This is a genomic window from Mycobacterium cajalii, from assembly GCF_045809005.2.
Classification (GTDB): Bacteria; Actinomycetota; Actinomycetes; order Mycobacteriales; family Mycobacteriaceae; genus Mycobacterium.
Window position 1 is genome coordinate 3,937,366 of record NZ_CM141436.1, and the last position, 461,373, is coordinate 4,398,738.

Consider the following 461,373-nt stretch of genomic DNA (forward strand, 5'->3'; position numbering starts at 1 on the left):
GTGCACACCCATAATCTCTCCGAGCGCCGAGGACTTCTGGCCCTCCATCCGGCCGCCCTCGCCCCAGCGTTCGACCAGGTCACCGTAGCCGGTGTCGGCGGCGTGGAAGGCAACCACCGCACCGGATTCGGCGATCTTGGCCCAGACGCGATCGTAGATCGGGTCGCCGATCGAGCGACGGAGTCCCGGTAAGCGTACCGGCGCGGGCCGCATGGCGATCAACCGGCAGCCCGCCTCGAGCAGCAGGTCCAGTTCCGACTCGGCCGCCACCGGATCGATGAAGGACAGGACACCGGCGAAGTGCACTCGATCGTCGATGTTGAAGGTCCATTCCTGGGCCGCCCATCGATTGATCGCCCGAGCACACCCGGCGAGCGCTTCCGGAGTCTCCCAAAGCATCTCCTCCAACCCCAACGCCAAGGTCGGCAGCATCCACACGAAGTCCACGCCCTGCTGTTCGAGCACGCGCAATCGCGGTTCCCGGTACCGGAAGGCCGGATCGAAAGGCTGTAACGGTCCGCAGATCTCCTTGAGCGAGCGGCCCTGCGGGTTGTTACCGCGGAAATAGTCGACCATCGAGCCCGGTCGCGCGACGGGGTCGTAGGTCGGATTGGGCACCAGGCGGTAAAGCCGCTCGTTGAGCATCAGTGTCGTTCGCCCGTTGATCTGGATCAGCTGGAAGTTGTGCCGAAACGCCGGGTCCAGATACTCGGCGATCATTTCGGCGCTCTCATACACGTGTTGGTCGGCGTCGCTGATGGCGTAGTCGAGTCGCTGTTGCGTCGACAATGTCGCGGTCTCACTCATGGACCTTGACTATAGTGTCAAGTGCACGGATCGCCGAGGGTCGAAAGTCCTCTAAACGCAGGGACACTGTCCTACGCAGGGGTATGACGCTGTACTAGAAGGCAACTCGAAGTCCGGCTGGTCTCCCGGTCGCTGACCAGAACCGCACACGGGTAGAGTGATATCAGGGATGTCTTCGGCGCATTTGACGCTTATGTCAACGTGTGATGCGGCGGAACGCCGCTGATGCGGTGGCGATGATGCGGCCGCGGGCGGCTTCGTCAATCATGGTGGCCTCGACACCGAACCGCGGCCCGTGCGGGTTGACTACAACGGCGCTGGCCACAAACGGGCCGGTGTAACCGGCCCGGACAAACATCACCGTGTAGTTCTCCACCTGCAGGTCCGTAGTGCCCAGGACCCGTTGGAGTTGGTCGGTCATCGCGGCTTCCAACGCGATGTTGATGGGTCCCTGGTGCAGCGCCGAGTGCGGCGTGGCGATCTCAGGTGTCACCTTCGGGATTTCCAGCGTGCCGTCGGCGCGCTTGCTGATGCCGAACACCTCGCGCAACGGCGGCAGATCCGGGGTGTCGGCCAGATCATCGATCGGGTTGTCCACCGGGTAGAAGCCAGGCGGAACATCACCCAGGCTCACCCCACTGCCCGTCGAGATCGCGATGACCCGGCTGTGGTCTGCGGCGTCGACGACGCGGGCGCGGCTGAAGCCCATGGTGCGACCCACGCTGATCACGTCGCGAATCACCTCCAGGCGCGCGACGTCGTGGGCGGGATCGAGGATGTCGTAGCTCATCGTCACCGGTGCGGGCACGCATTCGTCGTCGCGCCACCAGGGTTCGGGCGCCAGGATCGTCAACGGGCTCGCCGTGATGCCGCCCGATGAATTGCGCATATCGTGGCGCAGCGGCATTGCTTCCTTGTCGACGCCGGCATCCAGGTGCGGCGTCGTCTTGCCAAGATAGGTATAGCTTTTCAGTGCCCGCCAGGACTTCTCGAAGTGCTTCCAGTGTTCTTCGGGCGTTACGGTCCTGATGTCGCCGTATGAATCGTTACCCACCTAACCTCCTTGTACTGGGAGCAAGGGCCGCCGAGGAGGTCACAGACCCAGGTCGCGGCCGATCAGGTCCTTCATGATCTCAGTGGTGCCGCCGAAGATGGTCATGATGCGGGTGTCGACGTAGTCGCGCGCCACCCGGTACTCGTTCATATAGCCGTAGCCGCCGTGCAGCTGGACACAGGCGTCGACGACCTTCTTGGCCAGCTCAGTGCACCACCACTTGGCTTTGGCGGCTTCCACCGCCGTCAACTCGTTGTCCAGCACTGCGGTCAGGCACCGATCGATGTACTGCTCGGCGATCTCCAGCTCGGTGTCGAGCTCAGCCATCACGAAGCGGTTGTGTTGGAAGCTGCCGATCGGCTGTCCAAATGCCTTGCGGTCCTTGGCGTACTGCAGGGTCTGTCGCCAGGTCTCGCGTGCGCCCGCGACCGCGGAGATCGCGATCGACAGTCGCTCGGAGGGCAGGTTGTGCATCAAGTGGTAGAACCCTCGACCTACCTGGCCGAGCACATTGGCCGACGGCACCCGAACGTTCTCGAAGTGCAATTCGGAGGTGTCTTGTGAGGGCAGGCCCATCTTGTCCAGCTTGCGCCCCCGGGTGAAGCCCTCCATGTCACGATCCACTACGAGCAGTGTGAATCCCTTGTGACCGGCGGCGGGATCGGTGCGCGTGACGACCACGACGAGATCGCAGTTGATGCCGGAGGAGATGAACGTCTTGGAGCCGTTGAGGATCCAGTCGTCGCCGTCCCGCACCGCAGAAGTGCGGATGCCGGCCAGATCACTGCCGGCGCCGGGCTCGGTCATCGCGATCGCCACGATGGTTTCCCCACTGATGATCCCCGGCAGCCACCGCTTCTTCTGCTCATCATTGGTCAATGTGCTGAAGTAGGGGCCCACGACATCGTTCTGCAGGCTCAGCGCGGGGACGACGTTGCCCCACTTCGCGAACTCCTCATTGATGACGGCGTTGAACCGGAAGTCATCCGAACCACCACCCCCATACTCCTCGGGCATATTGAATCCGATCAGGCCGTACTTAGCCGCCGCGACGTAGGCCGAACGGTCGACGATGCGCTCGCGTTCCCACTTCTCGGCATGCGGTGCAACCTCACGCTCGATGAACTGCCGCGCGGTCTCCCGCAGCTGTTCGTGCTCGGCCTCGAACACCAAACGCCTCATCCTCACACCCACTTTCTCGCAAGGCCGCCACCGCGACGGCCCAGCCCGGCAACATCTTGTCGCTGACCCGGCAATCCGATATATGGTTATCTGATTATCGTAGGGTACATCTGGTGCACGGACTCGCCGGGGCGCCGGATCGTCAAACCCCGGTGCGACCAAGGGGGACCAGCTGGACTCGTTATCGGGTCACTGAGGGAAGCACGTGGAAACCAACGCCTCGATCCATCCATGCACGGCCGGAACCTCTATCCCGTGTCTGGCCACCGATCCTGGAAGTTCCCGCCTTACTCACCGGAGAGGCTGCGCTCGACGACGGCGAAGCGACCGGGTTGTGTTATCTGTTCGTGCTGGCTGAGCTGGACACCGTCACCTCGGCAATGGCATCGGCCCTAATCGCTCTGGCTCGCGATCTCCACCTGCGCCGACGACTCGTCGCCGATCCTGAGGACGTGCAAGTGTTCGTCGAGGAGATTGTCCAGCCGGAGCCGCCAGCGCCCGTCGTTCCACGGGTCACCACGGCCGAGGTCACGATCGGCGGTGTCACACTGCCCGAACATAGCCAGGTACGCCTGTGCCTCGGCGCGTTCAACCGGGGCGGACCCGACGAGATCTCGACCGATGCCGTGGTGATGGATGGCAGGGTTCACCGGCACTGGGGATTCCGTGGCGGTCCGCACCGTTGCCTGGGTTCCTACCTGGCGCGACTCGAACTGAGCCTGATCATCACGGAATGGCTCAGGCGGGTTGCGGGGTTCCACGTCGCAGACGGATTCGCCCCACCGCATTTCGTGCGCAGACGTTTGCACTGGCCGAGCCGCCCTTTGTGTTGGGTCGGTCGCGATGCGCTTATCGTGCCGAGCCTGCGAGTTGCATTGAGCGCCGGCTGAAGTGACCAGGAACGACCAATCAGCGGAAGTCGGAACCTCCGTCGACGTTGAGGTCGGCGCCGGTGGTGTAGGTGTTGCGTCGTGAGCCCAGCATCGTGATCATCGGCGCGATCTCTTCAGGCAGGCCTGCCCTGCCCAATTGACCCAGCGCATCACCGAACATGTCCTGCAGAACGTGGGCGACATCGACGGCGTCGTCGGGATCCAGCCCGCGTGCCGTCATCTCTTGGCCGAGGTAGTCGCGAATCTGCGCGGTCAGAAAGCTTCCCGGCGATACCGTGTTGACCAAGATGCCCTCTTTCGCCAGCGTCTGGGAAAGATTCTTGGTCAGGCTGGTGAGTGCGGCCTTACCGGCGGTGTAAGCGATCAGCTTTGGTGATTGGCGTTGCACCGAGTGCGCCGAGACGTTGACGATTCGCGCCCACTCGGCCTTGCGTAACAGTGGCAGCGCGGCGCGGCAGGTGCGTATCGCCCCCATAGCCATCAGATCGATGGCCTCATCCCACTTGGCGTCATCGAGCTCGTCGAACTCACCGACGATCGTGGCGCCCGGACCAACGGTATTGACCAGCACATTGAGATAGCCCCAGCGAGAGCCGATCTGGTCGAACGCGGCGTCGACGCTACCGGGTTGGGACAAGTCCGTGGGGACGCCGAGGGCGTCGGGGCTGCCGGCAGCGCGCAATGCCGCCACCGTCTCGTTGAGGGCATCGCGGGTCCTTGACAGCACCGCAACGCGGGCGCCGTCGTGCGCATAGCACTCCGCGGTCGCGCGGCCCATCCCGGCGGTGCCCCCGGTCACTACGACGGCAGCGTCCTGCAGTCCGAGATCCATGATCTGATTATCCTCATTGTTGGAGTTCGCAACGATAACGAGCGCTGGGCAGGGCGCGGCGCAGTACCTTGCCCGCCGGTGATCGAGGGAGCTCGGGGATCTGCACCCACTCGTCTGGGACTTTGAAGCCCATGGTTCTCGCCCGGGTCCAGACCCGGACCTCGTCGAAGTCAACCTCGTCGCCGACGACGTAGGCCCGGATCCGTTGACCGAGCCGCTCGTCAGGAACGCCGACGATGGCAACCTCGTGCACGCTCGGGTGACCGGTGATGAGGGCCTCGACTTCGGTGGGGTCGACGTTCTCGCCGCCGCGGACGATGCGGTCCCCGGCGCGCCCGACCAGGCGCAGCCGGCCCGTGGCGTCGAGGGTGCCGAGGTCTCCAGTGCGCAGCCACGCACCGTCCACCGCTCCGAACAGGTGAGCGGCGCGGGCGACCACCTCTTCCCCGTCCAGCCGCAGCTCGACCCCCGGAAGCGGGACGCCGACCGTGTCCAGCCCACTACACGCCCGGTGGGCGTCATCGTCGAGCCAGGTCAGCGGACTGCCCTCGGTTTGGCCGTAAAGCTGGATCAGCCGAACCCCGGGCAGCGCCTCGATGACGCGCCGAACCAAGGCGGGAGCCATGGGGGCGGCGCCGTACTGGATGACCTGCAGCGGTGCCTCCGTAAGCGCACCGCGCTCCAGGAGGTCGTGGAGCATCGTGGGCACGAGGATCGTGTGCGTTGCCCCCAGCGCGGCGAGCTCATCCCAGTGCGCGGCTGCCCCGCCGGGTAGCGGGGCGACCGCGGAGCCGGCGCCGAGCCCCACCAGGAGCTGGCCCAGGCCGGCGATGTGGTGCAGGGGTGATCCCGCTGTGACGATCGAGGCCGGGGTCAGGCCCAGGATCCCCGCGAGCAGTCTGATGCGAGCGACGAGCTCGCGGTGACGTCCGGGCACTCGCTTGGGGATGCCGGTTGTCCCGGACGTGTGCAATACCAGGGCGACGTCGGTCTCCGTTGGGATGGGCAGCGGCGTGGTTGACCGCGGGAACGACGGAAGCAGCACCGGTCGGCATCCAGCACTGCGCACGAGGTCGGCCGACGGTCCCTCGCCCACCACGACCAACGGTGTCAGTCCCGGGTCCAGCAGGGGTAGCAGGTCGGCGGATCCGGAACGAGGGTTCAACGGCGCCACCGGCAGTCCCAGCGCGGCGCCCGCCACGGTCAGGGCGAGCACGTCGGGGCCCGAGGGGACGAGCAGCGGGATGTGCAGCGCGCCTTCGGCGGGCTGTCCAGCAAGCCAGTCCGCAGCTCCCGCGGCGCGCTCGAGCAGTTCGCCCGTACTCCAGCGCACGTGGGGGGTGACCACCGCCAGAGACGTCCGGGGTCTCGCCCGAAGCAGGGTGAGCAGGGTTTCCACCACGGACGTACAACCTCGCTTCGGCAGGCCCCAGGGGCGGATCGCGAATACACAATACGGTAGATAGTTAGATAATTGTACGTAAAGCTTGGCCAGCCGTCGCACCGCTTCGACGCGAGGCGTGCCCAAGGGAATGACCAGCTTCCAGCTACCGTGCCATTCTTGATTCAGCGTCACTCGATAACACGAAGCTCTTTAAATGACCCGGACGACTCATCGGCCGAAGTGGGTTGCGCGCAGGTCGGCCTTGCGGACCTTGCCCAGTGAGGTACGGGGCAGTGACTCCACGATCACGAGCCGTTCGGGGGTCTTCTGCCTGGCCAGACCCGAGGCGGCGAAGTGGCGGCGCACCTCCTCGAGATCCAGGTGTGCTCCGGGTTGCAGCACCACGACTGCGCCGACCACGTCGCCGTAGTGAGGGTCGGGGGCCGCCACCGCCACGCCTTCCCGCACCGCCGGGTGGGCGTTGAGCACTTCCTCGACCTGGCCGGACGAAATCGTCTCGCCCGCGCGGATTATCACGTCTTTGATCCGATCGGTGATGTTCAGTCGGCCGTCGGCGTCGAGGTGACCGAGATCGCCGGTCCGAAACCAGCCGTCGGGGGTGAACGCGGCCGCGTTGAGCGCCGGATCGTGATACCCGATGAATTGGTCGGGGCCGGCCACCACGACTTCGCCGTCCCGGCCGGTCGGCACCGGTGTGCCGTCGGGACCCAGGATCCGCACCGAGGAGCCGCGCATCGGTGTGCCGTCGGTGCCCAGTCGTGCGGCGTCGGGCTCCTCGGGGTGCCCAGCGGTGACCGTCGGGTGTTCGGTGAGCCCGTAACAGCGGAAGGTGGTGATTCCGGCGGCGGCGGCGCGTCGTCCCTGCTCGTCGGTGACCGTCGCGGCACCGACCAGAAACTCGCGCAGGCTCGCCAGTTTCTCCGCGGTGTCGCCGAGCGCCAGCAGGCCCTCCAGGTGAAAGGGGGTTCCCGCGGTCGAGGTCACCCGGTGGCGTACCACGATGTCGGCGGCCCGGGCCGGATCCCAGCCGTCGACGAACACCGCGCGGGAACCCGACATCAGCGGCTGCAGCAGTGAGCCGACGCCGGCGATGTGGCCCGGCGGGAACGACACCAACTGAACGTCACCGGGTCGGCCGGCGATGAGGTCGGTCACGGTGGCCTGCTCGGCCAGCAGCGAGTTATGGCTGTGCCGAACCCCTTTGGGCGCTGACGTCGTCCCCGAGGTGTAGAGCAGCAGACAGACGTCGTCGGCCGATGGTGACGGCTCGGCGTAGTCGCCCGACGGTGCCGTCAGTGTGGGCCAACCCAGATAGCCCCGGCCGGATTCCGCGTCGACGAGCACGATGTGAGCGGCGGTGCGTGCGTAGTTCTCGAGGCGGTCCAGGTTCGACGTCGACCGAAACGCCGCCGCCGTGATCAGCACCTTGGCGGCGCTTTGGGCCAGGATGAAGCCGACCTCGTGCGGGCCGTAGATGTGGATGATCGGCACCAGCACGGCCCCGCACAGCAGTACCGCCTCGTAGGCGATGGCGCACTCGAGGCGGCTGGTCAGCTGGACCGCCACCGCGTCGCCGGGCGCCACGCCCAACCGCTGCAACCCCGCCGCCACACCCAGTGCCTGGCGGTGGATCTCGGCGACGGTGGACGTGGTCTCGGCGTGCTCGGTGACGAACACCACCGAGCTCTGGCCGTGCCGGGCCGCGCCGTCGCGCAATGCGTCGATGCAGGTGCGCGTCGAGTACCAACCCTGGCGGTACCACTTGTCCCGCAGCGGTGCGTAGTCGAAGCCGGCCGACGGAGTGGTGTCGCTGACCATGCGAGCAGGCCCGTCCTCAGCGACCGGCGGGCCGTTCGGAGTACCTGGTGACAAGCTCGTGCTTGTAAAGCTTTCCGGTGTCCGAACGAGGCAGCTGCGCCTCGAAGGAGATCGACCGCGGACACTTGAAGTGCGCCAGGCGTTCTCGCAGCCAAGCCAGGAGTTCTTCGGCGAACTCGTCGGTGGTGTCGGTGGCATCGACGGTTTGCACGACGGCTTTCACCGACTGACCCATCGACTCATCGAGGATGCCAAACACCGCGGCGTCGAGCACCCGCGGGTGGGTGATCAGCATGTCCTCGGCTTCCTGCGGGTAGATGTTCACGCCGCCGGAGATGATCATGTGGTGACGCCGGTCGGTCAGGTAGAGGTAGCCGTCGTCATCGAGGTAACCGACATCACCGACGGTCACCCATCCGTGGGCGTCGCGCGCTGCTGCGGTCTTCGCGTCGTCATTGAGATAGGTGAACGGATACCCGCCCTCGTAGTAGATCTCACCGGCCTGGCCCGGCGGAAGTTCATTGCCGTTCTCGTCGAGGATGTGTGGGGCGCCGACCATCGGCTTGCCCACCGACCCGGGGTGAGCCAACCAGTCTTGCGCCCGGGTGAACGACGCGCCGACTGCCTCCGAAGAGACATAGTACTCATCGACGATCGGCCCCCACCACTGGATCATCTGGTGCTTGATGGCCACCGGGCACGGCGCAGCGGCGTGGACCACGCGCTGCAGGCTGGAGACGTCATACGAATTGCGCACGGAATCAGGGAGTCTGAGCATCCGGACGAACATCGTGGGAACGAACTGGCCGTGTGTGACGCGGTAACGCTGGATGGCGTCCAGGGCCTGTTCGGCATCGAACTTCTCCATAACCACAGTGGTGCCGCCCAGCGCCTGCACCGACATCGACCAGAACGACGGGGCGGTGTGATACAGCGGTGCCGGGCTCAAATACACCGACTCGTCGTTGATGCCGACCGCGTTCAGCAATGGCGTCAAGATGTTGGGGGCCTCGGCCGGAGGTAGGTGCAGCAGTTCGCGCCGGATTCCTTTGGGCCGTCCGGTGGTTCCCGACGAGTACTGCAGCAGGTCGCCTTCCCGCTCGTCGGCGATCGGGGTGTCGGGCTGGTCGGCAACGCAGTCGGGATAGCGCTGCCAGCCCTCGAGCTGGTCGTCGGCCAGGATCTTCAGCTCTGGCAGACCGCTGCGGAGGTGTTGGGCCAGTTCGTCACATACCTGCCGGAGCGCTCGCGAGCCGATGACCGCGGTTGCGCCGCTATCGGCGATGATGTAGGCGGCTTCCGCCGCGGTCAGATGGGTGTTGATCAGTGCGTAGTACAGACCGGCGCGCCGCGCCGCCCACATCACCGCATGCAGGTGCTGGTTGTTCTCCATGAGCACCGCGACGGTGTCGCCCTCGCGCAGGCCCGCCTGGCGGAAATAATGAGCCAGCCGGTTGGCCCGAGCCTCGAGTTCGGCAAAGCTGAGCCGGATCCCGGATGGATGCAGAACCAATGCCGTCTTGTTGGAATCGATCCAGTCACGAATCTGCATGCGCTCGGCTCAGTTGTCGTGGCCGTGGTGACCGGCCTCGGCTGGACGCACCGGCCGGAACAACGGAATCCACACCCGGCTCTCGTCATCGCCGGTTCCCGCCGGCCATTCTTCGAAGAACACCTCGACCTCAAGATCGACGTGGACGTCTTGGACCGCGATGTCCACGACATTGGTGATCAACCGGACATCGGGCTCGTCGGCGAGTTCGACGATCGCGACGACGTAGGGCGGTTCGAAGCCGGGAATCCAGGGCTGACGGTTGATGGTGTAGGCGGCCACCGTGGCGCGCCCGGAGACTTTCTCCGGGGCGACGTCGAAGCTTCGGCAGCGCCAGCAGACCGGGGCGGGCGGGTGGTAGAAGTGTCCGCAGCCGTGGCAGCGGAAGATCAGCAGCTCGCCATTGCGTCCGCCGGTCCAAAACGGGGTCGATTCGGCTGTGGGCGTTGGGGCCAAACGCAATTGGGGCCGCTGATACCGCGAGCCGACGGTCGCGGCGTCAGCCACCCTGACTCCGCGTGGTAAGCATGTGGTCAAACATTATCTGTGGACCTCCGGTTGATCGGCGTGGTGAAGGTGCGGTGTCACACCGTGGTGAAGTAGACGACGATTCCCAGCAGGATGATGCCGAGCAGGCAGCCGCCGACGAGAAGGATTGTCTCCCTGAATAGTTCACGTCGCGAGGACGGGGGCAGATAGGTCATGGTTCCTCGTTTGGCAGCATCGGGGTGTGGTCAGGGGATATAGATGCTGTCGTTGCCGGTGATGATCCGCATCAGCACCAGCGGCGCGACGAGCATGATGAAGAAGCTGACCTGGAACACGACGAACCAGGACCCGAAACGGGCGAGCTCGAACTTCCAGCGCGGGATGGTCACCTCGTAGTCGAGCAAGTCATCGTATTCCAGCTGATTACTGGGGCGCTGAGCGGCCGGCGCCAACGTCGCGGTAGCGGTCTGCGCGGAGCTGACCGCCACGTGACCCGTGTCGGTCTGCGCCGGTGTGGGTTTGGGCCGGGTGAAACGCTCGAGGCGAAAGAAGCGCTCGAAGTGATTGAGCCCGCGCACCGGTGGCTTGCCGGCCCAGTAGGCGATCAGATTGGGCCAGAAGCACATCAGGCCGATGGTCCACAGCAGCGTGATCTGCCCGCCGTTGGCGAATCGGAGTACCGGCCCCATCCCGGGGTCATAGGTCCACCATCCCATTGCCGCGGCGATGCCTTCGACGAAGAAGTCCCACGCATAGTTGACCGGGATGGCAAGCACGAGAATTGCTTTGAGCATGCTCCAGCGGAACTTCCTGGCCAGCAAACCGCCGAGCCACAGCACCGCCAACGCGTGCACGGTCCAATACATCGCGTAGGCGAAGGGCATGAATAGCGGATCGTGGGGCGTTTTCAACGGAAGCCAGTCCAGCAGGTGGTGGGTCCGGAACGTGGGGCTGTACACCAGTTCCTGACCCCAGTCGCCGATCGTCTCCATCCAGTACACCAGCGTGCTGTTGATCAGGAACAGAAATCCCCAGGTGAGCCGACGCCGGCGGACGGAATCGACCACGGCCAAGACGATGATCACACCGCCGAGGACGGGCATCACCCAATTGAAGAACCACGTGCCCGCCGGGGCTACGAGCGCTGGCGGCGTCGGAGTTTCGGCTAAGAGCACACAACCTCCCGCCTTCGCTCCATCACGGTCCAGATAGCTAACTTAGTTGACGTTATCAGCAGCGCCGCCGGTGAGGAAGCGTCAGACTGTCACGTCGACGCTCGCCCAGCCACCGCCGCGCGCGGAGCGCTGCGCCGCGTCGATCACCGCGAGGCTGAGGAAGCCGTCGGCGAAGCTCGGCGCGGCACTTGGTTGCCCGTCGAACGCGGGTCGCCAGTCCTGCAGCATCAGCGCCATGGCGCGGGCGGCGTGGCCAGCCAGGCCCGCAGGCAGGTTCTCGGGGTGCTCTGGCGCGCGGTCGACGACCTGCAGCGTGCTAAGCCCGGGCTCCCCCACCTGGCCGCACTGGTAGATCGCCGAGCGCAGCGTGCCGTCACCGACGATCGTGCCGTCGGCTCCAAACAATTCGAGCCGGCAGTGGTCGGCGTGCACCCCCATCACCGAGACGCTGAGGACCGCGGTCATCCCGGACTCCATCCGCATCAGCAGCGCCGCGGTGTCGTCGGCGGTGATGGGCAACCGCTGACCGTCCGGCAGCGTGCGCTCCGGTTCGCTGGTATGAACCTCGGCGCACACCGACACCGGGCGGCCGGCCAGGTTGCACAGAAAGTCGATGTCGTGCACCAGCATTCCGGCGAGATACCCGCCGCCGGAGTCGCGGTCATACATCCAGTGGGCCTGCGGCGGGTGGCTGGGATGCCAGTACGAGGCGCTACGGCTGACCCTGGCGAAGTACTGCTTGCCGAGATACCCCGACCCGACCATATCGGACAGAGTCAGCCAGTCCGGATTCCAGCGGTTCTCGAAGCAGCACGCGGTGGGACGGCCCGAGGCCTCGGCGGCGCGCACCATCTCTCTGGCCGCCTGCAAGTCGGCGGCCAGCGGCTTTTCGCACAGGACGGCCTTGCCGGCAGTGAGGGCAGCCAGTGTCATCTCGTGGTGGCGCACCGTGGGGGTGGCAACCGAGATGACGTCGAGGTCGCCGCGGGCGACGAAGTCACGCCAGTCGGTGGAGGTGTCGGCGATGCCCAGCTTGGCCGCAGCACGCTCCAACCGTTCCGGCGTGCGTGCACACAGTGCCACCGGGTCGAATCCGGCTGCAGCCCGGAAGCCGGGCACCTGCACATGCGCGCCCCAGCCGACACCGATCACGCCCACCCGCAATGTCATCGAATCCCGTCCTTGGGGTCGAAAGGCATGGACTCCGCGGCTACCCGGACAGAGCCGCCTCCCGCACCGGCACCCGGGGGAAGTTGAGCATCCGGCGGGCGTTCTCCTCGACGATCAGCGAGCATTCGTCGTCGGGGACATCGGCCAGTACCTCGGTCAGGCGTTTACGCGAGTTGGGCCAGGTGGAGTCGCTGTGCGGGAAGTCGACCTCCACGGTGATGCGGTCGATGCCGATCTCGTGTCGGTTCTTCACCCCGTTTTCGTCGTCGATGAAGCAGCCCCAGAAGTGCTTGCGGAACAATTCCGACGGGCGGGCGTCGAAGTCGATCGGCTGGTAGTAGCGGTGGCGCTCCCACACGTAGTCGGTGCGTTCCAGGATGTAGGGGATCCAGCCGATGCCGCCTTCGGCCAGTGAGAACTGCAGGTCCGGAAACTGCTGCAGCTTGCCCGAGAACAGCAGGTCCACGGTGGTCCACATCAGATTGGTGGCGAACAAAGCGATGGCGACCGCAAACGGTGCATCCGGCCGCGCCGCCAGCATATCGTTCCCGGGCTTCATCGAGGAGAACGAGAACCCGGGGACATAGGCGCCCGACCCGAAGTGCAGTGAAACCGGCATCTGTGCATCCGAGCAGACCTGCCAGAGCCCGTCCCAGTGCGCGGAGTGGAACGATGGCAGGCCCAGTGGCACCGGGCTGTCGGGGAAGGACACCGTGCGCGCACCCTTGGCGGCCACTCGCTTCGCCTCGGCGACCGAGGCGGCGGCATCCCACACCGGCAGGATCGCCAGCGGGATGAAGCGGTCCGGGGCCGTCGCACACCATTCGTCGATGTAGAAGTCATTCCAGGCCTGCACACACAGCAGGGCCAACTCCTTGTCCTGTCCGCGGAAGAAGGTACCGCCGGCGAACCCGGGGAACGACGGGAAGCACAACGCAGCCTGCACGCCGTCGAGATCCATGTCGGCGATCCGCGCCACTGGGTCATAGCAGCCCGGGATCATGTCCTCGTAGCGGACCGGATCGGTCCCCCACTCCTCCATCGGCTTGCCCGCCACCGCGTTGAGCCCGATGGTCGGGAACACTTGACCGTCGTAGGACCACAGGTGCTGGCCGCTCTGCTCGATGATGCGCGGGCCGGCCTCCCGGTACTTCTGCGGCAACCGGTCCTGCCACACTCGCGGGTGCTCGATGAGGTGGTCGTCGACCGACACGATCTGGTGGTGGTCTTGTAGGGGCATCGGTGCCTCCGAATTCTGACGCGTCATCTTGATTTCTGACGGTTCATCTCACACCGTATAGGATGCAGACCACACCCGTAAAGAGCGGAGAGGCAGAAAATGTCCGGGATCCACGAAACGTCGCCGCCTGCCGGCGGCGCCCGCGAAAAGATCGACGAGACCGACCACGACCTGCTCACGTTCACCGAGGCTGGCGAACGACTGCGACTGGAGATCGCGGCAACCGCCGAACGCGTGGCGCAGCTGCAGCACCTCGATGACCAAGACGCGCTGGCCACCGCGACGGCCCGGCTGACCACCTTGCAGGCGGCGGCGAAGCGCAATGCCGCCAACCCGATCAACGATGCCAACTTCGAGTCGTTCTTCGGCTACCCCGGCAAGGCCAAGCGCACCGCGGCGCCACCGGCCGATGCCTGAATCCCCCATCACGGGCCCCGTTCAGCGATGATGGGGACTGCGATGAAGAGTCCGCAGCGGGTGCGCCGCCCGGGGTACGCGCCGACCAATCCCGCGGTCGGCCGTCGCGGCATGCATACCCGCGAGCAGATCGTGGCCCACGCGGGAGCGCTGTTCGTCGAACACGGCTATCACGGCACCTCGATCGATGCGATCGCCAAGGCGGTCGGCGGGTCGCGCGCCACGATCTATCAGTACTTCGAGAGCAAGGACGACATCTTCCGGGAGCTGGTGCGCCAGTGTGAACCGGCGGTGCTCGAGCACGCCACCCGGCTGGGGCGGCTGGGCCCCGATGCCGACGGCGTGCGCAGCCTGCACCGGTGGCTGACCGAGTGGGCGCAGCTGTACGACAAGTACGCGATGGTGTTCCTGGAGTTCCCCGGCGTCGGCGCGATCGAAGGGCTGCCCCAGACCGAGGCGGGCGCGGTTTCAGGGCAATACGCCGACTTGATCACCCGCAAGCTGCGCGACGCGGGGATCCGCGGCATCGAGGCCGCCGACGCCGCTGCCGCGCTGCTGCGTATCGCGCACATGGTCAACCTGTACCGCTTTCGCGGGATGTTCGGCCTGCGCTCGGCCGCCCGCACCACGGACTCGTTGACCGTCACGATGCAGCTGCTGCTCTTCCCCGAGACACCCGCCGACTACATCGCCGAAATCATCTCAGTGCCGACAGAGGCCGCTGTCGTGCGCGATGAGCCGACGGCACCGGCGTTCGGACTGCCCAAAGAGCCAGATGCTTTCAGTGTGTCGCCGATCCGTCAGGACGTGCTCTCGGCGAGCTCGGTGCTGTTCAACGAGCGCGGGTACTACTCGGTCGCGATGGAGGACATTGCCGCGGCGGCCTCGGTCAGCCGCGCGACGTTGTATCGGCATTTCAGCACCAAGGTCAAGATCCTCGAGGAGCTCACCGGCTGGTCGGTTCTGGAAGGCGCGCACCTCGCGGCGCAACTTCACGAGCTGGCCCGCAGCGGCATCGACGTCGGCACGCTGCATTCCTGGCTGGGTCGCTACGTCCATTTCCATCGCAGCTACAGCGGCGTCATCCGCGCCTGGTACGACGGGACCTTGGCCCAGCAGCTCGCCGGTGACGCGGTGGTCCGCGGCATGGGCGGGTTCCACGTTGCGGTCAGCGCGCTACTGGACGGCGTGCGGTTGCCGGCCGGCATTGACCGGCGGGTTGCTGCCGCCGTGTTCTTGTCGGTGCTGGGCCGGATGACAGAACTGTCGATCTCGCGGCGGCGCAACGTCAGCGACTACGAGGCCGCGAGCCTCATGCTGTTGGTGTTGCAACGCGCGCTGCTGGGTGATCTTGAACCGCGGGACGGCACCGTTCACCCGAGCCCACGCCCGCGCAGCCATTGACTGAGGTTCTCCAGCGCCACGGTTGCCGCTGACACCGCTTGTTCGACCTCGCGGGCATGGGAGAGGAATTCACCGCCTACCCCACCCTTGGCCTCCAGTGCCGGAATGATGAACTGCCGGAAGCGTTTACGCACAGAAGGTTCGGAACGGTCGACCTCCTCGGCGGCCAGGTAGGTCTGCTCTACGAGAAAATCGATCAGGTCGTCGAGCCCGACATCGGTGCGGATCTCGCCCCGTGTCTGCCCCTCCTCGAGCACCGGGCCCATCACCCGCACTGCCGACTCGTGCACACGCGGGTGGTGCACCGAAGCCGAGTGGCGGGCGATCAGGGCGACGATCGCCGGATCGGTGGGCAACTCGCGAGCGGTGTAGATCAATGCCGCCTCGATCTTGGCGAACGCCCCGTTCTTGACATGCACCAGGTGATGCACGGCCTGGATGTGACGCTCGGCGCGCAGCAGGGCCACTTGGATCAGCAGTTCGGAGACGCTGCCCAGCTGCCGGAATGCGGTGGCCCGGGACACACCGGCCCGCTGTGCAACGGCTTCCATGCGCAGCCCGTCGACGCCGCGCTCGTCAACTTCCACGTCGGCGGCCCGGATAAGCCGTGCCCGCACGGAGCCGTCGTCGCTGCGCTCGGGCTGTACTGCGGTCATGTGATCGCGCCGGCGACCTTCAACTCGATGAGCGCGTCATCGTCGAGGCCGAGTTCGCGGAGCACATCGTCGGTGTGCTCGGCGAACTGCGGCGCCCGGGTCAGCGACAACACCGCGTCGTCGAACTTCACCGGATTGGCGACCAGTTTCTGCGGTTGCCCGTCGGCGTCGACGATGTCGACGATGCGCCCGTTGGCGATCAGCGCCTCGTCATTGCCGACGTCCCAGCCGTCGGCCACCGCGGCCCAGGCGCCGGTCCCCTTCTTGAGCCGCCGCACGCACTCGTCGAAGGTTCGGGTCTCGATCGCGTGGGCGACGATATCGCAGGCCACCTCGGCATTTTCGGCCAGTGCTTCCAACGAACTGAACCGCGGGTCGTCGGCGTACTCGCCGCAACCCATCAGCTCGCAGAATTCGGGCCAGTATCGGGTCGGTTGCAGCATCGACAGCTGGATGAACCGCCCGTCGCGGGTGCGGTAGTTGCCCGTCAGCGGGTTGCCGGGGGCCTGGGTTCTGGTGTCGATCTTGGGCAGATGGCCACCGCTGAGCAGAGCCAGGTTCACGCTGAACTGAGTCGCCCAGGCACCGACGGCCAGCAGCGACACGTCGAGCACAGATGGCTGCCCGGTGACCCTCCTGCCGTACAGCGCTGCCGCGACCCCACCGGCAATGGCCAGCGCGCCGATGTTGTCGCCGTAGGCGCCCGCTGGCATGAAGGCGACCTTGTCAGCGTCGGCGGGTGTTACGCCGTGGGCGCTGCCGCCCCGCGCCCAGTAGGCCGTCGCGTCGTAGGCGCCGGTGTTACGGTCGGGCCCGTCCATGCCGTATCCGCTGCCCACGACGTAGATGATGTCGGGATTGATCTTGCGCACGTCGTCGACGTCGATCCGTAGCTTGGCGCGGACATCGGGCAGATAGTTGGTCAAGAACACATCGCTGCGGCGGACCAGCTCCTCGAGGATCGGCCTTGCCTCGGCGGTGGTCAGGCCCAGTCCGATGCTGCGCTTACCGCGGTTGGGTGCCTCCATGATGGGGGCGAACGACGAGCCTGGCGCGGTCACCGCGTTGCCGAGGACTTTGACCAGGCCGCGCTGCGCGTCACCGGTGACGGGGTTTTCGACTTTGATGACATCCGCGCCCCAGTCGGCCAGGACGGCGCCGGCGGCGGGTACGAAGGTGAACTGAGCGACTTCCAGGACGCGCACGCCGTCCAGCGGGCGCTGCATCAGCGGTCCCAGACCAGCGGCAGCGTTTCCAGCCCCAGCTGCCCGCCCGTCTCGGTCAGGTCGGCCCCCGCAGCAAGCCGGTAGTCGGGGATCCGTCTGTGCCACTCCTCCAGGGCGATCTTGAGTTCGCGGCGGGCCAGATGTGAGCCCAGGCAGCGGTGCGGTCCAGCGCCGAATCCGATGTGGTTGTTCGGCTTTCGGGTGATGTCAACGGTCGAGGCGTTCGGGAACGCAGCATTGTCGCGGGTGGCGGAATTCAGCGGGATACACACCATATCACCGGCTTTCATCGGACATCCCTGTATCTCAACGTCTTTCATCACCTTGCGAGCGGGGATGACGATGGCGTAGGCACGCAGGAACTCTTCGATCGCGGTCGGGATTATCGCGGGGTCCGCGACGATCCGGGCTCGGTCCTCGTCGTGGGTGGCCAGGTGCCAAAACGTCCAGCCCAGCGTCACCGACACGGTGTCGAGCCCGGCCATGAACATCAGCAGGCAGAACGACAACAGGTCGGCATCGGTGACCGGCTGGCCATCGATCTGGTAGTCCAGGGCCTTGCTGATGATGTCGTCGCGCGGCTGCTCGCGGCGCTCGGCGATCAGGGTGACAAACCGCCCCATCACCGCCATCATCGCGTCGAGTTGCTTGTGCTGGCGTTCCTCGTCGTTGCCGCCGGCGTGCAGGATGTCGTGTTCCCACGCCATGAACTGGTCGAGCTCGTCGACGGGCAGCCCCATCAACTCCAAAAAGATCGTGGTCGGAAACCGCTGGGCGAATTCAGCCATGAAGTCGCAATTGCCGCCCTCGGCGATCTCGTCGATCAGCTCGACGGCGCGCTGGCGGATCTTGGGTTCGAGGCGTTCGACTGCTCCCGGCGCGAACAACGGTGCGAGTTGGTGGCGCCATTGCTTGTGTTCGTCGCCATCGAGCATTTCCGGGATCCACTTGTACGGCGGATTCGGCTCGGTCGCAACGACGACGCTGTTGGAGAAGGTCTCCGGGTCCTGCATGATCTGCAGGATTCCCTGGTAGTTGACCATGGTCCAGAATCCGGGACCGAACTCGTTGCGGAACCACGGAAATCGTGACCGCAACTCGTCATAGGTGTTCAGCCAGCCCCCGACCGGCTTGGCCTCGGTGTAGTCGAAGTTCAGCGTCGGACACTGCTCGGCGGGTCGGTGGACCGTGGTCACGACAATCCCCCTCTGCGATGATCGTGGATGCAAGTCGCATTAATGCGACACATACCCGCAGACAGTATCAAGTGTAGCGACCAAAAGTCGAGACCCAGATCACAACGATTCTGGGACGTGACGACCCCCATACCGCGCGATGCCCACCGAGACCCCGATGGCCTGCAGAACGCCAGTCATCGACTGTCCCAACGGGTTCGCCCGTCAATCGGCCGTGCGGCTGCGATCGCGGGCGGAAGGGACTCAACCGCCGATGAGGCCGGATAGCATCGCGACGTCGCTGCGGAAGTCGGTCAGACTCCTGCTGACCGGCTCCACGGTGACCCAGGTGACCCCCGCGGCGGCGTAGTCGGGGAGTTTGGGCTGCACTGCCGAGCACAACGCCTCGCAGCCCTGCGCGAGCAGGTCGGCCTCGAACGGCATGAACGCGACCTCGGCCGGGCCGCGGCCGCGTTCGGCGCGCCGTGTGTTCACTTCGGCGATCCAGTCGGCCAGCACATCGATGCGCTCGAGTGCGCGGGCGCGGGTGATCTCGGCGAACTCCCCCGAGGCGGCCATCGGGATCCAGCCGTCGGCGACCTCGACCACCCGGCGGCGCGCGGCCACACCGTTGCCCCCGATCCACACCGGTGGGCCGCCCGGGGTTCGGGGCAACGGAAGTGCGACATGATCGGCCACGCCGAACTCCCCTCCCAGATGCTCCTGGCCAGCCCAGGTGCTTTTCCAGGCTTCGATCGCCTCGTCCATCAGCTGGCCCCTGCGGGGGAAATCCGCTCCGAGGGCACCGAATTCGCTTTTCAGGTAGCCCGCCGCCGTGCCGAGGGTGAAGCGACCGCCGGAGAGCACGTCCAGGCTGGCCGCGGCCTTGGCAGCCAGGTACGGATTGCGGTAGCCGGCGACCATCACGAAGGTGATGACGCGCAGCGTCCGGGTGGCTGCTGCGGCGAAGCTCAGGGAGACGAACGGATCGAAGGCGTGGTGGCCGCCGTGGGCGAGCCAGGCCTTGTCCGGGTACGGGTGTTCGCTCATGGAAAAGCCGTGAAATCCCGAATCCTCGACCAGTTTGGCGATCTCGCCGATGCTTGCGCCCTCCGACCAGCGCTCCCAGTGCTTGACGGCCCGCATGGGGAACAGCAGGTTGAACTTCAACGTCATCGTTTCCTCACCGCCGCCATGAGCGCCTACGTTGGGTATCGATACCAGCCGGCACGCCGCTGTTTCGCAGCACCGCGTCGCAGCGGTCGATGTACCTTCCGCCGTATCGTGCCGGGCACCTCCTATATAGTCAACCATATAGCTATTTTGGGGGTTCGGCCGTAGGACGGGGAACTTTGGAGCAACGCCCGTGAGCACTGCACTCAATGACGAAGAAACGATGCTGGTGGAGACAGTTCGGGCGTTCGTCGACCGCGAGGTCAAACCGTCGGTGCGTGAGGTCGAGCACGCCAACAGCTACCCCGAGGCGTGGATCGAGCAGATGAAGCAGATCGGGATCTACGGCCTGGCGATCAGCGAGCGCTACGGCGGTACCCCGGTGTCGATGCCCTGCTACGTCGAGGTCACCCAGGAACTCGCCCGCGGGTGGATGAGCCTGGCCGGAGCGATGGGCGGGCACACCGTGGTGGCCAAGTTGCTGGAGACCTTCGGCACCGAGAAACAGAAGCAGGCCTACCTGCCGGCGATGGCCACCGGGCAGCTGCGCGCGACGATGGCGCTGACCGAGCCCGGCGGTGGTTCCGATCTGCAGAACATGGCCACCATCGCCCGCCGCGACGAAGACGACTTGGTGATCAACGGGGCCAAGACGTGGATCAGCAATGCCCGCAGGTCTGGTCTGATCGCGCTGCTGTGCAAGACCGATCCGCAGGCCATGCCCCGGCACAAGGGCATCTCGGTGGTGCTCGTCGCATCGCCGACCGCGGGGTTGACGATCTCCCGGGACCTGCCCAAGCTCGGCTACAAGGGTGTCGAGTCCTGCGAGCTGTCCTTTGACGACTGCCGGGTTCCTGCGTCGGCGATCCTGGGCGGTGAGCCCGGTCGTGGTTTCGGTCAGATGATGAAAGGCCTGGAAACCGGCCGCATTCAGGTGGCGTCACGAGCGCTGGGTGTGGCGACGGCAGCTCTCGACGATGCCCTGGCCTACGCCCAGGACCGGGAGAGCTTCGGCCAACCGATCTGGAAGCACCAAGCCGTCGGCAACTACCTCGCCGACATGGCCACCAAGCTGACCGCCGCCCGCCAGCTGACCCGCTACGCCGCCGAACGCTACGACAGTGGCCAACGCTGCGACATGGAGGCCGGGATGGCCAAGCTGTTCGCTTCGGAGGTCGCGATGGAGATCGCACTCAATGCGGTGCGGATCCACGGCGGCTACGGGTATTCCACCGAATACGACGTCGAGCGCTACTTCCGCGACGCACCATTGATGATCGTCGGGGAAGGCACCAACGAGATTCAACGCAACGTCATCGCCGCCCAACTGGTCGCCCGCGGCGGCCTCTAGGCCGCAGCGCTAGATGGACAGCCGGTTGAACTTCAGCGTCATCGTTTTCCTCACCGCCACCTGGCCGCGTTCACGCCAGGCACGACTTCGTCCTTCCGCCGAATCGTGCCGGGAGGCTCCCGATATAGTCGGCCATATAGCTGTTTCGGTGGGTTGGGCGTGAGAGCAGGGGTGATCGACGCGGTGACGGCGGAAGACACCGCCCGCCCTGCGGGGGGCAGTGTGTCGGCGCAGCCCAACGTCGGGACTGACGTGTCGGCCATGGCGGCTCGCCGGATGTCGCCGACTTCCTAGGCCGCCACCATCGCGCATTTCTGTTCTGCCGGGACGCCGCGGGTGAACTCATGGGATATGCGATGCGCACGACCGCTTACGGGGGTGGCGAGTTGCTGTACACCACATATACGAAGAGCGCCAAGGTCGCAAACATCCGCGCCCGCCCCGAGGTCGCCTGCCTGGTTCAGTCCGGGCCCGAGCCGGACGCGTCGTGGGTGTCGGTGCGGGGGCGTGCCGAGATCTCCCTCCCGACGCGCGACGAAGTCGACGCCCTGATGAGCTCGGCTTCTTCTGATGCGCGAGTGCCCGATGCGGTGATGGCCACGGTCAGAGACCGGCTGATCAGCGGGAAGCGCTGCATCATTCGGGTCGCGGTCAATGAGATTGTTGCAACCAACCTGACGGCAGCGCGCGGATCGGGCAGTGACCATGCAACGCCGTGAGATTCGACGTGGACCGATGGCTATGTCGTCCCGCGACCTCGACGAATTCCTCGAGGGCCGGCCGACCGGGGCGATCTGCTTCGACGACGACAGTGGGTTGGTGGCTCTGCCGGCTTCGGTGCTCGGAGGGACCGTCCGCGACGGCGAACTGCACGTGTCCGCCGCCGCGGACGTCTGCATCAGAAGCGAATTCCCCGCGTGCCTGGTCGCCGACAGTTTCGCGAGCTACGCCACGATCCGGGGTGTCATCGCGCAGGGTGCGGTGGCCAGCGCGGTAGCCGGCGCGCACACCGACACACTGGTCACGCTGCGGCTCAAGCGAGTTCGCACCTTCTCCTTCGCCGACGCCGTCTGATGATGCGAGCGCCGTTGCGGTCAGTCAGGCCCGGCTCGCGACGATATGCGCCCCTCACCTCAACGCCGGCGTGGTGCCTTCTTGTTGATCCGGGAGTCGCTCTGGCCCTCACCGGCGTTGCCGATGTGGGTGTAGTACAGGCCGTGGCGCTGCGCCAGGCTCGGCGGCAAGTCGCGCGCCTCCCACATGGCCCGCACGGTGCCCTGCACGCTCTGTGGTCGCCGGGAGGCGATCTCGGCGGCCAATTCAGCAGCGCGGCTTCGCAGTTGGTCGACGGGTACGACCTCGGTCACCAGACCGATCCGCAGCGCGGTCGAGGCGGTGATCCGCTCCTCGCTGCCGAGCAGCGCCCAGCGCATCACCTCGCCGTAGGGCAGGCCCAGGGCCAGCATGCCCATCGGCTCGAGCGCGGAGACGACACCGGCGTTGGCGTGCGGATCGAAGAATTCGGTCGACTCTGCGCAAATGGCGAAGTCGCACTCGTTGACGAAATACATTGCACCGCCGGCGACCATGCCGTGCAGAGCGCCGATCACCGGCTTCCAGACCTTGTAGGCTTTGGGCCCGAGCAGGGTGCCAGGGTCCTCCTGGTTGAAGATCGGCTTGTGGTACCACCACACCCCCTCGGACACGTCGATGCCGGTGCAGAACGCGCGATCGCCGTTGGCGCGCAACACGGCGACGCGGATGTCGTCGTCGTCGCGCACGGTGGCCCACACCGCCGCGAACTCGGTGGCCATCTGCTCGTTGAAGCTGTTGAGTCGATCGGGCCGGTTGAGGGTGACGGTGGCGACGTGGTCTGCCACGTCGAACTCGATGGTGTCCAGCGCGCCTAAATCTGTCATCGGTAGTCCTTGGTCATCGGGCCGACGCCGCCTGACGGCGGCTGCGCCGGCGTATCAGGGTTTAGTTGCCCGGTCTCGGGCCGCGACGAAACGCCCGCACGGCACGACGAAAATCGTCAGTCTGCGTCAATGCCTGTTGCCCTTGGGCTTCCAGCGCTTGAGCGCCCGTCAGGTGGGGCAGTGTCGTGGTTGTCAGTGCACGTTTGGTCCATCCGTATGACGTTGTCGGTCCGGCCGCCAGGGCGCGCAGCACCGACTCCACTTCGTCGTCGAATGCCTCGTCGTCGACAAGGTGACTAATCATGCCCCAGTCGAACGCATCGGTGGCCGGGATCTTTTCGGCCAGCAGGGCCATCCGGGCGGCGCGCGCCCGCCCGATCGCGGCGGGCAGTAACGCCGACGCCCCGCCGTCGGGCATCAGCCCGACCTTGGTGAAGGCGAGTTGGAAGAAGGCCGAGCGCGCCGCGATCACCAAGTCGCAGGCCAGGGCCAGCGAACACCCGACACCCGCCGCTGCGCCACGCACACCGGCGACCACCGGTTTCGGTAGCTGCGTGATCGCCTGGACCACCTCGTTCGCGGCGACCACCGCACCCTCGGTGTCGACCCCGCTCAGGTCGCCACCGGCGCAGAACGCCTGGCCGGCACCGGTGAGCGCCACGACGCGCACCGCGTCATCCCGGGCCGTCGCGATCGCGGCGGTCAGCTCCCGCAGCATCGACGTGTTCACCGCGTTGCGCTTGTCCGGCCGGTCCAGCACGATGCGCAGGATCGATCCGGTGGTGTGCGTGGTGATGCCGTTCATCGCTGCCGTTGTGCCGCAGGTGGTCTCATGCCGGCCGTCACTCCCCGTGCAGTCGGCGCATCTCCTCACCGACCTTGCCCGACATCCGCGACACCACCTGCGCGCCGCGTCGCCTGAGATCCTCGTCGGCCACCGGCAATACCACCGCACCGGTTTGCCTGGACGGCAACAGGACCTTCGCCGTCCCTTGGGTGGTGGCTTCGTCGCGCTGACTGACTCCCCTGACGTCCAGCAACACCGCGGTACCCGGCTCGTCGCCCTTGGCGGTGACCATGCCCGTCATCCGGTGAGTGTCACCCATGTAGTTGAAGCCGCGCAGCTGCAGATCCATTTCGGCCAGCCAACCGTCATCACCGATCCAGTTGGTCAGCAAGTGGCTCACCCAGGCGGCCCGCATCTGCCCGTAGTCGTAGGGCGCGGGGATTCCGAGGGCCTGCGCTCGGGCGGGATCCCAGTGCAGCCGCTGCACGACATCGGGCACACCGTACTCATCGGGCTGATAGAACGCCGGCATCCGCTGGCGCAGCTGATGGGCGTACTTCAAGGGGCCGACGCCGTAACCGCCCCAGCCCCAACCCATATGCATGCTGATGATGTCCACCACCGTCAGCGGTCCCTTCATCACCGCCGGCAGCTCGTCACCGACGGCCACGTCCTCCCACCATTGCGGCTCGGCGCCGCGGCGTACCTCGGTGTCGTAGGCCTGTTCAACCTTGGCGAATTCCTCCTCGGTCCAGTGCTGCCGGGTGATGTGGGAGTACTTGCCGGACTTCTTCGAGCCCTGGCGTTCGGCGTTGATGTAGGACTCGTCACGGGTGGCCAGCGGGGTGCCGTCGATATCGACATAGAGGTATCGGAAGGTCTCTTTGACCGAACGCCCACCGGAGAACTCGCTCTCCTTGACCTGCACATCGAGGGTGTAGTTCTCCGCCAGCACTGGCCTGCCGGCGTAAATCGGCTGATACCAGGTCCATTTCACGCCGGAGTAGTACTTACCGGTGCCGCGGAACAGTCCGCGGAACAGCTTCTTGCGTTCGGGATCGGTGAACCGGGGTGTCTGGTCCAGACCTGTGCTGATCGGGAACGTCGGTGGGGCGATCTGTCCGTGCCAGCGTGTCGTGGCCCCGTAGCCGGGGTCGTGGAACAGCGGGTTGTCATCGCCGCAGCCGAACGCGAAATGGCTGATGGCATCGGCGCTGGGCAACCGATTCCAGGTTTCGTCGCGCTGGTTGACCGGGATGCCGATCTGGGCCTTGGCCCGGGCGATGTCTTCGTCGGTGATGCGGCCCTCGACAGCGGCTGCTTCTGCGGTCGTCATTGTTTCTCCCTGTGTCTCCAATTCAGAACTTCAGCATTGCTCCGGCGTCGACCTTGAACTGACTGCCGGTCACGTAGCGCGATTCATCGGAGGCCAGGAAGCACACGACCTGCGAGATGTCCTCGGGCTCGACGTAGGGCACCGGCATGGCTTGCATCGCCGGAAATGCCAGCAGTGCGTCATCGCGGGTCGGGTGCTCGAGATCGGGCCGGAACTGCTTGTACATCGGGTCGCTGTTGAGCATCCCGGTATTGCAGTTGGTGGGGTGAACGACGTTGACCCGAATCGACATCGGCGCGAGCTGGGCGGCGAGGGTTCGGGTGTAGGAATCCACGAGCTGTTTGGCGAAGCTGTAGCCGGCCCCGCCCGGTCCGAGCGGGCCGCCGGCGGCGGGCTGGCTGGCGGCGATCAGGCCGGCGATCGAGCCGGTGGTGATGATCGACGCACCGGACTTCAGGTAGGGCAGCGCGGCATGCACGGTGTTGACCACACCGACGAAGTCGACGTCGAACGCGTCGGCGAAGGCACCGATGGGCAGGTCGCTGCCGAGCGGGCAGATGCCGGCGTTGGCCACGACAACGTCGAGCCTGCCGCCGAGTTCGGCGACGGCGTTGGCGAGTTCCCGGGTCAGCGCCGCGCGGTCGCGGACGTCAACCTCGGCGGTGACGGCCCGCCGGCCGGTCTTCTCGACTTCGAGGCCCGCCTCGGTGAGGTCGTGTGGTGTGGCCAACGGATATTCGTTCGTATCGATGTCGTGGCAGATGTCGAAAAGAATGATGTCGGCACCCTCTTCGGCAAGTTTGACCGCGTGGCTGCGTCCCTGGCCGCGCGCGGCTCCGGTGATCAGAATGACCTTGTCTTGCACTCTTCCCACTTTGTCCTGCATTCTTCCCACTTTGTCAGGCTGCCTTCCAGATCGATTGCCGTGGGCACCCATACCCTGCGGATCCGCGAATACCGTTGTCGCGCCCGATGATGACTGTGTGTGGCATAGGGCTTCTCCGTAGGACGTGGCTGGAACAGGACCGTCAACAACCGGGTTCAGGTGGCCGCGGTCGGCGTCGATGATCGCAGCTCGTCGAGCATCTCGGTGAGCCTGCGCCGATCGACCTTCAATGCAGCGCCGCGCGGCAGTTCGCCGACGACGAAGATCTGGGCTGGCACTTCGTACGGCGTCAGGATCGACCGGCAGTGTGCCCGCAACTCCTCGGGGGTCACCGAGGTGCCGGCGCGGAGTTCCACGGCGGCGAGTGGAACTTGACCTAGCCGAGGGTCGGGCAACCCGGCGACTGCGGCGTCGTGCACAGCCTCATGACGTCGCAGCGCCTGCACCACTGTCGCCGGCGCGATCTTGAACCCGCCCCGCAAGATCACGTCGTCGGCGCGGCCATCGATGTATAAGAATCCTTCGTCATCGAGATGCGCCAGATCGCTGGTGGTGACCCAGCGATCACCGGATCCGCTGACCTGTGGCGAGGCGACCTGCAGTCGTGCGGTCCGCCCGGGCGCCAGCACCGCGCCGTCGTCGTCGATCACTTGCAGACGTACCCCGGGGAACGCGCGCCCGACGCTGCCCTTCTTGTCGGTCCAGCGGGCGTGAAAATCCTTCAGCGTCCATCCCGCGACGGCGCCGGAGAACTCGGTGGCGCCGTAGACGATCAGGATCGGGATGCCGTATCGCTGCCAGAAAGCGTCCACCAGTGCCGGATCGACAGGGCTGGTGCCGGCGTTGATCGCGCGGACACTGGCCAGATCCTCGCGGGGGATGTCCGCGTCCAGGACCGCGCGGATCGCCGGTGGCGGCAACCCGACCAGCGCGGGCCGGTGTTCTTTGACCGCTGCATGCCAGGCCGCGACGGTGAAGCGTTCCAGCAACACGAATCGGCGCGCCGAGATCAGCGATTGCAGCAGCCCCCACAGGCCGCCGATGTGGACGATGGGCAAGGTCACCAGGGCGACGGCGCCGGTCAGCGGCGCCTTGGCGCGTACTTCCGGGCGCTCGTTGTGCTTTAGCGCCGCAGCCAGGGCCGCTTCGAGCTGGGCGCGGGTGAGCGGGACGCGTTTGGGCGGCCCGGTGGTGCCGCTGGTCAGCATCTCGATCGCGACGTCTGGGTCGCCGGGTACCGCTTCGCGACCGGCTTGCGCGCGAGGTGTTACCGCGTCCCCCTCTACAGACCATCCCGCCGCGGCCAGGTCGGCGACCGCCTTGGTGAAATCAGCGTTCGACCAGAGGGTTTCGGGAGCCAGAACATACCCGGCGCCGGTCGCGGCCAGATCGGTGCTGAGCCGCTCGGGGGGCTGTAGCGGGCTGAGGGTGACCAGCGTCCGGGACGCCCGGAGGATCGCCAACAGTGCGGCGACCGACTCCACGCGGTTGCCGAGCACGACCGCGACCCGGCCGCCCTGCCCGCAGCCGGCGGCGGAAAGCTCGCGGTCGATACGCTCGGTCAGTGACCTGACGTGTCCCCAGGAAAACCAGCGCCCATCGCGCTGCACCATCGCGGCGGAATCGTCGGCATCCCACAACCGCGCCAGCGCTACGGGGAGGCTCGTCATCGTTTGCGTCCTTGCTCGGTTCGGTGCGACGTCCAGTTCCCCGAAGATAGACGACATGGTTTACTAGGTCAACCTACTGGAAAGGACGGGCATGGACTTCGGGCTCTCCAGTGAGCAACAACAGCTCGCCGATGCCGAATGGTCGTGGCTGACTCGCAATGATCCGATCCCGCGGGCGCGCGCAATGCTGGACAGCTCCCCGGTCACCGTCGACCCGAACGCGGTGTCGCACGCCGCCGGGGCCGGGCTGTTGGCACTGTTGACGCCCGAGGTGAACGGCGGTCACGTCGACTTGGCCGTCTTGGCCGAGGCCCACGGCTACGCTGCGAGCTCCCTGCCGATCGCTGATCTGGCGATCGCGGCCTGGCTGCTCGGAGTGTCGGGTGCGCCGCAGGCACCGGCGGCGGCCGAGGGCGAGGCGCTGTTCGGCCTGACCCGCGCGCCGGTGACGCTGACCGATCTGAGCAGTCCGGTCCCGATGGCGGCCGATATGACCGGAGTCGTGGTCGTCGGCGAGACGGACGAAGGTGACTATCTGTCCGTCGTGACCAACCCGCGGCTGGATCCGATGTCGACGCTGGATCTGAGCCGGTCGTGGGCGCGTGTGGGGTTCGACCCGTCCGAAGCCGCGCGGCTGCCGCTACCGTCTGGCACGGCGGGATTCGTCCGGGATGCGTTGGCGGTTCACCGCGGCATGGACGCGCTCGGGGCGGCCTCACGACTGTTGGAGATGACCGTTGTCTACGCCGGTCAGCGCCAGCAGTTCGGCGTGCCGATCGGTTCGTTCCAGGCGGTCAAACACCATTGCGCGAATATGGCGCTCGCTGTGGAGGCGGGCCGGTCGACGTTGTGGGCGGGTGCGCTGGCGCTCGACACCGCCGCGCCGGCGACGCAGCGATCCCGCGCGGTGTCCTCGGCGGCGGCCTACGCCAAAGCCGCGGCGACCGAGGTTGCCGGGACCGCGCTGCAGGTGCACGGCGGTATCGGCTTCACCTGGGAGCACGATCTGCACCTGCTGCTGCGGCGGACCAAGGTCGACGAGGCGATGGACGGCACCGTGGTCGAGCATCGCGCTGCGCTGGTCGCAGGCTAGGCGCCGCCGGTCAGCGCGGCAGGCCGAGCCCGCGCTCGGCGATGAGGTTGCGCATGATCTCGCTGCTGCCACCGGCGATGGTGAAGGCACGAGCATAGAGCCACTCGTCTTGCCAGCGTCCGCCGTCGAGCACCTGCGGGTCACCACCCACCAGAACACCGTCCTCCCCGGCCAGGTCGACGGCGAAGGTCGCGATGGCCAGGTTCAATTCACTGAACATCAGCTTGGCCATCGCGGCGTCGTGGCGGCGCTCGGTCCCGCGGGTCCATCGGGTGATGTTGGCGTAGGTCAGCGCCGAGAGGGCGTCCACCTGCGCGGTGAACATCCCGATCTGGTCACGGACCCGGTCGCTGTCGAGGGCACGGCGGCCATCGATGGTGACCCGGCGGGCCAGATCGGTCAGCGCTTCCAGGGCCAGTCGCAGCTTGACGACGATGGCGCCGACGTTGCCGCGTTCATGGGCCAGTGTGGAGTTGGCGATCGCCCATCCCTGGCCGGGCTTACCGATCATGTTGGCCGCGGGGATCTCAACGTCGTCGAGGAACACTTCGTTGAAGTCCGACGTCCCGGTGATCTCGCGCAGCGGACGCACGGTGACACCGGGTGCGGACATGTCGCAGATGAACGCGCTGATGCCCTGGTGCTTGGGCGCCTCGGCGTCGGTGCGGGCCAGCAGGTAGCCGAATTGCGCCCAGTGCCCGTCGGTCGTCCACACCTTCTGGCCGTTGACGCGGTAGATGTCGCCGTCGGGTACCGCTTTGGTGCGTAGCGCGGCCAGGTCGCTGCCCGCACCGGGCTCGGAGAACAGCTGGCACCACTTCTGCTGACCCTCGCGGATCGCCGGCAGGTGCCGGCGGCGCTGCTCGTCTGTGCCATAGGAGATGAGCGCCTGGGCGGCCAGCACGTTGCCGCTGGGCAGGCCGGGCGCCTGCGCCCGCGCCAGCTCCTCGCCGACCACCACCCCGTGCTCGGTGGTCCAGCCGTCGCGGCCACCGTATTCGGTCGGCCAGTCGGCGCCCGCGTAGCCCGCCTGGTAGAGCCGGGCCGCCCACTGATTGAGGAGTTCATTCTCATGCGCGTCCTCGGCGCTGCGCACCCCGGCGCGCGGCGGGATCGCCGGTGCATATGTGGCGATGAACTGCCGTACTTCGGCGCGGAAGGCCTGCAGTTCCGGACCCGTCCCGTATTCCATCGGTTTAGTGCCCGCCGTCAGCGAATCGTCATCGGGTCAATACCTGTTCGAGGCGGTGTTGCTGCAACGGGGCCAGCAACTCGCGCGCGGCGCGGTCGCGCAGCACCTCGGCCCGGCCCACCGCCACGGCGTTGGCCTGGGCGCGGCGCAACAGCAGGTGGGCGGGGTGCTCCCAGGTGAAGCCGATCCCGCCGTGGATCTGGATCATTGCCTCGGCGGCCCCGACCGCGCCGTCCAGGGCGGCCGCGGCGGCCAGATTGACCAGGCAGTCCGACTCGTCGTCGTCCAGATCGGCCGCCGCGGCGGCCTGGACCTGGCTTCGCGCGCCTTCCAGCGCGACGAGCATGTCCGCGCAGCGGTGCGAGACCGCCTGGAAGCTGCCGATCGGTCGGCCGAATTGCTGACGCTCACCGGCCCAGGCCACCGCCATGCTCAGCGCGCGGGCGGCCACGCCGAGCGAGTCGGCGGCCACAGCCAGCAGGGCCCGCCGCCGGGCGGCGCACAACCCACGCCGAAGAGTGGCGCCGGAGCTCAGCGGCTGCCCGGTCGCGCCGGTGAGGGTCACCGAACCGATGGTCGCGGTCAGATCCAGCGGCTGCTGCGCGGCGACGTCCACGCCCGCGTCGCCGGGATCCACAGCCACGAGCAGTTCACCTTCTCCGCCTTCCGATCGGGCCAGCACCAACAAGATCTCGGCCGCTGGAGCTCCGGCCACGACGGGCACGACTCCGGTGAGCCGGGCCCCGTCCCACACCGGCAGCTCGATACCGCTGGTGACCCAGCCGTCATCGTGGAGGGGCACCGCGAACGCGGCCGCAGCCCCAGCAGTGATGCGCTGCGCCGTCGCGGTGGCGCCGGTCTGCACGGCGACGTCGAGGGCGATGACGGTGGGAACGAGCGGTGCGGGCGCCAGCGCCGCGGCGGCCTCCTCGATGGCCGCATACAGCAGCCGTGGCGCGGCGCCGGCGCCGCCCGCCGACTCCTCGACAGCCAACCCGGGCAGCCCAAAGTCGACCAGCGCCGACCACAGCGCGGTGTCAGCGATGCCGAAGCGGCGCCCGGAGTCCAGCAGCGCCGTCACGTCGACACGCGTGCGCAGGGCCTTGGCCAGCACAGAGCGTAATTCGTCTTCGCTGGGATCGGCCACGGCCAGCGGGGCACCGGCGACGACGGCCGCAGCCCGTGTGCCCTCGCCACGGTGGGACGGCAGGCCCAGCACCGTCTCGGCGATGGTGTTGCGCTGAATCTCGGCGGTGCCCGCCCCAATGGTGGTGGCGCGGCTCATCAGGTAACCGTAGGTCCAGCGGCCACCGTCGACGGCGTCGGCCGCGCGGCTGCCAAGCGCGCCGTGGGGACCGCTGGCGCGCAGCGCCAGGGCATGCATGCGTTGCTCGAACTCCGATTTGACCAGCCGGTTGACCGAAGCGACCCCGCCGGGATCCTCACCGCGCAGCACAGCAGACAGCGCCCGGGCGCTGTTGGCGGCAATGGCGCGCACGTCGGACTCCAGTCGGGCAACGTGCTGGCGCACCAGCGGATCGACGTCGAGCCCACGCGTCACCAGCAGTCTGAATACCTGGTCGACCGTGCGGCGGTACCTGAACTCGTCGGCGAGAAATGCCGTGGCGCGTTCATGGCCCAGCGAGGTCCGCATGATCGACCAGCCCTGTCCTTCGAAGCCGACGCGATTGTCGACGGGGACCTCGACGTCGTCGAAGAACACCTCGGCGAAGTGCGCGCCGCCGCTGATGTCACGCAGCGGACGTACGGTGATTCCCGGGCTGTCCATCGGAATCAGCAGGTAGGTGATGCCGTCGGTGCTGCGGCCGGCCGGCCCGGTGCGCACCAGCGCGAACATCCAGTCAGCACGGTCGGCCATCGACGTCCACACCTTCTGGCCGGTGACCCGATAGATGCCGTCGTCGCGAACCGCACGTGTGGACAATGACGCCAAATCGCTGCCGGCGCCCGGTTCGGAGAATCCCTGACACCAGAACTCGTCGGCCCGCAGCAACGGCCGCAAAAACCTATCCTTCTGCTCCTGCGTGCCGTGGGAGATCAGTGTCGGCGCGAGGATGAACGACAGCTGACACGGTGTGGCGGCGCGCCGGCCGCCGTGGTCATCCGGTAGTAGTCGAGCTGCTCTTCGACGGAAAGCTCAAGCCCACCAGCCGACTTGGGCCATCCCGGCGCGGCGAGCCCATGGTCCACGAGCTCGGCATGCCAGGCCCGCGCAGCATCGACCCGGTCGATCTTGACCCCGTCGGCCTTGGCCTCGGCTCTGAGCTCGGCCTGGCGACGGACGTAGTCGGCAAGCAACTCCTGGAGCCGCGGTCGCCACGCGGTGGACTGGTTCACAGAAAAACCTAACATAGTTAACTTGGTGAGTTACCTACGATCAGTGTCCATCGTGACGGGGCCTCTTGGCAAGAAGCGGCGCGAGTCCCCGAGGATCAGGGTGTGTTACCGGCAGATGGCAACCCCGTCGCGGGCGGCCCGCCCGCCCTTACGGTGGCCGCCAAGTCCAGCGGCCCCTCGGTGACCACTGCCTGCAGGAGTCCGAGATCCACTCCGGCCTGTTCGGCGGCGGCGATGGCGGCGGCCACGTCCTTGGCCAGGAACGGCGCGGCCGCCTCCGAGAATCTACCCAGTCCGCCAATCCCTTTTGCGTAGGCCGCTGCGCTGCTGGATCCGCTGCACACCAGCAGCGCATCGAGGAACGCCTGCGGTGCGATACCGAGTTGTTCACCGACCTGCGCAGCCGCGGCCAGCAGCTGCGCGTTGGCCGCGAACAACATGTTGTTGATCAGCTTGATTCGAAGCGCGCTCCCGAGTTCGCCGGTGGCGAGAATCGGGTCGGCGTAGGCGGCCAGGATCGGTCGTACCCGCTCGACGTCGTCGCCGCGCCCGCCGACGAGCACGGTCAGCGTGCCCGCGGCGATGTGGTCGGCGGTACCGCTGACCGGCGCATCGAGGATCGCCGGTGCGCCCGCGGCGCTATCCGCCAGCTCGGTCAGGGTGGCGGCGGTTCCGGTGGTGTGCGATACGAACACCGCGCCGGGTTTGGCGTTGGTGATGAACCCCTCTGGGCCCAATCCGGTCGCGCGCAGCTGGGCGTCAGAGAACAGACAGGAGATCAGGATGTCGCTATCGGCGGCGAGGTCGGCCACCGACGCAGCTACTGCCGCGCCCTGATCGGCCAACCGTGAACGCACGTCTGGGCGCCGCGCGTAGACGGTCACTGGATGCCCGGCAGCGAGCAGGCGTTTCACCATCGGTTCGCCGAGTTGTCCCGCACCGATGAATCCGATGGACGGCATTGAGGGTCCTTTCGTGCAATGGCCCGCGAGCGTGAGATCAGCGGCTGCTCAACAACATTGACCCAGCCACCGGTCCGCCGCCGACCCCGACGGCCACCACTTCCGGGGTTTTGGGCGCTTGGCGTTGGCCGCCCTCACCCCACAGCTGGACGCAGGCCTCATGCAGAAAGCCCATACCGTGCAGACGGCCACCCGAGAGCTGGCCGCCACTGCTGTTGAGCGGCAGATCTCCATCGAGGGCGATCCGTTCACCGCCGTCGACGAACTCGCCGACGCGGCCGTGCTCGCAGAATCCCATGGCCTCCAGCCACATCACCGTCAAAAAGCTGAATCCGTCGTAGAGCTGCGCCATGTCGACGTCGCCGGGGGTCATCGAGGTGTTTTTCCACAGCGTGGCGGCTGAATCGTGGGCGGCCATCGTGGTCACATCGCTGCGTTGATCCCACGTGGCGCGCTCGAACATGCCCGGCCCGACGGATTCCACCGTCAGGGGATGGCGCGGAAGACCGCGGGTAGCGTCGCGGCGCGAGACGATGACCGCAGTCGCCCCATCGCAGGGAACATCACAGTCATACAGGCACAGCGGTTCGGAGATCATCCGGGCGCCCAGGTAGTCCTCCATCGTCATCGGGTCCCGGTAGACGGCATCGGGATTGCGTGCGGCGTTGCGGCGCGCGTTGATCGCAATCCAACCCAGTTGCTCACGGGTCAAACCGAAGTCGTGCATGTACCGCTGGGCGGGCATGGCCAGCCAATTGGCCGCCGAGAGCGCGCCGAAGGGGGCGACCCACTCCAGGTGCGGCGGCAACTTGCCGCCACTGAAGAGGACCGAAGCGCGACCGCCCCCTGCCTGATGCGCGGCGGTGGATTCCCACACCGACCGGTAAACCACCACGTGATTGGCCAGCCCCAGCGTGACCGCCATGCACGCCTCGATCGCCGGGCCGATCTGGCCCGCGGTCTCCATCGCCGAGACGTACCACCGGCAGCTGAGCCCCAGAGCGTTGCGGACCTCGGTGATGGTGGCGCCGGAGAACCCGGGATCAGGCACACCCGGACCGGGATAGCTCGCGATGCCGTCAACGTCGTCGGGCTCCAGGCCGGCGTCAGCGATCGCTCGCAGCACCGCTTCCAGGGTCAGCTCCAGGCCAGTGCGTCCCAGCCGCCGCCCTACTTGAGACTTGCCCGCGCCGGTGATGACAGCTTTGCCGTCGAAGGGTCCGTCATTCATGCCGACACCGGGACGGATGGCCCCGACGACTGCCGATCGGCGCTCGCCGGACGGCACGGTTTCCAACACCGTTGGCCATCTTCTGGCTCATAGATCCTCTCCTGCACATTCCCACGACACCGCGGGGCCGCACCCCGTGCCGATATCGATAACTGTATAGCGGATTTGGGCGGGAGCCGACCTCGGTCCGGCCGGCTGCGTCACGGTCCACCGGCCGCACTGATTCCACAACCGCATTCAGAAGATGTACCGAGCGATCAGCTCGACCACGGCGGCAGGTCGCTCGTGCCCCTCGATCTCGAGAGTGTGGCGCACGGTGAGGTTAACGGTGTTGTCGTTGACCATGTCGGCAGCGGCGAGCTCGGAACGCACGCGGATCCGGCTGCCCGGGGTCACCGGGGCCAGGAAGCGCACCTTGTTGAGTCCGTAGTTGACCCCCATTTTGGCGTTGTCGACCCGGTAGGTGTCCTTGCTCAGTTTCGGAATGAGCGACAGTGTTAGGAAGCCATGGGCGACCGTGGCACCGTAAGGGCTTTCGCCCTTGGCGCGGTCGGTGTCGACGTGGATCCATTGATGGTCCTCGGTGACGTCGGCGAAGGCGTCGATACGCTGCTGGTCGATCTCTTTCCAATTGCCGACGCCGAGTTCCTGGCCAACGGCGTCGACGGCGTCATCGACCGAGGTGATAACTTTCACGGTCCGCTCCTCGCACTGGGCTCGATATCGTTCAGTCGCTGGCCGGCAGTGGCTTAGCTTCTTTGAGGGTCAGGGGGGTATTGCCGATGCTCAGTGTGCCGGCGCCGGCTTTGGTGACCAAGACTTCGGCACCGTGGTCGTCGACGTAGCGCTTGCCCATCAGGGTGCCGTCGGCGAACGCCGGGTTGAGTTCACCGGTGCGGTCGGCACCTAATGCCACCATCTGCGCGCCCCCGCAGCGCAGATCGTCAAGACTGTCGGCGGACTTGATGACAATGACCTGGGTGTCGCAGACCTGGCTCTGCAGGCGGGTGCCGTTCTTCACCATGGTGCGTCCTCACTTCTGGGCGTTGACATTTCGCAGGCTGTCCACGATGTCGCGGCGCAGGATCTTGCCGGTCGGATTCGTCGGCAGTTCCTCGCGGAAAACCACGTGGTCTGGCGTTCGCGAACCCCGCAGGTGCTTGCGGACATGCGCACGCAGTTCTTCGGGATCTGGGTCGATGTCGGCGGCGGGCACCACCACGGCCACGATCGCCTGGCCCCACTGCGGGTCCTCCACTCCGACGACCGCGACTTCGCGCACATCGGGATGTTCGATGAGCACGTCTTCGAGTTCGGCGGGTGCGATATTCTCACCGCCCCGGATAATCGTGTCATCGGAGCGCCCGCTGATGAATAAGTAGCCGTCCTCGTCGAGAGTGGCCACGTCCCTGGTGGGAAACCAGCCCTGGTCATCGAGCACCGAGCCGATTTCGCTGTACTTACCCGATACCTGGTCGCCCCGCACGTAAAGCTCGCCGGTCTCTCCCGGCCCGACAACGGTGCCGTCGGCGGCACGGACCTGCACCTCGATGCCGGGCACGGGTCGGCCTACCGACGCCAGCCGTTTGGCGATGGGCGCGTCGGGATGGTTGTGGGCCATGCGGTGATCGTCGGGGGTCAGCACAGCGATCGTCGAGCTGGTTTCGGTCAAACCGTAGGCGTTGACGAACCCGACTCCGGGCAGCAGGTCCAGCGCCCTGCGCAAGAGGGGCAGGCCCACTTTCGACCCACCATAGGCAAGGTTGCGCAGACTCGGCAGATCCGTCGGCTCCTGCTCGAGGAATGTCACGATGCGCTCGAGCATGGTGGGTACCACCGTGGCGGTGGTTACCTGCTCGTCAACGATCAGCCGGACCCATTGCCGGGCGTCGAAGCTGGGCAAGTACACCATCCGCCGACCGGCGTACAGGTTCGAGATCGCCGCGTTGACCCCAGCGATATGATACGGGGGCACGCAGATCAGGGCCGCATCTTCGGAGCTTGCCGAGTCGAACTCGACCGTGCCGGTGATGTAGCTCGTCAGATTTGCATGCGATAGTTCAACCGCTTTCGGCTTAGACGTGGTGCCCGAGGTGAAGAGCACGATCGCGATCGCGTCGGGATCGGCGAACCCGTTGGCGGGCCCCGCCGTAGCAGCAGAGGCAAGAAACGCCTCAGAGGTGATCACCCGTTGGGCCGCGGTGGCGACCATGTCGCAGTAGCCGGTGTCGACAACGACCAGGGGGTCAGGCAGCCGCGTGATCAACTCCTGCATCGCCTCGGCCGACAGGCGGTAGTTGATTGGGGTGAATCCGCGCTCCGCACGCGCTGACGCGAAGATCAACACTGGCAGCATTGCCCCGCCGACCCCAACGTAGATGACATGCTGCGCGCCCGACATGACGATAACGCCGGAACCGCCGTCGGCGAGATCACTGAGTTCCCGGGCGGTCCAGCGCCGTTCGCCAGACACCAGCGCGGTGCGCTCAGGATGGGCTTCGGCCGCCATCTCCAGCAGCAGCGAAATCGTCACAGCGTTCATCCCTCGTCGTTTGCCCACGCGGCAGACAACCTGCGGGCCTGTGCCAACACCTTAGCGAATCAGATATATGGTTATCTAGTTCTGTGGTGGTAGTTGGAGAACCGGCGCATCAGCCGGCGGCTTGCCGACTAGCGTGCGACGTCACGACGGATTGACTAGGCCAGGGCGGCGATCAGCGATGACGTTGCACACAGAACCCATGTCTGGCCGCCGCCTTCGGGCGCCGGTCGGCTAACCTGTGAATCAGTTAGTGAATTGATGGTGCAGGCCGACGGAAGGACATGATGGAGGTCACCAGCCTTCGCGAGCCAAAGATGGCCGATCGGGTAGCCACCGTGCTTCGCAGGATGTTCATCCGCGGCGAGATCGCCGAGGGAACGATGCTCCCTCCCGAATCGGAGTTGATGGAGCGGTTCGGGGTGTCGCGCCCCACATTGCGCGAGGCGTTTCGGGTGCTGGAGTCCGAGTCGCTGATCGAGGTGCAGCGCGGGGTGCGCGGCGGGGCCCGCGTGACCCGTCCACGTCGCGAGACACTGGCCCGGTACGCCGGGCTGGTCTTGGAGTCCGAAGGCGTCACAGTGAAGGACGTCTTCGATGCCCGCGTCGCGTTGGAAACCCCGATGGTCGTCCAGTTGGCGAAAGACCGCGACCCGGCGGTCATCGCTGAACTGGAGGACATGGTCGAACGAGACGCTCAACTCATCAAAGGGGCCCACGCCGCCGATCAGTTGACTGATTTTCATGCCGCGATCGCTCGACTCTCCGGCAACAAGACGTTGCAGATCGTCAGCGCGATGCTGCATCACATCATCGAAAAGGCCAACCGGTCCTTGCAGCCCACGGCCGGCACGCGGGCCGAACAGGCGGTACGGCGATCGGCGAAGACCCACCGGATGATTGTCGACCTGATCAAAGCGGGTGAGGCCGAGAAGGCCGGCGAGCTGTGGAGCCGACACCTGCGCAAGGCCGAGGAATTCGTGTTAACCGGTGCCGAATTGTCGACGGTGGTCGACCTTCTCGATTGACAGTGGTCTGCAGCGAGGAGTTCTGCAGGCGACCGGAACGCCACTTCATCTCCTGCGCCCCGTCGACATCGACGTGATCGACACCGACACCAGTCCAAGTAGCGCGGCGACGATACCGCGGGCAGCCCTGGTCAATCCGTTCACCGGCTTACCGACGGTCGGACCGCTGGCGATCCTAGTCAATGCAGTTGGCGGGCTGGTCAACCACTTTCGCCGCGACAGCGATCAGTGGACAGTGGACAGCGAACTTGCCTTCGAGCTGAGCCCCGACGCCAGGGGGCGGGCCTCGATGGCGGCCGGGGTTCCGGTCATCGCCGCGGCTTCCACTTTGGGCCCGAAGTGGGCCAGCTCGCTGGCCTTGTGCACGTTGACGTGTGAGGGCGCCGTAATCGGAACCGCCACCGTTCGGTCCTATTTCGTCGGCACCGACGATCTCGTCCTCGACGAACCCGACGAGACGGTGCCTAGGACATCCCGGGCCAGCCTGGCCGACTTGATGGCTATCGGAACCGAGGATGTATCCGGCGCGACGCGTGTGCTGCGCCAACACGCTGATCCGAAACCTCATCAACACGCTCGGCATCACCAACGGCGATATCGCTTCGGTAGAGCGCGAAAATCGCGGCCGTCAACGCCGGGGCAGCCGATGCAAACGGCGACGTTGAGCGCCGCGTCGTTTGCGGATCGATGCTTTGGATCGACAGGCCCCGACGATCGGAGTGGCCTTCAACCGCTTCTCGGCGGGCAGCAGCATCGTCTGCCATGTCTGCTTGTTGTTGGTGCTATGAGGCGAGGTCCGCAATGGTTCTTGCCGTCTGTACAGCGTGCTCTGGCCCCGGGTCGGTCGTCGCGCTGCAGTACTGCGTCCATCGTGGCGGGATCACCGCGCCGACCGAGACAACATGGTTTACTGAGTTGTATACGTTGGCCTGAGGAGGTTTCGGTGACTCAACGGCGGTCACTCGCGCCGGAGCCGGCTGCGGTTCGGTCGCCGAAAACTTTCGAGCTCGTGGCGGGAACCCTGCGCAAGATGATCGTAGACGGACGACTCAAGGACGGAGACTTCCTCCCGCACGAGTCCGAGCTAATGGCGCAATTTCAGGTGAGTCGACCGACCCTGCGCGAAGCGGTGCGGGTGCTGGAGTCCGAACGACTGGTTGAGGTTCGGCGCGGCTCACGCACCGGGGCGCGAGTATGTGTCCCGGGTCCCGAGATCGTCGCCCGTCCGGCCGGACTGATACTGGAGCTTTCCGGCGCTACGCTCGCCGACGTGATGACCGCTCGTATCGCGATCGAGCCGGCTGCCGCCAAACTGCTCGCGGAGGTTGGCACCGTCAAGGCGCACAAGGAAGTGAGGCGTCTGGTTGATGCGGTTCCGGATGCTTGGAAAGCCGGAGAACTGGCCAGTGCATCGGCGAACTTCCACCGCAGGATTGTCGAGCTGTCGGGCAACGCGACCCTGGCGATGATCGCGGGGATGCTGCACGAGATCTCTGAGCGACACACCACCGTGGCAGTCTTCGCCACCGAGAACGCGGTGCCCCAAGACCAGTACGACAAACTGCTCCGGTCCTATCACCGCCTCACCGAACTGGTCGAGGCACGCAACGGAGCCGGAGCGGAAGCCCATTGGCGCAGGCACATGCAGAACGCCGCGGGAGCACTGCTCAAGGGCTACGAGAAGACCAAAGTTCGCGACATCATGGATTGACAACGCCGGTCGCGCGGAGATGGGTTCACGTCGACCCGATGTGCTCCCACTATGCGATGGCGTTCGCCCGGGCCCTAGCGGGAGTTTCCAGCCTTTGTAGCTGATCGGCGTGTCTTGCGTTGTGGTGCTTGATGTTTGTGGGGCTGGAGTGTATTACCCATATATGGCGTCGATCGTGGGTAAGCGGCGCGGCAAGCAGACCTATTACTACCTGGTGGAATCGGCCCGCGTGCAAGGTAAGCCGCGCATCGTGTCTCAGCAGTATTTGGGCAGCGCGGAGGAGGTGATGGCGAAGCTGTCGGCGACGCCGGCCGGGCAGCCGATCCGTAGCCAGCACAAGCAGTTCGGGGATCTGGCTGCGGTGTGGTCGATGCTGGCCCGGCTGGATGTGGCCGGCATCGTCAACGACGTGGCGCCCCGGTACGCGAACGCGGCCGCACCGGTGGGCACCTATGTGGCCCTGGCGTGCGCGAACCGGATTGTCGACCCATGTTCCAAGCGTGGCTTCGCTGACTGGTGGGCCACCACGGCCGGGTCGCGGTGGGTGAAGCTGGACCGGGCCGCGCTGGATCATCGCCGGTTCTGGGACGCGATGGACCGCCTCGGCCAGACCGAACTGCGTGAGATCGAGACCCGGCTGGGACGGCGGATGGTGACCGAGTTCGGGCTGGATTTGACCGGGCTGGCGTTGGACATGACCAACTTCGCCACCTTCATCGACACCGGCAACGACCGCGCGCCGATCGCGCAGCGGGGCAAGGCCAAGCAGAAACGCACCGATCTGCGGTTGGTCGGGCTGGCCCTGGTCGTCACCCGCGACGGCGGGGTGCCGGTGATCAGCCACCCCTATCCCGGGGACCGGCCCGATGTCACCCAGTTCAGCACCGTCGTCGACGAACTGCTCACCCGCTACCGGGACCTGGTCGAGCACGTGGAGTCGCTGACCGTGGTCTATGACGCCGGGCAAAACAGCAGCGACAACCATGCGGTAGTGGAGGCGCACCGGATCGGGTTCGTCGGTTCGCTGCCGCCCAGCGATCACCCCGAACTGCTGCAGATCCCGACCCGGGACTACCGGCCCGTGGACGACGACCGCTACCCCGGGCTGCGCTATGTCGACACCACCGTCACCGCGCTCGGCGTCACCCGCCGAGCGGTACTCACCCACTCGGCGAACCTGGCGGCCAAGCAATCCCGCGGCCTGGACCAGACCCTGGCCAAGGCCCGGCGCCGCCTGGCCGAGTTGGCCGCTCGCCTCGCGCGCGGCCGCACCCGCCGCGACCGCGACCAGGTCCAGGCCGAGATCACCGCGATCCTCAAACCCCGCTGGGTCGCCGACATCATCACCACCACCCTCACCGGCGAGACGCCCGCCCAATTGAGGCTGTCCTGGCGCACCGACACCAAGGCCCGAAAGCGTCTGCAAGAACGGCTGTTCGGCAAGCGCATCCTATTCACCAACCGCGACTGGCCGGTACCCGACGTGGTGGCCGCCTACCGATCGCAATCCGACGCCGAATTCGGGTTCCGCCAGCTCAAAGACCCCCACGTAGTCTCGTTCAGCCCGATGCACCACTGGACCGACTCCAAGATCCGGGTGCACGTGTTCTACTGCGTGCTCGCCCTGGCCGTCGCCCACCTGATGCGCCGCCAGACCGAGCACGCCGGGCTGCACCTGTCGGTACGCGAACTACTCGACGAACTCTCCGGCATCCAAGAGACCGTGTTGATTTACCACGACGGCAGCAAGGGACGGCCCCGCGTGCAGCGCATGCTCACCGACACCAGTCCCACCCAACAGCGACTCGCCGACCTGTTCGCAATCCACCAATACGCACCCACCCGCTGACCAACAGCGCCCAACACAACGACTTGGGTAATACACCAGCCCCGCCCAAAAACCCAACCCCACCAGGGCAAATCAGGCCATCGACCAACGAAGGCCGGAAACTCCCGCTAGGAAATCACCGAGGATGCGCGGTTTCGTGTCGCTGGCTAGCAGCGGACGCCGAACTGCAACGGCGGCAAGGCCATCCGGTGATCCGGCGGGCGCAGTGAATTGGTGACGCCAAGTCCAGCCGGTGCGGCAACCGCGGTTCAGCGGCTTCGACGGCGGCACGGGAGCGGCTCATCGCCGGGCCACAGGCTCGCGCTCGATCCACCTCGATTGCGACTACGGTGGCCAGCCGGATCCGATCTGCCGTGGGTGCGCCTCCCGATCAACCCGGTCCGCCAAGGCCGATCGTGATCCGCGGATACGTGTTGTTGCGCGGGCCCATGGCTTCGATCCAGGCACCCCCGGGCCGCCGGGGTCCTGTGAGGGTTTACGCGGTGACGGCTGCGCAAAGCTTTGGACGGCGCGGCGCGACCACGACTGAATCAGTGAAATTTTTTGACATATCTGTCAAAGAAATGGCACGATCGCGACATGAGTCAGGCGCCCAGCATGCAGCCCACTGGTTGGTTTCAAGTCGCGTGGAGCGCCGATGTGCCGGCAGGCGCGGTCAAGGCGCTGCGGTACTTCGGCAACGACATGGTGATCTTTCGCGGCGTGGACGGTCACGTCAGCGTGCTCGACGCCCACTGTCAGCATCTCGGCGCCAATCTGGCCCGCGGCGGATGCGTTGTCGAGGACGGCATCCAGTGCCCCTTCCATGGCTGGGTGTGGAGCGGTGAGGGGCGGAACGTGCGGATTCCGTATGAGCCTCGCCCCAACCGGGCACGCAGGGTTCGCCCGTGGCGGATCACCGAGCTCAACGACTGCATCTTCATCTGGCACGACGCCCGGGGACGCGAACCGCTGTGGCAGCTACCGGACTGGAAAAATCTGCTCAATGCAGACGTCGTCACGCAGGACTATCGCCCCCTCGGGGATGACGAGCGAGAATTGTTCTCACAGGTGAAGGTGCACCCTCAGATCATCGCCGAGAACGCTGTTGATCCGCACCACTTCCGCTTCGTCCACGGCACGCCGATCAGTCCGGTGGTGCTCAGCGAGACGATCGACGAGCACGTCTGGCACGCGAAGGTGGGTTTCGGACGGCGCTGGGCAAACGGGGTGGACCGCCCGGACGATAACCGCAACACCATCGAAATCTATTGGTCAGGAATCGGATACGCCATCAATGGCGAATGCACCGCCGACGGTATCCGCGTGATCGCCATCAATGCGACGCCAGTTGGCGATGGCACCTGTGACATCTTCGCCAGTTACTGGATCTCGGGTTCGGACAATTACGCCGAGCGGCTCAAACGGGCGAAAGCCGCTTTGCCCGACGATATCAACATCTGGGAGTATCAGAAGTACTTGGACAAACCGGCGCTCACGCCATCGGAGGCCGACGGCTTCTATAAGTTGCGGAGCTGGGCTCACGGCTTTTATCCGCCGGAACCGGTGGCGGTCTCCGGATAGCAGCGGTGAGCCTCACCGATCCCACCCTGACCTGACGGGTGGCCCTGGATAAGGACGGACCGCCGGCCGCCGCGGTCGTGTGCGTCGATGGGCAGGACCGCACTGTATCGTGGCCGCGCACCGCCACGCTGCTCGACGTCGTACTCGATGAGGGCATCGACGCTCGGTCTCCTGCCGCAAGGGTCACTGCGGCGCCTGTGCCGTGCTCAAGCACAGTGGCGAGATCGAGATGGATACCAACGACATCCTCGAGCCCGACGACCTCGCCGACGGACTGATCCTGGCCTGCCAGGCCCGGCCCACGTCTGATGTGGTCGAAGTGACTTACGACGAATAGGCGCGACGCGCCGTAGGGGTGATTCGCTCGATAAGGAGCTCACCCGACGGCGAGCAACTGGTGGAGGACTTCGCAGAGTGCGGCGATGATCTCCTCGCGCGACGTCGAGGCCATCTCCTGGTGTTGTGCCAGCAGCCAGGACCGCTCGATCATCGCCATCACCACCAGTCCCAGCGAGTGCGGGTCTGACCGCAGCGGCGTGGGCGTGACCTTGATGATTCGCTGCCCCAGCACTTCGGTCGTCCTGCGATACGACCGTGTGGTTGCAGCGCGGAAACGCCGGTCCAGGGGTGCATCCTCTGTGCTGCGCAGAACGAACGCGCCGTTGCGGTCGAGGTAGTCGAAGTACCGCAACACCCACTGCCTGATCTCAGGCATCGTTGGGGGACTGCCGAGGTCGCTAAACGCCTCGACAACGGCCAGCACTTCAAGGTATGTCGTGTTGCCGAGCTCGTAGAACAGCTCGGACTTGTCGCGGAAGTAGTAATAGAAGTTGGCGCGCGTCACCTCGGCCCGCTCGGTGATGTCCCGGATCGTTACGCCCGAAAAACCCTTGCCGGAAAAGGCATAGCGAGCCGCATCGACGATGCGCTCTCTGGTCCGGTCCGACTTGCGAAGCCCCGGCGAGCCAGCGGCGACGTCCTCAGCCGTCATGGATGATCGGCAATCCTTTGTTCTGGCAGTGGTCAGGGAAACGCGGCGCGAATCCCCGTTGGATCGTCGCACCGTTGCGGCGCCAATTCCCGTTCGCATCCCCGGGCAATTATCGACACATCTGTCAAAACCAGGCTAGTGCACGGTAGTGGGCGGCACAAGCGCCGGTGGCGACCGGAACGCAGCGAGGTCCCGCATCCGGCGGCACGCCCACGTCAACGCCGACGCGCACCGGCGGTACCTATCTGCACTCAGCGCTGACCTCCGGACCGCGCAACATCTGGACTGTGGTCCGCGGACCACGTCGGCCTCAAAGCGCCGCAACTCCTCGGCACGCAGGCATCGATCCACCACCGACCACGCACCGCACAGCCCACCGGCACTTAGGCCACCCTAATTTCACCCCTCCGCCGAACATCACACCTCTTGCACACAGGTCTCGGAACAGCAACATTTCGTCAGGACGATTTAAGATGGGCGGTATGGACGCCAAGGACGCGGGGCCTTTGTGTCCCCGCTGTGGCCTACCGATAAGTACGCCACTGCCCGGCGACGGTCCGCGCCGAGGTCGACGCAGAATCTGGTGCTCAACTGCCTGCCGACGGGCGGCCCACGCCGAGCGCGCTGCCGCCGAACGCGCCGGAACCGCGATCCGCATCATCGAGGTTCCCCGGCTCTCCCCTGCGGTTGTTCGGCCGGTGATTGTCCCCCGCCCACCGACGGCTGAAGACATCGAAATACACGTCCTCAACGACCCTGACCACTGCGCCTGGGTCCTTGCTCAGATCACTGCCCGAGCCCGCAGAAAAGAGCTCGACAAACGAGTATTACGAGCGGCCAGGGAGCTTGCACACGTACTACTTCCGAACGCCGCAAGGTACTAAAAGCCGTGTCGGGCCGAACACCTCAGGGACGGATTCGGCAGGATCTGCGTGAAAGTTGCAGCCCTGCTAACGAGTGGCTTGCTCGACGCGTGTCGCGGTCGGCGATCGGCAACACCCTCGATGCTGCGGCGTGATCTCGCGACACTGTCAAGCACGCCAAGCGGGCGGGACGAAAAGCACATCCGCGGACAGCAGCGTCGATTGGCGCACACGGCGCAGACCTCGAGCCAACGCCGGGCCGAATTACCGGAACGCCAGGGCTACCGCAACGCGAGCGAGTGCTTCCACGCACTCGATGACCGACTCAAGAAATCAGACCTTCGCGCCACCAGTAGTCAGCCCAAACGACGAGCCAGGCTTCGAGGAACGCACCGTCGCAGTGACGCTCGGCATCCACTAATACGGCGCTAGCACGGCCGATGTCGCAACGCAGAACAGATGGCCATGCGCCCACTCATCCACTTCGAACGAAAGCACCCATGCGACACTCCCGAGTAGGTTCAACTCCTTCAAACTTGGAATTGAACGCATGTCTTTTCCGTCGTAGCTGGCCCGACCCAGTGCCCCGTAATGGGCAACTGAACCAGGCTCTGGCACATCCTGTCGAGATCAGACTTCAGGCAATCTGCGCTGCTCCGACTCATTGAACCGACGAAGGTTGATGCACCGCACATGAACATCGTCAGCATCGATACCGAACTGCTGTTTGGAGTTATCAAGCGCGAGACAGATATCTTCCCATCGGCAGCCCACTCAGCGTTTTCCTGACGACGTTCGAAGTCTGCCAACGCCGCAAGCGCGACCCGGTACCAGGCGAGATGAGACACTACGTCGATGAGCAGCACGGCCCGCTTGCGCGCGGTCTCGACAACGTTGGATATTGCTGAAACCGGGTACGGCCGCCGGCGCGGATCCAAAGTTCCTGCGTCCTCAGCGCTATCGGACTATAACGACTCGGGCCGCGGTCCTGCCACAGTCAAGGCTTAGCGCTTCCAGACGCAATCGGGCCTCGCGAGGCAGATCTCTCACGAGGTACCCCCAAACCTGGAAACAGCGAGAAATGGGGTGCGCAGCGATTTAAAATCCGAGCTGCGCGCCTCGACACGCACGTGAAAAAGCTTCCTCTGACCGTCGCCTAAGCTCTTCAGCCTTCGTACAGTGAGTCAATGAGCACCTCCATGACTCGGCATGACCCAGTCGACCCGGCCACCCGCGCACAACTCCTGACTGTCAAGGACATCATCAACGCGCTATGCATTTGCCGCCGATGTGCCGACTCGTCGACAGCGCCGAACTACCGTGGATCCAGATCGGGAGGAACCGCGCGGTTAGGTCCGAAGATCTCACGCACTTCATCGACCAGCACAGATGCATTGCGTCCTGATCGCAGATACCTTCCGTAGACGAGGTCCATCGATGGTTGAATGTCGTCATCTTCCTCCGCAGATTCGCCGCATCGAAATCAAAGATGGCGGAAGCGCCAAACCGGCATGGTGTCAGCTGATGACCATCGGTGCGGGTTACGTCGACGGGAAACGCCAGCAACTTCGGCGCTGCTACGAGACGCAGCAAGAGGCGCGCAGAGCCCTCGCAGAAGTTCACGGCAAACTCGCTTCCGGAAGTTATTTTCAGCCAACCAAGCTGACCCTTGAACAGCCCTATGCTCAGTGGCTCTCATCGCGCCACGGAATCAAACGGACAAGTGCAGCTGTAAACGAATATGTGTCACAGCCGATCCGCAGCGAACTCGGTGAGGTCTTGGCCCAGAAACTCTGCCGGCGCCGGCGCACGCGACAGACTCTTATCCGACACGGCCCTTCGGAGGGTGGTGAATGAAATTGGAAGACAAAACGTTCAACGATCTGCCGCTTCTTCTCACAGTGCCCCGAGCCGCGCAGCTGCTGGGAATCAGCCGGGCCGTGGCTTACCGACTGGCGGCCTCCGGAGAATTGCCGGTTCGCAGGCTCGGCGGACGCGTCTATGTGGTGACCGCCGGACTTCGTGAACTGGCCTCGTGAAAGACTTTGGGGTCTCCTGACGTTTCTGTGGGTCTGGTTTCATGCTGCTCGACCGGGCAGTGCGGGGCATAGGCCGCCGCGGGTGAGCATGGCCATGCCGATCATCGCCTCAGGGCTGTGAAACCCGTACGCACGCGTGGTCAATGCCCGCAGGTGGGTGTTCGTCGCCTCTGAGCGGGCATTCGACAGTTGGTGGTCGAGAGTGTTGCCGATGAGCTCCTTGTGACGGCGGACGGTGCGGGCTACGGCAACGAATTCCGGGATGCGCGAGTGCGACGCCCAGGACAACCAACCGGCCAGCAGGCGATGGCCGTCGCGGCCTTTGACCCGAAACACTTCGCGGAGTTGCTCTTTGAGCAGATACGCCCGATACAGCGTGGCGTTGGTAGCCGTGATCGACGCGAGGCTGGTGCGTTGCTCACCGGTCAGATCGGCCGGGTTCTTGCGGGTCGCCCACATCGCGTGCCGGTCGCGGACACCGGCGCGGGCCATGGTACGCACCCGCACCTTGTCGAGGGCCTTGAGCGCCCAGGCCACGACATGAAACGGATCCAGGCAGATCACCGCACCCGGGGCCCGGTCCCGCAGCACGGCGTGAATCCATTCCGCCCCATCACAGCTGACGTGAGTCAACGCCGCGGCACGTTGGGCGCCGAGCTGGTCGAAAAACCGGCCCAAGGTGTCCTGGTTGCGGCCTTCGGCTGCCCACACCAGCCGGCCTGTCGTGTGATCGATGACGCAGGTTACATAGCGGTGGCCTTTGCGGTAGGCGATCTCGTCGATGCCGATGCGGGTCAACCCGGCCAGCAGGTCGTTGGTGTCGCGGCCATCGGCGACCACCCGGCCCACGATCGCGGCGATGGTGCGCCAGGCCACCCGCAAAAACACCGCGACCACACTGATCGCGGCATGCGCGGTCAACCACGCGGCTGTGTCCTCAAACGCCCAGGTGTGACGGGCCCCGGGCCGCGCCCAGGGCAGGTGGGCCACCACCACTCCATGCTCGGGGCAGGCTACCCGCGGCGCTGCGGCCTGCAGATAGGCCTTCGTCGTCCCCAGATCCAGGGTGCGCCAGCGCCTGATCCCCTCCCCGCCGTCATAGCCCGCACAGCGTTTGCGGCACCGCGAGCACCGGCTGGCCTGGTTCGCCTTGGGCCGCACCTCAAACACCAGCACCTCGCTGGTCACCGGCTGTTTTCCGCGCGAAGTCTCCGTCTCGATCATCACGTCATCGACGACCATGTCCTGGCCACCGAGGACCGTCGCGAATACCCTGGATTTACCCAACGCCGTACACCCTCCTTCGTCTTGAACCCGATAACAGTCCAAAACGTAAGCAGGACACGGCGTTGGGCCACAAGCCCCCTGGTCACAGACCCACGACTACGGCAGAAGAGCCAGACTTTGTGCATCAGCGGGGGTTTTCAACTGGTACAAATTCGGCGTTGCCAGCGTGATCCGTCGACTGCGAGGCACCTATGGACCTCCAAGGGTGGCTACGACATCGAACGGAATGCCTGTTTGAGTAATAGTCGTCTAGCAATTCGTGCCGGATATTGCCACACGGCTGGAATGCCAGAACTAAGGAGACCGACCGATGGGGACCGAAACCGCTGCCGATCCAATGCCCGCCGATCCCGAAAAGACTAAGCGCACCCGTCGCGGACTGCCGATCACCAAGCGCATCGCTCGCAACGGGAAAGTGAGCTACACATTCCAGATCGACGCGGGCACAAAGCCGGAAGGCTCGCGCGATCGCCGGCGCTATACCTACCCGACGCTGGCCCAGGCCAAGCATCAATACGCCCGCATCATGACCGAGGCCGCTGCGGGCACGCTGGTCCGGCGCGACAAGGTGACCTTGGGCGCATTTTTGACCGAATGGCTCGAAAGCCGCCGCGTGCGACCCAACACGCTCGACGGCTACCGCGCAGCCCTCAAGCCGGTTATCGACCACCTCGGCACAGTGCCGTTACAGCACCTCGACACCCCCCACCTCGACGAGCTGGTGACACTGCGCCTGACCGGTGAACCAATTGCCAAGCGCGCCAAGCGCGGTCGCCGTTCCGCCGAGGTGCTGGCCTACCTGCGGGAGCGCCCAGAAGGTGCCGGGTATTCCGATCTGCTGACGACGTTCGGCGAGCCCGGCATCAAAGCGCTCGACCGTCTGGTGTCATCCGGCGATGTGCTGCGCCCGCAGCGGGCGCGTTACGTCGCCACACTGCTGACCGAACCCGACCGTCCGCAAGTGCCTGGCGGCGTCAGTAACCGGACCGTCTGTGCGATGTTGACGGTCTTGTCGATGGCGCTCACCACCGCCATGAAACGCGGCCTTGTCGCCCGTAACGTGGCCCAGCTTGTCGACCGCCCAGCCATCGAGCACCGCGAGATGTCCACGTGGACGCCGCAGCAGGTCGAACAGTTCCGCGATCATGTGCGCAACGATCGCCTCTATGCGTGCTGGCTGCTAACGCTCGCCGGTTGGCGACGCTCCGAAGTGCTCGGCCTGGCGTGGTCAGCGGTGGACTTCGACGCCGGGACCGTCAGCGTCGCCCAGGGCCGCGTTATCGTGCGCGGTGCGGGAACCGCGACCGGCGCACCAAAGTCCGAACGCTCACGGCGCACGCTGCCGATGCCCGCCGATGTAATGGCCGCGTTGCGAACGCTGAACGCACAACAGAAGCGCGAAAGGCTGGCGTTCGGCCCGACATGGATAGACGCGGGGCTCATTGCTGTCAACGAGGACGGCTCTCCGATTCGGCCCGAGAGCTACTCCAAGGCATTCCGGCGCCACTGCACTGCCGCGGGCGTGCCGGTGATCCGGTTGCATGACACCAGGCACACCGCCGCGACGCGGATGCTCGACAGCGGCACCACGGTATCTGCGACGGCGAAGTGGCTGGGCCACGATCCGGCGATGACGCTGCGGGTATACGGCCATGTTTACGACGACGCGCTAGCGTCGGCGGGTGATGTGCTATTCGGCCGCGCTTCGACTGCCACCGGGCGAGGTGATTAGTGGGACCACGCTGGTGATCCATACCGCTGACGGTTGCCGCTGGCGTCTGATAGACCGGAACTAACCTCGATTTTTCGTGCGGGTGGGGTTCGGGGGTGCTGAGCCATGAAGATCGCTGAGCGATAGCGATTTTGGGCTTGGGGTGTGTTTGGCCGTCCCGTGTCGCCGGGGTGGGCGGGCTTTCCTATGGCCGGTGGGTCTTTCGGGTCGTCGGGGCGGGTTTGCGGTGGTCAGGGGAAGGCGGCGCGGATGCGCTGCCAGGCGGTTGCGATGGCACCGGCCCAGCGCCAGGTGGCGTCGATGCGCAGCCGTAGTTGGCGGGCGCCGCGGGTGATGCGGGCCGCGACGTGCAGGACCCGGTAGCGGAAGGCGGTGATCTCGCAGCGGGCCAGCTGCGGGGCGTCGGTGAATCCGATCAGTTGGGCCCAGGCGACCAGATCGGCGGCGGCCAGGACGATTTCGAGCCAGGCGGCGTTGGACTGGAAATCATGACAGGGCAGGTTGGCCAGGCCGGCGGCTTTGGCTTCGCGGATGCGGTCCTCGACGCGGGCGTGCTGGCGGTGGCGCAGTTCCAGACCGGCCAGCTGCCCGGGAACCATCCCCGGTGGGGTGTCGGTGATGAAGGCGGTCACCCGCATGCCGTCGATGTCGGTGAAGCGCAGCTGCGCCCCGGGGTGTGGGCGTTCTTTGCGCAGCACCAGCCGGGTCCCGGCAGGCCAGGCCGACAGCGTGACCAGGCCGGTGGCCTCGGCCACCCACGCCCCGTCCCGGATCTGCCCATCGGAGTCGATCCCCGGATACCAGCCATCGCCGAGGTTGAGGGTGTCCACGGCGTCCTGGACCCGGGCATCGACGGGAAACCCGAAGGAGAACCCGACCCCGTGATCGCGGCAGGCCTGGGCAAACTTGTGGGTGGCTCCGGCGGAATCTGAACGCACCACCACCGCCGGCGCGGCCGGGTTCTGCGGGCCGGGACGCCAATCTGCCGGCAGCGAATCCAAAGCCTGCTGAAGGACCGTGACGTGATCGGCGGCGGTATTGGATCCGGCGTTGCCTTTGCGCAGCAGCCCGGCCAGGGCCTCACCGCCGGCGATCTGCGGGCGGTCCAGAAACGCCAGCAGCGGGTGATGGCCGAACGACTTCTTCCACGTCGGGGCCGCCTGCGCCTTGTTGTCGGAATGGTCGATGACCAGCGTGGCGTCGATGTCGATGTACAGCGGCACACCCGCCGGGGGCGCGGCCCCGGCCGCCCAGGCCGCCGCCCGCGCCGATGCCCGCGCGGTGCGAACCTTCGGCAGGTGCGCGGCATCGATGCGATAATCGATCAGCCGCCACATCGTCGTTGTCGAGGCCTTGGCCCCGAACACATGCTCGCGATCTCCACACAACTGGCCGACCCCGTCGATGCAGTCCGCCCCGTCGGCTACCGCCGCGGCAAGATCGGCGAACACCGCACCCGGGGCATAAGTCCACGGCCCCTTGTAAGTATCGGCCAACACCGCCGTGACCTGCGCTGATAACCCGGTCAGATCGGCCAGTTCCCGCAACAGCCCCATCCCGGCGTGCGACACCACCCCGCGACCGTCCGCCGATACTTTCACCCGCCGCGTCACCGCGATACTCTTCACGTGCGAAGTGCCTTCCGCTCGCCATATGGAAACCTAGAGAATTCCCATTATGCGTTGCAGGACAGGCACTTTCGCGCATCAACACCCAGCTACGTCGGCATTCCGCGAAAAATCCGGGCTAACCGGATGGAATCCACTACGGGGACGTCGACAACTTTTGCTGCGGCCAGCTAAATCGCCGCTAATCTGACCCTGATTTTTCAGCCTGGTGTGGGGTGATCGCCGTGTCGTGATGCGGAAGTGCCCTTCCTGCAAGGGATAATCGTGTTTGTGGAAGGCGACGATGATCCCAGGGGAAGGGCACCCGCGAGGTGAATGCTACCGGTTTGTTGTTCGATGTCGATGATGTGGTGCTGGCGAGTCCGCAGCGCGCCGTGCCGCACCCGGTGGTTGCCGCGTCGGAGGACGATCTGACGCCGGTGGCGGGGGTCGCGTTATGGGGTCCGCTGCTGGACCGGCTCAACGTGGTCGCCGAGGCCGATCGGCGTGGGCTGCGCCCGATCGGGCCGGGTGGCTACACCGGTGGGCAGTGCTACCGGGCGCTGACCGAGACACTGCTGGCCGGTGGGGACTTCTTGAGTGATCGGGCGTTACTGGCCGACCCGGCAACCACGGTGCTGCGCGGGACCAACGCGTTGCCGTCGGTACCTACGTTGTGGCGGTTTTTGGCGGGTGCGGATTTGGGTCGGGTGGTCAAGGCCGCCGCGGTCAACCGGGTGATGCTGCGTCGAGCCTGGGCGGCCGGCGCCGCCCCTGAGGGCGATCGGCTCACCATCGACCCCGACGCCACCCGGGTGGCCACCTACGGGCCGGGCAAAGAAGGCAGCGCGTTTTCGCGTACCGGACAAACCGCCCTGTCCCCGCTGGTGGGGGTGTGCGGGGAGACCGGGGATGTGCTCGCACTGCGGGCCCGGGGCGGGGCGGCCAACGACGGTCGGGCGATGGGTAGCTTCATCGATGAGTGTGTCAGTGCGATCCCGGCCGGTTGCCGCGGTAAGTACCGGTTGTGGCTGCGGGTCGACTCGGCGGGCTATCAGCAGCAGGTGATCGAGGCGGCCGAACGCCACGACGCGGACTACTCGGTCACGGTCAAACAGTACAAGCCGGTCGCGGCCGTAATTCACGCCCTGGCAACCGATCCGGGCACGGCATGGGTTGCGGCGTTGGGGCATGAGACCGACAAAGGCAGCCAGATCGCCCAGACCACCACTACGTTGCTCGGGCGCAGCGTGCGGTTGATCGTGCGCCGTCAACCCAAAGGGTGCGGTGACCAGTTGGCCTTCGATGACCTGGATGGCTGGCGGTTGCACGCGATCATCACCAACGTTTCTGCCGAGCGGCTCAGCGCAGCCGAGGTCGAGGCGCATCACCGGCTGCGCGGTGGTATCCCCGAGGACACCATCCGGGCGCTCAAGAACGACTTCGGGATGATCCACGCCCCGGTGCAATCGTTCTTCGGTAACTGGCTGTACTGGCACGCTGCCGCGCTCGCCCACAACATCGCGCTGTGGTTGCGCACCCTGGCGCTACCCCGCACGGTACGTCGAGCGCGCGGCAAACGACTACGCCTGGCGTTTTTCAACGTCGCCGCCCGGCTGGTGCGCCACGGCCGGCGCCTGCATCTGCGCTTCGGCGCCGCCTACCCGCACCTGCAGGCGTTCATCGCGGCGCTGCACCGCATCCGGGCACTACCAGCCTTCGGTTGACCGCCACCCGCACCTAAAAGCACACCCTCGCAACACATCCCGAACCTCACACCGCGATCGGCCACGCCCGAAACCGGTTACCCCGCCGCCGCAGCCGTGTGCGCACCCAGTTACGCCATCGCCCAACAGCTTCCAACCCCGTCAGCGCGTCCCAACAGCGCAGCCGTCACCGACCCGATCACCGAAAACAAGATCATCACAAGCCGGCTGAAAAATCAGGGTCTGATGGCCCTGCCTATCGCCCCTACCGCATCCACGATCGAACCACGCGGTGCCCGAACATATCTCGGCGACTCATTCGACTCCAACGCCGACTTCACCGTGTTCTTCGAAATCCCCAGCATCCGGGCGATCATCTTGATCGACAAACCCTCCGCACGGCGCAATCGGCGAATCTCTGCGCAATCTTCCACAGTCAACATTCCCTTCTGGTCCTCCTAGCACCTAGCTCGGGTAGAGCCAGGACACCGGACCAGGGGGTCAAAATTCGGATCCCGCGCCGGGGTCAGTTTTCACGTGCCGTCGACATCTTCGAACGCATCCACCGCCGAGGCCGCCGGTTTGCGTTCATACTTCGGCGGCCCCTCCTCCGAGGGCAACGCGGAACGCACCGTATTCCGCGAAATCCCCAACGTCCTAGCGATCGTCTTGATCGGCAACCCCTCTGCTCGATACAGCCTGCGGATCTCTGCCCAGTCCTCCACAGCCAACAACTTCCTTCTCCTCTTGGCTTACGCCGAGAATCGGACGAAGGGGGTCAAAATTCGGGCGACGCGGGGTCAGTTTTCAGACGCCGCCGACAGCCGTCGTCGTCGAACTGCGGAGCGCAACTGGCCGCCCAGAGTTTCAATGCGGTCAGCTGCAGATTGATCCCCGCCTTCAGCAGGCGGAACACGAATTTCGGGTCTGCCCGTATCCAGATGACGAACTCGCCGTCGATCTCCTCTGACTCTTTGAGGGCACTCCCGAATGACCTTGAGAACGACGGTTGCGCGAGCCCGCTGACGAACGCACACTCGCCAGCGCACGACCTGCCGCCCCATGGACCGTCGATGCCCTGTTCAGCGCTAGCTTGGTGAAGCAAGGCCTCGTAGCCGCCCGGAATCCCGCGCTCGAACTCGGCCTGGTCGATACCAAGGCTCGCGGCGGTTGGCCTGCGATAGGCGCATCTCCGGAGGGTCGTCATCGAGAGGGCGGTTTTGGACGATAGCCCGGCGATCACAGTTCGCTAAGACACCATCGCTGCGATATCGCTGGCCGTCGGCCCCTCCGGAGCGTCGTGTCTTAGCGATGTCGACATCGGGACAACGCGCGGCGAAGTCCAGGGACAGTTCTGCAGCGAGGAAACGGGGGCGTCTGCGTGCAACCGCCGCTGCCGCTGGGCAGCCGCCCTAGCATATTGAATTGACCATCAATGACCACAACACCAATCAGCGTCCCGGCACCCTCGAGAGTTAGCCTGGTCGGCGTCGTCTTGCCTCCCGGTTTGTGCACAGCGTCGACGACACCCAGTGCGTCTCCACGGCCATTGACCGGCTGTGCGAATCCGGCTGTGCGAATCCGTTGGCACACTCTTGGCACAACGGGGGTTCGCCGGTCATGCCAGATTGGATCGCATTATCAGGCTGACCTGCAATAACACTCGTGGGCGCGGACGGGATCGAACCGCCGACCGCTGGTGTGTAAAACCAGAGCTCTACCACTGAGCTACGCGCCCCATGCCCGCCGCAGGCTACACGCCCCCAGCGCAAGTCCCCAAAACCGGCGAGCGTGCGCGTTTGTACGCCCTACGCGGCGTGTCGCCGTACAGACACGCGCGCTCGCCGGAACCTCAATCCGGCAAAGCCGCCAGCGCCTCGGTCCAGAGGCGCTGGTCGCGCGCCTCGCCGGGCTGCTTGCACTCCGCGAACCGGATGATCCCGGACCGGTCGACGACGAAGGTGCCGCGATTGGAGTAGCCGGCGTCGTCGTTGAACACGCCGTAGGCCTGGCTGACCTCGCCGTGCGGCCAGAAATCCGACAGCACCGGAAACAGGAACCCGCTCTGGATCGCCCAGATCTTGTGCGTGGGCGGCGGGCCCACCGAGATGGCCAGCACCGCGCGGTCGTCGTTCTCGAAGTCGGGCAGATGATCGCGCACCGCGTCCAGCTCGCCCTGGCAGATCCCGGTGAACGCCAGCGGGAAGAACACCAGCAGGACGTTCTTGGCGTCGCGGTAGCCGCTGAGGGTCACCCGCTGCTGATTCTGGTCACGCAACGTGAAATCCGGGGCGGTGGCTCCGACCGGCAGCATCAACGCTTCCCGGCCCGGGATTTGGGCTGGACCAGCCGGCTGGCGGCCCAGTCCCCCAGGTTGACCGACGAGGTCGGCATCAGGCCCGCGGTCGGCGCCGCCTCGGCGATGTCGGCGGGCAGCACGTGCCCGGGTTTGCCGGTCTTGGGGGTCAGCACCCAGATCACCCCGTCCTCGGCCAGCGGGCTGATGGCATCCATCAGCGTGTCCACCAGGTCCCCGTCGCCGTCGCGCCACCACAGCAGCACGACGTCGACCACCTCGTCGGTGTCCTCGTCGAGCAGCTCGCCGCCGCAGGCCTCCTCGACCGAGGCGCGGATGTCGTCGTCGGTGTCTTCGTCCCAGCCCCACTCCTGGACGACTTGGTCTCTTTGGATGCCCAATTTGCGAGCGTGATCCGCCGCGACCACCGTGGAGCCTCCTTGTATTCGTTCGCGCCGTGCGATGGGGATTATCGTCGCATAGCCAGGACCGGGTCCATACCTCTACTCAGGAGGTGACCTGGAAATCGACTGGACAGGGGCTTCTCAGAACGACGCCAGGCACAGCTTGAGCGCCTTGGTCTTGGCGTCGTTGAGCTGGTCGACCCGCTTGTTGAACTCGCCGGTCGGCGCGTGGGTCCCGATGGCGTTCGCCACCGCGTGCGCCGCGTCGGCGTAGGCGTTGAAGGCGTCTTTGAGCTGCTGGGACAGGGCGTCGTTGAAGCTGTCGAGGACCTTCGAGGCGCTGTCGTTGAGCGCCGCGATGGCCGGGCCCTCGGTCGGGCCGGTGCTGCGGCCCGCGTTGAAGGCGGCCACGAACTCGTTCACCTTGTCGATCGCGTCTTTGCTCGCGGTGGCGAGCGAATCGCACGAGCTGCGGACCGCCCTGGTCGTCAGCGACTGCTGCCGCTGCGACTCCCGGCTGCTCGAGGTCGCCTGCGAGGCCGACACCGACGCCGAGACCGACTGCCGGTAGGCCGGGGCCAGGTTGGTGTCGGGTGTCGCCGTGCCATTGGTGACCGTGGTGCACCCGGCCACCAGGCCGAGCACGCCCATCAGGGCCGCCGCCGCGCAGCCCAGCGCCAGGGCGCCCCGTCTGCGCAGGTCTCCCACGCGCGCGCGAGGGACCCCGCGCCATCCGATGAGCACGGGTGCTGACGTTACCGGGTGAGGGTGTCGCGCAACCTCCCGACGCACCGGATCACGGCGCCAGGTGAACGTTGCGCGGCGGAGGGACGGCGGGTACCCGCGCCGGACAGCGGTGCGGCACGATAGGGAGACCGGGTGCGATGCACCGCGAAGCCACACGTCCCGCAGACCACAGGAGCAGTGCGTTGACCACCGAGTTCGCGCGCCACGATCTGGCGAAAAACCCAAGCAGCGCAAGTGAACCCGACCGCGTTCGGGTGATCCGCGAAGGTGTGGCGTCGTATCTGCCCGACATCGACCCGGAGGAGACCTCGGAGTGGCTGGAGTCCTTCGACGAGTTGCTGGAGCGCTCGGGTCCGGCGCGGGCGCGCTACCTCATGCTGCGGCTGCTGGAACGGGCCGGCGAGCAGCGGGTGGCCATCCCGGCGCTGACCTCCACCGACTACGTCAACACCATCCCGACCGAGCTGGAACCGTGGTTTCCCGGCGACGAGGACGTCGAGCGTCGCTACCGGGCGTGGATCAGGTGGAACGCGGCGATCATGGTGCACCGCGCCCAGCGCCCGGGAATCGGTGTGGGCGGCCATATTTCGACCTACGCCTCCTCGGCGGCGCTCTATGAGGTCGGGTTCAACCACTTCTTCCGCGGCAAGTCGCATCCCGGCGGCGGCGACCAGGTGTTCATCCAGGGCCACGCCTCCCCCGGGATCTACGCGCGCGCGTTTCTGGAAGGGCGCCTGACCGCCGACCAGCTCGACGGGTTCCGCCAGGAGCACAGCCATCCCGGCGGCGGGCTGCCGTCCTACCCGCACCCGCGGTTGATGCCCGACTTCTGGGAGTTCCCGACGGTGTCGATGGGCCTGGGCCCGCTCAACGCCATCTATCAGGCCCGGTTCAACCACTACCTGCACGACCGGGGCATCAAGGACACCTCCGACCAGCACGTGTGGTGCTTCCTGGGCGACGGCGAGATGGACGAGCCCGAGAGCCGCGGCCTGGCGCACGTCGGGGCGCTCGAGGGCCTGGACAACCTGACCTTCGTCATCAACTGCAACCTGCAGCGCCTCGACGGCCCGGTGCGCGGCAACGGCAAGATCATCCAGGAGCTGGAGTCGTTCTTCCGCGGCGCCGGCTGGAACGTCATCAAGGTGGTGTGGGGCCGCGAATGGGACGCGCTGCTGCACGCCGACCGCGACGGCGCGCTGGTGAACCTGATGAACACCACGCCCGACGGCGACTACCAGACCTACAAGGCCAACGACGGCGGGTACGTGCGCGACCACTTCTTCGGGCGCGACCCGCGCACCAAGGCGCTGGTGCAGAACATGAGCGACTCCGAGATCTGGAACCTCAAACGCGGCGGTCACGACTACCGCAAGGTCTACGCCGCCTACCGCGCCGCCGTCGACCACAAGGGCCAGCCGACGGTGATCCTGGCCAAGACCATCAAGGGCTACTCGCTGGGCGCGCACTTCCAGGGCCGCAACGCCACCCACCAGATGAAGAAGCTGGCGCTGGAAGACCTGAAGTGGTTCCGCGACTCCATGCGGATCCCGATCAGCGACGCCCAGCTCGACGAGAACCCCTACCTGCCGCCCTACTACCACCCCGGTTCCGACGCCCCCGAGATCCGCTACCTGCTCGACCGGCGCCGCACCCTGGGCGGCTTCCTGCCGGAGCGCCGCACCAAGGCCAAGGCGCTGCGGCTGCCCGGCCGCGAGACCTACGCCGCGCTGAAGAAGGGGTCCGGGAACCAGGAGGTCGCCACCACGATGGCGCTGGTGCGCACCTTCAAAGAGGTGATGCGCGACAAGGAGGTGGGGCCACGGATCGTCCCGATCATTCCCGACGAGGCGCGCACGTTCGGCATGGACTCGTGGTTTCCGTCGTTGAAGATCTACAACCGGCTGGGCCAGCTGTACACCGCCGTGGACGCCGACTTGATGCTGGCCTACAAGGAGAGCGAAGTCGGGCAGATCCTGCACGAGGGCATCAACGAAGCCGGGTCGGTGGGGTCGTTCATCGCGGCCGGCACCTCGTATGCGACGCACAACGAGCCGATGATCCCGCTCTACATCTTCTATTCGATGTTCGGCTTCCAGCGCACCGGCGACGGCATGTGGGCCGCAGCCGACCAGATGACGCGCGGCTTCCTGCTCGGAGCCACCGCGGGCCGCACCACGCTGACCGGCGAGGGTCTGCAGCACGCCGACGGCCACTCGTTGCTGCTGGCCGCCACCAATCCCGCGGTGGTGTCCTACGACCCGGCGTTCGCCTATGAGATCGCCTACATCGTCGAAAGCGGGCTGGCCCGCATGTTCGGGCCGGACCCGGAGAACGTGTTCTTCTACATCACCATCTACAACGAGCCCTACGTCCAGCCGCCCGAGCCGGACAACCTCGATCCCGAGGGCGTGCTGCGGGGCATCTACCGCTACCACACCGCCACCGAGCAGCGGGCCAACAAGGCCCACATCCTGGCCTCCGGGGTCGCCATGCCCGGGGCGCTGAAGGCCGCGGAGCTGCTGGCCGCCGAGTGGGACGTCGCCGCCGACGTGTGGTCGGTGACCAGCTGGGGCGAACTGAACCGCGACGGCGTGGCCGTCGAGAAGGCCCGGCTGCTCCACCCCGACCGGTCCGCGGGGGTGCCCTACGTCACCAGGGCGCTCGAGGGGGCCGCAGGGCCGGTCGTCGCCGTGTCGGACTGGATGCGGGGGGTGCCCGAGCAGATCCGGCCGTGGGTGCCGAACACCTACGTGACGCTGGGCACCGACGGGTTCGGCTTCTCCGACACCCGCCCCGCGGCGCGCCGCTTCTTCAACACCGACGCCGAGTCGCAGGTGGTGGCCGTGCTCGAGGCGCTGGCGCGCGACGGGGAGATCGACCCGTCGGTGGCGGTCGCGGCCGCCCGGCAGTACCGCATCGACGACGTGCTGGCCGCCCCGGAGCAGACGTCGGACCCCGGCGTGGCCTGAGGACGCCCCGGTTTGGCGGAAACTTCCTAAAAACAAGCGTAGGTTTTAGGGGTGAACGACAACGCTTTCGCCGGTCCGTTTGCCAAGCATCCCCGGTCGCCCCTGGAGCTGCTGGCCACCGTTCCCGACTCCGTGCTGCGACGGTTGAAGCAGTACTCCGGCCGCCTGGCCACCGAGGCCGTCTCGGCCATGCAGGAGCGGTTGCCCTTCTTCGCCGACCTGGAAGCATCCCAGCGCGCCAGCGTGGCGCTGGTCGTGCAGACCGCGGTGGTCAACTTCGTGGAGTGGATGCACGACCCGCACAGCAACGTCAGCTACACCGCGCAGGCCTTCGAGTTGGTGCCCCAGGACCTGGCCCGGCGGATGCCGCTGCGCCACAGCGTGGACATGGTGCGGGTCACCATGGAGTTCTTCGAGGAGGTGGTGCCGCTGCTGGCCCGCTCCGAAGAGCAGCTGACCGCCCTCACGGTGGGGATCCTGAAGTACAGCCGCGACCTGGCGTTCACCGCCGCCACGGCCTACGCGGACGCGGCCGAGGCGCGGGGCACCTGGGACAGCCGCATGGAGGCCAGCGTCGTCGACGCGGTGGTGCGCGGCGACACCGGCCCCGAGTTGCTGTCCCGGGCGGCGGCGCTGAACTGGGACACCACCGCTCCGGCGACGGTGGTGGTCGGCACCCCCGCACCCGGTCGCGTCGACTCGACCGGCACCAGCGACCCGGCCGGCAGCGAGCGCGCCAGCCAGGACGTCCGCGACATCGCCGCCCGGCACGGGCGGGCGGCGCTCACCGACGTGCACGGCACCTGGTTGGTGGCGATCGTGTCCGGCCACTTGTCGCCGACCGATAAGTTCCTGACCGACCTGCTGAACGCGTTCTCCGACGGCCCGGTGGTCATCGGGCCGACGGCGCCCATGCTGACCGCGGCCTACCACAGCGCCAGCGAGGCCATCTCGGGAATGAACGCGGTCGCCGGCTGGAGCGGGGCGCCGCGGCCGGTGCAGGCGCGAGAACTGCTGCCCGAACGCGCCCTGATGGGCGACGCGTCGGCGATCGTGGCGCTGCACACCGATGTGATGGGACCGCTGGCCGACGCCGGGCCCACGCTGATCGAAACCCTCGAGGCCTACCTGGATTGTGGCGGCGCGATTGAGGCTTGCGCCAGGAAGTTGTTCGTTCATCCAAACACCGTGCGGTACCGACTCAAGCGCATCACCGACTTCACCGGGCGCGATCCCACCCAGCCCAGGGACGCGTACGTGCTGCGCGTGGCGGCGACGGTGGGCCAGCTCAACTACCCCACGCATCCGGCCGGCGTAGCGGGCGGCACCATGACGCAGGTTCCGCTGCCGGTCAGGGCCGGTGCGCCGCCCGCGTGAGCCCCCAGGCGGGCGATAGTGACCCAAGCAACAGGTCTCGGAACGGTCTCGAACACATAGCTTCAAGAGCGGTTTTGTAGCCTCCATACAAAAACCTAAGACGAGGTTCATAATCTGTTACACCCGCCAAAACCGTTTCCACAGTGTTCTCTTAGACACGTGATCGCATTACTTGCACCCGGGCAGGGTTCACAGACCGAGGGAATGCTGTTGCCGTGGCTCGAGCTGCCAGGCGCTGCCGACCAGATGACCCTGTGGTCGAAGGCCAGCGGCCTGGATCTCGTGCGGCTGGGCACCACCGCCTCGACCGAGGAGATCACCGACACCGCGATCGCCCAGCCGTTGATCGTCGCGGCCACACTGCTGGCCCACCAGGAACTGGCCACGCGCGGGCTGCTCGACGGTGCGGAGTTCATCGTCGCCGGTCACTCCGTCGGTGAGATCGCGGCCTACGCGATCGCCGGGGTGATGGGCGCGGACGACGCCGTGTCGCTGGCCGCCACGCGGGGCGCCGAGATGGCCAAGGCGTGCGCCGCCGAGCCCACCGGCATGTCCGCGGTGCTCGGCGGTGACGAGGCCGAGGTGCTGGCCCGCCTCGAGGAACTCGACCTGTTCCCGGCCAACCGCAACGCCGCGGGGCAGATCGTGGCCGCCGGCGCGCTGACCGCGCTGGAGAAGCTCGCCGAGGACCCGCCCGCCAAGGCCCGGGTCCGCGCCCTCGGGGTGGCCGGGGCGTTCCACACCAAGTACATGGCGTCGGCCCTCGACGGCTACGCCGCCGCGGCGGCCGCGATCACGACGGCCGAGCCAACCGGCACGCTGCTGTCCAATCACGACGGGAAGCCGGTGACCTCGGCGGCCGCGGCGATGGACACACTGGTCGCCCAGCTGACCCAGCCGGTGCGCTGGGACCTGTGCACGCAGACACTGCGTGAGCACGACGTGCAGGCGGTCGTCGAGTTCCCGCCCGCGGGCACTCTGACCGGTATCGCCAAGCGTGAACTTCGGGGAGTCACGGCCCGCGCCGTCAAATCACCCGCAGACCTGGACGCGTTGGCGGAACTCTGAGGGCCAACTCGTCCGGCTTCAAGGCCGCTACAACCAGATAGCACGTCAATCCGATTACCACACAACACATTACGAAGGGAATAGGCCGTGGCCGTTAGTCAAGAAGAAATCATCGCCGGTATTGCCGAGATCATCGAAGAGGTCACCGGCATCGAGCCGTCCGAGGTCACCCCGGAGAAGTCGTTCGTCGACGACCTGGACATCGACTCGCTGTCGATGGTCGAGATCGCCGTGCAGACCGAGGACAAGTACGGCGTGAAGATCCCCGACGAGGACCTCGCCGGTCTGCGCACCGTCGGTGACGTCGTCTCCTACATCCAGAAGCTCGAGGAAGAGAACCCCGAGGCCGCCGAGGCGCTGCGGGCCAAGCTCGAGTCGGAGAACCCCGAGGCCGTGGCCAACGTCCAGGCGAGGTTGGAAGCGGACAGCAAGTGACCAAGCCTTCCACTGCTAATGGCGGTTACCCCAGCGTCGTGGTAACCGCCGTCACGGCGACGACCTCGATCGCGCCGGACATCGAGAGCACGTGGAAGGGCTTGCTGGCCGGCGAGAGCGGCATCCACGTCCTCGAAGACGACTTCGTCACCAAGTGGGACCTGCCCGTCAAGATCGGCGGCCACCTCAAGGAACCGGTCGACAGCCACATGGGCAGGCTGGACATGCGGCGCATGTCGTACGTCCAGCGCATGGCCAAGCTGCTGAGCGGTCAGCTCTGGGAGTCCGCCGGCAGCCCCGAGGTCGATCCCGACCGGTTCACGGTCGTGGTCGGCACCGGCCTGGGCGGCGCGGAGCGGATCGTCGAGACCTACGACCTGATGAACGAGGGCGGCCCCCGCAAGGTGTCCCCGCTCGCCGTTCAGATGATCATGCCCAACGGCGCCGCGGCGACCGTCGGGCTGCAGCTCGGGGCCCGCGCCGGGGTGATGACCCCGGTGTCGGCCTGCTCGTCGGGCTCCGAGGCGATCGCCCACGCGTGGCGCCAGATCGTCATGGGTGACGCGGACGTCGCCGTCTGCGGCGGCGTCGAGGGCCCCATCGAGGCGCTGCCGATAGCGGCGTTCTCGATGATGCGGGCCATGTCGACCCGCAACGACGAGCCCGAGCGTGCCTCGCGTCCGTTCGACAAGGACCGCGACGGCTTCGTCTTCGGCGAGGCCGGGGCGCTCATGCTGATCGAGACCGAAGAGCACGCCAAGGCCCGCGGCGCCAAGCCGCTGGCCCGGCTGCTCGGTGCCGGCATCACCTCGGACGCCTTCCACATGGTGGCGCCCGCGGCGGACGGCGTCCGCGCCGGCCGGGCGATGACCCGGTCGATGGAGCTGGCGGGCTTGTCCCCCAAGGACATCGACCACGTCAACGCGCACGGCACCGCGACCCCGATCGGTGACGCCGCGGAAGCCAACGCCCTGCGGGTCGCCGGCTGCGAACATGCGGCGGTCTATGCGCCCAAGTCGGCGCTGGGTCACTCCATCGGCGCGGTCGGTGCCCTCGAGTCGATTCTCACGGTATTGAGCCTTAGGGACGGCGTGATACCCCCAACCCTCAACTACGAGACCCCCGACCCCGAGATCGACCTCGATGTTGTCGCGGGCGAACCTCGCTCCGGCGAGTTCCGTTACGCGATCAACAACTCCTTCGGGTTCGGCGGTCACAACGTGGCGCTCGCATTCGGACGCTACTGAGCACGACGTCCGGCGACGATGCGGGCCGCACCCGGCCCGAGCAGGAGCCGGACAAGCATGGAAGGAAAGTTCGCAAGACCCATGACCGAGCTGGTTACCGGGAAAGCATTTCCCAATGTGGTCGTCACCGGCGTTGCCATGACGACCGCGCTGGCGCCTGACGCTGAAACCACCTGGAAGCTGTTGCAGGACAGCCAAAGTGGCATTCGCACTCTCACGGACCCCTTCGTCGAGGAGTTCAACCTGCCCGTGCGCATCGGCGGGCACCTCGTGGAGGAGTTCGACAGCCAGCTGACCCGTGTCGAGTTGCGCCGCACAGGTTATCTGCAGAGGATGTCCACCGTCCTGGGCCGCCGGGTGTGGGAGCACGCCGGCAACCCGGAGGTCGACACCAACCGGTTGGCCGTCTCCATCGGCACCGGTCTGGGGTCGTCGGAGGAGATGGTCTTCAGTTACGACGACATGCGGGCTCGCGGGATCAAAGCGGTCTCGCCGTTGGGCGTGCAGAAGTACATGCCCAACGGTGCGGCCGCGGCGGTCGGCCTCGAACGGCACGCCAAGGCCGGCGTGATGACGCCGGTGTCGGCGTGTGCGTCCGGGTGCGAGGCCATCGCGCGCGCCTGGCAGCAGATCGTGCTCGGTGAGGCCGACATGGCGATCTGCGGCGGCGTGGAGACCAGGATCGAGGCCGTGCCGATCGCGGCGTTCGCCGCGATGCGCATCGTGATGTCGACCAACAACGACGACCCGCCCGGGGCGTGCCGTCCGTTCGACCGGGACCGCGACGGCTTCGTGTTCGGCGAGGCCGGGGCGCTCATGACGATCGAGACCGAGGAGCACGCCAAAGCGCGCGGGGCCAACATCCTGGCCCGCATCATGGGCGCCAGCATCACCTCCGACGGGTTCCACATGGTCGCCCCCGACCCCAACGGGGAACGCGCCGGGCACGCGATGAGCCGGGCCATCCAACTGGCGGGCCTGACCCCCGGCGACATCGACCACATCAACGCCCACGCCACCGGCACCCAGGTCGGCGACCTGGCCGAGAGCAAGGCCATCAACAACGCCCTGGGCAGCAGCAACCACGCTGCGGTGTATGCCCCCAAGGCCGCGCTGGGCCACTCGGTCGGCGCCGTGGGCGCCGTCGAGTCGATCCTGACCGTGCTCGCGCTGCGCGACCAGGTCGTGCCCCCGACGCTGAACCTGGAGAACCTCGACCCCGAGATCGACCTGGACGTGGTGGCCGGCAAACCCCGGCCCGGCGAATACAACTACGCCATCAACAACTCGTTCGGGTTCGGCGGACACAACGTCGCGATCACGTTCGGGCGGTACTGAACCCCTCGACGCATCACCGGAACAGGAGAAACGCGATGACAATCACGGCCCCCGAGGCGGTTGGCGAGTCGCTCGACCCCCGCGACCCGCTGCTGCGTCTGAGCACGTTCTTCGACGACGGCAGCGTGCAGTTGCTGCACGAACGTGACCGCTCGGGCGTGCTCGCCGCCGCGGGGACCGTGAACGGCGTGCGCACCATCGGCTTCTGCACCGACGGCACCGTCATGGGCGGCGCGATGGGCGTCGAGGGCTGCGCGCACATCGTCGACGCCTACGACACCGCCATCGAGGAGCAGAGCCCGATCGTGGGCATCTGGCACTCCGGCGGGGCGCGGCTGGCCGAGGGCGTGCGGGCGCTGCACGGGGTCGGCCAGGTGTTCGAGGCCATGATCCGCGCGTCCGGCTACGTCCCGCAGGTCTCGGTGGTCGTCGGCTTCGCCGCCGGCGGTGCCGCCTACGGGCCCGCGCTCACCGACGTCATCGTGATGGCGCCGGAGAGCCGGGTGTTCGTCACCGGGCCCGACGTGGTGCGCAGCGTCACCGGCGAGGACGTCGACATGGCCTCGCTCGGCGGGCCGGACACCCACCACAAGAAGTCCGGGGTGTGCCACATCGTCGCCGACGACGAGCTCGACGCCTACGAGCGCGGCCGCCGGCTCGTCGGGTTGTTCTGCCAGCAGGGCCATTTCGACCGCGGCAGCGCCGAGGCCGGTGACACCGACATCAGGGCGTTGCTGCCCGAATCGCCCCGGCGGGCCTACGACGTGCACCCGATCGTGACCGCCGTGCTGGATGCGGACACGCCGTTCGACGAGTTCCAGGCCAAGTGGGCGCCCTCGATGGTGGTCGGGCTGGGACGGCTGTCGGGCCGCACCGTCGGCGTGCTGGCCAACAACCCGCTGCGCCTCGGCGGCTGCCTGAACTCTGAAAGCGCCGAGAAGGCAGCGCGTTTCGTGCGCCTGTGCGACGCGTTCGGCATTCCGCTGGTGGTGATCGTCGACGTGCCCGGCTACCTGCCCGGTGTCGACCAGGAGTGGGGCGGCGTGGTGCGCCGCGGCGCCAAGCTGCTGCACGCGTTCGGCGAGGCCACGGTTCCGCGGGTCACGCTGGTCACCCGCAAAATCTACGGCGGGGCCTACATCGCGATGAACTCCCGCTCACTGGGCGCGACCAAGGTGTTCGCCTGGCCTGACGCCGAGGTCGCGGTGATGGGCGCCAAGGCGGCGGTGGGCATCCTGCACAAGCGCAAGCTGGCCGCGGCGCCCGAGCACGAGCGCGAGGCGCTGCACAACGAGCTGGCCGACGAGCACGAGCGGATCGCCGGCGGGGTCGACAGCGCCATCGAGATCGGCGTGGTCGACGAGAAGATCGACCCGTCGCACACCCGCAGCAAGCTCACCGAGGCGCTCGCCCAGGCGCCGGCACGGCGCGGCCGCCACAAGAACATCCCGCTGTAGTCACCTCTTTACCGCGAGCAGACACAGAATCGCATTGCGCGGGCGTCCCGCGCGCGATTCTGTGTCTGCTCGCGGCGTTATCCCCAGCGGTGACTGGCCCGGGCGAGGACACCCTCGCATGCTTTCGCGGTGCACACCGGCGCGCTCGAGATCCTGTCTGAATGCGGCGGTTTTGCGACCACCGCACAACTGCTCGGGGTCATGACCCGCCAGCAACTCGACGTTCAAGTCAAGACCGGTGGTCTAGTCCGCGTGTGGTACGGCGTCTATGCCGCCCAGGCACCAGATCTCTTGGGCCGGTTGGCAGCGCTCGACGTCTTCATGGGCCGGCACGCGGTTGCCTGTCTGGGGACCGCCGCTGCGCTGCACGGATTCGACACCCAGGACACGACCAGCATTCACGTCCTCGACCCCGGGGTGAGGATGCGCCCGACGGTCGGGTTGATGGTCCACCAACGCGCCGGCGCTGCGCTGCAGCGGGTGGCGGGGCGTCTCGCGACAGCACCCGCATGGACCGCCGTCGAAGTAGCAAGGCAGTTGCGCCGACCGCGAGCCCTGGCAACGCTCGACGCCGCGCTGCGCTCAAAGCGATGCGCTCGCAATGACATCGAACTCGCTGTTGCCGAGCAGCGGGGTCGGCGCGGCATCGTCGCCGTCCGCGATCTCGTGCCGCTCGCCGACGGACGGGCGGAATCGGCCATGGAGAGCGAGGCGCGGCTCGTCATGATCGACGGTGGCCTACCGCTTCCCGAACTCCAATATGAGATCCGTGACCGCGACGGCGAGCTGTGGCGCGTCGACTTCGCCTGGCCGCAAGCACATGTGGCCGCAGAATACGAAAGCATCGCCTGGCATGCCGGGCGGGACGAGATGCTCCGCGACAAGAGGAGGCTGGCCAGCCTGCAAGAGCTTGGGTGGACAGTCATCCCCATCGTCGCCGATGACGTGCGGCGCGCACCCGACCGTCTCGTCACGCGGATCGCGGGCCACCTAGACCGCGCACGCATCGCCGGCTGAGCACCGCGAGCAGACACAGAATCGCATTGCGCGGGCGTCCCGCGTGCGATTCTGCGTCTGCTCAGCCGCCCGGGGTCACCGGGCTGACGACGACCTTGACGGTGTCGGCACCGGCGTCCGAGGCGATGACGAGTTGGGCGGCATCAGGGGCCGAGACAACCTGCCCGCCGGTGACCGCCACCGTATACCCGCCGGGGAACTCCACCTGCGGCACCGAGATGGTGGTATTCGAACCGGCGGCGAAGTCGCCGATACCGTCGGCCTTGACAGTCGAGTAGGTGAAGTCGAAGACCCCGTTGACGAACGACCACGACTGCGGCGTACCCGAAATCACCTGCGGATACGGCTGCGAAAGCGTGTCCAGCGTGGCGGTGTTGACATTGGAGCCGGTCAACGGCTCGGAGAGGTTGTTGATCAACCACTCCGTGCTGGGCGAGCCGGTGATGTCGTTCTGCCCGGTGAGGGCCCACTCCGTCCACCCCACCAGGTTCTTGTCGGCAACTCCCATCACGGCAGCGATGTTCGATTGGACGTTCGTCGCCCCGAATTCGGTCATGAATGCCGGGATGCCCTGGCCGTGCGCGTACTGCACGGCATTCGTTGCGATCTGACCGATGTCGGGAATGCACCCGACGGGGCCCAACATGAACTGGCAGTAGTCGTGGAACGACAGGGCGGTGTTCGGGACGTCGACCGTGCCCAGATGGACGGGCGATCCGAACTCGGCGGTGATGCTGGGATCGTAGAAGATCGTGGTGCTCGGGTCGACGGCCCGGATCGCCATCGCCGTCTGGTCGTAGAACGGCGTCAGCTGCTGTTGCTCGAAGAACGGGTCGCCCAGCACCGCCAGCGGCCACTGCGCGCCCGGTTCCGGCTCGTTCATGATTTCAATTCCGGCCACATCCGGGTTGCCGTTGAAGTTGTTAGCCACATACTCCGCCATCTGCGCGTAGTTGTCCTCCAGCCCGAGCCCGTTGGGGGCAGCGGCGTTGGACCAGAACGCGTCCCAGGCATGCAGCTCGGCCGGGTCGAGAAATTCGTTTGCCGGGAAAGGTAGCTGCGGGTTGGGCAGCCCGCCGGTCTGGGTCGCCCACAGCGGCATTCCTTCGCCGCCGAACGTGCTGCTGTAGGCGTCCTGGTGCAGGTCGATGATGGTGTAGATGCCGTTGTTGCCCAGGGTCTTCACCGTCTGGTCGATCGAGTCGAGATAGGCGGTGTTGTACACACCGGGCTCCGGCTCCAGATCGGACCAGATTATGCCCAGCCGCACCACGTTGTAGCCGTGGTCGGCCAAGTACTGCGCATCGGCATTGTCGAAGCCCAGCGCGGACGGCTCGCCGGGGGGCAGCTTGTCGACGAGGTTGAACCCGTGCAGTTCGACGACCTGGCCGTTGCTGTTGGTCAGCCACACCCCGGTGGTCCCGATCGTCAGCAGGTCGCTGTTGGCCACCTGGGACTGGGTGACGCCCCCCGCGGCGGTGACGCCGCCCGTGGAGACTCCGGTCAGGGTGCCGAAATCACCGACCATCCCGTGTGCACCGAACAGACCGCCGTTACCGCCGGCGCCGCCCAGCGCGGGTAACACCGTCGCGGACACATCCGCCCCGCTGTTGGCGCCCGCGCCGCCGCCACCGCCGCTGGCGAACAACCCGAAAGCGCTGCCGCCATCGCCTCCGGCACCGCCGGCGGCGCCGGTACCACCGTCACCACCGGCGCCACCGAGACCGCCGACACCGGCCAACCAGTCCGCACCGGCGCCGCCTGCGCCACCGGAACCGCCGGCCCCACCGGCAGCACCCGCGCCGCCCCCGCCCCCGGCGCCGCCGTTACCGATCAGCAAGCCCCCGGCACCCCCGGCACCGCCGAACCCGCCGGCCCCACCGTTGACGCCGGCCACGCCGTCGGCGCCCAGGCCGCCCGGGCCGCCATCCCCGATCAGCAATCCGCCGGCCCCACCGGCACCACCGGCACCGCCGTCCACGCCGGCCCCGCCGAGACCGCCATCGCCGATGAGCCCCGCAGAACCACCGGCCGCCCCGATGCCGTGATCGACACCGGCCACGCCGGGAGCACCGGCGCCCCCGTTTCCCAACAGGAATCCGCCGTCACCGAGATTGCCGAACTGCCCCGAGCTGCCGAACACCGAATCGTTGGGCCCGCTGAATCCGTTGACACCGTTACCGATCAGGTCCCGCCCGAACAAAAAGACCGTCGGCCCGTTGACGGCCGGATCGACCGTCTGGCCCACCGGGCCGGTGATGTAGTCCTGACCTGCCGCGTTCAACGCGACATCGAGCTGATTGCTCACCGCGACCAACGTCGAATTCAATTGCGCCCCAGCAGCCGTCGCGTCCGCCGACGCCACACCGAGATCAGCGGTCAGCACACCGGCGTCGACCGCGCCGGCATCCAGGGCACCCGCCACCCCCGTACCGACCGCATTCACCAACGGATCGATGATCAAATCCAGGACATCGGCACGCGCGGCGGGCATTCCCACCCCCGGGGTCATCGCCGCCACCGCCAACACACTCGTTATCGCCCCGGCGCCGGCCACGCGGACCGCGCCCCGCCGCCGAGCATTCACCACACACCTCCGTGACGTCGCAGCAACCCACACCACAGTGCGTACTCACAGCCAGATGCAACCAGATTCACCGAAACACAATTCGGCGCACAAATCCGGCTCTCCTGACGTATCCGTGGGTCGATCAAGCCCGGTTTCAGCGGCCGGTGCAGTGATGGTTGGACGTTTCTGTGGTCCCTTCCGCGATAGTTGCTCCTTGGCGCTGCCCCGCGTGGGAGGTGTCCATGTGGAGCCCCCGAGCGCAGCGAGGCGGAACGACATGGACGCCGACGAGCGGGTGGTGCAGAATCGGCAACGCTTGGGGAAGGGACATCCCTGGGACATCCCCGAGAGGTGGCCCTGATGGGGGTGTCAGCCGCGGCCGGGTAGGGCGGGTCGGTGGCCCCCGAGGGCGAGCATGGCCAGGGCGATCAGTGCGGCGGGGTTGTGGAATCCGAACGCGATGCGGGTCAGGACCCGGATCTTGGTGTTGGTGGATTCGATTAGCCCCTGGGACAGGCCGTGGTCGAGGGCGGCGTCGATGCTGTCGCGGTGTTTGACGATGCGGCGAGCCAGATCGACAAACACCGGAATGCGGCAGCGGCGTGCCCAGGAGATCCACTTGTCGAGGGCGTCCTTGCCTTCTTGCCCCTTGACCGAGAACACATGCCGCAGGCCCTCTTTGAGGAGGTAGGCACGGTACAGCCGGGTGTCGGTTTTAGCGATCCAGGCCAGCTTCTGGCTTTGCCGTTCGGTGAGGTCCTCGGGATTTTTCCACAGCGCGTAGCGGGCCCCTTTGAGCTTGCGGGCCCGCTCGTGTCCCGGTCGCGGCGGCGTGTCTTCGCTGGGCCGGCCGCGGCCCCATTTGGGCTCGCTACGAGCCAGCGAGCGCGCGTCGTTCCAGGCCCGCCGGCGCTCGGTGTCGAGTGCCTCGGTGGCCCAGGAGACCACATGGAACGCATCGGCGCAAAGGATCGCGCCCGGGCAGCGCTCGGCCACCACGTCGGCGATCCAGTCCGCGGCGTCAGCGGACACGTGGGTGATCAACCCGCAGCGCTCGGCGCCCACAGCGTCGAAAAACTTTCGCAGGGTAGCCTTGTCGCGTCCCGGTGCGGCCCAGATCAGATGCCCGCTGTCGTGGTTAACGACCACGGTCAAATACTTGTGATGGCGTTTGTAGGAAATCTCGTCGATGCCGATCCGGCGCAGGTTGGCAAACCGATCAGCGGTCTTTTCGGTGTCGGCCCAGACCCGCGCCACGATCGCGCCGACAGTGCGCCACGCGATCCGCATAAACTCGCACACCGCGGTTTTCGAACACGCCACCACCAGCCAGGCCACCGTGTCATCGAAGGCCAAGGTGTGTCCGGCGCGATGACGCGCCCACGGCACCGCAACCACGGTCGGCCCGTGTGTGGGGCAGTTCACCCGCGGCGCGTCGGCCTCCAACAGCACCTGCACCGTCCCCAAATCCAGGCCCCGCCATCGGCGTGGACCCTCACCGCGGTCATACCAGGGCGCCTTGCTTCCACAGCGCCCACAACGCTGTGAAACACCGCTGCGGGGACGCACCCGCGCCACCACCACCTCGGCGTCCTCGCCCTCGTCGGAGAACTCGATGTCCTCGATCACCGTGCGCTTATCGACACCCAGCAGCGCACGCCATAACCTCACATTCCGCACGTCGTTGCCCGCTCCCTTGGTTCCTGACCTTCGACAAGCCAGAAACCTTAGGCGACAACGACGTGCGCCCCTCCCTCGCGGCTACCCACCCACGGAAGTGTCAGGGGAGCCACAAATCCACCAATTTCTGGTCCGCGCCGGTAAGACATCGGCGCGGCGCGACGATGCCTAGTCGCCGGCGAACCAGGCGCTCTGCACCCGGTGGGTGGTGACGGGTGCCGGCGGCTCGGGGGCGTTGTCGGGACCGACCTTGACCGTCCACACCGGTGCCGAGCGGTCGACCGGATCGGCGTCCGGCGGGGCCAGCACGGTCAGCCCCGGCCGATCGCCGCACCCGTAAAAGGCCTGCAGGCCGTCGGAGCGGTGCCCCCACGCGCCCCCGTTGCGCGCCCGGCAGTGGGTGCCGTCGTCGAGCAGCAGGGCCATCGGCCTGGGCGTGGCCGGCGGATTCACCGGCGCCAGCGGCGCTTTGGCGCGGATCCGGTGCAGCTCCTTGGCCCACGGGTCGTTCAGGCACAACAGGTCCAGGCCCGAGGCCGGCCAGCAGACGTCGGCGGCGTAGTAGGCCGGCCAGCAGCGGTAGAGGTTCTTGCCGACGGCGGCCGGCGACGGCTCGGTGCAGTCCGCCTGGTCGGGAATGGTTTGGTCGCCGGTGATTTCGTGAAAGCCGTTGACCGGTCGGCCCCCGGCCTCGACGGCGACGACGTCGACGGTCCGGGTGGCCGGAACGGCGGTCGCCGACGCCGAGGTCGTAGCCGGGCCCGGGCCGGCCGCGTGCGTGGAACATCCGGCGACCACCAGTGCGGCGGCCAGCACCAGCGCAAATCTCAGCATCCCAGAAACTCCTCCGCCACACCGACGACCCGCTCCCGGTCGCGCGCCACCAACCCGATCCGGGTCCGCCGGTCCACGATGTCGCCGACCGTCAGGGCGCACTCGTGGGTGACCGCGTACTCGAACTCGGCGCGGGTCACGTCGACTCCCTCGGCGACGGGGTCGAGCGGCCGCTGGCAGCGGGCGGCGGCGACGACGTTGGCCGCCTCGGCGCCGTAGCGCGCCACCAGCGAGGGCGGCAGCCCGGCGACCGGCCCGCACGGCGGGCCGGGATTGCCCGGTGCGCCGATCAGCGGCAACTCACGGGTCCGGCACGGCCCGGCGCGCAGGCCCCGCAACTCCGCCGCCCGGTCCACGACATCTTCTGCCATGTAACGGTATTCGGTCAGCTTGCCGCCGATCACGCTGATGACCCCGGACGGCGATTCGAGCACGGCGTGCTCGCGCGACACGTCGGCGGTGCGCCCCGCGCCGGTGTCGATCAGCGGCCGCAGCCCGGCGTAGGCGCCGATCACGTCGGAGCGCCCGACGGCGGTCCCCAGCGCCGTGTTGACCGTGTCCAGCAGGAACGCGATCTCCGCCGACGACGGCTCCGGCACGTCGGGAATCGGTCCGGGAGCGGCTTCGTCGGTCAGCCCCAGATAGACCCGGCCCAGCTGTTCGGGCATGGCGAAGACGAACCGGTTCAGCTCGCCGGGGATCGGGATGGTCAGCGCCGCAACGGGATTCCCGAATGCGGCCGCATCGAAAACCAGGTGGGTGCCGCGGCTGGGCCGCAGCCGCAACGACCCGTCGATCTCGGCGGCCCACACCCCGGCCGCGTTGATCACCGCTCGGGCCGACACCTCGAACGACTCCCCGGACAGCCCGTCGGTCAACCGCACCGAGGCGCCGGTGACCTCGGAGGCCGCCACATAGGTCAGGATCCGGGCGCCGTGCTGCGCGGCGGTGCGCGCGACCGCGGCGACCAGCCGGGCGTCGTCGATCAGCTGGCCGTCGTAGGCCAGCAGGCCGCCGTCGAGCCCGTCTTGCCGCACGGTGGGGGCCAGCTCCACCACCCGACGCGCCGCCACCCGCCGCGATCGGGGCAGCGTGGCGGCCGGTGTCCGGGCCGCCATCCGCAGGACGTCGCCGGCGAGGAAGCCGGCCCGCACCAACGCACGCTGGCCGCGACCCATCGACGGCAGCAGCGGAACGATCTGCGGCATCGCGCGGACCAGATGAGGGGCGGTGCGGGTCATCAGGATTCCGCGTTCCAACGCGCTGCGCCGGGCGATGCCCACGTTGCCGGTCGCCAGGTAGCGCAGGCCGCCGTGCACCAGCTTGGAGCTCCAGCGGCTGGTGCCGAACGCGAGGTCGTGCTTTTCCACCAGCGCCACGCGCAGGCCGCGCGACGCCGCGTCCAGGGCCACGCCCGCCCCGGTGATGCCGCCGCCGATCACCAGGACGTCCAGCGCCGCACCCTCGGCCAGAGCGGTCAGGTCGGCCGCGCGCCGGGCCGCGTTCAGCGCCGTCACGACAGGTATCCGTTCAGCGCGTGCGCGAGTTCGGTGGCCAGCGTGTCGGTGTCGAGGACCGGGCGCACGATCTGCGCGGACTGGATCGTCGACTGGGCGATCAGCAACACCATGGTGGCCAGCCGGACGGGATCGCCCGCACGGACGCTGCCGTGGCGCTGGGCCGCCCGCAGCCGGTCGGCGAGGGTGTCGATCAGCATGCGCTGGCTGGTTCCCAGCCGTTCGGTGATGTAGGTGGGCGCGAGCTCCGAGTGCAGCACCGACATGACCAGCCGGTCGCGCCGCAGCAGGTCGGCCGCCGTCACGATCTGGCGCACCAGGGACTCCCGATCCTCGCCGAGCAGCGGCGCCTCGCGCATCGCATCGCTGACTCGCCGGGTCAGCAGGTCGGCGACGATCGACCTGGTGTCCGGCCAGCGCCGGTACACGGTCGGCCGGCTCACCCCCGCGCGCCGCGCGATCTCGGCGAGCGTCACCCGGTCGACGCCGAAATCGACGACGCAGCTGGCCGCCGCGGCCAGGATCCGCTCGCCGGTGTCCGACGGTGCATTACTGGTTGACAACATCTGTAATACTGTAACGCATGAGCCAACCCGAGGATCTCCTCCCACCGATGAAATGGAACGCCTGGGGGGATCCCGCCGCGGCCACGCCGCTTTCCGATGGCATCCGGGCGCTGCTCACGCAGGCCGTCGGCCTCGAGGACACCGCCGGCCCCGAGCTCGACCCCGACCAGGTGAAGCTGCGCCCGTCGGCCTTGGCGCAGGCCGACGTCGACGCGCTGGCCGCCATCGTCGGCGCCGAGTACTGCCGCGCCGCGCACCGCGACCGGCTGCTGCACGCCGGTGGGAAATCCACCCTCGACCTGTTGCGCCGCAAGGATTCCGGGATCCAGGACGCCCCCGATGCCGTGCTGCTGCCCGGCGGTCCCGACGGCGAGGACCAGGTCGCCGCGATCCTGCACTACTGCTCCGAGCAGCGCATCGCCGTCGTCCCGTTCGGCGGCGGCACCAGCGTCGTCGGCGGGCTCGATCCCGCCCGCGGCGGGTTCTCCGCCGTGGTGTCGCTGGACCTGCGCCGCTTCGACCGGCTCGAAGCCCTCGACGAGGTGTCCGGGCAGGCGGTTTTCGGGGCCGGCGTCACCGGGCCCGACGCCGAACGCCTGCTCGGCGAACACAGCTTCTCGCTGGGCCATTTCCCGCAGAGCTTCGAATACGCCACGATCGGCGGCTACGCGGCCACCCGGTCGTCCGGCCAGGACTCGGCCGGCTACGGCCGGTTCGACGACATGGTGCGCGGGCTGCGCGTCGTCACCCCCGCGGGCACCCTGGACCTGGGCCGCGCACCGGCCTCGGCCGCCGGCCCCGACCTGCGCCAGCTGCTGCTCGGATCGGAGGGCACCCTCGGCGTCATCACGCAGGTGCGGCTGCGCGTGCACCGCAAGCCCGAGGCAGTCCGCCACGAGGCATGGTCTTTCCCCGACTTCGCGACCGGAACCGCGGCGCTGCGCGCGGTCACCCAAACCGCCACCGGCGCAACGGTCATCCGGCTTTCCGACGAGGTCGAGACGGGGGTCAACCTGGCCACCACCGAGTCGATCGGCGAGAACCAGATCACCGGCGGCTGCCTGGCGATCACCGCGTTCGAGGGCACCGCGGAACACGTCGAGAGCCGGCACGCCGAGACCAGCGCCCTGCTCAGGGCCCACGGCGGCACGTCGCTGGGCGAAGGACCGGCGCAGGCGTGGGAGCGGGGGCGATTCGCCGCGCCCTACCTGCGCGACTCGCTGCTGGCCGCCGGCGCGCTGTGTGAGACCCTCGAGACCGCGACCGACTGGTCCAACATCCCCGTCCTCAAAACCGCCGTCACCCAGGCACTCACCGACGCCCTGGCCGCGACGGGCACGCCGGCGCTGGTGATGTGCCACATCTCGCACGTCTACCCGACCGGCGCCTCGTTGTACTTCACCATCGTCGCCGGGCAGCGCGGTGACGCGATCGCGCAGTGGCGGGCCGCCAAGACAGCGGCGTCCGACGCTATCATGGCGACCGGCGGGACCATCACTCACCACCACGCCGTCGGGGCCGACCACCGGCCCTGGATGCGCGACGAGATCGGCGACCTGGGTGTGCGGGTGTTGCGCGCGGTCAAGGCGACACTGGACCCGGCCGGAATCCTCAACCCCGGCAAGCTGATCCCGTGACCACCGAACCGCACCGGCGCGAGATCGGCAAGGTGATCGCGCTGACCAATCCCGTGTCCGGCCACGGCGCGGCCATCCGCGCGGCGGAACTCGCGATCGCGCGGCTGCACCAGAAAGGCGTGGAGGTCGTCGAGATCATCGGCGACGACGCCCAGGACGCGCGCTATCTGGTCGGCGCCGCGCTGGAGAATGGCGCCGACGCGGTGATGGCCACCGGGGGTGACGGCGTCATCTCCAACGCGCTGCAGGTGCTGGCCGGCACCGGCGTGCCGCTGGGCATCGTGCCGGCGGGGACCGGCAACGACCACGCCCGCGAATTCGGCATCCCCACCACTTCCGACGCGGCGGCCGACGTCGTCGCCGGCGGGTGGACGGAATCCATTGACCTGGGCCGGATCACGTGGGGCGACGGCCAGAGCAAGTGGTTCGGCACCGTGGCGGCCACCGGGTTCGACTCCCTGGTGACCGACCGGGCCAACCGGATGCGCTGGCCCCACGGGCGCGCGCGCTACTACCTGGCGATGCTCGCCGAGCTGTCGCAGCTGCGGCTCCTGCCGTTCCGCATGGTGCTCGACGGAACCCGGGAGATCGACACCGATCTGACGCTGGTGGCCTTCGGCAACACCCGCAGCTACGGCGGGGGCATGCTGGTCTGCCCGCACGCCGATCCCACCGACGGCCTGCTCGATCTGACCATGGTGCACGAGGCCTCCCGCACCAAGCTGGTCCGACTGTTCCCCACCGTCATGAAGGGCACGCACGTCGACCTCGAGGAGGTGAGCACGACGCGCGCCAGGTCGATTCAGGTCGAATGCCCCGGCATCAACGTGTACGCCGACGGCGACTTCGCGTGCCCGCTGCCCGCGGAGATCTCCGCGGTTCCGGGCGCGCTGCGGGTGTTGTGTCCTAGCCCACACCCCGGCTGAGCCAGGTCACCTCGCCGACGTCGCCGCCATCGCGGTACGCCTCGAGCGCGTCGTCCCACGCCGTCCCCAGCACGGTGTCCAGCTCGGCGGCGAGCGCGTCGGCGCCGTGCGCCATCAGCGACCGCAGCCGCATCTCCCCGACCATGATGTCGCCGTTGGCGCTCATCGCCCCGCTCCACAGGCCCAGCTGTGGGGTGTGGCTGAACCGCTGCCCATCGACGCCGGGGCTGGGATCCTCGGTGACCTCGAATCGCAGCACCGACCAGGAGCGCAGCGCGTTGGCCAACCGGGCGCCGGTGCCGACCGGCCCCACCCAGTTGGTCACCGCGCGCAGCTGTCCCGGCATCGCCGGCTGCGGCGTCCACGTCAGGTTCGCCTTGGCTCCCAACGTCGACGACAACGCCCACTCGACGTGCGGGCATACCGCCGCGGGCGAGGCATGGATGTACACCACGCCAGCCGTCACGTCGGCGAATTGATTCGTCGCACGCATCTCTTGCTCCTTCGGTTCCACGAGGGACGTCTTCCCCAACGACCTGGCGGACCCGATAAGCGGGATGCTGTGCTGATGCTGTTGTGTCTTGCGTGTCTATTGTGCCCTGTGATGCCCGTGTTGCGCTAGTCTTCATGCCCGATCAGTGGTATTCGGCGAGCACGGCGTCGGAGATCGCCGGCCACAGCTGGTGCGCCCACTCCCCGAAATCGCGGTCGGTGAGCACCACCAGCGCCAGCTCCACCTCGGGATCTGCCCAGATGAAGCCCCCCGACTGGCCGAAATGACCGTACGTGCGCGCCGAGTTGCGCGCCCCGGTCCAGTGCGGCGACTTGGCGTCTCTGATCTCGAAACCCAGGCCCCAGTCGTTGGGCCGCTGGATGCCGTAGCCGGGCAGCACGCCGTCCAGGCCGGGGAACTGCACCGCCGTCGCCTCAGCGTGCAGCTGCGCCGAGACGACCGTGGGGCGCAGCAGGTCACCGGCGAACGACGCCAGGTCGGCCACCGTCGAGGTCGCACCGAACCCGGCCTCGGCGGCACCGCCGGCCAGCCGGGTCGCGCCCATGGCCAGCGGCTCGCACACCGCCTCGCTCAGATAGCGCCCGAACTCGATGCCCGACTCCCGCTGCACGGTCTCGGCCAGCACGGTGAAGCCGTAGTTGGAATACATCCGCCGGGTGCCCGGCTTGGCCAGCACTTTGTCGGAGTGCATGGCCAGACCCGACGCGTGCGCCAGCAGATGGCGGACCGTGGCACCGGGCGGTCCCGCCGGGGTGTCCAGGTCGAGGACCCCCTCCTCGACGGCGACCTGGGCGGCCCGCGCCACCAGCGGCTTGGTCACCGAGGCCAGCGCGAACACGCGCCGGGTGTCGCCGTGTTCGGCCAGCACACCGGCGGGGCCCACCACCGCGGCGGCGGCAGCCGCAACCGGCCAGTCCGCGATCGCCGCCAGCGCGCCGCGAGCGGCCATCACTTCCTGGCGATGTAGTAGTTGTTGATCGGGTCCGACTCGATCTCGGCCACCCGCACGTCCCCGAATCCGGCGTCGGCCAGCATCGAGGTGGCCAGCTGTTCTCCCCAGGCGGCGCCCAGGCCGGCGCCGTCCAGCGCCAGCGACACGGTCATGCAGTGCATCAACGAGGTCGTGTACAGGTAGGTGCGCATCGGCACCCCCACGTTGTCCTCCAGCCGGCTCGAGGCCTTGATATCGGCCATCAGCAGGACGCCGCCGGGCCGCAGCGCGCGGTAGATGTTCTCCAGCACCCGCGCCGGGTGAGCCTGGTCGTGGATGGCGTCGAAAACGGTGATGACGTCGTACGCGTCAGCCTTGTCGAGTTCGGGCAGGTCGTGGCTTTCGAAGCCGGCGTTGGTCAGGCCCAGCTCGGCCGCCTCCCGCCGGCCCGCCGCGATGCCCTCCTCGGAGAAGTCGATGCCGGTGAACCGGCTGGCGGGGAACGCCTTGGCCATCACGTTGATCGCATGCCCGCTGCCGCAGCCGAAGTCGGCGACGTCGGCCCCGGAGCGCAGCCGTTCGACCAGCCCGTCGACCAGGGGCAGCACCACGTCGACGAGCGCGTTGTCGTACACCGCGGCGCTCTGCTCGGCCATCAGCGTGTGGAAGCGCGGGTATTCGCTGTAGTGCAGGCCGCCGCCCTGGCGGAAGCAGTCGATGATCTTCTGTTCGACCTCGCCGAGCAGCGGGATGAACATGGCCGCCAGCGCCAGGTTGTGTTGGCCAGCCGCGCGGGTCAGCACGCCGGCTCGGTGGGCGGGCAACGAGTAGGTGCCGGAGTCGGCGTCGTAGGCGACGACGTGCCCGGTGGTCATGCCGCCCAGCCATTCCCGCACGTAGCGCTCGTCGAGGCCGGCGGCCTCGGCGATCTGGGCGCTGGTGGCGCTCGACAGCCCGGCCATGGTGTCCAGCAGGCCGGTCTGGTGCCCGATGCTCAACAGCAAAGCCAGGCTGGCGCCGTCGATGGCAGAGACGATTCGCCCGACGAATTCCTCGGTGGTCTCGGAGGTGGTCTCGGTGGCTTTGTTCGTTGCCGTCACGTTCTGGACGCTACACCGGCTTTGTGACCCGGCGCGGGGCACACGGTGGCCGTCAGTAGGGTCGGGGCCATGAGTCAGACAGTGCGCGGCGTGATCTCACGTAAGAAGGGCGAACCCGTCGAACTGGTAGACGTCGTCGTCCCGGACCCCGGCCCGGGCGAGGTCGTGGTCGACGTCGTCGCCTGCGGGGTCTGCCACACCGACCTCACCTACCGCGAGGGCGGCATCAACGACGAGTACCCCTTCCTGCTGGGCCACGAGGCCGCCGGCACGGTCGAGGCGGTGGGGCCGGGTGTGACGGCGGTGGCGCCGGGCGACTTCGTGGTGCTGAACTGGCGCGCGGTGTGCGGCCAGTGCCGGGCCTGCAAACGCGGCAGGCCGCACCTGTGTTTCGACACCTTCAACGCCGCGCAGAAGATGACGCTGACCGACGGCACCGAACTCACCCCGGCGCTGGGCATCGGCGCGTTCGCCGACAAGACGCTGGTGCACGAGGGCCAGTGCACCAAGGTGAACCCGCAAGCCGACCCGGCCGTCGCGGGCCTGCTGGGCTGCGGCGTCATGGCCGGCATCGGCGCGGCGATCAACACCGGCGAGGTGACCCGCGACGACACCGTGGCGGTGATCGGCTGCGGCGGCGTCGGCGACGCCGCGATCGCCGGCGCCGCACTGGTCGGGGCACGGCGGATCATCGCCGTCGACACCGACGACACCAAGCTGGCGTGGGCCCGCAGCTTCGGCGCCACCCACACCGTCAACGCCCGCGAGGCCGATGTCGTGCAGGCGATCCAGGACCTCACCGACGGCTTCGGGGTCAACGTGGCGATCGACGCCGTCGGCCGGCCCGAAACCTGGAAGCAGGCCTTCTACGCCCGCGACCTCGCGGGAACCGTTGTGCTGGTGGGGGTTCCGACGCCCGACATGCGTCTGGACATGCCGCTGGTGGACTTCTTCTCCCACGGTGGCGCACTGAAGTCGTCGTGGTACGGCGACTGCCTGCCCGAGCGCGACTTCCCCACGCTGATCGACCTGTACCTGCAGGGCCGGCTCCCGCTGGAGCGGTTCGTGTCCGAACGCATCGGGCTCGGCGACGTCGAGGAGGCGTTCCACAAAATGCACGGCGGCAAGGTGCTGCGTTCGGTGGTGATGCTCTGATGGTTGACATCCAACGCGTGGTGACCCACGGCACCTTCGAACTCGACGGCGGCAGTTGGGAAGTCGACAACAACATCTGGCTGATCGGCGACAACTCCAACGTCGTCGTGTTCGACGCCGCCCACGAGGCGGCACCCATCGTCGAGGCCGTGGCCGGCCGCCATGTCGTCGCGGTGGTGTGCACCCACGGACACAACGACCACGTGACCGTGGCGCCGGAGCTCGGCAAGGCCCTCGACGCCCCGGTGCTGCTGCATCCGGCCGACGAGGTGCTCTGGCGAATGACCCATCCGGACAAGGACTTTCGCACCATCGCTGACGGTGAGACGCTCAGCGTGGGAGGCACCGAGCTGCGGGCACTGCACACCCCGGGCCACTCCCCGGGATCGGTGTGTTGGTATTCGCACGACCTGGGTGTGGTGTTCAGCGGCGACACGCTGTTCGCCGGCGGCCCGGGTGCGACGGGGCGCTCCTACTCCGACTTCCCGACGATCCTGCGGTCCATCTCCGAGCGCCTCGGCCGGCTGCCCGGCGACACCGTCGTGCACACCGGCCACGGCGACAGCACCACCGTCGGCGACGAGATCGTGCACTACGAGGAGTGGGTGGCCCGCGGGCACTGACGCTTCCCGGCCGCGCGAGCGTGCGCAGATCGCCGGCCACAGCGGCGTGGCGCCGCACCGACACGCACGCTCGCGGGCAAGGGGGCACACTATGACCCATGAGCAAACTCCTCGCCGCCACCGTGCCGGATCTTTCCGGGAAGCTGGCCGTGGTCACCGGCGCCAACAGCGGTCTCGGATTCGGGCTCGCCCGCCGGCTCGCGGCGGCCGGCGCGGACGTCGTCATGGCGATCCGCAACCGCGCCAAGGGTGAGGCCGCGATCGAGGAGATCCGGGCCACCGTGCCCGGCGCGAAGCTGACCATCAAGTCCCTGGACCTGTCCTCGCTGGCCGCGGTCGCCGCGCTGGGCGAACAGCTCAACGCCGAGGGGCGTCCGATCGACATCCTGATCAACAACGCCGGCGTCATGACGCCGCCGAAGCGCGACACCACCGCCGACGGCTTCGAATTGCAGTTCGGCAGCAACCATCTGGGCCACTTCGCCCTGACGGCACACCTGCTGCCGCTGCTGCGCGCCGCCGACGGCGCACGGGTGGTGTCGCTGAGCAGCCTGGCGGCCCGCTACGGCCGCATCCACTTCGACGACCCGCAGTTCGCCACGAAGTACTCGGCCATGGCGGCCTACGGCCAGTCGAAGCTGGCCGTGCTCATGTTCGCGCGCGAGTTGGACCGCCGCAGCCGCCAGGCGGGCTGGGGCGTCGTGTCCAACGCCGCCCATCCCGGGCTGACCATGACGAACCTGCAGATCAGCGGGCCGTCCCACGGCCGCGACAAGCCGTCGCTGATGGAGCGGTTCTACAAGGCGTCGTGGCGGTGGACGCCGCTTTTGTGGCAGGAGATCGACGACGGGATCCTGCCCGCGCTGTACGCGGCCGCCACGCCGGGCGCCGCGGGCGGCGCCTTCTACGGGCCGCTCGGCCTGCTCGAGGCCGCCGGCGGCGGCGTGAAGCCGGCCCACGTGCCCGCCCGCGCCCGCGACGACGCCGCCTGCCGACGACTGTGGGAGCTGTCCGAGCGGCTCACCGGCGTCAGCTACCCGAAGCCGGGCTGAGAAACGCCCTGGACCGCAGAGGTTTTCCACGCCGCCGGTGAGAGTTTCGGTACACCGACGCAGCGGGTAGTCCGCAACGGTCGGGAACCCGACGGCAAGGAGTGGACGCATCAGCGTGCAGGACGACAAATCTGCTGGTGACGAGCCCGATCAGCAGCCGAGCGTGAAACCCGAGTTGGACGGAGACGCCAAGCAGGCCGCCGCGGAGATGATGCAGGCCTACGCGAGTTCCTTTTTGGTGACCCGGATGTCGCTGCGCACCCCCGCGCGCCGGTGGGTCAGCATGGCCGCGGTCTCGGAGGACAACTGCTCCTTGACGTTTCGGCAGCCAGCCCGCAGCCGGCTCAAGGCCCCCATCAGCAGGGCGCGCGACGGGTCGGTCAGCGGATGTTCCCGACCCCCGCGATCAGCGGCAGGTCCAGCGGGGTGACCCAGCCCGGCCGCAACTCGTTGACCGCCGGAACCGCGTGCAGGGCGCGCATCCCGGTGGCCAGGCAACCGGCCGTGGCCGCGTCCCGGCCGGAGCCGTCGGTGAACCGGAACGCGGTTTCCTGGAAGATGCTCGGCGTCCCCTCGATGTCGACCCGGTAGACGTCGTCGTCGTGGCCGGACGGCCAGTCCGGGGCGGCGTCGCGGCCGATGCGGTTGACGTGTTCGAGCTGAATCCTCGTCTCGCCGTTGTAGATGCCGTTGATCGTGAATCGCACGGCGGCGACGTGCCCGGGCTTGATGACCCCCTTGACGGTGTTGCGCTCGGTGGGCGTCACCCACTTGTCCCAGGTGGTGGTGATCTCGTCGAGCATGATCCCGGTGGCATGCGCGATCATCGGGACGGTGGCGCCCCACGCGAAGATCAGCATGTTGGAGTCTTGCAGCAGCGGGGTGTATTCGGGCTCGCGGCCGATGCCCATCTCGACTTCGTAGTCGCCCTCGTAGTTGGTGTAGTCCAGCAACTCCGACGCCCGCACCCGCCGCACTTCGGAGCACAGCCCCATCAGCGTCATGGGGAACAGGTCGTTGGCGAACCCGGGGTCAATGCCGGTGGTGAAGCACGACGACTCCCCCAGCTCGCAGGCCTCGGTGATCGGCTCGATCCACTGCGGCGGGTTGAGGTGCATCGACGGCCAGACCCACGGGGTCATCGCCGTCGAGCAGACGTCGATGCCGGCCCGCAGGAAGCGGGTGATCAGCGCGATGTTGTCCTTGGCGTGCAACGCCGTCGGCCCGTAGTGCACCAGCGCGTCTGGTTTCAGCGCGATCAGGGCGTCGACGTCGTCGGTGGCGAGGACGCCCACCGGCTCGGGCAACCCGCAGATCGCGCCGACGTCGCGCCCGACCTTGTCGGGGTTGCTGACGCCGACGCCCACCAACTCGAACGCCGGGTGTTTGACGATCTCGGCGATCACCATCTTGCCGACAAACCCCGTGCCCCAGACCACCACACGCTTCGCCATGCTCTTCCTTCCTGCCGTCGGCCCCCCGCCCGGATTCACACACTAAGCGCGCGGCACGGGTGCCAGCTAGCATCTGGCACGTGCAACAGGCGATGAAGCCGGCGTGGCTCACCAGGAACGTGTGGGTGCTCTCGCTGGTGTCGCTGCTGCAGGACTCCGCCAGCGAGCTGCTGTACCCGCTGCTGCCGATCTATCTGACGGCCGTGCTGGGCGCGCCGCCCTCGGTCGTCGGGGCGGTCGAGGGCGCGGCCGAGGGCGCGGCGTCGCTCACCAAGGTCGTGTCGGGGCCGTTGGGCGACCGGTACGCCCGCCGTCCCCTGATCGCGACCGGTTACGGCATGGCGGCGCTGGGCAAGCTCATCGTCGCGGCGGCCGGGGCGTGGCCCGGGGTGCTGGTCGGGCGGGTGGTCGACCGGCTGGGCAAGGGGTTGCGCGGCGCGGTGCGCGACGCGCTGCTGGTCGAGGGCGTCGAGCCGGCGCAGCGCGGCCGGGTGTTCGGATTTCACCGGACGATGGACACGCTCGGCGCGGTCATCGGCCCGCTGCTCGGACTGGCCGGCTACGAGGCGTTCGGTCACCGGATCGGCCCAGTGCTGTATCTGGCGGTGATCCCCGCGGTACTCAGCGTGCTGTTCATCGCCTGGGTCCGGGAGCGGCCGCGGCAGGTCTCGCACGCGGTCCGGTCCTCGCTGTTCGCCGGTGCCCGGCGGCTGCCCCGCCGCTACTGGAGGGTGGTCTCGTTCCTGGTCGCATTCAGCGTCGTCAACTTTCCCGACGCCCTGCTGTTGTTGCGGCTCAAGGAGATCGGCTTCTCGGTCGTCGGCGTCATCTTGGCCTATGTCGGCTACAACGCGGTGTACGCGGTGGCGAGCCTGCCGGCCGGGGTGTTGGCGGACCGGTTCGGCCGGCCGGTGATCTACGGGGTCGGGCTGGTGTTCTTCGCCGTCGGCTATCTGGGGCTGGGCAGCACCACCGACACGGCGACCGCCTGGGGCCTGATCGCGGTCTACGGGACGTTCACCGCCTGCTACGACGGGGTCGGGAAGGCCTGGATCTCAACGCTTGTCGGGGGCGAGCTGCAGTCCAGCGCCCAGGGGCTGTTCCAGGGCCTGAGCGGGTTCGCGGTGCTGGCCGCGGGGCTGTGGGCCGGCTTCTTGTGGGGCGCCGACGGGCGGCTGCCGTTGCTGATCTCGGGGACGGCCGGCGCGGTGTTCGCCGTCGTCCTGCTCGCCGGCGCAGCCAAACCGCTTCCGTCTCGTCGCGCGTGATGTCACGATGGGAAACCATGACGAGTCGTCTCAGCGGTTTCGCGGTCCTGTTCGCCGTCGGTGTGGGTGCGGCGGTCCCGGGCGTGGCGCACGCCGCCGGCTTCCCGCAGGTCCGCTACGAGGTGAGCGGACCCGGGGTCGCCCACTACATCTCGTACCAGACCGACACCGGCCAGCAGCATGCGGTCGACGCCGCGCTGCCCTGGTCGACTGAGTTCCAGGGGTTCGGCGGCGAGGTGTTCGTGCTGAGCGCGCAGGGACCCGGACCGATGCGCTGCCGCATTCTGCTCGACGGCAACGTGGTGAGCGACGCGCAGTCGGCGGGCGGCAGGACCGTCTGCACGCACTAGTCGCCCCGAGCGCCAACGGATTAGGCTCTCTCCCACCACTTCAACGGCGAAGGAGATGCAGGTGAGCCTCAAGACGGGCATCGCGACGCGAGCGAACGGGGCGCCGCCGCCCGAGATCCCATTGGTCGACGTCCATCTCGAGTCGCTGGAGTTCTGGGGTCGCGACGACGACTTCCGCGACGGCGGCTTCGCCACGCTGCGCCGCGAGGCCCCGATCTCGTTCTGGCCCGCGATCGAGTACGAGGGGTTCGAGGGCGGCGCCGGCTACTGGGCCCTGACCCGACACGACGACGTGCACTTCGCCAGCCGCCACCCGGAGATCTTCAGCTCGGCGGGCGGCATCACGATCGGCGACCAGTTGCCCGAAATCTCCGAATACTTCGGGTCGATGATCGTGCTCGACGACCCGCGGCATCAGCGGCTGCGTTCGATCGTCAGCCGGGCCTTCACCCCGAAAGTGGTGGCGCGCATCGAGGCGTCGGTGCGCGAGCGGGCCCGTCGGCTGGTCGCCGGGCTGATCGCCGATCATCCGGACGGGCAGGCCGAGCTGGTCACCGAACTCGCCGGCCCACTGCCGTTGCAGGTCATCTGCGACATGATGGGCATCCCCGAACAAGACCACCAGCGGATATTCCACTGGACCAACGTGATCCTCGGGTTCGGCGACCCCGACCTGTCCACCGACTTCGACGAGTTCCTGCAGGTCTCGATGGACATCGGCGCCTACGCCAGCGCGCTGGCCGAGGACCGGCGCGCCAACCCCCACGACGACCTGACCACCAGCCTGGTGGAGGCCGAGGTCGACGGCGAACGGCTGACCTCAGCGGAGATCGCGTCGTTCTTCATCCTGCTGGTGGTGGCCGGCAACGAGACGACCCGCAACGCGATCAGCCACGGCGTGCTTGCCCTGTCCCGCTACCCCGCCGAGCGGGACAAGTGGTGGGCCGACTTCGACCGCCTGACGCCCACCGCCGTCGAGGAGATCGTGCGCTGGGCCTCGCCGGTGGTCTACATGCGGCGCACCCTGACCCGTGACTTCAAGCTCGGCGGCACCAAGCTGAAAGAAGGCGACAAGGCCGCGCTGTGGTACACCTCGGCCAACCGCGACGAGTCCACGTTCGCCAACCCGTGGGTTTTCGATGTGGCGCGCACGCCCAATCCGCATCTCGGGTTCGGCGGCGGGGGTGCGCACTTCTGCCTCGGGGCCAACCTGGCCCGCCGCGAGATCAGGGTGGTCTTCGACGAGCTGCGCCGCGAGGTACCCGACATCGTGGCGGTGGACGAACCCGCGCGGCTGCTGTCGCAGTTCATCCATGGCATCAAGAGCCTGCCCGTGGCCTGGACTCCCCCGAGGTGACGACCCGCCCCGGCTAGTCTCGAAAGATCATGCCCGCGACGACACCGCTGACCGTGACCAAGCTGAGCAGCCACCTCGGCCTGTGCATCGAGGGCGTGCGCCTCGGCGGTGACCTCGGGGCCGAGACGGCCGAGCAGATCTACGGCGCCCTGCTGGAGCACAAGGTGATCTTCTTCCGCGGCCAGGACCACCTCGACGACGCCGGTCAGGTCGCGTTCGCGCGGCTGCTGGGCGATCCCCTGCCCTTCATGCTGGTCGGCCACCCGTCAACGGGGTATTACCCGCTGCGGAACGCGCCGCTCGTGCATCAGGTCGACTCCCGGTACGGCTACGACAACCGCTGGCACAGCGACATCACGTTCGCCACGAACTACCCGGGGGTGGAGATGCTGCGCGCGGTGACCATGCCCGACTACGGGGGGTCGACGCTGTGGGCGTCCACCGCGGCCGCGTACGAGGCGCTGCCCGAACCGCTGCGGCGGCTCGCGGACGATCTGTGGGTGGTGCACACCAACCGGACCGACAAGCCGGAATACCACACCGAGCACCCGTTGGTGCGGGTGCACCCCGACACCGGCGAGCGCACCCTGGTGGCCGGGAGCTTCGCGCGTGGCATCGTCGGGCTCGACACGCACGAGTCGACCGTGCTGCTGGAGTTGATGCAGCGGCGAATCATCTTGCCCGAGAACACCATTCGATGGTACTGGCGGCCCGGCGACATCGCCATCTGGGACAACCGGGCGACCCAGCACCGCGCGGTAGCCGACTACGACGACCAATACCGGCTGCTGCACCGGGTCTCGTTGATGGGTGCGGCGCCCGTCGACGTGCACGGCCAATCCAGCCGCGCGATCGTCGGCGCCCCGCTCGAGCCCTCACCCTAGTTTGCGTCTGCTCGCCGGCACCTTACGCTCGCCGCGTGAGCATTCCCGCATTCCCCGCTCCCGACGTGCTGGCCGCGCGCCAGAGACTCGTGCTCGACCACTTCCGCGACGAGGTCCGTCACGCCTGGGACGACGTGCTGGCGACGTTCCCGCATCCGCGCTACGAGCTCATCCCGCAGCTGGTCGTCCACGACGGCGACGCGGCGGTGCGCGGCTACTACGCCGAGACCCGCACCGCGTTCCCCGATCAGGACCACGAGATCATCGCGTTGCGGCACAGCGCCGACGCGGTGATCGTCGAGTTCTGGTTGATGGGCAGCCATCGCGGCTACCTGGGCAAGGTGCCGCCCACCGGTGGCCGGTTCCGGGTGCGCATGACCGCCTATTTCGTTTTCGACGAATCCGAAACGCTTGTCTGCGAACGTATCTACTTCGACACGCTGACCATGGTCAAGCAGCTGCTCGGCGGGCTGGACATGAAGAGGCCGACGAACTGGCTGCTGGCCGCGCGCTGCGTGCGCGGCCTGTTGTCGATGTCGTCGGGGCAGCCGGACCCGGCGCTGACCGATACGCCCTGATATGGAATCGGTTTTGTCAAGACCGCAGGGGGAAGCGGCGTCCTCGACCGTCGCCGGGGACGCCGCTTCCGTTGACCGAACGGGGACTCTGTGGTGGCGAGCGTGTCGTTTGTCGACGCGTCGTCAAGTCTGATATGCGCGGGTTGGTTACCGCAGGACGGACTGTTCTGCTGGAGTGGATCGCGGGTCTAGAGATCGAGCGTAATCAGACTGCACTGCAACATGATTGCTCATAGGGCGTTCGCGGGTCACTCCCAGGCGCTGCCGCCACCACCGGGTTGTTCGGACAGTTATGGGCCGGTGCTCAGGTGTCGAGCACAGCCAGCGACCAGCACCAGCCGGCCAGTTCCCGGGCGATGGCGGTGTTGGCGACCACGGGGCGCTTCTTGCGGGCATCGAAGGACGCCCAGCGGTGGTGCAGGCGCCGGTTGGCTTGCTGGCCCCGCGCCCGTGCTGTCGGGCTGGCGGCATCCCAGCGCCGCCGCAGATCTACCCCGGGCCGATACGGTTGACGGTGGTGCCAGGCCGCTTCGATCAACAGTCGGCGGGCATGGCCGTTGCCGGTCTTGGTGATCGATCCCTGCGAGCGTGAATTCCCCGACGTGTACTCGCATGGCACCAGCCCGAGGTAGGCCCCGATTGAGCGCCCGGTCAACCGGCCCCAGTCACCGATCTCGACCGCCAGCCCGAACGCGGTCAACGTCGAGACCCCACGCAAGCAGCCCAACCGCGTGACCACCGGCGTGTAGGCACTGCCGGCGGCCAGTTCGGCGATCGCGGCATCGAGTCGGTCGCGGCGATCAACGGTGGCCAGCATCGTATCCAGGGCGGTGTCGTAAGCCAGCTGCAATGGGGTGGCTTCGAAGCGTTGCGCCCGTAGCCATGCCTCGTGCTTACCGGTCCAAGTCCGCCCGCCGGAGTAGATGATCCCTTGGCGCAGCAGCAGTTTCGATACCCGGTGCCGGGAACTCATCAGATCGCCGCGGCAGTCCTCACGGGCGCGCACCAGATCGCGGGCTGCTTCCTGATCCGCGCTGGGAATCGTGACCGCCACGATTTGTCCCAGATGCAGCAACCGGGCCAGATGCGCGGCATCACGGGCGTCGGTCTTGACCCGATCCCCTGATGGGCGCTGCAGCTTCGACGGCGCAGCCACCAGACACATGACCCCCGCGGCCAGCAGAAACCGGGCCAACCCGAACCCGGTTGGCCCCGCCTCATACGTCACCGCCACCCTGCCCGGCAGCGACCGCAACCAGTCCAGGACATCCCGATAGTCCGGGGTCAATCGCCGTTCGAACACCTCCCCGGTGTCCCCGTCCAAGGCGCACGCGACCACTGATCGTGCGTGCACATCCAACCCAACACTCGTACGATGGCGTTTCACTGGGGCCTCCTACATCTGTGGCTCTACCGGCCAGGACCTGATTCCTGTCGGCAACCCACGATCACATGCAGCGAGGCCCCAGCCTGCCCATACCGTCTAGACTGCACGGCGTGCGAGCCGTGCACGCGTTATGGGGACTCACTGCGGGAACCTTGTTGGCGGCCTGCGCCACCAACGCCCTCGCGGCCCCGCCACCGCACGGCTCGCAAACCGAGAAGTGGATCGACCTGAAGGTCGGGCAATGCCTGGCCGACCTGCCGCCGGCCGACCTGAGCCGGGTGACGGTCACCGTCGTCGACTGCGGCGCAGCGCATCTGGCCGAGGTGTATCTGCGGGCCCCGATGGCCGTCGACAGCGCCGTCGCCGCCGTCGCCAACCGGGACTGCAAGGCCGGGCTCGCCCCGTACACCGGGCGATCCGCCGGCGCCGACCCCACCCCCAGCACCGTCATCTGCCTGCTGCAGGGGCCCGACGGCCGACCGCTGACCGGATCGGCGCACCGCTGAAACGTCAGCAGCCGAGTTGCCCGGCGAGGTCGAGAAAGTCCGACGCGTTGACGTCGAACTCGTCCGAGTAGGCCACGTCGGGCGAGCCGTCGGAGCCGAATTCCAGCGGGCGCGCGATGAACGCGGTGCGAAAACCGAGACCGCCCGCGGCGCGCAGGTCGTACTTGTGGCTCGCCACCATCATGATCTCGGCGGGTTCCAGCCTCAGATAGGTCGCCGCCATGCGGTAAATCGCCGGATCGGGCTTGAACACCCCGGCCATCTCTGCGGCGAAGACCGCGTCCCAGGGCAGCCCGGCCCGCTTGGAGATGTCGACCAGCGCGGCGACGTCGGCGTTCGACAGCGTCGCCAACGTGAACGCCTCCTTCAGGCGCGTCAGCCCGGGCACCACGTCCGGCCACGGCCGCAGGCGCTCCCAGGCCAGCGTGAGCTCGTCGCGCTGGGCAACCGAGAGGACACCCTGGTCCAATACGTGATCGAGGGCGCGGCGGTACACCGAGCGCACCGGCACCCATTGGCCGCGCCGACCGGCCGCGGCGCCGGTGGCCGCCAAGTAGCCCGCCCGCCAGCGGCGCACCACGTCGGGCCAGTCGACGGCCGCATCGGGGCCGATGCGCCGCGCCTCCTCGCAAACCGTCGAGAAGAAATCCGTCGCCGTTCCCTGCACGTCGAACAGCAACGCCCGCACCACGGGCGCCAATCTACAATGCGCCTCGTGGCCGATGACGCCGACGGCGGCGGCGAGCAGGAACCCGACTACCGGTTCACCTTCGCCAACGAACGGACATTCCTGGCCTGGCAGCGGACCGCGCTGGGGTTGCTCGCCGCCGCCGTCGCACTGGTGCAACTGGTTCCCGAACTGACCGTCCCCGGCGCACGCCGCGGGCTGGGCGTGGGCCTGGCGGCGCTGGCCATCGTCACCAGCGGGATGGGGCTGCTGCGCTGGCACCAGGCGGACCGGGCCATGCGCCGCGGCGACCCCCTGCCCCGTCATCCCTCGCCGCTCTACCTCGCGGTGGGCCTCAGCCTGGTCGGGTTCATCGCGCTCGGGCTGGTCATCGCCAAGGCGGTACTGGCTTGAGCGACGCCTCGGCCCCGTCCGACCGCGGGCTTCAGGCGGAGCGCACGGCGCTGTCCTGGTCGCGCACCTCGTTCGCGTTCCTGGTCAACGGCGCGCTGCTGATGATCAGGAATCTGCACGGCTCGGTCGGGCCGGCCGGGGTGATCCCGGCCGTGCTGGCCGGGGCGGTGGCGTTGCTCACCTACTACATCTCGGTTCGGCGCCAGCGCGTACTGCAGCAACCCGTCGGGGCCGCGATCACCGCCCGGCGGCCGGTGTACGTCATCGGGGCGGCCTCGCTGCTGCTCATCGTCGTGACGACCATCGGCCAGCTGCTCCAGTAGCCGCCAACGAGCGCCGCGACTCCGGATCGACGTGCGCGGCGACCCGCCGTAGCTGTTCGGCCAGCCCGCGAACTTCATGCCGGAGTTCGGCGATCTCGGCCGACGACGTCGCCCGGTTCGCGGTGTCGGTCTCCGACACGCGTTCGACGATCCACGAGGCCAGCGACGCCGTGACCACGCCCACCAGGGTGATGCCGCCGATCATCAGCATCACGGCAACGAGCCGGCCGGGGACGGTGACGGGGTACAAGTCGCCGTAGCCGACGGTGGTCACGGTGGTGACGGCCCACCACAGTGCCTTCCCGAACGACGTGATCCGGGCGCCGACGTGGTCGCGTTCGAAGTCGAGGACGGCCAGCGAGGACACGTAGATCAGCAGGCACACCCCCGAGACGGTGTAGATGAGGATGCGGCCGCGCACCGCCATCCCGACGGCCTTCTGCAACGCCCCGGCCAGCACGACCAACCGCAGGAGCAGCAGCGGTCCCATGAGCGGAAGCGCGACCACCAGCAGGTCGAACAGATGATGGACGAACCAGTGCCGCTTGTCGGACGCCAAGTTGAGGCGGACCAGGTAGTCGCCGACGAACAGAAACCAGGACACCCAGCTCGACACCCACAGCAGGTGCGTGGCCGCGTGCCCGAGATGGCCCAGCACGTGCACCGAGTACAGGGCGATGAAGGCGATGGCGACGGCGGCCAGCGGCAATTCGGTGACGCGTTGCCAGCTTTCTTCTCGTGTCTGTTCGACGGTTTGTTCACCCACGCGCCCGGCCTCCCGAATTCATGAATCGCTGGGGGATTCGATTGGCCGACAACCACTCGCCCCGCCCGCCGGCATGGGCGCGTCGCGGCCACGCCATGACTCGTTACCCAGTGTTCCCGAAATTCGCGGCGCTATTCCGGTTCGCTCGGGCGGGCTCACGTCGAACCCGCCTCGCGCCGGCGACGGAGTTGGGGATTCCGTTCCCGCAAGCCAGGTCCCGGCCAAATCACTATCTTATGCAACTATTGCCATTGGTGGTAAATTAGCGCTTCTGCCCCACGCCATCAGGAGTCGCCGTAGGCGGCCGGTGCTGGGCTCCGGGAACACACGCGGGGAAGGACCGATCCAGCATGAGGCACGGGGACATCTCGTCGAGTCCGGACACCGTCGGTGTCGCGGTGGTCAATTACAAGATGCCGCGACTGCACACCGTCGACGAGGTTCTCGCCAACGCGCAACGCATCGCCGACATGGTGGTGGGCATCAAGCGGGGCCTGCCGGGCATGGATCTGATCGCCTTCCCGGAGTACTCGACGCAGGGCATCATGTACGACGAGGCGGAGATGTACGCGACCGCCACCACCGTCCCAGGTCCGGTCACGCAGATCTTCGCCGAGGCGTGCCGGACCGCCAAGACGTGGGGCGTCTTCTCGCTGACCGGCGAGCAGCACGAGGAACATCCCCACAAACCGCCGTACAACACGCTCATCCTGATGAACGACCGCGGCGAGATCGTGCAGAAGTACCGCAAGATCATTCCGTGGACCCCGATCGAGCCGTGGTATCCGGGCTCCGACACCTATGCCGTCGAGGGCCCGAAGGGGATCCTGGTGTCACTGATCGTCTGCGACGACGGCAATTATCCCGAGATCTGGCGGGACTGCGCAATGAAGGGCGCCGAGCTCATCGTCCGCTCGCAGGGCTACATGTATCCCGCCGCCGAGCAGACGGTGCTGATGTCCAAGGCGATGGCCTGGGCCAACAACGTCTACGTCGCCGTGGCGAATGCGGCCGGATTCGACGGCGTCTACAGCTATTTCGGGCATTCGGCGATCATCGGGTTCGACGGCCGCACCCTGGGCGAGACCGGGACCGAGGAGTACGGCATCCAGTATGCGCAGCTGTCCGTCTCGGCGATCCGCGATGCGCGCCGCACCGGGCAGTCGCAGAACCACCTCTTCAAGCTGCTGCATCGCGGCTACACCGGGGTGCTCGCGGCCGGCGACGGCGACAAGGGCGTGGCCGACTGCCCGTTCGACTTCTACAAGCTCTGGGTGAACGACCCGAAGAAGGCCCAGGAGAACGTGGAGTCGATGACCCGCGACACCGTCGGCGTCGCGGACTGCCCGGTCGGGGAGCTACCCACCGAGCGGGACGAGAAAGCCTGACGGGGCCGACGCGCAGGCCGGCTCGACCCACCCGAGCCGGTGGCCGTTTCCGGCACCGCACGTTCGATGGTGTGATGCACTATCTCTGGTGTGCGCCGCCGCGCCGGTGTGAGCTTGATCTGCCCGATCGTCGAGTCGAGTCAGGAGAATCTGTTGACCGGTGCACGGTCGGTGCGGGTTCCCGCCGGGATCGACGCGCATGACATCGATGTCCGGGGTGTCCGCACGCGGGTCTTCGAGGTCGACCCGGGCAACGGCGCCACCCCGCTGGTCCTGCTGCACGGCGGCGGCCTGGACTCGGCGCTGGTGTCCTACGGTTCGGCGCTGGTTTCCCTGGGCCGGCGCCGGCGGGTCGTCGCCCCGGACCTGCCCGGCTACGGCGACAGCGAATTCCCTTCGGATGCAGACTTTTCCATCCCGTGGTACGGCGACTGGGTCGTCGAACTGATCCGTGCCCTCGGCTTCGACCGGGTCGATCTCGGGGGGTTGTCGCTCGGAGGCTGGATCACCCTGGCCGTCGCCATCGACCACCCCGAGGTGGTGCGCCGGATCGTCGCGATCAACCCCGGCGGCATCACCGAGAAGTTCAGGTTCATGCGCACGGTCGAGTGGATCGTGCGTCACCCCGCGCTGCAGAGGCGAATGAACCGTCTGTCCGTAAGCCTGGGCTCCGGGTTGATCCGCCTGCAGTTGCGCGCCGGACTCGGCATGACGAACCCGTCCGCGCTGGCCGACGACCTGATCGACGCGCTCGTCGTCAGCGGCAAGCGCCCGCGCGCCGGCGAGGCGTTCACGGCCACCCAGCGATGGGCGTTGGCCGGACCCGCCAATTTGTCGCTCGTGGCGAAGCTACCGCAAATCAAAGCCAAGACGTTGATACTGGCGGGGCGCGGCGACAAGCTGGTACCGGTGGCGGATTCGGTTGCGGCGGCGCAGGCGGTCCCCGACGGGCAGCTGCGCGTCCTCGAACCCTGTGGCCACTGGCTCGTGCGCGACCGGCCGGCCGAGTTCGTCGACGCGGTGAATCAATTCCTGGATGCCGCGGGGTGATTCGGCGCCGGCACCGGTCGCGGCTCAGGAGTTCAGGAAGGCGACGATCCCCGCCGTGACGGCGGCGGCGTAGCGGGCCCGGCCGTCGGGGCTTTGCATCCGCGCGGCATCGTCCGCGTTTTTCATGTTGCCCAGTTCGACCAGCACCGCCGGGTAGTCGGCGAAGTTGAGACCGGCCAGGTCGCCGCGGCCGTAGAGGCCGTCGGAGCCGATGTAGGTGGCCGGGTGAAAACCGGCCTGCGCCAACGCGTCACGCATCGTGTGGGCCAACCGTACGGCGGGGCCGGCCTGCACCTCGTTCAACGGCGGGCTGGAGTAGTTGACGTGGAACCCCGAGCCCGACGGAGGCCCGCCGTCGGCGTGGATGCTCACGATCGCGTCGGGGCGCGCCGCGTTGGCCTGGGCCGCGCGCTGGTCGATGCAGGGCCCGACGCCGTCGTCGCCCGCGCGGGACAGCTGGGTGCGGATTCCCTGCTGGTTGAGCGACTGACTGACCAGCGTGACGACGGCCCAGTTGAACGCGTGCTCGGGGTAGCCGTCGGCGGTCGCGGTGCCCGAGGTGTTGCACGGTTTGGCGCCGCCGCGTCCGTTGGGCACCTGCCGCGCCAGCGACGCGTCGCTGACGGCGTTGTGGCCCGCGTCGAGCACGACGAACCCGGGGCCGGCGGCGGCCGCGCGCGAGGCGACGGCCAACGCGGCCACACCGACGGCGACCGGCGCCATTCCCGCGCATCGGAGCAGGTCGCGCCGCGAAACCGGCCGGCCGCAAGCAGCGCCATCACCCACCGCGCGATGGTAGCAACCGGGTTCGTCACGGCGGCCTCCGCAGCTGCCGCCTCGCCGGGAACAGGTCGTGCATGAGCGCGGCACCCGCGGGGCCGTAGATGCCGCGGTCGTCGCCGCGCAGCACCCAGTTGTGCTGCTGATCGGCGCGGGCGGCCAGCTCCTGGCGACCTCGAGCCCGGGCAGCCGCGCGCTCGCCGTACCAGCGCACGACGGCGCGCACGAGAAAGAACAGTCCCACCAGGAGGATCGTCGCGAGGATCCACCAGATGAGCTTGATGATGACCGCGATCAGCAGCAGCACGGCCACGAAGCCGCCGAACCCGCCGCCCGAGCCCGACCTGGATGCACTCATGGCGTGAACGTACGCCGACCCACCGACACGGCGGTCCGGACCGGTTTGGGCCCGACGTGGGCGGGTACCGCAACGCCGCGACGGAAGGAGCCCGGGTGAGCTATCTCGACACGGCAAAGAGCCAAGTGGCGGACCTGGCGGGCAGGGTCGCCGAGATGCTGCCCCACCGGGCCACCGCGCAGACCGACACCATCGCGTGCCCCGTCGAGCCGATCGCGCGGTTCTGGCGCGACCCCGCGCAGCTGTCGGTGGTGCTCGGCGACATCGCGGCGGTCGACGCGACGGGGCAGGACCGCTACCTCTGGCGCCTGCTGAAGGGACCCGGCGTGGTCTGGGACCCACCAATCCCAACGCCGGGCTCCAGCAGCCGCTGCTCGGCTACCCGTCCGGGGGGATCTACGGCTACGCTCACCCGTTCGGGGGGTACGCCGGTTCGCACGCGCAGTACGTCCGGGTGCCGTTCGCCGACGCCAATTGCTTTGCGATCAAACACGACATCACCGACGAGCAGGCGCTGTTCCTGTCCGACGCGGTGCCCACCGGGTTCATGGGCGCGGACTTCTGCGACATCGTCGGTGGCGACACGGTCGCGGTGTGGGGTGCGGGCGGCGTCGGCCTGATGGCCGCCCGCAGCGCCTTGCTGCTGGGGGCCGAGCGGGCCATCGTCATCGACCGGATCTCGGAAGACTGGCTCTGGCCCGCAACGAGTTCGGGCTGGAGACGGTCGACTACACCGCCGTGGAAAGCGTGCACGAGACGATCCGGGAGATGACCGGTGGCCGCGGCCCGGACGCCTGCATCGACGCGGTCGGCATGGAGGGCCACGGAACCGGGGTGCAGCAGCTCTACGACAGGGTCAAGCAGCTGCTGCGCCTGGAAACCGACCGCGCCAGCGCGTTGCGCCCAGGCCCGCCGAGCCGAATACGCCACTGCGGCGCGGCGTCGCGTCACAGACGCCCGGGCGCGGCCGACCGTGACCGCGTTGCGCCCCGATTCCGATCCGGCGGGCACCCCGGGGGACGAGCCGGGTCCCGGGCGAGGAGGAATGTCATGACGGTCCGCCCCGACGATGTCCGGCGGCTGCTCGCCGGCGACCGGGACGACTGCGTGCCGGTGGTCGTCGAGGGCCGCGTCGAGGTCGCTACGCCGGCCGACCTCGACTCACCGGAGTACCGCGGGGCCCTGCAGGTCGCGACCCGGCAGGAACTCGTCCAGCGCGCCGGGGGCGCCGAGCTGTCCGACCGCGAACTGGTGCACCAGGCCGCCGAACTGGACTCGGCGCTGCGCAATCTGGGTGGCTGACAAAGCCCCAACCTCGGACGGCAAGAGAGCCGTTGTCCGGCAGGCGTTTCCGGGGAACGACCCGGCGCCCCGGGCCTACGCATCTATCTGACGCGCGTCGAACGCGACGTCGACTGGAAGTCCAATTTGCGCATGCCGGTTGCAGATTCACCGATCCTGTGCGGAAAATAATTGAATCGGGTAATTCGTAGGTTTGAGATCCGCTCGCACGGGGAGTATTGCCGCATGATCACACGCCACATCGCTCGTTTTCTCGGTCCGGCTGTCGTCGCCGCCTCCGGACTCAGCGCCTCCGTCCTCACCTCGTCCGCCGTTCCGCTCGCCGCCGCCCAGGGCTGCCCGGACGTCCAAGTGGTCGCCGCCCGCGGCACCGGGGAAGACCCCGGCCCCGGCCCGACCGTGCAGGCCTTCATCGACAACCTGCGCCCCCGCGTGGCCGGCAAGTCCTTCGACGTCTACTCGGTCAACTACCCCGCCAGCGACCAATGGGACACCGGGGTCGAGGGCGTCAAAGACGCTGGGGCACACGTGCTCTCCATGGCCCACCAATGCCCCAACACCAAGATGGTGCTCAGCGGCTACTCCCAGGGTGCGGCCATCATGGGCTTCGTCACCTCCCCCGCGGTGCCCGACGGCATCGACCCCGCCACCGTGCCCAAACCCCTGAGCCCCGAGGTCGCCAACCACGTCTCCTCGGTCGTGCTGTTCGGCACACCCAACGAGCGCGCCATGAGCTTTCTGGGCGAACCCAACCTCACCATCGGCCCGCTGTATCAGGCCAAGACCATCAAGGTCTGCGTCCAAGACGACCCGGTGTGCTCCGACGGGCTCAACTTCGCCGCCCACAACACCTACATCGACGACGTCAGCATGATCGACAAGGGCGCCGCCTTCGCCGCCAGCCGCATCAACGGCAGCCCCGGCCCCCAGGCACCGGTCTCGGTGGCCGGCGCCACCACCGGCGGCGGCTTCGGCAACTGAAGTAACCGCAGCAACTGAGAAACCATCGGCCGCGCCGGTCGCCGTCCTCGGCGACCGGCGCCTTACTGCGGGTGACCCGGGCCCCCTTGGGTCGGCTCGGCCAGCATCAGGTCGAGCAGGTGTTCACGTTGGGCGGCCCGCTGGGCCTCCTCGGCCGAGCCGGCCAGGTGCAGCAGTCCGACGCCGGCCGCGAACGTCAACTCGGCGCGCAGCTTGGCGTCGGCGGGGCCGAAGCCATGGTCGGTGTAGGCCTTGGTGACCGCGCGAAGCACCCGCCTGTCGGCCGCGCGGACGTTGGCGGCGGCGGCCGGGTCGGTGCGCGCCCATTCGCGCATCGCCCGTTCGAGCATCCAGTGCTGGGCGTTGGTCAGGGCGATCATCATGGCGGACAACCGCTCCCGTGGTGGTAACTCGTCGAGCCGGGCCAGCGAGCGCCGGTCCTCTTCCAGGAACGTGTTCCACGATTCGACCAGCGCGGCCCGGTAGCTGTCGATGTCCGCGAAGTGCCAGTAGAAGCTGCCGCGCGTGACACCGGCCTGCTGGCACAGGCGCTCGACTTTCAGCGCGCGACTCCCCTGCTCGGCGAGCAGCGTGTAGCCGGCCTTGAGCCAGTCCTCGACCGACAGCCGGGTCGACGGGGGCTTGCGGGCGGTCACGTCGTGCCACGATACGGGTTTGTCGCGCCGCGGCGGGCCCGGTCCGCGCGCCGATGACGTCGCACGCGCGCAAGGGTGACGATCGATTGGCCGCCTTGGCATGATGAGTTCGTGGCAGTGCTGCAGGGTTCGACGCTCACTCTCGACGACGGTTCGACGGCGGGCGCGATCGCCGTTCGGGACAGCCTCGCGGTGGCGGGGTCGGTCGCCACCGCGGGCAGCGTCGCGGTGGCCGGGTCGGTCGCCACCGCGGGCAGCGTCGCGGTGGCCGGGTCGGTCGCCACCGCGGGCAGCGTCGCGGTGGCCGGGTCCGTCGCCACCGCGGGCAGCGTCGGGGTGATCGGCAGTGTGTTGACGGTGTTGAGCGTTCTCGTGCGCGGATGCGTGGCGTGTGTGGCGTGCATCGCCTGCACCCGCTGCGTCGCCTGCGTGGGGTGCCTGCGCTGCGTCGACTGTGTCGGATGCGTCGGCTGCGTGAACTGCTCGGGACTTCGCAATGTCAGGGGCGCCCGCAACGTCAGCGTTCAGTCCGCCCCGTGAGGGTCGTGGACGACGACGGACAGGACGCGGGTTGCGGTGGGTGGTGAGGCGGCGTTGCCGGGTCGAACGCCAGCGAATCGGCCCGGTCGTCGTGCACCGGCGTGAGGCGCTCCCGGCGAACGCCGTGCACAGCTGAATGGTGCTGCGCGAGTTCGTCTCCACCTGTGCGCGGCCGCACGCAACTGGCGTATTAGGCACCGGCAGCGATCGGATTTGACAGCAAAACTACACAGAGTGTTCAGTATTGTGAACGCCACACTTACGCCCGGGGGGACGATGGCCGACGTCCGATTGCTGACCTTCGCCGACGTTGGCGACCGAACCTGCACCCGCCATCAGGCGAATCGGCATGGGGAGCACGCCGAGGTGCCGCATTTCTTCGCCGGCGTGGGCGCCATCGACGAGGTCGGCCTCGAGGTACCCCCGCAGCGGGGAACCGTTGTCACCCAAGGAGCGTCATGACCGGGGATCATCACATCGGCTGGCTCGGAACGGGCCGGCTGGGCAGCGCGATGGCGACCCGCCTGCTGGCCCACGGGACCGTGCTGACCGTGTGGAACCGCACGGCCTCGAAGGCCGGCCCGCTGATCGGGATGGGGGCCACCCGCGCCGCCAACGTCGGCGATCTGGGCCGTTGCGACATCGTGTTCACCACGGTCACGTCCTCTTCGGACCTGCTTGCGGTGACCGCGGGCCCCGGCGGCCTGTTCCGCGCGCAGCCGGCACCGCGCATCGTCGTGGACTGTTCGACCGTGTCCGCCGAGGCGGCCGCCGAGGTCCGCGCCGAGGCCGCCAAGCGCGGTGTCGCGTTCCTGTCGGCACCGGTGAGCGGCAACGCCGACATGGTCGCCCAGGGGCGCGGTTCGATCATCGTGTCCGGCGCGGCGAAGACATTCGAAACCGTCCAGCCGTACCTGCGTGCCATCGCACCCAATGTGACCTATTGCGGCACAGGCGAAGCCGCGCTGCTGACCAAGCTGTGCCACAACCTGCTGCTGGGGATGGTGAGCGAGGCACTGGCCGAGGTGACCACCCTGGCCGAGAAGGGCGGCGTGACGCCGTCGGCCTTCCTGGACTTCATCGACGACTCCGTGCTGGGCTCGACGTTCATCCGGCACAAGGGCCAGGCGATCCGCGCCCGCAACTACGAGCCCACGTTCACCACCGAAAGCCTGCGCAAGGACTTCGACCTGGGCTTTGCCGCGGCCCGACAACTCGAGGTGCCGATGCCGGTGGCGGCCACCACGCACCAACTCATCCAGACCGCGATCGGTTACGGACACGGCAAGTCCGACTTCGCCGTCCTCTACGAGGTGGCGGCGCGCGCAGCCGCGTTGCCGAGAACCAAACGCTGACAATCGCATCGGGGTGAAGGCCCCGCTGTCGGGCCATGCGGGCCGTTCGCTCGTGTCGTCGACAGCGATGGCCGGGGCTGTGCGACGATCGGTCGATGCGGCATCGCTGGTCGGGTGGCATCGCGCACGGTGCAGTCGCTCATCGTGGAACCCGGGCGCCCACGACACACCGGCGCCGGAGTGCGGGGCTTTCCGCGCGGCCGGGTCGCGCACCGACACTGAAGGGGCGGACGTGATGAGTCCCGTGAAGATCGGCTGCTTCCGGTACGAGACGACGGCGGCGCTGTTCGACGGCAGCGTGACCGTCGAGGGCGTGGACGTGGCGATGGAGACCGCCGAGACCATTCCCGAGATCTTCGAACGCATGATGCGCGGCCGCGAGTTCGACGTGGCCGAACTGGGGCTCACATTCTATTTGCGCACCTTCGGCGCGGATTCGCCGTTCATCGCGATCCCGGTGTTTCCCAACCGCGTGTTCCGGCACTCGTGCGTCTTCGTCAACACCGCGAGCGGGATCCGCGAGCCGGGCGATCTCGTCGGCAGGACCATCGGCGAGATGGGCGTGTACGGCCAGGACTCGGGGGTGTGGGCCAAAGGAATCCTGATGGACGAGTACGGCTTTCGCCCCGAACGCAACCGCTGGCTCATCGGCGGGCTCGACTCCCCCGCGGAGCCGTTCGACTTCGTCCCGCAGACCCACGCCCCCGGCGTCGACGTCGCCGCCGCACCCGCGGCGCTGGGCCCGATGCTCGAGGCGGGCGAGATCGACGCGCTGTTCAGCGCCAACGTGCCGCAGTGCGTGCTGGACGGGTCGCCGGCGGTGCGGCGGCTGTTTGCCGACTTCGAGCCGGTCGAGCGCGACTACCACCGGCGCACCGGCATCTTCCCGATGATGCACACCGTCGTCGTCCGGCGGGATTCGCCCGCGGCCGAACCCGCGGCGGCGCGGGCGATCTACCGCGCGTTCGTGGCGGCCAAAGAGGCCGCCGCCGAGCGCTACCGGGCCGGCCGGCGGGTCTATCAGGTGCAGAACATGACGCCGTGGATGAACGCGCTGGTCGAGCGCAACGCGCAGCAGTTCGGCCCCGACTGGTGGCCCTACGGGATCGCGGCGAACCGCATGGCGCTGGGCACGAACCTGCGCTACCAGTTCGAGCAGGGCCTGGTGGACCGGCGCTGGCGACCCGACCAGATCTTCCTGCCGGAGTTGCTGGACACCTGAGTCGCGCCGGGTTGCCGAGCCCGCGGTGGGCCGTCGGCCCGTTCTGGTGAATTCCTACCGAACAGGCGACGAACTGGAAGCTTCGCCTAGTGCGTGGGTGTAATGTCCGCATTTGCCAGCCGACAAATTCGTGTTAACTCTTGGCCTGCTTGCCTGCATGCCGACGGATCGTTAGGGGCGCCGTGAGCACATCCGAGGCCTCCGAGGTGTTGGCAGTGACCGACGCCGACGAGATCGTGGTGTCGTTCCACGACGAGGCCCTGTTGCTGGGGGGCGATCCCGCCGCCGTCGAGTCGTATCTGACGCGGCTGCGGGCGAGCGCCGGGCACGCCATGCGCGTCGCCGGGATCGACGGCGCGTCGCTGGCGAATGCCGCGAGCGGGCTGGCCGGGCTGGCCTCGCTGTTGGCCGACACCGGCAAGTACGTGCAACTGCACCGCGACAGCCTCGACGCGTTGAGGAGCGGCGAGCTGATTCCCGGCGCCGACGGCTTCTTCCGGCTGACCGCACTCGCCGCCGACGGCCAGTTGCCGGCGCCGCTGCAGTGGCGGCCGGCGGGGGTCGGGCCCGAGGCGATGATGTCGGCGCAGCTGATCGCGATGCAGATGGCGCTGAAGTCCGCGGTCGCCGAGGTCGAGGACGCGGTCCGCCGCGTGGAGGACAAGGTCGAGGCGGTGCTCGAGGTTGCCCGGGCGCAGCGCGCCGGCGACGTCCTGGGCAACAACCTGACGGTGACGCGGATGGTCGACTCGCTGGAGAAGTACGGGTCGCTGCCCGACGCGTACTGGGATTCGGTGGCCGCGCTGGGGCCGGCGCTCAACGTCGCCGTCGAGCAGCTGCGTAACCACGTCACCCGCATCCTGGCGTCGTTCGACCACACGACAGCCGTCCAGCACCGCGCCGCGAAGCTGCGAAACGCCATCGACGACAACCGTGTTGGCGACGCCCTGAGTCTGCTGGTGATCGCCGAGGAGTCGCTGCACAAGTGGCAGCGCCTGAGCCTGGCCCGCATCGAGTCGACCCAACCCGAGCAGCTGCTGCGCGCCATCGACGAGGCCCGCGAGCTGGTCGAACACCATCTCGGCGAGGACCTGCGCATCTACCGGGACGCCAAGGACGTGCTGGACCGGTTCGGAAAGCTGAAGGCCATCGACGGCTTCCGGTTCTCGTCGGTGCGCGAGCTCGCCGGGCAGCGGTGCGCGCTGCGCGAGGAGCTCGACGGTTTCGCGAAGGCCCGCCATCAGCAGGTGGAGACGTGGGAGGACTTCCACATTCCCAGCGTGCTCGATGCCGCGCTGGCGGCCTTCGAATCCGCCGCGACCACGACGGGCCAGGTGCTCGCGGCCGTGGGCCGCGGGGTCGTCTGGTTGGGCGCGCAGCTGGCGGAGCCGTTACGGGGCAAGGGCGACAACGCGGAACCCAAAGAACCTGTCCGAGTGAACGTCACGGTCGCCGAACCGGTCTGAAGACACTAATCGGCGAGCGCCAGCACCTCGTCGAACCCGTCGACGAGGCACTGGTAAAACACCTCGAAGTCGGGAATCGCGCCCGCGTCGACGTTGATTCCCAGCGCGCAGGTATCCATATAGGTGAGCAGCGTGACATTGACCGCTGCACCGATCGTCGGGCCGAACCCATACGCCATCCGCAGCGGGGCGCCGCCGAGGCTCACCGGGGCCGGGATGCCGGGCACGTCGCTGGCCACGAAGTCGACGCGACGCAGCGCCGCCCCGATGTACCAGCGCGGCAACAGGTTCAACGCACCGGCGATCAATTGCATGTACGGCAGCGAGCGCTCGTCGCGCTGCCTGGTGGCCCGACGGTGGATCTCCTCGATGCGGCGCGCCGGGTCGGCGAGACCGACCGGCACGTCGAACCGCATGATCGTGACGCGGTTCCCGCCGATCGCGTCGCCTTCAGCGCGCAGGCTCATCGGCATCCCCACATGAAAGTCCCCGACCGCGGCGTGGTGCTGTTCGTGGTAGCGGCGCAGCGCGCCGGTCAGGCCCGCCAGGAAAGCGTCGTTGAGCGAACCCCCGCCCGCGTGTGCGGCGGCGCGCAGACGCGGCCTCGACACCGCGTGGATCCCGAGGCGACGGACCGTCGAGCGGTCCCTCATGAGCGACGAGCCGGGCTCGGTGATCGGGCGCACGGTGCGATAGATCGACGACGCGACCCCGGCCGCGGAGGTGGCCGTCTGCACCGGGTGCCGGGCGGCGCTGCGCACCACGCCTGGAATGCCGGCTACCGAAGCCGTTGCGGCACGGGCGAGTAGCCCGGCGTCGTAGCGGACTGTGTCGCGCAGCCCGTCCAGCGGCGACGGCGGCCGCGGTGGCGGCACGGCGGGCGGTGCGCCGCCGCGGCGGCCGGTGACATCGAACAGCGTCATCGCGATCTGGACGCCGCCGATGCCGTCGGCCAGCGAGTGGTGCATCTTGGTCATCAGTGCCGCGCCGCCGTCTGCAAGTCCGTCGATCAGGGTGATCTCCCAGAGCGGTCGGGCCCGGTCGAAGTCCGCCATCGCGGCCAGCCGGCCCATCTCCAGGACCGCCGCGACGGTGCCAGGCGGCGACGCGGTCACCCGGCGCATGTGGAAACCGAGGTCGAAATCCGGGCAGTCCGCCCAGCGGGGCGGGGCCGGCCGACGCGAGGACACGATCCGCTTGCGGAAGGTCGGCAGTCGACGGCTGAGTCCGTCGAACCTCTCCACGAGTTCGCCCCAATCCGGGGTGCCGTCCAGCAGGGAGATCGTGACGATGGTCGAACGCAGGACGGGATCGCTTTCCATGGCCCACAGGAAAGCGTCGGTGTTCTGCATGAACTCGCTCACTGCGTCCATAGTGCGCCGAGATCTCGCAGTCGCCAATGATTCCGGCAAACCTCTGCGGTCACGCGGGCGCGGCGAAGCGTCGTTGACAGTGGGCGGGGCGGTCCCGATACTGCAGCCGTGGTCGATTTCGGGCTGTCCGGTAAGCGTGCGGTGGTCTCGGGTGCGGGTTACATCCCCGAGCGCGCGGGCCACGGCTGGTTCACGTCGTTGGTCCTGGCCGAGGCGGGCGCGTCGGTGGCCTGCATCGACATCGACGAGCGGCGCGCGCATCACGTCGCCGACGAGATCGTCGCCAGGGGCGGTCAGGCCGTGCCGATCGTCGCGGACATGGCCGATCCCGAGCAGGTCGGCCGGGCGATCGACGACGCCGTCGCGGTGCTGGGCGGGGTCGACGTGTGCGTCGACATCATCGGCGGTGCGACCTGGTCGAAGGTCGAGGACTTCACCACCGAGTTGTGGGACGCGGCGATCCACTACAACCTGACCCAGGTCTACTACCTCTTTCAGGCCGTGTCCCGGCAGATGATCGCCCAGCGCACGGGCGGCTCGCTGGTGGCGCTCGCCTCGGTCGACGGCATCGCGGCGGCGACCTACCACGCCGCCTACGGCGCCGCCAAGGCCGGCGTTATCTCCCTGGTCAAGACCTTCGCCGACGAGCTGGGCCGGTACGGGATCCGCGCCAACGCGGTCGCGCCGGGCAACGTGGGCTCGGGCAACGAGGACCAGCCGCCGCACGAGTACGCCGTCAACGGCATCAACCCGCTGGCGGCGCCGCGCGCGCACGACGTCGCCAACGCCGCGTTGTTCCTGTCCTCCGAGCTGGCCGCCCGCATCACCGGTCAGACGCTGGTCGTCGACGGCGGCGCCACCATTCGGCAGCTGTGGGGACTGCCCGAATCGATGATCCCGGCCGACCCGCAGCAGGCGCTGCCGGACTTCATGCGGCCCGGGCCTTCCGAAGGCTAGCGCTGGTGGTCCATCGGCAGGCCCGGCACCGAGCTTCTGCCTTTGAGCACGTGCGGGGTCAGGATCGAGCCGATGTAGACGTCACGCATGTCCGCTCCGCCCCAGGCGATGCTGGTCGGGCCCTGTAACGCCGCGCCGTCGGGGTCGTCGAGCACGACGGTCGCCGTACCGTCCGGGCGGATCGCGACGATCCTGTTGGCCAAAACGAGTGTGACCCAGAGGTTTCCCTCGGCGTCGAACGCGCAGCCGTCGGCCATCCCCCACCGGCGGCCCACCTGCGGGTCGGCCAGGAAGCGGCCGGCGTCGGGGCCGAACTCGTCGGGGCGCCGGTCCCCCAGCGGCGGGCCGAATCGTTGTTGGGGCCCCAGTGTTTCGCCGTGGATCGGGAAGCGCACCACGTCGGCGTTCAGCGTGCGGACCACATACAGGGAGGCCTCCTCGCGGTCCAGCGTCATGCAGTTGGGGAAGGCCACCGCGTCGGCGACCACGTGCGCCGACCGGCGATCCGGTGCCACCCGGAACAGGTACCCGTCGGGGGTGCCGCGCGCGATGGTGTCGAGCAGGTCGTCGGCCGTCGTGCTCACCGAACACCACAGCGCCCCAGCGGAATCCACGCACACGAAGTTCAGCCACGTCAGCGGACGTCCCTCGAGTTGTCCGCTCAACAGGGTCGTGATCGCGCCGCTCACCGGGTCCAGGTCCTGCAGCGCGCCCGCGCCCCAGTTGGCGATCAGGAAGTGGCCGTCGCGGTCACGGGCGATGCCGTTCGGCTCGCCGCCGGCCCGGCCGATGCGCCGAACGTTGTCCTCGTCGATCAGTTCCGCGACGGCAGAGGCCTTGTCGGAGGCGAAGACTCGCCCGTCACCGGCCACGACGACGTGTTCGGGGCGCTGCACGCCGCGCCCGACGGGGTGCAGACCCGTCAGCCCGATCGGGGTCTCGGCCATTTGGCTCATCGTTGCCTCGCCTGCGCGGGTGGGAAGCCGACTGTCAGGCTAGCGCGTGGGCGTCGCACCGGTCACAGCGGTCACAGCGAGGGAACCATGGTGCGACGTGCCCACAAAACCCTGGACACACAGCAGAAACAATTGGTCATACTTATGACTATGCCCGAAATGCGCTCACTCGCCGACGTGAAGGCACACCTGTCGGAGTTGGTGGCCAGCGTCGGCGATCAGCACGAACGGATCACGGTGACGGTGCATGGACGCCCCGCGGCGGTCCTTCTTGCCGTCGACGATCTGGAGTCGCTCGAGGAAACCATTGCGGTGCTGTCCGACGCGAAGGCGCTTCGCGCCCTCGGGGAGGCCGATGCCGAGCTGGCGCGGGGAGAAGGGGAGGGCCAGGACGCCCTTACCGCAGCGATGCAAGCGCGCCGAGCCAGGAAGTGACCGGTTCGCGCTACGAGCCGATAATCGCTCCGACAGCGAGAAAGCAACTGGCCGAACAGCTTCCCGAATCGGTGGCGTTCGCCGCTTATGAATTCCTCATCGGTCCACTGCTCGACAATCCCCACCGCGTGGGCACGCGGCTCCGACCGCCGTTGCATGATCGCTTCAGCGCACGCCGCGGCACCTACCGCGTGATCTACAGAATCGATGACGAGCGTCGGCACGTCGCCGTCGTCGGGGTGTTCAGCCGCGCGGACGCATACCGTGCACGCTGACCGCATCGCGGATCTGCATATCGGCGAGGCACACGGCCCGTCGGCCGTTCAGGTCGCGGCGGAGGCCTTCAGCGACGCCAGGGCGCTCGCGCTGAGGCGGGCCAGTTCGTCCGCCTCGTCGGGAGTGAGTGCGGCCGCGAAGATCTCGGCCATCCGGTGGTTGGTCGCGCGCTCGACCTCGGCGTAGCGGTCCTTCTTGTCTGCGCCGTCGGCGAACGGCTCGGGCCAGCCGAACATCGCCGCGTACTGATGGCCCTTGTTGAGCATGTGCGCTTCCACCGCGGTGATGCCGGAAATGGTCAGGGCGTTGAAGTGCACACTGCCCCGCAGTTCCCGCAGGACGTGCATGACCTGCAGCGCCCGCGCGGGCGCGTCGTCGGCCAGCGGCATGGTGCGCCAGCCGGCATACAACGGCAGGCCCGCGTCCGGTGCCGCCGCGATGATCTTCTCCCCCAGCGCCGCGATGCGGTCCAGGCCTTGGGCGCCGGCCAGGTGCTTGCGGCCGAAGCGGGCGGCCTGGTCCCAGTACACCTCGGCCGCGCCGGCCGCGCCGCGCACCGCGACGCCCTCCTCCCACAGGCCGCGCAGGAAGTTGGGCTCGAACGCGACGAAGACCGAAGCGACCGTGGCGCCGGTGGCCTCGCCCAGCACGCCGCCGCGGCCGGCGACGTATCCGGTGAGCGGGTTCTGGTAGCCGGCGGCGATGCTCTCGGCGAACGTCTCGGGGTGCAGCATGAACACCGCGACCGCCTGTTCGATCGGCGAGGCCGCGGCGATGGTGGCGTCGAGCACGTCGGTGTGACTCATGGGTCTCCTTGTCATTCATGGGGCTGCGTGTGTCGCACGCTACTCCTGGCGTCGGCGGCGACCACGCGGGCAGCGGCGTCCCGCCGTCACCGCCGGTGCACTTGATACTCCCCACGCCCGTGGGCAGACTGGTCGGATGCAGCCACGTGAGCATGCCGCCGCCGCGGCGTCACCGACGACAGCGCGGCCGTCGTGAGCACGCCCGCCGACGCCGTCCGCCCGCTGACCTGCCTCTCGGACGTGCGCGCGTTCTTCCACACCAACACCACGCCGCTGTACTTCATCTCGCCGACCCCGTTCAACCTGCTCGGCATCGACCGCTGGGTGCGGAACTTCTTCTACCTGACCTACTTTGACTCGTTCGAGGGCGTGCATTCGCGGGTGTTCGTGCCCCGCCGGCGTGACCGCCGCGATTTCGACTCCATGGGCGACGTGTGCAACCACCTGCTGTCTGACCCCGAGACGCTCGAGTTCATCGCGGGCCGCGGACCCGGGGGCAAGGCCTGCTTCGTGATGCTGGACGAGGAGACTCAGGGGCTCGCCCGGCAGGCGGGTCTGGAGGTGATGCACCCGGCCGCGGAGTTGCGCAATCGCCTGGGCTCCAAGACCGTCATGACGCGCCTGGCCGACGAGGCGGGCATACCCAGCGTGCCGCACGTGATCGGACGGGCCGGCGCCTACGAGGAGCTGCTGTCGCTCGCAGAAGGCGCCGGGCTGGGCGACGACCTCGTCGTCTCGATCCCTTTCGGCAATGCCGGCAGCGGGACGTTCTTTGTGCGCGGTCAGCAGGACTGGGACGAGCACGCCGCCGATATGGCCACCCAGGAACTCAAAGTCATGAAGCGGATCCGCAACGTCGAGGTGTGCATCGAGGGTGCGGTGACCCGCCACGGCACCGTGATCGGCCCCGCGATGACGAGCCTCGTCGGTTACCGGGAGCTCACCCCCTACCGGGGCGCGTGGTGCGGCAACGACATCTGGCGCGAGGTGCTGCCGCCCGCGCAGACCCACGCCGCCCGCGAGATGGTTCGCAAGCTGGGCGACATCATGCGCCGGGAGGGTTACCGCGGTTACTTCGAGGTCGACCTGTTGCACGACCTGGACTCCGACGTGCTCTACCTCGGCGAGGTGAACCCGCGCCTGTCCGGCGCCAGCCCGATGACCAACCTGACCACCGAGGCCTACGCCGACATCCCGCTGTTCCTGTTTCATCTGCTCGAGTACATGGACGTGGAGTACGAACTCGACATCGAGGAGATCAACGCCCGCTGGGAGCGGGGATACGGCGAGGACGAGGTCTGGGGACAGGTGATCATCAACGAGACATCGCCGGACATCGAGCTGTTCACCGCGACACCGCGCACCGGTGTGTGGCGCATCGACGACGACGGCCGAGTCTCCTTCGCGCGCACCGCCAACGACTGGGCCACGCTGCTCGACGGGTCCGAGGCCTTCTACATGCGTGTCGCGGCGCCCGGCGACCTGCGCTCCGAGGGCGCCCAACTCGGCGTGCTGGTCACCCGCGGACACCTGCAAACCGCCGACTATCAGCTCACCGAACGCTGCCAACGCTGGGTGAAGGGCATGCGGGCGAAGTTCGTCTCGACACCGTTGGTGCCGGCCGCGCCGATCGTCTCGCGGCTCGTCGCGCGGGCGTGAGCGGCGTCCCGGCCGGCCTGTCGCTGGACAACTGGCTGTCGCCGCCGCACTCGCACTGGGCTTTTCAGCACGTCGAGGACTTCATGCCGACCGCGGTGATCCCGCGCGGGAGCGGCCCGGTGGCTTCGTTGCCCTGCGCCCGTGCGCCGATCGCCGAGATCGCGGTGACCCGCATCGACGGGACGGCCGGCACCGTCGGGGAGGTGATGGCCGGCAGTCATAGCGACGGGTGGGCCGTTGCGCACCGCGGGGTGTTGGTGGCCGAGGAGTACCGCGACGGCATGGGTGTGGGGACCCGGCATTTGTTGTTCTCGGTGAGCAAGTCGCTGGTGGCGGCCGTGGTCGGCGCGCTGTGCGGGGCCGGTGTGCTGGAAGTCGACGCTTTCGTCACGGATTACGTTGGGGCCCTGGCAGAGTGCGGTTACGCCGGGGCGACGGTGCGCCACCTGCTGGACATGCGGTCGGGGGTCTTGTTCTCGGAGGACTACGACGATCCGGACGCGGAGATCCACGTGCGCGAGCAGGTGATCGGGTGGCAGCGTCCGATCAGGACGGACCTGCCGTTGACGCTGCGGGACTACCTGCTGACCCTGCACCGGAAGTCGGCGCACGGCGGTCCGTTCGAATATCGTTCGTGTGAAACCGATGTGCTGGGCTGGGTCTGTGAGGCCGCCGCCGGTCAGGAGATGCCCGAGCTGATGTCGGAGCTGTTGTGGAGCCGCATCGGCGCGTTGGGCGATGCCACCATCGGCGTGGACGCGGCCGGCACCGGGGTTTTCGACGGCGGCATCAGCGCCTGCCTGACCGACATGATCCGGTTCGGTTCGCTATTTCTGCGCGACGGCGTGTCGCTGACCGGGCAGCAGGTGGTGCCGGCGGCGTGGATCGCCGATACCCTTACCGGCGGGCCCGATTCGCGTGCGGCGTTCGCCGCCTGCCCGCAGGGCACCGACATGCCCGGTGGGATGTACCGCAACCAGGTGTGGATTCCCTACCTGGGCAACAACATTGCGTTATGCCTGGGCATGTGCGGGCAGATGATCTACGTCAACCGGTCCGCGCAGGTGGTGGCCGCCAAGTTGTCCACCCAGCCGAACTCCGGGGATCCGCAGCTGCAGTTGGACACGTTGCGGGCGTTCGATGCGGTGGCACGTGAATTGGGTTCGGGCGCTAAACCTTGACGACGAGCTTGCCGACGTTGGTGCCGTCGAAGAGCATGTTGATCGCCGTCGGCAACTGCTCGAAGCCCTCGATGACCGTCTCGAGCGGGGTGAGCTTGCCCTCGGCGATCAGGCCGGCGATCTCGGTGATCGCCTCCGGCGCACGCCCGAAGTGGTCGAGGACGATGAAGCCCTGCACCGTCGCGCGCTGGATGAGCAGGTTGCCGAACGCGCGGCCCCGGCGGCGGATCGGCCGCGTTGTAGCCCGAGATCATGCCGCACAGAGCCACCCGCGCACCGATGTTCAGGCGCGCGAAGATCGCGTCCATGATGTCGCCGCCCACGTTTTCGAAGTCGACATCGATGCCGTCGGGCGTGGCCGCGGCGAGCTGGGCGGCCCAGTCGTCGGCGCGGTGGTCGACGGCCGCGTCGAAGCCGAGCCGCTCGGTCACCAGCTTGCACTTGTCGGGGCCGCCGGCGATCCCCACGACGCGCGCACCGGCGGCCTTGGCGAGCTGGCCGGCGACCGAGCCGACCGCGCCGGCCGCCGCCGAGACCACGACCGTCTCCCCCGGCTTCGGCTTGCCGATGTCGCGCATCCCGACCCACGCCGTGAGCCCGGTCATCCCGAGCGCGCCGAGATAGGCGCTCGGCGAGACACCCTCGGCGACCTCGACCGCCATCAACGGCGCCGTCGGCGAGGCGACCGCGTACTGCTGCCAGCCGACCAGGCCCTGCACCATCTGCCCGACCCGATAGTCCGGGCTGTTGGAGGCAATCACCTCGCCCAGGCCGAGCCCGCGCATGACCTCGCCGATGCCGACCGGCGGCAGGTAGGTCGGGGTGGCGTCGATCCACATGCGGTTGGTCGGGTCCAGCGAGATCCAGTCGACGCGCACCAGCGCCTCGCCGTCGCCGATCTGCGGGACCGCCTCCTCGCTGAGCTCGAAGGTGTCCGCGTCGATGCGCCCCGAGGGGCGCTGGCGGAGCAGGAAGCGGCGGTTGCGTTCGGTCATCAACCCACGGTAGCGGACGCGGCCGACGGTCCATATGGGTCCGTCCGAGCCACCCTGGTTCGTCGTACCCAGCGGTCGAAACTGTCCTGCCGGCCCGCCGGTGCAGGTATAAGATCAGTCGCGACGCGAAATAGCTTGCGCGGAAAGGCTTTCCGCCGAAGAACCGTGGTACGTCGACCGGCGGCAGCCGCCGTTCACGCCTGCACGAGTCAGGTCGTGGCCGACGCGCGCGACAGGCTATCAGCGGTATTCCACAATGCCCAGCCCATCGATACGCCGGAAATCCACCGTGTTCGCGGTGACCACCGGGATCCCTAATCGTAAGCTCGTGCAACCGATCCAGAGGTCGTTGGTGCCGATCAGTTCGCCGCGGCGACGTAGTTCGCGTGTCACTCTGGCGTAGACAAACGCGGTTTGATCATCCACCGGAACGACTACGTGACCTTCGCGCATGGCTGCCACGGTGGGGTGTTCAGCTTGGTCGAATCCTTCAGCGAACTCGCCCAGCGCGATCGTCGACAGGAACAACTCCGCGTCTGGCGACCGTTTGAGGAAACGGTGCGCGGCGCCGCCGTCACCACCGGAGACTCGTTCCCTTTGCAGATCGATCAGGAACGTGGTGTCGATGCTCAGCCGGAGCGCCATTGGTCATCCGGCGGCGTGTCCTCGCGCTGCGCTGCGTCCAGGCGCGCGAGAACGTCGTCGCTCACCGTCGGCAGTCCGGCGAGTGCATCGAGAAGCGCTGCTGCCGTGCGGGTTTCGTTGCGCCAGTGCGCGCGCTTGATGACATGAGAGAACGATTCGTTCGGCGAACGCCGAGCGGTCCGAAGGCGTTCGTAAGCCTCGAGATCGATCGATATCGTCTTGGTTGCCATAGTGCATGTATACATGCATGGATCTGTGCATGCAATGGGACGCCCCGCACAGAGCTTGGGACAAGTAATGATGCCGACTGATCTTGCCGAAGACTTTTCGACGACGACCACCAGCAAGCAGCGCCGGCGGCGTACATCTCAGGCGTTGGGCCAGCCAGTCGGTGCCCGCAGGAATCCGGCGGCGCCGTGGGCTCTACGCCGGCGCTTCGACCGTGATACCGAGGTCGGCGGCTGCGGCAGCCATCCGGTTGTCGTAGGTAAGCACCGCGCGCAGCTCCGCACCGGCACGCTGGGCGGCGGCGAGGTGGATGGCATCGAGAGTGCGCAAGCGGGCGGGGCGCATGTCAGCGGCGGCATCAAGCAGGCCCCGGGTCAGGTTGATGGTGTCGAGCTCGTCCAGGATGCGACGCGCCTGGACTACCGCCGCGCTGCCGGCGCCGGCGACGGCGCGGACGAGCTCGGTTCGGGTAAGCGCCGCAGTGAACAGCGTGTCGTCGCCGACCCGACGCAGGTACGCGTTTAGAGCCGCGGATTCACCTTCGGAGACAACGAGTTTGACCAACGCTGATGTGTCGAGGTATGTCCTCATCGTTCCCCGGCGCGCAGCTCGGCGAGCGCTTGCGAGGCGTCGAAGTCGCTTGCTATCGGTTCGATGTCCCGGATGTTTCCGCCGCGCGCGGCCGGGGTGATCTCCCCGGCCGCGATCATGTCCGCCCAGGTGTCGTCGGTGATGGGGACGAGCCGGGCGATCGGACGCCCGTGCTCGGTGATTTCGATAGGGTCTCCGCTGGACGTGACCTTGGCCAGATAGCGGCTGGCGTTCTGCCGGAGCTCGCGAACACCAATCCTCTCCATGTGCTACAGAGTAGCACTAATCCTCGGCGCCACGTAGCTCTCTGTGTCCGCTCCGGCACCCGCGCCGAGGTGAGCGGTTGCGACCATGCGTTATTGCGCGAGGGGTCTTGGAAATTCGACCACAGTGGTCGTGAAAGAGGCTGCGGGCGTATCTGATGGGTTCGGCACCAGCTAGCGTTCGGCCTGCCAGCGGGGCTGCGGTTGGCGCCGGCCGGCACGCTCTACTCGGACACCTTGACGACGAGCTTGCCGACGTTGGTGCCGTCGAAGAGCATGTTGATCGCGGTCGGCAACTGCTCGAAGCCCCCGATGACCGTCTCGAGCGGGGTGAGCTTGCCCTCGGTGATCAGGCCGGCGATCTCGGTGATCGCCTCTTGTGCTTGCCCGAAATGGTCGAGGACGACGAAGCCCTGCAGCGTCGCGCGCTGGATGAGCAGGTTGCCGAACGCGCGCGGCCCCGGCGGCGGATCGGCGGAGTTGTAGCCGGAGATCAGCCCGCACAGCGCCACGCGCGCACCGATGTTGAGGCGCGCGAAGATGGCGTCCATGATGTCGCCGCCGACGTTTTCGAAGTCGACGTCGATGCCGTCGGGCGTGGCTTTGGCGAGCTGGGCGGCCCAGTCGTCGGCTTTGTGGTCGACGGCCGCGTCGAAGCCGAGCCGTGCGGTGACCAGCGCGCACTTGTCGGGGCCGCCGGCGATGCCGACGACGCGCGCGCCCGCGGCCTTGGCGAGTTGGCCGGCGACCGAGCCGACCGCGCCGGCCGCCGCCGAGACCACGACCGTCTCCCCCGGCTTCGGCTTGCCGATGTCGTGGATCCCGACCCACGCGGTCAGCCCGGTCATGCCGAGCGCGCCGAGGTACGCGCTCGGCGAGACACCTTCGGCGACCTCGACCGGCATCAACGGCGCCGTCGGCGAGGCGACCGCGTACTGCTGCCAGCCGACGAGGCCCTGCACCGTCTGGCCGACCCGATAGTCCGGGCTGTTGGAGGCGATCACCTCGCCGAGGCCCAGGCCACGCATGACCTCACCGATCCCCACCGGCGGCAGGTAGGTCGGGGTGGCGTTGATCCACCCGCGGTTCGTGGGGTCCAGCGAGATCCAGTCGACGCGCACCAGCGCCTCGCCGTCGCCGATCTGCGGGACCGCCTCCTCGCTGAGCTCGAAGGTGTCCGCGTCGATGCGCCCCGAGGGGCGCTGGCGGAGCAGGAAGCGGCGGTTGCGTTCGGTCATGAGGTCCACGTAGCGCCAGGTGCCGGCGCAGGCTGTTGCGCTTCAGTCACTCTGCCAAAACACCTTACTGGCGGCCGCGGTCCGCTTACCCTCGACGCATGCCGGAGCCAGACGTGGAGGAAGCTGTAAGCGCCGCAGCGGGTGGCGATTCGGTCAGCAGGCTGGCCGCCTACCGCAAGTGCGCCGAACGTATACAGACGGCGTGGCCGGCGTTTGCCGCCGAGCGCCGGAGACGTCTGCAGCAGGGCGGCGGCGGGCAGCCCGTGGAGAAGGTCGCCGAGAACATCCTGGAGAACCTTTTCACCACGGTCCTGGACTGGCCGATCGAAAACGTCCGGCCGCAGGTGGAACGGGCCGACATCGTGTTGACGCGGCTGGGGCTGAAGTACCTCGTCCTGGAGGTGAAACGGCCTGGCTGGCTGACCGGGCGCCAGTCGGCGATCGAGGCCGCGTTGGCGCAGGCCCGTCGCTATGCCGACGATCAGCGCGTCAAGGCCGTGGCGGTCAGCGACTCGATCATGCTGTACGCGGCCGACGTCGTCGGCGGCGGGCTGCGCCCTCGGGTGTGGCTTCAGCTTGATGCCGACGAAGCCCCCGATGATCTGTGGTGGTTGTCGGTTCACGGCATCTACCGGCTCCGCCCGGATCGCCCGGTTGGGCTTGGTGCGCTGTCGATGCGCGGCGACGAGGTCGGATCTGATGTGGATCTCGGCGCCGCCGGTGAGCTGCACCCGAGATACAAGGTTGCGATGCAGTGCTTCGCCTATGTCGGCGCCGCGAACGACACGCATACCTGGAAGCTGCCCTATCTGCTGGCCGACGGCATCACCCCGGACGCCAGGCGGTTGCCGAAGGCGATCCAGTGCATCTTGAGCAACTACCGCGGCGCCGTGGTGGACATCCCGGAAGCCGACGTCGGTGATGTCCTGGTGCGACTCGGGACGGCGGCGTCGGTGCTGCACAAGATGCCCTGCCAAAAGCCGTCCACGGCCGCCGCCTACCGCGAAGCCCACCAATTCCTCGAGCAGCTGGACCGGCTCTCCGACGTCGGCTGTTGCCCCAGGGAGTAGCCGGCGAGCACCGCCTTCCGCGATAGGACTTCCTCGGCAAACGCCTGCGCTGCCCGCCGTCTCGTCGGATACTGACCGTGGCGAAAGGAAGCAGGGGATACGGTGAAGTCGCTCGTCGGCGAAATGTTCGGCAAGTACAAGGTTGTCCGACTGCTCGGTACGGGCGGCATGGGCAAGGTGTACGAGGCCTACGACACCGACAAGGGCAGAACGGTCGCGTTGAAGCTGCTCAACGAGCAGTACGCCGACGACGAGAATTTTCGCGCCCGCTTCCTGCGCGAATCTCGTGCCGCGGCCATCCTTCAAGAGCCGCATGTCATCCCGATCCACGACTGGGGTGAGATCGACAACGTCCTCTACATCGACATGCGGCTGGTCCGGGGCCAGACCCTGCACGACACGCTCAAGAGAGGCGCCCTGGACCCGCAGCGCGCCACCGACATCGTCGGCCAGATCGCGGCCGCGCTCGACGCCGCACACGCCGAAGGACTGATCCATCGCGACGTCAAACCGCAGAACATCATCGTCACGCCGGACGACTTCGCCTACCTGGTGGACTTCGGCATCGCCGAGACCAGGGGTGACACCCACCTGACGATGGCGGGTTATCAGGTGGGCAGTTTCGACTACATGGCGCCCGAGCGGTTCGGGGGCTCCGAGGCGACACCGGCCGTCGATGTCTATGCGCTGGCATGCGTTCTTCATGAGGCGTTGACCGGGCACAAGCCGTTCACGGGCCATGGCCACCAGGTCATCGCGGCCCACCTGTCGTCCCCGCCGCCGCGGCCCAGTGCGGTCAATGCCCGCGTTCCGGCGTCATTCGACGACGTCGTCGCCCGCGGCATGGCCAAACACCCCGATGACCGTTACGGCAGTGCCGGAGCGCTCGGCCGGGCCGCCAAGCGCGCCCTCGCCGACGCGACGTCGGCGGCCAGCGCCCCCACGATGGAGGCGCCCCAATACAGGGCGGGACCGGGTAGCTACCCACCCTTCAACGTCCAATACCCTCCTCCCCCAACGGCTCCGGCGGCACAAGGCCGTGGAAAGTACTTGCTGCCGGCCTTGATTGCCACCGCCGCGCTGCTGCTCGTCGGCGTCGTGGTGCTGACGGCGATCGCAGTTGTCGCCGGCCGGAACACGGAGCCGCAGACCCCCTCACCGGCACTGGCCGCTACCCCACCCAGCGTGACCACCCACCAGCCGGAGCCGTCCTCGACCACGCAGCCGGTCTACCCGCAAAGCACGGCCGCCTCCGCGCCGCTGGACGCCGCGCAGCGGCTGCGCGAGATTGCCGATGAGGACCGGCCATTCGTGGCCGCCACCCTTGCCGACCGTTGGGTGCCGCAACTGAGCTCCAAACGCCCTGGCGTCGTCGATCAGGGTGTGGTGTGGGACAACACCATGACCCTGCAGGAGCATCTGGACCTCCGGCAGCGCTATCCCGACGTGCGGCTGCTGTGGTCGGGTGACTGGTCGACCTTTTCGGCGCCCGACTTCTGGGTCACCGTGGTCGGCATGGCATTTCCCGACCCGGCCGGTCCGTTGGCATGGTGCAGGGACCAAGCACTAGACGGGGACCACTGCATCGCCAAGCTCATCAGCACGACGCATGCGGTTGAGGGAAGTACGGCCTACAACTGATGTGGGACAAACTAACCGGCCGGGTAGGGGTCGACGCCGTCCAGGTACAGCCGTTTCCCGAACCCGCCAGCCTCAGCGCGCTTGCGGTCTCCGGCGTCGACGACGTCCGCGAGCGTGACGCCGTGCTCGGCGGCGATGGCCTGAAGCACTTCCAGCACGTCGGCGGCCTCTTCGATGAGGGACTCGGTTGTCGTCACCGCGATCAGTTCGTCGACCTCTTCGCGCAGCTTGTCGTGGAGAGCGGCCAGGTATGCACCGGCGGCCAACGTCGTGACCCGGGGAGTGCGTCCGGAGGCTCGAATGATATCGGGAATCTTGTCCCGGACGAGTTTGCCCACGCGGCCCCTTTCGCTGGCGATGATGCGGTGGTGCAGTTCTACCTCACCGGGCCGACCACACGGGCGCACCGGCACCAGGGTGCCACATCTGTCACAGCGGCCACCGCTACAGAACCACTACGCAAAATGCCCGCCTCAGAGCGACTTTTCAGCGACAAACCGGGGAGCGGTCTCGCTGGCGAAATGTCTTGACGACGAGCTTGCCGACGTTCGCCCCACCGGGGACGACGATCGGAACTGTCGCGCTGGTTACGGCCGATTCCCGTACAGCCGAGGCTCGTTGATCGCGGGCCGATCCTGTTCTGAGCCAAGCTCCGTCGCGGGCGTTGTCGTCGGCGACGAATACCGGTACGCCTGGGGAATATCCGACGGCCGTTGCGGCAGGCGTTCGCGCGGAGAGCCGAACCACCAGATGGTCTCGGGTTCGCCTGGCCGACGGGACGACGAGGACGGCTGATTCTCCTCGAAATCGCAGAGGTAGTAGTAGAGGACCGCCTCGGAAAGATCCGGCCACGGACCCGGGTCGATGATCGACTCTCTGGTGTCGCGGACCAATCCCCAGGTTCTATCCGAAGGTGGGGCGGTGTAGACACAGTACATCGTCGCGCCCTCGGTCCAGGCGTGCGTGACAAGGTAGGGGCCGTGACCGCGGTTGTTCTCAACTTCGATGTGCCGCAACAGGTTGTGCAACACCTCGGCGGCAAATTGATCTTGCGCGTCGCTAGCGTCAGTTGATGGGCACATTTTTGTTCACCCATGGCGGTGTCAGCGTCCAACCCGGTTCCACTTCAACCACTCCACTACCCCCCGCGAGCGGATACATCGAGATGACCCCTTTCTGTCCGCCATCGGGAATACCGGGACGTCCTTCGTTGACGTTCGCCACGATCCTCATGGTCAGGCTCTCGCCCGTATCCTCGCAATCGGCGATCCCAAGCGGCCCTTGTGTACAGTGCACACGGTTGATCGGAACCTCGTAGACAAGGGTTCCGCCCTGGCTGCTCACCGGTCGACTGTGTGAGATCAGATCCCGGAAAACGTTGGGGTTGACCACGTGGTGCCGCCAGTACGCCTTGTCCCACCCGAAACCTTGTTGTGTGCTCTCGTCGTAGTAGCCGCGCCGGAGAACGACATGGTTGCCGTCGAGGTCCGTAGCCTCGGCGATCACCTCGTTGATCGGGTACGTGGGGGGCGGAGGCTGCTCTTTGAAGGTGTGGTTGTCGACGGGATGGACATGGGCGTCTGTCTTGTCCGAATCTTGGGGGAAAGCCTGGCGGATGCCGGCCACCGCTGCGGTGATCTTGCCGGCTACCTGTTGGTCGACGTCCACCAGCTGAGCCGCGCGCCCGCGGATATCGCCGGCCAGGATCAGCGCCCGGGCGTGCCGGGCAGACCGCTGCACGGCCGACCCACCGCGGGAGCGGTCGGTGACCGCAAGATCATCCCCCACCTCGAACCCCTCCGCGTGGGCGTCCTCCACCGCATAGCGGACCCGTGAGCGGGCGCCATACAGATCCGAGGCCCCGCTACGGGCGACTTTGGCCGCCTCGTGCAACTGGTCGGCCACTGCACTGGTGGTCAGCATGTCGGAATGGGTCGCCGTCCGCAACCTGTCGGCCGCCTCGCCCTGCCAATCGATTGAAATCGCTTCCCGCCAGACCTGATTGGCCACCCCGTAGCAGCGTCCGCCGACGGCCTGCCAGTAATCGGCAGCTTCAGTCAGGTGTTCGGTGGGCCAGGCCAGCAGTTGAGCGAGGCTGGCAGACGCTGCGGGCGCTCGCATCGCTAGACGCAGGCCTCCGGGGAGGCCAAGGCCGCCAGCTCGTGGGCCGAGTCAGCTTCATTGGCGACATAGCGGGAATCGGCCTCGGCGACGTGGACGGCACGGACACAAATCCGTGCGGCCAGTCCCGCCGTGAACGCTGCGACATCGGCATGGGCGGCGTTCACTGCTACGGCGCTGGCCTGAGACGACAAACCCAACCCCGCCGGGGCAGTCGTTTGCTCGAGGTCGCCCGCTGTGGCGCCCCATCTGCCGGCCATCACCTGCACACCAGCACTATCCACCCGCAGTGGCTGCTGCATGGGCCGAAGTTTATCCATGCTCGTGCTTGCCGGCCAGTCACCGCGGGCCGGCCCCGCCGCCGCGGTCGGAGAGACCGGCACGTGAGCAAGTCCCGGTCCGCCCTAGCTGCCGGCCATCACGATGACGACGAACGCGCCGGTGGCTTGACTAACAGGGGCCACCGGAAAGGCTCAAATATCCTTATTCCTCGGCGATCTCATTTCCGGCCGCGAGCTGCTCGATCACCCCGTCGATATGGCTCTTGATGTCTGCGCCGGTACGAGTCCAACCGAAGATACGGGCAACCGCTGTGATGAGCTCGGTCCTCTCTGTCGTTCCCGTATCCCGGAGAAGCAGCGTGGCGCAAAGGCGAATTTCGCTATGCGCGACGTGTTCGACTTTTCTGATCACGCCGTTCGGGGTTCGGACACGGTCGACTGGGCGGCCCTTGCGGTCGATGAAGTCGCCGTCACGATCGACGTTGTCGTGACTGAGCCCGATGGCTCGATCGATGTTCTCGCTGATCTTGGAGCCGATGCGCCCTATGCCCCACGCCTCCCTCAAACGCTGATGGACGAGGGACATGTGGACCGGGCCTTCGATGTCGGCGATGGCGACCACGGCGTCGGTCATGTGATGGTGGCAGTCGGCCTCGGAAGGGTCGATCCACCGAGGCAGCGGCTGCACATGTGCCACCCTGTATTCCGTCGTCCACGATGGCGTTTCGTAGGTCTCCACTTGGGTTGTCTCGACGATTCGACGTGGCAGGTTGCCGTCGTCAGCGTTGATCCGGCCGTCCGCGGGTGCGTTGATTGCAGCTTCGATTGCGGCACGCAGCCGGTCCTCTTCAATCTGCCGGTTTCGATACCATGCGGTTCCCCAGATCCGGTGCAGCCGCCAGCCCAGTCCGCGCAGAATCTGTTCCCGTAGCCTGTCGCGGTCACGGGCAGCGGGAGCGGAATGATACTGGTAACCATCGCATTCGACACCGAGAGCAAACTGACCTGGATGGGCGGGATGCCGTATTCCGATGTCGATGCGGAATCCAGCCGCTCCGATTTGCGGTTCGACGGTGTAACCCCATGCACGGATTGCCTTGATGACGGATTCTTCGAAGGGGCTGTCGGGGCCGAGCCCGCTGCTGCCCAGGTCGATGGCCAGGGCCGCTTGGCCGCGCTCGGCGTAGTCCAGGTACGCGCGAAGATATTCGACGTTTTCGTTGCCAGACGGCGGGACGTCGCCGGCACGCACGGACGCAACGACCTCGACGCGCTGACGGGCGCGCGTAGCCGCGACGTTGAGCCGGCGCCAGCCTTTGGGTTTGTTCAGCACCCCGAAGTTGGTGGTGATTTTGCCGGCCTCGTCCGGCCCGTAGCCGATCGAGAAGATGATGACGTCGCGCTCGTCGCCTTGAACTGATTCCAGCGACTTCACGAAAAAGGCGTTCAGCCGGTCGTCGCCATCGAAGAACCGGTCGAGGTCACGGCGACTCTCCCGCGCTTTGTCGATGGCATCGATGATCGCGTCTGCCTGGGCGACGGAGAAGGTCACGACGCCAAGGGTGAGATGTGGTCGCGTCGTGAAGTGCTCGATGACCCGTTCGGCGACCCGTGCGGCCTCCAGCGGGTTGTCCGCACCGCCCCCGCGGCGGTACACGCCGTGGGCGTGGAAGAACTGCACGCCCACGTCCGGGCCTTCCGAGTGCGAGCTGGGGTACGTTACGAGCTTGCCGTCGTAGAACTTGTAGTTCGAGAACGCGATGAGGTCTTCGTGCCGGCTGCGGTAGTGCCAGTTCAACCGGAGGTCGTTGAAGGCTCCACAACCTTTCGCCAGCTCGAGGACGGACTGGAAATCGGCGGCGTCGGTGTCGTTTTCGTCGAAATCGCTCTCTGCCTCGACGCGTTCGAAGAACGAGGTCGGGGGCAACTGTTTGTCGTCTCCGGCAAGGATCAGCGACTTGCCGCGGTAGATGCAGTTGATGGCATCGCCCGGGGTGACCTGTGACGCCTCGTCGAAGATGACGACGTCGAAGCTCATGTCTGCCGGCAGGTACTGGCTGACGGCCAGCGGCGACATCATGAAGCACGGCTTGATGGCCAACGAGGTGTTGCGGGACCGGGAGATGAGGTCGCGCACCGGTAGGTGTCGTGACTTCTTCATTCCCTCGCGGCGTATCACTCCGGGTTCGCCGATCTCGGCGACCGACGGTCTGCGCGTGTTCACTGCGCGGATGATGTCGCTCGTCGCAGTCAGAATGAGTTGCTTGTCGAGCTTGCGGTACTCCTGGACAAGGGCGCTACGATCGCGCTCCTGTAGCGGCCGGATGCGCGTGTCGTTCTGGATTGCGTGGTCGGCCCATGAACGCAGTAACGCTTTCTCGATGACGCGGGGTACTTGTTCGGCTCCCACGCGCTGTTCGATGCAGAAGTCGATGGCGGTATCGAGGCCGTGCTTGGCCAGATCGGCGCGGGCTCTTGTGTACGCGAACCACTCCTCTTGCCCGGTGCTGTCGTCCTTCAGATCACTGATCAGGCTCGCGGCGTTGGAGTAATCGTCAAGTTCGGTTCTGAGCTCCGCATGCCGGTCGGAATGGAAGGCGTCGATGATCCGATCGGCAGCGGTGGCCCATTTCCCGGCCGCGGCGGCCAGGTGATGCACGGGGCGCGACGCGGTCAGCGCCGTGACTTGGGCGTCGGTCAGTGCTCGCCCGGCGATCTCGCGGGTTTCCTGGGCCCACTTCAGGCCGTCGTTCAGGCGGTCCAGATCGGAGAGTGCTCCGTCGAAGCAAGCGCCGAATGTGGCGGCGTACGTGGCTGTCTCGGAGCGCAAGTTCGCGTGCGACTCGGCCGCTGCACCGCGCAGGGCGAGAATTTCCTCAGCTTCGATCAGGCTGTGCGCCCGCCCGGTCGCCTGGTCGATCGCCGATATGCGTGCCGCCGTCTGCCGCAGGGGTTCCAGCTGGGCACGCAGCCAGTCGATGGACCGGCCGATCGGGTCGAGGACCAGTTCGGGTCGCCCTTGCAGCGCCGGTGCTGGTGCCAGGGAGGATTTCCAACCTGCGAGATCGTGACGGATCTCCTGGATCAGACTGCGGTGCGCCGCGTTCGGCTGGCTGGTGCAGACGTACTCGGCGAGGCTGGGGGGAACAGCTTGCCCCCCAAGCAAGTCGAAAATGCGACTTGCGGCTGCCAAGGCAGCGGCGATCGATGCAAAGTCGGTTTCTCGTCCCCGCCAGTAGTGGCCCAACAGTCCCGCATATTGCGCAACCGCCGCTTCATAGCGACGGGCGGCATCGGACCAGCGGACCGCGGCCGGCAGATGGTGAAGGCCCTGTTTGAATTTCGTGCCGGCCACGAGCAGACCAGTCAACGCCTTCTTGTCGGCTCGATAGTCACCGGATAGCTTCTTGAGGCCGTGATGCCGGTGTTCGAAGCGGTCGGAAAGCTCGGCGAGCGGGGCGTGCAGCGCGTCGCCGGTAAATATCGGCGTCGCCGCCGTTTCGGCGTCGGCAAGCTCGCGCAGACTGGTTTCCAGGGCGTCGACGGCGGCGCGAGCGCCGGCCCACGAGCTCGGCGTAGTCCATTCGCGCAACGGCCGGTGCGGTGCATGGACAAGTTCTGCGAGTGCCAAGACCCTGTCGGCGTCGTGTTGACCGGCGTTCAAGGTGAGCATGTTGGCGGCGTTCTCGGTGAGGATGATTAGCGCGATTTGGTGTTCACGCTGACGCTGTGATGCTCGCGGTGACGGTGTCGGCCGGCGGTGGTGTTCACGGTGCCGGCCGGGGATGGGCGAGCGGGATCGCCGGCCCGGCCGGATTGGTCCGGGCGATGTGGGCGGTTCAGGTCGGTGCGGCCAGAAGCCGGCCTTGGGTGTGCACGCCGATCAGCGTCCATAGGGGTTCGGTCAAGCCCAGCCGCTGGCGGGCCGCGCAGGCGGCGGCGGCCAGGACGATAAGCGCGTTGTGCAGCGGGTTGCTGGCGCGAGGCAGCTGGTTGAACGCGTCGGGGTCGAGCCGGATGAGGGCCTGGCTGCCGCGCTGCCATAGCCATTGCAGATGAACGCTGCGCGTGGCGCGGCGTATCCAGCGGCGCACGGTCGACGGCGAGCGGTCAAGCGCGGTGGCAATACGGCGATGTCCGTGGCCGCCGGCCTTGCCGGCCAGGGCGGCGCCAATCACTTCGGTGGTGTCGGCCAGACGTGGCTGCAGGGTGGCCGGCAGCAGAATCTGGGTGCTGGCGCAGCGGGTGCATCGTGCCCGCCTGGGGCGCACGTCGAGGGTCCGCGCGCCGAGGCTACGGACGCGCCGGCGGCGGCCGTATCCCCACCGTGTGAGGGCGCCGCCGCACCCGGGGTGCGGACAGCCGAGCTCGCCGGCGCCCAGGGCCTGCTCGGCCCACTCGACGGTGCGGACGACGATCATCGGGTGCTCGGGAGGACATGAAGCACCAAGATGGTCTACCACGATGCCAGTCGGGAAGGGGTCATCTCGTGTTGGCCGCCCCGGGCTGGAACCGTCACTGCGCCAGTCGATCCCCCGGCCACGAACATCCGGCGCCACGATGATCGCCGAAACGAACCCAGGCCACCGTAACCCCGGGAACAGGGGGCGTCGTCACCATGCCGCCGCTCAGATCCCGCCGAAGCATCCTCACCCTCAACGCCGGAACCCCACCCCCAGGTGGTCACCCTGAATGTCCGTCAACAGCGTCGTCGAAAGAGACCACATCGGCAAGCCCGAGCTGTCGAGCCATCGCCCGTAGCGAGTCCAGTCGATGAGCGAGCCGGGTGGCGAATTCTTCAAAACGGTCCGCCGTTTGAGCGCATTCTCCGGCGGTCGCGTGCCCTAGCGTGAGTTGTTCCGGACCAGGCGGTAACGGCGTCGGCACGGGAAGCGACATCGGGTCGGGCAGGGCGCTCCACTGCACACCGGTGCGTTGCACGACGGCGGACTCGGCGCGGCGGATGTCGTTGACGGCGAGGGCCAAGCGGTCTCGGGTGTCCAGAACGGCGCCCCAGTCTTCTGCCATGAGCCAGGAGTCAGGCGCATCCGGGGGCCGGTTCTCATGTTGCTGGTTCACCAGCGACACAATCGTCGTCGCGTCGCTGGGTCTGGTCAATGCAAAGGCGGTGGCCACCTCGCTGTTGCTCGCGACGGTGCCGGAAAGTTCCTCCAATGCCGATTCGGCCTGGTACAGCCGGATTTCGAGAGAGCTGTCGTCGATCACATTTCGCCACAGGTAGGACTGCCCCTGAGCGGCCGGGCGCCAAGAGCGCTCCAACTGGGTTGTGATTTCCTGGACCGCTCGGTATTCGGCCTGGGTGAGGTCCGCCGGCGGCGTTTCCGGCATCGGCGCCGAGGGAAATGCATCGAGTTCGGCGAGCACCCCGAGCACGTAGTGCAACGAGAGGTGCAGTGGTTCACGCAACTCGTTCATCGCCGCTGCGTAGTCGTTGAGCCGGATCCGACGGTCGATGAGGGACGAACGGGTCAGCGGCTCCATACCGGGCGGCGCCACAGTGATGTTGTCGAGGGCATGCGCGAGCGCGGTCGCCACTTCTTTGCGGCTGGCCTTATGGCTGTGCAACTCCAGCAGGTAGTTCTCCAGACCGGCGTCGGCCAGGCGATTGCGTACGACGTCGAGGGCCGCCACCTTCTCCGAAACGAACAAGACCGTGCGTCCCGAATGCAGCAGGGCACCGATCATGTTCGCGATCGTTTGTGACTTCCCGGTTCCCGGGGGGCCATCCATGACGAAGCTGCGGCCTGCGATGGCTGCGGCGATCGCGGCGCGCTGCGAGGAATCTGCGTCCAACACCAGCGGGGTGTCTTCGGGCGGGGCGACATGATCGATGTCGGCAGGTTCGGTCGGCTCGAAGATGAATTCGCCGCTCTGACTGCTGGGGTCTTTTGTAGCCAGCGCTCGCACCACCGGGTGGTCCAGCACCGTGGCTTCGTTCTCCAGGAGATCGCGAAACATCGCCTCCTTGTGGAACGAGAACGTCGACAAGACGACGGTGGGCTCGACAGTCCAGCCCTGTTCGGTCGAAACCGCGTCCCGAATCTGCGCCAACAGGTCCATGACGGACGATTCGGCGACGTCGTCTATGTTCGGGAGTTCGATGCCGAACTCACGCATGCGGAGGCTCAGGCTGGGATTCACGACCACGTCGTCCTGGCCCGGCGCCAGCTCAGGGGTGGTCTTCGGGCCCCGAGAGGCCAGTGTCACCGGAACCAGCAACAACGGGCTGGCCATGCCGGTGCCATCGACGTCTTGCCAATGCAACATTCCGAAGGCGAGGTAGAGCACCGACAGGCCCCGGTCGAGCAACTCCGCGTTGGCACGGCGCATCAAGCCGCGCAGCACGGTGCCGAGCTCTTTTTCCGGCGCTTCTGGGTTTTGCGTGGGTGCGGTTTTGGGTTTGACGGGCGTCAGCGGCAGGATTTGCCGTATGCGCGACACCGAGCTGTACCGCCATCTGCTGGGACTGGAGACGCCATGGAAGGTGGGGCGGGTCGAGCTGTCAGCAACCGACGGGCGAGTGGATGTATGGGTTGAGCATCCGGCCCGGACCCGGTTCGCCTGCCCGGACTGCGATGCCGTGCTGTCGGTCTATGACCACTCGGCTGAGCGGGCCTGGCGACATTTGGACTCGTGCGCGTTTTTGACCTTCCTGCACGCCAGTCCGCCGCGGGTGGACTGTCCCGAACACGGGGTGCGTCAGGTTGCGTTGCCGTGGGCCGAGCCGCACTCGCGGTTCACGACGTTGTTCGAGCGGCTGGCGATCGACGTGCTCGCCGCCTGCGACGTAGCCTCTGCCGCCAAGCTGCTGGGTATCAGCTGGGACGAGGCGTGGCACCTGATGGACCGTGCGGTCACTCGGGGCCTGGCCGCCAAACCGCTGAACGTGCCAGCCCATGTGGGGGTCGATGAGAAAGCGGCCGGGAAAGGACAGGACTACATCACCGTGGTCAGTGACCTGGATGCCGGGACCGTGGAATACATCGCTGACGAGCGCCGACAGGCCAGCCTGGACGGTTATTTCGAACAGTTCACCGCCGAGCAGCGGGCCGGGATCGCGGCGGTGGCGATGGACATGTGGGAGCCGTACGCCGCCTCGGCACGCGCACACCTGAGCGGCGCCGAGGACAAGATCGTCTTCGACCACTATCACCTGATGGGGTATCTGACCAAGGCCGTGGACACCGTGCGCAAGGCCGAGAACCGGGCGTTGGCCCTCGCCGGCGACAAGAGCCTGGCCGGCAGTAAGTACCTGTGGCTGTACTCGGCCGAAAACCTACCCGAGCGCCACCACGACCGCTTCGCCGCCCTGCGGGCCAGCGACCTCAAAACCGCCCGCGCATGGGCCATCAAGGAGAACCTACGGCGCTTCTGGTCCTACCGGCGCCGCGGCTGGGGTGCCAAGCATTTCGCCCGCTGGTACTTCTGGGCCACCCATTCCCGGCTGCAACCGATCATCGACGCAGCAAAGACCCTCAAACGTCACCAGGCGGGGCTGCTGTCCTACTTCGCGCATCCGATCACCAACGCCGGCGCCGAAGGCATCAACTCCCGCATCCAGGCCATCCGCGTCTCTGCCCGCGGCTACCGCAATCGAGAGCACTTCAAGACCGCAATCTACTTCCACCTCGGCGGATTACAGCTCTACCCGGCCGCACCATGACCCACAAACTTCCCGGAAGCGCCCTTTTTCCGGGCGAGGCGTGTGCAGCACTCCGGCTCGGCCATTCGCTGCGAGCATCCCGAGTTGTGCCACTCGAGACGAGGATCCATCCGCGCCTTCGTCCCGCTCCTGGTCCTCGGTACCCATGAACAGCCACTTGGCGCCGGAAAGAATCCCCGACAAAATGACATCGGGCTCGGGCGAATCTATGGCAACTGCGCCAGATTTCGAGGCTTTGAACTTGATGAGCCGGTTGACACCTGACAGGTTGACCAGGCTCTCCCGCCATACACCCAGGGCGGCCGTCAGCTCATTCTGTTCCACGTTTCCCCTGTCTCAGATTTGTGCGGTATCGGTGCTCGAGCGAAATGCGCCACCGGTGTGGGTCGTCGTGATCGTTGTGCTCCTCGTCGTTCATCCAGTCGACCATCAACCGTTCCCGCAACATGACCGGGCTGACGGCATGTGAATGCGGCCCGAACCGCCGTACAGGACTCTAAGCCTGAATCCGTGGTTGGGCCGGTGATTTGATCGGCGTGTGAACAGCGAAAGCGCCTTCTGAACTGGGATAATACGAGTGCTTACGTCGTATTTGTCCAGAGTTCAAGAAGGCACTTTCGATGCACTCATCGTATACGTTCACCGCCGACTCGGCGGTCTTTGACGAGCAGAATCTGGTATCGGCGGCCGGGCTGGTGCCGGTGTTGGACCTAGCTGAGCAGGCTGGTCTTTCGCGGTTGATCGGCGAACATGTGGACCTGCCGTCGACGCGGGTGGCGTCGGGGGCGGTGAATCCGGCCGGCAAGCTGACCTCGATCATCGCGGGCATGATGTGCGGCGCAGACAGCATCGACGATGCCGGCGTGCTGCGCGCGGGCGGCACCCCGCGGGTGTTCGACGAGGTGTATGCGCCCTCCACGTTGGGGATCTTTCTGCGCGAGTTCACTTTCGGGCACGCCAACCAGCTCGCTGCGGTAGGTCGAGCCCATCTGGTGGCGCTCGCGGCGCGGGTACCGCTGCTGCCCGGCATCGAACAGCGCGCTTTTGTCGACATCGACTCGCTGCTGCGCCCGGTCTACGGGAAAGCCAAGCAGGGCGCCAGCTTCGGGCACGCCAAGATCGCCAGCCGCGCGCTGCTGCGCAAAGGCCTCTCACCGCAGATCACTACCATCTCCACCGCGCAGGCCGCACCGGTGATCGCCGAGGCCAGGCTGCGCAGCGGCAAGGCCGCCTCCGGGCGCGCGGCCGCCTCCCAGATCACGGTGGCCATCGGCACCGCCCGCGCCTGCGGAGCCGCTGGGGCGATCATGGTGCGCGGCGACTCGGCGTTTGGCACCAAGAAGGTGATCACCACGTGCGTGGCCCAAGGTGCCGAATTCTCCCTGTCGATCAGCCGCAACAAACGCATCAACGCCGCGATCGCAGCCATCGACGAAGCCGCCTACACCCCGGTGCACTACCCCGGCGCGGTGACCGACCCCGACACCGGGACGCTGATCTCGGATGCCCAAGTCGCCGAAACGCCCTACACCGTGCGGTTGGGCTCTGGCCGCACGCTGACGGTGCGGCTGGTGGTGCGCCGCGTCAAAGACGCCCGCTACCCCGATGCGTTGTTTCCGGTGTGGCGCCATCACCCGTTTGTCACCAACTCCGAACTGCCGATTACCGAGGCCGATATCACCCACCGGGGCCACGCCGTCATCGAAACCACCTTCGCCGATGTGATCGACGGCCCGCTGGCTCACATCCCTTCCGGGCTGTTCGCCGCCAACTGCGCCTGGCTGGCGGCCGCGGTGATCGCCCATAACCTGCTGCGCGCCGCAGGCACCCTCGCTGGTGGCCATCACACCGTGGCCCGCGGCGCCACCCTGCGCCGCGACCTGGTCAACATCCCGGCCCGCTTCGCCGCCCCGGCCCGCAAACCGATGCTGCACCTGCCCGCGCACTGGCCGTGGCAAAAAGGATGGAAAACGCTGTGGAACAACACCATCGGCTATAGGCCCGCGATCCCACGAGCAGGATAACTATCACATCCCCTGCCCATCTGCCCTCCCAGGCCCGACCCGAAGAACCCCGCAACAAGGAAAAGCTGGTGCAGGCCAGCGGATCACTCATACCCACAACACCCCGAACCGCCCCAACCGTGCAAAAATCAACCCCACGACACCACGAAATCACTGATCCACGGATTCAGGCTAAGACACGACACCGACACGAACCCGCGGAACGGGCAAACGCCATAAAGCTGAAATCAGCGGTTTTCGCCCGAGATCGCCAGTCGGTGGATCGGCACTCCCGACTCGGTGAGGACGCGGGCGGCCTTCCCGGCGCCGAGGACGAGCTCGACCTTCAGCCCGGCGGCCGTCCACTTGCGAACCCTGGGCGCGAAGATGTGGTCACCCGACGCGATCACGACGCGCTGGAAGCGTCGCTGGACCCACGCGAGATCACCGGCACCCAGCAGGGCCAGGTCCGCGCCGTCCACTCCGCGGCCGACGACGCGGCGAATACCGTTCGGCAGGGCGAAGAATGCCGTCTCCGCGTTGCTGATACCAACGCCGACGACGACGCCGTCGTCGCAGTACACGCCGACGTCGTGGGTGTAGGTGTCCCAGATGGCTCGGACCACCGGCGTGGTGACGCGCCCGTCGGGGCACAGGTTTTCCAGGTCGATGAGATGCAGCGTGCGGGGCAGCACACGACGGTGACGCGCGGGCTTGGCCCGAGTTGGCCGGCTTGGCTGTGGAGAGGTGCCTGCCTTACGGCCTCGTGACACTCGGCCGGCTTTACGTGGTGACCTTCCTGGCGTGTGCTGAGTCATCCGGTGCTGCCTTTCTGTGTCGTTGGCCCCTGCTCCTGCCGTGCGGCGACCGTGGTTTCACGGTAACTTCTGAGTTTCAGTTACGAAATGCATATTTGCTGCGAATGTCATGTGAACTAGCAATACGATTTCGAGCTACGACAGTCATGCGGCATTTGAAGCCGTCGCGCAGTAAGATCACCGAAGCCGCTATAGGAGGCACAGGTGCACGAAGAGTTCGACGACACCCTGACTGAGCTGGTGGAGAAGTCGGGGGTGGGCCAGGAGGTCATCGGGGAGGTGCTGGCACGCACCCTGCTCAGGTCCCCCGCTGCCGTCACTCGCGCCGACATCGCCAAAGGCAACGAAAACGCGTCACGGGCGTTCGAGCGTCGCGCCATCCCGCCGGGAACCCTCAGCAAGGTGATGACGGCACTGTCGGGCTACGGGCTGCTCGAGGAGCGAGGAGTCAAGACGGAAGGGGGCCGCTGGCTCGGCCAGGTCTGCTTGGGCAGCACCCGAGTGATTGCCGGAGTTCACGTGCACCGACGCAAAACCCAACTGGTCGAGGTGACAACCGCCGTTCTGCACCTGGACGGCACGCCGGTCTCGCCCCCAGTAACGGAGAAGGTTCGCGAGTGGAAACGCCTGCCGGCCGTCGTGCTCAAGCAGATCGCCGCGTTGATGGAGAACCCCGGCGGCGCGGCACCCGACTCGGGTGCAGACAGCGATGACCAGGCGCCGGGGCTGCAGTTGTTCGGCATCGGTATCGAAGTCGCGACGCCGGTGTGGAACGGCGCCGTCTTGGAGCTGACGGGCGAACAGATCGATCTCGGTGGACTGTTTCGCGCGGAGTTGAGCGGCGATTCGCGGTTCGATCCCTCGCTTCCCGTGCTCATCGAAAACGACCTCGACGCGTGGGCCGTGCTGGCGGCCGTGGAGTCGCATACCACGCATTCGCATCTCGTCGTGGTCGCCGTGCTCGACGAGAGCGTCGGCGCCGGACTGATCATGGACGGGCGGCTGCGACGCGGCGGCGAGGGGCGGTCCATGGAGATCGGCCACCTTCAGGTCGGGTTCCCGCCCGGGCAGGGGCCGCCACCGGCCGGCGTGGGTTTCGACGCGCCGTGCCTATGCGGACGCTACGGCCATGTCGACACGATCGCGACCCCCAGTCGAATCCGGGAGCAACTCGACATCGCCGACCTGCACGATGCGGCCGGAAAAAGGGCTGCCAGTGCGATCCGGCGGGCGGGTGCGGCGCTGGGACGCGCGGTTTCGCATATCTGCAATGTGGTCAACCCCAGCCAGCTCATCATCTACGTTCCTGCCGCTCTGAGCGCCTCGTTCTCCTCCCCGGGCGGCGCTTACCTGCAAGCTGCGGAAGCCGAGATCGATCAGGCCTTCAACGCGCCCGCGCAGTACGACGTGCGCGCGTTACCGGACGATCCGAAAGACATTGCGCTGCTTGGCGCGAAGGCCGCCGCCGTCTGTGTGTTGCAAAGCTTCGTCGAGCACGCGTTGCGCATCGACGGCTGTCAGAGCACGCGGCGCACGGCCGCGCGTGCGACCGCGTCGGCGTAAATCGAAGCGGCGCAGCAGTTTCCGGGTGGGCTCGCTATCAGTGGCTTCTTGCGGACACCCATCGAAGTTCTGAGCTCATTCCACGTACCTTCGATTAAACCGCGCCTTTAGAGCTCAGCTCTCCAGCGGAGGGCGAGGCGGCAGCGAGCTCCAAGACCGTGGGGCGCGTGGACCGCACCACGACTTCAGGGAACAACGCTAGCAAGGCGCATACGAACGCCGATCGCTCGACATTCAACTCGTTTAACAGCTTCCGGTGGCTAAGCTCGCCCGCCCTACACAGATTGTCCCAGCCAGTCTGGATCATCCACGCCGGGACAAGCTGCGGTCCTGCCCGGCGGGCATTCGACCGTGCGGTTTCGACGAAAACACCGGCGGGTGTTATAGACGCGATCCGGTTCACGCACTTGTTGCTTAGCGTCGTTATTTCGTCGCCTGGTTTGACCGCCGAGCAGATTCGCTCGTAAAGGTCAGGATCGAACTCGGCGACGCGCGGGCCGGCGCTCACCCTGCGTCCCGATCACGGTTCTGCGCGTTATCGCCTTCAGGGCCCGCGCCCGTCGGACCGATGCTGCCCAGCGCCCGCACTTGACGCACGAGGTAGCGCACCTCTAATCCGAAGTTACGCTGTCTCGCAACGTTGATCTGCAGTGTGAGCTGGGCTGATGTACGGGTGCTGCCGATTTTTGTAGACAGAAAATGTAGCATGTCGCTGCCACCGGCTTACGAATTCACTTGCTAGGGTGCATACAAAGCCGAGTCGCAGCAGAGGCGCGTAGCACGAAAGTCGAAATATATTCGCGGCCAAAGCAAGTACCTTGCCATAGGATACTTCGTGTTGACGGCCGCGACACTGTAACCACGTACACGACACGCCGAAAAGGACCGCCCAGGTTTCAGTTTCGATGATTGAAGGACCGCAATGGTTTCGTGTGATCGTTGCTCCTCAGGAGCCTTGTAGCCAGAACAACTCGCCCGCCAAGCGAACAAGAGCCCAGGTCAAACGCTAAAAATCGCTACTTATGCAGTCGTAACTTCGGTCTAATCCGAAGTTACTGCTGCTTTGGTAGGGGTTTTCCTGGTTTGAGCTGGGGTTTTGGCGGGTTTGGTGGTGTGGTGTTTGTCTACCTGGCTATGCGGCGATGGTGAGGGGGATGGTGGCTTCGATGAGGTCGAATGCGCGGCGTTGTTCGGGGGTGGGGTCGGCGAGTTTGTCGATCTCGATGTCGGTGTTGTGGTAGCGGATCCTGTTGCGGGTCAAAGTCTTGAGGTGTTGGAGTAAGCCAGCGAAACTCCGTAAGGGGTGGCCGTGGGCGTCTTGTTTGGTGGCGGCTTTAGCCGCGGCGTCGGTGCTGCGCTGTGCGGGGGCTACGGGATTGTCCCGGACCGGCGGGTTTTCGTCGGTGAATGTTAGTGGCGCCCAGGCTTTACGCAGGTGCCAGAGCAGGTAGCGGGCCAGCATGCAGATCAGCAGATGGGCTTTGACGCGGTCTTGCAGCCGGTGGCGGATGGGGCGCACTTGCAGGTCGTCGGTTTTGATGCTGCGGAAGTCACGTTCGATGTTGGCCAGGTTTTTGTAGGATTCCACCACCTGGGCTGGGGTCAGTTCCGTGGCGTCGACGCTGGTGCGGATCACGTAGATGCCATCGAGGGCGGCTTCAGCATCGATGTTGTGTTGGTTGCGGTGGTAGGTGAAACCGCTGTCGGTGATGGTGGTGTGGAAATGCTTGGCCATCTTGTATTTTCCCAACACCTTGCCCACCGCCTTGCCGATGTCAGCGGCCCCGGCGAGCCGGCCGGCTGCCACCCGCTTGGTGAGGGGTTCTAGCAGTTTCTCGGTCGCGGCCAACAGCTGGGTACGTTTGCGGGCACGCTGGTCAGCCAATGCCGGGTTGCGGCAGGCGATCAGGCGTTCACCGGGATAGTCGGGGTGAGCGATCTCGACCAGGTCCTGCTGATCGAACAGGCTCATCTGCAAGGGTCCTTGGTCGGCGGCCAGCGCGGCGATCGCCGGGTTGCGCAAAGCGGTGATCCACCCGAAACTCGCACCCGCTTCGTTGAGTTCACGCAGGGCGTTGATGCGGGCGGTGGTGATCATGCCCCGATCACCGACCATCACCAGATCATCGAGTTTGAACGTGTCTTGCAGATCGGCCACGATCTTGGTGAACGCTGTGGGGTCAGCGGTGTTGCCGGGGAACACCCGCACCGCCACCGGACGGCCCTCCCGGTCACCGAGCACCCCGAAGTTGATCTGCGGCAACCCTTTTTTGCCGTCCCGGGAATACCCGCGTGCCGCCAGCTCGCAGTGGCTGCCGGTCATCCACGTGCTCGACAGGTCGAACAACGCCATCTTCGAGGGGTTGACGCGCGGGTCAAGGTGTTTGGCGGCCAATTTCTTTTCGATCCCGTCTTGGCGCCCGACCAGCCAGTCCATCGCGGCGTAGATCTCGTCGGTGGACGCGCCAGCGATACCCAGATCAGCACCCAAGGTGGTGTCAGCCCACCACGACACAGTGTCCAGCTTGGACGCCGGCCGAACCACCCGGGAGATGATCAACCCCAACACCAGATCCCGTGACCGGCATGCCGGACCCAGCAGGGCGGACATACCCACCTTGGCCGCCATCGCCGCCACCGCCGCCACATCCCCATGCGGCAAGCTACGGACGGTGTCGAACTCCGAGCCCGCCGCCACCAGTGTTTGGCCTTTCAAGGTAGCCTCGATCGCGGCAATCGTCTCTGCGGGCAACATCGACAGGTTGGCCACCGTCTCGTTGCGGACCTTAGCGCCGTCACGGAACGTGCGGCGTAGATACACCGATTCGTAATCACGCTGCTGGCCTTGCTTATTCACATGAGACCGCCGAACTTTGACTACGTGAACTTTCCCACGACCGCGCGACATAATCAGCAATATAGCTGATCACGGTCCACTTACCAGGTGCGACACACCAGTATTTTGACTACATTCAAAATGTCAAACAGCCCAATACCGCATGTCAAGCCACCAAACCACCTCAAAACCCGCAGTAACTTCGGTCTAATGACGATGGCTGCAATTCGTACGCGTGGTGGTGCACGGCCCGGCTCAGCGGTTGCCATACCCGCCGAGCGCGCTCACTCACCTCTACTCCCCTATTCCTGCACAAAACAACGAGTTTCGAATTCGTCGTCGGATGTTTCACGCTGTTCGCCGCCCAGGAAGCACTCTCTTCGTCGAGCCAGTCCTCGAGCGCCAGGCGCGCAAGCAGCGCCGCCGTCCGTGGCGCTCGAGAACCCAACGCGAAGTGTCCGTCGAGCACCTCGTCGGCGTAGTCGAGCAGCGCAGGCCGCCCGATCACGCGGCACCCCCAACGAGGTCGCCGACCACCAGGCGGGCATCATTGACGGCGCCCTTGTAATCCCACACCCCGGCGTGGACACCCTTGTTGACCACCGACAACGTTCTCTTCCTCTCGAATCCGCCTGCCTTCCACTTGTTCACCGCCGCATCGTCCTCGGCGTTGCCTGACAGGGCCAGCGCCAGGCGCCTCGCCGTCTTTGTGGCCTTCCCCCAGGCATCTTCGATTTCTTCGCGAGATCGCCCACCTGCGAGGGCCTTCGACGAGTAGACGTCCCACGCGGCCGCCTCCAGCGCTTCCCGGCACAGCGCCGGGATCGCGGATCGCTTGATGTCCTCGGGCACCGCGTCGTCTGCCGCGATCGCGAAGGCGTCGTCAAGCAGCCGCGTGGCAGGCCGCGTCGATTCCACCACGCTGATGGCCGAGTCCGGCGCGCGCGTGACCTCCACGATCCGCGCCGGCGCGCGCGAGGCACGGATCGCGGCCGGCAGCCGGTTGTCGTGGGTAAGCACGATCACCTGGCGGTCCTTGGCGAGCGATGTCAAGACCTCTAGGAACCCGTCGATCTTCGAGGGGTCCATCGCTTGAATCGGATCGTCGAAAACCAGGAACCGGAACGGGCTTTCGGACGATGTGGCGCGCGGAATGAAAATGGCCAAAGCCAGCGCCTGCAGTTCGCCCTGGCTCATCACCCCGAACGCCTCGGTCTCGGATCCGTCGACGGCGGCGTGCAGCACCACCCGGCGGTTGGTCTTCTGTCCTTCCAGCCGGATGCCGCCCAGTTCCACGTTGCTTTTCTGGCGCAGGGTTGCCCAGATCTGCCGAGACCGCTCCGCCAACGGCTCGATTCGCTCGTTGCGCAGTTGGCCGGCGTTGGCCTGCAACCACTTCAGGGCTTCGGTCGCCACCGCCAGCGGCGCGGCCACCGCGGCGGCGGCCTCAGCCATGTGGAGCCACGCCGCGAGCTGGCGGGCCACCGGACTCCATGCGTCCTCGCGGGCTTTGACGAGTTCCGCGGCTTCTTGCGCTAGCGCCTCATATGCCGCCCGCAGTGGCGGCAGCGCGGCCTCCACGTGATCGGCCAAGCCCGGGTCGTCCCCGACGGGCAGCTCGGCGAAGCGTTCGTAGGCGTCGCGCGCGTCCGCGAGCGTGCCGAGGTCGGGGTCGGCGCGCGGCGGCCGGGCCACCGAGCGGACCATGGCCACCAACGCCGACCGCGCCTGCTGGCTCTCGGCGCGCGCGGCGGTCAGGTCACGCAGGGCGCTTTGGTCGCGTTCGAGGGCCGCACGCGCGGCCAGGGCCCAGTCCTGGTCGAGGGTCCCCCGCCCGCAGACGGGGCAGGGCTGGTCGCCGTGCTGGTGGTGGAATTCCAGGCTGGACTCGAGCAGCTGGGCGCGGTCGGCCGCTAAAGCGTCGACGCGCAACACTTCTCGCCGTTCAGCTTGCGCCGCCGACCGCAGGGCGACACATTTGGGGTCGGCTTCCTCGGCCGTCGGCGCCAGCAGGTGCCGCGCCTGCTCCCACGCGGCGGGGATATCGGCGGCCGGCTCGGTGACCAGCGGCCGCACCGCCTCCAGGTCGGGTTTGGTCTTCTTCACCTGCGCGAGCGGGACGGCTGCACGCGGATCCTCATAGTCGGCGAGCACCGGTTTCAGGCCGTCGGCGAACTTCTTCAGACCGACGGCGGGCTCGCGAAGCTTCTTGACCTCGGCGTCGAGGACGTTGATGGCTTGGGTGAGTTGTTCCAGGCCCAGCAGCCGGTACAGCTGGTCGTAGAACTCGCTCGGCCTGCCCTCGAGGATGCCGCTGAGCTCGGCGTAGCTCAGCAGCGGCCGGTACATCGTGAGCGCGGCGTCCCAGCCCAGCGCCGCCACCGGTTCACGCTTCTGGCCTTTGCGCTGCACCCAGGACTGCATCTCGCCCACCGGGACCTCGGCGCCCGGCGGCCAGTCGACGTCGATCGTCGTCGTGCCCGCCCCTTCCTCGGTAATGCCGATCCGGATCTGCGCCGGCTCACCGGCGTGCAGGTTGCGCCACGCCTGCGACCACACGACCGGCTTGTCTTGCCACCGGGAGTTCACCCAGGTCAGCGCCAGTTCCAGAGCTTCAGCCAGGGTGGACTTGCCCGACCCGTTGCGTCCGGCGATCACGATGAGACCCGGGCCAGGCTGCAACGGCACCCTCACCTTGGCGCCCATCCCCCGGAAGCCGGACACCGTGATCGACTCGAGGTAGGCCCCGACGGGATCGCGGCTGGGCTCGTCGGCTCGCGCGGTCAACGCGCGGGTGAGGTGTTCCGAGGCGCCGCCCAGTGCTTCGGACAAGACGTCGGGATCCTCGAGCGCGGCTAACACCGCCAGCCGGGCCGGTTCGCTCAGCGATTCGTCGGCGTCGGCGAGCGCCAGCACGTAGCTCTTTAAGGTGTCGTCCCCCACAGTTCCTCCTCGCGGAGGAGACTAAGGGCCTCGGGCGACATCGCACAGGAGTTTCTTCGATGCCGCATGTAAGAACCTGAAGGCGAACGCCTGCGCGACGCCGGCTCGGCGTGGTTCTATGTCCAACGCGAGGTGTCGGTGGGCAGGCACAAGCTCGCGGCACGTCCAGACGAGGGCGACACTATCCGCTCGATCAGCCTAAGGGAAGCCGGTCGTGAGTTGGCCCGCAAAGCTTGCGACGATCGACTGGGCGGAAACGACCTCGTTGTCGGACCGCGGTAGTAACGTCCCGCTTTGTCGCGGGTGCGCCGCTGACCCGGTTACCCGCGAGCTGTCAACGAAAATCACATGGAGCCGTCGTGCGAGAAGTTGAAGTCCCTCCCGAGCCACAGCTCATGGAGTCGATGCGCGCCGTGGGCTACACCCTCCAGACCGCGGTCGCCGATATCGTCGACAACTCGATCTCGGCCAAAGCCGCGAACGTCGACATCTACTTCAACTCCTCCATGCCCGACCATCTGGCAATCATCGACGACGGCGACGGAATGTCCGCGGCTGACGTGCAGAATGCGATGCGACTCGCAGGCCGCAACCCCAAAGCACCGCGTGGGGAGACCGATCTGGGGCGGTTCGGGCTCGGATTGAAGACCGCGTCGCTGTCGCAGTGCCGCACGCTGACGGTTGTCTCCAGCAGGGACCGAGAGGTGTGCGGTTACACGTGGAGCCTGGATCACCTCGCTGAAGCCGGCCGATGGGCCCTGATCGAGCTCAGCCCGGACGAAATCCGCGCCCTACCAAGGACGGTCGATCTTCTGTCGACGGAACACGGGACCATGGTGCTCTGGCGGGATCTCGACTACCTCGTCGACGCCCTTGGTACGTCGTCGAAGTCGCTCGACGAGGCATTAGCGGCAACGCGTGACCACCTGGCATTGGTCTTTCATCGGTACCTCAACGGGGAACACGGTCGGCCTTTCTCGATACGCATCAATGGCAAGGAGCCGGAAAAGATCGATCCATTCCTGGAAGACCGCCGTGCGACCCAAGCCGGGCCGGTCGAATCCTTTCACGTCGACGGGGAGATCGTGTCCGCGCGGCCCTACACCCTGCCCTTCATCAGCAAGCTGACCGAAGCGGACCGACGACGGGCTGGTGTGACCACAACCTTGCGTGACAGCCAGGGTTTCTACATCTACCGCCAATTGCGGCTCGTAATCTGGGGCACCTGGTTCAGCATCGTTCCCAAAGACGACACCGGCCGCCTGGCGCGGGTGAAGGTCGACGTGCCGAACACGTTGGATCACCTGTGGGCGCTTGACATCAAGAAGTCGGCGGCGGTGCCGCCACCTGCGGTCAAGAGGGAGTTGCGCAGGATCGTGGACCGAATCATCGAGCCGAGCCGCACGGCGCATCGTTACCGCGGCCGAGCCGCGACCGGTGACCGGATCACCCGGGTCTGGACGCTGATAGAAGATCGGGACGGCTTCCGATATTCGATTAACCGCGACCATCCGCTGATCAAGGCGATCGGCGCGGAGGTCGACGGGACCGTCGCATCGGACATCGGACGGGCCCTCCAACTCATTGAAGAGAACTTTCCCATCTACGACGCCTACAACAGGATCGGCGGCGACAAGACGCCATCGACTGAGCAGTCGGACGAAAGTGAACTTCTCCCGTTGGCCCAGCGACTTTGGGATCTCAAGCGGGCTGACGGGACAACCGTCGACCAGTTCGTTTCGCTTTTCCAGTACGTCGAGCCGTTCTGCCTGGCCAAAGATCCCATTGGACTCCTAAAGAGAGCGACAGACTGATGACTGCTGACACCGCCGACGAGCTCGGCATACAACTTCGAAACCTCGAGTCCATCGTGACCAGTCTGCTCGGGAACGCCAATCACACCGAAGAGGAGTTGCGCGAGCAGATCAAGAGATACCGACCGATCACCGCACCAGGAGCCACCGACGTTGACTGTGAAGAGCTCACGCGAAGACTCATCGAAAGGCTAAGCATCGACGTCGAGCGGGGAGTTGCTATCTGGGCCGAGGACTACGAACCCTGGCTCGCCGACAAGCGGCGGGACATCACCTGGTCGCGTTGGCTCACCTACAAGCAGTACCTGATCAATTCGAAATGGCCGCCACCCGTCGTCGAGAAGCTCGATGAGCTCACCGACCAGGTCCTCGACTTCGCTGGCGACCCAACCGTCGAAGGGGTGTGGGCTCGACGGGGTCTGGTGCTAGGCGACGTGCAGTCCGGCAAGACGGCGTCTTACCTCGCGTTGTTCAACAAAGCCGCCGACGCGGGCTACCGCTTGATCATCGTGCTGGCCGGCCACACCGAATACCTCCGCCAGCAGACCCAGCATCGAGTCGACCAGGGATTCATCGGACGCGACACCTCGAGGAGCACTCCACGCGCCGGTACCTCCGTGAGTCCGAAACTTATCGGAGTCGGCGGGATCAACAAGCAGATCGCCAATGCACTGGGAATGACGACCGCCGCACGCGACTTTACGAAGAGCAGTCACGAGGCGACCAGCATCACCATCGACTCGCGGGGCTCGGCTCCCTACGTGTTTGTGATGAAGAAGAACAAAAGCGTCCTTCTCGCGCTTTCGCGGTGGCTAGATGAGCAACCAAAGACTTCCGGACAACTCGATGTTCCGCTCCTGCTCCTAGACGACGAGTCGGATTACGCGTCGGTAAACACGCGGGAGGAGACCAACCCGACCGCGATCAACGACGCGATACGCGGGATCCTGGCCCAGTTCTCCAGAAGTTCGTATATCGCTTTCACGGCAACACCGTTCGCGAACATTTTCATCGACTGCGAGAACACCGATGATCTGTTCCCACGAGACTTCATATACGCGCTTGAGTCCCCCTCGAATTATGTCGGGGCCGAGGCGACGTTCGGTCTCACCGGCGAGGAGAACACCACCAACATCATCGAGCTGGACGATGTGGAGGACCGGATCCCACTAAAACACAAGTCCGACTACCAGATCGACGGGCTTCCCGAGAGCCTCATCGAGGCCATAAGAGCGTTTTTCATCGCCAACGCGGTTCGCGACCTGAGGCATCACATCGAACCTCGGTCCATGCTGGTCAACGTGAGCCGGTTCAAGCGCGTTCAGCGTCAGGTCTTCGACTTGGTCGGGGCGGAGGTGGCGGCCATCAAGAACGCCGTGGAGCTGCACTCGGTGCTCCACGCTCGTGGCGAACCCAACGAGGAGCTGACGAAGCTCGAAAAGACCTACCGGTCGGTCTATCCCGACTGCGAGTTTAGTTGGCATGAAGTGCTCTCCGCACTTGCCCCGGCGGTGTCCGATATCCGGGTCCAACTCTATAACTCAGACAGGGATCGCCAGCTCGCCGAGGAGGAGGTCATCTGGGATCGGCCCAAACGTCTGATCGCCGTGGGCGGTGATGTCCTGAGCCGTGGCTTAACCCTGGACGGCTTGAGCACCAGTTATTTCTGGCGCCGCACAGGCGCGTCGGACACCCTGCTCCAGATGGCGCGGTGGTTCGGCTACCGGGACGGATACCACGACCTCTGCCGCCTATGGATAGACCCCTCGGTCGCCGCCGACTACAGATTCGTCGCCGACTCGGTCGCCGAGCTGCGTCGAGATCTGCGTGCAATGTTCGATCAAAAACTCACGCCCAAGGACTTCGGCTTGGCGGTCCGCAAACATCCCGGCGCCCTGCTCGTGACAGCGAGAAACAAAATGAAGGCGGCCGAAACACGCACCGCGATAATCTCCTTGATCGGCAAGCGAATCGAAACCGTCAAACTGCCCTCCGATGCTGACGCGTTGAAATCGAACTACCAAGCGCTGGAGGCGTTCCTCGGCGGGATCGACGTCGCCGCATACCGCCACGACGACACCAGACGGGTTTATCGGTGGTGGCAGGGCGTGCCCAAAGCAACGATCGCCGACTTCCTCGACAACTTCAAAGCACACGGTACCGACGAGTTGTTCTCTCAGGCCGCCATCAGCAAGTTCGTGCGCAACAACGGCTCCGATCGATTCCGGACCTGGGACGTCGTGCTCGTAAACGGCGAGAAATCCGCCAGCGAGCACAAAATCGGCCCAGTCACATTCAAGCCGCCACGCCGCGCGTTCATCAAAGGCCAGAGTGGTGAGTTACGCCTAGGAGGCAAAAGCGCCAGACTCGCGGGCGCCGACGATCTGACGAACGTGATGAGCCCTGAGGCGGTCGCCGAAGTCCGTGCCGCGTTCGCAAAGAAGGTGCCCAAAAAGTCGGTACCTGAAATCGAGTATTACCCGCATCTCGAAAGGCCGGCGCTCCTAGTCTACGCGCTGAGGCCAGCGGAAGGCGTAGAGCGTGTCGGATCGAACGGCGGAACGAAATCGCCTGCGCAGCAAGCGGCCGATGCGATCCGCGAAGCGGGCGTTCTCGTTGTCGCCCTCAAACTCGCTTTTCCCGGAGACGCGCTCCGCGACGATAGCGGCGACATTGAATACGTCATAAACTCGGTTGCCATACGGACCTGGTTTCCGGACTTCGAGGATCTCCTGATCGACGAGGACGTCGATGTCTGACGGCTTCATCGACGTATGGCGTCGACTCATCCGCGAGGACCCAGGTCGTCAGGTAGAGGTCGGCAAGGGCCACCCGCTCACACTCTTTTACGGCAGCGACCGAGGCGGACGCCCACTCTTCTTCGTCATATGCGAGTCGAAGCCGGGCCTGGTGACGCTGTCGGACGCAGTCATCGTCGACCGCGGCGTCCGCACGCTGGACAGCCGCTGGACGCTTTCGATCACCTTGCGGGACAATCGTTTCGCCGACGCGTTCATGCGCCTCGGCGAGGATCTCGTCGACAGCTCGCGCAAGGGGCGCAATGAGGCACACGCCCTGCAGCTGTTGGTGCGGACCGTTGAACGCTGGAAAGCACTGTTCGCCTACGGTTCGAACCAACACCTGTCACTACCGGCGATACGCGGCCTGATGGGTGAACTTTGGTTCGGATTCTTCCATCTCACCCAGTCGGTGCCCCCGTCCACCGTAATCCAAGCGTGGACGGGCCCCTTCGGCAGTCCCCAGGACTTCAATCTGCCTTCCGGACAGTCCTACGAAGTCAAAGCAATATACCCCGATGCGAAGTCAGTGCGGATTTCCTCGGTCGAACAGCTCGACCCCGGGTCCAGGTCATTGGAGCTGGCCGTCATCACCGTCACGGACGTCGACCGATCGACCGACGATGCCGTGTCCCTGCCGACAGTGGTTGAACGAATCGAGACGATGCTGGGCGACAACGTGGCCGACGCCGATGAACTACACGCGCGGATCAGGGCGCTCGAAGTCGACATCGCCGACACCTATTACGACGATTTCTGGTTCTTCATCAACGCGTGCGCCAACTACCGCGTGGACATCGCCTTTCCGGCGATCAGAAGAACTGCCCTGAACCCCGCCATCGACAATGTTCGATACGACGTTGCGTTACACGGCATCGCCGACTTCATGTCGTACACGTGGGCCGCGGGATCCGAAGTCACCACCGAGGCCCATCCCGTCGAGGACCACAAGGCATAGGCGCGTCGCGAATCGAGAGGCAGAACAATGGATTTGGACGAGTATCACCAAGATCTCCGCAACAAGGTTTCACTGCGAGCCGATTTGGAGAACGACTACAAGTCCTCGTCGTTCATGGCCGAAGTAGCCGAGGAACTCGAGGATGCCGGCGAGATCGAGAACCTGACGCTGCTCCACTTCGAGGGTACCGGGTCCGGCAGACGCAAATTAGTTGTCGACGGTTACGACCTCGACGACCCCGACGGTTCTGTCGCATTGGCTGCGCTGGTGTTCACCGGCTCAGAGACGCTTTCCACTCTGACCATGGCTGACACGAAGCGCACCCTCACGCAGCTTGAAAACTTCCTACGCGAGGCCCGCAGTGGCGATTTCGTCCGTGAACGCGAGGAAAGCTCACCGGCCTACATGCTTGCTGAATCGTTGCGGCAACGAGGCCGCAGCATCACCCGGTACCGGCTGTACCTGATCACCGATGCAAAGCTCAGCGACCGGTCGAAGACCATTGAGACATCGGGACTTGACGGGGTACCGATCGAGTACCACATCTGGGACATGTCGCGCCTATACCAAGTCCACGAGTCCAAGCAGGGTAGGGAGGCGCTCGACATCGATCTCACGTGCTGGTTGCAGGGCGGCCTCCCCGCGCTGGAAATCAGCCAAACAGAAGACTTCTCGACATACCTCGCCGCCGTGCCCGGTGCGATCATCGCCGATCTCTACGAACGTTACGGAAGTCGACTGCTCGAGAGCAACGTTCGGTCCTATCTCAGCGCCCGCGGCAAGGTGAACAAAGGTATCCGCACCACGGTGCAGAAGGAACCCGGAATGTTCCTCGCCTACAACAATGGGATCACCGCCACGGCGACGGGGGTCAAGACAAAGGGAGGAATCGGCGGTCAGTGTTCCCTGCAAATGATCCGTGATCTTCAAATCGTCAACGGGGGCCAGACCACGGCCTCGTTATTCTTCATCCGACGAGAGGAGCGCGCGGCCGACCTCGCGCCCGTTTACGTCCAGATGAAGCTCGTTGTGGTCGACCCCGAACGGGCCGTCGAGATAGTTCCCAACATTTCGCGATACGCCAACAGCCAGAACCGGGTAAGTGAGGTGGACTTCTTCTCCAACAGCCCTTACCACGTCCGTCTGGAGGAGCTGTCCCGTCGCGTGCTCGTACCCGCACAGCCGGGGGTCAATTTCCAGACCAAATGGTTTTATGAACGCACCCGCGGACAATACGCCAATGAACGGGCGAAACTTTCAGTAAGCCAGCAAAAGAAGTTCGACGCCACTTATCCACGCAGGCAGGTCATCACCAAAACCGACCTTGCCAAGTACGAGGTGTCCTTCGATCAGAAGCCCCACATGGTCAGTGCTGGGGCCCAAAAGAACTTCGTCGCATTCGCCGACGCGGTCGGCACAAGGTGGGAGAAGGCACCCACTGATTTCAACGAGCTCTACTTCAAGGAAGTCGTGGCGAAGGCCGTCGTTTACAACGAGTTCCGAAACCTGATCTCGCGAGCGGAATGGTATGACAAAGGTTATCTGGCGAACATTGTGACGTACACGATCGCCAAGATTATTTACGAGGTCGATCGACAAGCCGGCGGTAGGCAGATCGATCTCATGTCCATCTGGAATTCCCAGTCCATTTCGTCAGCCATGAGCGATACCGCACTTAAGATCGGTGAAGTTGTATTCGGCTTCCTTACCGCCCCGAATCGCGGGGTTCAAAACGTCACCGAGTGGGCGAAGAGGAAGGAGTGCTGGGATTCAGTGGCGCAGGCACAGATTCCGCTCTCCGAAGAGTTCCTCGCCGAACTTGTCCGGCGAGAACAACGAGTCGTCGCCAGAAAGGACGCCCGCGCGGTGCAGAAGATCGACGACGGTATCGAGGCCCAGATGAAAGTGTTGAAGATCGCCACGCCGATCTGGACGACGGCAGCTGACTTCGGAACCCAACGCCGTGTCCTATCGCCCAAGGACCTCGGAATTCTCAATGTCGTCATCAAGGGCGACATACCGTCCGAACGTCAAAGCCTCTACCTGCTGGACGTCATGCGACGGCTCGAGGATTCGGGGTTCAAATTCGACGGTTCCGCCGGATAGTCGGAGCCCAACACCATTTGTGGGCTAGACAGGCAGCCCTGATGAAGCTGCGAGTCTCCGGAAACGCCGGGACGGGTCAACCTCTTACCGGCTCGCCCACGCCCGCAAAACCGCCTAGGTGGGGGCCAATTGAAACCGTCACGCCGGCCTCAAGTTGACATTGCGAACATGCCGGGGCCGGATCCGGTACCGCGGGGGCCAAGTTATCCCGAGTGCGCTCGCCATCCACACAATGAGACTACGAGGGTGGGCCCGCGAACCTGGCCGAGACCTTTAAAGCCGACACTCAGCCGCGAGTCGGCGACTGGTTGTCTGACCATGCTGATTAAATGCCCATCAACAGCCTCGAACCGGGAGGGAAGCTGCGATGAAACTTTCGAGTGCGGCGCCGTCGGCGGCCCGGCTCACGTCCTCGTTGCGAGATATCGGCTACGACTTCGTCAGCGCGGTCGCCGATCTGATCGACAACAGCATATCGGCCGGGGCCACCGACGTCGCGGTGGAGATCGAGTTCGCCGGTCCGGACTCCGCGGTGTACATCGCCGATAACGGCTGGGGTCTCAATGCCCGCGCGATGACTGAGGCGCTGCGGTTCGGCAGCCGCCGAGCCTACGGTTGCGGCGACCTGGGTCGTTACGGGCTGGGCCTCAAAACGGCCTCGTTGTCGCAGGCCCGCTGCGTGACGGTGGTTTCCAGGCCGGCTGAGCGGAAAACGCCGCTGTGGCGCTCGCTGGACCTCGACCTCATCGCCGAGTTCGACGAGTGGGTCCTGGCCGAGAACCCCCGCGATCACGCCGTCGCGCGCTGCGAGGAGATGCTCGGCACGGACACGGGAACCGTCGTCGTGTGGCAGAACCTCGACCGCGTGCTGCCCGCCTCCGGCGCCGACGGCGGGTGGGCCAAGCGACGCTTCGAGGTCCTCGGAAATAAGACGAAGCGGCACCTGGCCATGGTGTTTCACCGATTCCTGACCGGCGAAAACAACGCTCCCCGGATCACGATCCGGGTCAACGGTGACAAGGTGCGCGCGTGGGACCCGTTCGTCCGGCACGAGGCCGGCACCCAGGAGCTGTCGACCCAGCAGTTCGAGCTGGAAAGCGCCGGCGGGGTTGGGGCGGTGACCTTGCGGCGCTACATCCTGCCCGGCAGGAAGACGTTCAGCTCCCTCGATGCGTTCGAGGACGCCGCCGGACCGCTGAACTGGAACCGGCAGCAGGGTCTCTACGTCTACCGCGAGAACCGACTGGTCCAATGGGGCAGCTGGGCGGGCACCCGCGGCATCGACGAACATACCAAGCTGGCCCGCGCGAGCCTGGACTTCACCAGCACCCTCGACGAGATCTTCAACATCAATGTCGCCAAGATGCGGGTTCTGGTGCCCGCCCAGCTCAAACAGATGCTCGACCGGCCTGTCAGCGAGCTGTGCATCCTCGCTGACAGGGTCTACCGTCGCCACAATGCCGACGCCGGCGACGATGCCGACATCGACCTTTCCGGGCGTGACGACAAGACACCCGCCAGCGGGGCGCTGTCGGAGGTGGGGTTGGCGCTGAAATCCGCGGCCATCCAGTCCGGCCAGTACGACGGGTTCCGCCAGGTGATGGCGGTGATGCGTGACCAGCACCCCGATTTGGCGCGTGGGCTCGGCTTCTAGGGTCCCCGGCTCGCGCACCACCGACTCAGCGGGCACTCGGCGCAGCGGGGTCTGTCTACCAGACAGACTTCGTTGGCCAACGCGATCAGCGCCAGGTGCGCCGAGCGCGAATGGTCACCCAGACCGATCATCGCCGCCACCGCGATCCGGCCATCGGTCTGCACGTTACGCTTGTCGGCGTCGTTGCCCTGAAACCTGCTCGCCACCCGCAGAACACCTTTGGTGATCAGGACCGGCTCGTCGCTCTCCGCGCCGTCGGCTGTGATGGGCAGCGCCAGCTCCACCAGGTCCGCCAATGACGCCGGGATGGCCGGCAGCGCGGTCCGATCGATGGTCGGCGCCCAGAGGGCCTGCGGCGCGGTCGCCATCTGGCCGGCGAGTCGTCGCACCGATGAGATCCGTTGCCCGCGATCGACTCCGGACATTAGTTCGTCAAGCAGATCCACCGCGCCGGGCTCGGGAAGCTCGCCGGGGCTTAAGTCGTGTTCGGGACTGTCGATGACCTTCCACACGGCGCCGATCACGGTGGGCGTGGCCCGGTCGAGCAGCATCTCCCCCAGGACGAATTTCCATCGGCTGGTGGTCCTCAACCATGGCATCGTAGGCACCGACGGAAGGTCGTGGAACCAGCGGGCCAGCTTGGCCGAGGTCTGGCGGGTCGAGAGCCCGGCTTTGGTGCCGGCAGCCAGCGAGGCGCGCAGCGCCTCTCCGATCGCCTGCGCGATCAGAGGCGGCACCGCGTTGCCGATCTGTTTAAACGCCACCGACGGCGGGCCGGCGAAGCGGAAATCGTCGGGGAACGTCTGTATCCGTGCGGCCTCACGCACCGTGAGGGTGCGTGGCTGCCGGGGATGGATGTACCAGTAGCCGTCCTTGGCGATGTGCGCAGTGATGGTGCGCGACAGGTCGTTCTCGTCGAGCTTTTTGTACTTGTCGTCGAAGATGTCCTTACGGTAACGCTGGAACTGCGGGGCCAGATCGGTGTACTTCGTCTTGTGGGTCATCGATTCGAAGGCGGCGCGGTCGTCGTCGCGCACCGGCCGGGTAATGTGGTCAAACAGCTTGTGCGCGTCCTCGGCCGGCACGCGGCGGCGGACCCAGCGCTGGTATTCGGTGCGAGGGCCGCCGTAGTCGGCCCAGCCGAACGCCCCGCCCTCCGGACGCCAGCCGCCCTCGACCGCGGGCATGTCGCCGATGGCGTTCCACAGCGTGACCCGCTTCTCCGACTCGTCGGGCCAGGCGAACGAGACACCGTCACGCAGGGCGACCAGGAGAAGACGCTGCCGCATCTGCGGCACGCCGTAGCGCCAGGTGTCGATCACCCGCGCCGACACCGAGTAGCCGAGCTGCTCGAGCTCCTCAGTGATGCTGCGCAGGATGAACATCTCCCGATCCAGCGCCATATCGGGGACATTCTCCATCATCACGGCCCGCGGGCGCGCCAGCTGCACCACCTCTAGAAACGACCGCCACAGATCTCGGCGCTCGTCGTGCGGGTCAGCCGCGCCGGCCATGACCCGCCACCGCAACATCGAGCGGCCGGCCCGAGAAAACGGTTGGCACGGCGGTCCTCCCGCAAGCAGCTCGATCTTGTTGCGTTTCAGGAGTTTCCCAACACGTGCGATTGTTGCCGGATCGGCCAGGTCCTCCTCCACCGACATCCCCGCGAAATGGTGGCAGTGGGTCTCGACAGCGAAGCCGTAATGGTCGACCCCCAGCACCACCCGGAAACCCGCCTCCTCCAGCCCTAGACTCATGCCGCCGGCCCCGCTGAACAGGTCTGCGGCCAATGGAACACCGCCGGCACGCAGTTCACTGCACAGCGCGACCAGTTCCTTCTCCGAGGCGGCGTGGCCAGGATGCTCGGGCAACTCGAGAAACGGTCCTCGGATCTGTCTGACCGCGTAGCTGGATGACGAAACGTCGGCCACATCCTTGCTCATGCGGCAAGACTAAGGTAGGCCCGTGACATGCAGCCGAGACTCGCCGTCGGGACCAGCAGATCCACGACGCCGCCACGACGCCTTCCCGGGCAGCGTTGGGCTGACGCCGCCGACCGAGCAGGTGCGACGGCAGATGCAGGCCCAAAAGACGACCGGCACCAAGATAGAATTGCAGGTGCGCCGCGGACTCCACGGCCGCGGTTACCGTTACCGTGTCGACCGCAAGCTTCTCCCCGATCATGCCTTCCGCGGCGACATCGTGTGGTCGGGTCGCCGCACGGTTGTGTTCCTGGACGGCTGCTTCTGGCACGGATGCCCTGTCCACGGAGTTGCCCCGAAGTCCAACCGGGACTGGTGGCGCGCCAAGATCGAGGGCAACCGCGAGCGTGACCGTCGAGTCGATGAGGTTCTGCGACAGCGCGGGTGGACCGTGCTCAGGTTCTGGGAACACGACGATCCTGTCGTGATCGTGGAATCAATCATCGATCGCCTTGCCGCCAACGGCCGCCAGCACTGAATCCCGGCGTCGGGGCAGTGCAGAGCAAGCGCCGCTCGCTGCTCGCGCGTTACGACCACGACCAGGCCTTCCGGGTTAAGGTCGCCGAGAACGCCTGTCGCATCACGGGTTCCGACGACGACCCGGCCCCCCTTGTCGAACCGATTGGCCAGGACGAGTGCAGCACCTGCCCCTACGAGCAGTGGTGCACCGAGCAGATGGGCTCCGAGGACCCCTCGGCCGCGATCACCATCGGCCGGCTCGGCACCCGGGAATGGCTGACGCTGCGGGGCATGGGCGTCACCACGACGGAGGCGTTGTCGACGGTCGATCCCGACGACCCGACCTTCGTCGACGACTACGTCGTGGAGGTCACCCACCTGTCGGCCGACCTCGCGCGCAAACGGCTGGCCGCAGCCGTCGAGTGCGCGGAGATGATCTGCCGCGGAGTCGATCTCAAGCCCAACGGCGACGGACCCATCGAGGTGCCGGTCGCCGACGTCGAGATCGACGTCGACGTCGAGTACGACCTGAACAACCGGGTGTACATGTGGGGCGTGCGCGTCCGGCGGGGCACCGACGAGCCACCGCGCGCTACTTCAGCGACTTCACCGACTGGGAGCCGCTCGATGAGCGAGCCGAACGAGCGTTGGCCGGGCGGTTCGCCGCGTGGCTGCGCGCGCAACGGACCGCCGCCGAGGCCAACGGCGAAACTCTGCGAGCCTTCCACTGGTCGCACCCCGAATGGTCGAAGCTGCACAGCATCCTGGGGACCGCCGAGGTCGACGACCTCACCAACCCCGACACCGGGGTGTTCGTGGACGTGGAGAAGGTGTTCAAGGCCCACTTCACGTCGCTGCGCGGATCGGGCATCAAGAAGGTCGCCCCGCTTTTCGGATTCCGCTGGCGGGTCGACGACCCGGGCGGTGCCGTCTCGCAGACCTACCTGGCCAAGGTGCACACCGCCACCGACGCGAATGACGTTGCCGCAGCCAAGCAGTGGCTGTTGTCCTACAACGAGGACGACGCCGCGGCGATGGCAGCCATCCGGGACGGGATGCGCACGTGGCGGCCCAGCGACTGAACGCGACCTGACCGTGAGCGACGTCCCTCGCACAGCTGGCCGGCGGAAACGCGCAACGCCCTCGTCGCTGATTTTGTGCTAGCAAGATGCTAGCAAACTGCTAGCATCACCGGGTATGAGGACTCTGCATCTGCGGAACGTGCCCGATGAGGTGATGGTGCGGCTCGAGCGCCTGGCCCGCCAACAGAAAATGTCGGTGTCCGCGGTGGCGATCCGCGAACTGGACGCGTCAACCAGACGCGTCGACAACGCCTCGCTGATGGCGTCGTGGCCGGACCTGCCGATCGACCCCGCGGACATCGTCGCGGACATCGCGGCCGACCGGCGGTGATCGTCGTCGACGCGTCGGCCGCCATGGCCGCCGTGCTCCACAACGGGGCGGCCCGGGCGGCCCTTGCGTCAAATTCGTTGCACGCCCCCCACCTGATCGATGCCGAGTTGACCAACGCACTGCGCCGCCGCGTGCTGGCCGGCACGTTGGACGACGATGAAGGCCTTGGCGCGGTGATCAGGTGGCGGGCGTTGGCGCTAACACGTTACGCCGTCGCGCCGCTGCTGCAGCGCGTGTGGGAATTGCGTCACAACATGACCGCATACGACGCGACGTACGTGGCACTTGCCGAGCACTTGGAGTGCGCCGTGGTCACACTCGATGGGCCGTTGAGCCGGGCGCATGGCCCCCGGTGCCCGGTAACCATCGTGCCGAACTGAGACCGTCAGCGCCGAGCTGCTTCCGCGAGAGCCTCGTCGCCGCCGACCGGACATCGACGCGTTGTCGCTACGAGGCGGGCAAAAACCCTCACCCAAACTTGCAGTGACCGCTGTGGCTGGTGAGGTTTCCCACGCCAGACATGGACCGGCCCGACCTGGCGCGGCCACGGTTTCCGTAGGCGCCAACCTTGGTGAACCGCCTTGGGGCTCAGCGCAATCCGGCCATTGTGCGCCCCACGCTGGTGCCTGCCGGAGCAATACGAGAGGATGCGGGACATGACCGGTTTGGTGGATCGGCTGGAACACGAGTTGGACGCGGCGGCCAGCGCGCACCCGAGGGATTCGGCCCGGTATGCCGCGGTGCTGGAACGCGCGGTCAAGGCGTGCCGCGAGGATCCCAAGTTCGCCGATGCCCTCGACCTGCCCGACCTGTATTACCAGTTGGCGATGGAATACGAGGCCCAGGGGCGGTGCGAGGACGCGCTGGTCGCCGCGGACGCGGCCGTCGGCGCCGGCCTCAGGTCGAGTCCGGACCCGCAGTGTCTGCGCGCGGAGATCCTGATGCGCGCGGGCCGGGTCGCCGAGGCCGAACCGATCTGGTCCGCGGTGCTCACGGACACGCCCGACGACGTGTGGCTCTACAACAACGCCGGGCTCGAATACGCCCATGCCGGCGACCACGAGGCGGCGCTGGGCTGGCTGACCCAGGGCCTGCAACTGGCGCTGCGCACCGACGATCCCGAGCGGCTGGTCGACCAGCTCAGCCATCTACGGCAACAAAGCCTCGACAGCCTGGACCGGCCCGCCGACGCGCTGCAGGAGCGAGCAGCCGGGTTTCTCCGCGCGACACAGCCCGCACCCTCTGTCCCGGAGGAGCCGACGCCGGAGCACCCATCCGATCCGGGATTCACGGTGGCGTTGGCGTGGCTGCCCGCCGGCGACTACGAAAAGGCGCTGCAGTTGTGGCCGGAACTGGCCACCGGCGCTCCGGTGGCCGGCCCCGACGGCCCGCTGCCGCACGCCCTGTACTGCCGGGCAATGCAGCAACGGCTCGTCGAGCTCGCGCAGTCGGGCATGGGTGCGTTGACGGTCGCGCCGGTGGGGGTGGCACCGTTCACCGCGTGGTGCGCCGAACGCGGAGAGCAACCCGGTTCGGAGGCCCGGGCCACCTACGCCGCACAGCTGGCGGCGGCCGGCGATCCGGGTGTGGTCGCGTGGCCGCCGGGCCGCAACGAGCCGTGCTGGTGCGGGTCGGGCCGCAAGTACAAGAAGTGTTGCGCGGCAATCTCGCTCGTCGACCCGGAACAACAGCGGTGAAGACCGCCCGCCTTCAGGTGGTGCTCTGCGGTGTCGAACCCGCGGTCACCCGGGTGATCGACGTGCCCGCGTCGGCGACGCTGCCCGAGCTGCACGACGTGCTGCAGGCCGCGATCGGGTGGACCGACTCGCACCTGCACCAGTTCGTCACGCCGGACGCGACCTACGGGATGGATATCCCGGGCGGGGACGTGTGGCCGGACGATCAACGTGACGAGGCCGGCGCACGACTGGCCGACCTCGGCGCCCGGTTCGAGTACCTCTACGACTTCGGCGACGGCTGGACCCACGACGTCGAGGTGCTCGGTCGCGGCGGCCCGGCGCCGGGCTGTGTCGACGGGCACGGCGCGTGCCCGCCCGAAGACTGCGGCGGGATAGGCGGTTACGCCGAACTGCTCGACGTCCTCGCCGACCCGACCCACGCCGAGCACGAACGCATGCGCGGCTGGGTCGGCAACCGGCTGCGCCCCTTCGACCGGGCGGCCACCGACCTGAGGGTGCGCCAGGCGGTCGGCGAGGTGCCCGAAAGTGTGCGACTACTGCTCGACCTCGTCGCCGACGGGGTCCGGCTCACCCCGGGCGGACGGCTGCCGAGGACGATCGTGCGCAGCATGCAAGAGCACCGGCCGCGCTGGTACCCGCTGGGTCGGCCCGCCGCCATCGAGGATGACCTGCCACCGCTGGCAGCGCTGCACGGGCTCCTGCGCCGGGTGGGGCTGCTGCGGCTGCGCCACGGCGTGCTCGCGCCCACCCGCGCGGCCGGCGACGATCTCGACGTGGTCCGCCGGCTCCGATCGGCGTTCGGCCCCAACGCCTTTGCTACCGAGATCACCGAACTGACGATCGGCGCACTGGCCGCGCACGGCCCCCTCGGCCGTCGACAGCTTGCGGCGCAAGTCTATGAGCTGCTCGGGCGGGGCTGGCAGCGCGCCGGGCAACCCATCACCGAGGTCGATGTGCAGGTCGCGATCGCCCAAGAGTCTGCGATCATGCTCGGGCTCGACCTGATCGACGACACCGACGGGCGCGCGTGGACCGTCGGGGCTTCGGCACGGTCCCTGCTGCCCCGCGCCGCCATGCTCGCCGAAATCTGGGCTGACTACGCGTGATTGCCTGCCCGACCAACATTTTTGTCCGGCGCCACGCGTCGGTAACCGGAGCCGATGATGCCAACCCAGGTGTTTCCCGCCTCCCCGACCACGGGCAAGCTGGACACCAACACCGGTAAACAAGGAAGCCCGCGATGAGTACAGACGCTGATGTGATCGTCGTCGGCGCGGGCATGGCCGGCCTGTCCGCCGCGGATCGGCTCAGCGCCGCCGGCAACTCGGTGCTGGTTCTGGAGGGCCGCGACCGGGTCGGTGGCCGCGTCCTCAACGAGGCGCTGGACCCGGCCGACCCGACACAGATCGTCGAGGTGGGCGGCCAATGGCTGGGCCCCACCCAGCACCGCGCCCGCGCGCTGGCCCAGCGGCTGGGCCTGGCGCTGCACCCGACCTACGACCGGGGCCAGCGCCTCCTCGAGCGCCGCGGCGGCCGACTGACCCGCTACCGCGGCGACATCCCCGCGATCAACCCGCTCGTGCTGGCGGACTTCGGGCAGGCGCAATTGCGCCTGGACCGCATGGCCAAACGCGTCGCACTGGATGCCCCCTGGACCGATCCCCGCGCCGACCACCACGACGCGATGACGTTCGCAACCTGGCTGTCCCGCAACGTTTTCACCCACGACGCGCGCCGCCTGCTGCGCGTGGCGCTCAAGGTCGTGTGGGCGTGCGAGCCGCACGACGTGTCGCTGCTGCACGTGCTGTTCTACATCCACTCCGCCGGCGGTCTCGACGACCTGATCGGCACCGGCGGCGGCGCCCAACAGGACCGCGTCGTCGGCGGCACCTACCTGCTCGCCGAGCGGCTGGCCCGCGAACTCGGTGACCGCGTGCTGCTCGGGCGCCCGGTGCGCCGCATCGGCCACGACGACGAGGGCGTCACCGTCGTCGCCGACGGCGGCGACGATCTGCGCGCCCGCCGGGTGATCGTGGCCGTGCCCCCCACCCTGGCCGGCCGCATCGACTACGCACCGGCGCTGCCCGCCGCCCGCGACCAGCTCACCCAACGCATGCCCATGGGTTCGGTCGTCAAATGCATGGCCGTCTACGACGAACCGTTCTGGCGCAGCGACGGTCTCAGCGGCCAGGCGATCAGCACCGAGGGCCCCGTCAGCGCCGTCTTCGACAACAGCCCACCCAGCGGGTCACCGGGTGTCCTGCTCGGTTTCCTCGACGGTCGCGAGGCGCGCCGGCTCTCCCCCGCCTCCCCCGAGGAGCGCCGCGACGTCCTGGTCGGCACCTTCACCCGGCTCTTCGGCCCGCGGGCCGCGCGACCGCAGCGCTACCTCGACAAGGACTGGTCGACCGAACCGTTCACCCGCGGCTGCTACGCCGCGGTGATGCCGCCCGGCGCCTGGACGGGGTTCGGCCCGGCGCTGCGCGCCCCGGTAGGGCGCATCCACTGGGCGGGCACCGAAACCGCCACGATCTGGAACGGCTACATCGACGGCGCCATCCGCTCCGGAGAGGACGCCGCAGCCGAAGTGCTACGCCCCGAATAACCGAGCCCCCCTCCGTTGATCCTCGGTCCGCAGCCGACGGGTCAAAACGGCGTTGACTTCTACCAAGTTGGCCGCCGACATCTTGGGTGCCGTTGCGTCCAAGAGCATCTCGGCAAGCCCGCCGCCTGTTCCGCCAAGCACGATCGCAACAGCCGCCGACGCGTCGACAATCACGAAGGCAGGCCGGCACCGTCGTAAAGCCGCCCCTCCGCCTCCGTGAGCCGCGCGCTCCGCACCGGTGAGCAAGCGGTGCAACTCGTCGAGCAGTCGGCGCCGGCGGCACCAGGTCGGATTTCGGACATCAGGCTGCCAGCTGAACCAGTACCGCGACATCGCTGTGCAGGTGCGCCAAGCCACTGTCAAGGGTCGCCAGCCGCCCGTCGCGGCTTCGTGCGAGCTGAGCGAGGTAGGCATCCGTCACCTGGCGGTGGCCGACCACACCACCGACCTCGACGTCGGCGAAAGAGACGCTGTCGGGCCAGAACTCGTGACGTTTCGATGCTTGCACCGCACTGACGACATCCCGCGCCGCTGCCGCCGATTGCCCGGCCCGCACCAGGAATCTGACGAGGCTGCCCTGGGTGATCGGGCAGGTCGCGAATCCCGCGTCGGATGCCGCCAGCCAGTCCGCGGCGGCGTCATGGTGCACATGCTCCGCGACGACCAGCGCGATGAGCACATTCGCGTCGAGCAGCACCGTCACTGCTCGTCCTCCAAAGAGCGCACGTCCTCGGATGTCACGACGGTCCCCACGCTCACCACCGGCAACCCGGTCCTGGGGTCTGCGGAGATCGCGGCCGTGTCACCGGAGGCGAGGCCGCGCCGAACGAGGTCGGCGACGGTCTGACTCAACGTGCGTCGGGTGTCCCGCGCAATCGCCAACGCCTGTTTGTGCAGGTCGTCGGGCAGGTCGATGGTGGTGCGCACGCCCCACCCTAGCATCACTGCATCATGATGCATCGATGCGGCGGCACGGGGCCGGTGGATCAGGCCGATTCGCTACGCGCCGCCACCGTTCTCCCAAATGATGCACTAACATCAGATGCATGCGCACCACACTGTCACTCGATGACGACGTACTGTTCGCGGTCAAGGAACGCGCGCGCCGCGAGAATCGCACAGCAGGGCAGGTTCTGTCCGACCTTGCTCGGCAGGCGCTGACGCAACAACAAAACACCGATCCCGGCACGGGGACGGAAAGCTTCCACGGCTTCGAACCCTTCGAACATCGGGGGCCGGCGGTGTCCAATGCCCTTGTCGACCGGCTGCGTGACGAGGAAGCCGTGTGACGCGCGCTCTGCTGGATGTCAATGTCCTCATCGCATTGCTCGACAGCGATCACGTCGATCACCAGCGTGTTCGCCGATGGATCGGCGCCGAGATCGTCCATGGCTGGGCGTCCTGTGCACTCACGCAAAACGGCTTTGTTCGAATCATCAGCCAGCCTCGATATCCCAGCCCGGTTCCTCCTTCACGGGCGATCGCCAAATTGGCGCGGGCCGCAGCGACCGAACATCACGAGTACTGGCCATGTTCGGTCAGTCTGCTCGATGACGAGCTCATCGACCGCTCACGATTACATGGGCATCGTCAGGTGACCGACGCATATCTGCTGGCCCTTGCAACCGCCAATGGCGGCCGGTTCGCAACTCTCGACCAGTCCATACCCCTTGACGCTGTCCGGCACGCCGACACGCACAATCTGACGCTGATCTGATTTCGCCCGTCGCGCACTCGCGAGAATCGCATCGGCCTCATTGGTCACACGTCGGCGTGGGCTATCGGACATGTCGGTAGTCGCCGGTACCGTTCCGGCGCAAGGATGCACCCGGGCTATGAGAGGGGGCCACATGACCGTCGCCAACGCTGCCGACGAGACGCCGGCAACAGACCTGTCCGCTTACTTGCCGCTGCTGACACGGTTGCGCAATGGCACACGGCCGCAGCCGGATTGGTCGACGATCGTCGATGATGCCGTCAAGGTCTGGGCACGCCCGGGGTTCGATACCTTGCTCGCGATACCGGGGTTGAGGTTCGAGCCGTTCGACTATCAGTTGCAGACGGCGCGCACCGTGTTGCGGCGGATGCGCGGCCGGGGCATTTTGGCCGACGAGGTCGGGCTCGGCAAGACGATCGAGGCGGGATTGGTGCTATCCGAGTTACGCATGCGCGGGCTCGCCAACCACGTGCTCGTGGTCGTCCCCGCGGGACTTGTCGACCAATGGCGCGACGAGCTCGAGCGCAAGTTCGGGGTGCCGACCGTGGTCGCTCAATCTGAGTCGACGTCCGCCCGCGAGAGCGGCATTGACCGACCGGTCACTATCGCATCGCTCGCTGCCGCTCGCCGCGATCCACTGCTGGGCAGGCTCACCGCTGCCAACTGGGATCTGGTGATCTTCGATGAGGCGCATCGGCTCCGCAATCCGCGAAGCGCGTCAGGCAAGCTCGCGCGCAGTCTCCAAGCCCGTTACCTGCTGATGCTGACCGCAACACCGGTGGAGAACAAGCTGTCCGACCTGTACCAGTTGGTCAGTCTCGTCGCGCCCGGGCTGCTGGGCACGCCCGCCCAGTTCCGCGCCAAACACGCTGCGGCATCGGCTGAATCGAAACCACAGAATCTTGAGGATCTGCGCGCACGGACCCGAGAGGTGATAGTCAGACATCGCCGCAGCGAGGTGGCGGTGATGCTGCCGCCTCGCCTCGCCGAGACGGTGATGGTAACGCCCGGCATCCACGAGGCCGGCCTCTACGCCGATATCGTTCGGCGAATCAGGTCAGCGGCAACGGGGCCGCGACGGGCGCGGTTCACCCTGCGGGGCCTGACCCGACTGGCCGGTTCCAGCCCCGCGGCCGCCGCACCTACGCTCGCGAAGCTCGGATGGGCCGACCTCGCTGAGTGTGCCCGCGCCATCCGAGAGCCGAGCAAAGTGCGGGTACTCGTCGAACTCCTTCAGCGCCACCTCAGCAAGGGTGAGAAGGTGCTGGTGTTCACCGGGTTTCGCCAAGCACTGGATGGACTCGTCGCCGCGGTCGAGGCCGCCGGGATGACGTCCGCGGTGTATCACGGCAGCCTTACCCGGGCGGAGAAGGAGTCGGCGATCGCGCAATTCCGCGGCGAAACGCCGATCCTGCTGTCGACCGAGTCAGCGGGTGAGGGTCGCAACCTGCAGTTCTGCCACGTCATGGTGAACTTCGATCTGCCGTGGAACCCCATGCAGATCGAACAGCGGGTCGGCCGGCTGCATCGGGTCGGGCAGGAACACGACGTGACGCTGACCAATCTGGTCTCCCGGGGCAGCATCGAACAACGGATCATGCATGTGCTCGAAGCGAAGATCAACCTGTTCGAACTCGTTGTCGGCGAACTTGACATGATCCTCGGCCGGGTCGATGACGACTTCGATTTCGAGACCGAGGTTTTCGATGCGTTCGTCGATGCCGCCGATGACGATGAGTTCGAGCGACGGCTCGACACACTCGGCAACGCGCTCGCCGAGGCAAGAGGCAGCTACCTGCGAAGCCGTGCGGATGTCGACCTGCTGGTGGGCGGGCCGTCGTGACGAACGCTGATGTGGGCCTGGACTTCTGGCTGCGATATGTCGAAGCGATCGGAGGACTCACCGAATCCAGTGGCGATACGGCGCTGGTGATGCTCCCACCGACTCTGCAGACGACGCTGGAGCTTCCCGAGGAGCTGCGGGTCACCGCCGATCCTGATGTGGCCCGCGAGGACGGTGCGACCTTGCTCTCGGCCGGGCATCCCGCGCTGGGACGCGCCGCCGACGCGGTCCTGGCGCTGGGTGACGTCGCCGCGATGGCCGTGGAGGTGGCCGCCACGCCACCACCACCGGTTGAGCACCTGCAGGGAATCGCGCGCGACCAGTTCGCCATCGATCATGGACGGATCGATGCTTCGGGCACACCGACGCGGTCGGTGCGTTCGTTTCTGCGTGTCGGGGCGCTGGTCGACTACACGCTCTCCAGCGACGACCACTACCAGGAATGCGCCGAATGCTGGGTAGACGTGCAGCGGCGACGCCAACTCCTCACCCAGGTCAGTGTGAAGCTGGCCGCGTTGCCGACGGTGCGGACAGATGGTTCGCTGTCACTCACTGACCTGACCGCCGCGATCGGTTGCGCCGACCGGGATATCGAACAGTGTGCGCAGCGGCGGCGATCCGAGCTCGGTGACGACGTCCGCAAGGTCCGCGACGCGGAGCTCGAACGAGTCGAGGCCTACTACCGCGATGCGCTAGCCACGATCGAGCGGCGGCGAGCGCAAGCTCCTGCCGACCGGCGGGAGCTGCTGGACGCACGCGCCGACAGCGTACGGTCCGAGCGCGCCCGGCGGATCGCCGAAACCCGAGAGAAGTATCAGGCGAGCCACCAAGTTCGGCCGTATCGGTTGCACCTCTACGAAGTGCCGGTATGGCGGTTGCCGGTCGACGTGCGCCGCGGCGACCGGCGGTATCCGTTGACACTCGATTGGCTCATCCCATTGGGCCGTTTCGCCGACATCGCGTGCCCACACTGCGGTGCTGACGGGCAATTGGTCGCCACGAAGACGAGGCTGGGATGCGCCGGCTGTGTTTCCCGCCCCACCGTCCAGATCGCCCCCGAGCCCCCGAGACCACCGGCGCGGCCCGCCGCCACGAAGCCAGACCAGGCGGCCGCGCCACGGCTGACACCCAAGAAGCAGGCGTCCCCGGTACGCGCCCAGCCCGGCGCCCCTCTCAGCCCGACGCCGGCCAGGCTCGACAAACTCGCGGACAAGCTGGCCGGAAAGCTGTGGGAGGCGGTGGTAGGCAACGACCGCCGGGTGGTACGTCTGTGCGTGCCGGATTCGCCTGCTGCGGCAGTAGTTCGGCTGTACGGCCCGTCCGGCGCCGCCCGGGCGGTCGGGATCCCGCCGGCCGAGGATCTGGTCGCCGTCACCCGCACAACAACGGCGTCGTCTGGCGCACGCCACACGTCAATCGGCTACGTGGAAACCGCTGCCGGAGAACATTTTCCCTTCCTACTGCGGTGGCAAATGGCGGCGGAAGCGGGACAGATCAACGAAATCCTGCCCTATGACCGGCCACCGTACATGCCGGCGCGACTGGTTCCCTGGGCGCCGGGTGCTGGCCGGCAAGCCGTGCATGCTCCGCCGCAGCCCCGGATCCCGCTCGGACCTGTTGGCGAACTCCTGTGGCGGAGCGTCATTCCCACATTTGGTCTGCCCGCTGTTCTGCGCTGCCTCGCCGCGCTGTGGCGGCTGCCCGATGAAGACAGCATCCTCAGCTCGCACGGCCCCCTTGCCGTTGCGGCCGCGCTCGAACGTACGGTCTGCCACCGCGCGAACATGACGACGGGACGCTTCGCTGACATCGCTGTTGCGTACCGCATCGAGGAAGCCGCAGTGCGCGCCGCCGACACCGACCTGCAGAAGAGCCTCCAACTTGGGCCGGAGAGGTGGTGGTAGATGCGCGCATCGTCGTATCGCTACGTGGCGGGCGCATAGCACCACGGCCTCACAAACCTCATCTGTCCCACTTTGGGCCGCCGCGCGGCGTGGTCGGGCCGTTTTGTCGGCCCCCATCGCTACGGTGCGGTCATGCAGTCGCTGATGTATCCGTCGATCGATCTGGAAAGTACCTTCGAAGTGCTCGACGCCGACACCTGGCGCCGTGGCATGGCGTATGCGCGCGAGGGGCGCGTGCTGCGCTGCCTGTGGGACCCCGACGCCGAAGAACTTCTCGGCACCGTCCGCGGCAACAACGGCCACACGTACCAGACCACGGCGGAACTCATGCCCATCGACACCGACACGTACGCGCTCGACGGCGGGGACTGCAGCTGCCCGATGGAAGAGGACTGCAAGCATGTCGCGGCGGTCGTCCTCGCCGCCGCCGGGCCCACGGTGCTGCGGCCCGCCCGTGCGCCGGCCCCGCCGGCTCCCCCGGCATGGCGCCGATCCCTCGACGCGCTGCTGCCCCCGGGTCCCACCAACGACGACCACACCAGGACACCGCTGGCCGTCGAGCTGACGTTGGCGGTGAACGGAACGTCGCCGATTCTCCACGCCCGGCTGGTGCGGCCCGGAAAGCGCGGCGGCTGGGTGGCCGGCGACCTGAATTGGGCCAGGCTGCCCGCGCTGCGCCACAATTATCCCGAAGCCCAGGTCCGGCTGCTGCAGGAGCTCTATTCCACCTTCCGGGCGTCGAGCTCGACTTCGGCCGGCTACTACAGCTATTCGTACGGTGGTTACGGGTACGACGACGGGAAGACGATCTCGCTGCTGCGATTCGGATCCCCGCAATTATGGTCGCTGCTCGACGAGGCGCGCCGGGTCGGGGTGCGGCTGTTGCAGGCCCGGCCATTGCGCGAGGTGCCGCCCTACGCCGAGGGGCAGCTGTGCCTGGACGTGACGGCCAACGAGGCCGGCGACCTGACCGTCGCGCCTGCGCTTCGCGTCGACGGCGCGACGGCACGGCCCCTGGCGTTCATCGGCGCCTCGGGTCACGGCGCCGTCTACGACGACGGCGGATTGCGGCTGGCCCGCCTGGACAAGCCGGCCCCGGAGGCGTTGCAGCGCATGGCTCTCGGTGACCAGCCGCTGGTCATCCCCGCGGGCGAGGCGCCGCGCTTCGCCGCGGACTACTACCCGAGGCTGCGCCGCATCGCGGCCATCACCTCCTCCGACGGATCCTTCACGCCGCCCACGATCGTCGGGCCGGCCCTGGTCCTGCGCGCCGACTATCAGGACGACCACCTGCTCGAGTTGACCTGGGAATGGGCCTACCGGCTGGACGACAACGACATTCGCGTCCCGGTCGATGCGCATCGGCTCGCCGATTTCCGTGACCTGCCGGCCGAGAGCGCGCTCGCCTCGAGCATCGACGTGCCGCTGGAGCAGGTTGGCCTCCGCAGCGCCGACGGCACGCTCACCGGAACATCGCTGTCCGGCCTGCACACTATGCGATTCGCCACCGAGATCGAACCGCTGCTCAGCGAGCTGCCCGAGGTCACCCTCGAGGTGCTCGGCGCCCCGGCGGACTACCGGGAGGCCGGCGGCTCCCTGGTGATCGCGGTGACGACGGACGCGGTGGCCGGCGAAACGGACTGGTTCGACCTGGGCGTCACGATCAGCATTGAGGACAAACAGGTTCCGTTCGTCAGCGTGTTCACCGCACTTGCGTCGGGCCGCTCCCACCTGCTGCTGGCCGACGGCGTCTACTTCGCCCTGGACAAGCCTGAGCTGGTCAAGCTGCGCCAGCTCATCGACGAGGCCCGCGCGCTCACCGACGCCGAGGACGGGCCACCCCGGATCAGCCGCTTCCAGGTCGGATTGTTCGATGAACTGGCCGAACTGGGCGTCGTCACCCGGCAGGCCGACGAGTGGCGCCGCCAGGTCGACGGGCTGCGCGCCCTGGGGGGCCTGGAACCGGCGGCGGTACCGACCACCCTGGGCGCCGAGCTGAGGCCGTATCAGGCCGACGGGTTCTCCTGGCTGTCGACGCTGTACACCCACGGCCTCGGCGGGATCCTGGCCGACGACATGGGCCTGGGCAAGACGATCCAGACGCTGGCGCTGATCTGCCAAGTCCGCCAACAGTATCCGGACATGGCACCGTTCCTGGTGGTCGCACCGGCCAGCGTGGTGGCCAACTGGGCCGCCGAGGCCGCGCGCTTCGCGCCCGAGCTGTCGGTCGTGGCGCTCTACGACACCCTGCGCCGCGCCGGCGCCGACCTCGACGAGCTGGCGGCAGGCGCCCACGTCGTGGTCACCTCCTACACGCTGTTTCGGCTCGACTTCGACGCCCACGCCGACCGCACCTGGTCCGGGCTGATCCTCGACGAAGCCCAATACGTCAAGAACCACCACGCCAAGACCTACCAGTGCGCCCGCAAGCTGGCCACGCGGTTCAAGCTGGCCATCACCGGCACCCCGATGGAGAACAACCTCATGGAGCTGTGGTCGCTGCTGTCGATCACCGCACCCGGGCTCTTCCCCAGCCCGACCAAGTTCGCCGACTTCTACGCCAAACCCATCGAAAAAAGCGGCGACGCCGAGCTTTTGGCCCTGTTTCGGCGCCGCATCAAACCGTTGGTCAAGCGCCGCACCAAGGAACTCGTGGCCGCCGAACTGCCGCCCAAACAAGAGCAGGTCCTCGACATCGAGTTGCCGCCGCGGCACCGCGCCCTCTACAACAAACGCCTGGCGCGCGAGCGGCAGAAGGTCCTCGGCCTGCTCGATGACATGCAGCGCAACCGGTTTACCATCCTGAAGTCGCTGACCGTGTTGCGGCAGATGGCGCTGCACCCGGGTCTCGTCGAACCCGCGCACGACACGCTGGCGTGCGCCAAGATCGACGCGCTCGCCGAGCAGCTGCGCGACGTCGTCGACGGCGGTCACCGAGCGCTGGTGTTCAGCCAGTTCACCCGGTTCCTGGGCCGGGTCCGCGATCGCCTCGACGCCGAGGGCATCGACTACTGCTACCTGGACGGGCGAACCCGCAACCGCGCCGCCGCGATACAGCGGTTCAAGGAGGGCACCGCACCGGTGTTCCTGATCAGCCTCAAGGCCGGCGGGTTCGGCCTCAACCTCACCGAAGCCGACTACTGCTTCCTGCTCGACCCGTGGTGGAACCCGGCCACCGAGTCGCAGGCCATCGACCGCACCCACCGTATCGGCCAGACCCGAAACGTCATGGTCTACCGGCTCATTGCCCGCGACACCATCGAGAACAAGGTGATGGCGCTGAACGCCCGCAAGGCCAAGCTGTTCGCCAGCGTCATCGACGACGGCAACGCGTTCGGCTCCGCACTCACCGCCGACGACATCCGGGGACTGCTCACCTGAGCCGACGACCGGGCGTAAATCACCTGCGCCAAGGCGTGTCGCTGCGAGGCGGGCACAAACGGCGCCGACTCGGCCGGCAGCGTCAGACCCGAATGACCGTCAGGTTCGCGGCGCCCTCGAGGGCATCAAAATCGTTGTCCTGGGTGACAATCGGCAATCCACGCGACGCCGCGATGGCCGCGATCCACAGGTCGTTCGCCCGTACCCGCCGACCGCACTCGGCAAGATGAATCCGCAGCCGCGCCCACATGCGGGCCGCGTCCTCATCGACCGGCAGAGCCTCTATATCCCCAACGGATTCCAGTGTGGCGAGGCGTTGCGCCCGGATGTCGGAGGTCGGCGCTGCAAGCACGCCGACGTGCAGTTCGGCCAAGGTGACCACGGTGGTCGCGACCTCCTCGGGGAGCAGCGCCGCGTCGAGAGGACGGCCGCTTTCAGTCGCGATGAACACCGAGGTGTCCAGCACTCCGGCCGCCCGCGTCGTGCTCATCGGATCGGCCCGAGATCCTCGGTCGTGTCGCCGGCGAGCGCGCGAAGGTCCGCGCGCAACCCCGGGTCGGCTTGGGCGCGGTGCAACCGCGTCAACAGCTCTGTCCTGCTCAGCCAGCGCCTGCGCTGGGGGCGAATCGCGGTGAGGACGGCGACGGGGCGGCCGTTCACGGTGATGGTGACGTCCTCCCCGTCACGCACCCGCCGGAGCACTCCCGCCGTATCGTTGCGCAGCTCACGGGAGCCCACCTCGGACATGCTACAAACGTAGCACAGTTGTAGGCGTTCAGAACGGGGCCGGTCACGGCACCGGCACGTACTGCTCACACCGATACGCCGCCGGGTCGCACATCACCGGAAGGTTGGTCCAGCCGCCGTAGGTTCCGGGAGTGTCCCACGTCGGCAACAAGGGGCCGTCGTAATTGGGGTTCGGCATGTACTGGCAGGTACCGAACTGCGCGCACGGCGGAGCGGCGTGCGCCGGGGCGGTCGTCAGGACGCCCAAAGCGGCACCCGCCAGCATCGCCGCACCCGTCAACTTCACTGCGATCATGGCGGCCTCCCACCGGGTCGTCGTCTCCATGAACGACACGATCCCACCGGGCACCGACAACAAGCCCGCTCTCGCCGGCCGGCGCGCTACGGCCGCGGCGGCAACACCGCAAACCACCCCTCGGGCAGCAGCTCCAGCAGCTGCCCGTCGGGATCGCGGATCATCGCCGACCCCTCGGTCACCGATTCGGCGACCACCGATCCCCCGAACTCCACGACCCGGGCCAGCACACCGGGCAGGTCGGACACCGAGAACGAGATGTGCGTCAGTCCCACCTGGTCCATGACACGCTCGGGCCCGGCATGAACGTCGCGCTTGGAGAAGTCGATCAGTTCGAGCACGAACCCGTCGCGCACCAGATACGTCGCATGCGTTCCCAGCGGCTCGGGCAGCCCCACGAGCTTGGCGGTGAGATCGTCGGGCGGGTCGATCTCCCACCAGAACCGGAACCCGAGTAGCCCCTCGTAGAAAAGCCGCGACCGCTCCCGATCCGCGACGCACAACCCGACATGGTTGAAAACCGTTCGGTGGCTTTCCATTACAATCCTCCCGGCAGCGTCTTGCGGCCCCGGCGCCCACTGCCCGCGAATCCGTGCCTGGCCGACCACCTAGCCTGATAGCTTAGCGACCGGATCCCGGTGCCACGGCCGCGCCGCCGATCCGGCGACACCCACGCTGGGCGCGAAAGGGAGCCGCGATGAGCCGGCACAATTCGTCGGATGGCCCCGCGCGTATGGTTGCGATCGCGCGGCACAACCTGCGCCGGGCGGGCGTGACGGCCCAGTTGCGTCAGGCAAACGTCGAGGCGCTGCCCTGCCCCGACGCCCAGTTCGACACCGTCGTCAACACCGTGTCCTTCAGCGGCTATCCCGACGCTCAACGGGTCATGACCCAAATGCATCGCGTGCTAAGGCATCAGGGGCGGCTGGTGTTGATCGACGTGGGCTGTCCCGACGACGGCAACCGGCTGGGCCGCACCGTGGCCGGCTTGTGGAAGCGCGTGGGCGACGTGATTCGCGACATGCCGGCGCTCTTCGACAGCTTCGGGTTCGACGTCCACCACGAGCAAATCGGTGGTTTCGGCAGCGTCCAACTCTACGTTGCGACCAAACAGCGGCCGGCCGGTCTCGAAACCTGACAGCGAACGCTATCTCCGCACCGTTCGAAGGCGTAATAATGCACAGACAAACCCACTACGCGCGCAATCCCCAACTCGGCCAGATCTCCTTGCCGTGAAAGGCTTTCCGATGGTCACACGCCCCGGCGTCACCGACGACGCGATTGTCGGATTCGACCATCACTCCGACGCATTCAACCTCGACGAACTGGCCGTCAACGCCGACCTCCGACGCCGATGCCCCATCGCCTGGAACACAAACTACGGCGGCTTCTGGTACCTCAGCAGCTACGACGCCGTCAGCCGCGCCGCCCGCGACGGCGAGACCTTCGCCCACAAATACGAGCCCGACGCCGACGACGGCGTCGACTACCAGGGCGAGATGGGTGTCCCGCGCCCCGAAGGCCAACCGGCGCTGGGCATCGGCGAGATCGACGGCCCGTATCACCAGGCGCTGCGACACGCGCTGGCCCCGTTCCTCTCCCCCGGCGCCGTGCACGAACTCGAGCCGTTCATGCAGCGGAAAGCACACGAGTTCCTCGACCGACGCATCGACGAGGGCCGAATGGACATCGTGCTGGACTACGCCAGCCCGGTCCCGGCCATCCTCACCATGAAACTCATGGGCCTGCCCTACGACAACTGGCACCAATACGCCGACCTGTTCCACTCCGTCATGGCCCTCCCGCAGGACAGCCCCGGTTACGCCGGCGCGATCGCGCAAGTGCCCGCCCTGATGCAGGGCGTCCTCGACTTCGCGGCCACCCGACGCGGCGATCCGCGCGACGACCTGACCAGCTTCCTCCTCGCGTTCGAGTTCGACGGCCGGCGCCTCACCGACGAACAACTGCTCAACATCCTGTGGAACCTCATCGCCGGCGGCGTGGACACCACCACCTCCCACACCGCGCTCACCCTGCTGCACCTGGGCACCCACCCCCAGCTGCGCCGGCACCTCATCGACCACCCAGAGTTGCTCCGCAGCGCCACCGACGAGTTCCTGCGCTACTTCTCGGTCAACCAGACCCTGAGCCGCACCGTGACCCGCGACGTCGAAATCGACGGTCAACACCTGCGGAAAAACGACCGCGTCGTCCTCAGCTGGCTTTCGGCCAACCACGACGAGAAGGAGTTCGACCGGCCCGACGAGATCGTCCTGGACCGCGCACCCAACCGCCACGTCGCGTTCGGGCTCGGGCCGCACCGCTGCATCGGCTCGCACCTGGCGCGCCTGATGTCGCAGGTGATGGTCGCCGCGGTGCTCGACCGCATCCCCGACTACCGCGTCGAACTCGACGGCGTCCGCCAGTACCTGGGCAACCCCAGCATGACCGGGCTGGCCACGCTGCCGGTCACCTTCACCCCCGGAGTGAGGCGCGGATAGATGCCACACCCCGCAAACCGAGGACCCGGCCTTGCCCGGCTTCTCCGTGACCGCACGGCGCAGGCGCACCATGCCGTCGAGGCGAGCATGCGTCTCGACTTCAGCCGCCCCGATGCGTCCGAATACCTTGCCGTGCTCAACGGCTTGCTGATCTTCCACACGGCGGTGGCGGAGTTCAGCCGGGAGACGGTCGCCAAAGAGCTCGGCGCGGACACGGCCTTGCTGAACAGGACAGAGGCGCTGCGAGCAGACGTCGCGTCGATGTCGGCGCGGCTACCCGCCGCCGAACAGGTTCCCGCTCCCCACGGGCCGGTCTTCACAAATCGGCTCGACGGAGGCCGCGAGGAGAGGATCGGCGCGGCGTACGTCGCGGCCGGATCGGTGCTCGGCGGCCGCGTGATCGCCGCCGACCTCGCCGCGTGCGGGTGCGACTTCCCGCGGGCCTTCTTCTCCTCCGACGGGCTCGACCTCGGACGGCACTGGCGGCGGTTCAAGACGGCGTTGGATGTCTTCGGCGAGTCCGGGGCGGACTCCGCGCGGGTGGTTGCGGGTGCGCTGGCCGCTTTCACGCTGATCCGCGACATCCTGAACCGGACGGATGCCTCTTCGGGGCCGGTGCGATGACCTCCCACGAGCATCCGGGCGCGCAGATTCCCGACGAGTGCGCGAACGAGCAGCTGCACCTGTCCGGCCGAATTCAAACCCACGGGGCGCTGATTGCGGCCGACCTGCACGATCGCCGCATCACCTACACCAGCGCGAACACCGCCGAGTTCCTCGGGGCGGAGCCGGACCAGCTTTTCGATTCGCCGGTGATGAGCATCTTCTCCCCCGACGAACAGCAGCGGCTCGAGCAGGCGATCGAGGAGACCGGCCACCGGCCGTCGTCGCCCGACCTGTACGGAATGCGCCTGGCCGCAGCATCCGACAGCAAGGTCGATGTGATCCTGCATCGCACCGGCGGGCAGATCGTCGTCGAGATCGAGAGGGCGCACGGGGAGGATCAAGCCAATCTCGTCCCGGTTCTCTATGCCTCGCAGGCGCTCGGCGAGGCGACCAGCGTGCCCAAGATCGAGGCGGCCGTCGCGAGCGCAGTGCGCGCGCTGACCGGATTCGACCGCGCGATGGTCTACCGCTTCCATGAAGACGAGCACGGAGAGATCGTCGCCGAGGATCGTCTTCCGGGACTGGTCCGATACCTCGGGCATCACTTTCCGGCGAGCGACATTCCACCCCAGGCCCGCCAGATCTACACCCGCAAGGCGTCGCGCTACATACCCGACGTCGACGAGGGCGACGTCGCCGTCATCGCCTCGCCGCGCATGGCCGGCACGGCCCTGGACCTGGGCCGCGCCGCGCTGCGCAGCGTTTCCCCCTTTCACCTCGACTACATGCGCAATATGAAAACCGCCGCGAGCATTTCGTTCTCCATGGCCGAGGGCGGCCGGCTCACCAGGCTCGTCTCGTGCACCTCCGAGAACCCCCGGCGACTCTCGCGTTCGATGCGCAGGGCGTGCGAATTGGTGGTCCTGCAGGCGAAGCTGCAACTCGCCGCGGCCGAACAGATCTCCAAACTCAACGACGCGGCCGGCCGCGAATCCATCCGGAACCGGCTCCGCGCAGCGATGCAGAACGCGCCCACGATCGCCGAGGGACTCACGTCGCAGCCCGGTGACCTGCTGGAGCTCTGCCGCGCCGACGGCGCCGCCGCCAGCGCGGACGGGCAATACCGGCCTATTGGCGCGGTGCCACCCGAGGACGCCGTGCGACGCCTTGCAGGCGAAATCCGCACCACCGCGTCCTCGAATTCCCCCTGGGCCACCGACCGCTTGCCACGATCGACAGCCGACTCGCTCGGTGCGCCCGGCTGCCTGTTCGTCGCGCTCACCGCGCCGGATGACTTCGTGATCTGGTTCCGGCGAGACCGGCCGCAGCAGCTCCGCTGGCTGGGGGACCCACGCGCCGACTTCACCGGATCGGTCAACCCCCGCAGGTCTTTCGATACCTGGCTGGAACAAGTCAGCGGCTCGAGCGCGCCCTGGACGGCGGCCGACCTCGAGGCGGCGCAGCTGCTGACATACGAGGTCGAATCGGCCCAGTTGGCCCGGGCGCAGGCCGAACTCGCTCACCTCGGCCTGCACGACTCGCTGACGGGCCTGCCCAATCGCCGCCATCTGAGCAGTTTGATGGACGCGAGGCTGGCAGCAGCAACGCAAAGGAACCCGGTGGCGGCCATCTTCATCGACCTCAACCGCTTCAAGCAGGTCAACGACGAGCACGGGCACGAAGCGGGCGACTGCGTGTTGCGCGAGGCGGCCCGCCGCATCGCCGAGGTGGCCCGCACCCGCGGCGAAGTCGTGAACGGGGCCGACGCGGACGACCCCCTGGCGGGCCGGCTCGACGGTGACGAATTCGTCGTGCTGGCGCCGGGGGCGGACGCCGAGGGCGCCGCACTGACAGCCGAGCGGATTCGCCGGTCGCTGCTCGAGCCGATGACGATCGGCCCGGATTTGCGGCTGAACATAGGCGTGGCGGTTGGGGTGGCGGTGGCGACAGCGCCCGAAGACCCCACCCGTCTGCTGGACCGGGCCGACGCCGCGATGTACGAAGACAAGCGGCGACAGCGCCGGCTTGCCGACGAACCCGGTTGATAAGCCGTGAGCGCGCGGCACGTCAAAACAGCTGGGCCACAACGTTCTTGACGATCTCCTCCGGATCTTGCCCGATGCCCACCGCACGCAGCTCGCCGCCGATGGTCAGCGACGCGATCCCGTGCACCAGCGACCACAGCGGCGCGGCGAGTTCGCGCGGATCGCCCCCGCCGACGAGGCCCGCCTCCTGACACGTCGTGATCGCGGCGAGGAGGTCGTCGAACGCCCGCTCGGCGGCCGTCGCCAGGCTCGGATGCTCGGCCTTGAGCGACTCCGCTCCGAACATCACCTGATAGTGGTCGGGATGGCCGACGGCCCAGCGCACATACACCCGGCCGAGCTCGATCACGCGCTCCCGCGGTTCCGCCACGCCCTCGGCGGCCGCCGCCAGCTCGGCGTGCAGCTCATCGAAGCCCTGCTCGGCGACCGCGGCCAGCAGCTCCGCCTTGTCGGCGAAGTGCCGATACGGCGCCGCGGCGCTCACCCCCGCGCGCCGGGCCGCCTCGGTGAGCGTGAAACCCTTCGGCCCCTTCTCGGCCACCAGCGCCAGCGCCGCGTCGGTCAGCGCGCGCTTGAGGTCGCCGTGGTGGTAGCTGTCCCGCCGCGCGGTCCGTGTCATGTTGACGACATTAACATCGTGGTTTATGTTAATGCTATTCACATCGTCAGCGGAGGGAGCCCGCGATGACCACGCCACTCGAACTGCTGGCCGGCGACCGCGACCGCGAAAAGACCGCCGACCTCCTGGGCCAAGCCCTCGCCCAGGGCTACCTGCAGCTGCCCGACTACGAAGCGCGCCTGGACGCGGTGTTCCATCCGGCGCCACGATCCCCGCCGCCGGGCCGCCCGCGCCGCCGCGGCGCGCCGCGGGGTGCGCTCGCACACCGGCGCCTACCTGGCCATGGCCGTCGTCGTACTCACGGTCTGGGCCGCGGTCGCCGCCACCACCACCGCGACGTACTTCTGGCCGGTCTGGCCGCTCCTGGGCGGCGCGATCGGCCTCGCCGGTCACGGCCCGCGGCCGCGGCGGCATCCTGAACGTCGCCTCCACCATCGCCTTTCAGCCCGGCCCGTACCAGGCCACCTACGGCGCGTCCAAGGCGTTCGTCCTCTCGCTCAGCCAGGCGTTGTGGGCCGAGACCCGCCGACGCGCTCGGCTCGGACGTCTCGCACACCGCGATCTATCGGCGCCTGGCCGCGCCCGAACCCGTCGTGGCCGCGGGCCTGCGCGCCCTCGACCGTGGCCACGCCGCGGTCGTGCCCGGGTGGCGCTATCGGGTGATGGCCGCCGGCGGACGGCTCCTGCCCGGCCGGCTCTCGGCGCTCGTGAGCGGGCGGATGCTGCGTCCCGCCGAGGGGGTGGGTTCTAAAGTGCGTTCATGAGCAACATGACGGCGGGTTTCGCGGAGATCGTCGGAACCCACAACCTGCTGACCGGGGACGCGATCCCCGACGACTACGCCCACGACGAGGAACTGACCGCACCGCCGCAGAAGCCGGCCTACCTGGCCAAGCCGTCGAGCGCCGAGGAGGTCGCACGGCTCCTCGAAACCGCCACGGCCAGCAAGGTTCCCGTGACGGCGCGCGGGTCGGGCACCGGCCTGTCGGGCGCGGCGATCCCCCGCGCCGACGGGCTGCTGATCTCCTTCGAGCGGATGAACAAGGTCCTCGAGGTCGACACCGTCAATCAGGTCGCCGTCGTGCAACCGGGGGTGACGCTGACCGAGTTGGACGCCGCGACCGCCGATTGCGGGCTGCGCTACATGGTCCACCCGGGCGAGCTGTCCTCCAGCGTCGGCGGCAACGTCGGCACCAACGCCGGGGGGATGAACGCGGTCAAGTACGGGATCGCCCGCCACAACGTGGTCGGCTTGCAGGCCGTGTTGCCGACCGGCGAGATCATCCGCACCGGCGGCAGGATCGCCAAGGTGTCCACCGGCTACGACCTGACGCAGCTGATCGTCGGCTCCGAGGGCACCCTGGCGCTGGCCACCGAGGTGATCGTCAAGCTGCACCCGCGGCTCGCGCACAGCGCCACCGTGCTGGCCCCGTTCGCCGACTTCGACCAGGTGATGGCGGCGGTGCCGGCGATCCTGGCCAGTGGGCTCGGCCCCTACATCCTCGAATACGTCGACAACATGACGATGGCCGCGCTCGTCCACACCCAGCACCTGGAGCTGGGTGTTCCCGACGCGATCCGCGACAGCTGCCAGGCCTATCTCGTTGTGGCGCTGGAAAACCGGACGGCCGACCGGCTCGACGAGGACGTCGAGCGGGCCGGCGAGCTGCTGGCCGAGCTCGGCGCCGCCGACGCCTACGTGCTCGAAGGGGCCTCGGCGCGCAAGCTCATCGAGGCCCGCGAGAAGGCGTTCTGGACGGCCAAGGCGATGGGCGCCGACGACATCATCGACACCGTGGTGCCGCGCGGCGCGATGCCGAAATTCCTTGCCGGCGCGCGGGACCTGGCGGGGGCCGCGGGCGGCGGTGCGGTCGGCTGCGGGCACGCCGGCGACGGCAATGTGCACCTGGCGATCTTCTGCAAGGACCCGGCCGCGCGCAAGCAGCTCATGACCGACATCTTCGCGCTCGCAATGGAACTGGGCGGTGCCATCTCCGGCGAGCACGGCCTCGGGCGGGCCAAGACCCCGTACTTCCTCGAACTCGAAGACCCGGTCAAGGTGGACCTGCTGCGCCGCATCAAACAGAGCTTCGACCCGGCGGGCATCCTCAACCCCGACGTGCTGTTCGGCTGACCCCACGCGTCACAAGTCTGGGGGACGTGCCGATGCGCCCGCCTCATAGCGACAAATCCGGCCGCTGCACGGTTGTCGCTACGAGGCGGGCACAAAGCCGGTCGGCCAAGCCAGGGGCACGTGTGGCCAATGTGACTGAGCGGCGCCCACCGCGCTACTTGCCGCAGCGCGGAAGGCGGACCGCCGCAACGACTCTCTGGCGCCACGCACCCGATTGACCCGCCGGCGACAACGTACAACACGTCTGGGTTGCACAACCCAGTGTTGCGAGGCCGTCGCCGACGTCTTCTATCGCAATCCCCCGGACCCGCGGGCACCCGAACTCGCACCCGACGACCAGGGTTGGATCTGGCTTCCCACCAACGCCCTTGCCGAAGCCTTCGCCCAGCACGCGGGCGACCGGGAACACGCGGTGCTCGCCGCGGCCCGGCGGCCCATCGCCGTGGCGTACATCCAGAAGCCGGTGCCCGAACCCGGATGGAAAGAGCTACCCACCTGGCATCCGATCGCCGAGGAAGACCGGATGATCAACCCGGCCACCCAAAAGTTCATGGCCGCACGCATGAATGCCCACACGCGGACACACCGGGTCGATCACGCGCCGCTGATCTCCCGGCCGGAGGTCGTCACCGAAATCCTCGCCGAGGCGATTCGGGCGGTGTCGGTCCCCATGAGCTAATCGACGAACTCCGAAATCTCGCGCAGCAGAGCCGCTTTGCCCTTGGCCCCGGTGATCCGCTTCACCGGTTCGCCGTCCTTGAACAGGATCATGGTGGGGATCGACACCACCTGGAACTGGGAGGCGGTCTGCGGGTTGGCGTCGACGTCGAGCTTGGCGACGGTCAGCTGCTCGCCCTGCTCGGAGGCGATCTGCTCGAGCACCGGGGCCACCATCTTGCACGGACCGCACCAGGTCGCCCAAAAGTCAACCAGCACAGGCTTGTCGCTGGAAAGCACCTCCGTGGCGAACGACGCGTCGGTCACGTCCACCGTGCTGTCAGTCATTGCGGGCCCCCGTCAACGTGTTGTCCGGAATCTCGGTCGCATCGCCGTGTGCGGCTTCGCTGGTGCTCACGTGCTCGGCGAGCCAGCGTTCGGCGTCGATGGCCGCCGCGCAGCCGCTGCCGGCCGCGGTGATGGCCTGCCGGTAGGTGCGGTCCACCAGATCCCCACAGGCGAACACCCCCTCGATCGAAGTCGCCGTGGAACGCCCCTGCACCAGCACATACCCCTCCGGGTCGACCTCAAGCACGTCGCGCACCAACTCCGAGCGCGGATCATGCCCGATCGCCACGAACATCCCCGTCACCGGCAACGTCGACTCGACCCCGCTGACCACATCACGCACCCGCAAACCCGTCATCGTGTCCACGCCCTCGACCGCCTCCACGGTGTGGTTGGTCAAAAACCGGATCTTGTCGTTGGCCCGCGCCCGATCCAACATGATCCGCGACGCCCGAAACTCCTCCCGCCGATGCACCAACGTCACACTGCGGGCGAACTTGGTCAAAAACGTCGCCTCCTCCATCGCCGAGTCACCACCCCCGACCACCGCGATGTCCTGCTCCTTGAAAAAGAACCCGTCGCAGGTCGCACACGCACTCACACCCCGGCCCAGCAACTCCTGCTCCCCGGGCACCCCCAGATACCGCGCCGCAGCCCCCATCGCCAAGATCACCGCCCGCGCCCGATGCGTCACCCCCTCAGCAGTCACCGTCTTGACCGGACCCTGCAACGACACCGCCTCGACGTCCTCCATGCGCAGATCGGCCCCGAACCGCAACGCCTGCTCGCGCATCTCATCCATCAACGCCGGGCCCATGATCCCCTCACGAAACCCCGGAAAATTCTCCACCTCGGTGGTCGTCATCAACGCCCCACCAAACGACGTCCCCTCGAACACCAGCGGCGCCAACTCCGCCCGCGCGGTGTAAAGCGCCGCGGTATAACCCGCGGGACCCGAACCAATGACGATCACGTCGTGAACTGTGTCGGCGCTCATACGAACCTTTCAGCCAGGGCCCACGTCCCCTTTGAAAAACGCGAGCCTACTGGGAATCGATTACCGTGCCATTTTCCAAGAGTAATGCCCTGGGCGGCGATCGCCCCCCGGCGACGTCCGCGACGCCGAGACCAGATGACGGTCGCGGTCGCCGAAAGCGATTGCCCGGCAAACCCTTCCGCGATCCCCGATCAACGTCACGCGCAACCGTCGCATCGTCAACGTGAAGCCGCACACACAACGTCGGTTTGTGGGCTCACAACAAGGACACCTCTACTAAACTGCTGCTGACCGGCGCACCATGAATGTCGTGACCCGTAGGTCCAATGTTGTGCCTGCGGGCAACTCTTGCCGACAAACATAATTGTTGAAGTCGAGCTAGCCTGCTTTTAGGCGCGTGCTGCGGGGGTGTGCAGCCCAAAACGATCACCTGCGAGGCGCGCAGTTTAGGCCGGTAATCCATCGCCGGCGATGTTCGAGAAGGAGACGTTATGACCACAGCCCGTCCCGCCAAGACTCGAGATGAAGGCCAGTGGGCGCTGGGAAGCCGCGACCCCCTCAACGACGCCGAGCAGGTCAAGCACGACGACGGTCCGCTGAACGCGCGCGACCGAGTCATCAACAAGTACGCGAAAGAGGGCTTCGACAGCATAGACAAGTCCGACCTGCGGTTCCGCTTCAAGTGGCTGGGCCTCTACACCCAGCGTGAGCAGGGCTACGACGGCGGTTGGACCGGCGATGAGAACATCGACAAGCTCGAGTCCAAGTACTTCATGATGCGCGTGCGCTCCGACGGTAAGCCGATGTCGGCGAACACGCTGCGCGTGATGGGCCAGATCTCCACCGAGTTCGCCCGCGACACCGCCGACATCGGCGACCGGGAGAACCTGCAGTACCACTGGCTCACGATCGAGGACATCCCCGAGATCTGGCGCCGGCTGGAGTCCGTCGGTCTGTCCAGCACCGAGGCCTGCGGCGACTGTCCCCGCGGCATCCACGGCAGCCCGCTGGCCGGCGACTCGCTCGACGAGGTGCTCGACCCGTCGCCCGCCATCGACGAGATCATCCGCCGCTTCCTGGGCAACCCCGACTACGCCAACCTGCCGCGCAAGTACAAGACCGCGATCTCGGGCCTGCAGGACGTCTCCCACGAGACCCACGACGTCGCGTTCATCGGCGTCAACCACCCCGAGCACGGCCCCGGCATGGACCTGTGGATCGGCGGCGGCCTGTCGACCAACCCGATGATGGCCCAGCGGGTCGGCGTGTGGGTTCCCCTCGACGAGGTGCCCGACGTCTGGGAGGCCGTCACCCAGATTTTCCGTGATTACGGCTACCGCCGGCTGCGCGCCAAGGCCCGGATCAAGTTCCTGGTGAAGGACTGGGGCGTGGAGAAGTTCCGCGAGGTCATGGAGACCGAGTACCTCAAGCGCAAGATGATCGACGGCCCGGCCCCCGAGCCGGCCAAGCACCCGATCGACCACGTCGGCGTGCAGAAGATCAAGAACGGCAAGAACGCCATCGGGGTGGCCGCCGTCGCCGGGCGTGTCTCGGGCACCATCCTGCAGAAGGTGGCCGACCTCATGGAGGAGGTGGGCTCCGACCGGGCCCGGTTCAGCCCCTACCAGAAGCTGATCATCCTCGACGTGCCCGACGGCAAGGTCGACTACATGGTCACCGAGCTGGACAAGATCGGCCTGCCGTCGAACCCGTCGAACTGGCGCAAGAGCACGATGGGCTGCACCGGCATCGAGTTCTGCAAGCTGTCGTTCGCCGAGACGCGCGTGCGGGCGCAGTCGCTGGTGCCCGAGCTCGAAGAGCGGCTGTCCGACGTCAACGACAAGCTCGACGTGCCGATCACCGTCCACCTCAACGGCTGCCCGAACTCCTGCGCCCGCATCCAGGTCGCCGACATGGGGTTCAAGGGCCAGTGGATCGACAACGGCGACGGCACGTCGGTGGAGGGCTTCCAGGTCCACCTCGGCGGCGGCCTGGGCGACGAGAGCAACTTCGGCCGCAAGCTGCGCCAGCACAAGGTCACCAGCGCCGAGCTCGGCGACTACATCGACCGGGTGACCCGCAAGTTCCTCGAGCAGCGCGAGGACGGCGAGCGGTTCGCCAACTGGGCACTGCGCGCCGAGGAAGCCGACCTTCGATAACCAGCCCACAAGTGCCGATCGTTACGACCTAAGGACACATCGAAATGACCGAAGTGGTGAACAACTTCACCGAGGAGCAGTTACGTGAGCTGGCGCAGCGCGGCGCGGCCGAGCTCGACGGCGCCAGCGCCGAGGACATGTTGCGCTGGACCGACGAGCACTTCGGTCCCGTGGAAGGTCCGCGGGACTGGTCCACCAGCCGCTACATCGTCGCCTCCAACATGCAGGACGCCGTGCTGGTGCACCTGGCCGCCCAGGTGCGCCCCGGCGTGCCGATCCTGTTCCTGGACACGGGCTATCACTTCGCCGAGACGCTCGGCACCCGCGACGCGGTCGAATCCGTCTACGACGTGCACATCCTCAACGTCACGCCGGAGCACACCGTGGCCGAGCAGGACGAGCTGCTGGGCAAGGACCTGTTCTCCCGCGACCCCAACGAGTGCTGCCGGCTGCGCAAGGTCGTCCCGCTGCGCAAGGCGCTGAGCGGCTACTCCGCCTGGGTCACCGGGATCCGCCGGGTGGAGGCCCCGACCCGCGCCAACGCCCCGTTCGTCAGCTTCGACGAGGCGTTCGGCCTGCTGAAGGTCAACCCGCTGGCCGCCTGGACCGACGAGGACATGCAGAACTACATCGACAAGCACGGCGTGCTGGTCAACCCGCTCGTCGACGAGGGCTACCCGTCGATCGGCTGCGCCCCCTGCACCGCCAAGCCGGTCGAGGGCGCCGATCCGCGCAGCGGACGCTGGCAGGGCCAGGGCAAGATCGAATGCGGGCTGCATAGCTCGTGAGCACGCTGATCCTCACCGCGCACGGCAGCCGCGATCCACGGTCGGCGGCCAATGCGCACGCCGTGGCCGAGCAGCTGAGGAGCTTGCGGCCGGGCCTGGACGTGCGGCTGGGGTTCCTGGAGCTCAACGCCCCGCACTTCGCCGACGTGCTGGCCGGCCTGCCCGACGGCCGTGACGCGGTGATCAGTCCGTTCCTGCTGGCCAGCGCGTACCACGCGCGGCTGGACATCCCCAAGCAGGTCGCGGAGGCCGGCGCGCTGGGCGTGCGCCAGGCCGACGTGCTCGGCGAGGACGCCCGGCTGGTGTCGGTCCTGCACGAACGACTCGCCGAGGTGGGGGTGTCACCGCACGACGACGATCTCGGCGTCGTGGTGGTCGCGATCGGCTCGTCGCACGCGGCGGTCAACGCGCGCACCGCGCAGGTGCCCGCCATGCTGGCCGCCGGCACCCGCTGGGCCGGGGCCACGATCGCCTTCGCGACCCGGCCCGACCCGTCGGTGCCCCAGGCCGTTCACCGGTTGCAGCGCCGCGGCGCCCGCCGGGTCGTCATGGCGCCGTGGTTCCTGGCGCCGGGCCTGATCACCGACCGCGTGTCGACCTACGCGCGCGAGAACGGCATCCCGATGGCCGCGCCGCTAGGCGCGCATCCGCTGGTCGCCGAGACGCTGCTGGACCGCTACGAGCAGGCGCTGGCCGAGGAAACGGCGGCCTGACGCCCGCGCGTCACTTTTTCGGCCCGACCGAGGTGATGTGGCTGAGTAGGTCGCGTATCGCTCCCGCCGGCGGGGTGCGCCCGCCCACCCAGATGGCCCGGAATTGGCGCCGCAGGTCCAGCTCGGGAATGTGGACGGCGCGCAGCCGCCCGACCGCCAGGTCGTCGGCCACCGCCAGCTTGCTCATCGCCGCCGGGCCCGCCCCGGCCAGCACCGCCGCGCGCATCGCCGCGGCCGAGGTCAACTCCAAGACGGGCGGCGCCTGCCGCATGTCGTCGCCCAGCACGTGACACAGCGCCGCGGTCAACGAATCCCGAATGCCCGAATGGGGTTCGCGGGCGACCAACGGCGTCTCCGCGAGTTCCCGGGCGGTGACGGCCCCCGACCGCCGGGCCCACTTGTGGGTGGGCGGCACCACGATCACCAGCTCGTCGTGGCCCACCACGACGGTGCCCAGCCCCTTGGGCGGGCCCGGGTTCTCGACGAAGCCCAGGTCGGCGGTGCCGTCGCGCACCGAGGCGATCGCGTGCTCGCTGTTGGTGGCAGTCAGGATCACCTGCGGCAACGCGCTGCCGCGCCGGGCGGCCGCGGCCTGCAGCGACACCAGCCAGTGCGGCATCAGCTGCTCGGAGATCGTCTGGCTGGCCGCCACCCGGATCTTCTCGCGGCCCTCCTTGCGCAGTGAGCTCATCCCCGCGTCGATCTCGCCGGCGACCTCGAGCAGGCGCGTCGCCCACTCGGCGACGATCACACCGGCCGGCGTCAGCTGTGAGCCCCGGGTGGTCCGGACCGCCAGCGTCACCCCCACCTGGGCCTCCATCGAGGCCAGCCGCCGCGACACGGCCTGCTGGGTCAGCCCGAGTTCGCGGGCGGCGCGCCCGAGGCTGCCCGTTTCGGCGATCGCCAAAAACACCTCGAACGAGGCCAAATCGGGCATGCGGGGGCTGAGGGGCATGGTCGACACAACCATAGCTTGTGACACCACAACATCGAAACCTCTACTCGCGGCCTGTCGCGGCGGCGACCATGGGAACCATGACCCGTCCAACCAATGAGGCACAGACACAGACACTGGACCGGGGACGTCCCTACCACGTCGCGATCGTGGGTTCCGGTCCGTCAGGGTTCTTCGCGGCAGCGTCGCTGCTGAAGGCCGCCGACAGCTCCGATGACTTCGATGTGGCCATCGACATGCTGGAAATGCTGCCCACCCCCTGGGGTCTGGTGCGGTCCGGTGTCGCTCCCGACCACCCGAAGATCAAGTCCGTCAGCGCGCAGTTCGAGAAGACCGCCGCGGACCCCCGATTCCGCTTCTTCGGCAACGTGCGGGTCGGCGAGCAGGTGCAGGCCGCCGAGCTCGCCGAGCGCTACGACGCGGTGATCTACTCCGTCGGCGCCCAGTCGGACCGCGCGCTGGGCATCCCCGGCGAAGACCTGCCCGGCAGCGTGGCCGCAACGGACTTCGTCGGCTGGTACAACGCGCACCCGCACTTCGAGGAGATGGCGCCCGACCTGTCGGGGGCCCGCGCCGTCGTGGTGGGCAACGGCAACGTGGCCGTCGACGTCGCCCGCATGCTGGTGACCAAGCCCGACGTGCTGGCCCTCACCGACATCGCCGACCACGCGCTGGACACCCTGCGCCCCTGCGGCGTCAAGGAAGTGATGCTCGTGGGCCGCCGCGGCCCCCTCGAGGCGGCGTTCACGACCGTGGAGCTGCGCGAGCTCGGCGAGCTCGAGGGCGTCGACGTGGTCGTCGACCCCGCCGACCTGGAGAACATCAGCGACGAGGACGCCGCCGCGGCCGGCAAGATCACCAAGAACAACATCAAGATCCTGCGCGAGTACGCCGGCCGCACGGTCGATCCGGACAAGCGGCGAATCGTGTTGCGGTTCTTCACCTCTCCGATCGAGATCAAGGGAACCGACAAGGTCGAGAGCATCGTGCTGGGCCGCAACGAGCTCGTCACCGATGCCAACGGCCGGATGGTGGCCAAGGACACCGGCGCACGCGAGGAGCTGCCCGCGCAGCTGGTGGTGCGCTCGGTCGGCTACCGCGGGGTGGCCATCCCGGGCGTGGCATTCGACGACAGGTCCGGGACGATCCCACACGCCAACGGCCGGATCGACGGCAGCCGCAACGAATACGTGGCCGGCTGGATCAAGCGGGGCCCGTCCGGGGTGATCGGCACCAACAAGAAGTGCTCGCAGGAGACCGTCGACACTTTGCTCGCCGACCTGCAAGCGGCGCGGGAGTCGGGTCAGGCCGAGCGCGGCGCCGACTACGCCGGCGAACTCGCCGAGTGGCTGGCCTCGCGTCAGCCGCAGCTGGTCACCGCCGACCAATGGCAGCTGATCGACCGCTTCGAGCGCGAGGCCGGTGAGGCCCACGGGCGCCCCCGCGCCAAGCTGGCCAACCTGACCGAGCTACTGCGGATAGCCCACGGCTGACAGCCGTTCCGCTGATTAGGAAGGAACCACTTGTGACATACGTGATCGCCGAACCCTGTGTCGACATCAAAGACAAGGCATGCATCGAGGAATGCCCCGTCGACTGCATCTACGAGGGCGCACGGATGCTCTACATCCACCCCGACGAGTGCGTCGACTGCGGCGCCTGCGAGCCGGTGTGCCCGGTCGAGTCGATCTACTACGAGGATGATCTGCCCGCCGAGTACAGCGAGTACACCCAGATCAACGCCGACTTCTTCGCCGAGCTCGGTTCGCCGGGCGGGGCGTCGAAGGTCGGGCTGACCGAGAACGACCCCGCCCCGGTCAAAGCCCTGGAAAGCCGGGCCGAGGCAACATAACAAGCCTCCTTTAGAAAGTTGGCTGCGCCGACCTCTGACAGCGTCGTCAGAGGTCGGCGTTTTGTGCGTTCAGCTCCCGCCGCATCCGGGGCGGTAGTCAACTTGTGTTCACTTGCCGCTGGTCGCGGTGCCGTGGCCTGCTGCCCCTCGGGTCGGCGAAAGACGAAGGGGCAGGCACTCAGTGACCAACGGGGTTCAGGAACGGACGGCGGCACCGACACCAGCACCCGGCGGCTTTCTCGGCCAGGACCGGCCCTGGCAGCTGTCGTTCGGTGTGCTGCTGGCGGGATCGTGCACGCTGTTCTCGATGTGGGCGTTCGACTACGTGGGCGCGGGCGGCAACAAAGGTCATCAACACAGGTCATCCTGGTGCTGGCCACCGTCGTCGGGATGTTCATGGCCTTCCACGTCGGGGGCAACGACGTCGCCAACTCCTTCGGCACCAGCGTGGGCGCCGGCACGCTGACCATGAAACAGGCGCTGCTGGTCGCGGCCGTCTTCGAGGTCAGCGGTGCGGTGATCGCCCGCGGCGACGTCACCGAGACCATTCGCAGCGGCATCGTGGACCTGTCCAAGGTGGCCGTCTTCCGGGCCCTGTAGAACTGGGTTCCGGTGGTCGCCAGGGGCGGGGCCATGATCATCTCCGCGATGCTGTTGTTCAAGGGCTTCAAGCACATGAACCTGGGCCTGAGCACCATGAACAACTACTTCATCGTGGGCATGATCGGCGCCGCGGTGTGGATGGTCACCTTCATCTTCGCCAAGACGCTTCGGGGCGAATCACTGCAGGCGGTCAACCTTTTTGATGTTCAGCTGGACGCAGGTGTTCACCGCCTCGGGGTTTGCGTTCAGCCACGGCAGCAATGACATCGCCAACGCCATCGGTCCATTCGCGGTGATGCTGGATGTGCTGCGCACCAACGCCATCGAGGGCAGCGCGGCGGTGCCCGCCGCGGCCATGCTCGCCTTCGGCGCGGCCCTGATCGCCGGGCTGTGGTTCATCGGGCGCCGCCTTCCGGTGTCGAGCACTCACATCCTCATCGGCGCCGTCCTCGGCGTCGGCATGGTGAACCGGTCCACCAACTGGGCCTGATGCCGATCGCCCTGGCGTGGGTCATCACCCTGCCCTCGGCGGCGATCCTGGGCTCGGTCGGCCTCATCGCGCTGCGCGCCGTCTTCTGACGCCGGGCCGCCGCAGCGAAGACTACGCGACGGCCTTGCGCCGAACGGCGCTCACGGCGACATTTTGGCCGCTTTTTCGCGCTGAGTTCACGTTCGGCGGGGGCGGCAGTGTGTCGATTCGCTGTTTCCGCACTGCAGGGTGACAAAAATGGACTCGGCGGTCGCCGGCCGTCCAAAGCGATGAGGAGACATCGATGTCCTTCCTGACCACCCAGCCCGAAGCGCTGACCTACGCGGCGGGCAAACTGCAGACCCTCGGCTCCGCGCTGACCGACGAGAACACCGCCGTGGCGGTTCCGACCACGAACCTCGCACCCGCGGGCGCCGACGAGGTATCCGGCTTGCAGGCAGCGCTTTTCGCGGCCTACGGCAGCCTCTACCAGTTCGTCAGCGCCCAGTCCACGGCGATTCACGAGTTGTTCGTGAACACCCTGGGAACCAGCGCCGCCTCGTACGCGGCGACCGAGGCCGCCAACTCCATCGCGGCCGCGTCACCGCTGTCGGCGTTCTCCGGCGCCGCCAACGGGACCGGCGCGCAGGTCATCCCCGACGTGTTCTCGGGGGGGCTGGCCAACGTCGTCAACATCGGGGCGGGCAACTACTCCGCCGCCGCGTCGGACCTGCTGAACATGGCGGCCGGCGGACTGCTTCACCCACAGGAGGGTGGCCTGGGCACCGTCGCCGGCGAGGCGGCGGGAACGGTGCCGGCCCTGACCGGAACTGTCCCGCCGGGCCCGGGCGGGTCGCCGATCGCAACCGGTCTCGGCCGGGCGACCACCATCGGGCGGCTGTCGGTGCCACCCGGCTGGGCCGCGGGACCGGCCGGCCCGCCGGTCGGGCCCGGCGCAGCGACGACGGCCGGGTGGACCGCCCCGCCGCCCCACGGCGCGGCGGTGACGGCCGTGCCCGCCGGGATGCCGGCGGTCGCCGCGGCCGGGAAGGCCGGCGGCCTGGGAGCCCCGCGCTACGGGGTCAAACCCACCGTGATGGGACGCCCGGCGGGCGTTTGAAGCACCGGCGGACCGAATCGAAAAGGATTGCAGCACAATGGATTTCGGAGCATTACCCCCGGAAGTCAACTCCGCGCGCATGTACGCCGGCGCGGGCGCCGCGCCGATGATGGCCGCCGCGTCGGCGTGGAACACCCTGGCCGCGGAGTTGAGCACGACCGCGGCCGGCTACGAGTCGGTGATGGCGGAGCTGACCGGAGACCAATGGGCGGGCCCGGCGTCGGCGGCGGCGAGCGCCTCGGTCCAGCCGTACGTGGCGTGGCTCAACGCCACGGCCGCGCACGCCCAGCACGCGGCCGCCCAGGCCACAGCGTCGGCGGCCGCCTTCGAGACGGCCTTCGCGATGACCGTCCCGCCGCCGCAGATCGCGGCCAACCGGGCCCAGCTGGCGGCGCTCGTCGCGACGAACCTGCTGGGGATCAACACGGCGGCGATCATGGCGACGGAGGCCCAGTACGCCGAGATGTGGGCCCAGGACGCCGCCGCCATGTACGGCTACGCCGCCTCGTCGGCGCGGGCGGCGTTGCTCAACCCGCTGACGTCCCCGTCGGCGATCGCCAACCCGGCCGCCCAGACCGAGCTGGCACAGGTGGTCTCGGCCGCGCCCCACGCGGTGGCCGCGCTCGCCACACCCGCGCAGGCCGGCCCGATCGACAGCTTCCTGAGCATCCCGTTCGTCGCCAACGCCATCAACGGCGCCATCGACACGTCGGCGTGGTTCACGATGAACACCATTCCCACCGCGGTCTCGCTGGGTCACACCCTCAACGCCTCGTCGGGAGCCGCCGCGGCGGCCGGCGCCGAGGCGGCGGCCGGCGGCCTGGGCGGGCCGGCTCTGGTGGGCGCCGCACAACCGGCCGCGGCGGGCGGCCTGGGCGGCGTCGCCGGCGCGCCGATGCTGGCGGGGCTCGGGCAGGCGTCCACGGTGGGCCCGCTGTCGGTGCCGGCCGGTTGGGCCGCGGCCGCCCCGCCCGCCGCGCCCGCGGCGGCGGTGGACGGCTCGGGCTGGGCCGTCGCACCCGACGGCGAGGCCACGGCGGTGCCGGCCGGCATGCCGGCGATGGCGACCGCAGGGAAGGCGCCCGGGTTCGGCGGCCCGCGCTACGGGGTCAAGCCCACCGTGATGCCCAAGACCGTGCTGGTGTGAGACCGCGGGCCGCCTCGTATGGTGACGGCATGCGCGAAGCTCGAGTCGTCCACGTCCTCAGGCAGATCGGATCGTTGGTGGTGACCGCGGTGACCGCCGTCTCCACCCTCAACGCCTACCGGCCGCTGGCGCGCCGCGGCTACCTGTCGCTGTTCTCGTTCATGTTCGGCCTGGTCGTCACCGAGTTGCCGCTGCAGACCCTGGTCAGTCAGCTCGGCGGGCTCGCGGCGACCTCCCGCCGCCTGGACCGGCCGGTGCGCGCGTCCGCCTGGCTGGTGGCCGGCATCTCGGCGCTGGGACTGCTGAACTTCAGCCGCGCCGGCCACCGGACGAACGTCCCGCTCACGGCGGCGCTGGACAGCGGGCTGGGACCCGACCGTTTGACCGAGTCGGGCAACCTGTGGCGCCGGCCGGCCGGCAGCGGCACCGCCAAGGCACCGGGCGTGCTGCGCATGATGCGCATCTACCGCGACTACGCCCACGACTCCAACATCAGCTACGGCGAATACGGCAGCGCCAACCACCTCGACATCTGGCGGCGCCCGGACCTCGACCCGGCCGGCCAGGCGCCGGTGCTCTTCCAGATCCCCGGCGGGGCCTGGACGTTGGGAAACAAACGCGGACAGGCGCACCCGCTGATGAGCCACCTGGCCGAGCTGGGCTGGATCTGCGTGGCGATCAACTACCGGCACAGCCCGCGCAACACCTGGCCGGCCCACATCGTCGACGTCAAGCGCGCGCTCGCCTGGGTCAAGGCGCACATCGCCGAATACGGCGGCGACCCCGACTTCGTGGCCATCACCGGCGGCTCGGCCGGCGGGCACCTGTCCGCGCTGGCGGCCCTGACGCCCAACGACCCGCAGTTCCAGCCGGGGTTCGAAGACGCCGACACCCGGGTGCAGGCCGCCGTGCCGTTCTACGGCGTCTACGACTTCACGCGGTTCAACGACGCGATGCACCCCATGATGCCGGGGCTGCTCGTGAAATCGGTGATGAAGCAACGGCCTTCGACGCACCTGGAGATCTACCGCACCGCGTCACCGGTCAACCACGTCTCCGCCGACGCGCCGCCCTTCTTCGTCCTGCACGGCCGCAACGACTCGCTCGTGCCGGTCGAGCAGGCGCGCGCCTTCGTCGGCGCCCTGCGGCCGGTCAGCCGACAGCCGGTGGTGTACGCCGAACTGCCCTACACCCAGCACGCGTTCGACATCTTCGGCTCGGCCCGCGCGGCGCACACGGCGGTCGCCGTCGAGCAGTTCCTCGCCGAGGTCTACGCCGCGCGGCGCCAAGCCTCCGCCGCGTAGGGATCGCGCCCGGCCCCTACTGCACGGTCACGATCGCGGTGTAGGTGCACGCCGGTTTGCTGTCCTTGCCCACGAAGCTCGAGTAGTAGGTGGTGACCGTCGTGGTGCCCGGCTTCAGCGCGTCGAACGTCCACACCTCCGTGCCCGGCGCGCCCATCCGGTCCGTCGTCGGCTGCACGTACCGGTGGCCGGCTTGCCGGACGATCGAGGAGTCGCCGATCCGCGCGTCCGCCTGCCACCGGTAGGGGGTCGAGTAGTTCGAGCCCAGCTTCACCGTGAGGGTGTTGCCGACGCCGAGCGTGACGTTCTGGGTGATGTTGTCCTTGTGCAGGACGTCGTCCATCGAGACCTGCAGGGTTTTGTTCGGCGAAGGGGTCCTGGACTGAAACGAGCAGCCCAAAGCCGCTGATGAGACGAGCACGACGACCGTCACCAGCAGCCTGATCTTCGCCAGCAGCACGTGTACCCCCATTTCCCTTGCAGCCTAATATCGCCGCCCGACGTCGGGCCGCAGCCGGGTGCCGAGACGCCGCGGCGGTTGCTCCCCCTCCTGACGGTGCCCGTTCCGGTGGCCGGCATGCCTCGCGAAGGTGAACGGCCGGCGATATCGGGCGAGCGGCGGGAGAACTCCCGGCCCCGATCCCCCGCCACCCCGCCACGCGCGATCAGGGCGGTTCCGGCAGGATGGACTGAGTGTTTGGCCTCGTCGTCATCGTTGCGCTGGTGTCCGCGGTCATCGTGGGCACAGTGCTGGGGCATCGCTACCGCGTCGGGCCGCCGGTCCTGCTGATCCTGCTCGGCGGTTTGCTGGGGCTGATCCCCCGGTTCGGCGACGTGCGGATCGACGGCGAGATCGTGCTGCTGCTGTTCCTGCCGGCGATCCTGTATTGGGAGAGCTTGAACACCAGCTTCCGCGAGATCCGCAAGAACGCGCGCATCATCGTGTTCCTCAGCATCGCCCTGGTGATCGCCACCGCGGTGGCGGTGTCCTGGACGGCGCGGGCGCTGGGCATGGAGTCACACGCGGCGGCCGTCCTCGGGGCCGTGCTGTCCCCCACCGACGCCGCCGCCGTGGCCGGCCTGGGCAAACGGCTGCCGCGCCGGTCGCTGACCGTGCTGCGGGCCGAGAGCATCGTCAACGACGGGACCGCGCTGGTGCTGTTCGCATTGACCGTGCACGTCGCGGTCGGCGGCGCCGCGGTCGGCCCGCTGGACCTGGTCGTGCGGTTCGTCGGCTCCTACGTCGGCGGCATCGTGTCCGGGATCGTGGTCGGCGGGCTGGTCACCAAGGTGCGCCGCCGACTCGACGCGCCGCTCGAGGAAGGGGCCCTCAGCCTGCTCACCCCGTTCGCGGCGTTCCTGCTGGCCCAGTCGCTGCACTGCAGCGGCGTGGTCGCGGTCGGGGTGTCGGCGTTGATGCTCACCTACTACGGGCCGGTGGTGATCCGGGCGCGGTCGCGGCTGCAGTCGTACGCGTTCTGGGACATCGCGACCTTCCTGATCAACGGTTCGCTGTGGGTGTTCGTCGGGGTCCAGATCCCGGGCGCGCTGCGCGGCATCGCCGGCGTCGAGGGCGGACTTCGGCACGCCGCCTACATCGCGCTCGCGATCACCGGTGTCGTGATCGGGTCCCGGATCTTCTGGGGCGAGATCACCACCGTGCTCATCCGTGTGCTCGACCGCCGCGAGCTGCAACGGGCCCGCCGCGTGGGCTGGCGGATGCGCTTCGTCACCGCCTGGGCGGGGTTCCGCGGCGCGGTGTCGCTGGCCGCGGCGCTGGCCGTGCCGATGACCACCCTGAGCGGCGCGCCGTTCCCGGACCGCAACCTGCTCGTCTTCGTCGTGATCGTCGTGATCCTGGTCACGGTGATCGTGCAGGGCAGCACGCTGCCCGCCGTGGTCCGCTGGGCCCGGATGCCCGAGGACGTCGCTTTCGAAGAGGAGCTGCAGCTGGCCCGCAGCCGCGGCACCAAGGCCGCGCTGACGGCGTTGCCGCTGGTCGCCGACAAACTCGGAGTCGACGAGGAGCTGCTGGCCCGGATCCGCAAGGAGTACGAGGAACGCGCCGCGCTGGTGCTCGCCAACGACGGCTCGGGGGCCACCGAGCTGGTCGAGCGCAACAACGTGGTCCGGCGGGTGCGCCTCGGGGTGCTCGAACACAAGCGCCGGGAGATCACCGCACTGCGCAACCAGAACCTCATCGACGACATCGTGCTGCGCGAGCTGCAGGAGGAGATGGACCTCGAGGAGGTGCAACTCCTCGACGCCGCCGACGGCGACTGACGCGCCTGCCGGTCGCCGACCGTACAGTCGGCGCCATGTTGCAGACGGTCGCGATCCGCGGGTACCGCTCACTGCGCGAGGTCATCCTGCCGCTGGGCGGGCTGTCCGTCATCACCGGCGCCAACGGCACCGGAAAGTCGTCGCTGTACCGCGCGTTGCGGCTGCTGGCCGATTGCGGCCGCGGCGAGGTGATCGCCTCACTTGCCCGGGAAGGCGGGCTGCAGTCGGTACTGTGGGCCGGCCCCGAGCAGCTGACCGGTGCCCGCCGGACCGGAAAGGCCGAGGGCACGGTACGCACCCGGCCGGTGTCACTCGAGCTGGGCTTTGCCGCTGAGGATTTCGGCTATCTGATCGACCTCGGGTTGCCGCAGTCGGCCGGGCCGGACTCCGCTTTCTCCCGCGACCCGCAGATCAAGCGGGAGGCGTTGTTCGCCGGGCCGGTGCTGCGGACCCCCGCCACGCTGGTGCGCCGCGCCCAGGGGCTCGCCGAGGCCGCCACGCAGTCGGGCCGCGGTTTCGACCAGTTGTGCCGCTCCTTGCCGCCGTATCGCAGCGTGCTGGCCGAGTACGCCCACCCGCAGGCGCTTCCCGAACTGGCGGCGGTGCGCGAGCGCCTGCGCGGGTGGCGGTTCTACGACGGCTTCCGGGTCGACGCGGACGCGCCCGCGCGGCTTCCGCGGGTGGGCACGCGCACCCCGGTGCTTGCCGACGACGGCGGCGATCTGGCGGCCGCGATTCAGACGATCCTCGAGGCCGGGTTCGATGACCTGGGCCGCACCGTCGCGGACGCCTTCGACGGTGCCGAGGTGTCGGTCGCCGTCCACGAGGGGCTGTTCGACCTCGAATTGCGGCAGCCCGGGATGCTGCGCCCGTTGCGTGCGGCCGAATTGTCCGATGGAACACTGCGTTTCCTGCTGTGGGCCGCGGCCCTGTTGAGCCCGCAGGCGCCGTCGCTGATGGTGCTGAACGAACCCGAGACCTCCCTGCACCCCGACCTGGTCCGACCGCTTGCCTCACTGATCCGCTCCGCCGCGGCACGGACCCAGGTCGTGGTGGTGACCCATTCCCGCGCACTGCTGGCGTTCCTCGACACCGTGCCGATCGCCGAGGCCGAACCGGCCGGGCGCGCCGTCGAGATCGAGCTCTACAAGGAGTGGGGTGAGACACGCGTCGCCGGCCAGGGCCTGCTGACCACGCCGCGATGGGACTGGGGCAGACGCTGAGACGACGCTGCACTACCGCGCCCCAGCGGCCAGACTGACTACATGGTGTTCAACAAATCCGCCAAACCGGTGCGCAGCGCGGACAAGATCGTCGAGGTGCTCTCGGCGCAGGGCGTCGAGTACGTCTTCGGCGTGCCCGGCGCCAAGATCGACGCCGTCTACGACGCCCTGGCCGACGCCGGCCCGCGGCTGGTGGTGTGCCGCCACGAGCAGAACGCGGCGTTCATGGCCGCGGCGGTCGGCCGCCTCACCGGGGTGCCGGGCGTCGTCCTGGTGACGTCGGGTCCCGGCACCGCCAACCTGGCCACCGGGCTGCTCACCGCCAACACCGAGCAGGACCCGGTGGTCGCGCTGTGCGGGGCCGTGCGCCGGGAGGACCGCCTCAAGCGCACGCATCAGTCCATGGACGCCGCGGCGTTGCTCAAGACGGTCACCAAGTTCACCGGCGAGATCAACGACCCCGACAACGCCGCCGAGGCCACCGTCGCGGCGTTCCGCGCAGCGCTCGGCGCGCCGCGCGGGGCCGCCGCCGTCGTGCTGCCCGCCGACGTGCTGGCCGCCCCGACCACCGCCGGCATCACCGCCCGCCTGCCGGTCCCGCCGCTGGCGGCGGCCCCGGCGTTCGCCATCGAGAGGGCGTGCGAACTCATCCGCGGCGCACGCCGCCCGGCGCTGCTCGTCGGCAGCCGCGGCGCCGACCCGGACAGCTGCCTGGCGCTGCGCGCCCTGGTCGCCACGACGGGGCTGCCCGTGGTGGAGACCTTCCAGGCCGCCGGGGTGGTGTCGCGCGCCCTCGAGGACTACTTCCTGGGCCGGGTGGGCCTGTTCCGCAACCAGCCCGGCGACGTCGTCCTGGGCCACGCCGACGTGCTGGTCGCCGTCGGGTACGACACCGTCGAATACGACCCCACGCTGTGGAACAGCGACGTCGCACGCACTGTCGTGCACATCGACTCGGTGCCCGCCGACGTCGACAACCACTATCAGCCCACCTGCGAGCTGATCGGCGACGTCGCGGCCACCCTCGGCTCGCTGAGCGACAGGCTGGCCGACCTCACCCTGGCCGACGGCTACCGGGCCGAGATCGACAGGCAGCGAAAAGCGCTGCGAGCCATCGATACCGCTGCGCGCGATCGCAGCCCCGACGGCCCGGGACTCGACCCGGCCGCGGTCGTGCTGCGGCTGCGCGAGGAACTCGGCCACGACGACGAGGCCACCATCACCTGCGACATCGGCTCGGTCTACATCTACATGGCCCGCCATTTCCGGGTCTACGAGCCCAGGCGGCTGCTGTTCTCCAACGGCCAGCAAACCCTGGGCGTCGCCCTGCCCTGGGCGATGGCCGCCTGCCTGGTGCGGCCCGGCACCCCGGTGGTCTCCGTATCCGGCGACGGCGGATTCCTGTTCTCCGCGCAGGAACTCGAGACCGCCACCCGCCTGGGCCTGACGTTCACCCATATCGTCCTGCGCGACAACGCCTACGACATGGTGGGCTTCCAGGAGGTCCTGAAATACGGTCGCACGTCGGGGGTTCGGCTCGGCGACTACGACATCGCCTCGTACGCGGCCGCCTTCGGCGCCCGCGGCCACCGGGTGGAAACCCTCGACGACTTCGGTGCCGCCGTGCGCCGGGCGTTGGCCGGGCCGGGGGTCTCGCTGATCGACGTTCCCGTGGACTACAGCCGCAACACCGAGTTGGCCGCGGACCTGCACACGGACTCCTTCGAGTAGGCATGATGGACGCCTCCGGCGCATACGAGCGCTTCCGACATTGGGCCGCAGCACTTCTCGCTCACCAACAGGCCGACACCGATGACGGCGCCGAGGTGTACCAGTTCTCCACGATCGGCGCGCTGCTGGACGGGGTCTACGACGGCGACGTCACGGTCGCCGAGATCCTGCGGCACGGCGACTTCGGCCTGGGCACCTTCAACCACCTCGACGGCGAGATGGTGGTCCTGGACGGCGTCTGTTACCGGTTGCGCGCCGACGGAACCGCCGCCCGGGCGGAGCCGACCGATCGCACGCCGTTCGCCGCGGTCACCCGATTCCACGCCGACTTCGAGTTCGACATCGCCGAACCCACCGCAAGGTCGGCGGTCATCGGCGCCATCGACCACCGGATCGCAAGCGCCAACCTGATTTACGCGATCCGGGTCACCGGGCGGTTCCGTGAGCTGCGCACCCGCACGGTGATGGCCCAGGAGCCGCCCTACCCACCGCTGACGCAGGCGACCGAGGGGCAGGCCGAAACGGTGTTCACCGACGCGAACGGCACACTGGTCGGCTTCCGCACCCCCGACTTCGAGCAGGGCATCGCCGTCGCCGGTTACCACCTGCACTTCCTCGACGCCGAACGCACCGCCGGTGGCCACGTCCTCGACTTCGTCCTCGAACGCGGGCGGGTCGCGGTCAGCGGCGCCGCACAGCTGCACCTGAGCCTGCCCACCTCCGGCGCCTTCCTCGACGCGCGGCTGTCCGGCGCCGACCTCGCCGAGCGGATCGACCAAGCCGAAGGCCCCCGCGCCGGCCCGCCGCCCAAACCGTGACCTGAGCTACACCCGATACGGAATTCACGGACTGTTCAGGCCGCCGTCGGTTCGGCATCGTTGACTGCACACGCGCACCGCGTGTCCTCACGATATGCGTGTTGTCCAGGTCGCCAACTTCTACGGCCCTCGCTCCGGCGGCCTGCGCACCGCGGTCGACCGGTTGGGCGCGGAGTATTGCGCCAGCGGGCACGAGGTCTTCCTGATCGTTCCCGGTTCGTTCCCCGAACGGACCCTGCTGCCGACGGGCGTGATACGAATTACCCTGCCCGCCAAGCTGATTCCGCTGACGGGTGGCTACCGCGCGGTGCTGCCGGGCCCCGTCAAGGCCCTGCTGGAGGCGCTGGAACCCGACGCGCTGGAGGTGTCCGACCGGCTCACGCTGCGGTCCCTGGGCCGCTGGGGCCGCGCACACGGCGCCAGGACGGTGATGATCTCCCACGAGCGCCTGGACCGCCTTGTGGGCCAGGTACTCCCGCGCCGGCCCGCCCAGAAGTTCGCCGACTTCGCCAACAGGCGCACCGCGGCCGACTACGACACCGTGGTGTGCACGACGGGCTTCGCGCGCGAGGAGTTCGACCGCATCGGCGCGTCGAACACCGTCACCGTCCCGCTGGGCGTGGACCTGCAGACGTTCCACCCGCGGCGCCACTCGTACCTGGTGCGCCGGCGCTGGGCCGCGCCGCAGCAGATCCTGCTGGTCCACTGCGGCCGGCTGTCGGTGGAGAAGCGGGTCGACCGCAGCATCGACGCGCTCGGCACCTTGCGCCACGCCGGCGTCGACGCCCGGCTGCTGGTCGTGGGCGAAGGGCCGCTGCGGGCCCGCCTCGAGCGGCAGGCCGCCCGGTTGCCGATCCACTTCACCGGCTTCGTCAACGACCGACACGCCGTGGCCGGGCTGCTGGCGTCGGCCGACGTGACCTTGGCGCCCGGCCCGCACGAGACCTTCGGGCTCGCCGCACTGGAATCGCTGGCGTGCGGCACCCCGGCCGTGGTGTCGCGCACGTCGGCGCTGACCGAGATCATCACCCCCGACAGCGGCGCCCTGGCCGACAACGATCCCCGGGCCATCGCCCACGCGGTCGGCGCGATCGTCCGCCGGCCCGAATTCCACCGCCGCTCCTCCGCGCGCCGCCGCGCGGAGGTCTTCACCTGGCAGCGGGCCGCGGCCGGCATGCTGGCGTCGCTGTCGCTGGACACCCCCGGCCCGGGCGGCCGCGACGGCGACTCGGAACACACCGCCTAGGAGCCCGGGTCAGTAACAAGTTCGGCGGGTCCATTTGTGCTGGGCGCGTGGCCGGTTTTGATTCTGCGGTGAGGGCGGTGCTCCTCGGCGTGTCTTCACCCTGGACGCAGGCTGAACGCAGTTGATGCACAGTCGGGCGGGTGAGCACCCGTGGAGGCCTGAGCGGGTCAGCTGATTGCCAACCCGGCCAGCCCGTTCATGCCAATGTGGGCGTGGAGTTTTCGTAGGTTGTGGCAGGCGGCGAGCAACTGCCATTCACCGCGGGCCTGCTCGAGTCCGCGCAGCAGTAGGTGTTTGGCGTTTTGCAGGGTGTGCATCTGGCCGAAGACCGGTTCGACGATCACCTTGCGCCGGGCGTACACCTTCTGGCCGTTCTTGGTGGTCAGTTTGCGGGCCATGCGCTGCTTGGAGGTGGCGGTGCCGGGGATTCGTCCACGCGGGGCCACCGGCGGCGGATCTCCGCGGCGCAAGCGCCCGGTGGCCACGAAGAACTCGGTGCCCAATGCCTCGGCGTAGTCGGCGGCGGCATCGAGGTTATCGATGGAGCAGTAGCCGGCATCGGCGAGCATCTGGCCTGGAGCCTGCCCGGTGTTGGTCACGGTTTGGCCGGTCATCGGGATCAGGTTGCCCACGTCGGCGGCGTTGGTGCCGATCTCGGTGGCCACGATCACCTGATGATCGGCGTCAACCACGGCCTGGGCGTTGTAGCACTGGTGAAAAGCGCCATCACTGGTGAGCATGATCTTGGAGTCCGGATCAGTGAAGTTGCGTTGCGCCTTGGGTTTCGGGACCGCCGCATCGGCTGCGGCCTCGCCTTTCGCCGTGACGGTCTCGGTGTCATCACCGCGGTCTCGTGCGGTGTTCTCGGCGTGCTCGCGAGCCCGGGCGCGGGCCTCTTCTTCCAGGGCGGCCATGGCGGCGCGGATCTTTTCCAGCCGAGTCTCGCGGCGGGCCAGCTCGTCGGGCAGCTCATCGCCGCGGCGGTTCTTGTCGAAGTGCTTGTCTTCGGCCTTGTCGATGCGCTCGGCGTCGGCCAACAGTGCTGAGACCTCGTCAGCGAGGATCTTTTCCTTCTCACTCATCCGGGCGTAACTCATCGCCTTTCGTCGGGAGGCATTGGCCCGCACCTTGGTGCCATCGAGTGCGACCTGGCCGAGGCTGACCATGCCGGCGGCCTGACACAACGCCAACGCTTGGACGAACAGATGCCCCAGCGCGGACAGGTGGCGTTTGCGGAACCGGGCGATCGCCCGATAGTCCGGGGCGCTACCAGCAGCCAGCCACCGAAACGCCACCACGTCGACACAGGCTGCTTCCAGCTTGCGCGACGAACGCACCCCGATGGTGTAGCCGTACAGCAGGATGCGCACCATCAGCCGCGGGTCATAGGGCGGCCCACCACGGCCCTCGGTGTAGACCGCGTGGATTCTCGACAGGTCCAAGTGCTCATCAACGAGGTCAGCGACGAACCGGGCCAGATGCCCGGCCGGCAGCCAGTCATCCAGCGACGGCGGCAACAACAAGCCCTGGTCCGGGGCAAACGGCCGGAAAGTCTTATCCACCGGCAGCTTCGATACTCCAGAATGGGTATCTGCCCGCTGCGCGGGATCTACCTCGAACAACCCACCATCACCGAGATCATCAGGCACACCCCATCATCGCCTAACCATGACCATCAACCAGACACCCCGAACGGTGTGTTACTGACCCAGGCTCCTAGGCCGCCGGGCGCCGGGCGTCACTGTCGCGGTTGGGCGATCCATTCGCGGGCCTGCTCGGCCTCCGCGGTGGGGAAGACGCGCAGTTGGGCCGGCATCAGGAACCCGAAAACGTCTGTCGCGCGCCGGATCCAGTCGACATCAGTGACCACCGCGAGCCGCTCCCACCGGCGCAGGTGGCTCAGGCCCACTTTGGTGTCGTCCCAGACCGCTCCGGCGTCCACGCCGTCGAAGTCGGCGGGCACCTCGTAGTACACCCGCAGCTTGTCGTGCCGGGTGAATCTGTCGTCGACGTCGGGTATCAGGACCGTTTCGTAGTCGGCCTTGGTGACATGGCCGTGGCATGCGAACGCCGCGACGTCGTCGGGGAAACCCTGCAGACGCTCAATCATCCTGCGGCCCAGCCGCTACGGGCCCCATATGAGGAGGTCCTCCATCCCGTTGTTCATCGTGACGGTGTTCGGCGACGGACCCGTGACGTCGAAGTGGATCTTGCCGGTCGATTGGGCGCCTTCGGGGATCGTGGCCCCGCTGATGTTGGTGGGGCTCGCGACGAACCACAGCACCCGGTAGGCGGCCTCGTTGGGGGCGACGGCGTTGAACTGCGAGATGGCCGGGGTGACGCTGCCCCGGATCGCCCGGACGGTGACGGTGGCCTCCCACAGTTTGCCGGCCGGGGTGTAGCCGGGCGTCTCGTCGTTGCTGGGCTGCAGACCGCTGACCTTGTAGGCCAGCGTGACCTGGCCGACGGTGTCGGTCATCGTCAGCTCGCTGCCGAGCTTGCCGACGACCGGGTAAGCCGCCGAGACGGTAGGCGCGACAACGATTCCGGCCATCGCCACGACCGCGGCCGCCACCGCCGTAACTATCATCGAGGTGACCTTCATTGGTTTCCTCCCAACTGGTGCGAACAACGAAATCGTCGGCGGGCAGCCGACTCCGGGAGCCTGATTCTGTTCGCCGCGCGTTCGCGCCGATAGGGCCGTTCGGCCCGACAACCGTGGGACCTAAGTCGACGGCGTGGTCAGTCCTGTGGGAGCGGCGCGGGCGGATGGCTGGTCCGTCTCCCGCGCAGCCGGACCGCGCCCTCGACGAGCACCGCGCCCAGCAGGAAGCCGCCGAGGACCCAGAGCTGTTGGGGCATCGTGGTGGCCGCGTAGGCCGTCATCGCGGCGAACGCACCCAAACAGGCTGCGGCGCCGCCGACCGCGACCGCCTTGGTCGAGCGGGCGACGCGGAAGCGCAGCACCGCGAGGTTCACCGCGGCGAAGATGAGCAGGAACCCGGCCGAGCCCATCAGGCTGATGCCCTCGATCTCCACGGCGTTGATCACGACGAGGGTGCCGACAGTCGTCGCGAGCAGGCCCCCGGCCGGGCGATCCCAGACGGACCGGGTCAGCGCGGCCGGCAGCTCGCCGTCACGCGCCATCAGACCCTGATTTTTCAGCCGGCTATGGATTGAGGGCCGCGTCGTAGCGCGGAAGTGCCCTTCCTGCAAGGGATAATCGTGTTTGTGGAAGGCGACGATGATCCCAGGGGAAGGGCACCCGCGAGGTGAATGCTACCGGTTTGTTGTTCGATGTCGATGATGTGGTGCTGGCGAGTCCGCAGCGCGCCGTGCCGCACCCGGTGGTTGCCGCGTCGGAGGACGATCTGACGCCGGTGGCGGGGGTCGCGTTATGGGGTCCGCTGCTGGACCGGCTCAACGTGGTCGCCGAGGCCGATCGGCGTGGGCTGCGCCCGATCGGGCCGGGTGGCTACACCGGTGGGCAGTGCTACCGGGCGCTGACCGAGACACTGCTGGCCGGTGGGGACTTCTTGAGTGATCGGGCGTTACTGGCCGACCCGGCAACCACGGTGCTGCGCGGGACCAACGCGTTGCCGTCGGTACCTACGTTGTGGCGGTTTTTGGCGGGTGCGGATTTGGGTCGGGTGGTCAAGGCCGCCGCGGTCAACCGGGTGATGCTGCGTCGAGCCTGGGCGGCCGGCGCCGCCCCTGAGGGCGATCGGCTCACCATCGACCCCGACGCCACCCGGGTGGCCACCTACGGGCCGGGCAAAGAAGGCAGCGCGTTTTCGCGTACCGGACAAACCGCCCTGTCGCCGCTGGTGGGGGTGTGCGGGGAGACCGGGGATGTGCTCGCACTGCGGGCCCGGGGCGGGGCGGCCAACGACGGGCGGGCGATGGGTAGCTTCATCGATGAGTGTGTCAGTGCGATCCCGGCCGGTTGCCGCGGTAAGTACCGGTTGTGGCTGCGGGTCGACTCGGCGGGCTATCAGCAGCAGGTGATCGCGCCGGCCGAACGCCACGACGCGGACTACTCGGTCACGGTCAAACAGTACAAGCCGGTCGCGGCCGTAATTCACGCCCTGGCAACCGATCCGGGCACGGCATGGGTTGCGGCGTTGGGGCATGAGACCGACAAAGGCAGCCAGATCGCCGAGACCACCACTACGTTGCTCGGGCGCAGCGTGCGGTTGATCGTGCGCCGTCAACCCAAAGGGTGCGGTGAGCAGTTGGCCTTCGATGACCTGGATGGCTGGCGGTTGCACGCGATCATCACCAACGTTTCTGCCGAGCGGCTCAGCGCAGCCGAGGTCGAGGCGCATCACCGGCTGCGCGGTGGTATCCCCGAGGACACCATCCGGGCGCTCAAGAACGACTTCGGGATGATCCACGCCCCGGTGCAATCGTTCTTCGGTAACTGGCTGTACTGGCACGCTGCCGCGCTCGCCCACAACATCGCGCTGTGGTTGCGCACCCTGGCGCTACCCCGCACGGTACGTCGAGCGCGCGGCAAACGACTACGCCTGGCGTTTTTCAACGTCGCCGCCCGGCTGGTGCGCCACGGCCGGCGCCTGCATCTGCGCTTCGGCGCCGCCTACCCGCACCTGCAGGCGTTCATCGCGGCGCTGCACCGCATCCGGGCACTACCAGCCTTCGGTTGACCGCCACCCGCACCTAAAAGCACACCCTCGCAACACATCCCGAACCTCACACCGCGATCGGCCACGCCCGAAACCGGTTACCCCGCCGCCGCAGCCGTGTGCGCACCCAGTTACGCCATCGCCCAACAGCTTCCAACCCCGTCAGCGCGTCCCAACAGCGCAGCCGTCACCGACCCGATCACCGAAAACAAGATCATCACAAGCCGGCTGAAAAATCAGGGTCAGATACGTGAATTTCCCCGTGCCGTAGAGGGTCGCGTTGATCGCGCTCGCGGTGGAGACCACCGCCGCGATGCCGATCAGGTTGAAACCCGCCGAGCCCAGGAACGGACGCGCGGCGACGGCCAGCGCGTAGTCACGGTCGCGGTCGATCTGCGCGAGGTTCAGGTTGCCGACGGCGACGAAGGCGACCAGGACGTAAAGGGCGATCACCACGCCGATCGAGATCCCGTACGCCAGCGGCAGGCTGCGCCGCGGATCCTTCGCGTCCTCGGCGGCGTTGGCGATCAGTTCGAAACCCTCATACCCCAGGAAGATCAGCGCACCGGCGTAGACGATCACACCCGGCGACGGATAGTGGGCGGGCGAAACCCGTTCGCCGTGCACGAAACCCAGCCCCGCGACGCAGAACAGCAGCGGGATCGCCAGCTTGCCGTAGACCAGGAACGCCTCGGTGCGCCCGACGATGCGGGCGCCGGCCAGATTCAGCGCCGCGAAGGCCAGCACGACCCCGCTGGCCAGCACGCGGCGCCACGGACCGGCCGGATCGACGCCCAGCAGCGCGGCCGCGTAGCTGCCGAAGGCCACCGCGTACAGCCCCAGCATCACGAAGTAGCTCAGCCACAACAGCACGTTCAGCGGCCCGGCGACCGCGGTGCCGAAGCACTTGTCCAGGAAGAACGCGGTGCCGCCGCGACTGCGGATGCGCACCGACAGCAGCGCATACGAGCGCCCGGTCAGCGCCGCGATCACCCCACCGGCGACGAACGACAGGTAGGCGCCCGCGTCGGCGATCTGCATCGTCAGGCCGAGCACCGAGAAGATGCCGCCACCGACCATGCCGCCGATGCCGATCGACACCAGCGCCGCCACCCCGAGTTCGCCTGCGGGACGCCGACCGCTGGTGTCGGAGGGGCGTGCGGACGGCATCCGCCAACTTTAGGGTGCGGTCAGCAATGTCGGGGCGGCGCCGCGACCATCGCCTCGACCTGGGCGCGCGAGAGTGTGGCGATGCTTCCGTCGGGCAGGCCCAGGATGCGGTCCGCGGCCAGCCCGTGCAGCCGGAACCGGGCTGTCAGGGCGTCGACCGCCCGCTGCCGCGCGAGCTCGTCGCCGGGCTGCAGCGCAGCCAGCACCTTCGAGTTCGTGCGCGCGGCAAGGCCGTAGATCAGGTCGGCGGCCCCTTCGGGGTCGAAGGTGTCGAACACCCCCTCGCCGACCCCCTCGGCGACCAGCCGCGTCAACAGGGGCAGGAACAGCGCTTCCTCGGCGGCCAGCACGCGCCCGTAGAGGTGGGCGTTGTCCGGGCGCAGCAACGACGCCATCGCGGCCAGCTGCTCCGGTGCGGCCATGCGCATCTTGACGTCGAAACCGGCCCGCAGCGCGGCGTTGAGCCGGGCCAGCGCGCCACCCTCGCATTCGGCGACGACCTTTTCGACCGCGTCGAAAGCCGAGCGCGCGCCACGTTCGGCCAGCGCCGCGATCAACGCCTCCTTGGACGGAAACCAGTGGTAGAAAGCCCCTTTGGAGATGCCGGCGGCGGCGATCAGATCGTTGAGGCTGACGTTGTCATAGCCGCGCCGCAGGAACAGCCCCGCCGCCAGGTCGAGCAGTTCGGCCCTGCGGACGTCGGGATGCTTAACGACCCGGGGCACGCGGGCGGTCCTCGGGCTTCCAGCCGACATAGGTCAGATACATTCCGGCCGCGGCCAGGCAGAGGAACAACGCCCAGATCACCGCCGTCTCCCCCGGCCCGTAGAGCGCCTTGCCGGCGGCGTCGTACGCCCCGGGAACGGTCAGCAGCAACACCCCGCGTATCGCCAGGAACCAGCCCAGCAGCGACACGATGATGGCCGCCGGACCCCGCCAGTACTGGTGGAACGCGATGATCACCAGGCCGAATATCAGAAGGATCGCGCCGAACAGCCAGGGCCACATCGGGTTTGCCTGGAACTCGGTGAACAGCGTGCGCATGTAGGAGCCGCGCACCGCGACCGTGGTCGGCACGAGGGTGAAGAACGGGCCCAGCACCCGGGCGAACATGCGGGTGCGGAGCTGCGACTGCTGCGGTGTGGTCATTGTTCTCCCTCCGGGGTCGTCGCCGATGGTAACCGACCGGTGGTCGGTATGCCAGACCACCGGTCGACTCGGCGCGCGGCTAGGCTTCCTCCGAGGCGACGAGGAGGTGACCGCTTGGAGACGCGGGACCGGGTGCTGATCACCGTCACCGAACTCGCCGCACTCATCGAGGCGGGCGCTGCGCTGAGCGTCCTGGACGTGCGGTGGCGGCTCGACGAGCCCGACGGGCGGGCGGCCTACGGGCGGGGTCACCTGCCGGGCGCGGTGTATGTGTCTCTCGAGGACGAACTCAGCGACCACACCGTCGCCGGCCGCGGGCGTCACCCCCTGCCGTCGGGCCGCGACCTGGAGGCGGCCGCGCGCCGGTGGGGCGTCCGGCACGACGACGTTGTCGTGGTGTACGACGACTGGAATCGAGCGGGCTCCGCGCGGGCGTGGTGGGTGCTGACCGCGGCCGGGCTCGCCGACGTGCGCATCCTCGACGGCGGGCTCGGCGCCTGGCGGTCGGCCGGACACCGGCTCGAAACCGGCCACGCCACCCCGCGGGCGGGGAATGTGACTGTGCCGCACGATGATCTGCATTCCGGTCGCCGGCCCACGTTGACCGCCGAGCAGTCGGGGTCGGGGCAGCTGCCACTGCTGGACGCGCGGGCGCCCGAACGCTTCCGCGGCGACGTCGAACCGCTCGACCCGGTCGCCGGTCACATCCCGGGCGCAACGAACCTGCCCAGCGGCGACGTCCTGGCGGCCGACGGCACGTTCCTCGGCGACGAGGCCCTGCGCCGGCTGCTGGCCGACCGGGGCGTCGACGGCGAGGTGGGCGTGTATTGCGGCTCGGGGATCACCGCCGCGATCACGATCGCGGCGCTCGCCGCGACGGGCCGGCGGGCGGCGCTGTATCCGGGGTCGTGGTCGGAGTGGAGTTCGGATCCGGCCCGCGCCGTGAGCCGAGGTCCCGAATAGTGCGCCCGCCAATAGGATCAGGCCGATGCTCGAGGTGATCGACAAGTTCGCCGGAAGGACGGAAGGGAAGCGCGATGACAGGCCGGCTTGAGGGCAAGGTCGCGATCGTCACCGGCGCCAGCACCGGGCTGGGCCCGGTGCTGGGCGCGCTGTTCGTCCGCGAGGGCGCCCGGGTGCTGCTGGCGGCGCGACGCGAGGACCTGGTCCGCGCGGCCGCGGCCGAGGCCGGTCCCCGCGCGATCGCCATGCGCGCCGACGTGACCGACGAGGGCGACGTCGCGGCCATGGTGTCGCGGGCGGTCGAGGAGTTCGGGCACGTCGACATCCTGTGCAACAACGCCGCCGCGCCCGGGCAGGACCGCTGGATCTGGGAGCAGACGCTGGAGAACTGGAACGCCACGATCGCCATCGACGTCACCGCGGCGATGCTGTGCACCCGCGAGGTGCTCAACCGGTCGATGCTGCAACGACGCAGCGGCGTGATCCTGAACTTCTCCTCCACCGCCGGCTACACCGGCGTCGTGCGCAAGAGCCACTACGTCACCGCCAAGGCGTCGCTACGGGCGTTCACCAAATCGGTTGCGCTGGAGGTCGGCTCGTACGGCATCCGGTGCAACTGCATCGTGCCCGGCTCCATCGACACCGAACTGTGGCGCAACTGGGTGCAACGCAGCGCCGACGAGCACGGCGTCGACTTCGCGACGCAGCGCGCCAGAATCCTCAAAGGCGTCGCACTGCGGGACATCTCCTCGACCGAGGACGTCGCCAACCTGGCGTTGTTCCTGGCCGGCGACGAGAGCAGAACCATCACGGGCCAATCGATCCCCGTCGACGCCGGAGGGTACCTGCAGGGATGAGCACCGAACCCGTGCGGCTGTCGGTGGCCACACCGGTGGTGACCATGCTCCCCCACCTCAGCGGCGACTGGGAGAACGACGCGTCCATCGACGACCTGGCCCGCATCGCCGAGGCCGCCGACCGTCTCGGCTATCACCACCTGACCTGCAGCGAGCACATCGCCCTGCCCGCCGCCGAAAAGGGCCGCCGTGGCGCCCGGTACTGGGACCCGCTGGCCACCTTCGGTTATCTCGCGGCGCGCACGCACCGAATCCGGCTGGCCACCAACGTGTTGGTGCTCGGCTACCACCATCCGCTGGAGATCGCCAAGCGCTACGGGACGCTGGACAAAGTCAGCAACGGCAGGCTCGTCCTCGGCGTGGGCGTCGGCAGCCTCGAAGCGGAGTTCGACCTCCTCGGCGCGCCCTTCGCCGACCGCGGAGCGCGCGCCGACGACGCGCTGCGTGCGTTGCGGGCCTCACTGTCGGTCGCCGAACCCGTCTACCACGGCGAGTTCTACGCGTTCGACGGTGTGGTCGTCGACCCGTGCGCGGTGCAGGAGCGGGTGCCGATCTGGATCGGTGGGCGCACGCTGCGCTCGCTGCGCCGGGCGGTCACCCTGGCCGACGGCTGGGCGCCCTTCAACGTGAGCCTGCACCAGGCCCGGGACTGGCTGCGCCGCTTCGAGTTGCCCCCGGGTTTCGAGGTCGTGCTGGCGCCGCCGGCGCTGCTGGACCCGATCGGCGAGCCCGAACGCACCCGTGCGCTGCTCGGGGAGACCGTCGCGCACGGCGCCACCATCGTCAGCGCCGTGTTCGCCCACCGCTCGCTGGCGCACTACCTGGACGCCCTGCAGGCGCTGGCCGAGCTGGGTGCGCCGTGAACCGGGTCAAGGCAGGCTTTTTCAGCTTCACCGCCGCCGCACCGCCCGACGACGACGGCAGCTACCTGCGCTGGCACCTGCTCGACCACATGCCCGAGCAGTACCAACTGCCCGGGATCGTGCACGGGTTGCGCTGGATCGCCGACGGCGACTATCCCGGCCACCGGCTGGCGGCCCGCGGGGCGTTCAGCGAGCTGGGCAACGTCGTGCACTACCTGGTCGGCGACCCCGTCGAGCGGACCTTCGACGACTTCGTCGCGCTGGGCCGCGCGCTGCGCGACAACGGGCGGTTTCCCGTGGTCCGCCCGTCGCTGCAGGTGGCCGGGCTGCGGCTGCTGCAGTGGCACGCCGCCCCGCACGCGCTGGTCTCCGACGTGGTCGTGCCCTTCCGGCCCCACCGCGGCGTCGTGCTGATCGTCGAAGAACCCACCGACGGCCGGCCCGACGCGTGGCTGCAGTGGCTGCACGCCGAACACTATCCGGCGCTGCTGGCCACGCCCGGCGCCGTCGGCGCGTGGACGTTCGGGACCGGCAGCGGCCGCAGCCACCTGCCGCGGGGCTGGCACCCGGGACCCCAGTACGTCACCGTCGTCTACCTCGACCGCGACCCGCTCGCCACCACCGACGCCCTGGCGCCGCTCGTCGAACGGCGGTGGCGATCCGCGGCCGTGCGGCCCGTGTTCGCCGGTCCGCTGCGGGCCATGATCGGGTGGGAAGCCTGGCCGTGAGCCGGCGGGTGCCCGAGTTTGACTCACCGCCAGAGACATGAGACCTTCCGGAAACGAACGGGCCTTATAGTCCTCCTGGCGGTCTAGCAAAGGAAGAGAGATGCGGCGGACGGTTGCCGGGATCGGCGTGGCCGTGGTGGCGGCCAGCCTGCCGGCCTGCAGCGGTGACGGCGGCCGGCAGGCCGCCACCCCCGCTACCACCAGTTCCGTCCCGGTGAGCCCGACCACCGTCATGATCGGCGGCACCACCCACACCATGATGTCGCCGGTGAACTGCACCACCACGGCGGCGCAGCGCGACGCGACGCCCCCGGAAGCGGGGGACCTGACCATCCGCATCGCCGTCCACGACGACGCGTCCTCGGTGCGGCTGACCCTGTCCGACCTGAAGCCCCCGACCGTCGACGGCTTCGCCATCTCACTGAAGGTGGGCGACGGCCGGTACCAGTTCCCGTACCAGGCACCGCAGTCCCCGATCCAGGTCCAGGCGACCAAGGACGGCAAGAGCTACACGGTGACGGGCACGGGTCAGGCGACGACGCCGGATCAAAGCGGTGCGCGCCCGGTGACATTCGGCATCCACGTGACCTGCCCGTAGGCTCGGGGCGCGGGCAGTTGTCCAACCGCGGTCACCTCTGGGATGCTGGCACCTTGGACATCTTCGCGGAGTGGCAGAAAGACAGCACGCAGCTTCGTTGGCGGTCGACCACGGCGGCCAACGACGAAACCGAGGTCTCGGTGTTCACCCGCCGGTGCGGAACGCCCGGTGCGCCCGCGCTGGTGCTGGTGCACGGCTTCCCGACGTCGAGCATCGACTATTACGGCTTGTCGCGGGAGCTGAGCTCCGAGTTCGACATCCACGTCCTGGACTTCCCGGGCTACGGGCTGTCCGACAAGCCACCCGAGCCCTACGTGTACTCGCTGTACGACGACGCACGCCTGCTCGTCGACGCGATCACCCGGGTGTGGCAGCTGAGCGAGTACCGCATGCTCGCCCACGACCGCGGCAGCAGCGTCGCGATGATCGCCGTGGGCATGCTCGCCGACCTGGACCCGCCGGCGGTGCCCGTCGACCTCTTCCTGACCAACGCCAACATCTATCTGCCGCTGTCCAACCTCACCTCGTTCCAGACCGCGCTGCTCGACGACGCGACCGCACGCGACACCGCGGCCGCGGTCACCCCGGAGATGCTCGCGACGGGCATGGCGGCGGGCACCTTCATGCCCCGGCGCACACTGGAAGACCCCGAGATCGCGGCAATGGCCAAGTGTTTCGCCCACAACGACGGGGTCCGGGTGCTGCCCGACACCATCAAGTACCTGCACGAGCGCGCCGCCGACGAAACCGGTTGGCTCGAAGCGCTTTTCACCAGCCCGGTCAACACCACGCTGGCGTGGGGCCTGCACGACAGCATCGCGCCCCTGCGCGTGCCCAACCATGTCTGGCAGGCGTACCTGAAGAACAAGCCGGGCCGCAACCGCTACTGGGTGGTTCCCAACGCCGATCACTACCTGCAGTGCGACGCGCCCGGACAACTGGCCCAGATCGTCCGCCTCACCGCCCAGGGCGTGGAGCTGCCGCTGCAGACGCTCGACGACGAGCCCGGGGGCGCGGTGTTGATCGACAAGACCGCCGTCTAACCGGTGACGACGGGCAGCCGCGCCCACCCGCGCACGCTCGCGGTGTGTGCGCGCTGCGCGTTGGCGTAGTCGACGTCCCACTCGGCCCAGCGCTGGAGCACCTCCTCGAGCGCCACCCGGGCTTCCATCCGGGCCAGCGCCGAGCCCAGGCAGAAATGCAGGCCCTGGCCGAAGCTGAGGTGGCTGCCGCGGCGGTGGATGTCGAAGCGGTCCGGATCGGGGAACTGCCGTTCGTCCCGGTTGGCGGAACCGTTGAGCAGCAGCAGGGTGTGCCCGCTGGGCGCGGTGTCGACGACGACGAACTTGCGCCGGGATTCGCCGATGACACGGGAGAAAGCCTGGAACACGGCGACCTCTTCGGTGCAGGATGAGCGCAGGTCTTCGGCGAGCATCGCGCGGCCTGCGCATCAAGTGCGGCGCCCTTGGTGGCCAGCACATGCTCACGGTATCGGCGCGTCTCGTGGACCGGATCGATCCGGGATACCTGCAGATTCTGCAGATCCGGGTCGACGGTGTCGGTGAGGTCCCCGGCGGGGTCGGTGGTGGTCAGGTGTACCTGGCGCCCGCGACCGGCAAGTTCGGCCGCGATTGCCGCGGCGACGGTCGTCTTACCGACGCTGCCCTTGCCCATGCACAAAATCAAGCCGTGGGGCTGGTCGGCGAGTTCGTCGATCAGATCGGTGAGCGTGGCCCCGGTCGTCGGTAATCCGGTATCGGACGTGACCGCATCGGCTGGCGCGGCCGCGGTGGGTGTGAACAACGCGGCCACCGCCTCTGCGCCGACGACGTTGGTGGCCTTGAGTTCGACTTGATCGATCGGCAGGGCGGCTAATTCGGCCGGCAGGTGCGCGATCGCATCCTGTTCACGGCGATAGATCGCCGTCGCCAGCGGATCGCTGCCGTCGGCGGGGGCGGGCAGCACGGCGTTGATGACGAGATACTGGCGGGTCAACCCGATCGCGGCCAGTTCCCGGCGGGTGCGTGCGGTTTCGGCCAGGGCCGATTTTTGGGCTCGCGAGACCAGCACCAGCCGAGTGCGCGCCGGATCGGCCAGCTGTGGGTCGATCTCCAACGCCGATAACCCGGCGACCGCGCCAACCTCGGTGACGGTGTTGCCGATGGTCAATCCGAACACTTGCCCGACGTTGGATGCCGGGTCGGTGCTGACCAGCAGGACCTGCTTGCCTTGCCTGGCCAGGGTGACCGCGGTGGCACACGCGGTGGAGGTTTTACCGACCCCGCCCTTGCCGGTGAAGAACATAAACCGGGGCGGATTGTCCAAAAACTTCATGTCCCAACCCATCTCAACAGCAGCTGGTGTCTGCGCCGCCGCAGCAGCCGCCTGCGCCTGTTTCGGTGACTCCGAGCCTCACCGGCGACGCTGCTTCGTCGGCCGCCACGCCGGCCCAGCGGGCCAGCTGCGCGCGGTCGGGGTAGCGGCCGGTCGTCGCGGTGACACCGTCGACCAGGATCAGCGGCAGCCCCTCAGAGCCGGCAACCTCCAAAAACGCCTTCGCCGCATCGTTTTCGGCGAACGCGAGCGGTTCGCTCGCCAGGTTGTAGCGGACCACCTCCCCGCCGCGACTCCGGACGAAATCCATGTCGGCCGAAAACGTCACCAAGTCTTGGTCGACGTCCTCACCGCACACACCGGTGGCGCAGCATAGCGCGGGTTCGAATACCTCAATTTTGCTCATCTTCACTTTCTCCTCTGCTTGGGCAGGTGAACGATGTGGTTTCGGGTCTTTGTCGAAACCAGCGGTCTAGGAGACGCGGCCGAGCGTCGGGCCGTTCCAGTTGCGGATGATTGCAAACACTCACGGACTCGTCAGCGGAGCATTCACCGCCGCCGCCTCGGATGCCTCAGATAAAACGACGGTGGACATCGATGCTGCGAGTGAACCCCCAGATGGACAAGTCTGCTGTCCAGCCGGAGGCGGAGGCGGCTGCTGAGGATGTCAGTGACGGCGCGGACCGACAAACACCTCACCGAGTGCATCCAGGGTGGCGAGCACCACCCGGTAGTAGGCCCACTTGCCGCGTTGTGTTCGTTCCAGCAGGCCTGCCTCGACCAGGATCTTGAGGTGGTGCGACACCGTCGGCTGGGACAGCCCGACCGGCGCGGTCAGCTCGCACACGCACGCCTCCGCACCCTCATGGCCCGCGATCAGCGACACCAGCCGCAGCCGCGTCGGTTCGGCCAACGCCTTGAGCACGCCGGCCAGCCGCTCGGCGGCCGCCGCGTCCAGCACGCCGTCGGTGATCGGGCTGCAGCACGCAGCAAGGTCGGCCACCGGCCGCGAGTCGTCGCGTTCGGTCAGAGACTTGGTCGTGGCGGGCATGGCCCCAGTATGACACACATTGACAGTCATCGATTAGTCGTGCACACTGAACCCATAGATATCCGTCGATGGAAGGAGTGGGTTGGATGACTGCCGAACACAACGAGCTGCGCGATCAGGTCCGGGCGAGCTACGGCGCCGCCGCCACCGCGGCGCATAGCGGTGACACCAACAGCGACGTGCTGACCGCCGCGAGCTGCTGCGGGTCAAGCGACTCGGCCGATGTTGGGACCATCTTCGGCGCCGGCCTCTACGGCACCGACGAGCATTCCGAGATTCCCGCCGAAGCGCTCGCGGCCAGCTTGGGCTGCGGTAACCCGACCGCGGTCGCCGACCTGCACCCGGGCGAACGGGTGCTTGACTTGGGTTCCGGCGGCGGCATTGATGTGTTGTTGTCGGCGCGCCGGGTCGGCCCAGAGGGGTTCGCCTACGGCGTTGACATGACCGACGAAATGCTCGCCCTGGCCGAGGAGAACAAAGCCAAGGCTGGTGCCACCAACGTCGAGTTCCGCAAGGGCACCATCGAGGACATACCGCTGCCCGACGCCGCCGTGGACGTGGTGATCTCCAATTGTGTGATCAACCTGTCGGCCGACAAACCGGCCGTGCTCGCCGAGATGTTCCGCGTCCTGGTCCCCGGCGGGCGGATCGGGATCTCCGACGTGGTCGCCGAAGACCAGCTCAGTGCGGCCGAGCGCGCCGAACGCGGCTCCTACGTCGGCTGCATCGCCGGAGCGCTGTCCCGCCAGGAATACCTCGACGGGCTGGCCGCAGCCGGATTCACCGATGCCACCGTCACCTTCACCCACGAAGTCGCCCAAGGAATGCACGGCGCGATCATCCGCGCCACCAAACCGACCACGTCCTCCGACTGAGGCAGCCGCACAGAAAACACGATCGCGCCACCACGCCAGCACCGCTGCACGTTGACAGTTGCCAGCGAAACGGCCCGCCACCGCGCACCGGGAGAGAAACCCATGAGTAGCCCTGTGTCAAGGTGCCGTCTGTGGTTCCTGGTTGAGGAGGGTCTGAAGGGTGGCCGATGGCTTGGGTGCGATTGTGCAGGTCTGGTGGCCCAAAGGTTAGCTCGGCGTCTGTCGCCGGCGAAGTCACAGACGGCGTCTCGGAGCTGTTTGTCTGCTGCCCAACGGTATCCGACGTGTTTGACTTGGCTGGACTGGCGGGTAGAAGGGGCGACGCCCGCCAGGCCAGCCTGCGACTCGGGGGTGGGGGAAACGAGGTCGGCAATCGCCTGCCTCGGCGAGCGGCCGCCCGCCGTGAACAGTGCCCGAGCGGGCAAGGAGTGAAGAGGCGTCGTGTTCGGGGCCGACAACATGAAACTCGAAGTACAGCGTCACAGGCCCCTCCGGCGCGGCCATCGCCGCAGGGGTTGCAAGTTGTGTCATACCTCCCGTGGTGTTCTTGTCGTAATATCCGCTGGAAATCATGGCAAGCTCGCGCTAAGCCTTTTGGTGTCAACCGATCTCACGGGAGCGGTGGGAACTGACCGGCGTCAGATTCTGCTAGTAGCCATCGATCATCGACAGAATGAACAGAGGCTGCTTGCTCCGGCGGAAGCTGTCAATGCAATCATCGTGTGCGCCACTCACGACGAGGGTACTGACGCAGTTGCGCAGGGCTACCTTGTCGACCCGGCGGACGGATGTCGAAGTATCAGCCTCGTGACAGCGACGGGAAGTGGATATCGCCGCAGCATCAAGCCGGACGTAATGGCTCACGGTGGCGGAGCGATCTGTGTCGGCGGTGCAACAGCACAGAAAGTGATCACGTCACGTGGCCTCTCGCCTCATAGCCCCGGGCTCAAGGTGGCGACTCCTGCAGGCCGCAATGAAACTCACGTAACAGGAACCAGTTTCGCTGCCGCATTGGTTGCGCGACAGGCCGCACGCCCCAATGATCTCATCGATGGATCGATGCAGCCCTGCGTTTCGTCCCGTATCTGACCGTCCCCGGCGCCGAGGACGCGTTCGCCCTGATGTCGGCCTCCAAGGCGTGGAGCCTCTCGGGGCTCAAGGCGGCCCTGGCGATCGCCGGCCCGCAGGCCGCGGCGGACCTGCGCCGGATGCCCGAAGAGGTCAGCCACGGGCCCAGCCACCTCGGCGTCATCGCGCACACCGAAGCGTTCCGGAGCGCAGCCGACTGGCTCGACACGCTGCTGCACGGACTGGACGACAACCGGCGGTTGCCCGGTGACCTCGTCGCCGAGCACCTGCCCGCGGTGAGATATGCACCGCCGCAGGGCACTTATCTCGCCTGGCTGGATTGCCGGCAACTCGGCTGCCCCGAGGAGATCGGCGATGGCCTCGCGGTGGTGGCCGATCTGGCCGGGCCGGCCCGTTGGTTTCTCGACCACGCCCGCGTCGCGCTCAGTTCCGGCCACGTCTTCGAACCGGCGGCACCGGACATGTGCGGTTGAACTTCGCCACCTCGCAAGCGATTCTCGTCGAGGCGGTGTCGCGAATGGGCCGGGCGCTCCGCGATTCGCGGTAGCCGCGTCAGCCGACGAGTGCGGCCCGGGCGCGCCGCACCGCGCCGTCGTCGACGCCGGCGGCGTCGAGGAACCCGCGCAGCGAACCGTACCGGTCGTCGATGGTCTTGCGGGCGGCCTCGAGGTACTCCTCACGCACACCGAGCACCTGGTCGGGCAGCCGGGTCCGCACGTAGTCGAGGATCTCGGGAGTCACGCTGTCGCTGCGCTCCTCGACGCTGCGCAGGATGCGTTCGCGCAGCATCGGAACCGAGTCGTTGCTGGCCAGGAAATCGGCTTTGATCAGGTCGTCGTCCACTCCGACGGCTTCCAGCACGACGGCGACGGCAAGACCGGTGCGGTCCTTGCCGGCGAAGCAGCTGACCAGGACCGATCGCGTGTCGCCGATCATCCGGATGACCTGCCCCACCGCCGCGCGGGTGCCGGGCAGCGCCGAAAACCGTTCGTACTCCTCGATCATGAACCGGCGCGCGGCCGCGACCGGCTCCTCGTCGTCGGGCTCGTCGGTGAGCATCCGCTCGAAAGCCTGTTCGTGCGGTGCGGCGTGCTCGCCGTCGAACGCGAGCCGATGCACCACGACACCCTCGGGCACGGCGCTGCCGCCGTGGCGCTCCACCTCGGTGACCGACCGCAGGTCGGCCACATCGGTGACCCCGAGGCGCCCCAGCGCCGCGCGGCCGGCGGCGTCCAGCGCGCTCAGCTCGCTGGACCGGAAGAAACGGCCGGGACGTATCCCCGTCGCCAGCGCGACATCCCGGCAGTTCCACGCGCCGGACACGTCGGCGGTCATCGCGGCCGGCCTATTCGAGAGATCCGTGTCGTCCATGTTGCTCGCATCCTAGTAAAGCGCCGCTCGGCACCGTCGTTCTCATCTGCATAGCCGCCGGACGTAAACGGTCCGCTGCCGGGCGGTGTCGAGTTTTGACGGCCCCGTCAAAGCCTTTCCGCCGGCCCATGACAGCATCGGTGAAAACTGCTACTGGACGAATTCGCGTCGCGGAGAGAGGCTTGCAGTGGTGTCCGCGCCCCGGAGGTACTGAATATGCATGTGCTGCGAACCCCCGACTCGCGATTCGAAAACCTGGAGGGCTATCCGTTCGTAGCGAACTACCTCGAGGTGACGGTGCGCGACACCCGGCCGTTGCGGATGCACTACCTCGACGAAGGCCCCATCGAGGGCCCCCCGATCGTGCTGCTGCACGGCGAACCCACGTGGAGCTACCTGTACCGGACGATGATTCCGCCGCTGACCGACGCGGGGTACCGGGTGCTCGCTCCCGACCTGATCGGTTTCGGCCGTTCCGACAAGCCCAGCCGGGTCGAGGACTACACCTACCTGCGCCACGTCGAGTGGGTGACCTCGTGGTTCGAGCTGCTCAATCTCAGGGACGTCACGCTGTTCGTTCAGGACTGGGGATCGTTGATCGGCCTGCGCATCGCCGCCGAGCAGGGCGACCGGATCGCGCGGCTGGTGGTGGCGAACGGGTTTCTGCCGACGGCCCGCCAGAGCACCCCTCCCGCCTTCTACGCGTGGCGCGCCTTCGCGCGCTACTCCCCCGTGCTGCCCGCCGGCCGCCTGGTCGCCGTGGGCACCGTCCGCCGCGTTCCCGCCAAGGTGCGGGCGGGCTACGACGCACCCTTTCCGGACAAGGCGTACCAGGCCGGGGCGCGCGCCTTCCCTCAGTTGGTGCCGACCTCGCCCGACGACCCGGCCGTCCCCGCCAACCGGGCCGCCTGGGACGCACTGGGTCACTGGGAAAAGCCGTTCCTTGCCATCTTCGGCTCCCGCGACCCCATCCTGGGGAAGGCCGACCGTCCCCTGATCGACCACATTCCCGGCGCCGCCGGCCAGCCACACGCCCGCATCGATGCGAGCCATTTCATCCAGGAGGACGGCGGCCCGGAACTGGCCCAGCGCGTCCTGTCCTGGCAGCAGGCCATCCGCTGAGCGCGCGTCACCGCAGCCAGATTGCCGTGGTGGTCGTTCAAGGTGCCGGGACACAGCCCTGACGGCAATCTCGGCGCACCCGACTCCGGTACGAATACGCGCTGCTCGCAAGGCGTTTGCGCCCGGCGACCGACGCCGCGTCAGCTGGTGACGGCCAGCACCGCGCGGGCCAGCTCGGGACGGCACACCACCAGGTCCGGCAGCTTGGGGTCGGGCTGGTTGTAGACCAGCGCGGACCCGTCGATGCGGGACGTGTGCAATCCGGCCGCGCGGGCCACCGCCACCGGTGCGGCCGAGTCCCATTCGAACTGGCCACCGGCGTGGACGTAGACGTCGGACAGGCCCTGCACGATCGAGGCCACCTTGGCGCCGGCGGAACCCATTTCCACCAGGACGCCGTCCAGCGCGTCGCGGACGGCCAGCGCGATGGCGGGCGGGCGGGTGCGCGAGACCACGATGCGCGGCTGGTCGGGGGCGGCGGGCGGCGCATCGACATGGGGTGTCGCCAGCGTGATCGCCTGCGCCGGCAGCGCCACGGCACCGGCCACCAACTCGCCGGCCTGCCACAGCGCCACGTGCACCGCCCAGTCGTCGCGGCCGAGTTCGGAGAATTCCCGCGTCCCGTCGAGCGGGTCGACGATCCACACCCGCTCCGAGCGCAGGCGCACCGGATCGTCGGCGCCCTCCTCGGACAGCACCGCGTCGTCGGGCCGTTCGCCGGCGAGCGCCTCCATCAGGAACTCGTGAGATCGTTTGTCCCCGGCGTTCTTCCGCTCGCCGGCCTCGGCATCGGCGAATTCCTCGCGCACCCTGAGCAGCAGCCGCCCCGCCTCGGTGGCCAGTCGCGCGGCCAGCTGGTGGTCATTCATCGGTGAACTCCACGGACCATCACACCTCGATACGCCGGTCAGGTTGGTCAAACCTACCCTGGGGCGCCCGCGGCGCAGTAATCTCCCCGCGTGACATTTCTCTCGGGGGAGCGAATCTGTTGAAGACCGACAATGTCCCCGCGGCGAGCGGGTGGCGACGCATCACCCGCACGCGGCTGATCGTGATCGGTGCCGCGCTGGCCGCGGTGCTCATCGGCGTGTCCGCCTTCGTCGTCGTGACGCTGACCCGCGGTCACCGCACACCGCCGCAGCCCGCGACCCAGGCGCCGCCGGCCACGTACGCCATTCCGGGCTGCTACAACCCGTCGGTACCCCCGCTCGAGCGGCCCAAAACGCTCAACATCGTGGGCTGTGCCAGCGTAGCCGTTGCGCTGCAAGGCATGTCGTGGACGTCGTGGGGACCGCAGGGCGCCGACGGCAAAGGCACCGCCGTGTTCAAGATCTGCGACCCCAACTGTGCGACCGGTTACCAGCTCAAAGACCCGGTGGTCGTGCATGCGTGGAATCCGCGGCCGCCGCGCCCCGACGCCATCTGCCAGGCCGGCCTGCAGATATTCGCGGACATGATCCTGGCGTTTCCCGCCGACGTTCCCCCGGCGGCCGCCCAGAAGATGAACGCGCGGTACGACGGTGCGCCGGCGGTGCACTACGTCAACTACTCGGGCGCCGATCTGCAGGGAGCCGAGTTCATCGGTTACACCTTCTGCAACTGAGGGTTGCCGCTCGCGATCGCCGCTGGCCCGATGGCGGCGACCCGCTTCGCCCGGCTCGTATATTCCGGGGCCGCGCTCGGGATCGCCGCTAGACCTCGACGACGACGGCGCCGCCCTGCCCGCCGCCGGCGCACATCGCCGCGACGCCGATGCCGCCGCCGCGGCGGATCAGCTCGTAGATCAGCGTGGTGACCATGCGGGCACCCGAGGCGGCGATGGGATGGCCGAGGCTGCAGCCGCTGCCGGAGAAGTTCACCTTCTCCTCATCGAGGCCGTACTCGCGGCAGGCCGCGATCGGCACGGAGGCGAACGCCTCGTTGATCTCCCACAGCGCCACGTCGCCGACCGACAAACCGGCCCGCTGCAACACCTTCCCGATGACCTTGACCGCACCCAGGCCACAGTCGCGGGGCGGCACGCCCACAGAGGCCCACGCCCTGACCGTGCCCATCACGTCGAGGTTCTCGGCGTCGGCGTAGTCGCGGTCGACGAGCGCGACCGCCGCGGCGGCGTCGTTGGTGCCGCTGCTGTTGCCCGCGGTGATCGAGAAGCCCTCGATCTCGGGGTGCAGCACCTTGAGCCCGGCGAGCTTCTCGACGGTGGTGTCGCGCCGGGGGTGCTCGTCGACGCAGAACTCGGTGACCGAACCGTCGGCCTGGGTGATCTTCAGCGGGATGATCTCGTCGGCGAACTTGCCCGCGTCCATCGCCGCGATCGCGCGCTGATGGGAGCGGGCCGCCCACGCGTCCATCTCCTCGCGGGTGATGCCGACCTTCTGCGCGGTGTTCCAGCCCACCGTGATCGACATGTCCTTGGCGGGCGCGTCGGGGGTCTCGACATGGGTCGGCGGCATCCACTGCTCCTCGAACTTCAACTCCGGGCCCGGGATCCGCCAGTTGGTCAGCGGCGTCATCGACAGCGATTGCACGCCGCCGGCGATGAGCACCCGCTCCATCCCGGAGCCGATCTGCGCGGCGGCGTTGCCGATCGCGGTGAGGCTGCCCGCGCAGTGCCGGTTCACCGATTGGCCGGGGATGTCCTCCAGGCCGCACGCGGTGGCCGCATACCGCGCCAAATCACCGCCCCCGTAATGCGATTCAGCGAAGATGAGGTCGTCGATGACGGACGGGTCGACGCCCGACCGGCGGATCACCTCGGGCAGTACGGTGGTGATCAGCGCCTCGGGCGGTGTGTTGACCAGTGCGCCCTTGAAGGAGCGGCCGATCGCCGTCCGGACGGCTCCGACGATTACGGGTGTAGCCATGGTTCTGCCCCTCGAGCTGTCTGACGGTCGGACGCGGCGAATCGTATCAAATACTGTATAGACAATAGTAATGGGCTAAGTTGACCGGCGAGGGCTCGGTGACGCGACGGAGGCCACGCCGCGGCGAGGTGACGGTCCAGTTGGAGACGGCCGGTCTGTGCCACTCCGATCACCATCTGCTGACCGGCGACTTCCCCATCCCGAGCTATCCCGTGCTGGGCGGGCACGAGGGTGCCGGCATCGTCACCGAGATCGGGCAAGGCGGCCGCGATCGCCGAGACCACGTGGGGTGCGATGTGCCGCAAGGTGATCGTCACCGTCGGGCATTGCGACGGCAGCGACGTGGAGGCGTGGATGGGGCTGACAGCAAAGGGCGGCACCTGCGTCCTCACGGCGATGGGCAACGTGCTGGCCAATGACGTCACGCTCAACCTCGCGGGGCTGACGCTGCTGCAGAAGAACCTGCAGGGCAGCCTGTTCGGCGGGGGCAACCCGCAGCACGACATCCCCGAGATCCTCGAGCAGTACAAGCTGGGGCTGCTCAACCTCGACGGCTTGGTGACCCGCGAGTACACGCTCGAGCAGATCAACGACGGCTACCGCGACATGCTCGAGGGCCGCATCATCCGCGGCGTCATCCGCTTCACCGATGCCGACCGCGGGTAGCGCGGACTGGCACGCCACAATCGACGCATGACCTCAGCCGTAGCTCGACGTGACGCCAGCAGAACAGCCGCCTACCGGGTCGCGGCGATGCTGCTCGGCGTGGGCACCCTGCACTTCGTGGCGCCCAAGCCCTTCGACACCATCGTGCCCGCCGAACTGCCCGGCAGCGCCCGCCTCTACACCTACGCGTCGGGGGTCGCCGAGATCGCGGTCGGGGCGCTGCTGGTCCCGCGGCGCACCCGGCGATCGGCGGCGCTGGCGGCCGCCGCGCTGTTCGTCGGCGTCTTCCCCGCCAACGTCAACATGGTCCGGCTGTGGTGGGACAAGCCCTGGCCGATGCGCGCCGTCGCCCTGGCCCGGCTGCCGCTGCAGATTCCGATGGTCACCATCGCCCTGAAAATCAGGCGCACCAGCTGACCCGCTGCCGCCCCTTCCCCGCGAGCGTGCGTGTACGTACGACGACACGCCGCTGCGGACGGCAATCTGCGCACGCTCGCCGCACGAGGAGGCACTGATGGGGAAGACCGACATCGCGGCGGCGCTGGCGGTGGCGGCCGCGCTGATGATGGGCATCGGGGACGTCGTGCAGCAGCGCTCCGCCCAACAGGTCACCCAGCAGCCCGTCGGCACCGTCGCCCTGTTCCGTCGGCTGCTGCGCGACCGGCAATGGTGGGTGGGCAGCCTGGTGGCCGGCGCCGGCTTCGGGCTGCAGGCCGCAGCGCTCGGCTTCGGCTCGGTCGTGCTGGTGCAGGCGCTGCTGGTGACCTCGCTGCTGTTCGCGTTGGTCATCAGCGCCCGCGCCAACCACCGCAGAATCACACGCCGGCAAGGTTTTTGGGCTGTGCTGCTCGCCGCCGCGGTGACGGTGGTGGTCACGGTCGGCGACCCCCAGTCGGGTACCCCGCGCGGGTCCCTGCACACGTGGAGCATCGTGGTGGCGATCATGGGGCCGGCGCTGATCCTCTGCGTGCTCGGCGCGCGCATGTTCCCCGGCTCGGTGGCCGCACTCCTGCTGGGCCTGTTGTCGGGTTCGCTGTGGGGCCTGTTCTCGGTGTTGATGAAGGGCGTCGTCGGCCAGCTCGGCCACGGCATCCCGGCGTTGCTGCGCGCACCGGAGGTCTACGTGTGGGCGGTGCTGGCGGTCGCCGCGACCGCCTGGGAGCAATCGGCGTTCCGCGCCGGGCCGCTGACCGCGTCGCTACCCGCGGTGACCGTCGCCGAGCCGCTCGTGGGCTCGGCGCTCGGCGTCACCGTGCTGGGCGAGACGCTGACCACCGAGACCCTCGGCCTGGTGGCGCTGGGCGTGTCGGTCGCGGTGATGGCCGCCGCGACGGTGGCGCTGGCCCGCAGCCAGGCCGCGACACCCACCTGAGGGCATCACCCCCGCACGCGGCGGGCCACCTCGCCATACCGCTCCACGCGGTCCGCGTCGCCCAGGGCGTTGTACAACACCAGGCGCGTGGCGATTCCGGCGTACTTGTCGGTCAGCGCGGCGGCCAACCCGTCCCAGGTCGACTCGGTGGCAAAGGCGGCGATGTGGTCGTCGCTGATCTGGGCCGCCATGCCGGCGAAGTCGCCGGCTTTCTGCTTCTCCCGGATCCGGGCGGTCGTGCCCTCGAACCCGGCCTCGTCCCAGATGAACGCGTAGTTGGGCGTGCTGCCGTAGAAACTCATGCTGGCGCGCACCACTTCTCGCTCTGTGTCGCGCTCTTCGTCGCTGTCGCCGACGATCGTGAGCACCGGCACGATCACGGCGATGTCGGAGGCCGCGCGCCCCGCTTTCGCCGCGCCGTCGGCGATGTTCGGCAGCGCGTGGCGGGTGATGTAGCCGGGTTCGCCGATCGGGTGGATGTGCACCCCGTCGGCCACCTCGCCCGCCATCCGCAGCATCCACGGGTTCACCGCCGCGATGTCGACCTTGGGATCGGGCGCCTCGATGGGCCCGGGACTCCACTGCGGGGTGATGAAGTCGAGGTCGTAGAACTCGCCGTGGTGATCCAGGTTCCCGGTGCGAAACGCCGAGAAGCACGCCTTCACGGCCAGCACGTAGTCGCGCAGCCGTGGGCCGGGCCGCTCGAAGGGCATCCCGTACCGGCGCACCACGTGCGTGCGCACCTGCGTGCCCAGGCCGAGCCGGAAGTTGCCGCCGGTCGCCTCCTGCAGCTCCCACGCGGCGGCCGCCGTGACGAACGGGCTGCGCGGGAAGGCGACCGCCACGCCCGTGCACAGCTCGAGGCCGGGCGCGGCCTGCGATGCCACCGCGGCGTTGAGGTAGGCCGTGCGCCCGGTCTCGGTGAACAGCAGGCCGGAGAAGCCGGCCGACTGGGTGCGGCGCGCGAGGTCACCGGCGCGGTGCAGGGGCTGGGGCGTCGTCATCGCGTCGACGTGCATGATGGGAGCCTACGACGGGGGTCCAGGCGCCGGCTGAGCCGCTTCCCGACTCGGCGAATGTCTCGTGCTCACCGGGCGGTTGCCGGCGGTTCATGATCGACGCCTATTTTCCGGATTGCCATGCAAGTTGGGGAACTGTGATCGAGCTGTTCGACGTGGGCGTGCGGTACGAGACCACCGTCGCGCTGCACCCGCTGACCACCCGGTTCGACGCGGGTACCTTCACCGTCCTGCTGGGCCCGTCGGGGGCGGGCAAATCGACCCTGCTGCGGTGCATGAACCATCTCGTGACGCCGACCAGCGGGCACATCGAGGTGGCCGGGGTGGGAAAACTGAACAACCGCGCCAGGATCCGCGCGCACCGGCGGCGCACCGGCATGATCTTCCAGCAGCATCAGCTGATCGGCCGGCACACCGCATTGCGCAACGCGCTGCTCGGCTCGGTGGCGTCGACCGGCCTGCTGCACGGGCTGTGGCGGACCGACCGCGCGCAGACCTACCGCGCCCTGGGTGCGCTCGACCGGGTCGGTTTGCTGGGCAAGGCGACGGTGCGCGCGGACCGGCTCAGCGGCGGCGAGCAGCAGCGGGTCGGGATCGCCCGGGCGCTGACCCAGCAGCCCGACATCGTCCTGGCCGACGAGCCGGTGGCCAGCCTGGATCCCGAAACCGCGGTCGGCGTGCTGAGCCTGCTGCGGGAGATATGCCGCCAGGACGGCATCACCGCCGTGGTCAGCCTGCACCAGGTCGACCTGGCGCGGCACTTCGCCGACCGCATCGTCGGGCTGTCCGAGGGCCGGGTGGTGGTCGACGACGCGCCCGGCCGCATCGACGCGGCGCAGATCGCCCGGACCTATCGCTCCCCCAGTCAGAACCACCAGATCGTCCCGACGACAAAGGAATGCTCATGAAGGCCGTCCGTATTTTGGTAATCGCCCTGCTGGCGTTCGTCGTCGGCGCCTGTGGGAGCTCGCACGACCAGGCGGCGTCGAACCCGGGAACGCTGCGGGTCGCCCTGCTGCCGGACGAGAACGCGGCCACGGTGATCCAGAACAACCAGCCGCTGAAGAACTATCTGCAGTCCAAACTCGGCAAGCAGGTCGAATTGGTTGTCACCACGGACTATTCGTCGATGATCGAGGCGATGCGGCGCGGGCGGCTCGAGCTCGCCTACTTCGGCCCCCTGTCGTATGTGCTTGCGCGGTCGAAAGATCCCGACGTCCAGCCGTTCGCGGCGCTGGTCGAGGAGCCCGGCGGGCCGCCGGTCTACCATGCCCTGGTGATCGGAAACGTCGCCCAGCACATCGCCGCGATCCCCGACCTCAAGGGCAAGACGATGGCGTACGGCGATCCCGCCAGCACCTCCAGCCACCTGATCCCCAAGTCGATGCTGGCCGATCAGGGCCTGAAGGCAGGGCAGAACTATCAGGAGCAGTTCGTGGGCGCCCACGACGCCGTCGCCCTTGCGGTGCAGAATGGCAACGCCGCCGGGGGCGGCATCAGCAAGCCGATCTTCGACACGCTGGTCCAGCAGGGCAAGATCGACCCGGCCAAGGTGCGGGTTCTCGCCGAGTCCAAGCCCTACCCGAACTACCCCTGGACCATGCGCAGCGACCTGGACCCGAAACTGAAGTCCGCGGTCGTGGAAGCGTTTCTGAGCCTTAAGGATCCGGCGGTGCTCAAGCCGTTCAAGGCGGCGTCGTTCGCGCCCGTGGGCGACGCGGACTACGACGTGGTCCGCCAGTTGAGCACCCAGCTGGGGCTCGACCTGTCCTCGTTGAGCAAATGACGGCCGAGTACGCCGCGATCGCGCGCCTCGAGGAGCGCCGGCGCCTCCGTACGCTGCTGTGGGTGGGGGCGGTCGGGGCGGTCGTGCTCGTCTGCTGCGCCTATGTCGGGCTGCTGGACGCCCGACGACTCAGCGACGGGCTGCCGGCGCTGTTCTCGCTGCTCGGGGAGATGTGGCCCCCCGACTTCGGCCGCGCCGCAACCTGGGTGCGGCCGCTGATCGACACCGTGGCCATGAGTGTGGCCGGGACCGCGATCGCGATCGCCTTGTCGCTGCCGCTCGGGCTGGCGGCCGCACGCAACACGTCCCCGCATCCGGTGGTGTACCACCTGGCCAGAACGATCCTCAACGGCCTGCGCGCGGTGCCCGAACTCATCATGGGGATCGTGTTCGTGGCCGCCGTCGGGTTCGGCGCGTTGCCGGGGGTGCTGGCGCTGGGGATGCATTCGGTGGGCATGGTCGGCAAGTTCTACGCCGAAGCCATCGAGCACGTCAGCCCGGCGCCGATCGAGGCGGCGCGGGCGGTGGGGGCGCGACCGGCGCAGGTGATCATGCACGGTGTCCTGCCTCAGGTGCTGCCCCGGCTGGCCGACGTGTCGATCTACCGCTGGGAGCACAACTTCCGGGCATCCACGGTGCTCGGTCTGGTCGGTGCGGGGGGCATCGGCTTCCAGTTGATGGCCGCGCTGCGGATATTGGAGTACCGGCAGGTGGCCGCGATCATGCTGGTCATCTTGGCCACCGTCACCGTCGTCGACGGCCTCAGCGGCTGGCTGCGCCGCAGGTTCGCATGAATCCGGTTGGCACGCGGACGTTTCGGGTCGTCATCACCCACCGCGTGCATTCCGAGGTGCTCGACCTGCTCGGCCGGTCGTGCGAGGTCGTCGCCAACCAGACACCCGGGAGCCTGCCCCGGGGTGAGCTGCTGAGCCGATGCCGCGACGCCGACGCGCTGCTGGTGTTCATGCCCGACCACGTCGACGAGGAGCTGCTGGGCCACAGTCCCCGGCTGCGGCTCGTGGCCGGCGCGCTCAAGGGCTTCGACAACATCGACGTCGCGGCCTGCACCGCCCGGGGAATCTGGGTCAGCTACGTCGAGGACCTGCTCACCGTCCCCACCGCCGACCTGGCGGTCGGGCTGCTGATCGCGCTCGACCGCCACATACCGGGCGGCGACCGCCACGTCCGGTCGGGCCGCCACCACGGCTGGCGGCCGCAACTCTACGGCGGCGGGCTGGCCGGTCGTCGGGTCGGGATCGTCGGGATGGGTGCGGTGGGCCGTGCGGTGGCCCGCCGCCTGCGCGCGTTCGACGCGGAACTGCTCTACGCCGACCCCGCCCCGCTGCCGGCCGCCGACGAGGCGGAGCTGGGCGCCCGCGCGGTGCCGCTGGACACGCTGTTGGAGTCCAGCACCGCCGTCGTGCTCACCGCACCCCTGACCGCCGAAACCCGCCACCTGATCGGACCGGCTGCGCTGCAACGGCTTCCGGCAGGGGCGCTGCTGGTCAACGTGGGCCGCGGTTCGGTCGTCGACGAGAGCGCCGTCGCCGACGCGTTGGCGTCCGGCCACCTGGGCGGCTATGCCGCCGACGTCTTCGCGTTCGAGGACTGGTCGGATCCGGGCAGGCCGCGGGACATCCCGCCCGGCCTGCTCGCCCACGACCGGACCCTGTTCACCCCGCACCTGGGTTCGGCTGTGCGCGACGTGCGCCTGCGGATCGAGACGGCGGCGGCACGCAGCATCCTCGATGTTTGCGCCGGCAAGCCGCCTTCCGTCGCCGCGAACCGCGTCGGACCTTGATCGCCGGCCTCCGTCAAACCCGCATGGCGGGTGTCGAATCGGCGCTCAGCATTGCTCGGTCGAGCACCTCTGGTTGGGGCAATAGGTCGAATGCGCGAGGCTCACCATCGTGTGGGCGTCCCCGACCGTGACGTTTCTCTGGTCCAGGTTGGCGTGGATGTCCTGGGCAATGTGGTCATAGGTCCATCCCCACGCGAGGTCGTCGCAGACGAGGCGCCCCATCGCGGTCAGCGCACCCGCGTGGTCCGGCGGCCAGGTGAAGCCGGCGGCATGCAGTTGGGCGAGGTAGGTGTCATCGGCGGCGTCGGCGGTCGCGGTCGCGGCGCCGGCGACCAGGGCGGCGGAGACGACGACGGGGACGGCCAGTGCGGCCAGCCAGCGAAACGAGGGCATTCGATGCGATCCCTTCCTCAGACGACAATGCCGTCAGTGTGCGGGCTCGAAGCGGCACGAATATGAAGAACAGCAAAACCCGCGAGGAACGAGGAATTAGTGCACGCCGCCGGCGCGAATTCTGGCGAATTGCCGCGCCAAGCTGCGGCAGCGCCGGCAGAATTCAGTCGCGGATGCGGACCGCGATGTAGCCCAGGGGGATTCCGGTGCGCACCGTGATGCATTCCCGCGCGGCGAATTCCACGTCGGCGCGGCGGCTGGAGTGGGTGACGGCGCCGATTTCGGGGATGCGGATCAGCCATCCGCCGGCCTGGCGCTCGACCTCGATGTCGAAGCACTGGCCGATGACCGCCACGGGGGCCGGGCGCCGGGGCCGGCGGCAGTGGGAACGGCGCAGGGAATCCGCGGACGAGCGGCGCGAAAGCGTGTGGGTCTGCATGCGAATTCTTTCTCGGTCTTCGTTGAGCCGTGGGCCACACTACTGCCGAGCGTGATCAGCACCAAATCGGGGCAGTCCCCCGTCAGCCCGATCGCGGATGGCGGCTCACCGGCGCGGTAAAACCTTGGGTGTCATCGAAGAACGCCCAGCGCCCGTCGTCGTCGACCTCCATGCGCCAGCCCAGCTCGGAACGGCCCGCGACGAGGCCCAAAAACCACGCGTGCGCGCGTTCGGCACCGGCGAAGTTCCTGGTCGCAACGACCGTGCCGTGCGGATCGATGACGCGAAACGCGGCCATGCGATGAGCTTATCCCCGGCGACCGGATTTCAATCACACCGATGTCCGTCGGCCCGTGAGATGCGCGTGCTACACGGTGCGGGCCAGGCGATCGGCGAGCAGCTCGGCGAACCGGGCCGGATCCTCCAGCGCACCGCCCTCGGCGAGAAGGGCTGTGCCGTAGAGCAGTTCGGCGGTCTCGGCCACCTCGGCGAGCGCGGCGTCGTCGCCGGCGTGGTCGTGGTGCGCCTGGCGCAGCCCGGTGACCAGCGGATGGTCCGGGTTGAGCTCCAGGATCCGTTTCCCGAGCGGAACGTCCTGTCCCGTGGCCCGGTAGAGGCGCGCCAGCGTCGGCGTGATCCCGAACGCGTCGGTGATCAGGCAGGCCGGCGACTGCGTCAGCCGGGTGGACAGGCGCACGTCCTTGACGTGGTCGCTCAGGGTCTCCTTGAGCCAGCCCAGCAGGTCGGCGAAGTCCTTCTGCTGCTCCTCGCGTTCGGCCTCGCTGATGTTCTCCTCGCTGTCGAGGTCGACCTCACCCTTGGCCACCGACTGCAGCGGCTTGCCGTCGTATTCGTCGACCACGCCCACCCACACTTCGTCGACCGGGTCGGTGAGCAGCAAAACCTCGTACCCCTTGGCCTTGAACGCCTCGAGGTGCGGTGACTTGGTGAGCTGCTGGCGCGTCTCGCCGGTGGCGTAGAAGATCTGCGTCTGGCCTTCCTTCATGCGCCCGACGTACTCGGCGAGCGTGGTGGCCTCGTCCTCGCTGTGGGTGGAGGCGAACGAGCTGACTTCCAGCAGCGTCTCCCGGTTGTCGGCGTCGGAGAGCAGGCCCTCCTTGATGGCCCGGCCGAACTGGTTCCACACGGTGCGGTAGTCATCCGGCCGCTCGGATTGCAGGTCCCTGATGGTGGAGAGGACCTTCTTGCTCAACCGGCGGCGGATCGCGTTGACCTGCCGGTCCTGCTGCAGGATTTCGCGGGAGACGTTGAGCGACATGTCTTGTGCGTCGACGACGCCCTTGACGAAGCGCAGGTAGTGCGGCAACAGCTGGTCGCAGTCACCCATGATGAACACGCGCTTGACGTAGAGCTGGATCCCGACGTGGGCGTCGCGGTCGAACAAATCGAACGGGGCGTGGGACGGGATGAACAGCAGCGCCTGGTATTCGAACGTGCCCTCCGCCTTCATCGCGATGACCTCGAGCGGGTCGTCCCAGGCGTGCGCGATGTGCTTGTAGAACTCCTTGTACTCCTCGTCGGAGACCTCGTCTTTGGGCCTGGCCCACAGCGCCTTCATCGAGTTCAGGGTCTCGATCTCGGTGGTGACGACCTCGTCGCCGCTGTCGTCCTCGGAGGGGGTGCGTCGCTGGACTTCCATCCGGATGGGCCAGGCGATGAAGTCGGAGTACTTCTTGACCAGGCCCCGCAGCCGCCAGTCCGAGGTGTAGTCGTGCAGCTCGTTCTCGGGGTCCTCGGGTTTGAGGTGCAGGGTGACCGCGGTGCCCTGGGGAGCAGCGTCGACGGCCTCGATGGTGTAGGTGCCCTCACCGCTGGATTCCCAGCGGGTGGCCTCGCTCTCGCCGGCCTTGCGTGTCAGCAGCTCGACCTTGTCGGCGACCATGAAGCTCGAGTAGAAACCGATCCCGAACTGTCCGATCAGTTCCTCGGACGCGGCCTCGTTCTTGGCCTCCCTGAGCTGCTGGCGCAACTCGGCGGTCCCCGACTTGGCCAGCGTCCCGATCAGGTCCACGACCTCGGCGCGGGTCATGCCGATGCCGTTGTCGCGGACCGTGAGGGTGCGGGCCTCCTTGTCCACCTCCAGCTCGATGTGCAGATCGGAGGTGTCGACGTCGAGGTCCTTGTTGCGGAAGGCTTCCAGCCGCAGCTTGTCCAGGGCATCGGAGGCGTTGGAGATCAGCTCCCGCAGGAACGAATCCTTGTTGGAGTAAACCGAGTGGATCATCAGATCCAGCAGCTGGCGGGCCTCGGCCTGGAACTCCATCTGCTCAACACGCGCGTTCATGAGACTCCGTTCGACGACATGACGCCTCAAACTTAGCGAGGCGCGCAGCGCTCGTGCCGGGGGGTTCGCTCAGCGCTGACAGGACTACTGTCGTGAGTCATCGACGCCGATCAGGCGCGGCCCTACCGAAGGAGAACCGGTGTCCGTAGCTCGACGCGAACGTGCCGCCCTCGTCGACACCCTGCGCGACGTGGGGCCCGATGCGCCCACCCTGTGCGAGGGCTGGAAGACGCGGGACCTGGCGGCCCATCTGGTCATCCGCGAGTACCGCCCCGACGCCGCGCCGGGAATCCTGATCCCGTTCTTCGCCTCGCACACCGCCAAGGTGCAGGACGAGGTGGCCGGGCGGGACTGGGCGGAGCTGCTGGACAAGGTGGCGTCCGGCCCGCCGCTGTACTCGCCGTTCAAGCTGCTCGACCCGGTGGCCAACGTCGCCGAGATGTTCATCCACCACGAGGACGTGCGCCGCGCGCAGCCGGACTGGGCGCCGCGCGTGCTCGAACAGAACCTGGTGGCCGCGCTGCGCCGCACGCTGCCGCTGATGGCCCGCCTCACGCTCGCCAAGCTCCCCGCCCGGGTCGCGTTGCGCACCTCGGAAGGCAAAACGGTGCTGACCGCCGGGCAAGGTCCCGCGGTCACGGTGACCGGGTTGCCCGAGGAGCTGCTGCTGTTCGCCGTCGGCCGTGCCGCCCGGGTGGAGTTCGACGGCGACGCGGCGGCGGTGCAGGCGGTGCGCGACGCGCCGAAGGGCTTGTAGCAGCCCGTCCTCAGCCGAACGCCTCGCGCAGCTCCTTCTTGACGACCTTCCCGAATTGGTTGCGCGGCAGGTGGTCGACGATGACGACCCGTTCCGGGCGCTTGTAGCGGCTCAGCCCGTGCGCGCGGCAGTGCTCCACCAGGCCCTCCAGCGTCACCGGGATCGACGGGGGGCCCGGCGCGGGCACCACCACGGCGCACACCCGCTCCCCGGTGCGCGGGTCGGGCACCCCGATCACGGCGACGTCGGCGACCGCGGGGTGGGTGGCCAGCGCATTCTCGACCTCGAGGGCCGAGATGTTCTCCGCGTTGCGGATGATCGCGTCCTTGATGCGCCCCGTCACCCGCACGTTGCCGTCGGCGTCGACGAGTCCGAGGTCGCCGGTGCGCAGCCAGCCCTGCCGGTCGAAGGCGTCGGCGTCCAGGGCGGGGTCGACGTAGCCGAGGAAGCATTGGGGTCCCTTGAGCCGCAGCTCCCCCTCTCCTCCGGCGGGCAGTTCGGTGCCGCCGCTGTCGACGACGCGGACGCTGACGCCCGGTACCGGCGGGCCGACGGTGTGGTCGAGCACCTCCGGCGCGGCGGTCAGCGACGGTGAGGTCGCGCAGGGGAACTCGGTCATCCCCCAGGCGTTGGCGACGCCGGCCACGCCGAACGTCTCGCGGACCCGGCGCCCCAGCTCGGCGGTGATGGGCGCACCGCCGGCCAGACAGCCGCGCAGCGACGGGAACAGCGGCCGGTCGGCGTTCGCCTCCTGGGCCTGCAGAAACGCCACGAAAAACGGGGTGGCGGTGCCCAGGAACGTCGGGTTGTGCGCCGCGACGGCCAGGGGTGTCGTGGCCGGATCGAACGCCTCGAACAGCGCCAACCGCATCCCGGTCGACAGGGCGGCGGCCAGCATCGCGGCGCCGCCGATGTGCGCGACCGGGAAGGCGATCGGGTCCACGTCGCCGCTGCCGGCGCCCACCATGCCCACCACGCCCGCCGAGCCGGCGATCACCGAGGCGTCGGTGTGCCGAATCCCTTTGGGGGCTGCGGTGGTTCCCGACGAGTAGTAGATCCAGCGGGTGTCGTCGCTGGCTTCCGGCGGCGGTGCCAGTGCCTCGGCGCCGGCCCGCGGCAGGCGCAGCTCATCGGCCGCCGGCGGTGCGGACAACTCGACGGTGACGACGTCGAACCCCTGTTCCCGCGCCAGCGCACGCGCCATCTCACCGTGCTGGAATCCGCGCCAAACCTCGGGTACGACAAGCACTTCGGTCCCCACCTGGCCGGTGATGAAGCCGACCTCACGTTCGCGCAGGATCGGGATGATCGGGTTCTGCACCGCCCCGAGCCGGGCCAGCGCGGCCATGACCACCATGGTCTCCAGCGTGGTGGGCAGCTGCCAGGACACCACGGTGCCCGGGCCGATCCCGCGGCGGGCGAGCGCGGCGGCCGTCGAGCAGGCGGCGTCGTGCAGGCGGCGGGCGGTGAGGCTGCGACCGTGCTCGTCGGCGAGCAGCGGGCGGTCCGATGCGCGCCGTGCCGCGTCGGCGATCAACGCCCAGAACGTGCTCATACCGCCGGCGGGGGCCGAAATCCGGAGTGTGCGATCGCGACCGAGACGGCGCTGCCGATCGGGCCGTGCGGGTCGACCAGGACAGCCGAGCCGGTGGCCACGCCCTGGTGGCTGGAATGGGTCAGCGAGGCCAGCCCGAGGTGGGGCCCTTCGGGCAGGCGGCTGAGGATGACGGTGTAGTCGGCGTTGATGAACTGCAGTCCGCTCGTGCCCCAGTTGGCGAGCGAGGCGGTGATGTCGCCGGCCATGGCCGCGCGGGTGAACGCCGTGAGCGGTTCGCCGTCGATCAACGACCGCGTTTCGTGTAGCCAGGTGTATTTCCGCCCCGGCTCGCGGGGCCAGTCCGGGTCGGGGTTCTGCACCTCCGAACCCCAGCCGTAGGTGCGCATGAACAGCGTCGACGGTGCGCCATCCGTCCCGAGCGGGACCGGCGGCATCTGCACTGGCTGGGACCACACGTCGCCGTCGGGTTGCGGGCCGCGCCGCAGGAACAGCGCACTCCCCCGCGCCACCGGGGAGCCGTCCTGGATGAGAACGGCCTCGACGAGCCGCAGCCGCTTGCGGTCGTGGTGGACACGGGTGTGCACCTCGAGCGGTTCCAGCGCGGTGGGCCGGGGCAGGTCGACGGTCAGCCGGGCGGGTTGCAGATGGGCGTCGTCGACCGCGCGTTCCGCGGCCCAGCCCAACAGGGCGCCGACGACGTGCCCGCTGATCGACGGCCCCCAGCCGCCGCGGGCCATTCTGGTTGGGAGGTAGAGGTTTCCGTCGCGGAAGAAGTACGGCGCCGACTCCGGCGAGTCGACATCGTCCGGCGCGGTCTTCGATTCGGTCACCGCGCGACCCTTCGCGGCAGCGGCAGCGGCACGTTCACGGGCTCCTCCTCGGTAAGCGGCAACTGTCGATATTACAGTTCCGCTTCCAGTCCGGCGGCCGCGGCACCGCTCAGCGCCAAACCCGCTATGACACAACGATATCGGACGCTTTCAGCGGCGTCAGGTGATCGCGGCGCCTACCAGATGACCGATCACGTACGTGGTGGCCAACGCCAGGCCGCCGCCGACGACGTTGCGCAGCACCGCCCGTCCCTTCGGGGCACCGCCCAGCCCGGCCGAGACAACCCCCGTCATCAGCAGGGCCAGCAGCACCGCGACGACGGTCACGGGGATTCTCCACGCGATCGGCGGCGCCAGGATGGCGACCAGCGGCAGCGTGGCGCCGACCGCGAACGACAGCGCCGAGGACGACGCCGCGTGCCACGGGTTGGTCAGCTCGTCGGGATCGATACCCAATTCGACCTCGGCGTGGGCGACGAGCGGATTGTGGTCGGTGAGCTCCTCGGCCACGGTGCGCGCGGTCGCCGGCGACAGCCCCTTGGCCTCGTACAGCGCGGCGAGTTCGTCCAATTCGGCGGCCGGGTCGTCGCGCAGCTCGCGGCGCTCCTTGGTCAACAACGCCTGCTCGGTGTCGCGCTGGGTGCTGACCGATACGTATTCGCCCAGCGCCATCGACACCGCCCCCGCCACCAGCCCGGCGACCCCGGCCGTCAGGATCGGACCGCGTTCCACCGTCGCGGCCGCGACACCGACCACGATGCCGGCCGTGGAGACGATTCCGTCGTTGGCGCCCAGGACTCCGGCGCGCAGCCAGTTCAGCTTCGACGACACCGAACCGACATGGGGCTCTGCGGGGTGCGACGTATCGGGCACGGCGGAACAATATACGCCGAAAACCTAGCCGAACAGCAAAGATAGCCTTGCCAAAGGTTTTTCGGGCGGACCGCCAGCTACACCGACGTGCGCCCGGTACGGCCTGGTCCGCGCGCGTTCGCATGCCTCGATAAGCATTCTGCGCCTTGCCGCGGGACAGACCCCGGGGTGCAGCGGGAACAGCACCCGGGCACGGCGCAGCTAATCCATAGCCGCCCTGCCTGACGTTCGGTGTGCCGGGGAGTTCTCGAGGAATTCACCGGCGGAGGCGGTGAACACCGGTGTTCCGGTTGTTTTGGGGTGTGGGTCGCGCTGTAGCCGAACGGCATTCACCATGGTGACTTTGGACCCTCGGGTTTGAGGCCCTTCGCCACGCCGTCGCCGTGCCCTGTGGCACTCGTCGGCGAGGTCTCGGTAGCGAAACATTGTGGTCACGGTTTGGGTTCCGCCAGCCGGAGTCTCGACCGGACAGGAGAAGCGATGGCCACCCACATTGGGCTCCCGATGCACAGCCACGCTGCACGCATGGCCGTGTACGCCGGCGCGCTGACGACCGCCACCCTGTCGGGCATCTGCGCCCTGGCCGCGCTCGCCGCCGGGACGCCTTTCGAGTTCGGGGTCGCGTTGGCGCTGTGCGGCGCCGGGTGGGTCGTCGCCGACTTCGTCGGGTGGACGGCAGAGCACAACCGGGAGCGTGCGGCACGCCGACGGGCGGTCCCGGCCCCACGAATCCACGGCTACCGGCCCTCGCGTGTCGTGGTTGTCGGCGGGCAACTTTCCCGCCCCGCCCCGCGGGACAAGCTCGCCGCCTGACGCACGGCGCCGGCCGCCTCAGCTCTTGGTGCCGACGGTGATCAGGTCGGAGATGACCCGCATCCATACCGGTCGCCGGATACGGTGCTGATCGCTGATGGTGAACCCGGCGTTCTCGAACATCGTCCGCATCTCGGCCGGCGACGCGTTGTGCTGTGGTTTCCACCTGTTCGCCGCCGGCACCTGCAGCAGCGGCTGCCGCGTGCTCAGCGCCGCCACGGCCACCAGTCCGCCGGGCGCCAGCACACGATGGAACTCACGCAACGCAGCGGGTTGGTCGAAGAAGTGAAAGGCCGAGGTCGTCACGACGGCGTCGAGCGCCCCGTCGTCGAAGGGCAGCTGCTCGGCCGGCCCGCGCAGCCACCGCACGCGGCTCGACCTGGCGCGGGCCTGGGCCAGCATGCCGTCGGACATGTCCACCCCGAAAATCCGCTCCGGATGCAGTTCGCGCTCGATGCGATCACTGAGAATACCCGTACCACAAGCGATGTCGGCGATCTCTTGCGCGCCATGGGCGCGCAACTGAGCGATCACCTCGTCGTGGGGGGGCCGGTAGACCCACTGCTGCAGGAAGGGCAGGTCGTAGACCGGGGCGAGGAAGCTCCACATGCGGGTGACCGCGTCGTTGAGCCCCCGGCGTTGCGCGGACGTCATTTGCTCAGCGTGGCGCTGTAGTAGACGGTGTCGGCCAGCGACACCGAGTCGTTGCCCTGCGGGATCGCGGCAAGACCGTTGTCGGCCAGCAACTGACTCATCGGCGCCCCGGCCGTCCGCCATCCCAGGTCCTCCAGGTAGGCGGCGACGTCGGAGCGCTCCCCCTCGAAGCCGAGATCGGAGAACTCGAAGTCGAAGCCGTGGTCGCGCCACTTGGCGGTGACCCTGCGCATCATCTCCCGGGCCCGCTCGTGGTCCACCTGCGACATGTTCGGCACCGCCTCGCAGGCCAGCCGGCTGCCGTCCGCGCTCAGCGCGGTGATGTCGTCCAACAGCCGGTCCTGCGCCGCCGGCGGCAGGTAGCCGAAGAGGCCTTCGGCTATCCAGGCCGTGGGCCGGTTGCGGTCCAGGCCGGCATCCAGCAGGGCGTTGGGCCAGTCCTGCCGCAAATCGATTGCCACCGTGCGCAATTCGGCCTGCGGTGTGGCGCCCAGCGCCGCCAGGGTGGTGGCCTTGAACTCGATCACCTGCGGCTGGTCGATTTCGAACACCGTCATGTCGGCCGGCCATTCCATGCGGTAGGCCCGCGCGTCGAGGCCCGACGCCAGGATCACGGCCTGGCGGATGCCGGCCCGCGCCGCTTCCTGGAAGAACGAGTCGAAAAAGCGTGTCCGGGCGGCCATCGCGTCGGGCATGTGCGAGAGCTTCCAGGTGGACTCGTCGTCGTCGATGTCGGCGGCGGCGAGCTCGCCCCCGGCCCAGCGCGTGAAGAAGTCCACGCCGACGGCACGGACCAGCGGTTCGGCGAACGGGTCCTGGATCACGGGGTGATCGGTCTTGCTGGCGATCGCCCGTGCCGCCGCGACCATGGTGGCCGTCGCGCCCACGCTGGTGGCCAGATTCCAGGTGTCGTTGTCTGTGCGTGGCATGCGCCTGTTCCCCCAACGTCGGATCCGGAGCTTTATTTAGCCACTATAACGACTCAGGGGGCGGCGGAGTTCCACAGCGCGGCCCCGACGGGCTTGCGGGGGCGTCCGGTCGAGCGCTCCGAGCCTGCGCCCACGGCGTCGAGCCTGCGTCCGGCGCGCGATTCTGCGGCGATCTACGCGCTCAGTGCAGTTTCGGCCGGCACGGGGTCTAGCGGGGGCCCGGACCCCCAGGCCCACCGGGTCCCCCGGGACCGCCGGGGCCACCCGGTCCGCCCGGCCCGCCGGGACCGCCCGGCCCGCCGGGTCCGTTCGCGACCGGCAGCCAGAACACGCATTGGTTCAGGTTGGGGCTCCAGACCCAGCCCGGGGCGCAATCCGGCGGATCGGCCCGGGCGATCGCCGGGGCGGCGAGACCGCTCACCGGCAGGCCCAGCACGACCGCGAAGGCAACTGGCGCGCAAACGCGCAGTACCCGCCTGGGCGCAAACCGCGCCGCGATCGCCTCGCTCATGTCGTTTCTCCTCGCAGCAGCAAAAGCTGGGCGGAAACGATTGTGCCTGCCTCGGCCCGCACGTGTCGCCATTTCCGGGACAAAGTTCGGCGCCGCCTCCGCGGCGTGCCCGGCCGGGGCTTCGTCCTCTCCGGCGATGACCGGGCGGCCGGGCCGGCCACCCGGAGTCGGCATGGGCGGTGGGCCGGCTCGCCGACGGATGATTCGGCGAAGCAGGTGGCGGGTATTCCCCGCAAGCGATGGCTGCAACTGCGAAAACCGTGTTGATCACGTTCGGTCGGTCGTTTTTGGCCCTCCAGCTGGCCCGACTGATGGGCGCCGCGGGGCACACGGTGCTGATCTCGGACTCGGTGCCCTTTCCCATCACCCGGTACTCCTCGCACGTCACGAAGACGTTCCGCACGCCGCGGCCGAGGTACGAACCGGTCGGGTGGACGCGGGCGCTGGCGCGCATCGTCCGCGAGGAGTGCGTGGACCTGGTCGTGCCGGTCCACGAGGGGACCGAGATCTTGGCAAACACGATCAAGCAACACCCCGACCTGTTCCCCGACAGCTGCACGCTGTTCCTCTCCGAATTCGATGTCGAGGCCCGCCTGGAGAACAAGTACGAATTCCAGGCCGCGCTCAAGAAGCTGGGCATACCGACTCTCGACTTCGCGCTGGTCCACAACCAGGGCGAGCTCGAGGCGCTGGATTTCGACAAGCCGTTCGCGCTCAAGCCGGTCTATTCGCGCGGCTCGCAGCAGGTCCACAAGGTCGTGCCGGGGCAGTTCCCCAGCGGCCTGAGGTTCGACGCGGACAACCCATGGATCGCCCAGGAGTGGGCGAAGGGCACCAACTATTGCTCGTATTCGGTGTGCCGCGACGGCCAGGTGAAAGCGCACGCCGCCTACCCGGTGCGCTACGCGATCGACGGCACCTCCTGCCTGACGTTCGAGTCCGTCCGGCACGAGGGCATCGCCGCATGGGTGCGCGAATGCGCCGAGGCGTTCAATTTCACCGGGCAGATCGCGTTGGACTTCATCGAGGTGCCGGGCCGGGGGCTGTTCACGGTGGAATGCAATCCTCGGGCGACCAGCGGCATTCTGCTGTTCGACCCGGAAACGCGTTTGGACAGGGCGTTTTTCGGCCTGAACGACGAGGTCATCGTGCCGCTGCCCGGCGCCAGCAAGATGCTGGGCCCGGGCATGCTGATGTACGGGTGGCGCAAGTCGTCGCTACCGGACAACAGTTTCCGCGGATTCCTGCGCGATTTCCTGCGTACCGACGGGGTCATCTTCAAGCGTCACGATCCCCGGCCGGTGCTGGCGTTGCCGTTGGCTTTCGGAACCATCCTCGCCGAGGCCGCCCGCTATCGCGTGAACATCCCGGAGGCGTTCATGCACGACCACGAGTGGGACGGCAGCGCGCTGCCGCCGTGAAATCCGTGGTTTCGCGGGGGGATCAACCGCCGCGTTGTGCGCGGCAGAATGCGGTGATGCGCGCCACACTGTCCCCGGGGCCGGTGAAGATGCCGCCGTGGCCCGCGCCGTCGATCCGTGCGAACTCGGCGGCGGGGATCCGGCGAGTCGACGCCTCGCAGAGGTCCGGCGGAAAGAACAGGTCGTGTTCGAACGCCAGGACGAGGGTGGGCACGCCGATCGCCGCGAGCTGTTCGGCCAGGGGTTCGCCGGCGGTGATCCACTCCTGGGATGCCGCCAGCTGTCCGGCGAATCCGTCCGGCCCGGCCCAGCCGCTGTCGTAGCCGGCCGACAGCACCTGCTGCCAACCCGTCACCGTCGCCGGATCCTGCAACATCGGTGTGTGCAGGGTGGTCAGTAGCTGCTCGAAAACCAGTACCTCGCGCGGTACCTCGCCGTAGCGCTCGATCAGGCCCAGTTCCATCTCCCCGACGATCGCGCTCACCGGCGAGGGCTGCAGCCCGGCGAACAAGACCAGCGCATCCACCAATTCGGGCCGGGTGCGCAGCAGCATCTGCGCGGTGTAACAGCCCATCGAGTAGCCGACGACCGTGGCCCGTCCGATTTGGAAGTGGTCGAGGATGGCGGCGGCGTCGCGGGCCAGGCCGGCCACCGAATACGGCGCGGGCGGTGCGGACGAGGGCGACATCCCGCGCGCGTCGTATGCGATCACCTGGAATCCCGCATCCAGCAGGGACTGTGGCAGTCCGCAGATGTCCCACGTGATGCTGGGCATGCCGAGACCGCCGACCAGCAGCACGGCCGGGCCTTCGCCGATCCGTTTCACCGCCAGTTCGACGCCCGGTTCGGCGGTGACGAACTCCAGACCGTCGTCCGGCGCGCTGGCCGTGGCATCGCTCATTGGTGCAACTCTAACAACGGTGCCGCCGGAAGGCTGCGCCGCTGCACTAGCGAAGCCGCGCAGCGCTTTTCGCGTGGCTCACGGCAGAGGTTGCTTCGCGAACTGGTCCTTGATCTTGGGGACCAGCTCAGGTGCATAGACGAAGATCGCCGCCTCGACCTCCCACTCGGCCTGATCCGCGGTCATCGACGTGTTGTCGGTCACCTGCTGCACGAGAGCTTTCGCGGTTCCGAACGGGTCTGCGGAGTTGCGCACCTGATCGGCGAACCACCGCCCCTCGGCGACCATGTTGCAGTCGTTGGCTTCGGATCCGTGGATCATGTTCTTCTGGGCCAGCAGGTTGATGTACTGCTCATCCTCGGCGGTCAGCGTGCATTCCGCCGCCGCCCGTGGCGCGGCCAGAACGCAATGACCCAGCATGGCGGCCACCACGGCGACGGCGGCAGCCCATACCGGTAGTCGACGCCTGAGCGAAAGTGTCATTGCCGGATCGCCTTTGGTGGGAGAAAGTTACTTCTTACCACGTAACCCAAGCGGCGTGGTCCACATGCAGCTAGTGCCGAAAGTCATCCCGCCTGACAGCCGACCGGCCTGTGCGCGGCGCTACTGCGGGTGGGTCGCCAGGTAATCGCCGACCGGGATCGGTGCCGTCGCGGCATACCCGATGGGCAGCAGCACGTCGCCGGCGGTGGTGGCGTAGTAGACGTTCCAGCGGTAGTAGCCGGCGAACGCGGCGGGGTCGGCTGCGAGCACCCCGGCGTACTGCTCGACCGCCCGCACGTACTGCGGCGAGTGGTTGTACCGGTACAGGGCGCGATCGGCGTCGGCGGCGAAACCGTTGGCGGCCAGGTAACGACCCGCCGCCATGATGCTGTCGCGAGGTGAGCCGATATCGCCGCCCTCGCCGTAGGAGGCGAACGTCGACGGCAGGAACTGCATGGGACCCCGGGCGCCGGCGGTGCTGTCCCCGACGATGCTGCCGAAGCGCGTCTCGATCATGTTGATCGCGGCGAGGTAGCTCCAGCCGACGCCCGACTGCGACTCCGCCTCGTGGTAGTCGCCGAGCAGCTCGTCGGCCGGTGCCGGAGGTTCGATGCGCCAGGCGGGCAGCGTGTCCTTGGCGTGTGTCATCGCGTTGAGTTGCCGGCGGGCGTCGACGTTGCGGTCGTAGGCGTCCAGCAGCCACGGCGGAATCCGCGGCCGGGCGATCGCGTCCCAGTCGGGGTGCCGGGCGATGGCCCGGTAGGCCGACTGCTGCCGGTGCGCCGCGGTCTGCAGCGCCGGCTCCGCCGTGGCCGGGTCACGCAGCGCGCCCTCGTCGGCGACGAGATCGTCGGCCAGCTGGGCGGGCCCGGACGTCTGCTGCGCACCGTCGGGTGGGTCCGGATCGGCGGCGATCGCCGTGGTCGACGCCAGCGCCGCGGCGGGCACTTTCGTCGCGGGCGCGACGACGCTCCGCGGCGCCGCCGACGGGACGGTGGACCCGGCGCACCCGGCCAGCACGGCCAGCACGGCGCCCAGCGCCACCGGAGCAGCGGATGCACGCGTACGACTCACTTTGTCACTTCCGTCGAGAGGGCCGGCCCTTAGTGAGTCTTTCCCATCGCCTGGCCCTACATCAACGGGTAATCACGCGGGCTGCTGCTGCGCGGCTTCACCCTTGATCTTCGGGATCGTCTGCGGCGCGTACGTGTAGATCGCGGACTCGACCTTCCACTCCGCCTGTTTCGCCGTCATCTCCGTCCTGTTGCTCACCAGCTGCACCAGGGAGTTGGCCTTGTCGAACGGGTCGGGTGCGTTGCGCACCTGATCGGCGAGCCAACGCCCCTCAGCTGTGATGTCGCAGTCGCTGTAGTTGGCCGGGTGGACGATCTTGTCCTGAGCCAGCAAGTCGATGTAGCGATCGTCGGCGCCGGTCAGGGTGCACCCGGCGGATGCCTGCGGCGCGGCGAACACCTGGCCCGTCATCGCCATGACCAGTCCGGCGCCGGCACCGCACAGCGCCAACAATCTGCTGCGCGGCCGCGTACGTCTCGTTGTCATCTGGAACCCCCTCCGCGTGGAAACGTCGTCTGCTTTCCAAGGCGCGCCTAGGGACGGGTACCGCAAGCAGCTGGCTTCGCAAACACGAGCACCGCAAACAGCAGGTGAACAACCGCGTCAGGCGACCGCGACCGCGCTCGGTTCGCTGCCGACCGTGATGGTGCCCGTGACCTGGTCGGTGACGGGGTTGATCACCGACACGCTGTTGCCGCCGACGTTGGTGACGTAGACGGCGCTGCCGATGTGGTTGACCGCGACGCCGTTCGGGAAGCTGCCGACCGGGATGGTGGCGGTGACGGCGTTGGTGGTCGGGTCGATCACCAACAGGGCGCCACTGCCGGCGTAGTCGGTGACGTAGACGGCGCCACCGGTGGGGTTGACCGCCACGCCGTAGGGCGTGCCGCCGACGGAGGAGGTGACCACGGTGTTGGTGGTGGGGTTGATCGCCGACAGGCTGCCGCCACTCTCGTTGCCGACGTAGACGGCGCCGCCGGTGGGGCCGACCGCTATCCCGTTCGGGGCGCTGCCGACGGCGACGGTGCTGTAGGAGGAGTTGAGGAGACCTCCGGAGCCGGAGCTGAACACCGACACGGTGTTGCCGCCGGGGTTGGTGGCGTAGACGACGCCGGTAGCGGGATTGACCGCCACTCCGGTCGGGTCGCCGGTGACCGTGACCACGTCGGCGACCTGGTTGGTGGCGGCGTCGATCACCGCCACGTTGGGGCCCGCAAAGGTGTAGGAGCCCCTGAGGCCGGTCGGATCGGTTACGTAGACGGCGTTGCCGCCGGGGCTGACCGCCACCCCGCTCGGACTGCTGCCGACCGCGACGGTCGCCGTCACGGTCTGGGTGGCCGTGTCGATCACCGAGACGCTGCCGCTGCCGGCGTTGGTGACGTACACGGTGCTGCCGCTGGGGTTCGCCGCGACCGCGCTGGGATCGGTGCCGACCGCAATCGTGGCGATGACCTTGTCCGTGGCGGGGTCGATCACCGACACCGAGTTGCCGAAGGCGTTGGTGACGTATACGTCCCCGGCCCCGCGGGTTCCGCCGGCCCCACCGGCACCCCCGGCGCCCCCGGCGAAGCCGCTGGGTCCGCCGCCGGCTCCGCCGGCGCCGCCACCCAGGCCCGCGGAGCCGTTGCCGCTGATGCCGCCGGTGCCGCCATTACCTCCGAGGCCGCCGTGACCGCCCGAACCGAACAGCAAGCCGCCGTCGCCGCCGGACCCGCCGGCACCGCCGAAACCGGCGGAACCGCCGGGCATGCCCCCCGTGCCGATGATGCCGGCCCCGCCGTCGCCGCCGCTGCCACCGTTGCCGCCGTAGCCCAACAGCCATCCGCCGCAGCCGCCGATGCCGCCGTTGCCGCCGGTGAGGCCCAGGGCGCCGAATCCGCCGTTGCCGCCGGTACCGCCGTTGCCGATCAGCCAGCCGCCGTGTCCGCCGGCCCCGCCCGCCGCACCGGCGCCGCCGTTGCCGCCGTTGCCTCCGTTGCCGAACAAGATCCCGCCCGCGCCCCCGTGACCGCCGGCTTGGCCGAACGCGCCCGAGCCGCCGTTGCCTCCGTTGCCGAACAAGATCCCGCCCGCGCCCCCGGCGGCGCCGGTGCCCGGCGCCGCGTTCGCGCCGTTGCCGATCAGCGGGCGCCCCAGCAGCGTCTCGGTGGGCGCGTTGACCGCGGCGAGAACGTCCCGGCCCAACGTCTGCAACGGGGCGGCGTTCGCGGTCTCCGCGGCCGCATACCGGCCCGCACTCGAGTCGACGAGCTGCACAAACCGCGCGTGAAACGCCGCCGCCCGGGCGCTGAGAGCCTGATATTGCCGGCCGTACTCACCGAACACCGCGGCCACCGCCGCCGAAACCTCGTCGCCACCCGCGGCCACCAGCCCGGTGGTCGGGGCCGCCGCGGCCGTCGTGGCCTCGCTGACCATCGATCCGATGTCGGCCATATCCGCCGACGCGCTCACCAACAGCTCCGGCGCCACCAGCACGGCGGTCATCGCACATCCTCCATTTGGCTCCATTTGGCATCCGGGGGTGAAAAGCTTTTTCCCGCCCGGGGATTCGTCGGGGGATCATCACGCTACACAGGGTTGAGCGGGATGGCGGTCGGTTCCGGCGTGTCCCGACGGGGCCACTTGCCCGCGAATATTTGCTCGGTATCGGCGCCGGCGCGGGTCCGGCGGGCGTCCGACGAGTTCCCGGACCGGGGATTACCCCGCGCCTGCCGATGGCACCCAAGACGCTTGTGCGGCAACGGATCAGTTAGCTCGAGGGCATCGAGATCCGGTTATGCGCGACAAATATTGATGACACGAACCTCTTGAGGCGATACGCGCGCGCGTGTGACGATTGCCACAATGAGGGACCTTCAGGGCAAAGTGGCGGTCGTGACCGGTGGGGCCGGAGGCATCGGCCGCGCCATGGGCCGGCGCTTCGGCCTGGAGGGGATGAAGGTGGTGCTCGCCGACGTCCTCGCCGAACCGCTCGACGAGGCGACCCGGGCGCTGGCAGACGAGGGCATCGAGGCGGCCGGGGTGGTCACCGACGTGACGGACTACTCGTCGGTCGAGTCGCTGGCCAAGGAGACGCTCTCCCGCTTCGGCGCGGTGCACGTGGTGTGCAACAACGCCGGCACCGGCGGGGTCTCCGAGGGCTACATGTGGGAACACGACCTGGCCGACTGGCGCTGGGGCATCGACGTGAACGTGCTGGGCGTCATCCACGGCATCAAGGCCTTCGTGCCGCTGCTGCTCGAGCAGGGCGAGGGGCACGTCGTCAACACCTGCTCGGGCAACGGCGGATTCGCGCCTATCGCCCGCGGGGCCCTGGGCGGCCCGGCGATGGCGGTCTACCCGATGACCAAGGCCGCGGTGCTGTGCCTGACCGAGAGCCTCTACACCCATCTGGAGATGACCGGGACGCGGGTGCGGGCGCATGTGCTGTTTCCGGGCGGCTTCTTGAACACCGGCATCTGGGAGTCGTGGCGGCACCGCCCGGAGCGCTACGCCGCGACCCAGGAACGCCGCACACCCGAGCAGAGCCTGGCCGACGTCGTGGCCCGCTTCGAGTCCGCCGGCGCCCGGGTGGAGTTCACCCCGCTCGACACGGTCGCCGACCAGGTGGTGGAAGGCATCCGGGCGGACCGTTTCTGGATGATGGGCCCGCCCACCCCCGCCGACGAGGTGGTGAGCCGCAAGGCGGCCTCGATCCTCGCCAGGGGCGAGCCCGACTACCTGGTCGACGTCCTCGGCCGGAACGCCGGGACGCAACCCGAAGGAGCAACCCGTTGAGCACCAACGCAGTTCGCTACGGCCCCCGCCCACCCGAGACGCAGGTCGACCACGAGATCGACGCCACCAAGGCGCCCATCGCCACCGAGGCGGTGACCGTCACCTACCTCACCGATCCCGAGATCGTCGCGGCCGTGCTGCCAAGGCCGCTGGAGCCGGCGGGCGAACCGTTGGTGCAGCTGCAGCTGCAGCGGGTCCGGATCGAGGGCAGGCCGCCGTTCGGGTCGGCGGTGTTCTCGGTGACGGCCCGGCACGGCGAGCGCGAGGGCGACTACCCGCTGTTCATGCCGCAGTCCACCGAGCAGTCGGTGACGGGCGGCCGTGAAACCTTCGGTGAGCCAAAGAAACTGGCGAATATCGCGGTGGAGCGCGACGGCGACGCCGTCGCCGCGACCGTTGACCGGCTGGGCTATCAGCTCTTCAGCGTGACCGGCCGGGTCACCGGCCCGGCGGAGTTGCCGCCCGACCAGATGAACACCGAGTTCTACTTCAAGTTCCTGCGCGCCCCCGACGGCAGCGGCATCACCGACCCCCACCTGGTCTACGGCGAGTACCACCGGCACTACGAGCTGCTGGAGAACGTCGACGGCACCCTCGAACTGGGTGAGTCGCCGCTGGATCCGGTGGCCGACATCGTGATCCGCCGGCTCAGGTCGATCACCTGGTGCCGCCGGCGCACCGTCCAGGTGGGGCGGATCGCCGAGCGGGTACCCGCCGAGTGGCTGCTGCCGTATGTGCATCAGCGTTACGACGACGTGGCTTTGTTGGCGGCCCCGGCCCCCGAACCGGTGCGGGCCTAGCCGATGGACCGGTACCCGGTCATCTCGGCTGACTGCCACGCCGGCGCCGACCTGCTCGACTACCGCGGCTACCTCGACCCGCAGTACCGGGACGAGTTCGACGTCTGGGCGGAAAGCTACGTCAACCCGTTCGCCGACCTCGCCGAGGCCGACGCCGAGCACAACTGGAACAGCGCGCGGCGCAACGCCGAGCTGGACTCCGAAGGCGTTGCGGGCGAAGTCCTTTACCCGAACACGGTGCCGCCGTTCTTTCCCCAGTCGAACCTGGCCGCTCCCCCACCGCAGACCGCCGGGGAGCTCGAGCTGCGCTGGGCCGGTCTGCGCGCGCACAACCGTTGGCTGGCCGACTTCTGCTCGCTGTCGCCCGAGCGGCGCGCCGGGGTGGGCCAGATTCTGCTCGGCGACCTCGACGAGGCCGTCGCCGAGGTGGCACAGATCGCCAAGCTGGGGTTGCGCGGCGGTGTGCTGCTGCCCGGCGTCGTCCCCGGCACCGGTATCGCCCCGCTCTACGCCGAGCACTGGGAGCCGCTGTGGGCGGCGTGCGCGGAGGCCGGCCTGGTGGTCAACCATCACGGCGGCAACGCCGGGCCGAGCCCGATCGACGGGTGGGGCAGCTCGTTGGCGGTGTGGGTGTACGAGACGCATTGGTGGGCGCACCGGGCGCTGTGGCACCTGATCTTCAGCGGAGCGCTGGACCGCCACCCGGACCTCACCGTGGTGTTCACCGAGCAGGGCGCCGGGTGGATACCGGCCACCCTCGACTCGCTCGACGTGGCCGCGGCGCGCTACGGGCGGGCGGACTCGGCGATCGCCCGGTTCGCCGGCCCCGACGCCGGCTCGCTGCCGCTGAAGCCCAGCCAGTACTGGGACCGCCAGTGTTACGTCGGCGCCAGCTTCCTGCGCCCGGTCGAGTGCGCCGAGCGGCACCGGATCGGCGTCGACCGGATCATGTGGGGAAGCGACTACCCGCACCTGGAGGGCACCGCTCCCTACACCCGAGAAGCGTTGCGCCACACCTTCAGCGGTGTTCCCGCCGACGAGGTGGGGGCCATGGTCGGCGGTAATGCCGCGGCGGTCTACGGCTTCGACCTGCACGCGCTCGCGCCGCTGGTCGACCGGATCGGCCCGACCGTGGCCGAGGTCGCCGAGCCGCTGGCCGCCGTGCCCGCCGGCGCGAGCAGCACCGTGTTCGAGCCCGACCCGATCCGCGCCTGGTAGCGAAAGGACTTGCCCCGTGGAGCCTTACATCATCATCTCCGCCGACTGTCATGCCGAGCTGCCGACCGAGCAGTACCGCGAGTACGTCGACCCCGAATACCGGGACGACTTCGAGGCCTACCTGGCCGAGAAGGCCGCCGCGGCGCAGGTCGGCGGGTTCATCGACGAGGAGTTCGCGCAAACGTGGTTCTCCGAGCACGGCGACGGCATCGCCGGCGGCTGGGACGTGGGCCTGCGCGACAAGGAACTTGACGGTGACGGGGTGGTGGGCGAGGTCATCTTCCCCGACGCCGACGCCGTGACCGGGGTCGCCGGGGCCCCGTTCGGCGCCGGCCTGGGCCAGTCCGGCGAGCTCGACCCGGGGCGGGCCATGGCCGGGGCGCGGGCCCACAACCGCTGGCTGGCCGACCTGTGCAGCCACAGCCCCGAGCGCCGCGCCGGGGTCGCGGTCGTGCCGATACTGGCCGACGTCGACGCGGCGGTCGCCGAGATCACCCGGGCCGCGGAATCGGGTCTGCGGGGCGGGATCCTGATCCCGGCGCGCTGGGCCGGCTACCCGCCCTACCACGACCGCCGCTACGACAAGGTCTGGGCCGCCTGCCAGGACCTGCAGATGCCGGTGCACACCCACTCCGGCCCGGCGCCGCGGGAGGAGTACGGCGAGCACCTGGGCATCTACATCACCGAGGTGCGGTGGTGGGGGGCCCGGCCGCTGTGGTTCGCGTTGTGGTCGGGGGTGTTCGAGCGCTTCCCCCGGCTGCGGTGGGGGGTCACGGAGTGCGGCGCGTTCTGGGCCAACGACCTGCTGTGGCTGATGGACACGCGGTATCTGCGCGAGCACTCGGCCAAGAAGATGAGCCGGGCGATGGAGGGCGATTTGACGATGCCGCCCTCGGCCTACTTCGACCGCAACTGCTTCATCGGGGCCACCACCACCGAACGCCGCGAGCTGGCGCGGCGCTACGAGATCGGCGTGTCGAACATGCTGTGGGGCAACGACTTCCCACATCCGGAGGGCACCTGGCCGCACACCGGCGACTGGCTGCGGCGTTCGTTCTGGGACATCCCCGTCGAGGAGACCCGTCAGATGCTGGGCCTGGCGGCGGCCGAGGTGTACAACTTCGACCTGGGCGCCCTGGCGCCCCTGGCCGCGCGGATCGGCCCGACGCCGGAGGACCTGGGCCAGGACGACGCGGTGAGCATCCCCAAGTGGGAGGCGGCGCGCCGGACCGGGCGCCACTGGCTCACCGGCGCGGAGCCCCTGCCCGACCTCGTGGAGAACTGAGGACGCGCCTCATGGCGTAACCGTGTCGTACACTGGCGACATGGGTACGACAGACCGCGGGCTTCGCGCCCTCCTCGACCGGGTCACCGAAGCGACCAAGCTGTTGCAGCGGTCCACGACGGTTCCGCAGGAGGTCGGCGAGCTCATCGACGACTTCGAGGCCACGCTGGGCGCCGCGACGCCGTTGCGCCTGGAAGCCGACCCATATCTCACGACGACCCTGTGGGCGGCGGCGTTTCGAGCGGAGAAGGCACTGCGCCATGACAACGCCGAAGACCGGCGGCGGGATCTTCGCATCGCCCTCGAGCAATTCCGCCACGCGTTGCGCGACATCACCGAGAATCGGCCCTACAGCGATACCGCTCCCGTCGGTGAGGTGCTCGCCCGGACTGTCGACACCCTCGCCGCTCCGCAAAAGACCCTGGCAGACCTGCTCGGGGTTTCCGTCCGCCAGCTTCAGCGCTGGCTGGCCGCGGACGGCTCGGCACCGGCGGCCGATGATGCCGCACGCATCCGCGTGGTCGGGCAAGTCGTCAACCAACTGCGCCACTCGTTCACGGGTCCGGGAGTGGTCGCCTGGTTCTACCGGAAGCATCCGGTGCTCGGCCGGCGTCCGATCGAGTTGCTCGATGACCCCTTGTGCTATCCGCGGATCCTCGACGCCGCGACGGCCGCCCGCGCCATGACGGCATGAGAGTGACGGCATTCCGGCACGCGTCGTACGACTCGCCATGGTGGGCGTTCCCCAGCACACAGGCCGGCCGTTTCCACCGCGCCAGAAGCGACACCGTCCAGTATCTGAGCCTGCATCCGCTCGGCCCTGCCGCCGAGATGCTTCGCCACAATGTGGGCCCGGGCGGCGATCCCGACGACGTCGTCTTGAATTTGTGGGCGGCGGTGGTCGACGTCGACGACGTTACACGGGTCGACTTCGATGACTGCACCCGCTACGGGCTGACTGCCGATCAGCTCGTCGGCGACGATTACACTCTCACACAGCAATTGGCTGATCTCGTTCGAAACAGCGGAGCAACCGCGATGCAGGTGCCGTCTGCGGCCCTGCCCGGAACCGACAACCTGATCTTGTTCGGCGCGCGAGTTCTGAATCCCTTCCTGGGTGAACCACTCACACCCGAGGAGATTCCGACCGGGCATCTATCGGACGGAGCGCGTTCTCCGCAGGAGGTGGCGCGGCACGTCCGGTGGTTCGGCACTCCGCACAGGGCCGCCGAACAGTGGAAAGCCACCGGCACCTACGAGCCGTTCGACGATCCGATCGCTACGCGCTGGTGAGCGGGTTGCGCCGCCGCTCGTCGTCGCAGCCTCAAGCCTCCGCCAGCCGTTGCGCCAGAGCCCATGCCAGCTGCGCCAGTCCGCGGTAACGGTCGCGGACCTCCGTGGTGCCGGCCCGGGAGTCGGATGCGTTGCCGTCGAGCCCGCGCCGCCAGACGCCGGCGGTGATGGAGGCCAGGCGGAACAAAGAGAACACGATGAAGGCGTCGAGCGAGCGGGGTGGCTCCCGGCCGGCATGCCGACAGTAGCTCGCGACGAACGCATGCTCGTCTGGGATGCCGGTGCCGGTCAGGTCCTCACCCGCCACACCACTCGTGCCGGTGGAGCCCGGCGGAAGGTGATAGGTCAGGCAGGTGTAGCCGAGGTCGGCCAACGGATGGCCGATGGTCGAGAGCTCCCAGTCCAGCACCGCAACGATCCGGGGCTCGGTCGGATGGATCAGGACGTTGCCCACGCGGTAGTCGCCGTGCGCGATACAGGCCGGTTCGTCGTCCGGTGGCAGGTGTTCGGGTAGCCATTGCGCCAACAGGTCCATCGCGGGCATGTCCTCCACGCGCGCGGCCTGCCACTGCCTGGTCCACAACGCCACCTGGCGTTGCAGGTAGCCCTCCGGCCTGCCGAACCCCTCGAGCCCGGCCGCGCGCCAATCCACCCGGTGCAGCGCCGCGAGGACGCGTGCGAGGTCCTCGTAGATCGCCGCACGATGTTCTGGGAAACTCTCCGGCAGGGCCGGATCGGTGAAGATGCGTCCGGGGACGTAATCCATGACGAAAAAGGTTGTGCCGATGACGGATTCGTCGTCGCACAACAGCCGCATGCGGGGCACCGGCACATCGGTGTCCCGCAACGCCGACATGACACGGTATTCGCGCTCCACCTCATGCGCCCGGGGCAGTAGCTTGCCCGGCGGCTTCTTGCGCAGGACGTACTCGCCACCGGCGGTTTGCAGGTGAAACGTCGGGTTGCTCTGTCCGCCCTGAAACTGGCGAACCGTCAGTTGCCCGTCGAAGCCGGGCAGTTGTCCGCGCAGGTGCCGCGCGAGAGCGGCCTCGTCGAAGCGGTGCGCCGGTAGCACCGGCACCAGTTCTGCCACACCGTCCATCGGTGCAACGTTACTTGCGCGCTGTGCCGCTTCAGGGCGATCGCCGTCTGCGGCTTGTTCGGGCAGCCTGAACGCGCTGCCGACATCTCAACCGGAGCAGCAACCACCGTCGGTGGGCTGCAAAACCCAGCAGGAGCGGATCGAACGATGTCTTTGCGATGCCTCCAATGTCGCACACGGCGGCGCCGAGCGCCCGCGACACCCCGACGAAGCTGACCTACTTTCCCGATCCGATGCCCAAGCCGGCGCACCGCTCGAGTTCGTCACCGATCACGTCGACGAAGAGCAGGGTGCAGGTCCCGCCGTCAGAATTCCGCGCGTCCGGTCAGCCAGCTGCCTCCGTCGACGACGATGACCGCGCCGGTGATGTAGGACGCGGCGTCGCTGGCCAAGAACAGCACGGTCTGGGCGACCTCGGTCGTCGAGCCCAGCCGGCGCAACGGGTTGGAGTCCGTCGGGAACTTGTCGTCTCCGCCGGTGATGCGTTGCACGCCTTCGGTGCCCGCCATCCCGCCGGGGGCGACGACGTTGACCCGGACGCCGGCGGGCCCCCACTCGATGGCACACGTCCGGGTCAGGGCGTCGATGCCCGCCTTGGCCGAGACGACATGCGCCTGCATCGCCATTCCCCGATACTGGGTGGCGGCGGTGATGTTGACCACCGCGCCGCCGTGGTCGCGCAGCCACCGCTCGTAGGCCGCTTTGGACGCGTTGAACGTTCCGCGCAGGTCGATGTCGACCACCGCTTTGAAGCCGTTGGGACTCAGATCCGAGACCAGAGCCGGAAAGTTACCCGCGGCGTTGTTGACCAGGATGTCCAGGCTTCCGAACCGCGCGATCACGGAGTCCACCACCTCGGCCACGGCCTCGAACTCACGCACGTCGCACACGCCGTACATGGCGTCGATGCCGTCGTCGCGCAAAACCTGCAGCGCGGATTGGAGATTCGCCTCCTTTCTGCTGCACAGGGCGACTCGAGCGCCATGGCGGCCGAGGACGCGGCAGGTCTCCAGTCCGAGCCCCGTGGCGCCCCCGGTGACGAGGGCGACCTTGCCGTCGAGCAGATCGGACCGAAAGGCACTGCGCCTTGTTTTCATCGTCGTTTACTCCAATCGCTCGAACGTCATGGGCGCACCGGCGGTCGGCTCGAATCCCCGACCCGAGCGACGGTTGACGTCACCTGGAGCTGGCGCCTCGACGTCGTCGCGTGCGCTGCGTCGCCTGCACGTCGGCGTTGGCCAGGGTTTGCGCCTGAGCGGCCAGCGTCGACGCGCGGTTGGCATGGGCGATCACCTCGCCGTCGTTGCCCGGCTGCGCGCCGTGCGCCGCCGCCAATTCCCGTCGCGCCTCGTCGAACCGGGCTTTGGCCTCGGCGCCGATGCTCTGGCGATGCCGGGCGACGTAGTCGGAGATCTGGCGCAATCTGGCGTCCGCGACGGACAGCGCCTGCGGCAACGAATCGGTGCGCCCTTCGATGCCGACGTGCCCGCCGCCGGGGTCGTGTTGGGGCGCGCCGCGGCGGCGGCGCCTGCGATAGGGCACGAGGATCACCACGGCCACGGCGATGATCACGACGACCGCGATGACGACGATCGCGGTCGTCAGCCAGCTCCGGTGCGGCGGGCTTGCCGACGGGCCCAACCCGTCCGCCGCGGCGAGCGCGGCGCCGCTCCAGTCCTTGGCGGCCACCGCGGGCCCGATTTTGTTGGCCTGCAGGCTGTTCGACTCCGCCGACGTCAGGCTCGGCGCGCTGAACGCGTACAGCTTGGTGTTGGTGGCGACGGCCAGCAGCGCGTCGTGATCGCCCATCGCGCTGGCGCTGCGGGTGCGGTCGGCCCAGTTCTCGGGCTTGTACCGGGAGAAGTTGTCGACGTAGACCACCCACAGTCGAATGTGGCGGTCGCGGTAGAGCCGGTCGATCGCCGAACTGACCGCGGCCCGACCCGCACTCGTCAACGCCCCGGTGGTGTCGGTGATGTGGTCGGTGAGCGGGGCCGGCGGCTGCGCGCCGGCGGGGGTTGCCAGCGACAACCCCGCCGTCAGGATCGTCAGGACCGCAGCGAACAGGCGAACCAGGCGCATACGGGTAATCTAGCCCGCCGCCGGGCGCGCCCCCGAGCAACGATTTGCGGAAAGCACGAAGCGGCTACCACGCCCGACCCCCGACACCAGCTGTGATGTGCTTCACAGACCACGACTCGGTGAAATACAGTTATCGCTTCCGAGTCGCCCCGATCAATTTGCTGGGAGGCGCAGATGCCGACTGTCCTGATCGCACAGCCCGAGGCTTTGGCCGCGGCGTCGGCGGAGTTGAGCGGGATCGGAGAGGCGATCGGCAAGGCGACCGCGTCGTGGGCGCCGTCGACCACCAATGTCGCAGCGGCGGCCTCCGACGACGTGTCGGTGGCGGTCGCGCGGTTGTTCGGCAACTACGCGCAGGCCTATCAGGCGCTGAACGCCCAGGCGACGGCGTTTCAGGAGCAGTTCGTGCAGGCGTTGAGCGGGGGCGCGGGCTCCTACGCGGCCGCCGAGGCCGTGAACGGATCATGGCTGCAGACGATCCTGGATCCGCTGGCCCTGGAGCAGAACGTGGTGGCCACGGCGAATGCGCCCATTCTGGCTTTGACCGGGCGCCCGCTGATCGGCAACGGCGCCAACGGGGCACCCGGGACCGGGGCCAACGGCGGGGCCGGCGGCTGGTTGCTCGGCGACGGCGGGGCCGGCGGGTCGGGCGCGGCCGGTAGCGCCGGCGGGGCCGGCGGGGCCGCGGGGCTGATCGGCATCGGCGGGGCCGGCGGGGCTGGAGGCACCGGCGCGGCAGGTGGCGCGGGCGGGCAGGGCGGCTGGCTGCTGGGCACCGGCGGGGTTGGCGGGGCCGGCGGGTTCGCGGCGACCGGGACCGGCGGGACCGGCGGATCGGGCGGGGCCGGCGGGTTGTTCGGCGGCGGCGGGGCCGGCGGCACCGGTGGGCTCGCGGCGACCGGGACCGGCGGGACCGGCGGGTCTGGTGGCGCCGGCGGGTTGTTCGGCGGCGGCGGGGTCGGCGGCACCGGCGGAGCCGGCGACACCGGAGGGGCGGGCGGTGCCGGCGGGACCGGCGGCCTGCTGGCCGGATACGGCGGCGACGGCGGCAGCGGCGGATTGGGCGGCACCGGGGACGGGGGCGCCGGCGGGGCCGGCGGCGCGGCCGGCGCGCTGCTGGGCAACGGCGGCGCCGGCGGCACCGGCGGCACCAGCTATTCCGGGAACGGCGGCACCGGCGGCGTCGGTGGCCACGCCGGCTGGCTGGGCTCCGGCGGCTCGGGCGGGGCCGGCGGCAACACCTTTGGCGCCGGCACCGGTGGCCACGGCGCGGCCGGCGGTAGCGCGGGCCTGATCGGCTTCGGCGGGGCCGGCGGCGCGGGCGGGTTCGCGTTGTCCGGGGCCGGCGGGGACGGCGGCGCCGGTGGCGCCGGCGCGCTGCTGTTCGGCGACGGCGGTGCCGGCGGTGCCGGCGCACAGGGCGCCGCCGGATTCGCCGGCGGGGTCGGCGGCGACGGCGGCAGGGCCGTGCTGCTCGGCATCGGCGGGGCCGGTGGGAGCGGCGGGGTCGGTACGCCTACGGGCAGCAGCGGCGCCACCGGCGCCAACGGGTTGATGCTGCCCGCGGTGGCGCTCAACGCGATCAACGCGCCCAGCCTGGCCCTGACCGGTCGCCCGCTGATCGGCAACGGCGCCCCCGGCGCCGCGGGCAGCGGGGCTGCCGGGGCGCCCGGCGGGTGGTTGCTCGGCGACGGCGGTGCCGGCGGGTCCGGCGCCAACGGCCTGCCCGGCGGGACCGGCGGCGCGGCCGGGCTGTTGGGCAGCGGCGGCGCCGGCGGAGCCGGCGGGTTCGGCGCATCCGGCCCCGGCATTGCCGGCGGCATGGGCGGATCAGGCGGGTGGCTGTTCGGTAACGGCGGTCCCGGCGGGGCCGGCGGGGTCGGCGCCACCTCCGGGGGCGGCGGGGACGGCGGCAGCGGCGGCTCGGGCGGGCCCGGCGGGCTGTTGGGCGCCGGGGGGGTCGGCGGGACCGGTGGATTGACCGGTCAGTTGACCGCCGGTCTGCGCCCCGGCGCGGGCGGGGCCGGTGGGGCGGGTGGGCCGCTCAGCGGGCTGGTCGGCGCCGGCGGCGGCGCCGGCGGGGTCGGCGGGTCGTCCATCCAGTCCGATGGCGGGACCGGCGGGGCCGGCGGCAGCGGCGGCCCGCTGTTCGGTAGCGGCGGGACCGGCGGCGACGGCGGTTCCAGCAATGACGGCGTCGGCGGGACCGGTGGCGCCGGCGGGGCCGGCGGCGCGCTGATCGGCAGCGGCGGGACCGGCGGGACCGGCGGATCGGTGCTGGCGACCGGAGCCGCTGGCGGTGGCGGGGGCCTCGGCGGGGCCGGCGGCACCGCCGGCTGGCTGGGCTCCGGAGGGACCGGTGGCGCGGGCGGCGCCGCGGGTGGTGTTGCAGCGGGCCCCGGCGGGCAGGGCGGCGCCGGCGGCAACGCGATCCTGCTGGGCTGCGGCGGGGCCGGCGGGACAGGCGGATTCGCCGCAACGGGCACCGGCGGGGCGGGCGGCCACGGCGGGGGCGGCGGGTCGCTGCTGGGCAACGGCGGTTCCGGCGGGGCCGGCGCCGACGCCGCCCCCGGCTACAGCGGCGGAGGCGGCGGGACCGGCGGCAACGCCTTCCTGATCGGCGACGGCGGCAACGGCGGCAACGGCGGCAACGCCGCAACCCTCGCGCTGATGGGCGGCCCCGGCACCATCGGGGCCGGCGGGCTGCTGTTCGGCCGCAACGGTATCCCCGGCTTGCCGATGAGCCAGAACTTGCTGGTCAATCCCGGCTTCGAGATCGCCGACCCGTCCGGGTCGGGCTTCAGCTCGGTGACCATCCCGGGCTGGACGGTGACCGGCACCCCGACCGTGATCGCATACGGCACCCCGCGCGGCTATCCGTCGCCGACCGCGTCGCCGTTCCCGGATCTGCCGCGCGCCCTGGGCTTCCCGGGGAGCGCGCCCCCGGGCGGCGGCAACAACTTCGCCGGCGGCGGACCCGTGGGCACGTCGTCGATCAGCCAAACCGTCGACCTCAGCGGCGCACTCAGCAGAATCGACACCGGCACAACGCCGTACACGCTGAGCGGAATGCTCGGCGGCTACCTGCTGGACCCGTCGTCGGCCTCACTGAAGGTCACCTTCCTCAGCGCCAACGGCGTCGTTCTGGGCACCGGCTCGACCGGGTCGGTCACCGCGCTGGACCGCCTGGGACTCACCGGCTTTCAGCCACGAGACATCTCCGGCACGATCCCGGTGGGCACCACCTCCGCGGTGGTGACCGCGACCTTCGCCGACCACAACCCGATCCTGGGCCACTACAACAACGCCTACGCCGACAACCTGTCGTTCACCGTCGGCGATCCCAGCCTCACCGCCGCGCCGCTCACCGTCCCGACGTCCCACGTCGGCCAACTCGACCACGTGTTCCTGATCTACATGGAGAACCACGGCGTCGGCGACATCATCGGCAGCCCCAACGCGCCCTACATCAACGCCCTGATCAACACCTACGGGTACGCGGACAACTACTACTCGCTGGGCCACCCCAGCAACCCCAACTACTTCCGGATCATGGGCGGATCGGACTTCGGCATCGACTACAACCCGACGTCGAACTCCATCAACGCGCCCAGCCTCATGCAGGAAATGGATCAGTCGGGCGTGTCGTGGGCCGGCTACGCGCAGAGCATGCCCTACCCGGGTGCCATCACGTCGTCGGGCAACTACGCCGTCGACGAACTACCCTTCGCCCAGTTCAGCTACGTCTACAACAACACCCCGGCCTACCTGCAGACCCACCTGCTGCCGCTGTCGCAGCTGGGCCCGAATCTGCAGAACCCCAGCACCGCACCGAAATTCGCGTGGCTGGCCGCCAACGAGGCCAACAACATGGAAGGCCCCGTCAGTTCTCCTTCCGGCATTGCCAACTTTATTGGCAGCCAGCTCACGACGCACCAGTACAACGTCTCGGCCGGCGACCAGTTCGTCCAGCAGCAGGTGTCCACCATTCAAAGCTCGCCGACGTGGACCGACCCGACCCAGAAGGACGCCATCATCATCACCTGGGATGAGGACTACAACAACCTGTCACTGGGCATCGGCAATCAGGGCAACAACGTTCCGATGATCGTCATCCCCAACCAGGGCGCCGTGGCAACCGGGGGGATGCAATCCGGGCACTTCGTCACCAACAGCTACTACAACGAGTACAGCCTGATGGCCACGATCGAAGACTCCCTGGGCCTGAACCCGCTCACCTACAACGACATGTACGCCCAGCCCATGAACGCCTTCTGGAGCTGACGGCCGACTCCGCCGCTACTCGGTGTCGCGGACGGCATCGAGGTGCTGGCTCATCGAGCTGGCAATCGCTGGGGCCGGTGCATCGCGCCCGTGCGCTAATGCCCCGTGAACTCGTCCATGGAGTTGTACACGCCGACGCGGCGGAGGTACGCATCGCGCAGCCGGACCGGCAACACCGCAGAGAGCACCTTGTTCATCTTCGACGTCCACGGCATCACAACAAACGGCCTGCCCTTGAGCATCGCCGTCCACGTGCGGTCGACAACGTCCTCCTGTTCGAGCATCGGGGTGAACAGTATGCCCTTGGCGCCCTCGAACATGCCGGTGTTGATGTACGTCGGGCACACAGTGGTGACTTTGACGTCGTGATGGCCGGCCTGTTCCAACTCGAGCCGCAACGAATCAGAGAAACCGACTGCCGCCCACTTCGAAGCGGCGTATGCGGCCATGCGGGGGATGGCGTTCAGCCCGGCTGACGATGCGATGTTGACGACCCGACACGGCATACCGGACGCGATCATCGCCGGCAGGAACTCCCGGGCCACCAGCATTGGGCCGATGGAATTGACTTCCATGGTGAGCAGGAAGTCGCGCGGGTTGTTCTCCCAGAAGTAGCCGTTTCCCCGTACGATTCCGGCGTTGTTGAAGAGCACGTGAATGGTGCCGACGTCTGCACGGACGCGCGCGGCGGCCTCGGCCACCTCATCCTGCGAGGTGACGTCGACGGTCTCGACACGAATAACGCCGCCGGCGGCTTCCAACTCCGCAGCGGTCTTCTTCAGCGCGGTCTCGTTGGCGTCCCAGAGGACGACCGCGGCGGCGCCCTCCTTGACGGCGTTGGCGGCGAAGAGCTTCCCGAGACCCATGGCAGCACCGGTGACGAGGACGTTCGTTCCGCTGACGGACTGCATGTTGAGCCCCTTCCAGGAGTGGCCAGCAATGATCCAACTCGTACCGTTCTACCGCAAAGGAAGGAAAGAACCGCAGCCGTGTTGGCGAGCCGGATGTCGACCGCGACGCCGTCGATGGCAACCCGCTCACCTACAACGCCATGTACGTCCAGCCCATGAACGCCTTCTGGAGCCGAGGGCCGACTCCGTCGCTACTCGGTGTCGCGGACGGCATCGAGGCGCTGGCTCACCCGGGCCAGCGCCTCGTCGAAGACCTCCACCTTTTCACCACGCCGTTCGTTGGCCGGCTGGGCCGCACCGCGCGCACCTTCGGCCGCCACCCGGGCCGCGCCCTGACGCCGCAACAGGCTGAAGTTCTTCTCGCGCGCCGTCCTGAGCCGGCTCTGCAGATCCTTCAGCTGCTTTTCGTCCATGCGCTGCAGGGCCTCGGGGTGACTTTCGGCGATCAACGAGGATTCCTGCTCGGTCAGATTCACATGGTGGGTGCTCACCGTCATTTCATAGCCTGCGCCGGCCACACCGGCACGGCGAACCACGGACGGCGCGCCGAAAAGTCACGTCCGGGCCACCTCGCGTTCAAGGTCTGCGCCGCCGATCACAGCGACGGCCGGTGGCTGTCACCCGCCCGGCGGTCCGACGCCCAGGGGCCGGCAGACATTGGTGGTCGGGTCCCACCACTGCCCGGGATCGCAGGCCAGCGGCTGCGGCCCGACACCCAGTGGCCGGCAGACATTGCCGCTCGGGTCCCACCACTGCCCCGGATCGCAAGCCAGGGGCTGCGGCCCGACACCCAGTGGGTAGCAGGCCTTGGTGAACGGCTCCCAATACTGCCCCTGCTCGCACGCCGCCGAGCTCACCGCCGGCATCCCGATCGTCGTGCCTGCCATCGCCGCTGCCGCCAGCATGACGGCTGTCGCCAACCGGCCCACCAGACTGCGCATCGCAGATCCCTTGGAAACCATGTAACGGAATGCTAGAGGCGTGGCGATGCCTTGGCGCCGGTATCGCCGAGGATGCCGGCGGCCAAACCTTCGGAGGAGTCGGCGCTGGCCGGGTTTTGCTGAAGGCAGGGCACAGGCGACAGATAATCGAACGGTTGGTGGGGCGGGCGGGGCTCGAACCCGCGACCAACGGATTTGCAAAAGGCCGTTCTCGCCATATCCGGAAAATGCGCAACTTATTTTGTGCCACAAGATATTTGAGCAACTCGATAGTCTGAACAGTCCTCGACGATTCCGGTCGAATCTCGATCACTATCGATGAATAAACGATGACTGCCATCGACCGAGTCTGCGGTCGTCAACGGCGGCTGAAACCCCTTTTCGACGGGGTGGAATTCCAGTCAAGGTCGCAAACACCGACGGACTATTCGAAGCTAGCCCGGATTTTTCGCGGAATGCCGAAGTAGCTGGGTGTTGATGCGCGAAAGTGCCTGTCCTGCAACGCATAATGGGAATTCTCTAGGTTTCCATATGGCGAGCGGAAGGCACTTCGCAAGTGAAGGGTATCGCGGTGGCGCGGCGGGTGAAAGTATCGGCGGACGGTCGCGGGGTGGTGTCGCACGCCGGGATGGGGCTGTTGCGGGAACTGGCCGATCTGACCGGGTTATCAGCGCAGGTCACGGCGGTGTTGGCCGATACTTACAAGGGGCCGTGGACTTATGCCCCGGGTGCGGTGTTCGCCGATCTTGCCGCGGCGGTGGCTGACGGGGCGGACTGCATCGACGGGGTCGGCCAGTTGTGTGGGGATCGCGAGCATGTGTTCGGGGCCAAGGCCTCGACAACGACGATGTGGCGGCTGATCGATTATCGCATCGATGCCGCGCACCTGCCGAAGGTTCGCACCGCGCGGGCATCGGCGCGGGCGGCGGCCTGGGCGGCCGGGGCCGCGCCCCCGGCGGGTGTGCCGCTGTACATCGACATCGACGCCACGCTGGTCATCGACCATTCCGACAACAAGGCGCAGGCGGCGCCGACGTGGAAGAAGTCGTTCGGCCATCACCCGCTGCTGGCGTTTCTGGACCGCCCGGAGATCGCCGGCGGTGAGGCCCTGGCCGGGCTGCTGCGCAAAGGCAACGCCGGATCCAATACCGCCGCCGATCACGTCACGGTCCTTCAGCAGGCTTTGGATTCGCTGCCGGCAGATTGGCGTCCCGGCCCGCAGAACCCGGCTGCGCCGGCGGTGGTGGTGCGCTCAGATTCCGCCGGAGCCACCCACAAGTTTGCCCAGGCCTGCCGCGATCACGGGGTCGGGTTCTCCTTCGGGTTTCCCGTCGATGCCCGGGTCCAGGACGCCGTGGACACCCTCAACCTCGGCGATGGCTGGTATCCGGGGATCGACTCCGATGGGCAGATCCGGGACGGGGCGTGGGTGGCCGAGGCCACCGGCCTGGTCAACCTGTCGGCCTGGCCTGCCGGGACCCGGCTGGTGCTGCGCAAAGAACGCCCACACCCCGGGGCGCAGCTGCGCTTCACCGACATCGACGGCATGCGGGTGACCGCCTTCATCACCGACACCCCACCGGGGATGGTTCCCGGGCAGCTGGCCGGTCTGGAACTGCGCCACCGCCAGCACGCCCGCGTCGAGGACCGCATCCGCGAAGCCAAAGCCGCCGGCCTGGCCAACCTGCCCTGTCATGATTTCCAGTCCAACGCCGCCTGGCTCGAAATCGTCCTGGCCGCCGCCGATCTGGTCGCCTGGGCCCAACTGATCGGATTCACCGACGCCCCGCAGCTGGCCCGCTGCGAGATCACCGCCTTCCGCTACCGGGTCCTGCACGTCGCGGCCCGCATCACCCGCGGCGCCCGCCAACTACGGCTGCGCATCGACGCCACCTGGCGCTGGGCCGGTGCCATCGCAACCGCCTGGCAGCGCATCCGCGCCGCCTTCCCCTGACCACCGCAAACCCGCCCCGACGACCCGAAAGACCCACCGGCCATAGGAAAGCCCGCCCACCCCGGCGACACGGGACGGCCAAACACACCCCAAGCCCAAAATCGCTATCGCTCAGCGATCTTCATGGCTCAGCACCCCCGAACCCCACCCGCACGAAAAATCGAGGCTAGCCAACGGGCGCCTACCGCTATTCCGCGAGGGGCTGGGCTAACGACGGAGCGACGCCCGATCCAGGCCGATGCCTGCGACTTCTGCGAGGCGGTAAACGTCGAGGTCGTGCGCAAGAAGGGTGGCACCGTGGCGCCACGCTACCGCCGCGATCATGCAGTCGACCAGCCCGCGCGGTGTGATCCCGGCCCGGCGGCAGTTCCGGTAGATGCGGACTGCCGCGTCGAAGTCCGCGGCGGTGTCGAAGTGAAGCAGCTTGAAGCGCAGCAGCAGACGACGCAGATCGGCCTCGCGCTCGTCGGTTCGTGCGCCAGCCGTGACCTCCATGATGACGGGTTCCGTCACGGCCAGCGGCCCCTCGTCTCTAATCAGGCCGGTGAGGCGCCGATCGACGGCGCTGCCGGTTGCCCGGTCGTATTCGACCCACGCCGACGTGTCGGCGAGGATCACGATGCCGATGTGGGCGCCGAGTCGGCCGGGATCTCGTCGATGGCCCGGACGCCGCGCATCGCCAAGGCCTCATCGCGCGTCATTGGTTGGCCGGCGAGATGGCGCAGCGCGAGATCGACCGCCTCCGTCTTGGTCCGAACACCATAGCGATCCATGATCGTCTGAATGTAGGTGTCCTCGATCTCGATATTGGTACGGACCTTGCTCATACACGAAGTTTACACGTTACGTGTACTCTACGTGTATATAGCGCCTCCCCGGTCCGGCGGGGCGGGTGCCGAAACGCGCGATGCGCTGCGGAAGTGGCTGCGTCAAGGCGGCAAGCCGGGCCGGTTGATCGACATCGCTTCGCGCCTACCGCGGACGAAGTCCCCGGTCTTGCGGGCATTGGAGATGCTCGGGTGAGTGCCAGTGGGCGATCATCGCCGCCCTGATATGGAATCGGTTTTGTCAAGACCGCAGGGGGAAGCGGCGTCCTCGACCGTCGCCGGGACGCCGCTTCCGTTGACCGAACTGACTTTGGGTGGATGGCGAGCGTGTCGTGTGTCGACGCGTCGTCAAGTCTGATATTCGCGGGTTGGTTACCGCAGGACGGACTGTTCTGCTGGAGTGGATCGCGGGTCTAGAGATCGAGCGTAATCAGACTGCACTGCAACATGATTGCTCATAGGGCGTTCGCGGGTCACTCCCAGGCGCTGCCGCCACCACCGGGTTGTTCGGACAGTTATGGGCCGGTGCTCAGGTGTCGAGCACAGCCAGCGACCAGCACCAGCCGGCCAGTTCCCGGGCGATGGCGGTGTTGGCGACCACGGGGCGCTTCTTGCGGGCATCGAAGGACACCCAGCGGTGGTGCAGACGCCGGTTGGCTTGCTGGCCCCGCGCCCGTGCTGCCGGGCTGGCGGCATCCCAGCGCCGCCGCAGATCTACCCCGGGCCGATACGGTTGACGGTGGTGCCAGGCCGCTTCGATCAGCAACCGGCGGGCATGGCCGTTGCCGGTCTTGGTGATCGATCCCTGCGAGCGTGAATTCCCCGACGTGTACTCGCATGGCACCAGCCCGAGGTAGGCCCCGATTGAGCGCCCGGTCAACCGGCCCCAGTCACCGATCTCGACCGCCAGCCCGAACGCGGTCAACGTCGAGACCCCACGCAAGCAGCCCAACCGCGTGACCACCGGCGTGTAGGCACTGTCGGCGGCCAGTTCGGCGATCGCGGCATCGAGTCGGTCGCGGCGATCAACGGTGGCCAGCATCGTATCCAGGGCGGTGTCGTAAGCCAGCTGCAATGGGGTGGCTTCGAAGCGTTGCGCCCGTAGCCATGCCTCGTGCTTACCGGTCCAAGTCCGCCCGCCGGAGTAGATGATCCCTTGGCGCAGCAGCAGTTTCGATACCCGGTGCCGGGAACTCATCAGATCGCCGCGGCAGTCCTCACGGGCGCGCACCAGATCGCGGGCTGCTTGTTGACCGGCGTTCAAGGTGAGCATGTTGGCGGCGTTCTCGGTGAGGATGATTAGCGCGATTTGGTGTTCACGCTGACGCTGTGATGCTCGCGGTGACGGTGTCGGCCGGCGGTGGTGTTCACGGTGCCGGCCGGGGATGGGCGAGCGGGATCGCCGGCCCGGCCGGATTGGTCCGGGCGATGTGGGCGGTTCAGGTCGGTGCGGCCAGAAGCCGGCCTTGGGTGTGCACGCCGATCAGCGTCCATAGGGGTTCGGTCAAGCCCAGCCGCTGGCGGGCCGCGCAGGCGGCGGCGGCCAGGACGATAAGCGCGTTGTGCAGCGGGTTGCTGGCGCGAGGCAGCTGGTTGAACGCGTCGGGGTCGAGCCGGATGAGGGCCTGGCTGCCGCGCTGCCATAGCCATTGCAGATGAACGCTGCGCGTGGCGCGGCGTATCCAGCGGCGCACGGTCGACGGCGAGCGGTCAAGCGCGGTGGCAATACGGCGATGTCCGTGGCCGCCGGCCTTGCCGGCCAGGGCGGCGCCAATCACTTCGGTGGTGTCGGCCAGACGTGGCTGCAGGGTGGCCGGCAGCAGAATCTGGGTGCTGGCGCAGCGGGTGCATCGTGCCCGCCTGGGGCGCACGTCGAGGGTCCGCGCGCCGAGGCTACGGACGCGCCGGCGGCGGCCGTATCCCCACCGTGTGAGGGCGCCGCCGCACCCGGGGTGCGGACAGCCGAGCTCGCCGGCGCCCAGGGCCTGCTCGGCCCACTCGACGGTGCGGACGACGATCATCGGGTGCTCGGGAGGACATGAAGCACCAAGATGGTCTACCACGATGCCAGTCGGGAAGGGGTCATCTCGTGTTGGCCGCCCCGGGCTGGAACCGTCACTGCGCCAGTCGATCCCCCGGCCACGAACATCCGGCGCCACGATGATCGCCGAAACGAACCCAGGCCACCGTAACCCCGGGAACAGGGGGCGTCGTCACCATGCCGCCGCTCAGATCCCGCCGAAGCATCCTCACCCTCAACGCCGGAACCCCACCCCCAGGTGGTCACCCTGAATGTCCGTCAACAGCTGCTTCCTGATCCGCGCTGGGAATCGTGACCGCCACGATTTGTCCCAGATGCAGCAACCGGGCCAGATGCGCGGCATCACGGGCGTCGGTCTTGACCCGATCCCCTGATGGGCGCTGCAGCTTCGACGGCGCAGCCACCAGACACATGACCCCCGCGGCCAGCAGAAACCGGGCCAACCCGAACCCGGTTGGCCCCGCCTCATACGTCACCGCCACCCTGCCCGGCAGCGACCGCAGCCAGTCCAGGACATCCCGATAGTCCGGGGTCAATCGCCGTTCGAACACCTCCCCGGTGTCCCCGTCCAAGGCGCACGCGACCACTGATCGTGCGTGCACATCCAACCCAACACTCGTACGATGGCGTTTCACTGGGGCCTCCTACATCTGTGGCTCTACCGGCCAGGACCTGATTCCTGTCGGCAACCCACGATCACATGCAGCGAGGCCCCAGCCTGCCCATACCGTCTAGCGTTGTACGCCTGAGCGGTTCCAACTATAGTTGCTATACTCTAACTTTAGTTGTAGATGAAGAGATGGTGTCCTCGATGCAGCTGAACCGGCCGTTCGCCACGGTGACGCCGACGTTGGACGGCGACGTACTCGGCGTTCTGGCGACCAGCGAGGTGACATTCACGATCGCCCAGATCCAGCGCATCCTGACCACCGCGTCAGGCGAAGGCATCCGCAAAGTCCTCACCCGCCTCACTGCCCAGGGTGTGGTACTCCATGATCGAGTCGGCAGGACCAACATTTACCGACTCAACACCGAACATCTTGCGGCAGAGCCGATCCTGGCGCTGTCACGGCTGACCGCAACTTTCCTGGACCGCCTCGAGGCGCACCTGCAAGGGTGGGGCGAGGCGCCCAAGTACGCCGCGGTGTTCGGGTCAGCGGCGACGGGGCGGATGACTCTCGACAGCGACATTGATCTGTTCTTGGTGCGCGCCTCCGACGCCGAACCCGATGGTGATCCGGAGGCGTGGGAGCAACAGGTGAGCGAACTCGCACGGTCGGTCACCGCCTGGACGGGCAACGACGGCCGCATCGTCGAGTTCACCGAAGACGCGCTTCGCGCCGCGGCCGCCGCAGGTGAGCCGCTGCTCAGCGACGTGGCCAGGCAAGGCTTGACCGTCGCCGGGACACGGGCATGGCTCAAAAGCCAGCTGCGCCCGAGAGGTAAGGCACGGGATCAAGAAGGGCCTGATGGCGGGGACACGTAAGTGCAGTTCCGCTGTCACGGCGGGGCGCCTGTCCAAGGCGGTTGAGTTTTTCGACGCCGCCGAGCATCTACAAGACGACATGCCCAACGCAGCGGGTGATCTGTTTGTGGACGCCGGCATCGCCGCGTCCGACGTTATCTGCTGCGTCCGGCTAGGAGTGCACTCGTCAAGCGGAACCCACAACGACGCGGTCACTCTGCTGGAAACGGCGGACAAGGGATCCGGAAAACACCTGAGCATCCTGCTCGGCTTGAAGAACAAGGCGGCCTACACCCACCAGTCACTGTCCACCGCCGAGTGCAAGAGGATGGACCGCGCCGCTTCCCATCTGGTCGAGGCGGCCAAACGGGCAGTGGCATCAGCAGGCCCATAGCGGTGATCGCCGCGCCAATTCCGGGTACGCCACCCGGCGCTGCGCGTCCTCGACGCGGACCATCCGCGGCATTCCGCATGGTCAAACAAGTGGAGCTAAAAGGTGACTGGCGGGGTCGGCCAGACTTTTTCGGATCACTCCAGATGCACAAGTGGTGACTCCGCCGCGAATTGGACGCATTGGCCACCGCACCGCTCTCCTGGACCCGAACCCCCGCAGATAGCGATGATTAAGGCAGTTACGCATGAAAAGTCATTCGTTGGGGCTGGGCGCCAACCAACCGCTGCGGTCCAAGAGCCAGCCCAAAGGCGCGGTCGCGCTTACCGCCGACCAGCTGCGCGAACTCCTCGCCAAGCTGCAGACCTCCCACTTCTGCAAAAAGCACGACCTCGTCGATCCGATCACCTTGCTCATCGCCACCGGCCTTCGGCGCTCGGAGCTCCTCGGCCTGCGCTGGCTCGACTTCGACGCGAAGGCGAGCATGCTCGCCATCACCGGCAAGGTCATCCGCGTGCCCGGCGAGGGCCTGCTACGCGTCGATGAGACCAAGTCGGCCGCCGGCCGGCGAACCATCCCGCTCCCCAAGTTCGCCGTCGACGTGCTCGACAAGCGCCGGCACCTGCCCTACCTCGGCGAGCAAGTGGTCGTCTTCCCCTCGACGGCAGGGACACTGCGCGACCCGAACAACTTCAGCAAGGAGTGGCGCACGGCACGAGAAGAACTCGGGGTGGCCGAGGTGACCACCCACAGCTTCCGCAAGACGGTGGCGACCCTGATCGACGACGAGGGGCTATCTGGCGCCGATCGGCGCCGATCATCTCGGCCACAGCCACGTCAGCATGACCCCGGACCGCTACATGACCCGAGGCCGGATCCACACGCAGGTAGCGGACCTGCTGGACCGCGCGGTCCGCATAAACGATGAATAAACGATGACTCGGCGAGACTGATCTTGAAAAATAACCTTTTACAGTGGGGCGGGCGGGGCTCGAACCCGCGACCAACGGATTATGAGTCCGGCCGTCGCGCCGTTTTGGACCGAATCTAGGGACGCTACAACGGCTTTGGATGATTCAATCTGCGCTGTTAAATCCCTTGTGAAACAACATGATTGAAAGATTCAAGGCATTCATTTGCGGGTCTTTAATCATCGCGGCAGGTCAGAGCATAGGCGGGCCAACTGATGAACAAGTGATGAACGCGGCCAACGCCAGCGGGTTTGCTGGCTAGATCGCAGATTGAATCGGCGTGCCATCAGCGCAACGGGTTGCCGCTCCACTAGCTTCGAACCCGTGAAACTTGCGGCATTCAATTGCTACGGTTTGTGGTCTGGCGCAGATAACATGAAACCACCTGATTTCATGGGTAAATCGTTCGATAAGACCCATACCCACTATTTGCGTAGCGGTTCGGAAGATATCGACTCCGCTGACCTAGAACATGCATTGCGCCACATTCGCGAGCACGGTTACGGTTTGACTGATTCAGGTCAAGAGGCTGTCGCGCTGGTAAATGAGACGGAATCCGAAGTGATCCAAGGGTTTAGGGCCAACGTTGAAAACAACAACAGTGCTAAAGCAAAATGGGATTTCATCCCTGCGCTGAACCAACCAACGTTTGTTTTGCAAAACGGCGGCCAGCTTGTCGGAAACCAACCTACTGGCGAAATTTTCAAGCTTTCGCGTGTGGGTAAGTACGGCCCAATTTCTGGCTCTATTGCCATGAATGTGGATGACCTCATGTGTGGTATGGGAGCTCGAGGGTGACCGGTCCGCAGACGAGCATGATCATGGCGAGCGCGTTCTCGGCGCTGTGGAAGCCATAGGCCCTGCGGATGATCAACCGGACCTTGTTGTTGAGCCCTTCGTGGCGGCCGTTGGCCAGACCGCGCTCGACCGCGGCGTGGATGCCGTCGAGGTGTTTCTTGATGGTTCGGCCGACCTTGACGAACTGCGGTATCCGGCACCGCTGCGCCCAAGCACACCATTTGTCCAGCATGTGGGTGACGGTGTTGGTGTCGAGGTCCCCGGCGAACACCGCCCGCAGCGATTCCTTGAGTTCGTAGGCACGCACCAGTGCGCCGCCCTCACGTTTGAGCTGGGCGAGGGTGGCCTGCTGTGTGTCGGTGAGGGATCCGGGATTCTTCAGCAGCGCCCAGCGGGCTCCCTTGTAGGTTTTGGCGATCTGCTTGTCCGACAGCGTGCGCGCGGACTGCCACACCTGACGGCGCACCTCATCGAGGGCATCGGTGGCCAGCTTGACGACATGGAACGGATCGAAACAGATCACCGCCTGCGGGGCATGCGCGCGAACAGATTTCGCGAACGCCGGCCCGAGATCCATCGACACCGCCTGGATCTTCTTCGCGCCGTCGGCGGGCAGAGCCTCGGTGAAGAACACGTCGAGAGTGGCCGCATTCTTGCCGGGTGCACCCCACACGATTTTGCCGGTGTCGTGGTTGGATACCAGCGTCAAGTACTTGTGGTGCTTGCGCCAGGAGATCTCATCGACACCGATGTCGACCAGCCCACTGAGCCGGTCGGTGTCCAGTTTTTCGGCCATGACGCGCGAACACATCGCCCCGACGGTGCGCCACGCGACGCGGCAAAAGGTCGACACCGTCTTCTTGTCACACTTGGTGGCCAACCAGACCACAAGGTCCTCGAAGTCGCGGGTGAACCCCGACCCCGGCCGCGCGAACGGCACCGACTCGGCCAGCACACCGTGCTCGGGGCAGCGCAACCGGCGTCGCCGCAGCTTGAGCACACATACTTGCCCGCTCAGGTCCAGGTGCCGCCACGTGGAATCCACATCCCGTGTGTCGTAGCGATGCCGGGTGCGGAAATCGCAATGCGGACAGGACATCACCCGTTGTTGCGGGCGCACCCACAGCGTCGCCTCGGCACCGAATTCGACGTCGCGGATCGTGGTCTTCGGCAGGTGAACGAGACGGTTGAGTAAGGTGGTCGCGCGCACGGGCAAGCTCCTTGGTACGAGGTTTTGGAGCTTTCGAACCTATGGGCTGCCCGTGCGCCCAGGCCGTCACGCCACGCGAGACATAGCACACCCCACCCGACCCACATTCATGGCAATAGAGCCCAATTTCTATCGTTGAAAGTTCAATGGTCCCAAGCGGATACGTCGCTGTCGTTGCGACCTCTGGACCTGGCGCACCGTCGAATATCGTTGGTGTGAGGGAACATACAAACGTCCTCTACAAAGGGCTGCGCCAAATTCCCGGTAACACTAACGGGTACCCTCTGATTGAGTCCTTCTACTCAAGGTCTTTCGGAACGGGCGTTCGGCACCGTGGCGCTGGTGTTGCGCTCCAATTGACCGCCGAGGCCCAATACACGGCACCGGAAATTCCCGGCGCTGCGTTGATGTAAGTAGCTGCTATGCAACGCAATACGGGTTATCAACCGGGTGTAAGTTTTACCCCGCCAGTCGGTCACGCTGAAATTTGTGGATCTCGCGATGAGGAAAGCGAATTCGGTCTACCTGTCGGCTATCCGCATGAATATTGCGGGCTGTCGCCAGAGCCAGATCGAATCATCAGCGTATGCCCCACCGGATCTACCGATTGCCCTTCGCGCGGTTGTGGGTGATGCAGAGCATCTCGCAGTTATCGAGGTCTGTGTTGCCACCCTTGGACCAGGCCGTCACATGGTCTGCCTCCATGTCTTTCAGGAGGTAGATGCGGCTCTTGTTGCTACTATCGCCCGCTGCGCATAATGCGCAGTTCGATAGACCTTCTGCCTTCGCCTTCTCCGTCTGCTGGGTGTAAGCGGCGATCTTCGTCTTGTCATCGAACAGCCTGATCGCGAGCAGTTGGGAGTCCTGCTTGTTGCATAGCAGATACTCGTAAATCCCCTTCTTGTTTGTGACCGCCGGGTCGGCGCGCAGAGCATCGACCTCGGTGTCGAGTACTTCAGCGTTGTACGACTTCGAGTGGTATGCCTCGTACAGTTCGCCCCATGCCAAGCCACGCATTTCCTTGTCCGGCGACCGGATAAAGACGCTGCCGATCCAGTCGATCACCGCCGTGAAATAAGCCTTCAATTGGCCAATGTCTGGATCCTTCCGATGCTGAGCAAGGTAGGCGTCGACGCCATTGCCCTCGGCAGAAGCGACCCACTCCAGAGCTTCAGCAAGTACCTCTTGCCGCTTTGGATCGCCCTTGATGTAACTCGACCACTTCTGCATATTGGCGTTCTGGCTGTTAGAGAACTCGGCTTTCGCCTTGGTGATGAATGGGCCGGAGTAAATCGCGTTTAACAGCTCCTGCTTGTTGAGCGGCACACCGGCGATGTTGACGGTCTGAAACCACTCCTTGATCTCCTTCTCGGTGCCCTTGCACTCGTACACCAGCAGCTCGCTCTCCTTCAGCATGGCCTGGTGTTCAAGAGGCAGTGACGAGAACGTTTGTTCTTTACCGTCGACCTTGATCGCGAACTTTCCGGTGATGAATCGTCCAATACTCGTGATGCGCTGCTGGCCGTCGAGAACTTCAAGCTGGTCGCTAACGTCGTTGACATTGAAGTAAATCAGACCGATCGGGTAGCCCTTCAGCAGCGAATCGATCACGGCGACATCCCTCTTGCCGTCGTTGTAAATGTAGTTACGCTGGTACTCGGGCTGGATCACTAGCTTGCCAGCCAGACCAAAAAGCCCCTTGCCCTCCAGCTCGTTGTAGACGAAGCCCTGCACGATCTCCTCGACCGAGTAATGCTTTAGGTCGGTCTTCATGACGTGGTCTTCCGACGGATGAACAGACGCTTATAGATTCGCCGGACGGGGTAACCGACATCGAAGTAGGCACCGGGGCCAAACTCTTCGACGCGGATGTAGCAAGCCAGACTCCCCGTCTTCGACTTCATACGAACGCCGTCGACCACGCGTTCCTTCGGACCATACGTCTTCGTCGGCTTGAAGTCCCCTTCACTGCTGCCGACGATCTCGAACTGGTCGGGGTTGTACTTATCCAGAAACGTGATAGGAACTCCCATCAGTCCGTCGTAGTCGCTCGGGATCGCGTCGGTAAAAGGCACCTCTATCGCGGGGAAGTTGTCATAGGCCGGATAGCCGACGCCGCGAACCTCCTTGTGCCTGCTGAACTTGATGTTGTCCGCTTGGGACATCAGCTGCAGCGGTTCATGACGTCGGCCGTGATCGATGTTGGTAAACCAGCATGAATTCCCGAGGCGTGTGTAGTCGTGTAGTTCGTCGGGCGGGTAACCAAGTTTTGCAGCTTTCAGCCGATCGGCCTCCGACACTTTTGCGCCCTTTGGTACCCCGAATACCATGTCGGTGCTATTGGCTGTGGCACCCTTCCAAAGCTCGTTCGCCATAATGTGAGGAAAGACTTCGTTGTAAGTGATGGCGTTGTTGTTTCCGATTACCGAGAACTTCTTCCCTCCGCCGACAAGCCAGGTCATAAACGAGCGAAAGAGGCTAAACGGCGGGTTGGTGATAATGAAGTCAGCCTCGTCTCGCAGCGCCGTCACCTCGGCACTACGGAAGTCACCGTCTCCCTCAAGATATTCCCACTGAAGATCGTCTATGTTGACCACGCCGTCGCCGTTGATGTCCTTCCGTTCCAGCACAAACTTCTTGCCGTTGACGCGCGTCTTTGTGGTGTCGAACTTCGGATCTTCCGTCTCAAACAGCGTCGGCATGTAATACGCACCAGCCGGATTGCTATCGGGCGCATAGGACGTCGAGATGAGCTTCTGGAGCCCGAAGTCTACGAAGTGGAGCGCGAAGAACTTGGTGAAGTTAGACCACTCAGGGTCATCGCACGGGCAAAGGATGACCTTGCCGCGGAAGACATCGAGATCGAACTCAAGGTACGCGTTCATCTCCCGCTCGATATCGGCCCACTGAGTGTAGAACTCGTCGTTCTTGGCTGATTTTGCGGCCGCGAGGTGGCTGTTCTTCACCGCGCTTGTCAATGCCCCTCCTCGATGTCTTGCCCGCCTGCACCTAGCGGAAGATCACCCTACTAGCGCCACTGCCACTAAACGCCGCGTTGACGGTCGCGTCCGTCAGTATTTCAACACTGTCCTCTGACAACCTTTGCGCCGCGCACTGGTGCCAGGGCGGTTTGCTGTGCTGGCGCTGGCGTTGAACGCGGCGCAAAAGTGATGAACGAGTGATGAACGTTTGGCCTTTTTGGCGGAATCAGAAACTTGCTGCTAACGGGCGTTTATTGGGTCTACCTGCACGTTTACGTTGTGGGGCGGGCGGGGCTCGAACCCGCGACCAACGGATTATGAGTCCGCGGCTCTAACCAACTGAGCTACCGCCCCTTATGCTAGGTCGCTGCGGATATAGTCTCCACACTCCTAGTCTCGGCTTCCGAATAGCGCGTCGATACCACAGCACCCTGGATTGCTTTGCCCGGGGCGTCCGCGACACCAGCCAGGCCGCTGTTTCGCAAGCGCCCCCAGCGGTCAAACGTCATGGCCGCTGTCGCGGGTGGGAGAAGCCTCTGCACGACCTTGACATTAGCGCCTGGGCAAATTGCCGGTGACGCGGTGGTGCGCCGTGTGTGCCTGACATTGATCCAGTTGCCAGGCCCCGAATCTTGGAGCAGCCACCCTCCGGGATCTCCGTGAGCGACACCTGATTCGATTGCACGTTCGGAACTCATGATTCTCCCGGGTCCGCTTGGTTGACCGACTACGTCGGTTGCTCTCCGGGGACTCGAACGGGCGAGCACCTCGCGGATTCTCCGGCTGGCGAACCGAGGCGCGATCGCAGCAGATCTGCGCCATGGGGAGCCGATGTCCCAGTGGCAGCAGCGGTACGCTCGTCAAATCCCTCGAACTGAGGATCCCTCGAACCAAGGAAAGATGGAGGGATGCCAATGCCGAAAGGCCCCGGCGCTTCCGCGTCTGCCCGAACCGCGTTCGGTTAAACCGAAGTTACGCTGTCTCGCAACGTTGATCTGCAGTGTGAGCTGGGCTGATGTACGGGTGCTGCCGATTTTTGTAGACAGAAAATGTAGCATGTCGCTGCCACCGGCTTACGAATTCACTTGCTAGGGTGCATACAAAGCCGAGTCGCAGCAGAGGCGCGTAGCACGAAAGTCGAAATATATTCGCGGCCAAAGCAAGTACCTTGCCATAGGATACTTCGTGTTGACGGCCGCGACACTGTAACCACGTACACGACACGCCGAAAAGGACCGCCCAGGTTTCAGTTTCGATGATTGAAGGACCGCAATGGTTTCGTGTGATCGTTGCTCCTCAGGAGCCTTGTAGCCAGAACAACTCGCCCGCCAAGCGAACAAGAGCCCAGGTCAAACGCTAAAAATCGCTACTTATGCAGTCGTAACTTCGGGTTAAATGTGGCGATCCATGAGCAGCTTCTCGCCGCCGTCGACGGCCGGCGCGGGACAGAGGCGGCCGACTGTCTGTGCGAGGCCTGCGTACTCCTTCTCGACGTTGACGCAGCAGCGATTTCGCTCGTCTTCGATGGCGCGAGCAGTGGGACGCTGGGATCCAGCGGTGCGTCCGCCCGCGTGTACGACGAACTGCAGTTCAGCCTCGGCGAGGGGCCATGTCTGGACGCCGTTACCCGGCGGATTCCGATTCTGGTCGTCGACCTCGCCGATCCCGCAGAGGCTCGGTGGCCCGCGTACCGGCCCGCCATGCTGGCCCACCAGGTCAGAGGCGTCTACGCGATACCGGTCGTCGTGGCCGGCGAATTCGTCGGTGCACTCAATCTCTTCCGCACGCAGCCGGGCCCACTGCCGGGCGCGCACTTGGTCGGCGCGGTCGCCGCGTCGGAGCTCGCAGCCATCCCGCTCCTGGATCTCTTGGACGCCGATCTGCAGGCCGCCGTCGCCGACCCCACCAGCAATGCCTGGGCCGAACTCAATACGCTGAGCCGCTCGGAGGTCAGCCAGGCCACCGGAATGCTCGTCGCACAGCTGGAGGTGGAACCGGCCGAGGCCCTCGTCCGGCTGCGCGCTCACGCCTACGCCACCGGCCGCGGCGTCACCGACGTCGCCCGCGACATCCTGGACCGCCGACTCAAGCTCGAGGCCGACTGATGTGGGCTCGCACCGACAGGAACAGGCCGGGAAGGAGGGCAACGTGAGTCGTATCCCGCGGGAAACCCGCGTGCTGGATGCCGTCGTCTCGCTCGTCGACAGCCTGCTCGACGACTTCGACGTCGTCGACCTGCTGACCGAGCTCACGCAGCGATGCGCCGAGCTGCTCGACATCGAGGCCGCCGGATTCCTGCTCGCCGACCCGCTGCACCAGCTCCGCCTGCTCGCTGCCACCTCAGAACAGGCCCGTGAACTCGAACTCTTCCAGCTACAAGCCGACGACGGTCCATGCGTGGACTGCTACACCACCGGCCAGCCGGTTTCGGTCGCCGACGTTCACGGGGCAGCAGAGCGGTGGCCGCGGTTCGTCCCCGCCGCGGTCGCGGCCGGTTTCGCCTCCGTGCACGCCGTCCCAATGCGCGCTGCGGGCACCGTGTTGGGCGCACTCGGTTTGTTCGGCACTCACCGGGGCGAACTGAACCACGCCGACCTGCTCGTCGGCCAGACCCTGACACACATCGCATGCGTCGCGATTCTCCGGGAACACCCGCCCACTCCCTCCACCGTCATGCCGCAACTACGCTCGGCACTGACCGGCCGCGTCATCATCGAGCAGGCCAAGGGCTTGCTACGCGAAACGCTGGATGTGCCGGTGGAAGAGGCGTTCCATTTGTTGCGCACCTACGCGCGGGTCAAAGGCCAACACCTGACCGACGTCGCCCAAAAATTGATGACCGATCGGCATTCCCGCCCCATACTCGTGGCCGGGTTGGCCGAACTCGCCGCCGCACCACCCCGATAGCGGCTTCAGCGGTGCCGCGCGCGGGCGCGGCGCACGGCCTCCACGACGAGTCGCTCGGCGACGGCGTGCAGCTTGATGTTTTCGGTTTGGCTGATCCGCGCGAGCCGCTCGAAGGCCTCCTCAGCGGTGCTGCCCGACCTGCTGCGGATGATGCCGATCGCCTGATCGATCACCGCGCGGCTGTCCAGTGCGCGCTGCAGCCGCAGCATCCGTTCCTGGGCGCTGGCCAACAATTGCGCGTTGTAAACCGAGACCGCCGCATTCTTGGCGAATTGCGATCCCAACCGAACGGCATGCTCGGCGAAGGCATCGCGACTTTTGGCATACGCATTGATCGAGCCGATCACCTGTTCGCCGACGATCAACGGCAGCGCCAGCGCGGAATGCATGCGCATCCGGGCCACCCGGCCGCCGAAGTGCGGCCAACGGTTGTCACTGCCCAGCGATCCGCTCACCGTGGGGCGCCGCGTCTGCATACAAGTGATGCAGGGCCCCTCGTTCAGTTCGTAATACTGAACTGTGTCGATGTCGTGCACGAGTACCGCTGTCGCCGCCCAGGTCTGGACGCTGGAAATGCCTTGGCGCGGGTCGATCAACGCGACACCTACACCGCCGGCGCCGGGAATCGCCTGGGCGGCGAATTCCGCCACGTCTTGGAGAAGGTCGATCACCCCTTGGGCGCCGGCCACAATCCCGGCCACTCCGCGAAGCCCGGCATACAGCTCGGCCTCATCCGCCGCCCGCTGCGTAAGGGAGAGTTCGGGCGGAGCTTTGCGACCGGGCTGGGCGTCGAAGTCGCTCACTATCCCCCTCCTCGGATACGCCCTTGGATAGGGACAAATCTACTCTTTTCCGCCTCCCGAGCAGTCAGTCGATGAGCGCCAACGTATGGCTGCGCCGGAGCTTCCCCGACGGAGTCTTGGGAATCATCCCCGGCTCGAACACAATGACGTTGCGGGGCCGGACGCCGACCTCGACAACTACCTCGTGGGCCACTTGATGCTCGATGCGGCGCACCTCGGCGGGATCCTGCCAGTCGCTGGACTCCACTGCGACAGCGAACGTCTCCCGCGAATGTCCGGCCTCCAGGCGCACCGCCACGGCGCAACCGGGCCGGACCCCGGAGACGCGTCCGGCGGCGCGTTCGATGTCGGTCGGGTAGATGTTGCGGCCTGCCATGATGATCACGTCCTTGACCCGGCCGCAGACGACGATCTGGCCGGTCTCGGTGAGGTAGCCAAGGTCGCCGGTGTCATACCAACCCCGGTCATCTTGTGCCGCAACAAAACCGCCCATCGTCGCGTAGCCCTGCGTCACGGATTCTCCGCGCACGTGGATGACGCCGACGCCCCGGGCGGGCAGGATATTGCCGTCGTCGTCGACGACGCGGGCCTCCAGCCCCTTCAGCGGGCAGCCCAGCGTGGCCAGTCGCCGGGTTTTCCCTTTGGTCGCCGGGACGGCTCGGTGCAGTACGGCGAGCAGGTGGGCGTCGACCTCATCGACCACCAGGCCCGCACCGCACTCGGTGAACGACACCGCCACGGTCGTCTCGGCCATGCCGTAAGCCGGCAGGATCGCCTCGGGACGTAGCCCGAACGGTTTCCCGGCTTCGCAGAGGCTTTCGACGTCGGCGGGTTCGACTTGTTCGGCGCCCGACAGCGCCCACCGCAGGCTGGACAGGTCGAATTGGCCGGGCCGGGCCAGTTTGCGAAGGCGTCTGGCGAACACCGTGTAGGCAAAGTTCGGCGCCGCGGTCATCGTGCCCTTGTATTTGTCGATCAGCTTGGCCCACAGCAACGTGTCGCGCAGAAAGTCCATCGGCGTGACCTTGACTAGCTCTGCTCCGAAATACATTGGCACGGTTAGGAACCCGGTAAGACCCATATCGTGGAACAGGGGCAGCCAGCTCACGATCACGTCGGTGTCGATGTCGACTTTCGCGCCGATGGACATCGCCTCGGCGTTTGATACGACGTTGCGGTGTGAGATCTGTACGGCCTTGGGCGACCCGGTGGAGCCCGACGTCAACTGCAGCAGAGCAATGTCGTCGTCGCCAGTCGCGATCGGATCTGTCGGGGCGCTGGCGAGTAGCCCCTCGATTGTCAGCACTCGCATACCCAGCTCGGACAGCAGTGGGCTCGCGGCCATGAACGGCTCCGAGATGACGACCGTTTTGGCGCCGATCATCTTGATGACGGAAACAGTCTCGTCGGCCCAGCGTCCAAGATCGGTGCGCGGGGTGGGCTGGTGGATCATTGTGAGGCTGGCGCCGCGCATCCAGATCCCCTGCCCGACCGGCGCGATCTCGGCCGGAGCACCCGCCAGTACCGGGACGGCATCGCCCCGGCCGACGCCGGCTCTGGCCAGGCCACCTGCGATCCGACGGGCCCGCTCGTGCACCTCACCCCAGGTATGCCGGACGGGGCAAGTCGGCTCCCCGGTGACCATCCCCTTCGAACTGGTCTGGGCGGTGCGACATATCGTTTCGATGAATTTGCTCAACACGACTCCTTTGGTTCCGGCGCCACGGCGCCGTCGTCGACCCCCGCGGCGAGTCGAGGCGTTCAACGGTGGGCCGCCCCTGCCCGAGTGAAGTGTTGGATATGTCGGATTTGAGCCGCGAAGTCCGGACCGACACCCCCCGGGCGCGCAGATACCGCTGGTGCCGCCGCGGCAAAGCCTGCCCCCTCTAAGCAGACCCCAGATGGTCCGTCGCTCCGGCCGAAGCGGCGCATCAAGCACGTTAGGCCTGTTGACGGTACATGCCTGCAGGTAATGAGCCAACGAGGCGCGCCGCTGTCGCCAGCGGGCGCAGCAACCAGAGTTTGACGCACGAGACTCCGTCAGGGGCAATCCGAGAGCACAACCCTTCAACTGTCGGCTTAACCGGGTGTACAGCCACGTTGCGGCGGGGACCTCTTGAAGATCGCCACCGGACGCGGCCGGGAGGCTGCGGAGTCAACCGTGAACAACGGTACCGCAAACCGCACACCCGGAAAATTGCTGAACGCGGTGGCCCGCCCGTACTGCCCACCTGGTCGGCGTCAAAGGTTCAGACCCGCCGGCCCCCGAATCCGCCAGAGGCGTAGCGTTGTCGCTACTGAGTCCATCAGCCAGTGGGAAAGCGAATATGGCTGTCCGCTTTTGCGTCCGAGACATCGTGCAATGTCGCTCATCAGCCCGGAATGCGGAGAACCACCAGACCTGAGTCCACCATCCCGAAGGTACCGCAGAACCACTGATCATCTGTAGCCGAAGCTCGCAGCCCAGCCCTCTGTCGCGTCAACGATCAGGACAGTAGCCTCGCCTGCCATCATGCGCCGGCGGCGTGCCGCAGCCGCTGCGGTGGTTCCGAGTTCTGCGTTGCCGGTGAACGCCGGCGAACCGAGATACAAGCCCGACGAAAGGCAGCAAAAACGATGGCGATTACGGACATTCCGGCCTTCGCCCACCTGACCGATGCCGATATCGAACATATGGCCGTCGAACTCGACGCGATCCGGCTGGACGTCGAGGATTCCCGTGGCGAGCGCGACGCGCGCTACATCCGCCGCACCATCGCCGCGCAACGTGCCCTTGAGGTCGCCGGTCGGCTCTTGCTGGCCGGTAGTTCGCGACGCTCGGCGTGGTGGGCGGGAACGGTGACGCTGGGCGTGGCCAAGATCGTCGAGAACATGGAGATCGGCCACAACGTCATGCACGGCCAGTGGAACTGGATGAACGATCCCGAGATCCACTCCTCGACATGGGAATGGGATATGAGTGCGGCGTCAAAACACTGGCGCTCCAGCCACAACTTCCAGCACCACAAGTACACCAATATCCTCGACATGGATGACGACGTGGGCTACTTCGTCCTGCGTGTCACCCGTGACCAGCCCTGGGAGCGCTTCAACGTCGGCAACCTGCTGTTCAACGCTATCCTCGCGGTGGGGTTCGAATGGGGAATCGGCTTGCAGACAGTAGATTTCGCCAAACTCTTCGAAAGCGGCCCGGAACGCGAAAACACCCTGCAGCAGGTGCGCGAGTTTTCAGGCAAGGCGGGAAGGCAGGTGGTCAAGGACTATGTCGCCTTCCCGGCGCTGACCGCGCTGTCGCCCGGGGCGACGTACACCTCGACGCTGAAGGCCAACGCGCTGGCCAACGTGATCCGCAACGTGTGGGCCAACGCGGTCATCTTCTGCGGCCATTTCCCCGACGGCGCCGAGAAGTTCACCACCACCGACATGATCGGCGAAACCCAGGGCCAGTGGTACCTGCGCCAGATGCTGGGCAGCGCCAACTTCGACGCCGGGCCCGCGCTGCGGTTCATGAGCGGCAACCTGTGCCACCAGATCGAGCACCATCTCTTCCCCGACCTGCCCAGCAACCGGTATGCCGAGATCTCGGTGCGGGTGCGCGAGCTCTGCGACAAGTACGACCTGCCTTACACCACGGGACCGTTCCTGGTGCAGTACGGCAAGACCTGGCGCACGCTGACCAAGCTGTCGTTGCCGGACAAGTACCTGCGCGACAGCGCCGACGACGCGCCGGAGACCCGCAGCGAGCGGATGTTCGCCGAACTGGGGCCCGGCTTCGCCGGCACCGACCCGGCGACGGGGCGCCGGCGCGGGCTCAAAACAGCGATCACAGCGATCCGCCAAAGGCGTCGCGAAGTGCGCGATCACGCCGGCGCAGCGGGGCATCGGCGGGGTTCGACTTTGCAACAGCGCCGGCAGCCGTCCTACTAGGTGGCTGGTGTTTTTCGCGTGGCGTTGACCGGGTAATCGGGTGCGGTCGGCGAGAATGGTTGGGTGAGTTTGGGTTTGACGCCGAAACAGGCGGATTTGTGGCGGTCGACGGTGGATTTCTGCGAGGGCCGGGTGGCGCCGGACTCGATTTACAGCGTGCTGCACCGGGAGTGCTTCAACTTGTTCGGCGATGAAATGTTCGCCGACTTGTTCACCGATGTCGGCCGGCGCAGCGTGCCGCCGATGATTGTGGCGGTGGTGATGGTGTTGCAGCGCATCGAGGGGCTTTCGGATCGGGAGGCGGTGGATCGGTTCGCGTTCGACGCGCGGTGGAAGTATGCCGCGGGCGGGCTGGACTTCGATTATCCGGGGTTTGTGCACACCGTGTTGGTGGACATGCGCGCGAGGCTGGCCCGCTCGGATCGCCCGGACCGGATCTTTGAGGTCACCCTGCAAGCGGCCAAGGCGGCCGGGCTGGTGGGCCGTAAGCGGGTGCTGGACTCGACCCCGCTGTATGACGCGGTGGCCACCATGGACACGGTCACATTGATCCGCTCGGCGATCCGGGGACTGCTGGCGGTCGCCGGCGCGGAGCTGCAACCCGCGCTGCGGGCGCGGCTGTCCCGCGACGACGACTACGTCAGCGCCGGCAAACCGGTGTGTGACTACGACGACGTGGCGGCGCGCGAGGCGCTGGTGGACGCGCTGGCCCGCGACGCGTCTGCGCTGCTGGCCTGCCTGGATGAGCAGGCGCTGAAGCCCGAGGTGGACAAGGCGGCCAAACTGTTGGCCACCGTGGTCGGCCAGGACCTCGACCAAGACGCCGCCGACGGGATATTCCGCATCGCGCGCCGTGTGGCCGCCGATCGGGTGATCTCCACGGTGGACCCGCAGGCACGCCACGGCCACAAGACCTCCGCGCGGGGTTTCGACGGATACAAGGGTCACATCGCGATCGACCCCGACGCCGAGATCATCACCGCCACCGAAGTCACCGCCGGCAACGCCGGCGACGCCCAACCCGCCACCGACCTGCTGGCCGGCGACCTACCCACTCCGGTGACCAGCGACACCAACACCGCCGACGGAGATTGCGTTGATCCTCAGGACGACTCAAGCCTCGGTGCAAGTGCTGGCACGACGACCGCGACCGGCGCGGTCGGTGATGGTGATGGCGACGGGAGCGCCCCCAGCGTGTGCGGAGCCCAAGACCAGCGATGCCCGGCGGTTTACGGCGACGCCGCCTACGGTGCGGGCAAACTGCTGGCCGTGTTGGAAACCGCGGGCGCGGAAATCTTCACCAAGGTGCAGCCACCGACCGCGCCGGGTGGCCGCTACGCCAAGGACCGCTTCGTCATCGACCTCGACGTCGGCACGGTCACCTGCCCGGGCGCGGTGACCGTGCCGATCCGCCCGGCCAAGGGCGGCGGCGGCAACGCGGTGTTCGGCCCGGCTTGCGCCTGCTGCCCACTGGCCGAGCAGTGCACCAGCTCAACCGCCGGGCGCACCATCGCGATCAGCCGCTACGAGGCCGAACTCACCCGTGCTCGCACCACCCAAGCAGATCCGGGCTGGGTCGCCGACTACAAGGCCACCCGGCCGAAAGTGGAACGCAAGATCGGCCACCTGATGCGCCGCCGCCACGGCGGCCGCCGTGCGCGCGTGCGCGGCACCACCAAGGTCGCCGCCGATTTCTCCCTGCTGGCCGCCGCGATCAACCTCGCACGCCTGGGTGTGCTCGGATTACACCGGGAAGGCGCAAACTGGGCCGCCGCCACGACCTGAGGCCGGTCGGCGATGCCAACCGGCCCACCAGGACCGCCTGTAGACCAGCCAAGCAACGGAATCGCCAATCCCGACAACCGAATTCACCTGAGCTAGGAACCGCTCACGACCACACGAGCATCGCCCAATAGCCCGACCGGTCAACCAGCGCCCCCACAATGGCCGTTCGACACCAGCCACCTAGGTGGCTGGTGTTTTTCGCGTGGCGTTGACCGGGTAATCGGGTGCGGTCGGCGAGAATGGTTGGGTGAGTTTGGGTTTGACGCCGAAACAGGCGGATTTGTGGCGGTCGACGGTGGATTTCTGCGAGGGCCGGGTGGCGCCGGACTCGATTTACAGCGTGCTGCACCGGGAGTGCTTCAACTTGTTCGGCGATGAAATGTTCGCCGACTTGTTCACCGATGTCGGCCGGCGCAGCGTGCCGCCGATGATTGTGGCGGTGGTGATGGTGTTGCAGCGCATCGAGGGGCTTTCGGATCGGGAGGCGGTGGATCGGTTCGCGTTCGACGCGCGGTGGAAGTATGCCGCGGGCGGGCTGGACTTCGATTATCCGGGGTTTGTGCACACCGTGTTGGTGGACATGCGCGCGAGGCTGGCCCGCTCGGATCGCCCGGACCGGATCTTTGAGGTCACCCTGCAAGCGGCCAAGGCGGCCGGGCTGGTGGGCCGTAAGCGGGTGCTGGACTCGACCCCGCTGTATGACGCGGTGGCCACCATGGACACGGTCACATTGATCCGCTCGGCGATCCGGGGACTGCTGGCGGTCGCCGGCGCGGAGCTGCAACCCGCGCTGCGGGCGCGGCTGTCCCGCGACGACGACTACGTCAGCGCCGGCAAACCGGTGTGTGACTACGACGACGTGGCGGCGCGCGAGGCGCTGGTGGACGCGCTGGCCCGCGACGCGTCTGCGCTGCTGGCCTGCCTGGATGAGCAGGCGCTGAAGCCCGAGGTGGACAAGGCGGCCAAACTGTTGGCCACCGTGGTCGGCCAGGACCTCGACCAAGACGCCGCCGACGGGATATTCCGCATCGCGCGCCGTGTGGCCGCCGATCGGGTGATCTCCACGGTGGACCCGCAGGCACGCCACGGCCACAAGACCTCCGCGCGGGGTTTCGACGGATACAAGGGTCACATCGCGATCGACCCCGACGCCGAGATCATCACCGCCACCGAAGTCACCGCCGGCAACGCCGGCGACGCCCAACCCGCCACCGACCTGCTGGCCGGCGACCTACCCACTCCGGTGACCAGCGACACCAACACCGCCGACGGAGATTGCGTTGATCCTCAGGACGACTCGAGCCTCGGTGCAAGTGCTGGCACGACGACCGCGGCCAGCGCGGTCGGTGATGGTGATGGCGACGGGAGCGCCCCCAGCGTGTGCGGAGCCCAAGACCAGCGATGCCCGGCGGTTTACGGCGACGCCGCCTACGGTGCGGGCAAACTGCTGGCCGTGTTGGAAACCGCGGGCGCGGAAATCTTCACCAAGGTGCAGCCACCGACCGCGCCGGGTGGCCGCTACGCCAAGGACCGCTTCGTCATCGACCTCGACGTCGGCACGGTCACCTGCCCGGGCGCGGTGACCGTGCCGATCCGCCCGGCCAAGGGCGGCGGCGGCAACGCGGTGTTCGGCCCGGCTTGCGCCTGCTGCCCACTGGCCGAGCAGTGCACCAGCTCAACCGCCGGGCGCACCATCGCGATCAGCCGCTACGAGGCCGAACTCACCCGTGCTCGCACCACCCAAGCAGATCCGGGCTGGGTCGCCGACTACAAGGCCACCCGGCCGAAAGTGGAACGCAAGATCGGCCACCTGATGCGCCGCCGCCACGGCGGCCGCCGTGCGCGCGTGCGCGGCACCACCAAGGTCGCCGCCGATTTCTCCCTGCTGGCCGCCGCGATCAACCTCGCACGCCTGGGTGTGCTCGGATTACACCGGGAAGGCGCAAACTGGGCCGCCGCCACGACCTGAGGCCGGTCGGCGATGCCAACCGGCCCACCAGGACCGCCTGTAGACCAGCCAAGCAACGGAATCGCCAATCCCGACAACCGAATTCACCTGAGCTAGGAACCGCTCACGACCACACGAGCATCGCCCAATAGCCCGACCGGTCAACCAGCGCCCCCACAATGGCCGTTCGACACCAGCCACCTAGGACAGGTCCGGCCGCTGCCGCTGGGGCGCAGTCCGGGGGCCCGGCCCGCCGCGGCAACGGCTGCTGTCAGGTGATCGACCAGCCAAACGACTCGGGCGGCTCCTCATGCCACATACTCGCGGTTTGGAGGATGCGCTCGGCCGCAGCGTCAATGGAATCTCGAGCGCTGTCGCCACGATCGCCGTCACCTTGTGGAATCGGGAAGATGAATCGGCCGTTCTTTCCCCATTGCCAGACCGCCGAGAAGTCTTCGCGGCTGAGGGGCCTGAAGATGACATCGGTGCGTGCATCTGTGAGCACGACTTCGAGCCAGGTTGTATACACCACCGTCTCACCGTTGATCAGATGCGGCTCGTTGTTGACGTGGACCTCCCCTGAAGCACCAAGCCTGGTACGAAGGGCCTGCGCGAGCGGCTGCATAAGCTCGTGCTCGAATTGGTCTGCTTGGTCTTTGTTCATTCCCACTCCCTGAAAGTCGACGCATGTGTTTTCGGGTCGACGGCCCAAGAAGACCAGGAGATGTCAGGTCTTACCGATGACTCTGGCCGGTACGGCCCGTCCAGCGTCATCATGCCCTCGACGAGCGATCGTTGTGCTGCGAGCAGGCGGGATTCCCAGGGCCAGAGTGCGCAACTGCCTTCGGCTGCAGCAGTTTTCCGCATACATCGGCGCTGCGGACACCCCTGGGTGGTCTCTGTCGATTCGCTGCTTCACCGCTGGTCCTTTGCCGGACAGCAGATCCAATCGTGCCCGATTGTTTCACAACACGGCAAGGGCCCTAAGTCCCCATCCGGGCGTACCGCCTGCGAGGCCGGCGCTGAAAGCCCAGCGCGGCGGGGATATCGCGGCGGGGATCTCCGGGTGGCGCGGCGTGAGCACGCGGACCGTCGGCCTCCTAATCTGTGACTTTCGGCCGTATGGGCTGACCACCGAAGTCGGTTAACCTCGGGTTGACCTAGCAACAAAATGACGAAAGCGATTGGGGAGATTCGGATATGACCCACGGCACCGAGAAAAAGACGGTGGCGCCCCGAGCGGCCGACCTGGTCGACGAGGTACGTGATTCGGCCAAGGCCGGCACGGAGGCCGCGACCAAAGCTTTGCGCAAGTTTCGTGACACTGTCGATCAAGCCCTTCCCGAGTCCGTACAACCACTGCGCAAGAAGATCGTTGACGCCGCTATCGAATTGGCTGACCAGCTCGTCGACGCGCAGTACAAGTTCCACCGCGGCATTGTGCGCAGCGCGGACCGGGCACTGAGCAAGCCCGACGATGAGAAGAAGTAAGGGACTCGCCACAGGGGCGGACCAACTGTCGCAACTACGAGGAACGACCCAAACAGTCCGCGGCGTTCGAATGCTTTGACGCTGCGCAACTCACTCAGGCAACAGTGTTGCGCCTCAACGCTTCTCAGTACGAAGTGACGCCTCGGTGGCCGCGGCACGGCGGGCTACCTTGACATGTTTGTCGGCCCGTTTCTCCTTCAACGACTTTCCGGACTTCTTGCTCATGGTTTGTCGGGGAGACCTATCGGACATCGCTGACTCCTTCAGCATGGGGTCCTGGATGGTCCCGGTGCCCCGACTGTACCCCACCTGCGGGAGTTGGTGGGTCTGCGGGCATCGCATCGACGAATCGCGGGTGTACCCTCGAATGAGTTGGAAACCCAGGCAGCCCGGGCTGAGTCAGCCGTACCCGACTGATCGCACCGAGCAACCGCTCACGCCGGGCACGCAGGTGACCACCTCAAGTTGGGATCACCTTGACCGCCTCGTTTCGATTTCCATCTTTGATGGATCCCCCTGAGGAACAGGGATTTTCTGGCGCACCAAGTTTCGGCATCCTGGGCACTTATCCACCGACACCATCCGGGCTGGCGGCTTTCAGCGCCGCCCTGGCCCAGGGCTTGAGCGCCAATGGCGCCGACGTCAACATCGTGCGAGTGTCCGACGGCCCGCCGTCCTCGAGTACTCGTGTCATCGGAGAGCTGGTCAACGGCTCACCGGCATCGGTCTCAGCATGCGCCGAGCTGCTGAATCGGAGCGACATCGCCGTCATCCAGCATGAGCACGGCAGTTACGGAGGCGTCGACGACGGCGAAGTCATGGGGATCATCGAACGACTGCGCATACCATCGATCCTGATCGCTCATACCATCCCCAAAGACTGTAGGCGACAACAGCGTTCGGTTTTCGAAGCCGTCGCCGCGCGGGTGGACCAGGTGATCGTGATGTCGGGGGCGGCCGGTCAACGGCTACGTGGACACTTCGACATCGACCGCCGCAAAGTCACCACCATCCCCCACGGCGCGACTATCCCGACACAAGCCCCTTGCGTGCGGAGCGGTCGACCGATCGTGCTGACCCGGGGCCTGCTGGGCCCGGGCAAGGGCATCGAGCGCGTGATCGAGGCAATGGGGTCGCTCAATGAGCTGCCCGGCCGCCCGCGGTACCTGGTTGCGGGTCGAACTCACCCGAAGGTGCTGGCCACCGATGGCGAGGCGTACCGCAATGCGCGGATAGACCAAGCGCTGCGCAGCGGTGTCGCGGATTCGGTGTGCTTCGATACGGGTTACCGCAACATCTCGATGCTGACCGCCCTCGTCCAGTCCGCGGCGGTCGTGGCCCTGCCCTACGACTCGACCGACCAGGTGACGTCCAGCGCCCTGGTCGACGCCGTCGCGAGCGGTCGCCCGGTCGTGGCCACCGCGTTCCCGCACGCCGTCGAGCTGCTCGCCACCGGGGCCGGCATTGTCGTCGCGCACGACGACCCCGATGCGCTGGCGTGCGCCCTGCGACGGGTGCTGACAGAGCCGCGCCTCGCCGGTGCCATGGCGGCCGAGGCCAGGAGGTTGGCGCCGGAGATGGCTTGGCCACTCGTCGCGCGTGCGTATCTGGTCCTGGCGCATCGGATCCTGGCGCAGCGACCGGCACCGGTATGACCACTACGACACCAGCCCCCATCTTCGATCACCTGCTGCGGCTGACGGACCGTCGCGGCACCGTGGAACACGCGCGACTCGCCGAACCGCTGCCCGAGCGCGGCTACTGCACCGACGACGTGGCGCGGGTGCTTGTCGTCGCCAGCCGAGACCATGGCCCCGACCGAATATTGAACGGCCTGGCCGGTGTTGCGCTGCGGTTCTTGAACGACGCGCAGGCCCTCACCGGCGCATGCCGCAATCGGATGGACGGCACCGGACGCTGGGTCGACGAGCCCGGCCTGGAGGACGCCTGGGGACGGTGCATCTGGGGCTTGGGGACCGCGGCCGCCCACAGCAATGTCGCCTGGGCCCGCCACTCGGCCATCATGCAGTTCGAGCGCGCCGCCCACGGACGGTCGGTAGTACCGCGCGCGATGGCATTTGCGGCACTCGGCGCTGCAGAACTTCTCACCTTCGACCCAACACACCACGCGGCTCGCGCACTGCTCACAGACTATGCCGTGTCGGTGCCAGCACCGAACACAGACCCGGCGTGGCCGTGGCCCGAGCCTCGACTGACCTACGCCAATGCCGTTGTGCCCGAGGCGATGATCGCTGCCGGCGCCGCGCTCGCCGACACGACGCTGCGTCAGCGGGGCCTCGACCTGTTGGCGTGGCTGGTCGAATACGAAACGTCTGACGGTCATCTGTCGCCCACTCCCGTCGGGGGTCGGGGTGCGGAGGACACAAGACCCGGATTCGATCAGCTGCCCATCGAGGTGTCCACGCTCGCCGACGCATGCGCGCGCGCGGCCGCCGCCGACACCGACCCGATCTGGCCCGCGGGCGTCAGGGCCGCAGCGGCCTGGTTCATGGGCGACAACGACGCGGGCGAGCCGATGTGGGACCCCGAGACAGGTGGCGGATACAACGCCTTGCAGGCGGCCGGCGTGGACAACAACCAGGGCGCCGAGTCCACGCTGGCAGTGATCGCGACTTTGCAGCATGCCCGGCGTTTAGGACTGTGCCACAATGCTTGAGGCGAGTTTATTGCCAATGATTTCGCGCAATGCCCGACTGCTTGGGCCTATGCGCGGGTTTCCCTTTCTTCAGGGCTGATCATCAGCAGGCCCGCGACGGGCGAGGCGTTTTCTGAGCCGGCCGCGGTCATCATGATCGCGTGTGCCTGGCCCGGCTCGGCGCTCGGCGAGACAACCAACAAGACGATTTTGGTGCGATCGAGCCCCAAGACTTCGACGGTGCTGGCCGGCTGGAGGCGATACCCGTCGAGTCGAACCGTTCGCCCGCCGGTCGCGACCTTTGCAGGCGGCGTGGCCCATTCATTCATGTTGTAGAGCACGCGGGCAATCGGTCCGAGTCGAACCGACAGCACCGACAGCAGGTCCGGCAGCTCCGCGGTCAGGTTCGTACTGTGCGGCCACCAAGCCCCGTCGACATACCCGCTCTTGGGCGCCTTGGGCTTTAGCCTCAAGCGCGGTGTATGCACCGGTGGGGAGTGCCGGTGCCGGGCATCCATGTGGTCGGCTTTCAGCGTCATCGCGACGCTCCCGTCTTGACCGCGCAACGGCCAGTTCATTCGAATCGGCGACGACATGGCTTTCATTAGTCAGGTACGAGGGATCGCCAATGACTCCACACTACTCGGCCGGTCCGGTAGAACACGAGGCCGGCCGGTTGTCGTGAGGAACTGACCGGGGCGCGTGTTTTCAGCGGATGGAAACCAGTTGGTCGATCGAGTCCGAAGGCAAGTCCCCGTCGACGACCGCGGTGACAACCAGTCGCTCGAGCTCGATCTGGCCTTTGTGATTATCGAGGAACGCGGTGTCGGAGGCGTCACGGCCGGTGGCTATGCGGACCAGGGTTTGCCGGGGCGCCAGCAGCGTCGCATCGACCACCCGCCATTGCCCCTTGACGTATGCCTCGGCCACCGCGTGAAAGTCCATCGGATACACGCCAGGCGCATACACCGACACGAGGCGGGCCGGGATCTTGACCGCACGCAGCAGCGCCACCACCAGATGCGCGAAGTCGCGGCACACACCTTCGCCGGCGAGCAACGTATCGACCGCCCCGTCGATCGGATCGCTTGAGCCGGGAACATAGTTCAACCTGGTGCCGACCCACGAGCTCACATGTTCCAACAGCGTCGCCGAATCGCCGTAGGTGCCGAACTCGGTTGCGGCGAAGCCATAGAATTTGTCGGCTTCGGCGTAGCGGCTGGGGCGCAGGTACATCGAAAGGTCGTAATCGGTCACCGGAGCCGGATCGGTCTGACCCACGATCGTCGCCGCGTAGTCGACTCTCAATGCGCCCACCGCTGCGTCAAACTTGTGGATGCGGTTGCCATGTGCGCCGCTGACTTCCAGAGGCTGGACGGGCCGACCGTTCAGGACGAAGCTCAGCGACTCGAAGACCTCGGTGCGCGGATGCGGGGCAATCGCAATCTGGAACTCCAGCGTCGTGGGCTCGGTGATTTCGACTTCGATCTCGGCGCCCACTTCGCGTCTCATAGCGTGATGATGCGCCAATCGTTGCCGATTCGCCAGCGTGCGCCGCGCCGGTCGGGAACGGCGGGGTCCCCGCACATGCGTCTGGCGGCCCCCGAGGGACCCTCGCGCCGCAGAGATCACGGCAGCCGTCTCCCATGCCGGGGTGGATCACCACCGCCTGCGCTGTCGCCGATCACCCTTGCCCGCTAGGAGCGTTCACCGGTCGCATGTTCAGATCTTCTATCTGCTTCACATATGGCATATGCTCGAAGACAGCGTCGGGTCCGAGAAGGTTGCTTTCATGATCTGCTGCAGACGGCTGTTGGTGCGCAACTGTGGTGTTAAGCAGTCAGCACCAGGCTGGCCGCCGTCGAATCTTGGTTGTGTGAACAAACGCAGCACGGCTCCATCTGTAGGGTCGATGATTCGGCGCGGGCCATCGGTTTTGACGCTCACCCCTGACGGTCACGAGTAGGAATTATTCCGTCAGCAGCCCGGCTCTCAGGGGCGCGACACATGGCCCCGACGTTCGGCAGGGACCGGGCCGACAGCGCGTTGCGTGCTGGCGCCGTATGTTTCAGTCCAGATTAGGATAGGGTGAACCACGTCGGCGGTATTCCGTTCGTGATCGTTTCGGGTCATGTCGTCGCCGATTCGAATAATTGGCCGGTACCGCGGTCAAGACGGGAGCGTCGCGATGACGCGAGAACAAGCCCGCAACAGCTCGAGACCACACGCCGCACGGGTCCGCCATACAGCCCGGTTTCAGCTGAAACCCACCGGGCAAGGCGGCGGGTATGTGGATGGCGCATGGTGGCCACGCAGCGATGACCTGATGACGGAGCTATCGGGTCTGATCGCAGCTCTGTCGGTGCGCCAGAGCGCGATCAGTCGTGTGGTGTACAAACTCAGCGAGTGGGGAGTAGCGCATGCTGAACTCGTCACCGACGGTCGCGCGGTCCAACTTGACGGACGCCGCGGCCATCCGCCCAACACGGTCGAAGTCTCTGATAATAAAGGCAATACGGTTGTCTTGCTGGTCGTCCCATTCCACCTCGATCCCGACCACGCGCACGCGATTGTGACGATGGCCGCGGCGCCGGGCAATGTGTCACGTGTCGATACGCTGCTGATGATCAGCGCGAAAGACAGGGAAAGCCGCACCGACAGGGACGCCGCGCGCGAGCGCTGGGATTTCCAGATGCGGGCCGGCGTGCCGAAGCCTCGGAATCGACTCCTATGGCAGCGCGCCGACCGGCCCGTGACTCGCGACACTGCGAATATGACGTCGGACGCGCCAGTATTCAAGACATTCAGTGACTTTGGTATTGACGATCCCCGACTTCGGCGCCTCGTGGATATCGACGATTCGGCGGCCCCGGACCGGGAATTGCCGCCACGCGTGTCACCTCGGCGTCCGGCGTCGTCGCGCATGCCGGGGTCGAACTCGAGACCCAAACCAATCGATTGAAGAAGCAGCATCAGCGTCGGGCGGTTGATTCGAGGTTCAGGCTCAGAAGGTTCATTTCAGGGGGGTGGCGCGAAGATGGTGACGCGACTGTCGGGGACCGATGCGCTGTCATTGCACACGCAGAGCTCGAAGACGCCTGCGCACGCATTGACGTTTGTCATCATCGATGCAGCCGATCAACTCAGCCATCAGAGGCTACATCGACTGGTGGCCGCATCGCTGCCGCAGCTGGCGCGCTTTCGCAGCCGACTGGTGGCGAAGCCATTGGGCGTGGGGCAGCCGGTGTGGGGTGAGATTGACAACTATGACCCTTCTTCGCAAATTCATAGCGCAACGGTCCGCGCTCCCGGCGGCAGAAGCGAATTCGCCGATCTCATAGCGACTTTGAGCGCCCGGATTCAGGATTGCCCCAGCCGGCTGTGGGAAGCGTGGAGTATCGACGGACTGGCGGGCGGCCGGTGGGCGTTGGCGGTAAAGATGTCGCCGGCACTCGGCGACGGGGCCACAGGAACAGCATCCTTGTGGCCGCGGCTGCTCACTGCCGAACCGCACGCTTCCCCGGCCAACAACCTGCCGATCGAGCCGAGCCTGGGCTCGATACCCTCCACCGGCGATCTCATTACCGACGCGATGACCGAGATCGTCGAAAACCAGGTCGTTGGAATGTGGTTGATCGCCGAGACGGTATCTCGCGTGCTGCAGGCCGTAAGTGGCCGGCTGCTCCGTAGACGCGTCGGCGACCCGGAGACCCCGGTGACATCGTCGATGAGCGGGCCGGTGCCCCACACGGTGTTCAACGCGCCGCTGACCGAGCGACGTGCGGTGGCCTTCGCCTCGATTTCGATGACAGACGTGAAAACGGTCAGCAACGCGTTCGGGGGCAGCATCACCAACGTTGTTCTGGCTGCCTGCACACTGTCGTTGCGCGCATGGCTGCAACGGCACGACAAGGTGCCCGACGACCCGCTGCTGATGCGGATGCCCTTCGAACTACCAGCCATCGGCCCTCCCATAGTCGGCAGGGCTTTGACGGTCGGACGACTTCGTATCCCGGTACACCTCGACGACCCGGTGCAGATCCTCGCCAACCTCCATACTGCCACCGAAAGACTGAACGCAATTCGCAGCCGTACAATCGACAATTTCTCTCCCACAGTCGATTTAGCTACAGTAGCTTCGATTGCGCCGCCGACCTTGGCCCGCCTGGGTATGCAGCTCTACACCCGATCAGGCCTGCGGCGCCAGCTCGAGCCAATCTGTCACGGCAGTGTCTCCTACAGCGCCGGCGAGCCCGGGCCGGCATACTGTGCCGCCGCCAAGGTTGTCGGCATGCATACCGTGGCGCCGCTAGCCGAAGGCAGTGGGCTGAGCATCGCGCTGACCTCCCGTGGCGGGGAGCTGGATGTGAGCGTGTGTGCGTGCCCCGACAACGTGCCCGCGGTCGACGATATCGCGACCGGGATCATGCAGTCTGTCGAAATTCTGGCGGTGGCCGCGCAGGAATCGCCTCGCGGGCAGGGCCGTTCGGTCGTCACAGAGATGACGTCACACCCCGCGAATCGTTCACGCGGTCAGCCCTACTGACGGCCGATGAGCAACGTGAGCGAGTCGTCGAAGAACACCGCGTAGTACCCCGGCGTGTAGTGGGGATATTCGTTGGGCGCGTCGGTGACCGCAATGTTGCGCGCGATCAGGAACTCCCGGTAGAAGCGGTCGACCTCGGCGCGGCTGCGGGCTCACAGCGCGACGTGGTTGATGCCGACGGCCTGCTCGCCATGCCGCAGTTTCGCACCGATTCGCGCTGGCTGGATGCCGATGTAGCTGTGCGGCAAGGGAAATCGGGCCATATATTAAGTGGACCGATACTCGATGTCCAGGGTCCAGAAACTCATGTACCCCAGCCAGCCGAACATCGCGTCGTAGAACGCAATCGACGCCTCGTAGTCGAGCACGTTGAACTCGACGTGGTGGACGCCCCGCCCGCGCATCGCGCCTTCCTGTGCGACCGGCGGCGACGAAACCCCTCAGCGGGTTACGAAGCGGCCTCCGGTAGCGGGGGCTGGTGGGCGAACTCGTCCTTGATCTTGGGAACCATGTCGGGCGCGTAGGTGTAGATTGCCGCCTCGACCTCGAACTCGGCCTGGTCCTCCTTCGCCGGCGTCCCGTCATCCACCATCTTGACCAGGGACTTCGCGGTGGCCAACGGATCGGATGCCGTGCGCACCTGCTGGGCGAACCACTTGCCTTCGGCGACCATGTGGCAGTCGTTGAAGTCGGTGCCGTGGATCAGCTTGTCCTGGGCCAGCAGGTTGATGTACTGCTCGTCCTGGGCGCTCAACGTGCACCCCGCCGACGCATGCGGTGCCGAAGCGACGCCCTGGCCCACCATCAGAGCCATCAATCCGGCGCCGGCAGCCCCCACCGACAACGCACGCATGCGCGAGCGTGAACGAGTGGATGTCATGTCTGAACCTCTCTCTACGTGGGAAAGCAACCGCCTTCAACGCGTGTGCCGCGTGAAACAGTGCCCAAAGTCGTTCGACCCCCGACCAGCAGTCGCGCGGCGGCCGATGATCGTCGCAAACAGGTGGCGCTGTCATGTATTGTCACCGCCACCAACGGCATCGGTGCCAAGCAAAGAGTTTAGCTGGCCGCAGCCAAACACCGGCGGGCAACGGAGATAACACCCGATTGCGGGCACGTGAACGGATGGTTGCCATTTGTTGAACCGGTGCGCGTCCGAGGGCGCTTCCACAGACCGCGGCGACGTCAACTCGCAAGCGCGGCAAGCAACTAACCCCGACACCGCGCGTCGAAACTATACAGCCGGGCCGGCGGTGGGTCGTTGCCCGACACGGCGGCGCACCCCCAAACTCAGCTGAAGACGGTCTGACCGTTCGCGTCGAGCAGATATTGCTCGGTGCCCTGCTCGACCCGGGCGGCGTCGGCGCCCAGCGACACGGCGACCTTGTTGCTGGCGTTGCGCATGATGTCGAAGGTGAGCTCCACGGCCTCGGCCTCCGAGAACCGTGAGCGCACCTCGGCGACGTCGTCGGCGACGAGGTGCGCAGGCGTCCAAATTAACCCATCCGCATACCGCAGCGCTGCTTTTGCACGTGCGTCCAGCAGCGTCGACGTCGCGAAGCGCTCGATGTCCTCATACAGCGGCTCCGAGCCCCCAGCCTCGAGCGCGGTGCTCTCGCGCAGCGACTTGCACAGCCGGCAGTTGTGCTGGGCCGCGCCGCGCAGCCGGACCACCTCGGAGGTGACGGGATCGAGCGCGCGCATCCGGGCCACCGCGGGCAGAAAGCCGTTGAACACCACATCGGCGGACTCGGAGGTGTGGTCCCAGGCCACCGGGCCGTTCACCCAGCCCAGGTACTCCGAGCCCACGCCGAGGGCCTCCAACCCGGCGCGCACCCGCGGGGCGAAGTCGGCGATGTACATCGCCACGACGACGCCGAAAGCGCGCTGCCCCAACTGTTTCAACAGCCGGGATCGTTGCTCGGCGGTGATCGCCGAGACGTCGGCGCTGAATTGCTCGGCGAATTCGGCGACGACGGTTTCGGTCTCCGAGGAGGGTCCGCTCACCTCGACTTCCGCGGGCAGCGGCGGCAACGACATCGTGCGCGCGCACACCCCACGGACCAGCGCCGCGAGGCGCGCGTCATCCGGGGACGGCGGCGCCAGGGCCACCAACCGCGTCAGCTGATCGTGTCCGAGCGAAACCGGGGCCGTCATTGGTAGTCGGGGGCGCGGTGCTCGTTGAGCCCGTTTCCCCTTCCCCCTTTCAATCCGTGCGTGCGGTTTTCCCGCACACGGCTTACCGATGATCTTCTAGACATGGTTACGCAGCTTTCGGGTAACGGATGGTGCCACGAAGCCGGTGCAGGCCGTGCCCGTTAAACCACTCTTCGGTCCACTGCTCAGCTTGTCCAGCACGCAGATTGCGGCCCCGCTTTCTAACCATCAAGCGAAACAACCGCCAACACACGTACCGGTCGATCTGGCGGAACTTAACGGCGGCATTGCCGGTACGAAAGTAGTTGCCCCAGCCGCGCAGAATCAGCGTCAACTCCGCGATCACGTCACGGATATCGAGACCGACCCGGTTGCGGCCGGTGCGGTCGCGCACCTTGGCCCGTAACCGGGCCATAGCCGTTTGACTGGGCCAGCGGTGCAAGTAGTAGCGGATGACCCGCTTCTGCTCCCACAACCGCCCCGACATGCGGGCGCGGAAATGACAGCCCAGAAAGTCCAGGCCCTCACGCCCTGCCCGCAGATCGACCACCTTCGTCTTCTCCGGATGCAGCCGCAACCCCAACGACGCCAGGATCTCTCCCACCGCCGCCAAAGCATGCTCGGCCTGTTCCGCCGTGCGGCACAACACCACACCGTCATCGGCGTAACGCACCAACTCACCCACCCCACGGGCAGCGAGTTCGGTGTCGAGCACATGCAGAAAGATATTGGCCAACAGCGGCGAGATCACCCCGCCCTGCGGGGTGCCCGCGACCGTCCGCTGGGTCACCCCCTCGACCATCACTCCTGCTTGCAGCCACAACCGCAGCAGTTTGAGCACCCGCCGATCCGAGACCCGCCTACCCACCTGCGTGAGCAGCCGGTCGTGGTCAATCTCGCCGAAGAAATTAGCGATATCGAACTCGACCACAAACACCTGGCCCTCGATGAACCCGGTCCGCAAGCGTTCCTTGGCCATCACCGCCGACCGCCTCGGCCGAAACCCGAACGAGCACGACAAAAAGTCCGCCTCGAAAATCGGTTCCAACACGATCTTGGCCGCCGCCTGGACCACCCGATCTCGCACCGTGGGAATCCCCAACGGCCGCTTACCACCTCGTGGTTTCGGAATCTCCACACGCCTGGCTGGCGCGGGAAGATACACACCCTCGCGAAGGTCACGACGCAACTCGCGCAACATGCGGTCCACGCCGTAGTCCTCCACCGCAGCCACGGTGATCCGATCCACCCCGGCCGCACCTTTGTTCTTACGCACCCGCTCCCACGCCTCCCACAGGACGTCACCCCTGTAGACACGGTCATACAGAGCGTGGAAACGCCGACCCTCAGACTGCTTGGCCGCAGCCCATAGCACCCGTTGCAGTTGTTGCACTTTCACCGGCGAGGCCACCAACGGCTCGTCGTCGGCTACAGCAAGCGATGGCTTGCCGGGGTAATTGGACCGAGTCACCTCGGTCATGCCCTGATGCTTACCCGCTTCGCGCGCGTGATCAAAGCAGGGGCCCTTCCCTCCCGGCGTGTCTCTCACGCCGATCAGCGGTACTACGACCCCCTCGGACTCCCGCTGCCCTCCAAAGGATTTCACCATCGGCTTATACCCTTGGTCTTTGCCTGACGCAGGCCAGGCAGACGGGTCTCTCCCCTTCCGAACCAGACTGTGTGCACGTGCCGCTCCCCATACCCCGGAAGGACCCGCCGAGCTAACCCCGGACCGGGGCTCGACGGACATAGGCCTTCGCCGTGACATGAGCGGCTCGGCTCCTCCGTTGTACATTTGACGAGGCTGCAGGACTCGCGCCTAGCGGCACTACGGCCCGCGCACTTGCTCCCTCCAAAGAGGCTCTCGACACCCCGCTTAGCCCGCCGCCTCTCAACGACGAACCGGGGCCTGCTACCCGGCGCTCCGGTGCCTACCGGGACGGGACTTACACCCGCAAGCCTGATCCAGCTTCTAGGACGCACCATTCGTCACACGCTAGAACGCGCCCGCCCCAGGGGCAATCGGCTACTGCGCCTGGCTCACCGACGACATGTGGAAATCCGGTATCCGCAGCGAGGGCATCGCGGCCCGGGTGGCCCAGTCCCCCCATTCCCGCGGCAGGGTCTTCTCGCTGACGCCGGCCTGGGTGGCCCGCCGCAGCAGGTCCAGCGGGCTCTCGTTGAACCGGAAGTTGTTGACCGCCGCGGTCACCTCGCCGTCCTCGACCAGGTAGACGCCGTCGCGGGTCAGCCCGGTGAGCAGCAGCGTGGTGGGATCGACCTCGCGGATGTACCACAGCGTGGTCAACAGCAGGCCCCGCTCGGTGGCCGCGATCATGTCCGCGAGATCGGCCGACCCGCCGGTCATCACCAGGTTGTCGGCGGCCACGGCCACGTCGGTGTCGAACTTCGCGGCCGTGGCCCGCGGATAGGCCAGGGCGTTGATCACCCCGTCGCGGATCCAGTCCACCTGCCCGATCTCCATGCCGTTGTCGAACACCGACACCGTCTCCGAGGAGTTGCTCGCCGCAACGAACGGCGCGCACGCCAGGCCGGGGGCCATCGGATCGGAGAACAGCGTCAACGGCAGATCGGTGAGCCGCTCCCCCACCCGGGTTCCGCCGCCGGGCGCCGAGAAGGCCGTCCGGCCCTCCTGCGCGCCGCGGCCCGACATCGACCACCCCAGGTAGATCATCATGTCGGCCACCGTCGACGGGGGCATGATCGTCTCGTAGCGTCCCGCGGGCAGTTCGACGCGGCGCTGCGCCCACCCGAGCCTGGTGGACAGTTGCTCGAGCAGCAGATCGGTGGGCACGTCGACGAAATCGGCCGAGCCGATGCCCGCCCAGGCGCTGGCGTCGCCGCGCTTGGCGTTGATCTCCACCGCGCCGGTCGGTTGGGTGTAGCGCCGGCGCAGCCCCGTCGACGACGCCAGGAACGTCGTCGCGACGCTGTGGTGGGCGAACCCGTACAACCGGTCGGCGCCGCCGAACCCGCGGCTCAGCGACCCGGCGACGTCGGCGAACACCTCGGCCCCGGTGCCCGACACCGGCGCATCCCAGTCGACCGGCGTCCCGGCGTCGGCGATCAGCGGCGCGGCGTCGCCGGCCTCCGGCGCGGAGCGGGCCGCGTCCTGGGAGGCGGCCACCAGCCCGGGGATCACCCGCGGGTCCACCTCGGCCGACACCACCGTGCCGATGCGCGCGCTCTCCCCGTCACGCACGATGGAGATCACGGTCATGTGGCGGCTGACCGAAACCCCGTTGGTGGTCATCGAATTGCCCGCCCACCGCAGCGTGGCCTCGACCCGGTCGGTGAGCAGCACCATCGTCTCGTCGGCGCGCCCGAGTTTGGCCGCCTCGTCCAACACGAGGTTCACGACGTGCTGCGGGCTAATCATCGGCCGCCCTCCGTGCGGGTGTTGAGCACGTTGACGCCCCGGAACAGCGCCGACGGGCAGCCGTGGCTGACCGCGGCGATCTGGCCGGGCTGGGCCTTGCCGCAGTTGAACGCGCCGCCGAGCCGCCACGTCGACGCACCACCCACGGCTTCCATGGAATTCCAGAAGTCGGTCGTGGTGGCCTGATAGGCCACATCCCGCAGCTGCCCGTCCAGGCGGCCGTCGCGGATCCGGAAGAACCGCTGGCCGGTGAACTGAAAGTTGTAGCGCTGCATGTCGATCGACCACGACTTGTCGCCGACGATGTAGATGCCGTTCTCGACGCGGCCGATCAGGTCGGCGGTGGCGACGTCCTCGGGTGCGGGCTGCAGCGAAACGTTGGCCATCCGCTGGATCGGCACGTGGTGCGGGGAGTCGGCATACGAGCACCCGTTGGAGCGTGGCTGTCCCATCCGCGGGGCGAACACCCGGTCCAGCTGGTAGCCGACGAATATCCCGTCGCGCACCAGGTCCCAGCTCTGGGCGGCCACACCCTCGTCGTCGTAGCCGACGCTGGCCAGACCGTGTTCGACGGTGCGGTCGGCGGTCACGTTCATCACCGGCGAGCCGTAGCGCATGGTACCCAGTTTGTCCGGCGTCGCGAACGAGGTCCCCGCGTAGGCGGCCTCGTACCCGATAGCACGGTCGTATTCGGTCGCATGCCCGATGGATTCGTGGATGGTCAGCCACAGGTTGCTGGGGTCGATCACCAGGTCAGTGGGCCCGGGCGTCACACTGGGCGCCTTGATCTTCTCGGCCAGCAGCCCCGGCAGCTGGGCAAGTTCGTCGGTCCAGTTCCACACGTCGTCGCCGGCCAGCGCCTCCCAGCCGCGCCCCATCGGCGGCGCCAGCGTGCGCATCGAGTCGAAGCTGCCCGCCGCGGTGTCCACGGTCACCGCGTCCAGCGACGGCATCACCCGCACCCGCTGCTGGGTGATCGACGAGCCGAAGGTGTCGGCGTAGAAGGTCTGCTCCTTGACCGCGTTCAGGCCGGCCGACACGTGGTCGACGCCGTCGGCGGCGAGCAGCCGCCCGGAGTACTCCTGCAGCACCGCGATCTTCTCGGGCGCGGGGACGCCGAACGGGTCGATCCGGTAGCTCGAGCACCAGGTCGCCTCGGCATACACCGGCTCGGGCGCCAGCTCGACGCGCTCGCGGTTCAGCGCCGCCAGCGTGGTCGCCACCTGCACCGCGCGGCGCGCGGTCTCGGCCGCGACGGCCGGCGCCAGCTCGGCGTGCGAGGCGAAACCCCAGGTGCCGTCGACGATCACCCGCACCGCCAGGCCGACCTCGCGGCTGACCACCGCGGTCTCGAGCTCGCCGTCGCGCAGCGCGATGATCTCGGTGCTGATCCGGTGAACCCGCAGGTCGGCGTGGCTGGCCCCGGCCTCGGTCGCCGCCGTCAAGGCGGCGTCGGCCAACTCGTGGCGCGGCAGGTCCAGGAAGTCGGCATCGATCTCCCGGGTCGGTGTCACGACTCCACCGTAACGACCGCTGCCCCACAAAACCCGTCGGCGCCCGCTTTAATACACCCATGCCCGACGTGACCCGTCGATCCACCGCGCTGGGCTATACCTTGCTGGCGCCCAGTCTGTTCGGTGTGGCCGCCTTCCTGCTGCTGCCCATCCTCGTCGTGGTGTGGCTGAGCCTGTACCGGTGGGATTTGCTGGGCCCGCTGCGCTACGTGGGGCTGGCCAACTGGCGCTCGGTGCTGACCGACCCCGGCTTCGGCAGCTCGCTGCTCGTCACGGCCGTGTTCGTGGCGATCGTGGTGCCCGCGCAGACGGTGCTGGGGTTGGCCGCCGCGGCGATGCTGGCGCGCCGGCTACCGGGCACCGGGCTGTTCCGCACGTTGTACGTGCTGCCCTGGATCTGCGCGCCGCTGGCCATCGCGGTGCTGTGGCGCTGGATCCTGGCCCCCACCGACGGCGCGGTCGCCACCCTGTTGGGGCACCGCATCGAGTGGCTCTCCGATCCCACCCTGGCGCTGCCGCTGGTGTCGGCCGTCGTCGTGTGGACCAACGTCGGATACGTCTCGCTGTCGTTCCTGGCCGGCCTGCTGGCGATCCCCGACGACATCCACGCCGCCGCGCGCACCGACGGCGCCACCGCCTGGCAGCGGTTCTGGCGCATCACCCTGCCCCTGCTGCGCCCGACGACGTTCTTCGTGCTGGTGACCGGGATCGTCAGCACCGCACAGGTTTTCGACACCGTCTACGCGCTGACGGGCGGCGGGCCGGCCGGCAGCACCGACCTGGTGGCCCACCGCATCTACGCCGAGGCGTTCGGCTCTGCGGCCATCGGGCGCGCATCGGTGATGGCGGTGGTGCTGTTCGTCATCCTGATCGCGGTGACCCTGGTGCAGCAGTCCTACTTCCGGCGGCGGATCAGCTATGACCTCACCTAGCCGGCTCAGCGCCGCCGCGATCTACCTCGCGCTGGCGTGCGGTGCGCTCATCACGTTGGCGCCGTTCGCGCTCGGCCTGCTGACCTCGTTCACCTCGGCCCACCAGTTCGTCACCGGCACACCGCTGCAGTGGCCGCGCCCGCCCACGCTGGCCAACTACGCCGACCTGGGCGGGGTGGGGTTCGGCCGCGCGGCGGCGGTGACCGCGTTGATGACCGCGGTGATCCTGGTCGGGCAGCTGACGTTTTCGGTGCTGGCGGCGTATGCGTTCGCGCGCCTGCACTTTCCCGGGCGCGACGCGTTGTTCTGGGTCTACATCGCGACCCTGATGGTGCCGGGCACCGTCACGGTGGTGCCGCTGTATCTGATGATGGCCCAACTGGGCCTGCGCAACACATTCTGGGCGCTGGTGCTGCCCTTCATGTTCGGCTCCCCCTACGCGATCTTCCTGCTGCGCGAGCACTTCCGGATGATCCCCGACGACCTCGTCAACGCCGCGCGCCTGGACGGCGCCAACACGCTGGACGTGATCGTGCACGTGGTGATCCCGTCCAGCCGGCCGGTGCTGGCGGCGCTGGCGCTGATCACCGTGGTCTCGCAGTGGAACAACTTCATGTGGCCGCTGGTGATCACCAGCGGCCACAAGTGGCGGGTGCTCACCGTGGCCACCGCCGACCTGCAGTCGCGGTTCAACTCCCAGTGGACGCTGGTGATGGCGGCCACGACGGTCGCGATCGTGCCGCTGGTCGCGCTGTTCGTGGCGTTCCAGCGCCACATCGTCGCCTCGATCGTCGTCTCGGGGCTCAAGTGAGAAGGCCCCGCTTCTCCACGCTGGCCGCCGCGGCTCTGGTGCTCGTCGCGGTGCTGCTGGCCGCGACGGCGGCGCTGCTGAACTACTCCGGCGAACCGCACGGCGGCAGGATCGTCGTGCGGGTGCGGTTCTGGGCGGAGCCGATCGCACAGGCCTACCGGCAGTCCTTCGAGGCGTTCAACCGCGCGCACCCCGGCATCGAGGTGCGCGCCGACATGGTCGCCTACCCGACCTACTTCGACACCCTGCGCACCGACGTGGCCGGCGGCAGCGCCGACGACATCTTCTGGCTGTCCAACGCGTACCTCGCCGCCTACGCCGACGGCGGCCGGCTGATGAACATCGGCGAAACCCTCGGCCCCGACGCCGCCGCGGACTGGGAACCCGCGGTGGTCGACCAGTTCACCCGCGGCGGTGTGCTCTGGGGCGTGCCGCAGCTGACCGACGCCGGCATCGCGGTGTACTACAACGCCGACCTGCTCGCCGCGGCCGGCATCGATCCGGCGCGCCTGGACACCCTGCGGTGGAGCCCCGACGCCGCCGACGACACCCTGCGCCCCCTGCTCGCCCGGCTGACCGTCGACGCCGACGGAAGAACCGCGAACACAACAGGATTCGACCCCGGACGCGTCCGGCAGTGGGGATACAACGCGGCCAACGACCCCCAGGCGATCTACCTGGACTACATCGGCTCGGCCGGCGGGGTGTTCCAGCGCGGCGACAAATTCGCGTTCGACAACCCCGCGGCGATCGCGGCGTTCCGCTACCTGGTCGCCCTGATCAACGCCGACCACGTCGCGCCGCCGGCCTCCGACACCAACGACAACGGCGACTTCTCCCGCAACCAGTTCCTCGCCGGCAGGATGGCGCTCTTCCAGTCCGGCACCTACAACCTGGCCGCCGTGGCCCGCGACGCCCGCTTCCGCTGGGGCGTCGCGATGCTGCCGATCGGCCCCGCGGGCCGGGTCAGCGTCACCAACGGCATCGCGGCGGTGGGCAACGCGGCGTCGAAGCATCCCGCGGCGGTGCGTGAGGTGCTGGCGTGGCTCGGCGGCACGCAGGGCAACGCCTACCTGGGCCGCCGGGGCGCGGCGATCCCGGCCGTGCTCTCGGCGCAGCGCGTCTACTTCGACTACTGGGCCGCCCGCGGCGTCGACGTCACGCCGTTCTTCTCGGTGCTGCGCGGCCCGCGGATCCCCGCGCCGGGCGGCGCCGGGTTCCCCGCCGGGGAGGTGGCCCTGCAGAGCTACTTCGACGAGATGTTCCTGGGCCGAGGCGATGTCGCGGCCACCCTGCAGCGGGCGCAGGCGGCGGCCAACGCCGCCGCCCAACGGTAGCTCACCCGGGCAGCACCAGCACCGGAACCGGGCTGTTGCGGATGATCTTGGTGCTGCGCGACCCGAGGAACACCCGACGGATGTCGCCACCCGGCGACGTGCCCAGCGCCGGGATCTCGCCGTCCACCCAGGACACCGTGCCGAGCACCTCCTCCCACGAGTGGCCGGCGACCACGTCGAGCAGGACGTCGTCACCCACGACGTGTCGAGTCTTCACGTCGTGCAATATTTCTCGCGCCTGAGCCACCCATGCGTCCAGGATGGAGTCCTCGGCGTCCAGCCCCACCTTCGGCGGGTACATCGTCTTGCCGCGCACCGCGAAGGTGAGCGCCCGCATCGGCACGCCGAACCGCTCGGCGTAGCCGAAACGGCGTCGCACCAACTCGACCGCATCCGGGGCCGCCGAGTAGGCACAGGTGAGTCTGGCCAATGTGCCGACATGCGAACGCCGGTATTCGCGGGGGCTGATGGCCACCGGCACGGGTGAGCCGTGCAGCAGCCAGTCGGTGGTCGGTGGACACCCCGTAATCGAGCAGCAGGCAGGCCGCCACGCCCATCGCGGCGGCCTCACCCAGCGTGCTGTAGACGTAGGAGTACGACGAAGCCGACACCGGCACCGCGGCGGCCAGCTCGGCGTAGCAGATCGCGGCGAGCCCGGCCGCGACGCCGGCGATGACGAACGAGACGACCATACCCGGACCGGCTTCGGGCACCGCCTGCGACAGGACGAAGAAGATGCCCGTGCCGATCGTCGAGCCGACACCGAACATGGTGAGCTGGAACGTGCCGATGCTCCGCTTGAGGCGCTCCGCGGCGCCGTGCGCGACGGGTGCGCCGGTTACCGGTCGGCGTCGCAGCATCTGCCCCGCCAGGCCGACCGACGTCGCGGGCAAACGCGCCTCCTGGTGCCGGGTCAGCTGATTATGCGGCAGCCTCCCGCAGCACCGCAGCAAACTGCTGAACCGCCCAGTCGATCTCCTGCGCGGTGATCACCAGCGGCGGCGCGAACCGCAGCGTCGAGCCGTGGGTGTCCTTCACCAGCACGCCCCGATCGGCCAGCCGCAGGCTGATCTCCTTGCCGGTGGCCAGCGCCGGTTCGATGTCGACCCCGGCCCACAGCCCGAAGCCGCGCACCGCCACCACACCGTGACCGATCAACTCGGCCAGCCGCCGGTGCAGGTGACGACCCAATTCGGCCGAGCGGGCCTGGAATTCGCCGCGCGCCAGCATGGAGACCACCGTGGTGCCGATCGCCATGGCCAGCGGGTTGCCACCGAAGGTCGACCCGTGCTCGCCCGGATGCAGCACGCCGAGGATGTCGCGGTCGGCGACCACCGCCGAGAGCGGAACCACGCCGCCGCCCAGCGCCTTGCCCAGCAGGTACACGTCCGGTGTGACGCCCCACCGGTCGCAGGCGAAGGTGTAGCCCGTGCGCCCCAGCCCCGACTGGATCTCGTCGGCGATCATCAGCACGTTGTGCTCGCTGCACAGCGCGCGCACGGACGGCAGGTAGTCGTCCGGCGGGACGATGATGCCCGCCTCGCCCTGGATCGGCTCCAGCAGCACCGCGACCGTATTGTCGTCGATGGCCTGGGCCAGGGCCGCGGCGTCGCCGTAGGGCACCGAGCGGAAGCCCGGCGTGAACGGTCCGAAGCCGCCGCGCGCCGCGGGATCCGAGGAGAAGCTGACGATGCTGATCGTGCGGCCGTGGAAGTTGTTCTCGGCCACGATGATGTTCGCCTGACCCGCGGGCACGCCCTTGACGTCGGCGCCCCACTTGCGGGCCACCTTGAGCCCGCTCTCGACGGCCTCGGCGCCCGAATTCATCGGCAGCACCATGTCTTTGCCGCACAGGTGCGCCAGCGCTGCACAGAACGGCCCCAGACCCTCGGCGTGGAATGCGCGGCTCACCAGCGTCACCGTGTCGAGCTGCGCGTGCGCCGCCGCGGTGATCTCGGGGTTGCGGTGGCCGAAGTTGACCGCCGAGTAGGCGGCCAGGCAGTCCAGGTAGCGCCGGCCGTCGACGTCGGTGATCCACACCCCCTCGGCGCTGGCCGCCACCACGGGCAGCGGCGAATAGTTGTGCGCCGCATATTTGTCGACCAACGTGATCGCGCTCTCGGTGCGGTTCGTGGTGACCGTCTCCGCGGTCCGGGCGTCGAGAATCGTCATGAGAACACCTCCAATGTGCAGCATTTGACCGAACCGCCGCCCTTGAGCAGCTCGGATAGGTCCACGCCAACCGGCTCGAAACCGGCCTCACGCAGTTGTGTCGCGAAATGGTTTGCGCCGGAAGGAATTACAACGTGCAGGCCGTCGGAGACGGCGTTGAGCCCCAGCACGTACGCATCGGCGCTGCCCACCACGATAGCAGCGGGGAACAGCGCACGCAGTTGGTCGTGCGCCGCCTTGCTGAAGGCCGGCGGGTAGTAGGCGATCGTGTGATCGTCGAGAACGGCCAGCGCGGTGTCGAGGTGGTAGAAACGCGGGTCGACCAGCTCCAAAGACACGACCGGGAACCCGAGCGCCGCCGAGATCTCGTCGTGCGCGCGCCGGTCGGTGCGGAAGCCGTAGCCGGCCAGCACGATGTCACCGACCATCAGCAGATCGCCCTGCCCCTCGTTGACATGGCGGGTCGACAGGGGGCGGTAGCCCCGCGACGCCATCCACGCGGCGTAGGCGCGCGCCTCGTCGGCCCGCTCCGCGTACCGGAACTTGGCGACGATGGCGATGTCGTCGGCGATGAATCCGCCGTTGGCCGCGTACACCATGTCGGGCAGCCCGGGCACGGGCTCGACGATGTCCACGTGGTGGCCCAGCGCCAGGTAGGTCTGGTACAGGTTCTCCCACTGCGCGTGCGCGACGCCGACGTCCACGGGCGTGCTCAGGTCCATCCACGGATTGATCGCGTACTCGACAGCGAAGAAGGTCGGTGGCGTCATTGCGTACCGACGGGCCCGCGGGGTGCGGGTGCGCTTGGGGGCCGCGGCGCCGGGCCGAGTCACATACGCGGGCGCGGCGACCGGCGCCGGCTCCGCCACATAGTAATCCGTCACAAATCCACGATATTGGAGCCCATGCAGACAATCAATCGACGAATCTTGCGTGTTGTACGTCTATTTGTTGCGCTAGAGTGGGTCTAGCGGTTGTTTATTGTCTGTCGACGAAATGGGAGGGCGTGACCGGCATGGACAGGCTCGACGAGACCGACGAGCGCATCCTCGCGGAGCTGACCGACAACGCGCGCGCCACCTTCGCCGAGATCGGCGAGAAGGTGAACCTGTCGGCGCCCGCGGTGAAGCGGCGCGTCGACCGGATGCTCGACACCGGGGTGATCAAGGGCTTCACCACGGTCATCGACCGCAATGCGCTCGGCTGGAACACCGAGGCCTACGTGCAGGTGTACTGCCACGGCCGGATTTCGCCGGCCGAGCTGCGGGCGGCGTGGGAGGACATCCCCGAGATCGTCAGCGCGGCCACGGTCACCGGAACCTCCGACGCGATCCTGCACGTGCTGGCCCGCGACATGCAGCACCTCGAGACCGCGCTCGAGCGGATCCGGTCCAGCGCGGACATCGAGCGCAGCGAGAGCATCGTCGTGCTGTCCGACCTGATCGACCGCATGCGGCCCTGAGACGCGCCGGCGGGCCGGCGCCTCAGCGCTTCGAAAGCCCGCCCACCAGACGCCCCAGCAGCGACGGCCCCGGGCCCGGCGGCCGCCGCGACGCGTAGGGCCACGGGTGGTTTCGCTCCGGCACCGAGCCGGCGCGGGCCTCCTTGAGCCGCGTGCGCAGGTGCCCGCGCAGCTCGTGCAGGCCGGGATCGGTCCACCGGCTGTCGGCCTCGACGGGGTCGGCGGTCAGGTCGTAGAGCTCCCACTGGTCGTCGAGCGGCGACGTGCGGTAGGTGTCGCCGCCGAGCCCGTTGGCGGCCAGGTGTCGCACGCCGGGCTCGGTCCAGGTGCCGGGGTCGTCGAACGTGCGGACCAGCTTCCACAGGTGGCCTTCGCCGCCCGGCACGTCGTCGACGCGCACGACCAGCCCCTCGAAGTTGGAGGCGGTGTGGGCCGGGACCCGGATGCGCAGCGGCGCGGGCGGATTGACGGTCTGCTTGAGGCGGCGCCCAAGGCCCGAGGCGACGGTGTCGCCCTCGAGCATGTTGTCGCGGGTCATCAGGTAGACCGCGCGGGTGTCGTCGGCCGGCGCGCCGTCGACGACGGGCATGAGGTCGCGGCCCGGCAACTCGTGGACCTCCGAGAAGGACTCGGCCAGCGTGGCGGCGACCGCCGCGACGTCGACCCCGGCGGCCGACAGCAGCGTCGGGACCAGGTCGACGTGCGATGTCGGAGCCGTCACGACCCGCGGGCCCGTGGACCGCTCCCCGACGCGGGCGATCACGAAGGGGACGCGGGTGGCCTCGTCGTAGAGGTTGAACCACTTCTGGTGCAGGCCGCCGTGCGCGCCGAGCAGGTCGCCGTGGTCGGCGGTGCGCACCAGCACCGCGTCGGCCGAGCCGTTGTCGGTGACGGCCCGCCGGACGCGGTCGATCGGTGCGTCGACCTCGGCGTGCAGCCGGTAGTACAGGTCGCGGTAGCGCTGGGCGTTGCGCTCGTAGGTCCGGTCGATCGCGGGGGCCGGGCCGTAGCCGGAGTAGTAGGCCTCGCGGAAGGCGATCTGCGCGGCCGGCTTGGTCGACAGGTCCTCGCCGGCCGTCGGCGCGGGCGGCACCGGCGGGGGGTCCAGCGGCGACGGCGTGATCGGGCTGCGGCGCGCCCACAGCGGGAACAGCACGATGTCGTGCGGGTTGACGAAGCTGGCGACCAGCAGGAACGGGCGCAGCGCCGCCGCGTCCCCGGCGCGGCGGCGGGCGTACCGGTCGGTGAGCCAGGCGACGACGCGGTCGGCGATCAGCTGGTCGCGGCGCACCCCGGCGTTGGCCAGCGCGGCGCCGTGCGGTTCGGGGCCGACCCATCCGGAGAAGCCGTAGGGCGCCAGCGGGTCGGCGTCGAGGTAGCGCCGCACGGCGGCGTGGTCGACGACGCCGTCGTCGTCGTTGGTGGCCAGCGGACCGCCGGTCGCCGGGTCGGTCAGGTCGGCGTGGGAGATGTGCCACTTGCCGTCGTAGTGGGTGTCGTAGCCCGCGGCGCGGAACCAGTTGCCCAGGGTGGGCACCTCGCCGGGGCGCAGCCAGCGCATCCGGGTGTCGTCGGCGGTCTTGCCGATGCCGTCGGTCTGGGTGACCCCGTGCAGGTCGGGATAGTGCCCGGTGAAGATCGTGGGCCGGCTGGGCACGCAGGCCAGCGAGCCGGTGTAGTGCCGGGCGAAGCTGACCCCGTGGTCGTCGAACCACTTGCGGCCGGTGAGCACCCGGTCGCGCCAGGCGAGCACGTCGGGCGCCTCGTACGGCGGCACCGCACGCTCCTCGTCGGTCATGATGACGACGACGTCGGGGCGATCAGACACGGGCCTTCTCCAATCGGTTCGCGAGCCCGGCGAGCATCTCGCCGGACTGGCGCGCCAGGACCCGGCACACGACGCGTTCGGCAAGCTTGTGCGGCGCGCGGGGGCCGATCTCGACGGTGCTGGTCAGGCTCACGACCGTCACCCCGCCCCCGAACGGCGCCAGCGTCCAGCGGTTGGCCACCCTGCCCAGGCGGGCGGGCAGGCCCTCGATGTCGTAGCCGAGCGCATGCGGCGGGTCGAACTCGGTGATGCGCTCGACGAGGGCGTCGCGCCTGACCTGGACCCGGCGCGCGGTGCCGACGGCCGCGCCGCCGGGACCGGAGAACAGGATGCAGGAGTGGTCGACGTTGCCGGCCCACGAACTGATCGCGCCGAAATCCGCCAGGACGTCCCAGATCTCCTGCGGGGAGGCCGCGATGCGGCGGCTGCGGTGCGCGTCGGACACGTGCCCAAGCTACGCGACCGGCGGCCGGCCGGCGCAGCGTCCGCCCGCTTTCTAACGCGCCAAGTGGAACGCGGTCTCCACCCACACCGCCGCGCCGCACACCGCGGTCGTGATCGCCAGGGTCACCCAGTCCGTCATCTTCGGCCGCGCCGGGTTCGCGGAGAGCTGGCCGGCGCCGCCGCGGGCGGTGATCGCGTCCCCCATCTCGTCGCCGCGCCGCAGCGTCACGGTGATGGCCGCGGCGAGCAGGTCGATCACCTCCAGCGCGTTGCGGCGCAGCCGCGCCCCGCGGCCGCGCGGTATCCGTCGGGGCCGCAGCCGGCGGGCCGCGTGAAGCACCTGGAACTCGTCGATCAGCATCGGGAAGGCGCGCAGCGCGAGCGCCAGCGCCACCGCCCACTCGTCGACCGGAATCCGCAACGGCCGCAGCGGGCGGCCCAAAACCGCCATCGCGGGACCGATCTCGGCGACGTTGGTGGTCCAGGACACCATCGCGCCCAGCGCGAGCAGGACCACCGACAGCGCGGTGATCCGCAGAAACTGCAGGAGCCCGCCGAGGGCCAGGTGCAGGCCCCCCAGGGCGATCACCGGGCTGCCGCCGCCCAGCGCGGCCGTGATGCCGCCCAGCGCGACGATGACCCACAGCCAGCGCGGAACCGACGGCAACGCCCCCCGCGGAATGCGCGCGATCCGCATCGCGGCCGCCACCAGCGCGGCCACCGCGCCGATCGCCACCCAGCCCGGGTAGAACGTCAGCAGCACCGAGATTCCGAAGACCACGAGCAGTTTGGTCCCGGCCCACAGTTCGTGGATGGTCGACGTCCCGGGCACCGGGACGAGCAGCACCACCGGCCGCGGGGTGCGCCGGCTCGTGGCGTGCTCGGGGCCCGCGGTCGCCGTCATGCCACACCCCCGGCCGCGGCCGGGACCGATTGGAGCCTGCCGTTTTGCAGATGCAGGGTGCGTGGGCAGACGCCCTCCAGGCCGGCGAAGTCGTGGGAGATGATCACCACCGTGAGGCCCTGCTCGCGACGCAGGTCTTCGAGCAGTCGCAGCAGGCCGCGCTGGGCAGCGGCGTCCAGCCCCGCCAGCGGCTCGTCGAGGATCAACGCCCGCGGCGAACACGCCAGCAGCCCGGCCAGCACCACCCGACGCATCTGACCACCGCTGAGCTGGTCGATGCGGCGTTTGGCCAGCGCGGGGTCCAGCCCGACGGCGCCCAGCGCCGCGGCGACGCGGTCCCGGTCGCGGTGCGAGAAACCCGCGGCCGAGGCCACTTCCCGGTCGACGCGGCTGCGCATCAGCTGCAGCCGGGCCGCCTGGAACGACAATGCCACCGCGCCGACCTGCTCGTGGGTGGGCCGCCCGTCGAGGAGGCAGGCGCCGGTGGTGGGAATCGTCAGCCCCGCCATGATCCAGGCCAGCGTCGACTTGCCGGACCCGTTGCCGCCGTGGATCAACAGCCCGTCGCCCTGCTCCACCACGAAGCTGATGTCGCGCAGCGCGGGTTTGGCCCACGGTGTGCCACTGGCGTATTCGTGGCCGACCCCGACGAGCTCGATCGCCGGCGCGGACGAAATGTGCGCCACCGCGGCGGACGGCAGCGGCGTGGGGGCGGACTCGACCATGTCGGCGTTGTCCGGCGAATCGCTGAGGTTGATCGCGCGGTCGACCGACTCGGCCTCGACGTTGTAGTGGGTGATGTGCACCAGCGCGGTCCGGTGTCGTTGGGTGAGACCCGACAGCACGCCGAGCAGGGCCTCCCGGCCCACCTGGTCGACCATGGTGGTCACCTCGTCGGCGATCAGCAACGACGGTTCCCGGGCCAGCGCCGCGGCCAGCGCCAGCCGCTGCAGCTCGCCCCCCGACAGGCTTCCGGTGTCGCGGTCGGCGAGCCCGTCCAGGCCCACCTCGCCCAGCAGCCGGTTCACGTCGATCTCGGTGCCCGGCGGCAGGCCCCACACCACGTCGTCGGCGACCCGGGTGCCCAGGACCTGGCTTTCGGGGTGCTGGAACACCACCGCCGTGCCGCCCATCTTCCCGAGGCCGACCGCGCCGGGGCGCCGCACGGTGCCCGACGTGGGCTCCCGGCCCGCCAGGATCAGCATCAGCGTGGTCTTCCCGGAGCCGTTGGCGCCGGTGATCGCCACGTGTTCGCCGATGCGCACGTCCAGGCTGATCTCGCGCAACGCGTCCTGGGCGGCGTGCGGGTAGCGGAAGCGCACCCTGTCCAACCGCACCGGCACCGGGCCGATCGGGGCCGTTTCACCCGCGCTGCTGTCCCAGGCGTCCAGCTTGTGCACGTCGGGCAGTTCGCGCATCCGCTGCAGCAGCCGCGACAGCGCCCACCAGCCGATCAGCGACACGATCGTGATGCCCACGGTGTAATAGCCCAGCAGGATCCACGGCCAGTAGTGCAGGCCGTCGGCGAAGTACTGTTTGACGTCGGCGCCGGCTTGCCGCAGGTGCATGCGGGTCAAGAACGCGGCGACCCCGTCGATGTTCGCGGTCATCACCTCGAAGATCAGGTGCCGCAGCCGGGTCATGACGGCCAGCGCGGCGAGCGTCACGGCACCGAACACCAGCCCGGCGATCAGGGACAGCGCGACCACCGTCGGCGTGCCGCGCCGTCGGCGCTTGACGAACCCGGTCAGGCCGCCGATGTACACGCCGTGCAGGACCGTCATCAACCCGCCCAGGCCGGCGATGAGGAAGGCGATCATCGCGGCGGCGACCGTCGCGGCGACCAACACGCGCATCCGGTACCGGTAGGCCAGCAGCCCCGTCGGCACGGTGCCCAGCAAGGCCACTCCGGCGGCGAACGGGACGACGACGGAGATGATCGCGATGACCGCACACAGCGCCCCCATCACCGACGCCTGCGCCAACTCCACCGGCTGCAGCGGTCCGCCGCGATGGCGCGCGCGCAGGGGTCTGGGGCCGGTCACTTGATCGATTCTGCCAGGCCGCGGCCCCGAGGCCCGGCAGAACACCGCGCCATCTGCGGATTTGCGACCCGGCGCCAAACCAGCGGCTCGCTTAGGGGAGCTATGCAACCATGGAGGCATGAACGCATCCGCCGCCAACCACAGCGGGGTCAGCGGAGTGGCGGGCGCCGCAAAGCCCGAGCCGCGACCGGGCCTCGGGGCGGACCTGCTCGCGGTGGTCGCCCGCCTCAACCGGCTGGCCACCCAGCGGATCCGAATGCCGTTGCCCGCGGCGCAGGCCAGGCTGCTCGCCACCGTCGAGGCGCACGGCGAAGCCCGCATCGGCGACCTGGCGGCCGTCGACCACTGCTCGCAGCCGACGATGACGACGCAGGTAAGACGCCTGGAGGAGGCCGGCCTGGTCACCAGGACGGTCGACCCCGGCGACGCCCGCGCCGTCCGGATCCAGATCACGCCGGCGGGCCGGCAGACGCTGAACGCGGTGCGAGCCGACCGCGCCGCCGCCATCGAACCGCAACTGGGTCAGCTCGCCCCGGCCGAGCGCCAGGTCCTGGCGGAAGCGGTGGGCGTGCTGCGCCGGCTGCTCGACGACGCCGCGACCCCACGCCGCCGCGGCGCCCCGTGACCGGGGCCCGTCCCGGTGGATCGACCACCGCGCACGGGTAGACACTTAGGCAGAGCCCGGATCCGTTTACCGCGCGATTCGGTCTGATCGGCGACGAAAGGTGACGGCGATGCGGCCCGACGCCCCGGCCCACCCGGCTTCCCCGCTGACGGTGTGGGTCGGATCGATGCGGTACGTCTTCGCCCCGGGCCGCGACGTGATCGTCGGCCAGGGCAGGGGCTGCGACGTCCCGCTCGACCGCCCGGGCCACGCCGGTTCGGCCCCGCCCCCGGCCCGTTCGGACGTCGTGCTGCGGTTCGCCGACGGGCATTGGGTCGCCGTCGACACGAGCCCCTACGGCATGTACGCCGACGGGGCCCGCGTGACGACGGTCGACATCCGCGACGGGCAGGCGATCACGATCGGTGATCCGCAGCGGGGTCCGCGGCTGGTGTTCCAGCTCGGCGCGCCCGCTCGGCCGTCCGGCCCACCCCCGCCCCCGGCAGCCCCGCCGCCGCAGCAGCAGCGGCCGAACGTCCCGCCGCCGCCGCCGCGCCCCCGGCCGCAGCCGTCCGGCGCGGCCCCGCGCGAGCAGCCCGGGCCGGTCTCCCAGGCGCCGACGCAACGCCCCACCCAACGGATGCCGGTGGCCCAGCAGCCGCCGGCCCGGCCGTCCCAATCCGGCGCCCGGCCGCAGCCGCCCGCCGAACCGCGGCCGGCCCCACCGCCCGAACCGCATCCGGCCTCACCGCCCGAACCGCAGCCGGCCCCAACGCCCGAAGCGTCCCGGGACGAACGCCCGAAAAACCGGGGCCTGATCAAGCGGATGACCGACGCGACCCGCAAGCTGCGCGCCCAGCAGCCCTCGTTCCGCTCCGAGGAAGCCGACCGGACCTACCGGCTGCCGCTGCGGCCGGGAGCGCGCACCACCGGGGTGACCGCATACCGGTTGGGGCTCGCCGTCGGCGGGCGCGAGGTCATCAGCGACGTCTCGTTCACCGCGCGTCCGGGCACGCTCAACGCGGTCATCGGCCCCTCTGCGCCGCGCAACACCGCGCTGCTCGACATGCTCGCGGGCGCGCGACAACCGGACTCCGGCGTGGTCACCGTCGACGGACACGACGTGCACGCCGAGCCGGCGGCGATGCGTTCCCGCATCGGGATAGTGCCGCGCGACGACCGGCTCCACCGCAAACTCACCGTCGCCCAGTCGCTCCGGTACGCCGCCGAACTGCGGCTTCCGCCCGAGACCACCCCCGCGCAGCGCGACCGGGTGGTGGACCAGGTGCTCGAAGAACTCGAACTGACACCGCACGGGGCGACGCCGGTGGCCAAACTCCCGCCCGCGCTGCGCCGGTGCGTGGCGCTGGCGATCGAACTCCTCAGCCGCCCCACCCTGCTCGTGGTCGACGGCCTGGGCGCCGGCCTCGACGCGGCGCAGGAAAACCAGGTGATGGCGGTGTTGCGGCGGCAGGCCGACCTCGGCTGTGCCGTCGTCGTCGCGATGGCATCGCAGACCTCCCTGACCCAGGTGACGATGTGCGACCAGGCCGTGGTGCTCACCGGCGCCGGCGCGCCGGCCTACATCGGCGCACCGCTGCAGGCCGAACCCGCGCTGGGCACCGCCGATTTCGCCGGGATTCTCGCCCAGGTCAGCGCCGACCCCGACGGCGCCCACCGCGCGTTCCGGGAGCGGCAGCAGGCGTCGACCCCGCCGGCACGGCCGGGAATCGCCGCGCCGTGGCCGCCCCCCGCGGACCTGACCCTGTCCCGGCAAACCGGTCTGGTGATCCGCCGCCAGGTTCGCCAGCTTCTCGCCGGTCGCGCCCGGGTCGTCTTCCTGGTGCTGCTGCCGCTGGTGTTCGGCGCGTTGACGCTGCTGATTCCCGGCGATTCGGGGTTGGGCTGGGCCGACCCCTCCGGACCCAACCGGCACGAGGCCATCGAGATCCTGGCCGCCCTCAACTTCGCCGCCGTGGTGATCGGCACCGTGCTGACCGTGCGCAACCTGGTCACCGAGCGCCTCGCCTACCGGCGGGAGCGATCCGTCGGGCTCTCCCCGGCGGCCTACCTGGCCGGCAAAGTCGTCGTGTTCTCCGTCGCCGCGGCCGCCTTGACGGCCGTGCTGACCGCCATCGTGCTGATCGGCAAGGGCGGGCCCGCGCGTGGCGCCGTCCTGCTCGGGAGCGCCGACCTCGAGCTCTACGTGAGCGTGGCCGTCACGGCCGTCGTGTCGGCCATCGTCGGGCTGGCGCTGTCCGCGCGGGCCGGGTCCCCGCGTGAGGTCCCTGCGCTGGCGGTGCCGGTGATCCTGGCGTCGCTGCTGTTCGCCGGGGGTTTGGTTCCGCTGGTGGGCACGTGGGGCTACGACCAGATCTCCTGGTTCGTGCCGGCCCAGTGGGGCTTCGCGGCGTCGGCGTCGACCGTCGACCTGCGCCGCGTCGACGCGCTGGCCGCCAACATCGAGATGTGGACCCACTACGTCGGCTGGTGGGCGTTCGACATGAACATGCTGGTGCTGTTCGGCGCGATGTGGGCGGGGCTGGCGTGGTTCTGGCTGCTGCCGCGCGGGCGCCGGGCCCGCACCGCGGTACCGCGGCCGGAGCAGGCCGCGCTTGGCGGGCGGACCGGCCGAGAAGCCGAGCGCGCGTAACGGTTTCGCGCGCCGTTGTCGCGTGATTGTTTCCGCCGCGCGAGCGGCGGGCTACGGTCGGGTCATGGCGCCAGAAAAGACGAGCACTGCCGAGCATCTGCGCAACACCCTGGACGGGCGGTGGCGCGACGTGAAGAACCGGATGCGGGACACCATGACCGAGGACATGTTCCGCCCGCATTACACCCCCAACACCGTGATCGCGCGCACCAAGGTGGGCGAGCAGATGAGGATCATGGCCGCGTTCGGTGCCGCCGGCGACAACTTCCGCAAGGAACACGGCGGCACCGGCGACGTCGGGGCGGCGATCACCATGATCGAGATGCTCGCGATGTCGGACCTGTCGCTGATGGTCAAGGCCGGGGTGCAGTGGGGCCTGTTCGGCGGCGCCGTCGAGAACCTGGGCACCCAACGCCACCATGAGGCCTACGTCAAGAACATCATCAGCCTCGAGTTGTGCGGCTGTTTCGCGATGACCGAGACCGGCCACGGCAGCGACGTGCAGGCGCTGGAGACGACCGCGACCTACGACGCCGAGGCCCAGGAGTTCGTCATCGACTCCCCCACCCCGTCGGCACGCAAGGACTACATCGGGGGTGCCGCCGAAACAGCTACCGTGGCAGCGGTTTTCGCTCAGCTGATCACCACCGAGGAGGGCAAGCCGGTCAACCACGGCGTGCACTGCCTGCTGGTCCCGATCCGCGACGCCGACGGCAACGACCTGCCCGGTGTGACGACCTCGGACTGCGAGTACAAGGGCGGCCTGCCCGGCGTCGACAACGGCCGCATCATGTTCGACCGCGTGCGGGTCCCGCGGGCCAACCTGCTGAACAAGTACGGCGACGTCGCGCCCGACGGCACGTACACCTCGCCGATCGACAACCCCAGCAGGCGGTTCTTCACGATGCTGGGCACCCTGGTGCGCGGCCGGATCACCGTGGGCGGCAGCGCGGGCGCCGCGGCGCGCGTCGCACTCGACATCGCGACCCGATACGCGTTGCAGCGCAGGCAGTTCAGCGCACCCGACGACGAGGACACCGAGGTGCTGATCATGGACTACCTGGTGCACCAGCGCCGGCTGTTCCCGTTGATCGCGAAGTCCTATGCGCTGCAGTTCGCCCAGAACGAGCTCGTCGCCAAATGCCACGACGTCCAGACCGCCGACGCGCCCGACGCCGAGGAGCAGCGCGAGCTGGAATCACGCGCCGCCGGGCTGAAGGCGGCCAACACCTGGCACGCCAGCCGCTCCATCCAGGAGGCGCGGGAAGCGTGCGGCGGTGCGGGCTACATGGCCGAGAACCGACTGATCGGCCTGCGCGGCGACACCGACGTGTTCACCACGTTCGAGGGCGACAACCACGTGCTGACCCAGCTGGTCGCCAAGGAGCTGCTCACCGCCTACGCCGACGACATCCGCAGCATGAGCCCGGTCGAATGGGTGCGTTTCGCCGCCGGCACCGTCAGCGACCGCGTCGTCAAACGCACCGCTGCGGAGACCATCATCCAGACGATCGTGGATGCCCGGCAGGACAACGAGGAGGAGGGCAGCCTGTTCAACCGCGGCACGCAGATCAAGATGTTCGAGGACCGCGAAGAGTATCTGCTGTCATCCGTCGCGCGCCGGCTGCAGGCCAAGTCCAAGGAGATGTCGGCTTTCGACGCGTTCAACGCGGTGCAGGACCACGTGCTGCACGCGGCGAGCGCGCACATCGACCGGGTGATCCTGGAGGCCTTCGTCGCCGGCATCGACTCGTGCGAAGACCGGCAGGCACGCGAGCTGCTGGAGCTGGTCTGCGACCTCTACGCGCTGTCGGTGATCGAGGAGGACAAGGCCTGGTACGTCGAGCACCGCTACCTGTCCACCGACCGGGCCAAGGCGGTCACCCGCGGGATCAACGACCGGTGCCGGGCGCTGCGCCCGCACGCGCGAACGCTGGTCGACGGCTTCGGCGTCCCCGAGGAACTGCGCTACGCCGAGATGCTGCACCCGGAGAACCTGCCGGACGCCGTCAGCTCCTCATGAGAGTCAGGTCCCGACGGGCTCCCCGGCGATGACCTTCAGGCTCGCCTCCAGGCTGCGCTGGCCGACCGTCACGTCCCGGTGGGCCGGCGCCTGCACGAGGGTGCGCCGCGGACGCACGTACCGCATCCAGGTCAGGGCCGCGGCGGCGAGGTAGCAGGCCAGGAAGCTCCAGAACGCCGGGGTCTCGGTGCCGCTGCTGACGTACGACTGCCGCAGAGCCAGGTCGATCCCGACACCGCCCAGGCCACCGAACGCGCCGGCGAACCCGATCAACGACCCCGACATGGTCCGCGCCCACTGGCGTCGTTCCGTCTCGGTGAGCGGCAGCGACTGGCTGCGTTGTTCGAAGATCGACGGGATCAGCTTGAACACCGCGCCCTTGCCCATGCCGCAGAAGATGAACAGCGCGATGAAGCCGGTTACGTAGCCGATCATCGTGATGTCGGTCGTCTGGTCGCCGGGACCGCGGGTGAGGTCGTCGTGGGTGCTGACCGCAACCAGCAGCCCGGCGCCCAGGATCATGCCGGCCACGACGGACAGGGTGACCCGGCCGCCGCCGTAGCGGTCACCGAGCCGGCCGCCGAGTATGCGCGCCGCCGACCCCAGCAGCGGCCCGATGAAGGCGATCTCGGCGGCGTGCAGCGCCGCCTGCGCGTGGGTCTGCCCGCCCGCCAGCAGGTTGAGCTGGATGACCTGCCCGAACGCGAAGGCGAAGCCGATGAACGAGCCGGAGGCGCACATATAGATGAAGGCGATGCCCCAGGCGTCGGGCACCTTGAGGACCGACCGCACGTGGCTCACCTCGATGACGTGGGTCAGGTTGTCCATGAACAGCGATGCGCCCAGGCCGGCGATCGCCAGCAGGGCCAGGTAGATCGCGCACACCCAGTACGGCGAGGCGTTGCCGGCGGTGGCCAGCACCACGAGCCCGACTGCCTGGATGCCGGCGACACCCAGGTTGCCCAGGCCGCCGGTGAGACCCAGCGCCAGGCCCTTGCGCCGCTGAGGGTAGAAGGCCTCGACGTTGGCCAGCGAGGCCGAGTAGTTGCCGCCGCCCAGGCCGGTCAGCGCCGCGCACACCAGATACGGCCACAGCGGCAGGCCGGGATTGGACAGCAGCGCGAGGGCCCCCAGGGTGGGGATGATGAGCACCAGCGACGAGAAGATCGCCCAGTTCCGGCCCCCGAACCTGGCGGTGGCCATCACGTAGGGGATGCGCACGCACGCGCCGACCAACGTCGCGGTCGCGCCCAGCAGCAGCTTGTCGCCCGCCGTGAAGCCGTAGACGGACTGCGGCATGAACAGGACCATCACCGACCACAGGGTCCAGATCGCGAACCCGACATGCATGTTCACGATCGACCAGATCAGGTTCCGCCGGGCGATGACCTTGTTGCCGGTCTCCCAACCGATGACGTCTTCGGGGTCCCAGTGCGAGATGTGGCGCGCGCGTCCCATGAAATCATTGCCTTTCACGCCGAGTGTTCGAGGAGTCGTCGTCGAACCGCCCGCAGCGACAGTGGGTCAGGCGATACTACGTCGGCCGAATCACGTTTCGGACTCGGTGAACAGCGGAAAGAGCCGCTGTGCTTGCCCCTCTACGGATTCCGTGGTCTTCACGTTTTCGTAGTCTTCGTTGGCGTACGCCTTCGTACGCCGCATCAACGAGCCGATCGCGTTGCTGCGCCGCCGGCCTCGTAGCCGCCGACACTGATCCTCAGGATGCCAGGCCTTCCCCGCTCGTGGTGTCACCCGCCGCTAGGAGTGTGCTGAGCGAAACCTGTGAAGATGCGGCGTCCGGCGCGTGCGGGAGCGCGCTACTGGTGCGGGATCTTGCCGAGCGCTTTGAGTTTGCCGTCCGGGCCGATCCGGAACTGCACCGTGCCGTTGCCGGAGGGACAGCAGGGCTCGTCGTTGCCGACCCGCCACTGATACCGAACGGTGACGGTGTCATCCGCCGGCGGCAGCACGGTGATGTAGGGCTTGGGGTCGGGGGTGGGTGCGCCCAGCGGGGTGTTGTGGTCGAAGAAGAGCAACTGCTGGGGAGTCGACTCGCTGGCGATGGTCGGGATGAGCTGCACCCAGTACAGCCGGCAGTTCCGGGTGTGCCCACGCGCGATTTCGACCCAGGTGGTGCCCGGGACGGCGATCGGCACCGAGGCGGTGGCCCGCCGGACCGTGCCGTCCGAGGGGCCATCGGAATCTTTGCACGTGACAGGCGCTCTGGGTGGCGCGCCCGCCGGCTTCGAGCCGCACGCCGAAGCCGCCAGGATCAGCAGGATCGCGACCAGCTGACGCATCCGGCTAGCTTAGCGAAGGCTGTGAATGTCCCACAGGTTTGGTCGAAAGGCCGACTTTGCCGGGGTCGCCGCCGGCGCCGCCGGTAGTGTCGTGCCAGGTTCGCCGGTCGACGTTGACCCACGGTGAGCTGCGCTGATCACGGATTTCCGCACGGATCACCAACTCTCCCTAGCCGTTGCGATGAAGCCGTAAAGCGGTGGAAACGTCGGATGACCGATGCCGAAACATCCTTGTCGCACGATCGACTTCTGCCTGCGTAGTAAGGGAGGGACTCACCCGTGGCGAGGGAGCTCGATGGAGCCCGTTAAGGACCCCGTGGATCCCGGCGCGGCTTCGGCGAACACAGCTCTGGTGAACACCATGTGCGGCTACTGCGGTGTCGGTTGCGGCATGGTGTTACAGGTCACAACGGATGCGCGATACGACCGGCGTCACGTCGTGAAGTCGATTGGCAACAAACAACATCCGGCCAACTTCGGCCGGTTGTGCACCAAGGGCACGACCACCGCGGACCTGCTCGCCGCGCCGGGCCGGATGGAAACGGCGCACGTGCGCACCGATCGCGGCGCGCCCGTCGAACCGATCGACATCGACGACGCAATCGCCCGATGCGCGAAGCGGTTACGCGAGATCATCGACCTACACGGCCCGGACGCCTTCGCCCTCTACGTGTCGGGACAGATGTCCCTCGAGGCGCAGTACCTGGCCAACAAACTGGCCAAGGGCTTCATCGGCACCAACCAGATCGAGTCGAACTCGCGGCTGTGCATGGCCAGCGCGAGTTCCGGCTACAAGCTGTCCCTCGGCGCGGACGGCCCGCCGGGCTCGTACGAGGATTTCGACCGGGCCGACGTCTTCTTCGTCATCGGCGCCAACATGGCCGACTGCCACCCGATCCTGTTCCTGCGCATGATGGATCGCGTCAAGGCCGGCGCCAAACTGATCGTCGTCGACCCGCGCCGCACCGCGACCGCGGACAAGGCCGACCTGTACCTGCAGATCAACCCCGGCACCGACCTGGCGCTGCTCAACGGCCTGCTGCAGCTGATCGTCGAGAACGGCCACACCGACGCCGAATTCATCGCCGAATTCACCGAGGGCTGGGACGCGATGCCCGGCTTCCTGCAGCGGTACGCCCCCGACACCGTGAGCGAGATCACCGGCCTGGCCGTCGAGGACATCCGCACCGCCGCCCGCTGGATCGGCGAATCGGCGAACTGGATGAGCTGCTGGACAATGGGTCTCAACCAGAGCACCCACGGCACCTGGAACACCAACGCAATCTGCAACCTGCACCTGGCGACCGGCGCGATCTGCCGGCCGGGCAGCGGCCCCTTCTCGCTGACCGGTCAGCCCAACGCGATGGGCGGGCGCGAAATGGGTTACCTGGGTCCGGGTCTGCCGGGCCAGCGTTCGGTGGGCTCGGCCGAGGATCGCGCCTTCGTCGAGGACCGCTGGGGCATCCCCCGCGGGACGCTGCGCGCCGAGGCCGGCACCGGCACCGTCGACCTGTTCTCGCGCATGGCCGAAGGCCGGATCAAGGCGTGCTGGATCATCTGCACCAACCCGACCGCCTCGGTGGCGAACCGGAAGACCGTGCTGGAGGGCCTGGAACAGGCGGAGCTGGTCATCGGCCAGGACGCCTTCCTGGACACCGAGACCAACGAGTACGCCGACGTGTTGCTGCCGGCCGCCCTGTGGACGGAATCCGAAGGGGTGATGGTCAACTCCGAGCGCAACCTGACGCTGTTCCAGCCGGCCGTCGAGGCGCCGGGGCAGGCGCTGCCGGACTGGCAGATCATCGCCCGGATCGCCTGTGCGATGGGGTATTCGGACGCCTTCGGTTACCAATCCGCCGGGGAGGTGTTCGAAGAGATCAAGCAATTCTGGAATCCCGCAACGGGATACGACCTGCGTGGGGCCGGCTACGAGCGGCTGCGGCAGGGGCCGCTGCAGTGGCCGTACCCGCCCGGGTCCGCCGGCGGCCGCAGCCCGATCCGCTACGTCAACGACGGCGTCAGCCAGACGCGGCTGGTCCGCGAGGACGGGACCGTGCCCCGGCTCGCCTTCCCCACCCCGAGCGGACGCGCGGTGTTCTTCGCCCGCCCCCATCTGCCGCCCGAGGAAATGCCCGACGACGACTTCCCGTTCGTCCTCAACACCGGGCGGCTGCCGCACCAGTGGCACACCATGACCAAAACCGGCAAGGTCGCCAAACTCAACCGGCTCAACCCCGGGCCGTTCGTCGAGATCCATCCCGACGACGCCGCCCGGCTCGGCATCGCCGCGGACGACCCGATCGAAATCGCCTCGCGCCGTGGGCGTGCCGTGCTGCCGGCCGTCATCACCGAGCGCGTGCGCCCGGGCAACTGCTTTGCGCCGATCCACTGGAACGACGCGTTCGGCGAGTACCTGTCGATCAACGCCGTCACCAACGACGCCGTCGACCCCGTCTCGCACCAACCCGAGTTCAAGGCCTGCGCGGTGTCGTTGACCAGGGTTGCCGCCGCCCATGCGGACCCGGCCGCCGGCGCGCCACCCGCCCGGACGCGGGAACCCGGCGAGGCGCGACTCGAGCTGTTGGCCGAACTGCTCGGCGTGCCAACCCAACCCGTACCGGAGTTCGACGAGTCCGCCCGCTCCTACCTGGCGGGAATGCTGGTCGGCCTGCGCTCGGAGGCCGCCCAGCGCGCACCCGGGGTGCCCACCGTGCCCGTCAGCGCGCCGTTGGACCCGACCGCCCGGCTCTGGGTGGACGGTTTGCTCGCGGGCCTGTTCTCGCGCACCGAGGAACCCCGGCCACGCGCGCAACTGGCCGCCGGGGAACCGGTCACCACGCCGTCCGGTTACGCCCCGGTCGTGGTGTTGTGGGCCTCCCAGACCGGCAACGCGGAGGAACTCGCCGCCGACGCCGCCGCGCGGTTGCGCGGCGCGGGCCTGCCGGTCGCGTTGCACGGCATGGACGAGTTCCCGGTGGCCGGGCTGCCGGGCACCCGGGAACTGCTGCTGATCACCAGCACCACCGGCGACGGCGATCCACCCGACAACGGCGCCGCCTTCTGGCGGGCGCTGACGGCCGACGGTGCACCGACGCTCACCGGGACCCGCTTCGCCGTCCTCGCGCTGGGTGACTCCAACTACGACGACTTCTGTGGCCACGGGCGCAAACTCGACGAGCGGCTCACCGAGCTGGGGGCGACCCGGTTGGCCGACCGGGTCGACTGCGAGCCCGACTACGACGACGCGGCGGCCGGGTGGCTCAGCGGGGTCATCGCCGCCCTGGGCGCTGCGGCGGCACCGGCGGGCCGGGACGGCCCGGACGGCGCAGCGTCCACGCCGGCGACCCGCCCGGTCACCCGGCCCGCCGCGCCCGCCTACAGCAAGAAGCATCCACTGATCACCGGCATGGCCCGCAACATCACCCTGAGCCGGCCGCGGTCGGAAAAAGACGTGCGCCAGCTGGTTTTTCATCTACCTGAGATGTCGCTCAGCTACGAGGCCGGCGATGCGCTCGGGGTGTGGCCGCGCAACAGCGCCCGGCTGGTCGACGAATGGCTCTCACTCACCGGGCTGGACGACCAGGCCCCCGTCGAAATCGCCGGACACGGCGTGATGTCGCTGCGGTCGGCGCTCACCGAGCGATTGGAGATCGCCCACATCAGTCCCGACCTGCTGCGCTTCGTGCAGCAGCGCACCCGCGACAGCGGGCTCGTCGAGTTGTTGGAGCCGGAAAACAAACGCGCACTGAGCGACTGGGCGTGGGGACGGCAGTCGGTCGACCTGCTCGCCCAGTTCACCGTCACCGCCTCGGTCGAGGACTGGCTGGCCGTGCTCAAACCCCTTCAGCCGCGCCTGTATTCGATCTCGTCGAGCCCCAAGGAAAGTCCGCAAGAGGTCCACCTGACGGTCTCGCCCGTGCGGTACAACTTCCAGGGGGTGCCGCGCCACGGCGTGTGCTCGACCTACCTGGCCGACCGCGCGCCGGGCGACCAGATCGCACTGTATGTGCGGCCGTCCAGCAATTTCCGGCCTCCGACCGATCCGCACACACCGATGATCATGATCGGCCCGGGCACCGGGATCGCCCCCTTCCGCGGCTTTCTGCAGGAGCGTCGGGCGCTCGGCCACACCGGACCCAACTGGCTGTTCTTCGGTGAACGCCACGCCGCCACCGACTTCTACTACCGCGACGAGATCGAGGCGATGCGTGCCGACGGCTTCCTCACCGAGCTGGATCTGGCGTTCTCCCGCGACCAGCGCGAGAAGGTCTACGTGCAGCATCTGATGCGGCGCCGCGGCGCCCAGCTGTGGCGCTGGCTGCAGGACGGCGCACAGGTGTACGTCTGCGGGAACGCCGATCCGATGGCCAAGGACGTCGACCGCGCGTTGTGCGACATCGCGGCCGAGCACGGAAAGCTCGACCACGACGCAGCCCAGGGATACGTGCGCTCGCTCAGCGCCGACAAGCGCTACCACCGCGACGTCTACTGACACCTCGCACGCCACCCAGATACGCGTAATGCGACGGAAACGTCGCGCACCCGCCACTGAAACATCTCCGTCGCACCATGCTCTTGTCAGGTTGCGCGGGTCAGAGGAGTGGCAAAAACGTGGCTCGGGACTGTGCCGGGTCCGAACGGACCCCCGAATACGTCTGCCCGCCGCAGTGCCGGCTGCGGCTGGGCGCCGCACGGGACACGACCCGCGAACAGGTCGACTGGGCGGGACTGCCCGTCAACCTGGACTTCGTGTTCTCTCAGAACCAGCGTGACAGGGTCTACGTGCAGCACCTGCTGCGCCCGCGGGACCCCCGGCTCGCGCGCCGCTTCGGCGACAGCCCCCGGCTGTGCGCGCGCGGCAACGACTGCCCCCTCGCCCGAGAAGACGCGCTCGCGCGAACCCCGCCTGCGGGCGGCCGCTGAACACCACCGGCCGCCCTGCCCGGAATCGACCGGCGCTCTATCCGGTTGAGACCCGTAGGCGGTGGTAGAGCTTCGGGACGAGGCAGAGGCGCGGATGAGCCGGACCGGCGAACAGCAAAGATGTCCTATAGTGGGGCTATGCAACAGGCCATACAGCCGCGCCTTGCCCTTACGCGCCGCCCCGCCGTGGACTGTTGTTGTCGTTGTTGTTGATTTCCTGACGCCTTTCGACGCTGAACTGTTGTTTGCGTCCGGCGCCGGATACGGGCGGTACCGCGGGTACGCCGGGGCGGCACCAGGACGCGCGTCACTCTCCAGGAAGACCAACCACCGATGACCGCATTTCACCGATCTCACCGAGGGCTTGGCCGACGTGTCCCGCACACCTTCGAGGAGGACACATGAGGATCGCCGAGGACATCACGCAACTGGTGGGCCACACACCGCTGGTCCGGCTGCGCCGGGTCAGCGAGGGCGCCGTCGCCGACGTCGTCGCCAAGCTGGAGTTCTTCAATCCCGCGAACAGCGTCAAGGACCGCATCGGCGTGGCAATGATCGACGCGGCCGAGCAGGCGGGGCTGATCAAACCCGACACGATCATCCTCGAACCGACGAGCGGCAACACCGGCATCGCGCTGGCGATGGTGTGCGCCGCGCGGGGCTACCGCTGCGTGCTGACGATGCCCGAGACGATGAGCGTCGAGCGACGCATGCTGCTGCGCGCCTACGGCGCCGAACTCGTGCTGACGCCCGGCGCCGACGGCATGGCCGGCGCCATCGCCAAGGCCGAGGAGCTCGCCAAGACCGACCAGCGGTATTTCGTGCCGCAGCAGTTCGAGAACCCCGCCAACCCGGCCGTCCACCGCGCCACCACCGGCGAGGAGGTGTGGCGTGACACCGAGGGCAAGGTCGACATCTTCGTGGCCGGGGTGGGCACCGGCGGCACCATCACCGGCGTGGCCCAGGTCGTCAAGGAGCGCAAGCCGTCGGCGCAGATCATCGCGGTGGAACCGGCCGCGTCGCCGGTGCTCTCCGGCGGCCAGAAGGGGCCGCACCCGATCCAGGGCATCGGCGCCGGCTTCGTCCCGCCGGTGCTGGACATGGACCTGATCGACGAAGTCGTCACCGTCGGCGACGAAGACTCGCTCACCATGGCGCGGCGCCTGGCCCGCGAAGAGGGGCTGCTCGCCGGCATCTCCTCGGGCGCGGCCGTAATGGCCGCCGTGCAGGTGGCCCGCCGGCCCGAGAACACCGGCAAACTCGTCGTCGTAGTGCTCCCGAGCTTCGGCGAACGGTATCTGAGCACACCGTTGTTCGCCGACGTGGCGGACTAGCCATGCTCGCTGCCCTACGGACAGACATCCGCGCCGCCCGCGAGCGGGACCCGGCGGCCCCGACCGCGCTCGAGGTGATCTTCGCCTACCCGGGCGTGCACGCCATCTGGGGCCACCGGATCAGCCACTGGCTGTGGCGGCGCGGCGCGCGGGTGACCGCGCGGGTGTTGGCCGAGCTGACCCGCATCCTGACCGGCGTCGACATCCACCCCGGTGCCCACCTGGGCTCCGGGCTGTTCATCGACCACGCGACCGGCGTGGTGATCGGGGAGACGGCCGAGGTGGGCGACGACGTCACGATGTACCACGGCGTCACCCTCGGCGGCAGCGGCGCCGACACCGGCAAACGCCACCCCACCATCGGCGACCGCGTGACCATCGGCGCCGGGGCCAAGATCCTCGGCGCGATCAAGATCGGCGACGACAGCCGCATCGGCGCCAACGCCGTGGTGGTCAAAGCCGTTCCGTCCAGTTCGGTGGTCGTCGGGGTGCCCGGTCAGGTGATCAGTCGCCAGAGCCGGGGCAGCCCGGACGACTCGATGATGCCCGACCTCGTCGGCGTCAGCCTGCAATCCCTGCTCACCCGGGTCGCCAAGCTGGAGGCGTTGAGCGACGGGCAGCAGAGCGGGCGCGTCATCCGGCCGCCCGAGGCCGGGGTCTGGCACGGCGAGGACTTCTCCATCTAGCCAAATTGACCTTGTGGTCGCCCGTTCCGGGGTGAAAATGGTGTGGTGGTCGCCTTGCGACGCCGTCGCTCTATGGTCCTTGCAGGCCGTCGTCTAGCCGGGTGCTGGGATCGCGTTGTGGGCCCTTCATTGTTGCCGCTTGTTCGAGCACGAGGATTAGATTCTGTTGTTGGCCTTGCGATTCCACGGGCGACCACACCCTTAGATATAGATCGGTGTGGAGACGGGAGGTCAGTGGCGGTGTTGCAGGAGTCCCATGATGACGAACAGATCATCGCCAGGGTCGCGGCCCTGGATATCGGCAAGGCCGAACTGGTGTGCTGTGTGCGTGTTCCTGCGCCCGACAGCGCGCGCAAACGGTTGCAGGAGGTGTCGACGCAGTCGACGATGACCGGCTCGCTGATCGAGTTGGCCAACCGACTGGTCGAGTTACGGGTCGAGCGGGTGGTGATGGAAGCCACCTCGGATTACTGGAAACCGGTGTTCTACCTGCTGGAAGCCCACGGGCTGGATCCGTGGCTGGTCAACGCCCGCGATGTCAAACATCTCCCGGGCCGACCCAAGACCGATGTGCTGGATGCGGTGTGGTTGTGCAAGGTGGCCGAACGCCAGATGCTGCGGCCCAGCTTTGTGCCACCCCCACCGATCCGGCGGTTGCGGGATCTGACCCGCTACCGCATCGACCTGGTCGGGGTGCGCACCGCGGAGAAGAACCGGGTCGAAAAGCTGCTCGAGGACGCCTGCATCAAGCTCTCGGTGGTGGCCTCCGATATTTTCGGGGTGTCCGGGCGCGCGATGATGGCGGCGTTGATCTCCGGCGAACGCGACCCCAAGGTACTCGCGCAGATGGCGCGGTCTCGGATGCGGACCAAGATCGGCCGGCTCGAGGACGCGTTCAACGGCCACTTCGACGCCCATCACGGGTTCCTGCTGGCGCGGATGTTGGACCGCATCGACGGTATCGACGCCGACATCGCCGCCCTCGACGAACAAATCGAGGCCTATCTGGCCCCTTTCGCCGCGGCGGCGACACGCCTGGATGAAATCCCCGGCATCGGGCCCATCGCCGCCGCGATCATCCTCGCCGAAATCGGCACCGACATGTCGCGCTTCCCCACCGCCGGGCACCTGTGTTCATGGGCGAAGTTCTCACCGGGGATCAACTCCTCGGCAGGCAAAACCAAGGGCAACGGCTCGACCGGGCACGGTAATCGCTACCTGGCGCGGGTCCTGGGCGAGGCCGCCGTGGTGGCCGGGCGCACCGACACCTTCCTGGGCGAACGCTACCGGCGCATCGCCCGCCGACGAGGCAAGAAACGCGCCATCGTCGCCGTCGGCCGCTCCATCCTCGTCATCGTCTGGCACCTCCTGGCCGACCAGGACACCCACTTCACCGATCTCGGCGCCGATCACTTCACCAAACACACAAACCCAGAGGTCAAAAAACGCAACCACATCCGCCAACTCGAAGCACTCGGCTACACCGTCACCCTCACCCCCGCAGCCTGACCACACCCGTATCGAGTCAGCTCACCGCCATTTTCGGATTAGATCGACCGCGGGCGACCAACCCCGATCGGCGTTACCGTGGCTGTCATGAGCGATCCCTGTACGCCGCGCGTCCCGGTGGCGCTGTCCGCGCCGAGCCTGAACCGCGGGGTCGGCTTCACCCACGAGCAGCGGCGGCAGTTGGGGCTGACCGGCCGGCTGCCGTCGGCGGTGCTCACGCTCGACCAGCAAGCCGACCGCGTGTGGCAGCAAGTGCAAAGCCTGGCAACGGATTTGGGCCGCAATCTGCTGCTCGAGCAGCTGCACTACCGCCACGAGGTGCTGTACTTCAAGGTGCTCGAAGACCACCTGCCCGAGCTGATGCCGGTGGTCTACACCCCCACCGTCGGCGAGGCGATCCAGCGCTTCTCCGACGAATACCGGGGGCAGCGGGGACTTTTCCTGAGCATCGACGAGCCGGACGAGATCGAGGAGGCGTTCGCGACCTTCGGCCTGGGACCCGACGACGTCGACCTGATCGTGTGCACCGACGCCGAAGCGATCCTGGGCATCGGCGACTGGGGGGTGGGCGGCATCCAGATCGCCGTGGGCAAGCTGGCGCTGTACACCGCCGGCGCCGGCATCGATCCGCGCCGCTGCCTGGCGGTGTCGCTGGACGTCGGCACCGACAACGAACAGTTGCTGCAGGACCCGTTCTATCTGGGCAACCGGCATCCGCGCCGCCGCGGCGACGAGTACGACGGTTTCGTCAAGCGCTACATCGAGACCGCGCACCGGCTGTTCCCGAACGCCATCCTGCATTTCGAGGACTTCGGGCCGTTGAACGCGCGCAGCATCCTGCAGACCTACGGCGACAAGTACTGCGTGTTCAACGACGACGTCCAGGGCACCGGCGCGGTCGTCGTGGCGGCCGTGTACGGGGGGTGCCACGTCACCGGGGCCCCGATGCGCGAGCAGAAGACCATCGTCTTCGGGGCCGGGACGGCCGGGATCGGGGTCGCCGCCCAGATCCGCGACGCGCTCGTCGCCGACGGCGCCACGGTCGAGGAGGCCAGGTCGCAGATCTGGGCGATCGACAAGCAGGGCCTGCTGTTCGACGACATGGACGACCTGCGGGAATTCCAGCGGCCCTACGCCAAGAACCGCCGCGAGCTGGGCGTGGCCGCCACCCGGCGGGTGGGCCTGGTCGATGCGATCAAGCTCGCGTCCCCCACCCTGCTGCTGGGCTGCTCGGCGGTGTCGGGGGCGTTCACCCGCGAGGTCGTCGAGGCCATGACGGCGTCATGTGAGCACCCGATGATCTTCCCGCTGTCCAACCCCACCTCACGCATGGAGGCCATGCCCGGCGACGTGCTCGAGTGGTCGAAGGGCCGCGCCATGCTGACCACCGGCACCCCGGTCTCGCCCGTGGAATACGACGGCACGGCCTACACCATCGGGCAGGCCAACAACGTGCTGGTGTTCCCGGGGATCGGGCTGGGCATCATCGTCGCCGGGGCGAGGCTGGTCACGCCGAAAATGCTGCAGGCCGCGGCGGAAGCCGTTGTGCACCAGGCGAGCCCCGCGAATCCGGGCGATCCGCTGCTGCCCGACGTCAAGAACCTGCGTGCCGTCTCCACCGCGGTTGCCGAGGCCGTCTACCGCGCGGCCGTCGACGACGGGGTGGCCCGCAAGACACATGACGACATCCGGCAGGCCATCCTCGACACCATCTGGACGCCCGCCTACGACTGAGCAAGGCCGTGGCGTTGCTCCCCCGGGTGGACTCGAACCACCAACCCTTCGGTTAACAGCCGAATGCTCTGCCAATTGAGCTACAGGGGACTGACCGCGGGACGACTCTAGCGTACCGGCATACCCGCACCCAACTAGAGGGACCGACCGGCGGGTGTGCGGCGGAGGCGATCGGCCGCGCGGGCACCCCGCCGGGTGAGGCAGGATGGAGACGTCCGTACGTCGTCGGGAGGAACGCTTTGATCGGGTATGCCGTGGTACTCGGCGTGGGTTACGTGCTGGGCACGAAGGCCGGGCGCCGTCGCTACGAACAGATCACCGGCACGTATCGCGCGCTGACCGGCAGTCCCGTGGTCAGGTCGGTGATCGAGGGCGGACGGCGCAAGGTGGCCAACCGCATCTCACCCGACACGGGGTTCGTGACGCTGGCCGAGATCGACGCCGAGACCGCCGTCGTAGAGCGGCCGGATGACCAGGCCCTCACTCCGTCGGATCGTCGCCGCTAGCCTGTTCCAGCAGGCTGCGCCGGTAGGCCTCCAGGGCGACCAGGTCGCCGAACAGGGCGTGGTACTCGTCGCCCTGCTCGGTGGGTGACATGCGCTGCAGCCGGGATTTCACGTCGGCGATCTGCCTGCCCATCCAGACCGCCTGCAGGCGGGCCAGCACCCCGGCGATGTAGCGCGGCAGCTTCTCCTCGTCGACCTGGACGGCCTCCACACCCAGCTCGCTGATCAGCCCCGCGGTCAGGGCCGACGTGGTCTTCTGACGCACCATGTCGATCCATTCCGCCCCGGTGACGCCGGTCGAGGTGCCGCCGGCCGCCTCGATGGCCGCGCGGACCGCCGTGTAACCCGGGTGGGTGAAGCTCTCGACGGTCAGGGTGTCGAACACCGGGCCCGCCAGCGCCGGGTACTGCAGCGCGGACTTGAGCGCCTCGCGCTGGGGCCACAGGCTGGGCTCGCGCGGGTCGGGGCGGGCGGCTCCCGCTTCCCGGGGCTCGACCGGGCCCGCGCTCGCGGAGAGCTGACCGCGCCCCCGCGCCACGGCCTTGGGCGCCTTGGCCTCCCTGCGCACCCGGTCGATCACCTGCGCGACGTCGTCCCAGCCGACCCAGCCGGCGAGCTGGCGGGCGTACTCGTCGCGCAGCGTGGGGTCCTTGATCTGAGCCACCATCGGCACGCAGCGCCGCAGCGCGGCGACCCTGCCCTCGGCGCTGTCGAGGTCCGTCTCGGCGAGCGCGGTGCGGATCGCGAACTCGAACAGCGGGGTGCGCCGGGCCACCAGGTCGCGCAGGGCGCCATCCCCGGACTGCAACCGCAGGTCGCAGGGGTCCATGCCGTTGGGTGCCACCGCGACGAACGACTGCCCGGCCAGGTTCTGCTCGCCGTCGAAGGCCTTGAGGGCGGCGGCCCGGCCGGCCGCGTCGCCGTCGAACACGTAGATCAGCTCGCCCCGGAAGAAGCTGTCGTCCATCATCAGCCGGCGCAGCATGCCCAGGTGCTCGTCACCGAACGCGGTGCCGCACGACGCCACGGCGGTGGTCACCCCCGACAGGTGCATCGCCATGACGTCGGTGTAGCCCTCGACGACGACCGCCTGGTGCCCCTTGGCGATGTCGCGCTTGGCCAGGTCGATGCCGAACAACGCCGAGGACTTCTTGTACAGCAGCGTCTCGGGGGTGTTGATGTACTTGGCCTCCATCGGGTCGTCGTCGAAGATCCGCCGGGCGCCGAACCCGATCACCTCGCCGGCCGAGGTGCGGATGGGCCACAGCAGCCGCCGGTGGAACCGGTCCATCGGCCCGCGCCGCCCCTGCCGGGACAGGCCTGCGGCCTCCAACTCCTTGAAGTCGAAACCCTTGCGCTGCAAGTGTTTTGTCAGCGAGTCCCAGCCGGAGGGGGCGAACCCGCAGCCGAAACGGCGGGCCGCCTCGGCGTCGAAGTTGCGTTCCGTCAGGTAGCGGCGCGCCGGCGCCGCCTCGTCGGACTCCAGCGCCGCCGCGTAGAACTCCGCCGCGGCCGCGTTGGCCCCGACGAGCCTGCTGCGGGTGCCGCGGTCGCGCTGCACGCTGGTGGCCGCGCCGGTGTAGGTGATCGTGTACCCGACGCGGTCGGCGAGAAGTTCGACGGCCTCCACGAAGCTGACGTGCTCGATCTTCTGCACGAACGCGTACACGTCGCCGCCTTCGCCGCAGCCGAAGCAGTGGAAGTGGCCGTGGTTGGGCCGAACGTGAAACGACGGCGACTTCTCGTTGTGGAAGGGGCACAGTCCTTTCAGCGAGTCGGCACCGGCGTTGCGCAGCTGGACGTAGTCGCCGACGACCTCCTCGATGCGGACCCGCTCGCGGATGGCGGCGATATCGCGGTCGGGAATCCGGCCCCGCCCCGTGGGGCGGCCCGCATTCGTCGAACCCGCCGGACTGGGCATTCGGCTAGTTTAAGGCCCGGTCCGCGGCGCCGAGACGGACAACTAGCCCGTGCCGATCACACCGCATGCGACGCGCTGCATCCCCTGGTCGCTGTTTTCGGCGCCGTGCAGCATCAGCGCGGTCTTGTCGCCCGCCAAAAGGTCGTCGCGGGTGAACGTGTCGGTCGTGGTCACCAGGTAGGCCGAGCCGTCCCGGCGCACCTCGAGCGCCGTCAGGTCGCCGCTGGCGGGCTTGCCGGTGTGCCCGGGCGCCTGGTAGTGCCCGCCGGCGGACAGGAAGTTGCCGGGCGGCCCGCCGTCGGGGGCCACCGAGTCGGGTTCGCACTTGCCGATCTGGTGCACGTGCATGCCGTGGAAACCGGGCGCGAGGATGCCCGGCGAGGTCGTCTTGACCGTGACGGTGACATACGCCCCGGTGCCGCCGGCACCCCCGGTGAAATCGAACGTCGCCGTGGCCACCGACCGGCCGTCGGGTGTCTTCAGTTGCGCCGTCAGCGATCCGGCGCTCGCTGCCGGGCTGGTCGACGCCGGCGGGGCGCTCTTGACGGGAGGGACGGTGCCCGGCTGCGAACTCGGATTCTGACCCGGGCTGCAGGCGCTGAGGACCACGACGGGAATCGACACTAAGAGAGGGGCGATGCCGCCGAGTTTCATCATGATGGGCAGCCTAGCCCGCGGCGGCGACGCCGCCGCCGGCCGCTAAGAACGGACCTGACCGGCATCGATGCGCTCCAGCCGTCCCTCGGTGTAGGAGGCGATCTGGTCGATGACGACGCGGAAACGGGCGCGGTCGTCGGCGGCGGCGGTGAACGCGGCGGCGAACATCGGATCGAGGGTGCGCGGCGCCCCGGAATGCAACCAGTGCGCCACCCGCTGGATGCGTTCGCGCTGCCGCGCCTGGGCCTCCAGGTGCCGCGGGTCGGACATGATGAACTGCAGCGCCAGGATCTTCAGCAGGGCGACCTCGGCGCGCACCACGTCGGGCACCTGCAGGTCGGCCTGGTAGCGCACCAGCGGCCCCGGTCCCGCGGCCGCCCGCGTGGTCGCGATCGCGGCCGACGCGAACCGGCCCACCAGCTCACTGGTCAACCGTTTGAGGGCGACCGCGGCCGAAAGCGTGGCGTCGTACTTGCCGACCGCGGCGACGACCGGAAGCCCCGACAGCCTGCGGGCGGCGGCCATGAAATCGTCGGCGCTCACCCGCGAGAATTCGCTCTCGCCCAGTTTCGCCAGCGCGGCGGCCTCCTCATCGTCGGCGAGCACACGCAGGTCGATGCGCTGGGACACGACGCCGTCCTCGACGTCGTGCACGGAATAGGCGACGTCGTCGGCCCAGTCCATGACTTGGGCTTCCAGGCACACACGGTCCGCCGGCGCGCGGGCGCGCACCCAGTCCGCCGGCTCGCGGTCCTCGTCGTAGAAGCCGTACTTGCGCCGCCCCGTGGCCCGCGCCCACGGATACTTCGTCACCGCATCCAACGCCGCCCGGGTCAGATTCAGCCCCGCGCTATCACCTTGGGCATCAAGCACTTTGGGCTCCAGCCTGGTGAGGATCCGGAAATTCTGGGCGTTGCCCTCGAAACCGCCGTAGGCGGCGGCCAGCCCGTCGAGCGCGCGCTCGCCGTTGTGGCCGTAGGGCGGGTGGCCGATGTCGTGGGCGAGGCCGGCCAATTCGACCAGCTCGAGGTCGCAGCCCAGGCCGACGGCCATCCCCCGCCCGATCTGCGCCACTTCCAGGGAGTGCGTCAGCCGGGTGCGCGGGGTGTCGCCCTCACGAGGCCCGACGACCTGCGTCTTGTCGGCCAGTCGGCGCAGCGCGGCGCTGTGCAGCACGCGCGCCCGGTCCCGGGCGAAGTCGGTGCGGTGCTGACCTTCCGTCCCGGGCAGACCCGCAGTCTTCGGCGCTTCGGGCACCCGCCGCTGACGGTCGAAGTCGTCGTAGGGGTCGTGCTGATTCGTGATCACCGAGGCACAGTCTGCCAGGCAACACCCGGGCGGGCCCGCCTTTGCCCGGGCACTCGTGCTCGGGCCCGGGCTACATTGACGTATGCGCTCCGTTCGCGTGCTCGGCGCGATCCTGACGATCCTCGGCGCCGGGTTACTGCTGGCACCCCCTGCCACCGCGCAACCACCGCAACGCCTGGCGGGCTACGTCACCGACGAAGCGGGAGCGCTGTCGGCGTCCGGTCGCGCCGCGGTGACGTCGGCCGTCGACAAGCTCTACTCCGCTCGCCGTGTCCGGCTGTGGGTGGTCTACGTCGACGACTTCTCCGGGCAGGGCGCGTCGGACTGGGGGCGGCGCACCTACCGCCTCAGCGACCTGGGCGACCACGACGCCCTGCTGGCCGTGGCGACCAACAGCCGCGCCTACGCCTTCCTGGTGCCCTCCACCATCAAGAGCGTCGACGCGAAGCAGGTCGACGCCCTGCGGCGCGACAAGATCGAACCAGCGTTGCACGGCAACGACTGGAGCGGCGCCGCCGTCGCGGCGGCCGACGGGCTCGACGCGAAGTCGACGTCGTCGGGACCGGTGGTCCTGCTGGTGGGGCTGGCCGTCATCGGCGGCGCCGTGACGATCCTGCTGATCGTCACGCGGGTCCGCCGCCGGCGCCGCCGCACCGCGGAGTTGGCCGCGGCCCGGCGGGTGGATCCCACCGACGCCGACGCGCTGGCCGCGGTCCCGCTCGAGGCCCTCGACGACCTGTCCCGCTCGATGGTGGTCGACGTCGACAACGCGCTGCGAACCAGCTCCAACGAACTCGCCCTGGCGATCGAGGAATTCGGCGCCGAGCGGACCAAACCCTTCACCCGGGCGGTGGACAATGCCAAAACGGCGCTGTCTCAGGCGTTCACCGTGCGCCAACAGCTCGACGACGCCACGCCGGAGACACCGGAGCAGCGCCGCGAGCTGCTCACCCGGGTCATCGTGGCGGCGGCGCGCGCCGACCGCGAACTCGGATCGCAAAGCGAAGAATTCGAGAAGCTGCGCGACCTGGTGATCAACGCGCCCGCGCGGCTGGACGGGCTGACGCAGCGCTACGTCGAACTCACCGCCCGCGTTGCTCCGGCCGAACGGCGGCTGGCCGAGCTGCACAACGAATTCGACCCCGCGGCACTGACTTCGGTGTCCGGCAACGTCGGGGCGGCCAAGGAGCGGCTGGCGTTCGCCGACCGCAACATCGGCGCGGCCCGCGAATCGGCCGCCCGGGCGCTCACCGGGCAGCAGACCGCTCTGGTGGACGCGGTCCGTGCCGCCGAGTCGGCGCTCGGGCAGGCCCGCGCGCTGCTCGACGCGGTGGACGGCGCCGAAAACGACATCCGGCACGCGATCGAGGAACTGCCGTCGGCTATCGCCGACATCCAGGCGAGCATCCAGCGCGCCGGCGAGCAGCTGCAGAAGACCCAGAGCGCGAGATCGCCCCACACCGGCGCCCTGGTGGCCGCACGTGACGCGGCCACCGAGGCCCTCGACAACGCCCGCGGCGCCGGCTCGGCGGACCCGCTGGGCGCCTTCGCCCGGCTGTCCAAGGCCGACGCCGACCTCAACGCACTCGTGGACACCGTGGCCGAAGAGCAGGCCAACGCCCAACGGCTCGCCCGCTCGCTCGAGCAGGCGATGTTCACCGCGGAGTCGCGGGTGCGGGCGGTGTCGGAGTACGTGGACACCCGCCGGGGCAGCGTCGGGCCCGAGGCCCGCACCCGGCTGGCCGAAGCCAAGCGGCACCTGCAGGCAGCGCGCGACGAGGGCACGGCCGACCCGTCCGGGGCGATCGCGCACGCCAATGCGGCGTCGGCGCTGGCCGCCAACGCGCAGGCCCTGGCCAACGCCGACCTGCAGTCGGCTCAGCACGCCTACACCGGTCGCGGCGGCAGCGACATGGGCGCCATGCTGGGCGGGATCATCATCGGGGACCTGCTCAGCGGAGGCATGCGGGGCGGCTTCGGCGGCTGGAGCCCCACGTCGTTCGGCGGCGCGCCGGGCTCGACCTGGGGCTCTGGGGGCGGCTCTTCCGACGGCGACTTCATGGGCGGTGGCGGCCGGTTCTAGGTCGTCGTGGCCCGGCATCGACGCCTCGACCCGAAAACACGAGCGGGAAAGACACCGCCCCCGCGCTCTGGGAGCGCGGGGGCGGCGGTGAAGCAGTGGTCGGAGCGGGCGTACCGGATAGCGGCGCGCCCGCGCCGAACCGTTGGCTAACTCAGGCCCAGCTGGAGCCGACGGCCGAGTCGGTGCTGGCCATGTTGCTGCCGGCGCTCTGCACCTTCTGCCCGTGGGCGTTGGCCTGCTCGTAGATCACCTGGAAGTTGCGACCCAACTGGGTGATGAACTCCTGGCAGGCCACCGAACCCGAACCGCCCCAGAAGTCACCCGCAGCCAGCACATCGCGAACGATGGCCTGGTGCTCGGCCTCCAACGACGCGGCCTGCGCGCGAATCGTGGCGCCGTGAGCGTCCACATCCCCGAACGAGTAGTTAATGCTCATTGCTTATCTCCTTTGAAGTATGAGGGATCGAGGGCTAGCTGCCCAGGATCTGCTGCGAGGCCTGCTCTTGCTGCTCGTAGTTGTTCGCGTCGCGGACCAACCCGTCACGCACCCCGTGCAGCATGTTCACGATGTTGCGGAACGCCTGATTCATCTGACCCATCGTGTCGTACGAGGTGGCCTGCGCCTGGCCGCTCCAGCCCGCACCGGCGATGTTCATCGACGACGCCCACATCTTGCGAGCCTCGTCCTCCACCGTCTGCGCGTGCACCTCGAAACGACCCGCCATCGCCCGCATCTCGTGCGGGTCAGTCATAAAACGTGTTGGCATGTTGCCTGTCTCCTTACTGGGTTTGGTTACTTGAACTCGTCATTTAGCTTTGTTGTCGGCGGCTACGGGGGATCCGGAGCCGCCGATCAGCGATGAGACACCGACAGTCTTCCTTCCCCCTTTCCCGTTAACCGGCCGCCGGGGAATGCGGTATCACACCGCTGGTCCGTGGTACGTCGAAGCGGGGTTCGGCTTCGCCCTGCCATTCACTCCATTGGGCCCATTCGTCCCATTCGTCCGTCGTCTCGGTGGTGATCGCACCGGGCACCGGCTCCTCGACCGGCTTCTCGGGGGCGGCGACGCCCTCCTCCGGCTCCGGCGGCGCCCAATGGTCATAGTCATCCGGCGGAACGGCCACACCCCAGTTGAGCGGAACCGACAGGCCGCCGAGCATGCCCGACTCGCCCCGCTTCGCCGACACCGAATCGTCCGGCAAGGGCGGACCCAGAGGCAGAAGCACGGTGCCTCCTTTCAGAGCCGTTCGAACTCGCGGACTCGGCGGCGACCCGCCACCGAGCTCTGCGAGAATCTTAAGTCAATTCTCAGGACAATATCCGTGATTGCCGGATTTCGCTCGCGGAGACGGATGCGAGCCCGTCGTCGCACCGGCGCGCGCGAGCGCCCCGCACAGGCCAAAGGCGCGGGCAACACCCCGTTGCCGAAGTGTTGCCCGCGCCTTGTGGCTCATGGTCAGGCCCAGCTGGAGCCGACGGCCGAGTCGGTGCTGGCCATGTTGCTGCCGGCGCTCTGCACCTTCTGCCCGTGGGCGTTGGCCTGCTCGTAGATCACCTGGAAGTTGCGACCCAACTGGGTGATGAACTCCTGGCAGGCCACCGAACCCGAACCGCCCCAGAAGTCACCCGCAGCCAGCACATCGCGGACGATGGCCTGGTGCTCGGCCTCCAACGACGCGGCCTGCGCCCGGATCAGCGCACCGTGGGCGTCAACATCGCCGAACTGGTAGTTGATCGACATCGCACTACCCTCCTAACGCCCGCAAGCCCTAGCTGCCCAGGATCTGCTGGGAAGCCTGCTCTTGCTGCTCGTAGTTGTTCGCGTCGCGGACCAACCCGTCACGCACCCCGTGCAGCATGTTCACGATGTTGCGGAACGCCTGATTCATCTGACCCATCGTGTCGTACGAGGTGGCCTGCGCCTGGCCGCTCCAGCCCGCACCGGCGATGTTCATCGACGACGCCCACATCTTGCGAGCCTCGTCCTCCACCGTCTGCGCGTGCACCTCGAAACGACCCGCCATTGCCCGCATCGAGTGCGGATCCGTCATAAAACGTGTAGCCATCACACCGTTCCTTTCACGTCAACAGTTCACTCACACGCCGCACCGCGCCACACCTCCGGGCACGCCACGGCAGCCAAATCTGCGGTTTATCCGACCCCGGTGCGCGGGACGACGCTCGGCCGGGACTGGACCACGTGGTTCGGGCTGGCCCCGCCGCGCCCCAGCATGCCGCCGGGCATGCCGCCCGCGGCGCCACCCATGCCACCCATCGGCATCGGCATCATGGGCATGCCGCCACCGGGCCCGGCCGGCATGCCCGCCGCGGCGGGCACCTCGGCGCCCACGCCGGACATCGCCGCGCTGACCATGCGGGCCGGCGACGACCCCTGCCACGTCGGGGGCACCGACATCGCCCCCACCAAACGAGCCTTGCCCAGACCGGCCGACGCCGCACCCAGGCCGCCCATGCCCGCGCCGCCCAGGCCCTTGGGGGCCACGTCGCCGACGAACTTGGGCGCGTCCGCCAATGCTGCGCCGGAACCCGCCGCCATCCCGGCCCCGGCTCCGCCGCGCATCCCGGCCTGGGCCGCCATCATGATCGGCGACATCATCATGCTGGCCGGGTACATGCCCATCTCGGCCACCGACATCAACGACGGGTTCGCCGCCAGCGTCGAGAAGGCACTCGTCACCGGCGCAAGCAATCCAGTCGACATCACGGCGTTCACCGGCGCGCTGATGGCGCTCATCGCCGTCGTACCCAGCCCGGAGACCCCGGACAGCGGGGCCGACAGCAGCCCGCCGAGGCTGGACAGGCCGGCCAGCAGAGTCGGCGGCATGTTGAACGCGGGCAGCATGGCCGCCGCCGCGGTCGCCGCACCGTGGTAGCCGAACATGGCGGCCACGTCCTGGGCCCACATCTCCATGTACTCGAACTCGGTGGCGAAGATCGCCGGCGTGTTCTGCCCCAGGAAGTTCGTCGCGACCAGCGTCGCAAGCTGAACCCGGTTCGCCGTCACGGCCGCCGGCGGCACCGTCAGCGCCCGCGCGGTCTCGAAACCGGTGGCGGCAGCCACCGCCTGCGCACCCGCCGCTTCGGCCTGCGTGGCGGCCGCGTTCAGCCAGCCCACGTAGGGCACCGCCGCGGCGGCCATCGACATCGACGCCGGACCCGTCCATGCCCCGTTGGACAACCCGGTGACCACCGAGTTGAACGACGACGCCGCGCCCGACAGGTCCGCGGCCAGGCTGTTCCATGCCGAGGCGGCAGTGAACAGGGGCCCCGACCCCGCGCCCGCATACATCAACGCCGAGTTAATCTCCGGCGGCATCCACGGAAACGTTGGAAACATCACAACCCCCACCCAGCTAGCCGCATGAACCGTACCGACAAATTCGCAACTCGAACACCAACATAGACCACGGCTAGAGAGTAAGGGACATCACCGCCAAAATCTCGCCCTTTTACCAAACCCTCAGACGCGTCACCGCCACCAGCAAACTCGTACCAGGGGGGCTTTCGTCGCCCTGCGCGCGTCGATGCGCGGGTATGTCGAGGGGTGCGGGTGGCCGCCCACACCCCTCGGCAAAAGGTCAAGCCCAGCTGGAGCCGACGGCCGAGTCGGTGCTGGCCATGTTGCTGCCGGCGCTCTGCACCTTCTGCCCGTGGGCGTTGGCCTGCTCGTAGATCACCTGGAAGTTGCGACCCAACTGGGTGATGAACTCCTGGCAGGCCACCGAACCCGAACCGCCCCAGAAGTCACCCGCAGCCAGCACATCGCGAACGATGGCCTGGTGCTCGGCCTCCAACGACGCGGCCTGCGCCCGGATCAGCGCACCGTGGGCGTCCACATCCCCGAACTGGTAGTTAATGCTCATTGCTTATCTCCTTTGAAGTATGAGGGATCGAGGGCTAGCTGCCCAGGATCTGCTGCGAGGCCTGCTCTTGCTGCTCGTAGTTGTTCGCGTCGCGGACCAACCCGTCACGCACCCCGTGCAGCATGTTCACGATGTTGCGGAACGCCTGATTCATCTGACCCATGGTGTCGTACGAGGTGGCCTGCGCCTGGCCGCTCCAGCCCGCACCGGCGATGTTCATCGACGACGCCCACATCTTGCGAGCCTCGTCCTCCACCGTCTGCGCGTGCACCTCGAAACGACCCGCCATCGCCCGCATCGAGTGCGGATCCGTCATAAACCGAGTGGCCATCACTCAGCTCCTTTCACATAATTCGTTTCCTGTCACGTACTGCCACACCCTTTATGCGGCAGCTAAACCAATTCCGGCCTGCACCCTTATCCGATCCCGACCCGCGGAATCACGCTGGGCCGCGACTGTGGCGCATTGGGACTGGCCCCGCCGCGCCCGAACATCCCGCCGGGCATCCCGCCGGCGGCACCCATGCCGCCCATCGGCATCGGCATGAACGGCATGCCGCCTCCCCCGGTGGGCCCGCCGACCGCACCGGGGGGCACTTCGGCGCCCAGGCCGGACATCGCCGCGCTGACCATGCGGGCCGGCGACGACCCCTGCCACGTCGGGGGCACCGACATCGCCCCCACCAACCGGGCCTTGCCCAGCCCCGCCGACGCCGCGCCCAGGCCACCCACCCCAGCGCCGCCGCCCAGCCCCTTGGGGGTCACGTCGCCGACAAACTTGGGACTTCCCGCCAGCGGCCCGGTCGCGCTGGCCAGACCGGCAGCCGGGTGCATCCCGGACTGCAACGCCATCATCAGCGGCGACATCATCATGCTCGCCGGATACATCAACATCGGGGCCATCTGCATGATCGATTGAAGCGGCAACTGGGACACCACCGCCGTTACCGACGTCACCGCGGGCGCCATCGCCACCTCCACCGGTGCCAGCAATGCGGCGCCAACCGACGACGCCAACGCCGCGATCGGCGCCGACAGCAAGCCCCCAAGGCCCGCCAAACTCAGCGGCGGCAGGCCGAACGCCGGCAACGATGCCGCCGCCACGGTCGCCGCTCCGTGGTAACCGAACATGGCGGCCACGTCCTGCGCCCACATCTCCACGTACTGGAACTCGGTCTCGAAGATCGCGGGCGTGTTCTGCCCCAGGAAGTTCGTCGCAACCAGCGCCATCAGCTGTGCACGATTCGCGGTCACCGCCGCCGGCGCCACCGTCGCCGACCGCGCCGCCTCGTAAGCCGTAGCGGACGCCGCCGCCTGAGCGGCCGCCGCTTCGGCCTGGCCCGCGGCAGCGCTCAGCCACCCCACATAGGGCGCCGCCGCCGCGGCCATCGAGACCGACGCGGGACCCAACCACCCCCCGCCAGTCAGCCCGGAAACCACCGACTGGAACGACGACGCCGCACCCGACAGCTCCGAGGCCAAGCCGCCCCAAGCCGCCGCGGCCGTGAACAGGGGCCCAGACCCCGCTCCGGAAAACATCAATGCCGAGTTGATCTCCGGCGGCAACCACGGAAACTCCAGTGACATCACAACCCCCACCCAGCCAGCCGCGTCAAAAGGCCAGACCAATACGGATCCGAACCATCAACAAAAGCCACTCCCGGATCGTAAAGCACCAGGTGCGAATAAGCTCCACTTCCACCTAAACTTGAATCGGTCCGAAAATGTAATAACTGGAGCCGATCAAAAATGCGAAACTGGAACCGATCAAAAGACGGTTGCGCTCAGCGGATCCCCCGCATCGGTCGCCCCCGCGCCGACCACACCGGTCGCCGGAGACGGGCTATACCTCTCGAGTATCGTACCCGCGGCGGGGCCGGACAAAGATGAAAATAATGCGGGTGGGATCATCGATGGAATTCAGCGCACACGCCGAAACGGTCCGACCGGGCAATTTCGAGCACAGCTGCTAATTCCTGACGAAAAAATAGCTCGTTCAATTCGGCGATCACGTCCGTTCGACGGGACCTACCGCGGCCGGAAGCTGCTAGCAACCCCTGAGCCGCGGCGCCAGATAACCGGCGACGCCGTCCATCGCCACCCGCTCCTGCGTCATGGCGTCACGCTCGCGCACCGTGACGGCGTTGTCCTCGAGCGAGTCGAAATCCACCGTCACGCAGAACGGCGTCCCCACCTCGTCCTGGCGGCGGTAGCGCCGCCCGATCGCGCCCGCGTCGTCGAAGTCGACGTTCCAGCATCTCCGCAACTCGGCGGCCAAGGCCGCGGCCCTGGGGCTCAAGTCGGCGTGCCTGGACAGCGGCAACACCGCGACCTTGACCGGCGCCAACCGCGGATCCAGCCGAAGCACCGTGCGCTTGTCCATCCCGCCCTTCGCATTCGGAGCCTCGTCCTCGCTGTAGGCGTCGACCAGAAACGCCATGAACGACCGGGTCAGGCCCGCCGCCGGTTCGATGACATACGGCATGTACCGGGTGTCGGTGGCCTGGTCGTAGAAGGACAGGTCCGCGCCGGAATGTTTCGCGTGCGTAGACAAGTCGAAGTCGGTGCGGTTGGCGATGCCTTCCAGCTCGCCCCAGGCATTCCCGGCGAAGCCGAATTTGTACTCGATATCGACGGTGCGGTCCGAGTAGTGCGACAGCTTTTCGGCGGGGTGTTCAAACAATCGCAGGTTCTGCGGATCGATACCCAGGTCGACGTACCACTGCAGCCGGGTATCGATCCAATACTGATGCCAGTCCTTCGCAGTCTGTGGCTCGACGAAGAACTCCATCTCCATCTGCTCGAACTCGCGGGTGCGGAAGATGAAGTTGCCCGGGGTGATCTCGTTGCGGAAGCTCTTGCCGATCTGGCCGATGCCGAACGGCGGCTTCTTGCGGGCCGTCGTGACCACGTTGGCGAAGTTGACGAAGATGCCCTGTGCGGTCTCGGGGCGCAGGTAGTGCAGCCCCTCCTCGGTTTCGATCGGTCCGAGATGGGTCTTGAGCATCATGTTGAACTCGCGCGGCTCGGTCCACTGGCCCTTGGTGCCGCAGTCGGGGCAGACGATCTCGCGCATCGGCACCGAATCGGGGTCGGCGATCCCCTTCTTCGCCGCGTACGCCTCCTGCATGTGGTCCTGGCGATGCCGGTGGTGACAGTTCAGGCATTCGACCAACGGATCATGGAACACCTCGACATGCCCGGAGGCCACCCACACCTGCCGGGGCAGGATGATCGACGAATCGATCCCCACGACGTCGTCGCGGCCGGTGATCACCGAGTGCCACCACTGCCGCTTGATGTTCTCTTTGAGTTCCACCCCCAGGGGGCCGTAGTCCCACGCCGACCTGGTGCCGCCGTAGATCTCGCCGGAGGGATACACGAAACCCCGTCGCTTGGCCAGGTTCACTACGGTGTCGATGACGGACGCCACGGGGTGGTGCGCTCCCTTCCCAGATCAGCCGATACGTGCGGCAGACGGGCCGCCGCATGCAAACCTCCGTCATGGTACCGATCAGCGCCGGGGTCTTTGACATGCGTCATCACGCATGTGACAGTGGGAAGCAACCGCTGGATGAAGCCCGCGGTCGCCTGTTCCGAAACCCGGCACTTCTCGAGGTGATCACTCCCCCATGGCGATGTCCTCCCGCACGCCGACGGCGGCCGACGGCGCCGTGGGATCGGACCTGGGTGTGGCCGCCCACGAGCACGGCCCGGACGGCCCCGGCGGGCACGCCGCCTTCGCCGGGTATCCCGTGCCGCCCCCGCGGGAGATCCTCGACGCCGCCGGCGAACTGCTGCGCGCGCTGGCCGCGCCGGTGCGCATCGCCATCGTGCTGCAGCTGCGCGAATCCCAGCGCTGCGTCCACGAGCTGGTCGACGCGCTGGGAGTGCCGCAGCCGCTGGTCAGCCAGCACCTGAAGATCCTCAAGGCGGCGGGCGTGGTGACCGGCGAGCGCTCGGGCCGCGAAGTGATGTACCGGCTCGCCGACCACCACCTGGCGCACATCGTCGTCGACGCCGTCGCCCACGCCGGCGAGGACACATGACCGGACCCAGTGTCCGCTCCACCCGGCAACGGGCGGCCATCTCCACCCTGCTGGAGACCCTCGACGAATTCCGCTCGGCCCAGGAACTGCACGACGAGCTACGGCGCCGCGGCGAGAACATCGGGCTGACCACCGTCTACCGGACGCTGCAGTCGATGGCGGCGGCGGGGATGGTCGACACCCTGCGCACCGACACCGGGGAGTCCGTCTACCGCAGGTGCTCGGAGCACCATCACCACCATCTGGTGTGCCGCAACTGCGGCTCCACCATCGAGGTGGGCGACCACGAGGTCGAGGAGTGGGCCGCGCAGGTGGCCGCCAAGCACGGCTTCTCCGACGTCAGCCACACCATCGAGATCTTCGGTTTGTGCTCGGAGTGCAGGTCCTAGGACGTCAGTGTGCGGGCCATCTCGGCCCCGGTGTCCAGCACCAGCAGGACCAGGGTGCGCAGGGCGTCGTCGGTCAGGCCGGCGCCGGGAAAGTTGTACCGCATGATCACGTCGGCGCTCTTGGCCGAGCCCTTGCCGGAATTGCGCTGCACCGCTTTGCTGTTGACCTTCTCCACGAGCGTCACGCTGCCGAAGTTGCTGTCCCGCGCCTGCCGGGCCACCTGCTCGGCGATCTTCTTGGTGAGCGGCAGGTCCCACGCCAGGACCTGGGTGAGCGACACCAGGTCCAGACCCTCGGCGATGTTGACCACCCGCAGCGACGCGATCGTGCCGTCGTGGCGGATCGTCAGCGCACCGTCGGGCTCCTCGTCGACGGGCATGACGTCGACCAGGACCGACGCCAGACGCTCCTGCAGTGACGGCACTAAGCACTCCCGAATCGTCGATTGCGGGAAGCATATTCCTCGCAAGCTGCCCACAGGTCGCGGCGGTCGTAGTCGGGCCACAGCTTGTCGGAAAAGATGTACTCGGCGTAGGCCGCCTGCCACAGCATGAAGTTGCTGGACCGCTGCTCCCCCGACGTCCGCAGGAACAGGTCGACGTCGGGGATGTCGGGCCGCTGCAGGTGGCGGGCGATCGTGGACTCGGTGATCCGATCCGGGTTCAGCCGGCCCGCGGCGGCCTCGCGAGCGATTTCCCTTGTGGCTTCCGCGATTTCGGTGCGGCCACCGTAGTTGACGCAGTAGTTGACGGTGATCACGTCGTTGCCGTCCGTCATCGCCTCGGCGATCGCCAGCTCGTTGATGACGCTGCGCCACAACCGCGGCCGCGAGCCCACCCACCGGATCCGGACGCCCATCTCGTTGAGGCTCTCGCGGCGCCGCCGCACCACGTCGCGGTTGAAACCCATCAGGAACCGGACTTCCTCGGGCGAGCGCTTCCAGTTCTCGGTGGAAAAGGCGTAAAGGCTGAGCCATTTAATGCCGAGTTCAATTGCCCCACAAGCGATGTCGATCACCACCGCCTCGCCCATCTTGTGTCCTTCGGTGCGGCGCAGCCCGCGCTGGGTGGCCCAGCGGCCGTTGCCGTCCATCACGATGGCGACGTGGTTGGGCAGGCGGTCGGCCGGTATGCGCGGCGCGGCCGCCTTGGAAATGTGCTGGGGCGGCCTGCGCGGGCCGCCGCCGGATGCGGGTGGCAGCTCGGGGAACTCGACGGGCCACGTCGAGGTGTCGGGGAAGACCGGGTAGTCGTCGGGGGCGGGCGGCAGCTGCGGGAAGCCGGCGGGGGCCGGCTTGCGGTCGGCCTTCTTAGCCACAGGCCATGTCCTGCCGGGTGAGTGCCGCGCGCAGGTCGGCGACCGTGCGGTCGGCCCGGTACGTCCGCTCGACCAGCGGCAGCGTTTTGAGCTGCCGCTCCAGATGCCATTGCAGGTGTGCGGCCACCAGCCCGCTGACGTGGCTGCGGTGCGACTGCGGCGCCTCCTGGGCGGCCTCCCAGTCACCATCGTGCAACGCACACATCAGGTCCAGCACCCCCGGGGGCGGGGTGGTGGAACCGGCGGGGCGGCAGTGCGGACAGACGCTGCCCCCGGCGGCGATGTGAAAGGCCCGGTGCGGCCCGGGTGTGGCGCACCGGGCGCACTCGTTGAGCGCCGGTGCCCATCCGGCGATGCCCATGGCACGCAGCAGGTAGGCGTCCAACAGCAGGTCGCGGGGGCGGTGCCCGTCGGCCACCGCCCGCAGCGCGCTCACCGTGAGCCGATGCAGGACAGGGACGGGTGCCCGCTCCTCGCCGGCGAGGCGTTCGGCGGTTTCCAGCATCGCGCACCCGCAGGTGTACCGGCCGTAGTCGTTGACGATGTCGGTGGCGAACGAGTCGATCGAGACCACCTGGGTCACGATGTCCAGGTTCCGGCCCGGGTGCAGTTGGACGTCGATGTGCGCGAAGGGCTCCAGCCGCGCCCCGAATTTGCTGCGGGTGCGGCGCACGCCCTTGGCCACCGCGCGGACCAGTCCGTGCTCGCGGGTCAGCAGGGTGACGATCCGGTCGGCCTCGCCGAGCTTGTGCTGGCGCAGTACAACCGCCCGGTCTCGATACAGCCGCATTACAACAGTTTTGCACCCCGCCGCGACATCGCGGGTATCCGCGCCGATAGTCTCGTACCCCGTGGTTGGCGCTCGTGGGTCCACTTCCGGATCCGTTCCCGGTTCCGGCAGCCAGCGCCTGCCCACGCTGACTGACCTGCTCTATCAGCTCGCCAGCCGCTCGGTGACGTCGGACACGTTGGTGCGCCGTTCCCTGCACGCCATCAATGTCAGCCAGTCCACGCTGAACGCCTTCCGGGTGGTGCTCACCGAGTCGGCGCTGGCCGACGCGGCCGAGGCCGACCGCCGCCGGGCCGCCGGCGACACCGCCCCGTTGCTCGGCGTCCCGATCGCGGTCAAGGACGACGTCGACGTTGCTGGAGTGCCCACCGCGTACGGGACCGACGGCTATGTCAGTCCCGCCACCCAGGACGCCGAGGTGGTTCGGCGCCTGAAGGCCGCCGGCGCGGTGATCGTCGGCAAGACCAACACCTGCGAACTGGGCCAATGGCCGTTCACCAGCGGGCCCGGCTTCGGGCACACCCGCAACCCGTGGTCGCGGCGGCACACCCCCGGCGGGTCGTCGGGCGGCAGCGCGGCCGCGGTGGCCGCGGGCCTGGTCACCGCCGCCATCGGCTCCGACGGTGCCGGCAGCATCCGCATCCCGGCCGCGTGGACGCACCTGGTGGGCATCAAGCCGCAGCGGGGCCGCATCTCCACCTGGCCGCTGTCGGAGGCGTTCAACGGCATCACGGTCAACGGCGTGCTGGCCCGCACGGTGGCCGATGCGGCCCTGGTCCTCGACGCCGCGTCCGGCAACGTCGAAGCCGAGCGGCACAGGCCGCGCCCGGTCCGGGTTTCCGACTACGTCGGCAAAGCCCCCGGACCGCTGACCATCGCGCTGTCAACCCGCTTCCCGTTCACCGGTTTTCGCGCCAAACTGCACCCGGAGATCGCGGCCGCGACGCGCGCCGTGGCCAAGCAACTGCAACTGCTCGGCCACACCGTCGTGCCCGGCAACCCCGACTACGGCCTGCGGTTGTCGTGGGACTTCCTGGTCCGGTCCACCGCGGGCCTGCGCGAGTGGGAGGAGCGCCTGGGCGACGGCGTCACCTTCGATCCGCGCACCGTGGCCAATCTGCGCACCGGCCACGTGCTGGGGCAGGCGACGCTGCGCAGCGCCCGCCGCCACGAGGCAGCCGCCCAGCGCCGCGTCGGCTCGGTCTTCGACATCGTCGACGTGGTGCTGGCACCGACCACCGCGCAGCCCCCTCCCCCGGTGCACGCGTTCGACCGGCTGGGCAGCTACCGCCTCGACCGCACCATGATCCGCGCGTGCCCGGTGACGTGGCCGTGGAACGTGCTGGGCTGGCCGTCGATCAACGTGCCGGCGGGGTTCACCTCCGACGGCCTGCCGATCGGGGTGCAGCTGATGGGCCCGGCGGACAGCGAACCCATGCTGGTCTCGCTGGCCGCGGAACTCGAAGCCGTCTGCGGCTGGGCGAGCAAGCAGCCGCAGGTGTGGTGGAACGCCGGCGCGGACGCTGCGCGCTGAGGCGACACGGCAGCCTCGGGACTGCGCAGGTCCACACGGCCTACCCGCTACGGGCGGGAGAAAACGACGCTCTAGAAGCCAAGCCGGCCAAGCTGTTTGGGGTCGCTCTGCCAGTTCTTGGCGATCTTGACCCGCAGGTCGAGATAGACCTTGGTGCCCAGCAGCTTTTCGATCTGGGTGCGCGCCGCGGTGCCCACCTCCCGCAGCCGGGCCCCGCCCTTGCCGATGACGATCCCCTTCTGGCTGGACCGCTCGACGTAGAGGATGGCGTGCACGTCGATCAGGTCGTCGCGACCCTCGCGCGGGTTGACCTCGTCGATCACCACGGCAAGCGAATGCGGGAGTTCGTCGCGCACCCCCTCGAGGGCCGCTTCGCGGATGAGCTCGGCCATCAGGACCTCCTCCGGCTCGTCGGTCAGCTCGCCGTCGGGGTAGTACGCCGGGCCCGGCGGCAGGGCCACGGCCAGGACGTCGACCAGCACGTCGACCTGTTCCCCGCTGACCGCCGACACCGGCACGATCTCGGCCGACGGGCCGACGAGTTCGCTGACCGCGACCAGCTGCGCGGCCAGCCGGTCCTTGGGTACCTTGTCGATCTTGGTGACGATCCCGACGACGGTGGTCGTCGGCGCGACCGCGCGGACCTGCTCGACGATCCACCGGTCGCCGGGGCCGATCGCCTCGTCGGCCGGGATGCACAGCCCGATCACGTCGACTTCGGCGTAGGTGTCGCGGACCAGGTCGTTGAGCCGCTTGCCCAGCAGGGTGCGCGGCCGGTGCAGGCCCGGCGTGTCGACCAGGATGATCTGGAAGTCCGCCCGGTGCACGATCCCGCGAATGGTGTGCCGGGTGGTCTGCGGCCGCATGGATGTGATCGCCACCTTGGCACCCACCAGCGCGTTGGTCAGCGTCGACTTGCCGGTGTTGGGCCGGCCGATCAAACACACGAAGCCCGAACGGAATTCCGTCATGACAGCCTTTCGCCGAACGTGCGTCCAGGGCGACAGACGGCGGAAATTCCCGCCGTGAGCACACGCTCGGCGCCGGACCGCTCACCCATGCCGGCCGGCTTCCGCGCGGTCGGACCGGTCGGGCTCGGCCGGGCTCAGCAGGACGGTGCCGATCCGCACCCGGCCGCGATGGTCGACACCGCCCTCGGCGTGCAGGCGCAGGCCGTGCGACACCACCTCGGCGCCCGGCAGCGGGACCCGGCCCAGTTCCAGGGCCAGCAGTCCGCCCACGGTGTCGACGTCGAGGTCGTCGTCGAACTCCACCCCGTACAACTCCCCGACGTCCTCGATCGGCAGCCGGGCCGACACGCGGAAACGCCTGTCGCCCAGGTCCTCGATCGGCGCCGTCTCCGCCTGGTCGTACTCGTCGGCGATCTCGCCGACGATTTCCTCGAGCACGTCTTCGATGCTGACCAGGCCGGCGATCGCCCCGTACTCGTCGACCAGCAGGGCCATGTGGTTGCGGTCGCGCTGCATGTCCCGCAGCAGCGCGTCGAGCGGCTTGGAGTCCGGCACGAACACCGCCGGGCGCATCACCTGCGCCACGGTGGTGTCCCGGCCGCCGTCTTCCGACAGGAAAGTATGCTGGACAAGGTCTTTCAGATACACCACCCCGACGATGTCGTCGACGTTCTCGCCGATCACCGGGATCCGGGAATGGCCGCTGCGGACGGCCAGGTTGATCGCCTGGCTGGCCAGCTTGTCGCTTTCGATCCAGATCATCTCGGTGCGCGGCACCATCACCTCGCGGGCAGGGGTGTCGCCGAGTTCGAACACCGACTGGATCATCCGGCGCTCGTCGGCGGCGACGACGCCGCGCTGCTGGGCCAGATCGACGACCTCGCGCAACTCGATCTCGGACGCGAACGGCCCGTTGCGCAGCCCACGGCCCGGCGTGAGTGCGTTACCCAGCACGACCAGCAATCGGCTGATCGGCATCAGCAACCACGAAATCACCTGCAGCGGAACGGCCGTCGCCAGCGAGATCGAGTAGGCGTGCTGGCGCCCGAGCGTGCGCGGGCCAACCCCGATGACGACGAAGCTGACCACGACCATGATGATCGCGGCGACGAACAGCCCGCCGTCCAGGCTCAGGGCGTGCCGGAAGAACACCACCAGCAACGCGGTCGCGGTGATCTCGCAGGTGATCCGCAGCAGCACCATCAGGTTGATGTAGCGCGGCCGCTCGGCCATCACCCGGGACAATGCCACCGCACCGGGCAGCTCCTCGCGCACCAGCTCCTGAACGCGGGCCAGCGACACCGTGCCGATGGCGGCGTCGATCGCCGCAAAGAGTCCGCCCAGGGCGATCAGCGCGATCGCGCCGAGCAACTCATTCAGTCCGGTCAAAGGTCGAAGGCCGCAATGTCCGGCAAACTTCCTGCCATGCGGACATTTTGACATACCGCCCCGCCACGCCGGTCGCCCCGACGCTCAACGCCTGCGCGGGCGCCTCGGCCGGCTCCCAAACCGGCCGAGAACACCCAACAACTTGCCAGCAATACCCAAGAATTGAGCTCTATGCTCTGGGCCCGTGTGCAGTCGGTCGCACCACCCGGCGGTGGGTCAGGCGAGCGACTTCCCCCCACCGCTGCCGCCGTTCGCCGATGCCGATCGGATCGTGATCGCGGACGATCCCAAGGACTACTGGCGCGCGCTGCAGTCCGAGGGCGTGTTCGTCGGAATGGGCGGCTACTACCTGTTGACGCGCCGCGAAGACGTGCTGGCGGCACTCGGCGACTACGCCACCTTCACCTCACGCAGGCAGCCGCTCCCGGTGCCCGGTGCCGGGATGAAAACGCTGCCGACCCCGGTCCCGCTTGCCTACGATCCGCCCGAGCACTCGCGCTTCCGCCGGATTCTGCAGCCTTTTTTCACCCCGCGCGCGGTGGATGCGCTGCTGCCCGCGCTGCGGGAGCAGGCGTCGGCGCTCATCGACGCGTTGGTGCCCCGCGGTGGGTGCGACGCGATCGCCGACGTCGCCGTTCCGTTCCCCTTCGGCGTGTTGACGGCGCTGTGCGGGCTCCCGCCGGGCGACCGGGACAAGCTGGCCGCATGGGCGGAGGACGTCAACTGGGACACGCCCGGGTCACCCCACGCTTCCGGGCTGTTCGCCTACCTCGTCGAGGCCATCACGGGCGACGAGCGGCCGGCGCTTGCCTCGCAGCTGCTCACCGGCGCCGACCCGCTCACCGAGAACGAGGTGATCGGGTTCTACGCCCTGCTGTGCTCCGCCCAGGACGCCATCCAGGCAGCCATCGGGTCGGCGCTGCTGCACCTGGCGCGCGACCGGCGGCTTCGTCGCTCGCTGCGCGACCACCCCGATCAGATCGGGGCGTTCATCGAAGAGCTGCTGCGGCTCGAGACGCCTTTCCCCTTCATCGGGCGCTTCACCGCGCGACAGGTGACGCTCGCCGGGGTCACGATACCGGCGGGCTCGGTGGTGGTCCTGTGCCTGGCGACGACGAACCTCGAGGCCGACGACCAGTCGTCGGTGACCCTGACCGACGATGGCAAAATCCGGCCCAAGCGTCACCGGAGCTTCGCGGCGGGAGTCCATCGTTGCCTGGGCAAAGCCCTGGCCCGCCTGGAGCTGGCCGTGATCATCAGCGGGTTCCTCGATGCCGTACCGGATTTCGAGTTGGAGCCCGATTTCACGCCGGCCTTCACGTTCACTGCGGGGGGCGCGGTCATGCCGAGCAGTCTGCCGCTGCGGTGGGGCCCACCCCGCTGAGCCGCGGCCGGCTCAGTTGTCGAAGTATCTCGACTTGTCGAGCAACCGCTGGTCTCTCTCACCCTGCAGGTCTTGGCGGTAGGCCTCCACCTGCTCCGCGACCCACTCTTCGAGCAAGCGGTCCTGAAGGGCGAACATCTCCTTCTCCTCGTCCGGCTCGCCGTGGTCGTAGCCGAGCAGGTGCAGCACCCCGTGGATGGTCAGCAACGCCAGCTCGTGGCCGAGGCTGTGGTCCGCCGCGGCGGCCTGCTCGGCGGCGAACTCCGGGCACAGCACGATGTCGCCGAGCATGGCCGGCCCCGGTTCGGGGGCATCGGGCCGGCCGCCGGGCTCGAGCTCGTCCATCGGGAAGCTCATCACGTCGGTCGGGCCGGGCAGATCCATCCACCGCATGTGCAGGTCGGCCATGGCGGCGGTGTCCAGCAGCACCATCGAGAGCTCGGCGCCGGGGTTGACGTCCATCTTCGCCAGGACGAACCGTGCGACGCTGACCAGTTCCGCCTCGGAGACGTCGATGCCGGACTCGTTGGAGACTTCGATGCTCATGGGACCACTATCGGCGACCGCGCGAACCCGACGACCGGCGAGCCGCCCGATTCATCGTCAGCCCGGGCTGTTCGAACCTCGCATAGGCGTCCACGATCTCCGAGACGAGCCGGTGGCGCACCACGTCAGCGCTCGTCAGCTCCGCGATGTGGATGTCGTCGACGCTGTCGAGGATCTCCATCGCCGACCGCAGGCCCGACTTGGCGCCGCCCGGCAGGTCGATCTGGGTGATGTCGCCGGTGACGACGATCTTGGATCCGAACCCGAGCCGGGTGAGGAACATCTTCATCTGCTCGGCGGTGGTGTTCTGCGCCTCGTCGAGGACGATGAACGCGTCGTTCAGGGTGTTGTGGGTCAACAGGAAGTCTTCGGTGACGTAGAGCGAATCGGCGGCGGCGACCTGAATGCATACCGCCTCCTCGGTCCCCGCGGACTCGATGCGGTCGATGAAGCGAATCGGCCGTCCGCCGCCCGTCTCGTCGTACTTTTCGGCCGTGCGAGCCAACCGGAACGGCGCCAAACCGGCGGGCAGACGGATGTCGAGAACATAGGCATCGAAGCGGTAATGCACGTCCCTGCCGCGCGCACGTCCCGGCTTTCGTCCGTCGGCGGGCCTGGTACGCCAGTAGACGACGCCGCCCAGCGATTGCACCAAAAGCACCACGTCGTCGCGCAATCGGCTCGACGTCGTGCAGAACTGGACACGGCAACTGCGTCCGCGCCGGGTGACCGGGCCACCGTCAGAGTCCAGCAGGCCCTGCAGCACGGCCAACCGCACCTCGGGGGTGTTCCACAGGTAGTCCGCGGGGATGAACTTGGTGTTCGAGCGCGTGCCCGCCAGCCCGAGCTGACGCAGCGCGCCAGTCACCGGGTTCTCCCGGGTGATGACTTCGCCCGGACGAGTGACGCGGTTGAGCGCATAGTCAACGTCCGACGTGCGGCGAGCCTCAATCCCGGGGATGAGATTTCCCGGTGTTTCCCCAAGCTCGGGGTCGGTGGTCGCGAAACTCGGTGTGGTGGCGCATGTTAGGCACCCGTCGCCCAGGAGCAGGCCGAGGGCGTAAGGATCCAGCGGCATGGGGCGGGCCGCGAAGCGCACTGGCGCGCTCAGCAGAGGCAGTTCGTAGCGGTGGTAGTGCGCCGCGCGGAGGTTGCCGACCATCTCCTTGGTTTGCAGCACGCGCGGCGGCTTGTGCCGCCGCCGATCGTCGCGGGTGTACACCGACCAAAGGTGGTCACCGGAGGCCAGTGTCGATGAACCGTCCTGCGTGAAAACCCGGTAGATCTCCTTGAAGCCCTGTGGATATACGCCCAGAACCTCGGTCGGAAGCCCATCGGACCCGATGACGAATTCCCCCACCTGCAACTCACCGATCGGACGGAACCCGGTTGGCGTCAAGACCTTGGTGAACAGGGGTTGAGCTCGCCCCCGCATGTACGCCAGCGGCGCCACCTCGATCACGCCGGCGGACATCAGCTTCGGGATCAGCTCGGGGTCCATCATGTCGTAGAGCGCGTCGTAGAGCGGCCGCAGATACGGGTCGATCTTCTCGCTCAGCGTGCCCGGCAGAAAGCCAAGGCGCTCACCGGCTTCCACCGCGGGCCGGGTCAAGATGATGCGGGTCACCTGCTTGGTCTGCAGGGTGCGGACGGCCTTGGCCATGGCCAGGTAGGTCTTGCCGGTGCCGGCGGGCCCGACGCCGAAGACGATGGTGTTGGCGTCGATGGCGTCGACGTAACGCTTCTGGTTCAGCGTCTTGGGCCGGATCGTCTTGCCGCGCCGCGACAGGATGTCCAGGCTGAGGACCTCGGCCGGCGACTCGTTGCCGGCACCGACCAGCATGGCGACGCTGTGGCGCACCACCTCCGGGGTCAACGGCTGGCCGCCGGCCACGATGGCGACCAGCTCGGAGAGCACCCGCTCGGCGAGCGCGACGTCGCCCGGGTCGCCGGACAACGTGACGGTGTTGCCGCGCACATGCAGGTTCGCGTTGAGCGTGCGTTCGAGGGCGCGCAGGTTCTCGTCGGCCGAACCCAACAGTCCCACGATGAGATCGGGCGGAACGTCGATGCTGCTATCAACCTGGGCAGAAGCCGGTAACGCGTCATCAACGCTGGTCTCACGGGGTGTCACGTGGTTTCCGATGCCTGCCTTCCGGTGTTTGCCGGGATCACGTTCCAGATCGCCAGTCTACCGCCGGTCACGACCCCCTCCCAAGCGCGCATTTGCGGCGCGGTCTGGCACCGACGCGCACCCGGGGACGCGTCAGCGGCGCGTCGCGTCGCCGATTTCGCAGTCGGCGCCCGGGTCCCATCGCCCGGTGAGCACGCCCAGGGCGCCCAGCGCCACCGCCGCCGCGCTCGACGTCCGCAACACCTGCGGACCGAGGCGCACCGCCACCGCGCCCGCGCCGGTCAGCGCGGCGATCTCCTGCGGCGCGATGCCGCCCTCCGGGCCGACCAGCAACAGAACCGAATTTACTTGCGCGACAGAGGTATCCACCAGACGAACGGTGGCCGCCTCGTGCAACGCCAGCACTGCCACGCCGGCGGCCACCTCCGCGCGGACCCGCTCGGTGAGCGCCGCGGTGGACAGCACGCCCTCGACGGGCGGGATGTGCGCGCGGCGGGATTGGCGGGCCGCCGACCGGGCGACGGCGCGCCACCGGCGCAGCCCCTTGTCGACGCGCGCGCCTTGCCAGGTGGCCACGCACCGGTCCGCCTGCCAGGCGACGAACGCGTCGGCGCCGGCTTCGGTGGCCAGTTCGATTGCCAGCTCCGAGCGCTCGGACTTGGGCAGCGCCTGCACGACCGTGACCCGGGGCCGCCCGGGCGCGACGCTCCACCGCCCCAGCACCCGCGCGCGCAGTCCGTCGCGACCCGCGTGTTCGACCTCGCAGCGGGCCAGGCCCCCGGCGCCGTCCCCGAGCACCAGCTGCTCGCCGGGCCGGATCCGGCGCACGGTCGCCGCGTGAAACCCTTCGTCGCCGTCGACGACGGCCAGCCCGCCGGCATCGGGCAGCGCGTCGACGTAGAACAGCGTCGCCACCATCTCGGGATAGCCCTGACGTCCCCCCGGTCAGCGACCGGTGAAGGTCTCGCGCAGCCGGCTGAACAGCCCGCCGCCGTTGCCGGCGTGGTGCGAGGAGCGGACCTCGGCCACGTCGCGGCCGCGGCGGTTCTTCAGCTCGCGCAGCAGTTCGGTGTCCTGGTGGTCCAGCCGGGTGGGGACCACCACCTCGACGTGGACGAGCAGGTTGCCCCGGACGCCCGAGCGCAGGTGCGGCATCCCATGTCCGCGCAGCGTGATGATCGTGCCCGGCTGCGTGCCGGGCGGGATCGTGATCTCGCTCATCCCGTCCAGGATGGCGTCGACGGTGACCGTGACGCCCAGCGCCGCGTCCACCATCGGCACCGAAACCGTGCAGTGCAGGTCGTCGCCGTCGCGGACGAAGATGTCGTGGGTCTGCTCGTGCACCTCGACGTACAGGTCGCCGGCCGGCCCGCCGCCGGGACCGACCTCACCCTGCGCGGCGAGCCGCACCCGCATGCCCTCGCCGACGCCGGCGGGGATCTTGACGCTGATCTCCCGGCGCGCCCGCACCCGGCCGTCGCCCATGCACTGATGGCACGGGTCGGGGATGGTCACGCCGACCCCGCGGCAGGTGGGACAGGGCCGTGAAGTCATCACCTGGCCCAGCAGCGAACGCTGCACCGTCTGGACCTCCCCGCGACCGCCGCAGGTGTCGCACGGGACCGGGGCGGAGTCGCCGTTGGTGCCCTTGCCCTGGCAGCGGTCGCACAGCACCGCGGTGTCGACGGTGACCTGTTTGGTGACGCCGGTGGCGCACTCCTCGAGGTCGAGGCGCATCCGCAGCAGCGAGTCCGAGCCGGGCCGGACCCGTCCGATGGGGCCCCGCGACGTCCCGCCGCCGTTGAAGCCGCCGCCGAAGAAGGCCTCGAACACGTCGCCCAGGTTGCCGAAACCGCCGAAACCTCCGGCGCCCGCCGCAGCGTTTTCCAGCGGGTCCCCGCCGAGGTCGACGATCCGGCGTTTCTCCGGGTCGCTCAGCACCTCGTAGGCGGCGCTGATCTCCTGGAATTTCGCCTGCGCGGCCTCGTCGGGGTTGACGTCCGGATGCAGTTCGCGCGCCAGTTTGCGATAGGCGCGTTTGATGTCCGCATCGCTGGCGTTCTTGCTCACACCGAGCAGCCCGTAATAGTCGCGTGCCACGCTTGAGTCTCCTATACCTGGTTTTTCGCCGCGCCTGCGCAAGCCTGAGCATCATGCGGGTGAACGTTCACCGGCCACCCAGCACTTCGCCGATGTAGAGAGCAACCGCGGCAACACTGGCAATAGTTCCCGGATAGTCCATTCGGGTGGGCCCCAGCACACCCATTCCGCCGTAAACGGTGTCGGAGGTGCCGTAGGCGGTGGTCACCACCGAGGTGCCCATCATCTGCTCGACGGCCGTCTCGTGACCGATGCGCACGGTGACCTTGCCGGCCTCCTGCTGGGCCGCCAGCAGCCGCAGCACCACCACCTGCTCCTCGAGCGCCTCGAGGATGGAGCGCAGCGAGCCGCCGAAATCCGCGGCGTTGCGGGTCAGGTTGGCGGTGCCGCCCATCACCAGGCGCTCCTCGGTGTGCTCGACCAGCGACTCCAGCAGCACCGTGGCCGAGCGGCCGACGGCGTCGCTCAGGCCGTCGGTTCCGCGCAGCTGCCCGGCGAGGTCGGCCACCGCGACCGAGGCCGCCGACAGCTTCTTGCCGATCAGCGCCTGGCCGAGCATGTCGCGCAACTGGGCGAGCTGATGGTCGTCGATGACGTCGCCGAGCTCGACGATGCGCTGGTCCACCCGGCCGGAGTCGGTGATGACGACCATCAGCAGCCGGGCCGGGGTCACGGCGATCACTTCCAGGTGACGCACGGTCGACGACGACAGCGTCGGGTACTGCACCACGGCCACCTGGCGGGTCAGCTGCGCCAGCAGCCGCACCGCACGGCGCAGCACGTCGTCGAGGTCCACACCGGACTCGAGGAAGCCCTGGATCGCGCGCCGCTCGGGTCCCGACAGCGGCTTGACGTCGTCGAGCCGGTCGACGAACTCGCGGTAGCCCTGCTCGGTGGGCACCCGCCCCGAGCTGGTGTGGGGTTGCACGATGTAGCCCTCGGCCTCCAGCACCGCCATGTCGTTGCGGATCGTCGCCGACGACACCCCCAGGTTGTGACGCTCGACCAGGGACTTGGAACCGATCGGTTCCTTGGTGGCGACGAAGTCGGCGACGATGGCCCGCAGCACCTCAAAACGACGTTCGTCGGCGCTACCCATCGCTTCTCACCTCCCTGACGCCTGCTGACCGGCTTTATTTTACGGGCCCCGATATGCGCTGACCGGCAGCAGCGGGGAGCGTCGACGCCGGGAAGGGCTTTTCCGGCTAGCCTATCGAGCATGGTTGCGTCGGGCTCGCGCGATTCGACAGGGCCGGAATCGCCGATGGTCGACCCATGATCTTCAAAGGCGTGCGGGAAGGTAAGCCCTATCCCGAGCACGGGCTGTCGTACAAAGACTGGTCCCGCATACCGCCGCAGCAGATCCGGCTGGACGAATTGGTCACCACGACGACGGTGCTCGCGCTCGACCGGCTGCTCTCCGAGGACTCCACCTTTTACGGGGACCTTTTCCCGCACGCGGTGCGCTGGAAGGGGATCACCTACCTCGAGGACGGCCTGCACCGCGCGGTGCGCGCCGCGCTGCGCAACCGCACGGTGCTGCACGCCCGGGTGTTCGACATGGACCTGCGCTGAGCGAACCGGTCACGGTCGGGCGCCGCCGATCACGGACGAAGAGCTGCTGGCCCTGTCCGATTATCGGACCGCTTCGTGCTTCTCCGATGTCGACAGGCTGATCCTGCAGTACGCCACCGCCATCAGCCGCACGCCGGTCGAGGTGGGCGACGGGCTGTTCGAGGCGCTGCGCGCGCATTTCGACACCGCCCAGCTGGTCGCACTCACCCACGTCGTCACGCTGGGCAACCTGCGCGCCCGCTTCAACGTCGCGCTCGGCATCGAGTCGTCCGGGTTCTGCGGCAACCGGGTCTGCGCGCTGCCCGACGGTGCCGGGCCGTGACCGCCGAGGCATCGCTGACGGCGCGTTTCGAGGGGCCCGGCCGCGGCTGAGCGCCATCGCCTATCGCATGCTCGGCTCCGTCGACGACGCCCAGGACGCCGTGCAGGAGGCGTGGCTGGGCCGGCATCCCGAGGGCATCCGCAACCTCGAGCCTGGCTCACCACCGTGGTGGCCCGCATCTGCCTGAACGCGCTGCGCGGCCGCCGGGCCCGCGACGAAGCCGTCGCGCTCCTGCCGGACCCGATCGTCGACGCGCCCGGAGAATCCGATCCCGAGCATGCGCTGATGCTGGCCGACGCGGTCGGGATGGCGCTGTTCGTGGTGCTGGACACGCTGCCACCGGCCGAGCGCCTCGCCTTCGTGCTGCACGACGTCTTCGCCGTCCCGTTCGACCGGATCGCGCCCATCGTCGAACGGACGCCGGAGGCGACCCGCAAGCTGGCCAGCCGGGCGCGCCGGCGCATCGAGCGGACCGCCCCGGTTCCCGACGCCGACATCGTCGCGCAGCGCGAGGTCGTCGACGCGTTCTTCGCGGCGGGCCGGACCGGCGACCTGGGCCGGCTGGTGTCTGTGTTGCATCCCGACGTGGTGCTGCGCGGCGACTTCGGTCCCGGCGCCGCAGCGGTCCGCGCCGAAGGCGCCTCACCGGTCGCCGAGGAGGCGCGAGGTTACGCGGGACCCGAGCGCGAGGTGCGCGCCGCCGCAGTCAACGGCGCCGCGGGCGCGGTCGTGTTCGTCGCCGGCCGCGCGACGGCGACCATGGGGTTCGTGGTGCGCGGCGGGCGGATCGCCGCGATCGACGTGCTGGCCGACCCGGCGCGCGTCGCGCGGACCGACGTGAGTGGCGTGGTCGGTTAGTCCGTCGCCGTCGCGGCCTGTATCAGGGCGATCGCGGCGTCGTGCTGCATGATCCAGGTGCCGTTCTGGTTGACGAACGCGAGGTGCTTGGTGACCGGACCGGCGAACTTCGGGCCGGCGATGGCCACGTCGGCCTGGGCCATGTTCGGGCCGGCCGGCGCGATGTTGGTGACGGTGAACGTCTCCGGGAAGTTTCCGTGCCGGTAGGCCTTGCGCAGGTCGTGGTCGGCGACGTGGCCTTCGTCCGGACTGATGCCGTTCTCGACCAGGTCGTTCTTGGTCGTGTAGGACACGCCGGGATCGGTGACCTGGTTGCAGAGGTTCGACAACTGCTCCGCGGTCGGCAGGTTCTGGCCCGGCGCCGGCGACGGGGGATTCTGGGGCAGCGGGGCGGCGACCGCGGCAGGCCGCACCTGCGCCAGGTCGGCCTGCGGTGCGGCGGAAGTCGCAGCGATGCCCGCGGCTGCGCCGCCGATGAGGACCAGAGCGGCCACGGTTGCAACGCGTTTCACGGTTTTTCCCTTCGCTGGAGCCGAACGTGACGTCATGACGACTGGCCGGCGGCCTGCAGCAACTCCATCGCCGAGGAGCGCGACAGCACCCAGCCGCCCTGGTTGACGAACGTGACGCTCTGGCTGACCGGCGATGTCAGCTTGGGGCCCGACACCGCCACGTCGGCCGTGGCCGAACCGGGCGCGGCCGGCCGGATGTTGGTCACGTTGAACGACAGGGGCAGGTCACCGTTCTTGGCGGCCTTCTTCAGTCTCTTGTCGGCGACGTGGGCTTCCATGCCGCTGATCCCGCCCTGGACCAGGTTGCCCTTGTCGGAGAACGAGACGTTCGGGTCGGCCAGGCTGTTCAGCACGTCCGTCAGCTGCGCGGCGGTCGGGACGGTCGCGCCCTGAGCTGGGGCCGGCGGGTCCTGCGGCAGCGGCGCGCCGACCGCCGCGAGCTGCACCTGGGCCGGGCCGGCGGCCGGAACGGACGCGACGGACGTCACGCCGACGGCTGCGGCGGCAAATGCCCCCAGCGCCGCCGCGCCCGTGGTGATCGATGCGAAGGTCTTCATGGTCAGGTTCCCCCTCGGTGTGTGATGGGTGGTGCCATTGTGCGCCCTGTTGCGGCTGCTTTCCCAGTGACGATGCTTTTCGTTATCGCGACGGTACCCATGTGGACGCAGGGGCAGCTGTGCTCAACCTGTGTAGCAGATTAGAACCGTTCGTCGTCCGGTCACGCTCGCGTGCGGTCGAGGGCCAGGATTTCCTCGTCCGTCATCGCGGCCACCTCGAGGTAGTGGCGGGCGATGACGGCGAGCCGGTCCGGCGTGCCGCGTTGCGACTCGCGCGCGTCCAGCCGCTCGGCCAGACCGGCGACGGTGCGTGCGGCGAACAGGTCCGCGACCATGGCGTGCCCGACGTCCAGCCAGTCGCGGATCCGGGCGATCGCCGTGGTCGCCAACACCGAGTCGCCGCCCAACGCGAAGAAATCGTCGTGCACGCCCACGGATTCCACGCCCAGCACCTCGCCGACGATCTCGGCGATCGCCGCCTCGACGTCGTTGCGCGGGGCGCCGTCGCCCCCCTCGTGGTCCAGCCCCTCGAGCAGTGCGATCACCGCAGGCCGGTCCACCTTGCCGTTGGGAGTCAGCGGTATTCGCTCCAGGACCACGATGCGCGTGGGAATCATGTAGTGCGGCAACAGTTCTGACACCGCGGCGATGATGTCGCCAACCGGCTCCCCGGTGACCGCGGCGGCCAGCCGCGGCGCGGCGGCGCCGACGACGGCCGCGACGGCATGCCGCACTCCCGGCACGGTACGCAGCGCGCTCTCCACCTCGCCGAGTTCGACGCGGTACCCGCGGATCTGCACCTGGTGGTCGGCCCGGCCGAGGAACTCGATCGTCCCGTCGGGCCAGTACCGCGCCAGGTCGCCCGTGCGGTACCAGCGCATCCCGTCGTGCTCGACGAAGCGCTCGGCGGTGCGTTCGGGGTCGTTGCGGTATCCCGCGGCGAGGTTGGGGCCGCTGAACCACAGTTCGCCGGGAACCCAGTCGGGACAGTCACGCCCCGCCGGCGAGGCGATCCGGCAGCGCACATTGCGCATCGGCACCCCGAACGGCACCGTCGCCCAGTGCGCCGGTGGGTCGCCGACCACCTCGCACACGGTGCCGTGGACCGAGGTCTCGGTCGCGCCGCCCAGACCGGCGAACCGGCAGCCCGGAACCTGCCTGGTGAGCCTGCGGGCCAGGTCCGCGCCCACCCAGTCGCCGCACAGCATGGCCACGCGCAGCGAGTCGCCCAGCCGGTCCCCGCCCAGCTCCAAGATCATGTCCAGCCAGCTCGGCACGGAGCTGAGGACCGAAACCCGGTGGCGGCGAATCAGTTCCACCCAGGTGGTGGCCGCCGCCCGCTGCCCGGGGTCCATGGACACGATCGAGCCCCCCGCCGACAGCAGGCCGAAGATGTCGTAGACCGACAGGTCGAACTCGAGGGCGGCCAGCCCCAGCACCCGGTCGCCGGCGCCGATGCCGAACCAGTCGTTGAGCGCGTCGATGGTGTTCATCGCCCCGCAGTGCCTGATGTCGACCCCTTTGGGCAGGCCGGTGGAACCGGACGTGAAGATCACGTACGCGAGTTCGCCGGTGTCGGGCAGCACCGGCGCCGGCAGCGGCGGCTCGTGCCGTTGCGCCGCGTCGATGGGCAGGCACCGGATCGACGGGCCCATGGTCGCGCCCTCGATGGTCAGCGCCGCGACGATGGCGGCGGACTGCAGGATCTTGGCCCGCCGGCCCTCCGGCTGGTCGAACCCGATCGGCACGTAGACGCCCCCCGCGGCCAGCACCCCGAGCACGGCCAGGATCTGGTCGGGGCCCTTGGGCAGTTGAACGGCGACCGCGTCACCCTGGCGAACCCCGGCGGCGCGCAGCGCCCCGGCCACCGCCAGCGCGCGCCCGGCGAGTTCCCCGTAGCTCCACGCGCCCTCGGTGCCGGCTGCTGCATCGGGTAGGCCCCAGACCACGGCCGGCGCGTCCGGGGTTGCCGCGGCGTGCTCGAAGAATCCCTGGTGCAGACAGCGCCCGCTGACCGGGCCGTCGGTCGCGTTGACGGCCGCGCGGACGCGCGCCTGGGCGCTGGGCAGCCGCACCGCCGCCTCCGCCTCCCAGCCCGCATCGCCGTCGGCCAGTCGCTGGACCGCCTTGGTGAACGCGGCGAACATGGCGTCGACGAGCCCCGGCGGGAAGGCGGACTCGCGCACGTCCCAGTTCACCAGCAATCCGCCACCCAGCTCGGTCATCTGGGCGTCGAGCAACACCTGGGGCCCCTGCGAGACGATCCACACCGGGTCGCCGAAGGTCTCGGTCACGGTGGCCGAGAACAGTTCGCCGAGGTCGAGCGCGCTGGTGAAAACCACCGGCGCCAGCACCGGCTCGCCGCGGAGGCGGCCGAGGTCGCGCAGCACCTCGAGCCCGGAATAGGCTGCGTGCGAACCGCTTTCGTACATGCTGCGCTGGATGGCGCGGGCCCGCTCGGTCACCGAGACGTTGTCGGTGACGTCGACCTCGAGCAGGACCGAGGAGGTGAAGTCCCCGACCACCCGCGCGATGTCGGGGTGGGCCGGTTCCCGTTGGAACAACGGCACATTGAGCAGGAAGCTCGACTGCGCCGACCACCCGCCGACGGTGTCGGCGAACACCGCCGCCAACGCCATCGCCGGCGTGACGCCGCGGGCGTGGGCACCGGCCAGCAGCCGCTGCTTGGCCTCGGGCGCCAACCAGTGGTGGTGACGCGCGGTGCGGTGCGGTGCGCTCCGCTCCCCGACCGGCACGGTCGGCAGGTCGGGCGCGCCGGGCAGCTCGGGCAACCGCTGCTGCCACCACTGCCGGTCCCGGGCTCGCGCCGCGGCGTCGACCCGGCGTTCCGTGCGATAGCGCCGGTAGCTGTAGCCGGGCGGCTGCAGCACCGCCCCGTTGTACATCTCGGCCAGCTCCGACACCAGGACGCGGTAGCTCATCGCGTCGCCCGCCAGCATGTCGACGTCGAGATGCAGGCGGCTGCGGTTCGGGTCGTAAAGGGTCAGCGTGACGTCGAGCACCTGGGCATCCTCGATCGCCAGGCGCTGATGCGTCTTGCGGTCGCGTAACTCGGCCAGCCCGGACCGGACGGCGTCGGGGCCGTGGCCGCGGAGATCGAGCACGGCGAAGACCGTCCTGCCCGGTTCGGGCATCGTCTGTTGGGTCCCGTCCGGAAGGACCCGGGTGCGCAGCATGGGATGGTTGGCGACCAGACCGGACACCGCCCGCTCGAGGCGCTCGGGATCGACTGATCCCCCGTCGAATTCGACGTAGAGGTGGGTCGCGACACCGCCGAGTTCCTGTTCGTCGGAGCGCCCGATCCAGTAGGCGTGCTGCATGGTGGCCAACGGGAACGGCGCGTCCTCGGGCGTGGGCTCGGCGGCGGCGGCGTCGGCGGCGCCTCCGTTGTTCCCGGCCCCGAGCAGGGCGTGCCAGGATTCGACCGTCGGCGCGTCCGCGAGCTGGGCGAAGGTGATGTCCGCGCCGCGCTTTCGCCAGCCCCCGGCCAGGGCCATCATGCGGATCGAGTTCAGGCCCAGCTGGATCAGGTTGGCCTCGTCGGCGATGTCGGTCGCCGGGCAGCCGAGTTGGGCGGCAACGGCAACCCTGATCTCGTCCCTGCTCACCCGGCCGGCGCCGTCACCCATGCGTTGGCTCGCGGTCACGTCGGTCCCTTTCGTGCGGTCGATCCAGGTCGGCGACGAGCGCGGCGACCCCGCGCCGCCACAGCTGCGTCAGGCGGTCGATGTCGGCGGAAGCGAACAGCGCTTCGCACCAGCGCCAGTTGCTGATCAGTTGCACGCCCTCCGGCGTCATCGCCACGAAGGCGCTGAGATTCAGGGCGAACCGCAGCGGCAGGTCGGGTTCTGGGTCATCGGGGAGCGCGTCGATGTAGGACCCGGTGAGCAGCGACCATGGCTGTGCGCCGACCCCGAGGTCGAGCCGGCCCAGATAGCTGAACTGGATCTGCGGCTCGGCGGCTGCCCGCAACTCGGGCACCCCCCGGACGTAGCGCAGCAGCCCGAAGTCCAGGCCGCCGTTGGGGACCGCCCCGAGGTGGGCCACCACCGCCTCGAGCAGCGCCCCGGCCGCGCGCGGGTCCCGCTCGGCCCGTTCGACGTCGAGCGCCCCGGCTCCCGCGCCCAGGCGCGCCGGGTAGGCATTGGTGAACCACCCGACGGTGTTGGTCGTGTCGGTGTCGAGCACGGCGTCGGCGCGCCCGTGTCCCTCGAGCGCGACGAGCGTGCCGGTGGCCGGGTCCTGGCCGCGCTCGCGGCGCCAGCCGGCGACGGCCATGGTGGTTGCGGTGAGCAGGAATTCGCGCACCCCTTCGTCTTTGGTGACCGCGGCGAGCATGCGCCCGGTGGTCTCGGCGTCGACGGCGACCCGGGTCACCCGCAGCGTGGACCAGGTGTCGCGGGTGGGATCGACGGGCCGGGTCCCCAACGCCGGATCGGGCCCGCCGACCTGGTCGAGCCAGTAGGCGAGCTGGTCGCGCACCTCGGACGTGGCGGCCCGCTCCCACATCAGGTCGCACCAGCGCCGGTAGGAGGTGAACTCCGGCAGCATCTTCGGAGCGTTCCCCGCCCGCACGCAGCGCCAGGCCTCGACCAGGTTGCCCAGCATGATGTGCCAGGACACCACGTCCACGGTCAGGTGGTGCGCGGTGAGCAGCAGCACGTCCGCGTGCTCGGCACCGGAGTACCAGACCGCGCGCACCATCGCGCCGGCGCGGGGATCGATCTCGTCCAGCACGGCCCGGGCCGAAGAGGCGATGGCCGAAACCAGCGCTGCGTCGGTGGGTTCCGCGAGCCGCACCCGGCTGAGCAGGTCGGCGGCGCGGACGGTGCCGCGCTCGCGGGTGACGAGGCGAGCGCCCGCGGCGGTGTCGACGAGGATCGAGCGCAGGGTGTCGTGCCCGTCGAGCAACGACTGCAGCATCGACTCGATCGACGCGCGGTCGATGCCGGACGGCAACCGCAGCAGGACGGTATGGGTGAACCGCCGGTAGTTGCCGTGCTCGTAGAGCCACGACACCATCGGCAAGGGCAACACCTCGCCGTACTCCGCACCCGGCGCCGACGCGTCCGGCGCGGGTCCCGCGTCGATCGCGGCCGCGAGTTGGCGGATCGTCGGCGCGGCGAACACCATCCGCGGGCTGAGCGTGAGCCCGCGCCGTTGCGCCTTGTGTACCAAAGAGATCGCCACGATGCTGTCCAGCCCCAACGCGAAGAAGTCGTCGTCGGGGCGGGGCACCACCCCGTTGAACTGCTCCCCGAACACCTCGCACAGCGACCTTTCGGTTTCGGTGGCGGCCGCCGCGCCGTCGCCCGCCGGCGACAGTGCGCGCTCGGCCTGCAGGTCCAACGCGTGCCGGTCCAGCTTGCCGTTGTCGTTCACCGGCAGCCGCGGCAACACCACGACGCGCGCCGGAACCATGTAGGACGGCAGCCGCTCGGCGAGCGCGGTGCGCACCCGGTCCGGATCGACGGGCGCGGTGTCCTCACACGCCACGAAACCGACCAAGGTGGTGGAACTTTCGCGTCGCACGACGGACACCGCCGCGTCGGCGACCGCGGGGTGGCCGCGCAGCGCGGCCTCGATCTCCCCGATCTCGACCCGGTAGCCGCGGATCTTGACCTGGGTGTCGGCGCGGCCCAGGTAGGCGTACCCGCCGTGCGGCAGGCGACGCACCAGATCGCCGGTCCGGTACATGCGCCGGCCGGGACGGAAGGGGTCCGCGACGAAACGCGCGGCGGTCAGCGCCGGCCGGCCGAGGTAGCCGCGGGCGAGTTGTGCGCCGCCCAGGTACAGTTCACCGACGGCGCCGTGGGGCACCATGCGCAGGCCGGAATCCAGCACGTAGGCGAACGTTCCGGCGTTGGCGGTGCCGATCGTCGGTGCCGGGTGGTCACCCACCGCCGCCACGACCGCCTCGACGGTCACCTCGGTGGGCCCGTAGCAGTTGTACACCGCGCCGCACACCCCCGCCGCGGGCAGGCCGCGCAGCTGTTCCCACAGTGCGCCGTCGATCGCCTCGCCGCCCAGGGCGAGCACCGGCAGGCCCTGCTTCAGCAGCCCGGCGGCGCGCAGCTGTCCGAGCATCGACGGGGTGGTGTCGATCATGTCCACCCGATGGGCGGCCATGCCCGCCACCAGCCGGTCGGCGTCGCGCATCTCCCCGGGCTCGAACAGGTGCAGGGCGTGGCCGTCGAGCAGCCCGACCAGCGGTTGCCAGGACGCGTCGAAGCTCAGCGACCAGGCGTGCGCGATGCGCAGCGGACGGCCCAGCCGCGCCACGGCCGGCCGGTAGACGCGTTCGCGGTGGTCGGCGAAATAGCTCAGCACCGCGCCGTTGGTGCCCAGCACCCCTTTGGGTTCCCCGGTCGAGCCGGAGGTGAAGATGACGTAGGCGCACTGCCCGGGATGCCGTCGCACCGCCGGCGCGACGGCGGGCGACCGCGAGATGCGCCGGGCGGTGGCGGGATCGTCGACGACCAGCGTGGCCGTCCGCCCGCCGACCAGCCGTTCGCAGGCGGCCGTGGTGACGGCCAGGACCGGATCCGCCTGCGCCAGCATCGTGTCGATGCGGGCCTGCGGGAGCGTGACGTCGACCGGCAGGTAGGCGCCGCCGGCGGCGAGCACCGCCAGAATGGCGACGATGGACCGGGCCGAGCGCGGCATCGCCAGCGCGACAACGGATTCCGGCCCTACGCCGCGCCCGGCCAGCTCCGCGGCCAGCCGGCAGGCCGCCGCATGCAGCTCGGCGTAGGTGTACCGCTCACCGCTGCCCGTGCCGAGCGCGTCCGCGCCCGGGGTGCGGCGCGCCTGCCGCGCGAACGCCTCCCACAGCGTCGTGTCCGGCTCGGGTTCCGGGCGAGCGGCAAGGGCGGCGGATTCGGCGCGCTCGGCGGCGGTGCGGACGTCGAGCGCGTCGGGGGCGGCGTCGCCGGCTTCCGGCAGCTGCCGCAGCACGCCCAGCAGCCGCTCGCACGTCTCGTCGGGCCGAAGATGCGGCAGCGCTTCGGGAATCGCCTCGACGAGCACCACCAGCGCGTCGTCGCGCAGGTGCGCGACCACGGTCAGCGGGTAGTGCGTCAGGCTTTCCATCTCGACCGGGCGGAAGCGGGCCCCGTCGGGCGTGGTGACCTCGCGGATCGCGTCTTCGACGGGCGCGTTCTCGAACACGAACAGGCTGTCGAACAGCGCGCCGCGCCCGTGCGCCCGCTGGATCTCCGACAGGCTGAGGTAGCCGATGTCGCGCATCGCCGACGCCTCGCGCTGCAGTCGCGCGCAGTGGCCGGCCACCGTGTCGGTCCCGACGAAACTGTGCACGACGGGAACGGTGTTGATGAACAGGCCGACCATGCCCTCCACGCCGGGCAGGTGCTCGGGCCGGCCGGACACGACGGTGCCGAAGACGACGTCGCGGCGGTCGGTGAGCCTGCTCAGCACGACCGCCCACGCGAAGAGCACCGCGGTGTTGAGCGTGAGCCCGTTGCGGCCCGCCCAGTTCCGCAGCCGGGCCGTGTCGGCCGCGGGCAGCACCCGCTCCGCGCTGCCCGGCACGCCGTCGCGGGGGGCGACGGTGCCGTCGGCGACCATGAGCGGCGCCGACACCCCGCAAAGGTAGGCGTTCCACCGCGACAGCGCCGCGACGCGGTCCTGCCGGGCGAGCCACGCGATGTAGTCGCGGTAGGGACGCGGCGGCAGCAGGCCGTCAACCGAACCGCCCGCCCGGTAGACGGCGAGCATCTCGGTGAAGAACACCCCGAGCGCCCAGCCGTCCATCAGGATGTGGTGGGCGGTGAAGATCAACCGCCGCCTGCAGTCGCCGGGCACGCGGAGCACCACGACGCGCAGGGCCGGTCCCCGGCTCAGGTCGAACGGGCGGCGCCGCTCGGACCGTGCGATGGCATCGAATTCGGTTGGTGATGCGGGGCGTTCGGTCCACGGCAGCTCGGCATGGGCGGGCACGATCTGCACGGGCCTTTCCACGCCGCGATCCCAGAACGCGGCGCGCAGGTTCGGGTGCCGGTCCAGCATCGCGGCGGCGCTGCGGCGCAGCAACTCGACGTCGACGGGACCGTCGATGTCGACCCGCAGCTGCATGGTGTACAGGTCGACGCCGTCCTCGGCCAGCCGGTACAGCGCGAACAGCCCCTCCTGCAACGGGCTCAGGGCGAGGACGTCCTCGACCTGCGGCGGGGTCTGGTTCACCGCCACCTCACGATTCCCGGAGCCAGGAGGCGGTGAGCTCCGCCAGCGCGCCGGCGTCCAGCCCCGACGCGCTCATCGGCGCCGACGGCGGCTCCGGTGCCGACTCATGTTGCGGTGCAGGCTGATCGGCGGCCGTGTCCACCGCGGCGGCCAGCTCGGCGATGCTCATGTGCTCGAACACCATCGCCGGGGTCAGCGTCAGTCCCTGGGCGGTGGCGCGCGCCGCCAGCTGCACGGCGACGATGCTGTCGCCGCCGACGGCGAAGAAGTTGTCCTCGCGGTCGACGCCGGTGATCTCGAGCAGCTCCTCGAGCAGGGTCGTCAGCGCCCGTTCGGTCTCGGCGGAACCGCCGGGCAGCGGTCGGGACGGCCGCGCTTCGGCCGGGGCGGGCGGGGCCAGCAGCGCCTGCAGGTCGGCGGCGGGCAGCAGCCCGAGCGCGCTGACCGCCGCGTCGGGGGTGGTCGCGAACGCCTCGAACGCGTTGTCGAGGGCGGCGGCGATCCGCCGGACTGTCGCGGGCTCGTAGAGATCGGCGTTGGCGACGACCCGCACGTCGAGTTCGGCGTCCGGGGTCACGTTCACCCCGACGTTGAGGTCCAGTAGCGAGATCTCGAAATCCATCGGGAGTGCCGACACCGTGGTGTCCCCGCTGCCGGTCAGGTCGCGCGGCAGCAGTGCCCAGTCCTCGCCGCGGAAGTGGATGGAATTCTGGAACAGCGGGTGGTTGCGCGACGGCGAACGCGGCGGGTTGAGCGCCTCGACCAGCCGCTCGATGGGAAATTCCTGATGCGCCAGGGCGTCTTTGACGCTGTCCCGGCTGCGCGCGACGATGTCGCGCAGGCTCGGCTCCCCGGACAGGTCGGTGCGCAGCACCACCACGTTGGCGCAGGGCCCGGTCAGGTTCGCGGTGCGCTCGTCGACCCGGCAGGCCACGGGACTGCCTATCGCGATGTCCGTGCCACCGCCCAGCGTGTGCAACACGACGGCCAGGACCGCGTGGTACACCGAGAATTCGGTGGTGCCGACCTCCTCGGCCAGCCGGACAAGGGCCGCCCGCCGGGCCGCGGCGACGGTGAAATCGACCACCTCCCCGCGCCTTCCGAGCACCGGCGGGCGCGTGTGGTCGGCGGCCACCGAGATGTCGGCGGGCAGCCCGGCCAGCGCGCCGCACCAGTGGTCCAGTTCCGCACCCGCCCACGGTCCTGCAGCTTCGAACGTGTTCCGTTGCCACAGCGCGTAATCGGCGAACTGCAGCGGTGGTGTGGCCCAGTGCGGAGCCTGGGCGTCGCACCGCGCCCGGTACGCGGCGACGAGGTCGTCGAACAGGATGCCGAAGGAGGTGTGGTCGGTCACCATGTGGTGGATCACCAACAGCAGCACGTGGGTGTCCGGGCCCAGCACCAGCAGGGTGGGCCGGATCAGCGGTTCGGATTCGAGCGCGAACACGTGGCCGCGCAGCCCGGCGATCGTGTCGTCGAGCCGGCCGGGGACGACCTCGGTCACCTCCGGTTCGAGCCGCAGTTCCGGGTGCACGTGCTGGTACGGCATCCCGTCGTGCTCGACGAAATTCGTGCGCAGCGCCTCGTGGCGGGCCACCACGTCGTTGAGCGCCGCGGTGAGCACCGCGGTGTCCAGCGGGCCGTCGAAGCGCAGCGCGAGCGCCATGTTGAAGACGTCGTTGGCTCCCCGCATCCGGTACTGGAACCACATGGCGAGTTGGGAATACGACAGCGGGGGCCGGGCGGGGCGGTCTTGCCCGGTCAGCTGCGGCCGGATCTCCTCGACGCCGGATCCGGCACGCAGCCGTTCGACCAGCCGCGCCAACCCGGCCGGCGTCGGGGCGTCGAACACCGCGCGCACGGTGCACTCCACCGAGAATGCGCTGCGTATCTGTGCCACCAGGCGGGCGGCCAGCAGCGAATGGCCGCCCAGCCCGAAGAACGAGTCGTCGGCACCGATGCCGTCCCAGCCCTCGTCGCGGCCGAACAGGCGGGCGAACATCGCGCAGATCCGGCGCTCGATCTCGGTGGCCGGCCGGCGGTGGCCGCGCGCGGCCACGGGGGTGGGTGGAGGCAGCGCCCGCTTGTCCAGTTTGCCGCTGACCGTCAGCGGGATCTCGGGGATGACCCCGAATGCGCTGGGCACCATGTAGTCCGGCAACGCCGCCGCGGCGTGGGCGCGGATGTCGTCGATGTCGATGCCGTCGGGCGCGCCCGCAGCGGTCGCGGGCACCAGGTAGGCGGCCAGCGCCGGCCCGGCCTCGGTGTCCTCGGCGACGACGAGGCAGTGCCGGACCGCCGGGTGGGTGGCGATCACGGACTCGACTTCGCCGAGCTCGATGCGGTAGCCACGGACCTTCACCTGCTCGTCGGCGCGACCGACGAATTCCAGCTCGCCGGAGAGGTTGCGGCGCACCAGGTCTCCCGTCCGGTACATCCGCATCCCCGCGGCGAACGGGTCGGCGACGAAGCGCTCCGCCGTCAACCCGGGGCGCCCCAGATATCCGCGCGCGAGCTGCACCCCACCCAGATAGAGCTCGCCGATCACCTGCGCGGGCACCGGCTGCAGCTCCTCGTCGAGCACGTAGGCGTACACGTTGCGGTTCGGCACGCCGATGGGCACCACGCGCGAGCCCTGTGCACCTTCGACTTTCATGTGCGTCGCGCAGACCACGGCCTCCGTGGGCCCGTAGTGGTTGCGCAGCTCCGCATCGAAGTGGCCGGCGAATCTGTCGGCAACCTCGCCGGGCAGCGCCTCCCCGCCCACCGGGACGTGCCGCAGCGCCCGCCACTGGGCGGCCCGCGGCAGCAGCAGCAGGGTGCTCAGCATCGACGGAACCATGTGCAGCACGGTGACGCGGTGCCGCTCGATCAGGTCCGCGACGTAGTCGAGGTCGCCGAACGCCCCGGGCCTGGGCACCACCAGCCGCGCACCCAGCGTCAGCGTGACGAAGATGTCCAGCAGCGACGCGTCGAAGCTCACCGACGACGACTGCAACAGCCGATCGTCGGCGGTCATGCTCCATTCGGCCACGAAGCCGTCCACGTGCTCGGCGATCGCACGGTGCGACACGGCCACGCCCTTGGGCCGGCCGGTGGAACCGGACGTGTAGATGACGTAGGCCAGATGATCCGGGTGCAACGGGCCGAGCCGGTCGGCGTCGGTCAGCGGGGCGTCGGGGAGCCGCTCGGCGTCGCGTTCGGCGGCGACGAACTCCTGCTGCCCGATGACCGTCCGCGGCCGCGCGTCCGCGATGAGGTAGTCGATGCGCTCGTCGGGGTAGGCGGGGTCGATCGGCAGATAGGCCGCCCCGGCTTTCAGCACGGCCAGCATCGCGACGACGAACTCGACCGACGTCGTCATGCGCAGGCCGACGATGGCCTCGGGCCCGAAGCCCCGCCGAACGAGCAGGCGCGCCAGCCGGTTCGCGCGGCGATGCAGCCCGGCGTAGGTCAGCCGCGCCTCGTCGGAGACGAGCGCGACGGCGCCCGGGGTGGCGTCGGCGGCCGCCTCGAGCAGCGCCACCATCGTGGTGGGCGGCGTCGCGACGAGTTCGCCGTGCGATTGCGCCAGGACGGCGGCGCGCTCGCCGGGACCGAGCATGTCGATGCCGGTGATCCGGTGCCCCGGCTCGCCCAGCGCATGCTCCAGCAGCTGCAGGTAGTGCGCCAGCATCCGGTCCACGAGTTCGCCGCCGAGCCGGGTCTGGTATTCGAACTCGACCGACACCCGGTCCGGGTCGAGCACGATCGCCAGCGCCAGCGGCAGGTGTGCGGTCACCGCGGCCAGGTCGAGCTGCCGCACGGCGACGCCGTCCAGGGCAAAGTCGCCGGCGGTCTTGCGCCACGAGAAGCCCAGCCGCACCAGGCGGTCCATGCCGTCGTGACCCAGCCGTTCCGGGTTCACCTCGCGCACGACCCGGTCGATGCCGACGGACTGGTGGGCGAATCCGTTGAGGCAGGTTTCGCGGACCGCGTCGACGAACGAGACGAAGGTGTCCTGCGGCCGCGCGGTGAGCCGCAGCAGCAGCGTGTTGCCGAAATATCCGAGGGCGCCGTGGGCGGCGGGCTCGCGCGCGGTCACCGGCACGGACACCAGGAAGTCCGGGGCGCCGGTGTAGCGGCGCACCAGCACCCCGAAGGCCGCCAGCAGCACCATGAACGGCGTGGCGGCGTGCCGCTGGGCGAATTCTTCCACCCTGCCGAACAATTCGGGGGGCATGACCCGGGCTCGGCGCTCGGCGTCCCGCGACGGGCCCGGGCCGGCCAGGCCGGGAAGCTGCAGCGGTTCGGGCGCCGGCCGCAGCGTGTCGGCCCAGTAGCCGACGTCGGCGACGGTGGGTTCGGCCGCGGCCCGCAGCACCGCGGCGGCCACGAACTGCGGCGCCTCGCCGAGCCGGTCACCGTTGTAGGCCGCGCTCAGCTCGGCGGAGAAGACGGCCCAGCAGTCGTCGTCCCAGCAGATGTGGTGTGCGACGAACAGCAGCACGAACTCGTCGGTCCCGCTGTGGATCAGGGCCGTCCGCAGCGGCAGGTCGGTGGTGAGGTCGAACGGCCGGCCGAACTCGGCGCGCGCCAGGGCCGCGATGTGACGATCGCGTTCGGTCTCGGGAAGCGCGGTCAGATCGACCGTCGGCCAACCGATCTCGACGTAATCGGAGAACACCTGGTACGGTTCGCCCTCGCTGTCCACCCCGTACACCGTGCGCAGGATCGCGTGCCGCGCCACCAGGTCGCCGAAGGCCGCACGCAGCCGCTCCGGGTCCAGCGGGCCCGTCATCCGGTAGGCGAGGCAGACGTTGAGCGTGACGTCGCCGGCGTCCATCGCCTGCAGGAACCACATCCGCCGCTGCCCAGGCGAAAGGGGGTATCGCTCCCCCGCCCGCACGGCCTGGGTCCCGGCGGATTGGGTTGCCGCCAGGCCGCTTTCGGCGATGCGGCGGCGCAGCAGCTCGCGACGGCGTTCCTGTACGGTCCTGGGATGCTCTGCCATGGCTCGCCCCGCTAACCGTTGGACGCCGTCGAACCGGTGACGTAGCCCCCGCGCAGGAAGAACTCCGCACCGCGGTGCTCCCGGCCGTCGGCACCCCGCAGGCGGGTGATCACCAGGCCGTGGTTAGCGCCCCGGAACGCCTCCGGCCCGCACACCACCACACCGCCGCCCTCCTGCACGATCACCCGTCCCGGCGTTCCGCCGTACCGCGCCTCCGACACCCGCGCCTCGACGATCTCGATGCGCTCGCCGCGGTAGCGGGTGAACGCCCGCGGATACGGGTCGGACAGCGCCCGCACGAACCGCTCCAAATCGGACGCCGGCCAGCTCCAGTCGACCAGACTGTCGCGCTCGCAACGCTTGTGGAAGTAGGTGCGCTGGGCCTTGTCCTGCGGGCGCCACACCGCGGTCCCGGACTCCAGGGCCGTCAGCGCGTCGCGCAGCGCGCCCGGGATCAGGTCCAGCCCGCGCAGCACCAGGTCGGTGCCGGTGTCGGTGGGCCCGATCGGCAGCGAGTGCTGGATCAGGATGTCGCCGGTGTCCAGGCCGTCGTCCATCCGGTGCACCGTCAACCCGAACTCGGTCTCGCCGCTGATCAGCGCCCACAGGACGGGGGAAAACCCGGTGAACTTGGGCAGCAGCGAGTCGTGCAGGTTCAAGGTGCCGTGCGGCGGCCGGGTGTACAGCTCCGGCGGCATCCACGTGTACCAGCTGTTGACCACGATGACATCGGGCTCGGCGCGCTTGACCAGGTCGATGGTTGCGGGGTCGACGCGCTCGGTCAGGTGCACCGGGATGCCGTGCTCGCGCGCGAGCTCTTCGACCGACTCCGACCAGATCGCCTTGTAGGAGTGCCCGCTGGCGGGGTGGGTGACCGCGAGGACCACGTCGTGGTCCAGGTCGATCAGCGCCTGCAGGGTCCTGCATCCCCAGGTCTGGTAACCGAACGACACCACGCGCATCAGTCGAACCTCTCTCCGTCGTCGCTGTTCGGCCAGGTCGGGACTCGTGGTCGGGGCCCGTTCGGGCACCGCCCACCGGCCCAGCAGCTTATGTTAGCCTTCGCTAAGTTGCATGCTCCGCGCGGCTGCGCGCCGGGGCGAGAACGAGAGGTGGGAGCGCATGCCGCGCACGCTGGGGTGGGCCAGGCAGTTCCACGAGCCGCAGTCGCCGGGCAGCCCGCCGCTGCTGGTGTTTCCCCACGCCGGGGCCGGCGCGTCGGCCTACCGCGAGTTCTCGAAGGTGCTCAGCGGGGCGTTCGACGTCGTCGTCTTCCAGTACCCCGGACGCCAGGACCGCGCCTCCGAGCCCCCGCTCGCCACGTTGCCGGAGATCGCCGCGGGGGCGTTCGCCGAGTTCTCGGCCTCCGAGCGCAACCGCGGGGTCCCGATCGTCGCCTTCGGCCACAGCATGGGCGCCATGGTCGCCTTCGAGTTCGTCCGGCTCGCGGAGGCCGCGGGCATCCGGGTCGACCAGCTCAACGTCTCGGCGACCGTGGCCCCCTGTCACGCCGCGGCCAAACCGTCGCACCCCACCGACGACGAAGAACTCCTCAACCACCTGCTGGCGCTCGAGGGCACCGCCTCCGGTGTGCTGGCCGACCGCGACCTGATGCGGCTGACGCTTCCGGTGGTCAAGGCGGACTTCAAGGCCTTCGACGCCTACTCCTGCGCCGCAGACGTCAAGGTGGCGGCGCCGATTCACGCCATGGGCGGAGATCAGGACCCGTATGTGACGCTGGCCGACCTGTACGGGTGGGGCAAGCACACCGGCACAATCAGGGTCACGATGTTCGACGGCGGGCACTTCTACCTCGACCGGCACGTCGACGCGATCGCGGCGCTGCTGACCTCGCGCGCCGAGCAGACGGCGTGAGCGCCGACCCCATCGTCATCTCGGGGATGGCGGTCGAGGCGCCGGGCGGGATCGACAGCCCCGCCGCGTTGTGGTCGGCGCTGGCCGAGGCCAGGGAACTCATCGGGCCCTTCCCCCGCGACCGCGGCTGGCCGCTGCACGACCTGTTCTCGGTGTCGGAGCTCGACGGCTGGGGCCCGGTCCGCGATGCCGGCGGATTCCTCGACGGCGCAACCCGATTCGACCCGGCACTGTTCGGCGTCACCCACCGCGAGGCCCTCGTCATGCACCCGCAGCAGCGGGTCGCGATGCGGGTGGCCTGGAAGGCGCTGGAGAACTGCGGGATCAACCCGGCCGCACTGGACGGGGAATTCGTCGGCTGCTTCGTCGGCATGTCGCCGATGGAGTACGGACCCCGCGCGGCCGTCGCCGACGCCCACACCGGGCACCGGATCGCGAGCCTGGGACAGCTGGGCGGCGCCGCCCGCATCTCGCACAGCCTCGGGCTGACGGGACCGTCGATCAGCATCGACACAGCATGCGCCTCGTCGTTGACCGCGGTGCACCTGGCCGCCACGGCCGTCGCGGCCGACGAGTGCGACTGGGCGCTCGCCGGCGGGGTGTGCGTCATGGGTTCCCCGGGCGCGTTCTACGAGTTCGCAAGGCTCAACGCACTTTCCGACGACGGGCATTGCCGCGCCTACTCCGCCGACGCCAGCGGCACCGTGTGGGGGGAAGGCGCGGGCATGGTCCTGGTGGAGCGCGAGTCGCGGGCGCGCCGGCTCGGGCATCCGGTCTTCGGGCGCATCCTGGCGATCCGCACCAACCACAACGGCAAGGGCAAGCCGATCCTGGTGCCCCGGGTGCGCGCGCAGGAACAGCTGATCCGCAAGACGCTCGACGCGGCAGGCATCGACCCGGCCGCCGTCGGAATGATCGAGGGGCACGGCACCGGAACCCTCGCCGGGGACCCGGTGGAACTGCTCGCGTTGTTCAAGACCTACGGCGCGGCGGGCTGCACGGCGCCGATCGGCTCGATCAAGTCGAACCTGGGGCACCCGCAGGCGGCGTCCGGGATCCTCGGGCTGATCAAGCTGCTGCTCGCCGGTGCGCACGGCGCCGTTCCCCCAACCCTTTTCGCGGACAACCCGACCACGGTGCCGGACTGGGACCGCACCGGCCTGCGGCTGGCCGCCAAGCTGCACGACTGGGAGGCCACCGACGGCCTGCGCTACGGCACCGTGTCGTCGTTCGGCGCCGGCGGCGCCAACGCGCACGCCCTCGTCGCGATGCCCGCGGATCCGTGGGGATGACGCCCGTGACCTACCGCCTCCCCAACGGCACCGTCCCGGTCCTGCTGTCCGCCGACGCGCCCGGGCCGTTGCGCGCCGAGGCCGCGGCCGTCCTGTCCTACGCCACGCGGCATTCCGCCGTGACGCCGCAGGAGATCGCGGCGATGCTGTTCCGCACCCGGACCGCCCGCAGGCACCGGGCCCTGGCCATGGTCGCCACCCGCGAGGAGTTGACCGGTGCGCTGCGGGCGGTCGCCGACGACCGTGCACACCCCGCGGTGGTGCGCAGCGAGACGCCGGCCGCCGCACGCAAACTCGCCTACGTCTTCCCCGGCCAGGGCGGCCAGCGCCCCGGGATGGGCCGGCTCTTCTACGACGCGGTCCCCGCGTTCCGCGACGAGGTGGACCGCTGCGCCGCGGCCTTCGAGACGCTGGTCGGCGAGTCGCCGCTGAATTACCTTCTCGACGAGAACCTTCCGGCGCCCGACGCCGCGAGCACGGTGCAGCCAGCGCTGTTCACCCAGATGGCCGGGCTGGCCGCGATGTGGCGGTCGTTCGGGATCGTGGCCGCGGCCACGGTCGGACACAGCCAGGGGGAGATCGCCGCCGCCTACGTGTCCGGCGCCGTGACACTGCCGGATGCCGTCCGCGTCATCGGCGTTCGCGCGCACGCGGCCGACGAGTTCGGCTCCGGTGACTACGCGATGGCCGTCGTGGCCACCGGCCGCGACGCCTGCGAGGACGTCCTCGCGCGCCGCTCGGGGTGGGCGCAGCTGTCGGTGGTCAACTCCCCCAACATGGTCGGGATCTCCGGCGACCGCGACACCGTGCAGGGCATCGTCGATGCGTTCACCGAGCGCGGAACCTTCGCCCGCGTCATCCGCGTCGGGTACCCGGCGCACACCGGCGCGATCCAGGAGCTCGCCGAGAAGGTGCGCGCCATCGCCCACCACGAACTGCAGAACCACGCGTTCCTGGGCACCGAGATCGACTGCATCGGCGGCACCCTCGGCGGCCGCATCACCACGGACCTACCGGTCGACGAATACTGGCTGTGGAACCTGCGCAACCCGGTCCGGTTCGACAAGGCGGTGGCGGCCGCGCTGGAGCTGGGCGTGGACACGTTCGTCGAGCTGGCCGAGCACCCGACGCTGCAGCTGGCGATCCAGGACAACCTCGCGGCCTGCGAGGGCGACTCGGGCGAGCGCGCGACCATGGTCGTCGGCACGTCCGAGCGGGCGGCCGGCGACCTGGACAAGTTCACCCGCAACCTCGCGCTGCTGGCCGTGCACGACCAGGCCTACCCGTGGGAATGCCTGCACGCCGGGCCCGGCGGCCCGCCCACTTGGCCGTTGCCCGACTTCCCCAACCTGGCGATGAACGAGTCGAAGCTGTGGCTGCCCTACGACGAGGTCGTGCCGCGGCGCCCCCGGCGGGCGCCCCGGGAGACCAATGCCACCGCGGCGCCGCGGCTGCTCACCGAGGAGTGGGTCCGGCTCTCGCACCGCTCGCTGGCGCCGCCACGCGCTTTCGGGATCGTCGACCACACCGGGGCCTGCGCGCCACTGGCCGAGGCCCTGTGCGCCGCGGCCGGCGACATCGGCGCCTCGGCGCGGGTGCTCGGCGGTCCCGATAGCCATTCGGCGGCAATCGGTCTGGACGCCTGCGTCATCCTGCTCCCGCCTGCGCCGCGGCTGGACGACGCGGCCGCCGCCGCCGAGGTGGCGGCCTTCTTCTCCCGCCGCGCGTGGTGGCCGCGGATCGATGACGCCATCACCGAATGCTGGCTGGTGACGGTCGGTGGTGAGCCCGTCACCGGCGACGCGCCGCCCGATCCGGTGCACGCGGCCGTCGGCGCGGGATTTCGCTGCCTGGGCGCCGAACACCCCTGCGTGCGTTTCCGTCACCTCGATCTGGACGCCGGGTCGGCGTCACCGGCGGCCGCCACCACGATCCTCGCCGCGCTGCACACCGCCGACGAGTCGGAACTGGCGCTGCGCGACGGCGGGCTCTACGCCAAGCGGGTCACCGAGACTCCCACGGCTGCAAATGATTCCGGCGGCAAGCCATGGGAGCATGTGCTCGTCGTCGGGGGGACCGGCACGCTGGGGCTGGAATTCTGTGACCACTTCGCCCGCCGCGACGCGCGGCGGATCACGCTGGTCAGCAGGTCGGGCGAGACCGAGGCCGTCGCGCAGCGACTACACCGGATCCGGTCGGCGACGTCGACGCGCATCGACGTCGCCCGTTGCGACGTCGGCGACCAGGCCGCGATATCCGAGCTGGCGAAGCGGCACCGGGACGCGCCCGCGGACCTGATCGTCCATGCCGCGGTTCACTATTCGGGTGCCGAACTGGCGGACATCACCCCCGAGCTGGCCGACGACGCGTTGCGCGCCAAGGTTGTCGGCCTCTCGTGCGTGCTGGCGGCGTTCCCGCGCACCGACGACTGCCGCGTGGTCTTGTGCTCCTCGATCGCGGCGACGGTCGGCGGGCGCGGGCTGATCCTCTACGCCGCGGCCAACAGGATGCTCGACGCGATGGCGCACCGGCTTCGCGCGCAAGGCCTGGACTGCGCGTCCGTGCAATGGGGGCAGTGGGCGGTCACGTTCGACCCCGGGGCGTCGGGCACCGCGAAACTGTCCCCGACCGGGTTGCTGCCGATGTCCTCGGCCGACGCGCTGGCGGTGGGCATGGGCCGGTGTGGCGGAAATTCCGTCGTCGCGTCGTTCGCCCTGGATCGGGCCCGGTCGGTGCTGGACGCCTGCGGGCGCGCGTCGTTGTTGTCGCAACTCGACGGCCCGCTCCCCGAAACCCCCGAAACGCCGGTCAGCGAGGCGCGTGCGCCGCACCGGCTGGCGACGCTGGTGGCCCGGGCGATCGGTGTCGATCACGCGGAGTCGATCGACACCGCGGCACCGCTGGTCGCGCTGGGACTGGATTCGCTGCAGGCGTTGGAGTTACGTCGTCGCGTCCAGGCCGAGTTCGACCGGGACGTGGACGTGGCCGACCTGCTCGGCGGGGCGTCCGTCGCCGACCTGCTGGAGCGGCTGGGCAGCTAACCGCCGGCCATCGCCGCACGCAGGCTGCCGGGACGCAGGTCGGTCCAGCTCGTCTCGACGTGGGCCAGGCAGTGCGCGCGGGTGTCCGCGCCGAACACCACGCGCCAGCCCGCCGGCGCGTCCTTGAACGCCGGCCACAGGCAGTGCTGCTCCTCGTCGTTGACCAGGACGCAGAACGCGAGCTCGTCGTCGTCAAACGGATTGGTATGCATCGGTTCTCCCCCTCGTCGGTGCGGTGGCCCCCAACCCGGCGGCCAGCACGCGGTCGGACAGCAGCCCCAGGCAGCTCAAATTGGGGAACCCCGGCCCCTCGTTGACGCCGGCCAGATTCGGCAACACCAACTTCGGTGCCACACCCGCGACGGCCAAGTCGGGACCGATGGACTCCTCCAGCGCCTCGACGGTCACCGGCCCGCCCAGCCCGAGCTCCAGCGCACCCCGGGCGGCCGGGCACAGCAGCGGCAGGAACCACACCGGGTCGGCGCCGGATCCGTCGATGACGAGGTCGAACCGGTGCAGCGACTCGAGCGGCTCACCGCAGTTGTCGGTGTGCAGCGTGATCCAGATCCGGTCGTCGCGGTCGACCACGCGGGCGACGCGCCCGCGCTGATGCTTGATCCGCTCGTCGGCCAGCAGGGATTCCTGGACCCGGGCGGAGAACACCCCGCGATCGGTGCGGGCGATGCAGTCGCGCCGTTCGGCCTGGCTCAGGCCGCGCCAGCCGGTCGGGTCGGAGAACAGCGAGTTCTCGAAGAAGCCCTCGCCGCGGGTGAACAGGGTCGCCTGCGGCGAGATGGCCGTGATGGCCGAAACGCGGTGGTGGAAAAGCTCGTTGAGGATCGATGCGGCTGTCTCTCCCCCACCGATGACCGCGACGTTGTCGGCGACGATGCGCTCGTGTTGGCCCGCGCGCTGCCAGAACTGCGCGATCGAGAGCACCCGCGGATCACCCGAGAGCATCGACCGGTCGGGCTGTCCCGGCCCGGTCACCATCAGCGTGCCGGCGGACAGGCTCGCCCCGCGGGTGTGCAGCACCCAGCGGGCGTCGTCGAGGGAAATCCGGACCACTTCGCCGTCAACGACTTTCAAGCCGACCACGTCGGCGACCCAGCGCAGATACCCCGCCCACGTCTCGTGGGTGGGCGCCGGACGGCCCCGGTCGACCCAGCCCACGAACTGGTCGGTGGCAACCAGGTAGGACTGCCAGCTGAACCGCATCATCCGCTCGTCGACCTCGGTGCCGGGCGCCAGATCGGAGCGGTACGGGAAGCCGATGTCCTTCTCGGGGCTGGTGCCCAGCCGCTGGCGACCGTCGGTCCAGCCGCCACCGGCCCGCCAGTTGGCGGCCACCCCGGAGCGTTCGACGGCGAGGACCTCGGGCACCTCGACGCCGAGCTCGCGCAGCACCGCCGCCTTCGCGGCCACCGCCACCGCCTTCGCGCCGGCCCCAACGATCGCAAGTGTGTCGCTCATCGCGCGTTCACCGCGCACCTCCGTCGATCGGCTTAGCCCAGGCTGCCCTAACTTTGTGTACGCTACCCTATGTTCGACCGGCGGGACACGCCCGCCCCCGACGGAGTCGCCGAGTGCCACCTGACCCTTCCCGCCCCCCCTTGAACGGTTTCGTTCCGTTCCCGCCCGACCGCGCGGCCCGCTATCGAGCGGCCGGTCACTGGGCCGCCCGCCCCCTCGACTCGGTGTTGCGGCACGCCGCGGCGACGTGGCCCGATCGCGTCGCCGTCGTGGACGCGGTGGGCAGCCACACCTACGCCGAACTGGACGAGCTCGCCGACCGGGCGGCCGCGGGTTTCGCCGGGCTCGGCATCTCCCCGGCCGACCGGGTGCTGCTGCAACTGCCCAACACGTGCCGGTTCGCGGTCGCGTTGTTCGGCCTGCTGCGCGCGGGGGCCATCCCGGTGCTGTGCCTGACCGGGCATCGATTGACCGAGCTGCGCCACTTCGCCGAGGTCAGCGGCGCGGTGGGGCTGGTCGTCGCCGACACCGCGGGCGGGTTCGACCACCGCGCGGTGGCCGAAGAACTGGTCGCGCTGCATCCCGGGCTGCGCCACGTGATCGTCGACGGCGACCCCGGCCCCTTCACCGCGTGGTCGGCGATGCCCGCCGGGGCCGTCCCACGGGTGAGGAGCGACCCGTCCGCGCCCGCGCTGGTGCTCGTGTCGGGCGGTACCACGGGAGCCCCGAAGCTGATCCCTCGCACGCACGACGACTACCTCTACAACGCCACCGCGAGCGCGCGACTGTGCCAACTGTGCGGCGACGACGTCTACCTCGTCGCGCTGCCCGCCGCGCACAACTTCCCGCTGGCGTGCCCGGGCCTGCTCGGGGCGATGACGGTCGGCGCCACCACGGTCTTCACCGCCGACCCCAGCCCCGAGGCCGCCTTCGCCGCCATCGCGCGCCATCGCGTGACCGTCACCGCGCTGGTGCCGGCCCTGGCCAAGCTGTGGGCCCAGGCGTGCGACTGGGAGCCCGAGCCACCGAAGTCGTTGCGGCTCCTGCAAGTCGGGGGGTCTCGGCTGGAGCCCGAGGACGCCCGCCTGGTGCGCGCGGCGCTGACCCCGCGCCTGCAGCAGGTGTTCGGGATGGCCGAGGGACTGCTCAACTTCACGCGGCTCGACGACCCGCCCGACGTCGTCGACCACACCCAGGGCCGGCCGTTGTGCGCGGACGACGAATTGCGCGTCGTCGACGCCGCGGGCCAACCGGTCGCGCCCGGAGCCGAGGGCGAGCTGCTGGTGCGGGGGCCGTACACGATCAACGGCTACTTCCGCGCCGAGCGCGACAACGAACGCTGCTTCGATCCCGAGGGCTTCTACCGCAGCGGCGACCTGGTGCGGTTGCGCGACGACGGCTACCTCGTGGTCACCGGCCGGGTCAAAGACGTCATCTGCCGCGGCGGCGAGACGATCGCGGCCGCCGACGTCGAGGAACCGCTGCTGAGCCACCCGGCGGTCCGCGCGGCCGCGGCCGTGGCGCTGCCCGATCCGCTGCTGGGCGAGAAGATCTGCGCCGCGGTGGTTTTCGCCGGTGCGGCGGTCGGGATCGCGGAGCTGAACGCCTACCTCGACGGCCGCGGTGTGGCCGCGCACGCGCGCCCCGACATGCTGGTCGAGATGGCGGCGCTGCCAATGACACCCGTCGGCAAGATCGACAAGAAGGCGATCGCCGGGCGGCTGGCGAGCTCCGCTACATCGCCTCTTTGATCCCGCGACGGATGAGCCAGACGTTCATCGGCCAGGCCGTGGCGAATCCGATGATCATGCCGATCTGCATGAGAAACCAGTAGACCGGGCTGTCGGGGTACAGCGGGTGGGCCGGGAAGAACACCAGCGCCATCAGCGCCATCCAGCCGAAGAGCCCGACCTCGAACGCGGTCAGCGACAGCACGTCGGCCTTGGCGGCCGCGACGATGCCCTCGCGAAAGCTCAGGCCGCGCATGGGGGCGATCGCGAAGTACTGGAACAGGATTCCCAGCGCCAGGGCGGCGGCGTAGTCGCCGATGAATTCGGGCAACAGCGCCCGGCCGAGGATCTCGAACCCGAACGCGAATATCAGGAACTCGGCGAGGATGTCGCCGAGGGTGCACCCGGCGCCGCAGTGGCTGACCCCCACGGCGGTGGTGGCCCATCCGGGTTTGTCCGGCGGGCTGTCGCGGTCGTGTTCGGCCAACCATCTGCCGCTGCCGGGACGCCCGTAGCGGAAGTACATCGGCAGCGCCAGCGGCCCGAAGTACAAGGCGGTCACCGGCCACACCGCTTCCATCACCGCCATCCGTTGGCGATAGCCGCGGCCGTAGACGTCGACGCCGATGACCGCCGCCGAGGCGAACGCGACCGCCAGCGCGCACCACGACAGCACGACGAGCCAGCCCGCAGGCATCAGCGATCCTTCCGGCGAACGGTGGGGGTCAACTGGATGGTTCCCCGGTTGCGGCGTTCCTACACGTCGGCAACCCCGTTAGGCGCGCGAACGCTCAGACGGGCAGCCCGGAGAACATGACCCGGCCGGGATCGTACTTCTGCCGCACGGCGCTGAGCCGCGGCAGATTGGAGCCGAAGTACCGCGACGCAGGCTGGTTGGCCTCGAGGTAGTTCACGTAGCCGCCGGCCGAATATGGTTGCACCGCTTGGTGTGCCGTGTTGAGCCAGGCGGTGGCCGCCGCGGGCGGCCCGGAGGTTTCGACGTACCACTGCACCAGCGCGTATTGCCGCCGCCACGGGAAGGCCGTGGCCCCGGGGGCCACGGTCGCCAGGGCGCCGTCGAGGGCGTGCATGATCGCCAGCATGCGGCCCGCTGCGCGCGGAAAGGCGTTGACCGCCGCGGCGATTCCCTGCGCGGCGCCCGCGTTGACGACGGGCAGGACGTCGGATCCACCGACATAGCCCAGCGGTGCCGGGTTGAGGTTCCCGACGGCCAGGTACCGCACCAGATCCATGCGGTTGAACGTGTGCGTCTGGGTGCCGGTCGGCTGGATGCCGACGGCCGAGACGATGGCGCGCTGCACGCCGGCTCCCGATCCGGCCGGGCAGGTCGCCAGGATGCGGCAGTGGGTGCCCATGGGGTCGACGGTCGCATCGGCCAGCGCCCAGCTGTTCCGGTCGGCCGTGCGCAGCCAGTTCTGCCAACCGACGAGAACCTGGGCGAGCGACTCCGCCGGGAAATCGAGGTTCACGGCGTCGACATCCCCGGTCGGGAAGGTGGCGAATGTCAGCGAGGTGGTCACTCCGAAGTTGCCGCCGCCGCCGCCGCGCAACCCCCAGAACAGGTCGGGATTGTTGGCGGCCGACGCGGTGACCGCCTGGCCGCCGGGCAGCACCACCGACGCCGACGTCAGCTGGTCGCACAGCAGGCCCGCGTGCCGCGAGTCGGCGCCCAGTCCGCCGCCCAGGGCATGCCCCGCGGCACCGACCGTCGGGCAGGTGCCGGTCGGCACGCCGCGACCGGCCGCGGCCAGCGCCTCGTGCATCGCGTACAGGTCCGTCGCCGGGGTCACGGTGACGTGTCCGGTGGCCGCGTCGTAGTTGATCCCGCCGGGCAGCTGGCGCAGGTCGAGCACCATGGTGCCGTTGGCGGTGGAAGCCCCCACGTAGGAGTGCCCACCCGCGCGCGGGGCGACCTTGAGGTTGTGCGCCGCGGCGAAGGCCATGGCCTTCTGCACGTCGGCGGCCGAGGTCGGGACGACGACCGCCGCGGGCATCGCGTCGTTGTAGTTGGTGTTGAAAACCTGCTTGGCCGTTGCGAATTGAGGACCCTGGTCCGGCAGCACGACCTGCCCGCCGATCACGGACGAAAGACCGCTCCAGCCAGATGCTTTCGGGTCGGCGACGGCGCGGCCCGGCCCGAAAGCACCGCCCGCGACCAGCGCTCCCGCGGCAGCCCGCAAAAAAGTCTGCCGCGAGAATTCACGCGCCAACGTCGGGCTCCCGCGAATGCGTCACATCCCGCATTGTCAACCACGGAAACCGCGGTACCGTACGACGTGACGCGGGACGACTGAAACGTGCCCGAACCGTTACCCCGCTCGGCGGACGGCGAAGTGAAGGAGCGACCAATGGATTTGGGTCTCTGGGGTGGTCTGACACTGCTCTCCCTGATGCTGGCGCTGCTCTTCGCCGCCGTCGCGTCCGTGTTCGTCAAGCGCCTGGGCGACCGGACGACCTTCCCGATCAGCGAAGAGATCGGCAGCGCCAAAACGGTGCTGGACAAGGTGCGCAAGGGCCAGCCGATGTCGCGAGAGGAGCTGGACTATGCCAAGCAGGTCGTCGCCGACCGCGGTTCGCCGATGGCGCTCTGCATCCCTGCCGCCTTGTTCATGCTGGGGTGCTTCTACGTGATGGGCAGCCTCGAACACCTGCACGGGGCCACGCCGTCCGAACGGACATTCCTCGGCGTGATCCCGATGTTCACCTCCACGAACCTCGCCATCCGGCTGCGCGCCAGCGCGCGGTTGAAGAAGCGCCTGCAGTAGACGCTAACGTCCACAAACTGATATTCTCCCTTCGCTCCACATGTCAATCTGTCTGATACATGGATGGGTCGTGCCGGTCCCGACAGTTCTTCGGGACCGAGGCGAGAACGTGCGGCCAGGCACGGTAGCCCGAAAGGTGGTCGAGTGACTCCTCGTGCGTCAGTGGCCAGGACCGTCCTGGCGCGGGCGTGGATGCCGCTGGTCACCGTCATCGCGATCGGTGTGGGCGCGTTGTGCATGTGGAAGGTGCATCAGTTCTCCGCTCCGCCGCCGGCCATCACCGTCAACGGACCGCAGGCACCCGAGCAGTTCAATCCCAAACGGCTCACCTACGAGGTGTTCGGCTCCGCCGGGACGGGCGGACAGCTCGTCTACATCGACATCGACGGCCATCCCCATCAGGTGGATGTCTCGACGTTGCCGTGGTCCCACACCGAGACGACGACGCTCACGGTGGTCTCCGGCAGCATCTCGGTGCACGTTCACGGCGGTCACGTCGGCTGCCGGATGCTGGTGGACGGCGTGCTGCGCGACGAGCAGACCAGTCACCACGAGGACGCGGACGTCGAATGCCGGGTGAAATCGGCATGAGTGAGCACCGCCTGCCCGACGCCCCCGTCAAACGCCCGCTCATCCCGCGGATGGTTCGTATGTTGGCGATACCGATCATCCTCTTCTGGGGTCTGCTCGCGGTCTCCACGAACACCTTTATGCCCCAAGTGGAACGGGTCGCAGAAGAACTCGCCGGACCGATGGTGCCGCACTACGCGCCCTCACAGCGGGCCCTGCTGCACATCGGCGAGAAGTTTCACGAGTCCGACTCGACCAACCTGACGATGCTCGTGTTCGAAGCCAACCGGCCGCTGGCCGTGGCCGACCACGAGTACTACGACGGTCTGGTGCGCCGCCTCGAGCGCGACAAGAAGCACGTGCAATACGTGATGGACCTGTGGGGCAAACCGTTCACCGCGGCCGGCGCGCAAAGCGTCGACGGCAAGGCCACCTACGTGCTGCTGCGGTTGGCCGGCGACATCGGCCAGATCGAGGCCAACCAGTCCGTGCAGGCCGTACGTGACATCGTCGCCAAGGACACCCCTCCGCCGGGCCTCAAGGTCTACGTCAGCGGCGCGGCGCCGCTGGCCTCCGACACGCTCGCCATCGCCAACAACAGCCTGAACAACGTCACGATCGTCACGATCGTCCTCATCGTCGTGATGCTGTTGCTGGTCTACCGCGCCCCCTCGGTGCTCTTGGTGCCCCTGCTGGGAGTCCTCATCGAGATGCTGGTGGCCAAGGGGGTCATCGCGACCCTCGGCCACCTCGGCTACATCGAACTCTCGTCGTTCGCCGTGAACATCGTCGTCGCCCTGACTTTGGGCGCGGGAACCGACTACGGCATCTTCCTGATGGGCCGCTATCACGAGGCGCGCCAAGCCGGCGCGAGCCGAGAGGACAGCTTCTACATCGCCTACAAGGGCGTGGCGCCGATCATCATCGGCTCGGGGCTCACGATCGCGGGCGCCTGTTACTGCCTGACATTCGCCCGGCTGAACTACTTCCACACCATGGGTCCGGCGGTGGCGATCACGATGGTGTTCACCATCGCGGCGGCGATGACGCTGGGCCCGGCGTTGTTGACCGTCGGAAGCCTTTTCGGGCTGTTCGATCCCAAGCAAAAGGCGAAGGCGCACCTGTATCGGCGCATCGCCGCCAGCGTGGTGCGCTGGCCGGTGCCGATCCTGGCGGCCAGTTCGGCCGTCGTCATGATCGGGGCGATCTTCGTGCCCACCTACCGGCAGAACTACGACGACCGTCAGTATCAGCCGTCCGACTCGCCGGCCAAGCTGGGTTTTGCCGCCGCCGACCGGCACTTCCCGAAGAGCAAACTGTTCTCCGAGATGCTGATGGTCGAGACCGACCACGACATGCGCAACTCCGCCGATTTCATCTCGCTCGACCGGGTCGCCAAAGCGCTGATCCGCCTGCCCGGTGTGGCGATGGTGCAGAGCATGACGAGGCCCCTGGGCCGGCCACTCGAACACGCCACCATTCCGTACTTGTTCACCACCCAGGGCAGCGGCAACGGCCAGCAGCTGCCGTTCAACAGGGAACAGAACTCCGACACCGATCAGCAGGCGGACATCCAGGCGCACTCTGTCGCGGTGTTGCGCAAGGAGATCGGCTTCTTCCAGAAGGTGTCCGACGAACTGCACCAGACAGTGCTCACCGTCGAGGATCTGCAGAGGATCAGCGACGAGTTGAATCAGGAAACCGCAAACGTCGACGACTTCTTCCGACCGGTCAAGAGCTATTTCTATTGGGAGCGACACTGTTTCGACATTCCCATCTGCTGGACGTTCAGGTCGCTGTTCCAAGCACTCGACAACATCGACAAGTTGGCCGAAGACATCGGGAAAGCCAAACTCTCGCTCGAAGAGGTGGACAAAGCCTTCCCGCAGATCATCGCCCAGCTCAAAGCCACGGCCGACGACACCGAGGCCCTGCGGTCGAAGATCCTCAACAGTTACGGCTCGGCAGATCTTCAGTCGCTGCAAACCAGCCAGACGTTCGACGACATGATCAACGTCGGTAACGACTTCGACCGCGCCCGCAGCGACGACTACTTCTACATCCCCCACGAGGCGTTCGACAACGAAGACGTCAAGACCGGGATGAAGCTCATGATGTCGCCGGACGGCAAGGCCGCGCGGTTCATCGTCACCCACGAGGGCAACGCGATGGGCCCCGAAGGCATCCAGCATGTGGAGAAGTTTCCGACGGCCATCACCACGGTCCTCAAGGAGACCTCGTTGGCCGGCGCCCGCGTCTACATCGGCGGTTCGGGGTCCAACGACAAAGACATCAAGGAATACGCCACATCCGATCTGATGATCGCGGCAATCGCCGCGTTCATCCTGATCTTTCTGATCATGATGTTCCTCACCCGAAGCCTGGTGGCGGCCTTGGTCATTCCCGGCACGGTGGCGTTCTCCTACGCCGGGGCCTTCGGGCTCTCCATACTGGTCTGGCAGCACCTCATCGGGCTGCACCTGCACTGGCTGGTGCTGCCGCTGACGTTCATCATCCTGGTGGCGGTGGGCTCGGACTACAACCTGCTGCTGATCGTCCGAGTCAAAGAGGAGATCGGCGCCGGCCTGAACACCGGTCTCATCCGCGCGCTCGGCAGCACCGGCGGTGTGGTGACGTCGGCGGGCCTGGTGTTCGCGTTCACCATGCTGGCGATGCTCACCAGCGATCTGCGCACCATCGGCCAGGTGGGATCCACCGTGTGCATCGGCCTGCTGCTCGACACGCTGATCGTGCGGTCGTTCGTCGTGCCGTGCATCGTCAGGCTGCTCGGCCCGTGGTTCTGGTGGCCGACGCTGGTGCGTACCCGTCCGGCACGGCAACGCCAACCCCTGCCGGTCGGTCCCCCGGCAGCGGAATAGGCGCGCCGAGAGACGCGTTGGAGCGGATCATGGCAGAACGTGGACTTTTTCAGCCGTTGACCGTGCGCTCGCTGACCGTGCCGAACCGGTTCGCGATGGCGCCGATGACCCGCCAGGCCTCACCGGGCGGGATCCCGGGCGCCGACGTCGCCGAGTACTACCGGCGCCGCGCCGCCGGTGGGGTCGGGCTGATCATCACCGAGGGGATCCGGCTGCCCGACCCGGCCGCGGGCTACCCGTACTCCATCCCGGCGCTCGCCGGCGACGACGTCCGGGCCGGGTGGCGGCGCGTCGTCGACGCCGTCCACGGCGAGGGCGCCACGATCGCCGCCCAGCTGTGGCACCAGGGCGCCCAGCGCGACGACACCGACGGCGTGGTGCCGGTCAGCCCGTCGGGCGTCGACGGGCTCGGCAAGCCGAAGGGCCGGGCGCTCGGGACCGACGAGCTGCCGCGGGTCGCACGGCTGTACGCCGAGAGCGCGGCCACCGCGCGGGACCTCGGCTTCGACGCCGTCGAGATCCACGGCGCCCACGGCTATCTGCTCGACCAATTCTTCTGGGAGCGAACCAATCTGCGGACCGACGGGTACGGCGGGTCACTGTCGGCGCGCACCCGCTTCCCCGCGGAGGTCGTCGCCGCGGTCCGTGCCGCCGTCGGCCCGGACTATCCGATCACCTTCCGCTTCTCGCAGTGGAAGGGCACCGACTACACGGCCACGATCGCCGACGACCCCACGCAGCTGCAGGAGTTGCTCTCCCCGCTGGTCGAGGCCGGGGTGGACATGCTCCACCCCTCCACGCGCAGGCATTACGTGCCCGCGTTCCCCGATTACGACGGCGAGCTGAGCCTTGCCGGGTGGGCCAAGAAGGTCACCGGGCTCCCGGTCATCGCCGTCGGTTCCGTCGGCCTGGAAACGCAGTTCCGCAGCGAGAAGCGGGGCCAGGTGATCCAGCCCGCGCCGGTCGACCGCCTGGTCGAGCAGTTCGAAGCCGGCGAGTTCGACATCGCGGCGATCGGGCGCGCGCTGCTCGCCGACCCGGGCTGGGTGAATCGCCTGCGCGACGGCGAGCTCGACGGGTTCACCGGCTACGACCCGGCGACGGCGCTGGCCGCCCTGACCTGACGGGTCATGTCGTGGCCCTCTCGAGGGTCGCGCCGATGAAGAGCGTGCCGCCGAAACCGATATCGGCGGCAAGCATGACAGCCCGCAGGGTCAGACACGCCGCGCCGCCCAAAAGCTGCCATTGACTAATGTCACCATTTGCAGTTGACTCCGTCCATGGCGAGTGGCCTTCCGGTGCCGAGGATCTTCGGGCCGCGCAAGCGCACCAGCCACGGCGCATTGGCGGTGATCACCGGTGCCGGCAGCGGGATCGGTGCGGCCTTCGCCGCCGAACTCGGCCGCCGCGGCGGCACGGTCGTCTGCAGCGACATCGACGAATCCGCCGCCCACCGCACCGCCGACGCCATCGCGGAGCGTGGCGCGAAGGCCACCGCGGTCCGCTGCGACGTGTCGAAGATCGACGACGTCGAGGCGCTGGCCGAGCGGTCGCGGGAATGGTTCGGTGGACCGCCGACCCTGGTGATCAACAACGCCGGTGTCGGGGCCGGCGGCGCGGCGATCGGCGATGTGTCCCTGGACGATTGGGTGTGGACCCTGGGGATCAACCTGTGGGGGCCCATCCACGGCTGCCACGTGTTCACCCCGATCCTGCGCGACGCCGGGCCAGCACCGGCTCCACGCGGGATCATCAACGTCGCCTCGGCGGCGGCGTTCGGCGCGGCCCCCGGCATGGCGGCCTACAACGTCAGCAAGGCGGGAGTGCTGTCGCTGTCGGAGACCCTGGCAGCCGAGTTGTCCGGGACCGGCATCAACGTCACGGTGCTCTGCCCGACGTTCGTCAAGACCAACGTCGTCGAATCCGGCCGGATCAGCGCCGAATCCAGCGAGCTCGCCAACAGATTGATGCGCTGGACCGGGCTGGCGCCCGACAAGGTGGCCCGAGCCTGCCTGGACGCCCACGACCGCGGCGAGCTGTACTGCATGCCGCAGCTGGACGCCAAAATCGGGTGGACGGTCAAAAGGCTGGCGCCACAGTATTACACGCGCGCAGCCGGGCTGCTGTCCCGGCTGAACATGCACTGAACAGGAGGGGACCCCGTGGCCATCGACATGGAAGCCATGCTCGCCAAGATCAAGGACCGCCAGTGGGCGCTGGCCGACATCGACTGGGACGGCCCCGGCGCCGAAACCATCCGTCCCGAGTTCCGCCCCAAACTGAAGGCGTTCATGGCCGACCTGTGCTGGATCGAGAACGTGGGTGCCCGCGGCTTCGCCGCGCTGGCCAGAAAGGCGCCCGACCCGACCCTGGCCGAGATCTACCGGTACTTCCACGCCGAGGAGCAACGCCACGCCAACGCCGAGATGGCGCTGATGAAGCGCTGGGGCATGCTCGACGACGGCGAACTGCCCGAGCCGAACGTCAACATCCGGCTGGCGATCGAGTGGCTGGACTCGTTCGCCGACAGCATGCCGCTGTCCGTCCTGGGCACCGTCATCCCCATGCTCGAGGTCGCCCTGGACGGCGCGCTGCTCAAGTTCCTGCTGGACACGGTTCAGGACCCGGTGTGCCATCAGGTGTTCGAGAAGATCAACAACGACGAATCCCGGCACATCGCCGTGGATTTCGAGGTGCTCGACCTGATCGGGCATGCCAAGACGCGCCGGCTTGCCATCGAACTGGTCGGCCGAGTCGCCTCACCCGGCCTGATCATCGGCATGCTCATGTACGTCCCCCTGCTCAAGCGCATCTACGGCGAAATGGCCGGAATGGGACTGGAACCGGAGCGGCTGAACAACGCCGTCAACCGTTTCAAGCAACTCGGCGAGCGCGGCGAACACACCTGGCGCGTGCCCACCTATCAACTGCTCAAGCGGCACGCCGCGATGGTGGTCAACCCGCGACACCCCTACCAGATCCTGGCCGGTTCCATGGTGTGGCTGTCGGACCGCTACCCCAGACATCTGCTGCGGCCGGTGCCCAGCTGGTTCAAGGAACTCACCTACCGGCCGGCGGCGTGAGCATGACCGATGCCCACGCAGTGCTGATCGTCGGTGCCGGCTTCACCGGTCTCGGTGCGGCAATTCGTCTGGCGGAGTCGGGGATTGACGACATCGTGATCCTCGAGCGCGCCGACGGCGTCGGCGGAACCTGGCGCGACACCACGTATCCGGGCGCGAGCTGCGACATCCCCTCGCTGCTGTACTCCTACTCGTTCGTCCCCAACCCCGCGTGGTCGCGGACGTACTCGCCCGCCCCGGAGATCCGCCGCCATCTCGAGGACATGGCGACCGGATACGACCTGCGTCGCCGCATCCGATTCGGCACCGAGGTCAGCGGGCTGGCCTTCGACGAGGACACCGGTGTGTGGACCGCGACGACCAAGGACCACAAGCAGTTCCGCGCCCGCACGGCGGTGCTGGCCTCCGGCCCGCTGTCCGACGCCAGCTTCCCGGCCATCCGGGGGCTGGACAGCTACCGGGGGCACAAGATCCACAGCGCCCGCTGGGACCACGCCTACGACTTCACCGGCAAGCGGGTCGCCGTCGTCGGCACCGGCGCCAGCGCCGTCCAGATCATCCCCGAACTCGTGCGGCAGGCCGAGTTCGTGAAGGTCTTCCAGCGCACCCCGTGCTGGGTACTGCCCCGCCTGGACGTTCCCACGCCGCCGGCCCTGCAAGCGTTGTTCGCCAAAGTTCCTGCCATCCAACAGCTTGCGCGCCAGGCCCTGTTCTGGGGCCACGAGGCCAGCGCCACCGCGCTGGTGTGGAACACACCGCTGACGTCGCTGGTCGCGCGGCTCGGGCGCGCACACCTACGCACCCAGGTCAAAGATCCGTGGCTGCGCCGCCAGCTGACCCCGGATTTCCGGCCCGGCTGCAAGCGGATGCTCGTCTCCAGCGACTATTACCCCGCCCTGCAGCGCGACAACTGCAAACTCCTCGACTGGCCCATCGCCACGCTGAGCCCGGCCGGCATCCGCACCAGCGACGGCATCGAGCACCACCTGGACTGCATCGTGTTCGCGACCGGCTACGACGTCCACCTGACCGGGCCGCCATTCGAGGTCACCGGGCTGGGCGGCCGGTCCCTGGCCACCGAATGGGCCGGTGGCGCGCAGGCCTACAAGAGCATCAGCGCTCACGGCTTTCCGAACCTGTACTTCATGACGGGCCCCAACTCCGGACCCGGACACAACTCGCTGCTGGTCTACATCGAAGGCCAACTCGACTACGCAGTGCGCGCCATCACCGCCATCCTCGACGACGGCCTGCGCTACCTCGACGTGCGCGCGGACGCCCAGCTCCGCCACAACCAAACCCTGCAGCGCCGACTCGCCAAGACCACCTGGATGTCGGGATGCCGCAGCTGGTATCTCACCGACGACGGATTCAACGCCTCGATGTATCCCGGGTTCGCCACGCAGTATCTTCGCCAGATGAGGGATTTCCGCATCGAGGACTACGACGCGATCGCGCGCCACACCCGCGCGCGCGTCGCGTCGCCGGCCTGATACCGGGCGCCCGCATGGCCACCGACCGACCGCGACCCGAGCCCGGCACCATCGGCAGCGTGCTGCACAACCTGCGGCGCGCACCCAAACGGGTGCGGCGCCAGTCGCGCGAATACCGCCAAGTCCTGGAGTCGGCGGTGACACAGCTGTTCGACGTGGCCGCGCGCCACCCGCACGGGATCGCGGCGCCCGGCGAGTACCGCATCGAGGACCTGGCCCGGCTGGCCGGCACCACGACCCGCAACATCCGGGTCTACCGCGACCGCGGACTGCTGCCGCCGCCGCTGCGGGTCGGCCGCATCGCCCTCTACAACGACACCCACCTGACCCGGCTACGCCTGATCACCTCGATGCTCGACCGCGGCTACAACATCGCCCACGTGCGGGAGATGCTCAGCGCGTGGGAAGACGGCAAGAGCCTCGGCGACGTGCTCGGGCTGGAGACCGCCATCGTGGGCACCTGGGCCACCGAGAAGCCGCAGACCATGCCGCTCGCCGAAGCCCAACGGCTGGTTGGTGATTCGGGAGCGTTCGAGCGGCTGGTCGCACTGCAGGTGGTCCGCGTCGACGGCGCGCAGGCGACCGTCACCCGGCCCAAACTGATCGAGGCGTTCAACGAGATCCGCGGCTACGGCGTCGGACTGGACAAGCTGATCGACCTGCACGAGCAGATCGTGCCCGAGATCGACAAGGTCAGCGACATGCTGGTGCGCGCCGGCGCCGAGCACGTGATGGACCGCATCAAGCCGGGCCAGCCGCTGCCGGCCGACGCCGAGATCGCCGAACTGATCACCATGCTGATCCGGTTCCGCAGCCAGGCGGTCGCGACCGTGACCGCGACGCTGGCGGCGTCGATCGAATCCAACATCGAGTCGTTGGTCAGCCGCATCCTCGCCGACTACCTCGAACGGTCCACCGAAGCCGAGCCGAAGGCTAGTGCCCGCTGAGCGTCAGCGTCCCTTGAGTTTTGAGCACCTTACTGGCGGTGATCTTCTCGGTCCTGCGGGCCTCGCGCTCCAGGTAGCGCTGCTTGGACTCGTCGAACTTGGCGCCGGCCTCCTCGAGCTCCTTGACCAGCAGGCCCAGGTCGTCGCGCATCCAGGCCGCCTCGCCGGTGAAGTCCTCGCGCTCGAAGATGCGCCACTTCTTCAGCACCGGCATCACCACCTCCTCGAGATGGATGCGCGGGTCGTAGACGCCGCCGACGGCGATGATCACGGCCTTGCGCCGGAACTCCGGCACCGTGAAGCCGGGCATCTTGAAGTTGCGCAGAATCTTGTGCACCGACCGGATGGCCTGGTTCGGGGCGATGTCCAGGCCCGCGGCGCTGACATCCCGGTAGAAGATCATGTGCAGGTTCTCGTCGTGGGACACCCTGGCCATCAGCTGCTCGGCGATCGGGTCGCCGGCCACCTTGCCGGTGTTGCGGTGCGAGACCCGCGTGGCCAGCTCCTGGAACGAGACGTACATGACCGAGTCGAAGATGCTCTCAGCGAACATGTCGCCCTGGCGATTCTGGCCCGGGCTGAAGCCGCGGGTCATTTGCTCGAGGCGCAGCTTCTCCAGCTCGACCGGGTCGACGGCGCGGGTGACCACCAGGTAGTCGCGCAGCGCGGTGCTGTGCCTGGCCTCCTCGGCGGTCCACCGGTTCACCCACTGCCCCCACGGGCCGTCCATGGTGAAGTTCATCGCGATCTCGCGGTGATACGAGGGCAAATTGTCCTCGGTCAGCAGGTTTTGCACGATCGCCACCTGCGCCACGTCGGAAAGCCGGCTCTGGCCGGGCTCCCAGTCCTGGCCGTCGAGCGCGTAGAAGTTCTTGCCGTCCGACCACGGGACGTAGTCGTGGGGGTTCCATTCCTTGAACTTCTCGAGATGCCGGTTGAGCAGTTTCTCGGCCACGGGCTCGAGCTCGTGAAGTAGCTGCATATCGGTCATGCCCTCGGACACAAAGCCCTCCCAGTTATCTGTTGATGCCAATAACGCGCAATGTATCTGTGTCAAACGGTTACATCAAGAAAGCCACGCCGGGGCACGATTAAAAAGGGTCTTTGGTCCCTACGGGCGTCACAAGCAGGTCACGCCGCCGGCGCGACGCTACCGAGCGGGGACCAGATAGGGCGCGAGGGTGAACAGCTTCTCGCAGGTCTCCTCGAATTCGCGCTCGGGGTCGGACTCCCCGATGATCCCCGCACCGGCCCGCAGCCAGGTCGTGCCGTCGCGCTCGTAGGCGGCCCGCAGCGTCAAAGCCGCGTCCAGGCCCCCGTCCGCCGAAACGGTCACGACGGCACCGGAATACAGGCCGCGCGGGGCGCCGTCGAGGCGCAGGATGGCCTCGACCCCGGCCGCCTTGGGAATGCCCGACGCGGTGACCGCCGGGAAGAGCGCCTCCAGCGCGTCCATCCGGTCGCTCGAGGAGCCCAGGCGCGCGGTGATCGTCGAGCCGAGGTGCTGGACGCTCCCCCGTTCGCGCACCGTCATGAAATCGGTGACCGACGCGGTGCCCGGCTCGGCGATCTCGGTCATCTCCTGCAGCGAGCTGCGCACCGAAATGGCATGCTCCACGATCTCTTTGGAGTTCGACTCCAGATCGGCGCGGGCCCGGCGGTCATGGGCCGCGCCCCGGCCGAACGCGCGCGTCCCGGCCAGCGGCTCGGTGACCACCGCGCCGTCCGCGTAGACGGCGGCGACGAGCTCGGGGCTGTACCCCAGCGCCCGAATCCCGGCCAGCCGCAACAGGAACGACCGCACCGGAGTGTTGTGCCGGCGGCCCAGCCGATAGCTGGCCGGAAAGTCCAGCGCGAAGGGCACTTCCACGCAGCGGGACAGGATCACCTTGTGGTAGCGCGCCGCGGCGATCTCCCCGACGGCGACCGCCACCCGATCGCGGTATCCCGACGAATCGGCGCCCACGTCGATGCCGCGGGCGCCGCGGACGTCGGGCACCCCGTCGCCGAGCAGTCGCAGCACCGCGTCGCGGTGGCCGGGCTCCGCGCCGGCGAGACGGACCTCGCCGCGGGTCACCGCGATGCGGGTGCGGGGCCAGAACAGCCGGGCCAGCGGGGTGTGCGGGGCCAGCCGCTCGCCCAGCCCGTAGCGGTACACGCCGAACTCGAAGGCGACCCAACCGAACAGCTGATCGGTCTCCAGCAGCAGTCGGTCGACGGCCCCGCCCAGGACGGGCCCCGGGCGTCCGGACCATTGGCGACGCCGGGTCAGCCCGTCGCGGGTCACCCGCAACTCGTCGGAGTCCAGCTCGATCATCGCCCGCACACCGCTGGCCAGCACCCACTCGCCGGCGCGTTCGTAGAGCAGGTACTCCTCGCCGGTCCGCTCCGACAGCGCCGCGGCGAGTTCGGCGGCGAGGTCACCGGGGTCGATGTGCGCGGGGAGCGGAATCGGCGATGAAGCGCAGTCCGCGGGACTCGTCTCGACGCCGACCTCGGTCACAATTAGTAAATGTAGCCTAACCTATCCAAGCGCGCGCCACCCGCCCCCGCCGGCGCGGCACCGCGCAACAGCGGGCCCTTTCTCCGGCCCCGGCAGCCCATGCACCAGACCCCCAGGAAACTCTCAGCTCATTCACACCCGGATTGCCACTATCCTCCGCGGTCGCGAATCTTCCTCCGCACGCCTGTGACCGTTGGTTTGCCCGACCAAAAGCCGTTCCGGAAGCGGGAATTCGGCGGCATCGCGCCGCGGCCTCCACGAGTGGCGGTTTGACACCGGCGGGGCTACATTCTTCACGATCTGTCGGGATGTTCGTGGTTTGCTCGCTTGCGGACGGTGCTTCCTCTGATCATTCACGTTTCACGGGAGGCTTCATGCTGCAAGAGTTCTGGAACAACTTCACCCACAACCTGTTCAAGCCGCTGCTGCTGTTCTTCTACTTCGGGTTCCTGATCCCGATCCTGAAGGTGCGGTTCGAGTTCCCCTACGTGATCTACCAGGGCCTGACCATGTATCTGCTGCTGGCCATCGGCTGGCACGGCGGTGAGGAACTGGCCCAGATCGGCGCCTCCAGCGTCGGGGCCATCGTCGGGTTCATGGTGTTGGGGTTCGTGACGAACTTCCTGATCGGCGTGCTGGCCTACGGTTTGCTGAATTTGCTGAGCTCGATGCGACGGGTCGACAAGGCGACCGTCGCCGGCTACTACGCGTCAGACTCGGCCGGCACCTTCGCGACATGCGTGGCCGTGCTGGCGTCGGTCGGTATCGCGTTCAACGCCTACATGCCGGTCATGCTGGCCGTGATGGAGATTCCCGGCTGCCTGGTGGCCCTGTACCTGGTGGCGCGGCTGCGGCACCGGGGCATGGACGCGGACGGGTACATGCCCGAGGAGGCCGGCTACACCGCCCCGGTCAGGGCCGGCATCGGCCCGGGGACGCCGGCGCGGCCCGCCGACGGCCGCAGCCTGCAGGCCGAACACGAGCGCGGTGTCGAGCAGGAGATCGAATTTTCGTTGGAGAAGTCGGACCATCCCGAGGATCTGGACCTGGGCGAGCCGCTGCCGGCCGGCAAGAGGTCCTCCCTGTTCACCCGCGAACTGTTCCAGGAAGTCTTCCTCAACCCGGGCCTCGTCCTGCTCTTCGGCGGCATCATCATCGGCCTCGTCAGTGGATTGCAGGGCCAGAAGGTCGTGGCCGACGACGACAGGTTCTTCGTGCTGGCGTTCCAGGGGGTGCTGTGCCTGTTCCTGCTGGAGATGGGCATGACGGCCTCCCGCAAATTGAAGGACCTCAGGTCGGCCGGGCGCGGCTTCATCATCTTCGGCCTGCTGGCGCCGAACATTTTTGCGCCGCTGGGAATCGTCGTCGCCCACCTGTACGCCTACCTGACCCACACCGACTTCAAGCCGGGGACCTATGTGCTGTTCGCGGTGCTGTGCGGTGCCGCGTCCTACATCGCCGTGCCGGCCGTCCAGCGGCTGGCCATCCCCGAGGCCAGCCCGACCCTGCCGCTGGCCGCATCGCTGGGCCTGACGTTCTCCTACAACGTCACGATCGGCATCCCGCTGTACATCGAGATCGCCCACCTCGTCGGGCACTGGTTCCCGGGCACCTGAGAACTACCCGAGCACCCTGCGCACGACCCCGTCGGCGAGCAGGCGTCCGCGCGGGGTGAGGACGAGCCGGTCCTCCTCGGACACCAGCAGCCCGTCGGCGACCGCGGACTCGGCGCGTTCGCGCTCGGCGGCATCCAGCGCCGCCAGCGGAAGCCCCTGGCGCAGGCGGGTTCTCAACAAGACGTCCTCGGTGTGCAGCGCGTCCGGGCCGAGCTGTTCGAATCCCGCCACGGGCAACCCCGCACCGGCCAGCCTCTCGGCATAGGCATTGGGGTGCTTGACGTTCCACCAGCGCGTCGCCCCCACATAACCGTGCGCCCCCGGCCCGGCTCCCCACCACTGACCGCCGGCCCAGTAGCCGAGGTTGTGCCGGCACTCACCGCCCGGACGCGACCAGTTGGACACCTCGTACCAGTCCATCCCCGCCTCGGTGAGGCGGGCGTCGACCAGCTCGTAGCGGTGCGCGAGCACGTCGTCGTCGGGGGCGGCCAGCTCCCCACGGCGGACCCGCCGGGACAGGGCGGTGCCGTCCTCGACGGTCAGGGCATAGGCGGACACGTGGTCCACGCCGGTGGCCACCGCCGTGTCGACGGAACGCAGCAGGTCGTCGTCGCTTTCCCCGGGTGCCCCGTAGATCAGGTCCAGGCTGACGTGTTCGAAGCCGGCGTCCAGCGCCTCGCGGGCCGCGTCGGCCGACCGGTTCGGCGTATGAATCCGGTCGAGGACGCCCAGCACCCGCGGTGACACCGACTGCATGCCCAGCGACACCCGCGTGTATCCCGCGGCACGGGCCGCCCCGAAGAAGTCCGGCCAGGCCGACTCCGGGTTGGCCTCGGTGGTGACCTCGGCGTCCGGCGCCAGCGCAAAATGCTCCCGCACCATGTCCAGCAGCGCCGCCACGCGCGCGCCACCCAGCAGCGATGGCGTCCCACCGCCGACGAAGACGGTGTCCAGCGTCGGGCCGCCCAGCCGCGCGGCCGCCAGCCCGAGTTCCGTCCCCAGCGCCTGCAGCCAGGCATCGGGGTTGACGCCACCCAACTCGGCCGGGGTGTAGGTGTTGAAATCGCAATAGCCGCAACGGGTTATGCAGAAAGGTACGTGCACATACAACCCGAACGGCAGGTCCGGGCCCGGCTGCAGGCCGGGCAGGTCGACCTGCTCCTCGCGAAGGCTCATGCCAAATGATCCCACGCCCGCGGACCGCGCCGGGCCGGTCGGCCAGCCGTCGGCCGTCAGTCCTCTTCCACCCCGGGGCAACCGCCGCCCTGAGCCTCGACGTAGCCCAGGATGTGTGACAGGGATCCCACCGGTGCCGCGTCCGGGCTGCACGTCGCGCACCGGGGCCACGCGCCGGGGCCCTGGGTGGACATGATCCGGTCCGCGACCTCGACCTGCGCGTCGGGAGCGGCGGCCGACGGCACGCCGTAGCCGCCGTGGGCGTCCCACGTCGGCTGGCTGATCTGCAGGCCGCCGAACAGTCCGTTGCCGGTGTCGGCGGCCCAGTCGCCGCCCGACTCGCACTGCGCGATGGCTTCCCAGTTGACGTCCTCGGCTTTCGAGTAGCTGGTCGAGACCGCCAGCGCGGTGACGAACAGGGCACCCACCATCAGGGTCTGAGCCAGGAATGCGCACACGATGACGCGGATCCCCGCGGGCCTGATCGTCATATCACGCGCACCTTGCTGGCCAGCCAACGGCCGTCGACCTTGGTCATCACCATCTTGACCCGGCTCCGTTCGATCGTGGCCTTCGCACTGGTGCGGGTTTTGACCGACTGGTCGACGAGCATGAGGATCACCGCCCTGGTGGTCGTGGCCTTCTTCACCCATGCCTCCGTGATGGTCCCGCGCACGGTCGCCACGTTCTCCCTGAGCATCCGGTGGAGTTCGGTGCTGGACTTGCCGTAGTGCTCTTTGAAATCGCCGGTCGCGCCGTCGAGGATGTCGCCGTATTTGCCCTCGATCGTCTCGCCGTCGAAGTTGATCAGCTCGCCGATGTAGGCCTGGGCGGCCGCAAGCGCCTGCCTGGCGGCGATGTTGCGCTGGTGCTCCTGGTAGAGCAACTGCCCGCCCAGGCCCGCCACCGCCAGCGCGATGACGACGACCCCGGCCACCAGCCATCGCAAGGCCGGGCGTCTCGGGCGGGAACGACGAGGGGCGCCGGTGCGATTCCGGACGATCCCCGGGAGTCGTTCGGTGATCGCGAAATGCGAAGCACCGACGGGTTTGTTGACGACCAGGTGGGCGCCGCCGCCCTCCACCCGCGATCCGTTCACGATGACCTCAATCCCTCCAGTACCAAGGCGAGGTAATTATCACCAGTAGCAGGTGTCACTTCGGTAACGGAGAGGCGGCTTTTTCGCACGGCCATCGGGACCCCGCGCGCATGCGTGGGCGCCTTCCGTGGCACAATCACGGGCGTGATCGTTGTCGAGCCTCGTCTGCGCGTTGCGCTGGTGGCACGTCGGCACATCGATTTGAAGCGCGTCTGCAGCTGTTGTTGTCTCCGCTGATCTCGTAGACCCGCCCCTGTCAGCAGCCGGCGCCGGATCTGCGCCGCCGCCGGAAATCCTCGGTGAAGTGCGCGTTCACGCCTGCGAACGTTCTTGAAGGACAACCGAGCAGTGATCACAGCAACCCCCCGGGTACGGGAATATCACAAGGCGCCCAACGGTTATCAGACTCGTGCGACGGGTACGCGCCGTTTCGTACCGGGTCCCATCGAAAGCGACAGCGCGACATGGTGTTTGCGCGGGATCATTTCGCCGGAGGAAGCCGCGCAGCACGTCGGTCTCGGTGTGCGCGATGTCACGCACACCATCTGGATGGAGGAAGATCACCTATGACGACCACCGAAGTGTCGGAACTCTCCGAGTCCGAGTTGCGCGAGGTGGCGGCGCGCGGGGCGGCCGACCTGGAAGGCGCCAGCGCCATCGATGTCCTGCGTTGGACGGACGAGACTTTCGGCGGGGTCCGCGGACCCCGCGGCTGGGCGACATGCAACTACGTGGTCGCCTCGAGCATGCAGGATGCGCTGCTCGTGGAGCTGGCCGCGAAGGTGCGACCCGGTGTTCCGGTCGTGTTCCTGGACACCGGATACCACTTCGTGGAGACGATAGGCACCCGCGACGCGGTGGAGTCCGTCTACGACATCCACGTGATCAACGCGACCCCCGAGCACACGGTGGCCGAGCAGGACGCCCTGCTGGGCAAGGACCTCTTCGCCCGCGACCCCGGCGAGTGCTGCCGGCTCCGCAAGGTCGCGCCGTTACGCAAAGCGCTGCAGGGTTATTCGGCGTGGGTGACCGGGTTGCGCCGAGTGGACGCGCCCACTCGCGCCAACGCGCCCGTGGTCAGCTTCGACGAGGCGTTCAAGCTGGTGAAGGTCAGCCCGCTGGTGGACTGGACGGACCGCGACGTCGAGACTTACGTCGCCGAGCACGGGGTGCTGGTGAATCCGCTGATCTACGACGGGTATCCGTCGATCGGCTGCGCTCCCTGCACGGTCCGGCCCGCCGAAGGCGACAACCCGCGCAGCGGCCGCTGGCGGGGAACGGCCAAGACCGAGTGCGGTCTGCACGCGTCGTGAGGCGCGGCGGGATAGGTGCTGGCTGACCGGCTAACGCCGGTGTCGCCGCGATCGGCGGCACGCGGGGTGGGGCGCACGCTGCGCGCTGGATCTTTCGCACCTGTGGCTGCCGCCGAGACCGCCCCGGGGTGCACCGCGGCCGTCATCCGGTGGCCCGCAGGTAGGCCTGGGTGATGGCACCGGTGGCCTTGTCGAACAGCTGCGAATCGACGGCGTCCCAACCTCCGAGGTCGGCGATCGTGAAGAGTTTCGCCGGCACCGGGAACCGGTCGGAGAACTCGGCGGCCACGGCCGGGTCGACGGGACGGAATCCGGCCCGCGCCCACAGGCGCTGCGTCGCGGCGCCGTACTGGAAATTCTTGAACGCGCTGGCCGCATCCAGGTGTGCGCTGGTGGTCACCACTGCGAGCGGGTTGTCGACCCTGACGGTCCGCGGCGGGGTGACGTGCTGCACCGGCTTGCCCTGCCGCTCGGTCGCGAGGGCCTCGTTCTCGGAGCTGATCAGCACGTCACCGCTGCCCTGCACGAAGATGTCGGTCGCCTCCCGCCCCGACTCGGGCCGCAGTTTGACGTGCCCGCTCACCAACTCGTCGACGAAGCCGACGCCGGCTTCCTGGTCGTTGCCGCCGCGGCTCGCGGCCGCATACGGGGCCAGCAGGTTCCACTTCGCGGCGCCGGAACTCAGCGGGCTGGGTGTGATGACCTCGATCCCGGGGCGCAGCAGGTCGTCCCAGTCCCTGATGTTCTTCGGGTTTCCCGCGCGCACCACCAACGTCACCACCGACCCGAACGGGACGCCCCCGGTGGCGTCCTTGTCCCAGGAGGGAGAAACCTTGCCCGCCTTGACCAGTCGGGTGACGTCGGGTCCGACCGAGAAATTCACGACGTCGGCCGGCTTGCCGTCGGCCACCGCGCGGGACTGGTCGGCGGAGGCTCCGTAGGAGGCGACGACCTGCACCCCCTTGCCGTCCTCGGAGGCATTGAACGCCGCGATCACCTTGCTCCAGCCGGGTTCTGGGACGGAGTAGGCGACCAGGTCGATCCTGGTGTGCGCGTTGGCCGGTCCCCCGCCGCCGACGACATCGCCGGCACCGCCCTGGCAGGCGGCGAGCGCACCGACAACCAGGGCGCACGCGACGGCGGGGCGCCAGCGCGACGAGACGACGATGTCGTCGGGCATTGATGACCTTCCGCTGCAGGACTTACGGTTATCGGTCCCGTTGCTGCGGAAAGGCGCCGAGCCTTCGGCAAAAGTCACTGACTCGATACCAGACCGCGCACGGGTGGGGCAGTCAGCGACAACAATGCACGACGACCGAGCGCGTCACCACACCCGATGCCCCGCGCGCTCAGTGGGTCAGCAGCCACGTGACGATGACGAGCACCACGAGAGCGACGAGCACCAGCGTCACGTGCGAACGGGGCATGAACGTTACCGCGGCGACCCGTCGGTGCGACGGAGGCGGCGCATCACACCGATGCCCTTGCCGAGCAGGCCGTCCAGCACCAACGCCGTGAGGTAGGCCACCGCCAGCACGATCGGCATCACCACCATCGCCTGCAGCACGAACGGCAACCCGGAAAGCCACAGTTCGTTGCCGTCCCACCAGTTCAGGAACGCGGTCACCGGGCCCACACTATTCGTCCCCGCCGCCAAAGCCAACGCGCGGCCGACGAGCCGCCCATGCGCCAGGATCTGCCCATGGCTTCCGCCGACGAAACGACCTGCCTCATCGCCGACGGGGGCCCCCGCCGGCATGGTGCTCGGCCTGCTGCTGGCCCGCGCCGGCGTCGACGTCACGGTGATGGAAAAGCACGCCGACTTCCTGCGTGACTTCCGGGGCGGCACCGTGCACGCCAGCACCCTTCCAGCACCCTGCGGTTACTCGACGAACTGGGATTGGGGCCGCGGTTCACCGCGATACCGCACCGCTTCATCGACACCATCCACATGGAGATCCAGAACCAACCGGTCGATCTCGACCTGACGCGGCTGCCAGGCGCACACCGGCACATCGCCCTGGTGCCGCAGTGGGACTTCTTGGAGATGGTCGCGACCGCCGCCGAGGCCGAGCCCTGCTTCCGGTTGTTGCGCACCACCGAGTTGGTCGGCGTGATCCGCGACGGCGACCGCGTCACCGGCGTCACCTACCGTGACCGGGCGGGCGAAACCCGACGGATGCGCGCCGAGCTCACCGTGGCCTGCGACGGCCGCTATTCGACGGTGCGCTCCGCCGCCGGGCCGATCCCACGATCGGGCGAAGCGTGGACGCCGGGCGGGTCGACAGTCGATGATGTCGGCATGGTGCTGCACGCCGAACCCGCCGACCAACCCGTCCCCGCCGACCAACCCGTCCACATCGGGGACGGGCACGAACCGGCACTGCATTCGCCGTTGGCCTCACCGATCGACTTCAGCGCGCCGGCGCCCCTGGCGCCCAATGCCGGGCTGCGCAACCCGTTTCCGCCGATCGCCGACTACGCGTTCCTGTCCGACTGGGAGACGACGTGCCTGATCTCCCCGGCCGGATCGGTGGAATGGCTGTGCGTGCCCCGGCCCGACTCCCCGAGCGTGTTCGGCGCGATCCTGGACCGCAGCGCCGGCCATTTCCGGCTGGGGCCCTACGGGGTTTCGGTTCCGTCGGCCCGCCGCTACCTGCCCGGCAGCCTGATCATGGAGACCACCTGGCAGACCCACACCGGGTGGCTGATCGTGCGCGACGCGCTGGTGATGGGCCCCTGGCACGACGTCGAGCGCCGCTCGCGGACCCACCGCCGCACCCCGATGGACTGGGACGCCGAGCACATCCTGCTGCGCACGGTGCGCTGCGTCAGCGGCACCGTCGAGCTGATGATGAGCTGCGAACCCGCATTCGACTACCACCGCACCGGGGTGACGTGGGAGTACTCGGCGAACGCCTACGGCGAGGCCGTCGCCCGCGCCGCCAAGCAACCCGACGACCATCCCACGCTGCGGCTGACCACCAACCTGCGCATCGGGCTGGAGGGCCGGGAGGCGCGCGCACGCACCCGGATGAAGAAGGGCGACGACGTGTTCGTCGCGCTGAGCTGGACCAAGCACCCGGCGCCGCAGACCTACGAAGAGGCCGCCGACCGGATGTGGCAGACCACCGAGTGCTGGCGCCAGTGGATCAACATCGGCAACTTCCCCGACCACCCGTGGCGGGCGTACCTGCAGCGCAGCGCCCTCACTTTGAAAGGCCTCACCTATTCGCCGACCGGTGCGCTGCTAGCCGCCGCCACCACGTCACTTCCGGAAACGCCTCGGGGCGAACGGAACTGGGACTACCGCTACGCCTGGGTCCGCGACTCGACGTTCGCGTTGTGGGGGCTTTACACGCTCGGCCTCGACCGCGAGGCCGACGACTTCTTCGCGTTCATCGCCGACGTCTCGGGCGCCAACAGCAACGAACGCCATCCGCTGCAGGTGATGTACGGGGTGGGCGGCGAGCGCAGCCTGGTCGAAGAGGAACTGCACCACCTGTCCGGCTACGACGAGGCGCGCCCGGTGCGGATCGGCAACGGCGCCTACGACCAGATCCAGCACGACATCTGGGGCTCGATCCTGGACTCGTTCTACCTGCACTGCAAATCCCGTGAGCAGATTCCGGAAAGCCTGTGGCCGGTGCTCAAGCGGCAGGTGGAGGAGGCGATCAAACACTGGCGCGAGCCCGACCGCGGAATCTGGGAGGTCCGCGGGGAGCCGCAGCACTTCACGTCGTCGAAGGTGATGTGCTGGGTGGCGCTGGACCGCGGCTCCAAGCTGGCCGAGCGGCAGGGCGAGAAAAGCTACGCGCAGCAGTGGCGCGCGATCGCCGAGGAGATCAAGGCCGACATCCTCGAGCACGGTGTCGACCCGCGCGGCGTGTTCACCCAGCGCTACGGCAGCGACGCGCTCGACGCCTCGCTGCTGCTGGTGGTGCTGACCCGGTTCCTGCCGCCGGACGACCCGCGAGTGCGCAACACGGTGCTGGCGATCGCCAACGAGCTCACCGAGGAGGGCCTGGTGTTGCGCTACCGGGTCGAGGAGACCGACGACGGGTTGTCCGGCGAGGAGGGCACGTTCACCATCTGCTCGTTCTGGCTGGTGTCGGCGCTGGTCGAGATCGGCGAGGTGGCCCGCGCCAAGCGGCTGTGCGAGCGACTGCTGGCCTACGCCAGCCCGCTGCACCTCTACGCCGAGGAGATCGAGCCGCGCACCGGCCGGCACCTGGGCAACTTCCCGCAGGCGTTCACCCACCTGGCGCTGATCAACGCGGTCGTCCACGTGATCCGCGCCGAGGAGGAGGCCGACGGTTCGGGGATGTTCCTGCCCGCCAACGCGCCCATGTGAACGGCCGCGTGTCGGCCCGCCCGCGCACAACGGCTCGGCCCTAGGCGATACCATCTGGCAGTGCCTGCCGCGAAGCGCCGAACCTGGATCCTGACCGCATTCCTCTTGCTGGCGATCGCCGCCCTGGCCGGGTGCGGTCACAGCGGCAAGCCCGCCACGACGCCGGGGAACAGCACCTCGGCGGGTTCGCACTGGTCGCGGCCGTCGGCTCCCCCCGACCCGCAGACGTTGCTGCAGGCCGGCGCCGTCGCCGTCACGAAGGTGCCCGGCGGCACGCTGACGTCGATCAGGACCCAGGAGACCGGGAGCTGGCGGGTCCACGTCGTCACCGCCGACGGCACCGAGCAGTCGATGGACGTGTCCTCGGACGGCGTCACGATCCTGGTCGGCCCGACCCCGATGAACCGGAGCGACGCCGACAAGGCCCAGAACCGCGCCCTGGTGCAGGCCGCGACTGTGAACTACCGCACGGCCGTCGAGAAGTTCCTGGCCACGGTGCCCAACGGTTCGATCACCGAGATGCAGCTCGCCGAGACCAACGGCGCCACCGTGTGGGAAGCCGACGTCTGGGACACCTACATCGTCGAGCACAAGGTCACGCTCAACGCGGCGTCCGGGGACGTCATCGCCAACAAGCAGGTCTAGCGGCAGCCGCGCCGAACGCCCTGTGCGGGTTACTTCTTCGCCTTCTCGTCACCGGTGGACAGCGCCGCGACGAACGCCTCCTGCGGCACGTCCACCCGCCCGATGGTCTTCATCCGCTTCTTGCCCTCCTTCTGTTTTTCCAGCAGTTTGCGCTTGCGGGTGATGTCGCCGCCGTAGCACTTGGAGAGCACGTCCTTGCGGATCGCGCGGATATTCTCGCGCGCAATGATTTTCGAGCCGATCGCCGCCTGCACCGGCACCTCGAACTGCTGGCGCGGAATCAGCTCCTTGAGCTTGGTGGTCATCTTGTTGCCGTACGCCGAAGCGCCGTCCTTGTGGACGATCGCGGAGAACGCGTCGACGGCCTCGCCCTGCAACAGGATGTCGACCTTGACCAGATCGGCCTCCTGCTCGCCGGCCTCCTCGTAGTCCAGGCTGGCGTACCCGCGGGTGCGTGACTTCAGCGAGTCGAAGAAGTCGAAGATGATCTCCCCCAGCGGCATCGTGTAGCGCAGTTCCACCCGCTCGGGCGACAGGTAGTCCATGCCGCCCAGCTCGCCGCGGCGGGACTGACACAACTCCATGATGGTGCCGATGAACTCGCTGGGCGCGATGATGGTGGTCTTGACCACCGGCTCGTAGACGGCGCGGACCTTGCCCTCCGGCCAGTCCGAGGGGTTGGTGACCACGATCTCGGTGCCATCCTCCTTGAGCACCCGGTACACGACGTTCGGCGACGTCGAGATCAGGTCCAGGTCGAACTCGCGCTCGAGGCGTTCGCGGGTGATCTCCATGTGCAGCAGGCCCAGGAAACCGCACCGGAACCCGAAGCCCAGCGCCACCGACGTCTCCGGCTCGTAGGTCAGGGCCGCGTCGTTGAGCTGGAGCTTGTCCAAAGCGTCCCGCAGATCCGGATAGTCGGAGCCGTCCACGGGATACAGACCCGAGTACACCATCGGCTTGGGCTCGCGATAGCCGGTCAGCGCCTCCTTGGCGCCGTGGCGGGCCGTCGTGACGGTGTCGCCGACCTTGGACTGGCGGACGTCCTTGACGCCGGTGATCAGGTAGCCCACCTCGCCCACGCCGAGGCCCTCGCTGGGCTTGGGTTCGGGCGAGACGATGCCGACCTCGAGCAGCTCGTGGGTCGCCCCGGTGGACATCATCAGGATGCGTTCGCGCGGAACGATTTTGCCGTCCACCACCCGCACGTAGGTCACCACGCCGCGGTAGATGTCATAGACCGAGTCGAAGATCATCGCGCGGGTCGGCGCGTCGGCGTCGCCCTGCGGCGGCGGCACCTGGCGGACCACCTCGTCGAGCAGGTGCGCCACGCCCTCGCCGGTCTTGCCGGACACCCGCAGCACGTCGCCGGGCTCGCAGCCGATGATGTGCGCGATCTCCCCGGCGTAGCGGTCGGGATCGGCGGCCGGGAGGTCGATCTTGTTGAGCACCGGGATGATCGTCAGGTCGCGGTCCAGCGCCAGATACAGGTTGGCCAGGGTCTGCGCCTCGATGCCCTGGGCGGCGTCGACCAGCAGCACGGCGCCCTCGCAGGCCTCCAGCGCCCGCGACACCTCGTAGGTGAAGTCGACGTGGCCGGGGGTGTCGATCAGGTGCAGGACGTAGTCGCGATCTGCGGATTTCCACGGTAGCCGCACGTTCTGGGCCTTGATGGTGATCCCGCGCTCCCGCTCGATGTCCATGCGGTCCAGGTACTGAGCCCGCATCGAGCGCTCGTCGACGACGCCGGTGAGCTGCAGCATGCGGTCGGCCAGCGTGGACTTGCCGTGGTCGATGTGGGCGATGATGCAGAAATTCCTGATCTGCGCCGGCGCGGTGAAGGTCTTGTCGGCGAAACTGCTGATGGGAATCTCCTGGTGTACCGATGTTCGGGGATGCGCTGGGCCCGGTCCGCGGGCATGTCCAGGGTATCTACGCGGCGGGGCCGGGACACACTTGGACGCGGTCGGCCCCGGCCGTTCGCGGCTATGCTGCAAAATATGGCTTCTACCCGGAAGCAGTGGAAGACCTTCCAGCAGTTCGCGGAGAACCTCGTCGCCGCCGGGGCTCCGCGGCTGGCCCGGCACATCGAGAACTCGCAGACCGTCCTGCGGGAACTCCAGCAGGCCGTCAAGATCACCGCCAACGTCATCGCCGCGGTCGCGCCGCCACCCCCGGCCGCGGTCACCGCCGGCCGGCCGGTGACCAGCAACAGCTTCCCCACCGCGCAGCGGGCCCGCAGGGTGGTCTACGCCCCCGCGCTGGACGGCCGCGCCGACCCCGGCGAGATCGTGTGGACGTGGGTGGTCTACGAGGACGATCCCACCCGCGGCAAGGACCGCCCGGTGCTCGTGGTGGGCCGGGACCGCGACGTGCTGCTCGGGTTGATGGTGTCCAGCCAGGAGCGCCATGCCGCCGACCCGGGCTGGGTCGGGATCGGCGCGGGCAGTTGGGATTACGAGGGCAGGGAGAGCTGGGTTCGGCTGGACCGGGTGCTCGACGTCCCCGAGGAGGGCATTCGCCGCGAGGGCGCGATCCTGGACCGCGAGACCTTCGACGCGGTGGCCACCCGGCTGCGAGCGGACTACCGCTGGAGCTGACGGGGCGCCGGTCAGCCCTGCGTGATGTAGGAATGCAGCTGCTGCTGCTGAGCCTCGAGCTCTTCCATCCGCGTTTTGACGACGTCGCCGATGCTGACGATGCCGATGAGCTTTTTGCCGTCGAGCACCGGCACGTGGCGCACCCGCTGCGTGGTCATCAGCACGCTGACGGTGTCGACCGTGTCGGCCTTGGTGCAGGTCGCGACCGCGGCCGTCATGATCTTGGACACCGGGCGCGACAACACGCTGGCGCCGTGCGCGTGCAGCTGGCGCACCACGTCACGCTCCGACACGATGCCGACGACCCCCTCGGCGTCGATCACCACCATGGCGCCGATGTTCTGTTCCGCCAGACCGGCGAGCAGTTCTTGGACCGTCGCATCGGGGTTGATCGTCACCACTGCCGCCCCCTTGTTCTTCAAGACGTCCGCGATCCGCATCTGGCCTCCTGCCGGGGGTGATCTGATTCACATCAGGTTACCGCGTCCCCCGCGCCAGGTCGACGGCACGAGCGTGGCCGGGAGATGGCAATCGCACACCACGCGCGCGTCCGGCTTGCGAGGATGACGCCATGATCGAGATCACGCTGCTCGGGACCGGCAGCCCAATCCCCGACCCCGACCGCGCCGGCCCGTCCACCCTGGTGCGGGCCGGCGGCCAGGCGTTGCTGGTGGACTGCGGGCGCGGCGTGCTGCAGCGCGCGGCGGCGGTCGGGGTGGGCGCCGCCGGACTGTCGGCGCTGCTGCTCACCCACCTGCACAGCGACCACATCGGCGATCTCGGCGACCTGCTGATCACCCGCTGGATCAGCACCTTCGCCCCCGATCCGGCGCCGCTGCCGATCATCGGGCCGCCGGGCACCGCCGAAACGGTCGAGGCGACGCTGCAGGCGTTCCGCCACGACATCGGCTACCGGATCGCCCATCACGCCGACCTGAACGCACCGCCGTCGGTGGAGGTTCACGAGCACACCGACGGCCCGGTGTGGGACCGCGACGGCGTGTCGATCCGGGTCGCCGCCACCGATCACCGCCCGGTGGCACCGACCATCGGCTTCCGGATCGAGTACGACGGGGCGTCGGTGGTGCTGGCCGGCGACACGGTGCCCTGCGCCACCCTCGACGCACTGGCCGCCGGCGCCGACGCACTGGTGCACACCGTGATCCGCAAGGACATCGTCGCCAACATCCCCCAGCAGCGGCTGCAGGACATCTGCGATTACCACTCCTCGGTGCAGGAGGCGGCGGCGACGGCGGCCCGCGCCAACGTGGGCACCCTCGTCATGACGCACTACGTGCCGGCGCTGGTGCCCGGTCAGGAGGAGCAGTGGCGCGCGCTCGCGGCCGGCGAGTTCGGTGGCCGGGTCGAGCTCGGCGACGACCTGCACCGGGTGGAGGTCGGCGGCGCGTCGTGACCGTCGTGCGCCGGCACCGGGATCGCCGCACCCTCAAGCCAGGCGGGTGACCTCCACGATCACGTCGAGATCGGTGGCCCCCTCCCCGGAGTAGATGCCTTTGAGCGGGGCGACGTCGGTGTAGTCGCGACCGGCGCCCACGCTGACGTATTGCTCGTTGATCCCGGAGTCGTTGGTGGGGTCATAGCTCCACCAGTCACCGGTCCAGGCCTCGATCCAGGCGTGGCTGCGCCCGTCGACGGTGTCCCCGACGACGGCGTCGCTCCTGGGGTGCAGGTAACCCGACACGTAACGTCCCGGAATTCCCATGCCGCGCAGCAGCATCAACGACAGATGCACGAAGTCCTGGCCCACGCCCCGGCCCTCGCTCAACGCGTCCAGCCCCGAGGAATGCACGCTGGTGGTTCCCGGCAGGTAGTCCAGCGCGCCGCGCACCCACTCGGCCGCGGCGACGACGGCGTCGGCGGGCGCGTGACTTTTCGCGATCTTCTTGCCCACCGCCCCGAGGCGCTTGCTGGCCGGGGTGTGCGGGGTCGGCCGGAGCAACTCGTCGAACCGGTCGATCACGGCCTCGGAGCGCAAGTCGCTCCAGTCCGCGTCGCCGGCCGGCGGCTCCTGCGGCTCCGTCTCCACGACCGAGGACGACATCACCGTCAGGTCGGCGTGCGGCGCGTGCAGGTCGAACGCCGTGACGGCGGTACCCCAGTAGTCGATGTAGCGGTAGGACCGGGAGGCCGGGATGGTTTCGACCCGGTTGAGGATGACGTTCTGCCTGCCGTTCGACCGCGGCGTCAGCCGGGCTTCGTTGTAGGAGGCGGTCACCGGCGCTTGATAGGCGTAGCCCGTGGTGTGCACCACCCGCATCCGCCACATCAGGGCTCCCCCGCCTTGCCGACCAACCGGCCGTTGTGGCCGGCATCCGACCACGCCACCCACGGGGTGACGTGAAAGTACTGCAGCGCCAACGCTTCCCCGACGTCGTGGCAGGTCCGCTGCAGGCTCGCCAGGCGCGTGTCCAACGATTCGAGCAGCACGCCGGGCTGCACGAACTCCAGCTCGCTGCGGGCCTGGCCGAGCAGTCGTTGCGGCTCGATGGTCGCCCCGACCCGGCTCTGCGGATTGTGCAGCAACTCCTCGAGGTTGTGCTCGGCCAGCCGCAGCGAGTAGAACACCGAACGCGGGAACAGCCGGTCGAGCAGCATGAACTCGACCACCCGGCCCGCGTCCAGCACCCCGCGGTAGGTACGCAGGTAGGTGTCGTGGGCACCCGCCGAGCGCAACAACGTCACCCAGGCCGGCGACGAGGCGCTGTCCCCGACCCGCGACAGCAACAGCCGCACCGTCATGTCGACACGCTCGATGGCGCGACCCAACAGCATGAACCGGTACCCGTCGTCACGGGAGAGCGTCGAGTCGGCCAAGCCGGCGAACATCGCCGCGCGGCCCTCGATGAATGACAGAAACTCGTGCGGCCCAAGACGTTTGGCGGCACGCTGCCGCTCGGGCAGGGCATGGTAGGTGGTATTCAGGCACTCCCAGATCTCGCTGGACGTCACTTCCCGCGCCGACTTCGCGTTCTCCCGCGCGGCCGTGATCGCGTCGACGATCGAGGATCCCCCGGAAAGGTCGCTGCCGTAGGCCACCAGGTCGGTCAACGACCACACGTCCAGGTCGTGGGCCGGAGGCTCGATCCCCAGCACCCGCAGCAACACCCGCGACGCCTGGTCGGGGTCGACGCTGGAATCCTCCAGCAGCTGGTGCAGGGCGACGTCGAGAATCCGCGCGGTGTCGTCGGCGCGCTCGACGTACCGTCCGATCCAGTACAGCGCCTCGGCGTTGCGGGCCAGCATCAGCGGGGCGCTTCCGTGCGTTGCTGCTGCTTCCGCTGCGGTTGCTCGGCCTGGCGCTGTTTCCGCTTCGCCTGACCGTCGGGCGCCGGGTCCGGCAGGGAGCGCACCACCCCGGCGGCGCCCAGTTCGCGGTCGGCGGCCGACGCGCGGGGCGCCAGCACCCAGGTGTCCTTGGAGCCGCCGCCCTGGCTGGAGTTGACCACCCGCGAGCCCTCGACGAGGGCCACCCGGGTCAGGCCGCCCGGCAGCACCCACACGTCCTCGCCGTCGTTGACGGCGAAGGGCCGCAGGTCGACGTAGCGGGGAGCCAGGGCGTTGTCCACCTGGGTCGGCACGGTCGACAGTTCCATCATCGGCTGGGCGATCCAGCTGCGCGGGTCGTCGCGGATCTTCTTGGCGACGGCGGCCAATTCCTTGGCGGAGGCCTCCGGACCGAACACGATGCCGTATCCGCCGGACCCCTCGACCGGCTTGAGCACCAATTCGTCGATGCGGTCCAGCACCTCGTCGCGTTCGTCGTCCAGCCAGCACCGTAAGGTCTCGACGTTGGCCAGCAGCGGTTTCTCACCCAGGTAGTACTCGATCATGGTCGGCACATAGGTGTAGACGAGCTTGTCGTCGCCGACGCCGTTGCCGATCGCGCTGGAGATGACGACGTTGCCGGCGCGGGCGGCGTTGACCAGCCCGGCCACCCCCAGCACGGAGTCGCCCCGGAACTGCAGCGGGTCCAGGAAGTCGTCGTCGATGCGCCGGTAGATGACGTCGACCTGGCGCTCCCCGTGGGTGGTGCGCACGTACACCTGATTGTCCCGGCAGAACAGGTCACGGCCCTCGACCAGCTCGACACCCATCTGCCGGGCCAGCAACGAATGCTCGAAATAGGCCGAGTTGTAGACCCCTGGTGTGAGGACGACGACGGTGGGGTCCGCCTCGTTGGTGGCCGCGGAGTTGCGCAGCGCGCGCAGCAGGTGCGCGGCGTAGTCGTCGACGGCGCGCACCCGATGGGTGCCGAACAGGTTCGGGAATACGCGCGCCATGGTGCGGCGGTTCTCCATGACATACGAGACACCCGAGGGCGAGCGCAGGTTGTCCTCGAGCACCCGGAACGTGCCCCGCTCGTCGCGGATCAGGTCGATGCCGGCGACGTGGATGCGGACGCCGTTGGGCGGCTTGATGCCCACGGCCTGACGGTGGAAATGCTCGCAGGAGGTGATCAGGCGTCGCGGGATGACGCCGTCGTTCAGGATTTCCTGGTCCCCGTAGATGTCGTCGAGGTACATCTCGAGGGCCTTGACCCGCTGGATGATGCCGCGCTCCAGCCGGCTCCACTCGGGCGCCGAGATCACCCGCGGCACCAGGTCGAGAGGGAAGGGCCGCTCCTGACCCGACAGCGAGAACGTGATGCCCTGGTCGATGAACGCGCGGGCCAGCGCCTCGGCGCGGGCCTTCAGATCCGAGGCGTCCGCGGGTGCGAGTTCGGCGTGGATGCCCTTGTACGCGGCCCGGACGGCCCCCTGGGCGTCGAACATCTCGTCGAACGCCTTCGAATAGGCGTCGGAGGCGTCGTACCCGCCGAAAATGTGTTCGGCGCGTCGCAGGCCGCGCGGACCGGTTCCGGTCTCCTCCAGCTGGTTCGCGGAATTCACTTCTCAGATGCTGCCTCAAATCGACGACCTGGCAGGCCAAGGGTTCCCCTTTTGGGAAAAAACGTAACCGACTGATAACCTGGGCAGTCGCTGTCGGGGATATCGGATGCCGGTCCCGAGCAACCACCGAATCAAAGAAGGAAACTCAGGCGTGGCCAACATCAAGTCGCAGCAGAAGCGCAACCGCACGAACGAGCGCGCCCGACTGCGTAACAAGTCGGTGAAGTCCTCGCTGCGTACCGCTGTCCGCGCGTTCCGTGAGGCCGCCCACAACGGCGACAAGGAAAAGGCCGCCGAGTTGCTCGTCGCGACCAACCGCAAGCTGGACAAGGCGGCCAGCAAAGGCGTGATTCACAAGAACCAGGCGGCCAACCGGAAGTCGGCGCTGGCCCGCGCCCTCAACAAGATCTGAGGGCCACCGCCCGCCTGCACCGGCCTCAGTCGGCCACCAGCTCGGCGACCCGCCGGACCGCGGATTCCAGCGCGTAGTCGGCGTCCGCGGCGGCCCCCTTCACGTCGGCGTTGAGCGCCGCCACCACCTTCATCGCGGTCGCCACCGAGTCTCGCGACCAGCGCCGGGCCTGTTTCTGGGCCTTCTGCACCCGCCAGGGCGGCATCCCCAGCTGCGCCGCCAAACGGTAGGGATCGCCCGACAGCGGTCCGACCCGCCCGATCGCATGCACGGCTTCGGCCAGCGCGTCGGCGAGCACCACCAGCGGCTCACCCCGCATCATCGCCCACCGCAGCGCCTCGGCGGCGCCCGCGACGTCGCCGGCCACGGCCTTGTCGGCGATGTCGAAACCCTTCACCTCGGCCTTGCCGCTGTGGTAGCGCCGCACCGCGGCGACGTCGACGGCCCCGCCGGTGTCGGCGACCAGCTGCGAGCAGGCCGATGCCAGTTCGCGGAGATCGGAGCCGACCGCGTCCAGCAGCGCGGTGACCGTGCGCTCGTCGACCTTGGCGCGCAGGGCACGGAACTCCTTGCGGACGAAGTCGACGCGTTCGGCGGCCTTGGCGATCCGCGCGCACGGATGCACCTCGGCACCGAGCGACTGCAGGTCCTTGGCCAGCGCCTTGGCGCGTCCCCCGCCGGAATGCACCACCACCAGCACGGTGCCCGGCGGGAGGTCGGCGGCCGCCGAGGCGATCACCCCGACCGCCTCCTTGCCCGCTTCGGCGGCGGCCTCGAGCACGACGATGCGCTCGTCGGCGAACAGCGACGGGCTCAGCAGCTCGGCGAGCTCGTAGGTACTGACCTCACCGGCCCGCATCCGGTTGACCGGAACGTCGTTCGTGCCCGCCCGCTTGCGCGCCGCCCGCAGCACGTCGGCCACGGCCCGCTCGACCAGCAGATCCTCGTCTCCCAAGACCAGGTGCAACGCCGAAACCTCACTCACCCCACGATGGTGTCACGGGATTGTGACCAGGGACCGACCAGTCCCGACAGCGACCAGGCCAGCAGGCACAGCACAAGGAGCCCGCCGGCGTATCCGGCCGCCACACGAAACCGCCGCCGCCTCCCCAGCAGCACGACCGAGACCGCCAACATCGCCGTGGCACCGCCGACCACCAGCACGCCCGCCGCGCCGGACGGCACGGGCACGCTGGCCGCGGGCACCGCGGCCGCCCACCGCGCGACACCCAGGACCCACCACAGCTCGGGCCCGGTGAACCGGATCAGCAGCCGCGCACCGGCCGGCCACAGCGGGTCGAGCGCGGCCCCGGCGGTGCCCAGCACGGTGATCGGGGCGATCACCGGGGCCACCGCGAGGTTGGCCCCGGCGGCCACCAAACTGACCCGGCCCGAGATACCGGCCACTAGCGGAGCCGTCACCGCGTGGGCGGCCCAGGCGACGGCGAACGCGTCCGCCGCCGTCCGGGGCCATCCTCTGGCGACCAGGCGCCGCGACCAGGCCGGCGCGATCACCACCAGCGCGGCGGTCGCCAGCACCGACAGCGCGAACCCCACGTCGACCGCCAGCTGGGGAGCGAGAGCCACGAGCACCAGCACCGTGGCGGCCAGGGCCGGGACCGCCTGCCGCCGGCGCGCCGACAGCATGCCCGCCAGCGTGATCGCCCCCATCACCGCCGCCCGCAGCACGCTCGCCGTCGGCTGGACGACGATGACGAACGCGACCAGCGCCACCGCGGCAAGCGCGACAGCCGCGCGTGGCCCGAGCAGCCGCGCCGAGAACAGCACCGCCGCGCAGACGATGGTGACGTTGGCCCCGGACACCGCCGTCAGATGCGTCATTCCCGCCGCCCGGAATTCGCGGCCGATCTCGGCGGTCACCGCCGAGGTGTCGCCGAGGACAAGGGCGGGCAGCATCGCCCCCTGGGCCGCGGGCAGCGCGTCGCGGGCGGCGGCCGCGAAGCGCATTCGCACGGCGTGAGCCGCCCGCTGCACCGCACCGGCGGTGCCCACGGTCGGCCGGCCCGAGGCGTTGAGCACGGCGACGGTCAAGTCGTGGCGGCCCGGCCGTCCGATGCGGGCGGTGAACCGCACCGGTTGACCCACCATCACGTCGCCGAAGTCGGAGGCCCGGGCGAAAACGACCACGCGGCCCGACATGTCGTCGGCCCGCACGCGCACGAGGTCGGCACGGAACATCAGCCGTGCGCTCCCGAGCGGCACCGGGCTCTCGGTGGGGGTGACCGTCACCGGGGCCGCCGTCCCGAACGCGGCGGCAATCGGATGGCGCGCCAGCGCGTCGCAGCGCAGGGCGATCGCGAACCCGAATCCGGTGCCCACGACCGCGACGGCGAGCAGTCCGGCGCTGAACGCCCGCAGGCGCGGGTACGCGCCGGAATGGCCCGCCGCGTAGCAGGCCAACACGCCGGCGGCCGCGAGCAGCACGACGCAGCACCACGCCAGCGCCCGCCCTACTGGCCACACGATCCCCGCGGCGGTCACCACCCAGCCGGTGAGCGCGGCCGGCACCAGGCGGACGTCGACCCGCGCCGGCGCCGGTTCGCCGGGGGTGGGCAACCCGGGCCCGCGTAGGTCAGACGCGGACCAGGGCACGCAGCTTCTCCAGCCGTGCCGGGCCGATGCCGTCGACGTCGGCGAGCTGGTCGACGCTGGTGAACTTGCCGTTGGCCTGCCGCCACGCCACGATCGCGGCGGCGGTGACCGGCCCGACCCCCGGGAGGGTGTCGAGCTGCTCGACGGTTGCGGCGTTGAGGTCGAGCGCCTGGCCCGGCTTCGGTTTCGCCGGCCCCGATGCCGGCGCCCCCGGGGCCGGCGCCGGGCCGGAGGCCACCGAGCTGCCCAGCGCCGCCGGCCGGCCCGGCGCCGGCGCGAGCCCCACCACGATCTGTTCGCCGTCGCCGAGCGGGCGGGCCATGTTCAGCCCGATGGTGTCCGCGCCCGCCACCGCACCACCGGCGGCCTGCAGCGCGTCGGCGATACGCGCGCCCGGCGCCAGGGTGACCAAGCCGGGGGTGTGCACCAGCCCAACCACGCTGACGACCACCGGGTGGTCGCCGGCGCCCGGGCTCGCCGACGAGCGGGGACTTGCCGGCGACGCCTTCTCGACCGGGGGAAGCTTGGCCGACATCACCGGGGCGGGCCGGTCACGCACCAACGTGAACACGGTGACCAGCACGGCCAGCGCCGCCACGACCGCCAAGGCGATCGCACCGGCCCGGCCCGGATCGGCGCGCACCCTGGCCACCCAGCCCGGACCCGGCGACGCCTCGGGAAGCCACCGCGGTAGCAACGAATTCTGGTCCTCGTCGGCCCCGCCCCCGGAATCGGCGGAGGGATCGGCGCCCGGGTCGGCATCCGGGTCGGCGGCGAGTCGCCGGTGCAGTCGCTCGGCGGGAAGGTCTGTGCGCATGCGCCGACCGTAGGCGCGCCCGCCGCCGCAACGGCCGCGCACAACGGCGTCGGCGGCCCGATCTGTGGATTAACCCGAGGCTGTGGACAACGCCCGCAACGGATGGGTCAAGATGTAAGCCGAGCGAACCACCGCCAACCGAAAACTCCCTGGCAGCGGGTCGCCGCGTTCCCGAAACGACAGGAGGCCGCCATGCAATTGGCGCTGACACCGGAGGAAGCCGCGTTCCGCGACGAACTCCGCACGTTCTACACGACGAAGATCCCGCGGGAGTTGCGTGAGCGGGGGCGTGCGGGTGCGGCGTCGGCGCGCCGCGACGACATCGTGACCAGCCACAAGATCCTGCACGAGCACGGTCTGGCGGTGCCGAACTGGCCGGTCGAGTGGGGCGGCAAGGACTGGACTCCCACCCAGCACCAGATCTGGGCCGACGAGATGCAGTTGGCGAGCGTTCCGGAGCCGCTCAACTTCAACACCAAGATGGTGGGCCCGGTGATCGCCGAATTCGGTTCCGAGGAGATCAAGAAGCGGTTTCTGCCGCCGACGGCCAGCCTCGACATCTGGTGGTGCCAGGGCTTCTCCGAGCCCGAGGCCGGTTCGGACCTGGCGTCGCTGCGCACGACCGCGGTCCGCGACGGCGACAGCTACGTCGTCAACGGCCAGAAGACCTGGACGACTCTCGGCCAGTACGCGGACTGGATCTTCTGCCTGGTGCGCACCGACCCGCAGGCTCCCAAACGCCAGGCCGGCATCTCGTTCCTGCTCTTCGACATGAAGACCCCGGGCATCACCCTGCGGCCCATCAAGACCATCGACGGCGGCCAGGAGATCAACGAGGTCTTCTTCGAAGACGTCCGCGTGCCGGCCAACCAGCTTGTCGGAGAAGAGAACCAGGGCTGGACCTACGCGAAATTCCTGCTCGGCAACGAGCGCACCGGCATCGCCGGAGTCGGGCGCACCAAAGTGCGCCTCGCCGAGGTGAAGAAATGCGCCGCGGAAACGGGGGTGCTCGATGACCCGCTGTTCGCGGCCCGGCTGGCAGAGGCCGAAAACGAGGTGCTCGCACTGGAACTCACGCAGGCGCGGGTGGTGTCGGACTCCTCCGGCGGCAAGCCCAACCCGGCGTCGTCGGTGCTCAAGCTGCGCGGCAGCCAGTTGCAGCAACTGGCCACCGAATTGCTCGTCGAGGTGGCCGGCGCCGACGCGCTGCCGGCCAACGGGGAAGACATCGCGTCGCCGTCCTGGGCGCAAGACAGTGCGCCGCACTACCTCAACTACCGCAAGACGTCGATCTACGGCGGCAGCAGCGAAGTGCAGCGCAACATCATCGCATCCACCATTCTCGGCCTGTGAACGTTTTGGGATTGTGAGGCAACCATGGACTTTCAACTGAGCGACGAGCAGTCACTGCTCCGCGACACCACCCGCGACCTGCTGGCGCGCACCTATGACCCGGAAAGCCGCAACAAGGTCGTCGGCACCGATCTCGGCTGGAGCCGCGAGGTCTGGAGTCAGCTGGCCGACACCGGGATCCTCGGCCTCGGGTTCGATCCCGAGGAGGCCGGCCAGATCGAGGTCATGGTGGTGCTCAACGAAATCGGGCGCCGGCTCGCCCCGGAACCGGTCCTGCACGCCGCGCTGGGGCCCGGCGCGCTGATCGCCGCGCTGGGCAGCCAGGAGCAGCGGCAACTGCTCGACGACGTCGCCGCCGGACAACGGTTGCTCGCCTTCGCCCATCTCGAGCCGGGTCACCGCACACCGTCGGCCGGCGTGAGCACCAAGGCTGAGCGGCAAGGTGGTTCGTGGACACTCAGCGGCCGGAAGAATCCGGTGCTCGCCGGCGACTGCGCCGAGACCTTGGTGGTCAGCGCCGCGCTGCCGGACGGTGGCACCGGGCTGTTCCTGGTCGACGCGGCCTCGGAAAACACCTCGGTGACCCGTCACCCCTATCGCACCTTCGACGGACAGCGCGGCGCGCAGCTCGACCTCGATTCGGCGCCCGCCGCACCCCTGGGCGAAGCAGCCGACGCGTCGGGCGCCATCCGTGACGCCGTCATCCGCATCCAGTCGGGGTTGTGCGCCGAGGCGGTCGGCGCGATGGACGAAGCGCTGCGGCTGACCACCGACTACCTCACGACCCGCAAGCAGTTCGGCGTCACGCTCAGCAAGTTCCAGGCGCTGACCCAGCGCGCCGCCGACATGTACGTCTCGCTGGAACTGGCCCGCAGCATGAGCCTGTACGCCGCCATGTCGATCGCGGACGGCAACCTCGACCCGGTCATCGCCTCGCGGGCCAAACTGCAGATCGGCCGCTCGGGCCGGCACGTCGCGCAGGAGTCGATCCAGATGCACGGCGGCATCGGCGTGACCGCGGAATACCCGATAGCCCACTATGCGGCGCGGCTCACCGCGATCGAGCACACCCTGGGCACCTCGGGCGACCACCTGCACAACCTGATCGACCACCTCGGCGAGTACGACCTGGCCCGGCTCTAGCGACATGGCCGGGCGTAGCGAACTCTCCGAGAAAGTCGTCGAGTTCCTCTCGGCCGGCACCCGCACCGGCATGCTCGGCTACCTCGCCGCCGACGGGCGGCCGCTGGTGGCACCGGTGTGGATCATCGTCGACGACGACCAGGTGGTGTTCAACACCGGCCGTGACACGGCCAAAGGCCGGTCACTGCACCGTGATCCGCGGGTGGTGATCTGCGTGGACGACCCCCACCCGCCCTATTCGTTCGTAACAGCGTCCAGGGCCGCAAAAAAGAAGCGTCAGTGAGCGAGGACCCGCAGGACCTGCTGGACACCGCGACGCGGATCAGCGCCCGCTACATGGGCGCTGAGCGCGCCGCCGAGTTCGGCCGCCGCAACGCCGTGCCGGGCGAACTGGTGGTGCGGGTGCGCCCGACCAAGGTCAACTCGGCGTTCGACATCGCCGACTGAACCCGCGGGGAATCAACTCGGCTCGGGTCCTCCGACGGCTTCGGGTCCCGGCTCCGCCGCGGGCTCCGAATCCTGCTCGTCCGCCGCGACGGGTTCCGCCTCGCCCGCCGCCTCGGGCAGCTGTCCGGCGAGATATTCGGCGAGCCCCCCGATCGTCGGGTAGTCGAACACCGCGGTGGCGTTGATCGTGAACGCGCCACCGAACTGGCTGTGCAACCGGTTGCGAAGTTCGACCGCCATCAGAGAATCCGTACCGAGGTCCAGGAACCTGCTGGTGGCGGCCGGTGGTTGCGCGAGCCGCAGGAAGCCCTGCACCTCGCGCTGCAGGAACTCGGTGATGAAACCGGCGCGCCGGGCCGCCGGTATCTCCTGCAGTTGCCGGAGCAGCTCACTGTCGCCGGTCGTCTCCCCGACGGCGCTGGGCAACACCAGGTCGAGAATCGGGGGACGGGAACTGCCCAGCACCTTCGCGACACGCTGCCAGTTGGCCTTGATGACGGTTGCCTGCCCCGTTCCGTTGGCGACGGCTTCGGCGAGCGCGTTGAGTGCGGCCGAGGGATCCAGCGAAACCAGGCCCTGCGCACCGATATTGGCGCGCGCGGCCTCCGAGGAAGCCATGCCGCCCTGCGCCCAGGGGCCGAAGTTGACCCCGGTCGCCGGCAGGCCAAGCGCCTTCCGCTGGGCGACCAGCCCGTCGAGCCACGCATTGGCCGTCGAATAGTTGGCCTGACCGGGTGAACCCAGCAAGCTGGACACCGACGAGGACACGATGAAGAAGTCGAGATCGTCGTCCTTCGTCGCGCGGTCCAGATACGAGGCTCCGAACGCCTTGGGCGCCAACGTGGTTCGGAACCGTTCGACGCTCTGTTGGGACAACAGGGCGTCATCGAGGACGCCCGCCAGATGCGCCACACCCGCGAGCGGCGGCAGCTCCGCCCGGATCCGCTCCACCAGTTTCGAGACCTCGGATTCGTCGCCGACATCGGCGGCGAAGGTGTGGATGCGGCACCGGTAGCGCTCGACGATCTCCCCGATGGTCCGTTGGGCGTCTGCGTCGGGGGCACGCCGGCTCGTCAAGACGATGTCTCCGGCACCGAGTTGGGCCAGATAGGCCGCCAGGTGCAAACCGATCGCACCGAGTCCACCGGTGACCAGATAGCTCCGATCACCCCGCGGCTGAAGCCGGTTGGGCATCTGCAGCACGATCTTGCCGATGTGCCGCGCCTGCTGCATCCGGCGGAACGCCGTCTTGGCCTCGGTCAGCGGATAGATCTCGGCGGGCAGTGGCGTCCACTCGCCGCGGGCCAGCCCGTCCGACACCTCGCGCAGCAGGCCCCGGATGCGTTCGGGCTCCTGGAAGGTGACCGTGTCGAGCGCGACGATCTCGTAGGCGATGTCGGGTCGGGCCGCCGCCATCTGCTCGCGCGTCCAGATGTCGCGCTTGGCGATCTCGGCGAATCGGCCGTTCTGGGCGGTGGCCCGCACGGTCGCCTCGACGAACCCCTCGTTGGTCAGGCTGTTGAGCACCACGTCCACGCCGGCACCGTCGGTGTCGGCGAGGATCTGGTCGGCGAAATCCGTACTGCGCGAGTCGTAGACGTGCTGCACACCCAGCTTGCGCAGTGTCGCGCGCTTGTAGGTGCTCGCGGTGGCGAAGACGGTCGCGCCGTGCTGCTGCGCCATCTGGATCGCGGCCAATCCGACACCACCGCTGGCGGCGTGGATGAGTACCCGGTCGCCGGGCTTGAGCTGTGCCCAGTCGAACGCGAGCCGCGCGGTGAGCGCTGCAGCGGGGATGGTCGCCGCGTCCACCGCACTCACGCGAGCGGGGATCGGCGCCAGCAGCTGGGCCGGCACGTTGAACCGGCTGGCGAACGCGCCCTGCATGAAGCCATAGACGCGCTGGCCGACCTCGAGCCCGGTGACACCGCCACCCAATTGGGTGACGACGCCGGCGAAATCGCCGCCGATCGGGCCCGGGTCGCCGGGGTAGAGGCCCAGCACGTTGAGCACATCCCGGAAGTTCAGGCCGGCGGCCTCCACCCGGACCTGCACGTAGCCGTCGCCCGGCGGCGGCACTTCGGTCTCGGCCAGGCGCAGGTTGTCGATCGCGCCGCGCTCGGTGGGGGCCAGCGCGTAATCGGCCGCGCGCGGCACCGTGAGGTGGCCGCTGCGCGACCACTGCAGTAGCCGCGGCGCCAGGAACTTGCCTTGGCGCAGTGCCAGTTCGGGCTCCTCGACCGGTGTGCCGAGAAGACCGACCAGCGAGCGCACCGCATCTTTTGATCCGTCGTGGTCAACCAGCCTGCAGTGCAGGGCCGGTTCCTCGTTGGCGACGGTGCGGCCGAGTCCCCACAGCGCCGCCTGCACGGGGTCGACCGGTTCGCCGGATTCGGTCGCCACGGCCCGTTCGGTGATGATCCACAGGCCACCGGGCAGTTTCACCACGCCCGAGTCATCGGCGGCCTGCAACGTGTGCACGGCGCCGAGCAGCTGGGCGATCTCGGTTTCCAGCCGCGCGGCCGACTCGCCGGCCGACTCGGCCGCCCCCGGGCCCGCGCTGCGCCACACGATGCCCGAGAAGGGCATCCCACGCTCGCGGGCCTGCGCCAACAGCTGCCCCAACGGCTCCGGATCCGTCACCCGGTCGAACGCGATGCAGCCCGGCAGCTCGGCCGCCAGTTCGTTGAACCCGGCGACCAGCCAGGTGCCGGCCATGCTCGCCGTGTCACCGCTCGACGGCGGAGGCGGCACCTCGTGCCAACCCAGGGTGTACAGCTGCCGGGTGGCGTCGCCACCGAGTCCCCGCAGCAACGCCTCCCGGGGAGCGCGCTTGACGGTGAACTCGCGGATGCCGCCGAGGCGGCGGCCATCCCGGTCGACGAAGTCGAGATCGAAGACCTGGGTTTCGCTGTCGAGGGCGCTGGTGTGCCACTTCGCGCGGCAGTAGAACCGCCGGGGCATCTTCTCCAGCAGTTCGACTTGCCCGTACCGCAACGGCAGGAAGAGATCGTTCACCCCTGCCTCGGCCGCGAGCAGCGCCGGGAACGCCGGGAAGGCGACGCCGGTGCACAGGTCGAGCAGCACCGGGTGCATGGGCTCGGTACCGAGATGTTCGGCGAGTTCTTCGCCGACGGTGACGTCACCGATCGCTTCGCCCTCGCCCAGCCACAACGACTTCAGGGAACCGGACCAGTTGGGCCCCCAGGCCAGCTCCATGTCGGCGAAGGTCTCGAACAGCTGCTGCGGACGCATGCGCTCCATCCGCTCGGTGGCCGTGTCGATGGGTTCCGCGGCGTCGGATGCCGGCTCCTCCTCGACAGGGGCGGCACCGTTGACGACGGTGCCGTCGGCGTTCAGCGACCACTCGGCATCGCTGACGCCGTAGGGGCGGCTGTGCACCCGGAAGCTCCAGCCGGCACCGTCCTCCAGCGGATGCAGAGTCAACTGCACCTCGCGAGAAGCTTTCTCGGACAGAATGATCGGCTCGTAGAAGAAGACGTCCTGCACGCGCCCCGGCGGCCCGGCGGCGGCCAGGGCCATCGCCGCGTACGTGGCCCCCGGGACGACGACGGTGCCGTAGATGACGTGATCGGACAGCCACGGCTGCGACTTGACCGACAGCCGACTGGTGTACACGGAGTCGCCGGAAGCGAGATCTTTTGCGCTACCGAGGATTCCGGACACCGCACCGCCGTGTCCCTCGAGGCCCGCGATCCCGGACGCCTTGGGCCAGAAGCGGCGGCGCTGGAACGGGTAGGTGGGCAGCTCGAGTTTGCGGCGGGGTTGGCGATGCGGCGCCGCGAAACTGGGCCGATGGCCGCTGACGTAGGCCGCGGCCAGCGCCTCGGCGATCTGGCGCCGGTCGCCGACGCCCTTGCGCAGGGAGACGACCGCACGCGGGGCGGCCAGGTGCTCCGGCCAGACCTGCACCGCGGCCCCCGTCAGAACCGGCTGCGGACCGATCTCCATCAACACCGAGCAGCCCAGCGCCGCCACGGTGCGCACGCTTTCTGCGAACTGCACGGGCTGGCGGGAATGGCGCCGCCAATACTGGGCGTCCAGCGGGGTGTCGGGCGTGAGCACGGCGCCGGTGCGGTTGCACACCAGCGGCAACGTCGGCACGGCGAACTCCAACCGCGCCGCGTACGACTCGAATTCATCGAGCACCGGCTCCAGCAACTCCGAATGGAAGGCGTGGCTGGTTTCCAGCCAGGTGCACCGGGCCCCGTCGTTGCCACACCTGCCGAAAATCTCTTCCAGGTCTTCGCCGGGACCCGACAGCACCGTGTTGGGGCCGTTGTAAGCGGCGACCGAGACCCGGGGAAATTCGTTGGCGAACCCCTCGACGTATTTGGCGTCGGCGAACACGGCCACCATTCGCCCGCCGTCGGGCAGGCTGCCGAACAACCGGCCACGCTCGGCCATCAGCCGTACGCCATCCTCGAGGCCGAACACGCCGGCCACACACGCCGCCGCGTACTGGCCGACGCTGTGCCCCAGGACCACGTCGGGCTCGACGCCCCACGACTGCCACAGGCGGGCCAGCCCCATCTCGACCGCGAACAGCGCGGGCTGCGCAAACGACGTGTGCCGCAGCGCTTCTCCGGCTTCGGGGTCGCTAGCGAACAATACCTCGAGCAGCGGGCGCGGCAGCATCCCGTCGACCGCGTCCGCGCAGCGTCGCACCGTGTCGGCGAAAACCGGCTCGGCGTCGTACAACTCGCGCGCCATCCCGGGGTATTGACTACCCTGACCGGTGAAGAACCAGGCCGTCGTCGGGGCGTCCGTGCACTCGCCGCGCACCACTCCGGGCCGCATCCGGTTCTCGGCCAACTCAGCCAGCAGATCGCGGGCGCCCTGAACCGAATCGACGACCAGCGCGGCGCGGTGTTCGAAATGCGAACGCCCGACCGCCGCGGTGAAGCACACGTCGGCGATGTCGACCTTCGGGTGGGCGTTCAACCACTCCCCGTATCGCTGTGCCAGATCGATCAGACCCTGCGGCGACCGCGCGGACAGCGGCAGCACCTCGACCGGCTCGTCTGCAGCGTCCACCTCCGCCACCGCGGTGACGTCGAGGGCGCGATCCCCCGTCGAGTACTCGTCGGCGGTCGCCGATTGTGGCGGTGCCTCCTCGATCAGCACGTGTGCGTTCGTCCCGGTGAACCCGAAGGAACTGATGCCGGCGCGCCGCAGCCTGCCGTTCGCCTGCCACGGCATCGGCTCGTCGACGACCTGCACCGGCAGCGAGTTCCAGGGAATGTGCGGCGACGGTGTCTGGAAGTGCAGGCTCTTGGGCAGCATCTCGTGCTGCAGGGACAACACGACCTTGATCAGACCGGCGACCCCGGACGCCGCCTCGAGGTGGCCGATGTTGGTCTTCACCGATCCGATCAGCAACGGCCGGTCCGGCTCCCGGGCGGCACCGTAGACGGCCCCGGCCGCCTGCACCTCGATCGGATCGCCCAGCGCGGTTCCCGTCCCGTGCGCCTCGAGGTAGTCGACGTCCCCGCCGGCGAAACCCGCGCGAGCCAGCGCCGTGGTGATAAGTCGTTGCTGGGCAAGCCCGTTGGGCACCGTCAACCCACTGGAGGCGCCATCCTGATTGACCGCGCTGCTCGGGATGACCGCGCAGACCCGATCGCCGTCGCGCACCGCATCGCTCAGCCTCTTGAGCACCAGGACCCCGCAGCCCTCGCTACGCACGTAGCCGTCGGCGGAGGCGTCGAAGGTCTTGCACCGCCCCACCGGGGAAAGCATCCTGGCGCGCGAGGCCGCGATGACGGTCACCGGGCTCAGCAACACGTTCACCCCGCCGGCCACCGCCAGATCGCAGTCGCCGGAGTGCAACGCCTGGCAGGCCTGATGGACGGCCACCAACGACGAGCTGCAGGCGGTATCGACCGCGACCGCCGGCCCTTCCAGGCCGAGCGCGAAGGCGACGCGGCCCGAGACGGCATTGAGCGCATTGCCGGTGATGAAGTAGGGCTCGAGCTTTTCGACCGACTCCGCGGACAGCAGATGCGAATACTCGTTGGCGCCGACCCCGACGAAGATGCCGGTTCGGCTGCCGCGCAGCGCGGACGGCGCGTACCCCGCCCGTTCGATGCCCTCCCACACGGTTTCGAGCATCAGCCGCTGTTGCGGTTCGATCCAGACCGCCTCGCGCGGGGAGATACCGAAGAACTCCGGGTCGAATCCGTCGATGGCGTCGAGGAATCCGCCGAAACGGCTGTAGATCTTGCCCGGCGCCTCCGGGTCGGGATCGTAGAACTCGTCGATGTCGAACCGGTCTTCCGGGACCTCCCGGATCGCATCGACACCGCCGGACAGCAGCTCCCAGAATGCTTCCGGGTCGGGCGCACCGGGGAAACGGCACGACACCGCGACGATCGCGATCGGCTCGTCGGTGCGTGTCGTCACTGCCGACGCCTGCGGGCGCCGCGAACCGGCCCCCGAACCAGCCGATGCCTGGTCGTCGAGCCCGAGCACGTCGCCGAGCAGGTAATCCGCCACGTCGGACAGACGTGGGTAGTCCATCGCCAGGGTTGCGGGGATCTCCTTGCCGACGCCTTGCTCGATGCGTTGCCGCAATTCGATGGCCATCAGGGAATCCATGCCGAGGTCGAAGAATCCGGCGTCCTCACGGATTTCGGCGGCATCGACGCGCGTCACCTCCGCCACCGCCTCGCGCAGGTAATCCACGAGCATCTTCCTGCGCCGCTGTACCGGAGCGTGGGTGAGCTGCTCGACCAACCGGGTCTTCCCGGAAAGAGTTGCGGACGCCGCGACCCCCGTCGCCTCGGTGGGCACCTCGCGCTCCAGTTCCGCGAGGAGCGACCGCCTCCCGGCTTGCTGGTACAGCGGCAGGAAGCGGGCCCAGTCGATCCGGGCCACCACCCCTTGCGCGGGACCCGGCGCCTCCCCCGGCGCGCACGAAGCCGCCATGACGTCGGCCATACCCGCCAGCGCGTCGGCGGCCGACAATGTCCGCACCCCGCGCTGCGCCAGTCGCGTGCGAGCCTCCTCGTCGGCCATGCCGGCGGACCAGGGGCCGAAATTGACGCTGATGCCCCCCCTCCCGCGCAGCCGCCAGGCCAGCCCATCGAGGAAGGCGTTGGCCGCGCCGTAGGCGGTCTGGCCGAAGCTGCCCCATACCGAGGCGATCGAGGAGGTGCTGAGGAAGAAGTCCAACTGCAGGTCGGCGGTAGCTTCGCTCAAATGCCAAGCACCCCAGACTTTCCCGGCGAACACACGGTCGACTTCGGCATCGTCGAGGGTGCGCAGCGGGGTGGTGCCGATCTCGCCCGCGGCGTGCACGATGCCGGCCAGCGGCGGCAACTCGGCCTGCACGGTGGCCAGCAGGCGCGCGACGTCGTCGGCGTTCGCGACGTCGGCCGCGACGACCATGACCTCGCAGCCGTGCTTTTCGCGGATCGCGTCGATGCGCCGTTGCGCGGCGTCGCCGGGTGCGCGCCGGCTGGTCAGCACGAGGTGCCGGGCGCCGTTCGCGGCCAGATAGGCGGCAATCTCCAGCCCGATCGCGCCCAGCCCGCCGGTCACCAGATACGTTGCGTCAGAACGTAATTCCGGCGGTGCGCCGCTCGGTTGCCGAAGCTGCCGAACCAGCCGCGGCACATAGACCGCCTGCTCACGCAGCGCGAACTGGTCTTCCCGCGCGGACGAGCCGCGCGGGGCCGCCGCGACCTGGTCGATCAACGCCGACCAATCTGCGGTCGTCGGCGCTGCGGTCCCTTCGGCCAGGTCCGCCAGTCCGCCCCACACCTGCGGATGCTCCAGCGCGGCGGCACGGCCGAACCCCCACAGGCAACTCTGGTCCGGTGACACGGTGTCGGCGTCGATGACTCGCTGGGCGTTGCGGGTCACCAACCAGATGGGTGCGCGCAGTTCGGCGGCGACCGCGGCGCGGAAGAGCCGCCGTGTACCGCCCAGGACCCGGTGCTGCATTTCCGACAGCGACAGCGTCGTCGGCCCGGCGCCGGAGTCGAGGGCCGAGACATGCAGGATGCGCAGCGCCGGCTCGTCCGCGGCGGCGGCGCGCAACGCGTTCCCGAGTTCCTCCTCGTCCGCGTCGGACGCCGGCAGCCCCAGCATCCGATGCCGGTGTCCACGCGCGGTCAGCGCGTCGACCAACGGCGCAACCACGTCGGCGTCGTCGCCGATGAGAAGCCAGTACGGTGCGTCGCCGGCTTCCGCACCGGACGCGGCGGCGGTGCATTTGTCCCACCGGATCTCGTAGCGCTCATCCGCGATCGACCGGGTCGCACGCTGCCGGTTGTGTTGCGCGGCAAGCTTGGTCAGCACCTCCACGGTCTGCTGGTTGCCCCTCGCACCGTCCAGGAGCGCGGCCAGTTCCTCGATCTGATCCGCTTCGAGAAGCCGGACCGCCTGGCTGCTGGCGGCGACGCGCTGTTGCTGGTGGGGGCGTTCCCGATTGTCCCGGTACCAGTACTCGCGATGCTGGAACGGGTAGGTGGGCAGATCGAGCTTGCGCGCCGGTCCGATGAGCGTGCCGAAGTCGGGCAGGTGTCCCAGGACGTACGCCTCGGCGAACGCCTCGGTGATCTGACGGTGGTCGGCGCCGTTGCGGCGCAACGAAGCGATAGCCCGCGGCGCGGTGGCCGGGTCGGGCCAGGCCCGCAATGCCGCCGCGGTGAGCACCGGCTGCGGTCCGACCTCCACCAGCACTTTGCAGCGCAGATCGACGAGAGCGCGCACGCTCCTGGCGAATTCCACGGGCTGACGCGCGTGACGACGCCAATAGGCGCCGTCGATTGTCACGCTCCGGCCGAGCGCGGCGCCCGTGCGGTTGCACACCAGGATCTTTTCGGGTTCGCCGAATTCGAACCGATTCGCATAGGATTCGAACTCGTCGAGGATCGGGTCCAGCAGCGCCGAGTGGAACGCGTGGCTGGTGTCCAGCCAGTCGCAGCGCACACCGTCGTCTTCCAGGCCCTCCAGCGCCCGCTCGAGGTCCTCCGCGGGACCCGAGAGCACCGTGTTGGCGCCGTTGTACGCGGCCACCGACAGGCTCGGGTACTCGTCGGTGAGGCTCTCCACGCGCTCGGGGCCGGCGAAGATCGCGACCATGCGGCCACCGGCGGGCAGGCTGCCGAACAGCCGGCCGCGCTCGGCCATCAGCAGGGCCCCGTCCTCGAGGCCGAACACGCCCGCGACGCACGCGGCCGAGTACTGGCCCACGCTGTGGCCCAGCACCACGTCGGGCTCGAAGCCCCAGGACTGCCAGAGCCGGGCCAGGCCCATCTCCACCGCGAACAACGCGGGCTGGGCGTAGGTGGTCAGCCGCAGGGTGTCTTCGTTCTCCGGATCGAAAATGACTTCCAGCAGCGGCTTTTCGAGCACGCCGGCGATCGCCTCCGCGCACCGGGTCATCGTCTCGGCGAACACCGGCTCGGTCTCGAACAGCTCCCGGGCCATCCCGGTGTACTGGCTGCCCTGACCGGTGAACAGCCATGCCGTCTTCGGCGTCCTGTCCGAAACACCGCGCACCAGGCCCGGCGCGGGGCGATCGTCCGCGAGCGCACCGAGCAGCTCACCGGCGGATTCGGTCGAATCGACCACCAGCGCGGCCCGGTGCTCGAAGTGCGCTCGCCCCGTTCCCGCGGTAAAGCAGAGATCGGCCAGCGTGACCTCCGGGTGCGCGCTCAACCAGCTGCGGTAGTGGTCGGCCAGCTGCACCAGCGCGGCCGGCGTGCGCGCCGAGAGCGGGAGCACGCTGAAGCGTCGATTCCCGGGCCGCTCGACCGGACCCGGTGCGATCGCGAGCCGACCGGCCTGATCGGGTGCCACCGGGGCCTCTTCGATGACGACGTGCGCGTTGGTCCCGGCGAACCCGAACGAGCTGACCCCGGCGATGCGGGGCCGACCATCGCGTTCCCAGGGAGTGGCCTCCCGCACGACCTGCAGCGCCAGCCGGTCCCAGGGGATGTGCGGCGACGGATTGCGGAAGTGCAGGTGCGCCGGCAACACCTCGTGCTCGAGCGACAGGATGACCTTGATGACGCCGGCGATCCCCGCGGCCGCCTCCAGGTGCCCGATGTTGGTCTTCACCGACCCGATCAACAGCGGCCGGTCCGCGTCGCGCCCCTCGCCGAACACCGCACCGGCGGCCTGGGCCTCGATCGGGTCGCCCAGCGACGTCCCGGTGCCGTGCGCCTCCAGGTATCCGACGTCCCCGGGTGCGATGCCGGCCCGCCGCAGCGCTTGGGCGATAACCCGTTGCTGCGCAATGCCGTTCGGCACCGTCAAACCACCCGATGCGCCGTCCTGGTTGATCGCGCTACCCCGGATCACGGCCCGGATCCGGTCGCCGTCACGGACCGCGTCTTCGAGCCGCTTGACGACGATGACACCGCACCCCTCGCCGCGCACGTACCCGTCGGCGGACGCGTCGAAGGTCTTGCACCGGCCGTCGGGCGCGAGCATGTGCGCGCGGGAAAAGGTGATCATGGTCGCCGGGGTGAGCAGGACATTCGCGCCGCCGGCCAGCGCGAGGTCGCAGTCCCCCAAAAGCAGCGCCTGGCACGCCTGATGGATCGCCACCAACGACGAGCTGCACGCCGTGTCGACGGCCACCGACGGGCCCTGTAGCCCCAGCCGATGGCTGATCCTGCCCGCTGCCGCGGCATTCGAGGTCCCGATTGCCATGTAGGCCTCGATCTCGGGGTAAGTCAGCTCGCCGGAGGCCATCCCCAGGTAGTCATGGGTGGCCAAGCCGACGAACACGCCGGTGTTGGTGTCCGCCAACGCAGTTGGTGCGATACCCGCATGCTCCACCGCACGCCAGGCCGTCTCCAGCAGGAGTCGGTGCTGCGGGTCCAGCAGCCTGACCTCGCGCGCCGACATCCCGAAAAACGGAGCGTCGAACCCCGTCACGTCGTCAACAAAACCCGCCCGGCGGGTCGCAATCTTGCCGGGGGCATCGGGATCGGGGTCGAAGAACTCGTCGACATCCCACCGGTCGGAGGGCACCTCGGATACCGCATCCCGGCCTTCGGCCAGCACCTGCCAGAATTCGTTCGCATCCGCGGCACCGGGAAAGCGGGCCGCGTAGCCGACGATCGCAAAACCCGATGTTCGCGTGCTCGGATTTTCGGCGGATGTCATGCGGTTGTCCTAACTATCTCGATCCGGAGCTCCGATGCGCGCCGACGCTTGCGGCGCCGGAACCTGGTTGTGTCCACATGGGTTCCGAGCTGCTCACTGCGCCCACCCTAGACCGGACCTGGCGGAACTCCACCGAATTGGCCCCCCGACACCATCGTGGGCACTGTACACATGCCCGCCGGATCGCGCAGCCGAATCGCCTCCGCGGCAAGTATGCCAAGCATGCGTGCTTCGCGTGCCGCATCGCGCCGGTATCATTCGGGCACGGCCGCGCGCCGGGCCCTCCGCGTCGGGCGGTGCCGCACCACCAGAACCACCACCGCCCGCCGAACCCGGCCGGCCGTGGCGGGGGCATCTGCCCATATCACCGACGGTGGTTGCCGCAAGGGCTATCTTGGTCTCGCGACCAGCGCGGCCCGGCTGCCGCCTTGGAAAACGTGGAAAACCGGGGAGAACGTATTGCAAATCGGGCAAATAACGATCGGCTCACTCGACGATTGGAGGCCGACTCCAGGCACGGTCATTTCCTGGCACCCGACCACCGCGGCTGCCGAAAAGGCCCGGCAGGCCCCGGTCAGCTCCGTGCCGGTCAGCTACATGCAGGGCCAGCATCTTCGCAATTATCACGAGCGTACGGTCGCGGGCCTGGGCTTCTCGCGGCAGATCATCGGCACCTGCGACGTGCCCGGCCGGTGTGATGTCGCGGCCATGGACCGCGCCCTCAACGCCTACCTGCGTCGGCATGACACGTTCCGGAGCTGGTTCGACCACATCGGTGACGGAAAGTTCGTAAGGCACGCCATCAACGACCCTGCGGACATCGAGTTCGTGCCGATCGACCACGGCACGATGACGGTCGACGAAATACGCGCCCATCTCGTGGGCATCCCGAATCCGCTGGAGTGGGGCTGCTGGACCTTCGGGATCGTGCAGAGCGAAGACCGTTTCACTTTCTTCGCCGCCATGGACCACGTCCACGGCGATGCGACCCTGATCGGCACGACGATGCTCGAGGCCAATGGGATGTATACGGCGTTGAGCGAAGGCGCCGAAGGCCTGGCGCTTCCCGATGCGGGCAGCTTCGACGAGTTCTGCGCCCGCGAGCGCCAGTACACGTCGACGCTGACCGTGGATTCGCCTCAGGTACGCGCGTGGATCGACTTCGCCGAGAACAACAACGGTAGCTTTCCCGAGTTCCCGCTGCCACTGGGTAACCCGCTGGAGCCCGGCGGCAGCGACATGGTCTCCGAACTGCTGATGGACGCGGAGCAGACGGAGCGGTTCGAATCGGCCTGCACGGCGGTCGGCGCGCGGTTCGTCGGCGGCTTGTTCGCGTGCATCGCCCTGGTGGAGCACGAGTTCACCGGTGCTCTGACCTACTACGGCCTCACCCCCAGGGATACACGCAGAACCACGGACAACTTCATGACGCAGGGCTGGTTCACCGGCCTGGTGCCGATCACCGTGCCGATAGCCGCGGCCTCTTTCAGCGATGCCGCCTGGGCGGCGCAGGCGTCTTTCGATTCGGGCCAGCACCTGGCGAAGGTGCCGTACTACCGGGTATTGGAACTGGCGCCGTGGCTGAGCTGGCCACAGCCGAACTTCCCGGTGACGAACTTCTTGCACGGCGGCGCGGCGCCGCTCAACGCCGTGCTCGCGGCAGCCGACCTGGGTTATGCGAACAACATCGGGATCTACTCCGACAGCCGGTTCTCCTACCAGCTGACCATTTACATATTTCGCTACGGGGCGGGCACGGCGATGGCGATCATGTATCCCGACAACCCGGTGGCCGAGAAATCAGTCACCCGCTATCTCGAAGCGATGAAGTCCGTGTGCACGCGGGTCGCCGGCCGCGGGCACTGGGGGCGCGTTGCCTAGCTCGGAGTACTTCGCTGGCGCTCATCCGGCTCGGATCGCGGAACTGCGCGATCCGACGGCGGCCGGGAGAGCGTTGGCGCGGGTCGCCGGCGAGCGCCGGCCGGGGTTGAGGACGACATGCGACGGCTAGCGGATTTCGTGGTGCGGTGGCCCTGGGCGGTGATCGGGATCTGGCTCGCGATCGCGGCCGCCCTGCCGCTGGCACTGCCGTCGCTCAACGAGATGGCCCAGAAGCATCCGCTCACCATTCTGCCCAACGATGCACCGTCGAACGTCGCCGCCAAGAAGATGACCGAGGCGTTTCACGAATCGGGCTCGGACGACCTGCTGCTGGTCGTCCTGACTGACGACAAGGGGCTCGGCCCCGCCGACGAAGCCGCCTACCGCAAACTGGTGGACGGTCTGCGCCAGGACCCGCGGGATGTCCTGATGCTGCAGGATTTCGTCAGCACGCCGCCCCTACGTCCGGTCCTCACCAGCAAAGACCACAAAGCCTGGGTGCTGCCGGTCGGCGTGGCGGGGGAACTGGGCACTCCGCGGTCCTATGCCGCTTTCCAACGGATCGGCGACATCGTCGCGCACACCGTCTCCGGCACGCCCCTGACGGCACACCTCACCGGCCCCGCGGCAACCGTCGCCGACCTCACGGTCGCGGGCGATCGGGACCGGCTCCCCATCGAGTTGGCGATCGCCGTCCTGGTGCTCATCGTCCTGCTGATGGTCTACCGCAGCGCGATCACGATGCTGCTGCCGTTGGCGACGATCGGGTTGTCGCTGGTGATCGCGCAGGCGTTGGTGGCCGGCTATTCGCAACTGACCGGCTCGGGCGTCTCGAACCAGTCCATCGTGTTCCTGAGCGCGATCATGGCCGGCGCCGGAACCGACTACGCGGTGTTTCTCATCAGCCGGTATCACGACTACCGGCGATCCGGCGCGGATTTCGATCAGGCGGTCAAGAAGGCGATGACCTCGATCGGAAAGGTGATCACCGCATCCGCCAGCACCGTGGGAATCACCTTCCTCCTCATCAGCTTCGCGCGGATGGGGGTGTTCAAGACGGTCGGGTTCTCGGCGGCGATCGGGATCGGCGTGGCATACCTGGCCGCGATGACGTTGCTGCCGGCGATCATGGTGATCGCCGGTCCGCGCGGCTGGGTCAAGCCGCGGCGCGAACTGACCGCCCCGTTCTGGCGGCGTTCGGGCATCCGCATCGTGCGCCGGCCGGCGGTACATCTGGTCGCCAGCCTGCTGGTGCTGGCCATCCTGGCCAGCTGCGCCACCTTCGTCCGCTACAACTACGACGATCGCAAGGCCCTGCGGGCTTCCGCTCCGAGTTCCCTCGGGTACGCCGCGCTGGATCGCCACTTCCCCGTCAACCAGTCCATCCCGGAGTACATCCTCGTCCAGTCGCCGCACGACCTCCGCACGCCCCGGGCCCTCGCCGACCTGGAACAGATGGCGCACCGGGTCAGCCAGCTGCCGAACGTCGCCGCGGTCAGCGGCATCACCCGTCCCACCGGAAACGTGCCCGAACAGTTCCGGGCCACCTATCAGGCGGGCGCCATCGGAACCCTGCTGGCCAGCGGGTCCACCCTGATCAGCGACCACACCGGCGACCTGAACCGCCTGGTGGAGGGAGCCGGCACGCTGGCCGACAACCTCAGTCACGTGCGCGGCCAGGTCGACCAGCTCGCCGCCGGCGTGCACGAGCTGGAGAATGCCTTCTCCTCGGCGAAGAACCAGTACAGCGGCGACACACTCGTCAAAGAGGTCGACATCGCGGCCCAACTCGTCGACCACGTGAACTCGCTCAGCAACGCGATGGGCTGGAACTTCTCCGCCGCCAAGAACATGTTCGGGTGGATGAGCCCGGTGCTGGCGGCGCTGCAGGGCAACCCGGTCTGCGACGCCGACCTGTCGTGCAGCGACACCCGCGCGACCTTGGAGCAACTGACCGGGGGGCGCGATCAGGCGGACCTCGACGCGATCAACGACCTGTCCCACCAACTGCAGGAGTATCCGGACAAGCGGGCCCTCAAAGCGTCCACCGACCGCCTGCGTCAGGCGCTGGCGAAGCTGGCCGCCGTGCTGAAGTCGATGGGGATGGACCAACCCGGCGGCCTGCAGGCGAACCTGAACAGCCTGCAAAGCGGCGCCGATCGATTCGCCGGCGGGAGCCGCCAGGTGGCCGACGCGGTGGCTCAACTCGTCGACCAGGTCAAGCGCCTCGGGGCGGGGCTCAGCGAATCGGCGGATTTTCTGTTGTCGCTGAAGCAAGACGCGGCACAACCGGCGATGGCCGGGTTCAACATCCCCTCGCAGCTGCTGCACCTGCAGGAATTCCAGAAGGCCGCCAAGGTGTTCATCTCGCCGGACGGCCACTCGGTGCGGTACCTGGTGCAAACTAAGCTGAACCCGTTCAGCAACGAGGCCATGGACCAGGTCAACGCGATCATCGCCACGGCGCGGGGAGCCCAGCCGAACACCGCCCTGGCCGACGCCACGGTGTCGATGGCGGGTTTCACCGTCGGCCTGAAAGACACGCGCGACTACTACGAACACGACATCCGGTTCATCATCGCGGTGACCCTGCTCGTGGTGCTGTTGACGTTGATCGTGCTGCTGCGTGCGATCGTGGCGCCGCTGTATCTGGTTGCTTCCGTGGTCGTTTCGTACTTGTCGGCGGTGGGTGTCGGCGTGCTGGTGTTTCAGTTCCTGCTCGGCCAGCATCTGCATTGGAGCGTGCCGCCGCTGGCGTTCGTCGTGCTGGTCTCGGTGGGAGCCGATTACAACATGCTGCTGGTCTCGCGGATGCGTGACGGATCTCCGCACAGCGTGCGGTACGGCATCATCCGGACCCTCAGTTCGACGGGCGGTGTGATCACCGCGGCGGGTCTGATCTTCGCCGCCTCGATGGGCGGCCTGCTGTTCTCCAGCATCGGCACCGTGGTCCAGGGCGGCTTCGTGATGGGTGTGGGAATCCTGCTCGACACCTTCCTGGTTCGCACCATCACGGTGCCCGCCATCGCCGCGCTGGTCGGTCAGGCGAACTGGTGGCCGTCACGGGCGGGCGCGCCGAGGCGCAACCGGGTTAGCGCGCGAACTTGATGTGTGTGAAACTAGAGGATCCGAGGGGTCAGGGGTAGGGATGAAGAAACTGGTCGCGGGAGTCGCCGCGCTGGTAACCGTCAGCGCCACAGCATGTTTCGGCGTCCCCACCGCCTCGGCCCCCACCGCGTCGGCCGATGACACGCCCATCGGCGGGCCGCCGACACCGGGGGCACCGGGCGACCAGACCGCGTACGCGCTCGGGGGCGCTCACGTTCTGGGCATCCCCTACGACGAGTACATCCGCCAGGAGGGCGCCCAATGGTTCCCCGGCCAGCAGCGCGAAATCATCGGCTACCCGGCGGGGCAGGTGCAGGGCCACGTGCTGGGGCGACTGTTCCCGGGCATCGGCAAGCTCGATGAGAACTTCCCGGGCCTGGGCCTGGACGGGCCCAGCGTCGGCGAGTCGGTCGACGTGGGAATAGACAATCTCGTCGGGGCGATCAAGTCGGGTCGGCCCGGCACCGCGATCGGCTTGTCCGAGGGCGGGTTCGTGGTCGACGGCGCGCAGGCTCGACTGGCCGACGACCCGGCCGCTCCGCCGCCGGACACCCTGAACTTCGCCACATTCGGCGACCCGATCGGGCGGCACGCCTTCGGTCAGAGTTTCCTGTCCGCCATGTTCCCCGTCGGCAGCGTCGTCCCCGCGCTCGACTACACCATGCCGCCCCCGTACCAGAGCCAATACGACACCGACAAGTTCGTGGCCGCGTACGACTCCATCGCGGACTTCCCGGACCGGCCGGACAACATGTTCGCCCTCGCCAACACCGTCATGGGCCTGGCCACGGGTCACACCGCGGTGGCCTTCACGAACCCGGGCATGGTGCCGCCGCAGAACATCAGGACCACGGTCAACTCCAGGGGCGCGAAGATCACGACGGTCATGGTCCCGGAGAAGCACCTTCCGCTGGTCATGCCCCTGGCCTACATCGGGATTTCGGAGGACACGCTCAACAAGCTCGACGCGATCCTGACGCCCCGGGTCAATGCGGGCTACGCGCGCAACGACGACCCGTCGACCGCCCCGGTTCAGGTGGACCCGCTGCACGGCTTCGACCCCGCGGAGGTCACCGCGCCGGCCAACCAGGCCACCTTCGGCGGCGGGGCCGACCCGTTCTCGCAGATCCTCGCCGGTGCCTTGTCCGTGTTGTCCCATGGCGCGGGACAGGCCGACCACTGACTCCGATGCGCCGCCTCGGAGAAATCGGCACGGACGTGATGTGACGCAGCCCCAGTCTTCCATTCTCTCGATGCTGCACGGCCGTGCCAGCCTGCGGCCCGACGACGTCGCCTTTACGTTCACCGATTTCGACGACGACTGGGCGGGCGTTCCCGAGAGCCTCACGTGGTCGCAGTTGTCCCGCCGGACAATGAATTTGGCGCGCGAGCTCAGCCTGCACGGCTCGGCCGGGGACAGGGCGGTGATCCTGGCTCCGCAGTCCCTCGACTACATCGCGGCGTTCCTGGGAGCCATGCAGGCCGGCCTGATCGCGGTTCCGCTCCCGTTGCCGCACCGCGGCTCGACCCATGAGCGGGTGAGCGCGGTCCTCACCGACACGTCGCCCGCGGTTGTCCTCACGACGTCCGCGGTCGCGGAGGACATCACCGAATATGTCGATCGGGCACGCCTGGAGGCCGTGCCGAAGATCGTCGAAATCGATTCGCTGAATCTGGATGCCGATGGCGGAACATCCCTTCCGGCAACAGCTTTGCCCAGCGTCGCGTATCTGCAGTACAGCTCGGGCTCCACCCGGCTGCCGACCGGCGTGATGATCTCGCACCGCAACCTCCAGGTGAACTTCGAGCAGCTGATGCGGAGCTTTTTCACGGAGTCCAACATCAAAGCCCCGCCGGATCTCACCATCGTGTCGTGGCTGCCCTTCTACCACGACATGGGTTTGGTGCTGGGCGTCTGCGCACCGATCCTGGGCGGCTATCGCGGCGAGCTGGCGAGCCCGGTCTCGTTCCTGGAACGGCCCGCGAGGTGGGTGCGATCCCTGGCCACGAGTCCGCACGCGTTTTCGGCGGCGCCGAACTTCGCCTACGACCTGGCCGCCCGCAAAACCGGCGACGGCGACCTCGCCGGGCTCGAGCTCTCCGGCGTGCTGGGCATCATCAGCGGCGCCGAACGTGTCGAGCCGGCCACCTTGCAGCGCTTCGTCGACCGGTTCGCCCACTTCGGCTTTCAAGACCACATGGTGCGCCCCTCCTACGGCTTGGCGGAGGCGACCGTCTTCGTGACGGCCGGCACCTGGAGCGAGTCGTCGAGCGCGGTGCGCTTCGATGCCGATGAGCTGTCCGCCGGCCGCGTCCGGCCAGGTGCGGCCCGGACCGGCACGGCGCTGGTCAAATACAAAGTGCCGCACTCCCCGACGCTGCGGATCGTCGACGCCGACACGGGCCGGGAGTGCCCGCCCGACGTGGTCGGCGAGATCTGGCTACACGGCCCCAACGTCGCCGAGGGCTACTGGCGCAAGCCGCCGGAGGAGCAGCGCTGCTTCGGCGCGACGCTGGTGGACCCGTCGCCGGGCACGCCGGGCGGCCCGTGGCTGCGAACCGGCGACCTGGGTTTCGTCTTCTCCGGTGAGCTGTTCATCGTCGGGCGCATCAAGGACTTGCTGATCATCCGCGGGCGGAACCACTACCCCGAGGACATCGAGGCCACGGCCCAGGAGCTCACCGGGGGCCGGGTCGCGGCGATATCGGTTCCGGTGAACGGCACCGAGGAGCTGGTCACCGTGATCGAACTCAAGAAGAGGGGCGACTCCGACGAGGCGGCGCTGCACCGGCTCGCCCGCGTCAGAAGCGACGTCACGTCGGCGATATCCAACGCGCACGGCTTGAGCGTCGGCGACCTCGTTCTGGTGTCGCCCGGGTCGATACCCACCACGACCAGCGGCAAGATCCGGCGGGCCGCCTGCGTCGAGCAGTACCGCGAGGGCCGATTCACCCGGTTGGACGCCTGAGGAGCAACCAGGCGGCGGTGGGGGCCGCCCCGCCCGCGGGCACGGTGACCGGTTGCACATAATGAGTCGAATCGCACCGGCAAAGGAGCCCCCGTGAGCACAAACCGTCCCCTTCGCGTCATCCAGTGGACCACCGGGAACATCGGGCGCCGCTCACTGCACGCCGTCATCGGCCGGCCCGACATGGAACTGGTCGGGGTGTACGCGCACGGGGCGGACAAGGTCGGCGTCGACGCCGCCGACCTGGCCGGCTGGCCCGAACCGACCGGTGTGCGCGCGACCGACGACATCGACGCACTGCTGGCCCTGGACGCCGACGCGTGCTGCTACAACCCGTTGTGGCCCAGCGTCGACGAACTGGTGCGGCTGCTGGAATCGGGTGTCAACGTGTGCACCAGCGCGGCCTGGATCACCGGGGGCAAGCAGACCCCGCAGGACCGCCAACGCATCCTGGACGCCTGCGAGCGGGGGCAGTCGACGATCTTCGGCAGCGGGGCGCACCCCGGGATGACGAACATGGTCGGCATGGTGCTGTCCGCCTCCTGCGAGTGGGTCGACGAGATCCGGATCACCGAGTCGGTGGACTGCTCGACCTACGAGTCGGCGGAGACCCAGACGGCGATGGGCTTCTCCCAGGATCCCGACACCCCGGGCCTGGCCGAGAGCGTGCGGCGGGAGAGCGAGGTGTTCGCCGAATCGGCGGCGATGATGGCCGACGCGATCGGGGCGAAGCTGGACAGGATGACCTTCGACGTCACGTTCACCGCGGCCACCGACGACTCCGATCTGGGCTTCATGAAGATCCCGGCGGGAACGGTCGGCGGCGTCTACGGGTACCACCGCGGCTGGCAGGGCGATCGCAACGTCGTCAGCGTCGGCTTCAACTGGACCATGGGCAACCACGTGGCGCCGCCCAAGCCGCTCGAGAACGGCCACGTCATCCAGGTGTTCGGGTTGCCCAACATGCGCACCGTGCTGCACTGCCTGCCGCCCAAGGACTGGACCGAGCCCGGGTTCATGGGCCTGGGCATGATCTACACCGCGATGCCGGTGACCAACGCGGTCCCGGCGGTGGTGGCGGCGCGCCCCGGCATCGCGACGCTGGCCGACCTGCCGCCGGTCACCGGCCGGGTGGCTCGCTGAAGCTATGCCGTTCGCCACACCAAACGGGCCCGGAGGAACGGTTCCGTGCATTAAGGTTTACGATACTTAGCTGAGCAAATGTTCTGATGATTTGGCTGGTCGTCGACGGTGTCGAGCGTTCCGATCCGGCAGGACGGCGGACACGCGCAGCAGTGAGTGGAAGGCGGTGACATGAGAGCGGTTTCCATCGGTGGCCATCTCAAGCAAGCGTGGATACCCTTCGTGCTGGTGGTCGTCCTGAGCGCCTCGGGACTGGTGGTGTCGCGACTGCACAGGATCTTCGGTTCGCAGGACCTCAACGCCAATGCCGGCGCGGGCATCGAGATCGTGCAGTTCAATCCCAAGGTCGTCACCTATGAGATCACCGGGCCGCCCGGGTCGACCGCCAACATCAACTACTGGGACGCCGACGCCAACACCCACCAGGTCAACGGGGCGCCGTTGCCGTGGTCGTACACCCTGTCCACGACCCTGCCCGCGGTCAGCGCCAACATCATGGCCCAGACTGACGCCGACCGGATCGGCTGCCGGATCACCGTCGACGGCCAGCTGCGCGAGCAACACGAATTCAACGGCGTCAACGCGCAGGCGTTTTGCCTGGTGAAGTCCGCATGACCGCCCCGAGCGCCGCCCGGCGCGGCCACCGCCCGTACATCCCGCACCTCATCCGCATCTTCGCGGTGCCCATCATCCTGGGCTGGGTGGCGGTGACGGTCCTGCTCAACGTCGCGATCCCGACGCTGGAAGTCGTCGGGGAGGCGCACTCGGCGCCGATGGCTCCGCTAGACGCGCCGTCGATGAAGGCCATGATGCGGCTCGGCCACAACTTCCAGGAGTTCGACTCCAACAGCACGGTGATGGTCGTGCTCGAAGGCCAGCGGCCGCTCGACGACGCCGCCCACCGCTACTACGACGAGATCGTCCGCAAGCTGCGCGGAGACCACGAGCACGTCCAGCACATCCAGGATTTCTGGGGTGACCGGTTCACCGCGGCGGGGGCGCAGAGCGCCGACGCCAAGGCCTCCTACGTGATGATCAACATCGCAGGCGACCAGGGCACGACGCTGGCCAACGATTCCGTCGAGGCCGTGCGCAAGGCGGTCAACAACACCCCGGCACCGCCGGGGGTGAAGGCCTATGTCACCGGGCCCGCGGCGCTCTCCGACGACATGCACGTCATCGGTAACTCCAGCCTGGCCAAGATCACGCTGTTCACCCTGGGCGCGATCGCGGTCATGCTGCTGCTGGTGTACCGCTCGATCGTCACCACCGTGATCCAGCTGTTCATGACCTTCGTCGGGCTGGCGTGCTCGCGTCAGGTGGTCGCCGCGCTGGGCTACGTCAACGCGTTCGGGCTGACCACGTTCGCCGCCAACATCCTGACGATGCTGGCGATCGCCGCGGCCACCGACTACGGCATCTTCCTGGTCGGGCGCTACCAGGAAGCGCGGGCGGCCGGCGAGGACCGGGAAACCGCCTACTACACCACGTTCCACGGGGTGGCGCCCGTCGTGCTCGGGTCGGGCCTGACCATCGCCGGCGCCACCTACTGCCTCAGCTTCGCCCGGCTGCCCTGGTTCAGCACCATGGGCGCGCCCGTGGCGATCGGGATGCTGGTCGTGGTGCTGGCTGGCCTGACGCTGGGCCCGGCGGTGATCTTCGTGGGCAGCCGCTTTGGCCTGTTCGAACCCAAGCAGGCGGCCAAGGGCCGGCTGTGGCGCCGCGTCGGCACCGCGGTGGTGCGCTGGCCGCTGCCGATCTTCGCGGTCAGCGCCACCGTCGTGCTCATCGGCATGCTGGGCCTACCCGGCTACGTCACCAGCTACAACGACCGCTACTACCTGCCCGGATCGGCGCCCGCCAACCTCGGATACGCGGCGGCGGACCGGCATTTCTCCCAGGCCCGGATGAACCCTGACATGCTGATGGTCGAAGCCGACCACGACATGCGCAACCCGGCCGACATGCTGGTGCTGGACAAGGTCGCCAGAAACCTCATCCGCACCCACGGCATCGCCATGGTCCAGGACATCACCCGGCCCCTGGGCATCCCCATCCAGCACAGCTCGATCCCGTTCCAGAACAGCGTCCAGGGCCAGACGACCATGCAGAACATGGACTTCCTCAGGCAGCGCATGGCCGACATCCTCAAGATGGCGGATGAGCAGCAGATCACCATAAATTATCTGGAGCAGATGTATGACCTCACGAAACAGATGGCCGACAATGCTCACGACATGGCGAATCTCACCGAAAAAATGGCGAACATCACTGATGAGCTGCGGGATCACCTAGCGGATTTCGACGACTTCTGGCGGCCGGTCCGCAGCTACTTGTGGTGGGAGAAACACTGCTTCGACATCCCGATATGCTGGTCGACCCGCTCCATTTTCGACGCCTTGGACGACACGGACAAGCTTGCCGAGACCATCCATTCCCTGTCAAAAGACACAAGAACCCTGGACGTGCTCACGCACCAGTTGGCCGCGATCTTGCCGCCGCAGATCAACAGCATGAAAACCACCCGCGAGCTGACCCTGACGATGCACAGCACCTTCGAGGCCATGCTCGACCAGATGGACGCGATGAACGACACCGCGATCGTCATGGGGCAAAGCTTCGACAAGTCCAAGAACGACGACTTCTTCTACCTTCCGCCCGAGGCGTTCTCGAACCCGGAGTTCATCCGCGGCATCAAGATGTTCTTCTCCCCCGACGGCAAGTCCACGCGTTTCTTCATCACCCATCAGGGCGATCCGATGACCCCGGAAGGGATCTCACGGGTCGACTCCGAGCGCCTGGCCGCCCAGGAGGCGCTCAAGCAGTCGTCGCTGTCGAACGCCAAGGTGTTCCTGGGCGGTACGGCGGCGACCTTCAAGGACATGCATGACGGCGCCAAGTACGACCTGATGATCGCGGTGATCTCGGCGTTGACGCTGATCTTCATGATCATGCTGCTGCTGACCCGCAGCGTGGTGGCGGCTCTGGTCATCGTGAGCACCGCGGGCAGCTCGATCGCGGCGTCGTTCGGGTTGTCCGTGCTCATCTGGCAGGACCTGTTCGGTTTCAAGATCCACTGGATCGTGATGGCGCTGTCGGTCATCATCCTGCTGGCCGTCGGGTCCGACTACAACCTGCTGCTGGTCTCCCGTTTCAAGGAGGAGATCCACGCCGGCCTCAAGACCGGGATCATCCGGTCCATGGCCGGCACCGGCACGGTGGTGACGTCCGCGGGTCTGGTGTTCGCCTTCACCATGGCGGCCATGCTGGGCAGCGAGCTGACCGTGCTGGGGCAGTTCGGCTCCACGGTCTGCATCGGTCTGCTGCTCGACACCCTGGTCGTGCGCACGCTGCTGATGCCGTCCATCGCCACCATGCTGGGGCGCTGGTTCTGGTGGCCGCAGGTGGTCCACCCCCGCGGCGACTACGGGCGCCGGCAGCAGCCGGTGGCCAAGGAGGCCGACACCTCGCCGATACCGGTGCCGGCGCACCGCTGATTGCCCGCGGCACTACCCGGACAGCTGCACGCACACCGCGACGGCTCCCGCGCCGACGTGCAATCCCAGCACCGGCCCCAGCGGGGTCACGGTCGCGGGCCGGCACGCCGGTAGCCGCGCGGCCAGCGCGGCGGCGACCCGGTCGGCGCCGTCGGGGTTGGCGACGTGGTGCACCGCCAACTCGGCGGAGTCCTCCCCCACGATCTCGCAGACCCGGTCGATCATCGCCGCAGTTGCGTTGTTGACCGTGCGCACCCGTTGGGCCAGAACGAGTTTCCCGTCCTCGATGCGCAGCACCGGCTTGAGCGCCAGCGCGGTGCCCAACCACGCCTTGGCCCCGCCGATCCGTCCGCTGCGGCGCAGGTTGTCCAGGCGGTGGACCACGATGTAGGCGTGGCCGCGGGACACCGCCGCGCCGGCGGCGCCGGCGACGGCCTCCAGATCGCCGCCCGCGGCCGCGGCCCGCGCGGCGGCCAGCGCGACGAAGCCGGTGCCCATCGCGGCCGACCTCGAGTCGACGACCCGCACGGCCGGGCCCAGTTCGGCCGCCGTGCGTTGCGCGGCGGCACAGGTTCCCGACAGGCCCGAGGAGATGTGCACCGCCACCACGCCGTCGCCGCCGCTGTCGGTCAACGCCTGCCGGTAGGCGGCGTCGAGTTCGGCCGGCGTCGCCGCCGCGGTGGTGGCGTGACGCTTGTGGAGGTCCTCGGGGATCTCGTCGACGCCCTCACGCAGGTCGGCGCCGTCGAGCAGGATGTGCAGCGGGACCACGCGGATCGCCCACTTCTCGCACAGGTCGGCCGGCAGCCGCGACGACGCATCGGTCACCACCACGACAGTCATCAGCGCCGCTCCTTCTCATCGCTGCGCTCTGCATCGTCGTCGGCGCGGGTCACGGTCAGTCACACGGCTTCTCGGCCGCCACTTGAGCCTTTTGCAAGGCTTCGGCCAGCGCCTTGAGCATCAGCTCGGCGACCGCCTGGTGGGCCTCGAAGTTCCAGTGGATGCCGTCGGGGTTGCCTCGGCCGCTCATGATCTGTTCGGCCACAGCGGCTTTGAGGTCCACCAGCGGAACGTCGTGGCGCTGCGCCCATTCGGTGATCGCCGCCACCGTGCCGGGACGGCCGTGGTGCGCCTTCCCGTAGGTCTCGGCGATGTGCACCGACGGCAGGGATGCCACGATCGGGATGCCCGGGCGGTTGAAATCGATTGCGGCACGGGTCTGTTCGAGATAGTCGGCGCTCAGGCGCGGGGGCAGCGCGGGCCTGGCCACCGGCGAGAGCCGCGGCTGTACCCAGCCGTACCCGTCGCGTACCCAGCGCCGCAGCCACGACGGGCGCACGTAGCGGATCAGCTCGCGCAACGCCGTCGGCAGCACCGAGGGCAGCGAATCCATCCCGCCGGTCGCGAAGACCACCGCGCCCGCCCTGGGTAGCGCCGCCCAGGCGCGCGGGTCCTGGGTCGCCGCCCACCAGACGTCCCGGCAGGTCCAGCCGATGCGACCGATCAGCTCCAGGTCCCAGCCTAGCTGTGCGGCAACGAGATTGGGCCAGATCCGCGGGTCGTCGGCGGGCAGTCCCCCGGTGGGCCCGTAGTAGGCCAGGGAGTCGGCGAACACCAGCAGGGTGGGACGCGCCTCAGAGGACATCGCCGAACACCTGCGCCGACGCGTTCCAGACGTCCAGGCGCCAGCCGATGCCGTCGAACCCGTCGCCTTCGCCGCGGGAGTGGCCGGACAGTTGCACCCAGCTCGCGTTGCCCATGCCGCCCAGGACCGGCCAGTTGCCGACCGGCAGCTTGAGCAGCGCGGCCGACAGCGCGGCGATCAGCCCACCGTGGGCGACGAACACCACCGGTCGATCCGGCTGGTCGGGGTCGCCCCACTCCGGGTTGCCGGCGACCAGCTCGGCGACCACCGGCAGGCTGCGCGAGGCCACGTCCACCCGGCTCTCCCCACCGTGCGGTGCCCACGTGGCGTCTTCGCGCCACGCCAGCCGGGCTCCCGGGGCCTCGGCGTCGATCTGGGTGTGCGTCAAGCCCTGCCAGTCGCCGAGATGGGTCTCGCGCAGCCGCTCGTCGACCCGCACGTCCACGCCGGCCCGCTCCCCCAGCGTCACCGCGGTGTCGTAGGCGCGCCGCAGGTCCGAGGAGACGATCAGCAGCGGCTGCTGCTTGCCCAGCGCCTCGGCCGCGGCGATCGCCTGCGCCCGGCCCAGCTCACTGAGCTCGGTGTCCAGCTGGCCCTGCATCCGGCTGCCGAGGTTGTAGGCGGTCTGGCCGTGCCGCAACATCACCAGGCGACGAATTCTCATAGCGGATCCGCCGATTCCGCCGACAGGTCCACCGGCACCACCGGGCAGTCGCCCCACAGGCGGTCCAGGGCGTAGTAGTCGCGGTCGTCCTGATGCTGGATGTGCACGACGATGTCGCGGTAGTCCAGCAGCGTCCAGCGGCCTTCCCGGGTGCCCTCGCGGCGCGCGGGCTTGTAGCCGGCCCGGCGCATCTTCTCCTCGACCTCGTCGACGATGGCGTTGACCTGCCGCTCGTTGGACGCCGACGCGATGACGAAGCAGTCCGTGATGACCAGCTGGCCGGAGACGTCGATCACGATGACGTCGTCGGCGAGTTTGGCGGCGGCCGCACCGGCGGCCACCGTCGCCATGTCGATGGCTTCCTGCGTGGCGCTCATGTGTCGTTCCCCGTAACCAGTCCGGCCTGTTCGTTTTTGCAGTAGAGCCGGCGCTTGGACACGTACTGCACGACGCCGTCGGGCATCAGGTACCACAGGGGGCGCGACTCCTCGGCCCGGCGGCGGCAATCGGTCGACGAGATCGCCAGCGCCGGGATCTCCACGAGGGTGAGCGCGTCGGCGGCCAGCTCGCCCAGCACGCCGGTGATGTGCTCATCCTGCAGTTCGTAGCCGGGGCGGCTGACGCCGACGAAGTGCGCCAGGTCGAAGGCCTCCTCCCAGCCGCGCCACGACAGGATGGAAGCCAGCGCGTCGGCGCCGGTGATGAAGTACAGCTGGGCGTCCGGGTTGAGCGCGTGCAGGTCGCGCAGGGTGTCCCTGGTGTAGGTGGGCCCGGCGCGGTCGATGTCGACCCGGCTGACCGAGAACCGGGGATTGGACGCGGTCGCGATCACGGTCATCAGGTAGCGGTCCTCGGCGGCCGATACCGGCCGGCCCTTCTGCCAGGGCTGCCCGCTGGGCACGAACACCACTTCGTCGAGCTCGAACAGGTCGGCGACCTCGCTGGCGGCAACCAGGTGGCCGTAATGGATGGGATCGAACGTCCCACCCATCACCCCGAGCCTGCGAAGCAGCTTTTGCACGGTTTGCCAGCTTACTTGAGGCGATGCGGGAGGCCGATTTCTCGGCGGTGACCGCACCGGTCATCCGCGAGCCCGGCGCTCACACGGGCAGCAGCTGGTCGATCACCGCGGCCAGTTGCTTGGCGGACCGGCACTCGTGCATCGTGACCACCTCTTGGTAGCGCGGCACCGCGGAGTCGCCGCTGCCCCACAGGTGCCTGGGCTCGGGGTTGAGCCAGTGCGCGTGGCGGCTGGCGGTCACCATGTCGGACAGCACGTCGATCGCCGGGTCGCGGTAGTTGGTGCGCCCGTCACCGAGCACCAGCAGGGAACTGCGCGGGGAGAGCGCGTTGGGGAAGGCCTGCACGAACGACACGAACGCGTTGCCGTAGTCGGAATGGCCGTCGCGGCTGTAGACGCCGGCCTCCCGGGTGATCCGCTGGATGGCCACCGCCAGGTCGGCCTCGGGCCCGAACATGTGCGTCACCTCGTCGGTGGTGTCGATGAAGGCGAACACGCGCACCCGCGAGAACTGTTGACGCAACGCGTGCACCAGCAGCAGCGTGAAATGGCTGAATCCGGCAACCGAGCCCGAGACATCGCACAACACAACCAGTTCCGGACGCGCCGGGCGGGGCTTGGCCAGCACCACATCGATCGGGACGCCCCCGGTCGACATCGACCTGCGCAGCGTCTTGCGCAGATCGATCGTCCCGGCCCGGGTCCGGCGCCGGCGGGCCGCCAGCCGGGTCGCGAGGGTGCGGGCCAGCGGCGCGACCACACCCCGCATCTGGCGCAGCTGCTCCCCGGAGGCGCGCAGGAACTCGACGTTCTCCGAAAGCTGTGGAATGCCGTACATCTGGACATGGTCGCGGCCCAGCTGCTCGGCGGTGCGCCGCTTGGTCTCGGCGTCGACCAGCTTACGTAGTTGTGATATACGCTGCGCGGCAAGGGCTTTGGCGATCTGCTCCTGGGTGGGCGTGGGCTCGTCGCCGTAGGGGGCGAGCAGGCCCGCCAGCAGCTTGCCTTCCAGCTCGTCGAGTGCCATCGCCTTGAGCGCCTGGTACGACGAGAACGACGGGCCGCGGCTGGAGCTGTACTTGCCGTAGGCCTCGACGATGCGCGCGATCATCGAGACCAGACGCTGGTCCATGTCGGCGAGATCGGGGTTCTCGGCGAGCAGGTCCAGCAGCATCTGACGCATCGCGTCGACGTCGTCGGGCGGCAGTGAATTGTCGTCCGCCGCCTCGTCGTCGGTCGTCAGGGCCACCGCGCGCGCGCCCAGCGCCGCCGGGAACCACAGGTCGAACATGGCGTCGTAGGTCTCGCGATGGTCGGGCCGGCGCAGCACGGCGCAGGCGATGCCCTCGCGCAGCACCTCCCGGTCGCCCAGCCCGAGCGTGGTCATCACCCGCCCGGCATCGACCGTCTCTGAGGGCCCCACCGCAATGCCCGCCCCGCGAAGGGCTTCCACGAACCCCACCAGGTGGCCGGGCAGCCCGTGCGGGGCGAGCGGCCGGGTGGGTCGGATACGGCGGGCGGCCATCAGTGCAGCCTCATCAGTTGAGCCTCAGCTCCCCGCTCGCGCGCTGCTGGTCGGATTGGTGTTTGAGGACCACTCCGAGCGTCTGGGCGACGACGGCGTCGTCGATGGTGTCCAGGCCCAGCGCCAGCAGCGTGCGGCCCCAGTCGATCGTCTCGGCGATCGACGGCACCTTCTTGAGCTGCATGCCGCGCAGCACGCCGATGATGCGCACCAGCTCATCGGCGAGGTGCTGGGGCAGCTCGGGGACGCGCGACAACAGGATGCGCCGTTCCAGGTCGGGGCTGGGAAAGTCGATGTGCAGGAACAGGCAGCGGCGCTTGAGAGCCTCCGAGAGCTCGCGGGTGGCGTTGGACGTCAGCACGACGAACGGGGCCCGCTCGGCGGTGATGGTGCCCAATTCCGGGACCGTCACAGCGAAGTCGGACAGCACCTCGAGCAGCAGGCCCTCGATCTCGATGTCGGCCTTGTCGGTCTCGTCGATCAGCAGCACCGTCGGGTCGGTGCGCCGGATGGCGGTCAGCAGCGGACGGGACAGCAGGAACTCCTCGCTGAACACATCGTCCCTGGTCTGATCCCAGTCCCCCTGTCCGGCAGCGTTGCTCGTTTGAATTCGCAGGATCTGCTTGGCGTGGTTCCACTCGTAGAGCGCGCGGGCCTCGTCGACCCCCTCGTAACACTGCAGGCGGACCAGCCCCGACCCGGTGGCCTGCGCGACCGCACGCGCCAGTTCGGTCTTACCGACACCGGCCGGCCCCTCCACCAGCAGCGGCTTGCCGAGCCGGTCGGCCAGGAAAACCGCCGTCGCGGTGGCGGTGTCGGGCAGGTAGCCGGTCTCGGCCAGCCGTCGCGAGACGTCTTCGATGTCGGCGAACAGCGGCTTGGGCCGGGCGGGCACGCTCACAATCGCATTCTCCTCAAGCACTTTGGCGACAGGTCAGGCTGGGCGGATCTGGCCGTCCCCCCACGCGATCCACTTGGTCGAGGTCAACTCCGGCAGCCCCATCGGTCCCCGGGCATGCAGCTTCTGGGTGGAGATCCCGATCTCGGCACCGAAACCGAACTGCTCGCCGTCGGTGAACGCCGTCGAGGCGTTGACCATTACGGCGGCCGCGTCAACTCCATCGGTAAATCGTTGTGCCGCGGCCATGTTGGTGGTGACGATGGCCTCGGTGTGTCCGGTGCCGTACTCGTTGATGTGGGCGATGGCGGCGTCGACGCCGTCGACCACGGCCAGCGCGATGTCCATCGACAGGTATTCGCGGCGCAGATTCTCCTCGCCCGCCCCTTCGGTCAGGCCGCCGTGCACGGTCACCCCCGCGTCCTGCAGCGCGGCCACCAACCTGGGCACCGCGTCGGCGGCGATCGCCGCGTCCACCAGCAGCGTCTCCGCGGCGTTGCACACACTGGGCCGCCGGGTCTTGGAGTTCAGCAGGATTCGTTCCGCCACGTCCAGGTCGGCACCCTCGTGCACGTAGACGTGGCAGTTGCCGACGCCGGTCTCGATGGTGGGTACCTGCGCGTCGCGGACCACCGCGTCGATCAGGCTGGCGCCCCCGCGCGGGATCACCACGTCGACCAGGCCGCGGGCCTGGATCAGGTGCGTGACCGTCGACCGGTCGGTGGCCGGAAGCAGCTGGACGGCGTCGGCGGGCAGGTCCTCGCCGAGCAGCGAAGCGCGCAACACGTCGACGAGCGCCTGGTTGGACCTGGCCGCCGACGAACTCCCGCGCAGCAGCACGGCGTTGCCGGACTTGAGCGCCAGGCCGAAGGCGTCGACGGTGACGTTGGGCCGGCCCTCGTAGATCATGCCGATGACGCCCAGCGGCACCCGCTGCTGGCGCAGCTGCAGGCCGTTGGGCAAGGTGTAGCCGCGCAGCACCTCACCGACCGGGTCGGGCAACCCCGCGACCTGACGCAGGCCCGCGGCGATCGCCTCGACGCGCTTGGCGTCCAGCGCCAGCCGGTCGAGCATTGCGGGCGCCGTGCCGGCGGCCCGCGCGGCGTCGAGGTCTTCGGCGTTGGCTTCCAGGATCGTCGCGGTGTGCGCCACCAACGCAGCGGCCGCGGACTGCAACGCGGCGTCCTTGGCGACCGTCGGCAACACCGCGAGCGCGCGGGCCGCGACACGGGCGCGGCGCGCGGCGTCGTGGACTTCGCGGCGCAAGTCGGGGCGCGACGGTGCTCGCAGACTCATCGAACCAGGGTATCGGTCGCCGAGCGGCCGACTAAGGCTGCCCCATCCGCGTCATTGCGACCGCTGCATCGGTGCGCCGTGACGTGCCGGGCCGCGTTCCGTGTGCACCACCGACAGGGCGGCTTTCACCGGCGTCTCTCCCGCCCGCTCGCCGCACCTCGCCTGGCGCACTTTGTTGCGACGCTCCTCGATGATGCGGCCGAAGTTCTGCAGCAGCACCGGTTCGCGCATCACCAGCGGCTCGAGGTGTTCGCGGTCGATCTCGAGCGCGGTGACCTCCCCGAGCGCGTGGGCGCCGGCGAGGTTCGGTTGCCGGGTCAGCGCCGTCAGCCCCAGGAACGAGCCCTCTGCCAGCGTGCCGATCACCGTGACGGACCCGTCGTCGGCCGTGGCGGTCAGTTGCACGCTGCCGGCGACCAGGAACGTCATCCCGGCGGGCACCTGACCCGCGTACTCGACGATCTCGTCGGCCCCGTACCGGACGAGCCGGGCGCGCGAGTGCAGCAAGCGCTGTTCGTCCATGCTGAGACGCAGTGCCGGCGCCACCACGGTGCGCAACGCGCTCTCGACCCGTTCGGCGGTCGAGTAGTCGTCGTCGGCGCCGTCCAGGTGAAGCCCTTCCCGGCGCGCGGCGTACCAGATCCATCGCAAAAACGTGGACCGGGCGCCACCGTCGTCGGCGGGCGAGTTCAGCGCGAAGGACGTGCGGTACTCGGCGCCGCCGACGGGCACCGAGCGGGGCACGACGCCGGTCGCCAGTTGCGGCAGGCCGGATGCGGTCCGGGTCAGCAGCGCGCAGACCCGGTCGGGCGGGTCCGCGGCCGAGAAGGTGGTGGTCAGCGACAGTTTGTGTGTGCCCGGCGGGCGGCTGAGGTTCGTGAACGACGTCGTGGCCAGCATCGAGTTCGGCATGATGCGCATGCCGCTGCCGGTGTCGATGTGCACGGCCCGCCAGTTCACCTCGACGACGCGCCCCTTCGCGGTTCCCGTGTCGAGCCAATCGTTGATCCGGAAAGGCTGCTCGAAGAGCATGAACAACCCCGACACGATCTGGCCGACGGAGTTCTGCAACATCAGGCCGATCACGACCGACGTGACGCCCAGCGCGGTGAACAGGCCGCCGACCCGTACACCCCAGACCCAGGACAACATCAGGGCCACACCGGTGCCGATCACGGCGAAGCGGGCCACGTCGAGGAAGATTCCGGGAAGCCTTTTGCGCCAGCTGTCTGCGGGGGCGCCCTCGAACACGGTGGCGTTGAGACCCGACACCACCACCAGCAGCACCAGGAAGCCGAACAGCGTGGTGAGCATCCGCACCGGCACGTCGCCGGCCGGGATCTGCGACGCCTTGACCAGCAGCAGCAACAGCGCACCGAGGGGCAGCAGGTAATTGCGCAGCAGGCTGACTTGTCTGGTCATACGGCTGTTGCGGCGGGCCAGGTTGTGACCCAGCTCGGTGAGCACGATCAACGCGAGCGGAAACCCGACCGCGATGCCTATCGCCCAGTAGAACCACGGGGCGTGCCAGGCGTTCATCACCGCTCCGCGAGCCGGTAAATCGCCTGCTCGGATCCGCCGACCGAGATGGTGCCCGCGGGCGTGAACTGCCGCACGTCCCGCAGCGCCTCATAGACCTGAGCACTCACGTAGATGCCCGGCTGCGGTGCGCCACTGTGCATCTGGTAGGCCAGGCTCACCGCCCCGCCCCACATGTCGTAGATGAGGCCGGACCGGCCCACCAGCCCGCTGACCACGTTGCCGGTGTTGACGCCGATCCGCAGGCTCAGCTGGTGACCGGTCTGGGCGTTGAAGCGGTCGATGCTGTGGCGCATCTCCAGGGCGAAATCGACGCTGCGGTGGATGCTGTCCAGTCGCGGGGTGATCACACCGCAGCTGGCCAGATAGCCATTGTGGAACGTGCGGATCCGTTCCACGCCAAGGGCTTCGGCCGCCGAATCGAACTGGCGGAACAGTTCGTCGACGATGCCGACCAGCACGTCGCCGGGCAGGCTGTTGGAGATCTCGTCGAGCCCGACGATGTCGGCATAGATGATGGCGACGTCCTGATGCGTCTGGGCGATGGTCTCCTCGCCGCCGCGGTACCGCTGCACCACCGATTCGGGCATCAGCGCCAGCAGGAGCCGTTCGTTCTCCCGGCGCTGCTCGTTGAGGAGTTCGTCCTTGATCGCCAGGTTCCGGCTCATCTCGTTGAACGCCGCGGTGAGATCGCCGAACTCGTCGCGCGACTTCACCGGGATGTTCACTTCGTAATCGCCGGAGCTGATCTTGCGCGTGCCCGCCTCGAGTCGCCGGATCGGCCGCACCGCCGCCTGGGCGACCAGCATCGAGGCCACGCAGATGACGAAGATCATCGCCGTCACCGCGATCACCAGCGTTTGGCTGAACCTGCCCAGTCGCGCGAAGGCATCGGAGTTGTCCCTGGTGGCCAGGATCGACCAGTGCAAGTCTGAGTCGGGTATGTTCACCGGGGCATACGCTTCCAGCTCCCGGTTGCCGGTGTAATCGGTGCCGCTGACGGTCCCGCTCTCGCCGCGCTGGGCGGCCCGAAGGCCCGAGCTGGCAACCGGCTGCACCAGCACGGTGGTGTGCAGCCGGATCGCCCGGGCGACGACATCGGGCGGTGTGCCGGCGGCGATGGCCTCGCGCCGGTACTCCTGCGGGTCTTCCAGGAAAATGCGCGAATCCGAGCGCATCAGGTCGTCGGGGCCCGCCAGATAGGTCTCGGTCGCGGCACCCATCCCAGCGGCTTTCCACTCTTTTCCTGCGGTCATGATCGTGTTGATCATCGCGATCGGCACCGGCAGGGCCATGACGCCGCTCATCTTGCCGTTCATGCCGACCGGCGACACCACCCACGCCGTGGGCGTGTCGAGCTGTGGCTGATAGGGCTGGAAGTCGGTGATCCAGACGAAGTCGAGATCGTTGGAGCGCAACGCCTTTTGGTAGGCGCTACGGAGATTGGATTCCCGGTACGGGCCGGTGAGGATGTTGGTCCCCAGGTCCGGCCCTTTCCGCACGCTGTAGACGACATTGCCCTGCGTGTCCAGCAGCAGCGCGTCTCGATATTTGAAGCGCGTCACGATGCCGCTCAAGTAGAAGTTGAAGTGGGCGTTGGCCGCCGACCACGCGCTGCCGTCGCCGGCTTCCCGCATGCCCGCCTGTTCGTTCGGCGGCGTGGGCACCGCGGTGTAGTTCGCCTGAACGTACCTCTGCGCGTTGGAACTCGGCAGGACGGCGTTGAGGTCGATCGTGTCGCCGGTCAGCTGCTTGATCGGCAGGATCATCTGGTTTTGGTAGTAGCCGACGAGCGCCTGCTGCTGGGCGGGGGTGATCGTCGCGTCGGCAAGTTGGTCGAAACCCGCAGTGAGCGCGTCGGTTGCCTCGACGATGCTGAATCCGCCGCTGTAGACGATCAGCGAATTCGTCACTTGCCGAAACAGCGCTTCCACCGCGCGCTTCTGGGATCCGCGCAATTCGATCAACCGCTCGGACTCGACCTGCACCAACGCGTCGCGGCCGGACACGGCCCCGATGAAGCCGATGACCGCCACGCCCAGGATGCTCGACAGCAGCAGCGCCACCAGGATCTTGGACTGGATGCCGAACCGGAAGCGGGGCCGCGACAGAAACCGGTGCTTTCTTCTGCCCGCCAATTCGACCGGGGCGGATTTCCCATCGGTCTCTCCGGCGGATTCCCGGCCGCTTTCCGAAGTGGTTTCGCTGGCAATTTCCCCGCCGGTTTCCCGGCTGGTCCGAGGGGCCGGATCGGCGTCTTTAACCCCGCTCGATGTCAATCGCCTCTCCGCCTTTCTTCGACAGGATTCGGCCTCGCTCACGCAGCAGAGTAACGCGCCGACCCGCAGATATTGGCGATTGCCGCAAAGCGACGCTCCCCGCCCGGCGCGACTACCGTCGCGGGAATGGCGCGGGTGTGTGTGGTTGGCAGCGTGAACATGGATCTGACGTTCGGCGTCGAAGCCCTCCCGCGTCCGGGCGAGACGGTGCTGGCGTCGTCGTCGAGCCACGCCCCCGGCGGCAAGGGCGGCAACCAGGCGGTCGCCGCGGCGCGGGCCGGCGCACAGGTGCAGTTCGTCGGCGCGCTCGGCGAGGACGCCGCGGCCGGACAGCTGCGGGCGCATTTGACGGCCAACGGCGTCGGGCTGGACGGGACCGTCGCGGTCCCCGGTCCGAGCGGCACGGCGATCATCGTGGTCGACACCGGCGCCGAGAACACCATCGTCGTCGCTCCGGGCGCCAACGGGCGGCTCTCGCCGTCCGACGAGACGGTGCGCACGGTGATCTCCGACTGCGACGTGCTGTTGACCCAGTTGGAGATTCCGGTCGCGACGGCGCTGGGCGCGGCGCGCGCGGCCCGCTCGGCCGGGTCGGTCGTCCTGGTCAACGCGTCGCCGGCGGGCCGGGACGACGGCGCGCTGGCCGAACTGGCGGAGCTGGCCGACGTGGTGATCGTCAACGAAGACGAGGAACGCCAATGGCGCTGGCGGCCGGACCATCTGGTGACCACCCTGGGCGCGCGGGGCGCCCGGTACGCCGGCACCGACGGCGAGTTCACGGTGCCCGCCCCAGCGGTCGACGCGGTGGACACCACCGGGGCCGGCGACGTGTTCGCCGGGGTGCTGGCGGCGAACTGGCCGCCCCACCCCGGCGCGGCGGCCGAGCGGCTGCGCGCGTTGCGGCGCGCGTGCACGGCAGGCGCGCTCGCCACGCTGGTGCGCGGCGCCGGCGACTGCGCCCCGGACGCCGCGGCGATCGACGCGGCCCTGCGCGAGCGGCGTTCGGGCTAGTCCCGGCGCACGTCGTGGGCGATCGTCAGGCCGTCGGCCGTCTCGAGTTCGTCGGCGGTCTGACTCAGCAGCACGCGGCTGCGGCCGGGCGACAGCAGGGCAGAAAGGTGATGGTGCGGCGCGCCGGCCACGAACACCAGCCGATTGACGCGCAGCAGCGCGGCGCCGATCGCCGTGTCCAGCAGGCGGGCGTTGCGCGGGCCCGCGATCTCGGCGGTGATCTCATGGCGCACCCGGTCGGCGACGATCCCCGCGTCGGACAACAACTGGTAGAGGGGCGCGCGCCGCAGCGCGGACTCCGTCAGCGTGCCGGCGAGTTCCCCGGGCAGCCAGGCCTCGCTGACGATCAACGGCTCCAAGGTCCTGCGTTGCCGCCGCACCCGCACGATGTGCAGCAGGTCGCCGGACGTCTCGAGCGCCTCGGCGACGGGTTGCGGGGGGCGGCGGGCCCCGAGTTCGACCACCTCCACGTCGGTTTCGAACTGGGTCTGGCGCAGGCCCGCCATGTAGGACCTGCCGGCCGACGACACGTCGGCCGCGCCGTGCGGGCGTACAAAGGACCCCACCCCGTGGCGGCGCTCGATGTAGCCCCGCTCGGCGAGGTCCGCCAGCGCCCGGCGCACGGTGATGCGGGAGACCCCGAACTGCCCGCAGAGGGTCTGCTCGGTGGGCAGCGCGTCGCCGGGGGCCAGCACGCCGCGGTCGATCTCGTCGTGCAGCACCAGGAACAGCTGCCGGTGCAGCGGGACGCCCGCAGCGGCGGACACCGGTGCCGCCCTGTCGCCGGCCTTGTCCACGGTCATGAATATTTCCACACCCGGCCCCTTGCGCCCGCTTCGTTAGTTGTTATATGTATATAACAACTAACGGGAAAGGGGTGGCCGATGACGGCGGTGACGCAGCCGGCCGCCACCGACCCGGCGGGGCCCACCGGACGGCTGGCCACCTGGGTCGCCGGGCTCACCCTCGACGACGTGCCACACCCGGTCGCGCGGCGCGCCAAGCACCTGTTGCTCGACGGCCTGGGCTGCGCCCTGGTCGGCGCGCGGCTGCCCTGGTCTCGGCTCGCCACCGACGCGGTACTCGGCATGGAAGGCGGGGGCGACACGGTCGTCATCGGCACCGGCCGCACCACCGGCGCACCCGGCGCCGCGATCCTGAACGGCACGTTCATCCAGGGCTTCGAGCTCGACGACTTCCATCCCCTCGCGCCGCTGCACAGTTGCTCGCTGATCATCCCCGCCCTGCTGTCGACTGCCGCGACCCGCCCGGGAACGATCACCGGCGCCGAACTGCTGCTCGCGGCGATCGCCGGGTTCGAGGTGGGGCCGCGCGTCGGCTACACCCTGCACGGCACCCAGATGCTCGACCGCGGCTGGCACTCCGGGTCGGTCTTCGGCACCCACTCGGCGGCCATGGCCTCGGGCAAGCTGCGCGGACTGCCGCCCGCACAACTGGAAGACGCCCTCGGGCTGGCGGCCACCCAGTCGTCGGGGCTGATGGCCGCGCAGTACGAGGCCATGAGCAAACGCATGCACCACGGTCTGGCCGCGCGCAACGGTTTTTACGCCGCGGGCCTGGCGGCGGCCGGCTACACCGGCATCAAGCGGGTGTTCGAGCGCGAATACGGCGGCTTCCTCAGCGTGTTCGGCGAGGGCCACGAACCCGACGCCGCGCTGCTCACCGGCCAGCTGGGCCGGCACTGGGAGACGACGAGCATCATGGTCAAGTCCTACGCCGCGATGGGTGGCCTGCACGCAGCGATCGATGCCGCCAGACGGCTGCGCGAATCCGTTGCGCCCGAGAACATCTCAACGGTCGACATCACCGTCGGCGAGACCGTCTACAAGCACGGCTGGTGGCCGCCGGAGCGACCGCTCACGCCGATCGGGGCGCAGATGAACATCGGCTACGTCACCGCCGCAGCGCTGCTCGACGGCAACGTGCTGCCCGAACAGTTCGCCCCGGCGCGCCGCGACGCCGACGACATCTGGTCGCTGATCGCCGCAACCACGGTCCACCTCGACGAATCGCCGGCCCGCGCCGCGATGACCGAGAAGTTCCGCACCGAGCTGGCGGTGACGACCGTCGACGGCGCCGTGCACCGGGTCCGCGTCGACGTACCGCATGGCGCGCCCACCGACCCCGTCACCGACGACGAACTCGTCGCGAAGTTCCACGCGCTCGCCGACCGGGTCACCGACCGCGCCCGCGCCGACGCGATCGAACGGGCGGTGCTCGGTCTGGACGAACTCGACGACACCGATCATCTGGCCGAACTGCTCGCCGCTCCGGTGGCGGGCGCCTTGGACTGAAAGGAACCTGCTGTGGCTACCACCCCGGCCCGCCGACGCCTCAGGGAGCTGCTCGACAAGCGCGAACTCATCGTCGCGCCAGGCGTTTTCGACGGGATCTCCGCACAGCTGACCAAACGGACCGGCCATGTCGCCGCATACATGACCGGGGCCGGTGTGGCGGCGTCCGGTTTCGGCCTGCCCGACATCGGGCTGGTCACGGCAACCGAGATGGCGGGGCGGGCCGCGATGATCGCCGACGCGCTGGGGGACATCCCGCTCATCGCCGACGCCGACACCGGCTACGGCGCACTGCGAAATGTGGTGCGCACGGTGCGTTCTTACGACGCGGCGGGAGTGGCCGCGATCCAGCTGGAAGACCAGGTCTTCCCCAAACGGTGCGGCCATCTGCCGGACAAACGGGTCGTCGACGCGGCGCTGTTCGAGCAGACCCTCGCCGCCGCCCTGGACACCCGGTCCGACGACGACCTGCTCGTGGTGGCCCGCACCGACGCCCGCGCCCCGCTCGGGCTCGACGAGGCAATCGAGCGCGCCAACCGCTACGCCCGCGCGGGCGCGGACGTCATCTTCGTCGAGGCGCCGCAGGACGCCGGCGAGATCGAGCGCATCGCAACCGAAGTCGATGCCCCGCTGCTGATCAACCTCGTGCTGGGCGGCATGACGCCGCCGCAGTCGGCGTCGCGACTGCAGGAGCTGGGCTACGCCATCGCCATCCATCCCGGCAACCTGCTGATGCAGGCGACGTTCGGCATGCTGCAGAGCCTGTGCGAACTCAACGGCAGCGAGTTGGCGGCCCACCTGCCGAGCAGCCCCGCCGGCTTCTTCGACCTCGTCGGCATGGCCGAGTGGCTGGCCCTCGACGACCGCTACGCGCACCGGGACAACTCATGGGCATGACCGTCATCGAGAAGATCCTCCCCCGCAAGGCCGGTCTGGCCTCGGTGTCCCCCGGCGACACCGTCGTGGTCGACGTGGACATGACCGTCCTGATCGACCTGCAGTTCGCCACCATGTGGATCGCGCCGAACCGCGTCCACGACCCCGACAAACTGGCGGTCGTCATGGATCACGCCGTCCCGGCGCCGACCGTCAAGGACGCCGCGGGTGGAACGCACGCCCGCAAGTTCGTCGCCGACTTCGGCATCGAGCGCTTCTACGACGTCGGCCGGCACGGGATCTGTCACGAGGTGATCGCCGAGAACGGCCTGGCGCGGCCCGGACAGATACTGGCCTGCGCCGATTCCCACACCTGCGCCGCCGGCGCCTACAACACGGCGGCCCGCGGACTCGGTCCCGCGGAGGTGTATTCGATCATGTGCACCGGAACGACGTGGTTTCAGGTCGCGCCGACCGTCCGCTACGAATTCGGCGGCGCCAAGCCGGACGGCGTGAGCGGCAAGGACGTCTTCCTCTACCTCGCCGACGAATACGGCGACGCCGCCAACCTCAACCTGGAGTTCGGCGGGCCCGGGCTGGCCGGCATCCCGATGCACGACCGGCGCACCATCGCGACGCAGTGCGCCGAGGTTTCCGCCGACTTCGGCACCTTCGAGCCGGACGAGGTCCTGACGGCATTCCTCGACGAGCGCGGCATCACCGGATACGCCGCCGCCGCACCGGATCCCGACGCCGCATACCGCGAGGTCCGCCACGTCGACCTGTCCGCGCTGGAACCCTATGTCGCACGGCCGGGCACCGTCAGCCGCAACGGTCTGCCGGTGTCGCGGCTGGGCAGGCAGAAGGTGGACCAGGCGTTCATCGGGTCGTGCGCCAACGGACAGCTCGAGGACCTGCGGATCGCCGCGGAAGTGCTGCGCGGCAAGAGCGTCGCCCCCGGGGTGCGGCTCCTGGTCACCCCCGCCTCGCAGGCGGTCTACCGCGAGGCCATGCGGCTGGGATACCTGCAGGACATCGCGGATGCGGGCGGCGTCGTCACCAACTCCACCTGCGGCGCCTGCTTCGGCTACCACATGGGGGTCGTGGGTCCCGGCGAGGTGTGCATCACGTCGAGCACCCGCAACTTCACCGGCCGGATGGGCAGCGCCGAGGCAGAAATCTTCATGGCCTCCCCGGCGACCGTCGCGGCCTCGGCGATCGCCGGATACATCACCGACCCCAGGAGCGTGACGGCATGACGGTGGCATTCAGCGGAAAGGTCTGGGTGTTCGGCGACAACCTCAACACCGACGACATGTATCCGGGCTACGCGCTGAAAATGGAGCCCGCGGAGGCGGCCAGGCACGTGTTCTACCAGGTCCGCCCCGGCTGGACCGACGAGGTCTCCCCCGGCGACGTCGTGCTGGCCGGCAAGAACTTCGGGCTGGGGTCGTCGCGCCCGGTCGCGGTGTTGTTCGCCGAACTGGGCGTCGCCGGGCTGGTCGCCGAGGAGTTCAGGCTCTTCTGCCGTAGTCGTGGGTCTGTGACCAGGGGGCTTGTGGCCCAACGCCGTGTCCTGCTTACGTTTTGGACTGTTATCGGGTTCAAGACGAAGGAGGGTGTACGGCGTTGGGTAAATCCAGGGTATTCGCGACGGTCCTCGGTGGCCAGGACATGGTCGTCGATGACGTGATGATCGAGACGGAGACTTCGCGCGGAAAACAGCCGGTGACCAGCGAGGTGCTGGTGTTTGAGGTGCGGCCCAAGGCGAACCAGGCCAGCCGGTGCTCGCGGTGCCGCAAACGCTGTGCGGGCTATGACGGCGGGGAGGGGATCAGGCGCTGGCGCACCCTGGATCTGGGGACGACGAAGGCCTATCTGCAGGCCGCAGCGCCGCGGGTAGCCTGCCCCGAGCATGGAGTGGTGGTGGCCCACCTGCCCTGGGCGCGGCCCGGGGCCCGTCACACCTGGGCGTTTGAGGACACAGCCGCGTGGTTGACCGCGCATGCCGCGATCAGTGTGGTCGCGGTGTTTTTGCGGGTGGCCTGGCGCACCATCGCCGCGATCGTGGGCCGGGTGGTCGCCGATGGCCGCGACACCAACGACCTGCTGGCCGGGTTGACCCGCATCGGCATCGACGAGATCGCCTACCGCAAAGGCCACCGCTATGTAACCTGCGTCATCGATCACACGACAGGCCGGCTGGTGTGGGCAGCCGAAGGCCGCAACCAGGACACCTTGGGCCGGTTTTTCGACCAGCTCGGCGCCCAACGTGCCGCGGCGTTGACTCACGTCAGCTGTGATGGGGCGGAATGGATTCACGCCGTGCTGCGGGACCGGGCCCCGGGTGCGGTGATCTGCCTGGATCCGTTTCATGTCGTGGCCTGGGCGCTCAAGGCCCTCGACAAGGTGCGGGTGCGTACCATGGCCCGCGCCGGTGTCCGCGACCGGCACGCGATGTGGGCGACCCGCAAGAACCCGGCCGATCTGACCGGTGAGCAACGCACCAGCCTCGCGTCGATCACGGCTACCAACGCCACGCTGTATCGGGCGTATCTGCTCAAAGAGCAACTCCGCGAAGTGTTTCGGGTCAAAGGCCGCGACGGCCATCGCCTGCTGGCCGGTTGGTTGTCCTGGGCGTCGCACTCGCGCATCCCGGAATTCGTTGCCGTAGCCCGCACCGTCCGCCGTCACAAGGAGCTCATCGGCAACACTCTCGACCACCAACTGTCGAATGCCCGCTCAGAGGCGACGAACACCCACCTGCGGGCATTGACCACGCGTGCGTACGGGTTTCACAGCCCTGAGGCGATGATCGGCATGGCCATGCTCACCCGCGGCGGCCTATGCCCCGCACTGCCCGGTCGAGCAGCATGAAACCAGACCCACAGAAACGTCAGGAGACCCGGAGTTCAACTCCCTGTTCTTTCGCAACGCCGTCAACGCCGGCCTGCCCGCGATGACGATCCCCGACGCGACCTCGCTGTTCCGTGAGGGCGACCGGGGCACCTTCGACCTGAGCGCCGGAACGTGGCGCAACGACACCACGGGAGCCTCGGGCACCGTGCCGACGCTGCCCGGGCTGATCCTCGAGATCCTCGAAGGCGGCGGGGTGCTGCCCCGGCTGGTCGAGCAGGGATACCTGCCCGCCGAACTGGGCGATCTGATGCGGTCTTCCAGCGTGGCGATCCGCGGCGCCGGAAGCGGCGCGTGATGGCGCTGGTGGGCCGGCTGCTGCGCGGCGCCCGCGCGGGCGAACACCGAAGCCCACTGGCCGGCAGCGCGTTCGACGCTCCCGCCTCCATCCGCGTGACGAGTTCGGCATTCGGCGACGGCGCGGCCATGCCGCCGTCCAGCGCGGGAAAGGGGGTCGGAGACAACATCTCTCCGCCGCTACGCTGGGAGGGGCTGCCGCCCGGGACGCGGCAGGTGGTGCTCGTCATCGACGATGTCGACGTCCCACTGCACCGGCCGCTGCTGCACACCGTCGCGGTGATCGAGCCGACGGTGCGCGAAGCCGCCGCGGGTTCGCTGCGCCCGGGCAGCGCCGGAATGCGTTTCCTGCGAGCGGATCTTGGGCATCGGGGCTACGCCGGGCCGCGCCCGATCCCCGGCCACGGACCCCACCGCTACCGGTTTCAGGTGTTCGCGATCGACGAACCGATACCCGCCGTTGTCGACTCGGCCAAGGCCCTGTTGGTTGCGATGCGCGGCCACCTGCTGGCTCGGGGCACGCTCACCGGCACCTACGAGCGCTGAGCTTGCGCGGCCTACTCCTCGGGTATTTCGCGCTGGATCTCGTCCAGCCAGATGCGCGCCGACATGTCCGACGGGGCCCGCCAATCGCCCCGCGGCGAGAGCGCCCCGCCGTGGGACACCTTCGGGCCGTTCGGCAGGGCGGACCGCTTGAACTGGCTGAACGAATAGAAGCGCTGCACGAACACCTGCAGCCAGTGCCGGATCTCCTTCAGCGAATAGGTCGGTCGTTTCTCCGCGGGGAATCCCGGCGGCCAGTTGCCCTGGCCGGGGTCGTGCCACGCGTGCCAGGCCAGAAACGCGACCTTCGACGGCCGGAATCCGTAGCGCAACAGCTGAAACAATGAGAAGTCTTGCAGCGCATACGGCCCGACCTTGGCCTCACTGCTCTGCAGCTCTTCTTCCTCCCCGCTGGGCACCAACTCCGGAGTGATCTCGGTGTCGAGCACCGATTGCAGCACCTCGCCGACCTCGGACTCGAACTCCCCCGTGGAGATCACCCAGCGGATCAGGTGCTGGATCAGCGTCTTGGGGACACCGGCGTTGACGTTGTAGTGCGACATCTGGTCGCCGACACCGTAGGTCGACCAGCCCAGCGCCAGCTCGGAGAGGTCGCCGGTGCCCAGCACGATCCCCCCGCGCTGATTGGCCAGCCGGAACAGGTAGTCGGTGCGCAACCCGGCCTGCACGTTCTCGAAGGTGACGTCGTAGACCTTCTCGCCGCGCGCGAAGGGGTGCTCGATCTCCTTGAGCATCAGCGCAGCGGTGTCGCGGATGTCGATCTCGGAGAAGGTGACGCCCAGCGCGCGGCACAGCTCGATCGCGTTGCGCTTGGTGCGATCCCCCGTCGCGAAGCCCGGTAGCGTGAACGCCAGGATGTCGGCACGCGGCCGTTCCTCGCGGTCCATCGCGCGCGCGGCGACGATCAGCGCGTGCGTCGAGTCCAGCCCGCCGGAGATCCCGATGACGATCTTCGGGTAGTCCAGGGCGCGCAGCCGCTGTTCGAGCCCGGCGACCTGGATGTTGTAGGCCTCGTAGCAATCCTGTTGCAGCCGTTGCGCATCCGCGGGAACGAAGGGGAAGCGCTCGATTTCACGGCGCAGGCCGATGTCGCCGCCCGGCGGATCCAGCCGGAACTCGATGCGCCGGAACGACTCCGCCGACGTGCGGTGGTGGCGCCGATTGTCGTCGAACGTCCCCATGCGCAGCCGCTCGGAGCGCAGCAGCTCGGTGTCGACGTCGGCGACGCTGTGCCGCTCCCCCCGCGGGAACCGCTCGGAGGTTGCGAGCAACACGCCGTTCTCCCACACCATGGTCTGGCCGTCCCAGGCCAGATCGGTGGTCGATTCGCCCTCGCCCGCGGCGGCGTAGACGTAGGCGGCCAGGCACCGGGACGACGCCGAACGCGCCAGCAGGCAACGATCCTCGGCGCGCCCGATCGTGATCGGGCTGCCGGACAGGTTGGCCAGCACCGTCGCCCCCGCCAGGGCCGCCTCCGCGCTGGGCGGAATCGGCACGAACATGTCCTCGCAGATCTCGACGTGCAGCACGAAGCCGGGCAGGTCCGACGCGGCGAACAGCAGGTCGGGACCGAACGGGGCCTCGATCGGGCCGGAGGGGCCGCCGATGCGGATGGTGCCGCGTTCGCCGTCGCCGGGCGCGATCTGGCGACGCTCGTAGAACTCCCGGTAGGTGGGCAGGTAGGACTTGGGCGCCACGCCGAGCACGACGCCGCGGTGGATCACCACCGCGGCGTTGTAGATACGGTGCCGGTGCCGAAGCGGGGCGCCGACCACCAGCACGGGCAACAGGTCGGCCGAGGCCGTCACGACCTCGGCGAGGGCCGCTTCGACGTCATCGAGCAGCTGGTCCTGCAGCAGGATGTCCTCGATCGAATAGCCGGACAGCGTCAGCTCGGGAAAGACGGCCAGGCCGACGGCCTCGTCGTGGCACTCGCGCGCCAGCCGCAACACCGACGCGGCGTTTGCCGCCGGATCGGCCATCGTGGTGTGGCGGGTGCACGCGGCGACGCGGACGAAGCCCTGGCTGTAACTGTTGTAGAAGTCCATCGCTTCCCCATTCTCGCCCAGGTGGTGTCAGCACCGGTTTGCCGGGTACACGTTGCCCCATGAGTGACACCGCCGTCTTGGTCGTCGACATGATGAACACCTATCGGCACCCCGACGCCGAAGAACTGATACCCAATGTCGGCAACATCATCGAGCCGCTGTCGGATCTGGTCCGCCGCGCGCGCGAATCCGGCGGTGTCGACCTGATCTACGTCAACGACAACTACGGCGACTTCAGCGTGGAGTTCTCCGACATCGTCGAATCCGCACTCGGCGGCGAACGGCCCGACCTGGTGAAGCCGATCGTGCCGGCCGAGGGCTGCCGGCTGTTGACCAAGGTCCGCCACAGCGTGTTCTTCGGGACGGCGCTGGAGTATCTTCTGCACCGCCGCGGCACCAAGCGGTTGGTGTTGACCGGGCAGGTCACCGAGCAGTGCATCTTCTACAGCGCGCTCGACGCCTACCTGCGCCATTTCCCGGTCGTGGTCCCCACGGATGCGGTCGCCCACATCTACGAGGAGTTGGGTGAGGCGGCTCTCAAGATGATGCAGCGCAACCTGTCCGCGGAGCTCACGACCGCGGCGGAATGCCTGAGCTGACCGCCGAGCGTGCGGGCACGCACGCTCGCGAAGCGCGCGGGGCCGCTAACCTCGAAGAGGTGATCGCCCGCGCAGAATCGCCCGAGTTGGTGGCGCTGCTGGCCGGTCGCCGCGTCGCCGTGCTCACGGGTGCGGGAATCTCCACCGACTCCGGCATTCCGGACTACCGGGGCCCCGATTCACCGCCGAGCAACCCGATGACCATCCGCCAGTTCACGTCGGATCCGGTCTTCCGGCAGCGCTACTGGGCGCGCAACCACGTCGGCTGGCGCCACATGGCCGACACGCTGCCCAACGCGGGCCATCGGGCGCTGGCCGCCCTCGAGCGCGCGGGCGTCGTCACCGGCGTGATCACCCAGAACGTCGACCTGCTGCACACCA

General features: G+C 68.4%; 391 protein-coding genes, 3 tRNA genes and 30 pseudogenes (2 of these 424 cut by a window edge). 207 read left to right on the top strand and 217 right to left on the bottom strand.

Annotation, left to right across the window (positions count from 1 at the left end):
• The 3 genes from ACJ512_RS18715 to ACJ512_RS18725 all read right to left on the bottom strand — a co-directional run.
• Window positions 1-807, bottom strand: partial view of an amidohydrolase family protein gene (locus ACJ512_RS18715; protein WP_407687047.1) — the 5' portion only. Its footprint begins 402 nt before the window's first position; only the first 807 of its 1,209 coding nucleotides appear in the window; its start codon is at window positions 805-807; the stop codon falls past the left edge of the window.
• A 196-nt stretch (window positions 808-1,003) separates the two neighbouring features.
• Entirely contained in the window at window positions 1,004-1,861 is an 858-nt protein-coding gene (locus ACJ512_RS18720; RefSeq protein ID WP_407687048.1) for a hypothetical protein, read from the bottom strand.
• A 39-nt stretch (window positions 1,862-1,900) separates the two neighbouring features.
• Window positions 1,901-3,043 (bottom strand): acyl-CoA dehydrogenase family protein, encoded by a 1,143-nt coding sequence (locus ACJ512_RS18725; protein ID WP_407687049.1) that lies wholly within the window; start codon window positions 3,041-3,043, stop codon window positions 1,901-1,903.
• A gap of 347 nt (window positions 3,044-3,390) precedes the next feature.
• On the opposite strand from ACJ512_RS18725, the gene ACJ512_RS18730 reads away from it, so the two are divergent.
• Complete coding sequence (locus ACJ512_RS18730; RefSeq protein ID WP_407687050.1) at window positions 3,391-3,933, top strand: cytochrome P450 family protein; 543 nt, start codon at window positions 3,391-3,393, stop codon at window positions 3,931-3,933.
• Between the two features lie 19 nt (window positions 3,934-3,952).
• On the opposite strand, the gene ACJ512_RS18735 is transcribed toward ACJ512_RS18730, so the two are convergent.
• The 9 genes from ACJ512_RS18735 to ACJ512_RS18775 all read right to left on the bottom strand — a co-directional run bounded on the left by ACJ512_RS18735 (window position 3,953) and on the right by ACJ512_RS18775 (window position 13,617).
• Window positions 3,953-4,768 (bottom strand): SDR family NAD(P)-dependent oxidoreductase, encoded by an 816-nt coding sequence (locus tag ACJ512_RS18735; protein ID WP_407687051.1) that lies wholly within the window; start codon window positions 4,766-4,768, stop codon window positions 3,953-3,955.
• Window positions 4,769-4,781: 13 nt separating this feature from the next.
• Complete coding sequence (locus ACJ512_RS18740) at window positions 4,782-6,170, bottom strand: class I adenylate-forming enzyme family protein (RefSeq protein ID WP_407687052.1); 1,389 nt, start codon at window positions 6,168-6,170, stop codon at window positions 4,782-4,784.
• 210 nt (window positions 6,171-6,380) lie between these two features.
• Complete coding sequence (locus ACJ512_RS18745) at window positions 6,381-7,991, bottom strand: class I adenylate-forming enzyme family protein (RefSeq protein ID WP_407687053.1); 1,611 nt, start codon at window positions 7,989-7,991, stop codon at window positions 6,381-6,383.
• A 16-nt stretch (window positions 7,992-8,007) separates the two neighbouring features.
• Window positions 8,008-9,543 carry a fatty-acid--CoA ligase FadD4 gene (gene fadD4 / locus ACJ512_RS18750; RefSeq protein ID WP_407687054.1) on the bottom strand — a complete coding sequence of 512 codons (1,536 nt, stop codon included), beginning with the start codon at window positions 9,541-9,543 and terminating at the stop codon, window positions 8,008-8,010.
• A gap of 9 nt (window positions 9,544-9,552) precedes the next feature.
• Complete coding sequence (locus tag ACJ512_RS18755) at window positions 9,553-10,050, bottom strand: Zn-ribbon domain-containing OB-fold protein (protein ID WP_407687055.1); 498 nt, start codon at window positions 10,048-10,050, stop codon at window positions 9,553-9,555.
• A 77-nt stretch (window positions 10,051-10,127) separates the two neighbouring features.
• Window positions 10,128-10,247: a DUF7156 family protein gene (locus tag ACJ512_RS18760; protein WP_461479794.1), complete on the bottom strand. Its 120-nt coding sequence runs from the start codon at window positions 10,245-10,247 to the stop codon at window positions 10,128-10,130.
• Window positions 10,248-10,277: 30 nt separating this feature from the next.
• Window positions 10,278-11,135, bottom strand: coding sequence for a hypothetical protein (locus ACJ512_RS18765; RefSeq protein WP_407687056.1), 858 nt, complete (start codon window positions 11,133-11,135; stop codon window positions 10,278-10,280).
• A gap of 153 nt (window positions 11,136-11,288) precedes the next feature.
• Window positions 11,289-12,377, bottom strand: coding sequence for a Gfo/Idh/MocA family protein (locus ACJ512_RS18770; protein WP_407687057.1), 1,089 nt, complete (start codon window positions 12,375-12,377; stop codon window positions 11,289-11,291).
• 40 nt (window positions 12,378-12,417) lie between these two features.
• Window positions 12,418-13,617, bottom strand: coding sequence for an amidohydrolase family protein (locus tag ACJ512_RS18775; protein WP_407687058.1), 1,200 nt, complete (start codon window positions 13,615-13,617; stop codon window positions 12,418-12,420).
• Window positions 13,618-13,716: 99 nt separating this feature from the next.
• Between ACJ512_RS18775 and ACJ512_RS18780 the strand changes: the two genes are divergently transcribed.
• Both ACJ512_RS18780 and ACJ512_RS18785 read left to right on the top strand, forming a co-directional pair.
• Window positions 13,717-14,034, top strand: coding sequence for an acyl-CoA synthetase (locus tag ACJ512_RS18780; protein ID WP_407687059.1), 318 nt, complete (start codon window positions 13,717-13,719; stop codon window positions 14,032-14,034).
• A gap of 42 nt (window positions 14,035-14,076) precedes the next feature.
• Window positions 14,077-15,438, top strand: a complete 1,362-nt coding sequence (locus ACJ512_RS18785) for a TetR/AcrR family transcriptional regulator (protein WP_407687060.1) — start codon at window positions 14,077-14,079, stop codon at window positions 15,436-15,438.
• Here the strand turns inward: ACJ512_RS18785 and ACJ512_RS18790 are convergent.
• From ACJ512_RS18790 to ACJ512_RS18805, 4 genes are all read right to left on the bottom strand, one after another.
• Window positions 15,408-16,094, bottom strand: coding sequence for a TetR/AcrR family transcriptional regulator (locus tag ACJ512_RS18790; RefSeq protein ID WP_407687061.1), 687 nt, complete (start codon window positions 16,092-16,094; stop codon window positions 15,408-15,410). The two genes, ACJ512_RS18785 and ACJ512_RS18790, sit on opposite strands and share 31 nt — an antisense overlap.
• A complete protein-coding gene (locus ACJ512_RS18795) occupies window positions 16,091-17,320 on the bottom strand; it encodes a CaiB/BaiF CoA transferase family protein (protein WP_407687062.1) in 1,230 nt (409 codons plus the stop codon). The genes ACJ512_RS18790 and ACJ512_RS18795 overlap by 4 nt, the downstream gene beginning before the upstream one ends.
• A complete protein-coding gene (locus ACJ512_RS18800) occupies window positions 17,320-18,516 on the bottom strand; it encodes a cytochrome P450 (protein WP_407687063.1) in 1,197 nt (398 codons plus the stop codon). The genes ACJ512_RS18795 and ACJ512_RS18800 overlap by 1 nt, the downstream gene beginning before the upstream one ends.
• 243 nt (window positions 18,517-18,759) lie before the next feature.
• Window positions 18,760-19,671, bottom strand: a complete 912-nt coding sequence (locus ACJ512_RS18805) for a TIGR03619 family F420-dependent LLM class oxidoreductase (RefSeq protein ID WP_407687064.1) — start codon at window positions 19,669-19,671, stop codon at window positions 18,760-18,762.
• Window positions 19,672-19,861: 190 nt separating this feature from the next.
• Here ACJ512_RS18805 and ACJ512_RS18810 point away from each other — a divergent pair, with 190 nt between their 5' ends.
• The 3 genes and pseudogenes from ACJ512_RS18810 (at window position 19,862) to ACJ512_RS18820 (ending at window position 22,093) form a co-directional block, all read left to right on the top strand.
• Complete coding sequence (locus tag ACJ512_RS18810) at window positions 19,862-21,019, top strand: acyl-CoA dehydrogenase family protein (protein ID WP_407687065.1); 1,158 nt, start codon at window positions 19,862-19,864, stop codon at window positions 21,017-21,019.
• Between the two features lie 290 nt (window positions 21,020-21,309).
• Window positions 21,310-21,738 (top strand): annotated as a pseudogene (locus tag ACJ512_RS18815) (pyridoxamine 5'-phosphate oxidase family protein); the annotation flags it as partial.
• Window positions 21,739-21,754: 16 nt separating this feature from the next.
• On the top strand, window positions 21,755-22,093 hold the full coding sequence (locus ACJ512_RS18820; RefSeq protein ID WP_407687066.1) for a hypothetical protein: 339 nt from the start codon (window positions 21,755-21,757) through the stop codon (window positions 22,091-22,093).
• A gap of 59 nt (window positions 22,094-22,152) precedes the next feature.
• Here the strand turns inward: ACJ512_RS18820 and ACJ512_RS18825 are convergent, their stop codons facing one another.
• The 5 genes from ACJ512_RS18825 to ACJ512_RS18845 form a co-directional block, all read right to left on the bottom strand.
• On the bottom strand, window positions 22,153-22,938 hold the full coding sequence (locus ACJ512_RS18825; RefSeq protein ID WP_407687067.1) for an enoyl-CoA hydratase/isomerase family protein: 786 nt from the start codon (window positions 22,936-22,938) through the stop codon (window positions 22,153-22,155).
• Window positions 22,939-22,999: 61 nt separating this feature from the next.
• Window positions 23,000-23,743 (bottom strand): enoyl-CoA hydratase-related protein, encoded by a 744-nt coding sequence (locus ACJ512_RS18830; protein ID WP_407687068.1) that lies wholly within the window; start codon window positions 23,741-23,743, stop codon window positions 23,000-23,002.
• Between the two features lie 37 nt (window positions 23,744-23,780).
• Window positions 23,781-25,061 (bottom strand): FAS1-like dehydratase domain-containing protein, encoded by a 1,281-nt coding sequence (locus tag ACJ512_RS18835; protein ID WP_407687069.1) that lies wholly within the window; start codon window positions 25,059-25,061, stop codon window positions 23,781-23,783.
• A 22-nt stretch (window positions 25,062-25,083) separates the two neighbouring features.
• On the bottom strand, window positions 25,084-25,935 hold the full coding sequence (locus ACJ512_RS18840; protein ID WP_407687081.1) for a mycofactocin-coupled SDR family oxidoreductase: 852 nt from the start codon (window positions 25,933-25,935) through the stop codon (window positions 25,084-25,086).
• Between the two features lie 167 nt (window positions 25,936-26,102).
• A complete protein-coding gene (locus ACJ512_RS18845; RefSeq protein WP_407687070.1) occupies window positions 26,103-27,617 on the bottom strand; it encodes a class I adenylate-forming enzyme family protein in 1,515 nt (504 codons plus the stop codon).
• A gap of 91 nt (window positions 27,618-27,708) precedes the next feature.
• On the opposite strand from ACJ512_RS18845, the gene ACJ512_RS18850 reads away from it, so the two are divergent.
• A complete protein-coding gene (locus ACJ512_RS18850; protein WP_407687071.1) occupies window positions 27,709-28,710 on the top strand; it encodes an acyl-CoA dehydrogenase family protein in 1,002 nt (333 codons plus the stop codon).
• 10 nt (window positions 28,711-28,720) lie between these two features.
• On the opposite strand, the gene ACJ512_RS18855 is transcribed toward ACJ512_RS18850, so the two are convergent.
• From ACJ512_RS18855 to ACJ512_RS18885, 7 genes and pseudogenes are all read right to left on the bottom strand, one after another.
• Window positions 28,721-29,902 carry an acyl-CoA dehydrogenase family protein gene (locus ACJ512_RS18855; RefSeq protein WP_407687072.1) on the bottom strand — a complete coding sequence of 394 codons (1,182 nt, stop codon included), beginning with the start codon at window positions 29,900-29,902 and terminating at the stop codon, window positions 28,721-28,723.
• Between the two features lie 28 nt (window positions 29,903-29,930).
• Window positions 29,931-32,275 (bottom strand): annotated as a pseudogene (locus tag ACJ512_RS18860) (acyl-CoA dehydrogenase family protein).
• 80 nt (window positions 32,276-32,355) lie between these two features.
• Entirely contained in the window at window positions 32,356-33,222 is an 867-nt protein-coding gene (locus ACJ512_RS18865) for an NAD(P)-dependent oxidoreductase (protein WP_407687073.1), read from the bottom strand.
• A gap of 37 nt (window positions 33,223-33,259) precedes the next feature.
• Window positions 33,260-34,453 carry a thiolase family protein gene (locus ACJ512_RS18870; protein WP_407687074.1) on the bottom strand — a complete coding sequence of 398 codons (1,194 nt, stop codon included), beginning with the start codon at window positions 34,451-34,453 and terminating at the stop codon, window positions 33,260-33,262.
• Between the two features lie 237 nt (window positions 34,454-34,690).
• Window positions 34,691-35,149, bottom strand: a complete 459-nt coding sequence (locus ACJ512_RS18875) for a MaoC family dehydratase (RefSeq protein WP_407687075.1) — start codon at window positions 35,147-35,149, stop codon at window positions 34,691-34,693.
• A gap of 31 nt (window positions 35,150-35,180) precedes the next feature.
• Window positions 35,181-35,477, bottom strand: a complete 297-nt coding sequence (locus ACJ512_RS18880; RefSeq protein WP_407687076.1) for a hypothetical protein — start codon at window positions 35,475-35,477, stop codon at window positions 35,181-35,183.
• A gap of 9 nt (window positions 35,478-35,486) precedes the next feature.
• On the bottom strand, window positions 35,487-36,986 hold the full coding sequence (locus ACJ512_RS18885) for a class I adenylate-forming enzyme family protein (protein WP_407687077.1): 1,500 nt from the start codon (window positions 36,984-36,986) through the stop codon (window positions 35,487-35,489).
• 293 nt (window positions 36,987-37,279) lie between these two features.
• Between ACJ512_RS18885 and ACJ512_RS18890 the strand changes: the two genes are divergently transcribed.
• The gene (locus tag ACJ512_RS18890) at window positions 37,280-38,020 is read left to right on the top strand and encodes a FadR/GntR family transcriptional regulator (RefSeq protein WP_407687078.1); all 741 of its coding nucleotides are present in this window, start codon (window positions 37,280-37,282) and stop codon (window positions 38,018-38,020) included.
• A 225-nt stretch (window positions 38,021-38,245) separates the two neighbouring features.
• On the opposite strand, the gene ACJ512_RS18895 is transcribed toward ACJ512_RS18890, so the two are convergent.
• Entirely contained in the window at window positions 38,246-38,422 is a 177-nt protein-coding gene (locus tag ACJ512_RS18895) for a hypothetical protein (RefSeq protein ID WP_407687079.1), read from the bottom strand.
• A 541-nt stretch (window positions 38,423-38,963) separates the two neighbouring features.
• Here ACJ512_RS18895 and ACJ512_RS18900 point away from each other — a divergent pair.
• The 4 genes and pseudogenes from ACJ512_RS18900 to ACJ512_RS18915 all read left to right on the top strand — a co-directional run.
• Window positions 38,964-39,731, top strand: coding sequence for a FadR/GntR family transcriptional regulator (locus ACJ512_RS18900; RefSeq protein WP_407687080.1), 768 nt, complete (start codon window positions 38,964-38,966; stop codon window positions 39,729-39,731).
• Window positions 39,732-39,894: 163 nt separating this feature from the next.
• Window positions 39,895-41,580 (top strand): IS1634 family transposase, encoded by a 1,686-nt coding sequence (locus ACJ512_RS18905; RefSeq protein ID WP_461479795.1) that lies wholly within the window; start codon window positions 39,895-39,897, stop codon window positions 41,578-41,580.
• A gap of 579 nt (window positions 41,581-42,159) precedes the next feature.
• A complete protein-coding gene (locus ACJ512_RS18910) occupies window positions 42,160-43,143 on the top strand; it encodes a Rieske 2Fe-2S domain-containing protein (RefSeq protein WP_407689561.1) in 984 nt (327 codons plus the stop codon).
• A gap of 53 nt (window positions 43,144-43,196) precedes the next feature.
• A pseudogene (locus ACJ512_RS18915) lies at window positions 43,197-43,480 on the top strand (2Fe-2S iron-sulfur cluster-binding protein); the annotation flags it as partial.
• Window positions 43,481-43,519: 39 nt separating this feature from the next.
• On the opposite strand, the gene ACJ512_RS18920 reads toward ACJ512_RS18915, so the two are convergent.
• On the bottom strand, window positions 43,520-44,134 hold the full coding sequence (locus ACJ512_RS18920) for a TetR/AcrR family transcriptional regulator (RefSeq protein WP_407689560.1): 615 nt from the start codon (window positions 44,132-44,134) through the stop codon (window positions 43,520-43,522).
• Window positions 44,135-46,521: 2,387 nt separating this feature from the next.
• Between ACJ512_RS18920 and ACJ512_RS18925 the strand changes: the two genes are divergently transcribed.
• Entirely contained in the window at window positions 46,522-46,854 is a 333-nt protein-coding gene (locus ACJ512_RS18925; protein ID WP_461479796.1) for a hypothetical protein, read from the top strand.
• Entirely contained in the window at window positions 46,851-47,036 is a 186-nt protein-coding gene (locus ACJ512_RS18930) for a helix-turn-helix domain-containing protein (protein WP_407689558.1), read from the top strand. The genes ACJ512_RS18925 and ACJ512_RS18930 overlap by 4 nt, the downstream gene beginning before the upstream one ends.
• 39 nt (window positions 47,037-47,075) lie before the next feature.
• Here ACJ512_RS18930 and ACJ512_RS18935 read toward each other — a convergent pair whose 3' ends face one another.
• Complete coding sequence (locus ACJ512_RS18935) at window positions 47,076-48,323, bottom strand: ISL3 family transposase (protein ID WP_407689820.1); 1,248 nt, start codon at window positions 48,321-48,323, stop codon at window positions 47,076-47,078.
• Window positions 48,324-48,633: 310 nt separating this feature from the next.
• Here ACJ512_RS18935 and ACJ512_RS18940 point away from each other — a divergent pair, with 310 nt between their 5' ends.
• Entirely contained in the window at window positions 48,634-50,055 is a 1,422-nt protein-coding gene (locus ACJ512_RS18940) for a tyrosine-type recombinase/integrase (RefSeq protein WP_407689788.1), read from the top strand.
• 230 nt (window positions 50,056-50,285) lie between these two features.
• Here the strand turns inward: ACJ512_RS18940 and ACJ512_RS18945 are convergent, their stop codons facing one another.
• A complete protein-coding gene (locus ACJ512_RS18945) occupies window positions 50,286-51,683 on the bottom strand; it encodes an IS1380 family transposase (protein WP_461479797.1) in 1,398 nt (465 codons plus the stop codon).
• Window positions 51,684-51,994: 311 nt separating this feature from the next.
• On the opposite strand from ACJ512_RS18945, the gene ACJ512_RS18950 reads away from it, so the two are divergent.
• Complete coding sequence (locus tag ACJ512_RS18950; protein WP_461479798.1) at window positions 51,995-53,389, top strand: IS1380 family transposase; 1,395 nt, start codon at window positions 51,995-51,997, stop codon at window positions 53,387-53,389.
• Window positions 53,390-53,634: 245 nt separating this feature from the next.
• On the opposite strand, the pseudogene ACJ512_RS18955 reads toward ACJ512_RS18950, so the two are convergent.
• From ACJ512_RS18955 to ACJ512_RS18985, 7 genes and pseudogenes are all read right to left on the bottom strand, one after another.
• Window positions 53,635-53,811, bottom strand: a pseudogene (locus ACJ512_RS18955) (sigma factor-like helix-turn-helix DNA-binding protein); the annotation flags it as partial.
• Window positions 53,812-53,916: 105 nt separating this feature from the next.
• Window positions 53,917-54,102, bottom strand: a pseudogene (locus tag ACJ512_RS18960) (helix-turn-helix domain-containing protein); the annotation flags it as partial.
• Window positions 54,103-54,146: 44 nt separating this feature from the next.
• Complete coding sequence (locus tag ACJ512_RS18965) at window positions 54,147-54,575, bottom strand: hypothetical protein (RefSeq protein ID WP_407688830.1); 429 nt, start codon at window positions 54,573-54,575, stop codon at window positions 54,147-54,149.
• Window positions 54,576-55,034: 459 nt separating this feature from the next.
• Window positions 55,035-55,106, bottom strand: a tRNA-Val gene (locus tag ACJ512_RS18970).
• 114 nt (window positions 55,107-55,220) lie between these two features.
• Window positions 55,221-55,682 (bottom strand): peroxiredoxin, encoded by a 462-nt coding sequence (locus ACJ512_RS18975; RefSeq protein WP_407688831.1) that lies wholly within the window; start codon window positions 55,680-55,682, stop codon window positions 55,221-55,223.
• Window positions 55,682-56,092: a DUF3052 domain-containing protein gene (locus tag ACJ512_RS18980; protein WP_407688832.1), complete on the bottom strand. Its 411-nt coding sequence runs from the start codon at window positions 56,090-56,092 to the stop codon at window positions 55,682-55,684. The genes ACJ512_RS18975 and ACJ512_RS18980 overlap by 1 nt, the downstream gene beginning before the upstream one ends.
• A gap of 117 nt (window positions 56,093-56,209) precedes the next feature.
• Window positions 56,210-56,812, bottom strand: a complete 603-nt coding sequence (locus ACJ512_RS18985; RefSeq protein WP_407688833.1) for a hypothetical protein — start codon at window positions 56,810-56,812, stop codon at window positions 56,210-56,212.
• Window positions 56,813-56,997: 185 nt separating this feature from the next.
• Between ACJ512_RS18985 and aceE the strand changes: the two genes are divergently transcribed.
• From aceE to ACJ512_RS19025, 8 genes are all read left to right on the top strand, one after another.
• Window positions 56,998-59,787 (top strand): pyruvate dehydrogenase (acetyl-transferring), homodimeric type, encoded by a 2,790-nt coding sequence (aceE, locus tag ACJ512_RS18990; RefSeq protein ID WP_407688834.1) that lies wholly within the window; start codon window positions 56,998-57,000, stop codon window positions 59,785-59,787.
• Window positions 59,788-59,838: 51 nt separating this feature from the next.
• Window positions 59,839-61,164 (top strand): PucR family transcriptional regulator, encoded by a 1,326-nt coding sequence (locus tag ACJ512_RS18995; protein WP_407688835.1) that lies wholly within the window; start codon window positions 59,839-59,841, stop codon window positions 61,162-61,164.
• Between the two features lie 159 nt (window positions 61,165-61,323).
• Entirely contained in the window at window positions 61,324-62,232 is a 909-nt protein-coding gene (locus tag ACJ512_RS19000) for an ACP S-malonyltransferase (RefSeq protein ID WP_407688836.1), read from the top strand.
• 87 nt (window positions 62,233-62,319) lie between these two features.
• A complete protein-coding gene (acpM, locus tag ACJ512_RS19005; RefSeq protein WP_407688837.1) occupies window positions 62,320-62,667 on the top strand; it encodes a meromycolate extension acyl carrier protein AcpM in 348 nt (115 codons plus the stop codon).
• Window positions 62,664-63,914, top strand: a complete 1,251-nt coding sequence (gene kasA, locus ACJ512_RS19010; protein ID WP_407688838.1) for a 3-oxoacyl-ACP synthase KasA — start codon at window positions 62,664-62,666, stop codon at window positions 63,912-63,914. The genes acpM and kasA overlap by 4 nt, the downstream gene beginning before the upstream one ends.
• A gap of 81 nt (window positions 63,915-63,995) precedes the next feature.
• Window positions 63,996-65,252: a 3-oxoacyl-ACP synthase KasB gene (gene kasB, locus ACJ512_RS19015; RefSeq protein WP_407688839.1), complete on the top strand. Its 1,257-nt coding sequence runs from the start codon at window positions 63,996-63,998 to the stop codon at window positions 65,250-65,252.
• Between the two features lie 35 nt (window positions 65,253-65,287).
• The gene (locus ACJ512_RS19020; protein ID WP_407688840.1) at window positions 65,288-66,709 is read left to right on the top strand and encodes an acyl-CoA carboxylase subunit beta; all 1,422 of its coding nucleotides are present in this window, start codon (window positions 65,288-65,290) and stop codon (window positions 66,707-66,709) included.
• A gap of 129 nt (window positions 66,710-66,838) precedes the next feature.
• On the top strand, window positions 66,839-67,726 hold the full coding sequence (locus tag ACJ512_RS19025) for a hypothetical protein (protein ID WP_407688841.1): 888 nt from the start codon (window positions 66,839-66,841) through the stop codon (window positions 67,724-67,726).
• Between the two features lie 61 nt (window positions 67,727-67,787).
• Here ACJ512_RS19025 and ACJ512_RS19030 read toward each other — a convergent pair whose 3' ends face one another.
• The 5 genes from ACJ512_RS19030 to ACJ512_RS19050 form a co-directional block, all read right to left on the bottom strand.
• Window positions 67,788-70,313 (bottom strand): cellulase family glycosylhydrolase, encoded by a 2,526-nt coding sequence (locus ACJ512_RS19030; protein ID WP_407688842.1) that lies wholly within the window; start codon window positions 70,311-70,313, stop codon window positions 67,788-67,790.
• A 351-nt stretch (window positions 70,314-70,664) separates the two neighbouring features.
• On the bottom strand, window positions 70,665-71,975 hold the full coding sequence (locus ACJ512_RS19035) for an ISL3 family transposase (protein ID WP_407689792.1): 1,311 nt from the start codon (window positions 71,973-71,975) through the stop codon (window positions 70,665-70,667).
• A gap of 168 nt (window positions 71,976-72,143) precedes the next feature.
• The gene (locus ACJ512_RS19040) at window positions 72,144-72,809 is read right to left on the bottom strand and encodes a hypothetical protein (protein ID WP_407688843.1); all 666 of its coding nucleotides are present in this window, start codon (window positions 72,807-72,809) and stop codon (window positions 72,144-72,146) included.
• Window positions 72,803-74,335 carry a glycerol-3-phosphate dehydrogenase/oxidase gene (locus ACJ512_RS19045; RefSeq protein ID WP_407688855.1) on the bottom strand — a complete coding sequence of 511 codons (1,533 nt, stop codon included), beginning with the start codon at window positions 74,333-74,335 and terminating at the stop codon, window positions 72,803-72,805. Before ACJ512_RS19045 ends, ACJ512_RS19040 begins: the two co-directional genes overlap by 7 nt.
• The gene (locus ACJ512_RS19050) at window positions 74,323-74,892 is read right to left on the bottom strand and encodes a TetR/AcrR family transcriptional regulator (protein WP_407688844.1); all 570 of its coding nucleotides are present in this window, start codon (window positions 74,890-74,892) and stop codon (window positions 74,323-74,325) included. Before ACJ512_RS19050 ends, ACJ512_RS19045 begins: the two co-directional genes overlap by 13 nt.
• 47 nt (window positions 74,893-74,939) lie before the next feature.
• Between ACJ512_RS19050 and ACJ512_RS19055 the strand changes: the two genes are divergently transcribed.
• On the top strand, window positions 74,940-76,529 hold the full coding sequence (locus ACJ512_RS19055) for an FAD-binding oxidoreductase (protein WP_407688856.1): 1,590 nt from the start codon (window positions 74,940-74,942) through the stop codon (window positions 76,527-76,529).
• Window positions 76,526-77,455, top strand: coding sequence for a diacylglycerol kinase (locus tag ACJ512_RS19060; protein ID WP_407688845.1), 930 nt, complete (start codon window positions 76,526-76,528; stop codon window positions 77,453-77,455). The genes ACJ512_RS19055 and ACJ512_RS19060 overlap by 4 nt, the downstream gene beginning before the upstream one ends.
• On the opposite strand, the gene ACJ512_RS19065 is transcribed toward ACJ512_RS19060, so the two are convergent.
• The 3 genes from ACJ512_RS19065 to ACJ512_RS19075 all read right to left on the bottom strand — a co-directional run bounded on the left by ACJ512_RS19065 (window position 77,436) and on the right by ACJ512_RS19075 (window position 80,000).
• On the bottom strand, window positions 77,436-77,948 hold the full coding sequence (locus ACJ512_RS19065) for a DUF3145 domain-containing protein (RefSeq protein ID WP_407688846.1): 513 nt from the start codon (window positions 77,946-77,948) through the stop codon (window positions 77,436-77,438). The genes ACJ512_RS19060 and ACJ512_RS19065 overlap by 20 nt on opposite strands.
• Before the next feature lie 142 nt (window positions 77,949-78,090).
• Window positions 78,091-78,918: a serine hydrolase domain-containing protein gene (locus ACJ512_RS19070; RefSeq protein WP_407688847.1), complete on the bottom strand. Its 828-nt coding sequence runs from the start codon at window positions 78,916-78,918 to the stop codon at window positions 78,091-78,093.
• A complete protein-coding gene (locus ACJ512_RS19075) occupies window positions 78,918-80,000 on the bottom strand; it encodes a class I SAM-dependent methyltransferase (RefSeq protein WP_369738208.1) in 1,083 nt (360 codons plus the stop codon). Before ACJ512_RS19075 ends, ACJ512_RS19070 begins: the two co-directional genes overlap by 1 nt.
• Before the next feature lie 69 nt (window positions 80,001-80,069).
• Here ACJ512_RS19075 and ACJ512_RS19080 point away from each other — a divergent pair, with 69 nt between their 5' ends.
• The 3 genes from ACJ512_RS19080 (at window position 80,070) to ACJ512_RS19090 (ending at window position 82,830) form a co-directional block, all read left to right on the top strand.
• Window positions 80,070-81,155: an S-(hydroxymethyl)mycothiol dehydrogenase gene (locus tag ACJ512_RS19080; RefSeq protein ID WP_369738207.1), complete on the top strand. Its 1,086-nt coding sequence runs from the start codon at window positions 80,070-80,072 to the stop codon at window positions 81,153-81,155.
• Window positions 81,155-81,778, top strand: coding sequence for an MBL fold metallo-hydrolase (locus tag ACJ512_RS19085; protein ID WP_369738206.1), 624 nt, complete (start codon window positions 81,155-81,157; stop codon window positions 81,776-81,778). Before ACJ512_RS19080 ends, ACJ512_RS19085 begins: the two co-directional genes overlap by 1 nt.
• 98 nt (window positions 81,779-81,876) lie before the next feature.
• Window positions 81,877-82,830, top strand: coding sequence for an SDR family oxidoreductase (locus ACJ512_RS19090; RefSeq protein WP_407688848.1), 954 nt, complete (start codon window positions 81,877-81,879; stop codon window positions 82,828-82,830).
• Between the two features lie 219 nt (window positions 82,831-83,049).
• On the opposite strand, the gene ACJ512_RS19095 is transcribed toward ACJ512_RS19090, so the two are convergent.
• Both ACJ512_RS19095 and ACJ512_RS19100 read right to left on the bottom strand, forming a co-directional pair.
• Window positions 83,050-83,178, bottom strand: coding sequence for a hypothetical protein (locus tag ACJ512_RS19095; RefSeq protein WP_461479799.1), 129 nt, complete (start codon window positions 83,176-83,178; stop codon window positions 83,050-83,052).
• A 32-nt stretch (window positions 83,179-83,210) separates the two neighbouring features.
• The gene (locus ACJ512_RS19100; protein WP_407688850.1) at window positions 83,211-84,284 is read right to left on the bottom strand and encodes an NAD(P)H-dependent amine dehydrogenase family protein; all 1,074 of its coding nucleotides are present in this window, start codon (window positions 84,282-84,284) and stop codon (window positions 83,211-83,213) included.
• 92 nt (window positions 84,285-84,376) lie between these two features.
• Between ACJ512_RS19100 and ACJ512_RS19105 the strand changes: the two genes are divergently transcribed.
• The 5 genes from ACJ512_RS19105 (at window position 84,377) to ACJ512_RS19125 (ending at window position 88,721) form a co-directional block, all read left to right on the top strand.
• The gene (locus ACJ512_RS19105) at window positions 84,377-85,552 is read left to right on the top strand and encodes an MFS transporter (protein WP_407688857.1); all 1,176 of its coding nucleotides are present in this window, start codon (window positions 84,377-84,379) and stop codon (window positions 85,550-85,552) included.
• 17 nt (window positions 85,553-85,569) lie between these two features.
• Complete coding sequence (locus ACJ512_RS19110) at window positions 85,570-85,902, top strand: MmpS family transport accessory protein (RefSeq protein WP_407688851.1); 333 nt, start codon at window positions 85,570-85,572, stop codon at window positions 85,900-85,902.
• Window positions 85,903-85,963: 61 nt separating this feature from the next.
• Window positions 85,964-87,259: a cytochrome P450 gene (locus ACJ512_RS19115; RefSeq protein ID WP_407688852.1), complete on the top strand. Its 1,296-nt coding sequence runs from the start codon at window positions 85,964-85,966 to the stop codon at window positions 87,257-87,259.
• Window positions 87,260-87,288: 29 nt separating this feature from the next.
• The gene (locus ACJ512_RS19120) at window positions 87,289-88,143 is read left to right on the top strand and encodes a TauD/TfdA dioxygenase family protein (RefSeq protein WP_407688853.1); all 855 of its coding nucleotides are present in this window, start codon (window positions 87,289-87,291) and stop codon (window positions 88,141-88,143) included.
• Between the two features lie 35 nt (window positions 88,144-88,178).
• A complete protein-coding gene (locus tag ACJ512_RS19125) occupies window positions 88,179-88,721 on the top strand; it encodes an ester cyclase (RefSeq protein WP_461479800.1) in 543 nt (180 codons plus the stop codon).
• A 304-nt stretch (window positions 88,722-89,025) separates the two neighbouring features.
• Here ACJ512_RS19125 and ACJ512_RS19130 read toward each other — a convergent pair whose 3' ends face one another.
• Window positions 89,026-90,108 (bottom strand): IS110 family RNA-guided transposase, encoded by a 1,083-nt coding sequence (locus ACJ512_RS19130; protein WP_461479801.1) that lies wholly within the window; start codon window positions 90,106-90,108, stop codon window positions 89,026-89,028.
• 65 nt (window positions 90,109-90,173) lie between these two features.
• Between ACJ512_RS19130 and ACJ512_RS19135 the strand changes: the two genes are divergently transcribed.
• Window positions 90,174-90,614, top strand: a complete 441-nt coding sequence (locus tag ACJ512_RS19135) for a hypothetical protein (RefSeq protein WP_461479802.1) — start codon at window positions 90,174-90,176, stop codon at window positions 90,612-90,614.
• Between the two features lie 4 nt (window positions 90,615-90,618).
• On the opposite strand, the gene ACJ512_RS19140 is transcribed toward ACJ512_RS19135, so the two are convergent.
• Window positions 90,619-91,338 (bottom strand): haloacid dehalogenase type II, encoded by a 720-nt coding sequence (locus ACJ512_RS19140; protein WP_407689476.1) that lies wholly within the window; start codon window positions 91,336-91,338, stop codon window positions 90,619-90,621.
• On the opposite strand from ACJ512_RS19140, the gene ACJ512_RS19145 reads away from it, so the two are divergent.
• Window positions 91,330-91,695, top strand: coding sequence for a YidH family protein (locus ACJ512_RS19145; protein WP_407689470.1), 366 nt, complete (start codon window positions 91,330-91,332; stop codon window positions 91,693-91,695). The genes ACJ512_RS19140 and ACJ512_RS19145 overlap by 9 nt on opposite strands.
• Window positions 91,692-92,018, top strand: a complete 327-nt coding sequence (locus ACJ512_RS19150) for a DUF202 domain-containing protein (protein ID WP_407689471.1) — start codon at window positions 91,692-91,694, stop codon at window positions 92,016-92,018. Before ACJ512_RS19145 ends, ACJ512_RS19150 begins: the two co-directional genes overlap by 4 nt.
• On the opposite strand, the gene ACJ512_RS19155 is transcribed toward ACJ512_RS19150, so the two are convergent.
• Window positions 91,981-92,784: a potassium channel family protein gene (locus tag ACJ512_RS19155; protein ID WP_407689472.1), complete on the bottom strand. Its 804-nt coding sequence runs from the start codon at window positions 92,782-92,784 to the stop codon at window positions 91,981-91,983. The genes ACJ512_RS19150 and ACJ512_RS19155 overlap by 38 nt on opposite strands.
• Before the next feature lie 350 nt (window positions 92,785-93,134).
• Between ACJ512_RS19155 and ACJ512_RS19160 the strand changes: the two genes are divergently transcribed.
• Together ACJ512_RS19160 and ACJ512_RS19165 are read left to right on the top strand one after the other, a co-directional pair.
• A complete protein-coding gene (locus tag ACJ512_RS19160) occupies window positions 93,135-94,172 on the top strand; it encodes an aliphatic amidase (protein WP_407689473.1) in 1,038 nt (345 codons plus the stop codon).
• 153 nt (window positions 94,173-94,325) lie between these two features.
• Entirely contained in the window at window positions 94,326-95,222 is an 897-nt protein-coding gene (locus tag ACJ512_RS19165; RefSeq protein ID WP_407689474.1) for an alpha/beta fold hydrolase, read from the top strand.
• 24 nt (window positions 95,223-95,246) lie between these two features.
• Here ACJ512_RS19165 and ACJ512_RS19170 read toward each other — a convergent pair whose 3' ends face one another.
• Window positions 95,247-95,945: an Rv3717 family N-acetylmuramoyl-L-alanine amidase gene (locus ACJ512_RS19170; protein WP_407689477.1), complete on the bottom strand. Its 699-nt coding sequence runs from the start codon at window positions 95,943-95,945 to the stop codon at window positions 95,247-95,249.
• Between the two features lie 88 nt (window positions 95,946-96,033).
• Complete coding sequence (locus ACJ512_RS19175; protein ID WP_407689475.1) at window positions 96,034-96,360, bottom strand: hypothetical protein; 327 nt, start codon at window positions 96,358-96,360, stop codon at window positions 96,034-96,036.
• Window positions 96,361-96,700: 340 nt separating this feature from the next.
• On the opposite strand from ACJ512_RS19175, the pseudogene ACJ512_RS19180 reads away from it, so the two are divergent.
• From ACJ512_RS19180 to ACJ512_RS19190, 3 genes and pseudogenes are all read left to right on the top strand, one after another.
• A pseudogene (locus ACJ512_RS19180) lies at window positions 96,701-97,263 on the top strand (zinc-binding dehydrogenase); the annotation flags it as partial.
• A gap of 147 nt (window positions 97,264-97,410) precedes the next feature.
• A complete protein-coding gene (locus tag ACJ512_RS19185) occupies window positions 97,411-97,662 on the top strand; it encodes a hypothetical protein (protein WP_407689478.1) in 252 nt (83 codons plus the stop codon).
• Window positions 97,663-97,887: 225 nt separating this feature from the next.
• The gene (locus tag ACJ512_RS19190) at window positions 97,888-98,643 is read left to right on the top strand and encodes a cutinase family protein (RefSeq protein WP_461479803.1); all 756 of its coding nucleotides are present in this window, start codon (window positions 97,888-97,890) and stop codon (window positions 98,641-98,643) included.
• A 62-nt stretch (window positions 98,644-98,705) separates the two neighbouring features.
• Here ACJ512_RS19190 and ACJ512_RS19195 read toward each other — a convergent pair whose 3' ends face one another.
• Window positions 98,706-99,299 (bottom strand): TetR/AcrR family transcriptional regulator, encoded by a 594-nt coding sequence (locus tag ACJ512_RS19195; protein ID WP_407688131.1) that lies wholly within the window; start codon window positions 99,297-99,299, stop codon window positions 98,706-98,708.
• A gap of 120 nt (window positions 99,300-99,419) precedes the next feature.
• Here ACJ512_RS19195 and ACJ512_RS19200 point away from each other — a divergent pair, with 120 nt between their 5' ends.
• From ACJ512_RS19200 to ACJ512_RS19220, 5 genes are all read left to right on the top strand, one after another.
• Window positions 99,420-99,839, top strand: a complete 420-nt coding sequence (locus tag ACJ512_RS19200; RefSeq protein ID WP_407688155.1) for a hypothetical protein — start codon at window positions 99,420-99,422, stop codon at window positions 99,837-99,839.
• Between the two features lie 234 nt (window positions 99,840-100,073).
• A complete protein-coding gene (locus ACJ512_RS19205; RefSeq protein WP_407688132.1) occupies window positions 100,074-100,301 on the top strand; it encodes a hypothetical protein in 228 nt (75 codons plus the stop codon).
• Entirely contained in the window at window positions 100,298-101,194 is an 897-nt protein-coding gene (locus ACJ512_RS19210; RefSeq protein ID WP_407688133.1) for an NAD(P)-dependent oxidoreductase, read from the top strand. The genes ACJ512_RS19205 and ACJ512_RS19210 overlap by 4 nt, the downstream gene beginning before the upstream one ends.
• Window positions 101,195-101,429: 235 nt before the next feature.
• Window positions 101,430-102,416: a 4,5-dihydroxyphthalate decarboxylase gene (locus ACJ512_RS19215; RefSeq protein WP_407688134.1), complete on the top strand. Its 987-nt coding sequence runs from the start codon at window positions 101,430-101,432 to the stop codon at window positions 102,414-102,416.
• Between the two features lie 182 nt (window positions 102,417-102,598).
• Window positions 102,599-103,882 (top strand): hypothetical protein, encoded by a 1,284-nt coding sequence (locus tag ACJ512_RS19220; RefSeq protein WP_407688135.1) that lies wholly within the window; start codon window positions 102,599-102,601, stop codon window positions 103,880-103,882.
• Window positions 103,883-103,887: 5 nt separating this feature from the next.
• Here the strand turns inward: ACJ512_RS19220 and ACJ512_RS19225 are convergent, their stop codons facing one another.
• Window positions 103,888-105,255 carry a wax ester/triacylglycerol synthase domain-containing protein gene (locus ACJ512_RS19225; RefSeq protein ID WP_407688136.1) on the bottom strand — a complete coding sequence of 456 codons (1,368 nt, stop codon included), beginning with the start codon at window positions 105,253-105,255 and terminating at the stop codon, window positions 103,888-103,890.
• A gap of 108 nt (window positions 105,256-105,363) precedes the next feature.
• On the opposite strand from ACJ512_RS19225, the gene ACJ512_RS19230 reads away from it, so the two are divergent.
• The gene (locus ACJ512_RS19230) at window positions 105,364-106,212 is read left to right on the top strand and encodes an SDR family NAD(P)-dependent oxidoreductase (protein ID WP_407688137.1); all 849 of its coding nucleotides are present in this window, start codon (window positions 105,364-105,366) and stop codon (window positions 106,210-106,212) included.
• Here the strand turns inward: ACJ512_RS19230 and ACJ512_RS19235 are convergent.
• A complete protein-coding gene (locus ACJ512_RS19235) occupies window positions 106,209-107,159 on the bottom strand; it encodes an SMP-30/gluconolactonase/LRE family protein (protein ID WP_407688138.1) in 951 nt (316 codons plus the stop codon). The genes ACJ512_RS19230 and ACJ512_RS19235 overlap by 4 nt on opposite strands.
• A gap of 159 nt (window positions 107,160-107,318) precedes the next feature.
• Here ACJ512_RS19235 and ACJ512_RS19240 point away from each other — a divergent pair, with 159 nt between their 5' ends.
• Both ACJ512_RS19240 and ACJ512_RS19245 read left to right on the top strand, forming a co-directional pair.
• Entirely contained in the window at window positions 107,319-107,603 is a 285-nt protein-coding gene (locus tag ACJ512_RS19240; RefSeq protein ID WP_407688139.1) for a type II toxin-antitoxin system Phd/YefM family antitoxin, read from the top strand.
• Window positions 107,600-107,878 carry a type II toxin-antitoxin system RelE family toxin gene (locus ACJ512_RS19245; protein WP_407688140.1) on the top strand — a complete coding sequence of 93 codons (279 nt, stop codon included), beginning with the start codon at window positions 107,600-107,602 and terminating at the stop codon, window positions 107,876-107,878. The genes ACJ512_RS19240 and ACJ512_RS19245 overlap by 4 nt, the downstream gene beginning before the upstream one ends.
• Before the next feature lie 48 nt (window positions 107,879-107,926).
• Here the strand turns inward: ACJ512_RS19245 and ACJ512_RS19250 are convergent, their stop codons facing one another.
• A complete protein-coding gene (locus ACJ512_RS19250; RefSeq protein ID WP_407688141.1) occupies window positions 107,927-108,685 on the bottom strand; it encodes an SCO6745 family protein in 759 nt (252 codons plus the stop codon).
• 192 nt (window positions 108,686-108,877) lie between these two features.
• Here ACJ512_RS19250 and ACJ512_RS19255 point away from each other — a divergent pair, with 192 nt between their 5' ends.
• Window positions 108,878-110,344 carry a biotin carboxylase gene (locus ACJ512_RS19255; protein ID WP_407688142.1) on the top strand — a complete coding sequence of 489 codons (1,467 nt, stop codon included), beginning with the start codon at window positions 108,878-108,880 and terminating at the stop codon, window positions 110,342-110,344.
• A gap of 23 nt (window positions 110,345-110,367) precedes the next feature.
• Window positions 110,368-111,525: a serine hydrolase domain-containing protein gene (locus ACJ512_RS19260; RefSeq protein WP_407688156.1), complete on the top strand. Its 1,158-nt coding sequence runs from the start codon at window positions 110,368-110,370 to the stop codon at window positions 111,523-111,525.
• On the opposite strand, the pseudogene ACJ512_RS19265 reads toward ACJ512_RS19260, so the two are convergent.
• The 6 genes and pseudogenes from ACJ512_RS19265 to ACJ512_RS19290 all read right to left on the bottom strand — a co-directional run bounded on the left by ACJ512_RS19265 (window position 111,515) and on the right by ACJ512_RS19290 (window position 115,485).
• Window positions 111,515-112,520: pseudogene (locus ACJ512_RS19265) on the bottom strand (NADP-dependent oxidoreductase). The gene ACJ512_RS19260 and the pseudogene ACJ512_RS19265 overlap by 11 nt on opposite strands.
• A gap of 240 nt (window positions 112,521-112,760) precedes the next feature.
• Window positions 112,761-113,165, bottom strand: coding sequence for a type II toxin-antitoxin system VapC family toxin (locus tag ACJ512_RS19270; RefSeq protein ID WP_407688143.1), 405 nt, complete (start codon window positions 113,163-113,165; stop codon window positions 112,761-112,763).
• A complete protein-coding gene (locus tag ACJ512_RS19275) occupies window positions 113,150-113,395 on the bottom strand; it encodes an antitoxin VapB family protein (RefSeq protein WP_407688144.1) in 246 nt (81 codons plus the stop codon). The genes ACJ512_RS19270 and ACJ512_RS19275 overlap by 16 nt, the downstream gene beginning before the upstream one ends.
• Before the next feature lie 193 nt (window positions 113,396-113,588).
• Window positions 113,589-113,957: a type II toxin-antitoxin system VapC family toxin gene (locus ACJ512_RS19280; RefSeq protein ID WP_461479804.1), complete on the bottom strand. Its 369-nt coding sequence runs from the start codon at window positions 113,955-113,957 to the stop codon at window positions 113,589-113,591.
• 23 nt (window positions 113,958-113,980) lie between these two features.
• Entirely contained in the window at window positions 113,981-114,250 is a 270-nt protein-coding gene (locus ACJ512_RS19285; protein ID WP_407688146.1) for a type II toxin-antitoxin system Phd/YefM family antitoxin, read from the bottom strand.
• A gap of 221 nt (window positions 114,251-114,471) precedes the next feature.
• The gene (locus tag ACJ512_RS19290) at window positions 114,472-115,485 is read right to left on the bottom strand and encodes an NADP-dependent oxidoreductase (RefSeq protein WP_407688147.1); all 1,014 of its coding nucleotides are present in this window, start codon (window positions 115,483-115,485) and stop codon (window positions 114,472-114,474) included.
• Window positions 115,486-115,583: 98 nt separating this feature from the next.
• On the opposite strand from ACJ512_RS19290, the gene ACJ512_RS19295 reads away from it, so the two are divergent.
• Window positions 115,584-116,555, top strand: a complete 972-nt coding sequence (locus ACJ512_RS19295; RefSeq protein ID WP_407688148.1) for a type I restriction endonuclease — start codon at window positions 115,584-115,586, stop codon at window positions 116,553-116,555.
• A gap of 102 nt (window positions 116,556-116,657) precedes the next feature.
• Window positions 116,658-118,196: a serine/threonine-protein kinase gene (locus ACJ512_RS19300; RefSeq protein ID WP_407688149.1), complete on the top strand. Its 1,539-nt coding sequence runs from the start codon at window positions 116,658-116,660 to the stop codon at window positions 118,194-118,196.
• An 11-nt stretch (window positions 118,197-118,207) separates the two neighbouring features.
• On the opposite strand, the gene ACJ512_RS19305 is transcribed toward ACJ512_RS19300, so the two are convergent.
• The 7 genes from ACJ512_RS19305 to ACJ512_RS19335 all read right to left on the bottom strand — a co-directional run bounded on the left by ACJ512_RS19305 (window position 118,208) and on the right by ACJ512_RS19335 (window position 127,060).
• Window positions 118,208-118,534: a pyrophosphohydrolase domain-containing protein gene (locus ACJ512_RS19305; protein ID WP_407688150.1), complete on the bottom strand. Its 327-nt coding sequence runs from the start codon at window positions 118,532-118,534 to the stop codon at window positions 118,208-118,210.
• Window positions 118,535-118,783: 249 nt separating this feature from the next.
• Entirely contained in the window at window positions 118,784-119,227 is a 444-nt protein-coding gene (locus ACJ512_RS19310; protein ID WP_407688151.1) for a hypothetical protein, read from the bottom strand.
• Window positions 119,228-119,261: 34 nt separating this feature from the next.
• On the bottom strand, window positions 119,262-120,317 hold the full coding sequence (locus ACJ512_RS19315) for a hypothetical protein (RefSeq protein WP_407688152.1): 1,056 nt from the start codon (window positions 120,315-120,317) through the stop codon (window positions 119,262-119,264).
• A gap of 2 nt (window positions 120,318-120,319) precedes the next feature.
• The gene (locus tag ACJ512_RS19320) at window positions 120,320-120,619 is read right to left on the bottom strand and encodes a hypothetical protein (protein ID WP_407688153.1); all 300 of its coding nucleotides are present in this window, start codon (window positions 120,617-120,619) and stop codon (window positions 120,320-120,322) included.
• A 181-nt stretch (window positions 120,620-120,800) separates the two neighbouring features.
• Entirely contained in the window at window positions 120,801-124,271 is a 3,471-nt protein-coding gene (locus tag ACJ512_RS19325) for a DUF3320 domain-containing protein (RefSeq protein WP_461479805.1), read from the bottom strand.
• A gap of 166 nt (window positions 124,272-124,437) precedes the next feature.
• Entirely contained in the window at window positions 124,438-125,019 is a 582-nt protein-coding gene (locus tag ACJ512_RS19330) for a helix-turn-helix domain-containing protein (RefSeq protein WP_407689831.1), read from the bottom strand.
• Window positions 125,020-125,281: 262 nt separating this feature from the next.
• Window positions 125,282-127,060: a DUF4011 domain-containing protein gene (locus ACJ512_RS19335; RefSeq protein ID WP_461479806.1), complete on the bottom strand. Its 1,779-nt coding sequence runs from the start codon at window positions 127,058-127,060 to the stop codon at window positions 125,282-125,284.
• On the opposite strand from ACJ512_RS19335, the gene ACJ512_RS19340 reads away from it, so the two are divergent.
• Window positions 127,050-128,282, top strand: a complete 1,233-nt coding sequence (locus ACJ512_RS19340; RefSeq protein WP_461479807.1) for an ISL3 family transposase — start codon at window positions 127,050-127,052, stop codon at window positions 128,280-128,282. The two genes, ACJ512_RS19335 and ACJ512_RS19340, sit on opposite strands and share 11 nt — an antisense overlap.
• Here ACJ512_RS19340 and ACJ512_RS19345 read toward each other — a convergent pair.
• A complete protein-coding gene (locus ACJ512_RS19345; RefSeq protein ID WP_407689851.1) occupies window positions 128,256-128,606 on the bottom strand; it encodes a hypothetical protein in 351 nt (116 codons plus the stop codon). The genes ACJ512_RS19340 and ACJ512_RS19345 overlap by 27 nt on opposite strands.
• A gap of 296 nt (window positions 128,607-128,902) precedes the next feature.
• Here ACJ512_RS19345 and ACJ512_RS19350 point away from each other — a divergent pair, with 296 nt between their 5' ends.
• Window positions 128,903-130,306: an IS1380 family transposase gene (locus ACJ512_RS19350; protein WP_461479808.1), complete on the top strand. Its 1,404-nt coding sequence runs from the start codon at window positions 128,903-128,905 to the stop codon at window positions 130,304-130,306.
• A 227-nt stretch (window positions 130,307-130,533) separates the two neighbouring features.
• On the opposite strand, the gene ACJ512_RS19355 is transcribed toward ACJ512_RS19350, so the two are convergent.
• Entirely contained in the window at window positions 130,534-130,980 is a 447-nt protein-coding gene (locus ACJ512_RS19355) for an NYN domain-containing protein (RefSeq protein ID WP_407689751.1), read from the bottom strand.
• A gap of 327 nt (window positions 130,981-131,307) precedes the next feature.
• Here ACJ512_RS19355 and ACJ512_RS19360 point away from each other — a divergent pair, with 327 nt between their 5' ends.
• Window positions 131,308-132,666, top strand: coding sequence for an ROK family protein (locus ACJ512_RS19360; RefSeq protein ID WP_407689750.1), 1,359 nt, complete (start codon window positions 131,308-131,310; stop codon window positions 132,664-132,666).
• Between the two features lie 1,132 nt (window positions 132,667-133,798).
• On the opposite strand, the gene ACJ512_RS19365 is transcribed toward ACJ512_RS19360, so the two are convergent.
• The gene (locus tag ACJ512_RS19365; RefSeq protein WP_461479746.1) at window positions 133,799-135,574 is read right to left on the bottom strand and encodes an IS1634 family transposase; all 1,776 of its coding nucleotides are present in this window, start codon (window positions 135,572-135,574) and stop codon (window positions 133,799-133,801) included.
• Between the two features lie 432 nt (window positions 135,575-136,006).
• Window positions 136,007-138,445: an AAA family ATPase gene (locus tag ACJ512_RS19370; RefSeq protein WP_407687368.1), complete on the bottom strand. Its 2,439-nt coding sequence runs from the start codon at window positions 138,443-138,445 to the stop codon at window positions 136,007-136,009.
• Between the two features lie 395 nt (window positions 138,446-138,840).
• Between ACJ512_RS19370 and ACJ512_RS19375 the strand changes: the two genes are divergently transcribed.
• The 5 genes from ACJ512_RS19375 (at window position 138,841) to ACJ512_RS19395 (ending at window position 147,775) form a co-directional block, all read left to right on the top strand.
• Complete coding sequence (locus tag ACJ512_RS19375; protein WP_461479809.1) at window positions 138,841-140,259, top strand: ATP-binding protein; 1,419 nt, start codon at window positions 138,841-138,843, stop codon at window positions 140,257-140,259.
• Window positions 140,259-143,018 carry a Z1 domain-containing protein gene (locus ACJ512_RS19380; RefSeq protein WP_407687366.1) on the top strand — a complete coding sequence of 920 codons (2,760 nt, stop codon included), beginning with the start codon at window positions 140,259-140,261 and terminating at the stop codon, window positions 143,016-143,018. Before ACJ512_RS19375 ends, ACJ512_RS19380 begins: the two co-directional genes overlap by 1 nt.
• Window positions 143,011-144,015 (top strand): PD-(D/E)XK motif protein, encoded by a 1,005-nt coding sequence (locus tag ACJ512_RS19385; protein ID WP_407687365.1) that lies wholly within the window; start codon window positions 143,011-143,013, stop codon window positions 144,013-144,015. The genes ACJ512_RS19380 and ACJ512_RS19385 overlap by 8 nt, the downstream gene beginning before the upstream one ends.
• Before the next feature lie 27 nt (window positions 144,016-144,042).
• Entirely contained in the window at window positions 144,043-146,121 is a 2,079-nt protein-coding gene (locus ACJ512_RS19390; protein WP_407687364.1) for an AIPR family protein, read from the top strand.
• 367 nt (window positions 146,122-146,488) lie between these two features.
• The gene (locus tag ACJ512_RS19395; protein WP_407687363.1) at window positions 146,489-147,775 is read left to right on the top strand and encodes an ATP-binding protein; all 1,287 of its coding nucleotides are present in this window, start codon (window positions 146,489-146,491) and stop codon (window positions 147,773-147,775) included.
• Here ACJ512_RS19395 and ACJ512_RS19400 read toward each other — a convergent pair.
• A complete protein-coding gene (locus ACJ512_RS19400) occupies window positions 147,772-149,718 on the bottom strand; it encodes a DNA cytosine methyltransferase (RefSeq protein WP_407687362.1) in 1,947 nt (648 codons plus the stop codon). The two genes, ACJ512_RS19395 and ACJ512_RS19400, sit on opposite strands and share 4 nt — an antisense overlap.
• A 22-nt stretch (window positions 149,719-149,740) precedes the next feature.
• On the opposite strand from ACJ512_RS19400, the gene ACJ512_RS19405 reads away from it, so the two are divergent.
• The 7 genes from ACJ512_RS19405 (at window position 149,741) to ACJ512_RS19435 (ending at window position 155,934) form a co-directional block, all read left to right on the top strand.
• Entirely contained in the window at window positions 149,741-150,235 is a 495-nt protein-coding gene (locus ACJ512_RS19405) for a very short patch repair endonuclease (protein ID WP_407687361.1), read from the top strand.
• A gap of 529 nt (window positions 150,236-150,764) precedes the next feature.
• Window positions 150,765-151,298, top strand: coding sequence for a ribonuclease H-like domain-containing protein (locus ACJ512_RS19410; protein ID WP_407687360.1), 534 nt, complete (start codon window positions 150,765-150,767; stop codon window positions 151,296-151,298).
• Window positions 151,299-151,413: 115 nt separating this feature from the next.
• Window positions 151,414-151,629, top strand: coding sequence for an antitoxin (locus ACJ512_RS19415; protein ID WP_407687359.1), 216 nt, complete (start codon window positions 151,414-151,416; stop codon window positions 151,627-151,629).
• A complete protein-coding gene (locus tag ACJ512_RS19420; protein WP_407687358.1) occupies window positions 151,626-152,009 on the top strand; it encodes a type II toxin-antitoxin system VapC family toxin in 384 nt (127 codons plus the stop codon). Before ACJ512_RS19415 ends, ACJ512_RS19420 begins: the two co-directional genes overlap by 4 nt.
• Before the next feature lie 813 nt (window positions 152,010-152,822).
• Entirely contained in the window at window positions 152,823-153,326 is a 504-nt protein-coding gene (locus tag ACJ512_RS19425; protein WP_407687372.1) for an SEC-C metal-binding domain-containing protein, read from the top strand.
• Complete coding sequence (locus ACJ512_RS19430; RefSeq protein ID WP_407687357.1) at window positions 153,323-154,435, top strand: plasmid pRiA4b ORF-3 family protein; 1,113 nt, start codon at window positions 153,323-153,325, stop codon at window positions 154,433-154,435. The genes ACJ512_RS19425 and ACJ512_RS19430 overlap by 4 nt, the downstream gene beginning before the upstream one ends.
• 134 nt (window positions 154,436-154,569) lie before the next feature.
• The gene (locus tag ACJ512_RS19435; RefSeq protein WP_407687356.1) at window positions 154,570-155,934 is read left to right on the top strand and encodes a flavin monoamine oxidase family protein; all 1,365 of its coding nucleotides are present in this window, start codon (window positions 154,570-154,572) and stop codon (window positions 155,932-155,934) included.
• Window positions 155,935-156,235: 301 nt separating this feature from the next.
• Here the strand turns inward: ACJ512_RS19435 and ACJ512_RS19440 are convergent, their stop codons facing one another.
• Both ACJ512_RS19440 and ACJ512_RS19445 read right to left on the bottom strand, forming a co-directional pair.
• Window positions 156,236-156,637: a TA system VapC family ribonuclease toxin gene (locus ACJ512_RS19440; protein ID WP_407687355.1), complete on the bottom strand. Its 402-nt coding sequence runs from the start codon at window positions 156,635-156,637 to the stop codon at window positions 156,236-156,238.
• The gene (locus tag ACJ512_RS19445; RefSeq protein WP_407687371.1) at window positions 156,634-156,861 is read right to left on the bottom strand and encodes an antitoxin; all 228 of its coding nucleotides are present in this window, start codon (window positions 156,859-156,861) and stop codon (window positions 156,634-156,636) included. Before ACJ512_RS19445 ends, ACJ512_RS19440 begins: the two co-directional genes overlap by 4 nt.
• Window positions 156,862-156,980: 119 nt before the next feature.
• Between ACJ512_RS19445 and ACJ512_RS19450 the strand changes: the two genes are divergently transcribed.
• The 5 genes from ACJ512_RS19450 to ACJ512_RS19470 all read left to right on the top strand — a co-directional run bounded on the left by ACJ512_RS19450 (window position 156,981) and on the right by ACJ512_RS19470 (window position 164,779).
• Entirely contained in the window at window positions 156,981-157,223 is a 243-nt protein-coding gene (locus ACJ512_RS19450; protein ID WP_407687354.1) for a ribbon-helix-helix domain-containing protein, read from the top strand.
• Window positions 157,220-157,651 carry a TA system VapC family ribonuclease toxin gene (locus tag ACJ512_RS19455; protein WP_407687353.1) on the top strand — a complete coding sequence of 144 codons (432 nt, stop codon included), beginning with the start codon at window positions 157,220-157,222 and terminating at the stop codon, window positions 157,649-157,651. The genes ACJ512_RS19450 and ACJ512_RS19455 overlap by 4 nt, the downstream gene beginning before the upstream one ends.
• A 133-nt stretch (window positions 157,652-157,784) precedes the next feature.
• Entirely contained in the window at window positions 157,785-159,494 is a 1,710-nt protein-coding gene (locus ACJ512_RS19460) for a DEAD/DEAH box helicase (protein WP_407687352.1), read from the top strand.
• Between the two features lie 11 nt (window positions 159,495-159,505).
• A complete protein-coding gene (locus ACJ512_RS19465; protein ID WP_407687351.1) occupies window positions 159,506-161,398 on the top strand; it encodes a hypothetical protein in 1,893 nt (630 codons plus the stop codon).
• Between the two features lie 132 nt (window positions 161,399-161,530).
• A complete protein-coding gene (locus ACJ512_RS19470; protein WP_407687350.1) occupies window positions 161,531-164,779 on the top strand; it encodes an SNF2-related protein in 3,249 nt (1,082 codons plus the stop codon).
• An 82-nt stretch (window positions 164,780-164,861) separates the two neighbouring features.
• Here the strand turns inward: ACJ512_RS19470 and ACJ512_RS19475 are convergent, their stop codons facing one another.
• From ACJ512_RS19475 to ACJ512_RS19490, 4 genes are read right to left on the bottom strand one after another with little or no spacing between them, the layout of a single operon-like run.
• Window positions 164,862-165,269 (bottom strand): type II toxin-antitoxin system VapC family toxin, encoded by a 408-nt coding sequence (locus tag ACJ512_RS19475; RefSeq protein ID WP_407687349.1) that lies wholly within the window; start codon window positions 165,267-165,269, stop codon window positions 164,862-164,864.
• Window positions 165,266-165,526, bottom strand: a complete 261-nt coding sequence (locus ACJ512_RS19480) for a type II toxin-antitoxin system Phd/YefM family antitoxin (RefSeq protein WP_407687348.1) — start codon at window positions 165,524-165,526, stop codon at window positions 165,266-165,268. The genes ACJ512_RS19475 and ACJ512_RS19480 overlap by 4 nt, the downstream gene beginning before the upstream one ends.
• Before the next feature lie 43 nt (window positions 165,527-165,569).
• Entirely contained in the window at window positions 165,570-165,851 is a 282-nt protein-coding gene (locus tag ACJ512_RS19485; protein WP_407687347.1) for a hypothetical protein, read from the bottom strand.
• Window positions 165,852-165,907: 56 nt separating this feature from the next.
• Window positions 165,908-166,360: a VOC family protein gene (locus ACJ512_RS19490; protein ID WP_407687346.1), complete on the bottom strand. Its 453-nt coding sequence runs from the start codon at window positions 166,358-166,360 to the stop codon at window positions 165,908-165,910.
• A gap of 158 nt (window positions 166,361-166,518) precedes the next feature.
• On the opposite strand from ACJ512_RS19490, the gene ACJ512_RS19495 reads away from it, so the two are divergent.
• The 4 genes from ACJ512_RS19495 to ACJ512_RS19510 all read left to right on the top strand — a co-directional run bounded on the left by ACJ512_RS19495 (window position 166,519) and on the right by ACJ512_RS19510 (window position 170,973).
• Window positions 166,519-166,959 (top strand): class I SAM-dependent methyltransferase, encoded by a 441-nt coding sequence (locus ACJ512_RS19495; RefSeq protein WP_407687345.1) that lies wholly within the window; start codon window positions 166,519-166,521, stop codon window positions 166,957-166,959.
• A gap of 109 nt (window positions 166,960-167,068) precedes the next feature.
• Window positions 167,069-168,322, top strand: a complete 1,254-nt coding sequence (locus ACJ512_RS19500) for a cytochrome P450 (RefSeq protein WP_407687344.1) — start codon at window positions 167,069-167,071, stop codon at window positions 168,320-168,322.
• Complete coding sequence (locus tag ACJ512_RS19505) at window positions 168,323-168,946, top strand: biliverdin-producing heme oxygenase (protein WP_407687343.1); 624 nt, start codon at window positions 168,323-168,325, stop codon at window positions 168,944-168,946.
• Complete coding sequence (locus tag ACJ512_RS19510) at window positions 168,943-170,973, top strand: sensor domain-containing diguanylate cyclase (RefSeq protein WP_407687342.1); 2,031 nt, start codon at window positions 168,943-168,945, stop codon at window positions 170,971-170,973. The genes ACJ512_RS19505 and ACJ512_RS19510 overlap by 4 nt, the downstream gene beginning before the upstream one ends.
• A 22-nt stretch (window positions 170,974-170,995) precedes the next feature.
• On the opposite strand, the gene ACJ512_RS19515 is transcribed toward ACJ512_RS19510, so the two are convergent.
• Window positions 170,996-171,592, bottom strand: coding sequence for a TetR/AcrR family transcriptional regulator (locus tag ACJ512_RS19515; protein ID WP_407687341.1), 597 nt, complete (start codon window positions 171,590-171,592; stop codon window positions 170,996-170,998).
• A gap of 65 nt (window positions 171,593-171,657) precedes the next feature.
• Here ACJ512_RS19515 and ACJ512_RS19520 point away from each other — a divergent pair.
• The 4 genes and pseudogenes from ACJ512_RS19520 to ACJ512_RS19535 all read left to right on the top strand — a co-directional run.
• A pseudogene (locus tag ACJ512_RS19520) lies at window positions 171,658-172,054 on the top strand (DUF1707 SHOCT-like domain-containing protein); the annotation flags it as partial.
• The gene (locus tag ACJ512_RS19525) at window positions 172,008-172,343 is read left to right on the top strand and encodes a hypothetical protein (RefSeq protein WP_461480142.1); all 336 of its coding nucleotides are present in this window, start codon (window positions 172,008-172,010) and stop codon (window positions 172,341-172,343) included. The pseudogene ACJ512_RS19520 and the gene ACJ512_RS19525, both read left to right, overlap by 47 nt.
• Window positions 172,344-172,352: 9 nt before the next feature.
• Window positions 172,353-173,726 carry an FAD-binding oxidoreductase gene (locus ACJ512_RS19530; RefSeq protein WP_407687340.1) on the top strand — a complete coding sequence of 458 codons (1,374 nt, stop codon included), beginning with the start codon at window positions 172,353-172,355 and terminating at the stop codon, window positions 173,724-173,726.
• Between the two features lie 214 nt (window positions 173,727-173,940).
• Window positions 173,941-174,405 (top strand): alpha/beta fold hydrolase, encoded by a 465-nt coding sequence (locus tag ACJ512_RS19535; protein ID WP_407687339.1) that lies wholly within the window; start codon window positions 173,941-173,943, stop codon window positions 174,403-174,405.
• On the opposite strand, the gene trxA is transcribed toward ACJ512_RS19535, so the two are convergent.
• On the bottom strand, window positions 174,402-174,731 hold the full coding sequence (gene trxA / locus ACJ512_RS19540; protein ID WP_461479810.1) for a thioredoxin: 330 nt from the start codon (window positions 174,729-174,731) through the stop codon (window positions 174,402-174,404). The genes ACJ512_RS19535 and trxA overlap by 4 nt on opposite strands.
• A complete protein-coding gene (trxB, locus tag ACJ512_RS19545; protein WP_461479811.1) occupies window positions 174,724-175,728 on the bottom strand; it encodes a thioredoxin-disulfide reductase in 1,005 nt (334 codons plus the stop codon). The genes trxA and trxB overlap by 8 nt, the downstream gene beginning before the upstream one ends.
• A 491-nt stretch (window positions 175,729-176,219) precedes the next feature.
• On the opposite strand from trxB, the gene ACJ512_RS19550 reads away from it, so the two are divergent.
• From ACJ512_RS19550 to ACJ512_RS19560, 3 genes are read left to right on the top strand one after another with little or no spacing between them, the layout of a single operon-like run.
• Window positions 176,220-177,887, top strand: a complete 1,668-nt coding sequence (locus ACJ512_RS19550; protein ID WP_407689314.1) for a nitrite/sulfite reductase — start codon at window positions 176,220-176,222, stop codon at window positions 177,885-177,887.
• 44 nt (window positions 177,888-177,931) lie between these two features.
• The gene (locus ACJ512_RS19555) at window positions 177,932-178,675 is read left to right on the top strand and encodes a phosphoadenylyl-sulfate reductase (RefSeq protein WP_407689315.1); all 744 of its coding nucleotides are present in this window, start codon (window positions 177,932-177,934) and stop codon (window positions 178,673-178,675) included.
• Window positions 178,672-179,388, top strand: a complete 717-nt coding sequence (locus ACJ512_RS19560; RefSeq protein WP_407689316.1) for a sirohydrochlorin chelatase — start codon at window positions 178,672-178,674, stop codon at window positions 179,386-179,388. Before ACJ512_RS19555 ends, ACJ512_RS19560 begins: the two co-directional genes overlap by 4 nt.
• Before the next feature lie 10 nt (window positions 179,389-179,398).
• Here the strand turns inward: ACJ512_RS19560 and ACJ512_RS19565 are convergent, their stop codons facing one another.
• Entirely contained in the window at window positions 179,399-180,343 is a 945-nt protein-coding gene (locus ACJ512_RS19565; RefSeq protein WP_407689319.1) for a LysR family transcriptional regulator, read from the bottom strand.
• Window positions 180,344-180,423: 80 nt separating this feature from the next.
• Between ACJ512_RS19565 and ACJ512_RS19570 the strand changes: the two genes are divergently transcribed.
• The 6 genes and pseudogenes from ACJ512_RS19570 to ACJ512_RS19595 all read left to right on the top strand — a co-directional run bounded on the left by ACJ512_RS19570 (window position 180,424) and on the right by ACJ512_RS19595 (window position 186,838).
• A complete protein-coding gene (locus ACJ512_RS19570) occupies window positions 180,424-181,836 on the top strand; it encodes an FAD-dependent oxidoreductase (protein ID WP_407689317.1) in 1,413 nt (470 codons plus the stop codon).
• 32 nt (window positions 181,837-181,868) lie between these two features.
• Window positions 181,869-182,195: a ferredoxin gene (fdxA, locus tag ACJ512_RS19575; protein ID WP_369738144.1), complete on the top strand. Its 327-nt coding sequence runs from the start codon at window positions 181,869-181,871 to the stop codon at window positions 182,193-182,195.
• A 127-nt stretch (window positions 182,196-182,322) separates the two neighbouring features.
• A pseudogene (locus ACJ512_RS19580) lies at window positions 182,323-183,377 on the top strand (inorganic phosphate transporter).
• Window positions 183,378-183,571: 194 nt separating this feature from the next.
• Entirely contained in the window at window positions 183,572-184,387 is an 816-nt protein-coding gene (locus ACJ512_RS19585; protein ID WP_461479812.1) for a PPE family protein, SVP subgroup, read from the top strand.
• A gap of 37 nt (window positions 184,388-184,424) precedes the next feature.
• Window positions 184,425-185,534 (top strand): PPE family protein, encoded by a 1,110-nt coding sequence (locus ACJ512_RS19590; protein WP_461479813.1) that lies wholly within the window; start codon window positions 184,425-184,427, stop codon window positions 185,532-185,534.
• Between the two features lie 29 nt (window positions 185,535-185,563).
• Window positions 185,564-186,838 carry an alpha/beta hydrolase fold domain-containing protein gene (locus ACJ512_RS19595; protein WP_407689603.1) on the top strand — a complete coding sequence of 425 codons (1,275 nt, stop codon included), beginning with the start codon at window positions 185,564-185,566 and terminating at the stop codon, window positions 186,836-186,838.
• Window positions 186,839-186,854: 16 nt separating this feature from the next.
• Here ACJ512_RS19595 and ACJ512_RS19600 read toward each other — a convergent pair whose 3' ends face one another.
• Entirely contained in the window at window positions 186,855-187,310 is a 456-nt protein-coding gene (locus ACJ512_RS19600; RefSeq protein ID WP_407689602.1) for a protease inhibitor I42 family protein, read from the bottom strand.
• Between the two features lie 221 nt (window positions 187,311-187,531).
• Here ACJ512_RS19600 and ACJ512_RS19605 point away from each other — a divergent pair, with 221 nt between their 5' ends.
• The 5 genes from ACJ512_RS19605 to ACJ512_RS19625 all read left to right on the top strand — a co-directional run bounded on the left by ACJ512_RS19605 (window position 187,532) and on the right by ACJ512_RS19625 (window position 194,139).
• Window positions 187,532-189,121 carry a Na+/H+ antiporter gene (locus tag ACJ512_RS19605; protein WP_407689601.1) on the top strand — a complete coding sequence of 530 codons (1,590 nt, stop codon included), beginning with the start codon at window positions 187,532-187,534 and terminating at the stop codon, window positions 189,119-189,121.
• A 35-nt stretch (window positions 189,122-189,156) separates the two neighbouring features.
• The gene (locus ACJ512_RS19610; protein WP_407689600.1) at window positions 189,157-190,344 is read left to right on the top strand and encodes an AAA family ATPase; all 1,188 of its coding nucleotides are present in this window, start codon (window positions 189,157-189,159) and stop codon (window positions 190,342-190,344) included.
• 42 nt (window positions 190,345-190,386) lie between these two features.
• Window positions 190,387-192,075 carry an acetolactate synthase AlsS gene (gene alsS / locus ACJ512_RS19615; protein ID WP_461479814.1) on the top strand — a complete coding sequence of 563 codons (1,689 nt, stop codon included), beginning with the start codon at window positions 190,387-190,389 and terminating at the stop codon, window positions 192,073-192,075.
• A gap of 2 nt (window positions 192,076-192,077) precedes the next feature.
• A complete protein-coding gene (budA, locus tag ACJ512_RS19620; RefSeq protein ID WP_461479815.1) occupies window positions 192,078-192,893 on the top strand; it encodes an acetolactate decarboxylase in 816 nt (271 codons plus the stop codon).
• Window positions 192,894-192,987: 94 nt separating this feature from the next.
• Window positions 192,988-194,139, top strand: coding sequence for a glycosyltransferase (locus tag ACJ512_RS19625; RefSeq protein ID WP_407689534.1), 1,152 nt, complete (start codon window positions 192,988-192,990; stop codon window positions 194,137-194,139).
• Between the two features lie 167 nt (window positions 194,140-194,306).
• Here ACJ512_RS19625 and ACJ512_RS19630 read toward each other — a convergent pair whose 3' ends face one another.
• From ACJ512_RS19630 to ACJ512_RS19645, 4 genes are all read right to left on the bottom strand, one after another.
• Window positions 194,307-195,701, bottom strand: a complete 1,395-nt coding sequence (locus ACJ512_RS19630; protein WP_461479816.1) for an IS1182 family transposase — start codon at window positions 195,699-195,701, stop codon at window positions 194,307-194,309.
• 176 nt (window positions 195,702-195,877) lie between these two features.
• A complete protein-coding gene (locus ACJ512_RS19635) occupies window positions 195,878-196,249 on the bottom strand; it encodes a SpoIIAA family protein (RefSeq protein ID WP_407689533.1) in 372 nt (123 codons plus the stop codon).
• Between the two features lie 15 nt (window positions 196,250-196,264).
• Window positions 196,265-196,744 carry an MPT63 family protein gene (locus ACJ512_RS19640; RefSeq protein ID WP_407689532.1) on the bottom strand — a complete coding sequence of 160 codons (480 nt, stop codon included), beginning with the start codon at window positions 196,742-196,744 and terminating at the stop codon, window positions 196,265-196,267.
• A gap of 137 nt (window positions 196,745-196,881) precedes the next feature.
• A complete protein-coding gene (locus ACJ512_RS19645; RefSeq protein ID WP_461479817.1) occupies window positions 196,882-197,286 on the bottom strand; it encodes a hypothetical protein in 405 nt (134 codons plus the stop codon).
• Between the two features lie 125 nt (window positions 197,287-197,411).
• Here ACJ512_RS19645 and ACJ512_RS19650 point away from each other — a divergent pair, with 125 nt between their 5' ends.
• Complete coding sequence (locus ACJ512_RS19650) at window positions 197,412-198,806, top strand: IS1380 family transposase (protein ID WP_461479818.1); 1,395 nt, start codon at window positions 197,412-197,414, stop codon at window positions 198,804-198,806.
• 141 nt (window positions 198,807-198,947) lie between these two features.
• Here the strand turns inward: ACJ512_RS19650 and ACJ512_RS19655 are convergent, their stop codons facing one another.
• Genes ACJ512_RS19655 through ACJ512_RS19665 form a run of 3 tightly spaced genes read right to left on the bottom strand, consistent with a single transcriptional unit; the run spans window position 198,948 to window position 201,104 of the window.
• Window positions 198,948-199,955 (bottom strand): APC family permease, encoded by a 1,008-nt coding sequence (locus ACJ512_RS19655; RefSeq protein WP_461479819.1) that lies wholly within the window; start codon window positions 199,953-199,955, stop codon window positions 198,948-198,950.
• Window positions 199,956-199,975: 20 nt separating this feature from the next.
• Window positions 199,976-200,680 (bottom strand): TetR/AcrR family transcriptional regulator, encoded by a 705-nt coding sequence (locus ACJ512_RS19660; protein WP_407686441.1) that lies wholly within the window; start codon window positions 200,678-200,680, stop codon window positions 199,976-199,978.
• On the bottom strand, window positions 200,664-201,104 hold the full coding sequence (locus ACJ512_RS19665) for a hypothetical protein (RefSeq protein ID WP_407686440.1): 441 nt from the start codon (window positions 201,102-201,104) through the stop codon (window positions 200,664-200,666). Before ACJ512_RS19665 ends, ACJ512_RS19660 begins: the two co-directional genes overlap by 17 nt.
• A gap of 114 nt (window positions 201,105-201,218) precedes the next feature.
• On the opposite strand from ACJ512_RS19665, the gene ACJ512_RS19670 reads away from it, so the two are divergent.
• The 6 genes from ACJ512_RS19670 to ACJ512_RS19695 all read left to right on the top strand — a co-directional run bounded on the left by ACJ512_RS19670 (window position 201,219) and on the right by ACJ512_RS19695 (window position 206,156).
• Window positions 201,219-202,067 (top strand): sulfurtransferase, encoded by an 849-nt coding sequence (locus ACJ512_RS19670; RefSeq protein ID WP_407686439.1) that lies wholly within the window; start codon window positions 201,219-201,221, stop codon window positions 202,065-202,067.
• Between the two features lie 74 nt (window positions 202,068-202,141).
• The gene (locus ACJ512_RS19675) at window positions 202,142-202,924 is read left to right on the top strand and encodes an SDR family NAD(P)-dependent oxidoreductase (protein WP_407686438.1); all 783 of its coding nucleotides are present in this window, start codon (window positions 202,142-202,144) and stop codon (window positions 202,922-202,924) included.
• The gene (locus tag ACJ512_RS19680) at window positions 202,921-203,787 is read left to right on the top strand and encodes a TIGR03619 family F420-dependent LLM class oxidoreductase (protein WP_407686437.1); all 867 of its coding nucleotides are present in this window, start codon (window positions 202,921-202,923) and stop codon (window positions 203,785-203,787) included. Before ACJ512_RS19675 ends, ACJ512_RS19680 begins: the two co-directional genes overlap by 4 nt.
• Window positions 203,784-204,515, top strand: a complete 732-nt coding sequence (locus ACJ512_RS19685) for a hypothetical protein (RefSeq protein ID WP_369738120.1) — start codon at window positions 203,784-203,786, stop codon at window positions 204,513-204,515. The genes ACJ512_RS19680 and ACJ512_RS19685 overlap by 4 nt, the downstream gene beginning before the upstream one ends.
• Before the next feature lie 100 nt (window positions 204,516-204,615).
• Window positions 204,616-205,113 (top strand): lipoprotein LpqH, encoded by a 498-nt coding sequence (locus ACJ512_RS19690; protein WP_407686436.1) that lies wholly within the window; start codon window positions 204,616-204,618, stop codon window positions 205,111-205,113.
• A gap of 53 nt (window positions 205,114-205,166) precedes the next feature.
• Entirely contained in the window at window positions 205,167-206,156 is a 990-nt protein-coding gene (locus ACJ512_RS19695; protein ID WP_369738118.1) for an alpha/beta fold hydrolase, read from the top strand.
• Here ACJ512_RS19695 and ACJ512_RS19700 read toward each other — a convergent pair.
• The 3 genes and pseudogenes from ACJ512_RS19700 to ACJ512_RS19710 all read right to left on the bottom strand — a co-directional run bounded on the left by ACJ512_RS19700 (window position 206,153) and on the right by ACJ512_RS19710 (window position 208,498).
• Window positions 206,153-207,447 (bottom strand): annotated as a pseudogene (locus tag ACJ512_RS19700) (cytochrome P450). The gene ACJ512_RS19695 and the pseudogene ACJ512_RS19700 sit on opposite strands and share 4 nt — an antisense overlap.
• 13 nt (window positions 207,448-207,460) lie before the next feature.
• A complete protein-coding gene (gene arsD / locus ACJ512_RS19705; protein WP_407686443.1) occupies window positions 207,461-207,853 on the bottom strand; it encodes an arsenite efflux transporter metallochaperone ArsD in 393 nt (130 codons plus the stop codon).
• Window positions 207,854-208,114: 261 nt separating this feature from the next.
• A complete protein-coding gene (locus tag ACJ512_RS19710) occupies window positions 208,115-208,498 on the bottom strand; it encodes an ArsR/SmtB family transcription factor (RefSeq protein ID WP_369738116.1) in 384 nt (127 codons plus the stop codon).
• An 86-nt stretch (window positions 208,499-208,584) separates the two neighbouring features.
• Between ACJ512_RS19710 and arsM the strand changes: the two genes are divergently transcribed.
• Window positions 208,585-209,373, top strand: a complete 789-nt coding sequence (gene arsM / locus ACJ512_RS19715; protein WP_369738115.1) for an arsenite methyltransferase — start codon at window positions 208,585-208,587, stop codon at window positions 209,371-209,373.
• Window positions 209,374-209,533: 160 nt separating this feature from the next.
• On the opposite strand, the pseudogene ACJ512_RS19720 reads toward arsM, so the two are convergent.
• Window positions 209,534-209,799, bottom strand: a pseudogene (locus tag ACJ512_RS19720) (transposase); the annotation flags it as partial.
• A 33-nt stretch (window positions 209,800-209,832) separates the two neighbouring features.
• Here ACJ512_RS19720 and ACJ512_RS19725 point away from each other — a divergent pair.
• A complete protein-coding gene (locus ACJ512_RS19725) occupies window positions 209,833-210,462 on the top strand; it encodes a S8 family serine peptidase (protein ID WP_369741529.1) in 630 nt (209 codons plus the stop codon).
• A pseudogene (locus tag ACJ512_RS19730) lies at window positions 210,444-211,009 on the top strand (aminotransferase class I/II-fold pyridoxal phosphate-dependent enzyme); the annotation flags it as partial. The gene ACJ512_RS19725 and the pseudogene ACJ512_RS19730, both read left to right, overlap by 19 nt.
• 5 nt (window positions 211,010-211,014) lie before the next feature.
• Here the strand turns inward: ACJ512_RS19730 and ACJ512_RS19735 are convergent.
• Window positions 211,015-211,833, bottom strand: coding sequence for a tyrosine-protein phosphatase (locus tag ACJ512_RS19735; RefSeq protein WP_407686435.1), 819 nt, complete (start codon window positions 211,831-211,833; stop codon window positions 211,015-211,017).
• Between the two features lie 216 nt (window positions 211,834-212,049).
• Between ACJ512_RS19735 and ACJ512_RS19740 the strand changes: the two genes are divergently transcribed.
• Complete coding sequence (locus ACJ512_RS19740) at window positions 212,050-212,955, top strand: haloalkane dehalogenase (RefSeq protein WP_407686434.1); 906 nt, start codon at window positions 212,050-212,052, stop codon at window positions 212,953-212,955.
• A 140-nt stretch (window positions 212,956-213,095) separates the two neighbouring features.
• On the opposite strand, the gene ACJ512_RS19745 is transcribed toward ACJ512_RS19740, so the two are convergent.
• Window positions 213,096-213,824 carry a 3'(2'),5'-bisphosphate nucleotidase CysQ gene (locus ACJ512_RS19745; RefSeq protein ID WP_369738111.1) on the bottom strand — a complete coding sequence of 243 codons (729 nt, stop codon included), beginning with the start codon at window positions 213,822-213,824 and terminating at the stop codon, window positions 213,096-213,098.
• Window positions 213,825-214,006: 182 nt separating this feature from the next.
• Between ACJ512_RS19745 and ACJ512_RS19750 the strand changes: the two genes are divergently transcribed.
• Window positions 214,007-214,558 (top strand): hypothetical protein, encoded by a 552-nt coding sequence (locus tag ACJ512_RS19750; protein ID WP_369741528.1) that lies wholly within the window; start codon window positions 214,007-214,009, stop codon window positions 214,556-214,558.
• 88 nt (window positions 214,559-214,646) lie between these two features.
• Here ACJ512_RS19750 and ACJ512_RS19755 read toward each other — a convergent pair whose 3' ends face one another.
• Window positions 214,647-215,822: a thiolase family protein gene (locus tag ACJ512_RS19755; protein ID WP_407686433.1), complete on the bottom strand. Its 1,176-nt coding sequence runs from the start codon at window positions 215,820-215,822 to the stop codon at window positions 214,647-214,649.
• A gap of 128 nt (window positions 215,823-215,950) precedes the next feature.
• Between ACJ512_RS19755 and ACJ512_RS19760 the strand changes: the two are divergent.
• The 4 genes and pseudogenes from ACJ512_RS19760 to ACJ512_RS19775 all read left to right on the top strand — a co-directional run.
• A pseudogene (locus ACJ512_RS19760) lies at window positions 215,951-216,052 on the top strand (hypothetical protein); the annotation flags it as partial.
• Between the two features lie 31 nt (window positions 216,053-216,083).
• A pseudogene (locus ACJ512_RS19765) lies at window positions 216,084-216,488 on the top strand (alcohol dehydrogenase); the annotation flags it as partial.
• Between the two features lie 27 nt (window positions 216,489-216,515).
• Complete coding sequence (locus tag ACJ512_RS19770) at window positions 216,516-216,905, top strand: DoxX family protein (protein ID WP_407686432.1); 390 nt, start codon at window positions 216,516-216,518, stop codon at window positions 216,903-216,905.
• A 97-nt stretch (window positions 216,906-217,002) separates the two neighbouring features.
• A complete protein-coding gene (locus tag ACJ512_RS19775; RefSeq protein ID WP_407686431.1) occupies window positions 217,003-217,860 on the top strand; it encodes a DMT family transporter in 858 nt (285 codons plus the stop codon).
• 5 nt (window positions 217,861-217,865) lie between these two features.
• Here ACJ512_RS19775 and ACJ512_RS19780 read toward each other — a convergent pair whose 3' ends face one another.
• Window positions 217,866-218,879 carry a TIGR03617 family F420-dependent LLM class oxidoreductase gene (locus tag ACJ512_RS19780; protein ID WP_407686430.1) on the bottom strand — a complete coding sequence of 338 codons (1,014 nt, stop codon included), beginning with the start codon at window positions 218,877-218,879 and terminating at the stop codon, window positions 217,866-217,868.
• Between the two features lie 137 nt (window positions 218,880-219,016).
• Here ACJ512_RS19780 and phnC point away from each other — a divergent pair, with 137 nt between their 5' ends.
• The 4 genes from phnC to ACJ512_RS19800 are packed head-to-tail and all read left to right on the top strand — an operon-like array spanning window position 219,017 to window position 222,466.
• The gene (gene phnC, locus ACJ512_RS19785; RefSeq protein ID WP_407686429.1) at window positions 219,017-219,787 is read left to right on the top strand and encodes a phosphonate ABC transporter ATP-binding protein; all 771 of its coding nucleotides are present in this window, start codon (window positions 219,017-219,019) and stop codon (window positions 219,785-219,787) included.
• Window positions 219,784-220,665, top strand: coding sequence for a phosphate/phosphite/phosphonate ABC transporter substrate-binding protein (phnD, locus tag ACJ512_RS19790; protein ID WP_369738104.1), 882 nt, complete (start codon window positions 219,784-219,786; stop codon window positions 220,663-220,665). The genes phnC and phnD overlap by 4 nt, the downstream gene beginning before the upstream one ends.
• A complete protein-coding gene (gene phnE / locus ACJ512_RS19795; protein WP_407686428.1) occupies window positions 220,662-221,459 on the top strand; it encodes a phosphonate ABC transporter, permease protein PhnE in 798 nt (265 codons plus the stop codon). Before phnD ends, phnE begins: the two co-directional genes overlap by 4 nt.
• Entirely contained in the window at window positions 221,456-222,466 is a 1,011-nt protein-coding gene (locus ACJ512_RS19800) for a phosphonate dehydrogenase (protein WP_407686427.1), read from the top strand. The genes phnE and ACJ512_RS19800 overlap by 4 nt, the downstream gene beginning before the upstream one ends.
• A gap of 45 nt (window positions 222,467-222,511) precedes the next feature.
• Here the strand turns inward: ACJ512_RS19800 and ACJ512_RS19805 are convergent, their stop codons facing one another.
• From ACJ512_RS19805 to htpG, 4 genes are all read right to left on the bottom strand, one after another.
• Window positions 222,512-222,859, bottom strand: a complete 348-nt coding sequence (locus ACJ512_RS19805; protein ID WP_369738101.1) for a DUF732 domain-containing protein — start codon at window positions 222,857-222,859, stop codon at window positions 222,512-222,514.
• 163 nt (window positions 222,860-223,022) lie between these two features.
• Entirely contained in the window at window positions 223,023-223,214 is a 192-nt protein-coding gene (locus tag ACJ512_RS19810; protein WP_369741527.1) for a long chain fatty acid-CoA synthetase Faa4p, read from the bottom strand.
• Window positions 223,215-223,380: 166 nt separating this feature from the next.
• On the bottom strand, window positions 223,381-223,596 hold the full coding sequence (locus ACJ512_RS19815; protein ID WP_369738100.1) for a hypothetical protein: 216 nt from the start codon (window positions 223,594-223,596) through the stop codon (window positions 223,381-223,383).
• Between the two features lie 69 nt (window positions 223,597-223,665).
• Window positions 223,666-225,603, bottom strand: a complete 1,938-nt coding sequence (gene htpG, locus ACJ512_RS19820) for a molecular chaperone HtpG (protein ID WP_369738099.1) — start codon at window positions 225,601-225,603, stop codon at window positions 223,666-223,668.
• A 139-nt stretch (window positions 225,604-225,742) separates the two neighbouring features.
• Here htpG and ACJ512_RS19825 point away from each other — a divergent pair, with 139 nt between their 5' ends.
• Complete coding sequence (locus ACJ512_RS19825; protein WP_369738098.1) at window positions 225,743-226,360, top strand: TIGR03085 family metal-binding protein; 618 nt, start codon at window positions 225,743-225,745, stop codon at window positions 226,358-226,360.
• A 10-nt stretch (window positions 226,361-226,370) separates the two neighbouring features.
• On the opposite strand, the gene ACJ512_RS19830 is transcribed toward ACJ512_RS19825, so the two are convergent.
• From ACJ512_RS19830 to ACJ512_RS19840, 3 genes are all read right to left on the bottom strand, one after another.
• Entirely contained in the window at window positions 226,371-227,915 is a 1,545-nt protein-coding gene (locus tag ACJ512_RS19830) for a class I adenylate-forming enzyme family protein (RefSeq protein WP_407686426.1), read from the bottom strand.
• The gene (locus ACJ512_RS19835; protein ID WP_369741525.1) at window positions 227,912-228,655 is read right to left on the bottom strand and encodes a thioesterase family protein; all 744 of its coding nucleotides are present in this window, start codon (window positions 228,653-228,655) and stop codon (window positions 227,912-227,914) included. Before ACJ512_RS19835 ends, ACJ512_RS19830 begins: the two co-directional genes overlap by 4 nt.
• A 252-nt stretch (window positions 228,656-228,907) precedes the next feature.
• On the bottom strand, window positions 228,908-229,621 hold the full coding sequence (locus tag ACJ512_RS19840) for a VIT1/CCC1 transporter family protein (RefSeq protein ID WP_369738096.1): 714 nt from the start codon (window positions 229,619-229,621) through the stop codon (window positions 228,908-228,910).
• 480 nt (window positions 229,622-230,101) lie between these two features.
• On the opposite strand from ACJ512_RS19840, the gene ACJ512_RS19845 reads away from it, so the two are divergent.
• Entirely contained in the window at window positions 230,102-230,434 is a 333-nt protein-coding gene (locus tag ACJ512_RS19845) for a hypothetical protein (protein ID WP_369738095.1), read from the top strand.
• A gap of 18 nt (window positions 230,435-230,452) precedes the next feature.
• Here the strand turns inward: ACJ512_RS19845 and ACJ512_RS19850 are convergent, their stop codons facing one another.
• The 3 genes from ACJ512_RS19850 to ACJ512_RS19860 form a co-directional block, all read right to left on the bottom strand.
• Window positions 230,453-231,088 carry a class I SAM-dependent methyltransferase gene (locus tag ACJ512_RS19850; protein ID WP_369738094.1) on the bottom strand — a complete coding sequence of 212 codons (636 nt, stop codon included), beginning with the start codon at window positions 231,086-231,088 and terminating at the stop codon, window positions 230,453-230,455.
• Complete coding sequence (locus ACJ512_RS19855; protein ID WP_407686425.1) at window positions 231,085-232,017, bottom strand: class I SAM-dependent methyltransferase; 933 nt, start codon at window positions 232,015-232,017, stop codon at window positions 231,085-231,087. Before ACJ512_RS19855 ends, ACJ512_RS19850 begins: the two co-directional genes overlap by 4 nt.
• A gap of 208 nt (window positions 232,018-232,225) precedes the next feature.
• Window positions 232,226-232,528: a hypothetical protein gene (locus ACJ512_RS19860; RefSeq protein ID WP_407686424.1), complete on the bottom strand. Its 303-nt coding sequence runs from the start codon at window positions 232,526-232,528 to the stop codon at window positions 232,226-232,228.
• A 239-nt stretch (window positions 232,529-232,767) separates the two neighbouring features.
• On the opposite strand from ACJ512_RS19860, the gene ACJ512_RS19865 reads away from it, so the two are divergent.
• Window positions 232,768-233,949 carry an ATP-grasp domain-containing protein gene (locus tag ACJ512_RS19865; protein WP_407686423.1) on the top strand — a complete coding sequence of 394 codons (1,182 nt, stop codon included), beginning with the start codon at window positions 232,768-232,770 and terminating at the stop codon, window positions 233,947-233,949.
• A 22-nt stretch (window positions 233,950-233,971) separates the two neighbouring features.
• On the opposite strand, the gene ACJ512_RS19870 is transcribed toward ACJ512_RS19865, so the two are convergent.
• The 5 genes from ACJ512_RS19870 to ACJ512_RS19890 all read right to left on the bottom strand — a co-directional run bounded on the left by ACJ512_RS19870 (window position 233,972) and on the right by ACJ512_RS19890 (window position 238,891).
• Window positions 233,972-234,850, bottom strand: a complete 879-nt coding sequence (locus ACJ512_RS19870) for an alpha/beta fold hydrolase (protein ID WP_407686422.1) — start codon at window positions 234,848-234,850, stop codon at window positions 233,972-233,974.
• Window positions 234,851-234,928: 78 nt separating this feature from the next.
• Window positions 234,929-235,333: a DUF732 domain-containing protein gene (locus tag ACJ512_RS19875; RefSeq protein WP_407686421.1), complete on the bottom strand. Its 405-nt coding sequence runs from the start codon at window positions 235,331-235,333 to the stop codon at window positions 234,929-234,931.
• A 120-nt stretch (window positions 235,334-235,453) separates the two neighbouring features.
• Window positions 235,454-236,407: a lytic transglycosylase domain-containing protein gene (locus ACJ512_RS19880; RefSeq protein WP_407686420.1), complete on the bottom strand. Its 954-nt coding sequence runs from the start codon at window positions 236,405-236,407 to the stop codon at window positions 235,454-235,456.
• Between the two features lie 72 nt (window positions 236,408-236,479).
• Window positions 236,480-236,893: a DUF732 domain-containing protein gene (locus ACJ512_RS19885; protein WP_407686419.1), complete on the bottom strand. Its 414-nt coding sequence runs from the start codon at window positions 236,891-236,893 to the stop codon at window positions 236,480-236,482.
• A gap of 117 nt (window positions 236,894-237,010) precedes the next feature.
• Window positions 237,011-238,891, bottom strand: coding sequence for a PE domain-containing protein (locus ACJ512_RS19890; RefSeq protein WP_407686418.1), 1,881 nt, complete (start codon window positions 238,889-238,891; stop codon window positions 237,011-237,013).
• Between the two features lie 360 nt (window positions 238,892-239,251).
• On the opposite strand from ACJ512_RS19890, the gene ACJ512_RS19895 reads away from it, so the two are divergent.
• Genes ACJ512_RS19895 through ACJ512_RS19920 form a run of 6 tightly spaced genes read left to right on the top strand, consistent with a single transcriptional unit; the run spans window position 239,252 to window position 244,780 of the window.
• Window positions 239,252-240,184, top strand: coding sequence for an SDR family oxidoreductase (locus ACJ512_RS19895; RefSeq protein WP_407686417.1), 933 nt, complete (start codon window positions 239,252-239,254; stop codon window positions 240,182-240,184).
• Window positions 240,181-240,984, top strand: coding sequence for an acetoacetate decarboxylase family protein (locus ACJ512_RS19900; protein ID WP_407686416.1), 804 nt, complete (start codon window positions 240,181-240,183; stop codon window positions 240,982-240,984). Before ACJ512_RS19895 ends, ACJ512_RS19900 begins: the two co-directional genes overlap by 4 nt.
• Window positions 240,985-240,987: 3 nt before the next feature.
• On the top strand, window positions 240,988-242,202 hold the full coding sequence (locus tag ACJ512_RS19905; RefSeq protein WP_407686415.1) for an amidohydrolase family protein: 1,215 nt from the start codon (window positions 240,988-240,990) through the stop codon (window positions 242,200-242,202).
• Between the two features lie 16 nt (window positions 242,203-242,218).
• Window positions 242,219-243,487, top strand: a complete 1,269-nt coding sequence (locus tag ACJ512_RS19910) for an amidohydrolase family protein (RefSeq protein ID WP_407686414.1) — start codon at window positions 242,219-242,221, stop codon at window positions 243,485-243,487.
• Between the two features lie 40 nt (window positions 243,488-243,527).
• The gene (locus ACJ512_RS19915; protein WP_407686413.1) at window positions 243,528-244,181 is read left to right on the top strand and encodes a hypothetical protein; all 654 of its coding nucleotides are present in this window, start codon (window positions 243,528-243,530) and stop codon (window positions 244,179-244,181) included.
• A 2-nt stretch (window positions 244,182-244,183) separates the two neighbouring features.
• Window positions 244,184-244,780 (top strand): RES family NAD+ phosphorylase, encoded by a 597-nt coding sequence (locus tag ACJ512_RS19920; protein ID WP_407686412.1) that lies wholly within the window; start codon window positions 244,184-244,186, stop codon window positions 244,778-244,780.
• Between the two features lie 31 nt (window positions 244,781-244,811).
• Here the strand turns inward: ACJ512_RS19920 and ACJ512_RS19925 are convergent, their stop codons facing one another.
• From ACJ512_RS19925 to ACJ512_RS19935, 3 genes are all read right to left on the bottom strand, one after another.
• Window positions 244,812-245,882, bottom strand: a complete 1,071-nt coding sequence (locus ACJ512_RS19925) for a phosphotransferase (RefSeq protein ID WP_407686411.1) — start codon at window positions 245,880-245,882, stop codon at window positions 244,812-244,814.
• Window positions 245,883-246,187: 305 nt separating this feature from the next.
• Complete coding sequence (locus tag ACJ512_RS19930; protein ID WP_407686410.1) at window positions 246,188-246,979, bottom strand: SDR family oxidoreductase; 792 nt, start codon at window positions 246,977-246,979, stop codon at window positions 246,188-246,190.
• 79 nt (window positions 246,980-247,058) lie between these two features.
• Window positions 247,059-247,964 carry a TPM domain-containing protein gene (locus ACJ512_RS19935; protein WP_407686409.1) on the bottom strand — a complete coding sequence of 302 codons (906 nt, stop codon included), beginning with the start codon at window positions 247,962-247,964 and terminating at the stop codon, window positions 247,059-247,061.
• Window positions 247,965-248,138: 174 nt separating this feature from the next.
• On the opposite strand from ACJ512_RS19935, the pseudogene ACJ512_RS19940 reads away from it, so the two are divergent.
• Window positions 248,139-252,131: pseudogene (locus ACJ512_RS19940) on the top strand (PE domain-containing protein); the annotation flags it as partial.
• A gap of 212 nt (window positions 252,132-252,343) precedes the next feature.
• Here the strand turns inward: ACJ512_RS19940 and ACJ512_RS19945 are convergent.
• The 3 genes from ACJ512_RS19945 to ACJ512_RS19955 all read right to left on the bottom strand — a co-directional run bounded on the left by ACJ512_RS19945 (window position 252,344) and on the right by ACJ512_RS19955 (window position 254,100).
• A complete protein-coding gene (locus tag ACJ512_RS19945; RefSeq protein ID WP_407689705.1) occupies window positions 252,344-253,159 on the bottom strand; it encodes an SDR family NAD(P)-dependent oxidoreductase in 816 nt (271 codons plus the stop codon).
• Window positions 253,160-253,350: 191 nt separating this feature from the next.
• Window positions 253,351-253,656 carry a hypothetical protein gene (locus ACJ512_RS19950; RefSeq protein ID WP_407689706.1) on the bottom strand — a complete coding sequence of 102 codons (306 nt, stop codon included), beginning with the start codon at window positions 253,654-253,656 and terminating at the stop codon, window positions 253,351-253,353.
• 120 nt (window positions 253,657-253,776) lie between these two features.
• The gene (locus tag ACJ512_RS19955; protein WP_407689707.1) at window positions 253,777-254,100 is read right to left on the bottom strand and encodes a hypothetical protein; all 324 of its coding nucleotides are present in this window, start codon (window positions 254,098-254,100) and stop codon (window positions 253,777-253,779) included.
• 556 nt (window positions 254,101-254,656) lie between these two features.
• On the opposite strand from ACJ512_RS19955, the gene ACJ512_RS19960 reads away from it, so the two are divergent.
• Window positions 254,657-256,054 carry an IS1380 family transposase gene (locus ACJ512_RS19960; RefSeq protein WP_461479767.1) on the top strand — a complete coding sequence of 466 codons (1,398 nt, stop codon included), beginning with the start codon at window positions 254,657-254,659 and terminating at the stop codon, window positions 256,052-256,054.
• Window positions 256,055-256,261: 207 nt separating this feature from the next.
• Here ACJ512_RS19960 and vapC read toward each other — a convergent pair whose 3' ends face one another.
• The 5 genes and pseudogenes from vapC to ACJ512_RS19985 all read right to left on the bottom strand — a co-directional run.
• Window positions 256,262-256,672, bottom strand: coding sequence for a type II toxin-antitoxin system VapC family toxin (vapC, locus tag ACJ512_RS19965; protein WP_407689837.1), 411 nt, complete (start codon window positions 256,670-256,672; stop codon window positions 256,262-256,264).
• The gene (locus ACJ512_RS19970; protein WP_407689838.1) at window positions 256,669-256,881 is read right to left on the bottom strand and encodes a type II toxin-antitoxin system VapB family antitoxin; all 213 of its coding nucleotides are present in this window, start codon (window positions 256,879-256,881) and stop codon (window positions 256,669-256,671) included. Before ACJ512_RS19970 ends, vapC begins: the two co-directional genes overlap by 4 nt.
• Before the next feature lie 529 nt (window positions 256,882-257,410).
• Window positions 257,411-258,133 (bottom strand): annotated as a pseudogene (locus ACJ512_RS19975) (transposase); the annotation flags it as partial.
• Window positions 258,134-258,320: 187 nt separating this feature from the next.
• Window positions 258,321-258,902 carry a helix-turn-helix domain-containing protein gene (locus ACJ512_RS19980; protein ID WP_407689831.1) on the bottom strand — a complete coding sequence of 194 codons (582 nt, stop codon included), beginning with the start codon at window positions 258,900-258,902 and terminating at the stop codon, window positions 258,321-258,323.
• 277 nt (window positions 258,903-259,179) lie between these two features.
• Window positions 259,180-259,557: pseudogene (locus ACJ512_RS19985) on the bottom strand (IS110 family transposase); the annotation flags it as partial.
• Window positions 259,558-259,733: 176 nt separating this feature from the next.
• Between ACJ512_RS19985 and ACJ512_RS19990 the strand changes: the two are divergent.
• The 4 genes from ACJ512_RS19990 to ACJ512_RS20005 all read left to right on the top strand — a co-directional run bounded on the left by ACJ512_RS19990 (window position 259,734) and on the right by ACJ512_RS20005 (window position 262,547).
• Window positions 259,734-260,408: a nucleotidyltransferase domain-containing protein gene (locus ACJ512_RS19990; RefSeq protein ID WP_407689749.1), complete on the top strand. Its 675-nt coding sequence runs from the start codon at window positions 259,734-259,736 to the stop codon at window positions 260,406-260,408.
• Window positions 260,392-260,781 (top strand): hypothetical protein, encoded by a 390-nt coding sequence (locus ACJ512_RS19995; protein WP_407689748.1) that lies wholly within the window; start codon window positions 260,392-260,394, stop codon window positions 260,779-260,781. Before ACJ512_RS19990 ends, ACJ512_RS19995 begins: the two co-directional genes overlap by 17 nt.
• Before the next feature lie 244 nt (window positions 260,782-261,025).
• Window positions 261,026-261,706, top strand: a complete 681-nt coding sequence (locus tag ACJ512_RS20000) for a site-specific integrase (RefSeq protein ID WP_407689747.1) — start codon at window positions 261,026-261,028, stop codon at window positions 261,704-261,706.
• A 367-nt stretch (window positions 261,707-262,073) separates the two neighbouring features.
• Entirely contained in the window at window positions 262,074-262,547 is a 474-nt protein-coding gene (locus tag ACJ512_RS20005; protein WP_461479820.1) for a hypothetical protein, read from the top strand.
• Here ACJ512_RS20005 and ACJ512_RS20010 read toward each other — a convergent pair.
• The 4 genes from ACJ512_RS20010 to ACJ512_RS20025 all read right to left on the bottom strand — a co-directional run bounded on the left by ACJ512_RS20010 (window position 262,519) and on the right by ACJ512_RS20025 (window position 267,092).
• A complete protein-coding gene (locus tag ACJ512_RS20010) occupies window positions 262,519-263,757 on the bottom strand; it encodes an ISL3 family transposase (protein WP_407689819.1) in 1,239 nt (412 codons plus the stop codon). The genes ACJ512_RS20005 and ACJ512_RS20010 overlap by 29 nt on opposite strands.
• A 600-nt stretch (window positions 263,758-264,357) precedes the next feature.
• Window positions 264,358-265,530 carry an HNH endonuclease family protein gene (locus tag ACJ512_RS20015; RefSeq protein ID WP_407689713.1) on the bottom strand — a complete coding sequence of 391 codons (1,173 nt, stop codon included), beginning with the start codon at window positions 265,528-265,530 and terminating at the stop codon, window positions 264,358-264,360.
• Window positions 265,527-266,735: an adenine-specific methyltransferase EcoRI family protein gene (locus ACJ512_RS20020; RefSeq protein ID WP_407689712.1), complete on the bottom strand. Its 1,209-nt coding sequence runs from the start codon at window positions 266,733-266,735 to the stop codon at window positions 265,527-265,529. The genes ACJ512_RS20015 and ACJ512_RS20020 overlap by 4 nt, the downstream gene beginning before the upstream one ends.
• 283 nt (window positions 266,736-267,018) lie before the next feature.
• Window positions 267,019-267,092: transfer RNA gene (locus tag ACJ512_RS20025), tRNA-Ile, on the bottom strand.
• 1,043 nt (window positions 267,093-268,135) lie between these two features.
• Here ACJ512_RS20025 and ACJ512_RS20030 point away from each other — a divergent pair.
• Entirely contained in the window at window positions 268,136-268,843 is a 708-nt protein-coding gene (locus ACJ512_RS20030) for a GAF and ANTAR domain-containing protein (RefSeq protein WP_407689598.1), read from the top strand.
• A 43-nt stretch (window positions 268,844-268,886) separates the two neighbouring features.
• Window positions 268,887-269,645 carry a GAF and ANTAR domain-containing protein gene (locus tag ACJ512_RS20035; protein WP_407689594.1) on the top strand — a complete coding sequence of 253 codons (759 nt, stop codon included), beginning with the start codon at window positions 268,887-268,889 and terminating at the stop codon, window positions 269,643-269,645.
• A gap of 5 nt (window positions 269,646-269,650) precedes the next feature.
• On the opposite strand, the gene ACJ512_RS20040 is transcribed toward ACJ512_RS20035, so the two are convergent.
• Together ACJ512_RS20040 and ACJ512_RS20045 are read right to left on the bottom strand one after the other, a co-directional pair.
• The gene (locus ACJ512_RS20040) at window positions 269,651-270,448 is read right to left on the bottom strand and encodes an ANTAR domain-containing protein (protein ID WP_407689595.1); all 798 of its coding nucleotides are present in this window, start codon (window positions 270,446-270,448) and stop codon (window positions 269,651-269,653) included.
• 64 nt (window positions 270,449-270,512) lie between these two features.
• A complete protein-coding gene (locus ACJ512_RS20045) occupies window positions 270,513-272,093 on the bottom strand; it encodes a fatty acyl-AMP ligase (RefSeq protein WP_461480143.1) in 1,581 nt (526 codons plus the stop codon).
• Window positions 272,094-273,064: 971 nt separating this feature from the next.
• Between ACJ512_RS20045 and ACJ512_RS20050 the strand changes: the two genes are divergently transcribed.
• The 3 genes from ACJ512_RS20050 to ACJ512_RS20060 all read left to right on the top strand — a co-directional run bounded on the left by ACJ512_RS20050 (window position 273,065) and on the right by ACJ512_RS20060 (window position 278,129).
• Complete coding sequence (locus ACJ512_RS20050; RefSeq protein WP_461479821.1) at window positions 273,065-274,375, top strand: fatty acid desaturase family protein; 1,311 nt, start codon at window positions 273,065-273,067, stop codon at window positions 274,373-274,375.
• 63 nt (window positions 274,376-274,438) lie between these two features.
• Window positions 274,439-276,160 carry a transposase gene (locus ACJ512_RS20055; RefSeq protein ID WP_461479822.1) on the top strand — a complete coding sequence of 574 codons (1,722 nt, stop codon included), beginning with the start codon at window positions 274,439-274,441 and terminating at the stop codon, window positions 276,158-276,160.
• 247 nt (window positions 276,161-276,407) lie between these two features.
• Window positions 276,408-278,129, top strand: coding sequence for a transposase (locus tag ACJ512_RS20060; protein ID WP_407689781.1), 1,722 nt, complete (start codon window positions 276,408-276,410; stop codon window positions 278,127-278,129).
• A gap of 250 nt (window positions 278,130-278,379) precedes the next feature.
• Here ACJ512_RS20060 and ACJ512_RS20065 read toward each other — a convergent pair whose 3' ends face one another.
• A complete protein-coding gene (locus tag ACJ512_RS20065; RefSeq protein ID WP_407689199.1) occupies window positions 278,380-278,772 on the bottom strand; it encodes a hypothetical protein in 393 nt (130 codons plus the stop codon).
• Window positions 278,773-279,308: 536 nt separating this feature from the next.
• Here ACJ512_RS20065 and ACJ512_RS20070 point away from each other — a divergent pair.
• From ACJ512_RS20070 to ACJ512_RS20080, 3 genes are all read left to right on the top strand, one after another.
• Window positions 279,309-279,599, top strand: a complete 291-nt coding sequence (locus ACJ512_RS20070) for a hypothetical protein (protein ID WP_407689198.1) — start codon at window positions 279,309-279,311, stop codon at window positions 279,597-279,599.
• Window positions 279,600-280,105: 506 nt separating this feature from the next.
• A complete protein-coding gene (locus tag ACJ512_RS20075) occupies window positions 280,106-281,254 on the top strand; it encodes a glycosyltransferase (protein WP_407689197.1) in 1,149 nt (382 codons plus the stop codon).
• On the top strand, window positions 281,251-282,276 hold the full coding sequence (locus ACJ512_RS20080) for a glycosyltransferase (protein ID WP_407689196.1): 1,026 nt from the start codon (window positions 281,251-281,253) through the stop codon (window positions 282,274-282,276). The genes ACJ512_RS20075 and ACJ512_RS20080 overlap by 4 nt, the downstream gene beginning before the upstream one ends.
• A 47-nt stretch (window positions 282,277-282,323) precedes the next feature.
• Here the strand turns inward: ACJ512_RS20080 and ACJ512_RS20085 are convergent, their stop codons facing one another.
• Together ACJ512_RS20085 and ACJ512_RS20090 are read right to left on the bottom strand one after the other, a co-directional pair.
• Complete coding sequence (locus tag ACJ512_RS20085) at window positions 282,324-282,794, bottom strand: DUF5994 family protein (RefSeq protein ID WP_407689195.1); 471 nt, start codon at window positions 282,792-282,794, stop codon at window positions 282,324-282,326.
• 169 nt (window positions 282,795-282,963) lie between these two features.
• Window positions 282,964-283,767, bottom strand: a complete 804-nt coding sequence (locus ACJ512_RS20090; protein ID WP_407689194.1) for a transglutaminase-like domain-containing protein — start codon at window positions 283,765-283,767, stop codon at window positions 282,964-282,966.
• Window positions 283,768-284,545: 778 nt separating this feature from the next.
• Here ACJ512_RS20090 and ACJ512_RS20095 point away from each other — a divergent pair.
• Window positions 284,546-285,217, top strand: a complete 672-nt coding sequence (locus tag ACJ512_RS20095; RefSeq protein WP_461479823.1) for a DUF5994 family protein — start codon at window positions 284,546-284,548, stop codon at window positions 285,215-285,217.
• A gap of 75 nt (window positions 285,218-285,292) precedes the next feature.
• The gene (locus ACJ512_RS20100; protein ID WP_407689191.1) at window positions 285,293-286,801 is read left to right on the top strand and encodes a wax ester/triacylglycerol synthase domain-containing protein; all 1,509 of its coding nucleotides are present in this window, start codon (window positions 285,293-285,295) and stop codon (window positions 286,799-286,801) included.
• A 17-nt stretch (window positions 286,802-286,818) separates the two neighbouring features.
• Here the strand turns inward: ACJ512_RS20100 and ACJ512_RS20105 are convergent.
• The 6 genes and pseudogenes from ACJ512_RS20105 to ACJ512_RS20130 all read right to left on the bottom strand — a co-directional run.
• A pseudogene (locus ACJ512_RS20105) lies at window positions 286,819-287,205 on the bottom strand (VOC family protein); the annotation flags it as partial.
• 44 nt (window positions 287,206-287,249) lie between these two features.
• Complete coding sequence (locus ACJ512_RS20110) at window positions 287,250-287,681, bottom strand: DUF732 domain-containing protein (RefSeq protein ID WP_407689190.1); 432 nt, start codon at window positions 287,679-287,681, stop codon at window positions 287,250-287,252.
• Between the two features lie 410 nt (window positions 287,682-288,091).
• Window positions 288,092-288,958, bottom strand: coding sequence for a carboxymuconolactone decarboxylase family protein (locus ACJ512_RS20115; protein WP_461479824.1), 867 nt, complete (start codon window positions 288,956-288,958; stop codon window positions 288,092-288,094).
• Between the two features lie 106 nt (window positions 288,959-289,064).
• Window positions 289,065-290,438 (bottom strand): group II intron reverse transcriptase/maturase, encoded by a 1,374-nt coding sequence (gene ltrA, locus ACJ512_RS20120; protein ID WP_407689776.1) that lies wholly within the window; start codon window positions 290,436-290,438, stop codon window positions 289,065-289,067.
• Between the two features lie 546 nt (window positions 290,439-290,984).
• A complete protein-coding gene (locus ACJ512_RS20125) occupies window positions 290,985-292,358 on the bottom strand; it encodes a metallopeptidase TldD-related protein (RefSeq protein ID WP_407688903.1) in 1,374 nt (457 codons plus the stop codon).
• The gene (locus ACJ512_RS20130; protein ID WP_407688902.1) at window positions 292,355-293,872 is read right to left on the bottom strand and encodes a TldD/PmbA family protein; all 1,518 of its coding nucleotides are present in this window, start codon (window positions 293,870-293,872) and stop codon (window positions 292,355-292,357) included. The genes ACJ512_RS20125 and ACJ512_RS20130 overlap by 4 nt, the downstream gene beginning before the upstream one ends.
• Window positions 293,873-293,931: 59 nt before the next feature.
• Between ACJ512_RS20130 and ACJ512_RS20135 the strand changes: the two genes are divergently transcribed.
• Genes ACJ512_RS20135 through ACJ512_RS20145 form a run of 3 tightly spaced genes read left to right on the top strand, consistent with a single transcriptional unit; the run spans window position 293,932 to window position 296,952 of the window.
• On the top strand, window positions 293,932-294,804 hold the full coding sequence (locus tag ACJ512_RS20135; RefSeq protein ID WP_407688901.1) for a carbohydrate ABC transporter permease: 873 nt from the start codon (window positions 293,932-293,934) through the stop codon (window positions 294,802-294,804).
• Window positions 294,791-295,615, top strand: coding sequence for a carbohydrate ABC transporter permease (locus ACJ512_RS20140; protein ID WP_407688900.1), 825 nt, complete (start codon window positions 294,791-294,793; stop codon window positions 295,613-295,615). The genes ACJ512_RS20135 and ACJ512_RS20140 overlap by 14 nt, the downstream gene beginning before the upstream one ends.
• Complete coding sequence (locus ACJ512_RS20145) at window positions 295,612-296,952, top strand: ABC transporter substrate-binding protein (RefSeq protein WP_407688899.1); 1,341 nt, start codon at window positions 295,612-295,614, stop codon at window positions 296,950-296,952. The genes ACJ512_RS20140 and ACJ512_RS20145 overlap by 4 nt, the downstream gene beginning before the upstream one ends.
• 1 nt (window position 296,953) lies before the next feature.
• Here ACJ512_RS20145 and ACJ512_RS20150 read toward each other — a convergent pair whose 3' ends face one another.
• The 4 genes and pseudogenes from ACJ512_RS20150 to ddaH form a co-directional block, all read right to left on the bottom strand.
• A complete protein-coding gene (locus ACJ512_RS20150; protein WP_461479825.1) occupies window positions 296,954-297,523 on the bottom strand; it encodes a universal stress protein in 570 nt (189 codons plus the stop codon).
• Window positions 297,465-297,845, bottom strand: a pseudogene (locus ACJ512_RS20155) (amino acid permease); the annotation flags it as partial. The pseudogene ACJ512_RS20155 and the gene ACJ512_RS20150, both read right to left, overlap by 59 nt.
• 28 nt (window positions 297,846-297,873) lie before the next feature.
• A complete protein-coding gene (gene rocD, locus ACJ512_RS20160) occupies window positions 297,874-299,124 on the bottom strand; it encodes an ornithine--oxo-acid transaminase (RefSeq protein ID WP_407688897.1) in 1,251 nt (416 codons plus the stop codon).
• On the bottom strand, window positions 299,121-300,008 hold the full coding sequence (gene ddaH, locus ACJ512_RS20165; RefSeq protein ID WP_407688896.1) for a dimethylargininase: 888 nt from the start codon (window positions 300,006-300,008) through the stop codon (window positions 299,121-299,123). Before ddaH ends, rocD begins: the two co-directional genes overlap by 4 nt.
• Window positions 300,009-300,139: 131 nt before the next feature.
• Between ddaH and ACJ512_RS20170 the strand changes: the two genes are divergently transcribed.
• Window positions 300,140-300,586, top strand: a complete 447-nt coding sequence (locus ACJ512_RS20170; protein ID WP_369738060.1) for an Lrp/AsnC family transcriptional regulator — start codon at window positions 300,140-300,142, stop codon at window positions 300,584-300,586.
• A gap of 22 nt (window positions 300,587-300,608) precedes the next feature.
• On the opposite strand, the gene ACJ512_RS20175 is transcribed toward ACJ512_RS20170, so the two are convergent.
• Genes ACJ512_RS20175 through ACJ512_RS20190 form a run of 4 tightly spaced genes read right to left on the bottom strand, consistent with a single transcriptional unit; the run spans window position 300,609 to window position 305,807 of the window.
• On the bottom strand, window positions 300,609-302,414 hold the full coding sequence (locus ACJ512_RS20175) for a sulfatase-like hydrolase/transferase (RefSeq protein WP_407688895.1): 1,806 nt from the start codon (window positions 302,412-302,414) through the stop codon (window positions 300,609-300,611).
• A complete protein-coding gene (locus ACJ512_RS20180) occupies window positions 302,407-302,859 on the bottom strand; it encodes an SRPBCC family protein (RefSeq protein WP_407688894.1) in 453 nt (150 codons plus the stop codon). The genes ACJ512_RS20175 and ACJ512_RS20180 overlap by 8 nt, the downstream gene beginning before the upstream one ends.
• 51 nt (window positions 302,860-302,910) lie before the next feature.
• On the bottom strand, window positions 302,911-303,762 hold the full coding sequence (locus tag ACJ512_RS20185) for a CbiQ family ECF transporter T component (RefSeq protein ID WP_407688893.1): 852 nt from the start codon (window positions 303,760-303,762) through the stop codon (window positions 302,911-302,913).
• On the bottom strand, window positions 303,759-305,807 hold the full coding sequence (locus tag ACJ512_RS20190; protein WP_407688892.1) for an ABC transporter ATP-binding protein: 2,049 nt from the start codon (window positions 305,805-305,807) through the stop codon (window positions 303,759-303,761). Before ACJ512_RS20190 ends, ACJ512_RS20185 begins: the two co-directional genes overlap by 4 nt.
• A gap of 118 nt (window positions 305,808-305,925) precedes the next feature.
• Here ACJ512_RS20190 and ACJ512_RS20195 point away from each other — a divergent pair, with 118 nt between their 5' ends.
• The 3 genes from ACJ512_RS20195 to ACJ512_RS20205 all read left to right on the top strand — a co-directional run bounded on the left by ACJ512_RS20195 (window position 305,926) and on the right by ACJ512_RS20205 (window position 311,087).
• Window positions 305,926-306,432 (top strand): MarR family winged helix-turn-helix transcriptional regulator, encoded by a 507-nt coding sequence (locus tag ACJ512_RS20195; RefSeq protein WP_407688891.1) that lies wholly within the window; start codon window positions 305,926-305,928, stop codon window positions 306,430-306,432.
• 109 nt (window positions 306,433-306,541) lie between these two features.
• Window positions 306,542-309,064 carry an ATP-binding cassette domain-containing protein gene (locus ACJ512_RS20200; RefSeq protein WP_461479826.1) on the top strand — a complete coding sequence of 841 codons (2,523 nt, stop codon included), beginning with the start codon at window positions 306,542-306,544 and terminating at the stop codon, window positions 309,062-309,064.
• 64 nt (window positions 309,065-309,128) lie between these two features.
• Complete coding sequence (locus ACJ512_RS20205; RefSeq protein WP_407689023.1) at window positions 309,129-311,087, top strand: acyl-CoA dehydrogenase family protein; 1,959 nt, start codon at window positions 309,129-309,131, stop codon at window positions 311,085-311,087.
• 3 nt (window positions 311,088-311,090) lie between these two features.
• Here ACJ512_RS20205 and ACJ512_RS20210 read toward each other — a convergent pair whose 3' ends face one another.
• Together ACJ512_RS20210 and ACJ512_RS20215 are read right to left on the bottom strand one after the other, a co-directional pair.
• Window positions 311,091-312,545: an MFS transporter gene (locus ACJ512_RS20210; protein WP_407689026.1), complete on the bottom strand. Its 1,455-nt coding sequence runs from the start codon at window positions 312,543-312,545 to the stop codon at window positions 311,091-311,093.
• A gap of 359 nt (window positions 312,546-312,904) precedes the next feature.
• A complete protein-coding gene (locus ACJ512_RS20215; RefSeq protein WP_407689022.1) occupies window positions 312,905-313,387 on the bottom strand; it encodes an LppP/LprE family lipoprotein in 483 nt (160 codons plus the stop codon).
• Between the two features lie 391 nt (window positions 313,388-313,778).
• On the opposite strand from ACJ512_RS20215, the pseudogene ACJ512_RS20220 reads away from it, so the two are divergent.
• From ACJ512_RS20220 to ACJ512_RS20255, 8 genes and pseudogenes are all read left to right on the top strand, one after another.
• Window positions 313,779-313,841, top strand: a pseudogene (locus ACJ512_RS20220) (hypothetical protein); the annotation flags it as partial.
• 81 nt (window positions 313,842-313,922) lie between these two features.
• Window positions 313,923-315,143, top strand: a pseudogene (locus ACJ512_RS20225) (molybdopterin-dependent oxidoreductase); the annotation flags it as partial.
• Window positions 315,144-315,596: 453 nt separating this feature from the next.
• Window positions 315,597-317,879 (top strand): annotated as a pseudogene (locus ACJ512_RS20230) (flavodoxin domain-containing protein); the annotation flags it as partial.
• 119 nt (window positions 317,880-317,998) lie between these two features.
• Window positions 317,999-318,310, top strand: a complete 312-nt coding sequence (locus ACJ512_RS20235; protein ID WP_407689021.1) for a hypothetical protein — start codon at window positions 317,999-318,001, stop codon at window positions 318,308-318,310.
• 401 nt (window positions 318,311-318,711) lie between these two features.
• Complete coding sequence (gene cysK, locus ACJ512_RS20240; protein WP_407689020.1) at window positions 318,712-319,644, top strand: cysteine synthase A; 933 nt, start codon at window positions 318,712-318,714, stop codon at window positions 319,642-319,644.
• A 2-nt stretch (window positions 319,645-319,646) separates the two neighbouring features.
• Window positions 319,647-320,330, top strand: a complete 684-nt coding sequence (gene cysE, locus ACJ512_RS20245; protein WP_461479827.1) for a serine O-acetyltransferase — start codon at window positions 319,647-319,649, stop codon at window positions 320,328-320,330.
• A gap of 240 nt (window positions 320,331-320,570) precedes the next feature.
• Window positions 320,571-321,839: an IS110 family RNA-guided transposase gene (locus ACJ512_RS20250; RefSeq protein ID WP_461480087.1), complete on the top strand. Its 1,269-nt coding sequence runs from the start codon at window positions 320,571-320,573 to the stop codon at window positions 321,837-321,839.
• Window positions 321,840-321,926: 87 nt separating this feature from the next.
• A complete protein-coding gene (locus ACJ512_RS20255) occupies window positions 321,927-323,573 on the top strand; it encodes an NAD-dependent malic enzyme (protein ID WP_407689396.1) in 1,647 nt (548 codons plus the stop codon).
• A 17-nt stretch (window positions 323,574-323,590) separates the two neighbouring features.
• Here the strand turns inward: ACJ512_RS20255 and ACJ512_RS20260 are convergent.
• Window positions 323,591-323,663, bottom strand: a tRNA-Asn gene (locus ACJ512_RS20260).
• Between the two features lie 149 nt (window positions 323,664-323,812).
• Between ACJ512_RS20260 and ACJ512_RS20265 the strand changes: the two genes are divergently transcribed.
• Window positions 323,813-324,079 (top strand): hypothetical protein, encoded by a 267-nt coding sequence (locus tag ACJ512_RS20265; RefSeq protein ID WP_407689395.1) that lies wholly within the window; start codon window positions 323,813-323,815, stop codon window positions 324,077-324,079.
• Here the strand turns inward: ACJ512_RS20265 and dnaG are convergent.
• From dnaG to ACJ512_RS20280, 3 genes are read right to left on the bottom strand one after another with little or no spacing between them, the layout of a single operon-like run.
• On the bottom strand, window positions 324,054-326,000 hold the full coding sequence (dnaG, locus tag ACJ512_RS20270) for a DNA primase (protein WP_407689394.1): 1,947 nt from the start codon (window positions 325,998-326,000) through the stop codon (window positions 324,054-324,056). The two genes, ACJ512_RS20265 and dnaG, sit on opposite strands and share 26 nt — an antisense overlap.
• 42 nt (window positions 326,001-326,042) lie before the next feature.
• The gene (sodC, locus tag ACJ512_RS20275; RefSeq protein WP_407689393.1) at window positions 326,043-326,657 is read right to left on the bottom strand and encodes a superoxide dismutase[Cu-Zn]; all 615 of its coding nucleotides are present in this window, start codon (window positions 326,655-326,657) and stop codon (window positions 326,043-326,045) included.
• Between the two features lie 42 nt (window positions 326,658-326,699).
• Window positions 326,700-327,965, bottom strand: coding sequence for a deoxyguanosinetriphosphate triphosphohydrolase (locus tag ACJ512_RS20280; RefSeq protein WP_407689392.1), 1,266 nt, complete (start codon window positions 327,963-327,965; stop codon window positions 326,700-326,702).
• A gap of 82 nt (window positions 327,966-328,047) precedes the next feature.
• On the opposite strand from ACJ512_RS20280, the gene ACJ512_RS20285 reads away from it, so the two are divergent.
• Complete coding sequence (locus tag ACJ512_RS20285) at window positions 328,048-330,048, top strand: TPM domain-containing protein (RefSeq protein WP_407689391.1); 2,001 nt, start codon at window positions 328,048-328,050, stop codon at window positions 330,046-330,048.
• A 151-nt stretch (window positions 330,049-330,199) separates the two neighbouring features.
• Here the strand turns inward: ACJ512_RS20285 and ACJ512_RS20290 are convergent, their stop codons facing one another.
• The 10 genes from ACJ512_RS20290 to ACJ512_RS20335 all read right to left on the bottom strand — a co-directional run bounded on the left by ACJ512_RS20290 (window position 330,200) and on the right by ACJ512_RS20335 (window position 337,366).
• The gene (locus tag ACJ512_RS20290; protein WP_421530456.1) at window positions 330,200-330,484 is read right to left on the bottom strand and encodes a WXG100 family type VII secretion target; all 285 of its coding nucleotides are present in this window, start codon (window positions 330,482-330,484) and stop codon (window positions 330,200-330,202) included.
• Between the two features lie 34 nt (window positions 330,485-330,518).
• On the bottom strand, window positions 330,519-330,815 hold the full coding sequence (locus ACJ512_RS20295; protein WP_461479828.1) for a WXG100 family type VII secretion target: 297 nt from the start codon (window positions 330,813-330,815) through the stop codon (window positions 330,519-330,521).
• Window positions 330,816-330,942: 127 nt separating this feature from the next.
• On the bottom strand, window positions 330,943-331,209 hold the full coding sequence (locus ACJ512_RS20300) for a hypothetical protein (RefSeq protein WP_407689850.1): 267 nt from the start codon (window positions 331,207-331,209) through the stop codon (window positions 330,943-330,945).
• A 296-nt stretch (window positions 331,210-331,505) separates the two neighbouring features.
• Complete coding sequence (locus tag ACJ512_RS20305; protein WP_369738033.1) at window positions 331,506-331,790, bottom strand: WXG100 family type VII secretion target; 285 nt, start codon at window positions 331,788-331,790, stop codon at window positions 331,506-331,508.
• Between the two features lie 28 nt (window positions 331,791-331,818).
• Window positions 331,819-332,115, bottom strand: coding sequence for a WXG100 family type VII secretion target (locus tag ACJ512_RS20310; RefSeq protein WP_461479829.1), 297 nt, complete (start codon window positions 332,113-332,115; stop codon window positions 331,819-331,821).
• Between the two features lie 86 nt (window positions 332,116-332,201).
• Window positions 332,202-333,407: a PPE family protein gene (locus ACJ512_RS20315; protein ID WP_407689797.1), complete on the bottom strand. Its 1,206-nt coding sequence runs from the start codon at window positions 333,405-333,407 to the stop codon at window positions 332,202-332,204.
• 241 nt (window positions 333,408-333,648) lie between these two features.
• Complete coding sequence (locus ACJ512_RS20320) at window positions 333,649-333,933, bottom strand: WXG100 family type VII secretion target (RefSeq protein ID WP_369738033.1); 285 nt, start codon at window positions 333,931-333,933, stop codon at window positions 333,649-333,651.
• Window positions 333,934-333,967: 34 nt separating this feature from the next.
• Window positions 333,968-334,264, bottom strand: a complete 297-nt coding sequence (locus ACJ512_RS20325; RefSeq protein ID WP_461479829.1) for a WXG100 family type VII secretion target — start codon at window positions 334,262-334,264, stop codon at window positions 333,968-333,970.
• 86 nt (window positions 334,265-334,350) lie between these two features.
• Window positions 334,351-335,520 carry a PPE family protein gene (locus ACJ512_RS20330; protein WP_407688518.1) on the bottom strand — a complete coding sequence of 390 codons (1,170 nt, stop codon included), beginning with the start codon at window positions 335,518-335,520 and terminating at the stop codon, window positions 334,351-334,353.
• A 460-nt stretch (window positions 335,521-335,980) separates the two neighbouring features.
• Window positions 335,981-337,366 (bottom strand): glycine--tRNA ligase, encoded by a 1,386-nt coding sequence (locus tag ACJ512_RS20335; protein ID WP_407688517.1) that lies wholly within the window; start codon window positions 337,364-337,366, stop codon window positions 335,981-335,983.
• Window positions 337,367-337,565: 199 nt separating this feature from the next.
• On the opposite strand from ACJ512_RS20335, the gene ACJ512_RS20340 reads away from it, so the two are divergent.
• Together ACJ512_RS20340 and ACJ512_RS20345 are read left to right on the top strand one after the other, a co-directional pair.
• The gene (locus tag ACJ512_RS20340; RefSeq protein ID WP_407688516.1) at window positions 337,566-337,982 is read left to right on the top strand and encodes an ArsR/SmtB family transcription factor; all 417 of its coding nucleotides are present in this window, start codon (window positions 337,566-337,568) and stop codon (window positions 337,980-337,982) included.
• A complete protein-coding gene (locus ACJ512_RS20345; protein WP_407688515.1) occupies window positions 337,979-338,371 on the top strand; it encodes a Fur family transcriptional regulator in 393 nt (130 codons plus the stop codon). The genes ACJ512_RS20340 and ACJ512_RS20345 overlap by 4 nt, the downstream gene beginning before the upstream one ends.
• Here the strand turns inward: ACJ512_RS20345 and ACJ512_RS20350 are convergent.
• From ACJ512_RS20350 to recO, 3 genes are read right to left on the bottom strand one after another with little or no spacing between them, the layout of a single operon-like run.
• Window positions 338,368-338,796, bottom strand: a complete 429-nt coding sequence (locus ACJ512_RS20350; RefSeq protein WP_407688514.1) for a hypothetical protein — start codon at window positions 338,794-338,796, stop codon at window positions 338,368-338,370. The genes ACJ512_RS20345 and ACJ512_RS20350 overlap by 4 nt on opposite strands.
• Entirely contained in the window at window positions 338,796-339,689 is an 894-nt protein-coding gene (locus ACJ512_RS20355) for a decaprenyl diphosphate synthase (RefSeq protein WP_407688513.1), read from the bottom strand. The genes ACJ512_RS20350 and ACJ512_RS20355 overlap by 1 nt, the downstream gene beginning before the upstream one ends.
• Window positions 339,682-340,479 (bottom strand): DNA repair protein RecO, encoded by a 798-nt coding sequence (recO, locus tag ACJ512_RS20360; RefSeq protein ID WP_407688512.1) that lies wholly within the window; start codon window positions 340,477-340,479, stop codon window positions 339,682-339,684. The genes ACJ512_RS20355 and recO overlap by 8 nt, the downstream gene beginning before the upstream one ends.
• Before the next feature lie 61 nt (window positions 340,480-340,540).
• On the opposite strand from recO, the gene ACJ512_RS20365 reads away from it, so the two are divergent.
• Complete coding sequence (locus ACJ512_RS20365; RefSeq protein WP_407688511.1) at window positions 340,541-342,013, top strand: amidase; 1,473 nt, start codon at window positions 340,541-340,543, stop codon at window positions 342,011-342,013.
• Window positions 342,014-342,084: 71 nt separating this feature from the next.
• Here the strand turns inward: ACJ512_RS20365 and era are convergent, their stop codons facing one another.
• Both era and ACJ512_RS20375 read right to left on the bottom strand, forming a co-directional pair.
• A complete protein-coding gene (gene era, locus ACJ512_RS20370; RefSeq protein ID WP_407688510.1) occupies window positions 342,085-342,984 on the bottom strand; it encodes a GTPase Era in 900 nt (299 codons plus the stop codon).
• 81 nt (window positions 342,985-343,065) lie between these two features.
• Window positions 343,066-344,373, bottom strand: a complete 1,308-nt coding sequence (locus ACJ512_RS20375; protein ID WP_407688509.1) for a hemolysin family protein — start codon at window positions 344,371-344,373, stop codon at window positions 343,066-343,068.
• Between the two features lie 211 nt (window positions 344,374-344,584).
• On the opposite strand from ACJ512_RS20375, the gene ACJ512_RS20380 reads away from it, so the two are divergent.
• A complete protein-coding gene (locus ACJ512_RS20380) occupies window positions 344,585-345,757 on the top strand; it encodes a cytochrome P450 family protein (protein ID WP_407688508.1) in 1,173 nt (390 codons plus the stop codon).
• A 12-nt stretch (window positions 345,758-345,769) separates the two neighbouring features.
• On the opposite strand, the gene ybeY is transcribed toward ACJ512_RS20380, so the two are convergent.
• From ybeY to hrcA, 7 genes and pseudogenes are all read right to left on the bottom strand, one after another.
• A complete protein-coding gene (gene ybeY, locus ACJ512_RS20385) occupies window positions 345,770-346,303 on the bottom strand; it encodes an rRNA maturation RNase YbeY (protein ID WP_407688507.1) in 534 nt (177 codons plus the stop codon).
• A gap of 7 nt (window positions 346,304-346,310) precedes the next feature.
• Window positions 346,311-346,649: pseudogene (locus tag ACJ512_RS20390) on the bottom strand (PhoH family protein); the annotation flags it as partial.
• Between the two features lie 312 nt (window positions 346,650-346,961).
• Window positions 346,962-347,738, bottom strand: a pseudogene (locus ACJ512_RS20395) (PhoH family protein); the annotation flags it as partial.
• A pseudogene (locus ACJ512_RS20400) lies at window positions 347,727-348,437 on the bottom strand (PhoH family protein); the annotation flags it as partial. The pseudogenes ACJ512_RS20400 and ACJ512_RS20395, both read right to left, overlap by 12 nt.
• 132 nt (window positions 348,438-348,569) lie before the next feature.
• Complete coding sequence (locus ACJ512_RS20405) at window positions 348,570-349,355, bottom strand: 16S rRNA (uracil(1498)-N(3))-methyltransferase (RefSeq protein WP_407688506.1); 786 nt, start codon at window positions 349,353-349,355, stop codon at window positions 348,570-348,572.
• 27 nt (window positions 349,356-349,382) lie between these two features.
• On the bottom strand, window positions 349,383-350,537 hold the full coding sequence (gene dnaJ / locus ACJ512_RS20410) for a molecular chaperone DnaJ (protein ID WP_407688505.1): 1,155 nt from the start codon (window positions 350,535-350,537) through the stop codon (window positions 349,383-349,385).
• Between the two features lie 67 nt (window positions 350,538-350,604).
• Entirely contained in the window at window positions 350,605-351,636 is a 1,032-nt protein-coding gene (gene hrcA / locus ACJ512_RS20415) for a heat-inducible transcriptional repressor HrcA (RefSeq protein ID WP_407688504.1), read from the bottom strand.
• Between the two features lie 176 nt (window positions 351,637-351,812).
• Here hrcA and ACJ512_RS20420 point away from each other — a divergent pair, with 176 nt between their 5' ends.
• The 3 genes and pseudogenes from ACJ512_RS20420 to ACJ512_RS20430 all read left to right on the top strand — a co-directional run bounded on the left by ACJ512_RS20420 (window position 351,813) and on the right by ACJ512_RS20430 (window position 353,292).
• Complete coding sequence (locus tag ACJ512_RS20420) at window positions 351,813-352,112, top strand: type II toxin-antitoxin system VapB family antitoxin (RefSeq protein ID WP_144953935.1); 300 nt, start codon at window positions 351,813-351,815, stop codon at window positions 352,110-352,112.
• Window positions 352,113-352,140: 28 nt separating this feature from the next.
• Window positions 352,141-352,434: pseudogene (locus tag ACJ512_RS20425) on the top strand (carboxymuconolactone decarboxylase family protein); the annotation flags it as partial.
• Window positions 352,431-353,292, top strand: a pseudogene (locus ACJ512_RS20430) (sigma-70 family RNA polymerase sigma factor). The pseudogenes ACJ512_RS20425 and ACJ512_RS20430, both read left to right, overlap by 4 nt.
• Here ACJ512_RS20430 and ACJ512_RS20435 read toward each other — a convergent pair.
• The 6 genes from ACJ512_RS20435 to ACJ512_RS20460 form a co-directional block, all read right to left on the bottom strand.
• On the bottom strand, window positions 353,289-353,840 hold the full coding sequence (locus tag ACJ512_RS20435) for an MTB12 family secreted protein (RefSeq protein ID WP_407688503.1): 552 nt from the start codon (window positions 353,838-353,840) through the stop codon (window positions 353,289-353,291). The pseudogene ACJ512_RS20430 and the gene ACJ512_RS20435 sit on opposite strands and share 4 nt — an antisense overlap.
• Entirely contained in the window at window positions 353,837-354,361 is a 525-nt protein-coding gene (locus ACJ512_RS20440) for an MTB12 family secreted protein (RefSeq protein ID WP_407688502.1), read from the bottom strand. The genes ACJ512_RS20435 and ACJ512_RS20440 overlap by 4 nt, the downstream gene beginning before the upstream one ends.
• A gap of 161 nt (window positions 354,362-354,522) precedes the next feature.
• Window positions 354,523-358,011: a non-ribosomal peptide synthetase gene (locus ACJ512_RS20445; protein ID WP_461480144.1), complete on the bottom strand. Its 3,489-nt coding sequence runs from the start codon at window positions 358,009-358,011 to the stop codon at window positions 354,523-354,525.
• Window positions 358,004-362,584, bottom strand: a complete 4,581-nt coding sequence (locus tag ACJ512_RS20450; protein ID WP_461479830.1) for an amino acid adenylation domain-containing protein — start codon at window positions 362,582-362,584, stop codon at window positions 358,004-358,006. The genes ACJ512_RS20445 and ACJ512_RS20450 overlap by 8 nt, the downstream gene beginning before the upstream one ends.
• Before the next feature lie 7 nt (window positions 362,585-362,591).
• Window positions 362,592-367,577 (bottom strand): amino acid adenylation domain-containing protein, encoded by a 4,986-nt coding sequence (locus ACJ512_RS20455; protein ID WP_407685295.1) that lies wholly within the window; start codon window positions 367,575-367,577, stop codon window positions 362,592-362,594.
• A gap of 11 nt (window positions 367,578-367,588) precedes the next feature.
• The gene (locus ACJ512_RS20460; RefSeq protein WP_407685296.1) at window positions 367,589-368,539 is read right to left on the bottom strand and encodes a methionyl-tRNA formyltransferase; all 951 of its coding nucleotides are present in this window, start codon (window positions 368,537-368,539) and stop codon (window positions 367,589-367,591) included.
• A 160-nt stretch (window positions 368,540-368,699) separates the two neighbouring features.
• Between ACJ512_RS20460 and ACJ512_RS20465 the strand changes: the two genes are divergently transcribed.
• Genes ACJ512_RS20465 through nbtC form a run of 3 tightly spaced genes read left to right on the top strand, consistent with a single transcriptional unit; the run spans window position 368,700 to window position 373,785 of the window.
• Window positions 368,700-369,452, top strand: a complete 753-nt coding sequence (locus ACJ512_RS20465) for a thioesterase II family protein (RefSeq protein ID WP_407685297.1) — start codon at window positions 368,700-368,702, stop codon at window positions 369,450-369,452.
• Window positions 369,453-369,478: 26 nt separating this feature from the next.
• Window positions 369,479-370,744, top strand: coding sequence for a beta-ketoacyl [acyl carrier protein] synthase domain-containing protein (locus ACJ512_RS20470; protein ID WP_461480145.1), 1,266 nt, complete (start codon window positions 369,479-369,481; stop codon window positions 370,742-370,744).
• Window positions 370,741-373,785 (top strand): nocobactin polyketide synthase NbtC, encoded by a 3,045-nt coding sequence (gene nbtC, locus ACJ512_RS20475; protein ID WP_407685299.1) that lies wholly within the window; start codon window positions 370,741-370,743, stop codon window positions 373,783-373,785. Before ACJ512_RS20470 ends, nbtC begins: the two co-directional genes overlap by 4 nt.
• Here the strand turns inward: nbtC and ACJ512_RS20480 are convergent.
• On the bottom strand, window positions 373,782-373,997 hold the full coding sequence (locus tag ACJ512_RS20480; RefSeq protein ID WP_407685300.1) for an MbtH family protein: 216 nt from the start codon (window positions 373,995-373,997) through the stop codon (window positions 373,782-373,784). The two genes, nbtC and ACJ512_RS20480, sit on opposite strands and share 4 nt — an antisense overlap.
• Window positions 373,978-375,258: an NADPH-dependent L-lysine N(6)-monooxygenase MbtG gene (mbtG, locus tag ACJ512_RS20485; RefSeq protein WP_407685301.1), complete on the bottom strand. Its 1,281-nt coding sequence runs from the start codon at window positions 375,256-375,258 to the stop codon at window positions 373,978-373,980. Before mbtG ends, ACJ512_RS20480 begins: the two co-directional genes overlap by 20 nt.
• Window positions 375,259-375,371: 113 nt before the next feature.
• Between mbtG and ACJ512_RS20490 the strand changes: the two genes are divergently transcribed.
• The gene (locus tag ACJ512_RS20490; protein ID WP_407685302.1) at window positions 375,372-377,009 is read left to right on the top strand and encodes a (2,3-dihydroxybenzoyl)adenylate synthase; all 1,638 of its coding nucleotides are present in this window, start codon (window positions 375,372-375,374) and stop codon (window positions 377,007-377,009) included.
• Here the strand turns inward: ACJ512_RS20490 and ACJ512_RS20495 are convergent.
• Both ACJ512_RS20495 and ACJ512_RS20500 read right to left on the bottom strand, forming a co-directional pair.
• Window positions 376,993-377,685, bottom strand: coding sequence for a DUF4396 domain-containing protein (locus ACJ512_RS20495; RefSeq protein WP_407685303.1), 693 nt, complete (start codon window positions 377,683-377,685; stop codon window positions 376,993-376,995). The genes ACJ512_RS20490 and ACJ512_RS20495 overlap by 17 nt on opposite strands.
• Window positions 377,686-377,779: 94 nt before the next feature.
• Window positions 377,780-379,219 (bottom strand): FAD-binding oxidoreductase, encoded by a 1,440-nt coding sequence (locus ACJ512_RS20500; protein ID WP_407685304.1) that lies wholly within the window; start codon window positions 379,217-379,219, stop codon window positions 377,780-377,782.
• A 138-nt stretch (window positions 379,220-379,357) separates the two neighbouring features.
• On the opposite strand from ACJ512_RS20500, the gene ACJ512_RS20505 reads away from it, so the two are divergent.
• The 8 genes from ACJ512_RS20505 (at window position 379,358) to ACJ512_RS20540 (ending at window position 388,746) form a co-directional block, all read left to right on the top strand.
• The gene (locus ACJ512_RS20505) at window positions 379,358-379,774 is read left to right on the top strand and encodes a hypothetical protein (RefSeq protein WP_407685305.1); all 417 of its coding nucleotides are present in this window, start codon (window positions 379,358-379,360) and stop codon (window positions 379,772-379,774) included.
• 192 nt (window positions 379,775-379,966) lie between these two features.
• Window positions 379,967-380,365 carry an MmpS family transport accessory protein gene (locus ACJ512_RS20510; RefSeq protein ID WP_407685337.1) on the top strand — a complete coding sequence of 133 codons (399 nt, stop codon included), beginning with the start codon at window positions 379,967-379,969 and terminating at the stop codon, window positions 380,363-380,365.
• Entirely contained in the window at window positions 380,362-383,223 is a 2,862-nt protein-coding gene (locus tag ACJ512_RS20515) for an MMPL/RND family transporter (protein ID WP_407685306.1), read from the top strand. Before ACJ512_RS20510 ends, ACJ512_RS20515 begins: the two co-directional genes overlap by 4 nt.
• 29 nt (window positions 383,224-383,252) lie before the next feature.
• A complete protein-coding gene (locus ACJ512_RS20520; RefSeq protein WP_407685307.1) occupies window positions 383,253-384,347 on the top strand; it encodes an NADH:flavin oxidoreductase in 1,095 nt (364 codons plus the stop codon).
• 156 nt (window positions 384,348-384,503) lie between these two features.
• Entirely contained in the window at window positions 384,504-385,370 is an 867-nt protein-coding gene (locus ACJ512_RS20525; RefSeq protein WP_407685308.1) for an SDR family NAD(P)-dependent oxidoreductase, read from the top strand.
• Window positions 385,371-385,385: 15 nt separating this feature from the next.
• Complete coding sequence (locus ACJ512_RS20530; RefSeq protein ID WP_407685309.1) at window positions 385,386-386,306, top strand: ferritin-like domain-containing protein; 921 nt, start codon at window positions 385,386-385,388, stop codon at window positions 386,304-386,306.
• Between the two features lie 2 nt (window positions 386,307-386,308).
• Window positions 386,309-387,799 (top strand): flavin-containing monooxygenase, encoded by a 1,491-nt coding sequence (locus ACJ512_RS20535; protein WP_407685310.1) that lies wholly within the window; start codon window positions 386,309-386,311, stop codon window positions 387,797-387,799.
• 14 nt (window positions 387,800-387,813) lie between these two features.
• The gene (locus ACJ512_RS20540; RefSeq protein WP_407685311.1) at window positions 387,814-388,746 is read left to right on the top strand and encodes a MerR family transcriptional regulator; all 933 of its coding nucleotides are present in this window, start codon (window positions 387,814-387,816) and stop codon (window positions 388,744-388,746) included.
• Here the strand turns inward: ACJ512_RS20540 and ACJ512_RS20545 are convergent.
• Window positions 388,733-389,749: an acyl-ACP desaturase gene (locus ACJ512_RS20545; protein WP_407685338.1), complete on the bottom strand. Its 1,017-nt coding sequence runs from the start codon at window positions 389,747-389,749 to the stop codon at window positions 388,733-388,735. The two genes, ACJ512_RS20540 and ACJ512_RS20545, sit on opposite strands and share 14 nt — an antisense overlap.
• Window positions 389,750-389,896: 147 nt before the next feature.
• Entirely contained in the window at window positions 389,897-391,249 is a 1,353-nt protein-coding gene (locus ACJ512_RS20550; protein ID WP_407685312.1) for a salicylate synthase, read from the bottom strand.
• 374 nt (window positions 391,250-391,623) lie between these two features.
• On the opposite strand from ACJ512_RS20550, the gene ACJ512_RS20555 reads away from it, so the two are divergent.
• A complete protein-coding gene (locus tag ACJ512_RS20555) occupies window positions 391,624-392,865 on the top strand; it encodes a sodium-dependent bicarbonate transport family permease (RefSeq protein ID WP_407685313.1) in 1,242 nt (413 codons plus the stop codon).
• Between the two features lie 3 nt (window positions 392,866-392,868).
• Here ACJ512_RS20555 and hemW read toward each other — a convergent pair whose 3' ends face one another.
• Genes hemW through ACJ512_RS20570 form a run of 3 tightly spaced genes read right to left on the bottom strand, consistent with a single transcriptional unit; the run spans window position 392,869 to window position 395,140 of the window.
• Window positions 392,869-394,041 (bottom strand): radical SAM family heme chaperone HemW, encoded by a 1,173-nt coding sequence (hemW, locus tag ACJ512_RS20560; RefSeq protein ID WP_407685314.1) that lies wholly within the window; start codon window positions 394,039-394,041, stop codon window positions 392,869-392,871.
• Between the two features lie 56 nt (window positions 394,042-394,097).
• Window positions 394,098-394,532 carry a transglycosylase family protein gene (locus ACJ512_RS20565; RefSeq protein ID WP_407685315.1) on the bottom strand — a complete coding sequence of 145 codons (435 nt, stop codon included), beginning with the start codon at window positions 394,530-394,532 and terminating at the stop codon, window positions 394,098-394,100.
• Window positions 394,529-395,140, bottom strand: coding sequence for a hypothetical protein (locus tag ACJ512_RS20570; protein WP_407685316.1), 612 nt, complete (start codon window positions 395,138-395,140; stop codon window positions 394,529-394,531). The genes ACJ512_RS20565 and ACJ512_RS20570 overlap by 4 nt, the downstream gene beginning before the upstream one ends.
• A gap of 180 nt (window positions 395,141-395,320) precedes the next feature.
• On the opposite strand from ACJ512_RS20570, the gene ACJ512_RS20575 reads away from it, so the two are divergent.
• The 3 genes from ACJ512_RS20575 to ACJ512_RS20585 all read left to right on the top strand — a co-directional run bounded on the left by ACJ512_RS20575 (window position 395,321) and on the right by ACJ512_RS20585 (window position 396,453).
• Window positions 395,321-395,377 (top strand): hypothetical protein, encoded by a 57-nt coding sequence (locus ACJ512_RS20575; protein WP_407685339.1) that lies wholly within the window; start codon window positions 395,321-395,323, stop codon window positions 395,375-395,377.
• Window positions 395,378-395,488: 111 nt separating this feature from the next.
• Window positions 395,489-395,710 (top strand): hypothetical protein, encoded by a 222-nt coding sequence (locus ACJ512_RS20580; protein ID WP_407685317.1) that lies wholly within the window; start codon window positions 395,489-395,491, stop codon window positions 395,708-395,710.
• Window positions 395,707-396,453 (top strand): phosphoadenylyl-sulfate reductase, encoded by a 747-nt coding sequence (locus ACJ512_RS20585; RefSeq protein ID WP_407685318.1) that lies wholly within the window; start codon window positions 395,707-395,709, stop codon window positions 396,451-396,453. The genes ACJ512_RS20580 and ACJ512_RS20585 overlap by 4 nt, the downstream gene beginning before the upstream one ends.
• A 142-nt stretch (window positions 396,454-396,595) precedes the next feature.
• On the opposite strand, the gene ACJ512_RS20590 is transcribed toward ACJ512_RS20585, so the two are convergent.
• A complete protein-coding gene (locus ACJ512_RS20590; protein ID WP_407685319.1) occupies window positions 396,596-397,633 on the bottom strand; it encodes a sulfate ABC transporter substrate-binding protein in 1,038 nt (345 codons plus the stop codon).
• A gap of 252 nt (window positions 397,634-397,885) precedes the next feature.
• Window positions 397,886-398,089, bottom strand: a complete 204-nt coding sequence (locus tag ACJ512_RS20595; protein ID WP_407685340.1) for a hypothetical protein — start codon at window positions 398,087-398,089, stop codon at window positions 397,886-397,888.
• A 121-nt stretch (window positions 398,090-398,210) separates the two neighbouring features.
• Here ACJ512_RS20595 and ACJ512_RS20600 point away from each other — a divergent pair, with 121 nt between their 5' ends.
• From ACJ512_RS20600 to ACJ512_RS20610, 3 genes are read left to right on the top strand one after another with little or no spacing between them, the layout of a single operon-like run.
• Complete coding sequence (locus ACJ512_RS20600; protein ID WP_407685320.1) at window positions 398,211-398,441, top strand: FAD-dependent monooxygenase; 231 nt, start codon at window positions 398,211-398,213, stop codon at window positions 398,439-398,441.
• A complete protein-coding gene (locus tag ACJ512_RS20605) occupies window positions 398,354-400,807 on the top strand; it encodes a glycoside hydrolase family 15 protein (protein ID WP_407685321.1) in 2,454 nt (817 codons plus the stop codon). The genes ACJ512_RS20600 and ACJ512_RS20605 overlap by 88 nt, the downstream gene beginning before the upstream one ends.
• A gap of 60 nt (window positions 400,808-400,867) precedes the next feature.
• Window positions 400,868-401,452: a PepSY domain-containing protein gene (locus tag ACJ512_RS20610; protein WP_407685322.1), complete on the top strand. Its 585-nt coding sequence runs from the start codon at window positions 400,868-400,870 to the stop codon at window positions 401,450-401,452.
• Between the two features lie 29 nt (window positions 401,453-401,481).
• Here ACJ512_RS20610 and lepA read toward each other — a convergent pair whose 3' ends face one another.
• Window positions 401,482-403,323 carry a translation elongation factor 4 gene (gene lepA, locus ACJ512_RS20615; RefSeq protein ID WP_407685341.1) on the bottom strand — a complete coding sequence of 614 codons (1,842 nt, stop codon included), beginning with the start codon at window positions 403,321-403,323 and terminating at the stop codon, window positions 401,482-401,484.
• A gap of 129 nt (window positions 403,324-403,452) precedes the next feature.
• On the opposite strand from lepA, the gene ACJ512_RS20620 reads away from it, so the two are divergent.
• Window positions 403,453-404,052: a type II toxin-antitoxin system PemK/MazF family toxin gene (locus tag ACJ512_RS20620; RefSeq protein WP_407685323.1), complete on the top strand. Its 600-nt coding sequence runs from the start codon at window positions 403,453-403,455 to the stop codon at window positions 404,050-404,052.
• 11 nt (window positions 404,053-404,063) lie between these two features.
• Here ACJ512_RS20620 and ACJ512_RS20625 read toward each other — a convergent pair whose 3' ends face one another.
• On the bottom strand, window positions 404,064-404,492 hold the full coding sequence (locus ACJ512_RS20625; RefSeq protein ID WP_369737959.1) for a CBS domain-containing protein: 429 nt from the start codon (window positions 404,490-404,492) through the stop codon (window positions 404,064-404,066).
• A 131-nt stretch (window positions 404,493-404,623) separates the two neighbouring features.
• On the opposite strand from ACJ512_RS20625, the gene ACJ512_RS20630 reads away from it, so the two are divergent.
• Entirely contained in the window at window positions 404,624-405,466 is an 843-nt protein-coding gene (locus ACJ512_RS20630; protein ID WP_407685324.1) for a ribonuclease Z, read from the top strand.
• A 33-nt stretch (window positions 405,467-405,499) separates the two neighbouring features.
• Here the strand turns inward: ACJ512_RS20630 and ACJ512_RS20635 are convergent, their stop codons facing one another.
• From ACJ512_RS20635 to ACJ512_RS20645, 3 genes are read right to left on the bottom strand one after another with little or no spacing between them, the layout of a single operon-like run.
• Window positions 405,500-406,339, bottom strand: a complete 840-nt coding sequence (locus ACJ512_RS20635) for a transglutaminase family protein (RefSeq protein ID WP_407685325.1) — start codon at window positions 406,337-406,339, stop codon at window positions 405,500-405,502.
• Window positions 406,339-407,316 carry an alpha-E domain-containing protein gene (locus ACJ512_RS20640; RefSeq protein ID WP_407685326.1) on the bottom strand — a complete coding sequence of 326 codons (978 nt, stop codon included), beginning with the start codon at window positions 407,314-407,316 and terminating at the stop codon, window positions 406,339-406,341. The genes ACJ512_RS20635 and ACJ512_RS20640 overlap by 1 nt, the downstream gene beginning before the upstream one ends.
• A complete protein-coding gene (locus ACJ512_RS20645; protein WP_407685327.1) occupies window positions 407,316-408,962 on the bottom strand; it encodes a circularly permuted type 2 ATP-grasp protein in 1,647 nt (548 codons plus the stop codon). The genes ACJ512_RS20640 and ACJ512_RS20645 overlap by 1 nt, the downstream gene beginning before the upstream one ends.
• A 151-nt stretch (window positions 408,963-409,113) precedes the next feature.
• Here ACJ512_RS20645 and rpsT point away from each other — a divergent pair, with 151 nt between their 5' ends.
• Window positions 409,114-409,374 carry a 30S ribosomal protein S20 gene (gene rpsT / locus ACJ512_RS20650; RefSeq protein WP_407685328.1) on the top strand — a complete coding sequence of 87 codons (261 nt, stop codon included), beginning with the start codon at window positions 409,114-409,116 and terminating at the stop codon, window positions 409,372-409,374.
• Window positions 409,375-409,399: 25 nt separating this feature from the next.
• On the opposite strand, the gene holA is transcribed toward rpsT, so the two are convergent.
• From holA to ACJ512_RS20665, 3 genes are read right to left on the bottom strand one after another with little or no spacing between them, the layout of a single operon-like run.
• Window positions 409,400-410,341 carry a DNA polymerase III subunit delta gene (gene holA, locus ACJ512_RS20655; protein WP_461480146.1) on the bottom strand — a complete coding sequence of 314 codons (942 nt, stop codon included), beginning with the start codon at window positions 410,339-410,341 and terminating at the stop codon, window positions 409,400-409,402.
• A gap of 14 nt (window positions 410,342-410,355) precedes the next feature.
• Entirely contained in the window at window positions 410,356-411,951 is a 1,596-nt protein-coding gene (locus ACJ512_RS20660) for a ComEC/Rec2 family competence protein (RefSeq protein ID WP_407685342.1), read from the bottom strand.
• A gap of 16 nt (window positions 411,952-411,967) precedes the next feature.
• On the bottom strand, window positions 411,968-412,804 hold the full coding sequence (locus tag ACJ512_RS20665; RefSeq protein ID WP_407685330.1) for a ComEA family DNA-binding protein: 837 nt from the start codon (window positions 412,802-412,804) through the stop codon (window positions 411,968-411,970).
• 192 nt (window positions 412,805-412,996) lie between these two features.
• On the opposite strand from ACJ512_RS20665, the gene ACJ512_RS20670 reads away from it, so the two are divergent.
• The 3 genes and pseudogenes from ACJ512_RS20670 to ACJ512_RS20680 all read left to right on the top strand — a co-directional run bounded on the left by ACJ512_RS20670 (window position 412,997) and on the right by ACJ512_RS20680 (window position 415,747).
• Window positions 412,997-414,157 (top strand): acyl-CoA dehydrogenase family protein, encoded by a 1,161-nt coding sequence (locus tag ACJ512_RS20670; protein ID WP_407685331.1) that lies wholly within the window; start codon window positions 412,997-412,999, stop codon window positions 414,155-414,157.
• Window positions 414,158-414,181: 24 nt separating this feature from the next.
• Window positions 414,182-415,300 (top strand): acyl-CoA dehydrogenase family protein, encoded by a 1,119-nt coding sequence (locus ACJ512_RS20675; protein ID WP_369737946.1) that lies wholly within the window; start codon window positions 414,182-414,184, stop codon window positions 415,298-415,300.
• Window positions 415,301-415,304: 4 nt separating this feature from the next.
• A pseudogene (locus ACJ512_RS20680) lies at window positions 415,305-415,747 on the top strand (PPOX class F420-dependent oxidoreductase).
• A 12-nt stretch (window positions 415,748-415,759) separates the two neighbouring features.
• Here the strand turns inward: ACJ512_RS20680 and ACJ512_RS20685 are convergent.
• The gene (locus tag ACJ512_RS20685) at window positions 415,760-426,898 is read right to left on the bottom strand and encodes a type I polyketide synthase (protein ID WP_407685332.1); all 11,139 of its coding nucleotides are present in this window, start codon (window positions 426,896-426,898) and stop codon (window positions 415,760-415,762) included.
• 459 nt (window positions 426,899-427,357) lie between these two features.
• On the opposite strand from ACJ512_RS20685, the gene ACJ512_RS20690 reads away from it, so the two are divergent.
• From ACJ512_RS20690 to ACJ512_RS20720, 7 genes are all read left to right on the top strand, one after another.
• Complete coding sequence (locus ACJ512_RS20690; protein WP_369741514.1) at window positions 427,358-428,779, top strand: condensation domain-containing protein; 1,422 nt, start codon at window positions 427,358-427,360, stop codon at window positions 428,777-428,779.
• A 117-nt stretch (window positions 428,780-428,896) separates the two neighbouring features.
• Window positions 428,897-431,887: an MMPL/RND family transporter gene (locus ACJ512_RS20695; RefSeq protein WP_407685333.1), complete on the top strand. Its 2,991-nt coding sequence runs from the start codon at window positions 428,897-428,899 to the stop codon at window positions 431,885-431,887.
• 40 nt (window positions 431,888-431,927) lie between these two features.
• The gene (gene pe / locus ACJ512_RS20700) at window positions 431,928-433,070 is read left to right on the top strand and encodes an acyltransferase PE (RefSeq protein ID WP_369737942.1); all 1,143 of its coding nucleotides are present in this window, start codon (window positions 431,928-431,930) and stop codon (window positions 433,068-433,070) included.
• 40 nt (window positions 433,071-433,110) lie between these two features.
• Window positions 433,111-434,856 (top strand): AMP-binding protein, encoded by a 1,746-nt coding sequence (locus ACJ512_RS20705; RefSeq protein ID WP_407685334.1) that lies wholly within the window; start codon window positions 433,111-433,113, stop codon window positions 434,854-434,856.
• A 93-nt stretch (window positions 434,857-434,949) separates the two neighbouring features.
• Window positions 434,950-435,999, top strand: coding sequence for an NAD(P)H-dependent amine dehydrogenase family protein (locus tag ACJ512_RS20710; RefSeq protein ID WP_369737940.1), 1,050 nt, complete (start codon window positions 434,950-434,952; stop codon window positions 435,997-435,999).
• Between the two features lie 171 nt (window positions 436,000-436,170).
• On the top strand, window positions 436,171-436,614 hold the full coding sequence (locus ACJ512_RS20715; protein ID WP_369737938.1) for an MmpS family transport accessory protein: 444 nt from the start codon (window positions 436,171-436,173) through the stop codon (window positions 436,612-436,614).
• Window positions 436,611-439,496 (top strand): MMPL/RND family transporter, encoded by a 2,886-nt coding sequence (locus ACJ512_RS20720; RefSeq protein ID WP_369737937.1) that lies wholly within the window; start codon window positions 436,611-436,613, stop codon window positions 439,494-439,496. Before ACJ512_RS20715 ends, ACJ512_RS20720 begins: the two co-directional genes overlap by 4 nt.
• A 12-nt stretch (window positions 439,497-439,508) precedes the next feature.
• On the opposite strand, the gene ACJ512_RS20725 is transcribed toward ACJ512_RS20720, so the two are convergent.
• From ACJ512_RS20725 to ACJ512_RS20770, 10 genes are all read right to left on the bottom strand, one after another.
• Window positions 439,509-440,339 (bottom strand): DegV family protein, encoded by an 831-nt coding sequence (locus ACJ512_RS20725; protein WP_369737935.1) that lies wholly within the window; start codon window positions 440,337-440,339, stop codon window positions 439,509-439,511.
• A gap of 55 nt (window positions 440,340-440,394) precedes the next feature.
• Complete coding sequence (gene octT / locus ACJ512_RS20730; RefSeq protein WP_369737934.1) at window positions 440,395-441,144, bottom strand: diglucosylglycerate octanoyltransferase; 750 nt, start codon at window positions 441,142-441,144, stop codon at window positions 440,395-440,397.
• A complete protein-coding gene (gene gpgP, locus ACJ512_RS20735) occupies window positions 441,134-441,808 on the bottom strand; it encodes a glucosyl-3-phosphoglycerate phosphatase (RefSeq protein WP_369737933.1) in 675 nt (224 codons plus the stop codon). The genes octT and gpgP overlap by 11 nt, the downstream gene beginning before the upstream one ends.
• Window positions 441,805-442,185, bottom strand: coding sequence for a ribosome silencing factor (gene rsfS, locus ACJ512_RS20740; protein WP_369737932.1), 381 nt, complete (start codon window positions 442,183-442,185; stop codon window positions 441,805-441,807). Before rsfS ends, gpgP begins: the two co-directional genes overlap by 4 nt.
• On the bottom strand, window positions 442,182-442,799 hold the full coding sequence (nadD, locus tag ACJ512_RS20745) for a nicotinate-nucleotide adenylyltransferase (RefSeq protein ID WP_461480147.1): 618 nt from the start codon (window positions 442,797-442,799) through the stop codon (window positions 442,182-442,184). The genes rsfS and nadD overlap by 4 nt, the downstream gene beginning before the upstream one ends.
• Window positions 442,800-442,908: 109 nt before the next feature.
• Window positions 442,909-444,354, bottom strand: a complete 1,446-nt coding sequence (locus ACJ512_RS20750) for a vWA domain-containing protein (protein WP_407689164.1) — start codon at window positions 444,352-444,354, stop codon at window positions 442,909-442,911.
• Window positions 444,355-444,367: 13 nt separating this feature from the next.
• The gene (locus ACJ512_RS20755; RefSeq protein WP_407689163.1) at window positions 444,368-445,255 is read right to left on the bottom strand and encodes an AAA family ATPase; all 888 of its coding nucleotides are present in this window, start codon (window positions 445,253-445,255) and stop codon (window positions 444,368-444,370) included.
• Window positions 445,256-445,288: 33 nt separating this feature from the next.
• Window positions 445,289-446,548: a glutamate-5-semialdehyde dehydrogenase gene (locus tag ACJ512_RS20760; RefSeq protein WP_369737928.1), complete on the bottom strand. Its 1,260-nt coding sequence runs from the start codon at window positions 446,546-446,548 to the stop codon at window positions 445,289-445,291.
• A gap of 51 nt (window positions 446,549-446,599) precedes the next feature.
• Window positions 446,600-448,087, bottom strand: coding sequence for a mechanosensitive ion channel family protein (locus ACJ512_RS20765; RefSeq protein WP_369737927.1), 1,488 nt, complete (start codon window positions 448,085-448,087; stop codon window positions 446,600-446,602).
• A complete protein-coding gene (locus tag ACJ512_RS20770; RefSeq protein ID WP_407689166.1) occupies window positions 448,087-450,300 on the bottom strand; it encodes an adenylate/guanylate cyclase domain-containing protein in 2,214 nt (737 codons plus the stop codon). Before ACJ512_RS20770 ends, ACJ512_RS20765 begins: the two co-directional genes overlap by 1 nt.
• A gap of 192 nt (window positions 450,301-450,492) precedes the next feature.
• Here ACJ512_RS20770 and ACJ512_RS20775 point away from each other — a divergent pair, with 192 nt between their 5' ends.
• Window positions 450,493-451,377 carry a ribokinase gene (locus ACJ512_RS20775; protein ID WP_369737926.1) on the top strand — a complete coding sequence of 295 codons (885 nt, stop codon included), beginning with the start codon at window positions 450,493-450,495 and terminating at the stop codon, window positions 451,375-451,377.
• On the opposite strand, the gene ACJ512_RS20780 is transcribed toward ACJ512_RS20775, so the two are convergent.
• Window positions 451,374-452,180: a GntR family transcriptional regulator gene (locus tag ACJ512_RS20780; RefSeq protein WP_407689655.1), complete on the bottom strand. Its 807-nt coding sequence runs from the start codon at window positions 452,178-452,180 to the stop codon at window positions 451,374-451,376. The two genes, ACJ512_RS20775 and ACJ512_RS20780, sit on opposite strands and share 4 nt — an antisense overlap.
• An 81-nt stretch (window positions 452,181-452,261) precedes the next feature.
• Between ACJ512_RS20780 and ACJ512_RS20785 the strand changes: the two genes are divergently transcribed.
• The 7 genes and pseudogenes from ACJ512_RS20785 (at window position 452,262) to ACJ512_RS20815 (ending at window position 458,327) form a co-directional block, all read left to right on the top strand.
• Window positions 452,262-453,692 (top strand): MmgE/PrpD family protein, encoded by a 1,431-nt coding sequence (locus ACJ512_RS20785; protein WP_407689654.1) that lies wholly within the window; start codon window positions 452,262-452,264, stop codon window positions 453,690-453,692.
• Window positions 453,693-453,704: 12 nt separating this feature from the next.
• Window positions 453,705-454,589: an isocitrate lyase/PEP mutase family protein gene (locus ACJ512_RS20790; protein WP_407689653.1), complete on the top strand. Its 885-nt coding sequence runs from the start codon at window positions 453,705-453,707 to the stop codon at window positions 454,587-454,589.
• The gene (locus tag ACJ512_RS20795) at window positions 454,580-455,827 is read left to right on the top strand and encodes a 3-isopropylmalate dehydratase large subunit (protein WP_407689652.1); all 1,248 of its coding nucleotides are present in this window, start codon (window positions 454,580-454,582) and stop codon (window positions 455,825-455,827) included. Before ACJ512_RS20790 ends, ACJ512_RS20795 begins: the two co-directional genes overlap by 10 nt.
• Window positions 455,824-456,132: pseudogene (locus ACJ512_RS20800) on the top strand (3-isopropylmalate dehydratase small subunit); the annotation flags it as partial. The gene ACJ512_RS20795 and the pseudogene ACJ512_RS20800, both read left to right, overlap by 4 nt.
• A 65-nt stretch (window positions 456,133-456,197) precedes the next feature.
• On the top strand, window positions 456,198-457,445 hold the full coding sequence (locus ACJ512_RS20805) for an ISL3 family transposase (RefSeq protein WP_407689820.1): 1,248 nt from the start codon (window positions 456,198-456,200) through the stop codon (window positions 457,443-457,445).
• 31 nt (window positions 457,446-457,476) lie between these two features.
• Window positions 457,477-457,782, top strand: a pseudogene (locus ACJ512_RS20810) (3-isopropylmalate dehydratase small subunit); the annotation flags it as partial.
• Window positions 457,782-458,327 carry a YbhB/YbcL family Raf kinase inhibitor-like protein gene (locus ACJ512_RS20815; protein WP_407685805.1) on the top strand — a complete coding sequence of 182 codons (546 nt, stop codon included), beginning with the start codon at window positions 457,782-457,784 and terminating at the stop codon, window positions 458,325-458,327. The pseudogene ACJ512_RS20810 and the gene ACJ512_RS20815, both read left to right, overlap by 1 nt.
• Before the next feature lie 11 nt (window positions 458,328-458,338).
• Here the strand turns inward: ACJ512_RS20815 and ACJ512_RS20820 are convergent, their stop codons facing one another.
• Window positions 458,339-460,393 carry an NAD(+) synthase gene (locus tag ACJ512_RS20820; RefSeq protein ID WP_407685804.1) on the bottom strand — a complete coding sequence of 685 codons (2,055 nt, stop codon included), beginning with the start codon at window positions 460,391-460,393 and terminating at the stop codon, window positions 458,339-458,341.
• Between the two features lie 59 nt (window positions 460,394-460,452).
• Between ACJ512_RS20820 and ACJ512_RS20825 the strand changes: the two genes are divergently transcribed.
• Both ACJ512_RS20825 and ACJ512_RS20830 read left to right on the top strand, forming a co-directional pair.
• Window positions 460,453-460,992 carry a cysteine hydrolase family protein gene (locus ACJ512_RS20825; RefSeq protein ID WP_369737915.1) on the top strand — a complete coding sequence of 180 codons (540 nt, stop codon included), beginning with the start codon at window positions 460,453-460,455 and terminating at the stop codon, window positions 460,990-460,992.
• Window positions 460,980-461,373: the 5' end (the start) of an NAD-dependent protein deacetylase gene (locus ACJ512_RS20830; protein WP_407685803.1), read on the top strand. Its footprint extends 536 nt past the window's final position; only the first 394 of its 930 coding nucleotides appear in the window; it begins with the start codon at window positions 460,980-460,982; its stop codon lies beyond the right edge, outside the window. Before ACJ512_RS20825 ends, ACJ512_RS20830 begins: the two co-directional genes overlap by 13 nt.

What these genes read in the sequence shown, in the direction of transcription:
- ACJ512_RS18725 (WP_407687049.1), bottom strand. Translation starts at nt 3,043, where the DNA reads ATGAGGCGTTTGGTGTTCGAGGCCGAGCACGAACAGCTGCGGGAGACC.
- ACJ512_RS18735 (WP_407687051.1), bottom strand. Translation starts at nt 4,768, where the DNA reads ATGGATCTCGGACTGCAGGACGCTGCCGTCGTAGTGACCGGGGGCACC.
- ACJ512_RS18745 (WP_407687053.1), bottom strand. Translation starts at nt 7,991, where the DNA reads ATGGTCAGCGACACCACTCCGTCGGCCGGCTTCGACTACGCACCGCTG.
- fadD4 (WP_407687054.1), bottom strand. Translation starts at nt 9,543, where the DNA reads ATGCAGATTCGTGACTGGATCGATTCCAACAAGACGGCATTGGTTCTG.
- ACJ512_RS18760 (WP_461479794.1), bottom strand. Translation starts at nt 10,247, where the DNA reads ATGACCTATCTGCCCCCGTCCTCGCGACGTGAACTATTCAGGGAGACA.
- ACJ512_RS18765 (WP_407687056.1), bottom strand. Translation starts at nt 11,135, where the DNA reads ATGCCCGTCCTCGGCGGTGTGATCATCGTCTTGGCCGTGGTCGATTCC.
- ACJ512_RS18770 (WP_407687057.1), bottom strand. Translation starts at nt 12,377, where the DNA reads ATGACATTGCGGGTGGGCGTGATCGGTGTCGGCTGGGGCGCGCATGTG.
- ACJ512_RS18775 (WP_407687058.1), bottom strand. Translation starts at nt 13,617, where the DNA reads ATGCCCCTACAAGACCACCACCAGATCGTGTCGGTCGACGACCACCTC.
- ACJ512_RS18780 (WP_407687059.1), top strand. Translation starts at nt 13,717, where the DNA reads ATGTCCGGGATCCACGAAACGTCGCCGCCTGCCGGCGGCGCCCGCGAA.
- ACJ512_RS18785 (WP_407687060.1), top strand. Translation starts at nt 14,077, where the DNA reads ATGAAGAGTCCGCAGCGGGTGCGCCGCCCGGGGTACGCGCCGACCAAT.
- ACJ512_RS18790 (WP_407687061.1), bottom strand. Translation starts at nt 16,094, where the DNA reads ATGACCGCAGTACAGCCCGAGCGCAGCGACGACGGCTCCGTGCGGGCA.
- ACJ512_RS18795 (WP_407687062.1), bottom strand. Translation starts at nt 17,320, where the DNA reads ATGCAGCGCCCGCTGGACGGCGTGCGCGTCCTGGAAGTCGCTCAGTTC.
- ACJ512_RS18805 (WP_407687064.1), bottom strand. Translation starts at nt 19,671, where the DNA reads ATGACGTTGAAGTTCAACCTGCTGTTCCCCATGCGGGCCGTCAAGCAC.
- ACJ512_RS18820 (WP_407687066.1), top strand. Translation starts at nt 21,755, where the DNA reads ATGGCTATGTCGTCCCGCGACCTCGACGAATTCCTCGAGGGCCGGCCG.
- ACJ512_RS18825 (WP_407687067.1), bottom strand. Translation starts at nt 22,938, where the DNA reads ATGACAGATTTAGGCGCGCTGGACACCATCGAGTTCGACGTGGCAGAC.
- ACJ512_RS18830 (WP_407687068.1), bottom strand. Translation starts at nt 23,743, where the DNA reads ATGAACGGCATCACCACGCACACCACCGGATCGATCCTGCGCATCGTG.
- ACJ512_RS18835 (WP_407687069.1), bottom strand. Translation starts at nt 25,061, where the DNA reads ATGACGACCGCAGAAGCAGCCGCTGTCGAGGGCCGCATCACCGACGAA.
- ACJ512_RS18845 (WP_407687070.1), bottom strand. Translation starts at nt 27,617, where the DNA reads ATGACGAGCCTCCCCGTAGCGCTGGCGCGGTTGTGGGATGCCGACGAT.
- ACJ512_RS18850 (WP_407687071.1), top strand. Translation starts at nt 27,709, where the DNA reads ATGGACTTCGGGCTCTCCAGTGAGCAACAACAGCTCGCCGATGCCGAA.
- ACJ512_RS18855 (WP_407687072.1), bottom strand. Translation starts at nt 29,902, where the DNA reads ATGGAATACGGGACGGGTCCGGAACTGCAGGCCTTCCGCGCCGAAGTA.
- ACJ512_RS18865 (WP_407687073.1), bottom strand. Translation starts at nt 33,222, where the DNA reads ATGCCGTCCATCGGATTCATCGGTGCGGGACAACTCGGCGAACCGATG.
- ACJ512_RS18870 (WP_407687074.1), bottom strand. Translation starts at nt 34,453, where the DNA reads ATGAATGACGGACCCTTCGACGGCAAAGCTGTCATCACCGGCGCGGGC.
- ACJ512_RS18880 (WP_407687076.1), bottom strand. Translation starts at nt 35,477, where the DNA reads ATGGTGAAGAACGGCACCCGCCTGCAGAGCCAGGTCTGCGACACCCAG.
- ACJ512_RS18890 (WP_407687078.1), top strand. Translation starts at nt 37,280, where the DNA reads ATGGAGGTCACCAGCCTTCGCGAGCCAAAGATGGCCGATCGGGTAGCC.
- ACJ512_RS18905 (WP_461479795.1), top strand. Translation starts at nt 39,895, where the DNA reads ATGGCGTCGATCGTGGGTAAGCGGCGCGGCAAGCAGACCTATTACTAC.
- ACJ512_RS18910 (WP_407689561.1), top strand. Translation starts at nt 42,160, where the DNA reads ATGAGTCAGGCGCCCAGCATGCAGCCCACTGGTTGGTTTCAAGTCGCG.
- ACJ512_RS18920 (WP_407689560.1), bottom strand. Translation starts at nt 44,134, where the DNA reads ATGACGGCTGAGGACGTCGCCGCTGGCTCGCCGGGGCTTCGCAAGTCG.
- ACJ512_RS18925 (WP_461479796.1), top strand. Translation starts at nt 46,522, where the DNA reads ATGACCATCGGTGCGGGTTACGTCGACGGGAAACGCCAGCAACTTCGG.
- ACJ512_RS18930 (WP_407689558.1), top strand. Translation starts at nt 46,851, where the DNA reads ATGAAATTGGAAGACAAAACGTTCAACGATCTGCCGCTTCTTCTCACA.
- ACJ512_RS18940 (WP_407689788.1), top strand. Translation starts at nt 48,634, where the DNA reads ATGGGGACCGAAACCGCTGCCGATCCAATGCCCGCCGATCCCGAAAAG.
- ACJ512_RS18965 (WP_407688830.1), bottom strand. Translation starts at nt 54,575, where the DNA reads ATGACGACCCTCCGGAGATGCGCCTATCGCAGGCCAACCGCCGCGAGC.
- ACJ512_RS18975 (WP_407688831.1), bottom strand. Translation starts at nt 55,682, where the DNA reads ATGCTGCCGGTCGGAGCCACCGCCCCGGATTTCACGTTGCGTGACCAG.
- kasB (WP_407688839.1), top strand. Translation starts at nt 63,996, where the DNA reads ATGACCGAGCTGGTTACCGGGAAAGCATTTCCCAATGTGGTCGTCACC.
- ACJ512_RS19020 (WP_407688840.1), top strand. Translation starts at nt 65,288, where the DNA reads ATGACAATCACGGCCCCCGAGGCGGTTGGCGAGTCGCTCGACCCCCGC.
- ACJ512_RS19040 (WP_407688843.1), bottom strand. Translation starts at nt 72,809, where the DNA reads ATGCTGAGATTTGCGCTGGTGCTGGCCGCCGCACTGGTGGTCGCCGGA.
- ACJ512_RS19050 (WP_407688844.1), bottom strand. Translation starts at nt 74,892, where the DNA reads ATGTTGTCAACCAGTAATGCACCGTCGGACACCGGCGAGCGGATCCTG.
- ACJ512_RS19055 (WP_407688856.1), top strand. Translation starts at nt 74,940, where the DNA reads ATGAAATGGAACGCCTGGGGGGATCCCGCCGCGGCCACGCCGCTTTCC.
- ACJ512_RS19065 (WP_407688846.1), bottom strand. Translation starts at nt 77,948, where the DNA reads ATGCGTGCGACGAATCAATTCGCCGACGTGACGGCTGGCGTGGTGTAC.
- ACJ512_RS19070 (WP_407688847.1), bottom strand. Translation starts at nt 78,918, where the DNA reads ATGGCCGCTCGCGGCGCGCTGGCGGCGATCGCGGACTGGCCGGTTGCG.
- ACJ512_RS19080 (WP_369738207.1), top strand. Translation starts at nt 80,070, where the DNA reads ATGAGTCAGACAGTGCGCGGCGTGATCTCACGTAAGAAGGGCGAACCC.
- ACJ512_RS19085 (WP_369738206.1), top strand. Translation starts at nt 81,155, where the DNA reads ATGGTTGACATCCAACGCGTGGTGACCCACGGCACCTTCGAACTCGAC.
- ACJ512_RS19090 (WP_407688848.1), top strand. Translation starts at nt 81,877, where the DNA reads ATGAGCAAACTCCTCGCCGCCACCGTGCCGGATCTTTCCGGGAAGCTG.
- ACJ512_RS19100 (WP_407688850.1), bottom strand. Translation starts at nt 84,284, where the DNA reads ATGGCGAAGCGTGTGGTGGTCTGGGGCACGGGGTTTGTCGGCAAGATG.
- ACJ512_RS19105 (WP_407688857.1), top strand. Translation starts at nt 84,377, where the DNA reads ATGAAGCCGGCGTGGCTCACCAGGAACGTGTGGGTGCTCTCGCTGGTG.
- ACJ512_RS19110 (WP_407688851.1), top strand. Translation starts at nt 85,570, where the DNA reads ATGACGAGTCGTCTCAGCGGTTTCGCGGTCCTGTTCGCCGTCGGTGTG.
- ACJ512_RS19120 (WP_407688853.1), top strand. Translation starts at nt 87,289, where the DNA reads ATGCCCGCGACGACACCGCTGACCGTGACCAAGCTGAGCAGCCACCTC.
- ACJ512_RS19135 (WP_461479802.1), top strand. Translation starts at nt 90,174, where the DNA reads ATGCAGCGAGGCCCCAGCCTGCCCATACCGTCTAGACTGCACGGCGTG.
- ACJ512_RS19160 (WP_407689473.1), top strand. Translation starts at nt 93,135, where the DNA reads ATGAGGCACGGGGACATCTCGTCGAGTCCGGACACCGTCGGTGTCGCG.
- ACJ512_RS19170 (WP_407689477.1), bottom strand. Translation starts at nt 95,945, where the DNA reads ATGGCGCCGGTCGCCGTCGGTGTGGCCGCGTTGGCCGTCGCCTCGCGC.
- ACJ512_RS19175 (WP_407689475.1), bottom strand. Translation starts at nt 96,360, where the DNA reads ATGAGTGCATCCAGGTCGGGCTCGGGCGGCGGGTTCGGCGGCTTCGTG.
- ACJ512_RS19185 (WP_407689478.1), top strand. Translation starts at nt 97,411, where the DNA reads ATGACGGTCCGCCCCGACGATGTCCGGCGGCTGCTCGCCGGCGACCGG.
- ACJ512_RS19190 (WP_461479803.1), top strand. Translation starts at nt 97,888, where the DNA reads ATGATCACACGCCACATCGCTCGTTTTCTCGGTCCGGCTGTCGTCGCC.
- ACJ512_RS19210 (WP_407688133.1), top strand. Translation starts at nt 100,298, where the DNA reads ATGACCGGGGATCATCACATCGGCTGGCTCGGAACGGGCCGGCTGGGC.
- ACJ512_RS19215 (WP_407688134.1), top strand. Translation starts at nt 101,430, where the DNA reads ATGAGTCCCGTGAAGATCGGCTGCTTCCGGTACGAGACGACGGCGGCG.
- ACJ512_RS19225 (WP_407688136.1), bottom strand. Translation starts at nt 105,255, where the DNA reads ATGGACGCAGTGAGCGAGTTCATGCAGAACACCGACGCTTTCCTGTGG.
- ACJ512_RS19235 (WP_407688138.1), bottom strand. Translation starts at nt 107,159, where the DNA reads ATGGCCGAGACCCCGATCGGGCTGACGGGTCTGCACCCCGTCGGGCGC.
- ACJ512_RS19240 (WP_407688139.1), top strand. Translation starts at nt 107,319, where the DNA reads ATGCCCGAAATGCGCTCACTCGCCGACGTGAAGGCACACCTGTCGGAG.
- ACJ512_RS19250 (WP_407688141.1), bottom strand. Translation starts at nt 108,685, where the DNA reads ATGAGTCACACCGACGTGCTCGACGCCACCATCGCCGCGGCCTCGCCG.
- ACJ512_RS19270 (WP_407688143.1), bottom strand. Translation starts at nt 113,165, where the DNA reads ATGGCGCTCCGGCTGAGCATCGACACCACGTTCCTGATCGATCTGCAA.
- ACJ512_RS19275 (WP_407688144.1), bottom strand. Translation starts at nt 113,395, where the DNA reads ATGGCAACCAAGACGATATCGATCGATCTCGAGGCTTACGAACGCCTT.
- ACJ512_RS19285 (WP_407688146.1), bottom strand. Translation starts at nt 114,250, where the DNA reads ATGGAGAGGATTGGTGTTCGCGAGCTCCGGCAGAACGCCAGCCGCTAT.
- ACJ512_RS19290 (WP_407688147.1), bottom strand. Translation starts at nt 115,485, where the DNA reads ATGACCGAACGCAACCGCCGCTTCCTGCTCCGCCAGCGCCCCTCGGGG.
- ACJ512_RS19295 (WP_407688148.1), top strand. Translation starts at nt 115,584, where the DNA reads ATGCCGGAGCCAGACGTGGAGGAAGCTGTAAGCGCCGCAGCGGGTGGC.
- ACJ512_RS19315 (WP_407688152.1), bottom strand. Translation starts at nt 120,317, where the DNA reads ATGCGAGCGCCCGCAGCGTCTGCCAGCCTCGCTCAACTGCTGGCCTGG.
- ACJ512_RS19320 (WP_407688153.1), bottom strand. Translation starts at nt 120,619, where the DNA reads ATGCAGCAGCCACTGCGGGTGGATAGTGCTGGTGTGCAGGTGATGGCC.
- ACJ512_RS19325 (WP_461479805.1), bottom strand. Translation starts at nt 124,271, where the DNA reads ATGCTCACCTTGAACGCCGGTCAACACGACGCCGACAGGGTCTTGGCA.
- ACJ512_RS19330 (WP_407689831.1), bottom strand. Translation starts at nt 125,019, where the DNA reads ATGATCGTCGTCCGCACCGTCGAGTGGGCCGAGCAGGCCCTGGGCGCC.
- ACJ512_RS19340 (WP_461479807.1), top strand. Translation starts at nt 127,050, where the DNA reads ATGCGCGACACCGAGCTGTACCGCCATCTGCTGGGACTGGAGACGCCA.
- ACJ512_RS19350 (WP_461479808.1), top strand. Translation starts at nt 128,903, where the DNA reads ATGCACTCATCGTATACGTTCACCGCCGACTCGGCGGTCTTTGACGAG.
- ACJ512_RS19365 (WP_461479746.1), bottom strand. Translation starts at nt 135,574, where the DNA reads ATGTCGCGCGGTCGTGGGAAAGTTCACGTAGTCAAAGTTCGGCGGTCT.
- ACJ512_RS19375 (WP_461479809.1), top strand. Translation starts at nt 138,841, where the DNA reads ATGGAGTCGATGCGCGCCGTGGGCTACACCCTCCAGACCGCGGTCGCC.
- ACJ512_RS19380 (WP_407687366.1), top strand. Translation starts at nt 140,259, where the DNA reads ATGACTGCTGACACCGCCGACGAGCTCGGCATACAACTTCGAAACCTC.
- ACJ512_RS19385 (WP_407687365.1), top strand. Translation starts at nt 143,011, where the DNA reads ATGTCTGACGGCTTCATCGACGTATGGCGTCGACTCATCCGCGAGGAC.
- ACJ512_RS19390 (WP_407687364.1), top strand. Translation starts at nt 144,043, where the DNA reads ATGGATTTGGACGAGTATCACCAAGATCTCCGCAACAAGGTTTCACTG.
- ACJ512_RS19395 (WP_407687363.1), top strand. Translation starts at nt 146,489, where the DNA reads ATGAAACTTTCGAGTGCGGCGCCGTCGGCGGCCCGGCTCACGTCCTCG.
- ACJ512_RS19400 (WP_407687362.1), bottom strand. Translation starts at nt 149,718, where the DNA reads ATGAGCAAGGATGTGGCCGACGTTTCGTCATCCAGCTACGCGGTCAGA.
- ACJ512_RS19415 (WP_407687359.1), top strand. Translation starts at nt 151,414, where the DNA reads ATGAGGACTCTGCATCTGCGGAACGTGCCCGATGAGGTGATGGTGCGG.
- ACJ512_RS19435 (WP_407687356.1), top strand. Translation starts at nt 154,570, where the DNA reads ATGAGTACAGACGCTGATGTGATCGTCGTCGGCGCGGGCATGGCCGGC.
- ACJ512_RS19450 (WP_407687354.1), top strand. Translation starts at nt 156,981, where the DNA reads ATGCGCACCACACTGTCACTCGATGACGACGTACTGTTCGCGGTCAAG.
- ACJ512_RS19460 (WP_407687352.1), top strand. Translation starts at nt 157,785, where the DNA reads ATGACCGTCGCCAACGCTGCCGACGAGACGCCGGCAACAGACCTGTCC.
- ACJ512_RS19470 (WP_407687350.1), top strand. Translation starts at nt 161,531, where the DNA reads ATGCAGTCGCTGATGTATCCGTCGATCGATCTGGAAAGTACCTTCGAA.
- ACJ512_RS19475 (WP_407687349.1), bottom strand. Translation starts at nt 165,269, where the DNA reads ATGAGCACGACGCGGGCGGCCGGAGTGCTGGACACCTCGGTGTTCATC.
- ACJ512_RS19480 (WP_407687348.1), bottom strand. Translation starts at nt 165,526, where the DNA reads ATGTCCGAGGTGGGCTCCCGTGAGCTGCGCAACGATACGGCGGGAGTG.
- ACJ512_RS19485 (WP_407687347.1), bottom strand. Translation starts at nt 165,851, where the DNA reads ATGGAGACGACGACCCGGTGGGAGGCCGCCATGATCGCAGTGAAGTTG.
- ACJ512_RS19490 (WP_407687346.1), bottom strand. Translation starts at nt 166,360, where the DNA reads ATGGAAAGCCACCGAACGGTTTTCAACCATGTCGGGTTGTGCGTCGCG.
- ACJ512_RS19495 (WP_407687345.1), top strand. Translation starts at nt 166,519, where the DNA reads ATGAGCCGGCACAATTCGTCGGATGGCCCCGCGCGTATGGTTGCGATC.
- ACJ512_RS19500 (WP_407687344.1), top strand. Translation starts at nt 167,069, where the DNA reads ATGGTCACACGCCCCGGCGTCACCGACGACGCGATTGTCGGATTCGAC.
- ACJ512_RS19505 (WP_407687343.1), top strand. Translation starts at nt 168,323, where the DNA reads ATGCCACACCCCGCAAACCGAGGACCCGGCCTTGCCCGGCTTCTCCGT.
- ACJ512_RS19510 (WP_407687342.1), top strand. Translation starts at nt 168,943, where the DNA reads ATGACCTCCCACGAGCATCCGGGCGCGCAGATTCCCGACGAGTGCGCG.
- ACJ512_RS19515 (WP_407687341.1), bottom strand. Translation starts at nt 171,592, where the DNA reads ATGACACGGACCGCGCGGCGGGACAGCTACCACCACGGCGACCTCAAG.
- ACJ512_RS19530 (WP_407687340.1), top strand. Translation starts at nt 172,353, where the DNA reads ATGAGCAACATGACGGCGGGTTTCGCGGAGATCGTCGGAACCCACAAC.
- trxA (WP_461479810.1), bottom strand. Translation starts at nt 174,731, where the DNA reads ATGACTGACAGCACGGTGGACGTGACCGACGCGTCGTTCGCCACGGAG.
- trxB (WP_461479811.1), bottom strand. Translation starts at nt 175,728, where the DNA reads ATGAGCGCCGACACAGTTCACGACGTGATCGTCATTGGTTCGGGTCCC.
- ACJ512_RS19550 (WP_407689314.1), top strand. Translation starts at nt 176,220, where the DNA reads ATGACCACAGCCCGTCCCGCCAAGACTCGAGATGAAGGCCAGTGGGCG.
- ACJ512_RS19555 (WP_407689315.1), top strand. Translation starts at nt 177,932, where the DNA reads ATGACCGAAGTGGTGAACAACTTCACCGAGGAGCAGTTACGTGAGCTG.
- ACJ512_RS19565 (WP_407689319.1), bottom strand. Translation starts at nt 180,343, where the DNA reads ATGCCCCTCAGCCCCCGCATGCCCGATTTGGCCTCGTTCGAGGTGTTT.
- ACJ512_RS19570 (WP_407689317.1), top strand. Translation starts at nt 180,424, where the DNA reads ATGACCCGTCCAACCAATGAGGCACAGACACAGACACTGGACCGGGGA.
- ACJ512_RS19585 (WP_461479812.1), top strand. Translation starts at nt 183,572, where the DNA reads ATGTCCTTCCTGACCACCCAGCCCGAAGCGCTGACCTACGCGGCGGGC.
- ACJ512_RS19590 (WP_461479813.1), top strand. Translation starts at nt 184,425, where the DNA reads ATGGATTTCGGAGCATTACCCCCGGAAGTCAACTCCGCGCGCATGTAC.
- ACJ512_RS19595 (WP_407689603.1), top strand. Translation starts at nt 185,564, where the DNA reads ATGCGCGAAGCTCGAGTCGTCCACGTCCTCAGGCAGATCGGATCGTTG.
- ACJ512_RS19600 (WP_407689602.1), bottom strand. Translation starts at nt 187,310, where the DNA reads ATGGGGGTACACGTGCTGCTGGCGAAGATCAGGCTGCTGGTGACGGTC.
- ACJ512_RS19610 (WP_407689600.1), top strand. Translation starts at nt 189,157, where the DNA reads ATGTTGCAGACGGTCGCGATCCGCGGGTACCGCTCACTGCGCGAGGTC.
- alsS (WP_461479814.1), top strand. Translation starts at nt 190,387, where the DNA reads ATGGTGTTCAACAAATCCGCCAAACCGGTGCGCAGCGCGGACAAGATC.
- budA (WP_461479815.1), top strand. Translation starts at nt 192,078, where the DNA reads ATGATGGACGCCTCCGGCGCATACGAGCGCTTCCGACATTGGGCCGCA.
- ACJ512_RS19625 (WP_407689534.1), top strand. Translation starts at nt 192,988, where the DNA reads ATGCGTGTTGTCCAGGTCGCCAACTTCTACGGCCCTCGCTCCGGCGGC.
- ACJ512_RS19635 (WP_407689533.1), bottom strand. Translation starts at nt 196,249, where the DNA reads ATGATTGAGCGTCTGCAGGGTTTCCCCGACGACGTCGCGGCGTTCGCA.
- ACJ512_RS19640 (WP_407689532.1), bottom strand. Translation starts at nt 196,744, where the DNA reads ATGAAGGTCACCTCGATGATAGTTACGGCGGTGGCGGCCGCGGTCGTG.
- ACJ512_RS19645 (WP_461479817.1), bottom strand. Translation starts at nt 197,286, where the DNA reads ATGGCGCGTGACGGCGAGCTGCCGGCCGCGCTGACCCGGTCCGTCTGG.
- ACJ512_RS19655 (WP_461479819.1), bottom strand. Translation starts at nt 199,955, where the DNA reads ATGCCGTCCGCACGCCCCTCCGACACCAGCGGTCGGCGTCCCGCAGGC.
- ACJ512_RS19665 (WP_407686440.1), bottom strand. Translation starts at nt 201,104, where the DNA reads ATGACCACACCGCAGCAGTCGCAGCTCCGCACCCGCATGTTCGCCCGG.
- ACJ512_RS19675 (WP_407686438.1), top strand. Translation starts at nt 202,142, where the DNA reads ATGACAGGCCGGCTTGAGGGCAAGGTCGCGATCGTCACCGGCGCCAGC.
- ACJ512_RS19680 (WP_407686437.1), top strand. Translation starts at nt 202,921, where the DNA reads ATGAGCACCGAACCCGTGCGGCTGTCGGTGGCCACACCGGTGGTGACC.
- ACJ512_RS19690 (WP_407686436.1), top strand. Translation starts at nt 204,616, where the DNA reads ATGCGGCGGACGGTTGCCGGGATCGGCGTGGCCGTGGTGGCGGCCAGC.
- arsD (WP_407686443.1), bottom strand. Translation starts at nt 207,853, where the DNA reads ATGAGCAAAATTGAGGTATTCGAACCCGCGCTATGCTGCGCCACCGGT.
- ACJ512_RS19710 (WP_369738116.1), bottom strand. Translation starts at nt 208,498, where the DNA reads ATGCCCGCCACGACCAAGTCTCTGACCGAACGCGACGACTCGCGGCCG.
- arsM (WP_369738115.1), top strand. Translation starts at nt 208,585, where the DNA reads ATGACTGCCGAACACAACGAGCTGCGCGATCAGGTCCGGGCGAGCTAC.
- ACJ512_RS19725 (WP_369741529.1), top strand. Translation starts at nt 209,833, where the DNA reads ATGAAACTCGAAGTACAGCGTCACAGGCCCCTCCGGCGCGGCCATCGC.
- ACJ512_RS19735 (WP_407686435.1), bottom strand. Translation starts at nt 211,833, where the DNA reads ATGGACGACACGGATCTCTCGAATAGGCCGGCCGCGATGACCGCCGAC.
- ACJ512_RS19740 (WP_407686434.1), top strand. Translation starts at nt 212,050, where the DNA reads ATGCATGTGCTGCGAACCCCCGACTCGCGATTCGAAAACCTGGAGGGC.
- ACJ512_RS19745 (WP_369738111.1), bottom strand. Translation starts at nt 213,824, where the DNA reads ATGAATGACCACCAGCTGGCCGCGCGACTGGCCACCGAGGCGGGGCGG.
- ACJ512_RS19755 (WP_407686433.1), bottom strand. Translation starts at nt 215,822, where the DNA reads ATGGCTACACCCGTAATCGTCGGAGCCGTCCGGACGGCGATCGGCCGC.
- ACJ512_RS19770 (WP_407686432.1), top strand. Translation starts at nt 216,516, where the DNA reads ATGACCTCAGCCGTAGCTCGACGTGACGCCAGCAGAACAGCCGCCTAC.
- ACJ512_RS19775 (WP_407686431.1), top strand. Translation starts at nt 217,003, where the DNA reads ATGGGGAAGACCGACATCGCGGCGGCGCTGGCGGTGGCGGCCGCGCTG.
- ACJ512_RS19780 (WP_407686430.1), bottom strand. Translation starts at nt 218,879, where the DNA reads ATGCACGTCGACGCGATGACGACGCCCCAGCCCCTGCACCGCGCCGGT.
- phnD (WP_369738104.1), top strand. Translation starts at nt 219,784, where the DNA reads ATGAAGGCCGTCCGTATTTTGGTAATCGCCCTGCTGGCGTTCGTCGTC.
- phnE (WP_407686428.1), top strand. Translation starts at nt 220,662, where the DNA reads ATGACGGCCGAGTACGCCGCGATCGCGCGCCTCGAGGAGCGCCGGCGC.
- ACJ512_RS19800 (WP_407686427.1), top strand. Translation starts at nt 221,456, where the DNA reads ATGAATCCGGTTGGCACGCGGACGTTTCGGGTCGTCATCACCCACCGC.
- ACJ512_RS19805 (WP_369738101.1), bottom strand. Translation starts at nt 222,859, where the DNA reads ATGCCCTCGTTTCGCTGGCTGGCCGCACTGGCCGTCCCCGTCGTCGTC.
- ACJ512_RS19815 (WP_369738100.1), bottom strand. Translation starts at nt 223,596, where the DNA reads ATGGCCGCGTTTCGCGTCATCGATCCGCACGGCACGGTCGTTGCGACC.
- htpG (WP_369738099.1), bottom strand. Translation starts at nt 225,603, where the DNA reads ATGAACGCGCGTGTTGAGCAGATGGAGTTCCAGGCCGAGGCCCGCCAG.
- ACJ512_RS19830 (WP_407686426.1), bottom strand. Translation starts at nt 227,915, where the DNA reads ATGAGCACGTTCTGGGCGTTGATCGCCGACGCGGCACGGCGCGCATCG.
- ACJ512_RS19835 (WP_369741525.1), bottom strand. Translation starts at nt 228,655, where the DNA reads ATGGCCCGCGGCGGCTGGGGGCCGTCGATCAGCGGGCACGTCGTCGGC.
- ACJ512_RS19845 (WP_369738095.1), top strand. Translation starts at nt 230,102, where the DNA reads ATGGCCACCCACATTGGGCTCCCGATGCACAGCCACGCTGCACGCATG.
- ACJ512_RS19850 (WP_369738094.1), bottom strand. Translation starts at nt 231,088, where the DNA reads ATGACGTCCGCGCAACGCCGGGGGCTCAACGACGCGGTCACCCGCATG.
- ACJ512_RS19855 (WP_407686425.1), bottom strand. Translation starts at nt 232,017, where the DNA reads ATGCCACGCACAGACAACGACACCTGGAATCTGGCCACCAGCGTGGGC.
- ACJ512_RS19860 (WP_407686424.1), bottom strand. Translation starts at nt 232,528, where the DNA reads ATGAGCGAGGCGATCGCGGCGCGGTTTGCGCCCAGGCGGGTACTGCGC.
- ACJ512_RS19865 (WP_407686423.1), top strand. Translation starts at nt 232,768, where the DNA reads ATGGCTGCAACTGCGAAAACCGTGTTGATCACGTTCGGTCGGTCGTTT.
- ACJ512_RS19870 (WP_407686422.1), bottom strand. Translation starts at nt 234,850, where the DNA reads ATGAGCGATGCCACGGCCAGCGCGCCGGACGACGGTCTGGAGTTCGTC.
- ACJ512_RS19875 (WP_407686421.1), bottom strand. Translation starts at nt 235,333, where the DNA reads ATGACACTTTCGCTCAGGCGTCGACTACCGGTATGGGCTGCCGCCGTC.
- ACJ512_RS19885 (WP_407686419.1), bottom strand. Translation starts at nt 236,893, where the DNA reads ATGACAACGAGACGTACGCGGCCGCGCAGCAGATTGTTGGCGCTGTGC.
- ACJ512_RS19890 (WP_407686418.1), bottom strand. Translation starts at nt 238,891, where the DNA reads ATGACCGCCGTGCTGGTGGCGCCGGAGCTGTTGGTGAGCGCGTCGGCG.
- ACJ512_RS19895 (WP_407686417.1), top strand. Translation starts at nt 239,252, where the DNA reads ATGAGGGACCTTCAGGGCAAAGTGGCGGTCGTGACCGGTGGGGCCGGA.
- ACJ512_RS19905 (WP_407686415.1), top strand. Translation starts at nt 240,988, where the DNA reads ATGGACCGGTACCCGGTCATCTCGGCTGACTGCCACGCCGGCGCCGAC.
- ACJ512_RS19915 (WP_407686413.1), top strand. Translation starts at nt 243,528, where the DNA reads ATGGGTACGACAGACCGCGGGCTTCGCGCCCTCCTCGACCGGGTCACC.
- ACJ512_RS19925 (WP_407686411.1), bottom strand. Translation starts at nt 245,882, where the DNA reads ATGGACGGTGTGGCAGAACTGGTGCCGGTGCTACCGGCGCACCGCTTC.
- ACJ512_RS19930 (WP_407686410.1), bottom strand. Translation starts at nt 246,979, where the DNA reads ATGAAAACAAGGCGCAGTGCCTTTCGGTCCGATCTGCTCGACGGCAAG.
- ACJ512_RS19935 (WP_407686409.1), bottom strand. Translation starts at nt 247,964, where the DNA reads ATGCGCCTGGTTCGCCTGTTCGCTGCGGTCCTGACGATCCTGACGGCG.
- ACJ512_RS19945 (WP_407689705.1), bottom strand. Translation starts at nt 253,159, where the DNA reads ATGCAGTCCGTCAGCGGAACGAACGTCCTCGTCACCGGTGCTGCCATG.
- ACJ512_RS19950 (WP_407689706.1), bottom strand. Translation starts at nt 253,656, where the DNA reads ATGACGGTGAGCACCCACCATGTGAATCTGACCGAGCAGGAATCCTCG.
- ACJ512_RS19955 (WP_407689707.1), bottom strand. Translation starts at nt 254,100, where the DNA reads ATGCGCAGTCTGGTGGGCCGGTTGGCGACAGCCGTCATGCTGGCGGCA.
- ACJ512_RS19970 (WP_407689838.1), bottom strand. Translation starts at nt 256,881, where the DNA reads ATGAGCAAGGTCCGTACCAATATCGAGATCGAGGACACCTACATTCAG.
- ACJ512_RS19980 (WP_407689831.1), bottom strand. Translation starts at nt 258,902, where the DNA reads ATGATCGTCGTCCGCACCGTCGAGTGGGCCGAGCAGGCCCTGGGCGCC.
- ACJ512_RS19990 (WP_407689749.1), top strand. Translation starts at nt 259,734, where the DNA reads ATGCAGCTGAACCGGCCGTTCGCCACGGTGACGCCGACGTTGGACGGC.
- ACJ512_RS19995 (WP_407689748.1), top strand. Translation starts at nt 260,392, where the DNA reads ATGGCGGGGACACGTAAGTGCAGTTCCGCTGTCACGGCGGGGCGCCTG.
- ACJ512_RS20000 (WP_407689747.1), top strand. Translation starts at nt 261,026, where the DNA reads ATGAAAAGTCATTCGTTGGGGCTGGGCGCCAACCAACCGCTGCGGTCC.
- ACJ512_RS20015 (WP_407689713.1), bottom strand. Translation starts at nt 265,530, where the DNA reads ATGAAGACCGACCTAAAGCATTACTCGGTCGAGGAGATCGTGCAGGGC.
- ACJ512_RS20045 (WP_461480143.1), bottom strand. Translation starts at nt 272,093, where the DNA reads ATGGTCACCGGGGAGCCGACTTGCCCCGTCCGGCATACCTGGGGTGAG.
- ACJ512_RS20050 (WP_461479821.1), top strand. Translation starts at nt 273,065, where the DNA reads ATGGCGATTACGGACATTCCGGCCTTCGCCCACCTGACCGATGCCGAT.
- ACJ512_RS20065 (WP_407689199.1), bottom strand. Translation starts at nt 278,772, where the DNA reads ATGAACAAAGACCAAGCAGACCAATTCGAGCACGAGCTTATGCAGCCG.
- ACJ512_RS20070 (WP_407689198.1), top strand. Translation starts at nt 279,309, where the DNA reads ATGACCCACGGCACCGAGAAAAAGACGGTGGCGCCCCGAGCGGCCGAC.
- ACJ512_RS20075 (WP_407689197.1), top strand. Translation starts at nt 280,106, where the DNA reads ATGGATCCCCCTGAGGAACAGGGATTTTCTGGCGCACCAAGTTTCGGC.
- ACJ512_RS20080 (WP_407689196.1), top strand. Translation starts at nt 281,251, where the DNA reads ATGACCACTACGACACCAGCCCCCATCTTCGATCACCTGCTGCGGCTG.
- ACJ512_RS20085 (WP_407689195.1), bottom strand. Translation starts at nt 282,794, where the DNA reads ATGACGCTGAAAGCCGACCACATGGATGCCCGGCACCGGCACTCCCCA.
- ACJ512_RS20090 (WP_407689194.1), bottom strand. Translation starts at nt 283,767, where the DNA reads ATGAGACGCGAAGTGGGCGCCGAGATCGAAGTCGAAATCACCGAGCCC.
- ACJ512_RS20100 (WP_407689191.1), top strand. Translation starts at nt 285,293, where the DNA reads ATGGTGACGCGACTGTCGGGGACCGATGCGCTGTCATTGCACACGCAG.
- ACJ512_RS20110 (WP_407689190.1), bottom strand. Translation starts at nt 287,681, where the DNA reads ATGACATCCACTCGTTCACGCTCGCGCATGCGTGCGTTGTCGGTGGGG.
- ACJ512_RS20115 (WP_461479824.1), bottom strand. Translation starts at nt 288,958, where the DNA reads ATGACGGCCCCGGTTTCGCTCGGACACGATCAGCTGACGCGGTTGGTG.
- ltrA (WP_407689776.1), bottom strand. Translation starts at nt 290,438, where the DNA reads ATGACCGAGGTGACTCGGTCCAATTACCCCGGCAAGCCATCGCTTGCT.
- ACJ512_RS20125 (WP_407688903.1), bottom strand. Translation starts at nt 292,358, where the DNA reads ATGATTAGCCCGCAGCACGTCGTGAACCTCGTGTTGGACGAGGCGGCC.
- ACJ512_RS20135 (WP_407688901.1), top strand. Translation starts at nt 293,932, where the DNA reads ATGCCCGACGTGACCCGTCGATCCACCGCGCTGGGCTATACCTTGCTG.
- ACJ512_RS20140 (WP_407688900.1), top strand. Translation starts at nt 294,791, where the DNA reads ATGACCTCACCTAGCCGGCTCAGCGCCGCCGCGATCTACCTCGCGCTG.
- rocD (WP_407688897.1), bottom strand. Translation starts at nt 299,124, where the DNA reads ATGACGATTCTCGACGCCCGGACCGCGGAGACGGTCACCACGAACCGC.
- ACJ512_RS20170 (WP_369738060.1), top strand. Translation starts at nt 300,140, where the DNA reads ATGGACAGGCTCGACGAGACCGACGAGCGCATCCTCGCGGAGCTGACC.
- ACJ512_RS20185 (WP_407688893.1), bottom strand. Translation starts at nt 303,762, where the DNA reads ATGACGGCGACCGCGGGCCCCGAGCACGCCACGAGCCGGCGCACCCCG.
- ACJ512_RS20195 (WP_407688891.1), top strand. Translation starts at nt 305,926, where the DNA reads ATGAACGCATCCGCCGCCAACCACAGCGGGGTCAGCGGAGTGGCGGGC.
- ACJ512_RS20200 (WP_461479826.1), top strand. Translation starts at nt 306,542, where the DNA reads ATGCGGCCCGACGCCCCGGCCCACCCGGCTTCCCCGCTGACGGTGTGG.
- ACJ512_RS20205 (WP_407689023.1), top strand. Translation starts at nt 309,129, where the DNA reads ATGGCGCCAGAAAAGACGAGCACTGCCGAGCATCTGCGCAACACCCTG.
- ACJ512_RS20210 (WP_407689026.1), bottom strand. Translation starts at nt 312,545, where the DNA reads ATGGGACGCGCGCGCCACATCTCGCACTGGGACCCCGAAGACGTCATC.
- ACJ512_RS20215 (WP_407689022.1), bottom strand. Translation starts at nt 313,387, where the DNA reads ATGCGTCAGCTGGTCGCGATCCTGCTGATCCTGGCGGCTTCGGCGTGC.
- cysK (WP_407689020.1), top strand. Translation starts at nt 318,712, where the DNA reads ATGAGGATCGCCGAGGACATCACGCAACTGGTGGGCCACACACCGCTG.
- cysE (WP_461479827.1), top strand. Translation starts at nt 319,647, where the DNA reads ATGCTCGCTGCCCTACGGACAGACATCCGCGCCGCCCGCGAGCGGGAC.
- ACJ512_RS20255 (WP_407689396.1), top strand. Translation starts at nt 321,927, where the DNA reads ATGAGCGATCCCTGTACGCCGCGCGTCCCGGTGGCGCTGTCCGCGCCG.
- dnaG (WP_407689394.1), bottom strand. Translation starts at nt 326,000, where the DNA reads ATGCCCAGTCCGGCGGGTTCGACGAATGCGGGCCGCCCCACGGGGCGG.
- sodC (WP_407689393.1), bottom strand. Translation starts at nt 326,657, where the DNA reads ATGATGAAACTCGGCGGCATCGCCCCTCTCTTAGTGTCGATTCCCGTC.
- ACJ512_RS20285 (WP_407689391.1), top strand. Translation starts at nt 328,048, where the DNA reads ATGCGCTCCGTTCGCGTGCTCGGCGCGATCCTGACGATCCTCGGCGCC.
- ACJ512_RS20290 (WP_421530456.1), bottom strand. Translation starts at nt 330,484, where the DNA reads ATGAGCATTAACTACTCGTTCGGGGATGTGGACGCTCACGGCGCCACG.
- ACJ512_RS20295 (WP_461479828.1), bottom strand. Translation starts at nt 330,815, where the DNA reads ATGCCAACACGTTTTATGACTGACCCGCACGAGATGCGGGCGATGGCG.
- ACJ512_RS20300 (WP_407689850.1), bottom strand. Translation starts at nt 331,209, where the DNA reads ATGCTCGGCGGCCTGTCGGTTCCGCTCAACTGGGGTGTGGCCGTTCCG.
- ACJ512_RS20305 (WP_369738033.1), bottom strand. Translation starts at nt 331,790, where the DNA reads ATGTCGATCAACTACCAGTTCGGCGATGTTGACGCCCACGGTGCGCTG.
- ACJ512_RS20310 (WP_461479829.1), bottom strand. Translation starts at nt 332,115, where the DNA reads ATGGCTACACGTTTTATGACGGATCCGCACTCGATGCGGGCAATGGCG.
- ACJ512_RS20315 (WP_407689797.1), bottom strand. Translation starts at nt 333,407, where the DNA reads ATGTTTCCAACGTTTCCGTGGATGCCGCCGGAGATTAACTCGGCGTTG.
- ACJ512_RS20320 (WP_369738033.1), bottom strand. Translation starts at nt 333,933, where the DNA reads ATGAGCATTAACTACCAGTTCGGGGATGTGGACGCCCACGGTGCGCTG.
- ACJ512_RS20325 (WP_461479829.1), bottom strand. Translation starts at nt 334,264, where the DNA reads ATGGCCACTCGGTTTATGACGGATCCGCACTCGATGCGGGCGATGGCG.
- ACJ512_RS20330 (WP_407688518.1), bottom strand. Translation starts at nt 335,520, where the DNA reads ATGTCACTGGAGTTTCCGTGGTTGCCGCCGGAGATCAACTCGGCATTG.
- ACJ512_RS20340 (WP_407688516.1), top strand. Translation starts at nt 337,566, where the DNA reads ATGGCGATGTCCTCCCGCACGCCGACGGCGGCCGACGGCGCCGTGGGA.
- ACJ512_RS20345 (WP_407688515.1), top strand. Translation starts at nt 337,979, where the DNA reads ATGACCGGACCCAGTGTCCGCTCCACCCGGCAACGGGCGGCCATCTCC.
- recO (WP_407688512.1), bottom strand. Translation starts at nt 340,479, where the DNA reads ATGCGGCTGTATCGAGACCGGGCGGTTGTACTGCGCCAGCACAAGCTC.
- era (WP_407688510.1), bottom strand. Translation starts at nt 342,984, where the DNA reads ATGACGGAATTCCGTTCGGGCTTCGTGTGTTTGATCGGCCGGCCCAAC.
- ybeY (WP_407688507.1), bottom strand. Translation starts at nt 346,303, where the DNA reads ATGAGCATCGAAGTCTCCAACGAGTCCGGCATCGACGTCTCCGAGGCG.
- ACJ512_RS20405 (WP_407688506.1), bottom strand. Translation starts at nt 349,355, where the DNA reads ATGGTGGCGACGCTGTTCTACGTCGACGCGCTGCCCGATGCCGGCGGG.
- hrcA (WP_407688504.1), bottom strand. Translation starts at nt 351,636, where the DNA reads ATGGGTAGCGCCGACGAACGTCGTTTTGAGGTGCTGCGGGCCATCGTC.
- ACJ512_RS20420 (WP_144953935.1), top strand. Translation starts at nt 351,813, where the DNA reads ATGATCTTCAAAGGCGTGCGGGAAGGTAAGCCCTATCCCGAGCACGGG.
- ACJ512_RS20435 (WP_407688503.1), bottom strand. Translation starts at nt 353,840, where the DNA reads ATGACGTCACGTTCGGCTCCAGCGAAGGGAAAAACCGTGAAACGCGTT.
- ACJ512_RS20440 (WP_407688502.1), bottom strand. Translation starts at nt 354,361, where the DNA reads ATGAAGACCTTCGCATCGATCACCACGGGCGCGGCGGCGCTGGGGGCA.
- ACJ512_RS20445 (WP_461480144.1), bottom strand. Translation starts at nt 358,011, where the DNA reads ATGGGTGACGGCGCCGGCCGGGTGAGCAGGGACGAGATCAGGGTTGCC.
- ACJ512_RS20455 (WP_407685295.1), bottom strand. Translation starts at nt 367,577, where the DNA reads ATGGCAGAGCATCCCAGGACCGTACAGGAACGCCGTCGCGAGCTGCTG.
- ACJ512_RS20460 (WP_407685296.1), bottom strand. Translation starts at nt 368,539, where the DNA reads ATGCGCGTGGTGTCGTTCGGTTACCAGACCTGGGGATGCAGGACCCTG.
- ACJ512_RS20465 (WP_407685297.1), top strand. Translation starts at nt 368,700, where the DNA reads ATGCCGCGCACGCTGGGGTGGGCCAGGCAGTTCCACGAGCCGCAGTCG.
- ACJ512_RS20470 (WP_461480145.1), top strand. Translation starts at nt 369,479, where the DNA reads ATGGCGGTCGAGGCGCCGGGCGGGATCGACAGCCCCGCCGCGTTGTGG.
- nbtC (WP_407685299.1), top strand. Translation starts at nt 370,741, where the DNA reads ATGACGCCCGTGACCTACCGCCTCCCCAACGGCACCGTCCCGGTCCTG.
- ACJ512_RS20480 (WP_407685300.1), bottom strand. Translation starts at nt 373,997, where the DNA reads ATGCATACCAATCCGTTTGACGACGACGAGCTCGCGTTCTGCGTCCTG.
- mbtG (WP_407685301.1), bottom strand. Translation starts at nt 375,258, where the DNA reads ATGAGCGACACACTTGCGATCGTTGGGGCCGGCGCGAAGGCGGTGGCG.
- ACJ512_RS20495 (WP_407685303.1), bottom strand. Translation starts at nt 377,685, where the DNA reads ATGCCTGCGGGCTGGCTCGTCGTGCTGTCGTGGTGCGCGCTGGCGGTC.
- ACJ512_RS20505 (WP_407685305.1), top strand. Translation starts at nt 379,358, where the DNA reads ATGGATTTGGGTCTCTGGGGTGGTCTGACACTGCTCTCCCTGATGCTG.
- ACJ512_RS20510 (WP_407685337.1), top strand. Translation starts at nt 379,967, where the DNA reads ATGCCGCTGGTCACCGTCATCGCGATCGGTGTGGGCGCGTTGTGCATG.
- ACJ512_RS20515 (WP_407685306.1), top strand. Translation starts at nt 380,362, where the DNA reads ATGAGTGAGCACCGCCTGCCCGACGCCCCCGTCAAACGCCCGCTCATC.
- ACJ512_RS20520 (WP_407685307.1), top strand. Translation starts at nt 383,253, where the DNA reads ATGGCAGAACGTGGACTTTTTCAGCCGTTGACCGTGCGCTCGCTGACC.
- ACJ512_RS20525 (WP_407685308.1), top strand. Translation starts at nt 384,504, where the DNA reads ATGGCGAGTGGCCTTCCGGTGCCGAGGATCTTCGGGCCGCGCAAGCGC.
- ACJ512_RS20535 (WP_407685310.1), top strand. Translation starts at nt 386,309, where the DNA reads ATGACCGATGCCCACGCAGTGCTGATCGTCGGTGCCGGCTTCACCGGT.
- ACJ512_RS20540 (WP_407685311.1), top strand. Translation starts at nt 387,814, where the DNA reads ATGGCCACCGACCGACCGCGACCCGAGCCCGGCACCATCGGCAGCGTG.
- ACJ512_RS20555 (WP_407685313.1), top strand. Translation starts at nt 391,624, where the DNA reads ATGCTGCAAGAGTTCTGGAACAACTTCACCCACAACCTGTTCAAGCCG.
- hemW (WP_407685314.1), bottom strand. Translation starts at nt 394,041, where the DNA reads ATGAGCCTTCGCGAGGAGCAGGTCGACCTGCCCGGCCTGCAGCCGGGC.
- ACJ512_RS20565 (WP_407685315.1), bottom strand. Translation starts at nt 394,532, where the DNA reads ATGACGATCAGGCCCGCGGGGATCCGCGTCATCGTGTGCGCATTCCTG.
- ACJ512_RS20585 (WP_407685318.1), top strand. Translation starts at nt 395,707, where the DNA reads ATGACGACCACCGAAGTGTCGGAACTCTCCGAGTCCGAGTTGCGCGAG.
- ACJ512_RS20590 (WP_407685319.1), bottom strand. Translation starts at nt 397,633, where the DNA reads ATGCCCGACGACATCGTCGTCTCGTCGCGCTGGCGCCCCGCCGTCGCG.
- ACJ512_RS20600 (WP_407685320.1), top strand. Translation starts at nt 398,211, where the DNA reads ATGGTGCTCGGCCTGCTGCTGGCCCGCGCCGGCGTCGACGTCACGGTG.
- ACJ512_RS20620 (WP_407685323.1), top strand. Translation starts at nt 403,453, where the DNA reads ATGGCTTCTACCCGGAAGCAGTGGAAGACCTTCCAGCAGTTCGCGGAG.
- ACJ512_RS20625 (WP_369737959.1), bottom strand. Translation starts at nt 404,492, where the DNA reads ATGCGGATCGCGGACGTCTTGAAGAACAAGGGGGCGGCAGTGGTGACG.
- ACJ512_RS20630 (WP_407685324.1), top strand. Translation starts at nt 404,624, where the DNA reads ATGATCGAGATCACGCTGCTCGGGACCGGCAGCCCAATCCCCGACCCC.
- ACJ512_RS20635 (WP_407685325.1), bottom strand. Translation starts at nt 406,339, where the DNA reads ATGTGGCGGATGCGGGTGGTGCACACCACGGGCTACGCCTATCAAGCG.
- ACJ512_RS20640 (WP_407685326.1), bottom strand. Translation starts at nt 407,316, where the DNA reads ATGCTGGCCCGCAACGCCGAGGCGCTGTACTGGATCGGACGGTACGTC.
- ACJ512_RS20665 (WP_407685330.1), bottom strand. Translation starts at nt 412,804, where the DNA reads ATGCGCACAGACCTTCCCGCCGAGCGACTGCACCGGCGACTCGCCGCC.
- ACJ512_RS20670 (WP_407685331.1), top strand. Translation starts at nt 412,997, where the DNA reads ATGCAATTGGCGCTGACACCGGAGGAAGCCGCGTTCCGCGACGAACTC.
- ACJ512_RS20675 (WP_369737946.1), top strand. Translation starts at nt 414,182, where the DNA reads ATGGACTTTCAACTGAGCGACGAGCAGTCACTGCTCCGCGACACCACC.
- ACJ512_RS20685 (WP_407685332.1), bottom strand. Translation starts at nt 426,898, where the DNA reads ATGACATCCGCCGAAAATCCGAGCACGCGAACATCGGGTTTTGCGATC.
- ACJ512_RS20695 (WP_407685333.1), top strand. Translation starts at nt 428,897, where the DNA reads ATGCGACGGCTAGCGGATTTCGTGGTGCGGTGGCCCTGGGCGGTGATC.
- pe (WP_369737942.1), top strand. Translation starts at nt 431,928, where the DNA reads ATGAAGAAACTGGTCGCGGGAGTCGCCGCGCTGGTAACCGTCAGCGCC.
- ACJ512_RS20715 (WP_369737938.1), top strand. Translation starts at nt 436,171, where the DNA reads ATGAGAGCGGTTTCCATCGGTGGCCATCTCAAGCAAGCGTGGATACCC.
- ACJ512_RS20720 (WP_369737937.1), top strand. Translation starts at nt 436,611, where the DNA reads ATGACCGCCCCGAGCGCCGCCCGGCGCGGCCACCGCCCGTACATCCCG.
- ACJ512_RS20725 (WP_369737935.1), bottom strand. Translation starts at nt 440,339, where the DNA reads ATGACTGTCGTGGTGGTGACCGATGCGTCGTCGCGGCTGCCGGCCGAC.
- octT (WP_369737934.1), bottom strand. Translation starts at nt 441,144, where the DNA reads ATGTCCTCTGAGGCGCGTCCCACCCTGCTGGTGTTCGCCGACTCCCTG.
- gpgP (WP_369737933.1), bottom strand. Translation starts at nt 441,808, where the DNA reads ATGAGAATTCGTCGCCTGGTGATGTTGCGGCACGGCCAGACCGCCTAC.
- rsfS (WP_369737932.1), bottom strand. Translation starts at nt 442,185, where the DNA reads ATGAGCGCCACGCAGGAAGCCATCGACATGGCGACGGTGGCCGCCGGT.
- nadD (WP_461480147.1), bottom strand. Translation starts at nt 442,799, where the DNA reads ATGGGTGGGACGTTCGATCCCATCCATTACGGCCACCTGGTTGCCGCC.
- ACJ512_RS20750 (WP_407689164.1), bottom strand. Translation starts at nt 444,354, where the DNA reads ATGGCCGCCCGCCGTATCCGACCCACCCGGCCGCTCGCCCCGCACGGG.
- ACJ512_RS20760 (WP_369737928.1), bottom strand. Translation starts at nt 446,548, where the DNA reads ATGAGTCTGCGAGCACCGTCGCGCCCCGACTTGCGCCGCGAAGTCCAC.
- ACJ512_RS20765 (WP_369737927.1), bottom strand. Translation starts at nt 448,087, where the DNA reads ATGAACGCCTGGCACGCCCCGTGGTTCTACTGGGCGATAGGCATCGCG.
- ACJ512_RS20775 (WP_369737926.1), top strand. Translation starts at nt 450,493, where the DNA reads ATGGCGCGGGTGTGTGTGGTTGGCAGCGTGAACATGGATCTGACGTTC.
- ACJ512_RS20780 (WP_407689655.1), bottom strand. Translation starts at nt 452,180, where the DNA reads ATGACCGTGGACAAGGCCGGCGACAGGGCGGCACCGGTGTCCGCCGCT.
- ACJ512_RS20785 (WP_407689654.1), top strand. Translation starts at nt 452,262, where the DNA reads ATGACGGCGGTGACGCAGCCGGCCGCCACCGACCCGGCGGGGCCCACC.
- ACJ512_RS20795 (WP_407689652.1), top strand. Translation starts at nt 454,580, where the DNA reads ATGGGCATGACCGTCATCGAGAAGATCCTCCCCCGCAAGGCCGGTCTG.
- ACJ512_RS20815 (WP_407685805.1), top strand. Translation starts at nt 457,782, where the DNA reads ATGGCGCTGGTGGGCCGGCTGCTGCGCGGCGCCCGCGCGGGCGAACAC.
- ACJ512_RS20820 (WP_407685804.1), bottom strand. Translation starts at nt 460,393, where the DNA reads ATGGACTTCTACAACAGTTACAGCCAGGGCTTCGTCCGCGTCGCCGCG.
- ACJ512_RS20825 (WP_369737915.1), top strand. Translation starts at nt 460,453, where the DNA reads ATGAGTGACACCGCCGTCTTGGTCGTCGACATGATGAACACCTATCGG.